This window comes from Enterobacter cloacae complex sp. 372C4, assembly GCF_050030615.1.
Taxonomy (GTDB): domain Bacteria; phylum Pseudomonadota; class Gammaproteobacteria; order Enterobacterales; family Enterobacteriaceae; genus Enterobacter; species Enterobacter intestinihominis.
Genome location: NZ_JBLGUQ010000001.1, coordinates 1 through 461,373, shown reverse-complemented (window position 1 = coordinate 461,373; position 461,373 = coordinate 1). Strand labels below are relative to the sequence as shown.

At 54.4% G+C, this 461,373-nt stretch carries 419 protein-coding genes, 11 tRNA genes, 7 pseudogenes, 1 riboswitch and 1 other annotated feature (1 of these 439 only partly in view); of the genes and pseudogenes, 264 read left to right on the top strand and 173 right to left on the bottom strand.

The genetic code is table 11. The features are described from left to right. The 3 genes in view from ACQG11_RS02185 to ACQG11_RS02175 are tightly spaced (each overlapping or abutting the next) and all read left to right on the top strand, a layout consistent with a single transcriptional unit that may run on beyond the window. On the top strand, positions 1-1,351 hold the 3' portion of the coding sequence (locus tag ACQG11_RS02185; RefSeq protein WP_017383437.1) for a PTS ascorbate transporter subunit IIC. Its footprint begins 41 nt before the window's first position; only the last 1,351 of its 1,392 coding nucleotides appear in the window; the start codon falls outside the window, past its left edge; its stop codon occupies positions 1,349-1,351. Beyond that, positions 1,348-2,178 (top strand): transketolase, encoded by an 831-nt coding sequence (locus ACQG11_RS02180; RefSeq protein WP_032623854.1) that lies wholly within the window; start codon positions 1,348-1,350, stop codon positions 2,176-2,178. The genes ACQG11_RS02185 and ACQG11_RS02180 overlap by 4 nt, the downstream gene beginning before the upstream one ends. Next, positions 2,171-3,124, top strand: coding sequence for a transketolase family protein (locus ACQG11_RS02175; RefSeq protein WP_023306640.1), 954 nt, complete (start codon positions 2,171-2,173; stop codon positions 3,122-3,124). The genes ACQG11_RS02180 and ACQG11_RS02175 overlap by 8 nt, the downstream gene beginning before the upstream one ends. 111 nt (positions 3,125-3,235) lie before the next feature. On the opposite strand, the gene pta is transcribed toward ACQG11_RS02175, so the two are convergent. Continuing rightward, positions 3,236-5,377 (bottom strand): phosphate acetyltransferase, encoded by a 2,142-nt coding sequence (pta, locus tag ACQG11_RS02170; RefSeq protein WP_022648836.1) that lies wholly within the window; start codon positions 5,375-5,377, stop codon positions 3,236-3,238. Positions 5,378-5,452: 75 nt separating this feature from the next. Further along, positions 5,453-6,655 (bottom strand): acetate kinase, encoded by a 1,203-nt coding sequence (ackA, locus tag ACQG11_RS02165; protein ID WP_022648835.1) that lies wholly within the window; start codon positions 6,653-6,655, stop codon positions 5,453-5,455. 335 nt (positions 6,656-6,990) lie between these two features. Here ackA and yfbV point away from each other — a divergent pair, with 335 nt between their 5' ends. The 4 genes from yfbV to ACQG11_RS02145 all read left to right on the top strand — a co-directional run bounded on the left by yfbV (position 6,991) and on the right by ACQG11_RS02145 (position 10,612). Next, positions 6,991-7,446 (top strand): terminus macrodomain insulation protein YfbV, encoded by a 456-nt coding sequence (yfbV, locus tag ACQG11_RS02160; RefSeq protein ID WP_003861459.1) that lies wholly within the window; start codon positions 6,991-6,993, stop codon positions 7,444-7,446. A 92-nt stretch (positions 7,447-7,538) separates the two neighbouring features. Beyond that, positions 7,539-8,033, top strand: coding sequence for a YfbU family protein (locus ACQG11_RS02155; RefSeq protein WP_008502874.1), 495 nt, complete (start codon positions 7,539-7,541; stop codon positions 8,031-8,033). 11 nt (positions 8,034-8,044) lie between these two features. Further along, positions 8,045-8,704, top strand: a complete 660-nt coding sequence (locus ACQG11_RS02150) for a sugar phosphatase (protein ID WP_022648834.1) — start codon at positions 8,045-8,047, stop codon at positions 8,702-8,704. Positions 8,705-8,779: 75 nt separating this feature from the next. Next, positions 8,780-10,612 carry an SLC13 family permease gene (locus ACQG11_RS02145; protein WP_022648833.1) on the top strand — a complete coding sequence of 611 codons (1,833 nt, stop codon included), beginning with the start codon at positions 8,780-8,782 and terminating at the stop codon, positions 10,610-10,612. 82 nt (positions 10,613-10,694) lie between these two features. On the opposite strand, the gene yfbR is transcribed toward ACQG11_RS02145, so the two are convergent. Then, on the bottom strand, positions 10,695-11,294 hold the full coding sequence (gene yfbR, locus ACQG11_RS02140) for a 5'-deoxynucleotidase (protein WP_022648832.1): 600 nt from the start codon (positions 11,292-11,294) through the stop codon (positions 10,695-10,697). A gap of 117 nt (positions 11,295-11,411) precedes the next feature. Further along, positions 11,412-12,626: an alanine transaminase AlaA gene (gene alaA / locus ACQG11_RS02135; RefSeq protein WP_022648831.1), complete on the bottom strand. Its 1,215-nt coding sequence runs from the start codon at positions 12,624-12,626 to the stop codon at positions 11,412-11,414. A 936-nt stretch (positions 12,627-13,562) separates the two neighbouring features. Between alaA and lrhA the strand changes: the two genes are divergently transcribed. From lrhA to nuoN, 14 genes are all read left to right on the top strand, one after another. Beyond that, a complete protein-coding gene (lrhA, locus tag ACQG11_RS02130; protein ID WP_032622483.1) occupies positions 13,563-14,501 on the top strand; it encodes a transcriptional regulator LrhA in 939 nt (312 codons plus the stop codon). A 631-nt stretch (positions 14,502-15,132) separates the two neighbouring features. Beyond that, positions 15,133-15,573, top strand: a complete 441-nt coding sequence (gene nuoA, locus ACQG11_RS02125; RefSeq protein ID WP_003861475.1) for an NADH-quinone oxidoreductase subunit NuoA — start codon at positions 15,133-15,135, stop codon at positions 15,571-15,573. 15 nt (positions 15,574-15,588) lie between these two features. Further along, positions 15,589-16,263 carry an NADH-quinone oxidoreductase subunit NuoB gene (gene nuoB, locus ACQG11_RS02120; protein ID WP_003861482.1) on the top strand — a complete coding sequence of 225 codons (675 nt, stop codon included), beginning with the start codon at positions 15,589-15,591 and terminating at the stop codon, positions 16,261-16,263. Positions 16,264-16,352: 89 nt separating this feature from the next. Next, a complete protein-coding gene (gene nuoC, locus ACQG11_RS02115) occupies positions 16,353-18,155 on the top strand; it encodes an NADH-quinone oxidoreductase subunit C/D (RefSeq protein WP_003861484.1) in 1,803 nt (600 codons plus the stop codon). 2 nt (positions 18,156-18,157) lie between these two features. Further along, positions 18,158-18,658 carry an NADH-quinone oxidoreductase subunit NuoE gene (gene nuoE, locus ACQG11_RS02110; RefSeq protein ID WP_006176513.1) on the top strand — a complete coding sequence of 167 codons (501 nt, stop codon included), beginning with the start codon at positions 18,158-18,160 and terminating at the stop codon, positions 18,656-18,658. Then, a complete protein-coding gene (gene nuoF, locus ACQG11_RS02105; protein ID WP_426728140.1) occupies positions 18,655-19,992 on the top strand; it encodes an NADH-quinone oxidoreductase subunit NuoF in 1,338 nt (445 codons plus the stop codon). Before nuoE ends, nuoF begins: the two co-directional genes overlap by 4 nt. 54 nt (positions 19,993-20,046) lie before the next feature. Further along, complete coding sequence (nuoG, locus tag ACQG11_RS02100; protein WP_426728139.1) at positions 20,047-22,770, top strand: NADH-quinone oxidoreductase subunit NuoG; 2,724 nt, start codon at positions 20,047-20,049, stop codon at positions 22,768-22,770. Then, a complete protein-coding gene (gene nuoH / locus ACQG11_RS02095; protein ID WP_022648828.1) occupies positions 22,767-23,744 on the top strand; it encodes an NADH-quinone oxidoreductase subunit NuoH in 978 nt (325 codons plus the stop codon). The genes nuoG and nuoH overlap by 4 nt, the downstream gene beginning before the upstream one ends. 14 nt (positions 23,745-23,758) lie before the next feature. After that, positions 23,759-24,301, top strand: coding sequence for an NADH-quinone oxidoreductase subunit NuoI (gene nuoI / locus ACQG11_RS02090; protein ID WP_003861491.1), 543 nt, complete (start codon positions 23,759-23,761; stop codon positions 24,299-24,301). 10 nt (positions 24,302-24,311) lie between these two features. After that, a complete protein-coding gene (gene nuoJ / locus ACQG11_RS02085; protein WP_006176507.1) occupies positions 24,312-24,866 on the top strand; it encodes an NADH-quinone oxidoreductase subunit J in 555 nt (184 codons plus the stop codon). After that, positions 24,863-25,165, top strand: a complete 303-nt coding sequence (gene nuoK, locus ACQG11_RS02080) for an NADH-quinone oxidoreductase subunit NuoK (RefSeq protein ID WP_006176506.1) — start codon at positions 24,863-24,865, stop codon at positions 25,163-25,165. The genes nuoJ and nuoK overlap by 4 nt, the downstream gene beginning before the upstream one ends. After that, a complete protein-coding gene (nuoL, locus tag ACQG11_RS02075) occupies positions 25,162-27,003 on the top strand; it encodes an NADH-quinone oxidoreductase subunit L (protein ID WP_023300625.1) in 1,842 nt (613 codons plus the stop codon). The genes nuoK and nuoL overlap by 4 nt, the downstream gene beginning before the upstream one ends. Before the next feature lie 160 nt (positions 27,004-27,163). Beyond that, complete coding sequence (nuoM, locus tag ACQG11_RS02070; protein WP_022648826.1) at positions 27,164-28,693, top strand: NADH-quinone oxidoreductase subunit M; 1,530 nt, start codon at positions 27,164-27,166, stop codon at positions 28,691-28,693. 6 nt (positions 28,694-28,699) lie between these two features. Then, positions 28,700-30,157 (top strand): NADH-quinone oxidoreductase subunit NuoN, encoded by a 1,458-nt coding sequence (nuoN, locus tag ACQG11_RS02065; protein ID WP_022648825.1) that lies wholly within the window; start codon positions 28,700-28,702, stop codon positions 30,155-30,157. Between the two features lie 99 nt (positions 30,158-30,256). Here nuoN and ACQG11_RS02060 read toward each other — a convergent pair whose 3' ends face one another. Together ACQG11_RS02060 and rbn are read right to left on the bottom strand one after the other, a co-directional pair. Further along, a complete protein-coding gene (locus ACQG11_RS02060; RefSeq protein ID WP_022648824.1) occupies positions 30,257-31,261 on the bottom strand; it encodes a chemotaxis protein in 1,005 nt (334 codons plus the stop codon). Positions 31,262-31,325: 64 nt separating this feature from the next. Next, complete coding sequence (gene rbn / locus ACQG11_RS02055) at positions 31,326-32,243, bottom strand: ribonuclease BN (protein WP_022648823.1); 918 nt, start codon at positions 32,241-32,243, stop codon at positions 31,326-31,328. Positions 32,244-32,314: 71 nt separating this feature from the next. On the opposite strand from rbn, the gene ACQG11_RS02050 reads away from it, so the two are divergent. The 8 genes from ACQG11_RS02050 to menE all read left to right on the top strand — a co-directional run bounded on the left by ACQG11_RS02050 (position 32,315) and on the right by menE (position 40,226). Further along, positions 32,315-32,779 (top strand): GNAT family N-acetyltransferase, encoded by a 465-nt coding sequence (locus tag ACQG11_RS02050; RefSeq protein WP_038416448.1) that lies wholly within the window; start codon positions 32,315-32,317, stop codon positions 32,777-32,779. Positions 32,780-32,829: 50 nt separating this feature from the next. Continuing rightward, positions 32,830-33,135 (top strand): stress response protein ElaB, encoded by a 306-nt coding sequence (gene elaB / locus ACQG11_RS02045; RefSeq protein ID WP_022648821.1) that lies wholly within the window; start codon positions 32,830-32,832, stop codon positions 33,133-33,135. An 86-nt stretch (positions 33,136-33,221) separates the two neighbouring features. Then, complete coding sequence (gene menF / locus ACQG11_RS02040; protein ID WP_426728138.1) at positions 33,222-34,517, top strand: isochorismate synthase MenF; 1,296 nt, start codon at positions 33,222-33,224, stop codon at positions 34,515-34,517. A gap of 88 nt (positions 34,518-34,605) precedes the next feature. After that, on the top strand, positions 34,606-36,276 hold the full coding sequence (gene menD, locus ACQG11_RS02035) for a 2-succinyl-5-enolpyruvyl-6-hydroxy-3-cyclohexene-1-carboxylic-acid synthase (RefSeq protein WP_426728137.1): 1,671 nt from the start codon (positions 34,606-34,608) through the stop codon (positions 36,274-36,276). Beyond that, on the top strand, positions 36,273-37,049 hold the full coding sequence (gene menH, locus ACQG11_RS02030; RefSeq protein ID WP_155025454.1) for a 2-succinyl-6-hydroxy-2,4-cyclohexadiene-1-carboxylate synthase: 777 nt from the start codon (positions 36,273-36,275) through the stop codon (positions 37,047-37,049). Before menD ends, menH begins: the two co-directional genes overlap by 4 nt. After that, positions 37,046-37,903: a 1,4-dihydroxy-2-naphthoyl-CoA synthase gene (gene menB, locus ACQG11_RS02025; protein WP_426728136.1), complete on the top strand. Its 858-nt coding sequence runs from the start codon at positions 37,046-37,048 to the stop codon at positions 37,901-37,903. The genes menH and menB overlap by 4 nt, the downstream gene beginning before the upstream one ends. After that, positions 37,903-38,868: an o-succinylbenzoate synthase gene (gene menC / locus ACQG11_RS02020; RefSeq protein ID WP_426728135.1), complete on the top strand. Its 966-nt coding sequence runs from the start codon at positions 37,903-37,905 to the stop codon at positions 38,866-38,868. The genes menB and menC overlap by 1 nt, the downstream gene beginning before the upstream one ends. Beyond that, positions 38,865-40,226, top strand: a complete 1,362-nt coding sequence (gene menE, locus ACQG11_RS02015) for an o-succinylbenzoate--CoA ligase (protein WP_063163618.1) — start codon at positions 38,865-38,867, stop codon at positions 40,224-40,226. Before menC ends, menE begins: the two co-directional genes overlap by 4 nt. Here the strand turns inward: menE and ACQG11_RS02010 are convergent, their stop codons facing one another. From ACQG11_RS02010 to ACQG11_RS02000, 3 genes are read right to left on the bottom strand one after another with little or no spacing between them, the layout of a single operon-like run. Continuing rightward, entirely contained in the window at positions 40,227-41,741 is a 1,515-nt protein-coding gene (locus ACQG11_RS02010) for a tripartite tricarboxylate transporter permease (RefSeq protein WP_023300617.1), read from the bottom strand. A gap of 11 nt (positions 41,742-41,752) precedes the next feature. After that, positions 41,753-42,184: a tripartite tricarboxylate transporter TctB family protein gene (locus ACQG11_RS02005; RefSeq protein ID WP_022648813.1), complete on the bottom strand. Its 432-nt coding sequence runs from the start codon at positions 42,182-42,184 to the stop codon at positions 41,753-41,755. A gap of 11 nt (positions 42,185-42,195) precedes the next feature. Continuing rightward, complete coding sequence (locus ACQG11_RS02000) at positions 42,196-43,176, bottom strand: Bug family tripartite tricarboxylate transporter substrate binding protein (RefSeq protein WP_022648812.1); 981 nt, start codon at positions 43,174-43,176, stop codon at positions 42,196-42,198. A 152-nt stretch (positions 43,177-43,328) separates the two neighbouring features. Here ACQG11_RS02000 and tctD point away from each other — a divergent pair, with 152 nt between their 5' ends. From tctD to ACQG11_RS01980, 4 genes are all read left to right on the top strand, one after another. After that, complete coding sequence (gene tctD / locus ACQG11_RS01995) at positions 43,329-44,003, top strand: transcriptional regulator TctD (protein WP_017693014.1); 675 nt, start codon at positions 43,329-43,331, stop codon at positions 44,001-44,003. Continuing rightward, entirely contained in the window at positions 43,990-45,399 is a 1,410-nt protein-coding gene (locus ACQG11_RS01990) for a sensor histidine kinase (protein ID WP_063849971.1), read from the top strand. The genes tctD and ACQG11_RS01990 overlap by 14 nt, the downstream gene beginning before the upstream one ends. A gap of 129 nt (positions 45,400-45,528) precedes the next feature. Further along, positions 45,529-46,068 carry a YfaZ family outer membrane protein gene (locus ACQG11_RS01985; RefSeq protein ID WP_022648809.1) on the top strand — a complete coding sequence of 180 codons (540 nt, stop codon included), beginning with the start codon at positions 45,529-45,531 and terminating at the stop codon, positions 46,066-46,068. A 94-nt stretch (positions 46,069-46,162) separates the two neighbouring features. Then, positions 46,163-47,362, top strand: coding sequence for a nicotinamide mononucleotide deamidase-related protein YfaY (locus tag ACQG11_RS01980; protein ID WP_023300615.1), 1,200 nt, complete (start codon positions 46,163-46,165; stop codon positions 47,360-47,362). Positions 47,363-47,393: 31 nt separating this feature from the next. On the opposite strand, the gene glpC is transcribed toward ACQG11_RS01980, so the two are convergent. From glpC to glpA, 3 genes are read right to left on the bottom strand one after another with little or no spacing between them, the layout of a single operon-like run. Beyond that, positions 47,394-48,584: an anaerobic glycerol-3-phosphate dehydrogenase subunit GlpC gene (glpC, locus tag ACQG11_RS01975; RefSeq protein WP_157507151.1), complete on the bottom strand. Its 1,191-nt coding sequence runs from the start codon at positions 48,582-48,584 to the stop codon at positions 47,394-47,396. Further along, positions 48,581-49,798: a glycerol-3-phosphate dehydrogenase subunit GlpB gene (gene glpB / locus ACQG11_RS01970; protein WP_426728134.1), complete on the bottom strand. Its 1,218-nt coding sequence runs from the start codon at positions 49,796-49,798 to the stop codon at positions 48,581-48,583. Before glpB ends, glpC begins: the two co-directional genes overlap by 4 nt. Further along, positions 49,788-51,416, bottom strand: a complete 1,629-nt coding sequence (glpA, locus tag ACQG11_RS01965) for an anaerobic glycerol-3-phosphate dehydrogenase subunit A (protein ID WP_045620903.1) — start codon at positions 51,414-51,416, stop codon at positions 49,788-49,790. The genes glpB and glpA overlap by 11 nt, the downstream gene beginning before the upstream one ends. Positions 51,417-51,666: 250 nt before the next feature. On the opposite strand from glpA, the gene glpT reads away from it, so the two are divergent. Continuing rightward, a complete protein-coding gene (gene glpT / locus ACQG11_RS01960) occupies positions 51,667-53,019 on the top strand; it encodes a glycerol-3-phosphate transporter (RefSeq protein WP_022648804.1) in 1,353 nt (450 codons plus the stop codon). 11 nt (positions 53,020-53,030) lie between these two features. Beyond that, the gene (glpQ, locus tag ACQG11_RS01955; protein WP_426728133.1) at positions 53,031-54,089 is read left to right on the top strand and encodes a glycerophosphodiester phosphodiesterase; all 1,059 of its coding nucleotides are present in this window, start codon (positions 53,031-53,033) and stop codon (positions 54,087-54,089) included. A gap of 105 nt (positions 54,090-54,194) precedes the next feature. On the opposite strand, the gene yfaE is transcribed toward glpQ, so the two are convergent. The 4 genes from yfaE to ubiG all read right to left on the bottom strand — a co-directional run bounded on the left by yfaE (position 54,195) and on the right by ubiG (position 59,051). After that, on the bottom strand, positions 54,195-54,449 hold the full coding sequence (yfaE, locus tag ACQG11_RS01950) for a class I ribonucleotide reductase maintenance protein YfaE (RefSeq protein ID WP_003859419.1): 255 nt from the start codon (positions 54,447-54,449) through the stop codon (positions 54,195-54,197). Next, positions 54,449-55,579 (bottom strand): class Ia ribonucleoside-diphosphate reductase subunit beta, encoded by a 1,131-nt coding sequence (gene nrdB / locus ACQG11_RS01945; RefSeq protein ID WP_022648802.1) that lies wholly within the window; start codon positions 55,577-55,579, stop codon positions 54,449-54,451. The genes yfaE and nrdB overlap by 1 nt, the downstream gene beginning before the upstream one ends. Before the next feature lie 108 nt (positions 55,580-55,687). Continuing rightward, entirely contained in the window at positions 55,688-57,973 is a 2,286-nt protein-coding gene (gene nrdA / locus ACQG11_RS01940; protein ID WP_023300610.1) for a class 1a ribonucleoside-diphosphate reductase subunit alpha, read from the bottom strand. A gap of 349 nt (positions 57,974-58,322) precedes the next feature. Next, positions 58,323-59,051 (bottom strand): bifunctional 2-polyprenyl-6-hydroxyphenol methylase/3-demethylubiquinol 3-O-methyltransferase UbiG, encoded by a 729-nt coding sequence (gene ubiG / locus ACQG11_RS01935; protein WP_006811346.1) that lies wholly within the window; start codon positions 59,049-59,051, stop codon positions 58,323-58,325. 146 nt (positions 59,052-59,197) lie between these two features. Here ubiG and gyrA point away from each other — a divergent pair, with 146 nt between their 5' ends. Together gyrA and rcsC are read left to right on the top strand one after the other, a co-directional pair. Beyond that, positions 59,198-61,834: a DNA topoisomerase (ATP-hydrolyzing) subunit A gene (gyrA, locus tag ACQG11_RS01930; protein ID WP_023300608.1), complete on the top strand. Its 2,637-nt coding sequence runs from the start codon at positions 59,198-59,200 to the stop codon at positions 61,832-61,834. Positions 61,835-61,968: 134 nt separating this feature from the next. Further along, complete coding sequence (gene rcsC / locus ACQG11_RS01925; RefSeq protein ID WP_038416435.1) at positions 61,969-64,815, top strand: two-component system sensor histidine kinase RcsC; 2,847 nt, start codon at positions 61,969-61,971, stop codon at positions 64,813-64,815. Between the two features lie 111 nt (positions 64,816-64,926). Here the strand turns inward: rcsC and rcsB are convergent, their stop codons facing one another. Together rcsB and rcsD are read right to left on the bottom strand one after the other, a co-directional pair. After that, positions 64,927-65,577, bottom strand: coding sequence for a response regulator transcription factor RcsB (gene rcsB / locus ACQG11_RS01920; RefSeq protein ID WP_003859405.1), 651 nt, complete (start codon positions 65,575-65,577; stop codon positions 64,927-64,929). Between the two features lie 16 nt (positions 65,578-65,593). Continuing rightward, positions 65,594-68,266 (bottom strand): phosphotransferase RcsD, encoded by a 2,673-nt coding sequence (rcsD, locus tag ACQG11_RS01915; protein WP_023300606.1) that lies wholly within the window; start codon positions 68,264-68,266, stop codon positions 65,594-65,596. 745 nt (positions 68,267-69,011) lie between these two features. Here rcsD and ACQG11_RS01910 point away from each other — a divergent pair. From ACQG11_RS01910 to mgtE, 6 genes are all read left to right on the top strand, one after another. After that, complete coding sequence (locus ACQG11_RS01910; protein ID WP_023306624.1) at positions 69,012-70,103, top strand: porin OmpC; 1,092 nt, start codon at positions 69,012-69,014, stop codon at positions 70,101-70,103. Between the two features lie 114 nt (positions 70,104-70,217). Next, entirely contained in the window at positions 70,218-71,273 is a 1,056-nt protein-coding gene (apbE, locus tag ACQG11_RS01905) for an FAD:protein FMN transferase ApbE (RefSeq protein ID WP_023300605.1), read from the top strand. Between the two features lie 72 nt (positions 71,274-71,345). Then, positions 71,346-72,404 (top strand): bifunctional DNA-binding transcriptional regulator/O6-methylguanine-DNA methyltransferase Ada, encoded by a 1,059-nt coding sequence (gene ada / locus ACQG11_RS01900; RefSeq protein WP_063151796.1) that lies wholly within the window; start codon positions 71,346-71,348, stop codon positions 72,402-72,404. After that, complete coding sequence (gene alkB, locus ACQG11_RS01895; protein WP_023300603.1) at positions 72,404-73,054, top strand: DNA oxidative demethylase AlkB; 651 nt, start codon at positions 72,404-72,406, stop codon at positions 73,052-73,054. The genes ada and alkB overlap by 1 nt, the downstream gene beginning before the upstream one ends. A gap of 76 nt (positions 73,055-73,130) precedes the next feature. Further along, complete coding sequence (locus ACQG11_RS01890; RefSeq protein WP_003859392.1) at positions 73,131-74,774, top strand: multidrug ABC transporter permease/ATP-binding protein; 1,644 nt, start codon at positions 73,131-73,133, stop codon at positions 74,772-74,774. 140 nt (positions 74,775-74,914) lie between these two features. Then, on the top strand, positions 74,915-76,351 hold the full coding sequence (gene mgtE, locus ACQG11_RS01885; RefSeq protein WP_006811337.1) for a magnesium transporter: 1,437 nt from the start codon (positions 74,915-74,917) through the stop codon (positions 76,349-76,351). On the opposite strand, the gene ACQG11_RS01880 is transcribed toward mgtE, so the two are convergent. Next, positions 76,314-77,609, bottom strand: coding sequence for a SulP family inorganic anion transporter (locus ACQG11_RS01880; RefSeq protein ID WP_032624810.1), 1,296 nt, complete (start codon positions 77,607-77,609; stop codon positions 76,314-76,316). The genes mgtE and ACQG11_RS01880 overlap by 38 nt on opposite strands. Before the next feature lie 187 nt (positions 77,610-77,796). On the opposite strand from ACQG11_RS01880, the gene mqo reads away from it, so the two are divergent. Then, positions 77,797-79,446, top strand: a complete 1,650-nt coding sequence (gene mqo / locus ACQG11_RS01875; protein WP_423397582.1) for a malate dehydrogenase (quinone) — start codon at positions 77,797-77,799, stop codon at positions 79,444-79,446. 134 nt (positions 79,447-79,580) lie between these two features. Here the strand turns inward: mqo and eco are convergent, their stop codons facing one another. Then, positions 79,581-80,090: a serine protease inhibitor ecotin gene (gene eco, locus ACQG11_RS01870; RefSeq protein ID WP_395029021.1), complete on the bottom strand. Its 510-nt coding sequence runs from the start codon at positions 80,088-80,090 to the stop codon at positions 79,581-79,583. A 202-nt stretch (positions 80,091-80,292) separates the two neighbouring features. Between eco and ACQG11_RS01865 the strand changes: the two genes are divergently transcribed. Continuing rightward, the gene (locus ACQG11_RS01865; RefSeq protein WP_006811332.1) at positions 80,293-80,553 is read left to right on the top strand and encodes a DUF2534 family protein; all 261 of its coding nucleotides are present in this window, start codon (positions 80,293-80,295) and stop codon (positions 80,551-80,553) included. A 66-nt stretch (positions 80,554-80,619) separates the two neighbouring features. Here the strand turns inward: ACQG11_RS01865 and ACQG11_RS01860 are convergent. From ACQG11_RS01860 to ACQG11_RS01850, 3 genes are all read right to left on the bottom strand, one after another. Then, a tRNA-Pro gene (locus ACQG11_RS01860) sits at positions 80,620-80,696 on the bottom strand. A gap of 73 nt (positions 80,697-80,769) precedes the next feature. Beyond that, the gene (yejM, locus tag ACQG11_RS01855; protein WP_022648735.1) at positions 80,770-82,530 is read right to left on the bottom strand and encodes an LPS biosynthesis-modulating metalloenzyme YejM; all 1,761 of its coding nucleotides are present in this window, start codon (positions 82,528-82,530) and stop codon (positions 80,770-80,772) included. A gap of 19 nt (positions 82,531-82,549) precedes the next feature. Further along, positions 82,550-82,777: a YejL family protein gene (locus ACQG11_RS01850; protein WP_001135586.1), complete on the bottom strand. Its 228-nt coding sequence runs from the start codon at positions 82,775-82,777 to the stop codon at positions 82,550-82,552. Positions 82,778-82,911: 134 nt separating this feature from the next. Between ACQG11_RS01850 and yejK the strand changes: the two genes are divergently transcribed. Beyond that, positions 82,912-83,919 (top strand): nucleoid-associated protein YejK, encoded by a 1,008-nt coding sequence (yejK, locus tag ACQG11_RS01845; protein ID WP_017693031.1) that lies wholly within the window; start codon positions 82,912-82,914, stop codon positions 83,917-83,919. 51 nt (positions 83,920-83,970) lie between these two features. On the opposite strand, the gene rplY is transcribed toward yejK, so the two are convergent. Together rplY and ACQG11_RS01835 are read right to left on the bottom strand one after the other, a co-directional pair. Further along, positions 83,971-84,255 (bottom strand): 50S ribosomal protein L25, encoded by a 285-nt coding sequence (gene rplY / locus ACQG11_RS01840; RefSeq protein ID WP_022648733.1) that lies wholly within the window; start codon positions 84,253-84,255, stop codon positions 83,971-83,973. A 125-nt stretch (positions 84,256-84,380) separates the two neighbouring features. Continuing rightward, positions 84,381-86,141 (bottom strand): DEAD/DEAH box helicase, encoded by a 1,761-nt coding sequence (locus ACQG11_RS01835; protein ID WP_022648732.1) that lies wholly within the window; start codon positions 86,139-86,141, stop codon positions 84,381-84,383. Between the two features lie 151 nt (positions 86,142-86,292). Here ACQG11_RS01835 and rsuA point away from each other — a divergent pair, with 151 nt between their 5' ends. The 3 genes from rsuA to ACQG11_RS01820 all read left to right on the top strand — a co-directional run bounded on the left by rsuA (position 86,293) and on the right by ACQG11_RS01820 (position 88,836). Next, on the top strand, positions 86,293-87,000 hold the full coding sequence (gene rsuA / locus ACQG11_RS01830) for a 16S rRNA pseudouridine(516) synthase RsuA (protein ID WP_022648731.1): 708 nt from the start codon (positions 86,293-86,295) through the stop codon (positions 86,998-87,000). Between the two features lie 15 nt (positions 87,001-87,015). Then, positions 87,016-88,215 (top strand): Bcr/CflA family multidrug efflux MFS transporter, encoded by a 1,200-nt coding sequence (locus tag ACQG11_RS01825; RefSeq protein ID WP_022648730.1) that lies wholly within the window; start codon positions 87,016-87,018, stop codon positions 88,213-88,215. A gap of 276 nt (positions 88,216-88,491) precedes the next feature. Continuing rightward, positions 88,492-88,836 carry a YejG family protein gene (locus tag ACQG11_RS01820; RefSeq protein ID WP_003859372.1) on the top strand — a complete coding sequence of 115 codons (345 nt, stop codon included), beginning with the start codon at positions 88,492-88,494 and terminating at the stop codon, positions 88,834-88,836. 3 nt (positions 88,837-88,839) lie between these two features. Here the strand turns inward: ACQG11_RS01820 and yejF are convergent, their stop codons facing one another. The 9 genes from yejF to ACQG11_RS01775 form a co-directional block, all read right to left on the bottom strand. Next, on the bottom strand, positions 88,840-90,429 hold the full coding sequence (yejF, locus tag ACQG11_RS01815; protein WP_426728132.1) for a microcin C ABC transporter ATP-binding protein YejF: 1,590 nt from the start codon (positions 90,427-90,429) through the stop codon (positions 88,840-88,842). Between the two features lies 1 nt (position 90,430). Further along, complete coding sequence (locus ACQG11_RS01810; protein WP_023306620.1) at positions 90,431-91,456, bottom strand: microcin C ABC transporter permease; 1,026 nt, start codon at positions 91,454-91,456, stop codon at positions 90,431-90,433. Beyond that, on the bottom strand, positions 91,456-92,550 hold the full coding sequence (locus ACQG11_RS01805) for a microcin C ABC transporter permease YejB (protein ID WP_003859369.1): 1,095 nt from the start codon (positions 92,548-92,550) through the stop codon (positions 91,456-91,458). The genes ACQG11_RS01810 and ACQG11_RS01805 overlap by 1 nt, the downstream gene beginning before the upstream one ends. 9 nt (positions 92,551-92,559) lie before the next feature. Continuing rightward, positions 92,560-94,365 (bottom strand): extracellular solute-binding protein, encoded by a 1,806-nt coding sequence (locus tag ACQG11_RS01800; RefSeq protein ID WP_038416428.1) that lies wholly within the window; start codon positions 94,363-94,365, stop codon positions 92,560-92,562. A gap of 75 nt (positions 94,366-94,440) precedes the next feature. After that, positions 94,441-95,994, bottom strand: coding sequence for a cyclic di-GMP phosphodiesterase (locus ACQG11_RS01795; protein WP_063151840.1), 1,554 nt, complete (start codon positions 95,992-95,994; stop codon positions 94,441-94,443). 127 nt (positions 95,995-96,121) lie between these two features. Continuing rightward, entirely contained in the window at positions 96,122-96,691 is a 570-nt protein-coding gene (mepS, locus tag ACQG11_RS01790; RefSeq protein WP_003859364.1) for a bifunctional murein DD-endopeptidase/murein LD-carboxypeptidase, read from the bottom strand. Positions 96,692-97,115: 424 nt separating this feature from the next. Further along, positions 97,116-97,820: a phosphatase PAP2 family protein gene (locus tag ACQG11_RS01785; RefSeq protein WP_046619110.1), complete on the bottom strand. Its 705-nt coding sequence runs from the start codon at positions 97,818-97,820 to the stop codon at positions 97,116-97,118. 33 nt (positions 97,821-97,853) lie between these two features. Beyond that, a complete protein-coding gene (locus ACQG11_RS01780) occupies positions 97,854-98,840 on the bottom strand; it encodes a CobW family GTP-binding protein (RefSeq protein ID WP_426728131.1) in 987 nt (328 codons plus the stop codon). A gap of 123 nt (positions 98,841-98,963) precedes the next feature. Continuing rightward, complete coding sequence (locus ACQG11_RS01775) at positions 98,964-100,430, bottom strand: mannitol dehydrogenase family protein (protein ID WP_426728130.1); 1,467 nt, start codon at positions 100,428-100,430, stop codon at positions 98,964-98,966. 205 nt (positions 100,431-100,635) lie between these two features. Between ACQG11_RS01775 and uxuA the strand changes: the two genes are divergently transcribed. Next, positions 100,636-101,826: a mannonate dehydratase gene (gene uxuA / locus ACQG11_RS01770; RefSeq protein WP_022648722.1), complete on the top strand. Its 1,191-nt coding sequence runs from the start codon at positions 100,636-100,638 to the stop codon at positions 101,824-101,826. A 116-nt stretch (positions 101,827-101,942) separates the two neighbouring features. Here the strand turns inward: uxuA and yeiP are convergent, their stop codons facing one another. After that, positions 101,943-102,515 (bottom strand): elongation factor P-like protein YeiP, encoded by a 573-nt coding sequence (gene yeiP, locus ACQG11_RS01765; protein ID WP_003859355.1) that lies wholly within the window; start codon positions 102,513-102,515, stop codon positions 101,943-101,945. Positions 102,516-102,679: 164 nt separating this feature from the next. Here yeiP and ACQG11_RS01760 point away from each other — a divergent pair, with 164 nt between their 5' ends. Further along, on the top strand, positions 102,680-102,934 hold the full coding sequence (locus ACQG11_RS01760; protein WP_032622476.1) for a YkgJ family cysteine cluster protein: 255 nt from the start codon (positions 102,680-102,682) through the stop codon (positions 102,932-102,934). Here ACQG11_RS01760 and setB read toward each other — a convergent pair. Together setB and ACQG11_RS01750 are read right to left on the bottom strand one after the other, a co-directional pair. Next, entirely contained in the window at positions 102,931-104,112 is a 1,182-nt protein-coding gene (gene setB / locus ACQG11_RS01755) for a sugar efflux transporter SetB (RefSeq protein WP_426728129.1), read from the bottom strand. The genes ACQG11_RS01760 and setB overlap by 4 nt on opposite strands. Before the next feature lie 103 nt (positions 104,113-104,215). Beyond that, complete coding sequence (locus ACQG11_RS01750) at positions 104,216-104,395, bottom strand: hypothetical protein (RefSeq protein ID WP_139154318.1); 180 nt, start codon at positions 104,393-104,395, stop codon at positions 104,216-104,218. Positions 104,396-104,470: 75 nt separating this feature from the next. Between ACQG11_RS01750 and fruB the strand changes: the two genes are divergently transcribed. From fruB to fruA, 3 genes are read left to right on the top strand one after another with little or no spacing between them, the layout of a single operon-like run. Next, positions 104,471-105,601, top strand: a complete 1,131-nt coding sequence (fruB, locus tag ACQG11_RS01745; protein ID WP_045308656.1) for a fused PTS fructose transporter subunit IIA/HPr protein — start codon at positions 104,471-104,473, stop codon at positions 105,599-105,601. Next, a complete protein-coding gene (gene fruK, locus ACQG11_RS01740; protein ID WP_006811313.1) occupies positions 105,601-106,539 on the top strand; it encodes a 1-phosphofructokinase in 939 nt (312 codons plus the stop codon). Before fruB ends, fruK begins: the two co-directional genes overlap by 1 nt. 16 nt (positions 106,540-106,555) lie before the next feature. Further along, positions 106,556-108,241 carry a PTS fructose transporter subunit IIBC gene (gene fruA, locus ACQG11_RS01735; RefSeq protein ID WP_022648704.1) on the top strand — a complete coding sequence of 562 codons (1,686 nt, stop codon included), beginning with the start codon at positions 106,556-106,558 and terminating at the stop codon, positions 108,239-108,241. Between the two features lie 73 nt (positions 108,242-108,314). Here fruA and nfo read toward each other — a convergent pair whose 3' ends face one another. Next, entirely contained in the window at positions 108,315-109,172 is an 858-nt protein-coding gene (gene nfo / locus ACQG11_RS01730; protein ID WP_032623904.1) for a deoxyribonuclease IV, read from the bottom strand. Positions 109,173-109,236: 64 nt separating this feature from the next. After that, on the bottom strand, positions 109,237-110,283 hold the full coding sequence (locus ACQG11_RS01725; RefSeq protein WP_022648702.1) for a YeiH family protein: 1,047 nt from the start codon (positions 110,281-110,283) through the stop codon (positions 109,237-109,239). A gap of 97 nt (positions 110,284-110,380) precedes the next feature. On the opposite strand from ACQG11_RS01725, the gene yieE reads away from it, so the two are divergent. Continuing rightward, positions 110,381-111,247, top strand: coding sequence for a DNA-binding transcriptional regulator YeiE (gene yieE / locus ACQG11_RS01720; protein WP_426728128.1), 867 nt, complete (start codon positions 110,381-110,383; stop codon positions 111,245-111,247). 170 nt (positions 111,248-111,417) lie between these two features. Continuing rightward, the gene (locus tag ACQG11_RS01715) at positions 111,418-112,887 is read left to right on the top strand and encodes an amino acid permease (protein ID WP_022648700.1); all 1,470 of its coding nucleotides are present in this window, start codon (positions 111,418-111,420) and stop codon (positions 112,885-112,887) included. Positions 112,888-112,941: 54 nt separating this feature from the next. On the opposite strand, the gene ACQG11_RS01710 is transcribed toward ACQG11_RS01715, so the two are convergent. Together ACQG11_RS01710 and fghA are read right to left on the bottom strand one after the other, a co-directional pair. Continuing rightward, on the bottom strand, positions 112,942-114,927 hold the full coding sequence (locus ACQG11_RS01710; RefSeq protein ID WP_032623906.1) for a ligand-gated channel protein: 1,986 nt from the start codon (positions 114,925-114,927) through the stop codon (positions 112,942-112,944). A 261-nt stretch (positions 114,928-115,188) separates the two neighbouring features. Next, positions 115,189-116,016: an S-formylglutathione hydrolase gene (gene fghA, locus ACQG11_RS01705; RefSeq protein WP_045308654.1), complete on the bottom strand. Its 828-nt coding sequence runs from the start codon at positions 116,014-116,016 to the stop codon at positions 115,189-115,191. A gap of 137 nt (positions 116,017-116,153) precedes the next feature. Here fghA and ACQG11_RS01700 point away from each other — a divergent pair, with 137 nt between their 5' ends. The 7 genes from ACQG11_RS01700 (at position 116,154) to mglC (ending at position 124,347) form a co-directional block, all read left to right on the top strand. Continuing rightward, the gene (locus ACQG11_RS01700) at positions 116,154-117,302 is read left to right on the top strand and encodes a YbfB/YjiJ family MFS transporter (protein ID WP_022648697.1); all 1,149 of its coding nucleotides are present in this window, start codon (positions 116,154-116,156) and stop codon (positions 117,300-117,302) included. A 102-nt stretch (positions 117,303-117,404) separates the two neighbouring features. Next, complete coding sequence (gene folE, locus ACQG11_RS01695) at positions 117,405-118,073, top strand: GTP cyclohydrolase I FolE (protein WP_017383384.1); 669 nt, start codon at positions 117,405-117,407, stop codon at positions 118,071-118,073. Positions 118,074-118,091: 18 nt separating this feature from the next. Then, complete coding sequence (gene yeiB, locus ACQG11_RS01690) at positions 118,092-119,249, top strand: DUF418 domain-containing protein YeiB (protein ID WP_426728127.1); 1,158 nt, start codon at positions 118,092-118,094, stop codon at positions 119,247-119,249. Between the two features lie 155 nt (positions 119,250-119,404). Next, entirely contained in the window at positions 119,405-120,427 is a 1,023-nt protein-coding gene (galS, locus tag ACQG11_RS01685) for an HTH-type transcriptional regulator GalS (protein WP_003859324.1), read from the top strand. A gap of 295 nt (positions 120,428-120,722) precedes the next feature. Next, positions 120,723-121,721 carry a galactose/glucose ABC transporter substrate-binding protein MglB gene (mglB, locus tag ACQG11_RS01680; RefSeq protein ID WP_022648695.1) on the top strand — a complete coding sequence of 333 codons (999 nt, stop codon included), beginning with the start codon at positions 120,723-120,725 and terminating at the stop codon, positions 121,719-121,721. A gap of 79 nt (positions 121,722-121,800) precedes the next feature. Next, a complete protein-coding gene (gene mglA, locus ACQG11_RS01675) occupies positions 121,801-123,321 on the top strand; it encodes a galactose/methyl galactoside ABC transporter ATP-binding protein MglA (RefSeq protein WP_003859320.1) in 1,521 nt (506 codons plus the stop codon). A 15-nt stretch (positions 123,322-123,336) separates the two neighbouring features. Beyond that, complete coding sequence (mglC, locus tag ACQG11_RS01670) at positions 123,337-124,347, top strand: galactose/methyl galactoside ABC transporter permease MglC (protein ID WP_022648694.1); 1,011 nt, start codon at positions 123,337-123,339, stop codon at positions 124,345-124,347. Between the two features lie 127 nt (positions 124,348-124,474). On the opposite strand, the gene sanA is transcribed toward mglC, so the two are convergent. The 4 genes from sanA to ACQG11_RS01650 all read right to left on the bottom strand — a co-directional run bounded on the left by sanA (position 124,475) and on the right by ACQG11_RS01650 (position 127,413). Beyond that, complete coding sequence (sanA, locus tag ACQG11_RS01665; protein WP_022648693.1) at positions 124,475-125,185, bottom strand: outer membrane permeability protein SanA; 711 nt, start codon at positions 125,183-125,185, stop codon at positions 124,475-124,477. Between the two features lie 127 nt (positions 125,186-125,312). Continuing rightward, positions 125,313-126,197: a cytidine deaminase gene (gene cdd / locus ACQG11_RS01660; protein ID WP_022648692.1), complete on the bottom strand. Its 885-nt coding sequence runs from the start codon at positions 126,195-126,197 to the stop codon at positions 125,313-125,315. A 128-nt stretch (positions 126,198-126,325) separates the two neighbouring features. Continuing rightward, positions 126,326-127,021, bottom strand: a complete 696-nt coding sequence (locus ACQG11_RS01655) for a CidB/LrgB family autolysis modulator (RefSeq protein WP_038416419.1) — start codon at positions 127,019-127,021, stop codon at positions 126,326-126,328. Then, positions 127,018-127,413 (bottom strand): CidA/LrgA family protein, encoded by a 396-nt coding sequence (locus ACQG11_RS01650; protein ID WP_022648690.1) that lies wholly within the window; start codon positions 127,411-127,413, stop codon positions 127,018-127,020. The genes ACQG11_RS01655 and ACQG11_RS01650 overlap by 4 nt, the downstream gene beginning before the upstream one ends. A gap of 168 nt (positions 127,414-127,581) precedes the next feature. Between ACQG11_RS01650 and dusC the strand changes: the two genes are divergently transcribed. Continuing rightward, positions 127,582-128,517: a tRNA dihydrouridine(16) synthase DusC gene (gene dusC / locus ACQG11_RS01645; protein WP_058646980.1), complete on the top strand. Its 936-nt coding sequence runs from the start codon at positions 127,582-127,584 to the stop codon at positions 128,515-128,517. A 45-nt stretch (positions 128,518-128,562) separates the two neighbouring features. On the opposite strand, the gene yohP is transcribed toward dusC, so the two are convergent. After that, the gene (gene yohP / locus ACQG11_RS01640) at positions 128,563-128,646 is read right to left on the bottom strand and encodes a small membrane protein YohP (protein ID WP_000698460.1); all 84 of its coding nucleotides are present in this window, start codon (positions 128,644-128,646) and stop codon (positions 128,563-128,565) included. A gap of 205 nt (positions 128,647-128,851) precedes the next feature. On the opposite strand from yohP, the gene mdtQ reads away from it, so the two are divergent. Together mdtQ and ACQG11_RS01630 are read left to right on the top strand one after the other, a co-directional pair. After that, positions 128,852-130,270, top strand: a complete 1,419-nt coding sequence (mdtQ, locus tag ACQG11_RS01635) for a multidrug resistance outer membrane protein MdtQ (RefSeq protein ID WP_045308653.1) — start codon at positions 128,852-128,854, stop codon at positions 130,268-130,270. Positions 130,271-130,320: 50 nt separating this feature from the next. Next, the gene (locus ACQG11_RS01630) at positions 130,321-131,085 is read left to right on the top strand and encodes an SDR family oxidoreductase (RefSeq protein ID WP_022648687.1); all 765 of its coding nucleotides are present in this window, start codon (positions 130,321-130,323) and stop codon (positions 131,083-131,085) included. Positions 131,086-131,186: 101 nt separating this feature from the next. On the opposite strand, the gene ACQG11_RS01625 is transcribed toward ACQG11_RS01630, so the two are convergent. Beyond that, positions 131,187-131,759, bottom strand: a complete 573-nt coding sequence (locus ACQG11_RS01625) for a DedA family protein (protein ID WP_063147709.1) — start codon at positions 131,757-131,759, stop codon at positions 131,187-131,189. Positions 131,760-131,916: 157 nt separating this feature from the next. On the opposite strand from ACQG11_RS01625, the gene ACQG11_RS01620 reads away from it, so the two are divergent. Beyond that, the gene (locus ACQG11_RS01620; RefSeq protein WP_003859296.1) at positions 131,917-132,504 is read left to right on the top strand and encodes a Yip1 family protein; all 588 of its coding nucleotides are present in this window, start codon (positions 131,917-131,919) and stop codon (positions 132,502-132,504) included. Between the two features lie 167 nt (positions 132,505-132,671). Next, a complete protein-coding gene (gene pbpG, locus ACQG11_RS01615) occupies positions 132,672-133,595 on the top strand; it encodes a D-alanyl-D-alanine endopeptidase (RefSeq protein WP_006811291.1) in 924 nt (307 codons plus the stop codon). A gap of 105 nt (positions 133,596-133,700) precedes the next feature. Here the strand turns inward: pbpG and ACQG11_RS01610 are convergent, their stop codons facing one another. Together ACQG11_RS01610 and dld are read right to left on the bottom strand one after the other, a co-directional pair. After that, complete coding sequence (locus tag ACQG11_RS01610) at positions 133,701-134,255, bottom strand: GNAT family N-acetyltransferase (protein WP_022648685.1); 555 nt, start codon at positions 134,253-134,255, stop codon at positions 133,701-133,703. Between the two features lie 123 nt (positions 134,256-134,378). Next, entirely contained in the window at positions 134,379-136,115 is a 1,737-nt protein-coding gene (dld, locus tag ACQG11_RS01605) for a D-lactate dehydrogenase (RefSeq protein WP_426728126.1), read from the bottom strand. Between the two features lie 189 nt (positions 136,116-136,304). Between dld and bglX the strand changes: the two genes are divergently transcribed. The 5 genes from bglX (at position 136,305) to ACQG11_RS01580 (ending at position 142,490) form a co-directional block, all read left to right on the top strand. Continuing rightward, positions 136,305-138,602: a beta-glucosidase BglX gene (gene bglX / locus ACQG11_RS01600; protein ID WP_155019457.1), complete on the top strand. Its 2,298-nt coding sequence runs from the start codon at positions 136,305-136,307 to the stop codon at positions 138,600-138,602. A 136-nt stretch (positions 138,603-138,738) separates the two neighbouring features. Next, positions 138,739-139,656 (top strand): glycine betaine ABC transporter substrate-binding protein OsmF, encoded by a 918-nt coding sequence (osmF, locus tag ACQG11_RS01595; protein WP_063151846.1) that lies wholly within the window; start codon positions 138,739-138,741, stop codon positions 139,654-139,656. A gap of 12 nt (positions 139,657-139,668) precedes the next feature. After that, complete coding sequence (locus tag ACQG11_RS01590; RefSeq protein ID WP_023300579.1) at positions 139,669-140,826, top strand: ABC transporter permease; 1,158 nt, start codon at positions 139,669-139,671, stop codon at positions 140,824-140,826. Then, complete coding sequence (locus tag ACQG11_RS01585; protein ID WP_022648680.1) at positions 140,819-141,769, top strand: ABC transporter ATP-binding protein; 951 nt, start codon at positions 140,819-140,821, stop codon at positions 141,767-141,769. Before ACQG11_RS01590 ends, ACQG11_RS01585 begins: the two co-directional genes overlap by 8 nt. Further along, positions 141,753-142,490, top strand: a complete 738-nt coding sequence (locus tag ACQG11_RS01580; protein ID WP_022648679.1) for an ABC transporter permease — start codon at positions 141,753-141,755, stop codon at positions 142,488-142,490. Before ACQG11_RS01585 ends, ACQG11_RS01580 begins: the two co-directional genes overlap by 17 nt. On the opposite strand, the gene ACQG11_RS01575 is transcribed toward ACQG11_RS01580, so the two are convergent. Both ACQG11_RS01575 and mlrA read right to left on the bottom strand, forming a co-directional pair. Beyond that, positions 142,465-142,578: a protein YohO gene (locus ACQG11_RS01575; RefSeq protein WP_022648678.1), complete on the bottom strand. Its 114-nt coding sequence runs from the start codon at positions 142,576-142,578 to the stop codon at positions 142,465-142,467. The two genes, ACQG11_RS01580 and ACQG11_RS01575, sit on opposite strands and share 26 nt — an antisense overlap. A 69-nt stretch (positions 142,579-142,647) precedes the next feature. After that, positions 142,648-143,388, bottom strand: a complete 741-nt coding sequence (gene mlrA / locus ACQG11_RS01570; protein ID WP_022648677.1) for an HTH-type transcriptional regulator MlrA — start codon at positions 143,386-143,388, stop codon at positions 142,648-142,650. Between the two features lie 218 nt (positions 143,389-143,606). Between mlrA and ACQG11_RS01565 the strand changes: the two genes are divergently transcribed. Genes ACQG11_RS01565 through ACQG11_RS01555 form a run of 3 tightly spaced genes read left to right on the top strand, consistent with a single transcriptional unit; the run spans position 143,607 to position 146,522 of the window. Next, positions 143,607-145,292, top strand: a complete 1,686-nt coding sequence (locus ACQG11_RS01565) for a sensor histidine kinase (RefSeq protein ID WP_003859271.1) — start codon at positions 143,607-143,609, stop codon at positions 145,290-145,292. Then, entirely contained in the window at positions 145,286-146,005 is a 720-nt protein-coding gene (btsR, locus tag ACQG11_RS01560; RefSeq protein WP_022648676.1) for a two-component system response regulator BtsR, read from the top strand. The genes ACQG11_RS01565 and btsR overlap by 7 nt, the downstream gene beginning before the upstream one ends. A 46-nt stretch (positions 146,006-146,051) precedes the next feature. Beyond that, positions 146,052-146,522 carry a DUF1456 family protein gene (locus ACQG11_RS01555; protein WP_015572337.1) on the top strand — a complete coding sequence of 157 codons (471 nt, stop codon included), beginning with the start codon at positions 146,052-146,054 and terminating at the stop codon, positions 146,520-146,522. A gap of 108 nt (positions 146,523-146,630) precedes the next feature. On the opposite strand, the gene metG is transcribed toward ACQG11_RS01555, so the two are convergent. Beyond that, positions 146,631-148,664 carry a methionine--tRNA ligase gene (gene metG / locus ACQG11_RS01550; RefSeq protein ID WP_023300575.1) on the bottom strand — a complete coding sequence of 678 codons (2,034 nt, stop codon included), beginning with the start codon at positions 148,662-148,664 and terminating at the stop codon, positions 146,631-146,633. Between the two features lie 137 nt (positions 148,665-148,801). On the opposite strand from metG, the gene apbC reads away from it, so the two are divergent. Beyond that, entirely contained in the window at positions 148,802-149,911 is a 1,110-nt protein-coding gene (gene apbC, locus ACQG11_RS01545; RefSeq protein ID WP_023300574.1) for an iron-sulfur cluster carrier protein ApbC, read from the top strand. An 89-nt stretch (positions 149,912-150,000) separates the two neighbouring features. Here the strand turns inward: apbC and ACQG11_RS01540 are convergent, their stop codons facing one another. Together ACQG11_RS01540 and ACQG11_RS01535 are read right to left on the bottom strand one after the other, a co-directional pair. Next, a complete protein-coding gene (locus tag ACQG11_RS01540; RefSeq protein ID WP_045620917.1) occupies positions 150,001-150,477 on the bottom strand; it encodes a GNAT family N-acetyltransferase in 477 nt (158 codons plus the stop codon). Continuing rightward, complete coding sequence (locus ACQG11_RS01535; protein ID WP_022648672.1) at positions 150,428-150,760, bottom strand: RcnB family protein; 333 nt, start codon at positions 150,758-150,760, stop codon at positions 150,428-150,430. Before ACQG11_RS01535 ends, ACQG11_RS01540 begins: the two co-directional genes overlap by 50 nt. A gap of 455 nt (positions 150,761-151,215) precedes the next feature. Here ACQG11_RS01535 and ACQG11_RS01530 point away from each other — a divergent pair, with 455 nt between their 5' ends. Genes ACQG11_RS01530 through ACQG11_RS01520 form a run of 3 tightly spaced genes read left to right on the top strand, consistent with a single transcriptional unit; the run spans position 151,216 to position 154,984 of the window. Next, positions 151,216-152,346: a polysaccharide export protein gene (locus tag ACQG11_RS01530; protein ID WP_426728125.1), complete on the top strand. Its 1,131-nt coding sequence runs from the start codon at positions 151,216-151,218 to the stop codon at positions 152,344-152,346. Further along, positions 152,346-152,795, top strand: coding sequence for a phosphotyrosine protein phosphatase (locus tag ACQG11_RS01525; protein WP_022648670.1), 450 nt, complete (start codon positions 152,346-152,348; stop codon positions 152,793-152,795). Before ACQG11_RS01530 ends, ACQG11_RS01525 begins: the two co-directional genes overlap by 1 nt. After that, the gene (locus ACQG11_RS01520) at positions 152,795-154,984 is read left to right on the top strand and encodes a polysaccharide biosynthesis tyrosine autokinase (protein WP_426728124.1); all 2,190 of its coding nucleotides are present in this window, start codon (positions 152,795-152,797) and stop codon (positions 154,982-154,984) included. Before ACQG11_RS01525 ends, ACQG11_RS01520 begins: the two co-directional genes overlap by 1 nt. Positions 154,985-155,036: 52 nt before the next feature. Here the strand turns inward: ACQG11_RS01520 and ACQG11_RS01515 are convergent, their stop codons facing one another. The 4 genes from ACQG11_RS01515 to ACQG11_RS01500 form a co-directional block, all read right to left on the bottom strand. Continuing rightward, positions 155,037-156,503 carry a pyridoxal phosphate-dependent decarboxylase family protein gene (locus ACQG11_RS01515; protein WP_022648668.1) on the bottom strand — a complete coding sequence of 489 codons (1,467 nt, stop codon included), beginning with the start codon at positions 156,501-156,503 and terminating at the stop codon, positions 155,037-155,039. 18 nt (positions 156,504-156,521) lie between these two features. Next, positions 156,522-157,898: a diaminobutyrate--2-oxoglutarate transaminase gene (locus ACQG11_RS01510; RefSeq protein ID WP_032623920.1), complete on the bottom strand. Its 1,377-nt coding sequence runs from the start codon at positions 157,896-157,898 to the stop codon at positions 156,522-156,524. Between the two features lie 311 nt (positions 157,899-158,209). After that, positions 158,210-158,653: a hypothetical protein gene (locus ACQG11_RS01505; protein WP_022648666.1), complete on the bottom strand. Its 444-nt coding sequence runs from the start codon at positions 158,651-158,653 to the stop codon at positions 158,210-158,212. Between the two features lie 206 nt (positions 158,654-158,859). After that, positions 158,860-160,089, bottom strand: a complete 1,230-nt coding sequence (locus ACQG11_RS01500; protein ID WP_395029054.1) for a YadA C-terminal domain-containing protein — start codon at positions 160,087-160,089, stop codon at positions 158,860-158,862. An 843-nt stretch (positions 160,090-160,932) separates the two neighbouring features. On the opposite strand from ACQG11_RS01500, the gene ACQG11_RS01495 reads away from it, so the two are divergent. Together ACQG11_RS01495 and ACQG11_RS01490 are read left to right on the top strand one after the other, a co-directional pair. Next, positions 160,933-162,174 (top strand): tyrosine-type recombinase/integrase, encoded by a 1,242-nt coding sequence (locus tag ACQG11_RS01495; protein WP_426728123.1) that lies wholly within the window; start codon positions 160,933-160,935, stop codon positions 162,172-162,174. Between the two features lie 166 nt (positions 162,175-162,340). Then, positions 162,341-162,655 (top strand): hypothetical protein, encoded by a 315-nt coding sequence (locus ACQG11_RS01490; protein ID WP_232934171.1) that lies wholly within the window; start codon positions 162,341-162,343, stop codon positions 162,653-162,655. On the opposite strand, the pseudogene ACQG11_RS01485 reads toward ACQG11_RS01490, so the two are convergent. Next, positions 162,652-163,458, bottom strand: a pseudogene (locus tag ACQG11_RS01485) (DUF4225 domain-containing protein). The gene ACQG11_RS01490 and the pseudogene ACQG11_RS01485 overlap by 4 nt on opposite strands. Before the next feature lie 331 nt (positions 163,459-163,789). Beyond that, a riboswitch (TPP riboswitch) is annotated at positions 163,790-163,886 on the top strand. Between the two features lie 35 nt (positions 163,887-163,921). Here ACQG11_RS01485 and thiM point away from each other — a divergent pair. Genes thiM through ACQG11_RS01470 form a run of 3 tightly spaced genes read left to right on the top strand, consistent with a single transcriptional unit; the run spans position 163,922 to position 166,277 of the window. Beyond that, the gene (gene thiM, locus ACQG11_RS01480) at positions 163,922-164,692 is read left to right on the top strand and encodes a hydroxyethylthiazole kinase (RefSeq protein WP_154051439.1); all 771 of its coding nucleotides are present in this window, start codon (positions 163,922-163,924) and stop codon (positions 164,690-164,692) included. After that, positions 164,689-165,489, top strand: coding sequence for a bifunctional hydroxymethylpyrimidine kinase/phosphomethylpyrimidine kinase (thiD, locus tag ACQG11_RS01475; protein WP_023300565.1), 801 nt, complete (start codon positions 164,689-164,691; stop codon positions 165,487-165,489). The genes thiM and thiD overlap by 4 nt, the downstream gene beginning before the upstream one ends. 41 nt (positions 165,490-165,530) lie before the next feature. After that, entirely contained in the window at positions 165,531-166,277 is a 747-nt protein-coding gene (locus tag ACQG11_RS01470; protein WP_022648658.1) for a GntR family transcriptional regulator, read from the top strand. Here the strand turns inward: ACQG11_RS01470 and ACQG11_RS01465 are convergent. From ACQG11_RS01465 to ACQG11_RS01455, 3 genes are read right to left on the bottom strand one after another with little or no spacing between them, the layout of a single operon-like run. Then, a complete protein-coding gene (locus ACQG11_RS01465) occupies positions 166,251-167,204 on the bottom strand; it encodes a PfkB family carbohydrate kinase (protein ID WP_426728122.1) in 954 nt (317 codons plus the stop codon). The two genes, ACQG11_RS01470 and ACQG11_RS01465, sit on opposite strands and share 27 nt — an antisense overlap. Next, positions 167,201-168,205: an ADP-ribosylglycohydrolase family protein gene (locus ACQG11_RS01460; protein ID WP_023300562.1), complete on the bottom strand. Its 1,005-nt coding sequence runs from the start codon at positions 168,203-168,205 to the stop codon at positions 167,201-167,203. The genes ACQG11_RS01465 and ACQG11_RS01460 overlap by 4 nt, the downstream gene beginning before the upstream one ends. Further along, complete coding sequence (locus ACQG11_RS01455) at positions 168,202-169,479, bottom strand: nucleoside permease (RefSeq protein ID WP_022648655.1); 1,278 nt, start codon at positions 169,477-169,479, stop codon at positions 168,202-168,204. The genes ACQG11_RS01460 and ACQG11_RS01455 overlap by 4 nt, the downstream gene beginning before the upstream one ends. 248 nt (positions 169,480-169,727) lie before the next feature. On the opposite strand from ACQG11_RS01455, the gene fbaB reads away from it, so the two are divergent. Further along, positions 169,728-170,780, top strand: coding sequence for a class I fructose-bisphosphate aldolase (gene fbaB / locus ACQG11_RS01450; protein ID WP_022648654.1), 1,053 nt, complete (start codon positions 169,728-169,730; stop codon positions 170,778-170,780). A gap of 88 nt (positions 170,781-170,868) precedes the next feature. On the opposite strand, the gene yegS is transcribed toward fbaB, so the two are convergent. From yegS to yegD, 11 genes are all read right to left on the bottom strand, one after another. Next, positions 170,869-171,768 (bottom strand): lipid kinase YegS, encoded by a 900-nt coding sequence (yegS, locus tag ACQG11_RS01445; protein WP_045622991.1) that lies wholly within the window; start codon positions 171,766-171,768, stop codon positions 170,869-170,871. Between the two features lie 170 nt (positions 171,769-171,938). Next, a complete protein-coding gene (locus ACQG11_RS01440) occupies positions 171,939-172,544 on the bottom strand; it encodes a hypothetical protein (RefSeq protein WP_023306583.1) in 606 nt (201 codons plus the stop codon). 7 nt (positions 172,545-172,551) lie between these two features. After that, the gene (locus tag ACQG11_RS01435) at positions 172,552-173,517 is read right to left on the bottom strand and encodes a hypothetical protein (protein WP_023300559.1); all 966 of its coding nucleotides are present in this window, start codon (positions 173,515-173,517) and stop codon (positions 172,552-172,554) included. A gap of 408 nt (positions 173,518-173,925) precedes the next feature. Next, the gene (gene yegQ, locus ACQG11_RS01430) at positions 173,926-175,287 is read right to left on the bottom strand and encodes a tRNA 5-hydroxyuridine modification protein YegQ (RefSeq protein ID WP_038416385.1); all 1,362 of its coding nucleotides are present in this window, start codon (positions 175,285-175,287) and stop codon (positions 173,926-173,928) included. A 176-nt stretch (positions 175,288-175,463) separates the two neighbouring features. Further along, on the bottom strand, positions 175,464-176,186 hold the full coding sequence (gene baeR, locus ACQG11_RS01425; RefSeq protein WP_015572364.1) for a two-component system response regulator BaeR: 723 nt from the start codon (positions 176,184-176,186) through the stop codon (positions 175,464-175,466). Next, positions 176,183-177,586 carry a two-component system sensor histidine kinase BaeS gene (gene baeS, locus ACQG11_RS01420; protein WP_022648650.1) on the bottom strand — a complete coding sequence of 468 codons (1,404 nt, stop codon included), beginning with the start codon at positions 177,584-177,586 and terminating at the stop codon, positions 176,183-176,185. Before baeS ends, baeR begins: the two co-directional genes overlap by 4 nt. Further along, on the bottom strand, positions 177,583-178,998 hold the full coding sequence (locus ACQG11_RS01415) for an MFS transporter (RefSeq protein ID WP_032623937.1): 1,416 nt from the start codon (positions 178,996-178,998) through the stop codon (positions 177,583-177,585). The genes baeS and ACQG11_RS01415 overlap by 4 nt, the downstream gene beginning before the upstream one ends. Then, positions 178,999-182,076, bottom strand: coding sequence for a multidrug efflux RND transporter permease subunit MdtC (gene mdtC, locus ACQG11_RS01410; RefSeq protein ID WP_426728121.1), 3,078 nt, complete (start codon positions 182,074-182,076; stop codon positions 178,999-179,001). Then, a complete protein-coding gene (locus tag ACQG11_RS01405; protein ID WP_023300557.1) occupies positions 182,077-185,199 on the bottom strand; it encodes an MdtB/MuxB family multidrug efflux RND transporter permease subunit in 3,123 nt (1,040 codons plus the stop codon). Then, on the bottom strand, positions 185,199-186,401 hold the full coding sequence (locus tag ACQG11_RS01400; protein ID WP_032623941.1) for an MdtA/MuxA family multidrug efflux RND transporter periplasmic adaptor subunit: 1,203 nt from the start codon (positions 186,399-186,401) through the stop codon (positions 185,199-185,201). The genes ACQG11_RS01405 and ACQG11_RS01400 overlap by 1 nt, the downstream gene beginning before the upstream one ends. Positions 186,402-186,610: 209 nt before the next feature. Beyond that, positions 186,611-187,963 (bottom strand): molecular chaperone, encoded by a 1,353-nt coding sequence (yegD, locus tag ACQG11_RS01395; RefSeq protein ID WP_017383266.1) that lies wholly within the window; start codon positions 187,961-187,963, stop codon positions 186,611-186,613. A 130-nt stretch (positions 187,964-188,093) separates the two neighbouring features. Here yegD and alkA point away from each other — a divergent pair, with 130 nt between their 5' ends. Continuing rightward, positions 188,094-188,966 carry a DNA-3-methyladenine glycosylase 2 gene (gene alkA / locus ACQG11_RS01390; protein WP_063146243.1) on the top strand — a complete coding sequence of 291 codons (873 nt, stop codon included), beginning with the start codon at positions 188,094-188,096 and terminating at the stop codon, positions 188,964-188,966. On the opposite strand, the gene ACQG11_RS01385 is transcribed toward alkA, so the two are convergent. Then, positions 188,931-192,260 carry a diguanylate cyclase gene (locus ACQG11_RS01385; RefSeq protein WP_023306576.1) on the bottom strand — a complete coding sequence of 1,110 codons (3,330 nt, stop codon included), beginning with the start codon at positions 192,258-192,260 and terminating at the stop codon, positions 188,931-188,933. The two genes, alkA and ACQG11_RS01385, sit on opposite strands and share 36 nt — an antisense overlap. 342 nt (positions 192,261-192,602) lie before the next feature. Here ACQG11_RS01385 and udk point away from each other — a divergent pair, with 342 nt between their 5' ends. The 3 genes from udk to asmA all read left to right on the top strand — a co-directional run bounded on the left by udk (position 192,603) and on the right by asmA (position 195,791). Further along, positions 192,603-193,244 carry a uridine kinase gene (gene udk / locus ACQG11_RS01380; RefSeq protein WP_000130320.1) on the top strand — a complete coding sequence of 214 codons (642 nt, stop codon included), beginning with the start codon at positions 192,603-192,605 and terminating at the stop codon, positions 193,242-193,244. A gap of 91 nt (positions 193,245-193,335) precedes the next feature. After that, a complete protein-coding gene (gene dcd / locus ACQG11_RS01375; RefSeq protein WP_006811250.1) occupies positions 193,336-193,917 on the top strand; it encodes a dCTP deaminase in 582 nt (193 codons plus the stop codon). 23 nt (positions 193,918-193,940) lie between these two features. Next, positions 193,941-195,791, top strand: coding sequence for an outer membrane assembly protein AsmA (gene asmA / locus ACQG11_RS01370; protein ID WP_426728120.1), 1,851 nt, complete (start codon positions 193,941-193,943; stop codon positions 195,789-195,791). Positions 195,792-195,881: 90 nt separating this feature from the next. Here the strand turns inward: asmA and ACQG11_RS01365 are convergent, their stop codons facing one another. Beyond that, the gene (locus ACQG11_RS01365) at positions 195,882-197,465 is read right to left on the bottom strand and encodes a TerC family protein (RefSeq protein ID WP_023306574.1); all 1,584 of its coding nucleotides are present in this window, start codon (positions 197,463-197,465) and stop codon (positions 195,882-195,884) included. 693 nt (positions 197,466-198,158) lie between these two features. Here ACQG11_RS01365 and ACQG11_RS01360 point away from each other — a divergent pair. From ACQG11_RS01360 to ugd, 33 genes are all read left to right on the top strand, one after another. Further along, positions 198,159-199,295, top strand: coding sequence for a polysaccharide export protein (locus ACQG11_RS01360; RefSeq protein ID WP_022648641.1), 1,137 nt, complete (start codon positions 198,159-198,161; stop codon positions 199,293-199,295). Between the two features lie 6 nt (positions 199,296-199,301). Then, the gene (gene wzb, locus ACQG11_RS01355; RefSeq protein WP_003862078.1) at positions 199,302-199,745 is read left to right on the top strand and encodes a low molecular weight protein-tyrosine-phosphatase Wzb; all 444 of its coding nucleotides are present in this window, start codon (positions 199,302-199,304) and stop codon (positions 199,743-199,745) included. A gap of 2 nt (positions 199,746-199,747) precedes the next feature. After that, positions 199,748-201,910: a tyrosine-protein kinase Wzc gene (gene wzc / locus ACQG11_RS01350; RefSeq protein ID WP_022648640.1), complete on the top strand. Its 2,163-nt coding sequence runs from the start codon at positions 199,748-199,750 to the stop codon at positions 201,908-201,910. A gap of 122 nt (positions 201,911-202,032) precedes the next feature. After that, complete coding sequence (wcaA, locus tag ACQG11_RS01345; protein WP_006811246.1) at positions 202,033-202,875, top strand: colanic acid biosynthesis glycosyltransferase WcaA; 843 nt, start codon at positions 202,033-202,035, stop codon at positions 202,873-202,875. Then, on the top strand, positions 202,875-203,366 hold the full coding sequence (gene wcaB / locus ACQG11_RS01340) for a colanic acid biosynthesis acetyltransferase WcaB (RefSeq protein ID WP_023300548.1): 492 nt from the start codon (positions 202,875-202,877) through the stop codon (positions 203,364-203,366). Before wcaA ends, wcaB begins: the two co-directional genes overlap by 1 nt. Next, entirely contained in the window at positions 203,363-204,580 is a 1,218-nt protein-coding gene (gene wcaC, locus ACQG11_RS01335) for a colanic acid biosynthesis glycosyltransferase WcaC (protein WP_023300547.1), read from the top strand. The genes wcaB and wcaC overlap by 4 nt, the downstream gene beginning before the upstream one ends. Then, complete coding sequence (gene wcaD, locus ACQG11_RS01330) at positions 204,555-205,775, top strand: colanic acid polymerase WcaD (protein ID WP_022648637.1); 1,221 nt, start codon at positions 204,555-204,557, stop codon at positions 205,773-205,775. Before wcaC ends, wcaD begins: the two co-directional genes overlap by 26 nt. 16 nt (positions 205,776-205,791) lie before the next feature. Further along, the gene (gene wcaE / locus ACQG11_RS01325) at positions 205,792-206,538 is read left to right on the top strand and encodes a colanic acid biosynthesis glycosyltransferase WcaE (RefSeq protein WP_023300546.1); all 747 of its coding nucleotides are present in this window, start codon (positions 205,792-205,794) and stop codon (positions 206,536-206,538) included. A 16-nt stretch (positions 206,539-206,554) separates the two neighbouring features. Beyond that, on the top strand, positions 206,555-207,103 hold the full coding sequence (wcaF, locus tag ACQG11_RS01320) for a colanic acid biosynthesis acetyltransferase WcaF (protein ID WP_003863512.1): 549 nt from the start codon (positions 206,555-206,557) through the stop codon (positions 207,101-207,103). A 24-nt stretch (positions 207,104-207,127) separates the two neighbouring features. After that, a complete protein-coding gene (gene gmd / locus ACQG11_RS01315; RefSeq protein WP_003863514.1) occupies positions 207,128-208,249 on the top strand; it encodes a GDP-mannose 4,6-dehydratase in 1,122 nt (373 codons plus the stop codon). A gap of 2 nt (positions 208,250-208,251) precedes the next feature. After that, on the top strand, positions 208,252-209,217 hold the full coding sequence (gene fcl / locus ACQG11_RS01310) for a GDP-L-fucose synthase (protein WP_015572377.1): 966 nt from the start codon (positions 208,252-208,254) through the stop codon (positions 209,215-209,217). Positions 209,218-209,219: 2 nt separating this feature from the next. Further along, positions 209,220-209,699 carry a GDP-mannose mannosyl hydrolase gene (locus tag ACQG11_RS01305; RefSeq protein WP_426728878.1) on the top strand — a complete coding sequence of 160 codons (480 nt, stop codon included), beginning with the start codon at positions 209,220-209,222 and terminating at the stop codon, positions 209,697-209,699. Further along, positions 209,696-210,919, top strand: a complete 1,224-nt coding sequence (gene wcaI, locus ACQG11_RS01300; RefSeq protein ID WP_022648633.1) for a colanic acid biosynthesis fucosyltransferase WcaI — start codon at positions 209,696-209,698, stop codon at positions 210,917-210,919. Before ACQG11_RS01305 ends, wcaI begins: the two co-directional genes overlap by 4 nt. A gap of 3 nt (positions 210,920-210,922) precedes the next feature. Continuing rightward, on the top strand, positions 210,923-212,359 hold the full coding sequence (gene cpsB, locus ACQG11_RS01295; protein WP_063137677.1) for a mannose-1-phosphate guanyltransferase: 1,437 nt from the start codon (positions 210,923-210,925) through the stop codon (positions 212,357-212,359). Positions 212,360-212,467: 108 nt separating this feature from the next. Continuing rightward, positions 212,468-213,838 carry a colanic acid biosynthesis phosphomannomutase CpsG gene (gene cpsG, locus ACQG11_RS01290; protein ID WP_022648631.1) on the top strand — a complete coding sequence of 457 codons (1,371 nt, stop codon included), beginning with the start codon at positions 212,468-212,470 and terminating at the stop codon, positions 213,836-213,838. Positions 213,839-213,966: 128 nt separating this feature from the next. Beyond that, entirely contained in the window at positions 213,967-215,361 is a 1,395-nt protein-coding gene (gene wcaJ, locus ACQG11_RS01285) for an undecaprenyl-phosphate glucose phosphotransferase (protein ID WP_023300544.1), read from the top strand. A 1-nt stretch (position 215,362) separates the two neighbouring features. After that, positions 215,363-216,841, top strand: a complete 1,479-nt coding sequence (wzxC, locus tag ACQG11_RS01280; RefSeq protein ID WP_426728119.1) for a colanic acid undecaprenyl disphosphate flippase WzxC — start codon at positions 215,363-215,365, stop codon at positions 216,839-216,841. Between the two features lie 15 nt (positions 216,842-216,856). Next, positions 216,857-218,137, top strand: a complete 1,281-nt coding sequence (gene wcaK / locus ACQG11_RS01275) for a colanic acid biosynthesis pyruvyl transferase WcaK (RefSeq protein WP_241512495.1) — start codon at positions 216,857-216,859, stop codon at positions 218,135-218,137. Continuing rightward, complete coding sequence (wcaL, locus tag ACQG11_RS01270; protein ID WP_426728118.1) at positions 218,134-219,354, top strand: colanic acid biosynthesis glycosyltransferase WcaL; 1,221 nt, start codon at positions 218,134-218,136, stop codon at positions 219,352-219,354. The genes wcaK and wcaL overlap by 4 nt, the downstream gene beginning before the upstream one ends. Before the next feature lie 12 nt (positions 219,355-219,366). Then, positions 219,367-220,758 carry a colanic acid biosynthesis protein WcaM gene (wcaM, locus tag ACQG11_RS01265; RefSeq protein ID WP_126490556.1) on the top strand — a complete coding sequence of 464 codons (1,392 nt, stop codon included), beginning with the start codon at positions 219,367-219,369 and terminating at the stop codon, positions 220,756-220,758. A gap of 189 nt (positions 220,759-220,947) precedes the next feature. After that, entirely contained in the window at positions 220,948-221,943 is a 996-nt protein-coding gene (locus ACQG11_RS01260; RefSeq protein ID WP_426728117.1) for an NAD-dependent epimerase/dehydratase family protein, read from the top strand. A gap of 215 nt (positions 221,944-222,158) precedes the next feature. Beyond that, complete coding sequence (gene galF / locus ACQG11_RS01255) at positions 222,159-223,061, top strand: GalU regulator GalF (protein WP_060580121.1); 903 nt, start codon at positions 222,159-222,161, stop codon at positions 223,059-223,061. Between the two features lie 318 nt (positions 223,062-223,379). Further along, positions 223,380-224,192 (top strand): hypothetical protein, encoded by an 813-nt coding sequence (locus tag ACQG11_RS01250; protein WP_426728116.1) that lies wholly within the window; start codon positions 223,380-223,382, stop codon positions 224,190-224,192. After that, positions 224,189-225,418 (top strand): EpsG family protein, encoded by a 1,230-nt coding sequence (locus ACQG11_RS01245; protein ID WP_422712695.1) that lies wholly within the window; start codon positions 224,189-224,191, stop codon positions 225,416-225,418. The genes ACQG11_RS01250 and ACQG11_RS01245 overlap by 4 nt, the downstream gene beginning before the upstream one ends. 2 nt (positions 225,419-225,420) lie before the next feature. Continuing rightward, positions 225,421-226,728: a polysaccharide biosynthesis C-terminal domain-containing protein gene (locus ACQG11_RS01240; protein WP_422712697.1), complete on the top strand. Its 1,308-nt coding sequence runs from the start codon at positions 225,421-225,423 to the stop codon at positions 226,726-226,728. After that, positions 226,713-227,579 (top strand): glycosyltransferase family 2 protein, encoded by an 867-nt coding sequence (locus tag ACQG11_RS01235; RefSeq protein WP_426728115.1) that lies wholly within the window; start codon positions 226,713-226,715, stop codon positions 227,577-227,579. Before ACQG11_RS01240 ends, ACQG11_RS01235 begins: the two co-directional genes overlap by 16 nt. Continuing rightward, entirely contained in the window at positions 227,576-228,262 is a 687-nt protein-coding gene (locus ACQG11_RS01230) for a glycosyltransferase family 32 protein (protein ID WP_422712701.1), read from the top strand. The genes ACQG11_RS01235 and ACQG11_RS01230 overlap by 4 nt, the downstream gene beginning before the upstream one ends. Before the next feature lies 1 nt (position 228,263). Next, the gene (gene galE / locus ACQG11_RS01225; RefSeq protein WP_422712703.1) at positions 228,264-229,277 is read left to right on the top strand and encodes a UDP-glucose 4-epimerase GalE; all 1,014 of its coding nucleotides are present in this window, start codon (positions 228,264-228,266) and stop codon (positions 229,275-229,277) included. 13 nt (positions 229,278-229,290) lie between these two features. Then, entirely contained in the window at positions 229,291-230,037 is a 747-nt protein-coding gene (locus tag ACQG11_RS01220; protein ID WP_426728114.1) for a glycosyltransferase family 2 protein, read from the top strand. A 135-nt stretch (positions 230,038-230,172) separates the two neighbouring features. Further along, positions 230,173-231,579 carry an NADP-dependent phosphogluconate dehydrogenase gene (gndA, locus tag ACQG11_RS01215; RefSeq protein WP_023303973.1) on the top strand — a complete coding sequence of 469 codons (1,407 nt, stop codon included), beginning with the start codon at positions 230,173-230,175 and terminating at the stop codon, positions 231,577-231,579. Between the two features lie 89 nt (positions 231,580-231,668). Continuing rightward, positions 231,669-232,754: a dTDP-glucose 4,6-dehydratase gene (gene rfbB, locus ACQG11_RS01210; protein ID WP_426728113.1), complete on the top strand. Its 1,086-nt coding sequence runs from the start codon at positions 231,669-231,671 to the stop codon at positions 232,752-232,754. Further along, on the top strand, positions 232,755-233,636 hold the full coding sequence (rfbA, locus tag ACQG11_RS01205; RefSeq protein ID WP_426728112.1) for a glucose-1-phosphate thymidylyltransferase RfbA: 882 nt from the start codon (positions 232,755-232,757) through the stop codon (positions 233,634-233,636). A gap of 239 nt (positions 233,637-233,875) precedes the next feature. Continuing rightward, positions 233,876-235,042, top strand: coding sequence for a UDP-glucose 6-dehydrogenase (ugd, locus tag ACQG11_RS01200; RefSeq protein ID WP_426728111.1), 1,167 nt, complete (start codon positions 233,876-233,878; stop codon positions 235,040-235,042). Between the two features lie 46 nt (positions 235,043-235,088). On the opposite strand, the gene ACQG11_RS01195 is transcribed toward ugd, so the two are convergent. Next, positions 235,089-236,093, bottom strand: a complete 1,005-nt coding sequence (locus ACQG11_RS01195) for an NAD-dependent epimerase (RefSeq protein WP_426728110.1) — start codon at positions 236,091-236,093, stop codon at positions 235,089-235,091. Between the two features lie 192 nt (positions 236,094-236,285). On the opposite strand from ACQG11_RS01195, the gene wzzB reads away from it, so the two are divergent. Next, positions 236,286-237,266 carry an LPS O-antigen chain length determinant protein WzzB gene (gene wzzB, locus ACQG11_RS01190; RefSeq protein ID WP_426728109.1) on the top strand — a complete coding sequence of 327 codons (981 nt, stop codon included), beginning with the start codon at positions 236,286-236,288 and terminating at the stop codon, positions 237,264-237,266. A gap of 39 nt (positions 237,267-237,305) precedes the next feature. Here the strand turns inward: wzzB and hisIE are convergent, their stop codons facing one another. The 9 genes from hisIE to hisL form a co-directional block, all read right to left on the bottom strand. Then, entirely contained in the window at positions 237,306-237,917 is a 612-nt protein-coding gene (gene hisIE / locus ACQG11_RS01185) for a bifunctional phosphoribosyl-AMP cyclohydrolase/phosphoribosyl-ATP diphosphatase HisIE (protein ID WP_426728108.1), read from the bottom strand. After that, a complete protein-coding gene (gene hisF, locus ACQG11_RS01180) occupies positions 237,911-238,687 on the bottom strand; it encodes an imidazole glycerol phosphate synthase subunit HisF (RefSeq protein ID WP_426728107.1) in 777 nt (258 codons plus the stop codon). The genes hisIE and hisF overlap by 7 nt, the downstream gene beginning before the upstream one ends. Further along, on the bottom strand, positions 238,669-239,406 hold the full coding sequence (gene hisA, locus ACQG11_RS01175; RefSeq protein ID WP_023300528.1) for a 1-(5-phosphoribosyl)-5-[(5-phosphoribosylamino)methylideneamino]imidazole-4-carboxamide isomerase: 738 nt from the start codon (positions 239,404-239,406) through the stop codon (positions 238,669-238,671). The genes hisF and hisA overlap by 19 nt, the downstream gene beginning before the upstream one ends. Beyond that, positions 239,406-239,996 carry an imidazole glycerol phosphate synthase subunit HisH gene (gene hisH / locus ACQG11_RS01170; protein WP_003859485.1) on the bottom strand — a complete coding sequence of 197 codons (591 nt, stop codon included), beginning with the start codon at positions 239,994-239,996 and terminating at the stop codon, positions 239,406-239,408. The genes hisA and hisH overlap by 1 nt, the downstream gene beginning before the upstream one ends. Then, positions 239,996-241,063 carry a bifunctional histidinol-phosphatase/imidazoleglycerol-phosphate dehydratase HisB gene (gene hisB, locus ACQG11_RS01165; RefSeq protein ID WP_426728106.1) on the bottom strand — a complete coding sequence of 356 codons (1,068 nt, stop codon included), beginning with the start codon at positions 241,061-241,063 and terminating at the stop codon, positions 239,996-239,998. The genes hisH and hisB overlap by 1 nt, the downstream gene beginning before the upstream one ends. Beyond that, entirely contained in the window at positions 241,060-242,121 is a 1,062-nt protein-coding gene (gene hisC, locus ACQG11_RS01160; protein ID WP_426728105.1) for a histidinol-phosphate transaminase, read from the bottom strand. The genes hisB and hisC overlap by 4 nt, the downstream gene beginning before the upstream one ends. Further along, positions 242,118-243,422, bottom strand: a complete 1,305-nt coding sequence (gene hisD / locus ACQG11_RS01155; RefSeq protein ID WP_426728104.1) for a histidinol dehydrogenase — start codon at positions 243,420-243,422, stop codon at positions 242,118-242,120. The genes hisC and hisD overlap by 4 nt, the downstream gene beginning before the upstream one ends. 5 nt (positions 243,423-243,427) lie before the next feature. Then, positions 243,428-244,327 (bottom strand): ATP phosphoribosyltransferase, encoded by a 900-nt coding sequence (gene hisG, locus ACQG11_RS01150; RefSeq protein WP_032623983.1) that lies wholly within the window; start codon positions 244,325-244,327, stop codon positions 243,428-243,430. 45 nt (positions 244,328-244,372) lie between these two features. Further along, positions 244,373-244,496 (bottom strand) — a sequence feature (His leader region). Continuing rightward, positions 244,472-244,522 (bottom strand): his operon leader peptide, encoded by a 51-nt coding sequence (hisL, locus tag ACQG11_RS01145; RefSeq protein WP_099516347.1) that lies wholly within the window; start codon positions 244,520-244,522, stop codon positions 244,472-244,474. Its footprint overlaps the feature before it by 25 nt. 172 nt (positions 244,523-244,694) lie before the next feature. On the opposite strand from hisL, the gene ACQG11_RS01140 reads away from it, so the two are divergent. The 4 genes from ACQG11_RS01140 to ACQG11_RS01125 all read left to right on the top strand — a co-directional run bounded on the left by ACQG11_RS01140 (position 244,695) and on the right by ACQG11_RS01125 (position 248,120). Next, on the top strand, positions 244,695-245,519 hold the full coding sequence (locus tag ACQG11_RS01140; protein WP_006811206.1) for an SDR family oxidoreductase: 825 nt from the start codon (positions 244,695-244,697) through the stop codon (positions 245,517-245,519). 41 nt (positions 245,520-245,560) lie between these two features. After that, a complete protein-coding gene (locus tag ACQG11_RS01135; RefSeq protein ID WP_022648603.1) occupies positions 245,561-246,490 on the top strand; it encodes a LysR substrate-binding domain-containing protein in 930 nt (309 codons plus the stop codon). A 219-nt stretch (positions 246,491-246,709) separates the two neighbouring features. Further along, positions 246,710-246,772, top strand: coding sequence for a membrane protein YoeI (yoeI, locus tag ACQG11_RS01130; RefSeq protein ID WP_099458931.1), 63 nt, complete (start codon positions 246,710-246,712; stop codon positions 246,770-246,772). Beyond that, complete coding sequence (locus ACQG11_RS01125) at positions 246,762-248,120, top strand: APC family permease (RefSeq protein WP_022648602.1); 1,359 nt, start codon at positions 246,762-246,764, stop codon at positions 248,118-248,120. The genes yoeI and ACQG11_RS01125 overlap by 11 nt, the downstream gene beginning before the upstream one ends. Before the next feature lie 129 nt (positions 248,121-248,249). Here ACQG11_RS01125 and sbcB read toward each other — a convergent pair whose 3' ends face one another. Then, complete coding sequence (gene sbcB / locus ACQG11_RS01120) at positions 248,250-249,686, bottom strand: exodeoxyribonuclease I (protein WP_426728103.1); 1,437 nt, start codon at positions 249,684-249,686, stop codon at positions 248,250-248,252. A gap of 191 nt (positions 249,687-249,877) precedes the next feature. Between sbcB and dacD the strand changes: the two genes are divergently transcribed. From dacD to ACQG11_RS01100, 4 genes are all read left to right on the top strand, one after another. Beyond that, on the top strand, positions 249,878-251,050 hold the full coding sequence (gene dacD, locus ACQG11_RS01115; RefSeq protein WP_139153368.1) for a serine-type D-Ala-D-Ala carboxypeptidase DacD: 1,173 nt from the start codon (positions 249,878-249,880) through the stop codon (positions 251,048-251,050). Positions 251,051-251,168: 118 nt separating this feature from the next. After that, complete coding sequence (gene sbmC / locus ACQG11_RS01110) at positions 251,169-251,642, top strand: DNA gyrase inhibitor SbmC (RefSeq protein ID WP_426728102.1); 474 nt, start codon at positions 251,169-251,171, stop codon at positions 251,640-251,642. Positions 251,643-251,733: 91 nt separating this feature from the next. After that, entirely contained in the window at positions 251,734-252,792 is a 1,059-nt protein-coding gene (locus ACQG11_RS01105; RefSeq protein ID WP_022648598.1) for an FUSC family protein, read from the top strand. 147 nt (positions 252,793-252,939) lie between these two features. After that, positions 252,940-253,275: a DUF496 family protein gene (locus ACQG11_RS01100; RefSeq protein ID WP_000450410.1), complete on the top strand. Its 336-nt coding sequence runs from the start codon at positions 252,940-252,942 to the stop codon at positions 253,273-253,275. Positions 253,276-253,421: 146 nt separating this feature from the next. Here the strand turns inward: ACQG11_RS01100 and ACQG11_RS01095 are convergent. Continuing rightward, positions 253,422-253,497 (bottom strand) — tRNA-Asn (locus ACQG11_RS01095). Positions 253,498-253,658: 161 nt separating this feature from the next. Here ACQG11_RS01095 and emmdR point away from each other — a divergent pair. Together emmdR and ACQG11_RS01085 are read left to right on the top strand one after the other, a co-directional pair. Then, a pseudogene (emmdR, locus tag ACQG11_RS01090) lies at positions 253,659-255,142 on the top strand (multidrug efflux MATE transporter EmmdR). Between the two features lie 103 nt (positions 255,143-255,245). After that, positions 255,246-255,321 (top strand) — tRNA-Asn (locus ACQG11_RS01085). Between the two features lie 143 nt (positions 255,322-255,464). On the opposite strand, the gene ACQG11_RS01080 is transcribed toward ACQG11_RS01085, so the two are convergent. From ACQG11_RS01080 to shiA, 3 genes are all read right to left on the bottom strand, one after another. After that, positions 255,465-257,237, bottom strand: coding sequence for an aminopeptidase P family protein (locus ACQG11_RS01080; protein WP_046619212.1), 1,773 nt, complete (start codon positions 257,235-257,237; stop codon positions 255,465-255,467). Between the two features lie 15 nt (positions 257,238-257,252). Beyond that, positions 257,253-258,707: an AMP nucleosidase gene (locus ACQG11_RS01075; RefSeq protein ID WP_022648595.1), complete on the bottom strand. Its 1,455-nt coding sequence runs from the start codon at positions 258,705-258,707 to the stop codon at positions 257,253-257,255. Between the two features lie 76 nt (positions 258,708-258,783). Further along, on the bottom strand, positions 258,784-260,100 hold the full coding sequence (shiA, locus tag ACQG11_RS01070) for a shikimate transporter (protein WP_063147748.1): 1,317 nt from the start codon (positions 260,098-260,100) through the stop codon (positions 258,784-258,786). A 256-nt stretch (positions 260,101-260,356) separates the two neighbouring features. On the opposite strand from shiA, the gene pagP reads away from it, so the two are divergent. After that, a complete protein-coding gene (pagP, locus tag ACQG11_RS01065; protein ID WP_023300518.1) occupies positions 260,357-260,932 on the top strand; it encodes a lipid IV(A) palmitoyltransferase PagP in 576 nt (191 codons plus the stop codon). Here pagP and ACQG11_RS01060 read toward each other — a convergent pair. Genes ACQG11_RS01060 through ACQG11_RS01050 form a run of 3 tightly spaced genes read right to left on the bottom strand, consistent with a single transcriptional unit; the run spans position 260,929 to position 266,038 of the window. Then, positions 260,929-261,852 carry an acyltransferase gene (locus tag ACQG11_RS01060; protein ID WP_160863192.1) on the bottom strand — a complete coding sequence of 308 codons (924 nt, stop codon included), beginning with the start codon at positions 261,850-261,852 and terminating at the stop codon, positions 260,929-260,931. The genes pagP and ACQG11_RS01060 overlap by 4 nt on opposite strands. 38 nt (positions 261,853-261,890) lie before the next feature. After that, positions 261,891-264,953, bottom strand: a complete 3,063-nt coding sequence (locus ACQG11_RS01055) for an efflux RND transporter permease subunit (RefSeq protein ID WP_046619215.1) — start codon at positions 264,951-264,953, stop codon at positions 261,891-261,893. Beyond that, on the bottom strand, positions 264,953-266,038 hold the full coding sequence (locus tag ACQG11_RS01050) for an efflux RND transporter periplasmic adaptor subunit (RefSeq protein ID WP_426728101.1): 1,086 nt from the start codon (positions 266,036-266,038) through the stop codon (positions 264,953-264,955). Before ACQG11_RS01050 ends, ACQG11_RS01055 begins: the two co-directional genes overlap by 1 nt. Before the next feature lie 472 nt (positions 266,039-266,510). Here ACQG11_RS01050 and ACQG11_RS01045 point away from each other — a divergent pair, with 472 nt between their 5' ends. From ACQG11_RS01045 to ldtA, 3 genes are all read left to right on the top strand, one after another. Then, entirely contained in the window at positions 266,511-266,942 is a 432-nt protein-coding gene (locus ACQG11_RS01045) for a universal stress protein (protein WP_023300514.1), read from the top strand. Between the two features lie 47 nt (positions 266,943-266,989). Then, positions 266,990-269,683 (top strand): cation-transporting P-type ATPase, encoded by a 2,694-nt coding sequence (locus tag ACQG11_RS01040; protein WP_023300513.1) that lies wholly within the window; start codon positions 266,990-266,992, stop codon positions 269,681-269,683. Between the two features lie 62 nt (positions 269,684-269,745). Next, the gene (ldtA, locus tag ACQG11_RS01035; protein ID WP_032671311.1) at positions 269,746-270,678 is read left to right on the top strand and encodes a L,D-transpeptidase; all 933 of its coding nucleotides are present in this window, start codon (positions 269,746-269,748) and stop codon (positions 270,676-270,678) included. Positions 270,679-270,761: 83 nt separating this feature from the next. On the opposite strand, the gene ACQG11_RS01030 is transcribed toward ldtA, so the two are convergent. Further along, positions 270,762-270,837, bottom strand: a tRNA-Asn gene (locus ACQG11_RS01030). A gap of 320 nt (positions 270,838-271,157) precedes the next feature. On the opposite strand from ACQG11_RS01030, the gene nac reads away from it, so the two are divergent. Both nac and cbl read left to right on the top strand, forming a co-directional pair. Further along, positions 271,158-272,075 carry a nitrogen assimilation transcriptional regulator NAC gene (nac, locus tag ACQG11_RS01025; RefSeq protein ID WP_022648585.1) on the top strand — a complete coding sequence of 306 codons (918 nt, stop codon included), beginning with the start codon at positions 271,158-271,160 and terminating at the stop codon, positions 272,073-272,075. 96 nt (positions 272,076-272,171) lie between these two features. Next, the gene (gene cbl / locus ACQG11_RS01020) at positions 272,172-273,122 is read left to right on the top strand and encodes an HTH-type transcriptional regulator Cbl (RefSeq protein WP_003859532.1); all 951 of its coding nucleotides are present in this window, start codon (positions 272,172-272,174) and stop codon (positions 273,120-273,122) included. Between the two features lie 99 nt (positions 273,123-273,221). On the opposite strand, the gene ACQG11_RS01015 is transcribed toward cbl, so the two are convergent. From ACQG11_RS01015 to ACQG11_RS00990, 6 genes are all read right to left on the bottom strand, one after another. Continuing rightward, a tRNA-Asn gene (locus ACQG11_RS01015) sits at positions 273,222-273,297 on the bottom strand. A 167-nt stretch (positions 273,298-273,464) separates the two neighbouring features. Further along, on the bottom strand, positions 273,465-275,654 hold the full coding sequence (locus ACQG11_RS01010) for a TonB-dependent siderophore receptor (RefSeq protein ID WP_426728100.1): 2,190 nt from the start codon (positions 275,652-275,654) through the stop codon (positions 273,465-273,467). A gap of 26 nt (positions 275,655-275,680) precedes the next feature. Then, a complete protein-coding gene (locus ACQG11_RS01005) occupies positions 275,681-277,006 on the bottom strand; it encodes a lysine N(6)-hydroxylase/L-ornithine N(5)-oxygenase family protein (protein WP_023306541.1) in 1,326 nt (441 codons plus the stop codon). Beyond that, positions 277,003-278,745, bottom strand: coding sequence for an IucA/IucC family protein (gene iucC, locus ACQG11_RS01000; protein ID WP_058646943.1), 1,743 nt, complete (start codon positions 278,743-278,745; stop codon positions 277,003-277,005). Before iucC ends, ACQG11_RS01005 begins: the two co-directional genes overlap by 4 nt. Beyond that, a complete protein-coding gene (locus ACQG11_RS00995) occupies positions 278,742-279,689 on the bottom strand; it encodes a GNAT family N-acetyltransferase (protein ID WP_108367119.1) in 948 nt (315 codons plus the stop codon). Before ACQG11_RS00995 ends, iucC begins: the two co-directional genes overlap by 4 nt. Further along, the gene (locus ACQG11_RS00990) at positions 279,689-281,431 is read right to left on the bottom strand and encodes an IucA/IucC family protein (RefSeq protein WP_108367118.1); all 1,743 of its coding nucleotides are present in this window, start codon (positions 281,429-281,431) and stop codon (positions 279,689-279,691) included. Before ACQG11_RS00990 ends, ACQG11_RS00995 begins: the two co-directional genes overlap by 1 nt. A gap of 138 nt (positions 281,432-281,569) precedes the next feature. Here ACQG11_RS00990 and ACQG11_RS00985 point away from each other — a divergent pair, with 138 nt between their 5' ends. Next, entirely contained in the window at positions 281,570-282,778 is a 1,209-nt protein-coding gene (locus ACQG11_RS00985) for an MFS transporter (RefSeq protein WP_022648579.1), read from the top strand. On the opposite strand, the gene mtfA is transcribed toward ACQG11_RS00985, so the two are convergent. Continuing rightward, positions 282,775-283,572 carry a DgsA anti-repressor MtfA gene (mtfA, locus tag ACQG11_RS00980; RefSeq protein ID WP_022648578.1) on the bottom strand — a complete coding sequence of 266 codons (798 nt, stop codon included), beginning with the start codon at positions 283,570-283,572 and terminating at the stop codon, positions 282,775-282,777. The genes ACQG11_RS00985 and mtfA overlap by 4 nt on opposite strands. A gap of 266 nt (positions 283,573-283,838) precedes the next feature. On the opposite strand from mtfA, the gene ACQG11_RS00975 reads away from it, so the two are divergent. Next, a complete protein-coding gene (locus tag ACQG11_RS00975; RefSeq protein WP_023300505.1) occupies positions 283,839-284,741 on the top strand; it encodes a LysR family transcriptional regulator in 903 nt (300 codons plus the stop codon). Here ACQG11_RS00975 and ACQG11_RS00970 read toward each other — a convergent pair. The 3 genes from ACQG11_RS00970 to ACQG11_RS00960 form a co-directional block, all read right to left on the bottom strand. Further along, positions 284,713-285,501 carry a substrate-binding domain-containing protein gene (locus ACQG11_RS00970; RefSeq protein ID WP_063849658.1) on the bottom strand — a complete coding sequence of 263 codons (789 nt, stop codon included), beginning with the start codon at positions 285,499-285,501 and terminating at the stop codon, positions 284,713-284,715. The two genes, ACQG11_RS00975 and ACQG11_RS00970, sit on opposite strands and share 29 nt — an antisense overlap. A gap of 6 nt (positions 285,502-285,507) precedes the next feature. Further along, positions 285,508-286,809 (bottom strand): MFS transporter, encoded by a 1,302-nt coding sequence (locus ACQG11_RS00965; RefSeq protein ID WP_063151882.1) that lies wholly within the window; start codon positions 286,807-286,809, stop codon positions 285,508-285,510. Positions 286,810-287,069: 260 nt separating this feature from the next. Next, the gene (locus ACQG11_RS00960) at positions 287,070-288,365 is read right to left on the bottom strand and encodes a serine hydrolase domain-containing protein (RefSeq protein WP_426728099.1); all 1,296 of its coding nucleotides are present in this window, start codon (positions 288,363-288,365) and stop codon (positions 287,070-287,072) included. Positions 288,366-288,460: 95 nt separating this feature from the next. Here ACQG11_RS00960 and ACQG11_RS00955 point away from each other — a divergent pair, with 95 nt between their 5' ends. Continuing rightward, on the top strand, positions 288,461-289,366 hold the full coding sequence (locus tag ACQG11_RS00955; RefSeq protein WP_058645271.1) for a LysR family transcriptional regulator: 906 nt from the start codon (positions 288,461-288,463) through the stop codon (positions 289,364-289,366). Here ACQG11_RS00955 and fumA read toward each other — a convergent pair. Further along, positions 289,355-291,004, bottom strand: coding sequence for a class I fumarate hydratase FumA (gene fumA / locus ACQG11_RS00950; RefSeq protein ID WP_426728098.1), 1,650 nt, complete (start codon positions 291,002-291,004; stop codon positions 289,355-289,357). The genes ACQG11_RS00955 and fumA overlap by 12 nt on opposite strands. A gap of 52 nt (positions 291,005-291,056) precedes the next feature. Beyond that, complete coding sequence (locus tag ACQG11_RS00945) at positions 291,057-292,565, bottom strand: anion permease (protein WP_072201094.1); 1,509 nt, start codon at positions 292,563-292,565, stop codon at positions 291,057-291,059. Positions 292,566-293,173: 608 nt separating this feature from the next. Here ACQG11_RS00945 and ACQG11_RS00940 point away from each other — a divergent pair. Next, positions 293,174-295,954 carry a flavocytochrome c gene (locus ACQG11_RS00940; RefSeq protein ID WP_063151884.1) on the top strand — a complete coding sequence of 927 codons (2,781 nt, stop codon included), beginning with the start codon at positions 293,174-293,176 and terminating at the stop codon, positions 295,952-295,954. Positions 295,955-296,012: 58 nt separating this feature from the next. Continuing rightward, positions 296,013-296,975, top strand: a complete 963-nt coding sequence (locus ACQG11_RS00935) for an FAD:protein FMN transferase (RefSeq protein WP_046619334.1) — start codon at positions 296,013-296,015, stop codon at positions 296,973-296,975. Here the strand turns inward: ACQG11_RS00935 and dcuR are convergent. Beyond that, positions 296,956-297,675: a two-component system response regulator DcuR gene (gene dcuR, locus ACQG11_RS00930; protein WP_023300497.1), complete on the bottom strand. Its 720-nt coding sequence runs from the start codon at positions 297,673-297,675 to the stop codon at positions 296,956-296,958. The two genes, ACQG11_RS00935 and dcuR, sit on opposite strands and share 20 nt — an antisense overlap. Further along, complete coding sequence (locus ACQG11_RS00925) at positions 297,672-299,288, bottom strand: sensor histidine kinase (protein ID WP_045308599.1); 1,617 nt, start codon at positions 299,286-299,288, stop codon at positions 297,672-297,674. Before ACQG11_RS00925 ends, dcuR begins: the two co-directional genes overlap by 4 nt. A gap of 153 nt (positions 299,289-299,441) precedes the next feature. On the opposite strand from ACQG11_RS00925, the gene ACQG11_RS00920 reads away from it, so the two are divergent. Then, positions 299,442-300,305 (top strand): N-acetylmuramic acid 6-phosphate etherase, encoded by an 864-nt coding sequence (locus tag ACQG11_RS00920; protein ID WP_023300495.1) that lies wholly within the window; start codon positions 299,442-299,444, stop codon positions 300,303-300,305. A gap of 55 nt (positions 300,306-300,360) precedes the next feature. Here ACQG11_RS00920 and ompC read toward each other — a convergent pair whose 3' ends face one another. Further along, positions 300,361-301,527, bottom strand: a complete 1,167-nt coding sequence (gene ompC, locus ACQG11_RS00915) for a porin OmpC (protein ID WP_022648565.1) — start codon at positions 301,525-301,527, stop codon at positions 300,361-300,363. Between the two features lie 284 nt (positions 301,528-301,811). Between ompC and ACQG11_RS00910 the strand changes: the two genes are divergently transcribed. From ACQG11_RS00910 to ACQG11_RS00900, 3 genes are read left to right on the top strand one after another with little or no spacing between them, the layout of a single operon-like run. Beyond that, entirely contained in the window at positions 301,812-302,513 is a 702-nt protein-coding gene (locus tag ACQG11_RS00910) for a phosphohydrolase (RefSeq protein WP_023306528.1), read from the top strand. Between the two features lie 43 nt (positions 302,514-302,556). Further along, positions 302,557-303,990, top strand: a complete 1,434-nt coding sequence (locus tag ACQG11_RS00905) for a DNA cytosine methyltransferase (RefSeq protein ID WP_113772446.1) — start codon at positions 302,557-302,559, stop codon at positions 303,988-303,990. Then, positions 303,971-304,462 carry a very short patch repair endonuclease gene (locus tag ACQG11_RS00900; protein ID WP_022648562.1) on the top strand — a complete coding sequence of 164 codons (492 nt, stop codon included), beginning with the start codon at positions 303,971-303,973 and terminating at the stop codon, positions 304,460-304,462. Before ACQG11_RS00905 ends, ACQG11_RS00900 begins: the two co-directional genes overlap by 20 nt. Here the strand turns inward: ACQG11_RS00900 and yedA are convergent. Beyond that, on the bottom strand, positions 304,434-305,348 hold the full coding sequence (yedA, locus tag ACQG11_RS00895; protein ID WP_022648561.1) for a drug/metabolite exporter YedA: 915 nt from the start codon (positions 305,346-305,348) through the stop codon (positions 304,434-304,436). The genes ACQG11_RS00900 and yedA overlap by 29 nt on opposite strands. A gap of 175 nt (positions 305,349-305,523) precedes the next feature. Between yedA and ACQG11_RS00890 the strand changes: the two genes are divergently transcribed. The 3 genes from ACQG11_RS00890 (at position 305,524) to dgcQ (ending at position 308,483) form a co-directional block, all read left to right on the top strand. Then, on the top strand, positions 305,524-306,438 hold the full coding sequence (locus ACQG11_RS00890; protein WP_174452894.1) for a DUF808 family protein: 915 nt from the start codon (positions 305,524-305,526) through the stop codon (positions 306,436-306,438). 77 nt (positions 306,439-306,515) lie between these two features. Continuing rightward, entirely contained in the window at positions 306,516-306,698 is a 183-nt protein-coding gene (locus ACQG11_RS00885; RefSeq protein ID WP_022648559.1) for a YodC family protein, read from the top strand. Positions 306,699-306,782: 84 nt separating this feature from the next. Continuing rightward, positions 306,783-308,483 carry a cellulose biosynthesis regulator diguanylate cyclase DgcQ gene (dgcQ, locus tag ACQG11_RS00880; RefSeq protein WP_046619344.1) on the top strand — a complete coding sequence of 567 codons (1,701 nt, stop codon included), beginning with the start codon at positions 306,783-306,785 and terminating at the stop codon, positions 308,481-308,483. Here dgcQ and ACQG11_RS00875 read toward each other — a convergent pair. Together ACQG11_RS00875 and yodD are read right to left on the bottom strand one after the other, a co-directional pair. Further along, positions 308,468-309,268, bottom strand: a complete 801-nt coding sequence (locus tag ACQG11_RS00875) for a mannosyl-3-phosphoglycerate phosphatase-related protein (protein WP_046619345.1) — start codon at positions 309,266-309,268, stop codon at positions 308,468-308,470. The two genes, dgcQ and ACQG11_RS00875, sit on opposite strands and share 16 nt — an antisense overlap. Before the next feature lie 296 nt (positions 309,269-309,564). Beyond that, complete coding sequence (gene yodD, locus ACQG11_RS00870) at positions 309,565-309,792, bottom strand: YodD family peroxide/acid resistance protein (protein ID WP_017383339.1); 228 nt, start codon at positions 309,790-309,792, stop codon at positions 309,565-309,567. Positions 309,793-309,920: 128 nt separating this feature from the next. On the opposite strand from yodD, the gene dsrB reads away from it, so the two are divergent. Next, positions 309,921-310,109, top strand: coding sequence for a protein DsrB (dsrB, locus tag ACQG11_RS00865; protein ID WP_003859583.1), 189 nt, complete (start codon positions 309,921-309,923; stop codon positions 310,107-310,109). Positions 310,110-310,207: 98 nt separating this feature from the next. Here dsrB and rcsA read toward each other — a convergent pair whose 3' ends face one another. The 14 genes and pseudogenes from rcsA to fliF form a co-directional block, all read right to left on the bottom strand. Next, entirely contained in the window at positions 310,208-310,831 is a 624-nt protein-coding gene (rcsA, locus tag ACQG11_RS00860; RefSeq protein WP_022648556.1) for a transcriptional regulator RcsA, read from the bottom strand. A 290-nt stretch (positions 310,832-311,121) separates the two neighbouring features. After that, positions 311,122-311,914: pseudogene (gene fliR / locus ACQG11_RS00855) on the bottom strand (flagellar biosynthetic protein FliR); the annotation flags it as partial. 6 nt (positions 311,915-311,920) lie between these two features. Further along, positions 311,921-312,190 (bottom strand): flagellar biosynthesis protein FliQ, encoded by a 270-nt coding sequence (gene fliQ / locus ACQG11_RS00850; protein ID WP_003859587.1) that lies wholly within the window; start codon positions 312,188-312,190, stop codon positions 311,921-311,923. Positions 312,191-312,200: 10 nt separating this feature from the next. Then, positions 312,201-312,938 carry a flagellar type III secretion system pore protein FliP gene (gene fliP / locus ACQG11_RS00845; RefSeq protein WP_426728097.1) on the bottom strand — a complete coding sequence of 246 codons (738 nt, stop codon included), beginning with the start codon at positions 312,936-312,938 and terminating at the stop codon, positions 312,201-312,203. After that, positions 312,938-313,312: a flagellar biosynthetic protein FliO gene (gene fliO / locus ACQG11_RS00840; RefSeq protein ID WP_161177049.1), complete on the bottom strand. Its 375-nt coding sequence runs from the start codon at positions 313,310-313,312 to the stop codon at positions 312,938-312,940. The genes fliP and fliO overlap by 1 nt, the downstream gene beginning before the upstream one ends. A gap of 2 nt (positions 313,313-313,314) precedes the next feature. Beyond that, the gene (gene fliN, locus ACQG11_RS00835; RefSeq protein WP_003859592.1) at positions 313,315-313,728 is read right to left on the bottom strand and encodes a flagellar motor switch protein FliN; all 414 of its coding nucleotides are present in this window, start codon (positions 313,726-313,728) and stop codon (positions 313,315-313,317) included. Continuing rightward, positions 313,725-314,729, bottom strand: a complete 1,005-nt coding sequence (fliM, locus tag ACQG11_RS00830) for a flagellar motor switch protein FliM (RefSeq protein WP_006811158.1) — start codon at positions 314,727-314,729, stop codon at positions 313,725-313,727. Before fliM ends, fliN begins: the two co-directional genes overlap by 4 nt. A 4-nt stretch (positions 314,730-314,733) precedes the next feature. Then, complete coding sequence (gene fliL / locus ACQG11_RS00825) at positions 314,734-315,204, bottom strand: flagellar basal body-associated protein FliL (RefSeq protein WP_003859598.1); 471 nt, start codon at positions 315,202-315,204, stop codon at positions 314,734-314,736. Positions 315,205-315,310: 106 nt separating this feature from the next. Continuing rightward, on the bottom strand, positions 315,311-316,525 hold the full coding sequence (gene fliK / locus ACQG11_RS00820; protein ID WP_426728096.1) for a flagellar hook length control protein FliK: 1,215 nt from the start codon (positions 316,523-316,525) through the stop codon (positions 315,311-315,313). Continuing rightward, on the bottom strand, positions 316,522-316,965 hold the full coding sequence (fliJ, locus tag ACQG11_RS00815; RefSeq protein ID WP_006811155.1) for a flagellar export protein FliJ: 444 nt from the start codon (positions 316,963-316,965) through the stop codon (positions 316,522-316,524). The genes fliK and fliJ overlap by 4 nt, the downstream gene beginning before the upstream one ends. A gap of 21 nt (positions 316,966-316,986) precedes the next feature. Next, complete coding sequence (fliI, locus tag ACQG11_RS00810; RefSeq protein WP_032624018.1) at positions 316,987-318,357, bottom strand: flagellar protein export ATPase FliI; 1,371 nt, start codon at positions 318,355-318,357, stop codon at positions 316,987-316,989. After that, on the bottom strand, positions 318,357-319,064 hold the full coding sequence (gene fliH / locus ACQG11_RS00805) for a flagellar assembly protein FliH (RefSeq protein WP_284097733.1): 708 nt from the start codon (positions 319,062-319,064) through the stop codon (positions 318,357-318,359). Before fliH ends, fliI begins: the two co-directional genes overlap by 1 nt. Then, positions 319,057-320,055: a flagellar motor switch protein FliG gene (gene fliG, locus ACQG11_RS00800; RefSeq protein WP_003859608.1), complete on the bottom strand. Its 999-nt coding sequence runs from the start codon at positions 320,053-320,055 to the stop codon at positions 319,057-319,059. The genes fliH and fliG overlap by 8 nt, the downstream gene beginning before the upstream one ends. Further along, complete coding sequence (gene fliF / locus ACQG11_RS00795; RefSeq protein ID WP_426728095.1) at positions 320,048-321,730, bottom strand: flagellar basal-body MS-ring/collar protein FliF; 1,683 nt, start codon at positions 321,728-321,730, stop codon at positions 320,048-320,050. The genes fliG and fliF overlap by 8 nt, the downstream gene beginning before the upstream one ends. A gap of 228 nt (positions 321,731-321,958) precedes the next feature. On the opposite strand from fliF, the gene fliE reads away from it, so the two are divergent. Further along, a complete protein-coding gene (gene fliE, locus ACQG11_RS00790; protein ID WP_032624020.1) occupies positions 321,959-322,273 on the top strand; it encodes a flagellar hook-basal body complex protein FliE in 315 nt (104 codons plus the stop codon). Positions 322,274-322,348: 75 nt separating this feature from the next. Further along, on the top strand, positions 322,349-322,762 hold the full coding sequence (gene yedD, locus ACQG11_RS00785; RefSeq protein ID WP_022648547.1) for a lipoprotein YedD: 414 nt from the start codon (positions 322,349-322,351) through the stop codon (positions 322,760-322,762). A 506-nt stretch (positions 322,763-323,268) separates the two neighbouring features. Here the strand turns inward: yedD and amyA are convergent. The 4 genes from amyA to fliD all read right to left on the bottom strand — a co-directional run bounded on the left by amyA (position 323,269) and on the right by fliD (position 327,079). Then, positions 323,269-324,756 (bottom strand): alpha-amylase, encoded by a 1,488-nt coding sequence (amyA, locus tag ACQG11_RS00780; RefSeq protein WP_426728094.1) that lies wholly within the window; start codon positions 324,754-324,756, stop codon positions 323,269-323,271. Positions 324,757-324,854: 98 nt separating this feature from the next. Next, entirely contained in the window at positions 324,855-325,226 is a 372-nt protein-coding gene (gene fliT, locus ACQG11_RS00775; protein ID WP_006811148.1) for a flagella biosynthesis regulatory protein FliT, read from the bottom strand. Then, on the bottom strand, positions 325,226-325,636 hold the full coding sequence (gene fliS / locus ACQG11_RS00770; RefSeq protein ID WP_003859616.1) for a flagellar export chaperone FliS: 411 nt from the start codon (positions 325,634-325,636) through the stop codon (positions 325,226-325,228). The genes fliT and fliS overlap by 1 nt, the downstream gene beginning before the upstream one ends. Before the next feature lie 30 nt (positions 325,637-325,666). Further along, positions 325,667-327,079 (bottom strand): flagellar filament capping protein FliD, encoded by a 1,413-nt coding sequence (fliD, locus tag ACQG11_RS00765; RefSeq protein ID WP_023300484.1) that lies wholly within the window; start codon positions 327,077-327,079, stop codon positions 325,667-325,669. Between the two features lie 269 nt (positions 327,080-327,348). Between fliD and ACQG11_RS00760 the strand changes: the two genes are divergently transcribed. The 8 genes from ACQG11_RS00760 to sdiA all read left to right on the top strand — a co-directional run bounded on the left by ACQG11_RS00760 (position 327,349) and on the right by sdiA (position 334,465). Continuing rightward, positions 327,349-328,614 carry a FliC/FljB family flagellin gene (locus ACQG11_RS00760; RefSeq protein ID WP_045308590.1) on the top strand — a complete coding sequence of 422 codons (1,266 nt, stop codon included), beginning with the start codon at positions 327,349-327,351 and terminating at the stop codon, positions 328,612-328,614. 163 nt (positions 328,615-328,777) lie between these two features. Then, positions 328,778-329,497 (top strand): RNA polymerase sigma factor FliA, encoded by a 720-nt coding sequence (locus ACQG11_RS00755; protein WP_003859623.1) that lies wholly within the window; start codon positions 328,778-328,780, stop codon positions 329,495-329,497. 54 nt (positions 329,498-329,551) lie between these two features. Further along, the gene (gene fliZ / locus ACQG11_RS00750) at positions 329,552-330,103 is read left to right on the top strand and encodes a flagella biosynthesis regulatory protein FliZ (RefSeq protein ID WP_023300482.1); all 552 of its coding nucleotides are present in this window, start codon (positions 329,552-329,554) and stop codon (positions 330,101-330,103) included. Between the two features lie 86 nt (positions 330,104-330,189). Next, a complete protein-coding gene (gene tcyJ, locus ACQG11_RS00745; RefSeq protein WP_023300481.1) occupies positions 330,190-330,990 on the top strand; it encodes a cystine ABC transporter substrate-binding protein in 801 nt (266 codons plus the stop codon). 103 nt (positions 330,991-331,093) lie between these two features. Beyond that, positions 331,094-332,080, top strand: coding sequence for a D-cysteine desulfhydrase (dcyD, locus tag ACQG11_RS00740; protein WP_040117809.1), 987 nt, complete (start codon positions 331,094-331,096; stop codon positions 332,078-332,080). A 21-nt stretch (positions 332,081-332,101) separates the two neighbouring features. After that, positions 332,102-332,770, top strand: a complete 669-nt coding sequence (gene tcyL, locus ACQG11_RS00735; protein WP_022648540.1) for a cystine ABC transporter permease — start codon at positions 332,102-332,104, stop codon at positions 332,768-332,770. Beyond that, positions 332,767-333,519 (top strand): L-cystine ABC transporter ATP-binding protein TcyN, encoded by a 753-nt coding sequence (tcyN, locus tag ACQG11_RS00730; protein ID WP_426728093.1) that lies wholly within the window; start codon positions 332,767-332,769, stop codon positions 333,517-333,519. Before tcyL ends, tcyN begins: the two co-directional genes overlap by 4 nt. A 223-nt stretch (positions 333,520-333,742) precedes the next feature. Continuing rightward, complete coding sequence (gene sdiA, locus ACQG11_RS00725; RefSeq protein ID WP_032622448.1) at positions 333,743-334,465, top strand: transcriptional regulator SdiA; 723 nt, start codon at positions 333,743-333,745, stop codon at positions 334,463-334,465. 64 nt (positions 334,466-334,529) lie between these two features. Here sdiA and ACQG11_RS00720 read toward each other — a convergent pair whose 3' ends face one another. Together ACQG11_RS00720 and ACQG11_RS00715 are read right to left on the bottom strand one after the other, a co-directional pair. After that, complete coding sequence (locus ACQG11_RS00720) at positions 334,530-334,754, bottom strand: DUF2594 family protein (RefSeq protein ID WP_003859644.1); 225 nt, start codon at positions 334,752-334,754, stop codon at positions 334,530-334,532. Then, on the bottom strand, positions 334,741-334,821 hold the full coding sequence (locus tag ACQG11_RS00715) for a hypothetical protein (protein WP_418235935.1): 81 nt from the start codon (positions 334,819-334,821) through the stop codon (positions 334,741-334,743). Before ACQG11_RS00715 ends, ACQG11_RS00720 begins: the two co-directional genes overlap by 14 nt. Before the next feature lie 398 nt (positions 334,822-335,219). Between ACQG11_RS00715 and uvrY the strand changes: the two genes are divergently transcribed. The 6 genes from uvrY (at position 335,220) to ACQG11_RS00685 (ending at position 338,772) form a co-directional block, all read left to right on the top strand. After that, positions 335,220-335,876 (top strand): UvrY/SirA/GacA family response regulator transcription factor, encoded by a 657-nt coding sequence (gene uvrY, locus ACQG11_RS00710; protein ID WP_017384478.1) that lies wholly within the window; start codon positions 335,220-335,222, stop codon positions 335,874-335,876. Then, positions 335,873-337,705, top strand: a complete 1,833-nt coding sequence (uvrC, locus tag ACQG11_RS00705) for an excinuclease ABC subunit UvrC (protein ID WP_023300478.1) — start codon at positions 335,873-335,875, stop codon at positions 337,703-337,705. The genes uvrY and uvrC overlap by 4 nt, the downstream gene beginning before the upstream one ends. Before the next feature lie 56 nt (positions 337,706-337,761). Beyond that, positions 337,762-338,310, top strand: coding sequence for a CDP-diacylglycerol--glycerol-3-phosphate 3-phosphatidyltransferase (gene pgsA / locus ACQG11_RS00700; protein WP_003859652.1), 549 nt, complete (start codon positions 337,762-337,764; stop codon positions 338,308-338,310). A gap of 163 nt (positions 338,311-338,473) precedes the next feature. Continuing rightward, a tRNA-Gly gene (locus tag ACQG11_RS00695) sits at positions 338,474-338,549 on the top strand. 51 nt (positions 338,550-338,600) lie between these two features. Continuing rightward, positions 338,601-338,674 (top strand) — tRNA-Cys (locus tag ACQG11_RS00690). 11 nt (positions 338,675-338,685) lie between these two features. Then, a tRNA-Leu gene (locus ACQG11_RS00685) sits at positions 338,686-338,772 on the top strand. Between the two features lie 241 nt (positions 338,773-339,013). Here the strand turns inward: ACQG11_RS00685 and ACQG11_RS00680 are convergent. Next, positions 339,014-339,754, bottom strand: a complete 741-nt coding sequence (locus ACQG11_RS00680; protein WP_426728877.1) for a hypothetical protein — start codon at positions 339,752-339,754, stop codon at positions 339,014-339,016. Between the two features lie 80 nt (positions 339,755-339,834). On the opposite strand from ACQG11_RS00680, the gene ACQG11_RS00675 reads away from it, so the two are divergent. From ACQG11_RS00675 to ACQG11_RS00645, 7 genes are all read left to right on the top strand, one after another. Further along, positions 339,835-341,037 (top strand): site-specific integrase, encoded by a 1,203-nt coding sequence (locus tag ACQG11_RS00675; protein WP_023314391.1) that lies wholly within the window; start codon positions 339,835-339,837, stop codon positions 341,035-341,037. Between the two features lie 376 nt (positions 341,038-341,413). Beyond that, on the top strand, positions 341,414-341,785 hold the full coding sequence (locus ACQG11_RS00670; RefSeq protein ID WP_023314390.1) for a hypothetical protein: 372 nt from the start codon (positions 341,414-341,416) through the stop codon (positions 341,783-341,785). A gap of 25 nt (positions 341,786-341,810) precedes the next feature. Further along, entirely contained in the window at positions 341,811-342,320 is a 510-nt protein-coding gene (locus ACQG11_RS00665) for a hypothetical protein (RefSeq protein WP_426728092.1), read from the top strand. A 93-nt stretch (positions 342,321-342,413) separates the two neighbouring features. Beyond that, a complete protein-coding gene (locus ACQG11_RS00660) occupies positions 342,414-342,848 on the top strand; it encodes a DUF2787 family protein (RefSeq protein WP_063135756.1) in 435 nt (144 codons plus the stop codon). Between the two features lie 295 nt (positions 342,849-343,143). Further along, positions 343,144-343,380, top strand: a complete 237-nt coding sequence (locus ACQG11_RS00655; RefSeq protein ID WP_077871873.1) for a DeoR family transcriptional regulator — start codon at positions 343,144-343,146, stop codon at positions 343,378-343,380. Between the two features lie 85 nt (positions 343,381-343,465). Continuing rightward, positions 343,466-343,786 (top strand): hypothetical protein, encoded by a 321-nt coding sequence (locus ACQG11_RS00650; protein WP_049042954.1) that lies wholly within the window; start codon positions 343,466-343,468, stop codon positions 343,784-343,786. A gap of 42 nt (positions 343,787-343,828) precedes the next feature. Then, a complete protein-coding gene (locus ACQG11_RS00645) occupies positions 343,829-344,221 on the top strand; it encodes a hypothetical protein (RefSeq protein WP_148731164.1) in 393 nt (130 codons plus the stop codon). Between the two features lie 49 nt (positions 344,222-344,270). On the opposite strand, the gene ACQG11_RS00640 is transcribed toward ACQG11_RS00645, so the two are convergent. The 8 genes from ACQG11_RS00640 to ACQG11_RS00605 form a co-directional block, all read right to left on the bottom strand. Then, positions 344,271-345,158, bottom strand: a complete 888-nt coding sequence (locus tag ACQG11_RS00640; protein ID WP_049042958.1) for a GTPase family protein — start codon at positions 345,156-345,158, stop codon at positions 344,271-344,273. Further along, the gene (locus tag ACQG11_RS00635; protein WP_021536926.1) at positions 345,151-345,558 is read right to left on the bottom strand and encodes a hypothetical protein; all 408 of its coding nucleotides are present in this window, start codon (positions 345,556-345,558) and stop codon (positions 345,151-345,153) included. The genes ACQG11_RS00640 and ACQG11_RS00635 overlap by 8 nt, the downstream gene beginning before the upstream one ends. Further along, the gene (locus ACQG11_RS00630) at positions 345,551-346,477 is read right to left on the bottom strand and encodes a helix-turn-helix transcriptional regulator (protein WP_252067395.1); all 927 of its coding nucleotides are present in this window, start codon (positions 346,475-346,477) and stop codon (positions 345,551-345,553) included. Before ACQG11_RS00630 ends, ACQG11_RS00635 begins: the two co-directional genes overlap by 8 nt. A gap of 262 nt (positions 346,478-346,739) precedes the next feature. Next, positions 346,740-349,340 (bottom strand): hypothetical protein, encoded by a 2,601-nt coding sequence (locus ACQG11_RS00625; protein ID WP_374210661.1) that lies wholly within the window; start codon positions 349,338-349,340, stop codon positions 346,740-346,742. 59 nt (positions 349,341-349,399) lie between these two features. After that, entirely contained in the window at positions 349,400-350,002 is a 603-nt protein-coding gene (locus ACQG11_RS00620; RefSeq protein ID WP_063135759.1) for a hypothetical protein, read from the bottom strand. A 31-nt stretch (positions 350,003-350,033) separates the two neighbouring features. After that, positions 350,034-350,222, bottom strand: coding sequence for a helix-turn-helix transcriptional regulator (locus tag ACQG11_RS00615; protein WP_063135760.1), 189 nt, complete (start codon positions 350,220-350,222; stop codon positions 350,034-350,036). Between the two features lie 138 nt (positions 350,223-350,360). Further along, a complete protein-coding gene (locus tag ACQG11_RS00610) occupies positions 350,361-351,482 on the bottom strand; it encodes a tyrosine-type recombinase/integrase (RefSeq protein ID WP_063135761.1) in 1,122 nt (373 codons plus the stop codon). 148 nt (positions 351,483-351,630) lie between these two features. Then, positions 351,631-352,758, bottom strand: a complete 1,128-nt coding sequence (locus ACQG11_RS00605; RefSeq protein ID WP_426728091.1) for a hypothetical protein — start codon at positions 352,756-352,758, stop codon at positions 351,631-351,633. 331 nt (positions 352,759-353,089) lie between these two features. Between ACQG11_RS00605 and ACQG11_RS00600 the strand changes: the two genes are divergently transcribed. From ACQG11_RS00600 to ACQG11_RS00565, 8 genes are all read left to right on the top strand, one after another. Next, positions 353,090-354,613 carry a type I restriction-modification system subunit M gene (locus ACQG11_RS00600; protein WP_252067397.1) on the top strand — a complete coding sequence of 508 codons (1,524 nt, stop codon included), beginning with the start codon at positions 353,090-353,092 and terminating at the stop codon, positions 354,611-354,613. Further along, positions 354,603-355,817, top strand: coding sequence for a restriction endonuclease subunit S (locus tag ACQG11_RS00595; RefSeq protein WP_426728090.1), 1,215 nt, complete (start codon positions 354,603-354,605; stop codon positions 355,815-355,817). The genes ACQG11_RS00600 and ACQG11_RS00595 overlap by 11 nt, the downstream gene beginning before the upstream one ends. After that, a complete protein-coding gene (locus ACQG11_RS00590; RefSeq protein WP_038416300.1) occupies positions 355,814-356,497 on the top strand; it encodes a YecA family protein in 684 nt (227 codons plus the stop codon). The genes ACQG11_RS00595 and ACQG11_RS00590 overlap by 4 nt, the downstream gene beginning before the upstream one ends. 22 nt (positions 356,498-356,519) lie before the next feature. Beyond that, the gene (locus ACQG11_RS00585) at positions 356,520-358,304 is read left to right on the top strand and encodes a cold shock domain-containing protein (protein WP_252067399.1); all 1,785 of its coding nucleotides are present in this window, start codon (positions 356,520-356,522) and stop codon (positions 358,302-358,304) included. A 70-nt stretch (positions 358,305-358,374) separates the two neighbouring features. Then, positions 358,375-361,659, top strand: coding sequence for a type I restriction endonuclease subunit R (locus ACQG11_RS00580; protein ID WP_426728089.1), 3,285 nt, complete (start codon positions 358,375-358,377; stop codon positions 361,657-361,659). Continuing rightward, positions 361,656-362,411 carry a M48 family metallopeptidase gene (locus tag ACQG11_RS00575; protein WP_426728088.1) on the top strand — a complete coding sequence of 252 codons (756 nt, stop codon included), beginning with the start codon at positions 361,656-361,658 and terminating at the stop codon, positions 362,409-362,411. Before ACQG11_RS00580 ends, ACQG11_RS00575 begins: the two co-directional genes overlap by 4 nt. A 138-nt stretch (positions 362,412-362,549) precedes the next feature. Further along, positions 362,550-364,307, top strand: a complete 1,758-nt coding sequence (locus tag ACQG11_RS00570) for a DUF262 domain-containing protein (protein ID WP_284948377.1) — start codon at positions 362,550-362,552, stop codon at positions 364,305-364,307. Then, complete coding sequence (locus ACQG11_RS00565; RefSeq protein ID WP_426728087.1) at positions 364,300-366,822, top strand: DUF262 domain-containing protein; 2,523 nt, start codon at positions 364,300-364,302, stop codon at positions 366,820-366,822. Before ACQG11_RS00570 ends, ACQG11_RS00565 begins: the two co-directional genes overlap by 8 nt. A gap of 398 nt (positions 366,823-367,220) precedes the next feature. Here the strand turns inward: ACQG11_RS00565 and ACQG11_RS00560 are convergent. Beyond that, positions 367,221-367,352, bottom strand: a pseudogene (locus ACQG11_RS00560) (integrase); the annotation flags it as partial. Between ACQG11_RS00560 and ACQG11_RS00555 the strand changes: the two are divergent. Genes ACQG11_RS00555 through ACQG11_RS00545 form a run of 3 tightly spaced genes read left to right on the top strand, consistent with a single transcriptional unit; the run spans position 367,290 to position 368,874 of the window. Continuing rightward, a complete protein-coding gene (locus tag ACQG11_RS00555) occupies positions 367,290-367,592 on the top strand; it encodes a DUF4225 domain-containing protein (RefSeq protein ID WP_226862944.1) in 303 nt (100 codons plus the stop codon). The pseudogene ACQG11_RS00560 and the gene ACQG11_RS00555 sit on opposite strands and share 63 nt — an antisense overlap. A gap of 2 nt (positions 367,593-367,594) precedes the next feature. Further along, the gene (locus tag ACQG11_RS00550) at positions 367,595-367,918 is read left to right on the top strand and encodes a hypothetical protein (RefSeq protein WP_426728086.1); all 324 of its coding nucleotides are present in this window, start codon (positions 367,595-367,597) and stop codon (positions 367,916-367,918) included. Between the two features lie 29 nt (positions 367,919-367,947). Further along, positions 367,948-368,874 (top strand): LysR substrate-binding domain-containing protein, encoded by a 927-nt coding sequence (locus tag ACQG11_RS00545; RefSeq protein ID WP_032624025.1) that lies wholly within the window; start codon positions 367,948-367,950, stop codon positions 368,872-368,874. A 5-nt stretch (positions 368,875-368,879) separates the two neighbouring features. Here the strand turns inward: ACQG11_RS00545 and ACQG11_RS00540 are convergent, their stop codons facing one another. The 6 genes from ACQG11_RS00540 to ACQG11_RS00515 all read right to left on the bottom strand — a co-directional run bounded on the left by ACQG11_RS00540 (position 368,880) and on the right by ACQG11_RS00515 (position 374,489). Then, positions 368,880-369,350, bottom strand: a complete 471-nt coding sequence (locus ACQG11_RS00540; protein WP_023306510.1) for a hypothetical protein — start codon at positions 369,348-369,350, stop codon at positions 368,880-368,882. A gap of 163 nt (positions 369,351-369,513) precedes the next feature. Beyond that, positions 369,514-370,230 (bottom strand): ABC transporter ATP-binding protein, encoded by a 717-nt coding sequence (locus ACQG11_RS00535; RefSeq protein ID WP_069596727.1) that lies wholly within the window; start codon positions 370,228-370,230, stop codon positions 369,514-369,516. After that, on the bottom strand, positions 370,227-371,102 hold the full coding sequence (locus tag ACQG11_RS00530) for an ATP-binding cassette domain-containing protein (protein WP_023306508.1): 876 nt from the start codon (positions 371,100-371,102) through the stop codon (positions 370,227-370,229). The genes ACQG11_RS00535 and ACQG11_RS00530 overlap by 4 nt, the downstream gene beginning before the upstream one ends. After that, the gene (livM, locus tag ACQG11_RS00525; RefSeq protein ID WP_045308585.1) at positions 371,099-372,373 is read right to left on the bottom strand and encodes a high-affinity branched-chain amino acid ABC transporter permease LivM; all 1,275 of its coding nucleotides are present in this window, start codon (positions 372,371-372,373) and stop codon (positions 371,099-371,101) included. The genes ACQG11_RS00530 and livM overlap by 4 nt, the downstream gene beginning before the upstream one ends. Before the next feature lie 11 nt (positions 372,374-372,384). Next, positions 372,385-373,299, bottom strand: coding sequence for an ABC transporter permease subunit (locus ACQG11_RS00520; protein WP_003859667.1), 915 nt, complete (start codon positions 373,297-373,299; stop codon positions 372,385-372,387). 68 nt (positions 373,300-373,367) lie between these two features. Continuing rightward, the gene (locus tag ACQG11_RS00515; RefSeq protein ID WP_023300472.1) at positions 373,368-374,489 is read right to left on the bottom strand and encodes a branched-chain amino acid ABC transporter substrate-binding protein; all 1,122 of its coding nucleotides are present in this window, start codon (positions 374,487-374,489) and stop codon (positions 373,368-373,370) included. Between the two features lie 411 nt (positions 374,490-374,900). Here ACQG11_RS00515 and ACQG11_RS00510 point away from each other — a divergent pair, with 411 nt between their 5' ends. After that, entirely contained in the window at positions 374,901-375,569 is a 669-nt protein-coding gene (locus tag ACQG11_RS00510; protein WP_038416285.1) for a YecA family protein, read from the top strand. A gap of 28 nt (positions 375,570-375,597) precedes the next feature. On the opposite strand, the gene tyrP is transcribed toward ACQG11_RS00510, so the two are convergent. Beyond that, entirely contained in the window at positions 375,598-376,809 is a 1,212-nt protein-coding gene (gene tyrP, locus ACQG11_RS00505; protein ID WP_069597106.1) for a tyrosine transporter TyrP, read from the bottom strand. Between the two features lie 188 nt (positions 376,810-376,997). On the opposite strand from tyrP, the gene ACQG11_RS00500 reads away from it, so the two are divergent. Then, the gene (locus tag ACQG11_RS00500) at positions 376,998-377,237 is read left to right on the top strand and encodes a YecH family metal-binding protein (protein WP_032622412.1); all 240 of its coding nucleotides are present in this window, start codon (positions 376,998-377,000) and stop codon (positions 377,235-377,237) included. A 36-nt stretch (positions 377,238-377,273) separates the two neighbouring features. On the opposite strand, the gene ftnA is transcribed toward ACQG11_RS00500, so the two are convergent. Beyond that, positions 377,274-377,771 carry a non-heme ferritin gene (gene ftnA, locus ACQG11_RS00495; RefSeq protein ID WP_022648525.1) on the bottom strand — a complete coding sequence of 166 codons (498 nt, stop codon included), beginning with the start codon at positions 377,769-377,771 and terminating at the stop codon, positions 377,274-377,276. 200 nt (positions 377,772-377,971) lie between these two features. After that, the gene (yecR, locus tag ACQG11_RS00490; RefSeq protein ID WP_022648524.1) at positions 377,972-378,310 is read right to left on the bottom strand and encodes a YecR family lipoprotein; all 339 of its coding nucleotides are present in this window, start codon (positions 378,308-378,310) and stop codon (positions 377,972-377,974) included. 245 nt (positions 378,311-378,555) lie between these two features. Here yecR and ACQG11_RS00485 point away from each other — a divergent pair, with 245 nt between their 5' ends. Then, on the top strand, positions 378,556-379,194 hold the full coding sequence (locus ACQG11_RS00485; protein WP_003859680.1) for an RpiB/LacA/LacB family sugar-phosphate isomerase: 639 nt from the start codon (positions 378,556-378,558) through the stop codon (positions 379,192-379,194). A 41-nt stretch (positions 379,195-379,235) separates the two neighbouring features. Here ACQG11_RS00485 and ACQG11_RS00480 read toward each other — a convergent pair whose 3' ends face one another. Further along, a complete protein-coding gene (locus tag ACQG11_RS00480; protein WP_426728085.1) occupies positions 379,236-380,654 on the bottom strand; it encodes an MFS transporter in 1,419 nt (472 codons plus the stop codon). 214 nt (positions 380,655-380,868) lie between these two features. On the opposite strand from ACQG11_RS00480, the gene azuC reads away from it, so the two are divergent. Both azuC and ACQG11_RS00470 read left to right on the top strand, forming a co-directional pair. Then, positions 380,869-380,952, top strand: coding sequence for a stress response protein AzuC (gene azuC / locus ACQG11_RS00475; protein ID WP_003859682.1), 84 nt, complete (start codon positions 380,869-380,871; stop codon positions 380,950-380,952). Positions 380,953-381,058: 106 nt separating this feature from the next. Further along, complete coding sequence (locus ACQG11_RS00470) at positions 381,059-381,310, top strand: DUF2766 family protein (protein ID WP_003859683.1); 252 nt, start codon at positions 381,059-381,061, stop codon at positions 381,308-381,310. An 80-nt stretch (positions 381,311-381,390) separates the two neighbouring features. Here the strand turns inward: ACQG11_RS00470 and ACQG11_RS00465 are convergent, their stop codons facing one another. Further along, entirely contained in the window at positions 381,391-382,734 is a 1,344-nt protein-coding gene (locus ACQG11_RS00465; RefSeq protein ID WP_154849260.1) for an anaerobic C4-dicarboxylate transporter, read from the bottom strand. Between the two features lie 577 nt (positions 382,735-383,311). Further along, complete coding sequence (locus tag ACQG11_RS00460) at positions 383,312-383,815, bottom strand: non-heme ferritin-like protein (protein ID WP_022648520.1); 504 nt, start codon at positions 383,813-383,815, stop codon at positions 383,312-383,314. A 504-nt stretch (positions 383,816-384,319) separates the two neighbouring features. Here ACQG11_RS00460 and ACQG11_RS00455 point away from each other — a divergent pair. The 6 genes from ACQG11_RS00455 (at position 384,320) to otsA (ending at position 391,119) form a co-directional block, all read left to right on the top strand. Then, positions 384,320-384,877: a DJ-1/PfpI family protein gene (locus ACQG11_RS00455; RefSeq protein WP_045308667.1), complete on the top strand. Its 558-nt coding sequence runs from the start codon at positions 384,320-384,322 to the stop codon at positions 384,875-384,877. 315 nt (positions 384,878-385,192) lie between these two features. Then, on the top strand, positions 385,193-386,182 hold the full coding sequence (gene araF, locus ACQG11_RS00450; RefSeq protein WP_426728084.1) for an arabinose ABC transporter substrate-binding protein AraF: 990 nt from the start codon (positions 385,193-385,195) through the stop codon (positions 386,180-386,182). Positions 386,183-386,253: 71 nt separating this feature from the next. Then, entirely contained in the window at positions 386,254-387,768 is a 1,515-nt protein-coding gene (araG, locus tag ACQG11_RS00445) for an L-arabinose ABC transporter ATP-binding protein AraG (RefSeq protein ID WP_023300465.1), read from the top strand. A 14-nt stretch (positions 387,769-387,782) separates the two neighbouring features. Beyond that, positions 387,783-388,763 carry an arabinose ABC transporter permease AraH gene (araH, locus tag ACQG11_RS00440; RefSeq protein ID WP_022648516.1) on the top strand — a complete coding sequence of 327 codons (981 nt, stop codon included), beginning with the start codon at positions 387,783-387,785 and terminating at the stop codon, positions 388,761-388,763. Positions 388,764-388,916: 153 nt separating this feature from the next. Then, positions 388,917-389,720 (top strand): trehalose-phosphatase, encoded by an 804-nt coding sequence (gene otsB, locus ACQG11_RS00435; RefSeq protein ID WP_022648515.1) that lies wholly within the window; start codon positions 388,917-388,919, stop codon positions 389,718-389,720. Beyond that, positions 389,695-391,119, top strand: coding sequence for an alpha,alpha-trehalose-phosphate synthase (otsA, locus tag ACQG11_RS00430; protein WP_022648514.1), 1,425 nt, complete (start codon positions 389,695-389,697; stop codon positions 391,117-391,119). Before otsB ends, otsA begins: the two co-directional genes overlap by 26 nt. 15 nt (positions 391,120-391,134) lie before the next feature. On the opposite strand, the gene uspC is transcribed toward otsA, so the two are convergent. Then, on the bottom strand, positions 391,135-391,563 hold the full coding sequence (uspC, locus tag ACQG11_RS00425; RefSeq protein WP_045308583.1) for a universal stress protein UspC: 429 nt from the start codon (positions 391,561-391,563) through the stop codon (positions 391,135-391,137). A 796-nt stretch (positions 391,564-392,359) separates the two neighbouring features. Between uspC and flhD the strand changes: the two genes are divergently transcribed. From flhD to cheW, 6 genes are all read left to right on the top strand, one after another. Further along, positions 392,360-392,710 carry a flagellar transcriptional regulator FlhD gene (gene flhD, locus ACQG11_RS00420; RefSeq protein ID WP_003859693.1) on the top strand — a complete coding sequence of 117 codons (351 nt, stop codon included), beginning with the start codon at positions 392,360-392,362 and terminating at the stop codon, positions 392,708-392,710. A 2-nt stretch (positions 392,711-392,712) separates the two neighbouring features. Then, the gene (gene flhC, locus ACQG11_RS00415; RefSeq protein WP_022648512.1) at positions 392,713-393,291 is read left to right on the top strand and encodes a flagellar transcriptional regulator FlhC; all 579 of its coding nucleotides are present in this window, start codon (positions 392,713-392,715) and stop codon (positions 393,289-393,291) included. A gap of 123 nt (positions 393,292-393,414) precedes the next feature. Next, positions 393,415-394,302, top strand: a complete 888-nt coding sequence (gene motA / locus ACQG11_RS00410; protein WP_003859696.1) for a flagellar motor stator protein MotA — start codon at positions 393,415-393,417, stop codon at positions 394,300-394,302. Continuing rightward, positions 394,299-395,228 (top strand): flagellar motor protein MotB, encoded by a 930-nt coding sequence (gene motB / locus ACQG11_RS00405; RefSeq protein ID WP_022648511.1) that lies wholly within the window; start codon positions 394,299-394,301, stop codon positions 395,226-395,228. The genes motA and motB overlap by 4 nt, the downstream gene beginning before the upstream one ends. 4 nt (positions 395,229-395,232) lie before the next feature. Continuing rightward, positions 395,233-397,242 (top strand): chemotaxis protein CheA, encoded by a 2,010-nt coding sequence (gene cheA / locus ACQG11_RS00400; RefSeq protein ID WP_426728083.1) that lies wholly within the window; start codon positions 395,233-395,235, stop codon positions 397,240-397,242. Between the two features lie 19 nt (positions 397,243-397,261). Continuing rightward, complete coding sequence (gene cheW, locus ACQG11_RS00395; RefSeq protein WP_003859699.1) at positions 397,262-397,765, top strand: chemotaxis protein CheW; 504 nt, start codon at positions 397,262-397,264, stop codon at positions 397,763-397,765. 96 nt (positions 397,766-397,861) lie between these two features. Here cheW and ACQG11_RS00390 read toward each other — a convergent pair whose 3' ends face one another. Continuing rightward, complete coding sequence (locus ACQG11_RS00390) at positions 397,862-399,121, bottom strand: dicarboxylate/amino acid:cation symporter (protein WP_426728082.1); 1,260 nt, start codon at positions 399,119-399,121, stop codon at positions 397,862-397,864. 427 nt (positions 399,122-399,548) lie between these two features. Between ACQG11_RS00390 and ACQG11_RS00385 the strand changes: the two genes are divergently transcribed. From ACQG11_RS00385 to ACQG11_RS00300, 18 genes and pseudogenes are all read left to right on the top strand, one after another. Continuing rightward, positions 399,549-400,121, top strand: coding sequence for a spore coat protein U domain-containing protein (locus ACQG11_RS00385; RefSeq protein ID WP_426728081.1), 573 nt, complete (start codon positions 399,549-399,551; stop codon positions 400,119-400,121). A gap of 7 nt (positions 400,122-400,128) precedes the next feature. Continuing rightward, entirely contained in the window at positions 400,129-400,674 is a 546-nt protein-coding gene (locus ACQG11_RS00380) for a Csu type fimbrial protein (protein ID WP_022648507.1), read from the top strand. Between the two features lie 16 nt (positions 400,675-400,690). After that, the gene (locus tag ACQG11_RS00375) at positions 400,691-401,452 is read left to right on the top strand and encodes a fimbrial biogenesis chaperone (protein WP_023300459.1); all 762 of its coding nucleotides are present in this window, start codon (positions 400,691-400,693) and stop codon (positions 401,450-401,452) included. Continuing rightward, positions 401,428-403,812, top strand: coding sequence for a fimbria/pilus outer membrane usher protein (locus ACQG11_RS00370; protein WP_023300458.1), 2,385 nt, complete (start codon positions 401,428-401,430; stop codon positions 403,810-403,812). The genes ACQG11_RS00375 and ACQG11_RS00370 overlap by 25 nt, the downstream gene beginning before the upstream one ends. Then, entirely contained in the window at positions 403,809-404,771 is a 963-nt protein-coding gene (locus ACQG11_RS00365) for a Csu type fimbrial protein (RefSeq protein ID WP_023300457.1), read from the top strand. The genes ACQG11_RS00370 and ACQG11_RS00365 overlap by 4 nt, the downstream gene beginning before the upstream one ends. 86 nt (positions 404,772-404,857) lie before the next feature. Continuing rightward, the gene (tar, locus tag ACQG11_RS00360; protein WP_022648503.1) at positions 404,858-406,525 is read left to right on the top strand and encodes a methyl-accepting chemotaxis protein II; all 1,668 of its coding nucleotides are present in this window, start codon (positions 404,858-404,860) and stop codon (positions 406,523-406,525) included. Positions 406,526-406,569: 44 nt separating this feature from the next. Continuing rightward, entirely contained in the window at positions 406,570-408,171 is a 1,602-nt protein-coding gene (tap, locus tag ACQG11_RS00355) for a methyl-accepting chemotaxis protein IV (RefSeq protein ID WP_022648502.1), read from the top strand. A 19-nt stretch (positions 408,172-408,190) separates the two neighbouring features. Beyond that, positions 408,191-409,057, top strand: a complete 867-nt coding sequence (gene cheR, locus ACQG11_RS00350) for a protein-glutamate O-methyltransferase CheR (RefSeq protein WP_017384409.1) — start codon at positions 408,191-408,193, stop codon at positions 409,055-409,057. Continuing rightward, positions 409,054-410,103, top strand: coding sequence for a protein-glutamate methylesterase/protein-glutamine glutaminase (locus ACQG11_RS00345; RefSeq protein WP_014884341.1), 1,050 nt, complete (start codon positions 409,054-409,056; stop codon positions 410,101-410,103). Before cheR ends, ACQG11_RS00345 begins: the two co-directional genes overlap by 4 nt. Positions 410,104-410,120: 17 nt before the next feature. Next, entirely contained in the window at positions 410,121-410,510 is a 390-nt protein-coding gene (gene cheY, locus ACQG11_RS00340) for a chemotaxis response regulator CheY (protein WP_000763862.1), read from the top strand. A 10-nt stretch (positions 410,511-410,520) separates the two neighbouring features. Further along, positions 410,521-411,165 carry a protein phosphatase CheZ gene (gene cheZ / locus ACQG11_RS00335; RefSeq protein ID WP_022648501.1) on the top strand — a complete coding sequence of 215 codons (645 nt, stop codon included), beginning with the start codon at positions 410,521-410,523 and terminating at the stop codon, positions 411,163-411,165. A 149-nt stretch (positions 411,166-411,314) separates the two neighbouring features. Then, positions 411,315-412,463: a flagellar biosynthesis protein FlhB gene (gene flhB, locus ACQG11_RS00330; protein WP_022648500.1), complete on the top strand. Its 1,149-nt coding sequence runs from the start codon at positions 411,315-411,317 to the stop codon at positions 412,461-412,463. Beyond that, positions 412,456-414,534 (top strand): flagellar biosynthesis protein FlhA, encoded by a 2,079-nt coding sequence (gene flhA, locus ACQG11_RS00325; RefSeq protein WP_003859723.1) that lies wholly within the window; start codon positions 412,456-412,458, stop codon positions 414,532-414,534. The genes flhB and flhA overlap by 8 nt, the downstream gene beginning before the upstream one ends. Next, positions 414,534-414,926, top strand: coding sequence for a flagellar protein FlhE (gene flhE / locus ACQG11_RS00320; protein ID WP_426728080.1), 393 nt, complete (start codon positions 414,534-414,536; stop codon positions 414,924-414,926). The genes flhA and flhE overlap by 1 nt, the downstream gene beginning before the upstream one ends. A 261-nt stretch (positions 414,927-415,187) precedes the next feature. Next, a pseudogene (locus ACQG11_RS00315) lies at positions 415,188-416,777 on the top strand (MFS transporter). Then, positions 416,777-417,916 (top strand): glycoside hydrolase family 88/105 protein, encoded by a 1,140-nt coding sequence (locus ACQG11_RS00310; protein WP_032622451.1) that lies wholly within the window; start codon positions 416,777-416,779, stop codon positions 417,914-417,916. Before ACQG11_RS00315 ends, ACQG11_RS00310 begins: the two are co-directional and overlap by 1 nt. Before the next feature lie 245 nt (positions 417,917-418,161). After that, positions 418,162-418,452 (top strand): hypothetical protein, encoded by a 291-nt coding sequence (locus ACQG11_RS00305; RefSeq protein ID WP_022648496.1) that lies wholly within the window; start codon positions 418,162-418,164, stop codon positions 418,450-418,452. A 45-nt stretch (positions 418,453-418,497) separates the two neighbouring features. Beyond that, positions 418,498-418,938 (top strand): DUF3421 domain-containing protein, encoded by a 441-nt coding sequence (locus tag ACQG11_RS00300; protein WP_022648495.1) that lies wholly within the window; start codon positions 418,498-418,500, stop codon positions 418,936-418,938. Between the two features lie 45 nt (positions 418,939-418,983). Here the strand turns inward: ACQG11_RS00300 and argS are convergent, their stop codons facing one another. Next, positions 418,984-420,717, bottom strand: a complete 1,734-nt coding sequence (gene argS, locus ACQG11_RS00295; protein WP_063150079.1) for an arginine--tRNA ligase — start codon at positions 420,715-420,717, stop codon at positions 418,984-418,986. Between the two features lie 238 nt (positions 420,718-420,955). Here argS and ACQG11_RS00290 point away from each other — a divergent pair, with 238 nt between their 5' ends. Together ACQG11_RS00290 and cutC are read left to right on the top strand one after the other, a co-directional pair. After that, positions 420,956-421,525, top strand: coding sequence for a VOC family protein (locus ACQG11_RS00290; RefSeq protein ID WP_426728079.1), 570 nt, complete (start codon positions 420,956-420,958; stop codon positions 421,523-421,525). Between the two features lie 69 nt (positions 421,526-421,594). After that, the gene (gene cutC, locus ACQG11_RS00285) at positions 421,595-422,338 is read left to right on the top strand and encodes a copper homeostasis protein CutC (RefSeq protein WP_023300450.1); all 744 of its coding nucleotides are present in this window, start codon (positions 421,595-421,597) and stop codon (positions 422,336-422,338) included. 260 nt (positions 422,339-422,598) lie between these two features. Here the strand turns inward: cutC and cmoB are convergent, their stop codons facing one another. The 16 genes from cmoB to ACQG11_RS00205 form a co-directional block, all read right to left on the bottom strand. Next, a complete protein-coding gene (gene cmoB, locus ACQG11_RS00280) occupies positions 422,599-423,570 on the bottom strand; it encodes a tRNA 5-methoxyuridine(34)/uridine 5-oxyacetic acid(34) synthase CmoB (protein ID WP_032648765.1) in 972 nt (323 codons plus the stop codon). Beyond that, positions 423,567-424,310: a carboxy-S-adenosyl-L-methionine synthase CmoA gene (gene cmoA, locus ACQG11_RS00275; RefSeq protein WP_048965809.1), complete on the bottom strand. Its 744-nt coding sequence runs from the start codon at positions 424,308-424,310 to the stop codon at positions 423,567-423,569. Before cmoA ends, cmoB begins: the two co-directional genes overlap by 4 nt. A 40-nt stretch (positions 424,311-424,350) precedes the next feature. Continuing rightward, positions 424,351-424,746 carry an MAPEG family protein gene (locus tag ACQG11_RS00270; protein WP_003859737.1) on the bottom strand — a complete coding sequence of 132 codons (396 nt, stop codon included), beginning with the start codon at positions 424,744-424,746 and terminating at the stop codon, positions 424,351-424,353. Between the two features lie 51 nt (positions 424,747-424,797). Next, positions 424,798-425,571, bottom strand: coding sequence for a DUF72 domain-containing protein (locus ACQG11_RS00265; protein ID WP_426728876.1), 774 nt, complete (start codon positions 425,569-425,571; stop codon positions 424,798-424,800). Continuing rightward, positions 425,550-426,863 carry a tyrosine-type recombinase/integrase gene (locus tag ACQG11_RS00260; RefSeq protein ID WP_108168682.1) on the bottom strand — a complete coding sequence of 438 codons (1,314 nt, stop codon included), beginning with the start codon at positions 426,861-426,863 and terminating at the stop codon, positions 425,550-425,552. The genes ACQG11_RS00265 and ACQG11_RS00260 overlap by 22 nt, the downstream gene beginning before the upstream one ends. A 55-nt stretch (positions 426,864-426,918) precedes the next feature. Next, complete coding sequence (locus ACQG11_RS00255; protein WP_045347096.1) at positions 426,919-427,164, bottom strand: excisionase family protein; 246 nt, start codon at positions 427,162-427,164, stop codon at positions 426,919-426,921. After that, the gene (locus ACQG11_RS00250) at positions 427,157-427,579 is read right to left on the bottom strand and encodes a hypothetical protein (RefSeq protein WP_426728078.1); all 423 of its coding nucleotides are present in this window, start codon (positions 427,577-427,579) and stop codon (positions 427,157-427,159) included. Before ACQG11_RS00250 ends, ACQG11_RS00255 begins: the two co-directional genes overlap by 8 nt. A 1-nt stretch (position 427,580) precedes the next feature. Continuing rightward, complete coding sequence (locus ACQG11_RS00245; protein WP_006811084.1) at positions 427,581-427,832, bottom strand: Lar family restriction alleviation protein; 252 nt, start codon at positions 427,830-427,832, stop codon at positions 427,581-427,583. Further along, complete coding sequence (locus ACQG11_RS00240; protein WP_023337029.1) at positions 427,832-428,692, bottom strand: ORF6N domain-containing protein; 861 nt, start codon at positions 428,690-428,692, stop codon at positions 427,832-427,834. Before ACQG11_RS00240 ends, ACQG11_RS00245 begins: the two co-directional genes overlap by 1 nt. Before the next feature lie 12 nt (positions 428,693-428,704). Next, positions 428,705-429,211, bottom strand: a complete 507-nt coding sequence (locus ACQG11_RS00235) for a hypothetical protein (protein WP_006811082.1) — start codon at positions 429,209-429,211, stop codon at positions 428,705-428,707. Further along, the gene (locus ACQG11_RS00230) at positions 429,208-429,426 is read right to left on the bottom strand and encodes a hypothetical protein (RefSeq protein WP_131820571.1); all 219 of its coding nucleotides are present in this window, start codon (positions 429,424-429,426) and stop codon (positions 429,208-429,210) included. The genes ACQG11_RS00235 and ACQG11_RS00230 overlap by 4 nt, the downstream gene beginning before the upstream one ends. Further along, positions 429,398-429,805, bottom strand: coding sequence for a hypothetical protein (locus ACQG11_RS00225; protein WP_048240567.1), 408 nt, complete (start codon positions 429,803-429,805; stop codon positions 429,398-429,400). Before ACQG11_RS00225 ends, ACQG11_RS00230 begins: the two co-directional genes overlap by 29 nt. Continuing rightward, positions 429,798-430,019, bottom strand: coding sequence for a hypothetical protein (locus tag ACQG11_RS00220; protein WP_048240569.1), 222 nt, complete (start codon positions 430,017-430,019; stop codon positions 429,798-429,800). Before ACQG11_RS00220 ends, ACQG11_RS00225 begins: the two co-directional genes overlap by 8 nt. A gap of 106 nt (positions 430,020-430,125) precedes the next feature. After that, the gene (locus ACQG11_RS00215; protein ID WP_048240571.1) at positions 430,126-430,512 is read right to left on the bottom strand and encodes a S24 family peptidase; all 387 of its coding nucleotides are present in this window, start codon (positions 430,510-430,512) and stop codon (positions 430,126-430,128) included. 66 nt (positions 430,513-430,578) lie between these two features. Next, positions 430,579-431,010 (bottom strand): helix-turn-helix domain-containing protein, encoded by a 432-nt coding sequence (locus ACQG11_RS00210; protein ID WP_426728077.1) that lies wholly within the window; start codon positions 431,008-431,010, stop codon positions 430,579-430,581. A 176-nt stretch (positions 431,011-431,186) separates the two neighbouring features. After that, the gene (locus ACQG11_RS00205) at positions 431,187-431,972 is read right to left on the bottom strand and encodes a S24 family peptidase (protein WP_006811075.1); all 786 of its coding nucleotides are present in this window, start codon (positions 431,970-431,972) and stop codon (positions 431,187-431,189) included. Positions 431,973-432,021: 49 nt separating this feature from the next. On the opposite strand from ACQG11_RS00205, the gene ACQG11_RS00200 reads away from it, so the two are divergent. The 40 genes and pseudogenes from ACQG11_RS00200 to ACQG11_RS00005 all read left to right on the top strand — a co-directional run. Beyond that, positions 432,022-432,252: a transcriptional regulator gene (locus tag ACQG11_RS00200; RefSeq protein ID WP_113787975.1), complete on the top strand. Its 231-nt coding sequence runs from the start codon at positions 432,022-432,024 to the stop codon at positions 432,250-432,252. 78 nt (positions 432,253-432,330) lie between these two features. Further along, on the top strand, positions 432,331-433,140 hold the full coding sequence (locus tag ACQG11_RS00195; RefSeq protein WP_426728076.1) for a helix-turn-helix domain-containing protein: 810 nt from the start codon (positions 432,331-432,333) through the stop codon (positions 433,138-433,140). A gap of 15 nt (positions 433,141-433,155) precedes the next feature. Then, positions 433,156-434,037 carry an ATP-binding protein gene (locus ACQG11_RS00190; RefSeq protein WP_048240573.1) on the top strand — a complete coding sequence of 294 codons (882 nt, stop codon included), beginning with the start codon at positions 433,156-433,158 and terminating at the stop codon, positions 434,035-434,037. Next, the gene (locus ACQG11_RS00185; RefSeq protein ID WP_058651200.1) at positions 434,034-435,413 is read left to right on the top strand and encodes a replicative DNA helicase; all 1,380 of its coding nucleotides are present in this window, start codon (positions 434,034-434,036) and stop codon (positions 435,411-435,413) included. Before ACQG11_RS00190 ends, ACQG11_RS00185 begins: the two co-directional genes overlap by 4 nt. A 27-nt stretch (positions 435,414-435,440) precedes the next feature. Beyond that, on the top strand, positions 435,441-436,223 hold the full coding sequence (locus ACQG11_RS00180; protein WP_426728075.1) for an antitermination protein: 783 nt from the start codon (positions 435,441-435,443) through the stop codon (positions 436,221-436,223). Between the two features lie 135 nt (positions 436,224-436,358). Next, a tRNA-Asn gene (locus tag ACQG11_RS00175) sits at positions 436,359-436,433 on the top strand. Between the two features lie 5 nt (positions 436,434-436,438). Next, positions 436,439-436,513 (top strand) — tRNA-Gly (locus ACQG11_RS00170). Positions 436,514-436,518: 5 nt separating this feature from the next. Beyond that, positions 436,519-436,593: transfer RNA gene (locus ACQG11_RS00165), tRNA-Thr, on the top strand. Positions 436,594-436,757: 164 nt separating this feature from the next. Next, entirely contained in the window at positions 436,758-437,159 is a 402-nt protein-coding gene (locus ACQG11_RS00160) for a putative holin (protein ID WP_426728074.1), read from the top strand. Next, a complete protein-coding gene (locus ACQG11_RS00155; protein WP_001514184.1) occupies positions 437,156-437,431 on the top strand; it encodes a phage holin family protein in 276 nt (91 codons plus the stop codon). The genes ACQG11_RS00160 and ACQG11_RS00155 overlap by 4 nt, the downstream gene beginning before the upstream one ends. 2 nt (positions 437,432-437,433) lie before the next feature. After that, complete coding sequence (locus tag ACQG11_RS00150; RefSeq protein WP_058652405.1) at positions 437,434-437,976, top strand: glycoside hydrolase family 108 protein; 543 nt, start codon at positions 437,434-437,436, stop codon at positions 437,974-437,976. Continuing rightward, a complete protein-coding gene (locus ACQG11_RS00145; protein ID WP_426728073.1) occupies positions 437,973-438,245 on the top strand; it encodes a hypothetical protein in 273 nt (90 codons plus the stop codon). Before ACQG11_RS00150 ends, ACQG11_RS00145 begins: the two co-directional genes overlap by 4 nt. A gap of 9 nt (positions 438,246-438,254) precedes the next feature. Next, on the top strand, positions 438,255-438,875 hold the full coding sequence (locus ACQG11_RS00140) for a hypothetical protein (protein WP_045347727.1): 621 nt from the start codon (positions 438,255-438,257) through the stop codon (positions 438,873-438,875). A gap of 355 nt (positions 438,876-439,230) precedes the next feature. After that, positions 439,231-440,013, top strand: coding sequence for a hypothetical protein (locus tag ACQG11_RS00135; protein WP_426728072.1), 783 nt, complete (start codon positions 439,231-439,233; stop codon positions 440,011-440,013). A gap of 15 nt (positions 440,014-440,028) precedes the next feature. After that, positions 440,029-441,486 (top strand): glycosyltransferase family 2 protein, encoded by a 1,458-nt coding sequence (locus ACQG11_RS00130; RefSeq protein WP_426728071.1) that lies wholly within the window; start codon positions 440,029-440,031, stop codon positions 441,484-441,486. Then, positions 441,468-442,058 (top strand): hypothetical protein, encoded by a 591-nt coding sequence (locus ACQG11_RS00125; RefSeq protein WP_426728070.1) that lies wholly within the window; start codon positions 441,468-441,470, stop codon positions 442,056-442,058. Before ACQG11_RS00130 ends, ACQG11_RS00125 begins: the two co-directional genes overlap by 19 nt. Continuing rightward, entirely contained in the window at positions 442,055-442,396 is a 342-nt protein-coding gene (locus ACQG11_RS00120; protein ID WP_276201351.1) for an HNH endonuclease, read from the top strand. The genes ACQG11_RS00125 and ACQG11_RS00120 overlap by 4 nt, the downstream gene beginning before the upstream one ends. Further along, the gene (locus ACQG11_RS00115; protein WP_006809165.1) at positions 442,396-442,599 is read left to right on the top strand and encodes a hypothetical protein; all 204 of its coding nucleotides are present in this window, start codon (positions 442,396-442,398) and stop codon (positions 442,597-442,599) included. Before ACQG11_RS00120 ends, ACQG11_RS00115 begins: the two co-directional genes overlap by 1 nt. 185 nt (positions 442,600-442,784) lie before the next feature. Further along, the gene (locus ACQG11_RS00110) at positions 442,785-443,270 is read left to right on the top strand and encodes a hypothetical protein (RefSeq protein ID WP_045133819.1); all 486 of its coding nucleotides are present in this window, start codon (positions 442,785-442,787) and stop codon (positions 443,268-443,270) included. 6 nt (positions 443,271-443,276) lie between these two features. Further along, a complete protein-coding gene (locus tag ACQG11_RS00105) occupies positions 443,277-444,791 on the top strand; it encodes a terminase large subunit (protein WP_015980155.1) in 1,515 nt (504 codons plus the stop codon). Beyond that, positions 444,791-446,065, top strand: a complete 1,275-nt coding sequence (locus tag ACQG11_RS00100; protein ID WP_426728069.1) for a phage portal protein — start codon at positions 444,791-444,793, stop codon at positions 446,063-446,065. Before ACQG11_RS00105 ends, ACQG11_RS00100 begins: the two co-directional genes overlap by 1 nt. A 17-nt stretch (positions 446,066-446,082) precedes the next feature. Next, positions 446,083-446,760 (top strand): HK97 family phage prohead protease, encoded by a 678-nt coding sequence (locus ACQG11_RS00095; RefSeq protein WP_032673522.1) that lies wholly within the window; start codon positions 446,083-446,085, stop codon positions 446,758-446,760. Between the two features lie 2 nt (positions 446,761-446,762). Further along, positions 446,763-447,920 carry a phage major capsid protein gene (locus ACQG11_RS00090; RefSeq protein ID WP_006809160.1) on the top strand — a complete coding sequence of 386 codons (1,158 nt, stop codon included), beginning with the start codon at positions 446,763-446,765 and terminating at the stop codon, positions 447,918-447,920. Positions 447,921-447,953: 33 nt separating this feature from the next. After that, positions 447,954-448,280: a head-tail connector protein gene (locus ACQG11_RS00085; protein WP_006809159.1), complete on the top strand. Its 327-nt coding sequence runs from the start codon at positions 447,954-447,956 to the stop codon at positions 448,278-448,280. Next, on the top strand, positions 448,280-448,618 hold the full coding sequence (locus tag ACQG11_RS00080; RefSeq protein WP_006809158.1) for a phage head closure protein: 339 nt from the start codon (positions 448,280-448,282) through the stop codon (positions 448,616-448,618). Before ACQG11_RS00085 ends, ACQG11_RS00080 begins: the two co-directional genes overlap by 1 nt. Continuing rightward, positions 448,615-449,064: an HK97-gp10 family putative phage morphogenesis protein gene (locus ACQG11_RS00075; RefSeq protein WP_006809157.1), complete on the top strand. Its 450-nt coding sequence runs from the start codon at positions 448,615-448,617 to the stop codon at positions 449,062-449,064. Before ACQG11_RS00080 ends, ACQG11_RS00075 begins: the two co-directional genes overlap by 4 nt. Continuing rightward, positions 449,061-449,408, top strand: coding sequence for a tail completion protein gp17 (gene gp17 / locus ACQG11_RS00070; RefSeq protein ID WP_022648886.1), 348 nt, complete (start codon positions 449,061-449,063; stop codon positions 449,406-449,408). Before ACQG11_RS00075 ends, gp17 begins: the two co-directional genes overlap by 4 nt. 59 nt (positions 449,409-449,467) lie before the next feature. Beyond that, positions 449,468-449,893 (top strand): annotated as a pseudogene (locus tag ACQG11_RS00065) (phage tail tube protein); the annotation flags it as partial. Positions 449,894-449,919: 26 nt separating this feature from the next. Beyond that, positions 449,920-450,303 (top strand): phage tail assembly chaperone, encoded by a 384-nt coding sequence (locus ACQG11_RS00060; RefSeq protein ID WP_016240212.1) that lies wholly within the window; start codon positions 449,920-449,922, stop codon positions 450,301-450,303. An 8-nt stretch (positions 450,304-450,311) separates the two neighbouring features. Further along, positions 450,312-450,590 carry a phage tail assembly protein T gene (locus ACQG11_RS00055; protein WP_426728068.1) on the top strand — a complete coding sequence of 93 codons (279 nt, stop codon included), beginning with the start codon at positions 450,312-450,314 and terminating at the stop codon, positions 450,588-450,590. Positions 450,591-450,645: 55 nt separating this feature from the next. Next, positions 450,646-450,987: a hypothetical protein gene (locus ACQG11_RS00050; RefSeq protein WP_285923895.1), complete on the top strand. Its 342-nt coding sequence runs from the start codon at positions 450,646-450,648 to the stop codon at positions 450,985-450,987. A 57-nt stretch (positions 450,988-451,044) separates the two neighbouring features. Next, positions 451,045-454,359 carry a phage tail tape measure protein gene (locus ACQG11_RS00045; protein ID WP_426728067.1) on the top strand — a complete coding sequence of 1,105 codons (3,315 nt, stop codon included), beginning with the start codon at positions 451,045-451,047 and terminating at the stop codon, positions 454,357-454,359. Positions 454,360-454,361: 2 nt separating this feature from the next. Then, positions 454,362-454,700 carry a phage tail protein gene (locus ACQG11_RS00040; protein ID WP_016063127.1) on the top strand — a complete coding sequence of 113 codons (339 nt, stop codon included), beginning with the start codon at positions 454,362-454,364 and terminating at the stop codon, positions 454,698-454,700. Continuing rightward, entirely contained in the window at positions 454,697-455,455 is a 759-nt protein-coding gene (locus ACQG11_RS00035; RefSeq protein ID WP_059343127.1) for a phage minor tail protein L, read from the top strand. Before ACQG11_RS00040 ends, ACQG11_RS00035 begins: the two co-directional genes overlap by 4 nt. Before the next feature lies 1 nt (position 455,456). Then, positions 455,457-456,167, top strand: coding sequence for a C40 family peptidase (locus ACQG11_RS00030; protein ID WP_426728066.1), 711 nt, complete (start codon positions 455,457-455,459; stop codon positions 456,165-456,167). A gap of 47 nt (positions 456,168-456,214) precedes the next feature. Then, a complete protein-coding gene (locus ACQG11_RS00025; RefSeq protein WP_015980116.1) occupies positions 456,215-456,439 on the top strand; it encodes a YebO family protein in 225 nt (74 codons plus the stop codon). A 49-nt stretch (positions 456,440-456,488) separates the two neighbouring features. Beyond that, positions 456,489-457,097 (top strand): tail assembly protein, encoded by a 609-nt coding sequence (locus tag ACQG11_RS00020; protein WP_001158650.1) that lies wholly within the window; start codon positions 456,489-456,491, stop codon positions 457,095-457,097. 52 nt (positions 457,098-457,149) lie between these two features. Further along, positions 457,150-460,704 carry a host specificity protein J gene (locus ACQG11_RS00015; protein ID WP_426728065.1) on the top strand — a complete coding sequence of 1,185 codons (3,555 nt, stop codon included), beginning with the start codon at positions 457,150-457,152 and terminating at the stop codon, positions 460,702-460,704. Between the two features lie 43 nt (positions 460,705-460,747). Beyond that, positions 460,748-461,062 (top strand): hypothetical protein, encoded by a 315-nt coding sequence (locus ACQG11_RS00010; RefSeq protein ID WP_032634448.1) that lies wholly within the window; start codon positions 460,748-460,750, stop codon positions 461,060-461,062. After that, positions 461,063-461,373 (top strand): annotated as a pseudogene (locus tag ACQG11_RS00005) (hypothetical protein); the annotation flags it as partial. It abuts the gene before it with no gap.

The following is a 461,373-nucleotide window of genomic DNA, read 5'->3' as shown; positions in this document are numbered from 1 at the left end:
AAAAGTCCCTTCAGTCCTGGTCGGGTTAATTGCCCTGATTGGTCTGGTGGCGCAGAAAAAAGCCTTTTCAGATGTGGTAAAAGGCACAATTAAAACCATTCTCGGCTTTATTGTACTAGGCGGCGGCGCCACCGTGCTGGTGGGCTCTTTAAATCCGCTCGGTGGTATGTTTGAGCACGCCTTTAATATTCAGGGCATTATTCCCAACAATGAAGCTATTGTGTCAATTGCCCTGGAAAAATATGGTGCCTCCACCGCGCTCATTATGGCTTTCGGGATGGTGGCGAATATTATTGTCGCGCGCTTTACCCGCCTGAAGTACATCTTCCTGACCGGGCATCACACCTTCTACATGGCGTGCATGATTGGCGTGATCCTGACGGTCGCAGGCTTCGAAGGGGTAGGGCTGGTCTTCACCGGTTCGTTGATCCTCGGCCTGATTATGGCCTTCTTCCCGGCGATTGCGCAACGCTATATGAAGCGTATTACCGGCAACGATGAGATCGCCTTCGGTCATTTCGGCACGCTGGGCTACGTGCTGTCCGGCTGGATTGGCAGCAAGGTCGGTAAAGGCTCGCGCTCCACCGAAGAGATGAACCTGCCGAAGAACCTCAGCTTCCTGCGCGACAGTTCGATCTCCATCTCACTGACCATGATGATTATCTACCTGATTATGGCGGTGAGCGCCGGGCGTGAGTACGTGGAGGCCACCTTCAGCGGCGGCCAGAACTACCTGGTGTACGCCATCATTATGGCCATCACCTTCGCGGCAGGCGTGTTTATCATCTTGCAGGGTGTGCGCCTGATTCTGGCGGAAATTGTCCCGGCCTTTACCGGCTTCTCGGAAAAACTGGTGCCCAATGCGCGACCTGCGCTGGACTGCCCGGTGGTCTACCCGTATGCGCCAAACGCGGTGCTGATTGGCTTCCTGTTCAGCTTCCTCGGCGGGATTGTAGGCTTGTTCATCTGCGGTCAGTTTAGCTGGGTGCTGATCCTGCCGGGCGTCGTGCCGCATTTCTTCACCGGTGCAACGGCGGGCGTGTTTGGGAACGCCACCGGCGGACGTCGCGGGGCGATGATTGGCGCCTTTGCTAACGGCCTGCTGATCACCTTCCTGCCGGTCCTGCTGCTGCCTGTTCTGGGCGCGATTGGCTTTGCGAATACGACCTTCTCGGACGCCGACTTTGGCGCCGTCGGGATTGTGCTCGGCAACCTGGCGCGCTTCCTGTCGCCGCTTGCCATCACCGGACTGGTTGTTGTGTTGTTTGCGCTGCTGGTGGCCTACAACGTCTTCGCTAAAAACAAACCTGCAAGCGGTAACGCGCAGGAAAACCCCGGAGCCAAATCATGAATGAGAATGAAATAACCGAACTGGCGCGTCAGATCCGCCTTGAGACGCTGAAATCCCTGACGCAGCTGGGTTTTGGTCACTACGGCGGCAGCATGTCAGTCGTTGAAACGCTGGCCATTCTGTACGGCGCGGTGATGAAAATAGACCCGGCCGATCCGGACTGGCCAGAGCGCGATTACTTTGTGCTGTCGAAGGGACATGCGGGCCCGGCGCTGTACAGCACGCTGGCGATTAAGGGCTACTTCCCGATTGAAGAGCTGAGCACGCTAAACCAGAACGGAACGCGTCTGCCAAGCCACCCGGATCGCCTGAAAACACGCGGCGTGGATGCCACCACCGGATCGCTGGGGCAGGGGATCTCCATTGCAGGCGGCATGGCGCTGTCGCACAAGCTGGCAGAAAGGCCAAACCGGGTGTTTTGCATCGTTGGCGATGGGGAGCTGAACGAAGGGCAGTGCTGGGAAGCCTTCCAGTTTATTGCTCACCATCGACTGAACAATCTGACGGTGTTCGTGGACTGGAACAAACAGCAGCTCGACGGCGAGCTGGACGAAATCATCAGCGCCTTCGATCTGGAAGGCAAATTCCGGGCCTTTGGTTTTGACGTGGTGACGGTGAAAGGGGACGACATTCCGGCGCTGCTGGAGGTGACCGCACCGATCCCTGCGACCGATGCGCGTCCGCGAGTGGTGATCCTCGACAGCATCAAAGGGCAGGGGGTGCCATACCTGGAACAGCTCAGCAACTCGCATCACCTGCGATTAACTGAGGAAAGCAAAGCGGCGCTCAACGAGACGATTCGCCAACTGGAGGCTTCACATGATTAAGGTTGCACCGACAGGACAGAAAGATTCGGTTGAGATGCGTAAGGTCTATGCGGGTTTTGTGGCAAAACAGATTGAGGCCGGGAGCGAGATTATTGCGCTCGAAGCGGATCTGATGAGTTCGATGGCGATGGACGGCGTAGCGCGTGATTATCCACAGCACGTCATCAACTGCGGCATTATGGAGGCCAACGTGATTGGGACGGCCGCCGGGCTGTCGCTCACCGGACGTAAGCCGTTCGTCCATACCTTTACCGCCTTTGCCAGCCGTCGCTGCTTCGACCAGCTGTTTATGTCCCTGGACTACCAGCGCAATAACGTGAAGGTGATTGCCTCGGATGCGGGCGTGACGGCCTGCCACAACGGCGGGACGCATATGTCGTTTGAGGATATGGGCATCGTGCGCGGTCTGGCGCATTCAGTGGTGCTGGAGGTGACCGATGCGGTGATGTTCGAAGATGTGCTGCGTCAGCTTATCGACCTGGAAGGCTTCTACTGGGTGCGGACCATCCGTAAACAGGCGCCGAGCGTCTATGCCCCGGGGTCAACCTTCACCATCGGCAAGGGCAACGTGCTGCGCGAGGGAACCGATATTACCCTGATTGCTAACGGCATTATGGTGGCGGAAGCGCTGGAGGCGGCGCGCCAGCTGGAGCAGGAGGGGGTAAGCGCAGCGGTCATCGACATGTTTACTCTGAAGCCCATCGATCGGATGCTGGTGAAAAATTATGCCGAGAAAACCAGGCGTATTGTGACCTGCGAAAACCACAGCATTCACAACGGGCTGGGGTCGGCGGTGGCGGAAGTGCTGGTGGAAACCTGTCCGGTGCCGATGCGGCGGGTTGGGGTGAAGGAGCGTTACGGTCAGGTAGGCACGCAGGACTTCCTGCAGAAGGAGTATGGCCTGACGGCACATGACATTGTGTCGGCGGCGCGTGAGTTGCTGTAATAAAAAAGGCGACCCGTTGAGTGGTCGCCTTTTTTTGCCGGATGGCGCTTCGCTTATCCGGCCTACAAAACCCTGGGCCCGGTAAGCGCTAGCGCCACCGGGCTTTTTAGCTTACTGCTGCTGCGAAGACTGGATCGCCGTCAGCGCGATGGTGTAGACGATATCGTCAACCAGCGCACCACGAGACAGGTCGTTCACAGGCTTGCGCATACCTTGCAGCATTGGCCCGATGGAGATCAGGTCTGCTGAACGCTGTACCGCTTTATAGGTGGTGTTACCGGTGTTCAGATCCGGGAAGATGAACACGGTAGCGCGACCTGCAACCGGCGAGTTAGGCGCTTTAGATTTCGCAACGTCAGCCATTACCGCGGCATCGTACTGGAGCGGGCCGTCGATCATCAGATCCGGACGTTTTTCCTGCGCAATGCGGGTTGCTTCACGGACTTTCTCTACGTCGCTGCCTGCACCAGAAGTACCGGTGGAGTAGGAGAGCATCGCGACGCGCGGTTCGATACCGAAGGCAGTCGCGGAGTCCGCAGACTGGATAGCGATTTCTGCCAGCTGCTCTGCGGTTGGGTCCGGGTTGATCGCGCAGTCGCCATAAACGTAAACCTGTTCAGGCAGCAGCATGAAGAACACGGAGGAGACCAGAGAGCTGCCCGGTGCGGTTTTGATCAGCTGCAACGGTGGACGGATGGTGTTCGCGGTGGTGTGAACCGCACCGGAAACCAGGCCGTCAACTTCGTCCTGCTCCAGCATCAGCGTACCCAGCACGACGTTGTCTTCCAGCTGCTCGCGCGCAACGGCTTCGGTCATGCCCTTGTTCTTACGCAGCTCAACCAGGCGGGCAACGTAGCTTTCGCGAACCACTTCCGGGTCAACGATCTCAATGCCAGCGCCCAGCTCAACGCCCTGAGACGCCGCAACGCGGTTGATCTCATCCGGGTTACCCAGCAGCACACAGGTCGCGATACCGCGCTCTGCACAGATGGCCGCCGCTTTAACGGTACGTGGTTCGTCACCTTCTGGCAGAACCACGCGTTTGCCCGCTTTACGCGCCAGCTCGGTCAGCTGGTAACGGAAGGCTGGAGGAGACAGACGACGGCTGCGCTCGGACGTCGCCGTCAGGGATTCGATCCAGTCTGCGTTGATGTAGCCCGCAACGTATTCCTGAACTTTCTCGATACGCTCGTGGTCATCAACCGGCACTTCGAGGTTGAAGCTTTGCAGGCTCAGGGAGGTCTGCCAGGTGTTGGTGTTCACCATGAAGACTGGCAGGCCAGTGGCGAACGCACGTTCGCACAGCTTGCTGACGCGCGGGTCCATCTCGTAGGCACCGGTCAGCAGGATCGCACCGATTTCCACGCCGTTCATCGCAGCCAGGCACGCTGCAACCAGCACGTCTGGACGGTCAGCAGAGGTCACCAGCAGGGAACCTGCGCGGAAGTGTTCCAGCATGTGCGGAATGCTGCGCGCGCAGAAGGTCACGGACTTCACGCGGCGGGTGTTGATATCGCCTTCGTTAACGATGGTGGCATTCAGGTGACGCGCCATATCGATTGCACGGGTGGCAATCAGATCGAAGCTCCATGGCACCGCACCCAGCACCGGCAGTGGGCTGGAATCCTGCAGCTTGGCCGGGTCAACTTTGATGACTTTCGCTTTGGAAGAGTCGTCGAAGATTTCGGACAGGTCAGGACGCGTACGGCCCTGCTCATCTACTGGCGCGTTCAGCTTGTTAACAATCACGCCGGTGATGCTGGTGTTTTTCGCACCGCCGAAGCTGCTGCGCGTCAGTTCGATACGCTCTTTCAGCTGCTCTGGGGTGTCAGTGCCCTGAGACATCACGAAAACAATCTCTGCGTTCAGGGTTTTCGCGATTTCAAAGTTCAGAGACTGGGCAAACTGGTGTTTACGGGTCGGGACCAGGCCTTCAACCAGCACCACTTCAGCGTCCTGCGCGTTTGCGTGGTAGTTGGCGATGATCTCTTCCATCAGCACGTCTTTCTGGTTGCTGGAGAGCAGAGATTCAACGTGGCTCATCTTCAGCGGTTCAGCCGCTGGCAGATTGGAGTTCTTACGAACGATGGAGGTGGTCTGGTCTGGCGCATCGCCACCGGCACGTGGCTGGGCGATAGGCTTAAAGACGCTCAGACGAACGCCTTTGCGTTCCATAGCGCGGATCACGCCGAGGCTGACGCTGGTCAGGCCGACGCTGGTTCCGGTAGGGATCAGCATAATAGTACGGGACACGGTTTATCCTCTTTCGTTACCGCCGCGTTGGGCGGGCTACAAAACAGCACCGCCAGCATTGCTGGCGGTGTGGAATCAGGCAGTCAGGCGGCACGCGTCTTGCGCGATGACCAGCTCTTCGTTAGTTGGGATAACGATAGCCGGGCGGGTGCCTTCTTTGTTGATGAAGCCAGACTTGCCGAAGCGGGCAGCCAGGTTACGCTCGTGATCGACTTCGAAGCCCAGTACGCCCAGTTTGCCCAGAGACAGCTCACGTACCATTGCCGCGTTCTCACCGATGCCGCCGGTGAAGATAACCGCGTCCAGACGACCGTCCATCAGCGCGGTGTAAGAACCGATGTACTTCGCCAGACGGTGGCAGTAAACGTCCATTGCACGTTTAGCGTCAGCTTTTTCTGCGTAGTTGTCTTCAACGTAACGGCAGTCGCTGGTGACTTCGGTCAGACCCAGCAGGCCAGACTCTTTGGTCAGCATTTTGTTGATGTCGTCAACGCTCATGCCCAGGGTGTCGTGCAGGTGGAAGATGATCGCCGGGTCGATATCACCGGAACGGGTACCCATCACCAGACCTTCCAGCGGGGTCAGACCCATAGAGGTATCAACACACTTACCGTTGCGGATTGCAGAAACAGAACCACCGTTGCCCAGGTGGCAGGTGATGATGTTGACTTCTTCAACCGGCTTGTTCAGTACTTTTGCGGCTTCCTGAGTCACATAGAAGTGGCTGGTGCCGTGTGCGCCGTAGCGACGTACGCCGTGCTCTTTGTACAGGCTGTATGGCAGGGCATAGAGGTAAGACTCTTCCGGCATGGTCTGATGGAACGCGGTGTCAAACACGGCCACGTTTTTATCTTTCAGATTCGGGAAGGATTTCAGTGCTTCAGCGATACCGATCAGGTGAGCCGGGTTATGCAGCGGTGCGAAAGACGCAGAGTCTTTGATGCCCTGAATCACAGAGTCGTCGATTACCACGGAGCTGGTGTATTTTTCGCCGCCGTGGACGATACGGTGACCAATCGCAGTCAGCTGAGCAGACAGTTCTGGTTTTTGTGCCAGAATAGTGTTAACGATAAAGTTCAGCGCTTCACTGTGAGCGGCGCCTGCACCTAAAGCCGCTTCTTGTTTGCTGCCGTCCATCTTCCACTTGATACGTGCTTCAGGCAGATGGAAACATTCGGCCAAACCAGAGAGGTACTCATCACCGTTGAGCGCATCGATGATGGCGAATTTCAGTGAAGAGCTACCGCAGTTCAGAACCAGTACTAACTTACTCGACATGGAAGTACCTATAATTGATACGTGGCTAAAAAAACGTCAATGAGTCTAAAGCGTAACGCATGCTGACTCAGACATTTATGATTAACATCATGCCAAACGAACATTCTGGCAGGATGGAAGAAATACCTATGATTTTAAGCCATTTTGAACATTTTTCAGACAATGGCATAATATGCGATAATTTGACGAGTTAACGCTTCTCGTCTACGGCCTATCAGGCTGGCACAGGATACCCGATACGGGGTAGCGATGACAAAATATTTTGAACGTTGTCATAGCCTGTTGTGGTTTTGCACGAAAATTTTAATTTTTATATGTGAAGTTGAGGTACAGCCATGTCAACACCTGAAATCCCGTCCGTGAACTTTTTTAGTCTGTTTCGTCGGGGACAGCATTACGCAAAGACATGGCCGATGGAAAAGCGCCTCGCGCCCATGTTTATTGAAAATCGCACTATTCGCGCCACGCGCTATGCGATTCGCTTTATGCCCCCGATCGCCGTCTTTACTCTTTGCTGGCAAATTGCGCTGGGTGGACAGCTTGGACCTGCCGTCGCGACGGCGCTCTTTGCGTTAAGCCTGCCGATGCAGGGATTGTGGTGGTTAGGTAAACGTTCCGTCACGCCACTTCCGCCTTCTATTTTACACTGGTTTTATGAAGTGCGTGGAAAACTGGAGGAGGCCGGCCAGGCGCTCGCCCCGGTTGAAGGCAAGCCGGATTATCAGGCGCTGGCGGACACCCTCAAGCGCGCGTTTAAACAGCTTGATAAAACATTCCTCGATGACTTGTGATTGATCATCGAAACGACGACCAAAAGAAGGCACAGTAACAATCAGTTACCGTGTCTTTTTTTTACAGTGCAATGCGCTACAGGAGTCGAAAGATGGAAATGACCCATGCTCAACGTCTGATTTTGTCTAACCAGTACAAGATGATGACTATGCTTGATCCCGATAACGCTGCGCGCTACAGCCGCCTGCAAACCATTGTTGAACGTGGTTTTGGCTTGCAGATGCGCGAACTGGATCGCGAATTTGGCGAACTGAAAGAGGAAACCTGCCGTATCGTTATCGACATCATGGAGATGTACCATGCACTGCATGTGTCCTGGACCAATCTGAAAGACCAGCAGTCCATTGACGAGCGCCGCGTAACGTTCCTGGGCTTTGATGCCGCGACAGAAGCGCGCTATCTGAGCTATGTGCGCTTTATGGTGAACACCGAAGGGCGCTACACTCATTTTGATGCGGGTACGCACGGCTTCAACGCCCAGACCCCGATGTGGGATAAGTATCAACGTATGCTGAGCGCGTGGCACGCCTGTCCGCGTCAGTACCATTTAAGCAGCAACGAAATTCAACAAATCATTAATGCCTGACGGAGGTGCGTGTGCAGTGTAAAGGTTTTCTGTTTGATCTGGACGGTACGCTGGTGGATTCGCTGCCGGTAGTGGAGCGTTCCTGGTGTCATTGGGCCGACAGGCACGGCATTGACCATCAGGATGTACTGAATTTCATCCATGGCAAACAGGCCATTACCTCATTGCGGCACTTCCTGGCGGGACGTCCTGAGGAAGAGATTCAGGCGGAGTTCAAATATCTGGAGCAGATTGAAGCTACCGACACTGAGGGCATCACCGCGCTGCCCGGTGCGCGCGAATTGCTTGAGCATCTGAATGAAGCGCAGATCCCGTGGGCTATCGTCACCTCCGGCTCGGTTCCTGTCGCGCATGCCCGCCATAAGGCGGCCGGTTTACCGACGCCGGACGTCTTCATTACCGCTGAGCGCGTAAAGCGCGGCAAGCCCGAACCGGATGCGTTTCTGCTCGGCGCTGAACTGCTCGGCCTTGCGCCAGCGGAGTGCGTGGTGGTGGAAGACGCGGCGGCAGGCGTGCTGGCCGGGCTGAACGCCGGAAGCCACGTCATTGCCGTTAACGTCCCGGCGGGGTCCCCCCGGCTGGAGGAGGCAGATTTTGTGCTTAATACTCTGACCGCCATCGACGTCTCGAAGGCATCAGACGGCGTTGTAACCGTCTCGCTAAAAATGTAATCCCATGATATAGCCCCGCATTACCGGGGCTTTTTTATGGCAGAATTGCTTCTCCTCCACTGACAAGGACATGTTGTGAACGGTGAACTGATTTGGGTCCTGAGCCTGCTGTTAATCGCCATCATTCTTTTTGCCACGGGCAAGGTGCGCATGGATGCCGTCGCCCTGTTTGTGATTGTCGCGTTCGTTCTGAGCGGTACCCTTTCCCTGCCAGAAGCCTTTTCCGGGTTTAGCGATCCCAACGTTATTTTGATTGCCGCCCTGTTTATTATTGGCGACGGGCTGGTACGCACCGGCGTGGCGACGATGATGGGGTCGTGGCTGGTTAAAGTGGCGGGCAGCAGCGAAACCAAAATGCTGATTTATCTGATGCTGACGGTCGCCGGACTGGGTGCGTTTATGAGCTCGACGGGGGTCGTGGCCATCTTTATTCCGGTTGTGCTGAGCGTCTGCATGAGGATGCAGATCTCCCCGTCGCGGCTGATGATGCCGTTGAGCTTTGCCGGGCTCATCAGCGGCATGATGACGCTGGTCGCGACCCCGCCGAACCTCGTCGTAAACAGCGAACTGATCCGTGAGGGGCTTGAGGGGTTTAGCTTTTTCAGCGTCACGCCGATCGGGCTGGTTGTACTGGTGATGGGCATTATCTATATGCTGTTGACCCGTTTCGCGCTGAAAGGGGAGAAGCAGGACAAAGCCAAAGAGGGCTGGAAGCGGCGAACTTTTCGCGATTTGATCAAAGAGTACCGTCTGACCGGGCGCGCCCGTCGGCTGGCTATCCGCCCCGGTTCGCCGATGATAGGCCAGCGGCTGGACGACCTTAAGCTACGCGAACGCTATGGCGCGAACGTCATCGGGGTTGAGCGCTGGCGTCGTTTTCGTCGGGTAATCGTTAACGTGAATGGGGTGTCAGAGTTTCGCGCGCGTGACGTCCTGCTGATTGATATGTCCACCGCGGACGTGGATCTGCGAGAGTTTTGTAGCGAGCAACTGCTGGAGCCGATGGTGCTGCGCGGCGAGTATTTCTCCGACCGGGCGCTGGATGTGGGTATGGCCGAGGTGTCGCTGATCCCGGAATCGGAGTTATTGGGCAAAACCGTGCGCGAAATCGGCTTTCGTACCCGCTATGGCCTCAACGTAGTGGGCCTGAAGCGCGATGGCGTAGCCCTTGAAGGGGCGGTGGTGGATGAGCCGATCCTGCTGGGGGATATCTTCCTCGTGGTCGGCAACTGGAAACTGATTAGCCAGCTCGGGCAGAAAGGCCGCGATTTTGTGGTGCTGAATATGCCGATTGAAGAGAGCGACGCGTCACCGGCGCACAGTCAGGCGCCCCATGCGATTTTTTGCCTGGTGTTGATGGTCGCGTTGATGCTGACGGACGAGATCCCTAACCCGGTGGCGGCGATAATCGCCTGTCTGTTAATGGGCAAATTCCGCTGTATCGACGCCGAAAGCGCTTACAAAGCGATTCACTGGCCAAGCATCATTCTCATCGTTGGGATGATGCCCTTTGCCCTGGCGTTACAGAAAACCGGCGGGGTGGATTTGATCGTAAAAGGCTTAATGGACGCGGGCGGGGGATATGGTCCGTACCTGATGATGGTTTGCCTGTTCGTCATGTGCGCCACCATTGGTTTGTTCATCTCCAATACCGCAACGGCGGTGCTGATGGCGCCTATTGCGCTGGCGATGGCAAAATCGATGGGCGTTTCGCCCTATCCGTTTGCGATGGTGGTAGCGATGGCGGCGTCCGCGGCATTTATGACGCCGGTATCTTCCCCGGTCAATACCCTGGTGCTGGGGCCGGGAAACTATCGATTCAGCGATTTTGTAAAGCTGGGCGTGCCGTTCACCGTGCTGGTGATGCTGGTATGCGTGGTGCTGATTCCGGTGTTATTCCCGTTCTGAGAACATCGCCGGGTGGCGGCTACGCCTTACCCGGCCTACGTGATTCGTAGGCCCTGCAAGCGCAGCGCCGCTGGGCGAAAAACTACAGCGGTGAATCCTGACTGATCTCATCCAGCGACAAATGGAAGCTCGGCACAAACACCTGCATAAAGTAATCCATCTCTTCGCTACGGCGGGAGTCGAGCGTTTTCTCCAGGCGCGTTTTCGCCAGCAAGAACTCGTTATTCCCCGCGGATAACTCTTCCAGACATTTCAGGTAGGCGCACAGCGCATCGGCCTGCTTAACCAGGGATTTCTCCTCTTCCGTATACTGATGCTCGTCGATCAGTGGTCCGAAGATATCACGCAGCTCATCAGGCACCATGTCGATCAGCTTCTGCTGGGCAATCTTCTCAATGGCCTTATATTCCTGGGCAATCTGCGAGTTGAAATATTTCACCGGCGTAGGCAGATCCCCGGTCAGCACTTCCGATGCATCGTGGTACAACGCCAGCAGGGCGATACGTTCGGCATTAACCTGCCCGTTGAATTTGCGGTTTTTAATTGCTGCCAGCGCATGAGCGACCATAGCAACCTGCAAACTGTGCTCAGACACATTTTCAGTGCGCACGTTGCGCATCAGCGGCCAGCGGTTGATGAGTTTCAGGCGGGAGAGGTGGGCAAAGAAATGACTCTGACTCATAGGTTACCTTATGTCTTCACTGCGACGGACTTCATTGTGCGGGGAGGGGAGGGAAGATGCAAATTTGCAGATGTTACAGGCCGGGTAAGCGCAGCGCCACCCGGCGGAAAGTCAGCGTTACTGATGGTACCCCGAGAGGAATCGCCCGAAGCGGCTGATGGCCATTTCGAGATCGTCTTCGCGCGGCAGGGTTACAATACGCACGTGATCCGGCCACGGCCAGTTAAACGCCGTCCCCTGAACCAGCAGCACTTTTTCCTGCAACAGGAAGTCGAGCACCATTTTCTGGTCGTCGTGAATATTGAAGCGCTTCGCGTCGATTTTCGGGAACATATACAGCGCGCCGTTAGGCTTCACGCAGGAGACGCCCGGAATATCATTAATTAATTCCCATGCACGGTTGCGTTGTTCATAGAGGCGGCCGCCTGGAACGATAAACTCGCTGATGCTTTGATAGCCCCCGAGTGCTGTCTGGATCGCATGTTGCGCCGGTACGTTGGCGCACAGACGCATGGATGCCAGCATCTCCAGCCCTTCAATGTAGCCTTTCGCATGTTTTTTCGGACCGTTCAGTACCATCCAGCCCTGACGGAAACCGGCAACGCGGTAAGTTTTAGACAGTCCGTTAAAGGTGACCGTCAGCAGATCGGGCGCCAGCGCGGCGATAGAGTGGTGCTGCGCCGCGTCGTACAGGATCTTGTCGTAAATCTCGTCGGCAAAGATGATCAGGTTGTGCAGGCGGGCGATCTCGACGATCTCCATCAGCAGCTCTTTTGAATAGACCGCGCCCGTCGGGTTATTCGGGTTAATGATCACGATTCCCCGGGTGCGCGGTGTTATTTTGGCGCGAATGTCATCCAGATCCGGGAACCAGTCCGACGATTCATCGCAAAGATAGTGCACCGCTTTACCGCTGGAGAGCGATACCGCAGCCGTCCACAGCGGATAGTCTGGAGCGGGAACCAGCATTTCATCGCCGCTGTTCAGGAGCGCCTGCATCGCCTGAACGATCAACTCCGAGACACCGTTGCCAATGTAGATATCTTCAACGGTGACGTCGCGCATACCGCGAGCCTGATAGTGCTGCATGATGGCTTTACGGGCGGAGTAGAGCCCTTTTGAATCGCAGTAGCCTTGTGCAGTGGGCAGGTTACGGATCACATCCACCAGGATCTCATCCGGCGCTTCAAAACCAAATGGCGCGGGGTTGCCGATGTTGAGTTTCAGAACCTTATTGCCTTCCTCTTCAAGGCGTTTTGCCTCTTTGAGTACCGGGCCACGGATGTCGTAACAGACGTTGTCGAGCTTGCTGGATTTTTCGATAGGGGACATGAACCTTTAACCTTTTCGCTATTATTGCAACTTCCTGCCGTGGAAGCAGCACGGAACAATGTACTCCCACCGCGCTTCGTTTTGAAGGGCGCACAGAAGAAGATTTTGTCCAACCAGGCAGCACTGCTGTGATTGCTTAATCTAATGATGGAGTGATTTTGCGCCTGAAATTACCGTGAAAACGCTTAATGTTGGGTTTTTTATGCTGAAAGTTTCACATAAATATTAATATTATTCTGATTTAAATAAAAAGACGATCCGGGCTGAAGCGTTAGTCCCCCTGAGTGACCATTCGTAAAACCTGAATGCTGAGATACAGTTTGCTCTATTAGCAAAGCCAGGTTAAAAGTTACTCATGTGAAATTAATGTTAAGTGTTATTAATGAATGGCCTGAATCTAAATTAAACTTTATTTATTATTAACGACGAAAATGCAACTTTCGTTAATTTTAATAAAAAGAGTGTAGTTGCTTATCATTGGCGTTAAATCCGTTATATTGCAATAAGACTTATAAATATAGTGGATTTGGGTTAAGATGTGTTTTGGGAATGCAGCGTAGCGATAGGCCTGTTACGTATATCAGCTTCTGCCTTCCTGTATTAATCGATTGTTATTGTTAAAGTAATCTCTGGCTGATTGGGTAAGTCACATCTTGCTACGCTGGCAACGCTGCGATATAGATGGCAGAAAACATGTCTTACTCTTAATGGAATTTACATCTACCTTCAGATAACGAAATATCCTGAACGCAAGAGAATAAAAATAACGTCATGAAACGTGATTTCTGACTGTTGATATACCAAAGTACAATAACTATCTGTCAGGCAGTCTGCCGGGCCGGGACGCGAGGGAAACTCTTCAGAAGGAATTGCTTAACTGTTACACACAGCTTCAACCCGGGCAGCTCCGCACGAGCAACCTGAAAGTGAAAAGATATGATAAATGCAAATCGTCCGATAATGAATCTCGACCTCGATCTGCTGAGAACGTTTGTTGCGGTCGCCGATCTCAACACTTTTGCAGCAGCTGCTGCCGCCGTTTGCCGTACCCAGTCCGCCGTGAGTCAGCAAATGCAGCGGCTGGAACAACTGGTTGGTAAAGAGCTTTTTGCGCGTCATGGACGTAATAAGCTTTTAACAGAACATGGTATTCAGCTTCTGGGTTATGCCAGAAAGATACTGCGCTTTAATGATGAAGCCTGTATGTCATTAATGTTTAGCAACCTTCAGGGAGTGTTAACATTAGGGGCGTCAGATGAATCAGCAGATACCATTTTGCCCTTCCTTCTCAACCGAATTAGCTCGGTTTATCCGAAGCTTGCCCTGGACGTTAGCGTTAAACGCAATGCCTTCATGGTTGAGATGCTGAAAGAAAACGAGGTTGACCTGGTGGTCACCACGCATCGACCTGGCCAGTATGACTGCCTGACGCTGCGTACTTCTCCTACGCACTGGTACTGTGCCGCGGAGTACGTATTGCAAAAAGGTGAGCCAATACCCCTGGTCCTGCTGGACGATCCTAGTCCGTTCCGCGATATGGTGCTGACTGCGCTCAACGAAGCCAGTATTCCGTGGCGCCTGGCGTACGTTGCGTCAACGTTGCCTGCGGTACGAGCGGCAGTGAAGGCCGGACTTGGCGTAACAGCCCGTCCGGTGGAGATGATGAGCCCCGATCTGCGTGTGCTGGGTCAATCTGAGGGACTCCCGTCGTTGCCGGATACGGAGTACCTGCTGTGCCATAATGCCGCCAGCAACAACGAGCTAGCGAAAGTGGTATTCGAGGCAATGGAAAACTACCACAATCCATGGCAGTACGCGCCTGTTACTCCGGAAGGAGGGGATGACTCCCTGATTGTGGAAAGGGATTTTGAGTGATCATTCCCCCAAAATTCTCGTAACAAAATGTAAGTGCAAAAAAGAGCCACTCGCATGATTTTTTCCTGCGAGTGGTTTTTTTTGCTATTCATAACCGCGAACGGAGCAGGGTTAAAGCAAATACCGCTTATTTATCAATGCAGAAAATGCTTTTGATTAAGTTGTAAACGATACCTCTTCTAACTTGCCTAATACCCCGCCGATGTTAAAAAAACAGGAAATATGTTGCTGTTTTTTTGATTGAATTAACAAAAGCGTGTCTCAGATCAAGAAAATACTCCCATTTGGGGGGAGGAATCGTTGGCAAATCCTGTCAAAATAGGAGGGTTATTTTTTTTACTTCCAAAACGGACACGATTCAACAAGATGCATTTGACGTAAAGTCATGTACCCACCAGGGTTAAAGGGCACCAAATGTTAATGAGAATCGCACGTTGTAATTTAATGTGAAGAAACCTTTGTTAAAGTTGACAAAAGGTTATAGAAAGGAGTAAAAAACCCCATCATTTTGCTGTCTATGTCTCATTTCTGACAGTTAGTGTAAGGTTATTTTGTTCCTCCCCATGAATCGATGTGATGCCCATCTGCCAGCAAGAGCAGTGTCGTCGGTATCACTTTTGATGAGTAAGCAATGAGTATGTCAACATCCACAGAAGTCATCGCTCATCACTGGGCATTCGCAATCTTTCTTATTGTAGCCATTGGCCTGTGCTGCCTGATGTTAGTCGGCGGCTGGTTCCTGGGCGGTCGCGCCCGCGCAAGGCACAAAAACACACCTTTCGAATCAGGTATTGATTCAGTAGGTACCGCTCGCTTACGCCTGTCTGCCAAGTTCTACCTGGTAGCCATGTTCTTCGTCATTTTCGACGTGGAAGCGCTTTACCTCTTCGCGTGGTCTACCTCCATTCGCGAAAGTGGTTGGGTGGGCTTTGTCGAGGCCGCAATTTTCATTTTAGTGTTACTGGCCGGTCTGGTTTATCTGGTGCGTATTGGCGCGCTGGACTGGACACCTGTGCGTTCACGCCGTGAACACATCAACCCGGAAAACAGTATCTCTAATCGTCAGCAGTAACAGCGAGGCAATAAGATGGATTATACGCTCACCCGCATAGATCCTAACGGTGAGAATGACCGTTACCCCCTGCAAAAACAGGAGATCGTAACCGACCCCCTGGAGCAAGAAGTCAACAAAAGCGTGTACATGGGCAAGCTCGAACATGCCATGCACGATATGGTCAACTGGGGTCGTAAGAACTCCATCTGGCCATACAACTTTGGCCTTTCTTGCTGCTACGTTGAAATGGTGACGTCATTCACTGCGGTGCATGACGTTGCGCGTTTTGGGGCCGAGGTACTGCGTGCTTCTCCACGTCAGGCTGACCTGATGGTGGTGGCCGGGACCTGCTTTACCAAGATGGCACCGGTTATTCAGCGTCTTTATGACCAGATGCTGGAGCCAAAATGGGTAATCTCCATGGGCGCATGTGCAAACTCCGGCGGTATGTACGACATTTATTCCGTTGTGCAGGGCGTTGATAAGTTCATTCCGGTGGATGTGTACATCCCGGGCTGCCCGCCGCGTCCAGAGGCCTATATGCAGGCGCTGATGCTGCTGCAGGAGTCAATCGGTAAAGAACGCCGTCCGCTCTCCTGGGTTGTTGGCGATCAAGGTGTCTATCGCGCGAACATGCAGTCTGAGCGCGAGCGTAAACGTGGTGAACGTATTGCCGTCACCAACCTGCGTACGCCTGACGAAATTTAATTTGCGCCTGTGGGCCTGGAGAACACCTTCGCATATCACTACTCAAATAGCGCGAAGCCAGGCTTAACAGTCACCACGGACCATTTGCAATGGTGAACAATATGACCGACTTAACCGCGCAAGAAGCCGCCTGGCAGACCCGGGATCACCTCGATGACCCCGTCATTGGCGAACTGCGCAACCGTTTTGGGCCGGATGCCTTTACTGTTCAGGCCACCCGCACCGGGGTACCCGTTGTTTGGGTGAAGCGTGAGCAATTACTGGAAGTTGTCGATTTCCTCAAGAAATTGCCAAAACCTTACGTCATGCTGTTTGACTTACACGGCATGGACGAACGTCTGAGAACGCACCGCCAGGGTCTCCCTGCTGCGGATTTTTCCGTTTTCTACCACCTGATCTCAATAGACCGCAACACGGATATCATGCTCAAGGTGGCATTGTCTGAAAACGACATGCATCTTCCGACGATCACCAAACTTTTCCCGAACGCCAACTGGTACGAGCGTGAAACCTGGGAAATGTTCGGCATGACCTTCGACGGCCACCCGCATCTGACGCGCATCATGATGCCGCAGACCTGGACCGGCCACCCGCTGCGTAAAGACTACCCGGCACGCGCCACCGAATTCGACCCGTTTGAGCTGACCAAAGCCAAGCAGGATCTGGAGATGGAAGCGCTGACCTTCAAGCCGGAAGACTGGGGCATGAAGCGCGGCACCGAAAACGAGGACTTCATGTTCCTTAACCTCGGTCCAAACCACCCGTCTGCGCACGGTGCATTCCGTATTATCCTTCAGCTTGACGGCGAAGAAATTGTCGACTGCGTGCCTGACATCGGCTATCACCACCGTGGTGCCGAGAAGATGGGCGAGCGTCAGTCCTGGCACAGCTACATTCCGTATACCGACCGTATCGAATACCTCGGCGGCTGCGTAAACGAGATGCCATACGTGCTGGCTGTTGAGAAACTGGCAGGCATCACCGTCCCGGATCGCGTTAATGTGATTCGCGTGATGCTGTCTGAACTGTTCCGTATTAACAGCCACCTGCTGTACATCTCCACGTTCATTCAGGACGTCGGCGCGATGACGCCGGTCTTCTTCGCCTTTACCGACCGTCAGAAAATCTACGATCTGGTGGAAGCGATTACCGGTTTCCGTATGCACCCGGCCTGGTTCCGCATCGGCGGCGTGGCGCACGATCTGCCGCGCGGCTGGGACCGCCTGCTGCGTGAATTCCTCGACTGGATGCCGAAACGTCTGGCGTCTTACGAGAAAGCCGCGCTGCGTAACTCCATCCTGAAAGGCCGCTCCCAGGGCGTTGCTGCCTACGGGGCGAAAGAGGCGCTGGAGTGGGGAACCACAGGTGCTGGCCTGCGCGCAACCGGTATTGATTTCGACGTGCGTAAAGCCCGTCCTTACTCTGGCTACGAGAACTTCGACTTTGAAGTCCCGGTTGGCGGCGGCGTTTCCGACTGCTACACCCGCGTGATGCTGAAAGTGGAAGAGCTGCGCCAGAGCCTGCGCATCCTTGAGCAGTGCCTCAACAACATGCCGGAAGGCCCGTTCAAGGCGGATCACCCGCTGACGACGCCGCCACCGAAAGAGCGCACGCTGCAACATATCGAAACCCTGATCACCCACTTCTTGCAGGTTTCCTGGGGCCCGGTCATGCCGGCACAAGAATCCTTCCAGATGATTGAAGCGACCAAGGGTATCAACAGCTACTACCTCACCAGCGACGGCAGCACCATGAGCTACCGTACCCGCGTGCGTACGCCAAGCTTTGCGCACCTGCAGCAGATCCCGGCCGCCATTCGCGGCAGTCTGGTCTCCGACCTGATTGTGTATCTGGGTAGTATCGATTTTGTTATGTCAGATGTGGACCGCTAATTATGCACGAGAATCAACAACCACAAACCGAGGCTTTTGAGCTGAGTGAAGCAGAGCGTGCCGCCATTGAGCACGAGATGCACCACTACGAAGACCCGCGTGCGGCGTCCATTGAAGCGCTGAAAATCGTACAGAAACAGCGTGGTTGGGTGCCGGATGGGGCGATCTATGAGATCGCAAAAGTGCTGGGCATTCCGGCGAGTGACGTAGAAGGCGTAGCCACGTTCTACAGCCAGATCTTTCGTCAGCCGGTCGGCCGCCATGTGATCCGCTACTGTGACAGCGTTGTCTGCCACATTACCGGTTATCAGGGCATTCAGGCTGCGATTGAGAAGAAACTTAATATTAAGCCGGGCCAGACCACGTTCGACGGACGCTTTACCCTGCTGCCAACCTGCTGCCTGGGTAACTGCGACAAGGGACCGACCATGATGATTGATGAGGACACTCACAGCCATCTGACGCCGGAAGCGATTCCTGACCTGCTGGAGCAGTACAAATGAAAACTGTAATTCGTACTGCTGAGACGCATCCGCTGACCTGGCGTCTGCGCGATGACAAACAGCCGGTCTGGCTCGACGAATATCAGAGCAAAAACGGCTATGCCGGTGCGCGTAAAGCCCTCGGCGGCATGGCGCCAGACAACATCGTTAATGCGGTAAAAGATTCTGGCCTGAAAGGGCGCGGCGGTGCGGGCTTCTCCACCGGTCTGAAGTGGAGCCTGATGCCGAAAGATGAATCCATGAACATCCGTTACCTGCTGTGTAACGCCGATGAAATGGAGCCGGGTACCTATAAAGACCGCCTGCTGATGGAACAGCTGCCGCACCTGCTGGTGGAAGGCATGCTGATCTCAGCGTTCGCGCTGAAAGCGTACCGTGGCTACATCTTCCTGCGCGGTGAATACATCGAAGCGGCTGAAAACCTGCGTCGCGCGATTGCCGAAGCCACTGAAGCCGGACTGCTGGGTAAAAACATCCTGGGCACCGGGTTTGACTTCGAGCTGTTCGTGCACACCGGTGCCGGGCGTTATATCTGCGGTGAAGAAACCGCGCTGATTAACTCCCTGGAAGGCCGCCGCGCGAACCCGCGCTCCAAGCCACCGTTCCCGGCAAGCTCCGGCGTGTGGGGTAAACCGACCTGTGTAAACAACGTCGAAACCCTGTGTAACGTTCCGGCTATCCTTGCGAACGGCGTGGAGTGGTATCAGGGCATCTCATCAAGTAAAGATGCCGGTACCAAGCTGATGGGCTTCTCCGGTCGCGTGAAGAATCCTGGCGTCTGGGAGCTGCCGTTCGGCACCACCGCACGTGAAATTCTTGAAGACTACGCCGGCGGCATGCGCGATGGCCTGAAATTCAAAGCCTGGCAGCCGGGTGGGGCAGGGACAGACTTCTTAACCGAAGCCCACCTTGACCTGCCAATGGAGTTCGAAAGCATTGGTAAAGCAGGCAGCCGTCTGGGTACCGCGCTGGCGATGGCCGTCGACCACGAGATCGGCATGGTATCCCTGGTGCGTAACCTGGAAGAGTTCTTCGCCCGCGAGTCCTGCGGCTGGTGTACACCATGCCGTGACGGTCTGCCGTGGAGCGTGAAGATCCTGCGCGCTATCGAACGTGGCGAAGGCCAGCCTGGCGATATCGAGACACTTGAGCAACTGTGTCGATTCTTAGGGCCAGGTAAAACCTTCTGTGCCCACGCACCGGGTGCCGTCGAGCCGCTGCAGAGCGCGATTAAATATTTCCGCGACGAATTCGAAGCAGGCATCAAGCAGCCGTTCAGCAATACCCATTCTATCAATGGTATTCAGCCGAACCTGCTGAAAGCACGCTGGTAAAAACAGAATTTTGATTAACGCTCGGTTTCGGCCGAGCCAACTGGAAGCATGCTAATGGCTACGATTCATGTAGACGGCAAAGAATACGAAGTCAACGGGGCGGACAACCTGCTGGAAGCTTGTCTGTCTCTTGGCCTCGATATTCCGTACTTTTGCTGGCATCCGGCGCTGGGCAGCGTCGGTGCTTGCCGCCAGTGTGCGGTGAAGCAATATCAAAACGCGGAAGACACGCGTGGTCGACTGGTGATGTCCTGTATGACGCCAGCCACCGAAGGCACTTTTATTTCGATTGATGACGAAGAAGCCAAACAGTTCCGCGAAAGCGTAGTGGAGTGGTTGATGACCAACCACCCACACGACTGTCCGGTGTGTGAGGAGGGTGGTAACTGCCACCTTCAGGATATGACCGTCATGACCGGTCACAGCTTCCGTCGCTATCGCTTTACCAAGCGTACCCACCGAAATCAGGATCTGGGGCCGTTCATCTCTCACGAAATGAACCGCTGCATCGCCTGCTACCGCTGCGTGCGTTATTACAAAGATTATGCAGACGGTCAGGATCTGGGCGTGTATGGCGCGCATGACAACGTTTACTTCGGTCGTCCGGAAGACGGTACGCTTGAAAGCGAATTCTCCGGTAACCTGGTAGAAATCTGCCCGACCGGCGTGTTCACGGATAAAACCCACTCCGAGCGTTACAACCGTAAATGGGACATGCAGTTTGCGCCAAGCATCTGCCAGCAGTGCTCCCTCGGCTGTAACACCAGCCCGGGTGAACGTTACGGTGAACTGCGTCGTATCGAAAACCGTTACAACGGTACCGTTAACCACTACTTCCTCTGCGATCGCGGTCGTTTTGGCTATGGCTATGTGAACCTGAAAGACCGTCCGCGTCAGCCGGTTCAGCGCCGTGGCGACGACGTCATTACCCTCAACGCTGAACAGGCGATGCAGGGCGCGGCAGATATTCTGCGCCAGTCGAAGAAAGTGATCGGCATCGGCTCCCCGCGCGCCAGCATCGAAAGCAACTTCGCGCTGCGCGAGCTGGTTGGGGCGGAAAACTTCTATACCGGTATCGCCCATGGCGAGCAGGAACGTCTGCAACTGGTGCTGAAAGTGCTGCGTGAAGGCGGTGTACACACGCCTGCGCTGCGCGAAATCGAATCCTATGATGCGGTTCTGGTGCTCGGGGAAGACCTGACGCAGACCGGCGCACGCGCGGCTCTGGCGGTTCGTCAGGCGGTGAAGGGTAAAGCACGTGAAATGGCAGCGGCGCAGAAAGTGGCTGACTGGCAGATTGCGGCGATCCTCAACATCGGCCAGCGCGCGAAGCATCCTCTGTTTGTGACTAACGTCGACAACACCCGTCTGGACGATATCGCAGCGTGGACCTACTGCGCACCGGTTGAAGATCAGGCTCGCCTCGGCTTTGCCATTGCCCACGCGCTGGACAGCAACTCGCCGGCCGTTGAACTGGATCGCGACCTGCAGAACAAGGTCGACGTGATTGTTCAGGCGCTGGCGGGGGCGAAGAAACCACTGATCATTTCCGGTACCAACGCCGGTAGCGCTGAAATCATTCAGGCCGCAGCGAACGTTGCCAAAGCCCTGAAGGGCCGTGGCGCTGACGTCGGTGTGACCATGATTGCCCGTGCGGTGAACAGCATCGGACTGGGCATGATTGGCGGCGGCTCGCTGGAAGAAGCGTTAAGCGAACTGGAATCCGGTTCTGCTGATGCGGTGGTAGTGCTGGAAAATGACCTGCATCGCCACGCTTCGGCCGCTCGCGTTGACGCCGCGCTCTCCAAAGCACCGCTGGTGATGGTTATCGACCATCAGCGCACCGCGATCATGGACAAAGCACACCTGGTGCTCTCTGCTGCAAGCTTCGCAGAAAGCGACGGGACGGTGATCAACAACGAAGGCCGCGCACAGCGCTTCTTCCAGGTTTATGACCCGGCCTACTACGACAGCAACACCGTGATGCTGGAAAGCTGGCGCTGGCTGCACTCTCTGCACAGCACCGTGCAGAGTCGTGAAGTGGACTGGACGCAGCTCGACCACGTAATCGACGCGGTTATTGAGAAACTGCCTCAGCTGGCGGGCATTAAAGACGCCGCGCCTGACGCAAGCTTCCGTATTCGCGGCCAGAAACTGGCGCGTGAGCCGCACCGCTACAGCGGTCGTACTGCGATGCGTGCCAACATCAGCGTGCACGAACCGCGTCAGCCGCAGGATAAAGACACCATGTTCGCCTTCTCGATGGAAGGGAACAACCAGCCGTCTGCGCCGCGTTCGCAAATCCCGTTTGCATGGGCACCGGGCTGGAACTCCCCACAGGCATGGAACAAATTCCAGGCTGAAGTGGGTGGTCATCTGCGCCACGGCGATCCGGGCGTGCGTCTGATTGAAGCCTCCGAAACCGATCTGGACTTCTTCTCTACCGTTCCGGAACGTTTCCAGGCTCAGGAAGGCCACTGGCGTATTGCGCCGTACTACCATCTGTTTGGTAGCGACGAAATGTCCCAGCGTTCTCCGGTATTCCAGCAGCGTATGCCGCAGCCGTACATCAAGCTCAACCCGGCGGATGCCGCGAAGCTTGGCGTTAACGCGGGTGCGAACATTGCCTTTAGCTACGACGGCCAGACAATCAGCCTGCCGCTGATTATTTCTGAAAGCCTGTCAGCAGGGCAGGTGGGACTGCCGATGGGTATGCCTGGCATCGCGCCGGTCCTGGCGGGTGCGCATCTTGATAACCTTCAGGAGGCAAAAGCATGAGTTGGTTAACGCCGGATCTTATCGACATCCTGCTGAGCATTCTGAAAGCGGTCGTCATTCTGCTGGTGGTCGTCACCTGCGGCGCGTTCATGAGCTTTGGTGAACGTCGTCTGCTCGGTCTGTTCCAGAACCGTTACGGACCGAACCGCGTGGGCTGGGGTGGTTCACTCCAGCTGGTGGCGGACATGATCAAGATGTTCTTTAAAGAGGACTGGGTTCCGCGCTTCTCGGACCGCGTGATCTTTACGCTGGCGCCGATGATCGCCTTTACCTCGCTGCTGCTGGCGTTTGCTATCGTTCCCGTCAGCCCGACCTGGGTGGTGGCTGACCTGAACATCGGCATTCTGTTCTTCCTGATGATGGCAGGCCTCGCGGTGTACGCGGTGCTGTTCGCAGGCTGGTCCAGTAACAACAAATACTCGCTGCTGGGTGCGATGCGTGCTTCCGCGCAGACGCTGAGCTACGAAGTGTTCCTGGGACTCTCCCTGATGGGCGTGGTGGCGCAGGCCGGTTCATTCAACATGACCGACATCGTCAACAACCAGGCCGACATCTGGAACGTTATCCCGCAGTTCTTTGGTTTTGTGACCTTTGCTATCGCGGGCGTGGCGGTGTGTCACCGTCACCCGTTTGACCAGCCAGAAGCCGAACAGGAACTGGCCGACGGTTACCACATTGAATATTCCGGTATGAAATTCGGTCTGTTCTTCGTGGGCGAGTACATCGGTATCGTCACCATTTCCGCGTTGATGGTAACGCTGTTCTTTGGTGGCTGGCATGGCCCGTTCTTACCGCCGTTCATCTGGTTCGCGCTGAAAACCGCGTTCTTCATGATGATGTTCATTTTGATTCGTGCGTCCTTACCGCGTCCGCGTTATGACCAGGTAATGTCCTTCGGCTGGAAAGTGTGCCTGCCGCTGACGCTCGTCAACTTGTTGGTAACGGCGGCTGTCATTCTCTGGCAGCAGCCATAAGGGGCTTTGAGATCATGACCTTAAAAGAATTACTCGTAGGCTTTGGCACCCAGGTACGCAGTATCTGGATGATCGGCCTGCACGCGTTTGCCAAACGCGAAACCCGGATGTATCCGGAAGAGCCGGTATATCTGCCGCCGCGCTACCGTGGCCGTATCGTGCTGACGCGCGACCCGGACGGTTCCGAGCGCTGCGTAGCCTGTAACCTGTGTGCGGTAGCGTGTCCGGTAGGCTGTATCTCTCTGCAGAAAGCCGAGACGGTGGACGGCCGCTGGTACCCTGAGTTCTTCCGCATCAACTTCTCACGCTGCATTTTCTGCGGTCTGTGTGAAGAAGCGTGCCCAACCACGGCGATTCAGCTGACTCCAGACTTCGAGCTGGGTGAGTACAAGCGTCAGGACCTGGTGTACGAGAAAGAGGATCTGCTGATTTCCGGTCCGGGCAAATACCCGGAATATAACTTCTACCGGATGGCGGGTATGGCAATCGACGGCAAAGATAAGGGCGAAGCAGAGAACGAAGCTAAGCCTATCGACGTCAAGAGCCTGTTACCGTAAGGAGAGGGCAATGGAATTCGCTTTTTATATCTGTGGCCTTATCGCCATCCTGGCTACGCTGCGAGTGATCACGCACACCAATCCGGTGCATGCGTTGCTGTATTTAATCATTTCGCTGCTGGCTATTTCCGGGGTGTTCTTTGCGCTGGGCGCGCATTTTGCCGGTGCGCTGGAAATTATCGTCTACGCGGGTGCCATTATGGTGCTGTTCGTGTTCGTGGTGATGATGCTCAACCTGGGCGGCTCTGAAATTGAACAGGAACGTCAATGGTTAAAACCGCAGGTGTGGATTGGCCCGGCAATTTTGTCGGCCATCATGCTGGTGGTGATTGTTTACGCTATTCTGGGCGTTAACGACCAGGGCATTGACGGCACGCCAATCAGCGCCAAGGCTGTTGGTATTGCGCTGTTTGGTCCGTACGTTCTGGCGGTTGAACTGGCCTCTATGCTGCTGCTGGCGGGCCTGGTTGTTGCCTTCCACGTCGGTCGCGAAGAACGTGTTGGTGAGGTGCTGAGCAACCGCACTGATGACCGTGCGAAAAGAAAAACGGAGGAGCGCGCATGATCCCCTTAACACATGGACTGATCCTCGCTGCGATTTTGTTCGTTCTGGGCTTAACCGGTCTGGTTATCCGCCGCAATCTGCTGTTTATGCTGATCGGTCTGGAAATCATGATCAACGCTTCCGCGCTGGCCTTTGTGGTCGCCGGCAGTTACTGGGGCCAGGCCGACGGTCAGGTGATGTACATTCTCGCCATCAGCCTCGCGGCTGCCGAAGCGAGTATTGGCCTGGCGCTGTTGCTGCAGCTCCATCGTCGCCGCCAGAACCTGAACATCGATTCAGTAAGTGAGTTGCGTGGATGAACATGCTTGCCTTAACCATTATTTTTCCGCTGATTGGCTTCGTGCTGCTGGCATTTTCTCGCGGCCGCTGGTCTGAGAATCTGTCTGCCACCGTGGGCATTGGCTCAATCGGTCTGGCTGCGCTGGTGACAGCGTATGCGGGTATCGATTTCTTTAACAATGGACGTCAGGCCTACAGCGTGCCGCTGTGGAACTGGATGTCGGTCGGTAACTTCAACATCGGTTTCAACCTGGTGCTGGATGGTCTGTCTCTGACCATGCTCTCCGTGGTCACCGGCGTGGGCTTCCTGATCCACATGTTCGCCTCCTGGTATATGCGCGGTGAAGAGGGATACTCCCGCTTCTTCGCCTACACCAACCTGTTTATCGCCAGCATGGTGGTTCTGGTGCTGGCCGATAACCTGCTGCTGATGTATCTGGGCTGGGAAGGCGTGGGTCTGTGCTCTTACCTGCTGATCGGTTTCTACTACACCGATCCGAAGAATGGCGCAGCGGCCATGAAAGCGTTCGTCGTGACCCGCGTGGGTGACGTCTTCCTCGCTTTCGCGCTGTTCATTCTCTACAACGAACTGGGCACGCTGAACTTCCGCGAAATGGTGGAACTGGCGCCAGCGCACTTCGAAGCAGGCAACAACATGCTGTGGTGGGCAACGCTGATGCTGCTGGGTGGTGCTGTGGGTAAATCCGCACAGCTGCCGTTGCAGACATGGCTTGCCGACGCGATGGCGGGTCCAACCCCTGTCTCCGCGCTGATCCACGCCGCGACCATGGTCACCGCCGGTGTCTACCTGATTGCGCGTACCCATGGCCTGTTCCTGATGACCCCGGAAATTCTGCATCTGGTGGGTATCGTCGGTGCGGTTACGCTGGTGCTGGCAGGCTTTGCCGCGCTGGTGCAGACCGACATCAAACGCGTTCTCGCGTACTCCACCATGAGCCAGATTGGTTACATGTTCCTGGCGCTGGGCGTTCAGGCGTGGGACGCAGCCATTTTCCACCTGATGACGCACGCGTTCTTTAAAGCGCTGCTGTTCCTCTCATCCGGTTCGGTGATCCTGGCCTGCCACCACGAGCAGAATATCTTCAAAATGGGCGGACTGCGTAAGTCCATCCCGCTGGTCTATATCTGCTTCCTGGTAGGCGGCGCGGCGCTGGCGGCACTGCCGCTGATTACCGCAGGCTTCTTCAGTAAGGATGAAATCCTGGCGGGCGCCATGGCGAATGGTCATATCAATCTGATGGTTGCGGGTCTGGTCGGTGCGTTTATGACCTCCCTGTACACCTTCCGTATGATTTTCATCGTCTTCCACGGTAAAGAACAAATTCACGCCCACGCAGGGAAGGGGATTACCCACCACCTGCCGCTGATTGTGCTGCTGGTACTCTCCACCTTCGTTGGCGCGATGATTGTGCCACCGTTGCAGGGCGTACTGCCGGCAACAACCGAGCTTGAGCACGGTCGCGTTCTGACGCTTGAAATCACCTCCGGCGTTGTGGCTATCGCGGGCATCCTGATTGCCGCATGGCTGTGGCTGGGCAAACGCACGCTGGTGACTGCCGTTGCCAACAGCGCGCCGGGCCGTCTGCTGGGCACCTGGTGGTACAACGCATGGGGCTTCGACTGGCTGTACGACATGATCTTCGTGAAGCCGTTCCTGGGCATTGCGTGGCTGTTGAAGCGCGATCCGCTGAACAGCCTGATGAATATCCCGGCGATCCTCTCTCGCTTTGCAGGTAAAGGCCTGCTGTACAGCGAGAACGGCTATCTGCGCTGGTATGTGGCATCCATGAGCATCGGTGCGGTTGTCGTGCTGGCGCTGCTGATGGTGTTGCGATAGTGGTTTTTGCCCGGTGGCGCTGCGCTTACCGGGCCTACGAGACCGTAGGTCGGGTAAGCGTGAGCGTCACCCGACACCACAAACCGCACTAACACGTGAATTTTGTCGAATTCGTTGAAAATCGGTCCCTGAGGGACTTTAACAAGGAATAAAAATCGCCATGTTATTACCCTGGCTAATATTAATTCCCTTCATCGGCGGCTTCCTGTGCTGGCAGACTGAACGCTTTGGCGTGAAGATGCCGCGCTGGATCGCGCTGATCACCATGGGATTGACGCTCGCGCTTGGCCTGCAACTGTGGTTGCAGGGTGGCTACTCATTGACCCAGTCTGCGGGCCTTCCGCAGTGGCAGTCTGAGTTCATTCTGCCGTGGATCCCACGTTTCGGTATCACGATCCACCTTGCGATTGACGGTCTGTCGCTGCTGATGGTCGTGCTGACCGGTCTGCTCGGCGTTCTGGCGGTACTCTGCTCCTGGCGAGAAATCGAAAAATACCAGGGCTTCTTCCACCTGAACCTGATGTGGATCCTGGGCGGCGTTATCGGCGTGTTCCTGGCCATCGACATGTTCCTGTTCTTCTTCTTCTGGGAGATGATGCTGGTGCCGATGTACTTCCTGATCGCGCTGTGGGGCCACAAGGCATCCGACGGTAAAACGCGTATCACGGCGGCCACCAAGTTCTTCATCTACACCCAGGCGAGTGGTCTGGTGATGTTGATTGCCATCCTGGCGCTGGTGTTTGTGCATTATAACGCCACCGGCGTCTGGACCTTCAACTATGAAGATCTGCTGAAGACCCCGATGTCCCACGGCGTGGAATACATGCTGATGCTCGGCTTCTTCATCGCCTTCGCGGTGAAAATGCCGGTAGTTCCGCTGCACGGCTGGCTGCCGGACGCGCACTCTCAGGCGCCAACGGCGGGTTCCGTTGACCTGGCGGGTATCTTGCTGAAAACGGCGGCCTACGGTCTGCTGCGTTTCTCCCTGCCGCTGTTCCCGAACGCCTCCGCAGAGTTTGCGCCGATTGCCATGTGGCTTGGCGTGATCGGTATCTTCTACGGTGCATGGATGGCCTTCACGCAGTACGACATCAAACGTCTGATTGCTTACACCTCCGTTTCCCACATGGGCTTCGTACTGATTGCCATCTACACTGGCAGCCAGCTGGCGTACCAGGGCGCGGTGATCCAGATGATTGCGCACGGCCTGTCCGCTGCCGGTCTCTTCATCCTGTGCGGTCAGCTGTACGAACGTCTGCATACCCGCGACATGCGTATGATGGGCGGCCTGTGGGGCAAAATGAAATGGCTGCCTGCACTCTCCATGTTCTTCGCGGTTGCCACCCTGGGTATGCCAGGTACCGGTAACTTCGTTGGCGAATTTATGATTCTGTTCGGCAGCTTCAAAGTGGTTCCGATGATTACCGTCATCTCCACCTTTGGTCTGGTGTTCGCCTCCGTGTACTCGCTGGCGATGCTGCACCGCGCCTACTTCGGTAAAGCGAAGAGCGAAATTGCTGCTAAAGAACTGCCGGGGATGTCGCTGCGTGAGCTGTCCATCATCCTGCTGCTGGTCGTACTGCTGGTGCTGCTGGGCTTCTATCCGCAGCCGATTCTGGATACCTCGCACTCCGCGATGGGTAACATCCAGCAGTGGTTTGTTAATTCTGCTTCTACTACAAGGCCGTAATTCGCCATGACAATAACTCCACAACAACTGATCGCGCTGCTACCGCTGCTGATCGTCGGATTGACGGTGGTGGTTGTGATGCTCTCCATTGCGTGGCGACGCAATCACTTCCTGAATGCGACCCTGTCCGTTCTGGGTCTGAACGCTGCGTTAGTCTCCCTCTGGTTTGTTGGCCAGGCGGGCGCAATGGACGTCACGCCGCTGATGCGCGTTGACGGCTACGCCATGCTCTACACCGGTCTGGTGCTGCTGGCGAGCCTGGCAACCTGTACCTTTGCGTACCCGTGGCTCGAAGGTTACAACGACAACAAAGAAGAGTTTTACCTGCTGGTACTGATTGCCGCGCTCGGCGGCATTCTGCTGGCGAACGCGAACCACATGGCCGCGCTGTTCCTCGGTATTGAGCTGATCTCACTGCCGCTGTTCGGCCTGATTGGTTACGCTTTCCGTCAGAAGCGCTCTCTGGAAGCGGCGATCAAGTACACCATCTTGTCCGCTGCTGCGTCGTCGTTCCTGCTGTTCGGTATCGCGCTGCTGTATGCACAGACGGGTAACCTCTCCTTCCTGGCGCTCGGTAAGAGCCTCGGCGACGGTATGATGCACGAGCCGCTGCTGCTGGCGGGTCTGGGCATGATGATTGTAGGCCTTGGCTTTAAACTCTCTCTGGTGCCGTTCCACCTGTGGACGCCAGACGTTTATCAGGGTGCGCCAGCGCCGGTCTCTACCTTCCTGGCGACGGCGAGTAAAATCGCTATCTTTGGCGTGGTCATGCGTCTGTTCCTGTATGCCCCGGTGGGTGACAGCGAAGCGGTTCGCGTGGTGCTGGGCATTATCGCGTTCGTCTCCATCATCTTCGGTAACCTGATGGCGCTGAGCCAGACCAACATTAAGCGTCTGCTGGGCTACTCCTCAATCTCCCATCTGGGCTACCTGCTGGTGGCGCTGATTGCGCTGCAAAGCGGTGAGATGTCGATGGAAACCGTGGGTGTGTATCTGGCCGGTTACCTGTTCAGCAGCCTCGGCGCGTTCGGCGTGGTGAGCCTGATGTCCAGCCCGTACCGTGGGCCGGATGCAGATTCCCTGTTCTCCTACCGTGGTCTGTTCTGGCACCGTCCGATTCTGTCTGCGGTAATGACCGTGATGATGCTCTCTCTGGCGGGTATCCCGATGACGCTGGGCTTTATCGGTAAGTTCTACGTGCTGGCCGTCGGTGTGCAGGCGGGTCTGTGGTGGCTGACTGCCGGTGTCGTTATCGGCTCCGCGATTGGTCTTTACTACTACCTGCGTGTGGCTGTGAGCCTGTACCTGAGCGCGCCTCAGCAGCTCAACCGTGATGCACCGTCCAACTGGCAGTACAGCGCCGGGGGGATCGTGGTGCTGATCTCCGCGCTTCTGGTGCTAATCTTCGGTATCTATCCGCAGCCGCTAATTGAGATTGTGCAGCGCGCGATGCCGCTGATGTAAAAGCAAAAAACCCGCCTCGGCGGGTTTTTTATTGCCCAGCGGCGCTACGCTTGCAGGGCCTACAGGTCTTGTAGGTCGGGTAAGCGAAGCGCCACCCGACTAAGCTAACTGCTTCCTGCTTATAAGCGGCCCGTCAATCTTCTTCATCGAGCGGTCCAGCACCTCTTCAATCACCGACGACAGCTCATTCAGCTCAAACTTCGCCACATAGCCGTCAGCCTTCACTTTGCGTATATGATCTTCGTTCGCGTTGCCGGAAAGAGACGAGTGGATCACCACCGGAATATCTTTCAGTACCGGGTCAGTTTTGATTTTGCGTGTCAGCGTAAAGCCGTCCATCTCCGGCATTTCGAGGTCGGTTAATACCAGGGCAATCTTATCGGTAACGGGGACGCCCTCAGCCTGAGCCTGCGCGGCCAGCTGAGTGATTTTCTCCCATGCGTCTTTGCCGGTGATATGCAGCTGAGCCGGGATCTCCATTGCCTGCAATCCCTTCTCCAGCATTGAGCGCGCTACTTTCGAGTCTTCAGCAACAATCGCGACAGAGCCAGGCTTGATGTTGAATTTGGTGGTTTCCAGATGGGTGGCGTGCAGATCGTGGTTCGCCGGGGTGATGTCATACAGGATCTGCTCCACGTCGAGCACCATTGCCAGATCGTTGGTATCGGTCTTTTCGTCCAGACAGGCAATGCTGGTGATGTAGCGACCGCTGACGGCGGTTTCCGCGGCGTGCACCTGCTTCCAGTCGAGACGCATGATATTCTCCACCGATTCCACGGCAAACGCCTGCACGCTGCGGGCATATTCGGTGATCAGCAAAATGTTTAGCCCGGTGGCTGGCTTGCAGCCAGCGACGGCGGCCAGATCGATCACCGGGATCACCTGGTCGCGAATATTTACCATCCCCATCAGCGGAGACTTCATTCCCGCTGGTTTGGTGAAGGTCGGCATCGGCACAATTTCGCGCAGTTTGAACACGTTGATGCCGAACAGCTCGGATTTATTTTCGTTCAGAGAGGTGCCAAGACGGAACAGCAACAGTTCAAAACGGTTGGACTGGGTCAGGTTTGCCCTGTCATCAATATCTTTCTGGAAATTATCCATTCTACCCTCAAGAGAAATGCTTGCCTTTTAATCGTTATCGGCACCCTGAGGGAAAAATGAAGGACTAAACGCTGACCTGAGCAAAATCTTCCGCCAGCTCGCATGCCGGGAACACCTCCCGACACTCTGCCAGCAGGCTTTCACAGCCGCGGACGTCATAGCGTGAGCTGACGTGAGTGACAATCAGTTTCCGGACGCCAGCCTCGCGCGCCAGCTGCGCGGCCTGACGCGTTGAGCTGTGCCCCCGGCTATTGGCTTTTTCTTCCATCGCCGCTTCCAGCGTTGCCTCATGCACCATCACATCCACACCCCCGGCAAGCCGGAGCGCCGAAGGGCAGGGGGCGGTATCCCCAAAAATAGCCAGTTTTTTGCCCGGCTGCGGCGGCGCAAGGTAATCCTGACCGTTGATAACGCGCCCGTCTTCCAGCGTGACGGTCTCGCCGTGCTTCAGACGCTGGAACAGCGGGCCAGGTTTCACCCCATCGGCCTGCAACGCGGCGGCGTTCAGCGCGCCGGGCTTGTCATGCTCCTCAACGCGATAGCCGTAGCATTCCACCGGATGGTTAAGCGGGTAAGCGCGCACCTGGTAATCTCCGTCGTCGAACACCAGACCTTCGCCGATCTCAACCACCTCCAGCGGATAATCGGTCCACGAGCCGCTCAGGCGCAGCGTGGTCTCAACGAATGCCTGAATACCCGCAGGGCCATAAATGGTCAGCGGGTTAGCGTTACCGGCCATCGAACGGCTACACAGCAGGCCCGGCAGGCCAAACAGATGGTCGCCGTGCAGATGGGTGATAAATATTTTATCCACTTTCCCCGGGTGGTATGAGGTATGCAGCAACTGATGCTGCGTACCTTCGCCGCAGTCAAACAGCCACAGCCCGCCGCGGGTAGGATGCTTAAGATCCAGCAGAATCGCCGTCACGTTGCGTGAGCGGGTTGGCACGCCCGCGGACGTACCCAGAAAAATCAGTTCCATAACGCAATCAGCCCTTTGCCGAATGGGAAGGGGTTTAGTATAACGTGATGAACCCCAGGAAGGAGAAACACATGATCCAGTGGCAAGATCTACACCACAGCGAACTGACTATTCAGTCACTCTACGCCCTGCTCAAACTGCGCTGCGAAGTTTTTGTGGTTGAACAAACCTGCCCGTATCAGGATATCGACGGCGATGACCTGGTCGGCGAGAACCGGCACATCCTCGGCTGGCGCGATAACGAGCTGGTGGCGTATGCGAGGATTCTGAAAAGCGAAGAGGATTTTGACCCTGTCGTCATTGGCCGCGTCATTATCAGCGGAAGCGCGCGCGGTGAAAAGCTGGGCTATCAGCTGATGGAAAAAACGCTGGACGCATGCCAGAAACGGTGGCCAGACAAGGCGTTATACCTGGGCGCGCAGGCGCATTTGCAATCATTCTATGGCCATTTTGGTTTTACCCCGGTCACGGACATTTACGATGAAGATGGCATCCCACACATTGGTATGGCGCGCGAAGCGAAACAGGCGCAATAGCGAGACGTTGTCTATAGTTATCGGACTGGTGTACTAACATGGAGAAAAATATGTCATTTCAATCCTGGGATACCCGAGCAGACGACGATCTAACGCTGTTAAGCGAAACGCTGGAAGAAGTACTGCGCTCTTCAGGCGATCCTGCCGATCAGAAGTACATTGAGCTTAAAGCCCGCGCCGAGCAGGCGCTGCATGACGTGAAAAACCGCGTCAGCAACGCATCCGACAATTACTACTACCGCGCCAAACAGGCGGTTTATCGTGCCGACGATTATGTGCACGAAAAGCCATGGCAGGGTATTGGGGTCGGTGCGGCCGTAGGGCTGGTGCTGGGCCTGCTGTTAGCCCGTCGTTAAGCCGGTAAACCCCTCCCTACACGTGGGTACTGCTATTTATCATCAGTACCCCGTATAATGTAAGGTTTTAACAGGGAGAGGTTCGCGTGCATTCGATTTCCATCGCGCTGGAACGCCTGCGCACTCAGCTTGCGCAAGCGTTACCCGCTACACCCGGTTTACGCCATTTCGATGTCTCTTTCCCGTTAAACGACGCCTTCGATCCGTTGGCCTGGCTGGGTGTGCAGCGATGCTATCCCCAGTTTTACTGGCAACAGCGGAGCGGTGATGAAGAACTTGCCGCGCTCGGAAGCCTCGCCCATTTTGACTCTCTGGCCTCGGCCTCCCGGTTTTTGCACACCCATGACGTAGCCAATGATACCCGTATCTGCGGCCTGAACGCCTTCAACCCGGCACAGGGAAAGCTGTTTTTACCACGCCTTCTCTGGCGACGGTCTGGCGGGGTCGCCACGCTGCGCCTGCAACTGTGGAGCGAAACGTCGCTGTGTGATGATGCCGGTGACGCACTGAAGTTTATTGATAACCTGCGCGACGCCGCGCCGATCCGCCCGTTGTCCGTGCAGATTGTGCAGGAAACCCATCATCCGGAAAAACCGGAATGGCTGGCGTTGATTCGTCAGGCGACGGATACCCTTGCTCGCGGCGATTTTGAGAAAGTGGTGCTCGCACGTGCTACAGACGTGCAGTGCCAGCAGCCCGTGAACGCCATCGCGCTAATGGCCGCCAGCCGCGCGCTAAACCTCAACTGCTATCATTTTAGTATGGTCTTTGACGCCAGCAACGCGTTCCTCGGCTCGACGCCCGAGCGACTTTGGCGGCGACGCGGCATGCTGCTGCGCACTGAAGCGCTGGCAGGCACCGTCGCCAGCCATTCTGACGATAAGCAGGCCCAGCGTCTGGGCGACTGGCTGATGAACGACGACAAAAATCAGCGGGAAAATATGCTGGTGGTGGAAGATATCTGCCAGCGTCTTCAGCACCATACCCGGACGCTGGAGATCCTCCCAGCGCAGGTGCTGCGTCTGCGCAAGGTGCAGCATTTACGCCGCTGTATCTGGACCGAACTCAAACAATCTGATGACGAGCAGTGTCTGCATATTCTGCAACCGACGGCCGCGGTGGCCGGGCTGCCGCGTCAGGCAGCGCGAGAATTTATTGCGAAAGTGGAGCCGTTTGACCGGGAGTGGTACGCCGGATCGGCGGGCTATTTATCGCGCGATCAAAGCGAGTTCTGCGTGGCATTACGCTCCGCCCGCGTTCATGACGCCGCGCTGCGTCTTTATGCGGGGGCGGGCATCGTCAGCGGCTCCGATCCAGAGCAGGAGTGGCAGGAGATCGAAAATAAGGCCGCCGGGCTGCGTTCCCTCCTCCTGAGGGATTAATACTGATTCGTGCAATCCCGATTCATATCAAAATTCTGACTTTTTCTATTATTTATACTGTGTCGCATTCTTGATACTGGACAATCTCATGTCAGTAAGTTCTTTTAACCGACGCTGGGCGACGGTGATCCTTGAAGCCCTGACCCGCCATGGTGTCAGGCATGTGTGTATTGCTCCGGGCTCTCGCTCCACGCCGCTCACCCTTGCTGCGGCGGAAAACAGGGCTTTTATTCATCACACCCATTTTGACGAGCGTGGTCTCGGCCACCTGGCGCTCGGGCTGGCGAAAGTCAGCAACGCGCCCGTGGCGGTGATAGTGACTTCCGGCACGGCGGTGGCAAACCTCTATCCCGCGCTGATTGAAGCGGGGTTAACCGGCGAAAAGCTGATTTTACTCACCGCCGATCGTCCTCCGGAACTTATTGACTGCGGCGCGAACCAGGCGATTCGTCAGCCTGGCATTTTTGCCTCGCATCCTTCACAGACGGTCTCGTTGCCGCGCCCCACCCAGGATATTCCCGCCAGCTGGCTGGTCTCAACTCTCGACCACGCCATGAACGCACTGCGCAGCGGCGGGCTGCACATTAACTGCCCGTTTGCCGAACCGCTGTACGGCGAAATGAACGAGACCGGCCTAGCCTGGCAACAGCAGCTGGGAGAATGGTGGGAGAGCGAAAAGCCCTGGCTGCGTGAGCAGACGCATCTGGAAAGCGCTAAGCAGCGCGACTGGTTCTTCTGGCGCCAGAAGCGCGGGGTGGTGATTGCCGGGCGGATGAGTGCGGCGGAAGGCAAGCTGGCGGCGGAGTGGGCACAAACGCTTGGCTGGCCGCTGATTGGTGACGTGCTTTCCCAGACGGGCCAGCCGCTGCCCTGCGCTGACCTCTGGCTGGGGAACGCGAAAGCGGTCACCGAGCTGGCGCAGGCGCAAATTGTCGTCCAGCTGGGCTCGAGCCTGACGGGCAAGCGACTGCTCCAGTGGCAGGCCACCTGTACGCCAGAAGAGTACTGGCTGGTGGATCAGCTCGAAGGACGCCTTGACCCTGCGCACCATCGCGGTCGCCGCCTGGTGAGCGATATTGACAGCTGGCTGGAATTGCATCCGGCGGAAAAACGCAAACCCTGGGCGGTGGAGATCCCGGCGCTGTCGCGTCAGGCGTGGGAACTCACCAAAGCGCAGTGCGAGGAGTTCAGTGAAGCCGGGCTGGCGCACCGTATCCGCAAATATCTTCCCGAGCAGGGGCAACTTTTTGTCGGTAACAGCCTGGTGGTGCGCCTGATTGACGCCTTTTCGCAGCTGCCCGCGGGTTATCCGGTATACAGCAACCGGGGCGCGAGCGGCATTGACGGGCTGATCTCCACCGCCGCTGGCGTACAGCGGGCCAGCGCAAAATCCACGCTGGCGATTGTGGGGGATCTCTCAGCCCTCTACGATCTCAACGCGCTGGCGCTCCTGCGTCAGGCGTCGGCTCCGTTCGTGCTGATTGTTGTTAACAATAACGGCGGACAGATTTTCTCCCTGCTGCCGACGCCGCAAAGCGAACGTGAGCGCTTCTATCTGATGCCGCAAAACGTGCAGTTCGAACACGCCGCCGCCATGTTCAGCCTGAAGTACCATCGCCCGGAAAACTGGGACGCGCTGGAGACGGCGCTGAACACCGCCTGGCGGCAGCCTGGCGCGACGCTGATTGAGCTGGTGGTAAACGATTCTGACGGCGCGCAGAAGCTGCAACATCTGCTGGCGCAGGTGAGTCACCTGTGATCCTCGCTGGCGTCACTCAGCCCGGAAAACCAGGCTACCCCTGGCTGGTTTTCCTGCACGGTTTTTCCGGCGACTGTCGTGAGTGGCAGACCGTTGGGGCGTCGCTGCATGACTACCCCAGGCTCTACCTTGACCTGCCCGGGCACGGTGGTTCAGCGGATACGGGCGTGACGGGGTTTGCAGAGGTAAGTGAATTGCTCACGTATACCTTAATTAGTTACAACATACTAAATTACTGGCTGGTAGGGTACTCACTCGGTGGCCGCATTGCGATGTTCCATGCCTGCCAGCATCCTGCGGGGTTAGACGGGGTGATTGTGGAAGGTGGACACCCTGGGCTGCAAGACGTCGAGGCGCGCCAGGCGCGGCTGACCTCGGACCGCCGCTGGGCGTCACGTTTTCGCAGTGAGCCGCTTGAAGCCGTCTTTGCCGACTGGTATCAACAGCCGGTCTTTACCTCCCTTACGGATGAACAGCGCAACACGCTGATCGCGCTGCGTAGCCGGAACAACGGCCCGAGGCTGGCTGAGATGCTGGAAGCCACCTCGCTTGCCGTTCAGCCTGATTTACGTCCCGCGCTCACCGCGCGTGATTTTTCTTTCGACTATCTCTATGGCGAACGTGACGGGAAGTTTGCAGCCATCGCTGCTGAACTTAACGCCATGCGTCATGCTATCCCTCATGCCGGACACAACGCCCACCGGGACAACCCGGAAGCGGTTGCCGCGAGTCTGGCTCAGATACTACGTTATCGAACAAAGGACACGCTATGATCTATCCTGATGAAAACACGCTTTACGCGCCGGTTGAATGGCAGGACTGCTCCGAAGGCTACACCGACATTCGCTACCACAAATCCACCGATGGTATCGCCAAAATCACCATCAATCGTCCACAGGTACGCAACGCGTTTCGTCCGCTGACCGTAAAAGAGATGATCCAGGCGCTGGCGGATGCACGCTACGACGACAACATCGGCGTCATCGTCCTCACCGGGGAAGGGGAGAAAGCCTTCTGCTCGGGCGGCGATCAGAAAGTCCGCGGCGACTACGGCGGATACCAGGATGATGCCGGCACGCACCACCTGAACGTGCTGGATTTCCAGCGCCAGATCCGCACCTGTCCAAAACCGGTGGTTGCGATGGTGGCAGGTTATTCCATCGGCGGCGGTCATGTGCTGCACATGATGTGTGACCTGACTATCGCGGCAGAAAATGCCATTTTCGGTCAGACTGGCCCGAAAGTTGGCTCCTTCGACGGCGGCTGGGGGGCATCCTACATGGCGCGCATCGTCGGCCAGAAAAAAGCCCGCGAAATCTGGTTCCTGTGCCGTCAGTACAACGCCCAGGAAGCGCTGGACATGGGGCTGGTTAACACCGTGGTGCCGATCGCCGATCTGGAAAAAGAGACCGTGCGCTGGTGTCGCGAAATGCTGCAAAACAGCCCAATGGCGCTGCGCTGCCTGAAAGCGGCCCTCAACGCCGACTGTGACGGTCAGGCGGGACTTCAGGAGCTGGCGGGTAACGCCACCATGCTGTTCTATATGACCGAAGAGGGTCAGGAAGGGCGCAACGCGTTCAACGAAAAACGCCAGCCAGACTTCAGCAAATACAAACGGAACCCGTAATGCGTCGCGCGCAGGTTTACCGCTGGCAGATACCGATGGACGCGGGCGTGGTACTGCGTGAAAGGCGGTTAAAAACCCGTGATGGCTTTTTCGTGCATCTCCGGCAGGGCGAGAGGGAAGGGTGGGGCGAAATCGCCCCGCTTCCGGGCTTTAGCCTGGAAACGCTGGATGAGGCGCAGGCGGCGCTGATGGCCTGGACGCACGAATGGCGTGAGGGGGCAGATCCGTCGCTGCCGGACGTTCCTTCTGTCGCGTTCGGCATCAGCTGCGCGCTGGCAGAGCTGGACGGCCGTTTGCCGGATGCGGCGAATTATCGCGCCGCGCCGCTCTGTTCCGGCGATCCGGATGAACTTTTCGCGCTGCTCTCCGGGATGCCTGGCGAGAAGGTGGCGAAAATTAAGCTCGGCCTGTACGAAGCGGTGCGCGACGGAATGGTGGTTAACCTGTTACTGGAAGCCATTCCCGATCTGCACCTGCGCCTGGACGCCAACCGCGCCTGGACGCCGCTCAGGGCGCAGCAGTTTGCGAAGTACGTCAACCCGGCGTACCGCAACCGCATCGCGTTTCTCGAAGAGCCGTGCAAAACGCGCGACGACTCTCGCGCCTTCGCCCGGGAAACCGGCATTGCCATTGCCTGGGATGAGAGCCTGCGCGAAGCCGGTTTTACGTTTGCCGCCGAGCCGGGCGTCGGTGCCGTGGTCATTAAGCCAACGCTGACCGGCAGCCTCGACAAGGTGCGCGAGCAGGTTGCGGCGGCCCATGCCGCAGGGCTGACGGCGGTGATCAGTTCATCCATCGAATCCAGCCTCGGGCTGACGCAACTGGCGCGCATCGCTGCATGGTTAACGCCGGACACCGTTCCCGGTCTTGATACGCTAAACCTGATGCAGGCCCAGCTGATTCGCCATTGGCCGGACAGCACCTTGCCGTGCCTCGATGTCGGGACGCTGGAGCCGCTGCAATGACTTTTACCGACTGGCCGTGGCGGCACTGGCGCTCCAGGAGTGCCGATACACCCGCGCTGCGTTTAGACGATATAACGCTCAACTGGTCACAGCTGGGCGAGCGTATCGATCGTCTGGCAGCCGGTTTTCAGTCTCAGGGTGTCAGGGACGGTGACGGCGTCATGCTGCTCGCCCACAACCATCCGCAGACCCTGCTGGCCTGGCTGGCGCTGCTTCAGTGCGGCGCCCGCATTTTGCCGGTGAACCCTCAGCTTCCCCGTCCGCTGCTGGACGTCCTCCTGCCGCAGATGACCCTGCGCTTTGCGCTGGTGCTTAACGGTGAGTATGACGGTCTGCCTGGGCTGGCATTAAGAGAGGGCGAGGAGCAGGGCGGGGTGACGTGGCGGGCAGAACGGCTGGCCTCAATGACGCTCACCTCCGGCTCCACCGGCTTGCCGAAAGCGGCGGTGCACACCTGTGCCGCCCACCTTGCCAGCGCAAAAGGCGTGTTGTCGCTGATGCCTTATGGCGGTGATGACGACTGGCTGCTGTCCTTGCCGCTGTTTCACGTCTCCGGTCAGGGGATTTTGTGGCGCTGGTTGCAGGGCGGAGGCCGTCTCACCGTGCGTGAAAAACAGCCGCTGGAGCAGGCCCTGCAGGGCTGTACCCACGCCTCGCTGGTGCCGACGCAGCTGTGGCGGCTGCTCAATTCACACCATCCCGTTGCGCTGAAAGCCGTGCTGCTCGGCGGGGCGGAAATCCCCGTTGAGCTGACCGAACAGGCGCGCAAGCAGGGGATCCGCACGTTCTGCGGCTACGGTCTGACCGAGTTCGCCTCCACCGTCTGCGCCAAAGAGGCCGACGGCGCGCCGGACGTGGGCAGCGCGCTGCCGGGCAGAGACCTTCAGGTGGTGAACGGTGAAGTCTGGATCCGGGCGGAAAGCATGGCGGCGGGCTACTGGCGAGACGGTGCCTTACTGCCGCTGGTCAACGAGCAGGGCTGGTTCGCCACCCGCGATCGCGGCGAGTGGCATGACGGACGCCTGACCATTCTGGGCCGAATGGACAATCTCTTTTTCAGCGGCGGAGAAGGGATCCAGCCGGAAGCGCTGGAGCGCGTTATCGTCACACATCCGCAGGTAAGCCAGGTGTTTATCGTCCCGCTGGATGACGCCGAATACGGGCAACGCCCGGTGGCGGTAGTGGAATGTGAGCCGGGCACGGATATCACGCTGTTGCCGGAGTGGGTTCAGGGCAGGCTGGCGCGCTTTGAGCAGCCGGTACACTGGCTGGCGCTGCCGTCAGAACTGAAAAATGGCGGGATAAAGATCTCCCGCCAGGCGTTAAGGCAGTGGGTCAATGCCCTGTTGAGGGGCTAATCAGCCGATATCCGGCTGCGGTTTCTGCTGGCGTCGACGCATCCAGCGCAGCACCGGCGGCACGACAATCACCATGATCGCCATCGCCAGCAGGATCTTCGTCACGCTGCTCTCCCACAGGATCGCCATGTTGCCATTGCTGATGGAGAGGGCGCGGCGCAGGTTCTGCTCCAGCATTTCCCCCAATACAAACCCTAAAATCAGCGGCGACATCGGGAAGTGCATCTTGCGCAGAATGTAGCCCAGCACGCCGAGCAGCACCATTAACACCAGGTCGAAGGTGGTGCTGTGCACCGCGTACACCCCAACCGCAGAGACGGCGGCGATGGCCGGGACCAGGAACCACAGGGGAATGGTCAGCATGCGGGTGAACAGCCCGATCAGCGGGATGTTCATTACCAGCAGCATCACGTTGGCGATCAGCAGGGCGGCAATCAAACCCCAGACGATATCGGGCTGCTCGGTAAACATCGCCGGACCCGGGGTGATGTTATAGAGCGTCAGCGCGCCCATCATTACCGCCGTGGTGCCGGAGCCCGGCACGCCGAGGGTCAGCATCGGGATAAACGAGCCGCAGGCCGAGGCGTTATTCGCCGCCTCCGGCGCCGCCACGCCGCGGATATCGCCTTTGCCGAAGCTGTCGCTGTTACCGCTCAGCTTTTTCTCGGTCATGTAGGTGATGGCGCTGGCGATAGTCGCCCCCGCGCCTGGCAGAATGCCGACGAAGAAACCGATCACCGACGAACGCAGGGTGGCACCCACACACTGCGCCCCCTCTTTGGCATTAAAGAGCATGCGGCCGGTTTTGCGCACCAGCGTCTGCCCGCTGCTGGTATGTTCCAGCATCAGTAAGATTTCTGAGACAGAGAACAGGCCAATCACGACGACAATGAACTGCACGCCGTCGGACAGGTGAACGCTGTCGAAGGTAAAGCGATAAACCCCGGTGTTGGCATCCACGCCGACGGTGGCCAGACTGAGGCCAATCAACGCAGACAAAAACGACTTCAGCGGATTCTGCGCCATCATGCTGCCGAGACAGGCGATGGCGAATACCATCAGGGCAAAATACTCGGCCGGACCAAACGCCAGCGACCACTGGGCCAGCGCCGGGGCGAAGAGGATGATGCCGCCAATGGCGATCAGGGAGCCAAAGAACGAGCTGACGGCGGAAATAGAGAGCGCCACGCCGCCGCGTCCCTGCTGTGCCATCGGATAGCCATCCAGCGCGGTCATAATGGCGGCGGCATCGCCAGGAACGTTAAGCAGTATCGAGGAAATACGCCCCCCGTATTCGCAGCCGATATAAACCGTCGCCAGCAGGATCAACGCCGATTCCGCAGGCAGGTGCAGCGCAAAGGCCAGCGGCAGTAAAATCGCCACGCCGTTGATAGGCCCAAGGCCCGGCAGCAGGCCAACGATCGTCCCGACGAAACAGCCGATCAGGGCGATCACCAGGTTTTCCGGGGTCATCGCTACCGCGAACCCCTGAGAGAGATAGATCCAGGTATCCATAGCGTGCTCCGTTAGTTAAACCATGCGCCGAGCGGCAGGGTCACGTCCAGCAGGCGGTCGAAGGCGTACCAGAGTAAAATGCCCAGTACGACCCCGGAGATCCCCGCCGCAGGCAGCGAGGCGTTAAACAGTATGCCAATCACCATCGTCAGCAGGGCGGTGGCGATCGGGAAGCCGAGCCACTCAAAGCCCCACGCGTACATCAGCAGAACAATCACCATTACCAGCAGACGTTGCAGCGTGCGGCGTGGCGGCCACTCCACGGTGTCCGGATGGCGCAGCAGCAGGGCCACCGAACAGAGCAGCATCAGGCCAACAATGCCGACGGGAAAGGGGCGTGGCCCCACGGGTTCATAGCTGTATTCGCTGTGGATCTGCCAGGCGACGAACAGGCCGCCAATGCAGAGCAGCAGCCATATCCCGGCAAAAATGCGATCGCTCATAGCGCCTCCGGTTATTTCGCAAGACCAAAGGCTTTCGCCTGTTCGCGATAGTCATTCACCTGTTTTTTCACGTACTCGTCCAGCTGCTTGCCGTTCAGGTTGAACTCAAACAGCCCGCGCAGATCGCGCTGTTTTTTGAACTCCTCGGTTTGCTGAAGTTTTGCGAAGGTATCCACCCACCACTGGTACTCGGCGTCGGTCACTTTTGGCCCGACGAAGAAGCCACGGATGATCGGCCAGACCAGGTTATAACCCTGCTCTTTGGCGGTTGGGACGTCTGCCAGCTGGCCCGGCAGACGGTTTTCCGAGAAGACCGCCAGCACGCGGATCTTATCCCCGCTCAGGTAGGGCACCATTTCGCTGAGATCGCCCGATACTGCCTGCACGTGATTGCCCATCAGCGCCGTCACCGGCTCACCGCCGCCTTCAAAGGCCACGTAACGCATTTTGTGCGGATCTACTTTGGCCTGCTGCGCCAGCAGCGCGGCTTTCATCCAGTCCTGGCTGCCGATAGAGGCGCCTGCGCCAATCACCACGCTGTTCGGATCTTTTTCCATGGCGGTCAGCAGATCTTTCAGGGATTTCCACGGGGAGTCGGCGCGAACGGCGATCATGCCGTAATCGGTGCCCACGGTGGCGAGCCAGCGCACGTCATTCACGTCATAACGACCAAATTTCCCCTGCGACAGGTTCAGCAGCGAGCCGCCGGAGAAGGCCACCACGGTGCCGGGTTCAGCAGGGCGCTGGGCGACGATGGCGTTATAGGCTACCGCGCCCACGCCGCCGGGCATGTAGGTGACGCGCATCGGTTTCTCAATGGCCTTCGTCTCCAGCAGGCTGACCTGAATCAGCTTACAGGTCAGGTCGAAGCCGCCGCCGGGTTTGGCCGGGGCGATACACTCGGTGCGGGACGGGGTGTCCTGCGCCTGGACGACAGAGGCACTCAACAGCAATGCGCTTGCAGCAAGGGTAGAAAGTAATTGTTTTTTCATCGTTTATCCTCACGCCGGAGAACCGGGAGTACGAGTACGGGTGTCTTTTTTCTGATTATGTGAACCACCGTGTAGCGGTTCCGTTGCGTGATTGTTAAAACAATAACCTTTCATTTCCCTTTCACTGCGACACCAACTTTACAGGATGTGATATGCGTCTCTTACTGGCGGAAGATAATCGTGAGCTGGCTCACTGGCTGGAGAAAGCGCTGGTACAAAACGGATTTGCCGTGGATTGCGTCAACGATGGACGGGCGGCCGATCACCTTTTACAGGGGGAAAACTATGCCGTCGCGATCCTTGATATCGGCATGCCCGGCTTCGACGGGCTGGAAGTGGTGCATCGTCTGAGAAAGCGCGGGCAGACGCTGCCGGTGCTATTTCTCACCGCCCGCAGCAACGTGGCAGACAGGGTGAAAGGGCTGAATGCCGGGGCGGATGACTATCTGCCGAAGCCGTTCGAGCTGGAGGAGCTTGATGCCCGCCTGCGTGCGCTGCTGCGCCGCAGTGAAGGACGAACCCAGGAGCGCCAGCGGCTGGGAGAGCTGGAGTACGATGATGAAGGCTTTTTTCTGCTGCGCGATGAACCTCTTTCCCTCACGCCGCGCGAGCTCTCTTTACTGAAGGTGCTGATGCACCGCCGGACCCGTCCCGTCTCCCGGCAACAGCTCTTCGACCAGGTGTTCAGCCTGAACGACGACGTCAGCCCCGAGAGTATCGATCTCTATATTCACCGCCTGCGTAAGAAGCTGACCGGCAGCGGCGTGCGGATCACCACCCTCCGGGGACTGGGCTACGTGCTGGAGTGCGGCGATGAAGTGGGTTAAGCCGCAGTCGCTTTACCTGCAACTTTTGCTTTTTCTGGGTTTGCCGCTGCTGCTGTTATGGGGGCTGTCAGCCTTTAACAGCTACGTTAGCGCGCTACAGGCGGCGACGCAGGCCTATGACCGTACGCTGTTATCCTCGGCGCGCACCGTGTCTGAGCGGCTGGTGGTGCACAAGGGCAAGCTGCTGGTGAACGTGCCCTGGGTCGTGCTCGACAGCTTTGAGCTGAACATGAACGATCGCCTCTACTACAAGGTGGTTGACCCTGACGGGCGGACGATCTCCGGCTATGACGATCTGCCAAATATGCCTCCCTCCACGTCGCGCACCACTCACTATCCGGCGCTGGCGTGGTTTTATCATACCGAGTATCGCGGGCAGGCGATCCGCGTGGCGAAGCTGCTCCAGCCGGTTAACGAAGATAACGTGTTCGGGATGGCGGAAATTTACGTCGCAGAAACGTTGCAGTCGCGGCGCTATCTGGCCACACAGCTGCTGTTTTCCTCACTCGTGTCGCAGGGGCTGCTGGTGCTGCTGACGCTGGTCCTGACCGCCTGGCTGCTGCGCCGCGTGCTGCGCCCAATGCGGCAACTCTCTTCGCTGATGGTGCGCCGTGAGCCCGGGCTGCTGGCCCCGCTGCCGGAGCTGCTGCCCTGGTCGGAAACGCGGCTGCTGATTGTGGCGTTTAACCGTTACATCGACCGGTTGCGCGGCGTACTTTCGCGGCAGGAGCGCTTCAATGCCGATGCCTCACACCAGCTCAAAACGCCGCTGGCGGTGCTAAAAACGCAGGTATCCGTTGCTCTGACGCGTAACGATCCGGCGCTGTGGCAGGAGAGCTTACGGGCAATGAACGTTACGCTGGATAACACCATCGTGCTGACGGAAAGGCTGTTACAGCTTTCGGCGGTGAAGCGGAAAGAGCAGGGGGAGCGACAGTTTGCCCCTGTCGATCTGGTGCAGGTGGTGCAAAACTGCTGCTTTTCGCGGCTGGCACAGGCGCGCAGCAAGGGTATCGATCTCGGTTATGACGGCGTACAGCAGCCGGTAATGATTGAGGGGGATGACGTTTTGCTGGGCGAACTCTGCGCTAACCTGCTGGAGAATGCGATCAAATACACGCCGGAGCAGGGCATCGTGACGGTGTACCTGCGCATGGATAACGATGCCGTTGAGCTGAGCGTGGAGGACAGCGGACCGGGTATTGCCGAAGACCAGATCTCCCAGGCCATGCTGCCGTTTCATCGGCTGGATAACGTGGGCGATGCCGCCGGGTCCGGCATTGGCCTGGCGCTGACCAACGATATTGCCCGCCTGCACCGCAGCCATCTTCAGCTGATGCCCAGTGAAAATTTGGGCGGCCTGTGCGTAAAAATGCGTTTTTTATTGATGATATAAATACCGATATTATCAAATCGTTACAAACTAATTGCCCGATGTCCACTGAGCGCATTGATCCCACAGACAGTCAGGTTAAAATCTCGCGGTTTTTGGACATCTCTGAATATATTGTGCGGGATCACGACAATGAAAAAAGTGGCATTAATGGGCTTAGGCCTGATGTTTGTATCGGCAGCAGCCAACGCTATTTCCTTCAACGGCTCGGCGGGCGAAGATTATACCCACCTGGGCTTTGGTCTTGGCACGGATAGCGCAGGCCTGGCGATGACCGGCGGCTGGACGCATAACGACGACGATGGGGATGCGGCAAGCCTGGGGCTGGGCTTCAACGTACCTTTGGGTCCTTTCCTGGCGACAGTCGGCGGTAAAGGGATTTACACCAACCCGAACGACGGCGACGAAGGTTATGCGGCGGCAGTGGGCGGCGGTTTGCAGTGGAAAATCGGCGACAGCTTTGGCCTGTTCGGTGAGTACTACTACTCTCCGGATTCCCTCTCCAGCGGTATCGATAGCTATGAGGAAGCCAACGTGGGTGGACGCTGGACCATCATCCGTCCTGTCACCATCGAAGCGGGTTATCGTTATCTGAACCTGGCGGGTAAAGACGGCCACCGCGACAACGCGCTGGCAGATGGTCCCTACATCGGTGTGAGCGCAGGTTTCTAATCCTTTCGGCGCGGCGTTCAGTCGCGCCAGTTTCTCTCTTCCCCCGGTCTTCGATTGCGCTATAGTGTTTTGACCATTGAAATGGGAGAACACAATGATAAACGTGGAAATGTTATCCACTGGCGACGAAGTGCTGCATGGGCAAATCATTGATACCAATGCCGCCTGGCTCGCCGATCTCTTCTTTGAGCAAGGATTACCGTTAACGCGCCGCAACACCGTGGGTGATAATCTTGAGTCTCTGGTCAACGTTCTGCGCGAGCGCAGCGAACGCTGCGACGTGCTGATTGTGAACGGCGGGCTTGGGCCCACCAGCGATGATCTCAGCGCGCTGGCCGCCGCCACGGCCAGAGGTGAAGGCCTGGTCCTGCACGAGGCGTGGCTGGCACAGATGGAGCGATTTTTCTCCGAGCGTGGCCGCGTGATGGCCCCCAGCAACCGCAAGCAGGCTGAAATTCCCGCCAGCGCGGAACTGATTGATAACCCGGTCGGCACCGCCTGCGGGTTTGCCGTTCAGCTGAACCGCTGCCTGATGTTCTTCACTCCGGGCGTGCCGTCGGAATTTAAAGTGATGGTCGAGCAGCAGATCCTGCCGCGCCTGCGCGCGCGCTTCACGCTGCCTGAACCGCCGCTGTGCCTGCGTCTGACCACCTTTGGCCGCTCGGAAAGCGACCTGGCCCAGAGCCTCGATCACCTGCAACTGCCTCCCGGCGTGTCGATGGGCTATCGCTCCTCCATGCCGATTATTGAACTGAAGCTGACCGGACCGGCGTCAGAGAAAGCCGCTATGCTGGCACTATGGCCGGAAGTGCAGCGCGTCGCCGGGGAAAGCCTGATTTTCGAAGGAACGGAAGGGCTGCCGGCGCAGATCGCAGCGCATTTGCAGTCCCGCCAGCTGAGCGTGACGTTAAGCGAGCAGTTTACCGGTGGGCTTCTGGCGCTTCAGCTTACCCGGGCGGGTGCGCCGCTGCTGGCCAGTGAAGTGGTGCCGTTCCAGCAGGAGACGCTGGCGCAGACGGCGCGCTGGGCATCCGAGCGCAGAGTGAAGCATTTCGCCGGACTGGCGCTGTTTGTGGGCGGGCTGGATGAGGAGCATCTCAACTTTGCCCTGGCAACGCCGGAAGGGACCCACGCCCTGCGGGTGAAGATGAGTATTACCCGCCACAGCCTGGCCGTGCGTCAGGAGGTGTGCGCGATGATGGCGCTGAACATGCTGCGCCGCTGGCTGAACGGGAAAGAGGTCGCCAGCGAGCACGGCTGGATCAACGTCGTGGAATCGCTGTTCGTAGAGTGAGGATGTGCCGGGGCAGTGTCCCCGGCAACGGTTACGCCAGTGCGTTTGCCAGCAAGGTAATGGGATGTTCACAGCGTTTGCTGGTGGACATCTCGATCTGCCACTTGCAGGTTTCACAATCCGTCACCACGATATCTGCGCCGCTCTCTTCAATCTGCCGGAACAGCGGCGCGCCAATGGCCTGTGACGTTGGGTAGTTTTCACGCTTGAATCCGTAGGTGCCAGCGATGCCGCAGCAGCGTGAGTCCAGCACCGTCAGCTCCAGCCCCGGGATCAGCCGCAGCAGATCCAGCGTATAGATCGACCATCCCATCTTCTCCATATGACATGGCGTGTGATACACCACCTTCAGCGGCAATTTGCCCAGCGGTAACGTCTGCCCGCTGTCAAGCTTGCGCCAGAGAAAGCGAGTCGCCAGCTCAATGTGCTCGCGCAGGCCGGTGTTATCCACATCCAGCAGATGCGGATATTCATCGCGCAGCGTGAAGGTACAGGTTGACGACGTCGCCAGTACCGGGATCCCGTTGTCGACGATCGCCTCGCGCAAAGAGGTGACGTTGCTTTTCGCCTGCCTGCGCGCTTTGTCGGTAAAACCGTTGGCAATCAGCGGAACGCCGCAGCACTTCTCTTTGCTCAGCAGCTGAACGCCCGTCCCCATGGCGTTCAGCACTTTCAGCAGGTCTTTCCCCAGCTGCGGATGGTTGTAGTTCACGTAGCAGCCGTGGAAGAAGGCAACCTGCTCAGCGAACTGCGCCTGTTCTGCCGCCACGGATTTATACCAGCGGCGGAAGGTGCCGTGAGAATATTTCGGCAGACTGCGGTGATGGTCGATTTTGAGCGTCGCATCCAGCAGCCTGCGCACCGGCTTCAGGGCGGTGGCGGCATTGACGACCGGCGCGAAAGGCGTCGAGAGGCTGCCCATCAGATCGGTGTGGCTCAGTATCGCGTCGCGCAGCGTCGGTTTTTGCGTACTGTAGCGGGCGCGGGCGCGCTGGATGATATCGCCTATTTTCACGTCCGACGGGCAGGCAACTTCGCAGCGTTTACAGTTGATACAGTATTTCAGCGCCTCGTCGTAGAGCGCGCCGTCCTTCAGGCGCAGACGCTCCCCGTCGGGGCCGGCCTGTTTCGGGCCGGGATAGCGCGGATCGACGCCGCTGACCGGGCAAACCGTGGTGCAGACCGTGCATTTGATACAGCTTTCAAATCGGGTGTCGTTCATTGTGCTCCCTCCCTGCGCTGGATAATCTGCTCCGCGACATGCAGCGCGGTGACGGCGCAGACGCCGCCACCGCAGCCCTGTGCCACGGGATCGTACCCGCCCAGAACCGAGCCGATGGCGTAAAGATTTTCAACCGGTTCCCCGCCCAGCTGCGGGCGCAGCTGGGTATCGACGATCACGCCGAACTGCTGCCAGGGCTGCGGGGTGAAGAAATCGCTTTGATACCAGTCCGCGCGGGAAGCGCTTTGCCGGACATCCAGCCCGAGAATTGCCTCACGCACGCCATCCCGGCTGCTCAGCAGACCGTTACTGAAGAAGCTGCCGCTTGCCAGCACCGTATAGCGTGCACGAAGCGGGATGTCGCCGTGGTTGCGGGTCCAGATTTCGCTTACCGCGCCCTCTGCCAGGGTGATTTTTTTCACCTCGTCGCCTGCCATCCAGACGCCACCCTGGGCGACAAACTGACGCTGAAGCTGGGTATGCAGACGAATGCCGGGCACGGAAGGGGGGAGCGTCGGCAGTAAACCGAGCGTACAGGGCAGGCGCGCCGAGAGCCAGCGCCAGAGCCGGTTGTCCGTTAAGCCAAAACAGGCGGGCATAAACAGGGCGTCGCAGGTCTCGCCGAGCGGTTGAAGCGCCGCGTACAGCTGCGGCCAGTAGCGTTCATTATCCAGCAGGCGGGCAATGTTCACCGCACGAAACTCGCTGGGGTTTTCGCGCAGCACGTCGAGCTCGGGGAGATCAATCTCCGCCGTATCCACCTGAATGCCTTGCTGTCTGAGAGACGCGGCGGCAAGATGCGGCTGGAAATCAAGGAAACCGCTGATCCCCACCACCCGCACGTGCCCGACAGCGATGGGGGCGACAGGCACCTCTTCCGGGCTAAGCCAGGCGGCGCGCAGAGTGCCGAGCGGCGTGACGCGCTGATGATTTTGCTCGGCGTCACCCTGCATGCGTGCGCCGCAGGCGGTAAGCAGGTGTTCGGTTTCGCAGGCAAAGCGGGCCATATTCTCTACGCCCGTCAGACGGTAGGGATGTTCAGGCGGCAGATCGGCGAACGATAGCGCGCCCAGTAAATCCAGCGAGCCGGAAGAGAAGTGCAGGGCACTTTGACCGCGAGTGACAATGGCGCAGCGCAGACCCCGCTGCGTCAGTTTGAGACCGCACAGCAGGCCCGCCAGCCCTCCACCCACAATCACGGTATCAAATTTCATGGTTGTGCTCCTTCTCCAGACCGCAAAGTCCCTGATAGACCCAGCGGGTAAACTCACTTTCGCGCAGGGCATCGCCCCAGGCGACGGGCTGAATGCCTTTCCAGCGCTCATTTAAAAAATCGCTGAGCTGGGCTAGCGACTGGGTTGAGGAGGTGGCATGAAAACGTTGCAGCAGCCCGGCGGCACGGCAGGCGCACAGCTCCCCCTGACAGGTGCCCATCCCGACTCGCGTGCGGCGGCGTAAATCAAGCAGGTTGTTCACCGTCAGGTTTTCCACGGCATATTGCACCTCGCCTGCGGTCACGGCTTCGCATTCGCACACCAGGCTGCGGCTGAGTCGCCCTTCACCGAGCCAGGTTGGGGTGCGGTCGCCGTGACGGTAAATCGCCGAACCGCGAAGCGGGGCAGGGAGTGAAATGATTTTGTGCAGCGTTTTTTCTGTCGATTGCTGCGAGCCGGGCAGAGCCTGTTCCGCCGTCACGCACGGTGCGGTGTTGCCGAGCTTACGGCAGACGGCATCGGTGGCCCACTGGGCCATCAGCCGGTAGGTCATCAGCTTGCCGCCGGTAATGGTGATAAACCCGTCCATGCCGTCACGTTCAGCGTGATCGAGCAGCACGATGCCGCGGCTGACGTTACGCCCGCTCGGATCGTTGTCGCTGGCGACGAGGGGACGCACGCCCGCGTAGGCACGCAGAATACGCGTCTGCGCCATCACCGGGGCCAGCTTTTCCCCTTCGCGCAGCAGGATATCCACCTCTTCAGCGGTGACGCGGTTGTAATCAATTTCGCTGTAGTCCACATGCATTGAGGTCGTGCCGATTAACGAAATGGTGTCCCCCGGCACGAGGATATCGGCGTCAGACGGTTTACGGCAGCGGTTGATGACATGGTTATTGATGCGGTGGTCGAGGATCAGCAGCGAGCCTTTGGCCGGGAACATGCGCACCGACAGGTCCGCGTATTCCGCGATGCGCTGGCCCCAGATCCCCGCCGCGTTGACTACGACGGCGGCATACAGCTCGCGGTGTTCGTTGTACTGCGCATCAAACACGCGCACCCCGCGCACGCTATTACCTTCACGAATAAGCCCGGTGACGTGATGCCCGGTCAGGATCTGGGCGCCATGTTCCCGCGCGTCGAGCATATTGGCGGCGGTCAGGCGGAAAGGATCAACGGTTCCGTCCGGTACTTTTACCGCGCCCAGTAACGCCGGGTTTACCGAGGGTTCAAGACGGCGCGCCTGCGCAGGATCGATCGCCTCGGCCTGAATGCCTGCCGCCGTGCAGGCGGTGATAAAGGTTTGCTGAAAGCCGAGGTCATCTTCTGGAAGGGTGATAAAAAGACCGTTGGTCGGTTCAACGCAGTGGCGGGCGATGCGCCTGAGGATCTGGTTTTCAGCGATACACTCGCGTGCTGACTCAGCGTCAGTAACCGCATAGCGGGCACCGCTGTGCAACAGACCGTGGTTACGCCCCGTTGCGCCGGTGGCGATGTCGTGGCGCTCCAGAAGCGTGACGCTCAATCCCCGCAGGGCGCAGTCGCGTGCGATGCCGGCACCCGTCGCGCCACCGCCAATGATAATCACATCGCTGAAGCGTGGATCGTGAATTGTCATTGCCTTTCCTCTATGTTCGTTTTTTAGCATTTAGCCACATTGATCGTGTGGTTTGTTTGATTTCGAACATAAACGCGCGAAATTCGAAAGTGAAACGTGATTTCATGCGCTTTTTTGCGCATTCTGTCATATTTCTGTAACAATCTGTGCGTTGATTCACAGTAACATTCACCGTGATTTCTTAACATCGCCGCCTCTGTAGCCGGGCGCGAGATGCCCGGTCATTTTTTGAAAGGCCACGGAGGCTGTTATGCTCAGTATCTTTAAACCTGCGCCACACCGGGCGCGACTGCCAGAGGCAGAGATTGATCCTCTCTACCGCCGTCTGCGTTGGCAAATCTTCCTCGGGATCTTCTTCGGGTATGCGGCGTACTATCTGGTACGTAAAAACTTTGCGCTCGCCATGCCGTACCTGGTGGAACAAGGCTTCTCCCGCGGCGATCTGGGCTTTGCGCTGTCAGGGATCTCCATCGCGTACGGTTTTTCGAAGTTCATTATGGGGTCGGTGTCGGATCGCTCGAATCCGCGCGTGTTCCTGCCCGCCGGTCTGATCCTCGCGGCAGCGGTGATGCTGTTCATGGGCTTTGTGCCATGGGCGACCTCCAGCATTGCCGTCATGTTCGTACTGCTGTTCCTCTGCGGCTGGTTCCAGGGGATGGGGTGGCCGCCATGCGGACGTACCATGGTGCACTGGTGGTCACAGAAAGAGCGCGGTGGGATTGTATCGGTCTGGAACTGCGCGCATAACGTCGGGGGCGGGCTTCCGCCGCTGCTGTTCCTGCTGGGGATGGCCTGGTTCAACGACTGGCACGCGGCGCTCTATATGCCTGCCTTTGGCGCCATTCTGGTGGCGATTATCGCCTTCGCCCTGATGCGCGACACGCCGCAGTCCTGCGGCCTGCCGCCGATTGAAGAGTACAAAAACGACTACCCGGATGATTACAGCGAGAAGCACGAAGAAGAGCTGACCGCGAAACAGATCTTCATGAAGTATGTGCTGCCAAACAAGCTGCTGTGGTACATCGCGGTGGCGAACGTGTTTGTCTACCTGCTGCGCTACGGCATCCTCGACTGGTCCCCGACTTACCTGAAAGAGGTGAAGCACTTCGCGCTGGATAAATCCTCCTGGGCCTATTTCCTGTATGAATACGCGGGCATTCCCGGCACGCTGATCTGCGGCTGGATGTCGGACAAAGTGTTTAAGGGCAACCGTGGGGCGACGGGCGTGTTCTTTATGACGCTGGTGACCATCGCGACGGTCGTTTACTGGCTTAACCCGCCGGGTAATCCGGGTGTGGATATGGCCTGTATGATTGTAATCGGCTTCCTGATTTATGGTCCGGTTATGCTGATCGGCCTGCACGCGCTGGAGCTGGCGCCGAAGAAAGCGGCAGGCACGGCGGCAGGCTTTACCGGTCTGTTTGGCTACCTCGGCGGTTCAGTGGCGGCAAGTGCCATCGTCGGTTACACCGTCGATTTCTTCGGCTGGGACGGTGGCTTTATGGTGATGATTGGCGGCAGCGTGCTGGCGGTTCTGCTGTTGATCGTCGTGATGATTGGTGAAAAACGTCACCATGCCGAGGTGCTGGCGCGTCGTCAGTAAGGAGCATTGCGATGAAATTAACTCAGTTAGCGACAGGCCTGCTGCTGGCGGGCCTGATGACAGGCTCCGCGCTGGCGGCGGATAAAATCGTGATCGCCCACCGTGGCGCCAGCGGTTATCTGCCAGAGCATACGCTGCCGGCAAAAGCGATGGCCTATGCCCAGGGCGCAGATTATCTGGAGCAGGATCTGGTGATGACGAAGGACGACCAGTTGGTCGTTCTGCATGACCATTATCTTGACCGCGTGACGGACGTGGCGGAGCGTTTCCCGGATCGTGCCCGTAAAGATGGCCGCTACTACGCAATCGACTTCACGCTGGCGGAGATCCGCTCGCTGAAGTTTACCGAGGGCTTCGAGATTGAGAACGGTAAGAAGGTGCAGGTCTATCCGGGGCGTTTCCCGATGGGCAAGTCTGACTTCCGTATTCACACCTTCGAAGAGGAGATCGAGTTTGTTCAGGGGCTGAACCACTCGACGGGCAAAAATATCGGTATCTACCCGGAAATCAAAGCGCCGTGGTTCCACCATCAGGAAGGAAAAGACATTGCCGCGAAGACGCTGGAGGTACTGAAAAAGTACGGCTACACCAGCAAGCAGGATAAGGTTTTCCTGCAATGTTTCGATGCCGCGGAACTGAAGCGCATCAAAACTGAGCTGGAGCCGAAGATGGGGATGGATCTCAATCTGGTGCAGCTGATTGCCTATACCGACTGGAATGAAACTCAGGAAAAACAGCCGGACGGGAAGTGGGTGAACTACAGCTACGACTGGATGTTTAAGCCGGGCGCGATGAAGCAGATTGCGCAGTACGCCGACGGCATCGGGCCGGATTACCACATGCTGGTGGCGGAAGGCTCAACGCCGGGCCACGTGAAGCTGACGGCGATGGTGAAAGAGGCGCATGCGAGCAAGATGCAGGTGCATCCGTATACCGTGCGTGCAGACCAGCTGCCGGATTATGCGACGGACGTGGATCAGCTTTACGACGTGCTGTATAACCAGGCGGATGTGGACGGATTGTTTACGGATTTCCCGGATAAAGCGGTCGAATTCATTCACCGGAAGTAGGTTTTATAGGTCGGGTAAGGCGAAGCCGCCACCCGACAATCAGGCTCTGCGGCCTCATGCCCTCACCCTAACCCTCTCCCACCGGGAGAGGGGATAAGGACAACATCACATCTCGATCTCTATATCGCCTTTTGCCCGGCAGCAGCAGGGCAAAATTTCCCCTTCACTGATAAAGGCCAGCGGTTCGGTCAGCCAGTCTACCTGGCCTGCGACCAGACGGCAGCGGCAGGAGCCGCAGTAGCCTTCACGACACTGGTACTCGACTTCTACCTGATGCGCTTCAAGCGCCACCAGCAGAGAAGGGTGCTCTTCCTGGCACAACACCTCTGTACCCGAAAGGCTCAGCGTTACGCGGCTCATTAGAGCTGGAAATCGCTCAGGTCGTCGGTGTTGACTTCAGAATCAATCTGACCGACCAGGTAAGAACTCACTTCCACTTCCTGCGGCGCGACCTGCACGTTATCGGACACCAGCCAGGTGTTGATCCACGGGATTGGGTTAGAGCGCGTCTGGAACGGCAGGTCGAGACCGACGGCCTGCATGCGGATGTTGGTGATGTACTCAACGTACTGGCACAGAATGTCTTTGTTCAGGCCAATCATGGAGCCGTCGCGGAACAGGTAGTCTGCCCACTCTTTCTCCTGCTGGGCCGCCAGCACGAACAGGTCGTAGCATTCCTGTTTGCACTCTTCCGCAATTTCCGCCATCTCCGGATCGTCTGCACCGCTGCGCAGCAGGTTCAGCATATGCTGAGTCCCGGTCAGGTGCAGGGCTTCGTCACGGGCAATCAGACGGATAATTTTGGCGTTGCCTTCCATCAGTTTGCGCTCGGCAAACGCGAAGGAGCAGGCGAAGCTCACGTAGAAGCGGATTGCTTCCAGGGCGTTGACGCTCATCAGGCACAGATAGAGCTGTTTTTTCAGGGTCCGCAGGTTTACGGTGACGGTTTTACCGTTCACGTTGTGCGTACCTTCGCCCAGCAGATGCCAGTAGCTGGTCATCTCGATCAGTTCGTCATAGTAGTGCGCAATGCCTTCGGCGCGCTTCTGGATCTGTTCGTTGGTGACGATATCATCAAACACCACCGCCGGATCGTTAACGATGTTGCGGATGATGTGGGTGTAAGAGCGGGAGTGGATCGTCTCGGAGAACGCCCAGGTCTCAACCCAGGTTTCCAGCTCAGGAATCGAGATCAGCGGCAGCAGCGCCACGTTCGGACTACGACCCTGAATGGAGTCCAGCAGCGTCTGGTATTTCAGGTTGCTGAGGAAGATGTGCTTTTCGTGTTCCGGCAGCGCCTGGAAATCGATACGGTCGCGGGAAACGTCAACTTCTTCCGGACGCCAGAAGAAAGAGAGTTGCTTTTCAATCAGCTTTTCGAAGATGTCATATTTTTGCTGATCGTAGCGTGCCACGTTGACCGGCTGGCCGAAGAACATCGGCTCTTTGAGCTGGTCGTTTTTCGTCTGTGAAAAGGTGGTATATGCCATTGCGGTGAGTCCTGTGGTGTTATTTCCCCTCACCCCGGCCCTCTCCCACAGGGAGAGGGGGAAAGAGTTCCCTCTCCCTGTGGGAGAGGGTTAGGGTGAGGGAATTTATTAGATCTTACATGCGCCGCTTTCGCAGCCATCGTCCTGAATTGACGGCGCCAGGTCGTCCTGGGCGTCTTCCGCACCATCACGGGTGTTGTGATAGTACAGCGTTTTCACGCCAAATTTGTAGGCGGTGAGCAGGTCTTTCAGCAGTTGCTGCATCGGAACCTTGCCTGACGGGAAGCGCGTCGGGTCGTAGTTGGTATTGGCAGAGATCGACTGGTCGATAAACTTCTGCATGATACCCACCAGTTGCAGGTAGCCATCGTTGTTTGGCATTTCCCACAGCAGTTCGTAGTTGTTGCCCAGCGTTTCGTAATCCGGTACCACCTGACGCAGCACGCCGTCTTTCGACGCTTTGATGCTGACGTGGCCGCGCGGTGGCTCAATACCGTTGGTGGCGTTGGAGATCTGCGAAGAGGTCTCGGACGGCATCAGGGCAGAGAGCGTGGAGTTACGCAGGCCGTGAGTTTTAATGGACTCGCGCAGGCCTTCCCAGTCGAGGTGCAGCGGCTCGCTGACAATCGCATCCAGGTCTTTTTTGTAGGTGTCGATCGGCAAAATGCCTTTCGCGTAGGTGGTTTCATTGAACCACGGGCACGCGCCTTGCTCTTTCGCCAGCTCGTTGGAGGCTTTCATCAGGTAGTACTGAATGGCTTCGAACGTCTGGTGCGTCAGATTGTTGGCGCTGCCGTCGGAGTAACGCTTGCCGTTTTTCGCCAGCCAGTAGGCGAAGTTGATCACGCCGATACCTAAAGTGCGACGGCCCATTGCGCCGCGTTTTGCCGCCGGGATTGGGTAATCCTGGTAGTCCAGCAGGGCGTCGAGCGCACGAACCGCCAGCACGGCCAGCTCTTCCAGCTCGTCCAGGCTCTTAATCGCACCCAGGTTGAACGCAGAGAGCGTACACAGGGCGATTTCACCATTTTCATCGTTCACATCGTCCAGCGGTTTGGTCGGCAGGGCGATCTCCAGGCACAGGTTGGACTGGCGCACTGGCGCAACCACCGGATCGAACGGGCTGTGGGTGTTGCAGTGGTCAACGTTCTGGATGTAGATACGGCCGGTAGAGGCACGTTCCTGCATCATCAGGGAGAACAGATCGACCGCCTTCACGCGCTGCTTGCGGATGCTGTCGTCTTTTTCGTATTTGGTGTACAGACGCTCGAATTCGTCCTGATCGGCGAAGAACGCGTCGTACAGACCCGGGACGTCGGATGGGCTGAACAGGGTGATATCTTCACCTTTCAGCAGGCGGGTGTACATCAGCTTGTTGATCTGCACGCCGTAGTCCATGTGACGCACGCGGTTGCCTTCCACGCCGCGGTTGTTCTTCAGAACCAGCAGGCTTTCCACTTCCAGGTGCCACATTGGGTAGAACAGGGTGGCAGCGCCACCGCGCACGCCGCCCTGAGAGCAGGATTTTACTGCCGTCTGGAAGTGCTTGTAGAACGGGATACAGCCGGTGTGGAACGCTTCACCGCCGCGGATCGGGCTGCCCAGCGCACGGATACGACCAGCGTTGATGCCGATACCAGCACGCTGGGAGACGTATTTTACGATGGCGCTGGAGGTCGCGTTGATGGAATCCAGGCTGTCACCACACTCGATCAGTACGCAGGAGCTGAACTGACGGGTAGGGGTACGCACGCCAGACATGATTGGCGTAGGCAGAGAAATCTTGAACGTAGAGACCGCATCGTAGAAACGCTTCACGTAGTCCAGACGGGTTTCACGTGGATAATTAGAGAACAGGCAGGCGGCCACCAGAATATAGAGGAACTGGGCGCTCTCGTAGATTTCGCCCGTCACACGGTTCTGAACCAGGTATTTGCCTTCGAGCTGCTTCACCGCCGCGTAGGAGAAGTTCATGTCGCGCCAGTGATCGATAAACCCGTTCATCTGCTCGAACTCTTCTTCCGTATAGTCTTCCAGCAGATGCGTGTCGTATTTGCCCAGCTCAACCATTTTCACTACGTGATCGTAAAGCTTCGGCGGCTCGAACTGGCCGTAGGCTTTCTTACGCAGGTGGAAAATCGCCAGACGCGCAGCGAGGTACTGATAATCCGGTGCGTCGCGGGAGATCAGATCTGCCGCTGCTTTGATAATGGTTTCGTGGATATCAGACGTTTTGATGCCGTCGTAGAACTGAATGTGAGAACGCAGTTCGACCTGGGATATAGATACGTTGTTCAGTCCTTCTGCTGCCCAGTCGAGAACTCGATGGATTTTGTCCAGATTGATACGCTCGGTAGTACCGTCGCGCTTTGTCACCAGCAGACTCTGATTCATGTGGGTTTTTACCTGTCCGTGAAATAAAAAAATATCCCCCGCTTATCCACAGAACCGCCTTGTGACTAACTCTGTGGATAAATACTACATATAGGGGTTTTGCGATAAGAAGAACGCTATATGGTGAGTATTCTAGTATCGAATCTTTTCAGCACAAGGGTTGATTTTGACGTTAAATTGAGGTTGTGAAAGGGTAAAAAAGGCTAAGTCCTCGTACCGTAAGGCCTGGAAGAGATGTCAATATTCCAGAAAAAAAATTCAAAATTTGATCGAGTGCTGATTTCTTCAACGGGAGGTCAGAATTGCGCAACATGATGTCGCGCAATCTTTATAAGAATAACGAATGACGTTAGTCGTTTTTGGCGGTTGTGTGCAACATATAGTTAACATCCACGCCCGGGGCAAGTTTGAATTTATCCGTCAGAGGATTGTAGTGCAGACCCGTCATGTGCTGCTCCTTAAGCCATGTCTGGTCAACCCAGCCCAGCAGTTCGGCAGGCTTGATGAACTTCTTCACGTCGTGCGTCCCTTTCGGCACCATGCGCAGCACATATTCCGCGCCTACCACGGCCATCAGCCAGGCTTTGCCGTTGCGGTTGATGGTCGAGAAGAAGACCTGTCCACCCGGTTTCACCAGTTTTGCACAGGCGCTGACGACCGACTGCGGATCGGGAACGTGCTCCAGCATCTCCATGCAGGTCACCACGTCATACTGGTGCGCATGTTTAGCCGCGTGCTCTTCCACGGTTTCCTGGACATATTCTACCTGTACGCCGGACTCCAGCGCATGAAGACGCGCAACCTGTAGAGGTTCGAAGCCCATGTCCAGACCGGTGACGGTGGCCCCTTCGCGCGCCATGCTTTCCGCCAGGATGCCGCCGCCGCAGCCGACGTCGAGCACTTTCTTACCGAACAGACCGCCGGAACGCTCCGCGATATAGCCCAGACGTAGCGGGTTAATACGATGCAGAGGTTTGAACTCACCTTCGAGATCCCACCAGCGGGACGCCACCGCTTCAAATTTGGCAATCTCTTCGTGGTCAACGTTGTGAGCCACCGGGGATTTTTCGGCATTCATGGGCGCTTTTACTCCTTATTTAGCAAGACAAATGAGTATATCAGGCAATCCCTGTGAATAAAGCGTATAGGTTTACCTGTATCACCGCGGCTGTGTTATAATTTGCGACCTTTGAATCCGGGATACAGTAGAGGGATAGCGGTTAGATGAGCGACCTTGCGAGAGAAATTACACCGGTTAACATCGAGGAAGAGCTGAAAAGCTCCTATCTGGACTATGCGATGTCGGTCATTGTTGGCCGTGCGCTGCCGGACGTCCGCGATGGCCTTAAGCCGGTACACCGTCGCGTACTATACGCCATGAACGTATTGGGCAATGACTGGAATAAAGCCTACAAAAAATCTGCCCGTGTCGTTGGTGACGTAATCGGTAAATACCATCCCCATGGTGATTCCGCGGTGTACGACACCATTGTCCGTATGGCGCAGCCTTTCTCGCTGCGTTACATGCTGGTAGATGGTCAGGGTAACTTTGGTTCTATCGACGGCGACTCCGCCGCGGCAATGCGTTATACGGAAATCCGTCTGGCGAAGATTGCCCATGAGCTGATGGCTGACCTGGAAAAAGAGACGGTTGATTTCGTTGATAACTACGACGGCACGGAAAAAATTCCTGACGTTATGCCAACGAAGATCCCAAACCTGCTGGTGAACGGTTCGTCCGGTATCGCAGTGGGTATGGCGACCAATATTCCGCCGCACAACATCACGGAAGTGATTAACGGCTGCCTGGCCTACATCGACGATGAAGACATCAGCATTGAAGGGCTGATGGAACACATCCCGGGCCCGGACTTCCCGACGGCGGCAATCATCAACGGCCGTCGCGGTATTGAAGAAGCGTACCGCACCGGTCGCGGCAAGATTTACATCCGTGCCCGCGCCGAAGTGGAAGCGGACGCCAAAACCGGCCGTGAAACCATTATTGTTCACGAGATCCCGTATCAGGTGAACAAAGCGCGTCTGATTGAAAAAATCGCCGAGCTGGTAAAAGAAAAACGCGTTGAAGGCATCAGCGCGCTGCGCGACGAGTCTGACAAAGACGGTATGCGCATCGTGATTGAAATCAAGCGCGACGCGGTGGGTGAAGTTGTGCTGAACAACCTTTACTCCCAGACTCAGCTTCAGGTCTCCTTCGGTATCAACATGGTTGCGCTGCACCATGGCCAGCCGAAGATCATGAACCTGAAAGAGATCCTGAGCGCGTTTGTGCGTCACCGCCGTGAAGTGGTGACTCGCCGTACCATCTTTGAACTGCGCAAAGCGCGCGATCGTGCCCATATCCTTGAAGCACTGGCCGTTGCGCTGGCGAACATCGACCCGATCATCGAGCTGATCCGCCGTGCGCCGACGCCGGCAGAAGCGAAGGCGTCGCTGGTTGCGCGTCCATGGGATCTGGGTAACGTGGCGGCGATGCTGGAACGTGCCGGCGATGATGCCGCGCGTCCTGAGTGGCTGGAGCCGGAATTCGGCGTGCGTGACGGTCAGTACTATCTGACTGAACAGCAGGCCCAGGCGATTCTGGATCTGCGTTTGCAGAAACTGACCGGCCTTGAGCATGAAAAACTGCTCGACGAGTACAAAGAGCTGCTGGAGCAGATTGCCGAGCTGCTGCATATCCTGGGTAGCGCAGAGCGCCTGATGGAAGTGATCCGTGAAGAGCTGGAGCTGGTTCGCGATCAGTTCGGCGACGAGCGTCGCACCGAAATCACGGCCAACAGCTCTGATATCAACATTGAAGATCTGATCAACCGCGAAGACGTGGTCGTGACGCTGTCTCACCAGGGTTACGTGAAGTATCAGCCGTTGACCGACTACGAAGCACAGCGTCGTGGCGGTAAAGGCAAATCTGCGGCGCGTATTAAAGAAGAAGACTTCATTGACCGTCTGCTGGTGGCCAACACCCACGACACGATCCTCTGCTTCTCCAGCCGGGGCCGTCTGTACTGGATGAAAGTCTATCAGCTGCCGGAAGCGAGCCGTGGCGCGCGGGGTCGACCTATCGTTAACCTGCTGCCGCTGGAAGCGAACGAACGTATCACCGCCATTCTGCCGGTACGCGAGTACGAAGAGGGCGTGAACGTCTTTATGGCAACCGCGAGCGGTACCGTGAAGAAAACCGCGTTGACCGAATTCAGCCGTCCACGTTCCGCCGGGATCATCGCGGTGAACCTGAACGAAGGCGACGAGCTGATCGGCGTGGATCTGACCTCCGGTTCTGATGAAGTGATGCTGTTCTCTGCGGCCGGTAAAGTGGTGCGCTTTAAAGAGAACGCCGTGCGCGCAATGGGTCGTACGGCGACCGGCGTGCGTGGTATCAAGCTGGCGGGTGAAGACAGCGTGGTTTCCCTGATCGTTCCGCGTGGCGAAGGCGCAATCCTGACCGTCACCCAGAACGGCTACGGTAAACGTACGGCGGAAAGCGAATACCCGACCAAGTCTCGCGGCACGCAGGGCGTTATCTCCATCAAAGTGACCGAGCGCAACGGTTCCGTTGTTGGCGCGGTACAGGTGGACGATGCGGACCAGATCATGATGATCACCGATGCCGGTACGCTGGTGCGTACCCGCGTGTCAGAGATCAGCGTGGTGGGTCGTAACACCCAGGGCGTTATCCTCATCCGTACTGCGGAAGATGAAAACGTCGTCGGTCTGCAACGCGTTGCTGAGCCGGTGGATGACGAAGAGCTCGACTCTATCGACGGCAGCGTCGCGGAAGGGGATGATGAAATCGTCCCGGAAGCGGACACCGATGATGAAGCAGCGGATGACGCTGACGAGTAACGTCTCCTGACGCATAAAGGGCCGGTTTCCGGCCCTTTTGTTTTGCGCAAGCAGACAAGTGAACGTTGCGACAAGCCGCGTTTACCGCTACCTTAACCACATTCTTTTTTCCCCGATGGCGGAGCCTCGCCCCTTTGAAATACCTCGTCTCCTTTCGTACCACGTTAAAAGTCTCTCGCTATCTGTTTCGGGCGCTTGCGCTACTGCTATGGTTGCTGGTGGCACTGCTCTCGGTGTTTTACATCGTTAACGCGTTACACCAGAAAGAAGCGGAGATCCGCCAGGAGTTTAACTTAAGCTCGGATCAGGCCCAGCGCTATATCCAGCGCACGTCTGATGTGATGAAAGAGCTTAAGTATATCGCTGAGAATCGACTGACGGCGGAGAACGGCATTCTTGCCCTCCGCGGTCGGGATGAAAAAACCGAAGTACCTGATTTCGAACCGCTCTTCCCGGACTCCGATTGTTCCGCGATGGGCAAAGCCTGGCGTGGCTCACTGGAGTCCCTGTCATGGTTTATGCGCTACTGGCGCGATAATTTTTCGGCCGCTTACGATCTAAACCGCGTCTACCTGATTGGCAACGAAAATCTTTGCATGGCGGACTTCGGTCTGCGGGATATGCCCGTCGAACGCGAAGACGCGCTGAAAAGCCTGCATGAGCGCATAGTGAAATACCGCAATGCGCCTCAGGAAGAGCGCGGGAACAACATCTTCTGGATAAGCCAGGGGCCGCGCATGGGCGTCGGCTATTTCTATGCCCTGACTCCGGTTTACCTCGGAAACCGCCTGCAAGCGCTGCTGGGGATTGAACAAACCATCCGCATGGAAAACTTCTTCACGCCGGGCAGTCTGCCGATGGGCGTGACCATTCTGGATGAGAACGGCCACCCACTCATCTCCCTTACCGGGCCTGAAAACCGCCTGAAGGTGGAGCCCAGCTGGATGCAGGAGCGGTCATGGTTTGGCTATACCTCCGGGTTCCGCGAGCTGGTGCTGAAGAAAAGTTTACCGCCATCGTCGCTGAGCATTGTCTATTCGCTGCCGGTGGACAAGGTGCTGGAGCGCATTCGCATCCTGATCCTTAACGCCATTTTGTTGAACATCGCGGTAGGCGTCGCGCTGTTTATGCTGGCGAGAATGTATGAGCGGCGGATCTTTATTCCGGCGGAAGCGGATGCTCAGCGTCTGGAGGAGCACGAGCAGTTTAACCGTAAGATTGTCGCCTCGGCGCCGGTAGGGATCTGTATCCTGCGTACTCAGGACGGGACAAATATCCTCAGTAACGAGCTTGCCCATAACTACCTGAACATGCTCACGCATGAAGACCGCCAGCGGTTAACGCAGATCATCTGTGGGCAACAGGTTAACTTTGTGGATGTGCTGACCAGCACCCACACCAACCTGCAAATCAGCTTCGTCCATTCGCGCTACCGCAATGAAAACGTGGCGATTTGCGTGCTGGTGGACGTCTCCGCGCGCGTTAAGATGGAAGAGTCATTGCAGGATATGGCGCAGGCGGCGGAGCAGGCCAGCCAGTCGAAATCGATGTTCCTCGCGACCGTCAGCCATGAGCTGCGTACGCCGCTGTACGGCATTATCGGTAACCTCGATCTTCTCCAGACCAAAGAGCTGCCGAAAGGGGTCGACCGCCTGGTGACGGCGATGAACAACTCGTCCAGCCTGCTGCTGAAAATTATCAGCGATATTCTCGACTTCTCTAAAATTGAATCCGAGCAGTTGAAAATAGAACCGCGTGAGTTCTCCCCGCGCGAGGTGATGAACCATATCAGCGCCAACTATCTGCCGCTGGTGGTGCGCAAACAGCTGGGGCTGTACTGCTTTATCGAGCCGGATGTGCCGCTGACGCTGCATGGCGATCCGATGCGTCTGCAACAGGTCATCTCGAACCTGCTAAGCAACGCCATCAAATTCACCGATATCGGCTGTATTGTGCTGCATGTCTGCCGGGCAGGGGAGTACCTGACTATTCGCGTGCGCGACACGGGTGTTGGCATTCCGGCGAAAGAGGTCGTTCGCCTGTTCGATCCGTTCTTCCAGGTGGGGACGGGCGTCCAGCGTAATTTCCAGGGGACCGGGCTGGGCCTGGCGATTTGCGAGAAGCTTATCAGCATGATGGACGGGGATATCTCCGTCGATACCGAGCCGGGTATGGGCAGCCAGTTCACCATCCGTATCCCGCTCTACTCGGCACACTATCCGGTGAAAACCACGGTCGACGGGCTGAGCGATAAGCACTGCTGGCTGGCGGTGCACAACGCCTCCTTACATGATTTCCTGACCTCGATGCTGACCAGCAGCGGTGTGCGGGTCTCACGCTATGAAGGCCAGACGCCGGACGCAGATGACATGCTGATTACTGACGTTGAGCCAGACAAGGCGTGGGCGGGGCGGGGCGTGGTGATGTTCTGCCGCCGTCATATCGGTATTCCGATTGAGCGTTCGCCCGGGGTATGGGTGCACAGTGTGGCGACACCGCACGAAATGTTGGGCTTGCTGGCGCGTATTTACAGCGTACAGCTTGAGGACAGCGATGGCGCTACCGTGCTGGCTTCCCCTGATGAGCTGGCATCGGTGAATGACGATATGATGATTCTGGTCGTCGACGATCATCCGATTAACCGTCGTCTGCTCGCAGACCAGCTTGGCTCTCTGGGCTATCAGTGTAAAACGGCCAATGATGGTGTGGATGCCCTGAATGTCTTAAGTAAGAATCATATTGATATTGTGCTCAGCGATGTGAACATGCCTAACATGGACGGCTATCGTCTGACGCAGCGTATCCGACAGCTGGGGCTGACGCTGCCGGTGGTGGGGGTGACAGCCAACGCACTGGCGGAGGAGAAGCAGCGCTGTCTGGAGTCGGGAATGGACAGCTGCCTGTCGAAGCCGGTCACGCTGGATGTACTGAAGCAGACGCTATCCGTGTATGCGGAGCGGGTGCGAAAAGCAAGACAATAAAAAAGGCCCGAAAGGGCCTTTTTTATGTGTCCGACGGCACTGCGCTTGCGCGGGCCTACGGGGTCTTTAGACCGGGTAACCGCGAGGGGCACCCGGCGTAGACAGCGACGATCAATCTTTGTCCGTTGCGCTCAGCGTCACGGAAGATAGATAGTTCAGCAGGGCGATATCGTTATCCACACCCAGCTTCATCATCGCGGATTTTTTCTGGCTACTGATGGTTTTAATACTGCGGTTCAGTTTCTTGGCGATTTCAGTAACCAGGAAACCTTCAGCGAACAGACGCAGAACTTCACTCTCTTTAGGCGAGAGACGCTTGTCGCCATAGCCACCTGCGCTGATTTTTTCAAGCAGGCGTGAGACGCTCTCAGGCGTGAATTTCTTCCCTTTCTGTAACGCCGCCAGCGCTTTAGGCAGATCGGTAGGTGCGCCTTGTTTCAGCACAATCCCTTCAATATCAAGATCCAGAACGGCGCTCAGGATCGCAGGGTTATTGTTCATGGTCAGAACAATGATCGAAATGTCCGGGAAGTGGCGTTTAATGTATTTGATGAGCGTAATCCCATCACCGTATTTATCCCCAGGCATGGAGAGATCGGTAATGAGCACGTGCGCATCAAGTTTAGGCAGGTTGTTAATAAGGGCTGTGGAATCTTCAAATTCACCGACTACATTCACCCACTCGATCTGTTCAAGTGATTTGCGAATACCGAACAGTACAATCGGATGGTCATCGGCAATAATTACGTTCATATTGTTCATGTATAAGGCTACCTTGCTACAGCAAGCTCTTGACGTAAGCGTCAATGTCGCTGATGTATTTTTCAATGCCAGAGGCATCTTTCTCACGAATTAGATGTTCCAGCGTTTCACATAACTGCTTGCCGGGAACCAGATTAAGCATGGCAAACACCCCTTTAAGCCGGTGTGCTGTCTGTGCCAGCGCTGCAAAATCCTGCGCAGCGGACTCAGTATACAACCGCTTAACATCATCTGGTACTGTATCAACGAAGAGCGAATAATATCCGCTGGCATGGAGTTCGGCATTTTCATCGCCGCCTAACGGTGACTCCAGGATCTCTTCCTGCGCCAGATTCTCTTCAATCAGTTGTAATACAGCTTCCTGCATTGCATTGCTCATATTAAAGTTGACGCGCAGCTGCCCAGGGCCGATTTTCCGCACGCCTGGCTCATCATCGCTTAAAAGCAAGCCGGAGGCAGTAAGATTAGACGGATTATCAGTTAAAAATAGATCAAATTCTTGACTCGCGAGCCTTTCGTCCGGGGTAATGCAGGACGCGCCCCAGTTTTCCAGCTGACGAACGACGATATTACGGATCTCACTGGAGGTCACGTCCACCATCACCACCACATCATCCAGCAGACGCTCTTCATCCTCTTCCTGAGGATTCGCCGCCATTTTAACATGCAAGGAGTAGCGGGTGCCGAGGGATTCGCGCGCCTTAATGTTCAGATGACCGCCCAGCTTACGCGCCAGCTGATCGCAGAGCCAGAAGGTGAGGGCATTCGCCTTACCGTAGTGGTCGCGCTGGGTATCGTTCAGGAACGGGAAGTGCAGGTTATCGATTTCGCTCACGGTGACGCCTTCGCCCGTATCCAGAATACGGAACGTCAGACGATCGTCGGTGGACTCATCGGTGCTGACTTCAAGGGTGATCTTGCCGATCTGTGTCGTGGTGACGGCATACTGAATCAACATCATCAGGATGCGACGCAGCGCATCGCGATCGCCGTGACGCTCGTCGTTGGCCGGTAAATGGTTGTTGATCAGCAGCTGGAGCCCTTTGCGCTTGATCACCGGCAGGACTTCCGGAACCACCTCATCAATCAGATCCTGGATGGAGAAGAGCGTAGGGGTGCCCTTCCAGATGTCATTCTCCAGCATGTTCGCAAGCTGGATTTCGTCCACCAGACGAACCAGCGAGTCGGCCTGGCTGCTAAGCTGTCGGCTTTCCGGCGTGCTTAAATCAGCAATCTGCGTGGCGAGTGACTTCAGCGGCTGTTTAAAGGCATCGCCAATGTTTTGCATAAACGCCGCGCGGCCATGCTGGTTTTTCTCATACAGCCTTTGCGCCTGCTTGAGCTTTTTATTCACCAGCACTTCGCGATCCTGATCGCGGATGATGAAGATTTGCGTGCGCGAGGCGACCTGACTGCGGAACTGACGGATCTCATACAGTTCATTATTAATGGTGGCCTGAATGACGCCCTGATGCTGGTCCGCCATGGCCGTAATATTTTGCAGGTTAAGATGCGGCAGAAGGTGATCGGCAATTTTGTTGCTCATCACCGTCCGGTTTGCTTCCTGATCGTGAACAAGCACCCCAAGCGGCAGCACGGAAATAATCTCTTCATTCAGGGCACGAAGAACACGCAACTCGTTGCTGGTCCCGGCTGATACCGATGTCGAGTCGCTCTGGCGGCCCGACTGGAAACGGAAGGTGCTGTAGCCAAACAGCGCCAGCGCCAGCAGGCCGATATTCAACAGCAGCGGCAGCATAATGTTTTGCAGGGTATCAAGCATCAGGGTGCCAAAAGGCACCTGCCACACCAGCCGCATACCGGTTGAGTTGAGCGATGAGGCAATCTCAATCTTCGAGCCATTAAAGGAGATCGCTACGCTGTCCGGGCCTTCTTTATCCGACGGCGTGCGCATATTTTGGGTGCTGTTGTCTGGCTCCAGTCGGAAACTGTCCAGCGGCATATCCGGCGGGATAAGATCGTTAATTGGCAGATCGAAGGCAACCACGGTCGCCAGATGGCCCGGCTGGTTAAAGGTGGTTCGCAGCGTAAAGTAGTGGCCATTCTGCCAGGCAAGACGGCGTAATGACGAGAAACTTTCGCGCTCGTCCAGCGCGTTGGCCTGTTGCAGCATTTCTGCCCGACGGGAATCGACAATGCTGCCAACGGTGGTCTCTTTAAAGCCCGACGAGAGATCCTTAAGCGGCAGGGTCGAGATTAGGATCATGCTGTTGTCCTGACCGTTCAGGTAATACATGGACCACGGTACGGTCTCGGCGCCCCACAGGGTGTCCAGATAGGAGGAGATCCGCTGCGTCATCTCAAGCGTTGCGCTGTCGTGCGAGCCGAAAATCAGGGCTTCCGTCTTGCGCTGCGGTTTTTCAAGGTAATACACATCCTGCTTAAGGCGCGTTTCCTGCAATCCTTCGCCTGATGAGGTGGCAGGTGCGGCGGCGATATTGTCGTAGATTTGCCAGGTCGCGTAGCGCCACGTATCAATGCGCTTATGCACCGCATGGGTGATATCGACAATTTGATAGCTTTTATCTTTAAGCCAGGTATTCACGGCGCTCTGAACCATCACTCCCATTGTGACTAACAGCACAACGATCAACAGAAGAAAGAAACGGGTGATGCTGCCCGGTAGAAGGGAGAATTTGCTCGGGGCGGTAGTTTCAGTCTGACTCATCGATGTGTTTAACCCGTAATGGCCGCGCGGTAATGGGATAGGGCAGTATAAAGGGTAATAACTGAATTTCCAGCGTCGTTATCGGTATGACCTTGACTTTTTATCTGTCGCAACCCGCTTCAACGTCATCCGTGTGAAAGATGTACAAAACCCAGTGAAATGTACAAATATGCTGTTACAACGGCAGTAAAATAGCACGAATTAACAAGAAATTAATTTTGAAAGTGAAAAGGAAAATCTGTAATCGCCGGGCGATGGATTTAGTTAATAGTCGTTATCATTACAGACGGGTAGCACATAAAATGTCTGTTGACGTAAAGAAAGGTAAAAAAAAACCGAATGCGGAGCATCCGGTTCAATTAGGGATAAACAGACATTCAGAACTGAATGACGGTAATAAATAAAGTTAATGATGATAGCGAGGGTTATTTTAGTGGTGTTGACGGGAATTTTTTTGTCATTCAGTGCTGTACTCTTTTTTAAGTTAGTCTTTTGAATTTTATAGGATATATTTTTGTTTTGATTATCCGTGCTATATTTTTAAACTTTTGATGCTTTGTGAAAGTTCCTTGAAATTTACATATTGAAACATCTTGATGGTAAAGTGAAACATCTTCAAAGTTTTCGTATCATATTCCTGTTGGATTATTCTGCATTTTTGAGGAGAATGAACTTGCCGACTGGTTAAGAGGGTTGACCAGTAAGCAGTGGTAAATAATAAGGCATATAACAGAGGGTTAATAAAATGAAAGTTAAAGTACTGTCCCTCCTGGTACCAGCTCTGCTGGTGGCAGGCGCAGCAAATGCGGCTGAAATTTATAACAAAGACGGCAACAAATTAGATCTGTACGGTAAAGTGGATGGCCTGCACTATTTCTCTGATGACGACAGTGCAGACGGCGACCAGACCTACATGCGTCTGGGCTTCAAAGGCGAAACTCAGGTTAACGACCAGCTGACCGGTTACGGCCAGTGGGAATACCAGATCCAGGGTAACTCTGGTGAGAACGAAAACAACTCATGGACGCGTGTGGCGTTCGCAGGTCTGAAATTCGCTGATGCGGGTTCATTCGACTACGGTCGTAACTACGGCGTTGTTTACGATGTGACTTCCTGGACCGACGTTCTGCCGGAGTTCGGCGGCGATACCTACGGTTCTGACAACTTCATGCAGCAGCGTGGTAACGGCTTCGCGACCTACCGTAACCAGGACTTCTTCGGTCTGGTTGATGGTCTGAACTTCGCGTTGCAGTACCAGGGTAAAAACGGCAGCCCAAGCGGCGAAGGCCAGACCAACAACGGTCGTGACGCGCTGCGTCAGAACGGTGACGGCTACGGCGGCTCTCTGACTTACGATCTGGGCGAAGGCTTCGCACTCGGTACGGCAGTCACCAGTTCTAAACGTACTGCTGACCAGAACGCTGCGGGCTACTACGGTGAAGGCGATCGCGCAGAGACCTACACCGGTGGTCTGAAATACGACGCGAACAACATCTACCTGGCTGCACAGTATACTCAGACTTACAACGCGACCCGCGTTGGCGATCAGGGCTGGGCTAACAAAGCGCAGAACTTCGAAGTGGTTGCTCAGTATCAGTTCGACTTCGGCCTGCGTCCATCCGTGGCTTACCTGCAGTCTAAAGGTAAAGACATCGAAAACTATGGCGATCAGGATATCCTGAAGTATGTTGACGTGGGTGCGACTTACTACTTCAACAAAAACATGTCCACCTATGTTGATTACAAAATCAACCTGCTGGATGAAAATGACTTCACACGTCAGACAGGTATCGGTACTGACGATATCGTCGCGCTGGGTCTGGTTTACCAGTTCTAATTGCTCATATAGCAACAAAGGGGCCAACAGGCCCCTTTTTTCATGCTTTTTTAGGGTCTTACAAATACGCTGTTTTAGTGTACTCTTGCCGCCCTGGCATGAGGATAATAACCAATGGATATGACTTTTTTACGCGCCAGCGTTTTGGCGACTTTTTTACTCCTGACCGCGTGTGACTCTTCTACACAGCCCGCAAAAATCGACGCACCCGCCGCGACGGTGCTGGAAGGGAAAACCATGGGGACCTTCTGGCGCGTCAGCGTGATGGATATTGATAAGTCCCGCGCTGAAGAACTACGCGGTAAAATTCAGGCGCAGCTGGATGCCGACGATCAGCTACTCTCTACCTATAAAAATGACTCAGCGCTGATGCGTTTCAATCGCTCCAGCAGCACCTCGCTGTGGCCGGTGAGCGAAGCAATGGCCGATATCGTCACGGAAGCCATGCGCGTGGGCTACAAAACCAACGGCGCAATGGACGTGACCGTTGGGCCGCTGGTGAACCTGTGGGGATTTGGCCCCAACAAGCAGCCGGTGACCACACCCGATCAAGCCGCCATCGACGACGCCCGCGCGCGTACAGGGTTACAGCATCTGGCGGTGATCTCCCAGTACGGTCAGCAATACCTGCAAAAAGACATTCCCGACCTGTTTGTGGATCTCTCCACGGTAGGCGAGGGGTATGCTGCGGATCATCTCGCGGCCCTGATGGCGCAGGAAGGTATTCCCCGTTATCTGGTTTCCGTCGGGGGCGCGCTCGTCAGCCGGGGCATGAACGCCAGCGGCAGGCCGTGGCGAGTGGCCATCCAAAAACCAACCGATCAGCAGAACGCGGTGCAGGCGATTGTCGACATCAACGGGCACGGTATCAGCACCTCCGGAAGCTACCGCAACTATTACGAGCTGGATGGCAAACGTATCTCGCATGTGATTGATCCGCAAACCGGACGCCCGATTACCCACAACCTGGTGTCCGTGACGGTGATAGCGCCAACTGCGCTGGAAGCCGACGCCTGGGATACCGGATTGATGGTGCTCGGCACGGAGAAGGCCAAAGAGGTGGTGCGTCAGGAAGGGCTGGCCGTTTATATGATCACCAAAGAGGCTGACGGGTTTAAAACCTGGAGTTCACCGCAGTTCAACAGCTTCCTGGTGAGCGAAAAAAATTAAAAAGCAAGGTTGCGGGTTTTTGTTCGGTGGCGTTCAGGCAAGCTGAGCGTATGCTTGTAAGAGGAGCCGATGATGAAAAACACAACCTATCTTACCGATGAGGATCGCTGGCAGGCTGTTCTGGCCCGCGATCCGCGTGCGGATAACCAGTTTGTCTTTGCCGTGCAGACGACCGGCATTTATTGTCGTCCGTCCTGCCGTGCCCGCCACGCGCTGCGTAAAAATGTCTGCTTTTATCCTGATGCTCACCAGGCCGCGCAGGCGGGTTTCCGCCCCTGTAAGCGCTGTAGGCCGGACCAGGTCGACCCTATGGCGCAGAAAAAGGCCAACGTTGCGCTGGCCTGCCGACTGCTTGAGCAGGATGCCGCGCTGAACCTGGAGGCCCTGGCGCAGCAGGTTGGCATGAGTCCGTTCCATCTCCACCGCTTGTTTAAATCCGTCACCGGCATGACGCCGAAAGCATGGCAGCAGGCTGCGCGTGAACAACGCCTGCGTAGCCTGCTTGCACAGGGCGGTAAAATCACCGACGCCGTACTGGCCGCTGGCTTCCCGGACGGCAGCAGCTACTACCGTAAAGCCAACGGCGCGCTGGGCATGACGGCGAAACAGTACCGTAACGGAGAGGCTGCGGTCCGCTATGCCATCAGCGACTGCTCGCTGGGCCACTGTCTGGTGGCGGAAAGCGAGCGCGGGATCTGCGCAATACTGCTGGGTGATGACGACGCCGGGCTGACGGCTGAGCTGCTGTCACTGTTTCCGCTTGCCGTCCGTGAACCGATGGAAGGCGCATTTGCCGGGCGTGTTCGTCAGGTGATTGCCTCTGTTGACAGCCGCGCGACGCCGTTGACGCTGCCGCTGGATATCCGGGGTACCGCCTTCCAGCAGCAGGTCTGGCAGGCGCTGCGGGCTATCCCCTGCGGTGAAACGGCAAGCTATCAGCAGGTGGCGAAGGCCATTGGTAAACCCAATGCCGTACGTGCCGTGGCGGGGGCCTGCGGAGCCAACAAACTGGCGATAGTTATCCCCTGTCACCGCGTGGTGCGTAACGACGGTGCGCTGTCGGGTTATCGCTGGGGCGCAGCGCGTAAGGTGCTATTGTTGAAACGTGAGGCGAACAACCCGGAGGGATAATGCTCGATCTTTTTGCTGATGCTGAACCCTGGCAGGAGCCGCTCGCGCCGGGGGCGACGATCCTGAGACGTTTTGCGCTTTCCCGCGCGGCGGCGCTGTTCGACGGTATTGATACCGTCACCGCCCGTTCGCCGTTTCGCCATATGGTCACGCCGGGTGGGTATACCATGTCCGTGGCGATGACCAACTGCGGCGAACTGGGATGGGCGACGAATGAGCGGGGCTATGTATATGCCGCGAACGACCCGCTGACGGATAGGCCGTGGCCGCCGATGCCGGAGGCGTTTCAGGCGCTGTGTCACGATGCCGCCGTGGCGGCCGGCTATCCTGATTTTCGTCCCGATGCCTGTCTGATCAACCGCTATGCCGTCGGCGCAAAACTCTCCCTGCATCAGGATAAGGACGAGCCTGACCTGCGCGCGCCGATTGTCTCGGTATCCCTTGGGCTGCCCGCTGTCTTTCAGTTTGGCGGCCTGCGGCGCAACGACCCGCTTAAACGGCTGATGCTGGAGCATGGCGATGTGGTGGTCTGGGGCGGTGAATCACGGCTTTTTTATCACGGTATTCAGCCGCTTAAAAATGGCGATCACCCGGTGGCGGGGGCGTTTCGCTACAACCTCACGTTCCGCCAGGCAGCGTACAGAGAATAAAAATAAGAATTATTCTTGATGTGTGTGAAAGGCAGTTTACACTGCTGGCTGATTTTTCTTGTCCGGATTGCTCTGCATGCAACTACTTCTTCTTGTCTGGCGGCAGTATCGCTGGCCTTTTATCGCGGTGATGGCGCTAAGCCTTGCCAGCGCGGCGCTGGGGATCGGCCTGATTGCCTTCATTAACGTGCGTTTGATCGAAATGGTCGACACGTCACTCTCCGTCCTGCCGGAATTTCTGGGTTTACTGCTGCTGCTGATGGCAGTCACGCTCGGGTCACAGCTGGCGCTGACCGCGCTCGGCCACCACTTCGTTTTCCGTCTGCGCAGCGAGTTCATCAAACGGATCCTTGATACTCAAGTGGAACGCATCGAACAGCTGGGAAGTGCTTCGCTGCTGGCGGGGCTGACCAGCGATGTGCGCGCCATTACCATCGCCTTTGTGCGCCTGCCGGAGCTGGTGCAGGGGATCATCCTGACCTTTGGCTCGGCAGCCTATCTCGCCTGGCTCTCCAGCAAAATGCTGGCGGTAACGGCGCTGTGGATTGTTATTACCATCTGGGGCGGGTTCCTGCTGGTATCACGCGTCTATAAGCACATGGCGGTGCTGCGCGAAACGGAAGACAAGCTCTATAACGATTATCAGACAGTGCTGGAAGGGCGCAAAGAGCTGACGCTGAACCGCGAGCGCGCCGAACATATCTTCAATCATCTCTATATCCCGGATGCGCACGAATATCGTCATCACATTATTCGCGCCGATACGTTCCACCTGAGCGCCGTGAACTGGTCCAACATCATGATGCTGGGTGCCATTGGTCTGGTGTTCTGGATGGCGAACAGCCTGGGGTGGGCGGATACCAACGTGGCGGCAACCTACTCCCTGACGCTGCTGTTTTTACGCACGCCGCTGCTGTCGGCCGTTGGCGCACTGCCGACGCTGCTGAGCGCACAGGTGGCCTTCAACAAGCTGAAGAAGTTCGACCTTGCGCCGTTTAAGGCTGAGTTCCCGCGCCCGCAGGCCTTCCCGAACTGGCAAACGCTTGAGCTGCGTAACGTGACCTTCCGCTATCAGGATAACGCCTTCTCCGTGGGGCCGATAAATCTGACCATTCACCGCGGCGAACTGCTGTTCCTGATCGGCGGTAATGGCAGCGGCAAATCCACGCTGGCGATGCTGCTGACCGGCCTCTACCAGCCGCAGTCAGGCGAAATTTTGCTGGATGGCAAAGCGCTGAGCGCGGAGAAACCGGAGGACTACCGCAAGCTCTTTTCGGCGGTATTTACCGACGTCTGGCTGTTCGACCGGCTGCTGGGCCCGGAAGGGCAGCAGGCGGATCCGGCGCTGGTGGAGAAGTGGCTTGCGCATCTGCAAATGTCACACAAGCTGGAGCTACAGGATGGCAAAATCCTGAATCTCAAGCTGTCGAAAGGGCAGAAGAAGCGCGTGGCGCTGCTGCTGGCGCTGGCCGAAGAGCGCGACATTATCCTGCTGGATGAATGGGCCGCCGATCAGGACCCGCACTTCCGTCGCGAGTTCTATCAGGTCCTGCTGCCGCTGATGCAGGCGATGGGGAAAACCATTTTTGCCATCAGCCATGACGATCACTACTTCATTCACGCCGACCGTCTTTTGGAGATGCGCGACGGCAAACTGAGCGAGCTGACCGGCGATGAGCGCGATGCGGCGTCACGGGACGCGGTGGCGCGCACGGCCTGATTGCAATTGTGCCGGGTGGCCCCCGGCACACTAATTTTTCATATATGCCGTTTTTTTCTCCATCCCGACCCGCCGTTTATTCTTATTTACATATCCCCGCGCTATGCTTAACGCCAACTCATTTAATGGATTTATGATTGATGTCGGTATTAAAGAAAAACAGCGCCAGGCAGCGTGACCAGGAGCGTGCGCGGCTCATCTGGCTCCTGACGACCGATAAAGCGGTCACGTCAACGTTATTGGGTAAGCTAACCCTGGCTGAGCAATATGATGTCGGCACGCTGGCCGACGATATTGCTGAGGTAGGTGCGCTGGTTGCACATTTACCACCTCCGGATCTGGCGGACACCCTGGAGGCATTGCCTTCCGAGGAGCGCCACGCCCTGTGGAGGCTGGTGCAGGATCATGAGCGCGGTCAGGTGCTGCTTGAAGCCTCGGAAAACGTCTGGGATGACCTTATCGATGAGATGAGCGACCGGGACATTCTTGACGCCCTGCAAACGCTGGATATCGATGAGCAGATTTACCTCGTTCAGCATCTTCCGCGCAACCTGACCGGACGCCTGCTGGCTTCCCTGCCTGCCGAGGAGCGGGCGCGCGTGCGTCAGGTGATGCACTACGAGAAAAACAGCGTCGGCGCGATCATGGAGTTTGGCGTCATCACCGTGCGTCCGGACGTCACCCTGGGTACGGTGCAGCGCTATCTTCGTCGCCTGGGCAGTATGCCGGACAACACCGATAAACTGTTCGTCACCTCGCGGGATAAAACCCTGCTCGGGGAGCTGGAGCTGAAAACGATCCTGCTGAACAGCACCCAGCAGCGGGTAAGTGAGGTCATGGAAACCGAGCCGATGGTCTTCTCGCCGGAAGACGATGCCGAAAAAGCGGCGCGTACCTTCGAACGTGATGACCTGGTGAGCGCGGCGGTGGTGGATTCGGTGGGCAAGCTGATGGGGCGTCTGACCATTGATGAGATCGTTGACGTGGTCTATGAAGAGACCGATAACGACCTGCGTGCCCTTGGCGGTATCAGTGCCGAAGACGATGTTCATGCCTCCGTCGGCAAGGCCGTCAAAACCCGCTGGGCGTGGCTCGCCATCAATTTATGCACCGCGTTCGTGGCGTCCCGCGTTATTGACGGCTTCGAACATACCATTTCCCAGCTGGTGGCCCTGGCGTCGTTGATGCCGATTGTGGCGGGGATCGGCGGGAACACCGGCAACCAGACTATCACCATGATCGTTCGCGCCCTGGCGCTGGAAAACATTCAGCCGGGTAATTTTTCGTGGCTGATTTTCAGGGAGATGGGCGTCGCGCTGATTAACGGCCTGGTCTGGGGCGGCATCATGGGCGGCATTACCTGGTGGCTGTACGATGATATGGCGCTGGGCGGGGTCATGATGCTGGCGATGGTGCTGAACCTGCTGGTGGCGGCGATGATGGGCGTGATTATCCCATTGACGATGACCCGGCTGGGGCGCGACCCCGCGGTGGGGTCGAGCGTGATGATCACCGCCATTACCGATACCGGCGGTTTCTTTATTTTTCTTGGACTGGCGACGATTTTTCTTCTGTAGCCAGTGCTTTTTGCTTAAGTCGGGCAGGGAGGATGAACATCATCACAATCCCGCCCAGCACGCCAATCGCCAGGTTGCCGGTGTAAACCGTTGCCACAACCGTCACCAGCATCACGACGGTTTCAGCCACCGGCGCGTTTTTCAGCGTTCCGGGCTGAACGCTATGCCAGCTAAAGGTCTTGACGGCCACAATGGCCATAATACCCGCCAGTACCGCCATCGGGATTTTGGCCATCACCTCGCTGAGCGCCGTAACCAGCACAAGCAATACGATACCCGCCGCAAGGGTGGAGATACGGCTTCTGCCTTTCCCCATCTCCACGTTAACGATGGTCTGCCCAATCATCGCGCAGCCCGCAATGCCGCCGTAGAACCCGGCCATAATATTCCCCACGCCCAGACCGATGCTCTCGCGGCGCTTGCTTGAAGGGGTAACGGTCAGTTCATCCACCAGCTTAGCCGTCAGTAGCGATTCCAGCAGGCCAACAAAAGCGATACTTAGCGCACACGGCCAGATAATGCTCAGGGTTTCCAGATTGAGCGGCACCAGCAGTTGCGTAAAGCCCGGCAAACCGCCGCTCATGGAGCCTTCATCCCCTACCGTTGGCAGGATTTGCCCGCTGGTGACGGTGAACAAAGTCAGCAGCACAATGGCAATCAGCGGGGAGGGCACGCTTTTGATATAGCGTGGCACCCACAGCACAATCAGCAGCGTCAGCACGAACAGGCCCACTATCAGCGGGCTTCGGCTCCAGAAATGGGGCACCTGGGCAAAGAAAATCAAAATGCCAAGGGCGTTAACAAACCCGGTCATCACCGACTGGGGAATAAAGCGCATCAGCCGCGCCATTCCCAGCGCGCCGAACAGGATCTGAATCACGCCAGCCATCACCACCGCGGGCAGAATGTACTGTACGCCGTGTTGATGGACCATCGGGCCAATCACCAGCGCGACGGAACCGGCCGCCGCCGTCACCATGGCCGGACGCCCGCCGAGCAGGGAAAGGGCGAAACAGAGCACCACGGAGGCGATAAGGCTCACTTTCGGATCCACGCCCGCGACCACGGAAAACGAAATCACTTCCGGGATCAGCGCCAGCGCGGTAATCACGCCGGCCAGGGTTTCGCGCATCAGACGTTGAGGCGAACGTAAAACGGTGGCGACATGGCCTTCTTGGGGTACAGACGAGTGAGGTAATGACATAACAATTCGCTGGTAGGGGCAGGCTTCCGTGCGCGCGATCACAAAGTGCAGCATCATAGCCAGGAAAATCGTCGGGTGCCAGCCTGTATGCCAAAACCCTACAAACAATCCATCATTAAATTTCACAATTACAATAATTTCGTAACCTTTAAACAATATTTAAAAGTTGCTACCGTGCCACCGCAGCGTGTTTCACCTGTAATTTCTACGCATCAAGCACTATTCAACTAAGGCATAAATGATGAAAAAAATGACTGCCGTGCTCTTTTCTCTGGCCGTGGGGCTGAACGCCGTCTCGCTGGCGGCGAAGGCTGACGCACCAAAAGAGCAGGAAACGGATGTCCTTTTAATTGGTGGCGGCATCATGAGCGCCACGCTGGGCACATATCTTCAGGAATTAGAGCCGAACTGGTCCATGACCATGGTCGAGCGCCTTGATGGCGTGGCGCAGGAAAGCTCTAACGGCTGGAATAACGCCGGGACGGGGCACTCGGCACTTATGGAACTGAACTATACGCCGCAGAAAAAGGACGGTTCCATTAGTATCGAGAAGGCGGTAGAGATCAACGAAGCGTTCCAGATCTCACGTCAGTTCTGGTCTCACCAGGTGAACAGCGGTGTGTTGCACAATCCGCACTCCTTCATCAACACCGTACCGCACATGAGCTTTGTGTGGGGCGATCAAAACGTCAACTTCCTGCGTGCGCGCTACGCTGCCCTGCAACAGAGCACGCTGTTCCGCGGGATGAAATACTCTGAAGATCACGCTCAAATCAAAGAGTGGGCGCCGCTGGTTATGGAAGGCCGCGATCCGAACCAGAAAGTGGCGGCGACCCGCACTGAAATTGGTACTGACGTTAACTACGGTGAAATCACCCGTCAGCTGGTGGCCTCTCTGAAGAAAAAAGAGAACTTTAACCTGCAACTCAGCTCCGAAGTGCGTGGTTTCAAGCGCAACGCGGATAACAGCTGGAGCGTGACCGTTGCCGATCTGAAAAACAACGAAGCCGAGCATGTGATTAAGGCGAAGTTCGTGTTTATCGGTGCTGGCGGCGCGGCGCTGAAACTGTTGCAGGAGTCCGGTATTTCGGAAGCGGACGACTACGCCGGCTTCCCGGTTGGCGGCCAGTTCCTGGTGTCGGAAAACCCTGAAGTGGTTAACCGTCATCTGGCTAAAGTGTACGGTCAGGCTTCTGTTGGTGCGCCACCGATGTCCGTTCCCCATATCGACACCCGTATGCTGGACGGTAAGCGCGTAGTGCTGTTCGGGCCGTTCGCTACATTCTCTACCAAGTTCCTGAAAAACGGTTCCCTTTGGGATCTGCTGAGCGCGACCACGACGTCAAACGTCAAGCCAATGATGGACGTGGGGCTGGATAACTTCGATCTGGTGAAATACCTGATTAGCCAGGTGATGCTCTCTGATGAAGAACGCTTCGAGGCGCTGAAAGAGTACTATCCGCAGGCGAAGAAAGAAGACTGGCGTCTGTGGCAGGCGGGTCAGCGCGTGCAGATCATCAAACGCGATCCGAAAGAGGGCGGCGTGCTGCGTCTGGGTACCGAAGTAGTAAGCGATAAGGATGGCACTATTGCCGCGCTGCTGGGAGCATCCCCGGGGGCGTCTACCGCTGCGCCAATCATGCTACACCTGATGGAAAAAGTGTTTAAGGACAAAGTATCCAGCCCGGAATGGCAGGCGAAGCTGAAAACCATTATTCCATCCTACGGTACGAAGCTGAACGGTAACGTTGACGCCACGGAACAAGAGCTGGAATACACCAGCCGCGTTCTGCAACTGCAATACGTCAAACCGCAGGCTGCGGATGCTGCGCCGAAGGCAGAGCTGAAGCCGCAGGCGGAAAGCAAGCCGGTGGCGGATATCGCGCTGTAAGCTAAACGCAAAACGGTAACATCCGTTACCGTTTTTCGTGTTTTCTCCCTCTCCCACCGGGAGAGGGTTGGGGTGAGGGCACCAGAACGCACCCTTTCCAGGTCGGGTAAGCGTGAGCGCCACCCGACTTATTTTTAACGAATTACTGCTTGTCCTACCGTCTCATCCGCCTTCCATACGCGATATTTCACATCCACGTTTTCCGGCGTATAAACGACAATCGGCAGCTTGCTGTTATAGCGCAGCAGACTGTTATCACCCAGATAGGCGGTGATAAATTTCTTCTCTTTCTTGCCGTCCGGGCACGCCATCATGGTGGAGACTGGCGAGGTTACTTTGTCGAAGACATAGTAGTCATAACCCCAGCCTTCCAGTGTTTTGCTTTCCAGTTGGCCGCCCAGACGATGCTGGTTGCAGTCCACTTCCAGCGTCTGGCCGATTAACAGCTCGACTTTGAAATTCCCTTCATTCTGCTGAGCCGGGAGCTGAATAACCTGGCGCTTCATCCCTTTGTCCGCTTGCGGATACGGGGCAACTTTTTCCAGCGGCTGCTCTTTTGGGGTTTCGCTGGCGAAAGCGCTGGTGCTCGCGCACGCAGCGGCGATAAGGGCGATGGCAAATTTAGGTGCGTTTTTCACTGTCATTCCTTTTTGTTAAAACGATCCCGGAAAGACTAACATAATGTATGTGAATGGTTGGCGTAATTTACTCACATTTTCATTTTAAACGGAGTAAAGCACTGCTTTTATGCTCTTTTATTGGTGTTTAATGCTGTGGTGGAGTCAGTGCAGAGATCGTGTTATTTTACGCGTTAATTATTGTTATTCATCTGTAAAGGGAGAAGAGATGGTACGGGAAAAACTGAAGACACCTGAAGGCCGCAAGTTCCTGCTGGCGTTACTGGTTGTGTTTATGATTGCTGCTGCATGCGTGGGGCGAGCAACCATTGTCGGCGTGATCGAGCAGTACAACATCCCGCTCTCTGCGTGGACAACCAGCATGTTTGTCCTGCAATCAGCGATGATCTTTGTTTACAGTCTGGTGTTCACCGTCCTGCTGGCGATTCCGCTGGGGATTTTTTTTCTCGGTGGGCGTGAGAAGCACTAAGCATTGTGCATGCGAAGACAGGCAATAAAAAACCAGCCATAAGCGGCTGGTTTTTTTGTGTAGTTTTGGTCGGCACGAGAGGATTTGAACCTCCGACCCCCGACACCCCATGACGGTGCGCTACCAGGCTGCGCTACGTGCCGACGCATAAAAGGAATACTACTCGATTCCTTTTTGATTGCAAGGGGGAAGCAACGCTAACTGATTCATAAATAATCAGTTAGCGATAAAGCGCTTCTCGTCTGTCAGCACCTGCAACAGCAAGCTGAGCTGCGGTTTCTGGTCTTTCAGCTTCTCACCTTCGAGGCTGTACGTCTGGTAATTGCCGTTGCTGTTCAGCACAAGGGACAGCGTCGGCGTGGTCACCACCAGCGTGTTTTCGCCAGCAGCCGTGACCCAGTTATGACGCCGCGTGGCGCTAAAGAGGTCTTGTCCCTGCGAGTATTCAATTGCCGGCGTGCTAACGTGCAGCAGCCGCTGCATTAATGTGGTCATGACGTCTTTATGGTCGGTCAGCATATTGATGCGTTGCGCGGGAGTGCCCGGCCAGTGGATCACCAGCGGGACATGCAGGTTCGGGCGCGACCAGTCCATGCCCTTCGCTTCGTCGCCGAGCGGCACGCCATGCCCCGCCGTGATAATGACGACCGTATTGTCCAGCTTGCCCGCGTCGCGCAGGGCGGTCAGCACGCGAGCGATCTGCGCATCGACATCACCCGCCGCACGGCTATAGCGGCGCGCGAAGCCTTTCTGATTGCTGTCATCAAGATTTGTGCCGTTAAACGCAACCCAGGAGAACCAGCGGTTATCTTCCTGTGCATAGCGCTTCAGCCAGTCTATCCACTGGTCAGCAGTCCGATCGTCAGACTGGCTCTGCGCGGCTGGCAGTGAGAAATCAGACAGCAGCGCCTGGCGGTACAGCGAGCTGTTGAAACCATCAGAGGCGAACAGCCCCAGCTGGTAGCCCTGCTGATTAAGCCCGGTAATCAATGCAGCCGGAATACGGGCCGACAGCACGCCGTCCATATAGCTCGGTGAAATACCGTAGAACAGACCGAAAATACCCGCGTCGGTCGAATTACCGGAACTCATATGCTGAGTGAATACGATGTTGTTCTCAGCGAATTCAGCCAGGGCAGGCATTTGCTTCTCATAGCGAGAATAGTTCAGGCCATCGACGGTAATCAGCAGCACGTTCTGACCGCGCCCCATGTCGCGATATTTCAGATCGCTCAGGGGATACTGCACGCTGACCGCTTCCGGATTACCCTGTTCGACCAGACGACGCTGATACTCCTGCGCGTCCAGCAGACCGTGTTTTTCAAGGAAACGACGTGCCGTCATCGGATAGGAGAGCGGCAGATTCGCGCGCTGCATGGTAATAGGGCGGTAGAAGTTCGCATCTGCCCAGATATACATCAGGTGCGAACCGATAAATGAGGCGAAAAAGAGCGCCGCGACGGGCTTCGCATAATGTCGGCGTCGGGTCAGGCTGCGGAGCTTTTGCCAGCTCCACGTCGCGAACAACATTTCGATCAGCAGGATAATCGGCACGCTGATAAACATCAGCTGCCAGTCGCGGGCGGTCTCGTTCTGATCCGGGTTAATCACCAGCTCCCAGACGACAGGATTCAGGTGCAGGTGGAACCGGGTAAAAACTTCGCTGTCGATAAGCAACAGCGTCATGCCCGCCGTCGCAAGAATGGCGGACAGGAAGCGCATCAGCCGCTGCGACATGACGATAAACGTCAGTGGGAACAGGATCAGCAGATAGGTGGCGAAGACCAGAAAGCTAAAGTGACCAACAAGGCTCATCCACGAGTAGATACGCCCGGTTAACGTGGTTGGCCAGTCCGCCACAAACAGATAACGGCAGCCGAGCACCATCGCCAACAGAATGTTGAACAGGGCAAACCAGTGCCCCCAGCTGACCATCTGGGAGACTTTTTCACGGTAGCGCTGACGATTCGTCACCATAAACTGTTGTTCGTTTCCCTTAGTGTGCCTGGTCGTCGCTAACGGATGACTGCAAAGCCTGGGCGAAAGATTTGGCGATCGCCTGACGCTGAGCCGGAGCAACGCTGGTATTGATCAGGTTGGTAACCATATTTCCCAAAACCATCAGGGAGAGATCGGTTGGCGTTTTATGTTTTTCCAGTACGTTGACCAGCTCACTGAGCAGTTGTTCAACGTGTTCGTCACTGTAGCGGGAATGTTGTGGCATAAATCAAAATCAGTTTGTTGAGAGAAGGGCGACATATTACCGTAGCAACAGCTTTTTTTCCCCTTTTTTATCTTCTGTTGCACACATGCGTTGGTGGTGGTTGAATACCGCCCGGTCTAAAAGGAGAGTTTATCATGAGTCTGGAAATCAACCAGATTGCCTTGCACCAGCTTATCAAGCGTGATGAGCAAACCCTTGAAGTGGTGCTACGCGATTCGTTACTGGAACCAACGCCTACCGTTGTCGAGATGATGGCGGAGTTGCATCGCGTCTACAGCGCGAAAAATAAAGCCTATGGCTTGTTCAGCGAAGAGAGCGAGCTGGCGGATAGCCTGCGCCTGCAACGTCAGGGCGAAGAGGATTTCCTGGCATTCAGCCGCGCTGCAACCGGCCGTCTTCGTGACGAACTGGCGAAATATCCCTTCGCCGATGGCGGTATCGTCCTGTTCTGCCACTACCGCTATCTGGCGGTAGAGTATCTGCTGGTCACCGTGCTGAATAATTTAAGCAGCATGCGTGTGAACGAGCAGTTGGATATCAGCTCAACGCACTATCTGGATATCAACCATGCGGATATTGTGGCGCGTATTGATTTAACCGAATGGGAAACCAATCCGGAATCGACGCGCTACCTGACCTTCCTTAAAGGCCGCGTGGGCCGCAAAGTGGCCGATTTCTTTATGGACTTCCTCGGTGCCAGTGAAGGGCTGAACGCCAAAGCGCAGAACAAAGGTCTGCTCCAGGCGGTGGATGACTTTACCGCTGAGGCGCAGCTGGATAAATCTGAGCGTCAGACCGTGCGTCAGCAGGTTTACAGCTACTGTAACGAGCAGTTACAGGCCGGGGAAGAGATTGAGCTGGAGTCGCTGTCCAAAGAGCTGGCGGGCGTCAGCGAAGTCAGCTTCCAGGAATTTACCGCGGAAAAAGGCTATGAGCTGGAAGAGAGCTTCCCGGCGGATCGCAGTACGCTCCGTCAGCTGACGAAATTTGCCGGTAGCGGCGGTGGGTTAACCATTAACTTTGATGCCATGCTGCTCGGGGAACGTATCTTCTGGGATCCGGCGACCGACACGCTGACCATTAAAGGCACGCCGCCGAATCTGCGCGATCAGCTCCAGCGTCGCACCTCAGGCGGTAAGTAGCGGCCATAAAAAAACCCCGCAGAAGCGGGGTTTTTCTCGACAGGTTTGCGATTACGCGCGAACGAAGTCGATGTGAGACAGTTTTGGCTTGAACGGGTGACGCTGAACAGCCTGAACTTTCACTTTTTCTTCTTTACCGCCAACAACGATGGTCAGAACTTCGCTGTAGAATTCAGCTTTGTTCTGCATGTTCCACACTTTGTCGTGATCCAGTTCGATTGCAACTGGAGCAGCTTCGCCACCGTAAACGATAGCCGGGAACTTGTTAGCGTTACGCAGGCGGCGGCTCGCACCCTTACCCTGCACGTTACGTACTTCTGCTTCGATAGTGAACATTGATTTCTCTCTGTATTTAAAACCCTGCTACAGGCGACCCAGCAGCAGGTGAGTGTTCTGCCTCACGGATGTGAAGCGGGCGGCATTTTATACTCAAATGGCTCGCGCATCAACGAAAAGTCCCGTTAACCGCGCAATTCGTTTGCCCGGCGAAAGCGTCCTTCATAGTCAAAGACCTTCTCACGCACCTGCCAGAACTGCCCTTTTTTACGGGCGACAACAAAATCAGGATGGCGCAGCAGCGCCTGCTGGCGCACGATATCGGCAACGGTTATCCAGCGCAGCGGCACGCCGGGCGTGCGGGTATGCGGGCGGATAAAGAGCTGTTCGAACGCGGTGCGCTGGGCGGGCGTCTGGACCCTGAACCGCTCGCTGACGTCTGCGCCGTCCTCGTCGTAATAGGTAATCTTTAGCCACTCGCCTTTTTCATCCGCACCGGGCTGTAAGACCATGCCGGAACAGCGCAGCACCAGCGCATCTTTCAGTTTCAGCGCCGCTTTCAGCATGTCATCCGGGTCGACCAACACCGTGTCACACTCCCGACAGCGGCGGGCAGCGATATCGTTCTCGGCGTTGCACTGCGGGCAGTTTTTGAAGCGGAAGCGGAAATCACACTGTTCGCGATGGCCTTCATCGTCTTCAAACCAGCCCTGACAGCGGCGGCCAAAATGTTCGATCAGCGTGCCGTCGGCGGTAGTTTTGCCCCAGAAAGTGTTGGCAAACCCGCAGGCCGGACAAAACACCTGTACCGGCACGTTGTCGCTCTTGCCTTTTGGCGTGCCCACTTCCGGGGAGTAGAGATCGTGCGGATTACCGGCATAATCGAGGATCAGACAGTCGGTTTTGCCCGGTGCCAGGCGCAGGCCACGGCCGACAATCTGCTGGTACAGGCTGACGGATTCGGTCGGGCGAAGAATCGCAATTAGGTCAACGTGCGGTGCGTCAAACCCGGTGGTTAATACGGAGACATTCACCAGGTAGCGGAACTGCTGGGCTTTGAAAGCCTCAATCAGGCTGTCGCGCTCCGGCCCGGGGGTTTCACCGGTAATTAACGCCGCGTCGTTGGTGGGCAGAAGCCCCGTGATTTCACGCGCGTGTTCGACGGTAGCAGCAAAAATCATCACCCCTTTGCGCGTTTGCGCAAACTCTTCAATCTGGCTGATGATATGCGGCGTGATCCGCTTCTGTTTTTTCAGCTCATGGTTAAGATCCGCCTCGCTGAACAGCCCGTTGCTCTGCGCCTGTAAGCGGCTGAAATCGTACTGCACGACCGGCATATCCAGCCGCTCCGGTGGCGTCAGATAGCCATGCTTGATCATGTAGCGCAGCGGAAGCTCATAGATACAGTCGCGGAACAGGGCCTTTTCATCGCCACGCACCATGCCGTGATAATGAAACTGATAAATCCAGCCCTTGCCCAGACGAAATGGCGTGGCGGTCAGGCCAAGCAGGCGTAAGTGAGGGTTCACCTCTCTCAGATGAGTGAGGATTTGCTGATACTGGCTGTCGTCGTCATCGCTGATGCGGTGACACTCATCGACAATCAGCAGGGAAAACTCGCTGCGAAACAGGTCCAGGTTGCGCGCAACGGACTGTACGCTGCCAAACACCACTTTCCCGTGGCTCTCTTTGCGCTTCAGCCCGGCGGCAAAAATATCGGCCTCCAGGCCGAGCGCGCAATATTTGGCGTGGTTTTGCGCCACCAGCTCTTTTACGTGCGCCAGCACCAGCACGCGCCCGCGAGCCAGGCGCGCCAGTTCGGCAATCACCAGGCTTTTACCGGCTCCGGTCGGGAGCACGATGGCGGCGGGTTCCCGGTGCTTGCGAAACCAGGCGAGGGTGGCATCAACGGCTTCTTGCTGATAGGGGCGTAGTGTGAACGTCATGGCTTCTCTATTCAGTTAACTCGCATATAGTATGCCACGAAACTTTTTCCCTTGAGTGGCGCAACCAGACCATTATACTGAACTGTTTCTGACTGCTTCTTTTTCGGACGCGTAGTCCGACTTCCAGCACCATTAAGGCTAAAAAGATTTCATGCGACTTGATAAGTTTATCGCTCAGCAACTCGGCGTAAGCCGCGCTATTGCCGGGCGTGAAATTCGCGCCAGCCGCGTAACCGTGGACGGCGACATTGTGAAAGACAGCGCTTTTAAACTCCAGCCTGACCACCAGGTGGAGTATGACGGCAACCCGCTGACCCAGCAGAATGGCCCGCGCTACTTCATGCTCAACAAACCGGAAGGTTACGTCTGTTCAACGGACGATCCGGATCACCCGACGGTGCTCTACTTCCTCGACGAACCTGTGGCGCACAAGCTGCATGCGGCAGGGCGACTGGATATTGATACCACCGGCCTGGTGCTGATGACCGATGACGGTCAGTGGTCGCACCGCATCACCTCCCCGCGCCATCACTGTGAGAAAACCTATCGGGTGACACTTGAGTCGCCGGTCTCGGATGACACGGCAGAGCAATTCGCGAAAGGCGTTCAGCTACATAATGAAAAAGATCTGACCAAACCGGCGGTGCTGGAAGTCATTACCCCAACGGACGTCCGTCTGACCATCAGTGAAGGCCGTTACCACCAGGTGAAACGGATGTTTGCCGCCGTGGGCAACCACGTTGTGGGGCTGCATCGTGAACGTATCGGCGCGATTGAACTCGATCCAGACCTGGCGCCAGGGGAATATCGCCCGCTGACGGAAGAAGAGATTGCCAGCGTCGGGCTGCTTTCACGCTAAATTCAGGAGAACCCTGTGACCACCAGGCCACACTCGTCGTTTAAAATCGTATTTATCCTTGGCCTGTTGGCCATGCTGATGCCGCTGTCTATCGATATGTATCTGCCCGCGCTGCCAGTGATTTCCGCGCAGTTTGGCGTACCGGCAGGCAGCGCACAGATGACGCTCAGCACCTACATTCTTGGTTTTGCGCTCGGCCAGCTCTTTTATGGCCCAATGGCAGACAGCCTGGGGCGCAAACCCGTTATTCTGGGCGGGACGTTGATATTTGCCGCGGCGGCGGTGGCCTGCGCGCTGGCGCAGAGTATCGATCAGCTGATCGTGATGCGTTTCTTCCATGGCCTGGCTGCGGCTGCGGCAAGCGTGGTGATTAACGCGCTGATGCGCGACATCTACCCGAAGGAAGAGTTCTCACGCATGATGTCGTTCGTCATGCTGGTCACAACCATTGCGCCGCTGGTCGCCCCCATGGTAGGCGGGGCGGTGCTGGTGTGGTTCAGCTGGCATGCGATTTTCTGGATCCTGGCGATTGCCGCGCTGCTGGCCTCGGTGATGATCTTCGTCTTTATCGATGAAACGCTGCCGGTCGAGCGCCGTCAGAAGTTTCACGTCCGCACCACGCTTGGCAACTTTGCCTCGCTGTTTCGCCATAAGCGCGTGCTGAGCTATATGCTGGCCAGCGGCTTTAGCTTTGCCGGGATGTTTTCGTTCCTGAGCGCGGGGCCGTTTGTGTACATCGAACTGAACCATGTGTCACCCCAGCACTTTGGTTACTACTTCGCGCTGAATATCGTGTTCCTGTTTGTGATGACCATTATCAACAGCCGCTTTGTCCGGCGGGTCGGGGCGCTGAATATGTTCCGCGCCGGGCTGTGGATCCAGTTCGTGATGGCTATCTGGCTGGTATTGAGCGCGTTGCTGGGCGTCGGTTTTTGGGCGCTGGTGGTGGGCGTGGCGGCGTTTGTTGGCTGCGTTTCGATGGTCTCATCCAACGCGATGGCGGTGATCCTCGACGAATTCCCGCATATGGCGGGCACCGCCTCGTCGCTGGCAGGGACGTTCCGGTTCGGGATTGGCGCGATTGTCGGGGCGCTGCTCTCAATGGCGACGTTTAATACTGCCTGGCCGATGCTGTGGGCGATTGCCCTCTGCGCGACTTGCTCCATCCTCTTCTATCTTTACGCCAGCCGGCCCCGTAAGACGGCGCATAAATGAGCACTTAAGGCCCGAAACGGGCCTTTTTGTTGACCCATATCAACCAACCCTCGGTTCGTTTACCCGGTGTTTGTTTCTTTTATGTAAAATCTATTTATGTAAAAAGTCACATCATTGTATTTAAAAAGGTTGAGTTAGATCGCAGAAACGGGTACATATAGCGCCGACGCGAGCCTGCAACGCCTATAAAATCCGCTAAACAGTGCAGGTTGGCGATGATGTGTTACTATAAATGTAAATAAATTGTGAAGTAAATTTGCTTCCGGGGATCTGAACGTGAATACATTACAACTCTCCATTGTCCATCGCTTGCCCCAGAGCTATCGCTGGTCGACGGGTTTTGCAGGTTCGAAAGTTGAACCGATTCCGCAAAGCGTTGCCGGGGAGGATAATTGTCTGGTGGCGCTCAAGCTGCTTAGTCCGAGCGATGAAAATGCGTGGCCGGTTATGGAACGTCTCAGCCAGGCGCTGACGGACATCGAAGTAGACAGCTCCGTGCTGGAATGCGAAGGTGAGCCGTGCCTGTTTGTTAACAGCCAGGATGAATTTGCTGCGACCTGCCGTCTGAAAAACTTCGGCGTGGCGATTGCCGAACCGTTCTCCGGTCAATATCCTTTCTGAGTGCTAGTCGGCGGACAATAGCTGGCGCGTATAATCCTGCGCAGGCGCAGTGAATACGCGCTGGCACTCTCCCTGCTCAACGACTTCTCCCTGCCGCAATACCACCACCTGATGGCAAAGCGCACGCACCACCTGTAAATCGTGGCTGATAAAGATATAGGCCAGCCGATGCTTTTCCTGTAGCCCCTTCAGCAGCGCCAGAATTTGCGCCTGCACGGTGCGGTCCAGTGAAGAGGTAGGCTCGTCCAGCACGATCAGCTCCGGTTTCAGGATCAGCGCGCGGGCAATCGCTATACGCTGCCGCTGTCCGCCGGAAAACTCAGCCGGATACCGGTGCCGGGTATCGGGATCTAAACCCACTTCCGCCATCACCCGCTTCACGTCGATTTCACGCTGTTGTGCCGTCAGCGCGGGCTGATGAACGCGCAGGCCCTCTTCAATAATCTGCAATACGCTCAGCCGCGGGTTCAGCGAAGAGTTCGGATCCTGAAAGACCACCTGCATCCGCGGGCGGACGGGCAGCATTTGGCGGCGGCTCAGGTTTTGCAGCGGCATGCCGTCAAAGAGAATGCTTCCCTGCGAGGCGATCAGGCGCAGCAGCGCCAGGCCGGTGGTGCTTTTGCCCGAACCGGATTCGCCCACAAGCCCAAGCGACTCGCCCGGACGCAGAGAGAAGCTCATGTTTTTCAGAACATGATTGTGATCGACCACGCGACGCAAAATGCCTTTGCGGATCGGGAATGACACCGACAGGTCCTCAACCTTCAGCAACGGTGCGCTGTCAGCGTTAAGCGGAACCGGGTCGCCAGAGGGTTCGCTATCGAGCAGGCGCTGTGTATACGGGTGCTGAGGCGCGCTCAGCAGGGCAGTTGCCCTGTTCTGTTCGACGCAGCGGCCGTTTTGCATCACGGCCACCGCGTCAGCGAGCTTTTTCACGATGCTCAGGTTGTGGGTAATAAACAGCAGGCTCATGTTCAGCTCGTCGCGCAGTTCACGCAGCAGTTGCAGAATTTGCGCCTGCACCGTGACGTCCAGCGCGGTGGTGGGTTCATCCGCAATCAACAGTTCGGGGCGCGTCAGCAGCGCCATCGCGATCATCACGCGCTGGCGCTCGCCGCCGGAAAGCTGATGCGGGAAATCGTTCAGCCGTTTCGCCGCATTACGAATGCCGGTGCGTTCAAGGCAGTCCAGAATTTCCCCCCGCGCTGCCTCTTTACGCATTCCCCGATGAAGTGACAGCACTTCATAGAGCTGTTTTTCCAGCGTATGCAATGGATTGAGCGACACCATCGGCTCCTGAAAAATCATGGCAATCTTATTGCCACGAATGCCGCGCAGGGTTTGCTCATCAGCGTTCAGCAGGGATTGTCCATGGAACAGAATATCCCCGTGCGGATAGCTGACCGGCGGGGAAGGGAGCAGGCGCAGCACCGACAGTGCCGAAACGCTCTTACCGGAGCCGGATTCCCCGACCAGCGCCAGCGTCTCTCCGCGCTGGATCTGCAACGATAAATCCGTCACCACCGGGCGAGATTCGCCCTGCTTTGAAAACGCAATCGACAGATTTTCTATGCTCAGAAGAGGCCGGGTCATGTCATACCGCCTTGTTGGGATCGAAGGCATCGCGCACGGCTTCGCCAATAAAAATCAGCAGGGAAAGCAGCACAGCCACGGAGAGGAATGCGGCGATGCCCAGCCAGGGGGCCTGGAGGTTGTTTTTGCCCTGCAACAGCAGTTCGCCAAGAGACGGTGAGCCCAGCGGCAAACCGAAACCAAGAAAATCAAGCGACGTCAGGGTGGTAATGGAGCTACACAAAATAAACGGCAGGAAGGTGAGGGTCGCCACCACCGCATTGGGAAGCATGTGACGGAAGATAATTGCGCGATCGCTCACGCCTAATGCCTGCGCGGCGCGAATATAATCGTAATTTCGCGTGCGCAGAAACTCCGCGCGCACCACGCCGACCAGTGCCATCCAGCCGAACAGGACGGTGATGCCTAACAGCCACCAGAAGCCAGGCTGTACTACGCTGGACAGCAGGATAATCAGAAACAGCGTCGGCATACCGGACCAGACTTCAATTACGCGCTGCCCCCACAAATCGATTTTTCCACCGTAATAGCCCTGCATGGCGCCCGCCACGACGCCCATCACGCTGCTAAAGAGCGTCAGAAGCAGCCCAAACAGGAGCGAGATGCGGGTGCCATAGAGGATGCGCGCCAGCACATCGCCGCCGTTGGCGTCCGTTCCCAGCCAGTTCTGCGAGGAAGGCGGGGAAGGGAAGGGGGTGGACGTGGCGTAGTTAATACTGTTCGCGCCAAAACGAATCGGTGCCCAAAGCGCCCAGCCGTGCTGCGCGATCTGTTCACGTAACCAGGGATCCTGATACTCGGCTGGCGTCGCAAACGGACCGCCAAAATCGCTTTCGCTATAGGTAGTAAGCACCGGCACGTACCAGCGATCTTTGAAATGCACCAGCAGGGGTTTATCGTTGGCAATCAGTTCGGAACACAGACTTAAGGCAAACAGGACGGCGAAGATCCACAGCGACCAGTAGCCGCGACGGTTGTGGCGAAAGCGCGCCCAGCGGGCCTGATTGACGGGGCTTAAACGCAACATCAGCGGCCCTCAAAATCGATACGGGGATCGACCAGCGTATAGCTGATATCGCTGATGATATTCAGCAGCAGGCCGATCAGGGTGAAAATGTACAGTGTGCCAAACATCACCGGGTAATCACGGGAGACGGTGGCCTCATAGCCGAGCAGCCCTAAACCGTTGAGAGAGAACATCACTTCTATCAGCAGAGAGCCGGTAAAAAACATACTGATGAACGTGGCGGGAAAACCGGCAATCACCAGCAGCATGGCGTTACGAAAAACGTGCTTCCACATAATCTGCTTTTCACCGACGCCTTTGGCGCGCGCGGTGACGACGTACTGTTTGCGGATCTCATCAAGAAAGGCATTTTTGGTCAGCATCGTAAGCGCCGCAAAACCGCCGATAACCGTCGCCAGCACCGGAAGCGTGATGTGCCAGAAGTAATCGGTGATTTTCTGATACCACGGCAGCGTGCTGAAATCCGCAGAGACCAGCCCGCGCAGCGGGAAGAGGTCGAAATAACTGCCGCCAGCGAAAAAGACAATCAGCAGCACGGCAAACAGAAACGCCGGGATAGCGTAGCCGATGATAATGAACGTGCTGCTCCAGATATCAAAACGGCTACCGTTGTAGACCGCTTTGCGGATCCCCAGCGGAATGGAAACCAGATAAATAATCAGCGTCCCCCACAGTCCGAGCGTGATGGAAACCGGCAGGCTTTGCTTGATCAGGGTTAGCACCGAGGCGCTGCGAAACAGGCTGTCGCCAAAATCGAAACGGACATAATCCCAGAGCATCCTGAAATAACGCTCGTGCAGCGGCTTGTCAAAACCATAGCGATGGGTGATCTCGGCGATCACCTCCGGATCCAGTCCCCGACCGCCCCGGTAGTGGCTTTCGCTGATATTGCCCACGCCCGTCCGGGCATGGCTGGCCCCCATTCCTTCACCGCCGCCGCCCGGCATGCCGCCAGCGTGACCAAATTCTATGGCCGCAATCGCCTGGTCCACCGGGCCGCCGGGGGCAATCTGCACGATAAAAAAGTTAATGGTAATGATGGCCCATAGCGTCGGGATAACCAGCAGCAGCCTGCGGATAAGATAAGCGCCCATCGTCACTCCTCAACGCCGCGCTGCGGGCAGTTTTGCGGCTTTATTCACGTCATACCACCACGTATCAAAACCAAGCGTATAAACCGGGCGAACGGCGGGCAGGGAGAATTTGTCCCAGCGGGCCACGCGATCTTCACCCATGTACCACATCGGCAGCATGTAATAGTTCCAGGTTAACACCCGGTCAAGCGCGCGCCCGAGCGGCAGAAGTTTCTCTTTATCGCCCTGAGCGGCAACGATTTTCGCGATCAGCGCATCAATCACCGGACTCTTTACCCCCGGAGCGTTGTAGGAGGAGTCGATATACCCCGATGCCCAGGAGATTTGCAGGTCTGAACTCGGCCACGGCTGGGCAGCCCACAGGGTTTGCATCATATCGTAATCGCGACTGCGCTTGCGGTTGGTCAGCTGGGCAATATCGACCTGGCGGATATTCATGGTCACCCCAAGACGGGCAAGGTTCTTCTTAAACGGCAGCACCCACTGATCGTTTGCGCCGGAGGCAATCAGCAGTTCGAAGCTGAGCGGCTTACCAGTTTTAACATTTACTCGTAGCCGATTTTTCAACACCCAGCCAGCGTCATCCAGCAGTTTGCTGGCTTTCAGCAGGTTGTCCCGGTCGAACCCGTTTCCGTCGGATTTTGGCGGTTCAAATAGGCGGGTGAACACTTCCGGCGGGAGCTCCGCTTTCATTGGCGCCAGCAAAACCAGCTCGTCCGCGTGGGGATAATCACGGGCGGCATATTCAGTATTCTGGAAATAGCTGTTCGCCCGGCTGTAGGCTCCGTAAAACAGCGCTTTGTTCATCCATTCGAAATCAAACGCCAGGGTAATAGCTTCACGCACCCGACGATCGGAAAAAACCGGGCGCTGAATATTAAACGCCAGCCAGCGCGTGTCCTGCGCGGATTCGTTTTTATGTTCGTCTTTAACGATATAGCCTTTCGCGAAATTTTTTCCGATATACCGGGTCGCCCAGTTTTTGGCGCTGTTCTCGACACGTAAATCAAATGCGCCTGCCTTAAACGCCTCGAAGGCCACGTTATCATCCAGGTAGTAGTCGTAGCGGATTGTATCGAAGTTCCAGCGGCCCCGGTTTACCGGCAGCGTGGCTGCCCAGTAATCTTTCACGCGGGAATAGATCACGTACTGGCCCATTCGCCAGTCGGTAATGCGATACGGTCCTCCGGCCAGCGGCGGGGAAGAGAGGGGATCGCTCAGCTTATGGTTTTTCCAGAATGATTCGGGCATGACGGGCAGGGAGAACAGGCTCAGCATATTCTCTTTGTTTGGCTCAGGGAGTTCGATTCGCACGGTCAGCGGGGCGATGGCTTTCACCGTGGTGCCCTTGTACACCAGACGAAACTGCGGCACGCCTTCGGTCATAAATTTATGAAAGGTGAACGCCACATCGCGGGCGCTAACCGGCGTACCGTCGTGAAAACGCGCCCGCGGATTAATCGCGATTTCTGCCCAGCTAAAATCATCGGCGTAACGCACGTTCTCAGCGACCAGGGGATAATAGCTGCCGGGCTCGTCGTCGGAGGTGACGAACAGCGTGTCATAGAGGGATTCGGTACGCGCTGCCGCCACGCCGCGCAGGGCGAAGCGGTTAAAGTTGTCAAACGTTCCGGTCGCGGAAAGCGTCACGTTCCCGCCTTTCGGGGCGGCGGGGTTCACATAATCGTAGTGAGTAAAGTTGACCGCATACTTCGGCTCGCCAATGACGGCAAAGGCCGTGCTCTCTTTGATGGTCTGCGCCTGGCTCGACAGGCTCACCAGCGCCAACAGCATCAATACAACGCGCATAATCATAGTGCGGCGGATCCCTTTGTTCACAGGCAGGCTCGGTTGAGGAGAATAATAAGGGACAGCGCCGTGATTGTGAAATTATTCCCCGAGCGTGATGTCGGGTTGCCACGTCCTGAACTGCTCCAGCGGCATTGGTCGGCCGATCCAGTAGCCCTGAAGATAGTTCACGCCATGCTCGCGCAGCCACGCCGCCTGCTCGGGCGTTTCAACACCCTCGGCGACGGTTAACATATTCAGGCGTTCTGCCAGCGTCAGCACCGCGTCCAGCACTGGCGAGGTAACGGTTTCAGTCCCGATGGCATTCACGAAGCCACGGTCAATTTTCAGGTAATCCATCGTGAAGCGTTCCAGATAGATCAGCGCGCTGTGGCCGGTGCCAAAATCATCGATGGCGATTTCAAAACCTTCATTGTGCAGCCATTCAAACAGCTGATTTGCCTCGCGGTGGTTGATCATGTCGCGCTCGGTTATTTCCAGCACAATCTGGAAGTGATCGGGCGGAAGGGCAGCGGCAAACGCGCGCATATCCTCCTTAAAGCTTTCCGCATGCAGATGACCGGGTGCGATGTTGATCCCAAACTTGGCCCCAGGCGGGAGCACCGTTTGCAGTACAGGGGCATCGCGGATAATCAGGTCAAAAAGATGCAGCGTCAGCGGGACAATCAGCTTCTGCGCTTCAGCAAAATTAATAAAGGCATCCGGTGGAATTTCGCCCATCACCGGGTGCTTCCAGCGCATCAGGACTTCCAGCCCGGTCATTCTGAGCGATTGCGCATCCACGACGGGCTGATAGACCACGTAGAACTGGTCGTGCTTGATGGCCGTAAGGATCTCTTTCCCGGGATTAAGACGGATAGTGAGAATATAGAAATTCAGCAGACCTGCCGCAATACCGCAGACCAGGCCGAAGAACACGGCGTAGAGCAGTTCATCGGTCTTCCACGCTTGCGCATAAACGTTAACGGTCAGAGGAATATTTTTCAGCGTGGCGGTGCGGGCAGGGACCTCAGGCAAATCCCGCGCCTGAACCAGCATTCCGGACTGGGTGGATAACGCGGAGTCGCCAATGACGATCGATATTCCGGAAAATTCATCCTGACGTGACGTATAAAGAAGGTAAGGCGTCAGGTTGATGTTCACGGAGGTAAATACGCCGCCGTCTTTTACCAGCGGATTGCGATACCAGATAGCGATCGCGGGTTTATCCGGCAGCATGGGCGTACCCGGCAGGAGCGCGATATCAACAGGTTTGCTGATGTGTAGCTGAGGGATAAGCGTTTCCATTGGGGTATTCATCGGACCTGTTGCCGAAGAGCAGAAGGCCTGTTTATCCCGGACCAGCAAAAAGGCGCGCACGTTAATACTGAAGGCCGCGCGTGAGGTGAGCGCCGCACTGACCTCTTCACAGCTGTTCAGCGTGAGCGGCTGGAGCGTATCAATAGAGGTTTTAAGCTCGTCGAAAAAGCTCTCCATGTAGACGCTTAAATCCGTAATGAGGGTATCGTACCTGACTTCTCGCTTGTGATAACTCCAGTAAAACTGTAACGCACTCAGAAGCAGGGCGGTAAACAACCCCGTCAGAATACTGAGAAACAGTATCTTGCGGTTGCTGGAGAAGTAGCGGGTAAACATAGATGTCGTGATTCCTGAAATGACGCTGGATGTCTATCAGTGTAACGGGCAAAAAAAAACACTGCCGGAGCAGTGCTTTTTTAATCGTATCGCCAGCCAAGGGATAACCAACGATACGACAGCAATATTAACTACGGCTCAGAACGCGGCGAGCTTCGTTGTAGCGCTTCTTCCAGTAAGGTTCGTTCATGCTGGAAATCGTCACACCACTGCTGGTGGAAGCATGGACAAACTGATCGTTACCGATATAGATGCCAACGTGTCGACCGGTTGAACCTGCTCTGAACAGGACTAAATCGCCCGTACGCAGTTTAGTGCGCGAAATGGACTTGCCCATTTCCTGCTGTTCATAAGTAGAACGCGGAAGGTCTAACCCAAACTGCTCACGGAAAGTACGCTGTACGAATGCGGAGCAATCGATGCCTTTCTTGGTGCTGCCGCCCAGGCGGTAACGCACGCCTTTCCAGTCAGCATACTGATCCATAATACGCGACTTAACGTCGAGATTACGTACCATATTTTCAAATTCATCCTGAGAGGCTTGCAGTGAAGAGGAATCTTCCATTCCCACAACACGCGTCTCAGGATGCATATTCTTCGCGGTGTTCGTCGTACTACATGCCGAAAGCAGAACCGCCACTGCAATCGCCGGGATCCCCCGCAAGATATATCTCAAAATTGGTTGAGATTTGACCATTTTGTTTGTTTTCCCTTGAAGTCCTTAACGAAAATATCGTTATAAAAATGCCAACCGTGACGAGACTAATTATCTGTTCACAATGAGACAATTCTTTATGGTGAAATCTGTGGCACAACGCACAAAATTATTCACCACGATAATAATTATCTCAATGGGGCAAAACGAGTTCGAGGTTAACCGATTGCAAAGGGCATTGCGAGCAAAAAAGACCGTTTTTTTATAAGAAAATGTGATACACAACGTTACAGCGCGGAATTGCTCAAAATGCCGCCATTCATACCGGTAATCCCTGCAATTGCTTCATTTTTATCACGAATTGTATGACGGAATGATGACAGCGCTGAATGATGCCGGAAAGAAGTGACTCAGGGATCGAAAACGATCCCTGATGAATGGTGTTAATTAGCGTTATTTATTTGTTTCAGACTTGTTTAAATTTGCCGGGAAGATAGCGATCAAAAATACCTATTACGCGATCGCTCAGGGGAGTCATCAGCACCCAGGGTAAACCAATTAACACCGCCGTAAGAGAGCCTACGGCGATATCTGTCAGCCAGTGAGCGCCAATCATCACCCGCGGGAATGCAAATACCACCACAATAACCAGGGCGATGGCGAAGGCTTTTTTACCGAAATAGCGCAGCATGAAGCCAGCAAAAATCAGCAGCATCATACCATGGTCGCCCGGGAAGCTGTCCTTCGACGCGTCTTTGGTTGGAATATGAAGCAGCTCGCTGACGCGGTTAATATTCGGGAAAGAGAGCGACGGACTGGCGCGTTTAACCGGCATCAGATGCTGCGCCAGCTGGTTGATAATCACGGCTGCCAGCAGCATGACCAGGCCGATAATCAGAATACGGCGACGACCCGTTTTGTCTTCCTTCAGCCAGAAGGAGAGCATCAGACAGCCCATTGCCAGCAGCGAACAGCCGTCAAACGCGCGGTTGTTGGTGATCGCCACCAGCCACAGGAAGGCTTCACTCTTCGCCAGCGCCTGGTTAAAGAAGTGGAACAGCCCGGAATCCAGCGGGAACCAGAAACCGTGATCCGCCGGGATATACCAGGAGAAAAAGAGCGCCAGACCGGCAGCGTTGAGCAATAAAATAGCAGGAAGTCGAGTCGTCATAGTCTTCAGCAATGTGTGAAATCAGGGGCAACGTTAGCCGCCTAAACTTAAACGAAGCTTCAACAGGCTTGACTGGAGGGCATTCCAGTTGGTATTAACCGCACTAATTAACTCTATCCGGCTGTCGGGTGGCGCGACGTTCTGGGTTTCTATAAAGAAATCCTCGCCCTGACGGTTAATGCGCACCAGACCATCCGGAGTGCGCATGATCCCTTTCACCCGCTCAACCGGCGCCAGTCTCGCCCATTCCAGTATACCAATGGTGTCGAAAACCGTATCGGCATCGAAGATCCAGCCGCAGGCCTGGTGTCCCTGGCCGCTGTTCAGATTTCGACGCCAGCGCTGATGTTCGGGCAGGCTCAGCGCAGCCAGACCTTGCTTCGCGCCGTGGCTATGCGAATGCTCTGCGCTGGCAGGCAGTTGCGTCTGGTTGAGGCGGGGAAGATCGAGCAGGGCGCCATCAATGTTGCCCTGGGTGGTCTGCACATACTGACGTCCACCGCCAGCCTGCTGCCACCAGGCATTGAACGCGGCCTGACTCTCAGCCGTCGCGCGATCGGATTTATTCGCCACGATGATGTCTGCCGAGGCGAGCTGGTCGCGGAAATTGTCGTTATTGATCGCTTTTTCATCCAGCAGCTGGCGGGGGTCGAGCAGGCAAAGCGTCGCACGCAGCTCAAGCCACGGCTCGTAGACCGGGGCGGTCAGTAAATCAAGAATTTGCTTCGGATGACCCAGCCCAGTGGGTTCAATCAGCAGACGGTCAGGCTTGCCCTGACGCAGCAGCGTATTCAGCCCGACCTGCATCGGCAGACCATTCACGCAGCACATACACCCGCCCGGGATCTCTTTCACCATCGCGCCGCTGTCGGCGAGCAACGCGCCGTCGATCCCCACTTCGCCAAATTCGTTGACCAGCACGGCCCACTTTTCCGCCGGATCTTTATTGGCCAGCAAATGCAGAATGGACGTAGTTTTACCGCTGCCGAGAAAACCGGTGATCAGGTTGGTTTTGGTCACGTGCGCTCCGATAAATAATTGTGATGTAGTAACAACTATCTATCATCCTGACGAAAAAATCGGGCATTGAGAAGAGGGAGGGCGAACGGAGCGTAAAACCGTTCGCCTTAAACGCAATAATCGCTAAATTTTTAACGTTTCGATAACGGCCTGACGCGCGCCGAGCCGGACGAGGCGCTGGTACGCGCCGGTGATTGCCTCGACAAAGACAGGGTTTTGCGGCAGGTCGTCGCCAAAGATTTCTTTTAGCCTCTGCAGGGCGCTAACGCGTTCTGCGTCACTGCTGGTAGCGACAATGGCCTGAAACTTGTCGCTCAGCGGATCGCGCACGTCAATGGCGTTGCCCTGGTCGTCCGTCCCGCTGACGTAGCGCATCCAGCCTGCGACGCCCAGCGCCAGTAATGGCCAGGCGGTGTTACGCTCAAGATGCATGCGGATCCCATCCAGCATGCGCTGAGGCAGCTTCTGACTGCCGTCCATAGCGATTTGCCAGGTGCGGTGCTGTAGCGCCGGGTTGGCGAAGCGGTCAAGCAGGCTGTCAGCATAGGCTGTCAGATCGACGTTGGTGATGGGCAGCGTAGGGGCCTGCTCATTCAGCATCAGCCTGCGGGCAGCCTCGCGGAAGCTGTCGTCCTGCATACATTCATTTATGTGCGCGTAGCCGGCAAGGTAGCCCAGATACGCCAGGAAGGAGTGGCTGCCGTTCAGCATCCGCAGCTTCATCTGCTCCCAGGGCAGGACATCCTCAACCATCTGTACGCCTGCAACCTCCCATTCCGGACGCCCGGCGACAAAGTTATCTTCCACTACCCACTGAATGAACGGTTCACAGCTGATGGCGCAGGGATCTTCAACGCCAAGTTCCTGGGTGATTTCCGCGAGTGAGGCGTCAGTGGCGGCGGGCACGATTCGGTCGACCATGGTGCCAGGGAAGCTCACGTGCGCCTCGATCCATCCGGCCAGCTCTGCGGATCGCTTTCCGGCCATGCCGAGAACGGCATTTTTCACCACGTGGCCGTTGTCGGGAATATTGTCGCAGGAGAGCACGGTAAACGCTGGCAGGCTGCGCTCGCGGCGGCGATGAAGCGCTTCGACCAGAATACCCGGCGCGGAATGCGGCTCAGACGGATGCTCAAGATCGTGCAGAATGCGGCTGTTGTGCATATCCAGTTTCCCCGTCGCCGGATCGATGCAGTAGCCTTTTTCGGTAATGGTGAGGGAGACAATGGCCACCTGCGGTTCGCAGAACTTCTCAATAATGGCTGCCAGCGAGTCGAGTTTTGCGTTCAGGCACTCTTTTACCGCACCGATAATAATGGGCTGATTGCCTTCGGCACCTTTCTCCAGCACGGTAAACAGATGATCCTGCGCGCGGAGCTGGCGCATGAGAACATCGCCGCTAAAGAGGCTAATCTCACAAATACCCCAGTCGCCTCCTTTGGCGTTCAGCACCCGGTTTGTTAACAACGCCTGATGCGCCCGGTGGAACGCGCCAAAGCCGAAATGGACGATGCGGGAGCGTAACTGCTCGCGATCGTAGCGGGGCTGCTGGACATGAGCAGGAAGCGCGGTGGAGGCAATAGTCTTCATGTAGTACACACCTGATTAACCATTAATTAACAATGCCAGTGTAAAGTTATATGACAACAAATTAAATTGGTAAGCCGTAAATATCCCGGTTATGTGAGTTTGATCAATCAATGTCGCGCGCTGTGTTGACCACTTCGATTAAACATGTATGGTAGTCGTCATTGAGGTAATCCATATTGGTATAACAACTTGAGAGGGTGGGGCAATGGAACAAACCTGGCGTTGGTACGGGCCGAACGATCCGGTTTCTCTTGATGATGTGCGTCAGGCTGGCGCAACGGGTGTGGTCACGGCGCTGCATCATATTCCGAACGGTCAGGTGTGGCCGGTGGAGGAAATCCAAAAGCGTCAGGCACAGCTGGCAGAGAAGGGTCTAACCTGGTCTGTCGTGGAAAGTATTCCGGTTCACGAAGATATCAAAACCCACTCCGGTGAGTGTGAAACCTGGATTGCGAATTATCAGCAGAGCATTCGTAACCTGGCGGCCTGCGGTATTGATACCGTCTGCTATAACTTTATGCCAATTCTGGACTGGACGCGTACCGACCTGGAATATGAAATGGCCGATGGTTCGAAGGCGCTGCGTTTCGATCAAATCGCTTTTGCGGCTTTCGAGCTGCACATTCTGAAGCGTCCGGGGGCGGAAGCAGACTACACCGCCGAAGAGCAGCAGCAGGCGCTGGCGTGGTTCAATGCCGCCAGTGAAGCGGACATTGAGAAGCTGGTTCGCAATATTATCGCGGGCCTGCCGGGGGCGGAAGAGGGCTATACCCTCGATCAGTTCCGCGCGCGCCTGGCGGAATATGGCGATATCGATAAAAACCAGCTGCGTGAAAACATGGCGCACTTCCTGCGCGCTATCGTGCCGGTGGCAGAAGAAGCGGGCGTGCGGCTGGCGGTCCATCCGGACGATCCTCCCCGCCCAATCCTCGGCCTGCCGCGTATCGTGTCGACCATTGAGGATATGCAGTGGCTAAAAGAGACGGTGGACAGCATCTACAACGGCTTTACCATGTGTACGGGCTCTTACGGCGTGCGTGCGGATAACGATCTGGTGCGGATGATCGAAACCTTTGGGGATCGCATTCATTTCACTCACCTGCGTGCAACCTGCCGTGAAGAGAATCCAAAAACCTTCCATGAAGCAGCCCACCTTGGCGGCGACGTGAACATGGTTGCGGTGGTGGATGCCATTCTCTCTGAAGAAGTACGTCGTAAGCAGGCGGGGGATGTACGTCCTATCCCGTTCCGTCCGGATCACGGGCATCAGATGCTGGACGATCTGCGCAAGAAAACGAATCCAGGGTATTCGGCGATTGGCCGTCTGAAAGGGATGGCGGAAGTGCGCGGTATTGAGCTGGCGCTGAAAATGACGAAGTATCCAGAGCTTCTGTAAGCCTGATTGCCCGGTGGCGCTACGCTTACCGGGCCTACGAAAAACCGGCTCTGAGGCCGGTTTTTGTGTTTTTGTAGGCCGGGTAAGGCGCAGCTGCCACCCGGCAAACGCCACAATCAGTCAGCGCGACCCATATAGCGTTTTTCTTCGATATGGATACGGATTTTCTCGCCCGCTGACAGGTATTCTGGCACCTGTACGACCAGACCGGTAGTCAGGGTAGCCGGTTTGTTACGCGCGCTTGCAGACGCGCCTTTGATGCCCGGTGCCGTTTCAACGATTTCCAGATCAACGGTCTGCGGCAGCTCCAGCGCCAGCAGCACGCCATCCCAGGTCAGCACCTGCATGTCCGGCATTCCACCTTCAGGAATAAACAGCAGCTCTTCTTCGATCTGATCTTTGGTGAAGATATACGGGGTGTAATCTTCTTTATCCATGAACACGTATTCGTTGCCGTCGATGTAGGAGAAATCAACGTAGCGACGGGTCAGGGTCACGGTATCCACGATATCGTCGCCTTTAAAACGTTCTTCCACTTTCAGGCCGGTACGGACATCGGAGAAACGCATTTTATACAGCGTTGCTGCGCCACGGGCGCTGGGTGCCTGAATGTCGATATCTTTCACAATCAGCAGTTTGCCGTTGTAATTCAGTACCATACCTTTCTTGATTTCGTTCGCTCTTGGCATTGCAGTAATCCTGTTTACGGGAGGTAAAAAATATCGCGCCAAATTACTCGCGCGCGGCCTTTCAGGCAAGCGGAATTCGTGGGTTTTGCTATCAATACATAAAAGGTGTTACTGTGCGCGCAATGCCCGACTGCGCGGGCATCTGCCACCGACAGAGAGCATGTATGGATTGTCGTTCCGACTGTGGCGCGTGCTGTACCGCACCGTCCATCTCAAGCCCCATTCCAGGCATGCCACAAGGCAAGCCTGCCAATACCCGCTGCGTTCAGCTCTCTGACTCCAACCTGTGCATGATCTTTGGCTCGCCTTTACGCCCGAAGGTGTGCTCCGGGCTCCAGCCTGACGCCGAAATGTGCGGCAGTACGCGCCAGCAGGCCATCACTTACCTGCTTGAGCTGGAAGCGCTCACCGCGCCTTAAACGTCCTTAATCCGCGTCAGGCAGCTCAACGTCAGGAAGCACATCACCAGCGCAATCCAGAACACCGTATGATAGTTCCAGATTTCAGCCACAACGCCCGCCAGTGAGCCTGCAATAATCCAGCCCACGCGGGTGGTATTAGTATAAAGGGTGGTGGCAGCGCCTGCCTGACCCGGCATCAGATCCTGGAAGTAGAGCATGCCGATACCGGCCAGAATGCCGATATAAATGGCGTTCAGCAGCTGTAAAGCAAGAAGCAGCGCTGGCGTATGAACCGTCAGCATACCGATATAAAACAGCAGCCCGGCAACGGCGGCGATGCGCATCAAAAAGCGCTTGCCGAAGCGCTTCGCGTAATAGCCCGCAATCAGCATGGTGGGGATCTCAAGCCCCGCGGCGGTTCCCATCATGATCCCGGCCAGCTTCTCCGGCAGATGCAGCTCATCAATAATAAACAACGGCATATTAATGATATAGAGGCTGTTCGTTCCCCACATCAGCGTACAGATAATGAATAACAGTAGTGCGTCGCGCCGGTTACGCCGCGGTGCTTCCAGCGTACCGGTCGCCACTTTCGGCTCTTTACGCATGGAAGGCAGGAAGAACCATACCATTGCGCCACACACCACGAAGGCTACCGCCGCGCTGAGGTACATTACCGTAAAGCCAAAACCCATTGCCAGCGCGTAGGCGAGCGGGGGGCCAATCACCCACGCAAGCGACACCTGCGCGCGCAGTATCGAGCTGAACATCACCGCTTCCCGCCCGGTGCGGTCGGCATGCTCGCGGGCAAGGGCGAACATCTGCGGGTTGGCTGTCGAGCCGAAGCTGCTCAGGAACACCCCAACAAACAGCAGAATGAAATAGTTGCGGTTCCAGGCAAACAACACGCAGGCGAAAACGCCCAGCAGACAGCAAAAGACGATCAGGCTTTTACGATCGCCTTTTCTGTCGGAACGCCCGGCCAGAAACTGGCTGACCAGGATGCCAATGATGGCGCTCCCGGTGAAGAAGAAGCCAACCATCGCCGGACGCGCGTGGACTTCGTTGGTCAGAAACAGGCTCAGCGTAGGCGTTTGTAACGCACCGGCAATACCGGTGAGGAAAGCAACAATCAAAAACGCCGTTGACGTCAAATCAAAGGGCTTTGGTGAGGCGGCAGCGGGGGTGTTATGCATGTTCAGTCTTTGCGAGTAACAGAGAGAGGCGGAGTTTACGCCGCCTGTCATTAAATAAACAGAGGGCAAAATCAAGATTGCCACAATAAATCAAAATAGCATTTCAGTTTAACGCTGTTTCGCTGAAGTGTGCTGAACCTGTTTGCTGAACATCAGCAAAAACCTCCCTATTGAAGAAGAAATGTGCTGCACTTCTAAATTCTGCAACAAGAAATGTAACTTTTCTTGCAACCTTTTGTAGAAAAGACAAGACTTCTTGAAACGTTTCAGCGCTATCTTGCATGTCCTGTAGAAGCAGGTTAGCGCATATTTTCTCAGTTAAGCTGAAACGATTCAATTTCAGCAGGAGAGGAGAATCATGTTCCAGTTATCTGTTCAGGATATCCACCCGGGCGAACAGGCCGGGAATAAAGAAGAGGCTATTCGCCAGGTCGCCGCTGCGCTCGTGCAGGCTGGCAACGTGGCGGACGGCTACGTCAACGGCATGCTGGCGCGTGAACAGCAGACCTCCACCTTCCTCGGTAACGGTATTGCAATTCCGCACGGCACCACGGACACCCGCGATCAGGTGCTGAAAACCGGCGTGCAGGTTTACCAGTTCCCGCAGGGCGTGCTCTGGGGCGAGGGGCAGGTGGCTTACGTGGCGATCGGTATCGCGGCCAGCGGTGACGAACACCTGGGCCTGCTGCGTCAGTTGACGCACGTGCTGAGCGATGATGCCGTCGCGGAACAGCTTAAATCCGCCACCACTGCTGAAGAGCTGCGTGCCCTGCTGATGGGCGAAAAACAGAGCGAAGCGCTGAAGCTGGATAATGAAACCCTGATGCTGGACGTCGTTGCGTCCGATCTGGTGACGCTCCAGGCGCTGAACGCGGCTCGCCTGAAAGAGGTGGGGGCGGCTGATACCGCCTTTGTGACCCGCACCATCAATGATAAGCCTTTAAACCTGGGTCAGGGCATCTGGCTGAACGACAGTGCTGAAGGCAACCTGCGCAGTGCTATCGCGGTCAGCCGTGCTGCGGTTGCCTTTGAGACAGACGGCGAACGCGCCGCGATGCTGGTAACCGTTGCCATGGCTGACGATCAGCCGGTATCCGTCCTGAAGCGCCTTGGCGATCTGCTGCTGAACAATAAAGCTGAAAAATTGCTGAACGCAGACGCGGCGACGGTGCTGGCCCTGCTGACCAGCGACGATGCGCTGACGGACAACCTGCTGAGCGCGGAGTACGTGGTGCGTAACGAACACGGCCTGCATGCCCGTCCGGGCACCATGCTGGTGAATACCATTAAACAATTTGAAAGTGAGATCACCGTGACCAATCTGGACGGTTCGGGTAAACCAGCCAACGGGCGCAGCCTGATGAAAGTTGTCGCGCTGGGTGTGAAGAAAGGCCATCGTCTGCGTTTTACCGCGCAGGGTGCTGATGCTGAACAGGCGCTGAAAGCGATTGGCGACGCCATCGCGGCCGGTCTGGGGGAGGGCGCATAATGAGCAGACGTGTTGCGACCATTACGCTGAACCCGGCTTACGATCTGGTGGGCTTCTGCCCGGAAATTGAGCGTGGCGAAGTTAACCTGGTGCGAACCACCGGCCTGCATGCCGCAGGGAAAGGGATTAACGTGGCGAAGGTGCTGAAAGATCTCGGCATCGACGTCACCGTTGGCGGCTTCCTTGGCAAAGACAACCAGGACGGTTTTCAGCAGTTGTTCAGTGAACTGGGCATCGCCAACCGTTTTCAGGTTGTGCAGGGCCGTACCCGTATTAACGTTAAGCTGACCGAGAAAGACGGTGAAGTGACCGATCTGAACTTCTCCGGCTTCGAAGTGACCCCGGCTGACTGGGAGCGCTTCGTTGCCGATTCCCTGAGCTGGCTGGGCCAGTTTGACATGGTGTGCGTCAGCGGCAGCTTGCCGTCCGGCGTCAGCCCGGAAGCGTTCACCGACTGGATGACGCGCCTGCGCAGCCAGTGCCCGTGCATTATTTTTGACAGCAGCCGCGACGCGCTGGTCGCCGGTCTGAAAGCCTCGCCATGGCTGGTTAAGCCTAACCGCCGTGAACTGGAAATCTGGGCGGGCCGTAAGCTGCCAGAATTAAAGGATGTGATTGACGCTGCCCATGCGCTGCGCGAGCAGGGTATCGCTCATGTGGTGATTTCGCTGGGTGCAGAAGGTGCCCTGTGGGTTAACGCCTCCGGGGAATGGATTGCCAAACCGCCTTCTATGGAAGTGGTCAGCACCGTGGGTGCCGGGGATTCGATGGTTGGCGGCCTGATCTACGGTCTGCTGATGCGCGAATCCAGTGAACATACCCTACGCCTTGCTACCGCCGTTGCGGCCCTGGCCGTGAGCCAGAGCAATGTCGGTATTACCGATCGTACCCAGTTAGCCGCGATGATGGCGCGCGTTGACTTAAAACCTTTTAACTAACAGCAGGAGAGGAATAATGAAAACGCTGCTGATCATTGACTCCGGTCTCGGACAGGCTCGCGCCTATATGGCGAAGACCCTGCTGGGCGCGGCGGCACAAAAAGCGCATCTGGATATCATTGATAACCCGGGTGATGCTGAAATGGCGATTGTTCTGGGTGACAAAATCCCCGCGGACAGCGCCCTGAACGGCAAAAAAGTGTGGCTGGGCGATATTAACCGCGCGGTGGCACACCCTGAACTGTTTCTGAGCGAAGCAAAAGGTCATGCGACGGTTTACAGCGCACCCGTTGAGGCCGCGCCGGTCGCAACCGCTGGGCCGAAACGCATTGTTGCGGTAACGGCCTGCCCGACAGGTGTGGCTCACACCTTTATGGCGGCTGAAGCCATTGAAACCGAAGCGAAAAAACGCGGCTGGTGGGTGAAGGTTGAAACTCGTGGCTCTGTTGGCGCGGGTAATGCCATCACGCCGGAAGAGGTGGCCGAAGCCGATCTGGTGATCGTGGCGGCCGATATCGAAGTGGATCTGGCGAAGTTTGCCGGTAAGCCGATGTACCGCACCTCAACCGGCCTGGCGCTGAAGAAAACTGCGCAGGAGTTTGATAAAGCGCTGGCGGAAGCCAAACCTTATCAGGCGACCGGTGCGGCTAAAACGCCTGGCGAAGGTAAGAAAGAGTCTGCGGGTGCCTATCGTCACCTGTTAACCGGGGTTTCCTACATGCTGCCGATGGTGGTGGCGGGCGGCCTGTGTATTGCGCTCTCCTTTGCCTTTGGTATCGAAGCCTTTAAAGAGCAGGGCACGCTGGCGGCAGCGTTGATGCAGATTGGTGGAGGCTCCGCGTTTGCGCTGATGGTGCCGGTGCTGGCGGGCTTTATCGCCTTCTCCATCGCTGACCGTCCGGGTCTGACGCCGGGTCTTATCGGCGGTATGCTGGCCGTGAGCACTGGTTCTGGCTTTATCGGCGGTATTATTGCCGGTTTCCTTGCCGGTTACGTGGCGAAGCTCATCAGCTCGAAGCTGAAGCTGCCGCAGAGTATGGAGGCGCTGAAACCTATCCTGATCATCCCGCTGATTTCCAGCCTGGTGGTCGGTCTGGCGATGATTTACCTGATTGGTAAGCCGGTCGCGGGCATTCTGGAAGGTCTGACCCACTGGCTGCAAACCATGGGGACGGCGAACGCGGTGCTGTTGGGCGCAATCCTCGGCGGTATGATGTGTACCGACATGGGCGGTCCGGTAAACAAAGCGGCATACGCGTTCGGCGTTGGCCTGCTGAGTACCCAGACCTATGCGCCTATGGCGGCGATCATGGCGGCAGGTATGGTGCCTCCGCTGGCACTTGGCCTGGCGACAATCATTGCCCGTCGTAAGTTCGATAAAGCGCAGCAGGAAGGCGGCAAAGCGGCGCTGGTGCTGGGTCTGTGCTTCATTACCGAAGGCGCAATCCCGTTTGCGGCGCGCGATCCAATGCGTGTTCTGCCATGCTGTATCGTCGGCGGTGCGGTAACGGGAGCTATCTCCATGGCGGTAGGTGCGAAACTGATGGCACCGCACGGCGGTCTGTTCGTCCTGCTGATCCCTGGCGCCATCACGCCGGTGCTGGGCTACCTGCTGGCGATTGTTGCCGGTACGCTGGTGGCGGGTCTGTCTTACGCGGTGCTGAAGCGTCCGGAAGCGGAAGTGGTCGCAAAAGCAGCCTAAAAGAGGTGTCGGGTGGCGGCTTCGCCTTACCCGACCTACAAAAAGCCGGGTCGCATTAAGCGCCCGGCTTTTTTTATGCCGCCTGTTCAGCGGTCTGCTGTGCCTTCAGCCAGGCAATCTCTTCTGCCCAGATATCCGGATTGATGGTTTCCAGCACCATTGGAATGCCGTCGAAGCGGGCATCCTGCATGATAAAGCGGAACGCATCGTGGCCGATATTACCTTCGCCCAGGCTGTGGTGACGGTCTACGCGGCTGCCGAACGCGCTTTTCGCATCGTTTAAGTGCATACCGCGAAGATACTTAAAGCCAACAATACGCTCGAACTCTTCGAAGGTATTTTTCGTGGCCTCGGTTGTGCGCAGATCATACCCGGCGGCAAACGCGTGGCAGGTATCAATGCATACGCCCACGCGGGATTTGTCTTCCACGCCGTCGATGATCGCCGCCAGATGCTCAAACTTAAAGCCGAGGTTGCTGCCCTGACCGGCGGTATTCTCAATCACCGCCGTCACGCCCTGGGTTTTATCCAGCGTCATGTTGATGGACTCGGCGATGCGCGCCAGACAGGCGTCTTCGTCGATTTGCATCAGATGGCTACCGGGATGGAAGTTCAGCAGCGTCAGCCCCAGCTGTTCACAGCGCTGAACCTCATCCAGGAATGCTTCGCGGGATTTTTCCAGCGCCTCAGCAACCGGGTGGCCGAGGTTAATCAGGTAGCTGTCGTGCGGGAGGATCTGCCCAGGCCCATAGCGGTATTTCTCGCAGGCGGCTTTGAAGTCATCAATCACTTCCGCGGTGAGGGGAGCTGCGCGCCACTGGCGCTGGTTTTTGGTGAACAGGGCGAAAGCGGTCGCCTCGATTTCGGCGGCGCGAATGGCGGCATTCGCAAGGCCACCGGCAGCGCTGACGTGCGCTCCAACATATTTCATAAAAAGACTCCTGTTAACCCGAAATGCCTATGATAGCGGGTTAACAGGAGAAGGACGAGATGGTTTATGCCAACAGGCTGTGTACCGCAAGGTTAATCGCACCGCCGCCAACAATCAGCCAGATGAACAGCACCAGCGCCATCAGCAGCGGTTTCGCCCCGGCTTTTTTCAGCGCGCTGACGTGCGTGGTGACGCCCAGCGCCGCCATTGCCATCGCCAGCAGGACCGTATCCAGCGTGACCAGCATATCCACCATCGCTTTTGGCAGCAGGTGGAAAGAGTTGAAGATAGCGACCACGATGAACAGGATCGCAAACCACGGAATGGTGATTTTGCTTTTCTCGCTGCCGCCTGCAGGAGCCAGCTGTTTAACCCGCGCCGCGAGGAAAATCAGGAACGGGGCCAGCATCATCACGCGCAGCATTTTGGCAATGACCGCCGCGTTTTCCGCTTCCGGGTTAATGGCGTGACCTGCCGCCACCACCTGCGCCACTTCGTGCATGGTTGAGCCGATATAAATGCCGTAGGTTTCCGGGCTAAACCAGTGCGCCACCAGCGGATACATGGCTGGATACAGGAAGATCGCCAGCGTACCGAAGATAACTACCGTCGCGACGGCAACCGTGACTTTACTGGCTTCGGCTTTGACGACGGGTTCTGTTGCCAGTACAGCCGCTGCGCCGCAGATGCTGCTACCCGCACCGATCAGCCAGCTGGTCTGTTTGTCCAGTCCAAAGATCTTCTGGCCGATAAAGCACGCCAGTAAAAAGGTGCTCGAAAGGGTCAGGACGTCGATGGCAATCCCGCTGACACCCACATCCGCAATCTGCGAAAAGGTGAGACGGAAGCCATAAAGGATGATCCCGAGACGTAATAAATGCTGCTTGGCGAAAATCACGCCGCCGTCGCAGGATTTCCAGATATGCGGGTAAACGGTGTTCCCGACCACCATGCCGAGCAGAATGGCCAGCGTCAGGGCGCTGAACCCTGCACCGGCAACAGCCGGTATACTGCCACCCCATAAGGCCACTCCGGTAACCACGGCGCTGAGCGCGAGACCCGGCACGAAGTGCCACACTGTACGATGATGTTGTAAGGTGATTTCTGACATAACCTTCTCCTTTGTCTGGCTAAAGGTTACGGCGCTCTGGCTTAAAAATAAAATTGATTATATATTTATAATCAATCTTTATAAGTGGTAAGCAACCATGCACATTACATTGCGTCAGCTGGAAGTATTTGCCGAGGTGCTGAAAAGCGGCTCGACAACCCAGGCGTCACAAATGCTGGCGCTCTCGCAGTCCGCCGTTAGCGCGGCCTTGACCGATCTTGAAGGGCAACTGGGCGTCCAGCTTTTCGACAGGGTAGGAAAGCGACTGGTGGTGAACGAACATGGCCGCCTGCTGTATCCGCGTGCCCTGGCCTTGCTTGAGCAGGCAACGGAGATCGAACAGCTGTTCCGCGAGGACAACGGCGCTATTCGCGTCTACGCCAGCAGCACGATCGGTAATTACATCCTGCCGGAAGTGATCGCCCGCTACCGCCGGGATTTTCCGACCCTGCCGCTGGAGATGAGCGTCGGCAACAGCCAGGACGTGATTAACGCGGTGATTGATTTCCGCGTGGACATCGGTCTTATCGAAGGGCCGTGCCACAACGTCGATATCATTGCGCAGCCCTGGCTTGAGGATGAGCTGGTGGTGTTTGCTTCCCCGGCCTCTTCTTTACTCCAGGGCGAGGTTACGCTGGAGCGTCTGGCGCAGGCGCAGTGGATCCTGCGAGAGCAGGGCTCCGGCACGCGTGAGATTGTCGATTATCTACTGCTGTCCCATCTGCCGCAGTTCCAGCTAGGGATGGAGTTAGGTAACTCCGAGGCCATTAAGCATGCCGTACGTCATGGCCTGGGCATTAGCTGTCTTTCCCGACGGGTGATCGCCGAACAGCTGGAAACCGGCTCTCTGGTTGAGATCCCCGTTCCGCTGCCGAAGCTGGTGCGCACGCTGTGGTGCATCCACCATCGTCAGAAACACCTTTCCAGCTCGCTCCAGCGTTTTCTGCGCTATTGCGAGATGTAAAAGCGCCCCTCACCCTGGCCCTCTCCCCAAAGGGGAGAGGGAAAAATTATGCTTTACTTATAATCCTGGCCGAGTCATGAAGCTCTCTTATAACTGAGCATTTCTGCCGGAAGCAACGCAGATCGTCTGCTACAATCGCGCCTCATTTATTGAATGGACAGCATTTTCACATGGTTTCAGAAACTAAAACCACAGAAGCGCCCGCGCTACGTCGCGCACTTAAGGCGCGTCACCTGACGATGATCGCCATTGGCGGCTCCATCGGTACGGGTCTTTTCGTTGCCTCTGGCGCAACAATTTCGGCAGCCGGCCCGGGTGGGGCATTATTCTCTTATATCCTGATTGGCCTGATGGTCTACTTCCTGATGACCAGCCTGGGCGAACTGGCGGCATACATGCCGGTGTCTGGTTCGTTTTCGACCTACGGACAAAAATACGTTGAGGAAGGCTTCGGCTTCGCGCTGGGCTGGAACTACTGGTACAACTGGGCGGTGACCATCGCCGTTGACCTGGTCGCGGCACAGCTGGTGATGACCTGGTGGTTCCCGGACACGCCCGGCTGGATCTGGAGCGCCCTGTTCCTGGCGGTCATCTTCCTGCTGAACTACATCTCCGTGCGCGGTTTCGGCGAAGCGGAATACTGGTTCTCTTTGATTAAAGTGGCAACCGTCATCATCTTTATCGTCGTCGGTGTGGCGATGATCGTTGGTATTTTCAAAGGGGCCGAACCGGCGGGCTGGAGTAACTGGACAATAGGCGATGCGCCGTTTGCCGGGGGCTTCTCGGCGATGATTGGCGTGGCGATGATTGTCGGCTTCTCCTTCCAGGGCACCGAACTGATTGGCATTGCGGCCGGTGAATCCGAAAACCCGGAGAAGACCATCCCGCGCGCGGTGCGTCAGGTGTTCTGGCGTATCCTGCTGTTCTATGTGTTCGCGATCCTGATTATCAGCCTGATCATTCCGTATACCGACCCAAGCCTGCTGCGTAACGATGTGAAAGACATCAGCGTCAGCCCGTTCACCCTGGTCTTCCAGCACGCGGGTCTGCTCTCTGCGGCGGCGGTGATGAACGCGGTGATCCTGACGGCGGTACTGTCTGCGGGTAACTCCGGGATGTACGCCTCTACCCGCATGCTCTACACCCTGGCCTGCGACGGTAAAGCGCCGCGTATTTTCTCGAAACTGTCTCGCGGTGGCGTGCCACGCAACGCGCTGTATGCGACCACGGTGATTGCGGGTCTCTGTTTCCTGACCTCCATGTTCGGCAACCAGACGGTCTACCTGTGGCTGCTTAACACCTCTGGTATGACGGGCTTCATTGCCTGGCTGGGCATTGCCATCAGCCACTACCGTTTCCGTCGCGGGTACGTCAAGCAGGGTCATGATCTGAATAACCTGCCGTACCGGTCAGGGTTCTTCCCGCTGGGGCCGATCTTCGCCTTCGTTCTGTGCCTGATCATTACCCTGGGCCAAAACTATGAGGCCTTCCTTGCGGACACCATTGACTGGGGCGCCGTCACGGCCACCTATATTGGCATTCCGCTGTTCCTGATCATCTGGTTTGGCTACAAACTGACGAAAGGAACGCGCTTCGTTCGCTACAGTGAAATGGATTTCCCGGAACGATTTAAACAATAACCGCACTTCCTCTCTTTTAGCCCGCTCAATCGAGCGGGCTTTTTTATGGGCAGATCAGAAGCTGTAAGTCATGCCAACGGTATAGCGACGGCCATCCAGCACGGTGTCATACGTATCGTAGTCAATCTGCTTATCGAGCATGTTATATACACCGGCAGTAACCAGCAGGTTTTTGTTGGCGTTGTAGCGCATACCGACATCCACCTGAGTGTAGGACGGTGTGCCCTGAGACATAGACGTGCGGCTCAGGTACTCAGACGTTTTACCGCGCAGGTTCAGACGGCTCCAGAAGCCGACGTCGGGCGTCGCCTGCCAGTCCAGGGTGGTGTTGAACATGTGTTTTGGCATTTTGTTCAGTGGCTTGCCGGAGAACTGGCCGCTCTTCTGCTCGGATTCCGTATAGGTGTAGTTTGCAGTCCAGTTCACATCGCGCGTGATTTTCCAGCCGAAGGAGGACTCCACACCGCGCATATTGGCTTTGTCCACGTTGACGCGATCGCTGACGAAATCATAGCTATGATCGCCAATCGTACAGGCGGGATCGGCGCTGCTGTTACAGCGGCGAACTTCCGTAATTTTATCCTTGAAGTCGGTATTAAACAGCGTCACACCGGCATTAAGGTTATCGTTGTTATCCCAGAGCAGGGCGAGCTCTTCGCTCAGGCTCTTCTCGGGTTTCAGATCCGGGTTGCCGACGATGATACCGTCAAGACGGCCGCCACCTGTCACCTGGCCCCAGCTGGCAGACGACTGACGCAGATCCGGCGCACGATAGCCAGCAGAAACCCCGCCTTTCAACGTCCACTGATCGGCCAGGTGCCATACGCCGTAACCGCGCGGCGTCCAGTTCGTCCCGTAGTTTTGGTCTTTGTCCATACGCAGGCCGCCGGTCAACGTAAAGCTTTCCGTCATTGACCATTCATCTTCGGCAAACAGGGCCCAGCTCCAGCGCGTCAGTTTGTTCAGGCCGTCAGCAGCTTCCAGCTGATTACCGTTGTCGCGCAGTTTCTCATAGCGGTACTGCCCGCCGAGGGTCAACGTATGATCGCCGAGGAAGATCTGGTTCTGGTTGTTAAAGGTGGTGTTGTAGGAACGCATTTTGCGACCTGGATTATTGGTCTCTTCCTGCTGGATATAGCTGGTGGTATTGAAGTCGTCGTAATAACCACTGTGGGTTAACGAGTAGGTCGTGTGCTCATAGCGCGAGTCGCTTTTGGTATTTGGCGTACAGGTTGTTCCCCGGCAGGTTTCAGCTGCTTTCGACATCCCCGGGGTGCTGTTTCTGTCCTGAAGCTCGCGAGCAAAGTCGAGATCGAAATCGTTCTTCTCGTCCGGCGTGAAGTTCAGCGTAATGCCACCGTTACGCATTTTCTGCTCGTTATAGCCGTTCACGATTTTATCTTCTGCGCGGCGTGACAACAGCCCCGTCACTTTTGCACCCAGCAGCCCGTCAATCAGGGGACCAGAGGCGTAGGCGTTGGTCTGGAAGATATCGCCGGAGTCATGATTTTCCTGGAAGGTTGCATCGCCATGCAACGAACCGGTCCAGGCTTTGGTGTTCGAGACTTTTTTGGTAATGACGTTAATGACGCCACCCATAGCATCGGAGCCGTAAAGCGAGGACATCGGGCCGCGGATGACCTCGATGCGCTCAATGGACTCCAGCGGCGGCAGCCAGCCTTGTTCAATACCCGAGTTGTCGCTGTTTGGGCGGGTGCTTCGCGTACTGACGCGTTTGCCGTTCACCAGGAACAGGGTGTACTGAGAGGCCATGCCGCGAATACTGATATCACTGCTACTTCCACCGCCGGTGACGACGACGCCCGGGACATCTCTCAGGGCATCGGTAACATCACGGTAGGCTTTATCTTCAATCTGCTGTTTTGAAATCACAGAGATGGAGGCGGGGGCATTCTGGATCTTTTGTTCAAAACCCGTCGCGGTAACGACAACGGTATCCTGATCGGCTGCGTGAACGAAGGGGGAACATGTGGCAGCGCCAATGGCGACGGCCAGGAGCTTAATGCGTGGTATTGTCATTTGTACATTCCGTATAAAAATGAAAAAAACTCCATCGGGATAACCCTGAGAACTGTATGTTTTTGTCTTGTAAGAACTCTTTGAGATGGAGAAGAGCCTGGAATTGTACAAAAGAATGTAGAATTGTAAACACAAATGATAATTGAAATCATTTGTGTTTGAGTGAGGGCGACGGAAAACAGGCTGGATTCAAGCGGATAGGATTATGTAAATGAGGGGAAAGGCCCGACAGGCGAGAGGCTATCGGGCAAACAGCTGTATTTACGCGAACAAATGTGTCGCATGGAAGCGAAGATGATCTTCAATAAAGGACGCCATAAAGTAATAGCTGTGATCGTATCCCGGCTGTATGCGCAGCGTCAGCGGCCAGTCCTTCTGGCGCGCGGCTTCCGCCAGCACCGCAGGCTGTAACTGCCCGGCGAGGAACTGATCGGCATCACCCTGATCCACCAGCATCGGGATAGCGTCTTCTGGCTGGCTTGCCAGCAACAGCGCACAGCTGTCCCATTCCTGCCATTTCTCTGCATCCTCACCCAGATAGTGCGTGAAGGCTTTTTGCCCCCACGGCACCTGCGTTGGGTTCACAATCGGCGCAAATGCGGACACGCTGGTGTATTTCCCCGGATTTTTCAGCGCCATTATCAGCGCCCCGTGGCCACCCATCGAATGTCCGCTTATCGCGCAGCGCTCGCTGACCGCGAACTGAGAGTGCACCAGGGCAGGCAGTTCATCGCGAATGTAGTCATACATGCGGTAATGGCTCGCCCAGGGTTGTTCCGTGGCGTTGAGATAGAACCCGGCGCCTTTACCCAGATCGTATCCGGCATCGTCGGCCACGTCCTCGCCACGCGGGCTGGTATCTGGCATCACCAGCGCAATGCCCAGTTCGGCAGCAATACGCTGGGCACCCGCTTTGGTGGTGAAATTTTCGTCGTTGCAGGTCAGGCCTGAAAGCCAGTACAACACCGGTGGATTGTCCGCAGGGGGCAGGAAAATGCTGAACGTCATAGCACAGTTCAGCGTGGTGGAGTCGTGCCGCCAGCGCTGCTGTCGACCTTCAAAACAACGATGCTCTTCGAGCAGTTCCATGCAGGGCTCCTTATCCGAAAGACTATTCATTAAACGCATAATACAGAGTTTTCATTGACCTGTGAGCAACTTTCACTTTCGCAGGACGGCGAGATGTTGCATCATAAATTTACTTTTCTTTAACAATTGGAGCGATCATGGCGCTGCGTATCGCGCTCAGCGGATTTGTGGTTCTGGTCGTGGCGATGGGGATAGGGCGCTTCGCCTTCACGCCTCAGGTGCCGCTGATGATTGCCGCCGGGCAACTCACGCTTACCAGCGCGGGGCTGGTGGCGGCAATGAACTACCTGGGCTATCTGGTGGGGGCATGGGATGCTATGCGCGCTCATCGCTTCGTTGAAACGCGTCTCTGGCTTGGCATCACTGGCGCGGTGGCGCTGACGCTGCTCTCTGCGGCGGCAGATAATGCTGTCGTTCACGGTCTGCTGCGCTTTGTGATCGGCTGCATGAGCGGCTGGTCGATGGTGCTGATTGCCGCCTGGACCAACGAGCGGCTGGGGCAGCTGGGCAAGCCGGGGCTTAGTGCAGCCGTCTTTGCCGGACCCGGGGCCGGTATCGCCCTGAGTGGCCTGCTGGCGGTCTATATTCAGGCGAGATCCCTGTCTGCCGGCGCGGCATGGCAAATCTACGGCGTACTGGCGCTGGTGCTGATTGCGCTGGTGGCGCGCTACCTGCCGCGCGCGGGCCAGCTTCATCGCCCCGGTACCGCGCCTGAGCCGCTGTTGTTGACCGCGGATCTCAGGCGTCTGGTCTGGAGCTACAGCCTGGCAGGGTTCGGCTATATCCTCCCTGCGACCTTCCTGTCGCAAATGGCGGCGGTGCGTTTCCCGGGCAGCCTGTTTGCCCAGTTTGTCTGGCCAATATTTGGCGCCGCCTCGGTGGTGGGGATTGCGCTCAGTATTGCCCTGCGGCATACATCAAGCGCTAACCGCAGGCTGGCGATTGTTCTCTGGTTACAGGGGATAGGCGTGCTGGCGGCCTGGCTGCTGCCGGGCATTGGCGGCTTGCTGACGGGTGGGCTGCTGGTGGGCGGCGGGTTCCTCTGCGCCGTGCAGCTCTCTCTTCTGTACGGTCGCGAGCTGGCGCCAGATCATACGCGTTATATGGCGGGACTGCTCACCACCGGGTATGCCATTGGTCAGCTGATTGGTCCGGTCACGTCGGCACTCTCGACCTGGCTCACGCACCGGCTGGAACCTGCGCTGGGGCTGGCGGGGATCGCGCTGTTCGCTGGCGGAGCGTTAGTCTGGAACCGTCAGGCTGAAAGGCAACAGCAATTGCAATAATTATCGACGTGAATACTGGATTATGTGCGTCGCCTCACGCACAATGAGCGCACACTTTTGCCACAACGAGGGCAAAAGACGCCACACCTGCAGGAGAAAAGAATGTCATCACTCAGTAAAGAAGCAGCCCTTGTCCATGAAGCGCTGGTTGCGCGCGGTCTTGAAACGCCACTGCGCCCGCCCGTGCAGGAGCTGGACAATGTTACCCGCAAGAGTCTGATCGCCGGCCATATGACGGAGATCATGCAACTGCTGAATCTCGATCTGAGCGACGACAGCCTGATGGAGACGCCGCACCGCATCGCGAAAATGTACGTCGACGAAATTTTCTCCGGCCTGGATTACGCGAACTTCCCGAAAATCACCGTCATTGAAAACAAGATGAAGGTCGATGAGATGGTGACGGTACGCGATATCACGCTGACCAGCACCTGCGAGCATCACTTTGTGACCATCGATGGTAAAGCGACGGTGGCCTATATTCCAAAAGATACGGTCATTGGCCTGTCCAAGATCAACCGCATCGTGCAGTTCTTTGCCCAGCGTCCTCAGGTGCAGGAGCGTCTGACGCAGCAGATCCTGACCGCACTGCAAACCCTGTTGGGGACTAACAACGTGGCGGTGTCTATCGACGCGGTTCACTACTGCGTGAAAGCGCGTGGCGTGCGTGATGCAACCAGCGCGACTACCACCACCTCGCTGGGCGGCCTGTTCAAATCGAGCCAGAACACCCGCCAGGAGTTTCTGCGCGCCGTGCGCCACCACAACTAATCAGACAGGGCAGGGACCATGGAGCGAAACGTCACGCTCGATTTTGTTCGCGGCGTCGCCATTCTCGGTATCCTGCTGCTGAATATCAGCGCCTTCGGTCTGCCGAAGGCCGCCTATCTGAACCCTGCGTGGTATGGCGACATCACGCGCAGCGACGCCTGGACGTGGGCAATCCTTGATCCCTTCGCACAGGTTAAATTTCTGACCCTCTTTGCGCTTCTGTTTGGCGCGGGACTTCAGCTTCTCCTCAAACGCGGTACGCGCTGGATCCAGTCGCGTTTAACGCTGCTGGTTATCCTCGGTTTTATTCACGGGCTGCTTTTCTGGGACGGCGATATTCTGCTCGCGTATGGTCTGGTGGGCCTGATTTGCTGGCGGCTGATCCGCGACGCGCCCGGTGTAAAAAGCCTCTTTAACACTGGCGTGATGCTCTATGTCATGGGACTGACCGTGTTATTGCTGCTTGGCATGATCGCTGATGCTTCCACCAGTCGTTCGTGGATCCCGGATGCGGCCAATCTGCAATATGAGCAGTTCTGGAAGCTGAAAGGCGGCATGGAAGCGATCGGCAACCGGGCCGATATGCTCGGCGATAACCTGCTGGCGCTGGGGGCGCAATACGGCTGGCAGCTGGCGGGGATGATGCTGATGGGCGCAGCCCTGATGCGCACCGGCTGGCTGAAAGGAGAATTTAGCCTGCGACACTATCGTCTCACAGGCGCTGGCCTGGTACTGCTCGGCGTGATGATTAACCTTCCGGCGGTGATCGTACAGTGGCATCTTCAGTGGGATTACCGCTGGTGCGCGTTCCTGTTGCAGGTGCCGCGCGAACTGAGCGCGCCGTTCCAGACCATTGGCTATGCGGCGCTGATCTATGGCTTCTGGCCCCGGCTTTCTCGCCTGTGGATCGTCAGTGCGGTGGCCTGCGTTGGACGGATGGCGTTAAGCAATTACATCCTGCAAACGCTGATATGCACCACGCTTTTCTACCGATTCGGCCTGTTTATGAAATTCGACCGCCTGACGCTGCTGGCGTTTGTTATTCCGGTCTGGGTTGTTAACGTGGTGTTTTCAGTTATCTGGCTGCGTTTTTTCCGCCAGGGCCCGCTGGAGTGGGTATGGCGACGGTTAACCGCCCTTGCGTCGGGCGTGTCATTGCGTAATACATCCAGATAACGATCTGGATCACAATCATTAACAAAACGGATGTAAGCGTTTTCATCTGTGTGAGCTTCTTCACGTAGTCTCCTCTCTCTCGCTGCCAGAATAGCCACCTTGCTAAACACAGGGGGTGTCTGTGAGTTGCTGCAATCCTTTTAAGGGTGGTGAATATGATCACCATTCGTGACGTCGCCCGCCAGGCGGGTGTTTCTGTTGCTACTGTCTCCCGCGTGCTGAACAACAGTGCGCTGGTCAGCCCTGAAACGCGTGAAACCGTAATGAAAGCCGTGACCCAGCTGGGGTACCGGCCAAACGCCAATGCTCAGGCGCTGGCGACGCAGGTCAGCGATACCATTGGTGTCGTGGTGATGGACGTGTCGGACGCCTTCTTCGGCGCGCTGGTCAAAGCGGTGGACGTCGTTGCCCAGCAGCACCAGAAATATGTGCTGATTGGCAACAGCTATCACGAGGCTGAAAAAGAGCGTTATGCCATTGAGGTACTGATCCGCCAGCGCTGTAACGCCCTGATTGTGCACTCAAAAGCCCTGAGCGATGAAGAGCTGGCCGGGTTTATGGAGCAGATCCCCGGTATGGTGCTGATCAACCGTATCGTCCCCGGTTATGCGCATCGCTGCGTCGGTCTGGATAACATCAGCGGCGCGATGATGGCGACGCGGATGCTCATCAGCAACGGCCATCAGCGCATTGGTTATCTGGCTTCCAGCCACGGTATTGAAGACGACATGATGCGCCGTGAGGGCTGGCAAAACGCCCTGAAAGAACAGGGCATTGCGCCGCTGGAGAGCTGGGTTGGTACCGGTTCGCCGGACATGCAGGGCGGTGAAGCGGCAATGGTGGAACTGCTGGGGCGTAATCTTCAGCTGACGGCCGTGTTTGCCTATAACGACAGCATGGCGGCAGGTGCGCTTACCGCGCTGAAAGATAATGGCATTGCGGTGCCGCAGCATTTATCGCTGATCGGTTTTGATGATATTCCGATTGCCCGTTACACCGATCCGCAACTGACAACGGTGCGTTACCCCATTGCGTCGATGGCGAAACTGGCGACAGAGCTGGCGTTACAGGGGGCGGCAGGGCTGTTAGATCCTGACGCAACGCATTGTTTTATGCCGACTTTAGTACGCCGCCATTCGGTCGCTATCCGACAAACTGTGGCTCCGATCACTAACTGATAACATCACGTGATGTAACCGTTTTCAATCTGTGAGTAAATTCACAGTATCTTAACAAGCCGCTGTCTATGATGTCAGCGTTTTAGGGGCTGAAACACAATGTAACGGTGATTATTCACTTTTACCGTTACCAGAATGCCTCAAACAACGAATAAAACGCATTTCTGGAGCGTTACCGAACACGGAAGCTGGACATTTTATAAGTGAACTTCGGCGATCAGTAACGTTTTATTAACATCTGCCCGCCGACCGTTTTTCACAAGAACTACCCTGCATAAAAAAAACCGGAGATACCATGAATAAGAAGGTGTTGACTCTGTCTGCTGTCATGGCAAGCATGCTTTTTGGCGCAGCAGCACACGCAGCGGATACCCGTATTGGCGTGACTATCTATAAATACGACGACAACTTCATGTCCGTTGTGCGTAAAGCAATTGAAAAAGATGCTAAATCAGCGCCAGACGTGCAGCTGCTGATGAATGACTCCCAGAATGACCAGTCCAAACAGAACGATCAGATTGACGTTCTTCTGGCAAAAGGCGTGAAAGCGCTGGCTATTAACCTGGTTGACCCGGCTGCGGCAGGTACGGTGATCGAGAAAGCACGCGGCCAGAACGTGCCGATTGTCTTCTTCAACAAAGAGCCTTCCCGTAAAGCGCTGGACAGCTACGATAAAGCGTATTACGTGGGTACTGACTCCAAAGAGTCCGGGATTATCCAGGGCGATCTGATTGCGAAACACTGGGCGGCGAACCCAAACTGGGATATGAACAAAGATGGTCAGATTCAGTTCGTTCTGCTGAAAGGCGAACCGGGCCATCCGGATGCTGAAGCTCGTACCACCTACGTTATTAAAGAGCTGAACGATAAAGGCCTGAAAACCCAGCAGCTGGCGTTAGACACCGCAATGTGGGACACCGCTCAGGCGAAAGATAAGATGGATGCGTGGCTCTCTGGCCCGAACGCCAACAAAATTGAAGTGGTCATCGCCAACAACGATGCAATGGCAATGGGTGCAGTTGAAGCGCTGAAAGCACACAACAAATCCGCCATTCCTGTATTCGGTGTGGATGCCCTGCCAGAAGCGCTGGCGCTGGTGAAATCTGGCGCAATGGCCGGTACCGTGCTGAACGATGCTAACAACCAGGCGAAAGCCACCTTCGATCTGGCGAAAAACCTCGCTGATGGTAAAGGCGCTGCTGACGGCACCAGTTGGAAAATTGAAAACAAAATCGTTCGCGTTCCTTACGTGGGCGTAGACCAGTCCAACCTGGCTGAGTTTATCGGTAAATAAGTTATCTGAATTGTCTTCACTGGGCGCAATTCGTTGCGCCCTTTTATAACGCGATATGCGAGGCCAACAAGGTATAATTATGGTCAGCACAACTACTCAGTCGTCCGGTGAATACTTGTTGGAAATGACCGGTGTTAACAAGTCATTCCCCGGTGTTAAGGCGCTCGATAATGTTAATTTAAAAGTTCGTCCTCACTCTATTCATGCGTTAATGGGTGAAAACGGTGCGGGTAAATCAACATTATTAAAATGCCTTTTTGGGATCTATCAAAAAGATTCTGGCAGCATTCTTTTTCAGGGAAAAGAGATCGACTTCCATTCAGCGAAAGAAGCGCTGGAGAACGGTATCTCGATGGTACACCAGGAATTAAACCTGGTTCTGCAACGTTCAGTTATGGATAATATGTGGTTGGGCCGCTATCCAACCAAAGGTGTCTTTGTCGATCAGGATAAAATGTATCGCGACACCAAAGCCATTTTCGATGAGCTGGATATTGATATTGACCCGCGCGCACGCGTCGGGACATTATCCGTTTCCCAGATGCAGATGATCGAAATTGCCAAAGCGTTCTCCTATGATGCGAAAATCGTGATCATGGATGAACCAACGTCGTCATTAACGGAAAAAGAGGTTAATCACCTTTTTACCATTATTCGTAAGCTGAAAGATCGCGGCTGCGGCATTGTCTATATCTCACATAAAATGGAAGAGATCTTCCAGCTGTGCGATGAAATCACCATTCTGCGCGACGGCCAGTGGATTGCCACCCAGCCGCTGGAAGGGCTGGACATGGACAAGATCATCGCCATGATGGTTGGCCGTTCATTGAACCAGCGCTTCCCGGATAAAGAAAACAAGCCGGGCGAAGTGATTCTGGAGGTGCGTAACCTGACCTCACTGCGTCAGCCGTCCATCCGCGATGTCTCTTTCGATTTGCACAAGGGCGAGATCCTTGGTATCGCAGGGCTGGTGGGCGCTAAGCGCACCGATATCGTGGAAACCCTGTTTGGTATCCGTGAGAAAGCCGAAGGCACCATTACCCTGCACGGTAAGAAAATCAACAACCACAACGCCAATGAAGCCATTAATAATGGTTTTGCGCTGGTGACGGAAGAGCGGCGTTCCACCGGTATTTACGCTTATCTTGATATTAACTTTAACTCGTTAATTTCTAATATTCGCAATTACAAAAACAAGGTCGGGTTGCTGGATAATTCCCGCATGAAGAGCGATACCCAATGGGTGATTGACTCCATGCGCGTGAAAACGCCGGGCCACCGCACGCAAATTGGCTCACTCTCGGGAGGGAACCAGCAGAAAGTCATTATTGGTCGCTGGCTGTTAACCCAGCCTGAAATACTGATGCTGGATGAACCTACGCGCGGTATCGACGTGGGTGCAAAATTCGAGATTTACCAGCTGATCGCAGAGCTGGCGAAAAAAGATAAAGGGATCATTATTATTTCTTCCGAAATGCCGGAATTGTTAGGGATCACAGACCGTATTCTGGTTATGAGCAATGGTCTCGTTGCCGGTATTGTTGAAACCAAAACGACAACGCAAAACGAAATTTTGCGTCTTGCGTCTTTGCACCTTTAAGATCAGGGGCTCCTCATGAGTGCGTTAAATAAAAAAAGTTTTCTCACTTATCTGAAAGAAGGCGGTATTTACGTTGTTCTTTTAGTCTTGCTGGCGATAATTATTTTCCAGGACCCAACGTTCTTAAGTCTGCTGAACTTAAGTAATATTCTGACCCAGTCTTCCGTACGTATTATCATCGCACTGGGCGTGGCAGGGCTCATCGTTACCCAGGGGACAGACCTTTCGGCAGGGCGCCAGGTGGGTCTGGCGGCGGTTATTGCGGCAACCCTGTTGCAGTCGATGGAAAACGCCAACAAGGTGTTCCCGGAGATGGCGACCATGCCGATTTTCGTGGTGATCCTGATCGTATGCGCCATCGGCGCGGTAATTGGCCTGATTAACGGCATCATCATTGCTTACCTGAACGTGACGCCATTCATCACCACGCTTGGCACGATGATCATCGTTTATGGTATCAACTCCCTGTACTACGATTTCGTCGGCGCGTCTCCAATCTCTGGCTTCGAAAGCGGCTTCTCGACCTTCACGCAGGGGTTTGTTGCGCTGGGCAGCTTCCGTCTCTCCTATATCACCTTCTATGCGCTGATTGCGGTGGCGTTCGTCTGGATCCTGTGGAACAAAACCCGCTTCGGTAAAAACATCTTTGCTATCGGCGGCAACCCGGAAGCGGCGAAAGTCTCCGGCGTCAACGTGGCTCTGAACCTGCTGATGATTTATGCCCTGTCCGGTGTGTTCTACGCCTTCGGCGGGATGCTGGAAGCAGGCCGTATCGGCTCTGCCACCAACAACCTCGGTTTTATGTACGAGCTGGATGCGATTGCGGCCTGCGTGGTCGGCGGCGTCTCCTTCAGCGGCGGCGTGGGTACCGTGCTGGGCGTGGTGACCGGTGTGATCATCTTCACCGTGATCAACTACGGCCTGACCTACATCGGCGTGAACCCGTACTGGCAGTACATCATCAAGGGCGCGATCATTATCTTCGCGGTTGCCCTGGATTCACTGAAGTACGCGCGTAAGAAATAAGTTCTTCAGAATGGAAAGGCCCGCTCACGTAGCGGGCCTTTTTTTGCCCGGTGGCGCGACGCTTACCGGGCCTACAAAATCGCGATCGTAGGTCGGGTAAGGCGAAGCCGCCACCCGACATCAGTTATTACTTCTTCTGCATTTCCAGCAGCTGCTCCGGCGTCACCGCCGGATAGCCTTGCGCATTTTCAGGCACTTCGTGCATCGTTGGGATCGGCACCAGCGGGCCTAAAAAGCGCGGTTCACGTTTGAACAGATACAGGTCAGCCAGCGCGCCAAAACGGGCGCCAAACTCGCGTACGCGCACGCTCAACATATCCTTTGGCGACGGCACGGCGTAGCACTGGGCCTGGATCCCCATATGAAGGGCGATAAACAACGCCCGCTCGCAGTGGAAACGCTGGGTGATGATGATGAAATCATTGGTGTCGAACACCTTGCGGGTACGCACGATGGAATCAAGCGTGCGGAACCCGGCGTAGTCGAGCACGATATCGGCCGGGTCGACGCCTGCGGCAATCAAATCTTTGCGCATCGTCACCGGCTCATTATAGCTTTGCAGGGCGTTATCGCCGCTTAACAGCAGATAGTTCACCTTGCCGCTGTTATAGGCGTTCAGTGCGCCCTGAATACGATACCGGTAATACTGATTGATGACGCCGGTGCGGTAATACTTGGCGGTGCCAAGCACCACGCCAACCTGGCGGTAGGGGAGGTCCTGTAGGTCGTCAAAAATGTAGGGAGCTGTTTTCCAGCTCATCCAGCGGTCGAGACCCAGCACGATCAACAGCAGTATGCCGACCAGGACAGACAGGCTGTAAAACACGCGCTTTAACATGCAGATGGCTCGTACCGATGATGAAATTTCCCTCAGGCTACTGTACCCGCCTGGTTAGCGCAAGAAACAGCGATTCAACTGAGGGGTTTTTCGTCAGACTGGCGGGCAGATCTGCCCGCCGAACAGATTATGCCAGCAGCACGCGGTCGATGGTTGAACAGCCCAGCGCTTTCAGCGTGGCTGCGGTCGCGTCCCACTGGATCAGCGGTGCATCGGCCTTTTCAGCGAGGATCGCGCGCTGAATATCCGGGTAGTCATACCCGTTCAGGCTGAGCAGGTTCAGGGCGCCCTGGAGCGGAGGCAGCGTCGGGTTAAACGCGGCGTTCTCTGCATAGCTGCCGGTGAAGATGCGGCCGTCGCGGCACTGAAGGGCGACGCCGCTTGGTGATTTGCTGTATGGCGTGTGGCTTTTATTGGCGGCGGCAATGGCCGCTTCGCTGAGCGCATCCCCTGAGAGCGCGTAACCGTGGTCCTGCTCATCCATCAGCAGGGTTTTGATCTCAAGATCTTTAGGGCCAAAAGCATCCGGCAGGTAATCACCCAGCGTATGCGGCGCGCGTCCCGGCAGGTTGATACGCAGTTCAAGACCGCTGTTCAGCTCATTCATAAACTGACGGCAGTGGCCGCAAGGGGTATAGTTGACGGTGATGGCGCGCAGGGCCTTTTCGCCGCGCAGCCAGGCGTGACTGATGGCACTCTGCTCCGCATGAACGGTTTGCTGCATGGTCGCACCGAGAAACTCCATGTTCCCGCCGAAGTACCAGGTCCCGCTCACGCCGCGCGCAATTGCGCCTACGTTAAAATGGGAAAGGTCAGCGCGGGCGCAAGCAGCCGCCAGCGGCAGCAGGGCGAAAGCCAGCGCGTCTTCGTCCAGCCCCGTTGCCTGTTTAAGCGTCGTGACCTGATCTGCCGTCAGCAGGGCGGGGAAATGCGCATCCGCCAGAACCGGAGCCAGGGCTGATTGCAAATTCTCTGCAAGCTGAGAGAAAGCAGCTTGAAAACGTGGATGCATGACGTTGCCTCATCAAGGTTAATGGATCGGTAGTGTACGGAGCCGTACGGCCTTTATATGTGATCCAAATCTCATTATGTATGCAACTTATGAAATGAAAATGAAATTTGCGCGACGCATCGCAAATTTTAGCCCATTACTGCCAGAATAATCGGGAAGATAAACGGCGCGACCAGGGAGGTTATAATCCCGCAGATCACCAGCGCCAGCGAGCTGAATGCCCCTTCCTGATAATCCAGCTCCGCGCAGCGTGCGGTGCCCAGCGCGTGCGAGGCGGTACCCATCGCCAGACCGCGCGCCGCTTTGGTACGAATTTTCATGATATTCAGCAGCGTATGACCAAACACCGCGCCCAGGATACCGACGAAAATCACGCACACGGCGCTGATGGCCGGAATGCCGCCGATACTGCCGCCCACGGCCATGGCAATCGGCGTAGTAACGGATTTAGGCAGAATAGAGGCGGCGATCTGCGGCGATGCGCCCATCAATAAGGCCACCGAGGTACCAGTGATCATCGCAACAAGGCTACCCACAAAGCAGATGGTTATGATGGATTTCCAGCGCGCGCGGATCTGATGCAGTTGCTCATATAAAGGAAACGCCAGCGCCACCACGGCAGGCTGCAACAAATCGTTGAGGATCTTGCTCCCGGCGAAGTAACGTTCATAAGAAATGCCGGTGAGCAGCAGAAAAGGAATAATCACCACCATGGCGACCAGCAGCGGGTTGAGCAACGGCATTTTGAAACGAACCGCAAGCTTACGCGCAGCAAAGAACACCACCAGGGTTAACGGCAGGGACCACCAGATATTCGCCATCATTTTTTTGTTTTCTCCCCGATGACCTTACGTTCGCCATGCACAATGTGTGAGCTCCAGCTGACGACCAGGAAAACTACCAGCGTACTGATGGCGCAGGAGACCACTATCGGGCCGAACTGCGCCTTAAGCACATCGTAATACTGCATAACCCCAACGCCGATAGGCACAAAAAGCAGGGCCATATAGCGAATGAGAACGAAGCACCCCGGGTTGACCCATTTCGCGGGCAGCACCTGTAATGCCAGCAGCACAAACAGGATCAACATGCCGATAATGCTGCCGGGGATGGTAATAGGCAGCAGCGACGCGATAAAAATGCCGGCGTACAGGCAGGCATAAATCAGGACGAAGGCGCGAAGGTATTGCCAGATAGTATTCAGTGATTTGCTCATGGTGAAAGTCCTTGCTGAGACGTATTCATCATACAATTAAACCTGAAAATGTGCCACGGATCACATCATGAATTTTGGGCATACCAGACATTCCAGAATGGAACGCCGGGCTTTCAACATACATAGAGAGCAGCTACTATAGCGCGTCTTTTTTCACAGGTACTCAGAATGCGTGTTTTACTGGCCCCGATGGAAGGCGTGCTCGACTCTCTCGTGCGCGAGCTGCTTACCGAGGTGAACGATTACGATCTCTGCGTGACGGAGTTTTTGCGCGTGGTCGATATGTTGCTGCCAGAAAAATCATTTTATCGTCTATGTCCGGAACTGCATCGTCAGAGCCGCACCCCCTCCGGTACGCTGGTGCGCGTCCAGCTGCTCGGCCAGTATCCTGAGTGGCTGGCGGAAAACGCCGCCCGCGCGGTAGCGCTTGGCTCGTACGGTGTCGATCTTAACTGCGGCTGTCCGTCAAAGCTGGTCAACGGCAGCGGCGGCGGGGCGACGTTACTCAAAGATCCGGAATTGATTTATCGCGGCGCAAAGGCCATGCGTGAGGCGGTGCCATCGCATCTACCGGTGACGGTCAAAGTGCGTCTGGGATGGGACAGCGGCGACAGGCAGTTTGAAATTGCCGACGCGGTGCAGCAGGCGGGCGCCACCGAGCTGGTGGTGCACGGGCGAACCAAAGAGGATGGTTATAAAGCCGAGCGCATTAACTGGCAGGCGATTGGCGAGATCCGCAGACGGCTTACTATTCCGGTGATTGCTAACGGCGAAATCTGGGATTATGAGAGCGCGCAGGCCTGCCTCAAAGAGACCGGCTGTAATGCCGTGATGATTGGCCGCGGTGCGCTGAACGTGCCGAACCTCAGCCGGGTGGTGAAATACAATGAGCCGCGGATGCCGTGGGCGGACGTGGTGAAACTCCTGCAAAAATACACGCGGCTGGAAAAGCAGGGCGATACCGGGTTGTATCATGTCGCGCGCATTAAGCAGTGGCTGAGTTATTTACGGAAAGAGTACGACGACGCGCTGGGATTATTTCAGGAGATCCGTACGCTACAGACGTCGGCGGATATTGCCCGTGTGATCCAGTCGAAGCACTGAGTGAAGTGTGAATACGTTTGCCCGGCGCGGAGCCGGGCAAACGTATCAGAAAATCATTTTGAATACGCCGGTTACCACCAGCAGCCCTATCAGAAATATAATCAAAATAGCCCACAATAATATTTTCATTCGCCTCTCCTGCGTATGTCTGTCGTCAGTAAGTGTAGCAGTCAATTCATAATTGGTATGAATAGGTGAAATTAAATCATTCGCTTGGGGAATAAATTTCCGGATATGAAAATGTATAACAATATGCGGATTGCCACGCGTTACTAAAAAACGGAACGTCAGTAAGCGTAAGTTGCGCCTTTATTTTTTTTGAGTTTATGGCGTAATGAAACGTTCTCTTACTTTATCTCTGAGTGCTCCCCTTATTTTTATGCTGTCCGCCTGCGCGCCGGAACATGCCACGGTGTCTCCAGTGAAAACGCAAGCCGCCGCCGCTGCTGTAAATACCCAACTAAGTCATGCCGACTGGCCAAAAAACGAATGGTGGAAAGATTTTAATGACCCTCAGCTTAACGCGCTGATTGCTAAAGCGCTGGCGGATGCACCGGATATGCAAATTGCCCGGCAGCGCATCACCCTGGCAGAAGCACAGGCGAAAGCCGCTGTCGCTGCTGATGGTCCACAAATGGATTTTTCCGCAGATGTGGAACGGCAAAAGATGTCGGCAGAGGGGCTGATGGGGCCATTCGCCCTGACTGACCCGGCGGCGGGGACAACCGGACCCTGGTACACCAACGGCACCTTTGGTCTGACGGCCGGATGGGATCTGGATTTATGGGGTAAAAACCGCGCCCAAATTGAGGCCCGCATCGGTAAGGTGAATGCGCAAAAAGCGGAGCTGGAGCAGACCCGACAGCTGCTCGCCAGCAGCGTCGCGCGGCTGTACTGGGACTGGCAGACCGAGGCCGCGGTGGGTGACGTGCTCGCGCAGATCAAACGGGAGCAGGAAAATATCATCGGTGCCGATCGTGAGCTTTATCAGCACGGCATTACCTCCTCGGTGGAAGGCGTTGAAACAGATATCAATGCCAGCAAAACCGATGAACAGCTCGCTGACGTGCACGGCAAAATGAAGGCCATTGAGGCGCGTCTGAATGCATTGACCAATACCCCTTCAGTCACGCTCGCCCGGCATGCCTTACCTGACGCAGAGGCGTCGCTGCCGTCAACGCTCGGTTATGAGCTGCTGGCTCGCCGCCCGGATTTGCAGGAGGCGCACTGGTATATCGAAGCGTCCATGAGCGAAGTGGATGCCGCCAGAGCCGCGTTCTACCCTGACATCAATTTGATGGCGTTCTTGCAGCAGGATGCATTGCACCTTAGCGACCTGTTCCGCTCATCTGCTCAGCAAATGGGCGTAACCGCGGGTCTGACGCTGCCAATTTTTGACAGCGGTCGGTTAAATGCGAACCTGGATATCGCCCAGGCGCAAAACAACCTCTCCGTGGCGAACTACAACAAGGCCGTAGTGGACGCCGTAAACCAGGTTGCCCGGACGGCCAGCGAAGTAGAAACCCTGACCGCCAAAAATCAGCACCAGCAGCAGATCGAAAAAGATGCGGCGCGCGTCGTTGCGCTGGCACAGGCGCGCTTCAGCGCGGGGATCATTGCCGGCTCCCGGGTGAGTGAAGCAAAAATTCCGGCGCTCAAAGAGCGTATTGCCGGGTTGATGCTGAAAGGTCAGTACGTGGATGCTACGCTCCAGCTCACCTCCGCGCTGGGTGGCGGATATCATCACAGCTAAAATCGCGCATTATCTATACTTACCTCTTTGCAGATTTTCAGGAGGTGAGTATGACGCGAGTCGCAATTGTTACCGCATCGGATTCAGGAATTGGCAAAACGACGGCCCTGATGCTGGCCGAACGCGGGTTTGATATCGGGGTGACCTGGCATTCAGATGAGGAAGGGGCGCTGGCAACCTGCCGTGAAATTGAAGCGCGCGGGCAGCGTGCCGAGGCCATCCAGCTCGACTTAAGCAATTTGCCGGAAGGCGCAAAGGCCATTGAAACCCTGATTACGCGTTTCGGGCGGCTGGATGTGCTGGTAAACAATGCTGGGGCGATGAACAAAGCGCCATTTCTGGACCTGTCGTTTGACGACTGGCGGCACATATTTACCGTTGACGTGGACGGCGCGTTTCTCTGCTCGCAAATCGCGGCGCGTCAGATGGTGAAGCAGGGAGAAGGGGGGCGGATCGTGAACATCACCTCGGTGCATGAACATACACCATTGCCGGACGCCAGCGCCTATACGGCGGCCAAACATGCCCTGGGCGGGTTAACAAAATCGATGGCGCTGGAGCTGGTTAAACATAAGATTCTGGTGAACGCCGTTGCGCCTGGTGCGATCGCCACGCCGATGAATGATATGGACGACAGCGAAGTGAAAGAAGGCTCAATGCCGGAAATCCCGCTGGCACGGCCAGGGCATACCAAAGAAATAGCCAGCCTGGTGGCGTGGCTGTGTGACAGCGACGCCAGCTACACCACCGGGCAGTCGTTTATCGTCGACGGCGGTTTTATGCTGGCGAATCCGCAGTTTAAACCAGCAGAATAAACATTCCCCTCACCCCAGCCCTCTCCCCAAAGGGGAGAGGGTGTATAGAGTTCCCTCTCCCCTTTGGGGAGAGGGGTAGGGTGAGGGGCAGCAGGCCGCACTCACTCTTCATCCCGCCGCTTTTCACGATGCTTGAGCCACAGCCGTACCCCAATCACCACCGCAACAACCAGGATCAGCCAGGCCCAGTGTTTAAGATGCTGATCGAGATTATGCAGCCACGGGCCTATCACTTCGCCACCCACGTAGCCAAGCGTGGTAAAAATCAACGCCCAGGCAATCGCCCCGATAATGTTCAGCGGCAGGAAAATTTTCGGCGGTAAGCGGCTCGCGCCAATCAATATTGGCCCAATGATGCGAAAGCCATACATAAAGCGGGTGCCAATCACAAACATATAGGGATGCCGCTGGATAAGCCGCTGAGCACGAAGAATTTTCTTTTGATGCTTAGCAAAACGTTGTAAAAGCGTCGGACCAAAGCGCAGACCCAGAAAGTAGAGCAGCTGGTCGCCAATCATACCGCCCAGTGCGACGGCGGCGACCACCAGCGGGAATTTAAGCAATCCCTGATGTGCGGCCACTCCGCCCAGCAGCGTGATGGTTTCACCCTCTGCCACGCTGCCGATGACCAGCGCGGCGTATCCATATTGTTCAATAAGACCGTTGATATCCATTAAGTAAATGTCGTCTCCCTTACTGTGCCTGCGTTAATCATATACCCCATCCATCAACCACGCGGCAATCAACGGAAATTTCCCACTGTACATAAAATAATCTAAAGCCTGCATTATACTTTAGCTATCGCTGACGGGCCGACAACAAGGGGGCGTTATGAACCATGTCTGGGGACTTTTCTCCCATCCCGATCGTGAAATGCAGGTCATCCGTAACGAGAACGAAACGGTCGCGCATCACTACACCCACCACGTCCTGCTGATGGCAGCGGTGCCGGTGGTCTGCGCGTTTATTGGTACTACGCAAATAGGCTGGAACTTTGGTGACGGCACCGTGGTTCAGCTTTCCTGGTTTACCGGACTGTACCTGGCCATTCTGTTTTATGGCCTGATGCTGGCCGGGGTGGCGGTAATGGGGCGGGTCATCCACTGGATGGCGCGCAACTATCCGCAGCGCCCGTCGCTGGCACACTGTATGGTCTTCGCCGGATACGTCGCGACCCCGCTGTTCTTAAGCGGTATTGTTGCGCTCTATCCACTGGTCTGGCTGTGCGCGCTGATCGGTACGGTTGCCCTCTTTTACACCGGTTATCTGCTGTATGTAGGAGTGCCAACCTTCCTCAACATCAATAAAGAAGAGGGCCTGAGCTTCTCCAGCTCTACGCTTGCCATCGGCGTGCTGGTCCTTGAGGCGCTACTGGCCCTGACAGTTATTCTTTGGGGTTATGGATACCGTCTCTTTTAAGTCCCCTGCATTGCTGGCGTAAATGCCAGCAATGCAGCATCTGGTTATGATTCTCCGCTGGCGACAACGCACGGTGACCGCTATGATGCCGAAGCCAGCCTGTGTTTATCCGTCGACACAGGCGGTGTACGTCATAACGTGCGTGAATCATTATCAGAAGTCTCATCATGCTGAAATTTCGAGTGTCACTCCTTAGTCTTGCGCTACTGTTGGGCGTCTCCGCTACCGCGCCAGCCATCGCCAAAACGCCCGCAGTTGCCACCGCTGCTGCGCAACCCCAGATTGCGTCCGGCAGCGCGATGATCGTTGACCTGAATACCAACAAGGTGATCTACGCCAGTCACCCGGATCTGGTGCGCCCGATCGCTTCCATAACCAAAGTCATGACCGCGATGGTGGTGCTTGATGCACGACTGCCGCTGGACGAAAAGCTAAAAGTGGATATCAGCCACACGCCAGAGATGAAAGGGATCTACTCTCGCGTGCGTTTGAACAGTGAAATCAGCCGTAAAAATATGCTGCTGTTGGCGCTGATGTCCTCAGAGAACCGCGCGGCGGCGAGCCTTGCCCACCATTATCCTGGCGGTTACGACGCGTTTATCCGCGCGATGAATGCCAAAGCCAAAGCGCTGGGGATGAAAAATACCCATTTCGTGGAGCCAACCGGTCTGTCGATCCATAACGTCTCGACGGCGCGTGATTTAACCAAGCTGCTGATCGCCAGTAAGCAATACCCGCTGATTGGTCAGCTCAGCACCACGCGTGAGGAGATGGCGACATTCTCGAACCCGGCGTATACGCTGCCGTTCCGCAACACTAACCATCTGGTGTATCGCGATAACTGGAATATTCAGTTAACCAAGACCGGATTTACCAATGCGGCAGGGCACTGCCTGGTGATGCGCACCGTGTTTAACGGTAAACCAGTGGCGCTGGTGGTGATGGATGCCTTCGGCAAATATACCCACTTTGCGGATGCCAGCCGCCTGCGCACCTGGATTGAAACCGGGAAAGTGCAGCCGGTGCCGGCTTCAGCGCTGGCGTATAAAAAGCAGAAAGCGGAACAGATGGCGACGGCGCAGAACGACTGAGTCGCCTGTCTGTGCCGGGTGGCGGCTTCGCCTTACCCGGCCTACGGCCCTAAAGCGGCCCCGATACGTAGGCCCGGTAAGCGGAGCGCCACCGGGCGAAAGCGCCTACTCCGGCAGCGTCCAGTCACCATCGTTGAGTGGACGCTGCATGATCAACGTATCCCGCCAGTCGCCCTTCTTATACCCTACGCTGCGCAGTTGACCGACAACCTCGAAGCCATGTTTTTTATGCAGCCGTAACGATCCCGCATTATTGTTTCCGTCACCGACCACAGCAATCATCTGCCGCCAGGGACCTTGCTCACACCGTGCAATCAGGGCATCCATCAGCGCCGAGCCAAACCCGCGCCCGGTGGTGCTGGCATCCACATAGATGGATTCCTCAAGGGTGTACCGGTAGGCCTGACGTGGACGATAAAACGTGGCGTAGCAGTAGCCGACGACAATGCCGCGATACAGCGCAACCAGCCACGGTAAACCGCTGTCGGTCACACTCTTCATCCGCTGACGCATCTCATCGACGGTGGGGGGAACTTCCTCGAAGGACGCACGGCCATGAAGCACATGCCAGGCGTATATCGCCGAGATGGCATGTGCATCGTCAGGAAGGGCGTCGCGCACCTCGATTTCAGTTTCGGGTAAAATCTCTACAGCCGACATGTTCTGCCCGCTCCTTGTTTGGAAAGCCAGAGAAACGTTTCTCTGGCAACAGGCAGATACTCTAGTACGATTGAGGAGAGCTTAACAATCTCTTAAATTTGGCTATAGGCGTTCATCAGAGGCTTACGTATTTTGCTTCTCTGTTTCGGCACTCTCTTTCCAGTATTTCTTCCGCGTTGTCTTACCAATGCCGGGGTTCATACTGTTTGTAGGGTCATTTTTGCGATAAAACTGTTTAAGCGTCTCCGGCGCTTTGTACAAATGCCCCACGTTATGCTCGGCAGGATATTGCGCGCCACGCTCGTGCAGCAACGCCAGCATCTGCTCTTTCAACGCATGCGCATCCACCCCTTTTTTGACGATGTAATCCTGGTGGAAGACATAGCACATGAAGTGGCCGTAATAGAGCTTGTGCACCAGCTTGCTGTCAATCTCCGGCGGCAGATGTTCAAACCACTCGGTATCGTTGCGACGCAGGGCAATATCCAGCGCCAGAATATCCTCTACCTCTTCGGAATGCACAGCCTGATAACGGATAGCCGCACCCGCCGCGGCGAAGCGGTGCAGGAAGGCTTTGCTGCCTTCTTCCGGCGTGCAGGCGAAGAAATCCCCGTCGGCAGTTTTGAAGAACTCGGTGAGCCAGCTCTGCGCTTCGGCAATTCCGTCCCCGGCCATTTTCAGCAGCAGGTGGTGCTCATACTTATCGCGCCAGGTCTTCATCCGCTCCGGTAAATGCGCCGGGAAGGCGTTGCCCAGTTTCTGCATAAAGCGGTCGGTGAAGTGCGGTTTGAACAGCGACACTTTCTCCAGCATCGCGTCGGTGCGGCCCTTCATGGTGAAGAAGAACGGCATTTTGTCGGTGCCGAGCTTGTCGATCATCAGGAAGGTATCTTTGCCGTAGCGCTCAGCGATGTCATAAATGTCCCGGTGCATATACTCGCCCGCCACCGGCAGGTGAGTGAACTCGGCCAGAATATGACGGCGGATCTCCGTCAGCACCTCCGGCTGATTGGTGCCAATGTAAAACACCTGCTGCTTTTTCTCTGCCGGGAAGGTATCGAGGCGCACCGCAAAAACGGCCAGCTTGCCCGCGCAGCCGGAGGATTCAAACAGGCGATCCGGATCGGCGTTATAGCGCGCTGGCGTATCGGCATTGATATCGCGCACGCGGGTGATGTAATCGTGGTCATGCGCGTGACGGCCATCGTGCTGAACGTCTTCGTCCTTCACGCGGTCATCGTCAAGTTTGCTGAGGATCTGCTCTGGCGTTACACCCAGATCGATCCCCAGATGGTTAACCAGCGTCAGCTTGCCGTTTTCATCGATACGGGCAAACAGCGACATCTCCGTGTAGGCCGGGCCGCGCTGCACCAGCGAGCCGCCGGAGTTATTGCAGATCCCGCCGATCACCGAGGCGCCAATGCACGATGAGCCGATCACCGAGTGCGGTTCGCGTCCCAGCGGCTTAAGCGCTTTTTCCAGCGAGTAAAGCGTGGTGCCGGGGAAGGCGAGCACCTGTTCGCCCTTGTCCAGCAGGTGCAGTTTGTCGAGGCGCAGGGTGCTGATAATCACGATGTCACGATCGTAATCGTTGCCGTTCGGCGTGGAGCCTTCGGTCAGGCCGGTATTCGCAGCCTGCATTAAAATAATCTTGTCTGCCGCAACGCAGGCGCTGAGCACGCGCCACAGTTCGAGCAACGTACCGGGGAAGACTACCGCCAGCGCGTCGCCCTGGCCGGAGCGAAAGCCCTTCCGATAGCGGGCGGTTTTGGCCGGGTCGGTAAGCAGGTGAGAGTGACCAACCAGGCGAGACAGTTCGTTAATAAATGTAGTGTTATCGTCAGTTCGAACAGAAGACATCTTCCACTCCTTGTGGTGGGGCAAATTTCTCGCTGTAAAGCATAGCGCGATTAGCCGTTGAGCGGTCGGGTATTCATGAGAAAAATCAGAGAATAACCCTGCAAGGTTTTCAGGCTTTATGGCACACTGCGCTTTTCGCACGGTCTGGCCGGGTGCTTCCCGCGGTTATTGATGAGAGAGAATAACAACATGAAATGGCTATGTTCTGTAGGTGTCGCCGTCAGCCTGGCGCTGCAACCTGCGCTGGCAGAGGATTTGTTTGGTAATCACCCGCTCACGCCTGAAGCCCGCGACGCCTTTGTCACGGATTTACTCAAAAAGATGACGGTCGATGAGAAAATCGGCCAGCTGCGCCTGATCAGCGTCGGCCCGGATAACCCGAAAGAAGCCATTCGCGAGATGATCAAAGACGGGCAGGTAGGAGCCATTTTTAACACCGTTACCCGCCAGGATATCCGCAAGATGCAGGATCAGGTGATGGAACTGAGCCGCCTGAAAATTCCGCTGTTCTTCGCTTATGACGTGGTGCACGGCCAGCGTACCGTCTTCCCGATTAGCCTCGGCTTAGCCTCCTCCTTTAACCTCGATGCGGTGAAAACCGTCGGGCGCGTATCGGCATATGAAGCCGCAGACGACGGCCTGAACATGACCTGGGCGCCGATGGTAGACGTCTCCCGCGATCCGCGCTGGGGCCGTGCTTCGGAGGGCTTTGGGGAAGATACTTATTTAACCGCCACGATGGGCAAAACCATGGTGGAAGCGATGCAGGGCAAAAGTCCGGCAGATCGTTACTCGGTGATGACCAGCGTCAAGCACTTCGCCGCCTATGGCGCGGTGGAAGGCGGCAAAGAGTACAACACCGTGGACATGAGCCCGCAGCGCCTGTTTAACGACTATATGCCGCCGTACAAAGCGGGGCTGGACGCGGGCAGCGGCGCGGTGATGGTGGCATTGAACTCTCTCAACGGCACGCCTGCCACCTCCGATTCGTGGCTGCTGAAAGATGTGCTGCGCGACCAGTGGGGCTTCAAGGGCATCACCGTTTCGGATCACGGGGCGATTAAAGAGCTGATAAAGCACGGCACAGCGTCTGACCCGGAAGATGCGGTACGCGTGGCGCTCAAGTCCGGCATCAACATGAGCATGAGCGACGAATACTACAGCAAATACCTGCCGGGGCTGGTGAAGAGCGGCAAGGTGACGATGGCGGAGCTGGACGATGCCGCTCGCCACGTGCTGAACGTGAAATATGACATGGGGCTGTTTAACGATCCTTACAGCCATCTGGGGCCGAAGGAATCTGATCCGGCGGACACCAATGCTGAAAGCCGCCTGCACCGCAAAGAAGCCCGCGAAGTGGCGCGCGAAAGCCTGGTACTGCTGAAAAACCGTCTCGACACGCTGCCGCTGAAAAAATCCGGCACCATTGCCGTGGTCGGTCCGCTGGCCGACAGCAAGCGTGACGTCATGGGCAGCTGGTCCGCCGCAGGCGTGGCGGATCAGTCCGTTACCGTGCTGACAGGCATTAAGAGCGCTGTGGGTGATAATGCAAAAGTGGTTTACGCCAAAGGCGCAAACGTCACCGACGATAAAGACATCGTGACCTTCCTCAACCAGTATGAGGAAGCGGTGAAGGTGGATCCACGCACGCCGAAAGAGATGATCGACGAAGCGGTTAACGCCGCGAAGCAATCCGACGTGGTGGTCGCCGTGGTGGGTGAAGCGCAGGGGATGGCGCACGAAGCCTCCAGCCGGACCGACATCACGATCCCGCAAAGCCAGCGTGACCTGATCGCGGCCCTGAAAGCCACCGGCAAGCCGCTGGTGCTGGTGCTGATGAACGGGCGTCCGCTGGCGCTGGTGAAAGAAGACCAGCAGGCTGACGCCATTCTGGAAACCTGGTTTGCCGGTACCGAAGGCGGTAACGCCATTGCCGACGTGCTGTTTGGCGATTACAACCCGTCCGGCAAGCTGCCGATGTCCTTCCCGCGCTCCGTCGGGCAGATCCCGGTTTACTACAGCCACCTGAACACCGGTCGTCCGTACAACGCCGACAAGCCGAACAAGTACACGTCCCGTTACTTCGACGAGGCTAACGGCCCGCTCTATCCGTTTGGCTATGGCCTGAGCTACACCACGTTTAAGGTCTCTGACGTGAAAATGTCGGCGCCGACCCTGAAGCGTGACGGCAAAGTGACCGCCAGCGTGGAAGTGACCAACAGCGGCAAACGCGAAGGCGCGACGGTGATCCAGATGTACGTTCAGGATGTCACGGCCTCCATGAGCCGTCCGGTGAAACAGCTGCGCGGCTTTGAAAAGGTCAACCTGAAACCGGGCGAAACCAAAACGGTCAGCTTCCCGATTGACGTAAATGCGCTGAAGTTCTGGAATCAGCAGATGAAATACGATGCCGAGCCTGGCAAATTCAACGTCTTCATCGGCGTGGATTCCGCCCGCGTGAACAAAGCCGAGTTTGAACTGCAATAATCTTACCTTTCTCCCTATCCCCCGCCTGGCGGGGGATGCCTCTCATCTGGTACGAAAAACGGTTAAATTCACTGTTTTAAGCTACGCTTTTCTCTCAAGCCTATGAAAAAGGCCACAAAATAATGAGGAAAGTAGAATGACGATTACTAAGGGGATAACAGGGTCGGCGGTGCTACTGGCGGCGCTGAGCCTGCCGTTACAGGCCGCAGAGCCGGTTAAGGTGGGTTCCAAAATTGATACCGAGGGCGCGTTGCTCGGCAATATCATTTTGCAGGTGCTCGAAAGCCACGGCGTGAAAACGGTCAATAAAGTGCAGCTTGGCACCACGCCTGTCGTGCGCGGTGCTATCACTTCCGGCGAGCTGGATATCTACCCGGAATACACCGGCAACGGGGCATTCTTCTTCAAGGATGAAAACGATCCGGCCTGGAAAAATGCCAAAGCCGGGTACGAAAAAGTCAAAAAGCTGGACGCGGAAAAAAATAAGCTGGTCTGGCTTACACCGGCACCGGCCAATAACACCTGGACCATCGCGGTGCGCAAAGATATCGCCGAGAAAGGCAAGCTCACCTCGCTTGACGATCTCAGCCGCTACCTGAAAGAGAAGGGCGAGTTTAAGCTCGCGGCCTCGGCAGAGTTTATCGAGCGCGCTGATGCCCTGCCAGCGTTTGAAAAAGCTTATGATTTCAAGCTCGATCAGGCACAGCTGCTCTCTCTGGCGGGCGGCGACACGGCGGTGACCATTAAGGCGGCGGCGCAGCAAACCTCCGGCGTCAACGCGGCGATGGCTTACGGCACCGACGGCCCGGTCGCGGCGCTTGGTCTGCAAACCCTGACCGACCCGAAAGGCGTTCAGCCAATTTACGCCCCAACCCCGGTCGTGCGCGAGGCGGTGCTGAAAGCCTACCCGGATATCGACGATTGGCTCAAACCGGTGTTTGAAAAACTGGATGCGAAAACGCTGCAACAGCTGAATGCCAGCATTGCCGTAGAGGGGCTGGATGCCAAAAAAGTGGCTGCCGACTTCCTGAAACAACAAGGGCTTGTGAAGTAACGGGATAAGGCTGTGCCAATAAAATGTCATAACCGCGTCCTGCTGCTGTTGGTCTGTGTGGCCATCGTGGCGGTCGCGTTACCTTTTGTGAATGTCGCGCCAAACCGTCTGGTGTCGGGCGAACCGCGCGCGCTGTGGCAGATCTGGGCATTTACGCCGCTGCTGCTGGGCGCGGCGCTGGCGAGTACCGTAGTCTTAGCCTTCTGGCCGGGGCGAACCGCGCTGTGGCTGACGCTTCTGCTCAGCGAAGCGCTGTTTATCGTACTGTTCTGGAGCGCAGGACAGGCGGCAACGCAGATGGCCTCGGTTGAAAGCCCGCTGGCGCGCACGTCGATTGGCAGCGGCCTGTGGCTGTGGCTGGCACTCTGCCTGCTGGCCTGTAGCGATGCCATTCGCCGCCTGACGCCGATACCTGTGTGGCGCTGGCTGCTGAACGCGCAATTCTGGGTTATCCCCCTGCTGATCCTCTTCAGCGGCGATCTGAATCAACTCTCGCTGTTAAAAGAGTACGTCAACCGCCAGGAGGTGTTTGACAACGCACTGGCGCAACATCTGACGATCCTGTTCGGGACGCTGGTCCCGGCGCTGCTGCTGGGCGTGCCGCTGGGCATGTGGTGCTACCGACATCCCAGCCGCCAGGGTGCCGTCTTTACCGTGCTCAACGTTATTCAGACCATCCCCTCCGTTGCCCTGTTTGGCCTGCTGATTGCCCCCCTCGCCGGTCTGGTTAAATCCTTCCCTGCGTTGGCCGCGGCAGGCATTGCCGGAACCGGGCTGACCCCGGCGCTGATTGCCCTTGTGTTGTATGCGCTGCTGCCACTGGTGCGCGGCGTGGTGGCGGGCTTAAGCCAGGTTCCGCCCGACGTGCTGGAAAGCGCCCATGCGATGGGGATGAGTGCGCGCCAGTGTTTCTGGAAAATACAGCTGCCGCTTGCGCTTCCGCTGCTGGTTCGCAGCCTGCGGGTGGTGACGGTGCAAACCGTGGGGATGGCGGTGATTGCCGCGCTGATCGGGGCGGGCGGCTTTGGGGCGCTGGTGTTCCAGGGGCTGCTCAGCAGCGCGCTGGATCTGGTGTTGCTGGGCGTTGTGCCCACGATTGCGCTGGCGGTCGTGCTGGATGCCTTATTTGCCCTGTGGCTCGCGCTGCTCAGGAGAAGAGCCAATGATTGAATTTCATGATGTGAGTAAAACCTTTGCGGGCCGTCCGGCGGCAAGCCATCTCAATCTGCATTTTGCCGAGGGGGCGTTCTCGGTATTGATCGGGACGTCGGGGTCGGGAAAATCGACGACGCTGAAGATGATCAATCGGCTGGTGGAGCACGACAGCGGGACGATTCGCTTTGCCGGAGAGGAGATCCGCAGCCTGCCGGTGCTGGAGCTGCGGCGGCGTATGGGCTACGCCATTCAGTCCATCGGCCTGTTTCCCCACTGGACGGTGGCGCAGAACATTGCCACCGTGCCACAGCTGGAAAAATGGTCCCGGGGGAAGATCAATGAGCGTGTCGACGAGTTGATGGCGCTGCTGGGCCTGGACGCGTCGCTTCGCGACCGCTACCCGCACCAGCTATCCGGCGGACAACAGCAGCGGGTCGGGGTGGCGCGCGCGCTGGCCGCTAACCCGCAGGTACTGCTGATGGATGAGCCCTTCGGCGCGCTGGATCCGGTCACCCGCGGCGCACTTCAGGCCGAGATGAGCCGCATCCACCGTATTCTCGGGCGCACCATCGTGCTGGTGACGCATGATATCGACGAAGCACTGCGGCTGGCCGATCGTCTGGTACTGATGGATCACGGCGAAGTCGTCCAGCAGGGTACGCCGCTTGAGCTGTTAACGTCGCCGGCAAACGATTTTGTGCGTGAGTTCTTTGGCCGCAGCGAGCTGGGTGTCAGGCTGCTCTCGCTGCGCACCGTCAGGGACTATCTGCGTCCGCAGGATGCGCAAATCGGTGGTGAACCGCTGCATGACGGGATGAGCCTGCGCGATGCCCTTTCGGCGTTTGTCGCCCGGCAGTGTGAGGTGTTACCCGTTGCGGACGGGCAGGGGACACCATGCGGGACGATCCATTTTCGCGATCTGCTGGCGGGGGAGGTGACGCGTGAAGTGGGTCCGTGATCCGTTACTCTGGCTGACAGGGCTGTTTATCGCCTTACTCTACCTGATGCCGCACAGCGCGGCGCTGTTTAATGCGCTTATTCCCGGGCTGCCGCGCCCGGTGTACCAGCAGGAGAGCTTTGTTAATCTCACCCTGGCGCACTTCTGGCTGGTAGCGGCGTCAAGCGTGATTGCCATCGTGCTGGGCACAGGTGCCGGTATTGCGGTGACGCGGCCTGCGGGCAGGGAGTTCCGTCCGCTGGTGGAGACCATCGCCGCAACGGGGCAGACCTTCCCGCCGGTGGCCGTGCTGGCGATTGCCGTGCCGGCGATCGGTTTTGGGCAGGAGCCTGCCATCATTGCGCTGATCTTGTACGGCGTGTTGCCCATTCTGCAAGGGACGCTGGCGGGCATTGCGGCGGTGCCTGCATCGGTGCTGAGCGTAGCGGAAGGGATGGGAATGAGCGCCTGGCAGCGGCTGCTGAAGGTTGAACTGCCGCTGGCCGCACCGGTGATTATTGCCGGTGTGCGGACGTCCGTGATCATCAACATTGGTACGGCAACCATCGCGTCGACGGTCGGGGTCAATACGCTGGGGACGCCAATCATTATTGGGTTAAGCGGGTTTAACACGGCTTATATTATTCAGGGGGCGGTTCTGGTTGCGCTGGCGGCGATTGTGGTGGATCGCCTGTTTGAACGCCTGGCCGGATACCTCAGCCAACACCGCCGCGAACAATAAACGAGTAACCTGCAAGCATAACGCCACCGATACCGCTGACGGCCATCAGTGCAAAAAGGGTAATTACGGCCAGTTTCGTTGCCTTCATCATGTGCTCCTGTTGTTAACGGAACAATTATACGGTGAAGCGCAGCTGTTAATGAACCATTAAATGCCGTTACAACGCATTTGGCCCCAGCGAGTAAACGGGATAACCATGTTCGCGCCATTCCGTCAGGAGCTGCTGTTGGGAAGCGGAGGGGACTTCGCCACACCAGACCAGCAGCGTCTGCCCCTCAAACAGTTCCGGCCTGAGCTGTGCCAGGGAGTGTGCAAGCACGTCAACGCGCCAGCCTTGCTGGGTGGCAATCCAGGCTTCGAGCCACAGCCGGGTGGTATCGTGGACGTTCCAGCCGATCACCAGCGCATCTTTGCTGTTTTTATTCCGCGCTGAGGCAAGACAGACGGAAATATAGTTAATCAGCACGCCATCAAGCATGCTGAGCAGTGCCTGTAAGGTGGTTTGCTGACACTGAAGCCGACGCCGTAGGGGAATAAAAAGATGGGTGATCAGGGTTTGCGCGGGGTAGTCTCGACCCTGTTCTTTGATCCAGCCGCGCAGACGCTGCAAATTGCCGGTCTGCAACAGCCTCAGCAGCGTTTCCTGCTGCTCGCGCCAGAGATGCTGCGTATCAGGATCGTCCTGGCTCAGAAGCGATTTCACCTTGCCGACCTGTACGCCATTGTCGATCCAGCTTTTGATCTCGCGGATCCGGTCAATATCCGCATCGTTAAACAGGCGGTGCCCGCCGTCCGTTCTTTGCGGCTTAAGCAATCCATACCGTCGCTGCCACGCCCGTAGCGTAACGGGATTGATATCACACAGGAGTGCCACTTCACCTATCGTGTAAAGCGCCATTTTCGCCCCCAGGCTTGCGCGTCCCCAGCTTAACTGTAGACCCACTTTGCGGAACCAGGAAGATTTGATTCTTTTTTGTACAAATTATACGAAAGACAGGTTATCTCCGGCAAAAGGTGTGATGACGGACACGATTTATCGCTTTTTTGGCACGTTTCAAAGAAAGTTAACCGCTATCAGTGTATGTTACGCGTTTTTAGAATGTGCGGTTTGTGAGTATGTACGAGTTTAATCTGGTGCTGCTGTTGCTTCAGCAGATGTGCGTGTTCCTTGTCATCGCCTGGTTGATGAGCAAAACGCGCCTGTTCATTCCGCTGATGCAGGTCACCGTCCGTCTGCCGCACAAATTCCTCTGCTACGTCGTATTTTCCATATTCTGCATTATGGGGACCTGGTTTGGTCTCCATATTGAAGATTCCATCGCCAATACGCGCGCCATTGGCGCGGTAATGGGCGGGCTGCTCGGAGGCCCGGTCGTGGGCGGTCTGGTGGGGTTAACCGGCGGCCTGCACCGCTATTCGATGGGCGGTATGACGGCACTAAGCTGCATGATCTCCACCATTGTCGAAGGGCTGCTCGGTGGTCTCGTCCACAGCTATATGATTAAGCGCGGACGGCCGGATAAAGTGTTCAGTCCCCTTACCGCCGGGGCGATCACCTTCGTGGCGGAAATGGCGCAGATGGCGATCATCCTGCTGATCGCGCGCCCGTTTGACGATGCGTTACATCTGGTCAGCAGCATTGCCGCACCGATGATGGTCACCAATACCGTTGGTGCGGCGCTGTTTATGCGCATTCTGCTCGACAAACGCGCCATGTTCGAAAAATACACCTCGGCATTTTCTGCCACCGCATTAAAAGTTGCGGCGTCGACGGAAGGGATCCTGCGGCAGGGATTCAACGAGGAGAACAGCATGAAGGTGGCGCAGGTGCTGTATAAAGAGCTGGATATCGGGGCCGTGGCGATTACCGATCGCGAAAAGTTGCTGGCGTTTACCGGTACCGGGGACGACCACCATCTTCCAGGTAAGCCGATCTCCTCGGCCTACACTTTGCGCGCTATTGAAACGGGTGAAGTGGTGTATGCCGACGGGAATGAAGTGCCGTACCGCTGTTCCCTGCATCCGCAGTGCAAACTTGGCTCTACGCTGGTTATTCCCCTGCGGGGCGAAAACCAGCGCGTCATGGGCACCATTAAGCTTTACGAAGCCAAAAATCGCCTGTTCAGCTCCATCAACCGCACGCTGGGGGAGGGTATCGCCCAGCTGCTTTCGGCGCAAATCCTGGCGGGGCAGTATGAACGGCAAAAAGCGCTGCTGACGCAGTCAGAAATTAAGCTCTTGCACGCTCAGGTGAATCCGCATTTCCTGTTTAACGCGCTCAACACGCTGAAGGCGGTGATCCGCCGCGACAGCGATCAGGCCGCGCAGCTGGTGCAATTTCTGTCGACATTTTTCCGCAAAAACCTGAAGCGTCCCTCGGAGATCGTCACCCTCGCGGACGAGATTGAGCACGTAAACGCCTATCTGCAAATTGAAAAAGCGCGCTTCCAGTCACGTTTACAGGTGTCGTTATCCGTCCCGGATGAGCTGGCGTATCAGCATCTTCCGGCCTTTACCCTGCAACCGATTGTGGAGAACGCCATTAAGCATGGGACGTCGCAGCTGCTGGGAACCGGAGAAATCATGATTTCCGCTTCCCGTTTTAACCACCATCTGGTGCTGGATATTGAAGATAACGCGGGGCTGTATGAAGCCTCCGCGTCAGGCGGTCTGGGCATGAGCCTGGTGGATAAGCGCCTGCGCGCACATTTTGGTGATGACTGCGGTATCACCGTCGCCTGTGAGCCAGACCGCTATACCCGAATTACCTTACGATTGCCGCTGGAGGAGAACGCATGTTAAGAGTGCTGATTGTTGATGATGAGCCGTTAGCACGGGAAAACCTGCGTGTCCTGTTGCAGGAGCAGAGTGATATTGAGGTCGTGGGGGAATGCGCCAATGCCATTGAAGGCATCGGTGCGGTGCATAAACTGCGCCCGGACGTGCTGTTCCTCGATATTCAGATGCCGCGCATCAGCGGTCTGGAGATGGTCGGCATGCTCGACCCGGAGCACCGTCCCTATATCGTCTTTCTGACGGCCTTTGATGAGTACGCGGTAAAGGCGTTTGAAGAGCACGCGTTTGATTATCTGCTGAAACCGATTGAAGAGAAACGCCTTGAAAAGACCCTGACCCGTCTGCGCCAGGAGCGTACCGCGCAGGACGTGACGCTGCTGCCGGAGCATCAGCAGCCCCTGAAGTTTATCCCCTGTACCGGGCACAGCCGGATTTACCTCCTGCAAATGGACGACGTTGCCTTTGTCAGCAGTCGTCTGAGCGGGGTATACGTCACCAGCGCCGAAGGTAACGAAGGCTTTACCGAGCTGACCCTGCGCACGCTGGAGAGCCGCACGCCGCTGATCCGCTGCCATCGTCAGTACCTGGTGAACATGGCGCACCTGAAGGAGATCCGCCTGGAAGATAACGGCCAGGCCGAACTGGTGCTACGTGCAGGGCAAACCGTGCCCGTCAGTCGTCGCTATCTGAAAAGTTTGAAAGAGGCGATAGGGCTGTAAAACTGGTACACTGCGCGCCATTGCATCATCGACATTCGAAGGCTCTATGCTAAGTAACGATATTCTTCGTAGCCTGCGCTACACCCTGAAAGCGAACAATAATGACATGGTGCGCATTCTTGCGCTCTCCGACATGGAATCCACGTCCGCCGGGTTCGACACCTGGATGACTAAAGAAGATGAAGAGGGTTTTGTTCGCTGCCCGGACATCATTCTGTCGGGCTTCCTGAACGGCCTGATCTACGACAAGCGCGGCAAAGATGAATCTGCGCCTGAGCTGGCGCTTGAGCGTCGGGTGAATAACAACACGGTGCTGAAAAAGCTGCGTATTGCGTTCTCCCTGAAAACTGACGACATTCTGGCGATCATGACCGAGCAGAAATTTCGCGTGTCGATGCCGGAAATCACCGCCATGATGCGCGCGCCGGATCATAAAAATTACCGCGAGTGTGGGGATCAGTTTCTGCGTTATTTCCTGCGTGGGTTGACGCAGCGGGTGCATAACCAGAAGGGGTGATTTTTAGCCGGGTGGCGGCCTCGCCTTACCCGGCCTAAAAACGCGTTGGCCCGTGCAAGCGTAGCGCCGCCGGGCAAAAAAAAGCCGGATTCTCATCCGGCTTTTTTATTACTTCACCTGCTGACCCGGCTTCGCGCCTTCGTCAGGGCTTAACAGGAAGATGTCTTTTCCGCCCGGGCCTGCGGCCATCACCATCCCTTCAGAGATGCCGAAGCGCATTTTACGCGGCGCCAGGTTTGCCACCATCACGGTCTGACGACCGATCAGCACCTGCGGATCAGGGTACGCGGAACGAATGCCGGAGAAGACGTTACGTTTCTCGCCGCCCAGATCCAGCGTCAGACGCAGCAGTTTGTCAGAACCTTCCACGAACTCCGCGTTTTCGATCAGCGCCACGCGCAGGTCGACTTTGGCGAAATCATCAAAGGTGATGGTCTCCTGAATCGGATCGTCCGCCAGCGGGCCGGTCACCGGCGCGGCAGCCGCTTTCACCTCTTCTTTTGATGCTTCCACCAGCGCGTCAACCTGTTTCATCTCGATGCGGTTATACAGTGCCTTGAAGGTGTTCACCTTGTGGCCGAGCAGCGGCTGCTGGATGGCATCCCAGGTCAGTTCGGTGTTCAGGAATGCTTCCGCGCGGGCTGCCAGCTGCGGCAGAACCGGCTTCAGCCAGGTCATCAGCACGCGGAACATGTTCAGACCCATGGTGCAGATCGCCTGCAAGTCGGCGTCGCGGCCTTCCTGTTTCGCCACCACCCATGGTGCCTGCTCGTCGACATAGCGGTTGGCCACGTCTGCCAGCGCCATGATTTCGCGAATGGCTTTACCAAATTCACGGCTTTCCCAGGCTTCGCCAACCGCAGCGGCGGCGTCGGTGAAGGTTTTATACAGCTCAGGATCGGCCAGTTCGGCAGAGAGCACGCCGTCAAAGCGTTTAGCGATAAAACCTGCGTTACGGGACGCCAGGTTCACCACCTTGTTGACGATGTCCGCGTTCACGCGTTGCACGAAATCTTCCAGATTCAGGTCGATATCGTCGATGCGGGAAGAGAGCTTCGCGGTGTAGTAGTAGCGCAGGCTATCCGCATCGAAGTGGTTGAGCCAGGTGCTGGCCTTAATAAACGTCCCGCGAGATTTGGACATCTTCGCACCGTTGACCGTTACGTAGCCGTGTACGAACAGGTTAGTCGGCTTGCGGAAATTGCTGCCTTCAAGCATCGCTGGCCAGAACAGGCTGTGGAAGTAAACGATGTCTTTACCGATGAAGTGGTACAGCTCGGCGGTGGAATCTTTCTTCCAGTACTCGTCGAAGCTTAGGGTATCGCCGCGCTTGTCACACAGGTTCTTGAAGGAGCCCATGTAGCCGATTGGCGCATCCAGCCAGACGTAGAAATATTTGCCCGGCGCGTTCGGGATTTCGAAGCCGAAGTATGGCGCATCGCGGGAGATATCCCACTGCTGCAGACCGGATTCAAACCACTCCTGCATCTTGTTCGCCACCTGCTCCTGCAGCGCGCCGCTGCGGGTCCACGCCTGCAGCATTTCGCTGAACGACGGCAGGTCGAAGAAGAAGTGCTCGGAGTCACGCATCACCGGCGTGGCGCCGGAAACCACGGATTTCGGCTCGATAAGCTCGGTCGGGCTGTAGGTCGCGCCACACACTTCGCAGTTATCGCCGTACTGGTCCGGGGATTTACATTTCGGACAGGTGCCTTTGACGAAACGGTCCGGCAGGAACATGCCTTTTTCCGGATCGTACAGCTGAGAGATGGTGCGGTTTTTAATGAAACCGTTCTCTTTCAGACGGGTGTAGATCAGCTCTGACAGCTCGCGGTTCTCGTCGCTGTGCGTGGAGTGATAGTTGTCATAGCTGATGTCAAAGCCAGCAAAATCGGTCTGATGCTCCTGACTCATTTCGGCGATCATCTGTTCCGGGGAAATTCCCAGCTGCTGCGCTTTCAGCATGATTGGGGTGCCGTGGGCATCGTCCGCACAGATGAAGTTCACCTCGTGGCCGCGCATTCGCTGGTAACGGACCCAGACATCAGCCTGGATATGCTCCAGCATGTGGCCGAGGTGGATTGAGCCGTTGGCGTACGGCAGGGCGCACGTTACCAGAATTTTTTTCGCGACTTGAGTCATAGTAGGCATTACTTCTTTTAACTGTGAAAAGGGTTTTCGATATTACCAAAAGGGGCATTATTAAGTAAGCACAAACCACGGCCTTTCAGGTAAACTTGTTCATCTAAGGTCTTATTCACAAGAACAAAGGAGTCGGGATGAGTTCTCAATCCCAGGCCAAATCACCGGAAGCCTTACGAGCAATGGTCGCCGGGACGCTGGCTAATTTTCAGCATCCAACCCTGAAGCACAATCTCACGACGCTGAAAGCGCTTCATCATGTCGCATGGCTGGACGATACGCTGCACATTGAGCTGCAGATGCCGTTCGTCTGGACCAGCGCCTTTGATGCCCTGAAAGAGCAAACCAGTTCTGAGCTGCTGCGCATTACTGGCGCAAAAGCAATTGACTGGAAGCTAAGCCACAGCATCGCCACGCTCAAGCGCGTGAAAAATCAGCCGGGCGTTAACGGCGTGAAGAACATCATCGCCGTCAGTTCTGGCAAGGGTGGGGTGGGTAAATCGTCGACCGCCGTGAACCTGGCGCTTGCGCTGGCGGCAGAAGGGGCGAAAGTCGGCATTCTGGATGCGGATATTTATGGCCCGTCCATTCCGAACATGCTGGGTGCTGAAAACCAGCGTCCAACTTCGCCGGACGGTACCCACATGGCGCCGATCGTGGCGCACGGTCTGGCGACCAACTCCATTGGTTACCTGGTCACGGACGATAACGCAATGGTCTGGCGCGGCCCGATGGCCAGCAAAGCGTTGCTGCAAATGTTGCAGGAGACAATGTGGCCTGACCTCGATTATCTGGTGCTGGACATGCCGCCGGGCACCGGTGATATCCAGCTGACGCTGGCGCAGAACATTCCGGTCACCGGCGCCGTCGTGGTCACCACGCCGCAGGATATCGCGCTGATCGACGCCAAAAAAGGCATCGTGATGTTCGAGAAGGTGGAGGTGCCGGTACTCGGCATCGTCGAGAACATGAGCATGCACATTTGCAGCAACTGTGGACACCATGAGCCGATCTTCGGTACCGGCGGTGCGGAGAAGCTGGCGGCGCAATATCACACCCAGCTGCTGGGGCAACTGCCGCTGCATATCACACTGCGTGAAGATCTGGATAGCGGTAAGCCGACGGTGGTCAGCCGTCCTGATAGCGAATTCACGGAAATCTATCGTCAGCTGGCGGGGCGCGTTGCGGCGCAACTGTACTGGCAGGGGGACGTGATCCCGAGTGAGATCGCCTTCCGCGCGGTATAACGCCTCTGCGCGTCAGTGCCGGGTGGCGGCTTCGCCTTACCCGGCCTACCTCGATTTTGTAGGTCAGGTAAGCGTAGCGCCACCTGACTTTACCCAAGCCGATAGTGCATCAAATAATACTCTCCTTCCGGAGAATCCCCCGTCGCCTCAATGTGCCAGCCGTGGCGCTGGTAAAACGCAACCGCCCGCTCATTCTTCACCAGACACTTCAGCGCGCCTGTACTGGTAAACGTCCTCTGTACTTGTTCCAGTAACAAACGGCCAACTCCCAGACGCTGATACAGCGGGTCGACAAACAGATTGTGCAAAAAGTTATCATTTTCCCAGACGGAGGCAAACCCTACCCGGTGACCGTCGTGAATCGCAACCCAGATCTGCTCGTCACGCGTTGCGGCGTCAAAATCCTCAAGCTGCCATTCAGAATTGTCCAGCCATGGCCAGGCCACGCGTCGTGCATGCAGGTACAGCGTGCGCAGAAATGGCCGGTCGTCCTCCTGCCAGGGCCGGATCATCGTATCAGCGGTGATAGAAAATATCTCCGTTATAGGCTTTGTAGATTTTGCCATCAGCATCACCAATCAGAACGTAATTTTCACCCATGTAGGTCCAGTGCGTACCGGCATCGGGCGCGGGAAGGTTACGTAGCTGGTACTGTTTGATGGTGTACTCTGGCGTCTGATACTGCGCGGGCGCGGTATCGCCAATCTTAAATTTGGTGAAGTCGGCGATGAACTCCTGCTCTTCATAAGCCTTAATGCCGGAAGGCGCGGCGGCCGTTTGCGGGGCTGCGAATGCGGAGCCCGCCAGAGACAGTAATACACCCAGAAGCACCAATTTACGCTTAGCCATTTTTTCTCCAGTGAAATCGTTATGGATACGCTTGTCTGCGGGGGACAGTGCGGCAGACAGCCTATTTTAAGTATCAAAACAGGGTGTGTTTGAAAAAAAATGTAACAAAAGTGAACGGTTTTGTGTAGTGCCAGCGGTTGTGAGTATTTTTGATATGAATGCGTGCTGACGGGAATAATTCATTGTAACTATCGTTTTGCTGAATTAATTCTGAAAATACATTGTTGCCGTAATTTTATAAACTGTAGATCGTGCTTTTTTTTGCCACAGGCTTTAAGATTTTCAGGAAGATTATATTTTAATTAATTGCCCGTCACAGATCGGGCAATTCGTGTCTTCACTTTTAGATTACGTTTTAGTATTCCCTTGAAAAGAAACTTATTTCAAGCGTGGGTTAGCGCAGGGCTGCGCCCCGTCGGGCGTTCGCTACGAGCAGGGATGATAAGTATATATAAATGAAAAACACAACAGCATTAACTGTAATATTCTTAGCAATAAGTCAGTTGGCGGGGTGCGTAATTTCTCCCGGCCAAACGTTAAGTTCCGCAGGCAAAAAAATAATTGCGCCGGCTGATCTCAATAATAGTTTAGATAAACAAATCGAAATTTATCCACTTACGCCCGGATTAATTGAGAAACTACGTCCCGCAGCAGCTAAATCTCAGGCAAATCCTAATCTTGATGAGCAGGTCAAAAACTGGGAATACCGTATTGGAATCGGTGACATCCTGACGGTCACCGTCTGGGATCACCCGGAGCTGACTACGCCCGCGGGACAGTATCGCAGCGCAAGCGATACGGGAAACTGGGTCAATGCCGATGGCACGCTCTTTTATCCTTACGTGGGTAAACTGCACGTGGCGGGAAAAACGGTTTCCAGAGTGCGCGAGGAGATCACCGCGCGGCTGGATAACGTCATTGAAAGCCCCCAGGTCGACGTCAGCGTTGCCGCTTTCCGTTCGCAAAAAGCCTACGTTACGGGAGAAGTGGCGAAATCTGGCCAGCAGGCCATCACCAACATTCCGCTGACGGTTATGGATGCCGTTAATGCCGCAGGTGGGCTTACTGCTGATGCGGACTGGCGGAACGTGGTGCTGACTCACAACGGCCAGGATTCCCGAATTTCCCTGTATGCCCTGATGCAGCATGGCGATTTAACCCAGAATAAGCTGCTCAACCCTGGCGACATCTTGTTTATTCCCCGCAACGATGCGCTGAAAGTATTCGTGATGGGCGAAGTTGTTAAACAGAGCACGCTGAAGATGGATCGCAGCGGCATGACGTTGGCTGAAGCGCTCGGCAATGCCGGTGGCCTGGACCAGAATATGGCTGATGCGACGGGTATTTTTGTTATCCGCTCGGTACGCGAGTCCGGGAAAATTGCGAATATCTATCAACTGAATGCAAAAGACGCTTCGGCCATGGTGCTGGGCACCGAGTTTCAGCTTGAGCCTTACGACATTGTCTATGTCACCACTGCTCCACTCTCCCGATGGAATCGCGTAATAACACAGCTTGTTCCGACAATCAGCGGGGTGCATGACCTCACCGAAACGGTTCGTTATATCAGATCGTGGCCGCAATAATGTTCGAATCAATACTCGTAGTATGTACCGGAAATGTCTGCCGTTCTCCGATTGGAGAACGGCTTTTGCGCCAGCACTTGCCCGACAGACACATCACCTCGGCGGGAATACTCGGCCTTGAGGGGTATCCGGCGGATGAGTGCGCCCAGGACGTGGCCTGGCGGCATGGGATCTCCCTCGACGGTCATGTGGCGCGCAGGCTGACACGCAGGCTGATGCAGGGATCCGATCTCATCCTGGTTATGGAGCCGGAACATCTTCGCTTCATTGCAGCCATGGCACCGGAAAACAGGGGGAAGTCGCTGCTTTTTGGGCAGTGGCTGGAGCCGCAGGATATCCCAGACCCCTATCGTAAAAGCCGTGAAGCGTTTGAATATGTGTTCGGGCTATTGGGTAAAGCCAGCCAGGAATGGGCACGTCGTTTAGGACAGAAAGGAATAAAGCATTAATGTCGTCTTACACAACAGACAGTTATGGTGCAGGGGCACCCGAACAAAATGAAATCGATCTCGTTCGTTTGCTCGGCGAAATGATCGACCATCGCACGATGATATTGTGCGTGACTTTCCTTTTCACTTTATGCGCGGGCCTCTATGCCTGGGTTACGCCACCTGTTTATCAGGCGGATGCTATGGTGCAAATAGAAAGCAAACAGGATAACGGCCTGCTCAAAGGCTTGAGCCAGCTGGGCACCGATATTTCGCCGGATGTTGCCCCTGAAATTTTACTGTTGAAATCTCGCATGATCCTCGGCGAGACCGTCGACAAATTAGATCTGACGTATCAGGCAAAGCAGCGCGTTTTGCCTGTGGTGGGGCGTCTCTGGCAGCGTCTGCAAGGGCGTGGCCAGGGCAACATAACGTTAGGCGAACTCCAGATCCCCCAGGTGGAGGGCAAAGCGCAAGAACTCACGCTGACCGTACAGGAAGCGGGAAGGTATCACCTGACGGGCGAAAACATTGAGGCAGACGGCCAGGTTGGTAAAACGCTGGTTACGCAAGGGATCGTGCTGCGGGTGACCTCGATTGAGGCGACGCCAGGCACACAGTTTTCGCTTAAGTCGTTGACGCGCCTGGAGACGATCAACACGCTGAAGAAGCGTCTGACGGTCGTGGAATCGGAGAAACAGAGCGGTATTGTGACCTTAACCCTGACGGGTGAAGATCCTGACAAAATCGCCCGGGTGCTGAATGCGATTGCTGAAAATTATCTTCAGCAAAATATCGCGCGCCAGGAGGCTCAGGATTCGCGTAGTCTGGATTTTTTACAGGAGCAGTTACCGAAAATCAGAGCGGACCTGGATCAGGCTGAAGCGCGGCTGAATGCCTACCGGGCGCAGCGCGACTCTGTGGATCTGTCTTTAGAGGCAAAATCCGTCCTGGATCAGGTTGTGAACGTTGAGAATCAGCTAAATGAGCTGACGTTCCGGGAGGCAGAAATTTCCCAGCTCTTTAAAAAGAGTCACCCTACCTACCGTGCATTGCATGAAAAAAGACAAACCCTTGTGCGGGAACGGGATCGTCTTAATAACCGTGTGTCCTCGATGCCCTCCACGCAGCAGGAGATTTTACGCCTGAGCCGCGATGTTGAGTCGGGCCGCACGATTTATTTACAGCTTTTGACGCGTCAGCAGGAGCTGAATATTTCCCGCTCCAGCGCTGTCGGGAACGTGAGGATCATTGATGAGGCGGTTACACTCCCGGATCCGATAAAACCGCGAAAAGCGCTAATCATTGCGCTTGGCGCGCTGTTCGGGCTCATCCTTTCAATGGGGACCGTACTGGTACGTCAAGCGTTCAAACGTGGGATCACGCTTTCCGAACAGCTGGAAGCGCAGGGGATGCCGGTTCTGGCGACGTTACCACGTTCACAGTGGCTGTGGAGTAAAACGCATTTGCGCAGAAAAAATCCGTTTTCTCGTCGCTGGACACACAAAACCTCGGATGTGCCTTTCCTGCCAGTCGATCGCCCTGCTGATATGTTTGTTGAAGCGGTACGCGGGCTGCGAACCAGTCTGCATTTCACCATGATGGAGGCTGAGAATCGCATTGTGATGATTTCTGGCCCCACGCAGGACTGCGGAAAAACACTGGTGGCGACGAACCTGGCGGCCATTGCCGGGCAGAGCGGTCAGCGGGCGCTGTTTATTGATGCGGATATGCGCCAGGGTTATGTGCATAATATTTTTGGCCTGGAGAACCGCCACGGATTATCCTGCCTGCTGGAAGGGAAGCGCGACTTTGGGGAGGTCATTCAGCATGCTGAAAAAGGGGGAATTGACGTCATCACCTGCGGCCCGGAACCCCTGCGTCCGTTAGAAATGCTGTTAAGCGAACGGTTCATTGACATCATGTCCTGGGTTAACGAGCACTATGACATTGTCATCATCGATACACCCCCAGTTCTTGCCGTCAATGATGCTGCGCTGGTTGCCAGAGCAGCCGGAACAACGCTAATGGTTGCCCGTTACGATAAAACCAGCGTGAAAGAGATGGAGAATACCGTTAAACGTCTACAGCACGTTGGCGTGAAGGTCAGCGGCACAATCCTCAACGATATTGTTAAATCCGCAGCGCTGTTTTACAGCTCGGGGTACAGCCAGTATGACTACGGTTATGCTTCGAGGAAAAAAGGATAGGGGCGTCAGGACGGGATAATAAACCCTCTCCCGGATGGGAGAGGGAAAAGCATTACTTCGCCATCACTTCCTGCGCGGTACGCTCAACCAGAGACAGCAGGACTTTAACGTCCTCCAGCGTCACGGTTGGGTTCAGCAGGGTCAGCTTCAGGCAGGTGACGCCGTTATGCTCGGTCACCCCGACGTTTGCGCGGCCGGATTCCAGCAGCGCATCGCCAATTTTCTGGTTCAGCAGGGCGATACCGGCGTCAGCCATCTGGGTCTGCGGACGGAAGCGGAACAGCACGCTTGCCAGCTGGGGTTGCATAACCAGTTCCAGAGCAGACTGCTCTTTTACGTAAGCCGCAACCTGCTGTGCCAGCGTTACGCCGTGATCGATAATTGCCGCGTATTGCTCCTGACCCAGCGCTTCCAGGCTCATCCACAGTTTCAGCGCGTCGAAACGACGGGTGGTTTGCAGAGATTTGGAAACCAGGTTAGGCACACCCGCTTCTTCATCGAACTCGGAGTTCAGATAAGCTGCCTGATAGCGCATCAGCTCATAATGACGCGCTTCTTTCAGCAGAAACGCACCGCAGCTGATGGTCTGGAAGAACTGCTTGTGGAAGTCCAGCGTTACGGAGTCCACAAGTTCAATACCGTCCAGATAGTGACGATACTGCTCAGACATCAGCAGCGCGCCGCCCCAGGCCGCATCAACGTGTACCCAGATATTCTGTTTCGCAGCCAGCTCAGCAATAGCACGCAGCGGATCGATAGCACCCGCATCCGTCGTGCCGGCCGTGGCCACAATCGCCAGGATCTGTTCGCCGTTCGCGTTGCACTGTTCGATTTTCGCCGCCAGATCGGTGAGATCCATGCGGGAGAATTCATCAGTTTTCACCTGCACCACGGACTGGTAGCCCAGGCCCATCAGCGCCATGTTTTTCTGCACGGAGAAGTGGGCGTTTTCAGAGCACAGCACGCGAATTTTGCGCAGATCGCCCACCAGACCGTCCTGCTGTACCGAGTGGCCCTGACGCGCGAAGAACGCATCACGCGCCAGCATCAGGCCCATCAGGTTACTCTGGGTGCCGCCGCTGGTGAAGACGCCTGCGTCGCCAGCCTGATAACCCACGCGGGTACGCAGCCATTCGATCAGCTTGATCTCAATAATGGTTGCGGACGGGCTTTGATCCCAGGAGTCCATACTCTGGTTGGTGGCGTTAATTAGCACTTCCGCCGCCTGGCTTACGACCAGGCTTGGGCAGTGCAGGTGCGCCACGCACTGCGGGTGATGAACGGACAAACTGTCTTTCAGGAAGAACTCCACGGCGCGTTCAATCGCCGCTTCGTTGCCCAGCCCTTTCGGGTTGAAATCCAGCTTAATACGGTCGCGCAGCTCCGCGACCGTTTTGCCCTGGTACATCTCAGGCTGTTTCAGCCACTGCATCACAGCCTGAGTGCTTTGTTCAATCGCCTGCTGGTAAGCTTCAATGCTCTGGGCAGAGGAGAACAAAATTGGGTTTGAATCAGACATCGTAATCAACAACTCCGGTTACGCCGGGCGAACGCCCGCAGCAAGCAGTGCCTGCTCGAATTTATCCAGGAAGACTTTCAGCTCGTCATCGCTGATCAGCAGTGACGGCAGCAGACGCAGAACGATACCGTTACGGCCGCCACGCTCCAGAATCAGGCCTGCTTCGAAGCACTTCTTCTGGATCAGTGCAGACAGCTCGCCATCGCCCGGGAAGCAACCCATGTGGTCGGCGGCTTCATGTGGCTTAACGATTTCAATACCGATCATCATGCCCAGACCGCGAACGTGGCCGATAACCGGATAGCGTTTCGCCATCTCTTTCAGCTGGCCTTTCAGCCATTCGCCCTGTGCGGCAACTTTGCCCGCGATATTCTGGTCTTTCAGGATCTTCAGCGTCGTCAGACCGGTTGCCATCGCCAGCTGGTTGCCGCGGAAGGTACCGGTGTGGTGACCAGGCGCCCACGCATCGAACTGCTTCTTGATACCGAGCACAGCCAGTGGCAGACCGCCGCCAACTGCTTTGGACATCACGATGATGTCAGGCTCAATGCCTGCGTGTTCGAAGGCAAAGAATTTACCGGTACGGGCAAAGCCAGCCTGAACTTCGTCGAGGATCAGCAGAATGCCGTGTTCCTGAGTCACTTTACGGATGCGCTGCAACCACTCAGCCGGAGCCGGGTTCACGCCGCCTTCGCCCTGAACAGCTTCCAGGATCACCGCGGCAGGTTTACGCACGCCGCTTTCAACGTCGTTGATCAGGTTATCGAAGTAGTAGGTCAGCGCCTTCACGCCCGCTTCACCACCGATACCCAGTGGGCAGCGGTACTCGTGTGGGTAAGGCATGAACTGGACTTCTGGCATCATACCGTCAACCGCTTCTTTCGGAGACAGGTTACCGGTGACGGACAGTGCACCGTGGGTCATACCGTGGTAACCACCAGAGAAACTGATGATACCGCTGCGACCGGTTACTTTTTTCGCCAGCTTCAGCGCCGCTTCAACGGCGTCAGCCCCGGACGGGCCAGTGAATTGCAGACAGTACTCTTTGCCCTGACCAGGCAACAGAGAGAGGAGGTATTCTGAAAACGCGTCTTTCAACGGCGTAGTCAGATCCAGGGTATGTAACGGCAAGCCGCTGGTAATGACATTTTGGATGCTTTTCAGCACATCAGGATGATTGTGGCCAAGCGCGAGGGTGCCTGCGCCTGCTAAACAGTCAAGGTATTCTTTATTATCTGCATCGGTGATCCACACGCCTTCTGCTTTCGTGATCGCTAAAGGCAGTTTGCGCGGATAACTCCTGACGTTAGATTCAAACTCGGCCTGACGGGCCAGATAGGTTTCGTTGCTTTTGTGGGCATCTACGGTGTCAATACGGACTTTATCCGTCATCATATCACTCCTACAACCGCCGCTTCGTTATGAGCAACGATTGAATAAAAAGTTAAAAAACAGATGGGGCCTGAAAAAAACGCCGCCAATATAGAGCCTTTTGTCACCGGGCTCAATGGTTAATTTGTTTACTGTTTTGTGACACAGGGCACAGGGGAGGGGATAACCTCATTTTTCGGCAAAAATATGCAGTTTATTCTCAATAAAAACAGTGGTTTATATATGGATTGTCAGCATTGTAAAATCAGATGAAAGAGTGTGGCAAATTGTGCGCCTGGCAGGCTAAAAGGAGGCGGAGAGCCTCCTTAGACTGTTTATTTTTGGGTAACGCGTAAAACGCCGTGTTCACGTCCCTTTGTTTTATTCCATGACGCGTCCGTAATACCGTTTTCATCCAGGCTTATCGATATCACAAAACCGTTACCATGGATCTCATAGAAATTCGCATTCAGACGTTTAACGCTGGCTTTTTTGCCGTTCACGGTAGCGCTAAAAAAGCCGTTAGAAAGGGTAGCGTTAACCGTATCCGACGAGAACGAGGCTTCGCGAAGGGGATCGTGAACGGATGCCGTTGGTTCGTGTTGTGCCGCGTTTTCCGCTTTGGTTTTGCTTATATCGCAAGATCCATCGCCAGCGCTAATTTGCGTGCATCCCGAGCGCTCTAACTGAGCACGATAGTGTGCGCTAATGGCGTGTGCAGGCGAAATACACCCAGCAAGTACGGCAGCGCTTAACACTAGCATCATTGATTTTTTCATTTTATCACCTTAAAAACGACACAAATAATAAGAAACGTACATAATGCCGATCCAGACCCCGACCGAAATAAGCAATAGATACAGGGCAGCTGAAATAAAAATGTGTTTGAGCATGTTATTGGCCATCATCATACTTTCCATCAGCGAAGTACTGTCGCCCTGAAAAGCTTCCTCTATTATGAATGTAGTCGAGTTACGTGTTTTTCTTAAAAGCCAATCCCGATGCCTGCGCCCATAGCAAGATCATTATTTGTAGAATCGCTTACGCCAGCTTTAACGATGGTGTTGCTACCAACGTGGAAGGATGCACCCACACTAACAGCTTGCTCGTCTTTAAAGCTACCTACACCAGCAGAGAACATGACAGCCTGTTCTTTCTCTACTTGAGGCATAGAGGCGATAGCTACAGCGCTAGCAGCACCTGAACGGGCTTCTTTCTTATTGCTATCAACTTCATCTTTCAGGCTCTTGAATTGAGAGTTAGTGTTAGCTTGCGCTTGTGCGAACACTTGTTGAGCAGCTTTCAGATCTTTAGCTTGTGCTGTAGTTTGGGTATTGAGTGACTTAACCAGATTGATAGTTTTAGTATCAACTTCTTTCTTAGTGATGGTAGTTGTGATTCCGTTAGAGCCAGCTTTACCTGCATCCCCTTTATCACCTTTAGCGCCAGTGTCGCCCTTATCACCTTTGATGGAATCTCCTTTATCTCCTTTCTCACCCTTAACACCTGGAGCACCATCTTTCCCAGCTATTCCTTGTGCGCCTGTATCACCTTTTAAACCTTGCGCACCAGTTGCACCTGCAGCGCCTGTAGCACCCGTTGCCCCGTCTTTACCGTCAACACCATCTTTACCATTAACACCGTCTTTAGGTGGTGTTTGGTTCTCTAAAGCGGTGATCCGTTGATCATGGTTAATCAATACAGAACCTTGTAACGCGCTTTCATCTTGCAATGATTTAATATCGGAACCATTGTTAACAACACCTTGTAAAGCAGTGTCTGCTTTGTTTTTAATGTCATTAATCAAAATATTTTGTTTGTTGTCGGTGGAGATCTGATCAGCTTTGTTGTCATCTACTTTCTGATTCAAAGTAGAGTTAAATTGTGCATTAGCATTAACACCAGCTTGAGCAGCATCAGCTTTATTTACAGCAGTGTTAGCAGTATCTTGCGCATTATTGATAGCAATGTTTGCCTTCTCAACATCCCCTTGCAGATTATAGATTTGTCCGTCTTGTTGAGTGTTGCTAGCCTTGATGTTATCAAGGTTATATGCGGTGTTGTTAGTCCCTTGAACCTGAATAAAAGTACCTGAATTGGTAACATTATCGTTAAGATTTACATTTACATCAGCAGCTTTAGCTACGTTCATTGTACCAGCAAAAAGAGCACCGAGAATAGCGACAGCGATGACGGTTTCACTAACAGGTTTCATTTGAAATGACTCACAGTGTTTGGCAGATAAAATATACGCTAGCGATATTGCTAACGTTTGTTTAAGCAGAGCTGAATGGGTAAGTTTAAGTGTGTCGAATTTTATAATTGTATTTAATATTTATGTTGGTAACGGAGCGAAACTATAGATATTTCGCGACGAGAAATATTGATTTTGATCATGTTTCTTATTAATGATAAGAATGATGAGAAATAATGCTCTTGCATTGTTTCTTCTTTAAAATCAATTTGTTGTGATGCGCTTGTGAACTGTCTTAATTTAACCTTATGATTTTTATGAGATTTTATTTTAACGCTTATGCGGTTTTTATTTAAGTGATGGAAATTAAGGTTTACACGGGGGTTTTCAAATGAAAATCACAACCTTTAAAGCTGAAAGTAAACATTATCGAGTGGGTGTATTTAAATAAAGGGCAAGATATTCTTCCGTAAGATTTCCAATGTAGACATTAAATAAAGATATTTGTAATGTGAATTCAATGTTAGTTATTTATTCAGTACAAATAATACCGGAAAACGAACAATAGAATTTCTCATTTTTATGTAACCTGAACCCGTCTGTACCTTCTGAGGCAGTGAGATAAAGGGAAATGGTTATCAGTATGCTCAACCATGGGGACACTAAATAACACAGTATTGTTTAAACTCTTGTTTTATAGATGATTTGACTCGGGGTGCCCTTCCTCGTGAAGGCTGAGAAATACCCGTATTACCTGATCTGGATAATGCCAGCGTAGTCCTGGCAATTATCCAAGGTAAAATCAAAGGCTTATCTGCGATTTTCGAACCGTTTTGTTTAGCCGATCACATCGAGGCTCACGAAATGGGACACCAGACCATACGCCACACCATTAAACGTAACGGGGTTTATTACGTTCGTTTTCGCCTGCCTGATAATAAGTTTTTCCGTAAGTCGTTAGAGACTGACAGCCACACCCAGGCGCAGTTGCTCATGTCTTTTGCTTCTCCTGTAATTCCACTGGTTCAACGTGGAACCATCCAACCGGATCACTTCGGTAAGCGTCTTTCCGAGTATGGCACTAGCCTGAAGCAGCAGAATGAACAATGGCTGGCGCACCAATTTCTCAGTGAAGAACGTCGCACTCTTCAGCCGATAGTTGTCCAGGAATACCGCGAGCTTGTTGCGCCTTCAGAAGATGAGGAAGAACAAACAGAAGCACAGTCAAAGGATGTGTTGACACTGGCTGGCGCTTGGAATATGTACAAAAAAGAGAAAGCCCAAAACTTGATGAAGGCAATTTCACAGGCCAATGAGCGCTTTATGGAAGTTGTTGAAAACTTGCCTAAGCGTGTAGTGCAGCCTTATCGGTCAATGACTGTTCAGCAACTGATCGAGTGTGATGATGTCCCGCCTGAAGATTTGGTTGTCGCTGAGTCTATCCACAAGCATTTGAAGATTTATAAATCGCTCTTCAAAACCTTCCTGACTGATAATAAAGATATTCTGGAGAAGTCTCCGACAGATGGAGTAGTCGCCGCACCGTCGAAAGCGAGGTTTGGAGCTTACAGTGCAGCGGAAATGAGAAAGTTTGTAGGGTGGGCGCTCAAGCAGCCTGACGGGTGGCAGAAGTGGATCACCTTGCTGTTGGCGTACACGGGAGCCAGAAGAGGGGAGATCGTCAAGCTGGAGAAATCACAAATCAAATTTGATGAAGTTAGCCAGCGGCACTATCTCCTGATCGCTGAAGGAGGACAGGGTAAAACCGAGTACGTTACAAGGCAGGTGCCGATCCATCCCAAACTGATCGAGTGGGGTTTCCTCGATTTTGTAAATCATCAATGGAAAGAGAAGATTTTCTCGCCTGTGTCTGGCAAGAATATGCCGAAGATCGGCAAAATTTTAGCCGATGTCCGCGATCAGCTTGGTATTGCGTACCGTGATGATTATGGACAGCGGCGGCTAGTTCACAGTGTCCGGCACACCATGATTTCAACCTGTTTAGCTGGCTGGGTGGGTAACTTGGCACATCTGCAACAGATGGTCGGTCATGAGAAGAGCGGCTCTGGTATTACCAGACGCTATTTGCACATCTTTCCGTTATGATCAGTTTGTTACGTGATAGATGGTTTGGCTTGGTTGTAACGTCTTGGTATTACCAGGACTAATGAAAGGGCGGTAGGGTCTGCCGCAAAGTTTCGGCTGGATTGCTGTAAAGTTCATCAGTATGATTGTGTATACCATCGCCAGTTAAGAAATGCTGAGAGATAATATGGATGTTACAGAAGACGCCTTACTACGTTCTGGCTTTACTCAATCTGATGTACAGAAGATAAAAAACAACGTTGAAAGCTATGGCGGCACGTTGGGAGAGGCGATTCAGGATCTAGCTAATCGATTCAGGATAGTTCTTTGGATCTTTTGCGCTTTCACAGCAATGTTTCTCTGGGTAATTATTTCAAATGAAATAGAATATATCATATCAACCGGGATCGGTTTATTCATAGCAATGCTGATTGCTGTTTTTGTTCAACCGCCAGTCCTTTCTTACAAATCCTGGCGGTTCTGGAGAAAATACAGGGGCTAATGATTCGGTGATTCGGTGGAAAGCAGGTCAAAAATAACCTTAGCCTTGATACCGTAGCCTACTATTTTCATAGTTAACTTGGGGCGGCTCATTGTGTTGACTTGACGGTAGTAATCGTGGGGAAGCCAACGGAACAATCGCTAGGCACCTGCTTTTCGCGCTAATCCAACAATGCTGTAGATGTTTGCGCTTAGTGTTAGAGTGTTATAAAAAGCCAGGCCAGATTCAGCCTTAAACCCCATAAACTGAGCAATATTAATCACTTTGTCAGCGACCACACCTTCAGAGTTAGATTGTCCTTCAGATAAAAATTTATTCACTTCTTTAGTTATACCGTTAGCGCCATCTGCAACTAAGAGTGCACCAGCGAGGACTCCAATAGGGGTCATCGTCGAGATCATGATCATTCCGCCGTAGAAAACCATCCCTGAAAGCACCACATTCACAGCCGAAATCACATACCCGACTATCTTGTTATTTTCCCTGACAAACTCGACCTTTGCATAAAGTTGTGCGGCTCTGGTTCTTAACAGGCGTTCTTGTTCTTGTAGATTATCTCTTTCGGCACGCAGATTTTTGATGCATGCAATGCATTCTTCATCGGTTTTGGCCCGTCGTGCAGTTTCAAATTCTTTCTCTACGACCTGCCTTATCTCTTCGACAAACTTGATACGTGTAAGACCATTTTGCAAATAGAATGCTGACAGCCGGTTTGCTGTTTCGACGAGTTTACGGGCTTCCAGATTCACCATTGTATCTGACCATGTTCTGTTCCAGCCCCTGTCGAGCAGCGCGATATCCATTGAAGACTCCTTCCCAAAATGTGTCTGGTCATTTTACGTGCATCCCGGCTTTTTTGTACCCTAAACCGGTATTCCGTAATAGTGGCAAATAGCATTAGTCAGTAATACCGGGGCTGCACTTCCTGCGATCCTCAGTGTACCTGCATATTCTTATACTCGAGACGGCTTGAGTCTAAGAAATGGATGGATACTTGTGTCACACAAACTGTCACTCATCCTGTCACTCACGGCTCTAAAGGGCCGCTTTTGCCGTTTACAAGTTTTCCCGCTGGCATTACTATCCTGACCAGGGATTAATGAGGAGCATTAATCGCAAGATTTTGATTTTGTTTTATTTGACTCGGGGTGCCCTTCCTTGTGAAGGCTGAGAAATACCCGTATTACCTGATCTGGATAATGCCAGCGTAGGGAAGTCAGATGCCTACCCGGTCATCGCTTCTTTCCGCACGGCAGGAGCGAAACCATGCAGCCTGACCTGCTCGACTCACACGTTTTACATCAATTCCGAACCCGTTCCCCGCTCACGCACTGTATGACCAACGATGTCGTGCAGACCTTCACCGCCAACGTTCTGCTCGCGCTCGGTGCTTCCCCGGCAATGGTGATCGAAGCCGAGGAAGCGGAACAGTTTGCCGCGCTTGCCGATGCCCTGCTCGTCAACGTTGGCACGCTCACCGCGCCGCGCGCCCAGTCGATGCGTCGGGCTATTGAGAGCGCGGTAGCCGCGGGCACACCCTGGGTTCTGGACCCCGTCGCGGTTGGCGCGCTGGCGTTCCGCACCCGTTTTTGCCAGCAAATATTATCCCTTAAACCTGCGGCCATTCGTGGCAACGCCTCCGAAATCCTCGCCCTTGCCGGAATGAGTGCGGGCGGACGTGGGGTCGATTCCACCGATACGGCAGCGAGCGCGTTGACCGCTGCGCAGGCGCTTGCCCGCCAGACCCACGCCGTTGTAGTCGTCACAGGGGAAGTGGATCACATCACCGACGGCCAGCGAATCCGTACGGTCGCGGGCGGCGACCCGCTGATGACCCGCGTGGCAGGAACTGGCTGTGCGCTCTCGGCGGTCGTCGCCGCCTGCTGCTCGCTGCCTGGCGACAGGCTTGATAACGCGGCGGCAGCCTGCGGCTTTATGAAGCGCGCAGGGTCAGTTGCCCTGACTCAAAGCCGGGGGCCCGGCAGCTTTGTCTCCGCGTTTCTGGACGCGCTTTACGCGCTGGAGGAACAGGTATGACGCGCATTAATGCCTTGACTATTGCGGGAACCGATCCCAGCGGCGGAGCGGGGATCCAGGCAGACCTGAAAACCTTCTCTGCGCTCGGCGCATACGGGTGCTCGGTTATCACCGCGCTGGTTGCGCAAAACACGCGCGGCGTACAGTCGGTGTATCGCATTGACCCGGATTTTGTCGCCGCGCAGCTGGATTCGGTATTCAGCGACGTACGTATCGACACCACCAAGATCGGCATGCTGGCAGAGGCGGACATTGTTGAAGCGGTCGCTGAACGTCTCAAACACTACCAGATAAAAAACGTGGTGCTTGATACCGTGATGCTGGCCAAAAGCGGCGATCCGCTGCTCTCCGCCTCGGCTGTCGATACCCTGCGTAAAAAGCTGCTGCCGCAGGTTGCGCTGATCACGCCAAACCTGCCTGAAGCCGCCGCGCTGCTGGATGCGCCACACGCGCAAAACGAACGTGAGATGAAAGAGCAGGGGAATGCGCTGCTGGCGATGGGGTGTCGCGCGGTGCTGATGAAAGGCGGCCATCTTGATGATGCAGAAAGCCCGGACTGGCTTTTCACCCACGATGGCACGCAACGTTTCACCGCGCCACGCGTCCAGACCAAAAACACCCACGGCACGGGCTGTACGCTCTCGGCGGCGCTGGCGGCGCTGCGTCCTCGTCACGCCACATGGGCGGATACGGTGCAGGAGGCAAAGGTCTGGCTCTCGGGCGCGCTGGCAAAAGCCGATTCTCTGGAAGTGGGTCACGGTATTGGTCCGGTTCACCATTTTCATGCATGGTGGTAAGCCGTATACTGGCATGAAACTCATGCCAGAGAAAAACAGAGATGGAACAAGCGCATACCCGGTTAATTGCTCAACTCAAGGAACGAATTGCCGCACCGGACAACACGCCGCTGTATCTGAAATTTGCCGAAACGGTTAAGAACGCGGTGCGCAGCGGTGTGCTCGCGCACGGTAATATTTTGCCCGGCGAGCGCGATCTGAGCCAGCTGGCCGGAGTGTCGCGTATTACGGTGCGTAAAGCCATGCAGGCGCTGGAAGAGGCTGGCGTCGTTACCCGCGCGCGTGGATACGGGACGCAAATCAACAATATCTTTGAATATTCGCTGAAAGAGGCGCGCGGCTTTTCTCAGCAGGTGGTGCTGCGTGGCAAAACGCCCAACACCCTGTGGGTCAATAAACGCATCGTGAAGTGCCCGGAAGAGATCGCCCGCCATCTTTCCCTTGCGCCGGAAAGCGATGTGTTTTTGCTTAAGCGCATCCGTTACGTGGATGACGATGCGGTATCGATAGAGGAGTCCTGGGTACCGGTAGGATTAATTCCCAACCCGGACGACATTGGCGTCTCGCTTTATGATTACTTCCGCAGCCAGAATATCTTTCCGCAGCGCACCCGTTCCCGCGTCAGCGCCCGGATGCCGGACAGCGAGTTTCAGGCACATATCAAGATGGACGATAAAATACCGGTGCTGGTGATCAAGCAAGTCGCGCTCGATCAACAGCAGCGGCCAATTGAGTACAGCATCAGCTACTGCCGCAGCGACCTATACGTCTTTGTGTGCGAGGAGTAGGGCCTCGCGCGTGGGGGCGCAGTCTCCACCGCGATGGCTGACTACCCAGGCGGCCACGGCATTGCCAAGCTGCACCGACTCTGGCAGTGACCATCCCGCAGCCAGCCCGGCAAGGGTACCTCCCGCATGGCTGTCACCGGCGCCGATGGTATCGACCACGGTAGCAGGAAACGCCGGAACGTGTCCGGAAGCGTCACCGTCGTACCAGACCGCCCCGTCTTTATCATGGCGTACGATTAGCGCAGCGCCAAACCGTTGCTGCCACTGAGTGCCGAGCTGTTCCACGTTCACGCCAAGCCATTCGGCGGCAAGTTCCGCCTCCTGCCGATTGAGCGAGACAACCGGTTTACGGGCCATAATCCGCGCCATCAGCGGGTCGGGAATATCCGCGATGCGCGGACCGAAATCGATAAAGAGCGTCACATCCTGAAGACGTTCCACCCAGGCCGTCAGCAGCTCGCCGCTGGGCGACGCCAGCTGGTAGCCGGACAAATAGACCAGGCTTTTCTCCGGCACGCTTAACCCGTCCAGCCAGCGTTGCTGCCACTGATTCTCCACACCGCTAAACGACATGAAGGTCCGTTCACCATCAGGCTCCACCAGCGCCAGGCACCAGCCGTTATCGCCCGTTTCCGCTTCCACGGCGCTGTGCAGATCCTGCTTCGCCATGGCATTACGGATAATATCGGACCACACGCCGTGGCCAACGGGAAGCGCGTTTTGCGCTGCAATGCCGAGCCGCTTGAGGGCGATGGCGATATTCAGCGCGCAGCCGCCAATATTCACTCCCTGTTGCTTAAGCTCGATATCACACCCGCGCCAGGGCAGGGCGTAGGCGTCGGCAATCACGTCGATGACCGCCGCGCCGAGCACCGTTACGGGGCGCGTAGCGTGAAGGGTTTCGAGACGGCGGGCAAAAGCACTCATACGCCCTCCCTTTGCTCCCGGAAGTGCAGCAGTTTTTCGCAGTAGCGTCCGAAATCAAGCTGGTTTACGGCATCAAGTTCGCTTTTAAGCGCCGGATCAATGGCCTGTACACCGTGCAGCGCGCCACAGATGGCCGTTGCCATCGCGCCGATAGTGTCCGTATCACCGCCCAGGTTAGCGCATAACACCGCGCAGCGGTTCGGATCGGTGCCCGCAAGTTCGACCATCGCAATCGCCGCCGGAACGGACTCCAGGGTGCTCGTGCCCGCGCCAATAAGCTGATAGATCTGCTCGCTGGCGGACTCCGTACCGTTGGCTTCGCGCACGGTTTTCAGGGCCAGCTCAATACGAGCGGAAAGCGATGCGCTGAAAGTGGTCGTGTTCGCCTCCTGCGCCGCACGGGCAATACCCGGCAGGGCATCGGCGATGTTCTGCCAGCGCTCGCCGTCGATAGCGCGTGAAACCGCCCACGCGATCACCACCGCACCGGCGATGGCGAGATCCGATTTATGGGTCGGGCTGGAGGCTAACGCAACCTGTTCAACAAAATGTGCCAGACGCGTGGCCGGTAGCAGGCATCCCAGCGGGGAGGCGCGCATCGCCGCCCCGTTGGTGACGCCGTTATTTTCCAGCTCGCTCACCGGCTTGCCGTCACGGATGGCGTTCAGGGCAATTTTGGAGGTCGGGCCGAGCACATTCTTATTGAACGCGTCAAAATCCAGCGCCCAGTCCAGAATATGCTTACCGATTACGTCAGGATTAATTTCCCCGTCGCATTCGATAATCGCGTCGGCCAGGCACAGCGCCATCGACGTATCATCCGTAAATTCGGCCTGATTAAAGTAGCAGGCGGCATTATTCTCAGCCGGGCCGGGTAAGAAACGGTCGATCCAGCCGAAGTGCGCTTTCACCCGCTTGCGCGGCCACAGTTCAGACGGCATCCCCATCGCATCCCCTAACGCCTGCCCGTAAAGAGCACCGAGAATACGGTCTTGTTTCATTTAACTTCCCCTCGTGTCAGCGCGGTATCGCCATCAACCACCTCAATTGCGGTGATCTCTTTATCCGATTCGCGGAAAAACAGCATAAACAGCACGGCAATCACTACAATCATGATTGCACCAAACGTCCACATTCCGGCCCAGTTGAAGGTCAGCCCATTCACCGGCTCTTTATAGGCGAACATTTTTTCCATCATCACGCCGCCGAGACGGTAACCCAGCAGGCTACCAAAGCCCTGACAGCACAGCGTGATCAAGCCCTGCGCCGCGTTGCGCATATGCACGGGCGCTTTTTTATCCACGTAGATATACGCGGTGACGTAATAGAAGTCATAGCTTACGCCGTGCAGCAGAATGCCGAGGAACAGCAGGGCGTAGGTGAAGTATTGTTCGGCGCCGCCGTAAACAAAGAAGCCGTAGCGAATGGCGGCGGTGATCAGCCCCAGCAGCAAGACCTTCTTAATACCAAAGCGTTTGGTAAAGAACGGCAGAGCGAGCATGAAGAAGATTTCAGAGAACTGGCCGAGGGTCATCCAGCCGGTGGCGTTTTTCATCCCCACTTCGGTGAGATAGCCGTTGGCAAAGATGTAGTAGAAAGCCAGCGGCATGGCGAACAGGAATGAGCAGAAGAAGAACACCAGGAAGTTTTTATCGCGCAGCAGGATCAGCGCATCCAGCCCCAGCATCACTTTGATATCCAGCTTGCCGGTGCTCTTCGGCGGGGTATTCGGCAGGAAAAGTGCGAAGACGCCGAGCAGAAGGGAGCTGGCAGCGGTCATCAGCAGCGGGATATTGGTGTCAGAGATGTCGCTATAGCCCATCATCTGCGGCAGGAAGCCGCACGCCAGGCCGGATGCAATCCAGCCGATGGTGCCCATCACGCGGATGCGCGGGAAATCAGCCTCCACGTCATCGACGTTCGCAAAAGCGATGCTGTTCGTCAGCGCGATGGTCGGCATATAGGTCAGGGAGTAGGCCAGCAACAGCGGGAAGAAGGTGCTGAACTGGGTTTGCTGTGCTGCGAAATACATCAGAATCGCGCCAGCGAACATCAGCACGGCCAGCACTTTCTGGGCGGCGAAGAAACGGTCGGTCAGCGAGCCGACCAGGATAGGAGAGAGGATCGCGGCAATAGCGGTACAGGCATAGGACCAGCCAATTTCCCCGGCGGTAAACCCGCTCTTGCTCAGCCACAGCCACAGCGGCACAAACCACGCGCCCCAGATAAACCATTCAACAAACATCATGAATGACAGTTGGACTTTCGTTTTCATTTTTTAATCCTGCATGTCAGAGGTACGCATGTAACATACCATGTGATAATACCTTTTAAATACCTTTAAGGCGATTGTTTGATCAGTGTAACAAAAATGTTGTACATGAAACGAGCCAGCAGATTGCGCTTAAAAAAGTTGCAAATGGTGGAAAATAGGTTAAGTCGGTACCAGGCTTAGTCTGCCTGCAAAAACGTGGGCTTGGATCACACGCTCCGACATCATGTCGGACATACGGGAGCATCACTATGACTGATATTGCGCAGCTGCTTGGCAAAGACGCCGACAGCCTTTTACAGCATCGTTGTATGACCATTCCAGCCGACCAGCTTTATCTGCCTGGCCATGATTACGTAGACCGCGTCATGGTCGACAACAACCGTCCTCCTGCCGTACTGCGAAACATGCAGACGCTTTATAATACCGGCCGCCTGGGCGGAACCGGGTACCTCTCTATTCTGCCCGTTGACCAGGGCGTTGAACACTCTGCGGGGGCATCGTTTGCCGCGAACCCGCTCTATTTTGATCCGAAAAATATCGTCGAGCTGGCAATTGAGGCAGGCTGTAACTGCGTGGCCTCCACCTATGGCGTGCTGGCCTCCGTGTCGCGTCGCTATGCCCACCGCATTCCGTTCCTCGTTAAGCTGAACCACAACGAAACCCTGAGCTACCCAACCGAATACGACCAGACGCTCTACGCCAGCGTCGAGCAGGCGTTCAATATGGGTGCGGTGGCGGTCGGGGCAACCATCTATTTCGGTTCTGAACAGTCGCGTCGTCAGATAGAAGAGATCTCCGCGGCGTTCGAGCGCGCCCACGAGCTGGGCATGGTAACCGTGCTGTGGGCCTATCTGCGTAACGGCTCGTTCAAAAAAGACGGTGTGGATTACCACGTGTCTGCGGATCTGACCGGTCAGGCAAACCACCTTGCGGCGACCATCGGCGCGGACATCGTGAAGCAGAAAATGGCCGAGAATAACGGCGGCTATAAAGCGGTGAACTTTGGCTATACCGACGACCGCGTCTACAGCAAGCTGACTAGCGACAACCCGATCGATCTGGTGCGCTACCAGCTGGCAAACTGCTATATGGGCCGCGCCGGGCTGATTAACTCCGGCGGTGCGGCAGGCGGTGAAACCGATCTGACCGACGCGGTGCGCACGGCGGTGATTAACAAACGCGCTGGCGGCATGGGGCTGATCCTCGGCCGTAAGGCGTTCAAAAAATCTATGGCCGACGGCGTGAAGCTGATCAACGCGGTTCAGGACGTCTATCTGGACAGTAAGGTCACGATCGCTTAAGTCTTTTCCCCTCACCCTAACCCTCTCCCCAACGGGGAGAGGGGACTGTTCAGTGCATACGGGAAGAGGGCCGCCACCCGGCAACACATCAGCGCAAAAGCTGACAGTCCGGCGGCAATCGGCACTGCAACGCCCCGGGCAACACCTCAATGCGGAATCGCTCGCCGCTGAGCGGCTCTCCGTCGAGATTAAAGGTCATGCCGTGTGGGGCGATCACCTCAAACCACGCGGATGTGCCGTCGATGATATTGGGGCTCTCCTCTGGCTGCGTCAGTGTCGTAAACAGCGCAGGCAGCAGCCCGTCGCCGGTAAAAATACGCAGCTGTAATTGACCGTCGTTGATCAGCGCTTCCGGGCAAAGCTGCTGTCCGCCGCCTGCCTGACGCCCGTTGCCGATACCAATCACCAGCGCGTCGCCCTGCCAGTGGAAGTTTTCACCTTGGATCTCACAGCTGTCGGGCCTGAGCGTGTCCATGCGCATCAGACCATGGATGAGATACGAAACGCCGCCCAGCGCGGCCTTCAGTTTTTCCGGCGTTTCGCTGGTAATGCGGGTGCCGAACCCGCCGGTCGCCATATTGATAAAGCAGGTTCTTTCATTCACCTGCGCAATATCGACGGCGGTCGCTTTCCCGAGGATAGCCAGTTGCAGTGCTTTGCCTAAATCCTCAGGTATACCGGCGCTGGTGGCAAAATCGTTGGCGGTACCGAGCGGTAAAATCCCCATCGCCGGGCGAGCTGCGTCGTTGAGGTCAATGAGCGCACCGGCGATCTCGTTGATCGTTCCGTCGCCGCCGCCGGAAATGATGGTCTGAACACCTAACCTGATGCCCTCGTCGATGTAGCGCGCCGCATCGCCTTTTTCAAACGTTACTCGCACGTGTATGCATGCTCCGTCTTCACGCAATTCGGTAATCGCCTGGCGCAGCAGATCGTTGCCTGCACTCTTGCCGTTAAGAATTAATAAACTGTCTGGATAGGTTGCCATCCGGGTTGCTCCCTTTTTTAGCTATAGAAAGAGTGTATCCCAGAGAGGGAAAAAGCGGGTAAGAACAGGATGAAAGGCAAAAAATAAGCCCGCGTAAGGGCTTTGAAATCGACTAAAGAACCCCGTAGCGCTTACAATGCATACTACTGCCGCTCAATTGACTATTGTGGTCAACGTTTGAGGTGTGACATTGGCCTTGCCTCGATTTTGAGCTGCTTACGCCAGACCCGATTATGTAGCGTTAGCGCAATGGAGCGGTAAAAAATCGATGAATTCATCCACATAATGTTCAGAAAGAAACATCCCAGCCCCAGCAAAGAGGTTATTTGCGGTGTGTAGTTCTCAACAGGGCCGAATAAAAGCGAAATCCCCGTCCAGATGAAATAAATGATGCTCATTATGCCTGTCAGCGTAATGACGAAAATATGCAGTTTATATCCAGGTAAAGAACCTCGTGTAGTCAGAAACATCGTGCTCATCACTACCAGACAATACACAATCGCTGCAATGAATACTCCCATCATAACCTTAAATTCGGGTAAGCCGAGCCAGCGAAACAGCAACAACCAGAGGGATACTTGCAGCATGGCGTAGCAAAAAATAGCCAGTAACGTGCTCACTGCCAAAGGAATTCCTGTCATATGGACGCCCACAGGAACGCCGAACCGATCTTTTAACTGTTCTTTTAATGTTTCAAGCTGGTTGGGATCATCGGTCGCCATTTTACTTTTAACCAAAGCACTTAATGCAAGGCTATCTTTAATGTATTTCATCATGGACGGGTCAATAACTTCCTGTAAATGAAAAAGACTGAATTAAACCAAAAATGTATTTACCCGTTTGTGCAACATTCTGTGGATTTCTGATATTTCCTGAGATGGCACTTCCAACGAAGGCAGAAGAATTTGAAATGGTATTCAGCAACTCACGCTGTAAGAGCAACTGCAACGCTTCTGACGGATAACGTTTGGGATACACGCCTGCCTTCATTGCTGCTTTTACACCTGAATTCGAGATGCCGGGATTGCGGATACGAATAATCTCCTCTGTTAATCGCGTACGGTCGGCCCGGCTCATTTTTTGTAATAAGGAGAGCAAACTCTCAGACGATGAACGGTTAAGAAGGCGATATGTTAATGCAGCGCTTTTTAAACCCGCAGCAGCCCCGGCAAGAGAAATCGCATCCAGGGCTGTGTTGGTTGCTGTATACCACTCCTGGGAGTCCATCCACGCAACGTAGTCATCGTGATTCATAGCAATCAACGATAGTCGGCCAAGCCCATTTGCACATTGAATTCCAGTTGCTACACCACCGGCTAAAATCACAGCGGCTATAGCACCGGAAGACCCTGCAGTGAGAGGTATAGCCATACCGGCCCCTGCCGCAAGTACAACAGTAAGAATTGCGGCTCCGCAGGAAATTGCCGTTGAACCAATTTCAGTCGCCAGGGAAGGGGACTGAATCGTAGCCGTTGTTGCGTGAACGGGGTTAACTTGTGAGGCATTTACTTTGGTTATGACTACATGACTAACCGAGCTTTCGTTTGGTGTCGCAATCCTTCTTGATGGCCGTACTAGCCACTGACGTGTACCGTCTGAGTAGATAATCCCGGCCTGGCTAAAATTTCTGCTGCAGTCCAGTTGACCTGCAAGTGCTGTGAAATTTATATCGCCGCCAGAGGCAAGACCAAGACTGCGTGCGAGTTCGTAATCTGGAAGATCCTTTGAAAGTTGTCCTGTGAATGTCACTTCATCTCTCCGTCCGTGTGAAACGTTGATTGTTAATAAATCAAGAGTAAAGGTCCTGTTAACACTTAAAATTAGGAATGTTCCGAATAGTGTTCATCCCTCTCAAATCCATTAAAAATGTGATTAGGATCCTTTGTTCGTTCGACTTGCTTAGATGATACGCCTAATGCTGACACAAACCTTTCCCGGGTCAATGCAACGCCATATTTATCAGGGGGAAAAATTTCAGGAGTTAACAAAAAAATAAGCCCGCGTAAGGGAGATTACGCAGGCTAAGGAGGTGGTTCCTGGTACAGCTAGCATTTATGGGTTATGTTTTTCAGCGGGGGGATAATACCCGTATTGAACGAAGCGGTATGTGATCCGATTCTAAGAATTATCCCAGCGTGAAAAAATCCCGTTGATTGACTATTTGCCGTGCGGATTTCGGGTATTTTCACCTTCAAAATTGCGCATCAGCAGCGCAAACTCCAGCTCTACTTCTTCAGGAACCGGCAGCCAGACCACATGGCCATCGCCAGGTGCGACCTCAATCGCCTCACCTTTTTTGTTTTCCAGATGCTCCAGGCGGAAGTTCATGTTGCCCTGCGGTGTCATCAGCTCCAGGCTGTCGCCTTTAGTGAATTTGTTTTTTACGGCGACGGCGGCCAGCGGGCCTTTACGCTCGCCGGTGAAGTCGCCTACAAACTGCTGGCGTTCGGAAATCGAATAGCCATGCTCGTAGTTCTGGTAGTCGTCGTGGGTATGTCGACGCAGGAAACCTTCGGTATAGCCGCGATGCGCCAGACCTTCCAGCGTTTCCAGCAGGCTGGTGTCGAACGGTTTACCGGCGGCGGCATCGTCGATGGCTTTGCGATACACCTGCGCGGTACGAGCGCAGTAGTAGTAGGACTTGGTGCGGCCTTCGATTTTCAGGGAGTGTACGCCCATCTGGGTTAAACGCTCGACGTGTGCGATGGCGCGCAGATCTTTCGAGTTCATGATGTAGGTGCCGTGCTCGTCTTCAAAGGCGGTCATGTATTCACCCGGACGTTTGGCTTCTTCGATCATAAACACGCTGTCGGTAGGCGCGCCGATGCCCAGCGTTGGCTCAACGTTGGTGACCGGGATCGGCTCGTGTTTGTGCACGATATTGCCGATGTCATCCTCTTTGCCTTCCTGAACGTTATATTCCCAGCGGCAGGCGTTGGTGCAGGTGCCCTGGTTCGGGTCACGCTTGTTGATATAGCCAGAGAGCAGGCAGCGGCCGGAGTAGGCCATGCACAGCGCGCCGTGAACGAAGATTTCGATCTCCATATCCGGCACCTGGGTGCGGATCTCTTCGATCTCTTCGAGAGACAGCTCGCGGGACAGAATGACGCGGGTCAGCCCCATCTGCTTCCAGAATTTCACCGTTGCCCAGTTGACGGCGTTAGCCTGCACCGAGAGGTGAATGTCCATATCAGGGAAGTTCTCCCGAACCAGCATGATTAAACCCGGGTCCGACATGATCAGCGCGTCCGGCCCCATCTCCACGACCGGCTTCAGGTCACGAATGAACGTTTTCAGCTTGGCGTTGTGCGGCGCGATGTTCACCACCACGTAGAATTTTTTGCCCAGGGCATGCGCTTCATTGATGCCGAGCTGAAGATTCTCGTGGTTGAATTCGTTGTTACGCACGCGCAGCGAATAGCGCGGCTGGCCCGCGTAGACGGCGTCGGCACCATAGGCGAAAGCGTAACGCATATTTTGCAGCGTTCCCGCCGGGGAAAGGAGTTCCGGTTTAAACATGTTTGTTCTCGTTCTGATGACAGGTCAGATCCGCGTGCACCAGGTGCAGCGGTAAGGGGAGATCCCCCACTTTAAGGGCGGGCATTGTAGCGCTGCGGGGCGGGGAGGTAAAGCCCGGACCCCTCACCCTAACCCTCTCCCCCCTGGGGAGAGGGCAGGGTGAGGGGAGAATGTTGTCAGGCAATCCTGCACGCATCCGCTTCCCAGCGATACCCCACGCCGTACACCGCGCGAATAAACGACTGGTCGGCGTCCAGCGCCTCCAGCTTACGGCGCAGGTTTTTGATGTGGCTGTCGATGGTGCGGTCGGTCACCACGCGGTAATCGTCATACAGATGGTTGAGCAGCTGCTCGCGGGAAAACACTTTGCCCGGCTCGTGGGAGAGGGTTTTCAGCAGGCGGAACTCCGCTGGGGTGAGATCCAATAGTTTGCTGCGCCAGCTCGCCTGGAAGCGGCTTTCGTCGACGATCAGCGGGCTTTGTGCATCCAGCACCTGCAATTCACGCTGCGGCTTGCAGCGGCGGAGGATGGTTTTCACGCGAGCGACCACCTCCCGCGGGCTGTAAGGCTTGCAGATGTAATCGTCGGCGCCGATTTCGAGCCCCAGCAGACGGTCGATCTCTTCGATTTTGGCCGTCACCATCACGATGGGCACATCGGAGAAACGACGAATTTCCCGGCACAGGGTCAGGCCGTCAGTACCCGGCAGCATCAGATCCAGCAGGATCAGATCCGGCGGCGTCTGGCGCACGTAGGGCAGCACCTGGTCGCCGTGGCTGATAAGCGTTGGCGCATAGCTCGCAGCGCGCAAATAGTCGATCAGCAGTTGCCCAAGTTTAGGCTCGTCTTCCACGATCAAAATACGCGGTGTGTTGTCGTCAATCGGTAACTCGGTCATGCTTCCCTCGATAAATCCCGTTCCAGAGGTAACTCTACTGTAATGCTAACCCCGCCAAAAGGCGAATGGGCGGCGCGGATGGTGCCACCATGCGCCTCCACAATGTTTACGCAAATCGCCAGCCCAAGGCCGGAGCCCCCGCTGGCGCGGTTACGCGAACCTTCGGTGCGATAGAAGCGCTCGAACAGTTTTTCCAGCTGCGCATCCTTCACGCCAGGGGCGGAGTCCGCAAAGGTCAGGGCAAAGCGCCCGTTTTCCTGCTTGCCGGAGATATGCAACCCGCCGCCGCCGTCGGTGTAGCGGAGGCTGTTCTCCAGCAGATTATTGAACAGCTGCATCAGGCGATCTCTGTCACCGAATACCACCGCGCTGTCAGGCAGCGAGAGGTTGATTTTCAGGTCACGGCTGGCGAAGCGTTCGCGGAACGCGCCGGTCACGACTTCAAGGATATTGATCACGTCGATTGGGGCTTTCTGGTAGGCCAGGGCGCCTTCATCGGACATGGAAAGCTGATGCAGATCGTCCACCAGCTTGGTCAGCGTGCCGACTTCCGCCTGTAGCGAGGCCACGGATTCGGGGGTGAACTGCCGCAAGCCGTCCTGAATCGCCTCCAGCTCACCGCGCAGCACCGCCAGTGGGGTGCGCAGCTCGTGCGAAATGTCGGCCATAAAGTCGCGGCGCATCTGCTGGTTTTTCTCCAGCGTGCTGGCGAGCTGGTTGAAGTCCTGCGCCAGCTTGCCCAGTTCATCCTGACTGCGGGTGTCCACGCGGGTCGAGAAATCACCCGCCGCCAGCTTATGCGTGCCTTCCACCAGGCGTTTAACCGGCGCCAGCAGGCCGCGCGCCAGCGGGAAGGTGGCGAGCGCCGCAAGCAGGGTAGAAAGCGCGACAATCAGCCAACTGGTCTGGCGCTGCTGGCGGTCAAAGTTGATGTCGGTGTTGCGCGTCAGCCGCTCGACCGGCGAGGCAATAACCCAGCCCACCGTGGCGCCGTTCGAGGTGATGGCGCGCTTTGTACCGTCCGGCGGTACCGGCGAGCGTGGGCCAACGAGCACGCGCATCTCCTGATCAATCACCCAGAACTGAGTGCGCCAGCCGTGCGGCGGCATGCCCGGCCCCGGACGGTCGTCGTCATTATCGTGCTCCAGCGAGCGCAGAATTTGAAATATAAAACGATCGTTATTGCGCAGAAAACGCCAGTTACCGTGCAGGCTATACTGTTCCCCCAGCGCGTCGCTTAAGCCCTGTAAGCGCTGTTCGTTACCGTGCTTAATGTAGTCAATAAAGCCGCGCTCAAAGCTGACCCGCACCGCCCAGTGCATGGTAATCAGCAGGACGATACAGGTAGCGAAAATCGCCACAAAAAGCTTACCGGTGATCCCCGGACGCCAGAATTTCATGGTGCACTCCTTTTGCCGCGTCGGATCACAACGTTTTTGGTCGTGTCATTCGGTACTCTGGCAAAGATAAAAGCGGGCAGGGCGATAATTACCGCCATGCTGAGGTAAGTGTATAAAAAGACCTGATGCGCGACGGGGGTGTCGGCGCTGAGATGGTGCTGACCGTACATGCCGAGCAGCAATCCGGCGACCGTGACCCCCACGCTCATAGAGAGCTGCATGATCATCGACAGCAGGCTGTTACCACTGCTCGCCAGTTCGTCCGGCAGATCTTTCAGCGTCAGGGTGTTCATCGACGAGAAGCGCATGGAGTTGATGATCCCCTGGCAGAACAGCACCAGCGGCAGGATGTAGTACCAGCCCAGCAGCGCCACGGTCATAAACAGCAGACTAACCAGCGCCAGCCCGAGCGTGGCGGCCACCAGCACCCGGCGATAGCCAAAGCGGTTTACCACCTGCACCACAATACGCTTCATCCCCATGCTGCCGAGCACCATCGGGATCATCATCAGCCCGGCATGGAACGGCGAGAAGCCCATCCCAATCTGTAAAAATACCGGCGTCATAAACGGCAACATGCCGCTGCCGATGCGTCCGGCAAAGCTGCCGAACAGACCAAGACGGTAGGTGGGATTCTTGAACAGGTTCAGGCTAAACAGCGCGTTAGCGTTGCCTCTGGCATGCCACAGATACCAGAGAATGGCGGTGACACCCAGCGCTACCAGCAGGGCGAGCGACAGGGAGGAGATCCCCAGCCCTTTTTGCCCGTCGAGCGCCAGGGTGAGCGTCGCCATGCCAGCTGCCAGCAGGATGAAGCCAAAGAAATCAAAGCGCCGGGTCTGCATTTTATAGTTCGGCATCAGCGTCAGGGTGGCAATCGCGCCGATAATACCGACCGGCAGGTTGATCAGGAAGATCCAGTGCCAGGAGGCATACTCCACCAGAATACCGCCCAGCGCCGGGCCCAGCAGCGGGCCGACCTGACCGGGCAGGGTGACGAAGGTCATCGCCGCCATATACTGCGCGCGCGGAACAATTTTCATCACCGTTAACCGCCCGACGGGCACCATCATCGCACCGCCGACGCCCTGTAGCACGCGCGCCATCACCAGCTGGTCGAGGGTATTGGCCTGGGCGCAAAACAGCGACCCGGTGGTAAACAGCACAATGGCGGTGAAGAAGATGTTCCGTACGCCCACTTTATCCGCCAGCCAGCCGCTGGCGGGCAGCATCACGGCGACCGTCAGCACGTAGGCGACAATCACCATATGCATGTGCAGCGGGCTCTCCCCCAGGCTTTTCGCCATTGAGGGGAGGGCTGTGTTCACGATGGTCGTGTCCAGCGACTGCATAAAGAAGCCGAACGCGACGATCCACAATTGCCAGCGAACGTTACTGGGTAGGTCGGTCATTTACTCGGTCACCGTGGTTCTCTTTTTTCGCGAAAAACGCAGCCGCAGGCGGTCAAAGAACAGATAGACTACCGGCGTGGTGTAGAGCGTCAGCAGCTGGCTCATCACCAGGCCGCCAACGATCGTGATCCCCAACGGCTGGCGCAGTTCAGAGCCGTCACCGCCGGATATGACCAGCGGCAGTGCGCCGAACAGCGCGGCCAGCGTAGTCATCATGATCGGGCGAAAACGCAGCAGACAGGCCTGGAATATCGCCTCGTCCGGCGTCAGGTTGCCGTTGCGCTGGGCGTCCAGGGCAAAGTCGACCATCATTATCGCGTTTTTCTTCACAATACCTATTAATAGCATGATCCCAATGAGCGCGATGAGGCTGAATGGAGCACCGAACAGCTCCAGCGCCAGCAGCGCCCCCACGCCCGCAGAGGGAAGCGTGGAGAGAATGGTCAACGGATGCACGTAGCTTTCGTACAGCACGCCCAGCACGATGTACACCGTGGCAATGGCCGCCAGGATCAAAATGACCTGCGAGTTCATGGTGTCCTGGAACACCTGCGCCGTACCGGCAAAGCTGCCGCGCACGGAGGAGGGCACCCCAAGCTGGGTCATGGCGCGGTTGATGGCGTCACTGGCCTCAGACAGCGACGAGCCGGTTGGCAGGTTAAACGAGACGGTCGAGGCGGCGGAAAGCCCCTGGTGGTTCACCGACAGCGGCGCGTTCGACGGCTGCCAGCTGGCGAAGTACGACAGCGGGATCGCCTTGCCGTCATCATTGATCACAAACATCTTGTCCAGCGCGCTGATGTCCTGGGTGTAGCGCGGATCGACTTCCATCACCACCTTGTACTGGTTCATCGGCTGATAGATGGTGGAGACTTCACGCTGCCCGAAGGCGTTGTTAAGCAGGCTGTTGGCCGCCTCCACGTTAATGCCCAGGCGGGCCATAGTTTCACGATCGTAGGTGAGCGCCATCTCCGCGCCGTTGTTCTGGCTGTCGGAGTTCACGTCCGCCAGCTGCGGTAGCGCGGCCAGCGCTTTACGGATCTTCGGCTCCCACTCGCGCAGGGCGGCTAAGTCATCCGAGAGCAGGGTGTACTGATAGCTGGCGTTAGCCTGTCGTCCGCCGACGCGGATATCCTGAACGGCCATCAAAAACAGGTTCGCCCCCGGCTCTTTGGCGAGCTTCACCCGCAAGCGGTCAATGATCTGCTGCGCCGTTTCGTGACGTTCATCGCGCGGCTTAAGGGTAATAAACATCATCCCGCTGTTAACGCGCGAGCCGCCGGTAAAGCCGGTAACGTTGTCTACGGCCGGATCTTCCCGGATGATTTTCATAAAGTCCTGAAGCTTGCCGCGCATCGCCTGGAACGAAATGCTCTGGTCTGCCTGAATACCGCCCATCAGCACGCCGGTATCCTGCTCCGGGAAGAAGGTTTTCGGGATGGTGATATACATCCAGACGTTGAGCCCGATGGTGGCGATAAGCACCAGCCCGACAATACGCGTGTGGTTCAGCACCCATTTCAGCGATTTGCCGTAGCCGGACTGCATCGCCATCAGGACGCGGCCAAAGCCTTTCCGGCGTGGCTGTGAGTGCGGTTGGCTGCGCTTTAGCATCCAGCCGCACATCATCGGCGTTAGCGTCAGCGAAATCACCAGTGAGATACCAATGGCGACGGAGAGCGTGACGGCAAATTCGCGCAGCAGTCGCCCCGGCAGGCCGCCCATCAGCAGCAGCGGCAGGAACACCGCCACCAGCGACAGGCTCATGGACAGGACCGTGAAGCCCACTTCGCGCGTCCCCTGAAGCGCCGCCTGGAGCGGCTTCATGCCCGCTTCCAGATGACGCGAGATATTCTCCAGCACCACGATGGCATCATCCACCACAAACCCGGTGGCAATCGTCAGCGCCATCAGCGACAGGTTGTTAAGGCTAAACCCGCACAGGTACATGGCGGCAAAGGTGCCTATCAGCGATACCGGGACCGCCACCGCCGGGATCAGCGTGGCGCGCCCCGAGCGCAGGAACAGGAACACCACCAGAATTACCAGCGCGACGGAGATGATCAGCGTTTGCTCTACCTCTTCAAGCGAGGCGCGGATGGTGGGGGAGCGGTCCTGCGCAATCTGGAGATCGATGGCCGCCGGAATGGTTTCCTGAAGCTCCGGCAGCCGCGCGCGGATGCTGTTCACCGTCTGAATGATGTTGGCTTCCGGCAGCTTGCGGATCATCAGCAAAATCGCCGGTTTGGCATTGGTCATCCCGGCGTTACGCACGTCCTGCACCGAATCGGTGACGCTGGCGACGTCGCTCAGGCGCACCGCCGCGCCGTTGTTGTAGTGAATAATCAACGGCTGATACTCGGCGGCGGTTTTCAGCTCGTCGTTGGTCTGGATCTGCCAGCGGTGGCTGCTGTCCTCAATCGCACCCTGCGGCTTACGCACGTTGGCGTTGCTGATGGCGGAACGCACGTCGTCCAGCGACACGCCCTGATTAAACAGCGCCTGCGGATTCAGCCCCACGCGCACGGCGGGCAAGGAGCTGCCGCCGACATCCACGTCACCCACGCCGTCAATCTGGGCGATGGTTTGCGCCAGCTGGGTGGAGGCAAAATCGTACAGCTCGCCCTGGGAGTAGGTCTCTGACGTAAGCGTCAGGATCATGATCGGCGCATCGGACGGGTTGGCCTTGCGGTAGGTTGGACGGCTCGGCATGCCGCTCGGCAGCAGGCTTTGGGCGGCGTTAATCGCGGCCTGCACGTCGCGCGCCGCACCGTTGATATCCCGGTCGAAGTTAAATTCCAGAATGATGCGCGTGCTGCCCAGCGAACTGCTGGAGGTCATCTCGTTAACCCCGGCAATTCGCCCAAGCGATCGCTCAAGCGGCGTCGCCACCGATGAGGCCATGGTTTCCGGCGATGCGCCCGGCAGCGAGGCGCTGACCATGATCACCGGGAAATCGACCTGCGGTAGCGGGGCCACCGGCAGCAGCCGGAAGCCGAGCACGCCGCACAGGGTGATAGCGACGGAGAGTAAAATCGTCGCCACCGGACGGTAAATGAAGAGGGCGAAAAACTTCACTTACGCCTCCTCTTCACGTTTCGGGAAGCGGCTTTTCGTCCACAGGGCCAGACGGTCAAACAGCAGGTAGATAACCGGCGTGGTAAACAGCGTCAGCACCTGGCTCACGAGCAGACCGCCGACCATGCCGATGCCCAGCGGACGGCGCAGTTCGGCCCCCACGCCGGTGCTTAGCATCAGCGGCAGGGCGCCCAACAGGGCGGCGAGGGTGGTCATCAGGATCGGGCGAAAACGCAGCAGACAGGCCTGGTAAATGGCCTCGCGCGGCGCCATACCCTGCTCGCGCTCGGCGGCCAGCGCAAAGTCGATCATCATGATGGCGTTTTTCTTCACGATGCCGATAAGCAGGATGATGCCGATGATCGCAATCACGTCCAGTTCGCTCCCCGCCAGCATCAGCGCCAGCAGCGCCCCCACGCCCGCCGTCGGCAGGGTGGAGAGGATGGTGATCGGGTGGATGAAACTCTCATACAGCACGCCAAGCACGATATACATCGCCACCACCGCCGCGACAATCAGCCAGACGGTGCTGCCCAGCGCGGCCTGGAACGCCAGCGTACTGCCCTGAAACTGGGTCTGAATATCGGACGGGAAGCTGAGTTCTTTCTCCGCGCCCAGAATGGCCTCCACCGCTTCGCCCAGCGAATACCCATCCGGCACGTTGAACGAAATGGTGGTGGACGGGAACTGATCGAGATGGTTAATCGACAGCGGGGTGTGGCGCTCTTCCACGCTGGCAATGGCGCTGAGCGGCACAATCCCGCCGTCTTTGCTGGTCAGGCGTATCGAGTCCAGCGCGGCAAGCCCGGGCGTGTTCTCGGTGTTATGTTCCAGCACCACGCGATACTGGTTGGCCTGGGTGTAAATGGTGGAGATCAGTCGCTGACCAAAGGCGTTATACAGGGCGTTATCCACGTCGGACATGGTAATGCCCAGACGGCTGGCGGTGTCGCGGTTGACGTTCACGTACGCCGCCAGCCCTTTATCCTGCCAGTCGCTGCTGACGTCAGAAACCTGCGGCAGTGCTTTCAGCTTATCCACCAGCTGCGGCACCCAGGTGCTGAGTGCATCAAGCGAGGTGGCCTGGAGCGTAAACTGGTACTGCGTGCGGCTCACCTGCGTATCAATGGTTAAATCCTGGATCGGTTGCAGATACAGCTCAATGCCCGGCACGCGCGCCACCGCGCTTTGCAGTCGCTCAATTACCGCGTTGACGCGATCGTCGCGGTCATCGAGCGGTTTAAGGTTAATTTGCAGGCGCGCGCTGTTGAGCGACGGGTTGGTGCCGTCCACGCCCACGTAGGCAGTCAGGCTTTCCACCGCCGGATCTTTCATGATGATCTCAGACACCTGCTGCTGGCGCTGCGCCATGTTGGCGAAGGAGACCGTCTGCGGCGCCTGAAGCGTGCCCTGAATAATGCCGTTGTCCTGAATCGGGAAGAAGCCTTTCGGAATGAAAATCCACAGCATCACGCTGAGCGCCAGGGTGCCGAGCGCCACGCCGAGCGTCGCCCAGGGATGATTCAGGACTTTCGCCAGCACGCGGCCGTAGGCGGCGATAATGCGCTCGAACATCCGCTCGGAGGCGCGCGAGAAGCGGTTTTGCTTGCGCAAAGATTCGTGGCTCAGCATGCGGGCGCACATCATCGGCGTCAGCGTCAGCGACACCACGGCAGAGATCAGAATGGCGACCGCCAGCGTCACGGCAAACTCGCGGAACAGCCGCCCGACGATATCGCCCATAAACAGCAGCGGGATCAGCACCGCAATCAGCGAGAAGGTGAGCGAGATGATGGTAAAGCCAATTTCTCCTGCGCCCTTCAGCGCGGCGGCTAAGGGCTTTTCACCTTTTTCGATATAGCGCGAGATGTTCTCGATGACCACGATGGCATCGTCCACCACGAACCCGGTGGCGATGGTGAGCGCCATCAGCGTCAGGTTATTAATCGAAAAGTCGAGGAACACCATCACCGCAAACGTCCCGACCAGCGAGAGCGGCACGGCGACGGCGGGAATGATGGTTGCCGGAACGTTGCGCAGGAACAGGTAGATGATCATCACCACCAGCGCAATCGCCAGCATCAGCTCGAACTGGGTGTCTGACACCGAGGCGCGAATATTCGTGGTGCGGTCAGAAAGCACTTTCACGCTCACCGATTTTGGCAGGCTTTCCACCAGCTGCGGCAGCATGGTGCGAATGCTGTCGGCGGTATCAATAATGTTCGCGCCCGGCTGGCGCTGAACGTTCATGACAATCGCCTGCTGCTTATTAGCCCACGCCCCGAGCCAGCTGTTTTCCGCGCCTTGTTCGACGGTTGCCACGTCGCCGAGGCGGATCGGCGCGCCGTTTTGATAGGCCACAATCAGCTGGCGGTATTCATCGGCGGACTGCATCTGGTCGTTGGCAGAGAGCGTGACCGCACGGGTTGGGCCGTCCAGCGAGCCCTTCGCTGAGTTAACGTTGGCGCTGCTGATGGCGGTGCGAATGGTTTCGCTGGTTAACCCCAGCGCGGCAATAGCCTGAGCATTGAGCTTAACGCGCACAGCGGGGCGTTGACCGCCCGCCAGCGTCACCAGCCCGACGCCGGTCACCTGCGAAATCTTTTGCGCCACGCGGGTTTCGACCATGTCTTCCACCTGCGTCATCGGCATGGCGGAGGAGGTGACGGCAAGGGTCATGATCGGCGGGTCTGCCGGGTTGACCTTGCTGTAAACCGGTGGATTCGGCAGGTCAGACGGCAGCAGGTTAGTGGCGGCGTTAATCGCGGCCTGCACCTCCTGCTCGGCGACGTCCAGCGACAGCGTGAGCTGGAACTGAAGCGTGACGACCGAGGCGCCGCCTGAGCTCTGGGAGGACATCTGCTTCAGGCCAGACATCTGGCCGAACTGGCGCTCCAGCGGGGCGGTGATGGCGGACGTCACCACATCCGGACTGGCGCCCGGATAGAGGGTGACAACCTGAATGGTCGGGTAGTCCACTTCCGGCAGCGCCGACACGGGCAGAAAACGGTAGCCAATGATCCCGGCCAGCAGGATCGCCACCATCAACAGGGTCGTCGCAACCGGACGTAAGATAAACAGGCGTGATGGCCCACCTGTAGAGCTCGGCGGCATCACCTGCATCAGGCTTTTGCTCCTGTATTCTGCGCTTCCACCACCTCGACCTGCGCCCCTTCGGTCAGCCGGTCAATACCGTCGGTTACGACGCGGTCGCCAGCGGACAGCCCGGCGCTGATCACCACCGTCTGACTGTCCTGGATCCCGGTTTTCACCAGGTGTTTGCTGACCTTGTTTTCGCTGTTCAGCACCCAGACAAAGTTGCCTTCACTGCCCATTTGCAGGGCCGCCGTCGGGATCACCACGGCGTTTTCTTCTGTCGCGACCAGCATTCGCGCATTGACGAACTGATTCGGGAACAGGGCATCGTCCTGATTGTTGAAGCGTGCTTTAAGCTTGATGGTGCCGGTGGTGGTATCGATCTGGTTATCCAGGCTCAACAGCGAACCTTCGCTCAGCTTCTGCTTGTTGGTGCGATCCCAGGCTTCAACCACCAGCGCTTTTCCGGCCTTCTGCGCCTGTATCACCGTCGCAATGTCGCTTTCCGGCAGGGTAAAGACGAGATCGATAGGGTGCGTCTGGGTGATCACCACGATGCCCGTGGTGTCGCCGCTGGAGATTTGGTTGCCGATATCAACCTGTTTCAGGCCCACGCGGCCGTCAATCGGCGCGGTGATCCGGCTCCAGTCGAGCTGGAGCTGGGCGCTGGCGACCGCGGCTTCGTCGGCCTTGATGGTGCCCTGAGATTCACTGACCAGAGACTGCTGGGTATCCAGCTCCTGGCGCGACACGAGGTTGGTTTTTACCAGCTGCTGATAGCGGGCTAAATCGCGGCGGGCATTGGCGAGGGTGGCCTTGTCTTTCGCGAGCTGCCCCTGCGCCTGCGCCAGGGCCACCTTAAACTGGCTTGGGTCGATTTCCGCCAGCAGATCGCCGGCTTTCACCTGCTGGCCTTCCTGGAAGTGGATGGCCATCAGCTGACCGTCCACGCGGCTACGTACCGTCACGGTGTTGGCGGCGGTAATGGTTCCCAGCCCGGAGAGATAACGAGGCACCGCTTTATTCACCGCCGTTGCCGCCTGCACCGGTGCCAGCGCCGCGCCGCGCATACCGTGGCGCCCGCCGCCCGTTGGACGTTGTGAGGGGCTATTGGCGCCAGCAGGTGCCGTGGAGTTCGCGGACTGGCTGTGCCAGTACCAGGCGGCGGCCAGGACCACCACAATCAGACCAACGGCGATTGCCCAGCGGGATTTGTTACTGCCTTTCATCGTTATACGTTCTCGTCCTGAAACACTTTCGGGGAATGATACTAGTTTAGTCAGGTAACACAGCGGAAAAATGGAGGAAATATGGAAGACTGTCAGGAATGGTCTGAGTGTGGTGCGTTGTTTCGCCGGGTGGCGGCTTCGCCTTACCCGGCCTACAAGATCCTCGAACCGTAGGCCGGGTAAGCGCAGCGCCACCCGGCACAACCCCATTAGCTAAACACCACCTGCGCCCAGCGCGCCAGCCCTGCCGTAACGGAGCCAAAGTCATCGCCGCCGGCAATCGGGATCCCCGGCAGCTGTTCCGCCAGCGCTTTCTTGATCAGCGGCGAACGGGCGCTACCGCCAGTCAGGTAAATTACGTCCGGCTTCACGTTGCCGTTCTCAAGCGCCAGTTGCACCTGCTCCAGAATACGCTGAAGCGGCTGAGTCAGCGCCATTTCCAGCCCTTCCTGAGTGATAGCCGTAGCCAGATCGTCACTGATAAACGGCAGCGAAACCGCATGCTCTGGACGATCGGATAGGGCAATTTTGCTCTCTTCGGCGGTGCGCACCACGCGGTAGCTCAGGCGCTGACGCCACACCTTATACAGCAGCGCGACCTTCTCTGCATCCTGCGCATCACGCACCAGATCGTTAAGGAAACGCCCATTCGCGGTGCTGTAAAAATCACTCTGGGCAGGGACGTCGTTGATGGCAATCGCATTCCACCATGGCAGGATCGGCAGGGCGATGCCTTTCTCGGTTTGACCGCCCATGCCGAGCAGCGGCATCAGGCTCTTGAATGCCAGGGCGATATCCAGATCGTTACCGCCCACGCGGCAGCCGCTGTGCCCCAGCAGGCTGTTTTCACGATCGCGACGATGATGCCACTGCGGACCCATCAGCAGTAATGAACAGTCCGTCGTACCACCGCCGATGTCCACCACCAGCACCCGTTTCTCTTCCGTCAGCGTGGCTTCAAAATCTAGTCCCGCCGCAACCGGCTCATACTGGAACACCACGTCACGGAAACCAGCCCGGTGCGCTGCACGCTCAAGGATCCCCTGCGCCTGCTGGTTGGCTTCGTCGCCGCCCAGCCCCTGGAAGTTGATCGGACGGCCAATCACCGCCTGGGTGATGGCATCCGGCACCTGGGATTGCGCCTGATTACGGATGTGCAGCATCATCGCGCAGACCAGATCTTCAAACATCGCCACCTGCTGTGGCTTCAGGCCGCTGGCGCCGAGGAAGGATTTCGGCGATTTAACGAAGTAGACCTCTTCCGGGTCTTCAATGTACTGCCCGAGGGAAGAGAGACCGAACTGCACGCTGGAAGGGGTAACGTCGATATCTTCCTCGCGGTTAAAGCTGACCGCACGGCGCAGCAGCGCCTGGGTTTCCGCCGCCGTGGCCGGAACCTGATGATGGCGGAACAGCCACTCGCTCACCGCTTCACGCGTGGGCGCACAGAGCATTGACGGCAACAGCGTACTGCCGTTTTCCATTTTCAGGAGCTGTGGTTGTCCGTTTTGCATTATCGCAACCGAGCAGTTTGCGGTGCCGTAGTCGAATCCAATAAACACAATAAATCCCCATGCCGGTGAGAAGGGGCGAGACTTTAGCGAAATGTCTGCCAGGCGACAACAGGAATATGAAAGCAAGGCGCAACGCGATCTTTCGGTTTATGCTGAGGTAAATACAAAAGGAGAGACGATGTACACCCTGAACTGGCAACCGCCCTACGACTGGCAGTGGATGTTTGGCTTTCTTGCCGCGCGTGCGGTCACAGGGGTTGAGACCGTTACGGAGGATTACTACGAACGCAGTTTTGGCTATGCGGGGCACCAGGGCGTTTTACGGGTTACGCCAGACAGCGCAACCCATACGCTGGCGGTGTCGCTCAGCCCTGGCCTGATCCCGGTGGCGGATATTTGCCTGGATCGCATTGCCCGCCTGTTCGATCTTGATTGCGACCCGCTAAGAATTGCGCAGACCCTGGGCGACCTCGGCGCGGCGCGGCCGGGGTTACGTTTGCCGGGCGCGATGGATGCCTACGAGCAGGGCGTGCGCGCCATTCTCGGGCAACTGGTGAGCGTGGCGATGGCGGCAAAACTGGCGTCAAGAGTGGTGGCGCTGTGCGGTGAACCCATCCAGGACGCGCCGGGCTACCTCTGTTTTCCTCCGCCAGAGGTACTGGCCGCGGTGGATCCGCTGGCGTTGAAAGCCCTTGGGATGCCGCTCAAGCGTGCGGAGTCGTTGATTCATCTGGCGCAGTCGGTGGTGGAGGGTGAATTCCCGCTGTTCCCGCCTGCGAACGTCGAGGCCGGGATGAAGGCGCTACAGCAGCGCCCCGGCATCGGGCGCTGGACCGCTAATTATCTGGCCTTGCGCGGCTGGCAGGCGAAGGATGTTTTCCTGCCGGATGATTATCTCATTAAACAGCGCTTTGCCGGTATGACGCCCGCGCAGATCCGTCGCTATGCCGAGCGCTGGCAGCCGTGGCGCTCGTATGCGCTGTTACATATCTGGTACACCGACGGCTGGTCGCCGTCAGTTGATGGCGAAATAGCTGGTATTCAGCAGTAGATCGAGCGGCTGCGCTTCCCCGATGGTGTCGCCGTAAATAAAGTCAATGCCGATGCCCGACAGCGTATTCATCATGATCGACTGATGGCATGGCCCGGCAATGGTTTTTATGCCCAGACGCTGGGCGTGGCCCTGAATGATGGTCACCATCATCTCATCCATCAGATTGCCGTGGACGTTGGTCACCACGTCTGCATCCAGCAGCAGATAATCAGCGGTGTTGGCGCTGAGCTGGCTGAAGACGTTCATATCGCGTCCAACCCGGGTCAGCACCACGCGACAGCCAGCCTGACGAAGCTTTTGCAGACCCTGCTGCACGTTTTCATCCGTATTGCTCAGCACATCAACGGCGATCGCCAGATGCAGCAGCCGCGCCGGCAGCGGACCTCTGGTGATCAGGTCGAGCAGCTCATCCACCAGCGTGACGCTGGCTAAACCCGCTTCTGAGAGCGGCAGCGCGACGCCCATCCCTTTGGCCGCCACCTGTGCGGCATAGGTACGGAAAAATTCGCTGAATATACGTCGGTCAAGGGCGTGCAGCAGCTCCGGCTCCGCCAGCCCGGCGCGGAAGGCATGCTCTTCCAGCACTTCCCCCTGGCTGGTCCACAACCGCAGGGAAATCAGCCAGAAGCTACTGCTCTCGGGAATGCGCGGTGAGGCGACGCTGCGGGCGATCATCAGCAGATGATTATCTTTGATCATGTGCCACTGCTCATCCAGCGACATCATGCTGCGCGTGCTGTGGATCCGCTCTTGCTGGGGTTCATAGACGGTGACCACACCGCGCCCGCTGTTTTTCGAGGCGTAACAGGCGATATCGGCCTGAGACATCACTTCCGCTGTCTGATAATTAGCGTCGTCAATCAATGTGATCCCCGCGCTGGCGCCGATGCGGTGCAGGCGTCCTTCCCAGGAAAAATGATAGTTGTTGATGGCGTCGATCAACCGGCCCGCAATATAGCGTGCGCTTTCGACGTTGCAGTCCGGCAGCAGCAGGCCAAACTCGTCGCCGCCCAGACGCGCCAGCACGTCGCTGGAGCGCAGCATGGTCAGCATCAGCGAAGAGAGTTCGCGCAGGAGCGCGTCGCCCGCCGCGTGGCCTGCGGTATCGTTCACCGCCTTAAAACGGTCAAGATCGATAAAGACCAGCGCGTGACGCTGATGGGTCTCCTGTACCGTCTGCAACAGGCGCTTAAGATGGTTTTCAAAACTGACGCGGTTCGCCAGGTGGGTAAGGGCGTCATGGGAAGCGCTGTAGCTCAGCTGGCGCAGCATTTTGCGCGACTCGGTGACATCCTGAATCACCAGCACCGAGCCGATAGCGTGCCCCTCCAGGGTGCTGAGCGGGGTAATGCTGTAATGAATGTCGAAACTGCCTCCATTCCGGCAGTTAAGCACCACATCCTGTTCGATATCGGTACGGGACATATCGCCGCTGTGGATGTTTTCCATTAACGGGCCGTTCTCGCCGAAGGTAATGTGCAGCACCTTCAGAACGGGCTGACCCAGCGCTTCGCTTTGCGACCAGCCGCTCATCTTCTCGGCGACCGGGTTCATAAAGGTGATGTTCATGTCGATATCGGTGCACAGCACCGCTTCGCCGATGGAGTCGAGGGTGATATGCAGGCGCTCTTTTTCCTGGAACAGCGCCTCGTTCAGTTGCTTCACCTCGGTCATATCCATATTGATCCCTAACAGCCGCTCCACTTCGCCCTGTTTGTTCAGCACCCGGTTCGCCAGCGAACGAATGTGGCGAATGCCATCCTTGACGCGAATGCGAAATTCCAGCTTGAAAGGCACCCTGGCCTGGAGTGACTCACGCAGTACCTGTTCGGCGTGCGCACGATCTTCAGGCACCATGGCCGCATGCCAGAGCTGCCAGGTAGGTTTAATGTGCGGGGGGATCTCGTACAGCTCAAACATCCGTTTATCCCAGCTGATCACGTCCGGCTCGAGATCCCACTCCCAGATCCCGATGCCGCCGGCTTCGTTCGCGAGGGTGATACGCTCCATCAGACGCTTATTCACCCACTCGGTCTGTTTCAGGTCGTTGATGTCTTCAATCTGGGCAATAAAGTAGAGCGGCGTGCCGTCGGCATGGCGCACAACGGAAACGGCCAGCAGCGCCCACACCACCTCGCCGCTGCGGGTGTAGTAGCGTTTTTCGAGGCTGTAGCTGTTGATCTCCCCGTTAATCAGCTGTTGCAACTGCTCCAGGTCGGTATTTAAATCTTCCGGCCAGGTTAACTGCTGGAACGTGAGCGACTGAAGCTCAGACTGACTGTAACCGAGGAAATTGCACAGCGCCTTGTTGGCCTGAAGCCACTGGCCCTCAATGCCCACCAGCGCCATACCAATCGCGGAATATTCCATCGCATTACGAAAACGTTCTTCACTTTCAGTAATATGTTTACGCTCGGCCCGGAAGGCATACATCACCATCGTCATAATGTTGGCGGGGAGCAGCATCATCAGAAAGGGAAGCCATGGCGCGTTGAAGGTCACCATCATGTTTGAAGGTGTCATGGAGGGCGGGTTTCGCGCCATCATCAAGGACACCATCATGATGGTGAATAAAAAAATCAGGAATGCTTCCATTCGCGGCAGGCGTACCGCGCTCCACATCAGCAAAACGATGATGCAGGTGAACGGCCACGGCAGCCAGGTGATTGCCGTCCAGCTAAGAACCAGCGTAACGACCAGGGTCACCAGCGTTTCCAGCAGCAGTCTCGGGTTGCGGTGGCGCAGCAGGTAATGCGGTTTAAACAGCAGACCTAACGGTACAAGCGCCAGCGCGCCAATGGCTTCTGAAAGTACCCAAAACAGAAAATTACGCAGCGGCTCCGCGCCTGGCACCAGAAAATGAACCAGAATGCCGCCCACCAGCGGCGGCACCAGGGCGCTGCCGAGGGCAAGGCGTATCCAGTCGTTGAGGTTTTGCAGCGGGTTATACCAGGGGAGCAGCTTACGCAGCAACACCGCACCAACACAGGCCTCAATAATATTGATTGCCGTGTAGGTTAAGTTGATTGATTCCCATGAAAAGAGCATCCACGAGGCAAAAATATTGCCAAAGGAGCAGGCGAGGGCGATGCCGGGCCACATTTTTCCCGCATGGCGGTAAAACGCCACCATCATAATGGAGGTCGGGAACCACAATGGCGCCAGCAGCGTACCGAAGCGAGTCAGCTCAAGGGAAAATAAGGTGAAGATGAACGTGACCAGACCCAGACAGACAAGCCGCAGTAAAGGATGTGGGGTAGTAACCAAAACCCGCTGGTATTGTTTATTCATTACCGCTCTATCCAGGGACGCCGTGTTGTCAGGAGCCAGCTCCGGACGCGTGAAATCATTAATTTGGTTTATGCTAGTACAAACATTTTACAATTCATATGCTGAGTGCTCAGATTTTGACTTCATAGACTTATAAAATAGTTACTCTGCGAAGAAGGGGGATGAAATGGTGAAAATCCGTGCGTAAAAATTTCGCTAAAGGCGTGAAACGGCGCTTTTCAGCCCGCCTCGCATAACCTGCGCATTCGACTGGTATCACGCCCCCGAAATCCCTATAATTGCCGCGTTTGACGCTCCGGCGTCGTCCTTCCTTACATCCAGGTTAATCAGGTCGCTAAATTTATGACTGATAAGTCTCATCAGTGCGTCATCATAGGCATCGCCGGCGCATCGGCTTCAGGTAAAAGTCTTATTGCCAGTACGCTTTATCGCGAACTGCGTGAACAAGTGGGTGATGAGCATATCGGTGTTATTCCCGAAGATAGCTATTACAAAGATCAATCCCATCTTTCGATGGAAGAGCGCGTAAAAACCAACTACGACCACCCCAGTGCGATGGATCACAGTCTGCTGTTCCAGCATCTGGAAGCGCTGAAGCGCGGCGAGGCGATTGAGCTGCCCGTCTACAGTTACGTGGAACATACCCGCACCCAGGAAACGATCCGCATTGAGCCCAAGAAGGTGATTATCCTTGAAGGGATTTTGCTGCTCACCGACGCCCGTCTGCGCGAATCAATGAACTTCTCGATTTTCGTCGATACCCCGCTGGATATCTGCCTGATGCGGCGTATTAAACGCGACGTTAACGAACGCGGTCGCTCCATGGACTCCGTGATGGCGCAGTATCAGAAAACCGTTCGCCCGATGTTCCTGCAATTTATTGAGCCTTCTAAACAATACGCCGATATTATTGTGCCTCGCGGCGGTAAAAACCGTATTGCCATTGATATCTTAAAAGCGAAAATCAGTCAGTTTTTTGAATAAGCCGTGTGAATTGTGTACCGTTCAGAGATAACCTGGTTTTGCCCTGACGCCGTAAGGATTCAGGGCGCGATGCACGAAAGGAGAAAGTGCCATGCGTCTTTGTGACCGCGATATAGAAGCCTGGCTGGATGAAGGCCGCCTGTCTATCACCCCGCGTCCGCCGGTTGAGCGTATTAACGGCGTGACCGTCGATGTACGTCTGGGGAATAAGTTCCGCACCTTCAGCGGCCACACGGCACCGTTTATCGACCTCAGCGGGCCGAAAGACGAAGTCAGTGCGGCGCTGGATCGCGTCATGAGTGACGAAATCGTCATCGAAGAAGGAGAGGCGTTTTATCTCCATCCTGGCGAACTGGCGCTGGCGGTGACCTTTGAATCGGTCACGCTGCCTGCGGATCTGGTCGGCTGGCTTGACGGACGCTCTTCTCTGGCGCGTCTGGGCCTGATGGTGCACGTCACCGCGCACCGTATCGATCCGGGCTGGTCTGGCCGTATCGTGCTGGAGTTCTTTAACGCCGGTAAACTGCCGCTGGCGCTTCGCCCGGGAATGATGATCGGTGCGTTGAGCTTCGAACCGCTGACCGGCCCGGCAGACCGTCCTTATAACCGCCGTCAGGACGCAAAATATCGCGACCAGCAGGGTGCGGTTGCCAGCCGTATCGATAAAGACTGATCTGTGAGTTCACTGAGGAAGCCATGAGAAGAGTTCTGACAACGCTGATGATTTTGCTGGTGGTGCTGGTGGCTGGCCTTTCAGCGTTGGTGCTGCTGGTTAACCCGAATGACTTCCGGGCCTATATGGTGCGGCAGGTTGAAGCGCGCAGCGGGTATGAACTCAAGCTGGACGGGCCGCTGCGCTGGCACGTCTGGCCGCAGCTCAGCATTCTCTCCGGACGTATGTCGCTCACCGCGCCGGGCGCCGCGCAGCCGCTTGTTACGGCGGATAACATGCGTCTTGATGTCGCGCTCATCCCGCTCTTATCCCATCAGCTCCAGGTTGAACAGGTGATGCTGAAAGGGGCGGTGATTCAGCTTACGCCACAAACCGAAGCCGTTCGTCAGGCGAATGCTCCGGTCGCACCGCGTGAAAATACTTTGCCTGACGTTCCGTCTGACACTGGCTGGTCTTTCGATATTGGTAATCTGAAAGTTGCTGACAGCGTGCTGGTTTTCCAGCATGAGGATGACGAACAGATCACCGTCCGCAATATCAACCTCAGGATGGAGCAGGACGCCAACCATCACGCGACCATGGAGTTCTCCGGGCGGATCAACCGTAATCAGCGCGATCTCAACCTGTCGATGAATGCGAACGTGAACGCCTCTGACTACCCGCACCAGCTGACGGCGGACGTTCAGCAGGTCAACTGGCAGCTGACCGGCGCGGATTTACCCGCGAAGGGGATCGCCGGCCAGGGCACGATGCAGGCGGTGTGGCACGAAGAGCGCAAACAGCTCGAACTGAACGCGCTCAACCTCCAGGCCAACGACAGTTCCCTGAAGGGGCAGGCGAGCGTCACGCTTGATGAGAAACCCAAGTGGGTGTTGGATCTGCAATTCGACAAGCTGAACCTTGAGAACCTGCTCGCGGCCCAAACGGTGAATGCGACCGATGAGGGTGTCGCGCAGGTAGGGCAAAGCCAGGTCACGCAGTCGCGTCCGGTGATCTCCTCCAGTCTCGATCTGCCTGACTACAATGGTCTGCGCGGATTTACCGCCGACATTCTGCTTAAAGCGAACAGCGTGCGCTGGCGTGGGATTGATTTTACTGACGTCAACAGCCAGATGTTCAACCACAACGGCCTGCTGGTCATCTCTGAGCTCAGCGGAAAAATGGGGGCAGGAAATCTCTCCCTGCCGGGCACGCTGGACGTACGTAAAGACGTTGCCAGCGCCGCGTTCCAGCCGCGTCTGGAAAACGTTGAGATTGGCACCATCCTGAAAGCCTTTAATTACCCGATTTCCCTCACGGGGCAGCTGTCGCTGGCCGGGGATTTCTCCGGCACGAAGATTGATGCGGACGCCTTCCGTCGTAGCTGGAAGGGGCAGGCGCACGTTGAGCTAAAAGATTCGCGCATGGAAGGGCTGAACTTCCAGCAACTGGTGCAGCAGGCGGTAGAGCGCAGCAGCAGCGTGAAGGCGAATGAAAACTACGATAGCGCAACCCGTCTCGACAGCTTTACCAGCGAGCTTGCCCTCGACAACGGTCAGCTCTCGCTCGACGAGATGCAGGGAATCTCGTCCCTGCTGGCGCTGACCGGAAACGGCGCGCTGGATCTGGTGAAAGAGACGGTTGACACCCGCTTCAACGTCCGCGTGAAGGCCGGCTGGGAAGGGGAAGGCCAGCTTGTCGATTTCCTGAAACAGACGCCGATACCGCTGCGCGTGTACGGAAAATGGCAGGAACTCAATTACAGTTTGCAGGTCGATCAGATCCTGCGTAAGCACCTTCAGGATGAAGCGAAACGTCGGCTGAATGACTGGGCGGACCGCAATAAAGAGTCTCAGTCTGGTAAGGACGTGAAAAAGTTGCTCGATAAGCTCTGATGCCTGTTGTGCCGGGTGGCGGCTTCGCCTTACCCGGCCTACAAAAGCCAGACACCGTAGGCCGGGTAAGCGAAGCGCCACCCGGCTTTTTTACACCTCAAAATCCATCTCATCCTCACCGCGCAGCGGTATCAGCTGCACCTTCTGCACGCGATGGCTCTCTACCTGCAAGGTTTTGATCATGTAATTCCCCACCTGGACCTCTTCGCCCGGCTGCGGAATACGTTGCAGATATTCCATCAGCAAACCGGCGATGGTGTGGTATTCGCGCTTCTCGTCCAGCGGAAGCGGAACGAACTGCACCAGATCTTCGAGCGGCATATGGCCGTTGGCGGTCCAGCTGCCGTCTGCGTTTTTCTGAATATCGTGGCGTGCATCGATCTCATCCACCTCATTAGGCAGATTACCGGCGATGGTTTCCATCACGTCGCTGAGCGTCACCAGCCCTTCCACAGAACCAAACTCATCAACGACAAACGCGAAGTGAGTACGCGCGTTGCGGAACTGCTCCAGCGCGGAGAGCAGCGGCAGCGCTTCCGGGAAGACCAGCGGCTGGCGCACCAGCGCGCGCAGGTTGAGCGGCTCACCGTGAAGCTGCTGTTGCAGCAGGTCAATCACGTGTACCACGCCCAGCAGCTCTTCTTCCTCTTCTCCGCCGGTCACCACCACGCGGGTGTGCTGGTTTTTATCCAGCAGGGCACGGATCTGCTCTTCCGGTGCCGTCAGGTCAATATGCTCAATGTCGTGGCGGGAGGTCATGATACTGCTGACCGAGCGCTGGTTGAGGTTAAGCACGCGCTCTATCATCCGGCGTTCCTGCGGGTTGAAGATCTGCCCGTCGCTGTGGTCGGCTAGCATCGCAGCGGATTCAGCATCCAGCTCGGCATCCTCTTTTTTGCCGCTCAGCAGGCGCATCACCGTATCTGCGGTGCGCTGTCGTAATGTCTGGTTCGCGGAAAGAAAACGGCGGCGGTTGAAAATGGCCAGCTGGTTAAGAAACTCAATAAGCACCGAGAAACCAATGGCTGCGTACAGATATCCTTTCGGGATATGGAAGCCAAAACCATCCGCCACCAGGCTAAAGCCAATCATCAGCAGGAAGCTCAGACAGAGAATGACGATAGTCGGGTGACTGTTCACGAAGCGCGTCAGGGCTTTACTGGCGAGCACCATCAGGGTGATGGCAATGATCACGGCGGCCATCATCACCGCCAGATGGTCAACCATCCCGACGGCAGTAATCACGGAGTCGAGAGAAAAGACGGCATCCAGCACCACTATCTGCGCGACCACCGGCCAGAATTTAGCGCCGCGCCGCTGGGTGGGGTTTTCACTGTCTTTTCCTTCCAGCCGCTCATTAAGCTCAACCGTGGCTTTGAACAGCAGGAACAATCCGCCGAAAAGCATGATCAGGTCTCGGGCGCTAAAGCTCAGACCCTGCACGCTGAATAAGGGTTTGGTCAGCGTCACCAGCCAGGAGATTGAGGCCAGTAACAGCAGACGCATCACCATGGCGAGCAGAAGACCCGTCACGCGGGCGCGGTCGCGTTGTGAAGGGGGTAATTTATCGGCAAGGATGGCGATAAACACCAGGTTATCAATGCCGAGCACTAATTCGATGACGACCAGCGTCACCAGCCCGGCCCAGATTGATGGATCGGCAATCCATTCCATAGTAAATGCAATACCTTCTGTTATATGACTAATGTCACACTTCGATCATGGATAAAGCAGACGGAAATTGCAATGCCGGGGTGAGATTTCTCTTAATGCTACACTTAGGTAAAACCCATTTGCGGGGCTGTGTAAATAAGTTAAATGCGAAGATTTAATTACAAAAGACGATATTTAGGATATATCGCAATAAATGGTCTGGCGCTCTATTTTGTCAATATAAAGAAAATCCGAAAACCTCAAAACTTTGCTCTTAATATTAATCTTAAAAACGAATATTAGGACGGTTGTCTCCTTGCCTGCTATTAGGTTAGCTGCAACAATTCTTCCAGCATCAAATGTTAAATCTCCTTGTTGCTATTTTTGTTTCAGTCTTTGGTGAAGGTTATACATTATCAATCACCCGTTTAAGGTGGCGGATATATTTCTCAAAAGGCCTGATCCAAGAGGGTGTCTAACCATAACGCATTGTTTAGTCAGTGGATTGGTAACTGAAAGCCAAGGGCGGTAGCGTGCCTGAAAGCGTGTGAATCAGCCTCAATTATTCTGTCAATAGCCAATGGATGAATAAGCTTTTTTTAGGACTGATGCCAGTTATATTGCTAAATGATTAACTGCATTCTGATTGTCACCACGACCCGCGCTTATTTTAATTGCACAGGATAATTACTCTGCCAAAGTGATAAATAATCAATGATGAAATCCAAAATGAAATTGATGCCATTATTGGTGTCTGTGACCTTGATGAGTGGTTGCACGGTCTTTCCCGGCAGCAATATGTCAACAATGGGCAAGGATGTGATTAAACAGCAGGATGCTGATTTTGATCTCGACAAAATGGTGAATGTTTACCCATTAACCCCACGTCTGGTAGAACAATTACGCCCACGTCCGAATGTTGCTCAGCCAAATATGTCTCTGGACCAGGAAATTGCCTCTTACCAGTATCGCGTTGGTCCGGGTGACGTCATTAACGTGACCGTCTGGGATCACCCGGAACTGACCACACCTGCGGGCCAGTACCGTAGCTCAAGCGACACCGGTAACTGGGTACAGTCCGATGGCACCATGTTCTATCCCTACATTGGCAAAGTGCACGTCGCGGGAAAAACGCTTGCTGAGATCCGTAGTGATATTACCGGCCGCCTGGCGCAGTACATTGCTGACCCGCAGGTGGACGTTAATATCGCCGCGTTCCGATCCCAGAAAGCCTATATCTCAGGCCAGGTCAACAAATCCGGCCAGCAGGCTATCACCAACGTCCCGCTCACCGTGCTTGATGCGATCAATGCCGCAGGCGGCTTAACCGACGGTGCTGACTGGCGCAACGTGGTGCTGACCCACAACGGCAAAGAGCAGCGCATTTCGCTTCAGGCGCTGATGCAAAACGGTGACCTGACCCAGAACCGTCTCCTCTATCCGGGCGATATTCTTTACGTGCCGCGCAACGACGATCTGAAAGTGTTCGTGATGGGTGAAGTGAAGAAACAGAGCACCCTCAAGATGGACTTCAGCGGTATGACCCTGACCGAAGCCCTGGGCAACGCGGAAGGTATCGATCTGACCGCCTCCAACGCCAGCGGTATCTTTGTGATCCGTCCGATCAAAGGCGAAAACGCGAAAGGCAAGATTGCCAACATCTACCAGCTGGACATGTCCGACGCGACGTCGCTGGTCATGGCAACGTCGTTCCGTCTCCAGCCATACGATGTGGTCTATGTCACCACCGCGCCGGTTGCCCGCTGGAACCGTCTGATCAACCAGTTGCTGCCTACCATCAGTGGCGTTCGCTACATGACGGATACGGCGAGCGACATTCATACCTGGTAAGCCGCGATGTTTAACAAAATTCTGGTGGTGTGTGTGGGGAACATTTGCCGTTCCCCCACGGCTGAAAGGCTGTTGAAAAATTACCAGCCTGCGTTAACGGTCGACTCCGCAGGGCTGGGCGCGCTGGTCGGAAAAGGTGCCGACGAACGTGCCGCAAGCGTCGCCCTTGAGCATAACCTCTCACTCGACGGGCACGTTGCCCGTCAGGTCTCTGGCCGAATGTGCCGGGAATATGACCTGATCCTCGCGATGGAAAAACGCCACATTCACGCGCTGTGCGATATCGCACCGGAGATGCGCGGCAAGGTGATGCTGTTTGGTCACTGGGATGGTGAGCGCGAAATTCCCGATCCGTATCGCAAGAGCCGCGAGGCCTTTGAGGCGGTATACACCTTACTAGACCAGTCTGCCCGCCAGTGGGCGCAGGCACTGAAAGCTCAGCAGGGATAACAATGACAGAAAAAACAAGACCTTCTGCCGCCCCGACGTCGGGCAGTGATGAAATCGATATCGGTCGCCTGGTCGGGACCGTTATTGAAGCGAAATGGTGGGTGCTGGGTATAACCGCCATCTTTGCCGTGGCGGCGATCGTTTATACGCTGTTCGCGACGCCTATTTACAGCGCCGACGCGCTGGTGCAGATCGAACAAAATACCGGAAACTCGCTGGTTCAGGATATCGGCTCTGCGCTGGCCAACAAGCCGCCGGCATCGGAGGCTGAAATTCAGCTGATCCAGTCGCGCCTGGTATTGGGCAAAACGGTTCACGATCTGGGGCTGGATATCGCGGTCACCAAAAACACCTTCCCGGTGTTTGGCGCAGGCTGGGATCGCCTGATGGGGCGCAGTAACGATACGGTAAAAGTGACCGACTTCGTGATTCCAAAAGGGGCAGGGGACCAAACCTTTACCCTGACCGTGCTGGGACCAAAACAGTATCAGCTGACCAGCGACGCAGGCTTCAGCGCGCGCGGCGAAGTGGGGCAGATGCTGACCAAAGATGGCGTGAGCATCAGGGTTGGTGCCATCCAGGCGCACGAGGGCGGTGAGTTTACGGTCACCAAATTCTCGACGCTCGGGATGATCAACAATCTGCAAAACAACCTGACCGTCACCGAAAACGGCAAGGACACCGGCGTCCTGAGCATGACCTTCACCGGTGAAGACAAGGATCAAATCCGCGACATCCTGAATAGCATCACCCGTAACTACCTTGAGCAGAACGTTGAGCGCAAGTCAGCGGAAGCCGCTAAAAGCCTCGCGTTCCTCAGTAAACAGCTGCCGGAGGTGCGCGCCCGTCTGGATGACGCCGAGAACAAGCTGAACGCATACCGTCAGGATAAAGACTCCGTCGACCTGCCGCTGGAGGCGAAATCGGTTCTCGACTCCATGGTCAATATTGATGCGCAGCTAAACGAGCTGACCTTTAAAGAGGCGGAAATTTCCAAGCTCTATACCAAACGTCACCCGGCGTACCGCACGCTGCTCGAGAAACGTCGTACCCTGGAAGAAGAGAAGGCGAAGCTGAATGACCGCGTGACCGCGATGCCGAAGACGCAGCAGGAAATCGTACGCCTGACGCGTGATGTGGAATCCGGCCAGCAGGTTTACATGCAACTGCTGAACAAGCAGCAGGAGCTGAAAATCACCGAAGCCAGTACCGTGGGCGACGTGCGTATCGTTGACCCGGCGATTACCCAGCCGGGCGTGCTGAAGCCGAAGAAAGCGCTGATCATCCTCGGCAGCATTATTCTCGGCCTGATGCTCTCTATCGTCGGCGTGCTGCTGCGCTCGCTGTTCAACCGCGGTATCGAAAGCCCGCAGGTGCTGGAAGAGAACGGGATCAGCGTGTACGCCAGCATCCCGCTTTCGGAGTGGCAGAAGTCCCGTGACAGCGTCAAAACCGTTAAGGGCGTCAAGCGTTACAAACAGAGCCAGCTGCTGGCCGTGGGTAACCCGACCGACCTGGCGATTGAAGCGGTGCGTAGCCTGCGTACCAGCCTCCACTTCGCCATGATGCAGGCCAAAAACAACGTCCTGATGATGACCGGTGTCAGCCCGTCAATTGGTAAGACCTTCGTCTGTGCCAACCTGGCGGCGGTGGTGAGCCAGACCAACAAGCGCGTGCTGCTGATCGACTGCGACATGCGTAAGGGCTACACCCATGAGCTGCTGGGTACCAACAACGTTAACGGCCTGTCGGAAATCCTGCTGGGTAAAGGGGAGATCAGCGAGAGCGCCAAGCCGACCTCGATTCCGAAATTTGACCTGATCCCGCGTGGCCAGGTACCGCCGAACCCGTCTGAACTGCTGATGAGCGAGCGCTTCACGCAGCTGATAGAGTGGGCAAGCAAAAACTATGACCTGGTGCTGATCGATACCCCACCAATTCTGGCGGTCACCGACGCCGCCGTGGTAGGGCGTCATGCGGGCACCACGCTGATGGTTGCACGCTATGCGGTGAACACCCTGAAGGAAGTGGAAACCAGCCTGAGCCGCTTTGAGCAGAACGGTATTGAGGTGAAAGGGGTCATTCTGAACTCCATCTTCCGCCGTGCGACGGGTTATCAGGATTACGGCTACTACGAGTACGAATACAAGTCTGACTCTAAATAACAAAACACACCCCACACCCCTCACCCTAACCCTCTCCCCTGAGGGGAGAGGGGACTGCCTGGTGCGGTCTTTCACCCTCTCCCCTCCGGGGAGAGGGTCGGGGTGAGGGGCAGGAGGAATACATGAGCACACAACGCCCTTTGATTTCTATCTATATGCCGACATGGAATCGTCAGCAGCTGGCGATCCGCGCGATTAAATCGGTCCTGCGTCAGGATTACGATAACTGGGAACTGATTATCGTGGATGACTGTTCCTCCTCTTACGAACAGCTGCAAAAGTTTGTCGAAGACCTGAACGACCCGCGCGTGGTGTACACGCACAACGCCATCAACTCCGGGGCGTGCGCGGTGCGCAATCAGGCGATTATGCAGGCGAAAGGGCAGTATCTGACCGGTATCGACGATGATGACGAATGGACGCCAAACCGTCTGTCGATCTTCCTGTCGCACAAAGCGCAGCTGGTGACCCACGCGTTTCTGTATGCCAACGACTATGTCTGTCAGGGCGAGGTCTATTCGCAGCCGGCCAGCCTGCCGCTGTATCCGAAATCACCGTATTCCCGCCGCCTGTTCTACAAGCGCAACATCATTGGCAATCAGGTATTTACCTGGGCCTGGCGCTTTAAGGAGTGTCTGTTCGATACCGAGCTGAAGGCCGCACAGGATTACGACATTTTCCTGCGGATGGTGGTGGAGTACGGCGAGCCGTGGAAGGTGGAAGAGGCCACGCAGATCCTGCACATCAACCACGGGGAGATGCAGATCACCTCGTCACCGAAAAAATTCTCGGGCTACTTCCATTTTTACCGCAAGCACAAGGACAAGTTTGACCGTGCCAGTCGGAAGTATCAGCTCTTTACCCTGTATCAGATCCGTAACAAGCGCATGAACTGGCGCACGCTGCTGACGCTGCTGTCGGTGCGTAACGGCAAGCGTCTGGCTGACGGGCTTCGGGGGAAATAATGTTTCTGGAAGATTGCCGCGCTAACAGCTGGAGCCTGCGCCCGTGCTGCATGGTTCTGGCCTACCGTATTGCGCACTTTTGCTCGGTGTGGCGCAAAAAAAATGTGCTGAACAATATCTGGGCCGCGCCGGTGCTGGTGCTGTACCGCATCATCACCGAATGCTTTTTTGGCTATGAAATTCAGGCCGCTGCCACCATTGGCCGCCGCTTTACCATTCATCACGGCTATGCGGTTGTCATCAACAAGTTCGTCGTCGCGGGTGATGATTTCACCATTCGCCACGGGGTGACAATCGGCAACCGTGGGCCAGACAGCCTGGCCTGCCCGGTGATTGGCAATAACGTCGAGCTGGGCGCCAACGTGGTGATGATCGGGGAGATTACCGTGGGCAATAACGTGACGGTTGGCGCAGGCAGCGTGGTGCTGGACAGCATTCCGGACAATGCGCTGGTGGTGGGCGAGAAAGCCCGCGTGAAGGTGATTAAATGAACATTCTGCAATTTAACGTACGCCTCGCAGAGGGCGGGGCGGCAGGCGTAGCGCTGGATCTGCACCAGCGCGCGCTGCAAAAAGGATTACAGTCGCGCTTTGTTTACGGTTACGGCAAGGGCGGCAAGAAAAGCGTCAGCCATGATAACTATCCGCAGGTGTTGAAGCAGACGCCACGTCTGACCTCCATCGCCAATATTGCGCTGTTCCGCCTGTTTAACCGCGACCTGTTCGGCAACCTGAATAATCTCTACCGCACCGTCACCCGCACCCGCGGGCCGGTTGTGCTGCACTTCCACGTGCTACACAGCTACTGGCTGAATCTGGAAGAGGTGGTAGCGTTTTGTGGCAAAGTGAAGGCGCACAAGCCGGACACCCGTTTCGTCTGGACGCTACACGACCACTGGAGCGTGACCGGACGCTGCGCCTTTACCGACGGCTGCGAAGGCTGGAAAGATAACTGCCAGAAATGCCCTACGCTCAGCAACTATCCGCCGGTGAAGGTCGATCGCGCGCATCAGCTGGTTGAGGGCAAGCGTCAGCTGTTCCGCGACATGCTCTCGCTCGGCTGCACCTTTATCTCTCCAAGCCAGCACGTGGCAGATGCTTTTAATAGCCTGTACGGAGCAGGGCGCTGCCAGATTATCAATAATGGTATTGATGTGGCGACGGAAGAGATCCTGGCCGAACTGACGCCCGTAGCCATTACCACCGGCAAGCCGAAAATTGCGGTCGTCGCCCATGACCTGCGCTACGACGGCAAAACCAACCAACAGCTGGTGCGCGACATGATGGCGCTCGGCGACAAAATTGAGCTGCATACCTTCGGCAAATTCTCGCCGTTCGAAGGCGCTAACGTGGTGAATCACGGGTTTGAAACCGACAAGCGCAAACTGATGAGCGCGCTCAACGGTATGGACGCGCTGGTGTTCAGCTCCCGCGTGGACAACTACCCGCTGATCCTGTGCGAAGCGCTGTCCATTGGCGTGCCGGTCATTGCCACCCACAGCGACGCGGCGCGCGAAGTGCTGGAGAAATCGGGCGGTAAAACCTTCAGTGAGAACGAGGTGCTGCCGCTGGTGCAGCTGTCGAAGGCCGATATCGCGCAGGCTGTTTTTGGCACGGACCTGGAATCGTTCCGCAACCGCAGCCGCAAAGCGTACAGTGGACAACAGATGCTGGAGGAGTATGTCTCGTTCTATCAGAATCTGTAGTTATCTGCTGCTGCCGCTGATCTACCTGCTGGTCAACGTCAAGATTGCCCAGCTCGGTGAAAGCTTCCCAATCACCATCGTCACCTTCCTGCCGGTTCTGCTGTTGCTATACGTTGATAAGCTTAACCTCAAAAAGCTGATGATTGCGCTGGGGATCGGGTTTGGTCTGACGGCGTTTAACTACATCTTTGGTCAGTCGCTGGACGCCAGCAAATATGTCACCTCCACCATGCTGTTTGTTTATATCGTTATCATTATTGGCATGGTGTGGAGTATTCGTTTTAAAACTATCTCTCCGCACAATTATAGGAAAATCCTCAGGTTCTTTTATATTGTCGTCGGGCTGATTGTTATGCTTGCGGCATTGGAGATGGCGCAAATTATTCTCACAGGCGGCAGTAGCCTGATGGAAATAATTTCGAAATATCTTATATACAGTAACAGCTATGTACTGAACTTCATTAAGTTTGGTGGCAAGCGTACCACTGCGCTCTATTTTGAACCGGCGTTTTTTGCTCTGGCATTAATCTCAATTTGGCTCAGCATCAAACAGTTCGGTATCAAAACCCCCAAGACCGATGCTATGATTCTTGCAGGAATCGTTCTGTCAGGGTCGTTCTCAGGGGTAATGACGTTTATTCTGTTTTACCTGCTGGAGTGGGCGTTCCAGTACCTGAACAAAGAGGCGATTAAGAAAAAACTGCCGCTGGCGATCATTTCTCTGACGGTATTTTTAGTGGGCGTAATATTCGCCTTCCCGTACATTTCTGAACGTCTGGGTGATTTGGGAACGGAAGGTTCGTCGTCCTATTATCGCATCATTGGTCCACTGGTGATGGTGGGTTATTCCTTAACCCATATTGATGGCGTAGTAAGATTCGGCTCACTTTACGAATATGTTGCATCATTCGGAATCTTTAACGGTGCGGATGTCGGTAAAACCATAGACAATGGTCTGTATCTGTTAATTATCTATTTTTCCTGGTTCGCCGTACTGTTGACACTGTGGTATCTGTTTAAAGTTTTCAAAATGATGATTAACGCGTTTGGTGATAACCAGAACTTTCGCGTGCAACTTTATCTGTTCACACCGGTGTCGTTGTTTTTTACCGGGTCAATATTTAGCCCGGAATATGCATTCTTAATTGTATGTCCGTTTATTTTGCGCAAAGCGCTGAATATTACGAGCGTATGACGAAATGAGGTGATTTATGTTTCTTAGCGTCATTACTGTCGCCTTTCGTAACCACGAAGGGGTGGTAAAAACCTGGCGCTCGCTGCGCAACCTGGCGCGCGATCCGAGCCTCACCTTTGAGTGGATCGTGGTCGATGGCGGCTCGAACGACGGCACGGCGGAGTTCCTGGAAAAACTTAACGGTGAGTTCAACTTACGTTACATCAGCGAGAAAGATAAAGGCATTTACGATGCCATGAATAAAGGCATTAACATGGCGCAGGGGCGCTACGCCATCTTCCTCAATTCCGGCGACGTGTTCCATGAAGATGTGGCGCTGTTTGCACGCCAGCTGGCGCGCCAGAAAGAAGATGCCATGTTTATCGGTGATGCGCTGCTTGATTTCGGCGAGGGGAAAAAAGTCCTGCGCGGCGCGAAACCAGGCTGGTATATCTACCACAGCTTGCCGGCAAGCCATCAGGCTATTTTCTTTCCGATGAGCGGCCTGAAAAAGCAGCCTTACGATTTGCAATATAAAGTGTCATCAGATTATGCCCTGGCCGCCAGCCTGTACAAATCTGGCTACCCGTTCCGTCGAATTAAAGGACTGGTATCCGAATTTTCAATGGGCGGCGTGTCAACCTCGAATAATCTGGAATTGTGCCAGGATGCCAAAAACGTGCAACGTAAAATATTACGCGTACCGGGGTTCTGGGCGGAATTATCTTATTTCTTACGTCTGAAAACGACGGGTAAAGCGAAAGCCTTATATAACAAAGCCTGAGATATAAGGAAACGTAATGCAGGAATTAAATGGATTCTCCGTGCCGAAAGGTTTTCGGGGCGGGAGCGGTATTAAAGTTCAACTGTGGTGGGCTGTACAGGCAACGTTATTTGCCTGGTCGCCGCAAATACTGTACCGCTGGCGCGCATTTTTACTGCGTCTGTTTGGCGCAAAAATAGGAAAAAACGTAGTCATTCGTCCTTCGGTGAAAATTACTTATCCCTGGAAATTAACGCTTGGGGATTACGCCTGGGTTGGGGATGACGCGGTGTTATATACCCTTGGCGAGATTACGATTGGCGCAAATTCGGTGGTTTCACAGAAGTGTTATTTGTGCACCGGCAGCCACGATTTTATGAGCCCGCATTTTGATATTACCGCTTCGCCTGTTGTGATCGGTGAAAAATGCTGGCTGGCAACAGACGTCTTTGTTGCACCCGGTGTTTCTGTTGGCGATGGCACGGTAGTCGGTGCCCGCAGCAGCGTTTTTAAATCGCTACCGGCAAATAAAATTTGCCGTGGCAACCCCGCAGTGGTGATACGCGAACGCGTTGAAACTGATTAAATTCATAAGTAGAGGAATATAAACATGTCTAAAGTCGCTCTCATCACCGGCGTTACCGGGCAGGATGGTTCTTACCTGGCAGAGTTACTGCTGGAAAAAGGGTATGAAGTACACGGTATTAAACGTCGTGCGTCTTCATTTAACACCGAACGTGTCGATCACATTTACCAGGATCCGCATGCGGCAAACCCGAAATTCCACCTGCACTACGGCGACCTGACCGATACCTCCAACCTGACCCGCATCCTGCAGGAAGTACAGCCGGATGAAGTCTACAACCTGGGCGCGATGAGCCACGTTGCGGTTTCCTTCGAATCCCCGGAATACACCGCTGACGTGGACGCCATGGGTACGCTGCGTCTGCTGGAAGCGATTCGCTTCCTGGGTCTTGAGAAGAAAACCCGTTTCTATCAGGCATCTACCTCTGAGCTGTACGGCCTGGTGCAGGAAATTCCGCAGAAAGAGACCACGCCGTTCTACCCACGTTCTCCGTACGCGGTAGCGAAACTGTACGCTTACTGGATCACTGTGAACTACCGTGAATCCTACGGCATGTACGCCTGTAACGGCATTCTGTTCAACCACGAATCCCCACGTCGTGGCGAAACCTTCGTGACCCGTAAAATTACCCGCGCTATCGCCAACATCGCTCAGGGTCTGGAATCCTGCCTGCACCTCGGCAACATGGACTCCCTGCGTGACTGGGGCCATGCGAAAGACTACGTGAAAATGCAGTGGATGATGCTGCAGCAGGAACAGCCAGAAGACTTCGTGATCGCGACCGGCGTGCAGTACTCCGTACGTCAGTTCGTTGAGATGGCTGCGGCACAGCTGGGCATCAAGCTGCGCTTCGAAGGCACCGGCGTGGAAGAGAAGGGTATCGTTGTTTCCGTGACCGGCCACGACGCACCGGGCGTGAAGCCAGGCGACGTGATTGTTCAGGTGGATCCGCGTTACTTCCGTCCTGCTGAAGTGGAAACCCTGCTGGGCGACCCAACCAAAGCGCACGAGAAGCTGGGCTGGAAACCAGAAACCACCCTGCAAGAAATGGTATCCGAGATGGTGGCCAAAGATCTTGAAGCAGCGAAAAAACACTCCCTGCTCAAGTCCCATGGCTACGAGGTTGCCATCGCGCTGGAGTCCTGAGAATGACAAAACAACGTATTTTTGTCGCCGGTCATCGCGGAATGGTGGGTTCCGCGATTGTCCGCCAGCTTGAACAGCGGGGCGACGTTGAGGTGATTGTTCGCACCCGCGACGAGCTGAACTTGCTTGACAGCAAAGCGGTGCAGGACTTCTTCGCCAGCGAACGTATCGACCAGGTGTATCTGGCGGCGGCGAAGGTGGGCGGCATTGTCGCTAACAACACCTACCCGGCGGATTTCATCTACGAGAACATGATGATTGAGAGCAACATCATTCACGCGGCGCATCTGCACAACGTGAACAAGCTGCTGTTCCTCGGTTCATCCTGTATCTACCCAAAAATGGCGAAACAGCCGATCGCCGAGAGCGAACTGTTGCAGGGCACGCTGGAAGCCACCAACGAGCCGTACGCGATTGCCAAAATTGCCGGGATCAAGCTGTGTGAATCGTACAACCGTCAGTATAACCGCGACTATCGCTCGGTAATGCCGACCAACCTCTACGGACCGCACGACAACTTCCACCCGAGCAATTCGCACGTGATCCCGGCGCTGCTGCGTCGTTTCCACGAGGCGACTGCCGAAAACGCCCCGGACGTGGTGGTGTGGGGCAGCGGCACGCCAATGCGCGAGTTCCTGCACGTGGACGATATGGCGGCAGCCAGCATTCACGTCATGGAGCTGGATCGCGAGGTGTGGCAGGAAAACACCGAGCCGATGCTGTCGCACATTAACGTCGGGACCGGCGTGGACTGCACCATTCGCGAGCTGGCGCAGACCATCGCGCAGGTGGTGGGCTACAAAGGACGCGTGGTGTTTGATGCCACCAAACCGGACGGCACGCCGCGCAAGCTGCTGGACGTGACCCGTCTGCATCAGCTTGGCTGGTATCACGAGGTCTCACTGGAGCAGGGGCTGGCCAGCACCTACCAGTGGTTCCTGGAAAACCAGCACCGCTTCCGGGGGTAATGATGTTTTTAAGTCAGGAAGATTTTGCCACGGTGGTGCGTTCCACTCCGCTCATCTCAATTGATTTGATCGTGGAGAACGAACGCGGCGAGTTCTTGCTGGGGAAACGAACCAATCGTCCTGCACAGGGCTTCTGGTTCGTGCCCGGCGGGCGCGTGCAGAAGTATGAGACGCTAAGCGATGCGTTTGAGCGTCTCACTCTGGCGGAACTGGGCCTGCAACTGCCGATGGCAGCGGGCCAGTTTTACGGGGTCTGGCAGCACTTCTATGACGATAACTTTTCGGGCACCGGGTTCACCACGCACTATGTCGTGCTGGGGTTCCGCCTGAAGGTGAGTGAGGCAGACCTGCGTCTGCCTGATTCTCAGCATGACGATTACCGCTGGTTAACGCCAGAGGCGCTGCTGGCAAACGACAACGTCCATGACAACAGTCGGGCGTACTTCCTTGCGGAACGTCAGGCCGAGGTGCCAGGCCTATGAAAATCCTCGTCTACGGAATTAACTACTCGCCGGAGCTTACCGGTATCGGGAAATACACCGGCGAGATGGTCGAGTGGATGGCGAGCCAGGGACATGACGTGCGGGTGATTACTGCCCCGCCGTATTACCCGGAGTGGAAGGTAGGCGAACGCTATTCCAGCTGGCGCTACCGCCGCGAAGAGGGGGCTGCGACCGTCTGGCGCTGCCCCCTCTACGTGCCGAAACAGCCCTCGACGCTGAAACGTTTAATTCATCTGGGCAGCTTTGCCCTGAGCAGTTTTTTCCCGCTGATGGCGCAACGTCGCTGGAAGCCGGATCGCATCATCGGCGTGGTGCCGACGCTGTTCTGCACGCCAGGCATGCGCCTGCTGGGAAAACTCTCCGGCGCGCGCACCCTGCTGCACATTCAGGATTATGAAGTGGACGCCATGCTCGGACTGGGGATGGCCGGGAAAGGCAAGGGCGGCAAGGTGGCGAAGCTCGCCAGCGCCTTTGAGCGCAGCGGCCTGCACAACGTGGATTACGTCTCGACCATCTCGCGCTCGATGATGAACAAGGCGCAGGAGAAGGGTGTCCCGGCGGAGAAGGTGATCTTCTTTCCGAACTGGTCCGAAGTGGCGCGTTTCCGCGATGTGACAGACCAGGATGCGCAGGCGTTACGCGCGCAGCTCGGTTTGCCTGAAGATCAAAAAATCATTCTTTACTCAGGCAACATCGGTGAAAAACAGGGGCTGGAGAGCGTGATTGACGCCGCGCTTCAGCTGAGCGAACACCCGTGGATGTTCGTGATAGTCGGGCAGGGCGGGGGTAAAGCGCGGCTGGAAAAAATGGCCAGCGAGCGCGGACTGACCAACATCCGCTTCTTCCCGCTTCAGTCTTATGACGCGCTGCCCGCGCTGCTGAAAATGGCAGATTGCCATCTGGTGGTGCAAAAACGCGGCGCGGCGGATGCGGTGCTGCCGTCCAAGCTGACCAACATTCTGGCAGTGGGCGGAAATGCGGTGATTACGGCAGAAGCCGCAACAGAATTAGGCCAGCTGTGCAACAGCTACCCGGGCATTGCCGTTTGCGTAGAGCCAGAATCGGTTCCTGCGCTGGTGACCGGAATTGAGCAGGCACTCGCCATGCCAAAAGAGAACACGGTGGCACGTGAATATGCCGAACGCACGCTCGAGAAAGAGAACGTGCTGAGCCAATTTATTGCAGATATACGGGGATAAATCATGAGTCAAACCACTTTGTATCCGGTCGTAATGGCGGGTGGATCCGGGAGCCGGTTGTGGCCACTGTCCCGCGTGCTTTATCCAAAACAATTTCTGTGCCTGAAGGGCGACCTCACCATGCTGCAAACGACGGTTAACCGTCTGCACGGCGTGGAGTGTGAAAGCCCGGTGGTGATCTGTAACGAGCAGCACCGCTTTATCGTTGCCGAGCAACTGCGCCAGCTGAATAAACTGACCGAAAATATCATTCTGGAGCCTGCCGGACGCAACACCGCGCCTGCTATTGCTCTTGCGGCGCTGGCAGCAAAACGCAGCAGCCCGGACTGCGACCCGCTGATGCTGGTGCTGGCGGCTGACCACGTTATTCAGCAGGAAGACGCCTTCCGCGACGCGGTTCGCGCGGCGATTCCTTACGCTGAGAACGGCAAGCTGGTGACCTTCGGCATCGTGCCGGATCTTCCGGAAACCGGCTATGGCTACATTCGCCGCGGCAGCGTTACGCCTGGTGAAGGCGACAGCGTGGCCTTTGACGTGGCGCAGTTTGTCGAAAAACCGAATCTGGAAACCGCCCAGGCCTACGTGGCCAGCGGTGAATACTACTGGAACAGCGGTATGTTCCTGTTCCGCGCCGGTCGCTACCTGGAAGAGCTGGAAAAATATCGCCCGGATATCTTACATGCCTGCGAAAAAGCGATGGCGGTGGTGGATCCGGATCTCGATTTTATCCGCGTGGACGAAGAAGCCTTCCTCGCCTGTCCGGAAGAGTCCATTGACTATGCGGTGATGGAACGTACTGCAGATGCGGTAGTGGTGCCTATGGATGCGGGCTGGAGCGACGTTGGCTCCTGGTCGTCACTGTGGGAGATTAGCGCGCATACCCCGGAGGGTAACGTCCATCACGGTGATGTGATCAGCCACAAAACGGAAAACAGCTACGTCTACGCCGAATCTGGCCTTGTCACCACGGTAGGGGTGAAAGATCTGGTGGTCGTGCAGACCAAAGACGCGGTGCTGATTGCCGACCGTAATGCCGTGCAGGACGTTAAAAAAGTGGTGGAGAAGATCAAGGCCGATGGCCGCCACGAACACCATATTCACCGCGAAGTCTACCGTCCGTGGGGCAAATATGACTCCATTGACGCCGGCGAGCGTTACCAGGTGAAACGTATCACCGTGAAGCCGGGTGAAGGGCTGTCGGTGCAGATGCACCATCACCGCGCCGAACACTGGGTAGTGGTGGCGGGAACCGCCAAAGTGACCATCAACGGTGAAGTGAAGCTGCTCGGTGAAAACGAATCCATTTATATTCCGCTGGGTGCCACGCACTGTCTGGAAAACCCGGGGAAAATTCCACTCGACTTAATTGAGGTGCGTTCCGGTTCGTATCTGGAAGAGGACGATATCGTGCGCTTCCAGGACCGCTACGGGCGGGTGTAGCGCCGTCTTAACGCCGGATGGCGCTTCGCTTATCCGGCCTACGAATGAATAAAAAACAATTAAGCCTGTTAACGGGCGGGCCAACTGTTGCCTGAAAAAGGGGTCATCATGGAAAAATTAACCTGTTTTAAAGCCTACGATATTCGCGGCAAGCTGGGCGAAGAGCTGAACGAAGACATTGCGTGGCGCATCGGCCGCGCGTACGGCGAATACCTGAAACCACAAACTATCGTGCTGGGCGGCGACGTGCGTCTCACCAGCGAATCCCTGAAGCTGGCGCTGGCGAAAGGGCTACAGGACGCGGGCGTCGACGTGCTGGACATTGGCCTTTCCGGTACCGAAGAGATCTATTTTGCCACCTTCCACCTGGGCGTGGACGGCGGTATCGAAGTGACGGCCAGCCATAACCCGATGGACTACAACGGCATGAAGCTGGTGCGCAAGGGCGCGCGTCCTATCAGCGGCGATACCGGCCTGCGCGACGTGCAGCGTCTGGCCGAGGCCAACGACTTCCCGCCGGTGAACGAAGCGAAGCGCGGCAGCTATAAGCAGATCAACCTGCAAAAAGAGTACATCGACCACCTGCTGGGCTACATCAACGTGGCGAACCTCAAACCGCTGAAGCTGGTGATTAACTCCGGCAACGGCGCGGCAGGCCCGGTTGTCGATGCACTTGAAGCCCGCTTTAAGGCGCTGAACGTGCCGGTGACCTTCGTCAAAGTGCACAACACGCCTGACGGAAACTTCCCGAACGGTATTCCTAACCCGCTGCTGCCGGAGTGCCGCGACGACACCCGCAACGCGGTGATTGAGCACGGCGCCGATATGGGTATCGCCTTTGACGGCGATTTCGACCGCTGCTTCCTGTTCGACGAGAAAGGGCAGTTTATCGAAGGCTATTACATCGTTGGCCTGCTGGCGGAAGCGTTCCTTGAGAAAAACCCGGGGGCGAAGATCATTCATGATCCGCGCCTCTCCTGGAACACCGTCGACGTGGTGAAGGCCGCGGGCGGCGAGCCGGTGATGTCTAAAACCGGCCACGCGTTTATCAAAGAGCGTATGCGCGAGGAAGACGCCATCTACGGCGGCGAGATGAGCGCCCACCACTATTTCCGTGATTTTGCCTACTGCGACAGCGGGATGATCCCGTGGCTGCTGGTAACCGAGCTGCTGTGCCTGAAAGGGCAGAGCCTGGGCGAACTGGTACGCGACCGCATGGCGGCGTTCCCGGCGAGCGGCGAGATCAACAGCAAACTAGCACAGCCAGCCGAGGCCATCGCCCGCGTCGAACAGCACTTTGCCATTCATGCGCTGGAGATTGACCGTACCGACGGTATCAGCATGGCGTTCCCGCAGTGGCGCTTCAACCTGCGCTCTTCCAACACTGAGCCGGTGGTGCGCCTGAACGTTGAGTCCCGCGCCGATACCGCGCTGATGGAAGCCCGAACGAAGGACATTCTGGCGCTGTTGAATCAGTAAAAAGAAAACCTTACCCCTCACCCTAACCCTCTCCCCACAGGGGAGAGGGAACTTGAACACCCTCTCCCCTTTGGGGAGAGGGCCGGGGCGAGGGGCGAGGGGAAAGGTTTAGAACTAAAGGAACAACGATGACAAATCTAAAAAAGCGCGAGCGAGCGAGAACGAATGCATCGTTAATCTCTATGGTGCAGCGTTTTTCTGATATCACCATCATGGTCGGCGGACTGTGGGCGGTGTGTTGGGTCAGCGGGCAGCCGTTCTTATACATGCACTTGCTGATGGCGTTGATTGCGCTGGTGGTGTTTCAGATGATCGGCGGCATGACCGATTTCTATCGTTCATGGCGTGGCGTCAAAATGACCACCGAACTGATGCTGCTGCTCCAGAACTGGACCTTAAGCCTGATTTTCAGCGCAGGCCTGGTGGCGTTCAGCCATGATTTTGATAATCGGCTTGTGACCTATCTCTGCTGGTATCTGTTAACCAGCGTTGGCATGGTGGTCTGCCGCTCGCTGATCCGCTTTGGCGCGGGCTGGCTGCGCAACCGTGGGTATAACCGTCGCTTTGTTGCCGTGGCGGGCGACCTGCCGGTGGGACAGGTGTTGCTCGACAGCTTCCGCAAAGAGCCGTGGTTAGGTTTTGAAGTGGTCGGCGTTTATCACGACGCGAAGCCCGGCGGCGTACCATCTGACTGGGCGGGCAGCTACGAACAGCTGATAGAAGACGCGAAAGCCGGCAAAATTCACAACGTCTACATCGCCATGCAGATGAAAGATGAATCCCGCATCAAGACACTGATGCGCGAGCTGGCCGATACCACCTGCTCGGTGATCCTCATCCCTGACGTGTTTACCTTCAATATTCTCCACTCCCGTATTGAAGAGGTGAACGGGGTACCGGTTGTTCCGTTGTACGACACGCCGCTGTCGGGGATTAACCGCGTGCTGAAGCGCGTGGAGGATATCGTACTTTCGTCCCTGATCCTGCTGCTCATCTCCCCGGTGCTGTGCTGCATTGCGCTGGCGGTGAAGCTCAGCTCTCCAGGGCCGATCATCTTCCGTCAGACCCGCTACGGCATGGACGGTAAGCCGATCATGGTGTGGAAATTCCGCTCCATGAAGGTGATGGAGAACGACAAGGTGGTGACCCAGGCGACGCAGAACGATCCGCGCGTCACCCGCGTGGGTAACTTCCTGCGCCGTACCTCGCTCGATGAGCTGCCGCAGTTCATCAACGTGTTCACCGGCGGGATGTCCATCGTCGGGCCGCGTCCTCACGCTGTTGCCCACAACGAGCAGTATCGCACCCTGATTGAAGGCTACATGCTGCGCCATAAGGTGAAGCCAGGCATCACCGGCTGGGCGCAGATCAACGGGTGGCGCGGCGAGACCGACACGCTGGAAAAAATGGAAAAACGCATCGAGTTCGATCTGGAGTACATCCGCGAGTGGAGCCTCTGGTTCGATATCAAGATTGTTTTTCTGACCATTTTCAAAGGCTTCGTGAACAAAGCGGCGTACTAAGATGAGCTTACGAGAAAAAACCATCAGCGGCGCAAAATGGTCAGCCATGGCCACCATCGTCATCATTGGCCTCGGCCTGGTGCAGATGACGGTGCTGGCGCGCATTATCGATAACCACCAGTTTGGTCTGCTGACCGTCTCGCTGGTGATTATCGCCCTGGCCGATACGCTGTCGGACTTTGGTATCGCCAACTCCATTATCCAGCGCAAAGAGATCAGCCATCTTGAGCTGACCACCCTCTACTGGCTGAACGTCGGGCTGGGTATCTTCGTCTTTGTGCTGGTGTTCCTGCTGAGCGATGTGATTGCCAGCGTGCTGCATAACCCGGACCTGGCGCCGCTGATGCGCACCCTGTCGTTCGCTTTCGTGGTGATCCCGCACGGGCAGCAGTTCCGCGCGCTGATGCAGAAAGAGCTGGAGTTCAACAAAATCGGCATGATTGAAACCAGCGCCGTGCTGGCGGGCTTTACCTTCACCGTTGTCAGCGCCCATTTCTGGCCGCTGGCGATGACCGCCATTCTCGGCTACCTCGTTAACTCTGCCGTGCGCACGCTGCTGTTTGGCTTCTTTGGCCGCAAGATTTATCGCCCGGGACTGCATTTTTCGCTGGCGTCTGTTTCATCCAACCTGCGCTTCGGCGCGTGGCTGACGGCAGACAGCATTATCAACTATGTGAATACTAACCTCTCTACGCTGGTGTTGGCGCGCATTCTGGGCGCGAGCGTCGCGGGCGGCTACAACCTGGCGTATAACGTCGCGGTTGTCCCACCGATGAAGCTCAACCCCATCATTACCCGCGTGCTGTTCCCGGCGTTCGCCAAAATTCAGGACGATACAGAGAAGCTGCGCGTGAACTTTTACAAGCTGCTCTCCGTGGTGGGGATCATCAACTTCCCGGTCCTGCTGGGACTGATGGTGGTCGCCAGCAATTTCGTACCGCTGGTGTTTGGCGAGAAGTGGAACAGCATCATCCCGATCCTGCAACTGCTGTGCGTTGTGGGGCTGCTGCGCTCGGTGGGGAATCCAATTGGTTCTCTGCTGATGGCGAAGGCGCGCGTGGATATCAGCTTCAAGTTCAACGTGTTTAAAACCTTCCTGTTTATTCCGGCAATTATTATGGGCGGGCACATGGCGGGCGCCATTGGCGTGACGCTCGGCTTCCTGCTGGTGCAGATCGTCAATACCGTGCTGAGCTACTTCGTGATGATCAAACCGGTGCTGGGCTCCAGCTACCATCAGTACATTCTCAGCCTGTGGCTGCCGTTTTATCTCTCCTTACCGACTCTGGCGGTGAGCTACGGCCTGGGCGTGGTGCTCAACGGGCATCTGCCGCTGGCGGCGCTGCTTGCGGTGCAGGTCGCGGCAGGCGCGCTGGCATTCGGCGTGATGATTGTACTGTCACGCAATGCGCTGGTGGTTGAGATAAAGCGCCAGTTTTGCCGTAACGAAAAAATGAAAACGCTGCTTCGCGCAGGCTAATTTTACGAGGCCATTATGAAATTACTTATTCTTGGCAACCATACCTGCGGCAACCGTGGCGACAGCGCCATCCTGCGCGGTTTATTGGATGCAATTAACACCCTTAAGCCTGAGACAGAAGTGGATGTGATGAGCCGTTATCCGGTCAGCTCATCCTGGTTACTGAACCGCCCGGTGATGGGCGACCCGCTCTACAGCCAGATGAAACAGCACAACAACGCTGCGGGCGTGATGGGGCGCGTGAAGAAAGTGCTGCGTCGCCGCTACCAGCATCAGGTGCTGCTTTCTCGCGTAACCGACACCGGCAAGCTGCGCAACATCGCCATCGCGCAGGGCTTTACCGATTTCGTGCGTCTGCTGTCCGGCTATGACGCCATTATTCAGGTGGGCGGCTCGTTCTTCGTCGACCTGTACGGCGTGCCGCAGTTTGAGCATGCGCTCTGCACCTTTATGGCGAAAAAACCGCTGTTTATGATCGGCCACAGCGTCGGGCCGTTCCAGGATCCGCAGTTCAACCAGCTGGCGAACTATGTCTTCGGCCACTGTGACGCGCTGATCCTGCGCGAATCGGTCAGCCTCGACATGATGAAGCGCAGCGAAATCGACACCACCAAAGTGGAGCACGGCGTAGACACCGCCTGGCTGGTGGATCATCAGGATGACAGCTTCCACGCCAGCTACGCGGTACAGCACTGGCTGGACGTGGCGGCAAAACAGAAAACCGTCGCCATTACCCTGCGTGAACTTGCGCCCTTCGATAAACGCCTCGGCACGACTCAGGCGGCCTATGAAAAAGCCTTTGCCGAGGTGGTGAACCGCGTGCTGGACAGCGGTTACCAGGTGCTGGCGCTCTCCACCTGTACCGGTATCGACAGCTACAACAAAGATGACCGCATGGTGGCGCTCAACCTGCGCAACCTGGTCAACGACCCATCCCGCTACCACGTGGTGATGGACGAACTGAACGACCTGGAGATGGGCAAGCTGCTCTCCGCCTGCGACCTGACCGTGGGCACGCGTCTGCACTCGGCCATTATCTCGATGAACTTCGGCACGCCAGCCATCGCTATCAACTACGAGCACAAGTCCGCAGGCATTATGCAGCAGCTCGGTATGCCGGAAATGGCCGTCGATATTCGTCATCTGCTGGACGGATCGCTGGGTGCGATGGTGGGCGACACGCTCGGCCAGCTGCCTGCGATCAACGAACGTCTGGCGGTGGCGGTGAAAGCCGAACGCGAAAAAGGTATTGGCATGGTGAAATCCGTCCTCGACCGCGTCCGGGAGGGGAAATGAAGGTTGGTTTCTTCTTACTGAAATTTCCGCTGTCGTCTGAAACTTTTGTGCTGAACCAAATCACCGCGTTTATCGATATGGGGTATGACGTGGAGATTATCGCCCTGCAAAAGGGCGATACGCAAAACACCCATGCGGCGTATACCCAGTATGGGCTGGAGGCGAAAACCCGCTGGTTGCAGGACGAACCCGCCGGACGGATGAACAAACTGCGCCATCGCGTCGGACAGACGCTGCGCGGCCTGCATCGCGCCTCGACGTGGCGGGCGCTGAATATGTCGCGCTATGGGGCGGAGGCCCGCAACCTGATCTTATCCGCCATTTGTGGGCAAACGACCCAGCCGTACCGGGCCGATGTCTTTATCGCTCACTTTGGCCCGGCTGGCGTCACGGCGGCAAAACTGCGTGAGCTGGGGGTGATTGACGGCAAAATCGCCACCATTTTCCACGGTATCGATATCTCCAGCCGTGAAGTGCTGAACCACTACACGCCGGAATATCAGCAGCTGTTTCGCCGTGGTGACATGATGCTGCCGATAAGCGACCTGTGGGCCGGGCGCCTGAAAACCATGGGGTGCCCGAGCGAGAAAATCACCGTTTCACGCATGGGCGTGGACATGGAACGCTTCACCCAACGACCCGTCAAGGTGCCGGGCAAGCCGCTGCAAATTATCTCTGTTGCCCGCCTGACCGAAAAGAAAGGTCTGCACGTAGCCATCGAAGCCTGTCGGCAGCTGAAGGCACGCGGTGTGGACTTCCACTACCGCATCCTGGGTATCGGGCCGTGGGAACGTCGCCTGCGCACGCTGATCGAACAGTATCAGCTGGAAGACGTGGTCGAGATGCCCGGCTTCAAGCCGAGCCACGAAGTGAAAGCCATGCTCGATGACGCGGATGTGTTCCTGCTGCCTTCCGTAACCGGCGCCGACGGCGATATGGAAGGCATTCCCGTGGCGCTGATGGAGGCGATGGCCGTCGGCATTCCGGTGGTCTCGACGTTACACAGCGGCATCCCGGAGCTGATCACCTCTGAGCATTCCGGCTGGCTGGTCCCTGAAAACAATGCGCTGGCGCTGGCGGACCGTCTGGCCGCGTTCAGCGATATCGATCAGCAGACGCTGATCCCTGTGCTGCAAAATGCGCGGCAAAAAGTTGAAGCAGAATTCAATCAGCAGGTGATTAATCGCCAGTTAGCGAGCCTGCTGCAAACGCTGTAACGCTGAGGTTGTATGCTGAATAAGATTACCCGACGCCGATTTGTCTCTTCTTTATCCGTCCTGGCTGCTATGCCGCTGTTGTCGCCCCGCGCTGCGCGGGCGGCAACCGGGAAGACGGTTTCTGTCGATCGTTACAACAATAAGGACTGGATCGCCGCCTTTAAGCAGGCATTTGCCGAGGGCGATACCGTTGTTGTTCCCGCCGGGTTAACCTGTGAAAACATCAATACCGGCATTTTCATTCCTGATGGCAAAACCCTGCTGATCCGCGGTGCGCTGAAGGGCAACGGGCGCGGACGATTTGTACTCCAGGAAGGCTGCAAGGTCATTGGGGAAGGAGAAGGGCGCACGCATAACATCACGCTGGACGTGCGTGGCTCCGACTGTGTCATTAAAGGGCTGGCGATGAGCGGCTTCGGCCCCGTCACCCAGATCTACATCGGCGGTAAAAAACGGCGAGTGATGCGCAACCTGCTCATCGATAACATCACCGTGACGCAGGCCAACTACGCGATCCTGCGTCAGGGGTTCCACAATCAGGTGGACGGTGCGCGCATTACCAACAGTCAATTCAGCCACTTGCAGGGTGACGCGATTGAGTGGAACGTGGCGATTAACGACCGTAACATCCTGATCTCGGACCACGTGATCGATAACATCAACTGCACCAACGGCAAGATCAACTGGGGCATAGGCATCGGGCTGGCCGGCAGTACGTACGACAATGATTATCCGGAACAGCAGACCGTTAAAAACTTCGTGGTGGCAAATATCACCGGCAGCAACTGTCGGCAGCTGGTGCATGTTGAAAACGGTAAACACTTTGTAATCCGTAATATCAAGGCCAGCAATATTACTCCCGACTTCAGTAAAAAGGCCGGAATTGATAACGCGACAGTAGCTATTTATGGCTGTGATAATTTCGTTATTGATAATGTCGATATGGTCAACAGCGCCGGAATGCTAATTGGCTATGGCGTGATCAAGGGCGATTATCTGTCGATACCGCAGAACTTCAAACTTAACGATATTCGCCTGGATAACCGACAGCTTGCCTATAAGCTGCGCGGGATACAGATTTCCTCCGGCAATGCCACGTCGTTTGTTGCCATCACCAACGTTGAGATGCAGCGGGCAACGCTTGAGCTGCATAACAAACCCCAACACCTTTTCTTACGTAATATCAACGTGATGCAGGAGTCAACGACGGGACCGGCCCTGAAGATGAACTTCGATTTGCGCAAAGACGTGCGCGGGAAGTTTATGGCTAAAAACGAGACGTTGCTGTCGCTTGCGAACATAAAAGCGGTTAATGAAAAGGGGCAGAGCTCGGTGGATATTGATCGGGTCGATCAACACGTGGTGAATACGGAAAGGTTGAATTTTGCGCTGCCGCACAGGTGACGGTGGAAGCCTTAGGCGTATGCCATTCAATCTGATGTAACCCCTAAAAATTTGTTACTGAATTCAGCGGTTTTAAGGTTTATAATCCGTGAAATTACTTTGCAAGTTTTGTTTAATCAACAGCGCTACCTCAGGGAAAGAAGCGATTGCCAGAGGTTCGCCAAACACACATAACGCATTGAGTGGATTATGAACGATAAGGTTTTGTTTATTGGCGCGTCTGGTTTTGTCGGCACTCGTTTAATCGAGATTTCCAAGACTGATTTTGATGTTACTAACTTCGACAAACAGCAAAGTCATTTTTATCCGGATATTACTGTTTCCGGTGATGTTCGTAATCAGGATCAACTCGATCAGGCGCTTGCTGGTTTTGATACTGTCGTGCTGCTCGCCGCTGAGCACCGTGATGACGTTAGCCCAACAACGCTATACTACGATGTAAACGTACAGGGTACTCGTAACGTATTGTCTGCTATGGAAAAAAATAACGTTCAGAACATTATTTTTACCAGTTCTGTGGCTGTGTATGGTCTTAACAAAGTGAACCCTGACGAATCCCATCCCCATGATCCTTTCAACCATTACGGCAAAAGCAAATGGCAAGCGGAAGAAGTTCTGCGCGAGTGGTTTAATAAAGCTCCAGAGGAACGATCCCTGACAATTGTCCGGCCTACGGTCATCTTCGGTGAGCGTAACCGTGGAAACGTGTATAACCTGCTTAAGCAAATTGCAGGTGGTAAATTCGCCATGGTAGGCGCTGGAACCAACTATAAATCAATGGCTTATGTAGGTAACATTGTTGAATTTATCAAATTTAAGCTGACCAATGTTAAGCCGGGTTATGATGTCTACAACTATGTAGACAAACCAGACCTGAACATGAATCAGTTAGTTTCAGAAGTTGAGAAGAGTCTCAATAAAAAAATCCCTTCAGTTCATCTTCCTTACCCGCTTGGTATGTTAGGTGGGTATTGCTTTGACATTCTTAGCAAAGTTACCGGGAAGAAATATGCAATAAGCTCTGTGCGCGTGAAGAAATTCTGTGCAACTACACAGTTTGACGCGACCAAGGTACACCGCTCTGGATTTAAAGCGCCTTATACCTTATCTCAAGGTCTGGACCGTACGCTGAAGTATGAGTTCGTTCATGAGAAGAAAGATGACATCACGTTTGTATCTGAATAATGCCTCAAAGGTTGCGATTTGTCGGAAACAAAGGGCTGAGCGATTTTCGCGACAGGGTTTCCGATAATTCTGGGTCACACTTAATGCATACTCATGTTTAGTAATGTGAGTTTTAGCGCGAAACGTGATTTGCATAAGGCGCAGTAGACTTCTTGATCGGGCAATTTTCCTGATTAGGTCTATACTTCGTCAACCATTTTAAGGTGGAAGATAAAATGACCAATTTGAAAGCAGTTATACCGGTAGCGGGTCTGGGCATGCACATGTTGCCCGCCACAAAGGCCATTCCTAAAGAGATGCTGCCGATCGTTGACAAGCCGATGATTCAATACATCGTCGACGAGATTGTTGCTGCTGGGATTAAAGAAATCGTTCTGGTGACGCACTCTTCTAAGAACGCCGTTGAGAACCACTTCGACACCTCTTATGAACTCGAAGCGTTGCTTGAGCAGCGCGTTAAGCGTCAGCTTCTGGCGGAAGTTCAGTCTATCTGCCCTCCTGGCGTGACCATCATGAACGTGCGTCAGGCGCAGCCGCTGGGTCTGGGCCACTCGATCCTGTGCGCGCGTCCAGTCGTAGGCGATAACCCGTTTATCGTGGTACTGCCCGATATCATCATTGATACCGCTTCTGCCGATCCGCTGCGTTACAACCTGGCGGCAATGGTCGCTCGCTTCAACGAGACGGGCCGCAGCCAGGTGCTGGCGAAACGTATGAAGGGCGATCTCTCTGAGTACTCTGTTATTCAGACTAAAGAGCCGCTGGAGACGGAAGGGCAGGTGAGCCGGATCGTTGAGTTTATCGAAAAACCCGATCAGCCGCAGACCCTGGACTCCGACCTGATGGCAGTTGGTCGTTATGTGCTGAATGCGGATATCTGGGCTGAGCTGGAAAAAACCGAGCCGGGTGCCTGGGACCGTATCCAGCTGACCGATGCGATTGCTGAGCTGGCGAAGAAGCAGTCGGTTGATGCCATGCTGATGACCGGTGACAGCTATGACTGCGGTAAGAAAATGGGGTATATGCAGGCGTTTGTGAACTATGGCCTGCGTAACCTGAAGGAAGGGGCGAAGTTCAGAAGCCGGATTGAGAAGTTGCTCTCTGCTTCTCAAAACTGATACCTTTCAATGCTAATGCAAGCGGCAGCTTAACTATAGTTATGTTAAAACATAATATCGATAGTATGAAAGCGCCGCTTTTAAGAATACTTACTAACAATAACATTGCGTTAGTCTGTTCTGATTGTACTGTTTGTACCCTTTATGTTTCTATCTGATATCATATACGATAATCAATAAGAACTGTTCAAAAAATGTACTGAAATCGTTCGGGCAATAATCAGACATTTTGGCAGCATACATTTTTTACCAGCGCACTGGCTGCTGTTAAGCTAGGGGCGGTAGCGTCGCTTATTTTTAATTATAAAGAACACTTTTATGAAAATTGCAATAGGAATTTCAACGTTAAATGATGGTATTTATCAAGTACAAGAAAAGATAAGATCATTACCTGAAAATATTATTGTTATAATTTCACATCAGATATCCGACGATAAAAATTATCCAGAAAATATAATCACCTATCCAAATGCAATAATAAAAAAGTCCTTTGTCAAAGGATTAAGCAAAAGTAGAAATGTCCTTCTTGAGCAAGCAATAATATTAAACATTGATTACCTTTTGATAAGTGATGATGATGTTTTCTATTTAAATGAAGGATTATTACAGCTTGAAGATTTCTTAAATAAGCAAAGCGGTAATTCACATTATCAATTTCAAAGCTGCACTGAAGATGGGATGCTAAGGAAGAAATATCCGCACTCGTTAAAAGAAATAAATCGTCTTGATAGCTTTAAAATTTCCTCGATTGAAATGTGCTTGAATATAAAAAATATCATAAGGAACGGAGCACGTTTTGATGAGCGATTTGGGTTAGGGGCAACTTATCAGGCGGGTGAAGAACCTATTTTTATTAATGATCTGTTAAAATCGAAAGAAAGAATATTCTTTGTCCCTATAACCGTAACAGTTCATCCTATAGAAAGTTCTGGCAATAAAATATTCACAAGCTCAGAATCACTGGCTGATAGAGGGGCTATATTTATCAGATGTGGTGGTTATACGCTTGGATTAATCTATTTATTTGCTTTCTGGATGCGGAAGTTTCTCTTTTCAAAAGTATCAATAGAAAATAAGATAAAACCTTTTTCTGCTTTGCTTATTTTACTTAAAGGATATTTTTCAGTATGAATATTCATAATGAAAATCTCAATCCAGATATGATTCGTAAGTTAGTAATATTTTGCCTGCCTTTATCTATATTTGCTCTTTTCTGTTACCCATTGATGTTTCTTGTAGTTATAAGTCTTATCTCACCTTTATTAACGGGTGTGACCAGGAGGTTCTATTATTTTGCATTAATGATCTTTATTGTGGCTTTCTTCGCTTCATTAAAACCTTTCGGTGACTTAGCGGAGTATTTAAATGTTTATAAAGATTTAAATGCAAATATGCTGGAAGTTTTCGGATACTCGAGATTCGGAAACGGGCTTGAGTTTATGTTTTTACTCTTTATGAAATTTATCGGTAGTATAAGTAATGGTAATGAACAATTCTTCCTTGTTGCTACTTATACACTTATTATCATTTGTTTAAGTAACCTAATAAAAGATATTGACTCTAGATATCAATTACTAATTCTTGGCTTGTTCTTTTTTAATCTAGGATTTGTTGAGGTTTCATCTTATTTTTTAAGACAGGTTCTATCAATACTTGTCTTTTTAAATGCTATAAATAAAAGTAGATTTAAAAAATGGCTATTATTTATCATTGCGGTTACATTTCATGTTTCGGCAGTGATAAATATTGTGATATATTTATTGGCGCTTTTATTGAAAGATAAAAAAATTTCTTTCGTTGTAGTCTTTCTTGCTTTCTCATCAGCTGCTCTCATCTTTTTTGGGCTTCTGTATGTTACTCCGCTTTATGACATTGTAGTGACCAAATTTCTTTCCGTCTCTGAAAATGATAAATTTAGTACTCTGCCATTAAATTATATTATAATGACGCTGGCAAACATTGTTATCATATTAGTCGCAACAAGGAAGGGCAGTATTTATACCAACTTTGAAAAGTTATTATTCTTTAAAGAATGTTTTCTTTTTTTAATATTGTTATCGCTACCTGCTCTTTCAAATAGATTAGGGATGATTATTTTTGGTTTTTATCCTTATTTTTTATTGGCTAACTTCAAGCGTCGCTCTATAAAGCTTGACACCCGAGAATATATTTTCTTTGGGTTTATTTTTGTTATTAACTTATTGCCTTTCCTTTATTTGATGTATAACGTGTCGATGGGAAATAATATGTTTACTTTCTTAGAAGGAAAACCATTGACTGCTAATTTATATAATATAATAAATTACTTTGCTGAAACCTTCGAGAAAGGGGTTCAGTATATAAATGAAGGGAATTAATCATGTCAAGGTATCTTAGTAATCTTTTTTGGTTATTAAGTGATAGAGTATTTATGATGGTTTTTCAACTATCTTTATTTGCTTCTATCAAACGGTTATATGGACTTGAAGTCTTGGGGGGGTGGGCTACATTAAATAACATATCTCAATTGTTGCTATCAGTATTCCTATTTGGTATCGATATAGTAGTAGTAAAAAAAATTATTGATAAACCTTCGCATGCAGGTAGGGAAATTGGGTCTGCTATCTTCTTGCAATTTTTAGGATTGTTGGTTTACGCATTAATTTTCTTATTTATTACTTTAACTTTCTACAAGACAATCCCTTCATCTTTGAATTATGCACTAATATTAATTTCAGCAAATTTTCTAAGCTTGTTTGCAAAGTTTATTTTCTTTCATTATTCTGCTTTAGTTGAATCAAAGTATCGTGCTATAACTATCTTAACGAGTGTCGCTATTTCATATGGATTCCTATGGATCTGTATTTATAACGAATATTATATTTTTTACTCTTATGTCTTTTTCTATTTCGTTCAGGCTTTGATAAGTATATATATTTATATTAATTATTTTCCCGCAGCAACAAAATGGTTTGTCGACATCAGCATCTCTAAGAATTACTTTCGGGTAGGATTGAAATTAATTATATCAACCGTAAGTGTTTCATTATTTACTCAGTGTGATGTAATATTACTTGAGTATTTTTCAGGTGCAGAGGAAACCGGTGCATTCAGTGCAGCATTACGTTTATCAGCCATCTGGTTTATGTTAGGAGGGCTGATAGCAAATGCTTTCTTTCCTAAGATAGTTGAACTTGAAAAAATTAGCCAAACAGCTTCGTTTATTTTCATTAAATGGATTAGCGGCATAGTATGCGCAATGTCAATATATGCAGCATTAATTTCTACTGTTCTCTCGGGATTCATTATGAAATTACTGTATGGTAATGGCATGGAATTATCAGCGCAAATTTTCAGCATCCATATGTGGAGCGGAATTTTTATCTTTCTTGGATCATTTTCTTCAAAATGGTTATTTAGTAAGGAATATATAAATTTTGAGGTGCAAAAAACTTTATTAGCGGCATTGCTTAATATCGCCCTGAATTTAATTGTTATTCCAAAATATGGTGCTATAGGAGCAGCGATCGTCTCTTTGTTCTCCTATTTCGTCGCTAATCTTTTATTTTTTGCATGTACAAAAAAGACCAGAGGGATATTTTATGTTCAGGCTGAAAGTTTTAAATATGTTTTCTTGCCCTGGCTTTTAATTAAAGATTATGGAAAGGTAAAATGTCAGTTTCGATAATAACACCCATTTATAACAGAGCAGATTTAATTACCAAGTTATTTGAATCACTTAATAAACAAACACTGCACTCTTTCGAATGGATCATAATTGATGATGGGTCAACTGATAATTTAGAAGAAGTTGTTAATAGGTTTAAAAACGAAGCAACTTACAGAATTGTCTATAAATTCAAAGATAACGGCGGTAAACATACTGCACTAAATATCGGCGTTCCTTTGGCTACCAATGATTGGGTATTCATTGTTGATAGTGATGATTCCTTGTGCCATAACGCCATTAAGACAATATGTGATAAAATAGACAAAATACAAGATAAAAACTGTAAGGGATTGGTCTTTCTTAGAGCATATGAAACGTCTAAGACGGTAATGGGAGATGTTTATTCTATTTCCAGCGTAAATAGTAATCAGTTTGCAGGTGTTCATGGAGATAAAGCAATTATATTTAGGCGAGAATCCTTTTCTAATAATCAATTTCCAGTCATGCCGGGTGAGAAATTCATTACTGAAGCGTACTTATGGAATAGGATTCTTGAAGAGGGATATTTTCAATGTTGGAATGAGATAATATATTACGGCGAGTATCTTGAAGGTGGTTTAACTAGCAACTATAAGAATCTTCTCAAAAAAAACCCCAATGGAACAATTGCATTCGTTTTAAACAATTTGAACTTAAAAGAGATAGGATTAAACATTTACAAGCAAACAGTCTTTCATTTTTTGCCAATTTGTAGCTATGAAAATATCAAAGTTATATTAAAGAATGTCAAATTGCGTATATTTATTATTTTCATGGCATGTCTTGTTTATACTTACTCTAAAAGTAAAGTAAAAGGAATTATGAAATGATACCCAAAGTTATACATTATATTTGGCTAGGTGGTAATCAGCTTCCAAAGACTTATTCGGACTGTATCAAATCATGGGAAGATTATGCCGATGATTTTGAAGTTAAAATCTGGGATGAAAAAAACTATAGAGCTCATTTCGGTACGGATGATTTTGTTGAATCAATGTTAAACAAAAGGAAGTATGCTTTTGCAGCCGATTATATAAGATGTCAAGTCTTATTCGAATTTGGTGGTGTTTACCTTGATACTGATATGGAATTAGTTCGTAGTATAGAAAAATTATGTCTTCACGTCGCTTTTCTCGGAGAAGAGGACATAAATAAACCCAGTTGCGGTATTCTTGGATGTCAACCAAAATTCTGGCTTTTTGGCGAACTTATGCAAGCAGTTAAGAATGCAAATGGATTATTTACTATTCCAGAACTTTTGAAAAACATTCTTGATGAAAGGCAAATAGCCAGGAAGGATTCAGAAGATATTACGACTATTCAAGATGTAACGATCTATTCAGAAAAATTCTTTTATCCTTATAATCCCTACGGTAGTGCAGGCAGGGTGCAATTGTTATATCGTTATGTTTCTAAAGATTGTTACGCCATACATCATTGGGGAAAGTCATGGAGTCTTTCTTTTACACAACGTTTAAAAAGAAAGTTATTAAAAATTATGAGGAGAAAATAAAGTGAATGTTTTAGTTACAGGGGGTGCTGGATATATAGGATCACATACTGTTATAAGACTTGTCGAACAAAAACACAATGTAACTATTATCGATAATCTTTCTAATTCTAGTTTTGAAGCGTTACGTCGTGTTGAAAAGATTACGGACAGTAAAATCTCATTTCACAACATCGACATACGTGATACCGATGCAGTTAGAAAAATTATAATTAATAGTGAAGCAGAGGTAGTTATCCATTTTGCTGGGCTTAAATCTGTTTCCGAATCTATTCGTGATCCATTGTTATATTATTCTAATAATGTAGAAGGTACAATAAGTCTGGTGCGCGCTATGAAGAATACAAGCGCAAAAAAATTGATATTTAGTTCTTCAGCAACTGTGTATGGTGAGCCAAAAGTTATTCCACTTAGCGAAGGTTGTGCTATTGGTAATACTACAAATCCATATGGCACTTCGAAACTTATGGCCGAGATGATATTGAGCGATCTCTGTAGAAGTAAATATGGACTAGAAGTTATTTCTCTACGTTACTTTAATCCTGTCGGAGCACATTCCTCAGGTTTGATTGGAGAAGACCCCAATGCAATACCAAATAATCTGGTCCCTTATCTTACAAATGTGGCCATTGGAAAGTTAGATGCGTTGCATATATTCGGTACTGATTATCCAACACATGATGGTACAGGAATTCGAGATTTTATCCATGTTATGGATTTAGCTGAAGGTCATCTCGCGGCCGTTAATACGCTTCCTAAAATGGATACTTACACTGCTTACAACTTAGGCACTGGAAAAGGGTATTCTGTTCTTGAGCTGGTAGAAACATTCGAAAGGGTAACTAATAAACGAGTTAAAAAAATATTTGCCCCTAGAAGAAACGGTGATGTTGCAGAGTGTTGGTCTGATTCACGCTTGGCTTTAAAAGAATTAGGTTGGTCTGCTAAGTATTCTTTAGAAGACATGCTCGAAGATTCCTGGCGTTGGCAGGTTAATAATCCTAATGGTTATAAATAAGGTTTAAATAATAATGAAAGAGTTAGTATCCATTATAATGCCTAGCTATAACTCCTCTAAGACTATCATATCAAGCATTCAATCTGTCTTAGCTCAAAAATATGAGAACTGGGAGTTGCTTATTACTGATGACTGTTCATCAGATGATACTTTAGAAATAATTTTAAGTTTTTCTAAAAAAGATGAAAGAATAAAGGTGTTCTCTTTTGATAATAATCGTGGTGCTGGGGCGGCTAGAAACAATTCTATTGAAAAAGCAAATGGGCGTTATATTGCATTTTTAGACAGTGATGATATGTGGCATGAAGATAAATTAATGAAGCAAGTTGACTTTATGTTAACAGGCCATTATGGTTTGACTTATACTGCATATAGCAAAATTAATGTAGACGGACAAGTTAAAAAGAAAATTAAACCGCCAGAACAAGTTAATTATAATGAACTATTAAAATCAAATGTAATTGGCTGTCTTACAGCTATGTATGATGTGAAAATGTTGGGGAAGGTTTATATGCCATTGATCCGAAAAAGACAGGATATGGCGCTTTGGCTAAATATACTCAAAAAAATTAATTTTGCTTATTGCTTGAATGAAAATTTAGCTTTTTATCGAGAGGGTCACTCAAGTCTTTCTTCTAACAAATTCAAAGTTCTTAAATCCCAATGGTCATTTTACCGTGATCATTTAAAATTGAGTTTTCCCTTGGCTCTATATTATTTTTTTAACTATATCCATAGAGCTTTAATTAAACATGCGTGACTATTAATAAATTTTGGTAATTATTCTCTAATAGTAATTCTTTTTTTACTACCAACGTTTTCGTAGCTGAGTTACCATTGTTAATACTTTGTAAGCCGCAACACTCGCGGCGACCACACCTGACAGGAGTATGTAATGTCCAAGCAACAGATCGGCGTTGTCGGTATGGCAGTGATGGGGCGCAACCTGGCGCTCAACATCGAAAGCCGTGGTTATACCGTCTCCGTTTTCAACCGCTCCCGTGATAAGACCGAAGAAGTCATCGCTGAGAATCCAGGCAAAAAACTGGTTCCTTTCTATACGGTTAAAGAGTTCGTTGAGTCTCTGGAAACACCTCGTCGTATCCTGTTAATGGTGAAAGCGGGCGCAGGTACCGATGCAGCTATCGATTCACTGAAACCGTATCTGGATAAAGGCGACATCATTATCGATGGCGGCAACACCTTCTTCCAGGACACCATTCGTCGTAACCGTGAACTGTCTGCTGAAGGTTTCAACTTCATTGGTACCGGCGTATCCGGCGGTGAAGAGGGCGCTCTGAAAGGCCCATCCATCATGCCTGGCGGTCAGAAAGAAGCGTACGAACTGGTCGCGCCTATCCTGACTAAAATCGCAGCCGTAGCTGAAGATGGCGAGCCGTGCGTGACTTATATCGGTCCTGATGGCGCTGGTCATTACGTGAAAATGGTTCACAACGGCATTGAATATGGCGACATGCAGCTGATTGCTGAAGCCTACTCTCTGCTGAAGGGCGGCCTGAACCTCTCTAACGAGGAGCTCGCAGAGACCTTCACCGAGTGGAACAAAGGCGAGCTGAACAGCTACCTGATCGACATCACCAAAGATATATTCACCAAGAAAGATGAAGAGGGTAAATACCTGGTTGATGTGATTCTGGATGAAGCCGCGAACAAAGGTACCGGTAAATGGACCAGCCAGAGCTCTCTGGATCTGGGTGAGCCATTGTCCTTAATCACCGAATCTGTATTTGCACGTTATATCTCTTCTCTGAAAGAGCAGCGTGTTGCGGCATCTAAGGTGCTGTCTGGTCCTCAGGCTAAACCCGCTGGTGATAAAGCGGAGTTCGTTGAGAAAGTCCGTCGCGCGCTGTATCTGGGTAAAATCGTCTCTTACGCGCAGGGCTTCTCTCAGCTGCGCGCGGCATCTGACGAGAATAACTGGGATCTGAACTACGGCGAGATTGCGAAGATCTTCCGTGCCGGCTGTATCATTCGCGCTCAGTTCCTGCAAAAAATCACCGATGCCTACGCTGAGAATGCGGGTATCGCAAACCTCCTGCTGGCGCCTTACTTCAAACAAATTGCTGACGAATATCAGCAGGCGCTTCGTGATGTTGTTGCGTACGCGGTGCAGAATGGTATCCCGGTTCCGACCTTCTCCGCTGCGGTGGCTTACTACGACAGCTATCGTGCTGCCGTTCTGCCAGCGAACCTGATTCAGGCACAGCGTGACTACTTCGGTGCGCATACCTATAAGCGTACGGATAAAGAAGGTGTGTTCCACACCGAATGGCTGGATTAATATACGGTTAGCCATGCCATCAAGCCCGGTAGCGATACCGGGCTTTTTTATCTTGCCCGATCCACCTACTGTTTAATGGAATAGATTGCGTGAAAATTCTAGTTACTGGCGGTGCCGGTTTTATCGGTTCCGCGGTTATACGACATATTATTAGCAATACTCGGGATAGCGTTGTTAACGTTGATAAATTGACCTATGCCGGTAATCTGGAATCCTTGCGTGAAGTAAGCGATAGCGAACGCTATGTTTTTGAGCATGCCGATATATGTGATAAAGAGGCAATGGCGCGTATTTTTGCTACCCATCAGCCTGATGCGATAATGCACCTGGCTGCCGAGAGCCATGTCGACCGTTCTATTACCGGTCCCGCTGCGTTTATTGAAACCAATATTGTTGGCACCTATATCCTGTTAGAAACAAGCCGTGCTTACTGGTCTTCACTGGATGAGACAGCAAAATCTACTTTCCGTTTCCATCACATTTCAACTGATGAGGTTTACGGCGATCTGCCTCATCCCGATGAACATTATGACTCCACCCCGTTACCGCTGTTTACTGAGAAAACAGCGTACCAGCCAAGCAGCCCTTACTCAGCGTCAAAAGCGTCCAGCGACCATTTAGTTCGAGCCTGGATACGCACCTATGGTTTACCAGGGATTGTGACAAATTGTTCGAATAATTATGGCCCATACCACTTTCCTGAAAAGCTGATTCCTCTTGTTATCCTTAATGCGCTGGATAATAAACCATTGCCGATTTACGGTAAGGGCGATCAAATCCGTGACTGGTTATACGTTGAAGACCATGCTCGTGCACTGTATACGGTTCTGACCACGGGTAAGCCGGGAGAAACCTATAATATTGGCGGCCATAACGAGAAGAAAAATATTGAAGTCGTTCAGACCATTTGTGATCTGCTCGATGAAATGGTACCGAAAGAAACATCCTATCGCGCACAAATTACTTATGTCGCGGACCGACCAGGTCACGACAGACGTTATGCAATTGATGCTCATAAAATTAGCGACGAGCTTGGATGGACTCCTGTGGAAACCTTTGAAAGTGGCATCCGTAAAACGGTTGAATGGTATTTGAATAACCAGGAGTGGGTATCGAATGTAAAAAGCGGCGCCTATAAGAGCTGGATTGAGCAAAATTATGGGGAGCGTGAGTAAATGACGAAACGTAAAGGGATTATATTAGCTGGCGGATCGGGTACACGTCTTTATCCCGTGACTATGGCCGTAAGCAAGCAATTGTTGCCAATTTACGATAAGCCAATGATCTATTATCCGCTCTCTACGCTTATGCTGGCAGGTATACGGGATATTCTGATTATCAGCACGCCTCAGGACACTCCGCGTTTTGAACAACTGCTCGGGAACGGTAGCCAGTGGGGATTGCATATCCAGTACAAAGTGCAACCAAGTCCTGATGGACTGGCACAAGCTTTTATTCTGGGTGAAGAGTTTATCGGTGAGGATAATTGTGCGCTGGTATTAGGCGATAATATTTTCTACGGACACGATCTCCCCAGACTGCTTGAAGGCGCAGCAAGCCAGCAAGAGGGTGCGACCGTATTCGCCTATCATGTCAGCGACCCGGAACGCTATGGCGTCGTTGAGTTTGATAAAGACGGTACTGCAATTGGCCTTGAGGAGAAGCCTCAGCAACCCAAGAGTAATTACGCAATAACCGGTCTTTATTTTTACGACAACGATGTGATTGAGATGGCCAAAAGTTTAACGCCGTCCGAGCGAGGTGAACTCGAAATTACCGACATCAACCGCATCTATATGCAGCAGGGACGATTGTCTGTCGCGATGATGAGACGCGGTTATGCCTGGCTGGATACCGGAACGCATCAGAGTATGATCGAGGCAAGCAATTTTATCGCCACAATTGAAGAGCGACAGGGGCTAAAAGTTTCATGTCCTGAAGAGATTGCGTTCCGACGAGGTTTTATTGATGCCGAACAACTTCTGGTACTCGCTGAACCATTGAAAAAGACCGGGTATGGTCAGTATCTGCTGAATCTGACCAAGGGATTAGTCTGATTTGACGAAGTAAGCAGTTTTCCTCTGCTTACTCTCGACTGCCCTTTAACGTCTTATTGTCGCTGTAAAACAGGTGCTTTGCTTAGTGTAACGACAGGTCTTTTTGTTGAGCAAAAACATTTTTCAAAAAACCTGAAACCTTGACAGCGAATGAAGGTTAGCGATAAAAAACGCTTAGTTAATCATTGTGGTGACTGTGGTATGGTCATCAAAAACTCAAACGTGTAGAAGTCAAACAAATGAAAATAACCATCTCCGGAACAGGCTATGTTGGTCTCTCAAACGGTATTCTGATTGCACAAAACCATGAAGTGGTTGCGCTGGATATCGTGCAGGCAAAAGTGGACATGCTTAACCAGAAGAAGTCCCCGATCGTCGATAAAGAAATTGAAGAATACCTCGCGACCAAACCGCTGAACTTCCGCGCTACCACGGACAAAGAAGACGCTTACCGCGATTCGGATTTTGTCATCATTGCCACACCGACCGACTACGATCCCAAAACGAACTACTTCAATACCTCAACCGTTGAAGCGGTGATCAAAGACGTTACGGCAATCAACCCTAACGCGGTGATGATCATCAAGTCGACGATTCCAGTGGGTTTCACCAAATCGATTAAAGAAGAGTTGGGTATTGATAATGTCTTCTTCTCGCCGGAGTTTCTCCGCGAGGGCAGGGCGTTATACGATAACCTGCACCCATCCCGTATCGTGATTGGCGAGCGTTCCGAGCGTGCGGAGCGTTTTGCAGCATTGCTTCAGGAAGGCGCAATCAAAAAAGATATTCCGGTGCTGTTCACCGATTCCACAGAAGCTGAGGCCATTAAGCTTTTCGCCAATACCTATCTGGCGATGCGTGTGGCTTACTTCAACGAACTTGACAGCTACGCAGAGAGCTTAGGCCTGAACACACGTCAGATCATTGAAGGCGTGTGTCTCGACCCGCGTATCGGTAACCACTACAACAACCCTTCATTCGGTTACGGCGGTTACTGCCTGCCAAAAGATACCAAGCAGCTGCTGGCTAACTATCAGGCGGTACCGAACAACCTGATTTCCGCTATTGTGGATGCCAACCGCACGCGTAAAGACTTCATCTCGGATTCTATTCTCGCGCGTCAGCCGAAAGTGGTGGGCGTGTATCGCCTGATCATGAAGAGCGGTTCCGATAACTTCCGAGCCTCTTCTATTCAGGGGATCATGAAGCGTATAAAGGCGAAGGGCGTACAGGTCATTATTTATGAACCGGCCATGCAGGAAGACGAGTTCTTCCATTCGCGTGTGATCCGCGATCTGGATGCGTTTAAGAAAGAAGCGGACGTGATTATCTCCAACCGTATGGCGGAAGAGCTGGCGGACGTGAAAGATAAAGTCTATACCCGCGATTTGTTCGGCAGTGACTGATTAAACTCGTGATAAAAAACCCGGCACTATGCCGGGTTTTTTGTTTTTAAACGTTATAGAAGTTGCGGTACCAGTCGACGAAGTTTTTCACGCCTTCTTTGACTGAGGTTTGTGGTTTAAACCCAATAACGTCATACAGCGCTTTGGTGTCCGCACTGGTCTCCAGCACGTCCCCCGGCTGGATCGGCATCATATTTTTCACCGCTTCTTTGCCCAGCGCCTCTTCAAGCGCAGTGATGTAATCCATCAGTTCGACAGGTGAACTGTTACCGATGTTATACACGCGATACGGGGCAGAGCTGGTTGCTGGCGAACCGGTTTCGACTGTCCAGTCTGCATCGGCCTGAGGAATGACGTCCTGTAGGCGGATAATCGCCTCCGCAATATCATCGATATAGGTGAAGTCGCGCTTCATCTTGCCGTAGTTGTAGACGTCGATGCTGTTGCCTTCAATCATGGCTTTGGTGAATTTGAACAGCGCCATGTCCGGGCGTCCCCATGGGCCATAGACGGTAAAGAAGCGCAGGCCAGTGGTCGGCAGATTGTACAGATGCGAATAGGTATGCGACATCAGCTCATTGGCTTTTTTGGTTGCCGCATACAGGGAAACCGGATGGTCTACGGAGTCGTCAGTAGAAAATGGCATCTTACGGTTGAGGCCATAAACGGAACTGGATGAAGCATACAGAAGATGCTGAACCTTGTTGTGGCGACAGCCTTCCAGCACGTTCAGGTGACCTACCAGGTTCGCATCTGCGTAGGCATGCGGGTTTTCCAGCGAGTAACGCACACCCGCCTGTGCGGCAAGATGGATCACGCGGTCAAATTTCTCCTCAGCGAAGAGCACGGCCATGCCCTCGCGGTCCGCTAAGTCTAGCTTGTGGAAGGTGAAACTCTCGGATTTGAGCAATTCGAGGCGAGCGAGCTTGAGGCTAGGGTCATAGTAATCATTCAGATTATCAATCCCAACAACTTCATGCCCTGCATCAAGCAGGCGCTTGCTGACATGAGAACCGATAAAGCCCGCCGCGCCCGTAACCAGAAATTTCATAGCTTCCCTCATTCACAGTGTTCTTATTGATGCCCCACGACATCAGAATCCGACTATGATAGCGCGTCGCACTTCACTTACATAACCCATCTTTCCGATATAACTCATCGGATTCTTATAGAAAATTCCTCAGCAACAGATACACTATGAAAACAAGATTATGTTTGCCCTTTTTCATCTGTTAGGGATTGTATGACGCAAAACAACAATAACCTGGTCGCACGCAATAATGACCCGGAGCAAATTGATTTACTTGATTTAGTGCTACAGCTGTGGCGTGGTAAGTGGGTAATAGGGGCTTTTATTGCTGCTTTTATCGTTCTTGCTGCCGTTTACATCACTGTAGCCAAAGAGAAATGGACGTCATCTGCCATCATAGCCCAGCCTGATGCGGCACAAATCGCCACCTATTCCAATGCATTGAATATCCTCTATGGCGGGGCAGCACCTTCAACCTTAGATATCCAAAATCGTGCTATTGGTCGTTTTAATTCTTCTTTTTCAGCATTAGCGCAAGCGCTGGACAACCAGGAATTTCCCGAGAAATTGAGCATTGAACCTACTGTAAAGGGACAGAGTGTACCTTTAACTGTCAGTTATCAGAGCGATTCGGCTGAAGCAGCACAAAAGCAGTTGGCTCAGTACATCCAGCAGGTCGACGAACAGACAGCAAAAGAACTTACGCTTGACCTCAGAGACAACCTCAAGCAACAGATCACAACACTGAACGACTCCCTCCAGAATCAGGAGAAAGTCGCGCAGGAGCAAAAAGATCTGCGTATCAAGCAGATTTCTGAGGCGCTTAAGAACGCGGAAGCAGCGAAAATCATCACACCGCAGCTCCAGCAAACACAGGATGTCACTCAGGAAACCATGTTCCTGCTTGGTACTGTAGCGCTCAAATCAATGGTTGATAACGAGGCCTCCCGTCCGCTGGTCTTCCCTGGCTCTTACTATCAGACCAAAAAGAATTTACTGGATATTCAGAATCTCAACGTTAACCCAGACACTATTCATGTCTATCGTTACGTGATGAAACCAGATCTGCCAATCAAGCGTGACAGCCCTAAAAAGGCCATCACCCTCATCCTTGCCGTTCTCCTCGGCGGGATCATCGGTTCTGCTGTCGTCCTCGGCCGTAACGCGCTGAGAAACTACAAACCAAGAGCATGATTTACATACAAAAAAAGACCGGGTTTCCCCGGTCTTTTTTTATTTATGCCGTTTCCGCAGATTCTCAATCACCGTCGTTAAATCCAGCTCCTGATCCTGAAGCAGCACCAGCAGGTGATACATCAAATCCGACGCTTCGTTCGCCAGTTCCTCCCGATCATGCACGGTGGCCGCCAGCGCCGTTTCAACGCCTTCCTCACCCACTTTCTGCGCAATACGTTTGGTGCCGCTGGCGTACAGCTTCGCCGTGTATGAGCTCTCGGGATTCGCTGATTTACGCTCTGCCAGCAGCTGTTCCAGCTGATAGAGGAACAGCCACTGGTGGCTCGCCTCGCCGAAGCAGCTGCTTGTGCCTTTGTGGCAGGTCGGCCCAATCGGGTTGACCAGCACCAGCAGAGTGTCGTTGTCGCAGTCTGGCGTAATGCTTACCACGTTCAGGAAGTGACCCGAGGTTTCCCCTTTCGTCCACAGACGCTGCTTGGTGCGCGAGAAAAACGTCACCTTGCCGCTGTCGAGCGTTTTTGCCAGTGCCTCCTGGTTCATGTATCCCAGCATCAGCACTTCGCCTGAAACGGCATGCTGTACAACCACCGGCAGTAATCCGTCAGTTTTTTCCCAGTCCAGCTGCGCCTGTTGTTGCTCTGTTAACATACCCTGATCTCCACGCCCTGGTCGGCCAGGTACGTTTTTAACTCACCAATATTGATAATCTGTTTGTGGAACACGGAAGCGGCCAGCGCGCCGTCTACGTTCGCATCGCGGAAGGCTTCAAGGAAGTGTTCCATGGTGCCCGCGCCGCCGGAGGCAATCAGCGGAACCTGGCACACCGCGCGCACTTTTTTCAGCTGCTCGAGGTCGTAACCGTTACGAACGCCGTCCTGGTTCATCATGTTCAGAACGATTTCACCCGCACCGCGTTTTTGCACTTCCTGCACCCAGTCCAGCGTCTCCCATTGGGTGACGCACGTGCGGCTTTCATCGCCGGTGTACTGGTTAACGTGATATTTGCCCGTTGCGGCATCAAACCAGGTGTCGATCCCCACGACAATGCACTGCACGCCAAAGCGATCCGCCAGACGCGTAATCAGCTCCGGGTCGGCCAGGGCAGGGGAGTTAATCGAAATTTTATCCGCTCCGAAAGAGAGAATTTTCGCCGCATCGTCAGCAGATTTAATCCCGCCCGCCACGCAGAAGGGTATATCAATCACCTCTGCCACGCGCGCCACCCAGCTTTTGTCCACCACACGGCCATCGCTGGAGGCGGTGATATCGTAAAATACCAGTTCGTCTGCGCCTTCTTCGGCATAGCGTTTAGCCAGGGGAACGATGTCGCCAATGATCTCGTGGTTGCGGAACTGCACGCCTTTCACAACCTGTCCGTCACGCACGTCCAGGCAGGGTATTATCCGTTTTGCCAGCATTGAATCGCCTCCTTAACCGTAAATTTGCCTTCCAGCAGCGCGCGACCCACGATCACGCCGCGTACACCGGTTCCGCGCAGAGCGGCGATATCCGCCAGGTCGCCGATACCGCCAGAAGACTGAAACGCCACCTGCGGATAACGCGCGCAAACCTCTTCATACAGCGAGACGTTAGAGCCTGCGAGCGTACCATCACGTGAAATATCTGTGCACAGCACATGCTTCAGCCCCACGGGGAGATACATCTCAACCAGCTCTTCAAGCGTTACGCCGGAGTTTTCCTGCCAGCCGCTGACCGCGACCTGCTTGTTACCCTGTTCGTCAATGCGCACATCCAGCGCCAGCACCAGCGCATCCGCGCCGAAGCGGCGGAACCAGCCCTTGACCGTCTCAGGATCTTTCACAGCGGTCGAACCGACTACCACGCGCGCCACGCCTGCGTCCAGTAAGGCGGCAACATCGGCTTCCGTACGCACGCCGCCGCCCACCTGCACCGGGACGTCCACGCCAGCCACCAGTGTTTTAAGCAGCGGGATCTGGCGCTTCGCCGGATCTTTCGCGCCGGTCAGATCGACCAGGTGCAACACCTCAGCGCCCTCCGCGGCGTAAGCCTGTAACCGCGGCAGCGGGTCGTTGCCATAGTCGCGCTGCTGCCCGTAATCGCCCTGGTGGAGACGAACAACTGTGCCGTCAATCAAATCTAAAGCGGGAATTATCATCACATCTCCAGGAAATTTTTCAGCAGCTGCGCACCGGCGGCGCCGGAGCGTTCCGGGTGAAACTGCACGCCGTAAAAGTTATCTTTCTGCACGGCGGCGGTGAACGCCTCGCCGTAATTGCACTGGGCGATGGTGTAGGTATTCACGGGCATGGCGTAGCTGTGGACGAAATAGAAGTACGCGCCGTCTTCGATTCCCTGGAACAGCCTGTTGCCCGCCTTCGGATAAACGCGGTTCCAGCCCATGTGCGGCAGCGGCAGGCCGTGGTCGGTCATTTTCGGCACGTCTTCTTCTATAATGCCCAGCAGATCGACGCCGTTGCTCTCTTCGCTGCGGCGGCCAAGCAGCTGCATGCCGAGGCAAATGCCCAGCACCGGTTGAGTACAGGCTTTGATGAGATCCACCAGCTCGCGCTCGTGGATCTGATCCATCGCCGCCTGGGCGGTGCCTACGCCCGGTAGAAAGAGTTTATCCGCGCGCAGCACCACGTCCGGGTCGCGGCTCACCACCGGCTCGTAGCCGTGGCGCATAATCGCCGACTGTACGGAGTTCAGGTTGGCGCATCCGGTGTCCAGAATCACCACGTTCATTACAGCACTCCTTTCGACGAGGGAAGGGCGTCACCTTCCACGCGGATCGCCTGGCGCAGGGTACGGCCAAAGGCTTTGAACAGGCTCTCGACGCGGTGGTGATCGTTTTTGCCTTTGGTTTTCAGGTGCAGCGTCAGGCCCATAGTGTAAGAAAGCGAGCGGAAGAAGTGCTCCACCATCTCGGTGCTGAGATCGCCCACGCGCTGGTAGGTGAAGTCGGCTTTATATTCCAGGTGCGGACGCCCGGAGATATCCATCGCGCAGCGCGCCAGGCACTCGTCCATCGGCAGAACAAAGCCGAAGCGGTTAATGCCGCGCTTGTCGCCAAGCGCCAGCTTCAGGGCTTCGCCCAACGCCAGGCCGGTATCTTCCACGGTGTGGTGATCGTCGATATACAGGTCGCCCTTAACGGCGATCTCCATGCGGAAGCCGCCGTGAGTGGCGATTTGATCCAGCATGTGGTCGAAGAAACCGACGCCGGTGTGGATCTTGCTGCCGCCTTCACGATCGAGCCAGACCTTCACGTCGATCTGCGTCTCTTTGGTGTTGCGTTCTACGTGAGAATAGCGGTCGCGTCTGGTGAGCTGCTCGCTAATCATCGCCCAGTTTAGCGTGTCGCGGTTATAGCGCAGGCCTGCAATGCCCATATTTTCGGCCAGCGTGATGTCCGTGACGCGATCGCCAATCACATAGCTGTTCGCTTTATCCAGCGTCTCGTCCGCCAGATAACGTTCAACAAGCTTCACTTTTGGCTTGCGGCAGTCGCACTCGTCGGCAGGCATGTGCGGGCAGATCAGCACCTCGTCGAAGGCGATGCCCTGCGAGGTCAGCACCTGCATCATCAGGTTGTGCGGGCCGTCAAAGTCCGCCTGCGGGAAGCTGTCTGTGCCCAGACCGTCCTGGTTGGTGATCATCACCAGCTTATAGCCTGCTTTCTGAAGCTTCAGCAGCACCGGGATCACGTCGGGTTCAAACGCCAGCTTGTCGAAACGATCGACCTGAAAATCGCTGGGTGGCTCCGAGATGATGGTGCCGTCACGATCGATAAAGAGATACTTCTGACTCATACTTTCTCCGCTTTCAGGGCGTCAATCACGCGCTGGCTCTCCGCGCGGGTGCCGACGGTAATACGCAGGCAGCCGCTCAGGGTAGGTTGTTTATTCTGGTCTCGTAAGATAATGCCCTGATCCCACAACGATTTAAATATCGCGCTTGAGGCGGTGAAGCGCACCAGGATGTAGTTGGTCTCCGAGTCGAACACCTGCTCCACGCACGGAATCGTTTTCAGGGCATCGACTAGATACTGACGCTCCTCCAGGATCAGCGCCACACGCTCGCGCATCGCGCTGATGCCCTGCGGGGCCAGCGCCTGTGCCGCAATATCGGCAACCGGCGTTGAGAGCGGATACGGGGCGATCACTTTCAGCAGCAGGTCGATAACCGCTTTATTTGCCAGCGTAAAACCGCAGCGAAGACCGGCGAGAGCGAAGGCTTTCGACAGGGTACGCAGCACGACGAGATGTGAATACTCTTCAAGCCAGCCTGCCAGCGTCGCCTGCGGGCAGAACTCAATGTAGGCTTCGTCGGCCACAACCAGCGCTTTGCCGCGCGTCATTTCCAGCAGGGAACGGATATCCTGCGGATTGATAATCTGCCCGGTGGGGTTGTTCGGGCTACAGACAAACACCACCTTCACCCCGTTGAGGTTATCGGCGATGCCCTGCAAATCCAGCTGCCAGTTGTCGAGCGCCTGTACGTTGCGGCAGGCCACGCCAAAGGTTTCGGCGCTGACGCTGTACATCCCGTAGGTGGGCTGGCAGTACATCACCGCGTCTTTACCCGGTTCGCAGAAGGCGCGGATCAGCAGCTCAATCCCTTCATCAGCCCCACGGCTGACCAGCACCTGCTCAGGCTTCACGCCTGCATACTGCGCATAGTTCTCGATCACCGCTTTCGGCTGACACTCCGGGTAGCGGTTCAGCGTCTGCTGCGAGAGCTCAAAGGCCACCGCCGTGGGGTATTCGTTGGCATTCAGCCAGACGTCGCCGTTCCCGCCGAGACGACGCGCAGACTGATAGGGCGTCAGGCGACGGACATTTTCGCGGGCTAATTCTTCGATGTTCATGCTTGCTCCTTCAGGGCGGCAACGCGCAGCGTCACGGCATTTTTGTGGGCAGTCAGGCGCTCGGCGGCGGCCAGGGTTTCGATGGTCGACGCCAGCGAGGCAAATCCCTCGCGGGAGAGTTCCTGCACGGTCATGCGCTTCTGGAAATCCGCCAGCCCCAGGCTGGAGCAGGTTGAGGTATAGCCATACGTGGGCAGCACGTGGTTGGTGCCGGAGGCGTAATCCCCGGCGGATTCCGGTGACCAGTCCCCGAGGAACACCGAGCCTGCGCTGATTATGCTGTCGACCAGATCGCGCGCGTTGCGGGTCTGAATGATCAGGTGCTCCGGCCCGTACTGATTGGAGATGGCGATGCACTGGTCGATATCGCGAGCCACAATCAGTCGGCTGGCCGATAGCGCCTGACGCGCCGTTTCCGCACGCGGCAGGTCGGCCAGCTGACGCTCAACGGCCTCGCCCACGCGTTTTGCCATGTCGGCATCTGGCGTCAGTAAAATCACCTGCGAGTCAGGGCCGTGCTCGGCCTGCGAGAGCAGGTCAGAGGCCACGAAATCCGGTGTAGCGCCGCTGTCGGCAATCACCAGCACTTCAGACGGACCGGCAGGCATATCAATCGCCGCACCGTCCAGACGCTGACTGACCTGGCGCTTCGCTTCGGTAACGTATGCGTTGCCCGGGCCAAAGATTTTGTCGACTTTGGGAACAGACTCCGTCCCGAACGCCAGGGCGGAAATCGCCTGCGCACCGCCCACTTTATAGATCGCCTGCACGCCGCACAGCTTCGCCGCATACAGGATCTCATCGGCGATCGGTGGCGGAGAGCAGAGCACCACCTTTTGACAACCGGCAATACGTGCCGGAGTGGCCAGCATCAGGACGGTCGAAAACAGCGGGGCAGAGCCGCCAGGAATATAGAGGCCAACGGACGCCACCGGGCGCGTCACCTGCTGGCAGCGCACGCCGGGCAGGGTTTCCACATCCACCGCCTGCAATTTCTGCGCGGTGTGGAAGGTATCAATATTTTTCACCGCGACGGCCATCGCCTGTTTGATCTCATCCCCAAGGCGGCTTTCCGCCCCGGCGATCTCCTGTGCGGTGACCTGTAACGCGTCGACCTCAGTTTTATCAAACTTCGCGCTGTACTCGCGCAGCGCGTCGTCTCCGCGGGCTTTGACGTTATCGAGGATCTCCGCCACGGTGCGGGTGATGCTCTCTGAGGCTGAAATTGCCGGGCGCATCAGCAGCTCGCGCTGTTGCGCGTCGCTACAGGTATTCCAGTCGATGATTGTGTTAAAGCTCATGGTCGTTACTCCATCATCTTCTCAATTGGCAGCACCAGAATGGAGCTCGCGCCCAGCGCCTTCAGTTTTTCCATGGTTTCCCAGAACAGGGTTTCGCTGCTCACCATGTGCATCGCCACGCGCTGCTGGTCGCCCGCCAGCGGCAGAATGGTTGGGCGTTCAGCGCCCGGCAGCAGGGCTATCACTTCGTCCAGGCGCTCGGTAGGCGCGTGCATCATGATGTATTTGGATTCACGCGCCTGAATCACGCCCTGAATACGGGTCAGCAGCTTGTCGATGAGCTGCTGTTTAGCCTCCGCCATCTCGCCGTCGCGCTGGATAAGGCACGCTTTGGAACGGTAGATCACCTCCACTTCGCGCAGGCCGTTCGCTTCGAGCGTGGCGCCCGTGGAGACGAGGTCACAGATGGCATCGGCCAGGCCCGCGCGTGGCGCCACTTCAACAGAGCCATTCAGCAGACAAGATTTAAACTGCACGCCTTTTTGATCGAGGTAACGCTTCAGCAGGTGAGGGTAAGAGGTGGCGATACGTTTGCCGTTCAGCGCGGCCGGGCCATCCCAGGCTTCATCAACCGGCGTGGCCAGCGACAGGCGGCAGCCGCCGAAGTCCAGACGACGCAGGGTAAAGTAGCGTGGATCTTCGCCCTGCGCGCGGCGGGTTAATAACTCTTCTTCCAGTACGTTTTCGCCGATGATGCCGAGGTCAACGACGCCATCCATGACCAGGCCCGGAATATCGTCATCACGTACGCGCAGAATGTCGATCGGCATATTTTCAGCCAGGGCGATCAGGCGCTGGGTGTGCAGGTTGATTTTAATCCCGCAGCGGGCCAGTAGTTCGCGTGAATCATCGCTTAAACGGCCTGATTTTTGAATAGCTATGCGTAAACGTGAGTTATCTAACATTCTGTGTTCCTCGTTAACCTGTTTTAATCTGTCTGAATGCGGTCCAAAAAAAAGCCCCCGGAAGAAGATCTTCCGGGGGCTTTTTCATGCGTTCATGCACCACTGGAAGATCCAAACGTCTTCCAGCACACATCGCCTGAAAGACTAGTCAGGATGATGGTGATGATGGTGGTTTTTAAAAGGAACGCGTGTCATATAAATTCTCGTTGAATGCTTATGCATTTGATGTCTTTTAACCTAAACCAGTTGTACGCCATAAAGCAAGGGCTTTTTTTGATCATTAATTCATTTCATATTGATGGTATGAATTGTGCGTTCCATAAGGCTGGCGTAGCCTTATAACAGGCGTCGTTAAGCGGAGAATGTCATGAAAAAGGTCGCGATTGTCGGATTAGGGTGGTTAGGAATGCCACTGGCGATGTCATTAGCCGCGAAAGGCTGGCAGGTGACAGGGAGTAAGACCACGCGGGACGGGGTTGAGGCGGCGCGCATGTGCGGCATTGATGGTGTCGAGCTGCGTCTCGAACCCGAGCTTATCTGCGATACCGACGAGCTGGATGAACTGATGAATGTGGACGCGCTGGTCATTACCTTACCGGCGCGGCGCAGCGGGCCGGGCGAGACGTTTTACCTGCAGGCGGTGCAGGAGATTGTCGACAGCGCCCTGGCGCACCATATTCCGCGTATCATTTTCACCAGCTCGACCTCCGTCTATGGCGATATCGACGGTACGGCGAAAGAAAACACCGAGCGCCGTCCGGTAACCGCCAGCGGACGGGTACTGAAAGAGCTGGAAGACTGGCTGCACAATCTGCCTGGCACGCAGGTGGATATTTTACGCCTCGCCGGGCTGGTGGGGCCGGGGCGTCATCCGGGACGCTTCTTTGCCGGTAAATCCGCGCCGGATGGTCAGCACGGCGTTAACCTTGTACACCTTGAAGATGTTATCGGTGCAATAGAGCTGCTTTTACAGGCTCCGAAAGGGGGGCACATCTATAATATATGTGCGCCTTCGCATCCGCCACGCAGCACCTTTTATCCGCTGATGGCGCGCCAGCTGGGTCTGGCGCCGCCGGTGTTCAGTGAGGCGCAGGGGGAGCGCAAAGGCAAAATTATTGATGGCAATCGTATTTGCCATGAACTGGGATTTGAATATCAGTATCCCGATCCGCTGGTTATGCCTATGGAATAATTGCGCCGGCGGAGGCCATCGCACACCGCAAGGGGGCGAAGATGAAACCGCTGCTGGATGTTCTTGTTATTCTGGATGCGCTGGAAAAAGAGGGGAGCTTTGCCGCCGCCTCGGCGAAGCTCTATAAAACCCCTTCGGCTCTGAGCTACACCGTGCAAAAGCTCGAGAGCGATCTTAATATTCAAATCCTTGACCGCACTGGCCATCGCGCGCGTTTCACCCGTACTGGGCAGATGCTGCTGGAAAAAGGGCGTGACGTGCTGCATACGGTTCGCGAGCTGGAAAAACAGGCCGTCAAACTTCATCAGGGCTGGGAAAATGAGCTGGTGATCGGGGTTGATGATACTTTCCCTTTTTCGCTGCTTACCCCGCTTATTGAGGCGTTCTATCAGCGCCATAGCGTCACGCGGCTGGTTTTTATCAACGGCGTGCTGGGCGGCTCGTGGGACGCCTTAACGCAGGGCAGGGCGGATATCATCGTTGGAGCGCTGCATGAGCCTCCTCAACTGAGTGAATTTGGTTTCGCCCGGCTGGGCGTTCTGGAGCAGATCTTTGCCGTTGCGCCTCACCACCCGCTGGCGAATGAACCGGAGCCTGTTTCAAGACGCGTCATTAAAAACCATCGCGCCATTGTGGTGGGAGACAGCTCCCGCCCCGAGTGCGGCATTTCATCGCAGCTTCTGGATGAGCAGGAGGCCATCACCGTTTTTGATTTTAAAACCAAGCTGGAACTGCAAATAAGCGGCCTGGGGTGCGGCTACCTTCCCCGTTATTTAGCACAGCGCTTTATTGAAAGCGGCGCGCTGGTGGAAAAACAGGTTTTAGCGCAAAGCAGTAACGAATCGGTATGGGTGGGCTGGAATGAACAGACCGCCGGGCTTGCCAGCGCCTGGTGGCGAGACGAAATTTTAGCAAATAGTGCTATCGCCACAGTTTACACTCAGGCAGATGATGGGAAATCAACCAGTTAGTAAAATTAATTTATGGGCAGGTTTCTCAATGTATTGCCTTTTGTATCTGGAATAGGGCAAAATGCCGCCGCTGCAAACAAATGAATAATCGACGATATAAAAGGCGTCGGTTATTTTTTTTTGCATGTACGAAACGAAACTAAAAACCAAGAGGCCGGGCTTCGTACCGGATAGATATTTACTAAAATCCGACAGTTGTTGTCGCTGAGGAAGAAAGAAATGGGGCAATTTTTCGCTTACGTGGCGGTTATCACCGTAAAGGAGAATAACTATGTCGCATAACGCAACTCCAAACACCTCTCGCGTGGAATTACGTAAAACGCTTACGTTGATTCCGGTTGTTATGATGGGCCTTGCCTATATGCAACCGATGACGCTGTTCGATACATTCGGTATCGTATCAGGCCTTACTGACGGTCACGTTGCAACGGCGTACGCCTTTGCACTGGTCGCCATTCTCTTTACAGCGCTGAGCTACGGTAAACTGGTTCGCCGTTTCCCGTCCGCAGGCTCTGCGTACACTTATGCTCAGAAATCCATTAGCCCGGCTGTTGGCTTTATGGTGGGCTGGTCATCACTGCTGGACTACCTGTTCATGCCGATGATCAACATTCTGCTGGCAAAAATTTACTTCGAAGCGCTGGTACCTTCCGTACCGTCGTGGATCTTCGTTGTGGCGCTGGTGGCCTTTATGACCATCTCAAACCTGCGCAGCATCAAGACCGTGGCTAACTTCAACACCCTGATCGTGATCCTTCAGATGGGGATTGTTGCGGTTATCGTTGGGCTGATCATCTACGGCGTTTCCCACGGTGAAGGCGCAGGTACGCTGACCAGCACCCGTCCGTTCTGGTCTGAAGGTGCGCACGTTGTGCCGATGATCACCGGGGCGACTATCCTGTGCTTCTCGTTCCTGGGCTTCGACGGTATCTCTTCTCTGTCTGAAGAGACCAAAGACGCTGAGCGCGTAATCCCGAAAGCGATTTTCCTGACCGCGCTGATTGGCGGCCTGATCTTCATCGGTGCGTCTTATTTCTTACAGCTGTACTTCCCGGATATCTCTCGCTTTAAAGATCCGGATGCATCGCAGCCTGAAATCATGCTGTACGTGGCGGGTAAAACCTTCCAGTGGGGCGTGCTGATCTTCTCCAGCGTCACCGTACTGGCATCCGGTATGGCAGCGCACGCGGGCGTTTCTCGTCTGATGTACGTGATGGGCCGTGACGGTGTGTTCCCAACTCGCTTCTTTGGTTACGTGCATCCGAAATGGCGTACCCCGGCGTGGAACGTGCTGCTGGTGGGCGCGATTGCCCTGCTGGCGATCAAGTTCGACCTGGTAACGGCCACTGCGCTGATTAACTTTGGTGCGCTGGTGGCGTTCACCTTCGTTAACCTCTCCGTGATTTCGCAGTTCTGGATCCGTGAGAAGCGCAACAAGACGCTGAAGGACCACATCAACTATCTGGTGCTGCCAGTGTGTGGTGCCCTGACGGTGGGCGCCCTGTGGATCAACCTGGAAGAGAGCTCAATGGTTCTGGGTCTGATCTGGGGTGCAATCGGTCTGATTTACCTGGCTTGCGTAACGAAGAGCTTCCGCAACCCGGTTCCTCAGTACGAAGACGTCGCGTAAGACTGTGTCGGGTGGCGGCTTCGCCTTACCCGACCTACGGACTTCTACACCGTAGGCCCGCGTAAGCGAAGCGCCACCGGGCAAAAAAAAAGCCGGAGACATCGCCTCCGGCTTTTTTGTATCCGCTACTCAGACAATTTCTTGCGCGTACTGGAACAGCGCTTTCAGCAGCGCCTGTTTCTCAGCATCCCCTTCATACTGGCCGTAAAGCATCTCCAGCTCCTGGGCGTAGCTATTAAGAAACTCCGGCGTAAACACGTTGCGCCGATGCTGTAACCAGCGCTCCTGCTCTGCTTCATCCAGCGAGCCGGGATAGTTACGCGCGCGATAATTGAACATCAGCTTCTCAATGCGCTTATCTGCGAAGGTGATATCCAACGCGGGCAGGTTACGCGGGTCGGTTTGCAGCACGATGTTCATCGCCGCGCGATCGGCATCGCTGAAGAAGCCGTTATAAAGCTGCGCATCCACATTATCAGACGGCACGAACGGCTCTGCTTCGGCAAAAATTGCGACGACTTTCTCGCGCACCTGCGGGTTGTCGCGCAGCACTTTCAGGTTATCGAGGCAGTGCTGACGGTTAATCCCCAGCCGGTCGGCGTCTTCCGGGCGCAGCGTGTTGGCCTGCGCAAGCACCGGGCATTTATTGATGTGCACCAGTTTTACCGGTACGGCTGGCAGGTCACCCAGCGCCTCTTTCGGCGTATAGAGCCGTTCACGTAAGGTGTCGCTGTCGAGCTCAAGCAGCGGCGAGATATCCCTGGCAAGATCCACCATGATGACGGCGTTACGGTTGTCCGGATGCCAGGCAAGCGGCGCCACCCAGCTTGTGTTCCCGCGCCACGCACCGAACATCCCTGAAATATGCACCAGCGGTTTCATCTGCGGCACGTCAATCAGCGTCATCAGCTTTTGCTTGCTGCGATGGCTCAGCAGATACTCAAACAGGCGAGGCTGCGCGGTTTTTACGAGCTTCGCCATAGCGATGGTCGCGTAGACGTCTGCCATCGCGTCGTGGGCGTTGCTGTGCTCGATGCCGTTGGCCCGCGTCAGGTGCTCGAGCCTGAAGCTCGGCAAGCCGTCGTCGTTCTCCGGCCAGTTAATTCCCTCCGGGCGCAGCGCATAGCAGGCGCGCATAATATCCAGCAAATCCCAGCGCGAATTGCGGTTCTGCCAGCTCCAGGCATACGGATCGTAGAAGTTGCGGTAGAAGATATTGCGCGTCACTTCATCGTCAAAACGGATGTTGTTGTAACCCACCACGCAGGTATTGGGCACCGTGAACAGGTCGTGGATGCGACGGGCAAATTCTGCTTCGCTAACGCCTTTATTCCGCGCTTCCTGAGGGGTGATGCCCGTCACCATCACCGCGCCCGGCTGCGGCAGATAGTCATCGGCGGGTTTACAGTAAAACACCTCGGGTTCGCCGATGACGTTAAATTCGTCATCGGTTCGGATAGCCGCAAACTGCGCCGGTCGGTCCAGCGCCGGATGGGTGCCAAAGGTTTCGTAATCGTGGAACAAAAAAGTCGGGCGCGCGGCAGAGTCAGACACCAGTAATCTCATCCTGTTAAAAATTGACGTCTCTATGGTAAACGATTGGGGTGAGCAGTCCGAATAAAAAGCACCTTCAGGCAAGAAATTTGCGAGATTTGTTCCGAAAAAATCTGCGTGCTGTCACATTTTTTTGCAATTAAGGCAGGTAACGACATCAGAACTCCCGTAAAAAGGTCATCGATTTTTACTGACCTGAGGATATACCGTTGAAACGCCGTCTGTTTATTGCTGTTTCTTTACTCGCTTCGAGTATTTCATCCGCGCTGGCTGCCGAGCCGCTGGATTTTTCACCTCAGCCGCCTGCCATCCAGGCAGGATCCTGGGTATTGATGGATTACACCACGGGTCAAATCTTAACGGCGGGCAACGAACATCAGCAGCGTAATCCGGCGAGCCTGACCAAACTGATGACGGGGTACGTTGTCGATCGTGCCATTGATAGCCACCGCATCAGCCCCGATGACATTGTGACGGTCGGACGTGACGCCTGGGCAAAAGGCAATCCGGTCTTTGACGGTTCGTCTCTGATGTTTCTGAAGCAGGGCGATCGGGTTTCTGTGCGCGATCTCAGCCGCGGCCTGATTGTTGATTCCGGCAATGACGCCTGCGTGGCGCTGGCGGATCACGTGGCGGGCGGTCAGCCGCAGTTCGTCAGGATGATGAATGACTACGTTGAAAAGCTGAACCTGCGCGATACCCACTTCGAAACCGTACACGGGCTGGATGCACCGGGTCAGCACAGCTCTGCTTACGATCTCGCCGTACTTTCCCGGGCCATCATCCACGGCGAGCCTGAGTTCTACCACATGTACAGCGAGAAGAGTCTGACCTGGAACGGCATCACTCAGCAGAACCGCAACGGCCTGCTGTGGGATAAGACCATGAACGTGGATGGTCTGAAAACGGGACACACCTCGGGCGCGGGCTTTAACCTGATCGCCTCCGCAGTGGATGGTCAGCGTCGACTGATTGCGGTGGTGATGGGGGCAGACAGCCCGAAAGGACGTGAAGATCAGGCGCGCAAGCTGCTCCACTGGGGACAGCAAAATTTCGATACGGTGCAGATCCTGCATAACGGCAAAAAAGTGGGAACCGAACGCATCTGGTATGGCGATAAAGAGCAGATCGCGCTGGGCACGGATCAGGATTTCTGGCTGGCATTACCCAAAACAGAAGTGCCGAACATCAAGGCGAAATATGTAATGGATAAAAAAGAGCTGGAAGCGCCGATCGCCGCGCATCAGCGGGTAGGGGAGATCCAGCTGTACGATCGTGACAAGGTGGTAGCGCACTGGCCATTGGTTACGCTGGAGCGCGTTGAAAAGGGTGGCCTTTTCTCCCGCCTCGGCGATTATCTGCATCATAAACTCTAACCTTTTCGGGCAGACTGGCAGTGTTGCGAGTCTGCTCACATAATAAACACTCCTGGTTTGCCGATAATCTCGATTCTGCTTTATGGTGTATATATATACAGTAATAAACGGAGGCAGCATGGACTACAGCATCAGGCAGCAACAGAAACGTACGATCGCTGGCTTTCATCTCGTGGGGCCGTGGGAAAAGACGGTCAAGCAGGGATTTGAACAGCTGGTTACGTGGGTAGATGGACGTCATATTCAGCCGCAGGAGTGGGTGGCCGTTTATTATGACAATCCGGATGACGTGCCGGCAGAAAAGCTTCGCTGCGTTACAGCCGTAACGGTAGCGGACGATTTCACTATCCCTGATAACAGCGAAGGGGTAATTATGACCGAAATCGCTACCGGGGAGTATGCTATTGCCGCCGCGCGCGTCGAAAATCATGATTTCGCCACCCCGTGGTATCAGTTCTTCAACTCCCTGCTGGAAGACAGCAAATTCCAGATTGCGCCAAAACCCTGCTTCGAACGCTATCTGAACGATGGCAATGCTGACGGCTACTGGGATATTGAGATGTTTGTACCGGTAGAGCACAAAGTGGGATAATCCTGCGAAACGCAGGGTTTTTCAGCCGGGCGCGATCCACCCGGCTGAAAACACAGTACAATTGTGGTTTGCCGTAGAGCTGGAGACGGGTGTGCGCCCCGACAAGTCATTAACCCCTTTTGAAATTCGGTTATACAAACATTATCGCGTGGTGCATGGTTGCCGCATTGCGCTGGCGTTTGTGCTGACCTTCGTACTGGTTCGTTTGCTGGATATCCCGGAAGGAACGTGGCCGCTGATCACGCTGGTGGTGGTGATGGGGCCGATCTCATTCTGGGGGAACGTGGTCCCTCGCGCTTTCGAACGCATAGGTGGTACCGTTTTAGGCTCGGCGCTTGGGCTTATCGCCCTGAAGCTGGAGCTAATTTCATTTCCGTTCATGTTGCTGTGGTGCGCGGTGGCGATGTTTCTTTGCGGATGGCTGGCCCTCGGCAAGAAACCGTATCAGGCGCTGCTGATTGGCATTACGCTCGCCGTTGTGGTCGGCGCACCGGCGGGCGATATGACCACCGCATTGTGGCGAAGCGGGGACGTGATCCTCGGCTCGTTGCTCGCCATGCTGTTTACCGGCATCTGGCCGCAGCGCGCCTTCCTGCACTGGCGCATTCAGATGGCAAACTACGTCACGGCATTTAACCGGGTTTACCAGGCCGGGTTTTCGCCGAATCTGATTGAGCGTCCGCGGCTGGAAAAGCACCTGCAAAAAATCCTTAATGATGTGGTCAAAATGCGCGGGTTAATTACCCCGGCAAGCAAAGAGACGCATATCCAGAAAGCCATTTTTGAAGCCATTCAAACGGTCAGCCGTAATCTGGTCTGTATGCTTGAACTGCAAATCAATGCCCACTGGGCCTCACGCCCCAGCCATCTTCTGATGCTCAACGCGCATACGCTGAAAGAGACGCAGCAGATGACGCAACAAACCCTGCTAACCATCGCTCATGCACTTTACGAAGGTAACCCACAGCCGATACGGGCGAACAGCGAGCGGCTGAATGACATCGTCATCGAGCTCAAACAGCTGATGAATGAGCGTCAGGGCGACAATGTGTCGGAAACGCCTATCCACGGCTATGTCTGGCTGAGTATGGAGCTGGCGCGACAGCTGGAGTTGTTATCGCAGCTGATTTGCCGGGCACTGCGCAAATAAAAAGCGTATGTGATGCCTGCTGCTTCGATTCAGCAACAATTAGGGTTATGATGGTTTTAAACGATATACTCATTGTCATTCGCAGCCGCTGTCTGTTAAAACGGTTGCTTTAACGAATCCGAATCTCACATTATCAGGGGTGTAAAAATGGAAACTACCAAGCCTTCGTTCCAGGATGTTCTGGAGTTCGTCCGCCTGTTCCGCCGCAAAAACAAGCTACAGCGCGAAATCCAGGACGTAGAGAAGAAGATCCGTGACAACCAGAAACGTGTCCTGCTGCTGGACAACCTGAGCGACTACATCAAGCCAGGTATGAGCGTTGAAGCCATTCAGGGCATCATCGCCAGCATGAAGAGCGATTATGAAGATCGCGTTGATGACTACATCATCAAAAACGCTGAGCTGTCCAAAGAGCGTCGCGACATCTCCAAAAAGCTGAAAGTGATGGGCGAAATCAAAAACGTCGACGCGAAAGGCGAGTAATCGCACACTCTGTTGCCCGGTGGCGCTGCGCTTACCGGGCCTTCAGGACTGTTATCACGTAGGTCGGGTAAGGCGAAGCCGCCACCCGACAATTTTACTGAACGCAGAAAAGCAAAAAGCCTGCTTAAAAGCAGGCTTTTTTAATTTGGCTCCTCTGACTGGACTCGAACCAGTGACATACGGATTAACAGTCCGCCGTTCTACCGACTGAACTACAGAGGAATCGTTGTGGAGGCTTATCTTAGCGGCGAAAAAACTTTTGTCAAACCTGATCTCAGGCAAAAGTGATTGTTTGATGATTCTGTCGTCATTTTGTTGTAAATCCAAACATAATTTTATGGAAAATACTTTGCAGGATACGCATTTCTGCCCCATCATTTGAAATGGAGTTTCAACTTTCTCGTTAAGGCCCATTTTGAACGTCACCGCACCCCTGCGCCAGGCGATTATGCGCACGCCCTGGTATGCAAAACGTAAGAGTTATCGAGTTCTGTTCTGGCGTGAAATCACCCCCCTTGCTGTGCCTATTTTCCTGGAGAATACCTGCGTCCTGTTGATGGGGGTGTTAAGCACCTTCCTGGTGAGCTGGCTCGGTAAAGAAGCCATGGCCGGGGTAGGGCTGGCGGACAGTTTCAACATGGTTGTGATGTCCTTCTTTGCCGCTATCGATCTCGGTACAACGGTAGTGGTGGCGTTTAGTCTTGGGAAACTTGATCCAAAACGCGCCCGGGAGGCGGCCAGACAGTCGCTGATGATCATGACCCTCTTTTCGATCATCCTGGCGGCGGTTATCCATTATTACGGCAAAGAAATTATCGACATCGTCGCGGGTGAAGCGACAGGTGAAGTGAAGGATCTGGCGCTCACCTATCTGGAAATGACGGTGCTGAGCTATCCGGCGGCTGCCATCGCGCTGATTGGTAGCGGTGCGCTTCGTGGCGCAGGGAATACCAAAATTCCGCTGCTAATAAATGGCGGCATGAACATCCTGAACATCATTATCAGCAGTGTTTTGATTTACGGTGTCTTTTCCTGGGAGGGGCTGGGCTTTGTCGGCGCGGGATTAGGGCTGACCATTTCCCGTTATATTGGTGCGGCGGCGATAATCGGCGTGCTGATGGCGGGAATTACGCCATCGCTGCGCCTGACGCTTAAAAGCTATTTCCGTCCGCTTAACTTCGCCATTATCTGGGAAGTGATGGGGATCGGTATTCCGGCCAGCATCGAATCCGTGTTGTTTAACGGTGGGAAACTGCTGACGCAGATGTTTGTTGCCGGGATGGGAACAGACGTCATCGCCGGCAACTTTATTGCCTTCTCCATCGCCTCGCTCATTAACCTGCCCGGAAACGCACTGGGATCGGCGTCGACGATCATCACCGGCAGACGCCTCGGAAAGGGGCAGATAGGGCAGGCGGAACGGCAGCTTCGGCATGTCTTCTGGCTTTCAACCATTGGACTGACGGCGATTGCGTGGGGAACTGCGCCTTTAGCCGGGCTAATGGCCTCGTTCTATACGCACGAAAATGACGTGAAAGAGGTCGTGAAGGTGCTGATTTGGCTCAACGCGGCGTTTATGCCAATTTGGGCCGCGTCCTGGGTACTTCCTGCCGGGCTGAAAGGGGCGCGCGATGCCCGGTTTGCGATGTGGGTCTCCATGCTCGGCATGTGGGGCTGCCGCGTCGTGGCGGGCTACACGCTGGGGGTAATGTTAGGTATGGGCGTTGTCGGCGTCTGGCTGGGGATGTTCCTTGACTGGGCCGTGCGCGGCGCGCTGTTCTACTGGCGCATGGTGAGCGGACGCTGGCTGTGGAAATATCCGCGAAAAAAACCGGAGCAGGAGGTTTCGGAAACGGCAAGTGCCTGACAAATGTGCGAAGTGGAGAATAAATCGGCAAACGATTGAAAATCTGCATTCACCCTTTGACATCCTCAGGGCGCATCGATAATATGCGCCCCGTTCACACGATTCCTCTGTAGTTCAGTCGGTAGAACGGCGGACTGTTAATCCGTATGTCACTGGTTCGAGTCCAGTCAGAGGAGCCAAATTTGAAAAGCCTGCTTTTATAGCAGGCTTTTTGCTTTTCTGCGTTCAGTAAAATTGTCGGGTGGCGCTCCGCTTACCCGACCTACAAAAACATCGAATCGTAGGCCGGGTAAGGCGAAGCCACCACCCGGCAAAAGCCGCACTACCGGTTCACACGTATTGGCGCCGTTGCCTCCACCAGCCACGGCCGCGCATCGCTGTCCACCCGGGGTGAAAGCGCCTCTCGTACCTGCTGGTGGTACTCATCCAGCCACTGTTTTTCTGACTCGCTCAACAGATGCAGCTCCACCTGGCTTAAATCGATTGGGATCAGCGTCAGCGAGGCAAACTTACAAAATCCCGGACGGCTTTCGACAATCTCCACCTGGTTTTCAATGCGAATACCGTGGCTATCGCCCAGGTAGTAACCCGGCTCAATGGTCATAATATTGCCCGCCACCAGCGGCCACGGGTTGACCTTTTGCGCAAAACGGTGCGGGTTCTCGTGGATCAGAAGCTGATGCCCTACGCCATGCCCGGTGCCGTGGTCGTAATCCAGTCCCAACTCCCACAGCGGACGGCGCGCAAAGGCATCCAGCTGGTGCCCCTGAGTGCCGGACGGGAACTGAAGGGTAATCAGCGACAGGAAGCCTTTAAGCACTGCGGTGTAGTGCAAACGCTGCTGTGGATCGACCTTTCCCCAGGCCAGGGTACGCGTCGCGTCCGTGGTGCCGTTGCGGTACTGCCCCCCGGAATCATTCAGGTAAAAGTGGTCGTGGCCGATGGGCTTGTTGCTGGCCTCGCTTGAGTGGTAATGGCACATCGCCGCGTTACTCGCGGAAGCGGAAATGGTGGCGAAACTCGGCTCGACAAAGCCAGGCTGTTGCAGGCGGAACGCAAGCTGTTTCGCCTGCACGTCAAGCTCGGTCAGCGGCATTCCCGACGCGGCCCGCTGAGGAACTTCCCGGCTCAGCCAGGCCAGGAAATTCACCCATGCCGCACCGTCCTGGTGATGACATTCACGATAGCCCGCCAGCTCCACCGGGTTTTTCGTAGCTTTCATCAGGGTGATCGGGTCGGTCTGCCAGATAATTTCCCCCTGAGGTTCAACCGCAAAGCGTAACGCCACCGGTGCGGAATCGGGATCGATCATGACCCGCTTACCCTGCGCAAGCTGCCTACAGCGCGGGATAAAGGCTTCCTGAGGCGCAATCGTGAAGGCGTTCCGCACGGCATCCGGCAGCGCATTCAGCTTGCTGTCATCCACAAACCATTCCACCGCACCCTCGCGGCTCAGCAGGGCAAACGACAGAGGCACCGGGCAAAAGGGGATATCTGAGCCCCGCACGTTCAGCAGCCAGGCGATATTGTCCGGCAGGGTAACGGCCAGATAATCCGCGCGGTGCTCTGCCAGCACGGCGGCGGCGCGCTGGCGTTTGGCGGCGCTGCTTTCGCCGCTGATGTCTACAGGCATCTCGCGGATAAGCCCTGCGGGGGCGGCAGGGCGGTCAACCCAGAGGGTATCGAACGGAGAGCGCGCGAGCGGTACCAGTTCGCACGGCGTGGCCGAGAGCCGCGTAAACTCTGCATTGGTCATCAGCAGCGCATCAAAGCCGATGCGCGTGCCGGCCGCAACGTTTTTCGCCAGCCACTCGGCCAGCGGCTCGTTGTGCAGATGGTGGATCTCCACCTCGTCGAGATTGACCTGTACGCGGGCCTGAATCTGATAGCGTCCGTCAACAAACAGCAGCGCTCTGTCTTTCAGTACCAGCGCCAGCCCCGCCGAGCCGTCAAAGCCCGTCAGCCAGGCCAGCTTTGCATCATACGGTGCGCAAGATTCGCTCTGCCAGGCATCGGCGCGCGGCACAATCATCCCGTCGAGCTGATTGTCCTGTAGCCACTGGCGCAGGGCCGTAAGCGGTGATGTGGTGTGCATATTGTGTCCTTAGTATCACCTAAACGGTGGCTCATTGAAGGTGCGCAGCTTACGGGAATGCAGTTTGTCGCCCTCTGCACGCAGTAAATCGATGGCGCGAATACCAATCTGAAGGTGCTCTGAGATCGCCCCTTCGTAGAAACGGTTCGCCTGACCCGGCAGTTTGATCTCGCCGTGCAGCGGTTTATCGGACACGCACAGCAGCGTGCCGTACGGGACGCGGAAGCGGTAGCCCTGCGCGGCAATGGTGGCGCTTTCCATATCGATCGCGACCGCACGGCTGAGATTGAAACGCAGGGCGGAGGCGGAATAGCGAAGCTCCCAGTTACGATCGTCGGTGGTGACGACCGTACCGGTACGCAGGCGCTGCTTCACCTCTTCACCCGGCATGCCGCTCACCTCTTTGGTGGCGTCGTACAGGGCGCGCTGCACTTCAGCGATACTCGGGATAGGAATGTCCGGCGGCAGAACCGCGTCAAGAACATGGTCGTCACGCAGATAAGCGTGGGCGAGGACATAATCACCAATCAGCTGGCTTTCACGCAGGCCGCCGCAGTGGCCGATCATCAGCCAGACGTCCGGGCGCAGAACCGCCAGATGGTCGCAGATGGTTTTCGCATTCGACGGGCCAACGCCGATGTTAATCAACGTAATGCCCTGACCGTCGGCGGTGACCAGGTGCCAGGCGGGCATCTGGTGCTTTTTCCACGCCAGGTCGGAGATGGCCTCTTCCGGTGCTTCGGTTTCGGCAGTGATCCAGATCCCGCCCGCGCAGGAGAGAGCGATGTAAGGGCTGTCCGGGTCAAGGATCTGGCTACAGCCCCAGCGGACAAATTCGTCTACATAGCGGGTGTAGTTGGTAAACAGTACGAACGGCTGGAAATGTTCGGCTGGGGTGCCGGTGTAGTGGCGCAGGCGTGCCAGCGAAAAATCGACACGGCGGGCATCAAAGTGCGACAGCGGTGAAAACTCTGCCGGGTGATAGATCCCGTCCGCCGTCTCATCGCCAATCTGCGACAGCTCAGTGGTCGGGAAATGGCGGGTCAGGCCCGCGCTCATGGAGCGATCCAGCGTCAGCGCTGAGCCGTCTATCACGTACGGGTAGGGGATCTCGTGCAGGGACGGTTCAACGCTGATATGCGCGCCGTAATCCTGATACAGCAGGGTAAGCTGCTCTTCCAGATAGGGGCGGAACAGCGCAGGTCGCGTGATGGTCGTGCTGTAACAGCCGGAGTGGGTGAAACGCGCATAGGCGCGGGTTTTCGGATTGCTGCTGGCGCTGCCGTCCCAGGTGACAGAGAGCGATGGATAAACAAAAAGGCCCTGGGTTCTGGCCTTTTCATCGGGAAGTTTCCCTGTTTCGATATAGTCACTGATGGCGCTGCGCAGTGCATTGACGGACTGTTCATACAGCGCGTCGAGTTTTTCCAGCGCCTGAGCCGGGGTCAGGCTGGAGCCCTTATTATTCATGTCTGTCTCCTTGTTCCACAGGTGTGCGGCTATACCCGATAGTATGTCACACGCCTGTGAAACAAAAGTGAGGAGATCAGCTGTGCGCGGTTTCCTTCATCAACAGGGCGGTGGCGGCAGAAAGCAGGCAACCTGCCAGCAGATAAATCGCCACGCTGTGCCAGTTCCCGCCGGAGAACGTCACCAGCGCGGCGGCGATAAACGGCGTAAACCCGCCGCCGACCACGCTCGCCACCTGATATCCCACGCCCGCGCCGCTGTAGCGGTAGCTTGCGCCAAACAGCTCGGTAAACATCGGCTGCTGCACGCAGACCACCATATCGTGAGCGATGTTCGCAAGCATGATCGCGAAGAAGACAATCCAGAAGACCGACTGGGCCTCCAGCGCCATAAAGAACGGCCAGGCGCTGAGTGTGCCGATAAGCGCCCCGGTGATATACACCCGTCGACGACCAAAGCGATCCGCCAGCCAGGCGAAGCAGGGGATGGTCAGGCAGCTGATCCCGCCCACCACCAGGCCAATATTCAGGAACAATTCCCGCGGCAGGCCGAGGTTTTGCGTGGAGTAGTTGAGGGCGAAGGCGGTGACGATATACATCGTCAGCAGTTCGCACAGGCGCAGGGCGATAATTTTCAGAAAAGCGCCAGGGTGCTGCACCAGCGCTTCCATCACCGGCAGCCGTTTTTTTGCGACCGGTTTTTCGCGCTTCTGTTGCTCAAACTCAGCCGACTCTTCCATGCCGTTACGGATCCACAGGGCCACCACGACCAGCACAATGCTGAAGATAAACGGAATACGCCAGCCCCAGCTCAGAAACTGCTCGTCTGTCGTGAGCTGGCTTATGAGCGACACCAGGCCCGTGGAGAGCAGCAGACCCACGCCATAACCTACCTGCACGCCGCTGCTGTAGAACGCTTTCTTATTCTTCGGCGCGCTTTCCACGGACAGCAGTGCCGCGCCGCCCCATTCGCCGCCGACGGCAAAGCCCTGAATGGCGCGAAGCGTCACCAGCAACACCGGGGCCCACCAGCCAATCGATGCAAAGGAGGGCAAAATACCGATCAGCGCGGTGGCAATGCCCATCATCCACACGGTGAGCATCAGCATGCGCTTACGGCCAAGGCGATCGCCGAAGTGGCCGAAAATTATCCCGCCCAGCGGACGAAACAGAAAACCGACGCCGAAGGTGGCAAACGCAGCAAGCGTGCCCATGGCGGGGCTGATCTGAGGAAAGAATTCACGGTTAAAGACCAGCGCAGCGGTAATACCGTAGAGCAGAAAGTCATACCAGTCGACGACGGCGCCTGCGAAGCTACCTAAAGCGGCGCGGCGGGCGCGGTTAAGCGAAGGTGTCTCCTCGTTGCGGCGAGCGGAGATGAGGGTGGAGTCCATAGTTGTCCTGTCTGTACTGATTTTTAATTATTGGTATAAGAAAAGGTCACTCACGTTGCAGCCGTCATATTGACGGAACGTATGAGACTACCGCGACAGACGGCCTGAGAAAACGTTTTTATCTTTCCTGAAAGCGCAGAATCAATAAATTTCATCTTATCGGGTCCCAATATAAATCAGCCTGTTTGGCTCCGGTTAGGGCTGAATGGTTTACAGTAATAATGATCGCTGTGTGACGTAAGCTGAGGGAATAACGATGCAACGCCTCTTTCCTGCACTCTGGGTAGTCCTGTTTTTGGTGGCTTCGCCGCTGCATGCGGAGCCAAAAGTCTACGGCGAACAGCGCATCCACCGCTGGTGGGATGCGGTAACAGACGATATTTCCCAGACCTGGGAGCAGCCAGATCGTTACGATCTCTACCTGCCGTTTCTGAGCTGGCATGCCCGCTTTATGTATGACAAAGAGAAAACAGATAACTACAACGAAATGCCGTGGGGCGGCGGACTGGGCGTTTCTCGCTACAACGACGAGGGCAACTGGAGCGCACTCTTTGCCATGATGTTTAAAGATTCACATAACGAGTGGCAGCCCGCGATGGGCTACGGCTGGGAAAAGGGCTGGTATCTGGATAACGCAAAAGATTTCCGTCTGGGTCTGGGAGCCGCCGCGGGGATCACCGCGCGCGACGACTTTGCTAACTATGTCCCGCTGCCGTTTATCTTCCCGCTTTTCTCTGCCGGATATAAGCGCGTCACCGTCCAGTTCACCTATATTCCCGGAACCTACAACAACGGCAACGTGCTGTTTGCCTGGCTGCGCCTGGGCTTTTAAAGGGTGATCACTTTTTTGGCCACTGCGTTGGACAGAATCAGCAGCGAAAACAGGACCGACGTAACAAAGGTGAGCACAATCAGAGCAAGTTTGGTGCTCAGGGACGTTACCGGAATGAGCGCCGTCAGCAGGTGAAACACCGAGTAGTGCATGATATAGACCCCGGTCATCGTTTTGCTAATGGCGGCCAGCACGGACTCTTTAAACTCCGCATTGCGGCGAAAACGTACGCCGTTGGCCGCAATCACCAGGGCAATAATCAGGATGTAGATTTGCGATCCGGTGAGGATAAAGGCGTTTCTGTCCGCTTTAAATAGCGCAAAAAAGAAATGCCGTTCGTAAAACCACGTGAAGAGATAGATAAACGGTATGGCAATCACCGCTGCCCTGACCACATTTTTGCGGCCGATCCACGCCGCAATCTGCGGATCGCAAAAGAGCTGCCCCGTCAGATAAAACAGCAGCCACGTCCACAGGCGATACTGCGGCGACAATGAAAGCACGTGGACATCAGGATAGAGGGCTGACAGCAAATCGTACCCGTATGAGAAAAGCAGCAGGGTGACAATCACCCCGCAAAACAGTGTTCGCCGCTGGCTGAGCCACTCCACCGCCGGATGAAAAGTGTAAATCACGACAAATGCGAACACGAACCAGGGCTGGATCAGATATCCGCGCTGATAGGGCTCCCACAGGTAGTAAATGGTTACCCAGAACAGAAAGACGATCACCAGGCTTTTGATCTTATCCAGCTGCCAGCGCGTGCCGTGTCGGGATTGCCCATCCAGATACCCTGCAACCACAAAAAACAACGGCGTGGCGATGGTCGAAATGAAGGTTAAAAAACCGAGGATCCAGTGATAGTCATAATCGTAATGGTCCCAGGTGTTGTAGATGGTGAAGAAGGTGACCGCCGTCATACAGCCCAGCGTCTTGATGATGTTCAGCCCTGTCGCATTCATTGTTGTTCAGCTTCGTCCTTACGATGAAAACACGCGTAAATTACGGGGAGTACCAGCAGCGTCAGGATTGTAGCAAACCCAAGCCCAAACATAATCACAACGGCCATGCTCTGGAAGAACACATCCAGCAGCAGGGGGGCGAGGCCAAGCACGGTCGTAAAGGCGGTGAGCAGGATGGGACGCAGGCGCGACGTGGCGGCGTAAACGATCGCACTGTGCTGATCCTGCTGCGCTTTCTGCTGCTCTATCTCTTCCACCAGCACAATGCCGTTGCGGATCAGCATCCCGCTCAGGCTCAGCAGGCCAATCAGTGCCATAAAGCCAAAGGGGATCCCGGTAAGTAAAAAACCGGGCGTAACGCCGATCAACGCCAGCGGCACGGTCAGCCAGATAGCGACGGCGTTTTTTACCGAACTGAACATCAGCACCGTGATCACAAACATCACCAGATACCCGAGCGGCAGCGTGGTAAATAGCCCCTGCTGCGCTTCGCTGGAGTTCTCCGCGTCCCCGCCCCATTCAATGCTGTAGCCGTGAGGCAGAGGCAGGGCATCTATTTGCGGCTTCACGCGGGCGAGAATATCGCCGGACGTTTGCTGGCTTAGCGGGTCAGGGTCGGTCTGCACGGTCAGCACGCGCGAGCGGTCGCGACGCAGGATCAGCGGATCTTCCCACTCCAGCGCGAAGCCGCTGACGACGTTGCTCAGCGGAATATACTGCTGCCGGGTCTGGCTCCAGACCAGGACGTTATTCAGGTGATTGGCGTCCAGCCGTTCACTTTCCGGCGGGCGCACCACCACGGGTAACAGGTCGCTTCCTTCTCTGTACAGTCCCGCCCGGCTGCCGGAGAAATTCATCTCCAGGGCGTTATCGACGTCCTGCTTATCCACGCCAAGCTCACGTCCCAGCGCGGTGACGTACTGCGGGCGGATCACTTTGCTGCGGTTTTGCCAGTCGTTCCTGACGCTGTCCGTCGCCGGATCGCGCGTAAGAATACTGTCTACCTGGCTGGCGATCAGACGCAGCCTGTCCGGATCGGGGCCCTTAATACGTATTTCAATGGCGCTGTCACCGGAGGGGCCAAACATCACCCGTTTCGTGCTGGCATTAACCTGCGGGTAGTTCCGTGCGATGTACTCATCAACGTGGCGGGTCAGGGCGGGGATGTTACGCTGGTCGTCCATTCTCACCATGATTTGTGCATAGTTGCTGTACTGCCGCTGTCCGCTGTAGGTCAAAATAAATCGCATACTTCCCTGACCAATCGTCGAGACCGTAGTTTCCACACCAGGCTGGCCGTTAATGGTTTTCTCGATATCGCCGGTCATCTTCTCAGTCCAGTTAATGTCGGTCCCGTAAGGGAGCCAGAGATCGACAAAGAAAATTGGCGTACTGGATGAGGGGAAGAAGTTCTGCCGCACCGAGCCAAAGCCCCAGATGGCGGCAGCCAGCAGTGCGGCCATCACCATCAGCGTTGGCGCTTTACGCCGTAACAGTGCATTGAGCAAACCCCGGTAGATCCGATAGATGCGTTTGTCGTAGGGATCCGTTTCGTCGGCGTCTGGCGGTGCAGCGTCATGTTTAAACAGCCACCATTTAATCAGCACCGGCGTAATGGTGAGGGCTGAGAACCAGCTCAGCATCAGCGAAATCAACAGCACCTGAAACAGCGACTTACAGTATTCGCCGGTGGAATCCTGTGACAGCCCGACGGGCGCAAAAGCCAGGATGGCGATGACCGTCGCACCCAGCAGCGGCAGCGCAGAGCGGCGAATAATCGCGTTAATGGCGTTAAGCAGGGGCGAGCCCTGCTGCCGGGCTATCAGTACCCCTTCGACAACCACGATGGCGTTATCGACCAGCATACTGAGGGCGATGATCAGCGCCCCCAGTGAAATACGCTGTAGTTCTATGCCCCAGAGATACATGATCAGCAGCGTGCCCAGCACGTTGAGCGCGAGGGAAAAGGCGATAATGAGCCCGCTGCGTAAGCCCATAAAGATCAGCAACACACCGACGACAATCGCCAGCGCCATCAGGAAATTAATGATAAATCCGTTGACGGAATGCCCGACCTCCGCCGCCTGATCGTAAAACAGGTCGATATGGATACCTGCCGGTTTCTCGGCTGACATCTGCTCAAGCTTCGCCTCCAGGGCATGTCCCACGTCGATCACATTAACGCCGGGGATAAAGGAGACGCCCATGGTGACGGCTTTTCTGCCGTTGGCATGGTAGATGCTGGCAGGGGACGCATCCAGCCCGCGTGACAGGGTGGCAATATCCCGTAAACGGGTAGCCGCCCCAACGCCGGGCGGGGTCACTATGAGATCGGCCAGCTCGTCAATACTTTCGAATTCACCTGTAGGATGCAGACGAATTGACTCAGTACCGGAGGGGATCTCTCCCGCGCTGGAAACCACGTTCAGCCTGCTGAGCTGGGCAGAAAGCTGGTTAAGCGTTATCCCGCGCGCGGCCATTTTGCTCAGAGAAATGTCCACGTTAATCTGCTGGGTGAGGGCTCCGCCGATGGCCACTTTGCCCACGCCCGGCACGAGGACCAACTCCCGGCGCAGCTGCTCGGCATACCGGACCAGTTCCGGATTGCTGAATTCATCGCCGGAAATGGCAAAGAAAAAGCCGAACACATCGCCAAAATCGTCATTCACAAACGGGGTCACTACCCCCGGTGGAAACTGTCGGGCGGCATCTCCCACCCGGCGACGCAGTTCATCCCAGATTTGCGGCAGCGCATTTGAGTGGTAGCGCGAGGCTATATTGACCGTGATCTGCGACAGGCCGCTGGAGGAGATGGAGCTGACGTTATCCAGGTAAGGTAACTGCTGAAGCGCGTTTTCCAGTGGCAGGGTGACCTCTTCCTCAACCTGCTGCGCCGACGCGCCCGGATAATGGGTGATTACCACCGCCGTTTTGATGGTAAACGCCGGATCTTCCAGTCTGCCGATGTTCAACAGGGCAATAATGCCACCTACGCCCAGTAGCAGAATAGTCAGCCAGACGCGAACCGGGTTGCTGATAAACTGACGAGAGATATCCATTACAGTCCCCGTTCACGCGTCCAGATACGTACCGGCTGGTTGGGATGTAACTCCCCAACGCCTGCGGCCACCACGCGTTCACCCGCCTTAAGCCCACCGACGATGACGACCCCCTCAGCGCTGACTTGCCCGACGCTGACCTTACGATCTTCCAGGTGCAACGTATCGCCTTCGCCCGTCACCACCCAGACGTGTGGCTCATTGCGCGGGCGGTTATCCGGGTTAAAGACCGCTTCAACTGGCACCACCAGCGACTCATTGCCCACGCCCGCCGGTAGGTTGGTTAAATTGATGGTGACCGTTCCGCTTACGCCGCCCACGACGGGAAAATCATCCGGGCGGGGCATGGTTAAAATCACCTGCCAGGTCAATGTGTTGCTGTCGCTACTGCCTGAGTGCTCTTTGTACACAGCGGTAAACTCGCGACCGGGCAGGGCGTTGATCCTCACTACCGGTCTGTACTGCGCATTGCGGATATCGAAGGTGTTAAACAGGTTCTCTGGAAGGCTGAACACCACGTCCAGCAGGTCGGTACGGGTCAGGGTGACGACGGGCTGGCCGGCTGAGACGACCTGATGATTTCGCACATGTACGCTGGCCGCTGTCCCGCTAAAGGGGGCGACGAGCGTCATCTGGCTTAATTCCTCGCGAGCAATCTGTAGCGCGGCGTTTGCAGAATCGCGGTTTGCGCGCTGGACATCCATCTCGGCCTTCGACACGGCCTGGCGTCCTGCCAGGGTCTGGAAGCGGTCGAATTGCCGCTGAGCCAGGGTCGCCGCCGTTTGCCTGTCGTTCAGACGCTGCCGGGCTTCGCGATCGTTAAGACTGGCGAGCCGTTGTCCCTGTTTGACAACGGCACCCTGGCGAATGTCCAGAGTCTCAATCTGCCCGGCACGTTTGAACGCGAGATCGGTGGCGTCGCCGGATTCGATACGCGCGGGAAATACGCGCTGCTGCGCGTTGCCGGCCTTGACCACCTCTGCGACTTTTACCATTTTTGGCAGGGGCGCGGCGCGGTCGGGTTTGGGGTCGCACGCCGTCAGCAGCAATAAAACAGCAGGCAGAAGAGAGAGGTAGCGCTTCACAGTATTCCCCTGATAATAATTGTTTTATTTATTTCGTCATCAATGCTGGGGTGGCACTATTCCGCCAGGGCCGAGACGACCACATAGGTAAATAAACCGATTGCTGTGCTGGCGATAATGGCAAGCGCAATAAACAAACCAAGGCGAATCAGGCTTAAACCGTACATGCATTCCTCCATGAGGTTGAAGGTGGCGCGGGATAATGAGAATGAACGTGTTGCATGTCTGACTATGAGCATAGTCGGTGAATAAATAAATGTTAAATAACCATTATTAGTGGCGTGACATACTCAGGCGAAACAAGCGATACGATAGCGTATCCCCTTTGAATAACATCCTGATATTCCTGTGCTACGTTTAATAGCATCCATTCCTTTTTTCCGTAAAAGGCATTCACGCCTGTACCCATGGGTTTGATGCGATCTCTCCTGATTCACTCACTGTTGTGTTGGTTATAAAAAGGATGCTTGATATGTATAAAACGATTCTGGTGCCGGTGGATGTATACGAAACAGCGTTGTCTGATAAAGCGCTACAACATGCCCAATTTCTGGCGCAAAGCGCATCGGGTAATGTCCATCTGCTGTACGTTATGCCAAAGTTCTCGGCGGAACTGACCCGCGGTTTTATTGCAGACGCGAGAAAGATGGATGAATATATGATTAATAATGCTAAAGAAAAACTGGCCGCGCTGGTAAAAAAAATCAGCCTGCCGGAAGCAAATGTCCATCTACATGTTCGCAGCGGGAATATACGTGATGAGGTAATCAAACTGGCGGATGAACTTAACGTCGGCGCGATTATTGTGGGGTCGCGCAATCCCAATATTCAAACCCATTTATTAGGGTCAGAGGCGGCGAGTATCGTTCGTTATGCACATGTTCCTGTTTTCGTTATTCGTTAATGACATGAAAGCAAGGTGATTTCTGAAAAGAACCCGAGGAAGGAACGATGATAACAGAAAAGCCTCACCATCCGTATTATCAACAGACCGTTGATGAAACCCTGACAAATATCCAATCCAGCCTGGACGGACTTACCAGTGCAGAAGCCACCGCCAGACTGGAAAAATACGGTGAAAATGCCTTACCGCAAAAACCGGGTAAACCTGGCTGGCTGCGCTTTCTGGCCCATTTCAACGATGTCCTTATTTACGTCCTTCTGGCGGCGGCGCTGCTGAAGCTGATAATGGGACACTGGGTGGATATGTTTGTCATTCTTGGGGTGGCCATCATCAACGCCCTGATTGGACATATTCAGGAGAGCAATGCGGAGAAATCGCTGCAAAGCATTCGTAATATGCTCTCCAGCGAGGCTGTGGTCATCCGGCAGGGCAACCATGAAACTATCCCGACGACAGCGCTGGTGCCGGGAGATATCGTGGTGATACGCGCCGGGGATCGCATTCCTGCCGACCTTCGCGTAATAGAGGCGCACAACCTGCGGGTGGAAGAAGCTATTCTTACCGGCGAATCCACGGTAGTGGAGAAAAGCAGCGATGCGCTCCACGGGGAGTTGCCGTTAGGCGACCGTTACAACCTGCTTTATTCTGGCACCACCGTCAGCTCCGGCGGGGGAAAAGGGCTGGTGGTGGCGACCGGGGGGGAGACCGAACTCGGCCATATCAACCAGATGATGTCGGACATTGAAAAACACCGTACCCCGTTGATGGTGCAAATGGACAAGCTCGGCAAGACCATTTTTATCACCATTCTGGTGATGATGCTGGCGCTGTTCGTTTTCAGTCTTATCTTCCGTGATATGCCCGTATCAGAGCTGGTGCTGTCGCTGATTAGCCTTGCGGTGGCGGCGGTGCCGGAAGGTTTACCGGCCATTATCTCTATCATCCTCTCGCTGGGCGTGCAGGCGATGGCGCGTCGCAAGGCGATTATTCGCAAGCTGCCTACCGTGGAAACGCTAGGGGCGATGACGGTGATCTGCTCGGATAAAACCGGCACCCTGACCATGAATGAGATGACGGTAAAAGCGGTGATTACCGCGGACACCACCTACCGCGTGGAGGGAGACAGCTACGAGCCGGTGGGCAATATTCACCCTGTTGACGATCCAACACCGGTAACCGTGACCCAGGGGTCTGTGCTGGAGCGCTATCTGCGCACCGTCGATCTCTGTAATGACAGCCAGCTGATCAAAGATGAGCAGGGGCTGTGGAAAATCACCGGCGGGCCTACCGAAGGCGCGCTGAAGGTGCTGGCGGCAAAAATCCCGCTTCCGGCAATTGACGCCGAATTGCGCAGTAAAATCCCATTCGATTCGCAATATAAATACATGTCCACCCTTTATCGCCTGGGCGACGAAGAGGTGATGTTAATCACCGGTGCGCCGGACGTCCTTTTCCGTCTTTGCCAGCACCAGCAGACTCAAAACGGGCTGGAGCCGTTCAACCTGCACTATTGGGAAGAGAAGATTGAAGAGTATGCGCGCGAAGGATTGCGCATGGTGGCTGCGGCCTGGAAACCGGCCGCCAGCGGGCAGCGCGAGCTGACGCATGCGGATCTGCAAGAGGGGGTCATACTGCTCGGCATTGCGGGCATGATGGATCCCCCGCGCCCGGAAGCCATTTCGGCCATTGCCGACTGCTTGCAGGCGGGCATTCGCGTGAAAATGATTACCGGGGATCATCCACAAACGGCGATGAGCATTGGTCAGATGCTGGGTATTGGCAACGCGGCGAGCGCCATTACCGGGCGCGAACTGGAGGCGATGGACGACCACCAGCTGAGCGAGGCGGCGCAAAAATACGATATCTTTGCCCGAACCAGCCCGGAAGATAAATTCCGTCTGGTGCAGGCGCTGCAAAGTAAGCAGGAAGTGGTCGGGATGACCGGGGACGGCGTGAACGATGCGCCTGCGCTGAAGCGGGCGGATGTCGGCATCGCGATGGGGATCAAAGGTACTGAAGTCACCAAAGAAGCCGCCGATATGGTGTTAACGGATGATAATTTTGCCACCATTGCCCGGGCGGTCCATGAAGGGCGTCGGGTCTACGACAACCTGAAAAAGACCATTCTGTTCGTTATCCCGAGCAACATCGCCCAGGCCCTGCTGATCATTATTGCCCTGCTGGCGGGGAACCTTATCCCGTTAACACCGGTACTGATCCTGTGGATGAACATGGCAACCTCGGCAACGCTGTCGTTTGGTCTGGCGTTTGAAGCGGGTGAGAAGGACATCATGAACCGGCCGCCGCGTAAGTCTAACCTGCACGTGATGGACGGTTACGCCATCTGGCGCGTGGTGTTTGTCGGCCTGATGATTGCCATCAGCGCCTTTGTGCTGGAGGCCTGGCTGCAACCGCGCGGTTACTCGGCGGAGTTCATCCGCACCGTGTTGCTGCAAACGCTGGTCACTGCCCAGTGGTTTTACATGCTCAACTGCCGCGTCACCGACGGCTTCTCCCTGAGTAAAGGTCTGCTGGCTAACAAGGGCATATGGATCGTGAGCGGCGTACTTCTGGCCCTTCAGCTTCTGATCGTCTATGCGCCATTTATGCAGATGTTGTTCGGTACCGAAGCGCTGCCGTTCCGCTACTGGATCATTACCTTCCTGATCGGGTTCGCAATGTTCATGATTGTGGAAGCGGAAAAAGTCCTTACCCGGAGATGGCGCACGACGAAAGGTTAACTGAATGAGTAGGCTAAGCCTGCCCACCGGCAGGCTTTCTCTTTGACCGAGTACAGAACACTATGATTCGATTTGCCGCGTTCGTTTTTACGCTTTGTATACTGGTTCCCGCTGCATCTGCTGTAACCTACCCACTCCCTCCCGAGGGGAGCCGCCTGGTGGGAGCGCCGATAACTGTCACCGTACCTGAAGGCAATACCCTGCCGCTCGAAGCGTTTGCAGCGCAGCACGGGCAAGGGTTAAGCAATATGCTGGAAGCTAACCCGGGGGTAGATCCGTTTTTACCACGTGCCGGTACAGCGCTGGTGGTGCCGCAGCAGCTTATTCTGCCGCCAACCGTGCGTGAAGGGATTGTGGTGAACGTCGCGGAAATGCGTCTTTACTATTATCCACCCGGCAGCAACACGGTTGAGGTGCTGCCTATTGGCATTGGTCAGGCCGGGCGCGAAACGCCGCGTAACTGGGTAACCGCCGTTGAGCGCAAACAGGAAGGCCCAACCTGGTCACCCACGCCAAATACGCGACGTGCTTACGCGAAGGAGGGGAAAACGTTGCCCGCGTTCGTGCCCGCCGGGCCGGATAACCCGATGGGGCTGTATGCCCTTTATATCGGCAGGCTGTACGCGATCCACGGTACCAACTCAAATTTCGGCATTGGCCTGCGCGTCAGCCAGGGCTGCATTCGCCTGCGTAATAACGATATCAAATACCTGTTCGATAACGTTTCGGTGGGGACGCGGGTACAGCTTATCGATCAGCCCGTAAAAGTGACCACCGAGCCGGATGGTAGCCGCTGGGTAGAGGTTCACGAGCCGCTTTCACGCAATCGCGCGGAATTTGAATCAACCCGAAAAGTGCCGCTGCCCATTTCGGCCGCGCAAAGGACGCAGCTGATAAGTGAAGGGGCGGGCGCTGAGCTGGAACGGCGGTCGGGGATGCCGGTGAGGCTTGCAATGCCCGGTGGCGTTGCGCTTTCCGGGCCTACAGGACCGTAGGTCGGATAAGCGGAGCGTCACCCGACAAACGTACCAAACGCAGAAAAGCAAAAAGCCTGCTTTAAAAGCAGGCTTTTCAAATTTGGCTCCTCTGACTGGACTCGAACCAGTGACATACGGATTAACAGTCCGCCGTTCTACCGACTGAACTACAGAGGAATCGTGTGAACGGGGCGCATATTATCGACCTGCGTACGCCTTGTCAAAGGATGGATCGCCGACTTTAGACTGTTTGCTGACAAAAACAGCAAACTGACGTTTTTGCCAACGGAATGCACCATTATTGTGCAGATATACCCCGAATGGGGCAGATCGGAATCCGTTGTCACTGTCTGAAAACAGGCACCAGCGATTGGCTTTCCTTATTTTCAGCCGCTTAGCAAAGATATTTATTCGCTGCCAAAACCTGGCATCCATATTGCAAAACCTGTTTAACAACACAGCCGTTACCGGCACGCTATTTTCGAACAGGGGGCAACATGAACTTAAGACGACTGAAATACTTCGTAAAAATCGTCGATATCGGCAGCCTGACCCAGGCGGCTGAAGTGCTGCATATCGCGCAGCCTGCGCTGAGCCAGCAGGTCGCGACTCTGGAAGGCGAAATGGACCAGCAACTGTTGATCCGCACCAAGCGCGGCGTAACGCCTACCGAAGCGGGAAAAATTTTATATACCCATGCCCGTACGATCCTGCGTCAGTGCGAACAGGCGCAACTGGCCGTGCACAACGTAGGTCAGACCCTGAGCGGGAATGTCTCCATCGGCCTGGCACCGGGAACGGCCGCATCGTCGGTAACCATGCCGCTGCTTCAGGCGGTGCGCGCGGAGCTACCGGAAGTGCTGGTTTATCTGCATGAGAACAGTGGTTCCGTGCTCAATGACAAACTGCTCAACGGTCAGCTGGATATGGCGGTGCTGTACGATCGCTCACCGGTTGCCGGGATCACCAGCCAGCCGCTGCTTAAGGAAGATCTTTATCTGGTCGGGACCCGTGATTGCCCCGGCCAGAGCATTGATTTAACCGCCGTGGCAGAGATGAACCTGTTCCTGCCGCGCGACTACAGCGCCGTGCGCGTTCGCGTTGACGAAGCGTTCTCGCTGCGCCGTCTGACGGCGAAGATTATCGGGGAGATTGATTCCATCTCCACGCTGACTGCCGCCATTGCCAGCGGCATGGGGGTAACGGTACTGCCCGAGTCTGCCGCACGTTCACTGTGCAGCGCGGCGAATGGCTGGATGGCCCGCATCACCACGCCATCCATGAGCTTACCGCTGTCGTTGAATATGTCCGCGCGCGGCTCCCTGTCACCGCAGGCGCAGGCGGTGAAAGAGATCCTGATGTCTCTGGTCAGTAAGCCGTCGCTGGAAAATCGCGAGCTGCAACTGGTCAGCTGATATTCCAAATAAGCATAAGATGCTGGTTTTTATTATTTGTTCTCCAGCCCGGCTGACTCTAACAATAGCCTTATGTCAGATGCGCCGGAGTGAATCGTGAATTTCCAGCAACTTAAAATTATTCGTGAGGCGGCCAGGCGGGATTACAACCTGACCGAGGTCGCTAACATGCTTTACACCTCTCAGTCGGGTGTCAGCCGACATATCCGCGAGCTTGAGGAGGAGTTAGGCATTGAGATTTTTATCCGTCGCGGCAAGCGCCTGCTGGGCATGACGGAGCCAGGCAAGGCATTGCTGACCATCGCTGAGCGCATTCTCAATGAGGCCAGCAACGTTCGTCGGCTGGCAGATCTCTTTACCAACGACGCGTCAGGTGTGCTGACAATCGCCACCACCCATACGCAGGCGCGCTACAGTCTTCCGACCGTTATCAAAGCATTTCGTGAGATCTTCCCGGATGTACGTTTGGAACTGATCCAGGGCACGCCGCAGGAAATCGAAGTGCTGCTGCATAACGGTGGGGCAGATATTGGTATCGCCAGTGAACGGCTGAGCAACGACCCGCTGCTGGTGGCGTTCCCGTGGTTCCGCTGGCATCACAGCCTGCTGTTACCCGCCGATCACCCCCTGAATCAGGTTTCGCCCTTGACGCTGGAAGAGATCGTCAAATGGCCGCTGATTACCTACCGGCAGGGCATTACCGGACGCTCGCGCATTGATGAAGCGTTCAAGCGTAAAGGGCTCACACCGGACGTGGTGCTGAGCGCGCAGGATTCCGACGTGATCAAAACCTACGTCGAGTTAGGGCTGGGGATTGGCCTGGTGGCCGAGCAGTCTGGCGGAGAATATGAAGCCGGAAATCTGGTGCGCCTGGATACGCGTCATCTTTTCGACGCGAATACCGTCTGGCTGGGGCTAAAGCGCGGGCAGCTTCAGCGCAACTACGTGTGGCGATTTATCGAGTTGTGCAATGCAGGGCTGTCCGTGGATGAGATCAAACGCCAGGTGATGGAACCGGAAGAGGTGGCGATTGATTATCAGATTTAGTCGCTAATCAGTAGGTCGGGTAAGGCGCAGCCGCCACCCGGCAAATTTACCGAACCCACAAAAGCAAAAAGCCTGCTTTAAAAGCAGGCTTTTCAAATTTGGCTCCTCTGACTGGACTCGAACCAGTGACATACGGATTAACAGTCCGCCGTTCTACCGACTGAACTACAGAGGAATCGTGTGAACGAGGCGCATATTATCGACCTGCGTGCGCCTTGTCAAAGGGGAAAACACCGTTTTTGTTCGTTTGCCGACAATTTCAGCAAACCGATGATTTAATAGCAAATTTGCTTTCAAATTGCACAGCAAATCGCGCCGCCCGCAGACAGGCGGCGCGCAGGATCAGAACAGAACGGAGTAGTTCAGACCAAACGTACGTCCACGGCCTTTATAAGTATAAAGACCCGGTGCACCGTAGGTTGGACTATACAGCCCCGGTGCGCGCTGGCCCCAGGCGGTGGTGTAGTCTTTGTCCAGCAGGTTCTCCACGCTGAAGCTGACTTTGCCCACCGGCAGGGCGTAGCTACCCAGGAAATCAACGGTGTTATAGCCATCAATCTTCTTACCGTCGGCGTCAGACACGTCGAAGGTTTGTGTGCTCTGCACGCGCAGGGCCCAGTCGCCCGGCGCCCAGTTCACCCATGCGCTGGCTTTCGACGGGCTGGCGCTGTCGACCGTCAGCTTCTCCCATTTCCCGTTTTCACGCGTTTCGGACTTGATGGCGTTAAAGTTCGCCCCGGTGCTCCAGTCGCTGTCGGTGAAGAAATAATCCACCTGGCCTTCAATCCCGTAGATACGACGTTTGTCGTCTTCCAGGTTGATGGTCATGTCGCTCTTGTTGATAGTGATGGTTTTATCCGAGAGCGAGTAGTAGGCCGCCACCTGGGTACGCAGGTTATCGCCGGTGAAGCGCCAGCCCAGCTCGTAAGCATTGACCTTAATACCGTCCAGCGTTGAGTCGTTCACGTTCACGCTGTTTTGCAGGCGATAGTGACCATCGACCAGCTGATAGGTGCCGGAGCCGTAGTACTTCGCCAGGTCCGGAATTTCGAAGCCCTGGGAGAAGTTAAACCACAGCTGTTGCTGTTCGTTCAGACGTCCAAGGATCCCGGCGTTAAACAGGAAGTTGTTGTAGTCGGTTTTCCCGCCCGGCACCGCGTCAGCGGAGGTGGCTTTGCCCGTGGCGATTGCCTGCTGCTGGGCGTAACCGACAAAATCGTCCACCTTGTTTTCGGTGTACTGGTAGCGCACGCCGCCGCTCAGGGTGATAGCGTCAATGTCATAGCTGGCTTGCAGGAACGGCGCGAGGTTGGTAATGCTGTATCCCGGGTAACGGCCCACGTTGTAGGCGTTGTCCAGCTCCATGCCGCCGCTCGCCGCCGCTTTGCTTAAGTCGAAGAACTGCTGGTTGGCGTCGAACGTTTCGTGATCGGCATCCACACCCCAGGTGAGGGTCAGGTCATCCATCGGCTTACTGTTCAGCGTCAGCTTGCCGCCGTAAAAATCGGTTTTCTGCTGGGACGCGCCAATGCTGGTCACCGCGCCTTTGCTCAGCGTCGGGAACGGGTAGTAGGTCAGGCTCTCATCACGGTAGTAAATCTGCGCAACCAGATCCTGCCCCCAGAAGTCGGTGTTCGAGTACTGCAGGTTGATCAGGTGACGCTCTGTGCCCGGGATACGGTCAGAGTTCAGGTTGTCTTTGTTATAGGCTTTGGCATCGCCCGTGACCGCAGCGAAATTCTCTCCGAGGAACAGGCCGTGCTTGCCGTCGGATTCGCTCTTGTAGTACTGGGTGGTTAACTGGAGCTGCTGATGATCGTCGATGTTAATGGTGCCCGTTCCCATCACGTCGATACGGTCGGAATACTGCAAGCCGGTCTGGGTGTTATCGATAATCACCTCGTCGCCGTTGCCGTCATACCAGCCGCCGTAGCGCTGATAGGAGACCGACAGACGTCCAGAGGCGTTGTCGTTGCCGCCGCTCACGGCTGCTGAGACGTTCTCATCATGGTCGTTATGGCTGTTAAACCCGCTTTTTGCCCCGGTCTGGAACTCCACTTCGGTCTCCGGCTGGCCTTTTTTGGTGACGATGTTCACCAGCCCGCCGGTACTGCCGCCGCCGTACAGCGAGGTGGCGCCGGAAATGACTTCGATACGGTCAATGTTGAACGGATCGATAGAGTCGAGCTGGCGGCTGTCGCTGCGAGACGAGTTCAGACGTACGCCGTCCACCATCACCATCATGGAGCGACCGCGCAGGTTCATGCCGTAGTTGGTACGTCCCTGGCTGCTGACGTCCATGCCGGGGATCAGCTGGGCCAGCACCTCTTTAATCTCTTTCCCGCCCTGAACCTGCTGCTCAATTTCCGCCCGCTCTATAACCCAGGTGGTTTGCGCCATCTCTGCCACGCTGCGATGTGCCCGGCTGGCAGAGACCACAATATCTTCTTCCTTTTGTTCTTCCGCCCACGCAGAGGTAGAAAGCATGGCAAGTAAGCACGGATTTAAAACCCAAAGATGAGAACGTTTCATTGTTATGTTGATCCTGAATGTGTGTGTCAGTACTCGGTGGTCTTCATTAATGATTTAAAAACCTGGCTGCTCTCCGGGCTGGTGGTGCTCCGCCAGTGGATCACGCCGGGGGTGGTTGCCAGTTCAAACGGCTCGTCATCGTGAGCGCGATTCAGAATTCGCGCCGCGCGCCAGGCCATCAGGCTGAGCTGGGGTTCGGCAATACCGAGACGGTGCATCCCGGCATTGACGGCAAACAGGCGGTTGCTCTGCGGGCCGTCCCATTCAAGGGTGAAATCGTTGTTGATGCAGAAGGCTTCATCCTCATCCAGACGCAGTCGGGAAGAGAGCGGAGCGAGGAAAGCAGGCTGCACGGCGCGGTAGCCGGTGGCGAAAATCACCACATCGCTTTCAAGCTGTTCGCGACCGCCGTCCAGGTGATGCTGGATGCTCAGGCGCTGCCCGTTCTCCTGGCGCGTCAGCGCCGTCACCGAGCGGGACGGCATCAGGTGCGCCCAGGGTTTTTCCCGCAGCACTTCGAAGCGGTGATACATGGCACGATAGATGGCCAGCAGCGACTCCGTGGTGATCCCGTCGGAGGTCATCTTCTGCTCCTGCAACATCTGGCGACGGGCGTCGTCACCGAGGGTGGAGAAGCTGTCCACATACTCCGGCGTGAAATACTCGTTAGCAAACGCGGCTTCATCCAGCGCGTTGTAGTTGTTGCGACGCGAGATCCAGTTGAGGCTCAGCGGCTGGCCCCATTCCCCACGGAAGATATTCAAAAACAGATCCGCACCGCTCTGGCCGCCGCCGACGACGGTGACGCGCTTGCCTGCTAAATCCGGCGTGCGCAGCATCATTTCGCTGGCATGGAAGCAGGTGTCGTCCTGCGCGGTGACGCAGTCTGGCAGATTGATCTGCTTCCCAATCCCCACGCAGACGTGGCGCGCCAGGAAGCGATCCCGCTGGGTCACGACCTCAAACAGACCGTTTTGCTCATCAAAGCTGACCTGCTGCACCTGCTGGCTGAAGGCCAGATTAGTCAGGTTATCCGCCGCCCAGCACAGGTAGTCGGCAAACTCCTCGCGCGAGACGGTGCGCTGCTCGGTAGTGAGGAAACGGTAGAACTTTTTGCGCTGTACCAGGTAGTTCAGGAAGCTGTGGCGGTTGGTTGGCTCCACGGCGCTGACCAGATCCTTCAGGAAGCTGGTCTGCATGTGGCAGTCCGGTACCATCATTCCCGGGTGCCAGGAGAAGTGCGGCTTGCGTTCAAGAAACAGCGAGCTAAAACCGTCCAGCCCCTCTGCCAGCGCGGCAATACTGAGGTTGAACGGACCGATACCAATGCCGATGAAATCATAGGTTTTCATTGCGCTGACTCCTGGGAGACCAGAAAAAGAGGGTTATCAAGATCGCAGACATAGTTCGGCAGCATGCGGTTGCCGCCATCGTGTTCAGAGAAGGTCAGTTTGACCGGGTTGAGGATCACGCGAATAATCTGCGGCTTAAACAGGTCGAACTTCGCGAAGCGCGCCGCAAGATCCGGATGGGCGGCCATATAGCGACGTAATACCTGCGCCAGGATCTGATAGAAGCGGGTTTCGCTCACGCCGCATTGCAGGGTGAGACGGGAAATAAAGCGCAGCACCGTGACAAAGTTGCCGGTTTGCAGGTCGTGGATGATGTAATCCGCACTGAGGCGTGCGGTGACGGCTTTTACCTGCTCCGGCAGGCTCTGCGCCTGCGGGAAATCCTCGTCCACCAGGCGCATGTCGCCCTGGAAATCCTTCAGCAGAATGCGCTGTGGGACGTAATCTTTCATCACCAGCGTGACGTTCTGGCCGTGGGCGATGAGCGCCACCCCGTAGCGGCAGAGCAGGTGATAGAAGGGGATCACCGTCGCCTCAAACAGCTTTTCCAGCCATGCGTCTGCGGTTAACCCCGAGCGTTTGATCCATGCGTCAATCAGCGGGCGCCCGTCGTTATCGGTTTCCATCAGCGCGGCCATCAGCACCGCCTGTTCGCCATCCTGTAAATAGCAGGATGGGTTCTCGCGCCAGATCACCCCCAGCATCTCCTGATAGCGGTACGGCGCCTCAGGCAATGCGGCATAACCCGGATGCGACAGATATCCGGCTGCGGGTTCGCCAAGTACCTGCGCCCCGGAGTAAATCAGCGTGGCATCGCTGGCGAACTGCTGCTGTAGCCAGCGCGAGGCCAGCGGACCGGCGGCAATATACTTGCCCGGAATACCGCGGTAGCAGGAAGTGTTGTAGATGGTCAGCGGCAGCTTGATGTCATACGGCGCGCGACGGCTGGCATTGGTCAGCGTGCGCAGGGACTGCTGCGCCAGATACTCATCGCCGAACTCTCCCAGCTCCACCATCTCACCGCGCGCGAGCTGTGCCAGGAAATGAATGGCAATTTTTTGCTGCCACTGCCACGGATGCAGCGGCACCGGCAGCCAGCTGTCGTCCAGATCCAGTTCCTGCCAGCGGGCGTCGAATCGGTTGCGCTCGGCATCGTCCATGGCGCTGGCGAGCAGGGTGTTGATATCGCAATCGGCGTCACTGCTCCAGACCAGACGATCGCGTTGCACGGCGACCCAGTGCAGACGAAAACGCCCGCGATATTCCGGCGCGTACAGGCGCAGGGCATCCAGCCCCCAGCCGCGGCGTCCCTTGTTAAAAATAAACTTAGGGTGACCGCGCATCAGGCACTGTAGTTCGTCCGGGTCGAGGTGGATCAGCGCATCGGCATCCAGCGTGTCACGCGCCTGCAACAGCTGCATGTCGCCCCGCAGCGTGGCGTAGAGATCTTCCATGTGCTCCGCCGTTTGCGCGTCGCTCATCTCCAGCACGGTGGCCAGTTGCAGCAGCGCGTTTTCCGCTTCGACCGCCGCGCCGCTGGCGGTGGTCAGGGTATCAGGGTCAATATGCAGCCAGCCCCAGATCCCACGCGTGGCGCTAAACTGCCAGGTCGCGTTGCCCATACTGATGCGCCAGTAGTCCGCCGAAACCGGCTCGGCGCGCAGGGTGCGTTCATATTCCAGTTCAGCGAGGATCTTCGCCACCATCTCGCGGTTCACTTTCTGCCAGAGCGCGTTCACAGTTCCACCTCATGGAAGAAGCGGTGACGCTCGCTCATGATGAGACGGGAACGTTTGTGCGGGAAGTCGAACTCTTTCACCGTGTCGAAACCGGCAGACGCCAGATGGCGGAACAGACGCTGGTTGTCGAAGCGCGGTTCCGCCACAATGCGCGCCGTACGCGGTTCATCGAGATACAGATAGTGGCTGAGGCCGCGCAGCCAGCTGCGGATATACTGCGCCCCGCGCCAGTTCTCTTCACCCACCAGCATGTGCAGTCCGCGATCATAGGGCTGCCAGCGATAGTGGCGGCCAATGCGGTCTTCCGCCGCCCAGTAAAGTTCAAAATAGCCGAACGGCTGGTCGTCAAAGCAGCCGATCACCGGGTAGCAATAGGTCGAGTCGAGCTGACGGCGCAGGTAGTTCTCCTGCTCGGCCTGCGGGCCCGCCATCTCCCAGAAGGCGTTCACGCGTGGGGTGTTCATCCAGCGGGTAAAACGCTCGCCGTCCAGCGCCACGTCCGCCACGCGGAATCTCAGGGTGCGCTTAATCTGCGGATCGTAACGGCGATACACTTCGCCCTGCGGACGATGAGGGCGCAGCGGGAAGTACAGCTGACGGCTTTCATCAAACTGCATTCCGCCGCTCGCCTGCGGACGTTCGCCTTTCAGCCACAGCGGCAGCTGCCAGAATATTTCGCGCGCCAGATAATCCCCGTTTGCGAGGCTAAACAGCGCCTGCGCCTGAGGTTCATCCTGCCAGGCGGCCCACGGCAGGGTAATGCCGGTCAGGGCGGGGGAGGCTACAAACAGCTGGTCGAGGGCGTCCACCAGCCAGCCGTCCGGGAGCCCGGCCAGACGCGCAAGGACCGCGCTGCCGTCAAGACCCAGCGTCAGCGGCAGGTTTTGTTCCGTGGCCGTACAGCGAAAGCCGTAGCCGGAATGGACGATGTTCGCGTTTGCCATCACGCCTTCTCCTTATAAAACGGGTTGCTAAAGTCGAAATAGATCACCGCCGGATCGGCGATGGTGTTTTCGTTGCGATCGTGCAGGTAGCAGAAGAAGTTGCCTTTGCAGTTCCAGGTCGGGCTGTCGAGCACATAATCAAGGCAGCGGGTCTGCTTCGCCTTCATGCGCAGTTTGGTCAGCGCGTCACGCACGCGGGGCATCAGGTTCTCTTCGCTGTCGAAGCCGGCAGCGGCGAGCGCGGCGGTGACGGCAAGGGTAGAGTTCAGCAGCAGGTAATAAGGGAAGTAGCGCAGCAGCTGGCTCTCACCGAAGCGGTTTTCCACCTCGGTTTCGCCTGCCTCTTTCAGCCACGCGTCGGCCCCTTCGGTCCAGGCGCTGCCCTGACAATCGCGGTAGATCAGCCCAACGGGGAAATCCTGCTGCATCTCAACGAGGATATTTTGCTGGTGCGCCAGCAGGACCAGACCGTAGTCCGCCTCGGCGCTGAACAGCGGAAGCAATACGCGGTCGCAGTAGGCGTCCAGCCAGCAGCGGGCGGCCTGAGCGAGCGGGAGATCCAGACGCTGGCTCAGACGGCGCACCGCCGCCGCCAGCAGGCTGTCGCCGCCGTCCGGTGCCGCCTGGGTCAGGCTCACCAGCACGTTGGTTTGGGTATCTGGCGTATCAAACAGCAGGTTGACGCGCAGGGCCATCAGGCTCTCTTCCTGAATGACGCCGCTTTCATCGCGCAGCCCGGCCCAGCCGTCTTCCTGCATCACGCGCATGGTCGGGTAGCGCGCCTGGAGTTCCTGCCAGCGTGCCGTTTTCGCCAGCCGCGCCAGGCGCATGCCGCGCTTAACTTCTTTGACCGACAGCGTGCGCACGGAGTTGGTCAGCCGCACGCTGAGGGAAAACTTAATCATGTCGCTATTGGTTTCGCTGTACAGCGAGCGGGAAGAACTGGTAGGCAGCCACTGTGCGCCCGCCTCGCCAAGATCCCGCAGGGCGCCTTTTTCAACCAGACGCTGGCACCACGGCTGCTCCAGCAAATAGGCAGCCTGCCACGGATGCATCGGCAGCAGCCAGCGGGTGTCGGTGAAGTGGCCGAGAAGATCCGGCGCACTCTGGGCCGCGAAGCGCAGCAGACGTTCACGCAGGGAGACGTTCAGACTGTCCCCGGCAATCAGTTCATGCTCAACCGCAAACCAGCGCAGCGGGAAGCGCGAGGCGAAATCCGGCAGATAGCGGCGCGCCTCGGCCTCGTTAAACGGCTCGTGCGATTTTGGGGCAGGATGAAAAGCATGGCCGACCAGCAGCGCCTGTTCCGCTTCGGCAAAGGTCAGCGGCTTATCGCGCAGGTTTGCCCAGTTGTGGCGTAAATCAATGGCCTGCCAGGTGTGCGTATGGCTCTCCAGGACGCGCTGCTTAAAGCGCGCCAGCGTATCGGCGTCCAGAGCGCCTTTTACTGTCTTTTTTTCAAGTATGAAATCAATCAGTTGATGGAATGTGACCGTGTCACCGCCGTCGCTGTCGGCCTGAATCAGCGTGGCCGGGAAACAATACTGGTGATGCTGCGTGGGGGAGAAATAGCGTACCGGAACCCGGATGGCCTGGGTTGGGGAGAGCGGGATATGTATCTGCGATAACTCATCCGCACGGGTTGCGGGAAGATAGTGCCAGTCCTTCGTTTCGCGCAGCAGCGCGTTCAAAAAACACTGGGCCGCAACATCTGTACCGGCGGAGCGGGGCAGAGCACGCATAGATGTACCTCATTCCATGACTGATAATAATTCTCGTTATGATATTCATTCTGTTTACAGCCGCAACTATTTTTGCAATATTTGTTTTCATAAACTTCATAATTTCCACACATTTATTGACATTATCTTCACAATTCTATGCGCACCTGTACTGAGAACATCACAGACAATATGGCCCCGAAGGCAAACTGGCCCCTTGCACTGGGCGCCGGTTTATTGGGTATCGGACAAAACGGTTTGCTGGTCATGCTGCCGCAGCTGGTCTCCCTGACCGGACTGTCGCTCTCCGTCTGGGCCGGGCTGCTGATGTTCGGCTCGATGCTCTTTTTACCCGCATCGCCCTGGTGGGGACGCCAGAGCGAGCGGCACGGCTGTAAGGTCGTGATGCTGGCCTCGTTAGGCGGCTATCTGGCGAGCTTCGTCCTGATGGCGCTGGTGGTCTGGGCGATGGCCAACGGCGCGCTGAATGCCCTCTGGGGAATGGCGGGCCTGGTTCTGTCGCGCATGCTGTACGGCCTGACGGTATCGGGGCTGGTGCCTGCGGCCCAGACGTGGGCCATTCAACGCGCGGGGCTGGATAAAAGAATGGCAGCGCTGGCAACGATAAGCTCTGGCCTTAGCTGCGGGCGTCTGCTGGGACCGCCTCTGGCCGCGCTGATGCTCAGCGTCAGCCCGGTCGCACCGCTCTGGCTGATGGCGCTGGCGCCGTTTATCGCGCTGCTTCTGGTGCTGCGCGAAGCCGCCGATCCCCCGCTGCCGCCGGTGGCGCACCAGTCGACGCGGTTACAGGCCTCTATGATGCCTTTCCTGCTGCTGGCGCTGCTGCTGGCGGCGTTGGTCAGCCTGATGCAGCTTGGTTTATCGCCGCATCTTCATCCGTTATTTAATGGCGATGCCGTGCAAATCAGCCATCATGTCGCCCTGCTGCTGAGCCTGGCCGCGCTGGCGACCCTGGCGGCGCAGTTTCTGGTGGTACGCCCGCAGCATTTTAGCCCGAGGGTTTTACTCTTAATTGCCGCGGTCTTGATGGTGGCGGGGCTTGGGCTGATGTGTCTCGCCAGTTTAGCCCTGTTCTACGTGGGCATTGTCATCACCTCGCTGGGTGCCGCCATGGCCACGCCGGGATACCAGCTTTTGCTCAACGATCGGCTGACGACGGGCAAAGGGGCAGGGGTGATCGCCACCAGCCATACGCTGGGGTACGGGGCCAGTGCGCTGCTGGTACCCGTGGTGACGCGCTTTTACGGTGAGCAGTTTTTGATTACTGCCGCATGGGGAATGGCGCTGCTGTTTCTCGCGGTGAGCGTGTGGGTACGATCGACCGATCGTACCCCTGCTGAACATTAGTGGAACGGATGAGAGGAGGTGCTGGCTGCGTCCTCACTTTGCCGCAGACGCTGGAGCGGATCCTGCTGGTAAAACTGGCAGAAACGCTGCCACAGCGCCGGGAAGCGTGGGGCGAAAAGCTCAGGTGCGCTAAAGAAATACTCGGACAGCACCGCGAAGCACTCGGCGGGATCGGTCGCGGCATAGGCATCAATGCTGGCCGCGCTTTCACCCACCAGGTCTATCTCATCCTGAATGTTTTCCATCGCCGCGTGCAGGTCGTGCTCCCATCCCGCGACTTCACGCAGCGGGATCAGCGGCACGCCGCTGGCGCGATCGCCGTTGCGGGTATCCAGCTTATGCGCTACTTCGTGAATGATCAGGTTGAAGCCCGAGGCATCGAACGAGTCCTGAATATCCAGCCAGTTGAGGATGATCGGCCCTTGCTGCCAGCTCTGCCCGGACTGCACCATACGCTGGTTGTGCACCAGCCCGATGTCATCCTCCCACTCATCATCGACGATAAACGGCGCCGGGTAGATCAGCACTTCGTGGAAGCCATCCAGCCATTCGATACCCAGCTCCAGTACCGGTAAGCAGAAGAGCAGGGCGATGCGCGAATTTTTAAGCGGATCCAGTTCGAAGCCCTGTAGCGGCACCAGCCGTTTTTGCTGTAAAAAACGCTCGGCCAGCTGAATCAGCTTTGATTGCTCTTCAGGCAAGAGATTCGCCAGCACGGGGATCGCCAGAGCCTCATCCCAGGGCAGCGCCATATTTCGACCAGCTTCGTTCGTTTTCCAGGGCCACTTAATCATCGCTTTGCTCGTTACTCGCACGTGAACAAAATGGAAAGGTCAGGGGCTGTTAGCATGCCAACATACTCTGTTAAGCAGTATGACACTCCTCTTCGGCGGCATGCAGACTGGCAGCCTGTTTAAGAGGAATCCAGCCCGCATAAACTATCACTATGTGCCGTAAGGTTGATAGCGCTTTAGGGGTATCCCCTTCATTTTGTGAAGTATGTCGTACGCGGCTATGATAAATCTCTTCTTACCCTACCGTGCTTAAGGATCCCGTCAGTATGCCCGTCAATTTTGACCTCAACGATCTCTACGCCTTTCGTGCTTTACTGGAATACGGCAATTTCCGTCTTGCGGCAGAATCTATCTGCCTTTCCCAGTCGGCGTTGAGTCGCAGAATTGAAAAGCTGGAGGCGGCACTGGGGACAAAACTGTTCGACAGAACTACCCGGCGCGTCACGCTGACCCTGTATGGACAGACCTTTGCCGACCGGTGCGGGCAACTGCTTGTCGACGTGGAGTCCATGCTTTCGGATATCGATAAGGCCAGCGAGGAGCGCACGGGATTAATCACCGTGGCGACGGTGCCGTCAGCCGCCTGTTACTTTATGCCGGATGTGATCCGCCGCTTTCAGTCCCGTTACCCCCGCGTGCGCATTAAACTTATCGACAGCAGCGCCGGAAATGTTATCGAGGCCGTCACCCGCGGACAGGCGGATTTTGGTATCTGCTTTGCCCGGAGTTTACAGCCCGACATCGAGTTTGTCCCGCTGGTGGAAGACGTCTACGTGGCCGCCTGCCGACGAGACAGCCCGCTTGCAAAAAGAAAAAGCCTGACGTGGCAGGCTTTTTATCAGCAGGATTATATCGGTCTGGATAAGACCTCCGGCAACCGCAATCTTCTCGACCAGCGGGTCGGACATATTCGGCCTGAGCGCCCCAGCATCTGCGAAACGCGGCACGTGACGACTATGCTCGGGATGGTTGAAGCCGGGATCGGCATTGCGGCCGTTCCCGCCATGTCAATGCCCCGTGCAGAGCATTCGCTGCTGACGTCGGTGCCTTTAACCGAGCCAGAGGTCAGGCGAACCGTGGGGCTGATTCGCCGCCGCGGGCGGATCCAGTCCTACATTGCTGCCGAACTCGAAACGCTGATCACCGAGCAGTATCGCGAGGTGCACTGACGGGCGTTAAGCCCGTTGCCGTAATGACGCTGGCCGCCTGTGGCGAGGAGAGAAAGGCCAGCAGCGCTTTTCCCTGCTCAGGATGGTCGGCCTTCTGCGTTACGGCTCCGGCGAAACGGGTAATGTACTGTATGTCGTCAGGCAACTTACCCACAAACGTCACGCCCGGGACCGGCAGAAGCTCGCTCACCTGCTGAAAGCCGAGATCGTATTTCCCTTTTGCCACTTCAGACGCCACCGGGATGCGCTCAACCCGGTGCGCTTTATTTTGGACCTGGCCGTCGATGCCCAGCTTACGGAACAACTGGCTCTCAACATACCGGCCGCTGGCGCTGTCGGAATAAGCCATGGAATGCGCCTTCAGCAGCGTTTGCCGCAGGGCGGGTACCGTACTGATATCCGGCACCGGCGCGCCCGCTTTGACGACCATCCCGACGGGCGAATCCGCCAGCTCCACGCGGGAGCCCGCCGCCGTCCTGCGATCCTGTTCCAGTTTCGCCAGCGCATCTCCAACCATAATCACCACGTCCGCTTTTTCGCCCCGGGCGAGCCGGGCCGGAATGGCCTGCGGTGTTTTGCCCATCGACGGGCCGGAGACCACAATGAGCCTGTCGCCGCTTTGCGCTTCGTACTGCGGCGTCAGCTTCTCCAGCGCCGCTTTGAAGCCGCCAGAAATCATCACCGTTACATCCTGCGCAAGCGCGCCCGCGCTGAGGGTGGCGAAGGTCAGGGCGGCAATCACCGTTCTGAATGTAAGCATGAGGGATCACTCCTTAACGGCGGTTTGCAGAATTAACGTGCGACGACGATAGAGATAAAGCGTTGCCAGCAGGGCGCAAACGGCGGCAAAGCTCATCCAGTACCCCGGTGAGGCTTTATCGCCGGTGTACTCAATTAAGGCGGTAGAAATCACCGGCGTGAAACCGCCAAAGACCGCCGTTGCGAGGCTATAAGCCAGCGAGAAGCCCGCCACACGCACCTCTGCTGGCATGATCTCCGTCAGGGCCGGGATCATCGCGCCGTTATACAGGCCGTAGAGGAAAGAGAGCCACAGCAGCACGGTCAGCATCATGGAGAAACTCGGGGCTGCCGCCAGCATCGTCAGTGCCGGATAGCTGGTCGCCAGCGCCAGCAGCGTCATGGCGATAAGCACCGGTTTGCGTCCGAAGCGGTCCGATAGTGCACCGCCAATCGGTAGCCAGATGAAGTTAGAAATGGCTACCAGCAGCGTGACCAAAAGACTGTCCGAGGCGCTGAGCATCAGGACTTTTTTACCGAAGGTCGGTGCGTAAACGGTGATCAGGTAAAACGCGGTGGTGGTCATCGCCACCATCAGCATACCCGCGACGACTACTGGCCAGTTGGCGAGCAGCGTTGTGAAGACCTGACGCATCGCCAGATGGTGGCGACGGGCGCTGAATTCCTCGGTCTCTTCGAGCTTGCGGCGCAGGAAAAAGATGAACGGCACAATCAGACAGCCAAACAGGAACGGAATACGCCACCCCCATTCGCGAATGGCACTCTCTTCCAGCACCATATTCAGCGCAAAGCCCATCGCCGCCGCGATCATAATGGCGACCTGCTGGCTACCCGACTGCCAGCTGGTGTAGAAACCCTTGCGGCCCGGCGTTGCGATCTCCGCCAGATAAACCGAAACCCCGCCCAGCTCGGCGCCTGCCGAAAAGCCCTGTAACAGGCGGCCGGTCAGCACCAGTAGCGGCGCCCACAGGCCAATGCTCTGATAAGAAGGGATCAGCACAATCAGAAAGGTTCCGGCGGCCATAATCGACAGGGTGACGATCAGCCCTTTACGGCGACCCACTTTATCAATGTAAGCCCCCAGCACAATGGCCCCGATCGGACGCATCAGAAAGCCCGCGCCAAAGACGGCGAAGGTCATCATCAGCGACGCAAATTCACTGCTTGCCGGGAAGAACGTGTGGGCGATGTAGGTGGCATAAAAGCCGAACAGAAAGAAGTCGAATTGCTCAAGAAAGTTGCCCGACGTGACGCGGAAAATCGCGCCCGCTTTCGAACGAACCGTTGCAGGTGAGGTTGAGGAAACCATGATTATCTCCAGTTTTATAGTGACGTTATGCTCGTCTGTTTCTGAAAACTGGATCAGGAAGTGGAAATTGATAAGCGCAAATCGCGCATGGACTGATGCGTGTGGTGCATTAATGACAAAGCGTTGACCAGTATTTACATATTCAACAATAACTTAACATTTCGGTGATCTTTTATTTACCACATTTCGCTAAGTTGCTGATATATCAGTTTTGTGACACCGCGCAGGTGAGAAGCCAGGCGGGGCCTGGCTTGGGATTATCAGCGCAGCGCGTTGGCAATCGCGCTAAACATCAGCGACGCTTCCAGCGGCTGGGCGCTGAATGACGGCTCTGCCTGCGGCCAGGTGGACCACTGGACGATAACCAGATTTTCTTTCTGATTAACCATGATCATCTGACCAAAAATACCCAGCGCCCACAGGGAATCCTTCAGCGAATTTTCGACTTTCGGCTCCACGTTTGTGGCGGTGGCCGGCACTTCGTTGTTCCACCACTGGTAGCCGTACAAGCCCTTCGGATGCGCGGCGGACACCGATCCTTTGGCCTGTGTCCAGGCTGAGGACTGTTTCACCCAGCCCTCGGGGAGGATCTGCTTTCCGTCCGGCAGTGTACCGTTATGCAGGATAAACTCCCCGAAACGCCCCCAGTCTTCCAGCGTGGCGTTAAATCCATGCGCACCCACGTCGTGCTGGCCTTTGCTGTAGGCATGCCACACGCCGTCGCTCGCCATGCCGTACGGCTGCCAGATGCTTTTCTCCAGATACGCCGCGAGCGTCATGCCGGTGGCGCGCTCAAGCACATCACCTAACAGCCAGGCGCCACCCGAGGAATAGGACCAGTTTTCACCCGCCGGGTGTTCACGGTGTAATCCTTTCACCAGGGTGCGCACGCAGTCGTAGGTGCCCGGTTTCGCTTCGCATTCGGTAAGCCGGGCGAAGTCTGACTGCGGGTTAGTGTAATCTTCGTTCCACGCCACGCCCGAGGTGTGGGTGATGAGCTGTTTCAGCGTTACGCCCTCCCAGGCGGTGCCTTTTAAATCCGGTTCGTACTGGGTGATGAGGTCGTCCAGTGAGTGGATTTTACCCTCTTTTATCGCAACGCCCACCAGCGCGGAAACCACCGATTTGCCCACGGAACGCGACGTCCAGAGCGTTGTGTTGGTATTGCCTTCTCCCAGGTATTTATAGGCCACTTTGCCATTTTTAAGCACCAGCATGCCGCTGACGTTCTGGCGTTTCAGGTAATCCTGAAGATTGTAAATCTTACCCTTCACCTGATAGCGGGCATCGGTGAGCGGTTTTTCTGCGGGCAGCAGCGGCGTTGCGTTGCCGTGGCGGAACACATCGCCCGCGTAGTTGCGGTAGTCATTGCGAAAGCCCACCACGCGATCGGCCTGGCTCCAGGTGAGCATGGTATGTGCGTCCGGGAGTCTGGCATCGAAAGGCGCCGGACAGGTCGTAAGGTCGGTACCGTTGCAGGCCGCCATAACAGCGGGCGAGAGCAGGCTGCTGACAACCAGCGCCGCGAGCAGCGTGCGGTTTGTTTTGATTTTCATATTTATCTCGTTTGGCTCAGGAAGGACTTCAGTTTAAGAACCTGCGGCCTATAATAAAAAACGCGTTATGGGGGAAAATCCCCCGGAAAAATCGCGTGGAGAATGACGTGGCATCACTGATCTATTCCTTTGCCCAACTTGAGGCGTTCACCGCCGTCGCCGAGCACGGCAGCCTGATGAAGGCGGCCAGTAAACTCGGCAAAGATCGTACAACCTTGCGGGATCTGATCGATTTTCTTGAGGATGGGCTGGGCTACGCTCTGTTCCTGCGGGAGGGGCGCAGCCTGCGCCTGACGCCGGAGGGGGAGCAGCTTCAACGGCAGGCGCACCTGCTGATGCGGCAGGTCAAAGCATTTGAGGCGTTTGCCCGATCGGTGCCCGACAGCGCCACGCAGGACATTGCCCTCGTTTACGATCCGTTCACCCCCAGAGCTTTTTTACAGGCGCTGATTGCCACACTGGCGGCGAAAAAGATCCGCCTGAGCCTGACCAGCGCATCGCGCGATGAGGCGGAAGCCATGCTGGCGGACGGTCAGGCCGATCTGGGGATCTGCCAGGCGCGCAACCGCAGCGTGGGCAATGAGATGGAGTGGCGGGCGCTGGGGGCGATCGAAATGGATTTTTACGCCGCAACGGCGCTTTTTGCGGAGGTTGCGTCGCCGGTGTCGCTGCTCGATCTCTCTCTGGTTCCGCAGGTGATTATGCATGCCGCGTCAGACGAGCCGGTTGCCCGTCGCCTGCAAATTTCAGGGCACACGCTTTTCACTAACGAACTGGAGATGCTGCGCGGCCTGCTGGAGCAGGGCTGCGGCTGGGGGTTTTTGCCGACCCATCTTCACGCAACGCAGTGGAAAAATGTAAAAAGGCTGCCCACCGAAGTGGGCAGCCAGGGGATAAGCCAGACGATAGTCACCATCTGGAAGCCGGGCAGCGACAAGCGCGGGCTAATCAACGATACGCTCTCGCAGCTTCCGGCGTTATGGAAACGCTCAGCGCTGTGAACACCCTTTGCACTGTTTATTCTGGATCTGCTGGAAGAAGTCGTTGCCTTTGTCATCCACCAGGATAAACGCCGGGAAGTTCTCCACTTCAATTTTCCAGATCGCTTCCATTCCCAGTTCCGGATACGCCACGCACTCCAGACTCTTGATGCTGTTTTGCGCCAGCACCGCCGCCGGGCCGCCAATGCTGCCGAGGTAGAAGCCGCCGTGCTTATGGCAGGCGTCCGTCACCTGCTGGCTGCGGTTACCTTTCGCCAGCATGATCATGCTCGCACCGTGGGATTGCAATAAGTCCACGTAGGAGTCCATACGTCCCGCAGTGGTCGGGCCGAGTGAGCCAGACGCGTAGCCTTCTGGCGTTTTGGCCGGGCCTGCATAGTAAATCGGGTGATCTTTGACGTACTGCGGCAGGGCTTCGCCGTTATCGAGCAGTTCTTTCAGCTTCGCATGGGCGATGTCGCGCGCCACAATAATGGTGCCATTCAGCGACAGGCGGGTGGAGACCGGGTGCGCGGAAAGCTGCGCCAGAATATCGGGCATCGGCTTGTTCAGATCAATGCTTACCACGTCGCCTTCTCCCTGCTGGCGCAGGGATTCAGGAATATACTGGCCCGGATTGTGCTCCAGCTTCTCAATCCAGATCCCGTTGCGGTTGATTTTCGCTTTGATATTACGGTCAGCGGAGCAGGAGACGCCCATGCCGATTGGACAGGAGGCACCGTGGCGCGGCAGACGGATCACGCGAATATCGTGCGCGAAGTATTTCCCGCCAAACTGTGCGCCAAGGCCGAGGTTTTGCGCTTCCTGAAGCAGTTCCTGCTCGAGCTGGACGTCGCGGAACGCCTGGCCGTGCGCGTTGCCTTCGGTTGGCAGGCTATCGTAGTAGCGCGCAGAGGCGAGCTTGACGGTTTTCAGCGTGGCTTCCGCTGAGGTGCCGCCGATAACGAAGGCGATATGGTAAGGCGGGCAGGCCGCGGTGCCGAGGGTCCGCATCTTCTCAACCAGATAATTTTTCAGCTTCGCCGGGGTGATCAGCGCTTTGGTTTCCTGATACAGATAGGTTTTGTTGGCGGAACCGCCGCCTTTCGCCATGCACAGGAATTTGTACTCGTCACCATCCACGCTGTAGAGGTCGATCTGCGCGGGCAGGTTGGTGCCAGTATTCACCTCTTTATACATATCCAGCGCCGCATTCTGCGAGTAGCGCAGGTTGTCTTCAATATAGGTGTTATACACGCCCTGGCTCAGCGCTGCTTCGTCACCGCCTCCGGTCCAGACGCGTTGGCCTTTCTTACCCATAATGATTGCCGTGCCGGTATCCTGACAGGTGGGCAGCACGCCTTTCGCCGCAATCTCGGAGTTGCGCAGGAATTGCAGGGCGACGTACTTATCGTTCTCGCTGGCTTCCGGGTCGCTCAGAATAGCCGCAACCTGCTTCTGGTGAGAGGTGCGCAGCATAAACGCTGCGTCGTGGAAGGCCTGCTGGGCCAGCAGGGTCAACGCCTCTGGCTCGACTTTCAGCACTTCCTGACCGTCGAACTCGGCAACGGAAACGTGCTCTTTGGTCAGCAGATAATATTCGGTGTCGTCATGCGCGAGTGAGAAGGGGTTCTGGTAGATAAAGGGTTTGTTTGACATAGCTTGCTCCACAAAAATTTAACCGCCGGAGGAAATGTCCGGCGGTCAGAAATCAGAACATCATGGACATCCACGGGTAACCAATCAGCAGCAGAGCTGCCAGGAAAATGGCACCGAAGATGGTGCCGAGGCGCCAGTAGTCTTTGGTTGGCAGGTAGCCGCTACCGTAGTAAATCGGGCTTGGGCCAGTACCGTACGGGGTAATGATCCCCATCACGCCCAGCGAGGTCACCATCAGCAGAACGAACACTTCCATATTCATGCCCGGAATGGTGGAGGCAATCGTCAGCATCGCAGGCAGCAGCGCCGTGGTGTGCGCGGTGGTGCTGGCAAACAGGTAGTGCAGCAGGTAGAACGCCAGCAGCAGGACGATGGTGGCCACACCCGGAGAGATACCGCTCATCAGCATGCCGCCTTCTTTACCCAGCCAGCTGATAAAGCCGGTGGAGGAGAGACCATCCGCCAGTGCCACCAGGGTGGCGAACCAGACGAAGGTATTCCACGCGGCTTTGTTGCCGGTGATGTCGTTCCACTCCAGCACGCCGGTCCACAGCATCAGGCCAACGATCAGCAGGGCAGCCATGGCCGGTTCAATCCACGCCGCGGCGAAGATCCACATCAGAAGCGCGCAGCACACGAACACCAGCAGCAGGATCTCATTGCGCGACAGTTTGCCCAGTTTTTCCAGTTCGCGGGTCGCCCACAGTGGTACTTCATTGTTTACCTTCACTTCTGGCGGGTAGAACCAGTAGGCCAGCAGCGGCATGGTCAGGATCAGCAGGATACCCAGCGGCAGGAAGGCGAGGAACCAGGTCCCCCAGGAGATATCAATTCCAACGGTGCTTTTCACCAGCGCCAGTGCCAGCAGGTTAGGTGCCAGAGCGGAAAGGAACATCGAGCTGGTGATACAAGCCGCGGTGATTGCCACCCACATCAGATAGGAACCGATTTTGCGCGCGCTTGGGTCGTTGGGTTTTGAACCGTACAACGGCGGCAGGTTAGCGATAATCGGGTAGATGGTCCCACCGCTGCGCGCGGTATTGGACGGGGTGAACGGGGCCAGCAGCAGGTCCGCGAAGGTAATGGCGTAACCGAGCGTCAGGCTGCGACGGCCCAGGTACTTCACCAGAATCAGTGCCAGACGGCGGCCGAAGCGGGTTTTGTCGTAGCCTGCGGCGAACATAAAGGCACCAAAGATCAGCCAGACGGTGGAGTTACCAAACCCGCTCACCGCCCATTTAAAGGAGGCGCCCGCCAGCTTGAATTTCGGGTCAGCCAGCTGTTCGGGGCTAAAGAGCACCCACTGGCTGCACAGCGCAATCGCCACCACGCCGGTGAGGCCGATTACGGCGCCCGGCAGAGGTTCGAAAATCAACCCGACGATGACGCCAACAAAGATGGCGAAGTAGTGCCACGCATAAGGCGGCAGACCTTCCGGAACGGGGACAAACAACAGCAGGACGGCGACAATGACGGGCAGGGCCATCATCAGCAGGCGTTTTGCTGTTCCATTTGATGCCAGATTCGCCGCAGGAGGCGTTACAGCAGTTTTTGTTTTCATAGTTTCACGTCTTAAGTTGTCAAAAATTCGTCGTACAGCGAAAACACAAATTCGATTGCTTTATTCGTTTTGCTTTTTTTAGTTATTTAAGGTGCGTTTTTGTGTTTTCAGTAATAGCGATTTAACGCATTATTGTTTGCGCTAAATAAAAAATGATGATGTTTTTATATTGCGCCTTTGGATGCTATTACTATTGATCGCGATCAAAAAAACAGAATTGAGGACGTAATTTTATACTTTTTATAATAACCACTCTGAGTAGTGTGGTTATTCGCTATTTTTAAGCATTTTATTTATCAATTCTATAACATTATTAATTTGGACTGTGTTTTAAGTTTTGATTTTAATGGGTTTTTGATGTGCCTGGTGTATTGGCTTTACCATTGTTGATTTAACTTTTTTTAAATTAATGTGAACGTATAAAACATTCGAGCTAACACCAATGTGTTATTAATGTTATCGCAGGGATTAAATAGTTTATTAACTAACGTAATGACTTTAGAAACTAAAAAAAGCTTTATATTAATGTCATGACATCGGCAAAAACACGAAATAAAAAATCCATACCGATAACGAATTCTTAATTTTTAAAGTTTGGAGTTTCTATTATGAGCACTAACGAACGTATTTTAAGCCCCTTCACATTACCGAATGGTACTGAACTGAAAAACCGTTTGTTAATGGCCCCGATGACAACCTGTACAGGGTATTACGATGGCACCGTGACCAGCGAGCTGGTGGAGTACTACCGTGCCCGCGCTGGCAGCATCGGCACCATTATCGTTGAATGCTGTTTTGTTGACGATCTCGGCCTTGCGTTCCCGGGCGCAATTGGTATTGATAACGACGAAAAAATCGCCGGACTGGCAAAAATCGCTGACGCCATTAAGTCCAAAGGTTCCAAAGCCCTTCTGCAAATTTACCACGGCGGCCGTATGGTCGACCCAAAACTGATCGGCGGCCGGACGCCGGTTGGCCCAAGCGCGGTTGCCGCGCCGCGTGACGGTGCCGCGACGCCGGTTGCTCTGACTTCAGAAGAAGTGGAAGGCATGATCGGCAAGTTCGGCGAAGCCGTACGCCGCGCAATTCAGGCCGGCTTCGATGGCGTCGAAATCCACGGGGCGAATACCTATCTGATCCAGCAGTTCTACTCCCCGAACTCTAATCAGCGCGACGACGAGTGGGGTGGCAGCCGCGATAACCGCGCGAAATTCCCGCTGGCGGTGCTGGACATTACCCACAAGATGGTGCGCCAGTATGCGGACGACGCGTTCATCATTGGCTACCGCTTCTCACCGGAAGAGCTGGAAGTCCCCGGCATTCGCTTCGAAGACACCCTGTATCTGCTGGAAAAACTGGCCGCTCGTGGGGTGGATTATCTGCACTTCTCCCTTGGCGCCGCCCTGCGTCCTTCTATCGTCGATACTCAGGACCCGACGCCACTTATCGAAAAATACTGCGCCATGCGCTCTGACACGCTGGCGCAGGTACCGGTGATGGGCGTTGGCGGCGTGGTGAATGCCACGGATGTGAATGAAGCGCTGGATCACGGTTACGACCTGATTGCCGTTGGCCGCGCCACCATCGCCTATCCGGACTGGACCGATCGCATCGCGGCGGGCGAAAGCCTGGAGCTGTTTATGGACAGTACCCGACGCGAAGAACTGAGCATCCCGGAACCGCTGTGGCGCTTCTCGCTGGTGGAAGCGATGATCCGCGACATGAGCATGGGCGAATCTAAATTCAAACCGGGCACCTTTATTGAAAAAGTGCAGGACGATGCTAACGAACTGGTGATTAACGTCAGCCTCGAAACCGATCGTATTGCCGATATCGAATTGGCCTCCGGCCCGAGTGAAGACGTCGAGTTTGTCACCAGCTTCGAAGAGATCCGTACCCGAATTCTGGATGCCAATACCCCGCACGTGGATGCTATCACCGGCGCAACCAGCCAGAGCGAGGCGGTGAAAAAAGCGGTCTCGAAGGCGATGCTGAAATCCAGCAAAGCGCTGGCGGCAGAAGAGGGCGCTGACCCGAATGAGACTAAAAGCGTGGACGTGGTGGTGGTCGGCAGCGGCGGCGCCGGTCTGGCGGCGGCGATTCAGGCTCACGACGAAGGCGCGAGCGTGCTGATCGTTGAGAAAATGCCGACTATTGGCGGGAACACCATTAAAGCCTCTGCCGGGATGAACGCGGCGGAGACCCGCTTCCAGCGCGTGAAGGGCATTCAGGACAGCAAAGAGCTGTTCTACCAGGAAAGCCTGAAAGGCGGTGGCAATAAGAACAACCCTGAACTGCTGCGTCGCTTTGTCGAGAACGCGCCGGAGGCCATCGAATGGCTGGCAACGCGCGGCATTATGCTCAACGACATCACCACCACCGGCGGGATGAGCATCGACCGTACGCACCGTCCGAAAGACGGTTCCGCGGTGGGCGGATATCTGATTAGCGGCCTGGTGCGCAATGTCAACAAACGCAACATCGAGGTGATGCTGGATACCTCCGTGAGCGACATCATCTTCGAAAACGGCGAAGTGACCGGCGTGCGTCTGACCACCGAAGAGAACGAAACCCTCACCGTGGCAACTAAAAGCGTAATTGTCGCGACGGGCGGCTTCAGCGCCAACAGCCAGATGGTCGTGAAATACCGTCCGGACCTGGAAGGGTTCGTGACGACTAACCACAAAGGCGCAACCGGCGGCGGTATCGCGCTGCTGGAGCGTATTGGCGCAGGCACCGTCGATATGGGCGAAATCCAGATCCACCCAACCGTTGAGCAGAAAACGTCGTACCTGATTTCCGAATCCATCCGCGGCGGCGGGGCGATTCTGGTAAACCAGCAGGGCAACCGCTTCTATAACGAAATGTCGACCCGCGACAAAGTCTCGGCGCAAATCATCGCGCTGCCGGAGAAATACGCTTACATCGTCTTTGACGAGCATGTTCGCGCCAAAAACAAAGCCGCGGATGAGTACATCGCGAAAGGGTTTGTCACCAGCGCCAGCTCGCCAAAAGCCCTGGCGGAAGCGCTGGGGATGGATCACCACCAGTTCCTGGCAACGCTGGAACGCTACAACGGCTTTGTGGAAAAACAGCATGACGATGATTTTGGCCGCACCACCGCGCTGCGTGCGCCTATCAACGAAGGGCCGTTCTATGCCATTCAGATTGCGCCGGGCGTGCACCACACCATGGGCGGTGTGACCATCAATACAGAAACCTGCGTGCTGGACAGCAACCACAACGTATTGCCGGGAGCGTTTGCTGCGGGTGAGGTTGTCGGGGGTATCCACGGCGGTAACCGCATCGGTGGTAATGCGGTGGCAGATATCATTATTTTTGGTACGCTTGCCGGACATCAGGCGGCTATGCGTTCGAAAACACGGTAAGGCTCCTGTTTCCCCGGCGGCGCGGTGCTTGCCGGGGCTACATCTGAGGACTTATGCAATGCCTGATAGCCATCGCGTTTACAGCTACAACGCCGTTCTGATGGGCTCGCCCATCCTCCTGAAACTCTTCTCCCATGACGAAGCCCTCGCGTCCCGCGTGTTTCGCCTGATCAAACAGTACGAAGATCTCCTCACCGTCAACCGTGCGGATTCGCAGGTGATGGATGTCAACCATGCTGCCGGTCAGCATCCGGTTGTCGTCAGTCGCCCGGTGTTTGACCTGATCCGCTGCGCGAAAGCGGCCAGCCTGCCTACAGACAGTGCGTTCAACCTGGCGATAGGTCCGCTGGTCAAACGCTGGAAAATTGGCTTTAAGGGGGACACTGTACCGCCCGCGGACGAGATCGCCGCCTTGCTGAGTATCACGGATCCTGCGAACGTGGTACTGGATGACGCCAACAGCAGCGTGTTTCTTACACGCCAGGGAATGGAGATCGATCTGGGGGCTATCGCCAAAGGTTATATCGCCGACAGGGTGCGGGATTACCTGCATAAAGAGGGCGCCGAACTCGGGTTGATCAACCTTGGCGGCAACGTCCAGACGTTAGGCTCGCCGGAGGGTGGCTGGCGCGTCGGGCTGAAAAAACCGTTCGCCGGTGATGCGCTGATTGGCGCCATAACGGTAGAAAACCGGTCGGTTGTGACGTCAGGCACCTATGAGCGCTACTTCGAGCAGAACGGCAAACGTTATCATCACATACTTGACCCGCGTACCGGCTACCCGCTGGATAACGAACTGGACAGCGTGACGATTATTTCGCAAGACTCCCTCGACGGCGATATCTGGACCACGCTGATCTACGGCATGGGCGTGGAGCAGGGCTGCGCCGCGCTGCGTTCGCGCCCCGATATTGAAGCCATTTTTGTCACCAAAACAAAAGAAGTGGTGATCTCCTCGATGCACCACTTCCGTTTTACCCTTCTGGACGACAGCTACCGAATTACTGGCAGTACTGTTTGAGCAGGCCGACCTGTTCCGGCTGCAAACGGTAGCGATATACCGGTCGACCGGTGGCACCGTAGTGAATGCTGGTGAACAGGATATTGATTTGCGCCAGCCAGATCAGGTATTTGCGGCAGGAGACGCGGGAAATGTTGACCGCATTCGCCAGATCGTCGGTGGAAAATTCTATCTCCGGATGGCTGTCGATCCACTGGCAAATGGTGCGCAGCGTCTGCGGCGTTAAGCCTTTCGGTAATTTTTTGCTGTCGGCCAGCTCCGGCGCGCCGCCGTGGATCAGCCTGTCGACGTCGGCCTGTTCATAATACTGATGCGAGCCCATCAGACTGCGCTTTGCCTTCCAGCCGTTCAGCGCCTCTTCAAAACGCGGGAACTGGAACGGTTTAATCAGGTAATCCACCACGCCATAGTGCATCGACGTCTGGATCGTTGCGGCGTCGGAGGCTGACGAAATCATGATAACGTCAATCGGGCGGCCCGATGCGCGGATGATGGGCAATAGATCCAGCCCGTTATCCTGCTGCATATAGACATCCAGCAGCACCAGATCGATCGGCTGGCCTGGGTTTGCGATCAATGCTTCGGCCTGGTTGAGCGTGGAAGCGACGCCGCAGCAGTTAAAACCCTCAACGCGGTTAACATACAGACGGTTGAGGTCGGCTACCATGGCGTCATCATCGACAATTAATACATTTATCACGCGATATTCCTCTCGCTATCCCAGGGGATCTGAACAAAAAATTGGGTAAATACGCCAGGCTCCGACTCGACGGTAATATCTCCGCCCAGGTTCTGGATCTGCTGACGTGCAAGGAACAGCCCAACGCCACGGTTTTCACCTTTTGTTGAGTAGCCCTTTGTAAAAATAGCCTCCAGCCGCTCGGGATCAATGCCGGGACCGTCATCGCTGACCTCACCGCTCAGCCAGCCGTTCTGATAATGCAGCAGCAGGCCGATCTCGCCTTCCGGCTGACCTTCCATCGCATCCAGGGCATTTTCGATTAAATTGCCCAGCACGGTGATCAGAACCGCAACCTGCTCTTCATTGCTGGTGTCAGGAAGCTGACTCTCCTCGGCCAGCGTCAGGGTCACTCCCGCCTCTTTGGCGCGGTTGATTTTACCCAGCAGGAAACCCGCAATGACCGGCGATTTAACCTTGCGCTGTATCGCGCCGATATCCGTCTGATAATTCTGTGCGGTCTGGATGATGTACTCTTCCAGCTTATCGTAGCGCTTCATGTGCAGCAGGCCGAGGATCACGTGCAGCTTGTTCATAAACTCATGCGTATGTGAGCGCAGGGCATCAACATAGTTGACCATACCATCGATACGCTGCATTAACTGGCTGATTTCGGTCTTATCGCGGAAGGTGCTGATTGCCCCGATCACCTGATTCTGGCTTTTCACGGGGACCATGTTGCACAGCAGTAGCCGTCCGTTACAGCCGATCTCCTGATCCTGGCGAGCAATGCCGGTTTTCGCCACTTCCCTAAGGCTGGCCAGCAGTGGTTCGCCGCTGCTCTCGGAGTGCTCACCCGAGCTCAGGAGCAAAATTTCTCTGGCGGTGTGGTTAATCATCGTCACGCGCCCGTGCATATCTACAGCCATCACGCCTTCGCGCAGGGACTGCAACATGGCCTGGCGCTGCTCAAAGAGGGCGGAGATCTCGTAAGGCTCAAGCCCGAAGAGAATACGTTTCAGAACCCGGACCAGACCCCATATCGCCACTGAGCTCATCAGAACGCTGAATAAGATGGTCCACACGGCATTGAGCCGACCGCGGGCAATCTGATCTTCAACTTTATTCAGCGAAATACCCACCACGACCACGCCGATCTGGTCGTGCCGATCGTCATAAACGGGCGTAAAGACGCGCAGTGCTTCCGCGAGTGCGCCGCGGTTCACGGAGACATTCTCTTTCCCTTCGAGGGCGGGCGTCAGATCGTCGCCAATAAAATGCAAACCTAACAGCGCTTCGTTTGGATGGGAATAGCGGATCCCACGCAAGTCGGTAACCACGGTAAACAGCAGGTCGTTGCGCTTCGTCACCGCCTGGGCAATCGGCTGGATGATGCCAGCCTGCGGCGATTCCATCAGACCACGCTTGATCTCCGGGCTGTCGGCCAGCGTTCGGGCGATACCCAGCGCAGTATCTTTCACGTCATCGCGCGTGGCACGCGTGATCTGTACAGAGTACAGCGCGAAGACCACCAGCAGCACAGAGCCGATAATGGCGCACACCATCAGCGTAACCAGCGTATTCAGCTTCATAGGGCGCTTGCGCGTCGGGGGGAAGGGCTGCAAATCGCTCATTAACACTCCGCGATGAAAAAGAAAGGGCTAATTATCGCTGATGACGGGCATTTCATAAAGCCATGTAAAGAGAGGCGTTTCGTGAGCCTTCTCTCATGTGACCTGTATAAAACACTTTATAGTGTGGGGGTACTCATAATAAGGAGGCAGTTTATGAGCATTATGCTTACCGGTACGGCCAGGGAAAGACGGCACGCCAGCACGATGAACATCGACAGATTATCTACGCTGGATATGCTTAATGTCATACACCAGGATGACGCACAAATCTCTTCTGCACTTACCCCTCACTTAAGTATGCTGGCTCGCGTGGTGGATAACGCGGCGGCGACGCTTAGTCACGGCGGACGTCTGGTGCTGATCGGCGCAGGCGCGTCCGGAGGCGTGGCGAAGCAGGCGGCAGAAGCGTTCGCGCCGGGAAAACATCCGGTCATTGCGATGACAGCAGGCGATAACGCCGGAAGCTACGCGCGCGGCGTTGCCGACCTTCAGACGATAAAATTCGGCGAGCACGACATGATGCTGGCGCTGTCCGTCAGCGGCAAAACGCCATGGGTTTGGGGCGCGATGCGTCATGCGTGGTCTCTGGGCTCAACGGTCGCGCTCATTACGGAGGATGCGCAAAGTGAAGCGGCGCAGCTGGCGAGCATGGTTATTGCCCCCGATCTGGGCGCGGATGTGGTTGCCGGGTATACCAACGCCAAAGCGGGCATTGCGCAAAGCATGATAATGCATATGGTCACCACCGGTCTGGCGATACGGACAGGACGGGTGTACAGCAACCTGCGTGTTGATCTGGAGGCAAGCAATACCAGATGGGCCGAGCGACAAATTGCCATTGTAATGGAAGCGGGGGGATGCTCCCGGGCGCAGGCGAAGGCGGCGCTGGAAAGCTGTAACCATCAGTGTAAAACGGCGGTGCTAATGGTGCTGACGGGTATGGATGCCTGGAAAGCACATGAATTACTGGCGCAGAATAACGGGTTTGTTCGCCTGGCCTTGCAGGAAGCGCCGTAATATTTCAGCGTCAAATAAAAAAAGCCCGCGTTGCGGGCTTTGCTATTTATGGGGATCAGAACTGGTAGATCATACCGATGCCAACGATGTCATCGGTTGCAATACCGTTGTCATTGTAGAAGGCATCATCTTCGTCCAGCAGGTTGATTTTATAATCAACGTAGGTGGAGAAGTTCTTGTTGAAGCTGTAGGTCATGCCCACGTCGATGTAGTTAACCAGATCCTGGTCTACATAGTCATAACCATTGCCTGGATGATAATCGTTACCACCCAAATCGATGCCTTTTGAATAGACCCACGCCAGGGATGGACGCAGACCGAAGTCAAACTGGTACTGCGCTACGGCTTCAAAGTTCTGAGTTTTGTTGGCGATGCCATCGTTGCCGTACGGAGTCATGTTGCGGGTTTCCGCATACATCATTGCCAGGTAGACATCATTCGCATCGTATTTTGCACCGATTGTCCACGCTTCCGCACGTTCACCGCCAGCATATTTGCTGAAGCGATTATAGGTACCTGCGCCGTAAGCAACCTGGTCGTTGGTACGGTCAGACGATGAATAAGCGGCACCCAGCGACAGACCGAAATCGAAGTCATAGGTAGTTGACATACCGAAGCCGTCGCCGTTCTGGAAACGAACATCATCATGGCCGTTTTTGGTGCCTTCCTGATTTTCGTTTGCGTTAGCGCCTTCATTAGCACCCTGATATTGCAGTGCAAAGTTCAGGCCGTTAACCAGACCGAAGAAGTCATTATTACGGTAGGTCGCCACACCGTTAGTACGGCCAACCATATAGTTGTCGGTCCAGGTATAGGAGTCGCCACCAAATACTGGCAGCATATCGGTCCAGGCTTCAACGTCATACACGACGCCGTAATTACGGCCGTAATCGAATGAGCCATATTCGCCGTATTTCAGGCCAGCAAAGGCCAGACGGTTAAAAGAGGTGTCGCCTGCGCCTTCGGTATCGTTAGCGTAGGTTTTATATTCCCACTGGCCGTAACCAATAAGATCGTTATTAATTTGTGTTTCGCCTTTGAAACCAATCTGGACATAGGTTTCATCGCCGTCGTCGCCTGGGTTGTCGGAGAAGGTATGACGTGCATCAACTTTACCGTACAGGTCAACTTTGTTGCCGTCTTTGTTATACATTTCCGCCGCATTTGCTGCGCCAGCCATTAATAACGCGGGTACGAGAATTGCCAGAACTTTTCTTTTCATTATATATTCCCTTTAAATATAAATTGTCTGAATATATGTAATTACCCTCCGTAACTACATGGCTGATACTATTCTATGGATTATTATTTAGGTTCAAAAATAAATGTAATTAAACTGGTAAAAATATTACAAAATATTTCTTTTTATCTCTTTATTTTTCGCGTGAATTAATTCATTGAAAATATAGCGGGTAATTATTATTAAGTATTTCTAAATTCTATTTATTAAGGGTTTTGATTCGGGTGTATTATAATTCACTCTCTTTTGAGCAACAGGATGGGATGATGGAACTTGCGCAGTGGCAGCACCGTTTTGAGCGCTGGCTCGACGAAAATCATTTTACTGATGATGCGGCGCACGATATCGCCCATTTTCGCCGCGTCTGGATGACGGCGCAGACCATTATGGCTGACGGGGATTGCGATCCGCTGGTTGTGCTGACCGCATGCTACTTCCATGACATTGTCAGCCTGCCGAAAAATCACCCGCAGCGTAGTCACTCCTCGCGGCTGGCAGCGCGAGAAACGCGCCAGATCCTGAGCCGCGATTTTCCTGATTTTCCGCCCGATCGGTATGCGGCCGTTGAGCATGCCATTGAAGCGCACAGCTTCAGTGCCGGTATCGCGCCGCAAAGCCCGGAGGCCAAAACGGTCCAGGATGCCGACCGGCTGGAGGCGTTAGGCGCCATCGGCCTTGCGCGCGTCTTTGCCGTGTCCGGTGCGCTGGGCACCGCGTTGTTTGATGCCGACGACCCGTTTGCCGGGGCGCGTGCGCTGGATGATAAAGCTTTCGCGCTCGATCACTTTCAGACCAAACTCCTGCGCCTGCCGGACACCATGCAAACCGCACGGGGACGCGAACTTGCGCGTCACAATGCCGATTTCCTGATCCAGTTTATGGCGAAGCTGAGTGCCGAATTACAGGGCGATTACCTCGGAACCGACAGCCAGATATTGACCCATTTCCGTCGCAGTGTGCGATCCTGAACTGTGGTACTCTGTTTTCTGTCTTTATTGTCCGGTTAAGAGAATGCAGGAAAATCGATCAGTGACTGTGCCCGCGCCTGAGCGGGTTGAGAAATCAACGGCAGCCGTGCAGGCACTCCTGCGTCAGCTGCTGGAAATGTACGATGCTAAAACGCTGGCAAACCAGCTGGTGGCACATGGCGAGAGCCACTGGAGCCCGGCAATACTCAAGCGACTGCTGATAAGCGACAGGGCAGGGCACCGCCTGAGCGACGGCGAGTTCCGTTATCTGCGCAACCTGCTGCCGCACCCGCCTGCTGCGCATCCGAATTATGCCTTTCGCTTTATCGATCTCTTTGCCGGTATTGGCGGCATTCGCCATGGCTTTGAAGCTATTGGCGGGCAGTGCGTGTTCACCAGTGAATGGAACAAACATGCCGTCCGCACCTATAAGGCGAACTGGTACTGCGACCCCGACGAGCACCAGTTCAATGCCGACATCCGCGACGTCACTCTGAGCCACAAAACCGGCGTCAGCGACGAAGAAGCCGCTGAGCACATTCGCAACACCATTCCGGCGCACGATGTGCTGCTGGCAGGCTTCCCGTGTCAGCCGTTCTCACTGGCTGGCGTGTCGAAAAAGAACGCGCTGGGACGCGCACACGGCTTTGCCTGTGATACGCAGGGCACACTGTTCTTTGATGTTGCCCGGATTATTGATGCCCGCCGCCCGGCAATTTTTGTGCTGGAGAACGTCAAGAATTTAAAGAGCCATGACGGCGGCAAAACCTTCCGCATTATCATGCAAACGCTGGATGAACTGGGTTACGACGTGGCGGATGCAGAGGACATGGGGCCGGACGATCCGAAAATTATCGACGGCAAACACTTCCTGCCACAGCACCGCGAGCGCATCGTGCTGGTGGGATTCCGCCGCGATCTCAATCTGAAAGGCGATTTTACGCTGCGCGATTTGCCCTCGCTGTATCCGGCGCGCCGTCCGACAGTGGCCGATCTGCTGGAGCCCGCCGTCGATGCGAAATTCATTCTGACGCCAGTGCTGTGGAAATACCTCTATCGCTATGCCAAAAAGCATCAGGCCAAAGGCAATGGCTTTGGGTTTGGCATGGTCAATCCGCTTAATCCTGACAGCGTGACGCGTACGCTGTCGGCGCGCTATTACAAAGATGGCGCGGAAATTCTTATCGATCGGGGCTGGGATAAGGCGCTGGGCGAAAAAGATTTCGACGACCCTCAGAATCAACAGCACCGACCGCGGCGCTTAACGCCGCGCGAGTGCGCCCGCTTAATGGGCTTTGAGGCGCCGCAGGGCTACAGTTTTCGCATTCCGGTGTCGGATACACAAGCCTATCGTCAGTTTGGCAACTCGGTGGTGGTGCCAGCCTTTGCCGCCGTCGCAAAACTGCTGGCCTCACGCATCAGCAAGGCCGTTCAGCTGCGTCAGAGTGAGGCCGTCAATGGCGGACGTTCACAATAAGGCCACGCGCAGTAAAAACATGCGTGCCATCGGTACGCGTGATACCGCGATCGAAAAACGGATCGCTGGCCTCCTGACCTCCATCGGGTTTGAATTCAGGGTTCAGGATGCCACGCTTGCCGGGCGTCCTGATTTCGTGATCGATGCGTATCAATGCATCATCTTTACCCACGGCTGTTTCTGGCATCATCACGACTGCTATCTGTTTAAAGTCCCGGCGACACGCACCGACTTCTGGCTGGAGAAGATTGGCAGGAACGTCGAGCGTGATAAACGCGATGTTTCGCAGCTTTACGCCCAGGGCTGGCGGGTGCTGATTGTCTGGGAGTGCGCACTGCGCGGAAGAATGAAGCTGAATGACGTGGAACTGACGGAGCGGCTGGAAGAGTGGATCTGCGGCGGCGGTCAGGCCGCGCAGATCGATACCCAGGGCATTCACCCGATCACGGTTTCTCCACCTCACACGCCGTGACAATGGGTTTCGCGGGCAGTAAATATTTACCCAGCGTGACCAGCACCACGGCAAAGACAATCACGCCCAGCGCCAGCCATTCAATCGTCGACAGCACTTCGCCCGCAAAACCGGTACCCAGCAGCACGGCAACCACCGGGTTAACGTAGGCGTAGCTGGTGGCAACCGCCGGTGAGACGTTGCGGATCAGGTACATATAGGCGTTGATGGCAATAATCGAGCCAAACAGCGCCAGATACCCGACGGCCAGGAAACCTGAGAGATCTGGCATTGCCGTCAGTTTTTCACCCGTCAACGCCGAGGCAATCAGCAGCACGATGCCTGCCGCGAGCATTTCAATGGCACCCGCCATCATCCCGGAGGGCAGTTCAATGCGGGAGCCGTAGACCGAGCCGAAGGCCCAGCTCATCGAGCCGATCATGATCATAACGGCAGCCCAGGGGTTTCCGCTCAGGTTACCGCCGCTGTTCAGCATGATAATACCCACAAGCCCAATCGCGATGCCCAGCCATTCGAGCTTACGGGTGCGGATCCCGAACAGACGACTAAAGCAGAGCGTAAACAGCGGCACGGTCGCGACGACCACGGCGGCGATGCCCGACGGCACGTTCTGGTGTTCGGCGACGGTTACTGCGCCATTGCCCACCGCCAGCAGCAGCAGGCCAATCAGGGCGGCGTTAAGCAGGGGACGCAGCGGCGGTAGCTTGTGGCCGCGCAGCAATAAAAACGCCATCAGCAGCACGCCAGCCGTAAGGAAACGAATACCGGCCATCATCAGCGGGGGCCAGCTTTCCACGCCAATACGAATGACAAAGTAGGTGGATCCCCAGATGATATACAGGGAAAAAAGTGCTCCAATGAGCGGTAATAAATGCCGAAAACGCATAGTCCCTCACGACGAAATAAAAAGTTCGCTCATAGTTAACGCCAAAACTATCGGGCTGGCGAGTGCTTTAATTGAGTTGTTAATGTGAAATTTTTGTTGACGTGAGGTGCCTGTTTCCGGGCGCTGAGTTTTGTTCCATACTATTCACTTAATTAGCAAAAAAAGAAGGATAGAGATTTTGGCAGGAAGTAGCTTATTAACATTACTGGACGATATCGCCACCTTGCTGGATGACATTTCAGTCATGGGAAAACTGGCGGCGAAAAAAACCGCCGGGGTACTGGGGGATGACTTGTCGCTTAACGCGCAGCAGGTCAGCGGCGTGCGGGCGAACCGTGAGCTGCCGGTGGTGTGGGGCGTAGCGAAAGGGTCCTTTATTAACAAGGTGATCCTTGTTCCGCTGGCGCTTCTGATTAGCGCCTTTATACCCTGGGCCATTACGCCATTGCTGATGATTGGCGGGGCGTTCCTGTGCTTCGAGGGTGCCGAAAAAGTGTTGCATATGTTTGCCGCACGCAAAGAGAAAGACACCCCGGAAATGCGCCAGCAGCGTCTGGAAGCGCTGGCCGCGCAGGATCCAAAAACGTTCGAGCGCGATAAGGTCAAAGGTGCGATCCGTACTGACTTCATCCTTTCGGCCGAGATTGTGGCGATTACGCTTGGGATCGTATCCGAAGCACCGCTGATGAATCAGGTCATGGTGCTTTCGTTGATTGCCATTCTTGTAACGGTTGGGGTGTATGGGCTGGTCGGTCTGATCGTCAAGCTGGATGATATCGGCTTCTGGCTGGAAAAAAAATCCAGCGCCATTGCCCGCGTTATTGGCAAAAGCCTGCTGGTGCTGGCGCCGTGGCTGATGAAAAGTTTGTCGATAGTGGGAACTCTGGCGATGTTCCTGGTCGGCGGCGGTATTATCGTGCACGGCGTTGCTTCGCTGCATCATGCAATTGAACATCTGGCGTCGGGACATGGTTCGGTGATCGCCGCCATTCTGCCGACGCTGCTTAACCTTGTGTTGGGCTTGATCGTAGGTGTCATTGTGGTGGCAGTGGTCAAGCTGGTAGAAAAAGTACGCGGAAAATCGCATTAATTTTTGCTGACCCCGGATGCAAAAAGACCATTCCTCGTCTAAATTGAAAACGTTTCACCCTGATACAGGAGGCAGGTATGGTCTTTTTGGTCAGTGATGAAGTTAAGCCAAAGAATGGTGGTCCATGCATGATTGTCACCGGTTATTCCAGTGGAATGGTGGAGTGTCGGTGGCATGACGGATACGGCATTAAGCGGGAGGCTTTTCGTGAAGATGAGCTTCAGCCTGGTGATAAAAGGCAAAAACGCGATAAGGCTTAATCACACAACGCCCGGCCTTGCCGGGCGTTTTTACTGACAGAAGACTTATCATATCGGATGGTGAGCGACACTCAGGGAGTGCGTGTGCAGCACAATACCTTTGTTGTAAAACAATCTTTTTTGCAGTGGCTGCATAAGCGTAGCAATCCCCGTTTGGTTGTTAACCTCTGTTTTATCGTTGTCCTGATCTTTTCCACCCTCCTGACCTGGCGCGAAGTTGTGGTACTGGAAGATGCCTATATCTCCAGTCAGCGTAACCATCTGGAAACGGTTGCCAGTGCGCTGGACAGACAACTCCAGTTCAGCGTCGATAAAATGCTGTTTTTTCGCCACAGCATGCGTGATGCGCTGGAAACGCCGCTGGCGTTTGGCGTGCTACATGATGCGGTAAAGCGTTTTGCCCGTTTGCGCGCATCCCCCACCTGGCAAATTGAGGTTGATAAACAGCGCACATTGCCGATCAACGGTGTGTCTGATGCCTTTGTTGAAAAGACCACCCTTCTGAATCGCGATGATGAGTTTCTTGATAATGAACTGTCCGCCGCGCTTGAAGTGGGGTATTTATTGCGTCTGGCATCCAGTTCTTCCGGCAACGAAGAGCGCGTGATTTATGTCTCTCGCGCCGGATTCTTTCTGGAAACGGATACGCCGGAAAATGCCAGCGATATCGTGCAGCGTTACTACTATCTGGTCACTCAGCCCTGGTTTACCCAACAGTCCGAGCGTGAGAACCGTGCGCGTGCCGTGCGCTGGTTTATCTCGCCTCCTTCCTCCTTTGTGGGCAAAAAGCCGCTGATCACCGCCAGTGTGCCTGTTTATTACAATCACGTCTGGTATGGCGTGGTGGCGATGGATTTCACCTTTGCCACCCTGCGTCGTCTGCTGGTGGAGGCCGTAGGCGATAACCCGGAAGGGGAATACCAGCTGTATGACAGTCGTCTCACCCTGCTCGCGACGTCTGGATCATCTGCTGCGGACGTTAATCATTTTGACGCGCCCGAACTAGCGCAGATAGCGCACGCAATAGAATCGGATTCCGAAGGCGGCATTCGCCTGGGGAGTCGTTTTGTCAGTTGGGAGCGTCTCGACCACTTTGATGGCATCGTCCTGCGCGTGCACACCCTGGAAGAAGGGGTGCGCGGCGATTTCGGCAGCATCAGTATTGTGCTGGCATTGCTTTGGGCGCTGTTCACCGCGATGCTGCTCATCTCATGGCTGGTGATCCGGCGCATGGTCAGTAATATGTATTCGTTGCAGAATTCGCTGCAATGGCAGGCCTGGCACGACCCTCTGACCCGGTTGAATAATCGTGGGGCGCTGTTTGAGCGGGCGAAAATACTGGCGAAGCAGTGTGAACAGCAGGCGCTGCCTTTCTCTGTCATCCAGATCGATCTTGACTGCTTTAAGAGCATTAATGACCGGTTCGGGCACCAGGCGGGTGATAAGGTGTTGTCCCATGCTGCGGGGCTGATTGCCAGTACCCTGCGCACTAAAGATATTGCCGGGCGCGTCGGCGGCGAAGAGTTCTGTGTGGTGCTGCCCGGCATGACGCTTGAAGAGGCGGCGGAAGTTGCAGAGCAGATCCGTGAGCGTATCGACAGCAAAGAGATCCTGATTAAGAAAAGTACTACCCTGCGCGTGAGCGCGTCGTTTGGCGTCTCTGGCGCGCAGGAGAAGGGCAATTATCACTTCGAAAATCTGCAATCCACCGCCGATGCGCGTCTGTATGAGGCGAAACAGCGCGGGCGTAACCGGGTCATCTGGCAGGATCACGTTAAAAAGTAATCAAGCCCCTCGCGCCAGCCGGCCGGTCCGGTGTGCTGAGTGCGATAAACCCGTGTGGGATCGTTGTTCTTAAGGCTGACCCCCTCCCGGTTGAAGCCTTTCACCACCACGGCGAAGGCTACGCTGTCCAGCAGAGGGGCATCATTGGGGCCGTCGCCCAGGCCCAGCGTTGTCGGGTCAAATCCGTCGTGCAGGTGATACTGTTCCACAAGCCAGTGCACCGCCACGTCTTTGCCACAGCTCGTGTCCAGAATATGCCAGAAGCGAGCACCCGGGACGATCTTCAGCCCCTGCCGGGCCAGTTCGGCTGCGAAGCGTTTCATTTGTTCATCACTGTCACGCCAGATCAGCGTCACGGAAGCCTCGTGTTTACGTGCAAGCGCCGCTCGGGGACGGCTTAGCCCGGTCCATTCGGCGACCACGCGCTCATCCACATCGTCGAAGGTGGTGAATTTCAGATGCATCTCCTGGCGCACCCGGGCAATAAACTGCCGGATATCGTCATGCTTCTTTTCTGAGATGAACCGTGCGGCGTTTTCCCACCGTACGTCAGGCTGGATCACCGCGCCGTTTTCCGCAATGTAGGGCAGCCCGCCAAGGCCAAGTTCCTGCTGGATGTCACGCATTTCGGACGCGGTTTTGCTGCTGCACAGAATGACTGGTACCTGTTCATCCTGTAATCTCTTCAGCCAGGAAGCGGCAGGCTGCCAGTCGAGAGTGTGAAAATCCAGCAGCGTACCGTCGAGATCGGTAAAGACGAGCAGAGTCTCCTTTAGCGAAGGCATAACGTCTCCTGAATAATGATGTTCATCTAAGAAAAGTCTTAAAAAAATCCAGCATTGATGTCCCGTTGAAGTGGAAACGATCCCGATAAACCCACACGCAGCGCATGTTTATACTCATAACCAAAATTCACATGTATAAAATATAATATTCGCTAAGAGAATATATGCTTGTAAGACAAATCTGTTGGGGATAATGTCTTACCTGCATCAGATTTCCTGGTGTAACGAATTTACAAGTGCTTCTTGCATAAGCAAGTTTGATCCCGGTCATCCCCATGACCGGGATTTTTTTCGCCTTAGCGGTTCGTTTCCGAGACGCTAAAGTCATGGATATCCAGCTCGAATGCTTCAGCCAGTTCACGGTAGGTATGGTAATCACGACCATTGACCACGACACGGTCTGAATTATCCTCCGCGCGATGAACTTCGGACTCACTGATTTCATTAATGGCGGCAAGCAGGGCATCGACATCCACTTCCACCTCACGCTTAATGGTGTCGCTGTACTCTTTGTCAGTCTTCATGGCGGGCTCCTCATTTAACCGTCTCAACAGCTAAGTATAGACCGCACACAAAAACGCCATTCGCGTCAGGCGGCGATGCCAGCCAGGGTAATTTGTTCTACACTGGCTCAAAACCACAGGAGGAATGTATGAAGGTCAACGATCGGGTAACCGTCAAAACGGACGGTGGGCCGCGCCGCCCGGGCGTGGTGCTGGCAATAGAAGAGTTTAATGAAGGCACAATGTATCTGGTGTCGCTGGAAGATTACCCGCTCGGCATCTGGTTCTTCAACGAACTGGGGCACCCGGATGGGATCTTTGTGGAAACGGCGGAATAGGGCGGCGTCGGGGGCGTCTTCTCCCCGGCCCGGCTGCTGAAAAGCAAAATCTCTGGCCAGGCCAGAGATCAAGGTAGGGTACAACATGGCCGTGCAAATTAGCGCATATTAACGAAAATCCCATTCGTCACATTATCTGTCAGGCGTACGACATGGTATATCACTTGCTTATTATGCGTTTTAATTTTCCTTTTAATATTTCCTTTGTGTGACGATACTGTTTTTGCCTTGATATTCATCTGGTCTGAGATCTGAATTGTCCCTTGTCCAGCCATCCACATTCTTAGCATACTTGATTCAGTTCTGCTTAAAGATAGAGTGGGTAAGTTAACCGCCCCTACATTCTTAACTTCTTTATTCAAATAATCGCCCAGAATGTCATCAAGCGACTCTGGTTTAATCGATTTCGAACTGATTAATAAGTTTTTACGCACCAACAAATACTCATCGAAATGAATATTGGCGATCGCCATAAAAACAATAAACAGGGTTCTGGGATGCTGATTAATGATCTGCTTAATGTGCTGACTGTTAGCGGGGTCGTGAATGAAACAGTCCTCATTAATAAACACCACGCCGGGCTTGTGGGTCTCACAAGCGGCTGCGAGTTCTTCAACGGTGTGTGCATCGTTGATGTCTCTCTTTCTTACCCCTCTGCTTGCTAAGTACCCGGTTAACCCTAGCCGGGTGTAGCTGCATAAATCCATAATGATCGTTGACATGGCATACCCTCACTCAATGCGTAACGATAATTCACCACCTGCCTGAGAGCTCATAAACAGCCATACGGGATGGAAAAAATCTAATAAAACCTGTGAGCATGACAAAGACTTTCAGGCGAACTCACTATCCCGTAAAGTTACGTATAATTTGCCAGGAATCATCTTAAAGTAAAGTAAATATTAAGTATTGTGAGGTGGTTAGAAACAATTAAACCGCGTCAGATATATCCTGGTAGATGTTTTTCAAGATTATTTTTAGGAATATCCTCAGAAAGACATTGCAAACACTGCGGGTTATTATTTGCGTGGAAGTTCGCTGACAATATCCGCTAAGAGATTGAATATCTCGCTGAATAAATGCTCGCAGAAGGGGGCGATAAGTGGCATCAATAATGACATTAATAAAAGGCCAACCGTCAACGTCACCGGAAAGCCGATGACGAATACCGACAGCTGTGGGGCCATTCGGTTGAGTAAACCCAATGCGAGGTTAACGGTGAGCAACAGGGTTATGACAGGCAGCGCCAGCATCAGCCCGTTGAGGAAGATCAGCCCGGCAGCCCGCACCAGCGCCAGAAAAGCGTTACTGTTCACCGGGTTGTCGCCAATCGGCAGCGTGTGGAAGGTGTCCACCAGCATAGAGATGAGCCACAGGTGGCCGTTGAACGAGAGAAACAACAGCATCGCCAGCAGGTCGATAATACGCGCCAGCACGGGCATATTCAGATGGCTGCCCGGGTCAACGAACGTCGCGAAAGACAGACCCATCTGCAAACCGATCAGTTCGCCCGCCGTTCGTACCGCGGCGAAGGCGAGCTGCATCGTAAACCCGACCGCCACGCCAATCATCACCTGTTGCAGGGCAATCCATATCGCATTCGGGGAAAAAATCGGAATATCCACCGCCGGCAGGGAAGGGGCAACGATAATGGTGATAACCATGCCCAACCCAATTTTGATGCGTTTAGGCACCGACTTTTCACTGAGTATGGGGGCGGTGGAGATCAGCGCCATGATGCGCAGCATCGGCCAGAAATAGATCCCGAGCCACTGAACAAACTGATCGCTGGTGAATTGCAGCATCGTCCGTCAGCCGATGATGTAAGGCAGATTGGTGAACAGGTTGCGCATGTAGTCCAGCAGCAAATTGAGCATCCAGGGCCCGGCAACGATAATCGCCACGAAGACGGCGATGATCTTCGGGATGAACGACAGGGTCATTTCGTTAATCTGCGTGGCGGCCTGAAGAATACTGATAATCAGACCGGTTACCAGCGCAACCAGAAGCAGGGGCGCGGCGACGGCAATCGCGACTTTCATCGCTTCCGTGCCCATCATCATGACCGACTCAGGCGTCATTGCGCGCTCCTCAACTGTAGAAACTCTGCGCCAGCGAGCTGACCAGCAGCTGCCAGCCGTCGACCAGTACGAACAGCATGATCTTAAAGGGCAGGGCAATGGTTGCGGGCGGGACCATCATCATCCCGAGCGCCATCAGGACGCTGGCGATCACCAGGTCAATAATCAGGAACGGAATGAAAATGGTGAAGCCAATCTGGAACGCCGTTTTCAGCTCACTGGTCACATACGCTGGCAGCAGAATGCGCATCGGCACCGCTTCCGGTCCCTGTAACTCGCCCGTGTTAGCGAGACGGGCAAACAGGGCCAAATCCGCTTCGCGCGTCTGGCGAAGCATAAATTCACGTAATGGCTGAGCCCCCTTTTCCAGGGCAACCTGCATGGAAATTTTATCTTCGCTGAACGGCTGGTACGCCTCGGTGTAAATCTTGTCGATCACCGGCGACATAATGAAAAAGGTCAGGAACAGGGCTAAACCCAGCAGCACCTGATTGGGCGGCGCGGACGGCGTGCCGAGCGCATTTCGCAGCAGACCAAACACAATGATGATGCGGGTGAAACTGGTCATCATCAGCAGGATCGCCGGGATAAAGGTCAGCGAGGTGATGAACACCAGCGTCTGCACGGAGAGGGACCAGCTTTGTCCCCCGTTCGCCAGCGGCGTGGAAACCAGCCCCGGCAGCTGCGCATACACAGAAGGCGCGAACAGGCCCAGACCTGCCAGCGTAAGCAATAACAAAAGGCGCATCAGGATCTCCCGGAACGCTTGAGCAAACTCTTCATAACGGACTGAAAATCCGCAGGGGCCTGGGCGTTAGCCTCCACCGTGACAGGCGGAGGGGGCAGCGTGTGAAGAACGTTAATGCTGGAGGCAGTCACGCCCAGCACCAGTCGCGCATCTTCCACTTCCACAATGACCACGCGCTCGCGTGGCCCGAGTGTGGTGCTGGCGCTGACCTTCAGTCCGCGCGTGCCGGCCGTTTTCCCCGCCAGCCCGAAACGCTTTGCCAGCCAGGCGGCGATAAGGATAAAGGCAATAATACCGAACAGCGCGCCGCTCACCTGAAGCAGCGGGGAGCCGGGTACGGCGGAGGGCGCGGACAGTGTTGCCTGGGTTTTCATACTTAACGGCTCAGGCGACGCATACGTTCGGAAGGGGTAATGATGTCGGTGATACGTACGCCGTATTTATCGGCCACCACCACTACTTCGCCCTGTGCAATCAGGTAGCCGTTGATCAGAATATCCAGTGGCTCACCCGCTAAACCGTCCAGGGCTACAACGGAACCCTGCGTCAGGCGCAGCAGCTCTTTAATAGTCATGCGGGTGCGGCCCAGCTCAACGGTCAGCTTGACCGGAATGTCCATAATCAAGTCGATGTCCTGCAACGTCCCGCTGACGTCGCCGCCGCCTAACTGCTGGAAGACCGCGTCTGCCGCGCTTTTCGTCGGCGTCGTTTTTTGCTCGTTTAACGCGTCAGCCCACAGATCGTCCAGTGCTCCGCTGTTTTCATCGGACGGATTGTTCATGTCACTCATTTGGGCTGTTCCTCATTCAGCGAATTCAAAATCGGGTTGATCAAGTGCTCAACGCGTAACGCATACTGGCCGTTAATTGTGCCGTACTGGCTTGTCAGCACGGGTACGCCATCCACATGGGCAATAATGCGGTCGGGTTTATCTATCGGCAAAACGTCGCCGGGTTGTAATTTCAGGATCTGCGATAACCGCATGGAGATGTCGGCAAAGTTAGCCACCAGCTCCAGCTGCGAGTGCTGAACCTGGCGCACCAGGTTCTCACGCCAGTTCTGATCTTCATGGCGTGAGTTCTCCAGCGGCGGGTTCACCAGCAGTTCGCGCAGCGGTTCAATCATGCTGAACGGCAGGCAGATGTTGAACTCGCCCGTCAGGTTGCCGATTTCGACGTGGAACGGGGTGTTCACCACGATGTCATTCGGTGAAGTGGTGATGTTGGTAAACTTCACCTGCATCTCGGAACGCACGTACTCCACTTCCAGCGGGTTAATCGCTTTCCACGCGTCGCTGTAGGATTCCAGCGCCAGCTTCAGCATGCGGTTGATAACGCGCTGTTCGGTATGGGTAAACTCGCGGCCTTCCACTTTGGTCGGGAAACGGCCATCGCCACCGAACAGGTTGTCCACTGCGATGAATACCAGGCTTGGCGAGAACACCACCAGGCCGGTACCGCGCAGCGGTTTCAGATGGATCAGGTTAAGGTTGGTTGGCACCGGCAGGTTGCGGGCAAACTCATGATACGGCTGAATGCGGATCGCACCGACGGTGATATCCGGGCTACGACGCAGCAGGTTAAACAGCCCCATTCGGAACTGACGTGCGAAACGTTCATTGATGATCTCCAGCGCCTGTAAACGCTCGCGGACCACGCGACGCTGGGTATTGGGATCGTAGGGACGAATATTATCGTCGCCGGTCAGACCCGGCTTCGGATCGTCACTCTTATCGCTGTCGCCATTGAGCAGCGCATCGATTTCTGCCTGAGAAAGAATACTGTCGCCCATGTCGTTACCGCAGAATGAAGGCTGTATACAGAACGTCAGTGACTTCCTGCTTAGGTTGGCCGTTGACCAGCGGGGTCGCCAGCGTCTGTTTGATCGCATCGACCAGCTTTTGCTTGCCCACATCTGTGGCGAGCGCGGAGGCATCCTGACGAGAAAACAGCAGCAGCAGACGGCTACGCACTTCTGGCAGGTAGTCGTTCAGACGTGCACGGGTCGCTTCATCTTTCAGACGCAGCGTAATGCCCACGTAAAGCACGCGATCCGCATCGCCGAGGTTCACGGTGAATGTATCCAGCGGGTAGAAGACCGGCGCCGGTGGAGGCGGCGCTTCAGCTTTGGCGGCTGCGCTGGAGGGTTCCTGCTGCATACGCCAGTAACTGTAGCCTGCGGTGGCGCAGGCCGCGAGGGTAATCAACACCAGCAGCGGGATCCAGATGGAACGCTTGCTTTTTTTGGTGATAGCGGAGTCTGTCATCTGATACGAGCTTCCTGTTTCGGTACAGCTTAATACGGTGATTATCCCGTGTCCGGCTTAGGTCAAAGCGTGGAAAAGACGGGGATAATCACGTTACCTCTGGCGTTTAGGCAAAGATGTCTACGGCACGGCTGCCGCGCGCGGCGGATTGCAGGGCGGCAGGGGCAGGCAATAACTCTTCGCTCTCCTCGTTAAACCCGCCATGCTGGCCTGAACGCGAAGCGTGCTGTTGTTGCCCGGATGAAGATTGCTGCTGCCCGGCAAAGCCTTCGCTGCTGACGCTGCTTTGGGAAAGCTGTATGCCGTTTTCCGCAAGCTGCGTGCGCAGGATCGGCAGGGCCGCTTCCAGCGCCGCACGAACGTGGCTGTGGGGCGAAACCATCTGCAACTGCGCCTGGTTGTCATCCAGCTTAAGCGAAATTTGCACCTGACCCAGATCTTCCGGGTGCAGGCGTAGCTCTGCGGTCTGTTGGCCCTGTCTGGTGAACAGGGTGATGTGCTGGCTTAGATTCTGCTGCCATTCGTGCGTGCCCAGCGGCTGGCTTAACACCGGCGCGGTCGCAACGGTAGCGGCAGACTGGGGAGTTGCCAGGTGACTAACGATCGGGGCCAGCGTCGCGGTTGGGCTGGCGGCAGACGACGCCGTGCTCACTACGTCCTGCTTCTCCGCGAGGGCGGCAACAGCTGGCGTAACGGCTGCCGTGGCGGGCAGCGACGTGTCGCTGTCCTGAACCGACGTTTTTTCCTGAACCGTTAACGCATGGCTAAGCGGCTGATGCTGGCCGTTGTCCGTCTGGGCTAGCGCAGAGGGGAGGGCGGCACGGGGGGCGACCTCCCCGGTGCTTGCTGGCTGCGTCGCCATTGGGGTGGTAGTCTGCTGGTGCGGTAACATCGCCATCAGCGCGCTTAACCCGGCCAGCTCCTCTTCTTCAGTCGTGGTCTCGCTGTTTGCTTTCGCGTCCGTCCGGGTCAGCGCCTTCAGCGCATCCGTATTCGCTGCGGGTTTCAGGCCGGAGACGAGGCTTTGCAGGGAGACGGCGGTATCTTCATCAGTCAGGGTCTCCTGGCGGGAGAGCAGCTCGGCGATTTTGGCCTGGAGCGTGGTATCACCGTTTTTTTCCTGTGCCGCTGTCGACAGCTTGCTTCCCGCCGCTTTCAGATCGGCCAGCGTCAGCGGAGCATCTTTGCCTTTGCCGGTGGTCTCGGTCAGCGCGCCCGCCAGCAGAGAGAGAAAATCTTGCGCGCCCTCAGCGCCTTTTCCGGTCAGCGTGCCGCCGGACGGGTCGCTGTCGGTCATCAGCAGTTGTTGCAGTGTGATCATTCTGGTTTCCTCATTGATGCGCGCTGGGCAAACTCATCCATTTTTTTCTGATCCAGACGGTTTTCCGCCAGGGTCGAGGCTGCAATCTGCCGGTCCTGTAAGGTTTGCCAGGCCTGCAACCGCTGTTTTTTCTCGCGCCAGAAATTCAGCGCGGTATCGACTTTTTGCGTCCACTGGTTAAGCTGCTGGCGATGCTGCTCAATCGCCTTTTCCAGCGTCTGGATAAACTGCTGATAGTTAATCCAGCGCTGGCTACCAATGCCCTGCGTCATGTCGGTGTTAAGGTTGGTGCGATATTCATGCTGATAGTCGATTAACATCTTCAACTGTTCTTCAGCCTGCTGGCACCCGCGTCGCATTGCGCCAAGTTGCAATGCGGCATCATCAACTTCTTTTTCAGCCAGATCTTTCAGCGTTGATAACGCGCTGTTCTGCGCCATGACCTTCGCCCTCCACCTGTGTTACACCTGCGGGAAAATCAGCTCCAGTGCCTGGAGGGAATCTTCCCAGTCGGCGCGTTCAAAAATACCCTGTTGCAGAAATGCCTCCAGCTGCGGCCACAGGGCAATCGCTTTATCGAGCATCGGATCGCTGCCTTTGGCGTACGCCCCGACGCTTACCAGATCGCGGTTGCGCTGGAAGCTGGAGAGCAGTTGTTTGAAGTTACGCACGCGGGCGTAGTGTTGCTCGGTGATCAGGGCCGTCATCGCACGGCTGATCGAGGCTTCAATATCAATCGCCGGGTAGTGCCCGGCTTCGGCCAGACGGCGCGACAGCACGATATGGCCGTCGAGGATCGCGCGCGCGGAGTCGGCAATCGGGTCCTGCTGGTCATCGCCTTCGGTCAGTACCGTATAGAACGCGGTGATGGAGCCTCCGCCGCTGATGCCGTTCCCCGCACGCTCAACCAACGCCGGGAGTTTGGCGAAGACCGACGGCGGGTAACCTTTGGTGGCGGGCGGCTCGCCGATGGCCAGCGCAATCTCACGCTGCGCCATCGCGTAGCGGGTCAGGGAGTCCATAATCAGCAGCACGTGCTGGCCCCGGTCGCGGAAATCTTCCGCGATACGCGTGGCGTAGGCGGCCCCCTGCATACGCAGCAGCGGCGACACGTCCGCCGGGGCGGCGATCACCACCGAGCGGGCGCGACCCTCCGCACCAAGAATGTTTTCGATGAAATCTTTGACTTCGCGACCACGCTCACCAATCAGGCCGACGACGATAACGTCCGCCTGGGTATAACGCGCCATCATGCCGAGCAGGACCGATTTACCCACGCCGGAGCCGGCAAACAGCCCCATACGCTGGCCGCGTCCCACGGTGAGCAGGGCGTTAATCGGCCGCACGCCGGTATCCAGTACGTGCTCGATTGGCGTGCGTTGCAGCGGGTTAAAGGGTTGGGTGATCAGCGCGCCGGTTTCGGTGGTATCAGGGGAGGGCAGGCCATCGAGCGGTTTGCCGCTCCCGTCCAGCACGCGGCCCAGCAGCGCCGGACCGAGCGGGAGCTGTTTGCCGCTTTGCAGGCCGTCACCGCTGATGTTTTTCGCGTAGACGCGGGCGCCCGGCAAAATCCCTTCCACTTCCTCAAGGGGCATCAGAAACAGTCGCTGGCCGTTAAACCCGACCACTTCACTTTCCACTTCACGCGTCTCACTCCCGTCCTGACGCTCAATCACGCAGGTGGCGCCGAGCGGAAGTTGCAGACCCGTGGCTTCCAGGACCAGACCGGTGGCACGCGTCAGGCGTCCATAACGACGAACGGATGGCAGCTGCGCCATCTTCGTTTCAAAATTATCGAGCGTGTTAAGCCAGCGCGTAAGGCGAGCGGTCATCAGACGACTCCCGGTGCCGCCAGGCGGCACAGTTCCTGCCAGCGGGTCGCGACGCTGGCATCCAGATCGCCCTCATCCGCCGAGACCTTACAGCCTCCGTGATGGAGCGACGGATCGCCGCGCAGCCGCCAGCCGTGCAGGCTCAGCGTCGCGCCGAGGCTCTCTTCCACGCGCTGCAAATCATCAGGATGCACGCGCAGCTGCGGTTTGCCGCTGAACAGCGGCTCCTGCTGGAGCAGCCCCTGGATTTGCTTAATCAGCGCGGCGTTATCCACGACCGGCGTCTGGCCGATCACCTGACGGGCCGCCTCCAGCGCCATCTGCATCAGGCGCGAGGCAATCACGCTGTCCAGCGCATCCAGCGTGTGCTGAAACTCGCTCACCAGCTGCTGCATGCGGGCATGTAGCGGCGCCTGCTGCTGGCGCGCCTGCTCAATGCCCTGCTCTAAACCTTTCGTCAGCCCTTCCTGATAACCCTGTGCGTGCCCGGTCTGACGGCCTTCGTTCATCCCGGCGTTGAAGCCCTGCTCGTGCGCCTGCATTTGCATCTGGGCCAGCATCTGGGCGCGCTGTTCCTCTTCACTCAGCTCGGGCACGCCCGCCCCGGCGTCGCCCTCATCGGACGACACTATGGCGGGGGTGAACTCTGCGGTGGGAGGGGAGAGGTCGTCAGGCGTCCAGCGCTTCCACGACAGTTCATCAGACATAGGTGTCGTCTCCGCTGCCAATCACCATCTCGCCGGTTTCTGCCAGACGACGAACAATAAGCAGGATCGCTTTCTGTTCGTTCTCCACCTGAGACAAACGCACCGGGCCACGGTTGGCCAGGTCGTCGCGCAGGATATCGGCCGCACGCTGGGACATGTTGCGCAGGAACTTCTCGCGCAGCGGCTGCTCGGCGCCTTTGAGGGCGATAAGCAGGGACTCCGAATCCACTTCCTGAAGCAGGCGCTGGATGCTGCGATCGTCCACTTCGACCAGGTTTTCGAACAGGAACATCTCGTCGATAATTTTCTGCGCCAGTTCGCCGTCGAACTCGCGCACCGCCGTAATAACCGCCTCTTCCTGCTGCGTTTTCATCAGGTTGATGATTTCCGCTGCCGTTCTCACGCCGCCCATTTTGCTGCGCTTGAGGTTCTGGCCGTCGAGCAGGTTGTTCAGCACTTCGGTCAGCTCCGCCAGCGCGGCTGGCTGGACGCCGCCGAAGGTGGCGATACGCAGCATCACGTCGTGGCGCAGGCGCTCGTCGAACAGCGCCAGAATATCGGCCGCCTGGCCCCGTTTGAGGTGGACCAGAATGGTGGCGATAATCTGCGGGTGCTCGTCGCGAATAAGATCGGCGGCGCTTTGCGGTTCCATAAAGTTGAGCGTTTCGATCCCGCTGGCGGTGTCGCGCGTTTCGAGAATATCTTCCAGCAGGCTGGCGGCGCGCTCTTCGCCCAGCGCCTTAACCAGCACGGAGCGCAGGTATTCGTTGGCGTTGACGTTGAGCGCGGCAAACTGCTCGGCTTCCTGCTCAAACTCCGCCAGCACTTCGGTCAGTTGCTTGTTGGAGATCTGGCGCACGTTGGCCATCGCCGCGCTGAGGATCTGCACTTCTCGCTGAGAGAGGTGTTTAAACACCTCCGCCGCGCGATCTTCGCCAATGGTCATCAGCAGGATGACGCTCTTATCGGTGCCTGTAAGCGTATTACTCATGTTCGTTACCCATCCAACCGCGGATGACCAGCGCGACGACGCGCGGATCGTTATCTGACATTTCGCGAATGCGCTGGCTCATCACCTCTGCGCCCATACGCTGGTTAGCACGGCGCTGCTGCATCTGTTCATCTTTGCTGAGACGAACTTCAACCGCTTCTTCCTCGTCCGGACGCGCGTTCTTCTGTTCCAGCGCGGCTTTTTCGGCTTCAGCGCGACGCTGAAGCTGAGGACGGACACCCTTACGCCACAGCAGCCACGCGACAATCAGCACCAGCAGCCAGCGGCCTGCGGACATCAGCTGATCGAAGAACGCCTGCTGTTGCCAGAACGGCAGTTCGCCACCGGTCTCATCCACCGGGTTGAACGGTGAGTTCACAACGTTGAGGGTATCGCCACGTTTTTCAGAGAAGCCCATCGCTTCGCGGGTCAAATCTTCGATCTGCTTCATCTGCTCTGCCGTGAGCGGCAGCGGTTTACCGTCCGGCAGCGTTTTGTAGTTCACCACCACGGCAACAGAGAGACGCTGAATATCGCCCGTGTTCAGTTTGGTATGGCAGATAGTCCGGTCGACTTCGTAGTTGGTCGTTTCGTTACGGCTGCTGTTACGCGGGCCGGCACTGTTCGCGGTCGAGGTCGTCTGCTGATTCGTTTGCTGACCGTTCTGCGGGTTGGCCGGCGGCGTGGAGATTGGCGCGGCGTTGGCAGGCGCAGGCTGGTTAGAGAGCGCACCCGGCACACCGCCAGGATACTGGCCACCGACCTGTTCCGTCTCATTGATCTGACGCGAGCGTAACACGGCGCGAGAAGCATCCCCGTTCGGGGCGTACTGCTCTTCGGTCTGTTCTTTATTCGAGAAATCAATCTGCGCGGTGACCTGCGCATGCACGTTGCTGTTGCCCACCACCGGGCCCAGAATAGCTTCGATACGGCGCTGGAGACGGCCTTCCACGTCGGCAGCGTATTTCAGCTGGGCGTCGTTGAGATCGCGCCCGGCGGTGTTGGACTGCGTCAGCAGGTGACCGCTCTGATCCACCAGCGTAACGTTACCCGGCGGCAGACCGGCAACCGCACTGGAGACCAGGTGCGTGACGGCGCTGATCTGCCCTTCATCCAGCGCACGGCCAGGTTCGAGGTTAACCGTCACAGAGGCAGAAGGGGACTTTTGTTCACGGACAAACAGGGACGGCTTTGGCATCGCCAGGTGCACGCGGGCACTTTTCACCGGGCCTAAGGTTTCAATCGTACGGGCCAGCTCACCTTCCAGCGCGCGCTGGTAGTTAACCTGCTCGCTGAACTGGCTGATGCCGAATTTTTCCTGATCCAGCAATTCAAACCCAACCGCGCCGCCTTTCGGCAGTCCCTGCTGGGCGAGACGCAGGCGAAGCTCGTGCACTTTATCTGCCGGCACTTCAAGCGCACCACCGTTATCGGCAAAGCGATACGGGATGTTCATCTGGGTCAGCTGGGTGACGATGGCACCGCCATCCTGGTCGGAAAGGTTGCTGTAGAGCGTGCGGTAATCCGGGCTTTTTGCCCATAAGACCATCGCGACAACGATCGCAATGGCGGCAGCGCCTGCCACAATCAACGGGATCTTAGGGTTGGCGCGAAGGCGGTTCATCCACTCGAGTGATTTATTCTGCGGCGCTGTCGATGCTGCTGTCGCACTCATTGCGCACCTCTTAAATCCTGGTGGTTTACGTTATTCGTGTAGAGAAACAAAACTGACTCCCGGGTCGGCAAACACGACAAAAGTTCCATACTGATGGCCCTGCCATTATTTGATGATTCGGGATTTTCTATGCGTCAAATAACCTGGTTTTTTAACGCTATTTACCGCCATTATCTTATTGACAAGCTGTTAGTCTTGACCTCGTAAAAAACCATCCAGGGGAGAGTCATGGCTATACAGGGCATTGAAGGGGTACTCAGTCAGTTACAGGCAACGGCGATGACCGCCCGTAATCAGAGCGTGGCTGACCAGCCGCAGGGCATTAGCTTCGCCGGTCAACTGCATGCGGCGCTGGACCGGATCAGCGATAAGCAAAACGCGGCCCGTACCCAGGCTGAGAGATTTACCCTCGGTGAACCCGGCGTGGCGCTCAACGATGTGATGGCCGATCTGCAAAAAGCGTCGGTGTCATTGCAGATGGGGTTGCAGGTGCGTAACAAGCTGGTGTCGGCGTATCAGGAAGTCATGGGGATGCAGGTTTAATCAATACCTATCTTACGCTGGCAGCCTGATGGCTTTAATGCCACAATATTTTTTTCTTCGCATGCAGGAAAGATGATGAAAAAAGTAGCAATTGTGGCTGCAATGCTGACGTTAGCGGGATGCGTTCAGGTCGAAAACTATCAGGAAGTGGTTAAGCATCCGGCACCTTCGCATCTGGCAGGTTACTGGCAGTCGAAAGGGCCGCAGAGCGCGATGGTGAGCCCGGAGGCGATTGCCACGCTGGTGGTGACCCCAGAGGGTGATACCCTGGACTGCCGTCAGTGGCAGCGCGTTATCGCGGTGCCGGGTAAGATCATGCTGCGTTCAGATGATTATTATAACGTGACCGAAAAACGAGACGTCTATCCGCTCGATCGTGATGGGGCGGCGCTGGAGTATGACGGCATGGAACTTTACAAAGTTGACCGCCCAACGGTGGAATGCGCAGATTACCTGAGCAAGAATCCGCTGGAGAGTAAGCTTCCGTAACCGTTTTGGAGTTTGCGCCCTCTACCCGTGGTCTGAGGGATCTCCACAAAATAATGCCTTCACCGTCGGCCCCCTCTCCCTGGAGGGAGAGGGCTGGGGTGAGGGGGAACATACGGCTCTGGTGGTCATTCCATTCACTTTATGTTCCTTGCTACTCTGTAGCGACATGAGCGGTGAACGTGCCAGGGTGGCTCAGTCGCCACCACCCTGGCGACCCGGGCTCCCGGCGGAAAATCGCGGCTTCGCGGTACCCTCAGCTTTTTCCTTCAGGCTATCGGGTCGGGCATGAGCCTGCATCCATGCAGGCCACGCCCTCTCGGCGCTTCCCTGCGCCTCGCCCCGGCCTTACGGAAACGCTTCGGCGATTTACAGCCGGACCAGGGCATCGCTGAAAGTCCTCAGTTATTATGAAGGCAACGTTATTGCTTCTGCTTTCAAATTACTGGGGATATCTCTCCCTGTGGGAAAGGGGCGGGGTGAGGGCATCAGGTCGCACCTTTCCCGTACTACAGCGCGTCTTCAATCACCCAAACGCTGACGCTTCCCCCGTTACAGAAGAAGGTCCCTTCGCCATCCGCCGCCGTGGTCACGGTTTCCTCGCGGTTGCCTAAAAAATCACGCCAGGCCTTATTGCCGTAATTCTCGCCGAGGCAGATCGTCTTCTCACCGTCATCACCATTCGACAGCACCACCACACAGCCCGGGTGCTCCTCTGTCCCGCTGCGGCTAAACGCAATGCAGTTTGGATGATCGAAAAAAAGGGTTTGCACGCCGTGGGCAAAACGCTGCCGAGCGAGGATCAGCTCGTGGAGCTGTTCAATCACCGGCATATCAATGTGATACGTCTCACCATCCCCGCCAGTGTCGTCATAGCTGGCGCCAAAAAGATCCGGGTAGAACACGCTCGGCACGCCGTTTTCACGCAGCAGGATGAGCGCGTAGGCCAGCGGTTTGAACCAGGCTTCAACCGGGGCTTCCAGCGCCTGCAAGGGCTGGGTGTCATGGTTGGCCACCAGCGTTACGGCATGGAACGGATCGGCTTCCACCAGCGTACCGGTGAAAATCTGGCTCATATCGTAGTCGCGTCCCTGGCGTGACGCTTCGTGAAATTTCATTTGCAGCGGCGCGTCAAACAACATGGTTTTGCCGTCCACCTGATTGATGTATTGCTGCAATTTATCCACTTCGTGAGACCAGTATTCCGCCACAATAAACAGAGGCTGCGGGGCCACCTCCTGGACATGTTCAATCCACTCTTTATAGAACCAGGCTGGAATGTGTTTTACCGCGTCCAGGCGGAAGCCGTCGCAGTGCGTTTGCTCCATCACCCAGCGCGCCCAGTATTTGATCTCCTCCGTCACCGCGTGGTTGCGAAAATCAATATTTTCACCCATCAGGTAATCGAAATTGCCCATCTCGTCGTCGACCTGATCGTTCCAGCCTTCGCCGGTGTAGTCGTTAACGATTTTGAAGATACCGTCCTCACTGGGATTTTCAATGTGGTCGATACCGCTAAAGCATTTGTAATCCCAGATGAACTGCGAATACTGCCCGGCCCGAACGGGGAAGGTGTAGCGCGTCCAGGCTTCACATTCGATGATCTCATCGCTGATTTGGGTGCGATCCTGAGCATCCACGCGTTGCACGCGGACGGGTTCCTTTTCATCGGCGCCCATTTTGTGGTTGACCACCACGTCCAGAAGCACCGCAATCTGGTTACTTTTTAAGGCGTTGATGGCCTCCAGCAGCTGGGCTTTATCGCCGTATTTGGTGGCGACACTGCCTTTCTGGTCAAACTCACCGAGGTCGAAAAGGTCATAAGAGTCATACCCGACGGAATAGCCGCCGGATGCGCCTTTGTAGGCCGGGGGTAACCAGACCATATTGATGCCGATTTCGTTCAGGTTGGGGGCTAATGCCGTGACTTCTCGCCACAATTCACCGCCGGTGGGGTAGTACCAGTGAAAACATTGTAAAAGTGTTGGGTTGCGCATGCACCATCTCCATGAGGTCGCGAAATTCAAGTATGGAGCAGGTTTGGCAGAAATGCCTGGCGAACGAAACGGTTAACGCTTGCCCGCCAGTTAAATGGCTAATTAATATCGCTATTACTTTGCGGAACAAGGACATGACCGCCCTGGTTACCGTAGGTGGAGAGAACGGTTTTCTGGATGGAGGATTGCCCAACCAGCTTTGCCAGCTCATCCATTCTGGCTTGCAGCAATGTTTTTACCTGGCCTTCGTTGTCCAGGATCACCCGCAGCGTCGGGCGAAGCTGCTCCTGAATCTGCATCGAAGGTTCACTTTCCTGAGTGAGACGAGCCAGTGAGTGCACCGCATTAACATAGTCGGTTTCACAGATGATCAGATCATCCCATAGTCCCTGCCGCGCCAGTCGCAACATCAACTGGCTCTGCTCAAGGAGTTGCTGATAAAGGGCATAAAGTTGCGGTGCGTTACTCATTAGACGGCGTCCTGCATCAGTTGTGGCGTACCGGCAACCTCCTTCCACCCGTCAGCGATATTGCGCAGCAGGTTTTCCACCTCTTCGATGGCGCTGGCGTCGTTATTCACGTTGGCGTGCAGGAGGCGACGTACCATATAGGCATAAAGGGCAATCAGGTTTTGCGTAAGCTCATCACCGTTATTTTCCACCAGGCCAACCTTCAGCCCGTTTTCGATAATGTTGATGGCTTTTGAGAGCGCCAGCCCTTTTGCCGGGATATTACCGTCTGCCAGGAACAGACGCGCGCGTACCAGCGCGCTGAGGGCTCCATCAAATAGCATGATTACCAGCTGCTGCTGGCTGGCGCTCATCACCGCGCTTTCAACTTCTATCTTTGCGTAGGCCTGCGTGCCTTTTGCGCCGTACATGTTATCCCCCTCGGGTCTGATTAGCGTTTACTACTTGTTGCTGGACGTATTTTCGAACTGCTGCGTCAGGTAGCTGCTGGTGTTGTTCAGCGAGGTCATCAGTACGTCCAGCTGGGTAAACTGGGCTTTGTACTGCGCCACTCTTGCATCAATACGTTCGCTCACGGCGTTATATTGATCCGTTAACTTGTTCAGCGTTTTGCTGACGCCATCTTTGGCCGCCTGGATAATGCCTTTACTGGAAAGCCAGTCAGTCAGATGGGTGGCCATGGTGGTGGTGATCCCGGTGGTTTTTCCGTCACCTACAACCAGATCTTTCACCGCAGACGGGTTATCCGTCAGCGCTTTTTTCAGCTTTTCGCTGCTCAGCTCCAGCTTGCCCGTGCTTGGATCTGAGGTAATGCCAACCTGAGACAGCGTTTTATAGGCGGTTCCGCCGACGGTGTTGCTCAGCATGGTTTTCAGCTGCGTCTGGATAGTACGCAGCGTAGTGTCTCCGAGCAGGGCGCCGTTGCTGGAATCCTGCGCATCTGTGCCCGCATCAACCGCCGTATATTTGGTTAACGATGCAAAGCTGTCCTGAAGGGTGTTGTAGGCATCCACCCAGGCTTTCATCGCCGTTTCCGCTTTAGACGTATCTTTAGTAATCGTCAGCGTCTGGTTACCGGTGGTGACGTCGTTCAGGTTCAGGGTGATATCTTCCAGCGCATCGCTTATGGTGTTGCTGCTGTTTTCGATATCTACGTTATTCACCTTCAGCTTCGCGTTTTGCGCGGTAACGCTTTCCATCATACCGTTGCTGGCATCGGTGCTGGTGCCGTTGTAACCCATAAAGGATTGCAGGGCGCTATCGCCGCTTACGCTGATGCTGACCGCGTTGTCCGCTCCGGTTTCGGTGGAGGTGATGGACAGACGATATTGACCATTACCGACGTTAATAATACTGGCGGTCACGCCGGCGTCAGCTTTGTTAATCGCATCGCGAATGCCGGTCAGCGAGGAATTTGCCGCGCTGATATCGATGGTCACCGGATCTTTACCGTTTCCGGCGGTAAAGGTGATCTTGCTGTCAGCCGTGGCAATGGCCGTTTTGGTATCCGGCTGTGCGTTTTTGGTCGTCAGGGTTTGCGCCTGCGCCAGCTGCGACACGCTGATGGTGTATTTACCGGCAATCGCGCTGCCGGTAGTGGTGGCGCTGAATGCCGTGGAGCTACTCGACGTGCTGGTCGCCGTAAACAGGTCGGCTTTATTCAGCGCGGTGTTTGCAGTCTGAAACGCTTCCAGCGAACTCTTCAACGTGCCGTAAGCGCTAAGCTTGGCGGTATAAGATGACTGTTGTTTGGTTATCGGCGTCAACTGTGCTTTTTCGGCCGTGGTCAGACTATCCAGAATGTCTGCTAACTTAAGACCCGAACCGATCCCCAATGATGAAATACTTGCCATATTTATTCCTTAATCTATCGACACGTAGAACGAATAGTGGGGTTATCGGCTTTTATGGGGGAAAGTTTACGGTTAATTTCTTTTTTTTAATGGCGGGAATAACGGTAATAGAGAAGAGCTTTTCCGTGGCTAAAAAAATTAACGCGATCCTGAAAAAAAATCTAAAGGTTGGTTTGGACCAGACGATAACACCTTTGACGGCGATGAAGCCGAAGGGTGGAAACCCAAATCTAACCAAACAGATTTGATGAACAACAGGAATCGAAATCATGGCACAAGTCATTAATACCAACAGCCTCTCGCTGATCACTCAGAACAACATCAACAAGAACCAGTCCGCTCTGTCTTCTTCTATCGAGCGTCTGTCTTCTGGTCTGCGTATCAACAGCGCGAAAGATGACGCTGCGGGCCAGGCTATCGCTAACCGCTTCACCTCTAACATCAAAGGTCTGACTCAGGCTGCACGTAACGCTAACGACGGTATCTCTCTGGCACAGACCACTGAAGGCGCGCTGTCTGAAATCAACAACAACCTGCAGCGTGTTCGTGAACTGACCGTTCAGGCAACTACCGGTACTAACTCTGATTCTGACCTGTCTTCAATCCAGGACGAAATCAAATCCCGCCTGTCTGAAATCGACCGCGTATCCGGTCAGACTCAGTTCAACGGCGTGAACGTGCTGGCTAAAGACGGCTCCATGAAGATTCAGGTTGGTGCAAACGACGGCCAGACCATCTCCATCGACCTGCAACAGATCGACTCTTCAACGCTGGGTCTGAACGGTTTCTCCGTTTCTAACAACGCACTGAAACTGAGCGACTCTATCACTCAGGTTGGCGCGAGCGGTGCTCTGAAAGATGTTGACCTGAGCGCAGTGGCTACCACCCTGGGTGTGGACGCGAAGAGCCTGACTCTGCACAACGTGCAGACTCCAGCTGGCGCATCTACCGCGACCTACGTGGTTTCTTCCGGTTCTGACAACTACGCTGTGTCTGTTGACGATGCAACTGGCAGCGTGAAAGTGAACACCGCTGACATCACCTATACCGATGCAAACGGTGGTACTGGTACGCTGACCGGTGTTGCTGTTAAAGTTGGCGCAGACGCTGCTGGCGCTGCTGCGGGTTACGCTGAAGTGCAGGGTAAAAACTACTCCCTGACTGCTGGCGCTATCGCTGACGGCGGCGCGGGCGGTACGCTGAACAACGCACAGACTGTTACCCTGAACGCAGCTGGCGAATTCAAAGGCGTGTCTACTGCTGATCCACTGGCTCTGCTGGACAAAGCTATCGCGTCCGTCGACAAATTCCGTTCTTCACTGGGTGCGGTACAGAACCGTCTGAGCTCTGCGGTAACCAACCTGAACAACACCACTACCAACCTGTCTGAAGCGCAGTCCCGTATTCAGGACGCCGACTATGCGACCGAAGTGTCAAATATGTCCAAAGCGCAGATCATCCAGCAGGCCGGTAACTCCGTGCTGTCCAAAGCTAACCAGGTTCCTCAGCAGGTTCTGTCTCTGCTGCAAGGCTAATCGCCTGATTACGCTTAAACCCCGCTTCGGCGGGGTTTTTTCTATCCATGCACAAGCGTAACCCCCCAAATAACCCCTCATTTCACCCACTATTCACCCGATTAAAACCCCTCCAGAATCGGATAATCATGCCGATAACTCAACTAACGCAGGGCTGTTTATCGTGAATTCACTCTATACCGCTGAAGGTGTAATGGATAAACACTCGCTGTGGCAGCGTTATGTTCCGCTGGTGCGTCACGAAGCATTGCGCCTCCAGGTGCGTTTGCCGGCGAGCGTGGAACTGGACGATCTGCTACAGGCGGGCGGTATCGGGTTATTGAATGCAGTTGACCGGTACGACGCTCTGCAAGGAACGGCATTTACGACTTACGCAGTGCAGCGTATTCGTGGTGCGATGCTGGACGAGCTGCGCAGCCGCGACTGGGTGCCGCGCAGCGTTCGCCGCAACGCGCGCGAAGTGGCGCATGCGATGGGGCAGCTGGAACAGGAACTGGGGCGCAACGCGACGGAAACCGAAGTGGCGGAGCGTCTGGGTATTCCTGTTGAAGAGTATCGTCAGATGTTGCTCGATACCAATAACAGCCAACTCTTCTCTTATGATGAGTGGCGCGAAGAGCATGGCGATAGCATCGAGCTGGTGACGGATGAGCATCAGCAAGAAAACCCGTTACACCACTTACTGGAAGGGAATTTACGCCAGCGCGTGATGGAAGCGATTGAAGCTTTACCTGAACGTGAGCAACTGGTGTTAACCCTCTATTACCAGGAAGAGCTCAATCTCAAAGAGATTGGCGCCGTGCTGGAGGTGGGCGAGTCACGGGTGAGCCAGCTGCACAGCCAGGCCATTAAACGCCTGCGCACAAAACTGGGTAAGTTATAGGTGAGTCATTCGCCTTGGAAATGCCGCACAACGTATTGACAACCAGGAGTTATCATGACGGTGCAGCAATCTAAAAGACGGCCTTTAAGCCGCTACCTGAAAGACTTTAAACACAGCCAGACGCATTGCGCCCACTGTAAAAAATTACTCGACCGCATCACGCTGGTTCGTCGCGGTGAAATCGTGAATAAGATTGCGATTTCCCGCCTCGACACGCTGATGGATGAAGCCGCCTGGCTTGAAGAGCAAAAAGAGTGGGTAGCGCTTTGCCGTTTCTGTGGCGATCTCCACTGCAAAGAGCAAAGCGACTTCTTCGATATTATCGGCTTCAAGCAGTTCCTGTTTGAACAAACGGAGATGAGTCACGGCACCGTGCGTGAATACGTGGTTCGCCTGCGCCGCCTGGGTCAGCATTTGACCATGCAAAATATCTCCCGCGACTTGCTGACGACCGGATACCTGGATGAAAATCTGGAGCCCTGGCTGCCCGCCACCAGTACCAACAATTACCGCATCGCGCTGCGAAAGTACGCGCAATATAAAGTCCAGATGCCGGGCGTCATAAAGCAGAAAGTCCACGCCGGAACAACTTCTGATATATATTAAAAAAGAATAAGATGTAGCGCAGCCGCCTTTGACGTTGCAGGCGATTTCTCTACACTACTCAAAAATTCCACTGTATCGGAGTACTTATGAAATTAGCAGTTCTGGGTCGTCAGGCGCTGATGGGGATGATGGCCGTTGCGCTGGTCGCGGGGATGAGCGTGAAAACGTTCGCGGCAGATAATCTGCTCAACAAAGTCAAAGAGCGCGGCACGCTGCTGGTTGGGCTGGAAGGAACCTATCCTCCGTTCAGCTTCCAGGGCGACGACGGTAAGCTGACCGGTTTTGAAGTGGAGTTTGCGCAAGAGCTGGCCAAGCATCTCGGCGTCAAAGCCTCCCTGAAACCGACCAAATGGGATGGTATGCTGGCGTCACTGGATTCCAAACGTATTGACGTGGTGATTAACCAGGTAACCATTTCTGACGAGCGTAAGAAGAAGTATGACTTCTCTACGCCGTACACCGTGTCCGGTATCCAGGCGCTGGTGAAGAAAGGTAACGAAGGCAGCATCAAATCCGCCGCGGATCTGAAAGGTAAGAAAGTCGGCGTCGGTCTGGGCACCAACTACGAAGAGTGGCTGCGCCAGAACGTGCAGGGCGTGGACATCCGCACCTATGATGATGACCCGACGAAATACCAGGATCTGCGCGTAGGCCGTATCGACGCCATTCTGGTTGACCGCCTGGCAGCGCTGGATCTGGTGAAGAAAACCAACAATACCCTGGCCGTCGCGGGCGATGCGTTCTCCCGTCAGGAGTCCGGCGTGGCGGTGCGTAAAGGTAACGAAGATCTGCTGAAAGCCATTGATGCTGCCATTGCTGAAATGCAGAAAGACGGCAGCCTGAAGGCGCTTTCTGAGAAGTGGTTCGGCGCAGACGTGACGAAATAAGTCTCTGACCGACAAAAAAAGGCGCTTTTAAAAGCGCCTTTTTTATTTCTCGCGCGTCTGCGTGCATAATGAAATAACAATTGTTTGCGTGACCGGAGGAACCATGTCACTACAGAATTTAACGCGCTTTCCCCGTCTGGAATTTATCGGCGCACCCACGCCGCTGGAGTATCTGCCGCGATTTTCTGACTATCTGGGGCGCGATATTTTCATTAAGCGTGACGATGTGACGCCCATGGCGATGGGCGGGAATAAGCTGCGCAAGCTGGAATTTCTCGCCGCCGATGCCCTGCGCGAGGGCGCGGATACGCTGATCACCGCCGGGGCAATTCAGTCTAACCACGTTCGCCAGACGGCGGCAGTGGCGGCGAAGCTGGGCCTTCACTGCGTAGCCCTGCTGGAGAACCCGATTGGCACGCAGGCAGAGAATTACCTGACTAACGGTAACCGCCTGCTGCTGGATCTGTTCAACGTGCAGGTTGAAATGGTTGACGCGTTGACCGACCCGGCTGCACAGCTTGATGAACTGGCGACGCGCCTGGAAGCGCAGGGCTTTCGTCCGTACGTCATCCCGGTTGGCGGCTCGAATGCGCTGGGTGCTCTCGGCTATGTTGAGAGCGCGCTGGAAATCGCCCAGCAGTGCGAAGGCGCGGTGAGTTTGTCCTCGGTGGTAGTGGCGTCCGGCAGCGCGGGTACCCATGCCGGTTTAGCGGTCGGGCTTGAGCAACTGATGCCGGACGTAGAGTTGATTGGCGTGACGGTTTCCAGAAGCGTTGCGGATCAAAAGCCGAAAGTCGTCACCCTGCAACAGGCGGTGGCAGAACAGCTTGCGCTTCAGGCGAAGGCGGAAATATTGCTGTGGGATGACTACTTCGCGCCGGGTTATGGCACCCCCAATGATGAAGGGATGGAGGCCGTTAAGCTGCTGGCCCGCCTCGAAGGTATTCTGCTTGACCCTGTCTATACCGGTAAGGCGATGGCGGGCCTTATCGACGGTATCGCCCGCAAGCGCTTTAAGGATGAAGGACCCATTTTGTTTGTTCATACTGGCGGGGCGCCTGCGCTGTTTGCCTATCATCCCCATGTCTAAAAATCAGGTAGAAAAATAATAATGCAAGAAAGTATTCAACTGGTTATTGATTCGCTGCCGTTCTTGCTTAAGGGCGCGGTGTTTACTTTACAGCTCAGTATCGGCGGGATGTTCTTCGGGCTGGTGCTCGGGTTTGTGCTGGCACTGATGCGCATGTCGAACGTCTGGCCGGTGCGGTGGCTGGCGCGGTTTTACATCTCCGTGTTTCGCGGAACGCCGCTTATCGCCCAGCTGTTTATGATTTACTACGGGCTGCCCCAGTTCGGTATCGAGCTGGATCCGATCCCGGCGGCGATGATTGGCCTGTCGCTGAATACGGCGGCGTACACCTCTGAAACGCTGCGTGCGGCGATCTCGTCCATCGATAAAGGACAGTGGGAAGCGGCGGCCAGTATCGGGATGACCCCGTGGCAGACGCTGCGCCGGGCGATCCTGCCCCAGGCGGCGCGCGTGGCGCTACCTCCGCTGAGCAACAGCTTTATCAGCCTGGTGAAAGACACCTCGCTTGCGGCGACCATTCAGGTGCCGGAGCTTTTCCGTCAGGCGCAACTGATCACCTCGCGCACGCTGGAAGTGTTTACCATGTATCTGGCGGCCTCGCTGATTTACTGGGTGATGGCGACGGTGCTGTCCGCCCTGCAAAACTATTTTGAAAACCAGCTTAACCGCCAGGAGCGAGATCCAAAATGAGTGCAATTGACGTCAAAAACCTGGTGAAAAAATTCCACGGGCAAACGGTGCTGCACGGCATCGACCTTGAGGTTGAGCAGGGCGAAGTGGTGGCAATTATCGGCCCGAGTGGGTCAGGGAAAACCACGCTGTTGCGCAGCATTAATTTGCTTGAGCAGCCTGAAGGCGGGACGATCCGCGTGGGCGATATCACCATTGATACCGGGAAACCCATCAGCCAGCAAAAAGGGCTGATTCGCCGCCTGCGTCAGCATGTTGGCTTCGTATTCCAGAGCTTTAATCTCTTTCCGCACCGTACGGTGCTGGAAAATATTATTGATGGCCCGGTCATCGTAAAGGGTGAACCAAAGGAAGACGCGACGGCCCGCGCCCGCGAGCTGCTGGCGAAGGTTGGCCTGGCCGGGAAGGAGACGAGTTATCCGCGTCGGTTATCTGGCGGACAGCAGCAGCGTGTCGCCATTGCGCGCGCGCTGGCGATGCGCCCGGATGTGATCCTGTTCGACGAACCCACATCCGCACTCGATCCTGAGCTGGTCGGGGAAGTGCTTAACACTATCCGACAGCTGGCGCAGGAAAAACGCACGATGGTGATTGTGACGCATGAAATGAGCTTCGCTCGCGACGTTGCCGATCGGGCAATTTTCATGGATCAGGGGCGAATAGTAGAGCAGGGGCCAGCTAAGGCGCTGTTTGCCAATCCTCAGCAGCCTCGAACCCGCCAGTTCCTTGAAAAATTCTTAATGCAGTAGCATTTTCACGCTCAATTTGCTCCAGATGTCACTTCTGGAGCAAATTATCCTCCCATAAATTCAGTTTTGTTGATTTTTTATTCCACCCGATGTGGATAAGCCATCGCCAAATTAAAGATAATCCGTCTGTGGTCGATATTTTATATAAATGATCCTGCTTTATGTGTTAGGTTATATTCACCATAATAATGATTATCTTTATCAGAGGCTTCATTCGGCAAGTATGAGGGATATAGACTTTTTCACCTGGCGACGGGAATGCGTCCTCCGGTTTCAGGAAATGACCTGTGCTGACGAGGTATATCAGGAACTTCAGCGACAAACGCAGGCGCTTGAATTCGATTATTATGCGCTTTGTGTTCGACACCCTGTGCCATTTACCCGCCCGCGAACATCCGTCCATTCCAGTTATCCGCAACAATGGATGGCGCAATATCAATCCGAGAATTATTTCGCCATTGACCCGGTACTGAAGCCGGAGAATTTCATTCAGGGTCATTTGCCCTGGACGGATGAATTATTCACGGATGCCCAGCAATTATGGGACGGCGCGCGGGACCACGGTTTACGTAAGGGAATAACCCAGTGTCTGATGCTGCCAAATCATGCGCTCGGCTTCCTCTCCGTGTCATGTACTAGCTTACAGGCACACTCGATATCCAGTGAAGAAATTGAGCTGCGTTTACAAATGCTGGTTCAGATGGCGCTCACTACACTGTTGCGCTTTGAACATGAGACGGTGATGCCGCCGGAAATGAAATTCAGCAAGCGTGAACGGGAAATTCTGAAGTGGACCGCAGAAGGGAAGACGTCGGCAGAAATTGCCATCATTCTTTCCATCTCGGAAAATACCGTCAACTTCCATCAGAAGAATATGCAGAAGAAATTCAACGCGCCGAATAAGATCCAGATAGCGTGTTATGCCGCGGCGACTGGGCTTATTTGACTGATATCACGTTCTGCGTGTCAGACGAGGAAAAGGCTGAATGCACTGCATCCAGCCTTTTTTGTTACTGGCGGTAGGCTTGTTTAATTTGCTTAACTGTATTGGCAAAAACAGCGGATTCCGCCTGATCTTCCATCTGCGCGATCTGTTTTTCCATTTTAATGATCACACGTCCAGCATCAGCCTGGCCCATCGCCTGTAGCATAAGCGTCAGCAGCGACTTCAGGCAGTTTACTTCCTGTGCCAGTTCCTGGTTATTCTCGGCAGTGGCAAATTCAGGTGTGCTCATTTATTTTCCTCATTATAAAACAGCGCATGAGCGCGACGATGAAAGTTAAGGCGGCGGAGTATACCACAAGCTGCGGCAAAAAATGCAGTGGTTGTTTTTTATACTTTTACGCGTATTGATTATTGGCCGGTGCGGATTATGAAGGTAATCTGCCCAATATGTTAGCGACAATTAAATGTTTATCGCCGGTACGCCATCCGTTAATTGTTGTTACAAAAAAATGAGAGCATTTTTTAGTTTACGTTAACAAATGTTTTGGTGGCTTTTTGAATGCTGGTGCTAAAAAAATAGCGGTAAAGCCCAGTACACATGGGTTTTCTTTCCACTTACTGTACAGCCTAATTTCCAAAAACGAGACCCGAATCGTATAGCCGATTTTTTAGCGTTTTAATCTTGCATGGAAAACCGTTAATATAAACCCAATTAGCAGTCAGTAGCGTTATCCCTATTCTGGAGACATTTCCTTTGATCAACGTCCTTCTTGTTGATGACCACGAACTGGTGCGCGCAGGGATACGACGCATTCTTGAAGATATAAAGGGTATTAAAGTTGCCGGCGAGGCGTGCTGTGGCGAAGATGCCGTCAAATGGTGTCGCGCGAACTCCGCAGACGTGGTGCTGATGGATATGAACATGCCCGGTATTGGCGGGCTTGAAGCCACGCGCAAAATCGCGCGCATGTTCGTTGATACCAAAGTCATCATGCTGACCGTCCATACCGAAAATCCGCTGCCCGCCAGGGTCATGCAGGCGGGGGCTGCGGGGTATCTCAGTAAAGGCGCTGCGCCGCAGGAAGTCGTCAATGCGATCCGCACCGTTCACGCAGGGCAGCGCTATATCGCTTCTGATATTGCTCAACAGATGGCGTTGAGTCAGATTGAACCGGAAAAAACGGAATCTCCGTTTGCCAGTTTGTCTGAGCGCGAATTGCAGATTATGCTGATGATCACTAAAGGTCAGAAGGTGAATGAGATTTCTGAGCAGTTGAATCTCAGCCCGAAAACGGTCAACAGCTATCGCTATCGGATGTTCAGTAAACTGAACATTCACGGTGATGTCGAACTGACTCACCTGGCCATTCGCCATGGTTTGTGCAATGCGGAGTCGTTAATAAGTCAGTGAGTGAAGCGTTCGATTCAAAAGCATTTCTGAAAACCGTCACCAGCCAGCCAGGCGTCTACCGGATGTATGATGCTGGCGGTACGGTTATCTATGTCGGTAAGGCGAAAGATCTGAAGAAACGCCTTTCAAGTTATTTCCGCAGCAACCTTGCCTCCCGTAAAACCGAAGCGCTGGTCGCACTTATACACAACATTGATGTCACCGTAACGCACACGGAAACGGAAGCGCTGCTCCTTGAGCACAACTACATTAAGTTGTATCAGCCGCGCTACAACGTTCTGCTGCGTGATGACAAGTCCTATCCGTTTATCTTCCTGAGCGGCGACACGCACCCGCGGCTGGCGATGCATCGTGGCGCTAAGCATGCGAAAGGAGAATATTTCGGCCCCTTCCCGAATGGTTATGCCGTGCGGGAAACGCTGGCGCTTTTGCAAAAAATCTTCCCTGTTCGCCAGTGCGAAAACAGCGTTTATCGCAACCGCTCCCGGCCATGCCTGCAATATCAGATTGGCCGCTGCCTGGGACCATGCGTTGAAGGGCTGGTGAGCGAAGAAGAGTACGCGCAGCAGGTGGAATATGTCCGCCTGTTTTTAGCCGGGAAAGACGATCAGGTGCTGACGCAACTGATTACCCGCATGGAAAAAGCCAGCGCGGCGCTGGAATTTGAGGAGGCCGCACGCATCCGCGACCAGATCCAGGCGGTGCGCAGGGTGACCGAGAAGCAGTTTGTTTCCAATACGGGCGACGACCTCGATGTCATCGGCGTTGCCTTTGACGCCGGCCTGGCCTGCGTTCACGTGCTGTTTATTCGTCAGGGCAAAGTGCTCGGCAGCCGCAGTTACTTCCCGAAAGTGCCGGGTGGGACTGAGATGGGTGAAGTGGTGGAGACCTTTGTCGGCCAGTTTTATTTGCAGGGCAGCCAGATGCGTACGCTGCCCTCGGAGATCCTGCTCGACTTCACGCTGGACGATAAAACCCTGCTGGCGGACTCACTTTCAGAGCTGGCAGGTCGCCGGGTGAATGTCCAGACGAAACCGCGCGGCGATCGTGCGCGTTATCTGAAGCTGGCGCGAACCAATGCCGCCACGGCGCTGACCACCAAACTTTCCCAGCAATCGACCGTCAGCCAACGTTTAACCGCCCTTGCTACGCTGCTCAAGCTGCCGGAAGTGAAACGCATGGAATGCTTCGACATCAGCCATACGATGGGTGAGCAGACCGTGGCGTCGTGTGTGGTCTTTGATGCCAATGGCCCACTGCGGGCAGAGTATCGTCGCTATAACATCACCGGCATTACGCCCGGTGACGATTATGCCGCCATGAATCAGGTGCTGCGTCGTCGCTATGGTAAAGCGATTGAAGAGAGCAAAATCCCGGACGTTATCCTTATCGACGGTGGTAAAGGGCAGTTGGGGCAGGCGAAGGCGGTATTCGAATCGCTCGACGTGGAGTGGGATAAGAACCATCCGTTGCTGCTAGGGGTAGCGAAAGGGGCAGATCGTAAGGCTGGCCTGGAAACGCTGTTCTTTGAGCCGGAAGGCGAGGGCTTTAGCCTGCCGCCAGATTCCCCTGCACTGCACGTGATCCAGCACATCCGAGATGAGTCGCACGATCATGCCATTAGCGGACACCGCAAAAAACGGGCGAAAGTGAAAAATACCAGTACCCTTGAGACGATTGAAGGCGTCGGGCCAAAACGTCGCCAGATGCTGTTGAAGTATATGGGCGGATTGCAAGGATTACTCAACGCCAGTATGGAAGAAATTGCAAAAGTGCCGGGTATTTCGCAAGGGCTGGCAGAAAAGATCTACTACTCGTTGAAACATTGAGGGCTCTGTAGCAACATAGAGCTAAATTTTACTGACAACAGACAGTTACCGTCATCATGCGATTTAATATCCCTACGTTGCTTACTCTCTTTCGCGTTGTGCTCATTCCGTTCTTCGTCCTGGCATTTTACCTGCCGGTCGTCTGGGCGCCTTTTGCCTGTGCGCTTATTTTCCTGATTGCCGCCGTGACGGACTGGTTTGACGGTTATCTGGCGCGTCGCTGGAACCAGAGTACCCGCTTTGGCGCATTCCTCGATCCGGTTGCGGATAAGGTGATGGTGGCAATCGCGATGGTGCTGGTGGCGGAACATTATCATACCTGGTGGGTGACGCTGCCTGCCGCGACCATGATTGGCCGTGAGATTATTATCTCTGCCCTGCGCGAGTGGATGGCGGAGCTGGGTAAACGCAGCAGCGTGGCGGTGTCCTGGATCGGTAAAGTTAAAACCACTGCGCAGATGGCGGCGCTGGTGTGGATGCTGTGGCGTCCGAATGCCTGGGTAGAGTGGGCCGGCATTGGTCTGCTGTGGGTTGCGGCGGTGCTGACATTGTGGTCAATGTTGCAATATTTGAACGCTGCGCGCGGTGATTTGCTTGAACAGTGATCGTTTCGGCTTAATTTTCAGCAAACGATCCTGAGATGCAAAAAATAACGTTGACTCATAACGTCATATCAGTAGAATGCAACGCATCGAACGGCGGCACAGTAAGCCGGACGATAATGAAATCAAGTGCTTAGCAAGTCGTTAAATAGTTACTTGATAACATGCGGGAATAGCTCAGTTGGTAGAGCACGACCTTGCCAAGGTCGGGGTCGCGAGTTCGAGTCTCGTTTCCCGCTCCAGATTAATGCATCGGCAGTTTGCGGGTGCAGGTCGAAAGACAAAAGATTTAAGGCGCGTTAGCAAAGCGGTTATGTAGCGGATTGCAAATCCGTCTAGTCCGGTTCGACTCCGGAACGCGCCTCCACTTTCTTCCCTGGCCGGATGGTGGAATCGGTAGACACAAGGGATTTAAAATCCCTCGGCGTTCGCGCTGTGTGGGTTCAAGTCCCACTCCGGCTACCATGGGAAAAAGTAGAATAATCAAAGCAATAAGCAGTGTCGTGAAACCACCTTCGGGTGGTTTTTTTGTACCTGAAATTCACGCCCTGTGCATATCCTGTGCTCACGGGGTGCAATGAGCTGCAATCTACAGCCTGGCAATGCCGAATCGAACGTGTAGCCTCCAGCATAGAGAACCAGGCCGCTTTGCCTGTTTTCCGGTACTCTTCCGGGAAGGGGGGCCTACTGAGCAAGCTGTAATGTTCTAGCCACCCTGAGTACAAAGTTGCTTAATTCGCGCAATCACCTCTTCTCTGTGCTTCTGGTGCCCGCGCATAGCCCTTGGATGGGCAATTCTGAAACAGATTGTATTACCTGTTTTGAACTCCCATAGCTTCCCCGAAATGACTGAAGAAGTCTCATAGCCGCCTAGCTCAGTAAGCACCTGTTTTATGATGTAGTCTGTTCTCCGTGCTCCGGATGCAAAGATGATGAAATCAGGGTCAAGGTGTTTAATTTGTACCGTCAGAAGTTTCAGCGAGGCTAATATGACTTCCTGCACTTCATTTTGAGGGCGATTGAGAGGGGTCAGTCCGTCGTAATCCCACGCCAGTAGATTGGCATACACGATAGCCTGTGGAGGGATATTAAGCTCCCGGGCCAGTTGGAAATGATATTGCGTGAAGCGGCTACGTGATTTGAGGTTGGTGGTGCCTTCATTTTGTACCGGAAGATGATTCCTGTAACGAGCTACAGCCTCTTCAACCACTTGCCCGATGGTGACGTCAGGTATGAGTCCCAGCACCCGCGACATCGTATTCTTACCATTCAGCGTATTCCAGCCAGCGGTTTCACGTCCAACCAGCATGATTTTTGCCGGTGAATGCCAGTATTCTTCAAAGGGTACAGATAAAAAGACGCCCGAGTATTTATCCTCACTCAGGTTAAATGACTGGGCGTCAACCTCCTGTAATATCCGTTTGTACGCGTCTAATAGATTTTCAATTCTCCAATCCCGCTCCGTAATAAATACACCTTCAGATATATATTATTTTCATGATATCAGTAAGATACATGAGGATAATCATGCAGAAATCCTTCCGATTCACCAATTCATCCATCAAAGCCCTTCCGGCAAACACAGATACCCGATCTACAGAGCTTGAGGTATCTGATACCGAGGTCATTGGCCTCAAATGCCTCTCAGGTCGAACGGGTAACAAACGTTTCCTCCTGCGATACACATTCCACGGTACCAAAAAAAGTATCAGTATTGGCAGATTCCCTGAAATTGATGTGGGGACAGCCCGTCAGATAGCCCGCCGTCACAAGGAGGCGATTGCACTGGGAAATGACCCTAAGGCAGAACGCGATAATTATCGTGCTATACCAACGCTTAGTGAGTTTTTTCACCAGACCTATGTTCCGTTCATCAAACGCCATAAAAAGTCCTGGGATAAGGATGTTCAGCGTTTCACGCAATACATTGAACCTTGTCTGGGGAAGATACGTTACTGTGACCTTCGGGCCCGGGAAATCCAGCAGGTGCTTTTCGACATGCTTGAGGGTCGTATTCACGGCCAGCAGTATGCACCGTCTACCTGTAACAGGGCACTGGCTATTCTGAAAACTATGGGGCGTTATGCGCTACGACAGGATGTCCTGGAGAAGAATGAAGCCGATAAGATCCCTTTGCTGAAGGAGAATAATCAGCGGACGCGCTTTTTTGACGCCGATGAGATCAGAAGGATCCTCGACGCTGCGGCACGATACCCCAATAAGGCAGCCGGGGGACTGATAGCCATGCTGCTGTTAACCGGTACACGCAAATCAGAAATGCTGAATGTCATGCACAAACATATTGATCGGGATAACAGGTCGTTATTCATTCCTTATACTAAGAATGGTCGCAGCAGAACTGTGTATCTCAGTGATGTTGCATTATCTATTATTGATTCGATCCCACGGGCTGGCAGCAACCCCTATCTGTTTGCCGTAAAAGATAATGGAAAACCAATATCAGAACCCCGGTGGGCCTATGAAAAAATACTGGCAGAGTGCGGGATAGATAAAAGTGAAGTCTGTTTCCACACTACGCGCCATTCCGTCGCATCATTACTTGTCTCCAGCGGACAGTACAGTCTGTATGACGTTAAAGCCCAGCTTGCGCATGCCAGTATTCAGAGTACGGAGCGCTACGCAAAACTGACACCAGAGCGAATGCGTCAGACCGGGCAGGGTGTTACCGACCTTCTTTTACCCCCCGTAGCTACCAGTAAAGAACAGTGATTTTTGCATCTCTTAAACGTGGAGAATGATTATGCCGTTAAAGTGCCCTAAGTGCGGTAGTCGGAATACAGTCACAGAAACTGCCGGAAATATAGCAAAGGTGACTCGCGATGACCGGTTTCTGACATCGACATCCGGTTATATTAGCCCGGAGCAATTACCAGAATTGCTTAAAGAAATCATCAGGGCGATACAGCGTCTATTTGGATTCCTTAAACAGCGTGAAAGGAATAATGCTCCAGTGCTTATCTGCAAGGATTGTGGATATTATGAAAGAATTTAGATGACGCCTGAAGGCAATTCCAGATTCTTTACCCTGTCTGTGTAACCCCGATACTTAAAACGTATCGGGTTTTTTGTTTATGAGGATTATTCAATGAAATTTATCTCGAGCTGGCAAGACCTGCCGTCGCTCCTTCTTCCCGATTCAGTTATGTCTGTTTTGAGAAAAGAACTGATACTCCCATTTGATGATGAACTTTCCGCAATGAATTTTTGGGGAGAGGTGGGTGTAACATTAATGTACATTGAACCCGGTGATGTTCCCGAAGATATTAAACGACACGTACTGGATGTAATTCATCATTTAATTGCAAACCCTGAGTTCGTGGTCCATCTGACAGATGAATATTACTTGATGCTATCAATTACAGAAGATAATGGAAATGGTATTTATCTGTTGTTTCATCCCAATTGTCCTCTGGGCGGGATTGATAAATTAATGTCTATGGCGGAATCCCGTCTGTAAATTATATTAAAATCAGGAGATGAAAATGAGAAAGTCAAAGTCGGGAAAAAATAATAATGAACAAGAGGGGCTGGAGTTAAATAATGATTTAAGTGATATTGAAAAAGGTATCACTGAAAACGGGCAAATATTACATGAAGAGAGTTATAAGCTGCTCATTGAATCAGGACAGGCGGAAAAAATTAGTCCTAAAGCCAGTGGTATGCTGACATGGCAACTGGCAATGTCTGAAAAAGATAATGATCTCTATCTGCGCCTCATGGCAAATGGCAGCGGTGGATTGTTCTCTAAAGACTGGGTCCCACTTTCTAAGATTGAAAGTGTACTCGAAGTTCAACCGACAACGGGCTTCACATCAGGCGTATTCAGATCATTATTTAAAGGAGCAAGTGCCAATAATGCCGGTTTTCTGGCTGCTGTTTTACGCTCCCCGGATATATGCCTGCTTGAGGCGCACCCTGAGAAGTTGTTTACGCATGTTTTATATGCTGACTGGCGGGCGCGTCTTAAAACACTCAGTGAGGTTGGCGATTGAGAAAGGATTGCGAAGAATTAATTCTTTACCAGAACTGTTATACAACCAGAAACTACTACACACCTCTACTCACCTTTTACAGGAAAATCTATTATGCAAACACAGTATGCCCTAAAACAGGCAGGATTAACGCTGCCTGTCACTAAATTATTTCAGCAGCACATCGTTACGCTTCTGGCAGAACAATCTCAGCAAACATCGGTCAGGGCAGTAGTCATTAATTTTCGTGACCCGGACTACAGTGCAGAATCCGGCGGATTTCATCCGGTTGAAATGCGGTTCATCCGCCAGGATAACGAATGGTATTTCGATTATGTCACAGACTTTAGTTACATGGGACGAGTCTATCCGGAGCTGGAAAAGGAAATGGACTTTTGTTGGTCAGGTCAATACGTCTTCCATTATCTGGCTGGGGATATTTCACTGGCGGCAGAGAGGAATGAACTCTGGTCCTTATGGGAGGGTAATTTTATGGATTACCTGTCTATGGGGATTTACCGGGTAACGGTAACTGTGGAAAGTTGTTGACCTGTTATGAACAGGAAGAAAACGGGCATCTTTGTAATCCTCTTCATGCGCAGTACATCGCAGCATGATGATGATGCTGGTTGTACCGGACCGTTCGCATAAACATGTGCAGACACGGGGGATCTCAGATCCCTCGTGGTTTAGGCCCAAATGGCGCATTCCTCAGTGACAGGGTGATAACGATGACTCCATTACCCCAACGGCAGTTTTACACCGCATAAATAACATCGATATTACAGTGTGTTAGTGTCGGTTTTGGCCGATGGAATGTTGAAACAAAACTAGACAGGTACCCATGATGCGTCAGTCACGAGGCGAGAAGATCGCTGAAAGACTGGGGTGGATATTGCTCCAGCTCTATACCGGCAATTCTCTGTCGGTTAATGATATTTGCCAGCAGTTTTCTGTTTCCCGTCGGACAGGACGACGGGACTTATTAAGGGTGGAAACAGTAACGGAGGTTCTTTCTCCCGGGAAAGTGCGGTTGGCTCCTCTGATAAGAGAGCGAGTCAGGCAAGGAATATTCAAATAATTTTCTCTACATGGACATGACCTGTCCTCGCATTGCATTAGGCTTTGCAATGAACCAAATAAACCACCTTAATTAAGGATATAAGATGAAAAGAACAATAATAGCGACTCTGTTATTCACAGGTTTTCTGTCGCAGGCGCATGCCGGGCTTGTTCAGGTAAATAACCGTGTAGCCTGTTATCTTGCAATGGACAATATAAACAGGCAACTCATGGAGTCAGATCAAAAAGTCACTGCTGAAATATATAAATATTTGGAGGGAGAACTACAACGTTATGGCGTTGACGAGGAGTCGATCAATGAAAACACCATCGCTCTGGAGAATGAACTGCCTCGGGCATACCAGCAGGCAGCATTTGCAGATAAGTGTGTAACATTTTACCGCAAATCAGCGAACAGACAGTAGTAAGAACAGATAATCTTTCTCACCCAATTGGATAATAATGATATGAAAAAGATAATTGCCGGATGTGTTGCGGCCATCGTGCCTGTCATCTCAATAGCCGCTTCTGTTTCACTTGATACAGCAGGGCGTTGTTATGAAGCAACTCGCCAGTCAACTCAAATGGCGATGTTACTGGATCCAAACGCAGCAGAATACAAAAATCTTAACAGTAATGCCAAAGAACTATTTGGCACACTCTCCGGTGGTGTCGGCGAAAAGGACTCAAAGAAAATTCGGGATGCCTGGAAGGCCATTCTGGATAATGCCGGTATGGAAGGTCGCATGGCTAAATCTGATGGGTATCGGGAAATGAACAGATATCCCCAGGACGTCATTATGCAGGAGGCCAATAAATGTGTCCGCCTGGCAATTAAATCAGGGCTGGTGAAATTATAATGATTAATGGAATATGAATATTACGGGAGCAGTTGCTCCCGTTATTTTTTTATCCAAAGATCCAGTTCCAGGCTTTTTTCAGCCCATTGACTACAGCTTTTTTGGCAGCTTTCACCACCACGCGCAAAGGCGCTGGCAGGGTATTATCAATAATATCATCAAGAACGCGATCAACGGTATCACCAAATCCTTCCGTTGCCTCTTCTGTAACTGTACGGGTTTTGTGCTCGTCTCTCACCTGAGAAGCGACGCCGCTTTGAGCGTGCTTTGGGAGCGCACGAACCATTGCCTCCACCAAATGGGTCACATTGTATCCCTCACTGGCGGCGACAGCGATCACCGGATGGTCAGTAAACCCAAATCGTTGTGTGATATATGCTTCTTTATCGAGGATATTTTGCATCTGGGATGGAGAAGGCCGGGCGTTGACAACATCCCACTCACGGAATGGCTCAATTTTGTCGACCTGATTAAGCACAAACAGTGTTTTAGCCTCACCGCCAGCAGGGGCCAGCACATTTTTGTAGAAATGTTCATCCGCAGAAAAGGCGCGATCATCGCCTTTAATCACCCAGAGAACCAGATCCAGCTGTGGTAACAGATCACGATAAAGTTGTTCATATTCAGCGTCACGCTCAGCATTTTCGCCCACACCCGGAATATCAATCAACCGCACTGAGCGTTTGCCAAACTGGATGCGCATTTCCTGCGTTTCACGGGTACAGGCGGCGACATCGCTAACTGCACAAATATCACCCTTAAAAATCGCATTACATAAGCTGGACTTCCCGGCTCCGGTCTTTCCCATAATGCCAATGACCGGCTCATAACTGATAACGTCATTGATGCGTCGGGCAATACTGTCCCTGATATTTTCAGGTAATATTTCAAGAGCATCCTTCACAGGATTTCGATTTTTAGTTTCTGTATTATTCATCTTGAGCACCATTCTCCATTCTCGCTTTAATTAACGCACACTCGTAATAAGAAATAATTACTTTTAGCAAGGCATTCACTTTTTCCAGATCACGGGGTGCCGCGTAACCGACGATCCCTTTTTTCATAGGGCTGAAGCGTTCCTTGCGGGAAAGGTTCATTGCGGCCAGTTGATCATCAATACCGTGCATTAACAAATGACCGTTTTCACCAGCACTGAAGTGATTGCAAATCATCTCGGCATGCCTGAGTAGGTTTTCGGGAACTACATTGAATGGCGCGTCAAGCCAGGCTTTAAGATGCGCATTCTGTTCATTATCATTGGCGTCAAGAAGACCGCTGAGTAAGTCCGTTGCTATGTTTTCGAAAAAATTCTCGAGCGCTTTTTCATCTTTATTCATTAGAGGTATCTCCGGTTGATTCCGTACTTTCATTCTGCTCGTATCGTTTCAGGGCAAGGCGTATGTCTTGCGTCACCTGATTACGAATCGATGCTGGTTTTAGAACTTCAACCTCGGGCATCCAGTATTTGATGAGAGGGATAATTTGGCCGAAGTGAGCCACCCGTGAAATCACGAGCAAATCACCGCTTGCGGAAGTGTGAATAATTTCCTGACCCGGCAACAGCGCGCGGCGCAAGAACCACGGGGCTACACGTGCAGAAACTGACATCAGTACTTCAGTAAGCTCTGCGCCATACCAGATACTTTCCGCATTCTCGATTTGCAGATGAATTTCCTGCGACATGGCAAATGACATGTTACTGGGGAGAACCTGTTTCATCGCTGAAATGACGAAACTTTTCAGCACTCCTCCCTCAATGGCAGCGAGATACCAGATCCCTCTGTCACTGACGAGACGATAGGGTTCAATGGCGCTGTAACTTTTCGCTTTATACATAAAGCTTATTTTTTTGCTGCCGCGAATCGCGTCTGACAATGTATTCAACGTAGACATAAAAACCCCACAATTTTCGTAGGGACGCTGTTTGATCAGAAACGGATTATTTTCGGCATTGCCCAGCAATATGCCTAACAGGCGGTCATCCCAGCGTGGAAATAACCCTTCAATACCCAGAATACGCGTAAAGCGGCGCAAGTCAGTATTGCTGCGCTGTCCCAGAACACCAACGGGAAGATGATATTTCTTACCACTGCGAAGAAGGTTGAGATAAGCCAGCCGCTGCGTAAGATCACGCCGGATGGTCTTATCACAGACATTAAACTCTTCAGCGAGCCCACTCACCGTGACTGATTCACCGTTGTTAAGGCGAGTCAGTATCAATCCAAGGCGATACCCAAGTTTGTCATGCTTATCCATTCAGGCATCCAATCAATTGAAGCTGGAAGGATATTTTCAGCAGGGTGCTGGACAAGATGAGTCCAGGCTGAAGCAGGATTTCTAAAAAATAAAAACCATAAAATTCAGTGGTATATTTTCTGTATGGTTTTTGTGGACTCAACCTGTCCATGTTGTGGTGGTTGCGGGAAGCAGCTTTATTACCGGTGCCTCATTACCCCCAAACAGTAAAGCCCACGACAGGGAGAGTGGGCTTAGCAAACAGGTATTCAGCGTGAAGGATTTACAACACTGCCGAGGGCAATGCGAAGCCGGGATATACCAGCTTTATAAGGTCCATCAGGCGATTCATTCGGGCAGTCAGGGAATCAAAGATAATGGGTGGGAGCTTAGCCCGACCTGCATTTTTTACATCGCTGGGTGTCACAGAGTAGCCTGCCTCGACCAGCCATGCAGCTATCTCCACACTGGTTTGTCGCTTTCTGTCGTCCGGCGTAAGCCCCCATTGATATTGAGCCAGGGCCCGCAGGAAAAGGCGAACAAGGACGTCATCGCTTCGATTTTGTCCTACTTTCAGTTTCAGAGGGGTAAAAATGTTTCTGCAATAGAGAAAATCACACCAGTCTTCCCAGTCTGCTTCATCTTTCAGGCTGTGTGTCTGCCGCCAGTCATCGAATAGCTGGCGTTGCTTAAGTGCCTGGGCTATATCATTCCACGGACGGGAATACATCAACAAATGTCCATCATTCATGGTGGGGGCGATCAGTTGGCGCTTAAAGTCGAACTCCAGATTTAACCGGATATCCGACTCAACGGCGACAAGGTCGCTTTCATTCAACCACATATCACGGGTTGAAATGAGAGATCCCCTGCGAAGCTTCTGACCCGGAGCCCTGTTAAGATAGAGGTCCACCATATAGCGGTTATAGTCGTCGCGGGGAATATCAGCAGGGGGTTTAACGCCTGCACGGGCGTGTACGATTGGGTAGCCTGCAAGTTCTTTATAGGTCAACTGCCCCCGGGTTTTCATGGCGACAAGCTGCCGGACCTGATGTTTACAGGTCAGCATAGACGAGCCCGGATCCGCAATGCCACATAACGCCTGAAAACGTGATGATAACGGGCCAGACATATCGATATTCTCGATAGCGGAATCCGTCAGAAAACCATCTGTAGTCACACTGACCACTGTTGCATTCGGCGGGAGTGCATTCATCAACTCGCCCACCACCGCGCGGACAAATCCCGTGACATGTGCAGCAAAAAATGGCTGGGTGACTGACGAAGGCGGCAGAGGGCTGTTCAGCCCTCGGGCGGTATCAAATGCAGTCTTTGCGTGAAGACCCTGAGCGAGTTTTCCGTACAGTGAATTTCCGATCTCTTTCCAGAATTTCTCCTCCAGAGACCCTTTATCATGGCGATTACGATTTTCGCGTACCTGTTGCACAAAGGGTAAAAACACGGAGCATACTGGTTCTGCCGGTGATGAGGAATCATTAGATTTATACTGACGCCAGGGGATGATAATACCGTGCTGAATAGTCATTTCCGCACCCAGAGACAGAGCGAGGGCCATTTCCGGGGCGGTCGCCCATGACTCACCCGTCAAAGGGAAAAACAATCCGTACTGGTCGGTTCTGACGGGCAGGCAGGGGTAGCGTACCGTGTCGGGGAATCGAAAACTGACCAGCGCAAATCCCATGGTATGCCCGCAAAATTCCTCAGGATTTTGGCTCTGGTAAATATTATCGTAATCAGGCTGCAAAATATCTAACAGCCCGGTGGTGTAAGCGCCTGCTAAATCGTAGTCATACCATTGGCTTTCAGGGGTAATGCCCATCATGAAGCATTCATTTCGACCGCCGTGATAGCAGTTGATGGCGAACGTCTCATAGAGTTCCCTTGCGGGTATACTCTGCGTCGATTTTAACGTTCTGAATCCCTGAGTGTCCGGGTTCCAGCGCTGGCGCGAGTCCGTCCAGGTTCCCATACAGACTTCAGGAGACTGGCCGCTTTCCTTAATGGTCTTGAGAAACCGGGAAACAGCCATCGCACCAATCGTGGTGGGGATGCGCTCAATCATCAGACTTTCAGTGCAGAACGATTTCACCTGTAAGGCATAGCGCACGGCAATTTCGGCATCACGAACTGCATAGGCCTCGAAACCGCGTCGATCGCCTTTTAAATACTGGCGCATATCGCTGATTGAATAAGGTGCTGGAATGGTTAGTTTCGGCAGGCCAAGTAATTCACCACATTCCGTCAGTCCCATACCGCCCGGAGTGATCAACAAGGTATCGGTAAACGTTACATTGCTGCAACGGGACGGGCTGGTCCGCTTATCAAACATGATTAGGCTGTTTTTTTCACGACGAGTTTCGACTTCATCAAAATCAATACCGTAGCGGTTTTTAAAACTGCTGACTGTACTGCGAATTCCTTTCAGCAATATTTTGTGATCGCTCCAGAAATCGGCAAACGAGGCAACATCAGCCCGCAGGAAATGAGCATACAGCGTAATCGAACCCGGCCATTCGTTAATCTGCTCATTCTTCAATAGTGGCGTCAGGGTTTTCGCGAGAAAGTTTTTCAGCGACAGGCGATCTTTTTTGTGGGCGCTGGCGGGGTACAGGATTCCGGGAACACCCGTTCCATCAGGCAGCACGACATAGCTCTGATAAGACAGAATGTCGTTTTGCTTTGTATGTGGGTTATAGACATATTCAGTATCAAAGCCGATATCTAGATGTAGCTCGCTGCTGACGTCCAGTCGATTTTTTGACTTTTGAGGTATTAACGGAAAGTTATCAAGTGTTTTAGCTGACCGGGCGACAGGTTGCGTCACTCCCGCCGCATCTGCGAGCAGTGCATTCATGTCAAACATTGGGGCTTCTCTTATTCAGGTGAGCGGTGCCATTACTGGCACCGAGAAGTAAGGGGAAATCAGACGAGGGCTGTACGAATCTCAGCAAACAGTTGTTCTTTTTGTTCTTCGTCTTTCGTTGCTACGAAAGATACGAAGTTATCGTTGACTTTAATGACGACGCCATTCGGGGTCTTTTCTACCATCGGCAAGAGTCGCGAGGAGAGAAGACAATTAGCATGCAACCAACGAAAGCCCATTCCTTCAAATTCGCGACCACCAAGAGTGGTAGCCAGTTCCTGAAATGCCTCATCAAGAGTGTCAGGTTTGGCTGATTCACTGACGAGCGTTCCGCCATAACGGTTAGTGAGCGTCAGGATAGCCCGCTCTGCGTTCTGGAACAGGCTGATGCCGTAGACGAACTTAAGTCGGGCAATGCAGTTATTTCCTTCGTAAATAGCCTCGTCAGACAAGCTGCTTTTGAAAATGCTGGCATAGATGGTAAATGCGGCTTTCGCAGCATCGTCCGAATCAAAGTGCTCAATGTACAGTGCACGGCTTGCTCGGCCTATAAAGTACAGCCGGTTTTCAACGATACTGATGCCACTGACATCAGAGACAGGGATGATCTTATCGCTTGAGTTCACCAGGTAATCAGTGCTGAGTGTTGTTGCGGTTGTCATGATTTTTTCGCCTTATCAGAAATTAATTTAACTAACGTGAAATTTGGATGTTCGTGAGTTGCTTTTTTTCCCAGGCTTCCACCTCAGCCAAGGGAAAACGGACCGCACGTCCCAGCCGGATGAACGGAGGGAGCTTGGCCGGATTTCGGGTGATATCGCTGGCAATCGTGCTGGGCGAAATTCTCCAGCGTTGCGCAAGTTCTTTACTATTGAGGTACATATCAGGGCTCCTCAGAGCTAAAAGTCGTTAGGGGGTTGTCAGTCACTGCCGGGCCCTGCAGTGGTGTGCTCTAACCATACGAGCTGCACAGTTTGATTACACGCCATAAAACTCACAGCTCATGCTGTCAGAATTACTTTATTTAAATGTATCAACAACTTGTGATACTACCGCCTGAGAGTCTGCAGTATTATGAAAGGCATACCGGCGGGTGGCCGTGAGTGAATGGTGATTCAGCAATCTGGAAGCCATGGCGATATCGCTGGTTGCCTGTAGCACGCGGGTGGCAAACGTCCGGCGAAGGTCATGCATGCGCAGGTTTTCTATACCGGCATCCCGACAGATACGTGCAAAGGTTTCACGCGGATAGCTCAGTTGACGAGTCGTGTCGGTAATGCGTGGAAAAATCCAGGTCGTACTGAGTGCCAGTTGTGCCTGTCGCTGAATAATGGCCACTGCGGGATTTGCAAGCGGGCAGGTGAATGGGTGCCCTGATTTCGTATCCGGGAGAAGCAACTGCTGTGCATCGGGATGCCAGTAATCCCATTTCAGGGTACAAACTTCACCAATACGCATACCGGTATAGAGTGCGAGCAATATGGCATCAGCAGCGGGCGTATTCAGGGCTTCAGCGGCAGCAATAAATAATGGAATTTCAGTGGCAGAAAGTGTGCGATACCGGACGTTGTTCTCTTTCAGGTAACGAACGTGGGTCATCGGAGAATGATTTATCCATTCAGCACGTACAGCCAGAGAGCATATCTTTGAGAGCAGTGCCAGAAGACGGTTTATGGTTGCCGGGCGTAATGTTGAACGCAGGTCTGCCGCGAATTTTTCGATTTCACCGGCAGTAATATCACGCAGGCGACGCTGTCCCCAGAAGGGACGGATATAGCGATTGAGCTTCGACAGTTCAGACTGAGGGCTTTTCTTATATAACTGCATATCAGGAAGCCATAAGTCGTTGATAGCCTGTTCAACGGTATAACGGCGGGACTGTATGGCAAGGCGCTTTTTGCGACCGAGCAGAATCATGGTATGCAGGCGGGCATCTTCTACACCGAGGAGTGGAAAAGTGCCCAGTGTTTCATAAATCCGTTGATTATTGATGGTCGCCCGAAATGCCAGAGTGATGCTATTTTGATAAACAAGTGCCCGCAGATGGGGGCAGTGAATATCACGGTATTCCTGACAACCTGTCTTCGGATGTGGCAGTTGTTGAAGTGATTTAGTGCTGAAACGCAGGTCAATAATGGACATCGTAGTTCTCCTGTGAATGTGTATCAGGAAAAATACGATGTCAGATGAGCTAATAGCGAGTTGTAATTTTCACAGTTCATCATTTCAATTTAGAACTGTATTTTTTATCTACAGATGAACTTTCTCTGCGGGTCGTGACGCTATGAGTTCATTTAGTCTGAGCAAGTGATAGTAATCGGGTGACATATTCATTTTTGCTGAGACGACCCACATCGTTAATCTGTGAACTTAGTCCCAGTGCTGTCGATTTTAGATCTAACAATCCTTTAACAGTTTTACTCTTACCTTCAAGGAAAAGGATGATTTCTTTGGCTGTGGGCTTCCATTTGGGAAATAAAAGTAGTGCAATGTAAATATAGGTCTTGTGTAAGATCTGGTTTATGTTTTTTTGTATTCCTGTCATGTTTTCTTTGTTTCGGGGAATGGTTTCATCAATAACAAATCGGTCGGGGCTGGTTAATGTAATTGCATCGTTTTTTTCATTAATAAAGTGTTGCATGACCTCATGGGGTAACATTGCAAGAGTAATCAATTGAAACATAGCGGGGTGGTTGAGGCAATTATCTTTAATAAGCCCGGAGTTTTTCATCTTGTCTAATATTTGCAATAGAAAGTGAAAATAAAATCCATCACAAAATCTTGCAAAGAAAAGGAGGGCAGCATCCTGGGCTTGCAGATTTGAAACTTTCGGGAGTGAATTAGTGAAATCCGAGGATTTGATATAGTTTATGATTTTTCTGCGGGCAATTTTGAGTGCTATATTATGAATCGATATTGAAAACTTACCATTCCAGATGTAGAGTTTGTTATTTTGATATGTCTTTACATCCACAAGTGTATCAAGAATATTTAGTAATGTGAATATCGGATGTGTTGGGTCGTTGGTTGCGTTATTGAGTAATTGTTCCAGAAATGCATCGACTTCCTTTAAAACATTACCCGGAATTCTATTTTGTTTAGTGGAATTAAGGCCGTAGATATTAATGGACAGTACGTCGAACTCCTTACGTTGTAGTTTGCACCATTTTTCAAGGTAATCAGTATGCTGAAAAAAATTAATATAATTGGATAATAATGCGGAGGGCGCGAAAATCTCGATAGAGGCTAATGAGGGGCGCATCTTACATGTGCCATCTGGTTGTTCTTGAGTCATCAGGTGTAGTAAATCATCCTCAGTAAAAATTTCGGATAATTTATCAATGTCATTCTGATATTTAGCGAGAAGGTTAGCGTTTTTTTGTTCTCGTTTAGGGTGTTCAAGAAAGTTTTCAAACATAATGTGCCTCGTTTATTTAGGTCAGATACCCTTTTACTGATGAAGGTTTGCAAGGTAGTGCTGTGATTACAAGAGCATGAGTAGGCTATTTACCCCAACAGCAGTTTTACACCATAGCTTACATTGAGTCTATCCTGCTAATATCATTAGAATTTATTAACTTGTAAACATGAGGAAATTAGTAAGTCATCTGTCGGTATCAGGTGGACAATTTCCGTAAAGATACTGTGATTCAGGTGTGTCCAGGGGCGTTTCTTGAGGTATCATTTACCACAATTTTTTACGATGCAAAGCCCTGCATCGCTAGCTTTTCTTCAGACCAGGATGATTCATGAACGACAAAATCAGTCAGGACACGATCAACAAAGCCCTGTGGGCCGCGTGCGATACGTTCCGTGGCACCATCAGTGCTGATACTTACAAAGACTTTATCCTTACCATGCTGTTCCTCAAGTACATTTCAGATGTCTGGCAGGATCACTATGACGAATACAAAGAACAGTATGGCGATGCGCCGGAACTGATTGAAGCGATGATGGCTAACGAGCGTTTTGTGCTGCCGAAAAGTGCCAGCTTTTATGCTCTTTACGAACGTCGCCATGAGCCGGGCAACGGCGAGCGTATTGATCAGTCATTACACGCTATTGAAGAAGCCAACGGCACCAAACTGAAAGACGCCGGGAAAAGCGTGTTCCAGGATATCTCTTTTAACACTGACCGTCTGGGTGAAGAAAAACAGAAGAACACGATTCTGCGTCAGCTGCTGGAAGACTTTGCCGGTGAAGATCTTAACCTGAAGCCGAGCCGTGTCGGTACGCTGGACGTTATCGGTAATGCCTACGAATATCTGATCAAAAACTTTGCTGCCAGCGGTGGGCAGAAAGCAGGGGAGTTCTATACCCCGCCGGAAGTCTCGGACCTGATTGCTGAACTGCTCGATCCGCAACCGGGTGATACCATTTGTGATCCTGCCTGTGGTTCTGGTTCGTTGTTAATGAAGTGCGGGCGTAAGATTGTCTCCGGGCATGACAGCCGTAACTATGCGTTGTTCGGTCAGGAAGCGATTGGCTCCACGTGGTCGCTGGCGAAAATGAACATGTTCCTGCACGGCGAAGACAACCATAAAATCGAGTGGGGCGATACCATTCGTAACCCGAAACTGCTCGATAAAAATGGCGACCTGATGCTGTTTGATATCGTGACCGCTAACCCACCGTTCAGCCTGGATAAGTGGGGCCATGACGAGGCTGAGAACGATAAGTTTGGCCGTTTTCGTCGCGGTGTACCGCCGAAGACTAAAGGAGATTACGCCTTTATCTCGCATATGATCGAAACCCTGAAACCGGGAACGGGTCGTATGGGCGTGGTGGTACCACACGGTGTGCTGTTCCGTGGCTCCAGCGAAGGTAAAATTCGCCAGAAACTGATCGACGAAAATTTGCTGGATGCGGTAATTGGTCTGCCGGAAAAACTGTTCTACGGTACGGGGATTCCGGCTGCGATTCTGATTTTCAAAAAGCAGAAAGTTGATGACAAGGTGCTGTTTATCGACGCCAGCCGTGAATTTAAGGCTGGAAAAAACCAGAACCAGCTCAGCGCAGAAAACATCGAGAAAATCGTCAAGACCTATCGTGATGGCGATAACGTCGATAAATACGCCTATCTTGCCAGCCTGAAAGAGATTCAGGACAACGATTACAACCTTAATATTCCACGTTATGTTGATACTTTCGAGGAAGAAGACGAGATTGATTTGCTGGCCGTGCGTGCTGAACGTGAGCAACTGAAGGTGGAACTGGCGAATCTGGAAACGGAGATGGCGGGTTATCTGAAGGAGTTGGGTTATGGTGCCTAAGGGGTGGGAAAAAAATTCTTTAGATAGCCTGTTTGAGTTCAAAAATGGCTTGAACACTGAAAAAGAACAATATGGCAACGGTTATAAGTTTGTGAACGTTATGGATGTCTTTAGAAATGATATTCTTACAGAATCTAAAATTATTGGTCGAGTGCAGGTTACAGATAAACAACTTGAAGGCTACCAGCTGAAGTATGGTGATGTGCTATTTAATCGAACGTCTGAAACGTTTGATGAAATAGCAATAGCAGCAATTTACCTTGATAATGCTATTGCTACGTTTGGTGGATTTGTTATTAGAGCTCGTCCTAAGGGAAACCAAATAGATCCAGGTTATTCGGTTTTTTTGTTTCAATCGAAAAGCTATAGAAGTCAAGTTGTTAAATTGGGTCAGGGTGCTATTCGAGCAAATATTGGGCAAAAGGATTTGGCTAGGGTTTGTATCTTGGTCCCCCCATTGGCGGAACAAAAGAAAATCGCCCAAATCCTGTCAACCTGGGATAAGGCGATTTCGGTGACGGAAAAGCTTCTCACCAACAGTCAGCAGCAGAAAAAAGCCCTGATGCAGCAATTGCTTACCGGGAATAAACGGTTGCTGGATGAGAATGGGGGCAGATTTATTGGGGAGTGGTGTACGTGCACTTTGTCTGAAGTAGCACATATTATTATGGGATCATCACCTAAATCCGAAGCCTACAACGATAATGGCTTAGGTTTGCCATTAATACAGGGTAATGCCGATATAAAGTGCCGAGTTTCATGTCCCAGAGTTTATACGTCTGACATTACGAAAGAATGTTCTCCTGGAGATATTCTTCTAAGTGTCAGGGCACCTGTAGGTACTGTTGCACTTTCTCAACATAAAGCATGTATAGGGCGTGGTATATCGGCTATAAAATCCAAGAGAAAAATGAGTCAATCATTTCTTTATCAATGGTTTCTTTGGTTTGAACCAAAATGGTGTTACCTATCACAAGGTAGCACATTTGAATCAATTAATAGTGATGATATAAAGACATTAAAATTATCAGTGCCCAATTTTGAAGAACAACAAAAAATCGCCACAGTCCTGTCCGCTGCCGACGACGAAATCGCCACGCTGGAGAAAAAACTCGCTTGCCTGAAAGACGAGAAAAAAGCCCTGATGCAGCAGCTGTTGACCGGTAAACGTCGGGTGAAAATCGATGAGGCTGTTGCTGCATGAAACTGACGAAAAGCGGGCCGCTGATTGACCGGGAAATCGACTGGCTGGAAGAGGTGTTGCTGAAATACGGCAATGATGACTCTGTGCTCTGTTTCTCTGAGCTGGATGGCTTTCTGACAGCGATTGTCTCTGGCCCGAATACGATTTCCCCTAATACCTGGCTCAGTGCTATCTGGGGGCGAGGTGATTACCACCCTCGCTGGACCACCGAAAAAGAGATGACGCGTTTTGTGGGGCTGTGTTTTCAGCATATGAACGATATCGCTGGCTGCCTGTATGAGGCCCCTGAACAGTTTGAACCGATTTTCAATGGACGTGAGGTGAAGGGGAAGACATATACAATCGTCGAAGAGTGGTGTTTCGGGTATATGAAAGGCCGGTCTCTGGATGACTGGTCAGCCTTGCCAGAGGCCTTACGTCCCTCGCTGGAGGCGATAGCCCTTCATGGTATCGAAAAGAACTTCCCAGTGGTTGAGAAAATGTCACCTGTTCAATTTGAACAGAGTATTACTCTCATTCAGCCTGCGGCACTGGCGCTTTACCAGCACTGGTTGTCGGTGAGAATGTCAGAGGCATCATCCCGGCCTGTTCCCGTGAAGGGGGCAGAAAAACTGCCCGGTCGTAATGACCCGTGTCAGTGTGGCAGTGGTAAAAAATTTAAAAAGTGCTGCCTGCACTGACAAAGCGGAAGGGGGCTTGCTCATGGCAGTGAACAATCTGGATCGTTCCCGGTGGTACATGGGAAATGTTCTCTGGTTCGGAGGCTACAACAGCAAAACGGATCGGGAGAATAACTTTGGCTTCCTCTTATCAGAGAATGGTAATGAGCTGTTTTTTCATAAGAATGAGATAAGCCGGAACTATACACCCGCTGACAATACACCGGTGCTGTTCAGGGAAGGTATAGGTAAAAATGGTAAGCCTACGGCTTTTAACGTTCACATTCTTGATAAAACAGATGAGGAGACGGCTGAGCTCCTCATTGAATATCTCCAGGCTATTATTGAGGAGGGCGTTGATTTCGCTCGTTGGCGTTATCGTGACTGCGTTATTAATTTCCTCACTCAGTCCTTTGGCGAAAGGGCTATAATTCGGTTAGTTACCAGTGATATAGCTGTTACAAAAGTCTTACCGCTATTTTTAAAATCACGTAACTACGATAACCAGTTTGCACTTTTCGCCTCTGATAAGAATTTTGATGATTTGACCGCACAACAAATATCTCCTGCGGTCATGCCTTCGTCATTTATCGATAATAACATTGATCAATTCGCTGTTTGGGTGAAAAGATGTTCTGCGGCTACGGATTTCCAGGGGGCTTCAACATCGGACATCATCAATGAATTACTCAGCCATATATCTATAAGTGCTATTCTCTACCTGGCTTTTTACGATTGTATAAGTAGCGAGCGGATTCTTGAGCATCGGCATGATGATATAGAGAATTTTGTTCGACGTAGTTTCACGAAAAATAAAATGGATATACAACCATTTGTCCGTGATGCCTATCAGCAGAAATTCTCATCGAGAGAGCAATTTTATAAACATTCCGTGATTAGTCCTTTTATCAATACGTATTTGATTAAACAGAAGATGTTCAGAAAAGATTTCAGTTTTGTTAATGATGTCGAGTCGAATACTGAAATTGCTTCTGATCCTGAATACTTCATTCTGAGTAAATTGTTACCGTTGCTTGGGCGCAACGATGAACAGTCCGTTCTGAGTATTATTCTGCATGAGATATGGCACGGAGTCTTGTCGGGTAAAATTCCGGTAAATCATCCTTCTGTTTTCAAATTGTTCCCACAATGTAGTTCATTACAAATTCGTTTCCCAAGTTTAGAATTATCCTGTGAGGCGTTTCACTGGAATGCAAAACAGCCTGATGGAACGATAGATAAAAAATTCCTTTGCCGTTCGAAAGTCTGCCATGATCCGCAGGTACTACCCGACCTCAGTCGGGATTACATCGACTTTACTATTTATGACTGGCTTGCGCACTATGGCATGACCTATATGGTTGCAGGAGAACCATCTAAGCGGGATTTCCCAATTAAACTGGCTGGGTATTTCAACCGTATCAGAGAATTACATTCCCGCTTGCATTGCCGAAGTTGTGGGGTGCTGATGGTTCCAGATATGAAATATGCTCGTGTCGAAGTCAGCGTCTGGGATACAAAGTCGAAAGGATTTGTGAAACAACCTTTCCAGGCCGCGTATCGCCTGACCGTCTTTAAATGTGCCAGTCATTCCTGCGAACAGTTTGGTATCGGGCATTACATTAATCACTGTATTGGTTACAAATGCAGCGAAATAATTGACGCCAGAGATTTGCATGAAAAATGTTCAGAAGGACGATTTATTTGTGCATCCTGTGGTTCCTGCTGTACGACGCATCAGGAGAAATTTGGTAATGTAAACAAGGGTGAAACAGAACAGGCCAAGTATGATCGTCTTTACCGGGACTCGCCGTTCTTTTCATCATAAGTCTTCGCTCATTTTTGAGTATGTCCGTACAGACATACAGTTTCACCTTTTAGCCAAGAAGGATTACCGGGTGGATAAGCACTACCAACCTAAATTCCAGGAAGAATACAGCGCCAAAATCCCGGCACTGACGTTACTGACCAGCCTCGGCTGGACGTTTTTACCCCCGAAACAGATTATGGGTTATCGGGGCTATAAACAGGATGAGGTGGTGCTGCGTCCGGTTCTGCGTGAGGCGTTGTCGAAGCGTTCCTTTATGGCGGGCGGTAAAACTTGCCAGTTATCGGAAAAGGCACTGGATAACCTGATATCGCAGGTTTGTTCTCCGGCGCTGAATGAAGGGCTGCTGAAAGCCAATGAGCGGATGTATAACCATCTGCTCTACGGTATCGCCGTCACCGAATTTGTCGATGGCAAGAAGGTCAACCCCACCATAGCGCTGATTGACTGGGAACACCCGGAAAATAACCAGTTTCACTTTACTGAAGAATTTACGGTATTGCGCTCAGGCGGTGTTGAAACCCGCAGACCGGATATTGTCTGTTTTGTTAATGGTATTCCGCTGGCTGTTATTGAAGCGAAAAGCCCGGCAGGCCACGGCAAGAAAGGGCCAACCATTGACGAAGGGATATCCCAGAGTATCCGCAACCAGCTTAATGACGAAATCCCGCAGCTGTTTGTCTACAGCCAGATATTACTGTCGATTAACGGGCATGACGGGCGCTACGGTACCTGTCATACACCAATGAAATTCTGGGCGGCATGGCGCGAAGAAGATATTACTTACGCGCAGATGTATGCGCTGCGCAACCATCAGTTATCGACTGAACAAATTCATGCGTTGTTTGATCATCGTCCATCAGCCGATCTCAACTGGTACCAACAGTTAATCGCCGCCGGTGAACTGGCTGTCAGTGGACAGGACAAATTGCTCATCAGCCTGCTTTCGCCGGAACGTCTGCTGGAGATGACCCGCTTCTTCACTCTGTTTGATAAAAAGACCGGGAAAATTGTCGCCCGCTATCAGCAGGTGTTCGGTATTAAAAGACTGCTGGAGCGCATCAGTACCCGCAGACCCGATGGGGGCAGGGAAGGTGGTGTTATCTGGCATACCACCGGCTCTGGCAAATCGTACACCATGGTGTTCCTCAGCAAGGCGCTGATTCTTCATGACAGCCTGAAGCGGTGTCGTATCGTGGTGGTGACGGACCGTATCGATCTTGAAGAACAGCTCAGCAGTACCTTTGCATCCGGCGGCGAGTTGGCCGGGAAAAAAGACAAAGCCAAAGCGATGGCGACCTCAGGTCAGAAGCTGGCACAGCAGATTGGCTCCGGTAAAGAACGCATCATTTTCACCCTAATCCAGAAATTTAATTCAGCGACAAAACTTCCTGAATGCGTCAATACCAGCCCCGATATCATCGTTCTGATTGATGAAGGACACCGTAGCCAGGGTGGCGAAAACCATGTGCGAATGAAACTGGCACTGCCGAACGCCGCCTTTGTAGCATTTACTGGTACGCCATTGCTAAAAGAAGATAAGACCACCAATAAATTCGGGCCGATTGTCCACGCTTATACCATGCAGCGAGCGGTAGAAGATAAAGCCGTTACACCTTTGCTGTATGAAGAACGTATTCCCGACCTTGAGGTTAACGATCGGGCAATAGATGCCTGGTTTGACCGTATTACCGATGGATTAAGCGAAGCGCAAAAAGCCGACCTTAAACGTAAATATGCCCGTAAAGGTGAGGTCTACAGTGCAGATGACCGCATCCGTCTGATTGCTCTCGATATTGCCACACACTTCTCGAAAAACATTGATGAGGGACTGAAAGGGCAACTTGCCTGCGACAGTAAAATCTCTGCAATTAAGTATAAAAAGTATCTGGATGAAGCGGGATTATTTGAATCAGCTGTAGTTATCAGTCCGCCGGATACCCGGGAAGGGAACACCGAGGTGGATGAAAGCAAACTGCCGGAAGTGACGAAATGGTGGAAGGATAATGTCGGCACGCAGGATGAGTCTGTGTATACCCGCAATATCATCAGTCGTTTCGATACTGATGATAAGCTCAAATTGCTGATTGTTGTTGATAAACTGCTCACCGGGTTTGATGAACCGAAGAATACCGTGCTGTATATCGACAAGCCGCTTAAGTCCCACAACCTTATCCAGGCGATTGCCCGGGTGAACCGACTGCATCCACTGAAAAAGTTTGGCCTGCTGATTGATTATCGCGGCATTCTGGCTGAACTGGACACGACTATCGGCAAATATCAGGACCTCGCCTCCCGAACGCAGGGAGGATACGACATCAAGGATATTGACGGGCTGTACAGCGCCATGAGCTCTGAATACAAGCGTCTACCGCATCTGTATAACCAGCTGTGGGCCATATTTGCCGGTGTTAAAAACAAAAATGATACTGAGCAGTTACGTGCGGTACTGGTGCCTAAAATGGAAGAACGTGACGGAGAGATGGTCGATATCCATCAGAAAACCCGTGATAATTTCTTCGAGGCGTTAACGGCCTTTGCCGGATGCCTGAAAGTGGCACTGCAGTCCGCTACCTTCTTCACCGACAAGAGCTTTACGGAACAAGACCGAAATCTCTATAAAGAAACCGTAAAACAGATGTCCAGCCTGCGCCAGTGGGCGATGCAGGTAAGTGGAGAGCAGGTCAATTATGACGACTACGCTGAGCAGGTGAAAAAACTGCTGGATAAGCATGTCACCGGCGTTGAGGTTCGTGAACCGGATGGCGTGTATGAAGTCGGTAAAATGGGCAAGAGCGAAAAGCCCGAAGAGTGGGACAACAGTAAAACCCGCAATGAAACCGACATCATTAAAACCCGTGTGACAAAGATGATTGAGCAGGAGCTGCGTGATGACCCGTATGCTCAGGAAGCCTTTTCAAAACTCCTGCGTATGGCTATTGAAGAGGCTGAAAAACTGTTCGACCATCCGTTGAAACAGTATCTCTTGTTCCGTGAATTTGCGGAAAAAGTGGAAGCCCGTAAACTCAGCGATATTCCGGAGGCACTGGCGGTAAACAAGCATGCTCAGGCGTATTACGGTGTATTTAAAAAAGAGCTACCTGAGGTTTTTGCGGTAAACGACGTTCAGGTGCAGGAGAAGTGGACGAAGCTGGCCTTTGAAGTGGACAGCATTATCGTCAAAGCGGTGGCAGAAAACTCCCTGAACCCACAGGATATTGAAAAAGCCGTTAAGACAAGTCTTTTGCCGCTGCTGTTTACGGCCTGCCGGGAGATGGGTGCCGGAATGAATCAGGTAAACCGTATCGTGGAAACCATCATCCAGATCCTGCGTGTTGGTTTGATGAAATCATGAGTGAAAAAGAGTCGCCAGCAATGAAAACGTTACGCATTGTTTATGGTGATGAGGTCATCACCGTACAGTGTGTTCCGCGTCAGGTCGTAAAGGGCAGGGTGCTCATCAAGGTTTATCCGGACTGCCGGGTTGTGGCCTCTGTACCGCCTGAAACACCGGAGCACGAGGTATTGTCTGCGCTGAAAAAACGTGGGCGCTGGATCTATCAGCAACTGCGTGATTTCAGGGAGCAGCAGACACACATTGTTCCGCGTCAGTATGTCAGCGGAGAAAGCCATTACTATCTTGGCAAGCAATATCAGTTGAAAGTGACAGAAGACGCTACGGAGCCGCAACGAGTGAAAATGTTGCGTGGGCGACTGGAAGTGTCGGTCAGGCACAAATCGGCAGAAAAAGTTAAAGCGTTGCTGGCCGAATGGTATCGGGAACGCGCCAGAGATGTCTTTCAACGCAGGCTTGATTTACTGATACCGCAGACCCTTTGGATTAATGAGCGTCCGCCGATACGTCTGCGGGCGATGCAAACGCAATGGGGTAACTGCTCTGCAAAAGGCTGTCTGACTCTGAATCCATGGCTGGTGAAAGCGTCCTCAGAATGTATCGACTATGTTTTGCTACATGAGTTATGCCATGTTGCTGAGCACAACCACAGTGAAGATTTTTACCGCCTGATGGGGCAGGTTATGCCTGGGTGGGTAAAGGTCAAGAAACGGCTGGATGGCATGGCTGGGATGTTGTTGGCAGATATGTAGTTTCTAACTTATTCCAATGGGCTCATTTGTCTAGGGGAATCAGGAACGAGTTAATTAGATTTTCCAAGTTCAAGTCTAAAATACAAATTTGATAGCATCAAATCCCTCGATAGTGACAACACGGGAAGTTGAACAACGATGAATACAGCTCATTCAACAGAAAAGCTTTATCTTAGAAATATCTATGAACTTTTGGGAGAAAATTTTTACATACCTGCTTATCAGCGGGGATATCGCTGGGGGGCGATCCAAGTAAAAGAACTACTGGATGATATCTGGGAGTTCAGTCAACCGCATGGTGGTAATGATTCTTCATTTTACTGTCTTCAGCCTGTTGTTGTGGTTCGAGGGGAAGATTGTTGGCAGGTCGTGGATGGGCAGCAAAGGCTAACCACGTTACGTCTTATCCTGCACTTTTTGGAGCAAGAGCACCTGAAGAGACCCTTAGAGGAGGCATACAAAAAAAGCGTGTATATGTTGAAGTATGAGACCCGGCCGGGATGTGAAGCATTTTTGCAGGGGATTCATAAAGAATCCAACACTGACAATATTGACTTCTTTCATATGGTCCAAGCGTATAACGCTATTAGAAATTGGTTCTCCGATAAAGATTATAATGATAATAATAAACTCTTGGCGACGTTACTGGCTAAGTCTACTGAAGAACGCTCTGTAAAGGTTATTTGGTATGATTTAAGTGACGAATGCCTTAACAACGATTATGCTATTGATGTTTTTTCCCGTATCAATATTGGTAAAATACCTCTGACCAATGCTGAGTTGGTTAAGGCTTTGTTTTTACAGCGAAGTCATTTTCACAATGATCAAGCAAGATTGAAGCAGTTACAGATTGCGACGGAATGGGATATTATTGAAAAGCGGTTGCAGGAACCAGCATTCTGGTATTTCATAAGTAATTCAAGTAAACACTACCCAACACGAATTGAATACATCTTCGATTTAATGAAAGGGAAAAAGTCTAATGACGAGACATTTTTCACTTTCCATAAGTTTCATGAAGATTTCAAGTCTGGTACGGCTAATATTGAGCATCTGTGGCAAGGGATAAAGCGTTATTTCCTGAGCTTTGATGAATGGTTCCAGGACAGAGAACTATACCATTTGATAGGCTTTTTGGTTGATTGCGGTGAGAAAGTTACGGAGTTAAAAGCTGAGTCGGAGCGAGAGAATTCAACGAAAACAGAGTTCAAAAAATATTTGAAAGATCGTATTCGTCTCCAGGTCAGGTGCCAGTTAGATGAGCTTTACTATGATGAGCCTGTCATTAAAAAATTGCTTCTGCTGTTCAATATCCAAACTTTATTGTCAACGAGGGAAGCTGATATACGTTTTCCTTTTGACCGCTATAAGCAAGAAAAATGGGATATTGAGCACATTCGGTCCCAGACAGATTCTGCCCCTGTTGGGGGTGCCCGCAGGGTGTGGTTAAAGGACATTGAGGTTTACTTCAATGGTAGTCGGTTTAAAGGGGATTCTTTAGAAAGAGAACAAGAATTTGCTGCCAGAGCCACTGAACTCTTGATCTTGGAACATATCGATAATGAATTTGACAGGTTTTATAATGAGGTAGTTAGTTACTTTGGCCAAGATGAAGTGTCATGGGGAGATGAGCTAGGAAACTTGGCACTACTGGACTCTTCAACCAACCGCAGTTACAAAAATGCCTTGTTTCCAATTAAACGCGCCCGGATTATAGACAATGATAAGCGCGGAGTTTTTGTCCCCATTTGTACCAAGAACGTCTTTTTAAAATATTATAGCCAGTCTGTAACTGAACTTGTTCATTGGTCAGAATCTGATGCTAAATATTATCAGGAAGCAATAGGTCAAACGTTGAAAGACTATTTGCCTGACCAAGGAGAGAAGAGTGAGTAATATAAAAATCGATTCGCGTTCGGGTGAACGACTCAGTTTTTTTCAGTTGTTTGAACAAAGATATATGCAGGTGGAAATCCCTATAATTCAACGGGATTATGCCCAAGGCCGGATAGAAGTTGGAGAGGTTAGAGATACCTTTTTACAGGCATTACATGGCTATTTGGAAAAAGGTCTGCCTTTTCAGGATTTGGACTTCGTTTATGGTAGCGTGATTAGCAATGATACTGGACGGCATCGGTTCATCCCATTGGATGGTCAGCAACGATTGACCACCTTGTTCTTACTACACTGGTATCTTGCTCAAATTGCAGATCAGCAAGAATCCTTTCGACGGGTATTAAGTACGGACGGGAATTCCCATTTTACCTATGAAACTCGCAGCAGTTCGAGAGAGTTTTGCAATGCATTGGTTGCCAATGATATAGATTTTTGTGCTTTGTTGCTGGAGTCTGGTACTGAGTGTCTGAGTAAGACGATTAAAGACAGGTCATGGTTCTATTTATCGTGGGAGAGTGACTCTACTATTAGTTCAATGCTGACGATGCTGGATGCGATTCATCTCCAATTTTCTGGAAATGTAGATTACTTTGATAAGCTTACCGACAAAGACAAACCGGTAATTACATTTAGATTTCTTAACCTTGCTGAATTCAACCTCACGGATGATTTGTATATCAAAATGAATGCCCGAGGCAAGCCGCTGACAGAATTTGAAAATTTTAAGGCAAGGCTGGAAAAAAACATAAAATCATTCACCGGAGATTGGCCGGAATATAGACTAAGTTTCAAAGATACGCCTGTGTCTGGCTATGAATATTTCATTCATAAAATTGATACGGATTGGGCTGATCTGTTCTGGTGCTATCGAAATGTTGTAACCAAAGATAATTCTTTTGATGATGAGTTAATGAACTATATTGCCATATGTGCAGCCAACTTTCTGTTACTGCAAGAAGCAGAGGATAGTTATAGCTTACAAAAGCAACTGTTTGGTTCGGGTGGTAAAGTTAACTCATTATCCTTTATGGAGTATGAACAGTATGGATATTTATCACAACCGCTAATAGCTGAATTGATTATGCAACTGGATCTGTTACGTGGTCATGCTAGTTCATGCTCGGGTTTGTCCATATATCTGGACAATAACAGATATTATGATGAAGAATCTATTTTCAAAAAAATCATTACCAATAACTCAAGTTTTTCGGAAAAGGTGAGGTTTCATGCTTTTTACGCTGGTGTATCGAATGGCAAGATAGGGGAGGAGTTAGCATCCTGGATGCGAGTTGTATTCAACCTCACGGAAAACACTATTTTCAATACTATAGATGATTATCATAAAGCATTGCTGTCTATCAATGAATTGTCCCAACGTGATGACACTGTGCTGAATTTACTCATCCAGGATGTAATGATAAAAGGTTTTCTCGCGGTTCAAGTATCTGAAGAAAAAATGAAAGCTCATCTTTTGATAAAATCTTCTGAGTGGAAGGAGGCTATTCTTGCACTTGAAAACCACGAATATTTCAGGGGGCAAATAGGTTTCGCATTGAAGTTCAGCGGTATTGTTGACTACTTTAACAGTCACGGAAACGTTGATTGGGATGATGTGAAGGAAAACTATTTTACACGATTCAAACACTATGCAGATACTAGTTCGGCAGTATTTAGTGCAATAGGTGAAAGCTCGGAAGTATTAGATTTTGCATGGGAGCGTGCTGTGCTTTCAAAAGGTGACTATCTTACCTCGACAACAGCGGATAGATTCAACCTTCTCAGTTCACGTACAAATAAGAATAACGTCGACCGCGATCATTCCTGGCGTCGTCTATTGCGGCAAGACTCAAATATTCTTTGGAATGCACGGCAACAACATGTTAAAGCCGTGTTAGATGATCCTGATTTTGATATGGCTGATTTAAGGGGTGGATTAGAGAGGATTTGTGCTAAGGCATTAAGTGAGCAGCCATTTAACTGGCGTACTATCTTGATTAAGAAGTCAGAGTTATTTAACCTTTCTAATCAGGGGTTTATTGTATTGAATACTCACGAGAGCGTATTGTTACATGAGTCTCAGCGAAATCACTATCAAAGTGAACTTTATTCCAAGTACTTAGAGTTGGAATTAAAAGATAGAAAACTGAATACAGAACCTTTCAAGCACAAGTTTTACAATAGTGTACGTAGCGGGGAAGATATATCATTTCTACATTTAAGTGGTTTTTCCCTTCATGGTCAACAGGTTGAGTTGGAAATATTCTTCAGAGACAACCAATATAACATCTTGTTCTACCGAAATGATGAGACAGTACCATTCTCAGATGAACTGCAGAGTGCTATGGAATCTTGTGGATTTATTGTTCTAGCTGATTCGAAGGATTACAATCCTGAAGACTGGCAATGTAGTGATGATAATTATGTGTACTACTGTGAAGAGCCTGATCGCGCATTAGCCATAATATCTGACCTTTGCACTTGGCTAAGAGATCTAGCCCGCGAGCAATTGTCATAGCATTAAGTGAGGTTGCTGTATGTGAATACATGCAGTAACCCGAAACCACCGTGTGGTCAGATACAACGTGTCACACGGTGAGTTTCAGCTATGTGCTGATTCTGTGCTCAGCGTTATCCAAGTCTATCTATTTACTGCTAATTACAGTAAAGTAGTGGAACAATTGCAGCAAAGTTTCGCAATGCACTGCTATGTAACACATTGATCCTGCGTAGAATTTAAAATCCCTCGGCGTTCGCGCTGTGTGGGTTCAAGTCCCACTCCGGCTACCATGGGAAAAGTAGAATAAAATCAATGATAAGCAGTGTCGTATAAACCACCGAAAGGTGGTTTTTTATTGCCTAATTTTCGCCATTCGCCATTCTTTCGCCATTCAGCTTCACCACAAAAAGAGGGCATTACTGCCCTCCGACTACCGGAACTATAGGAATTTTTCTATCATAACGTGCTGTCTGTGACGCGTTTTTATGACCAGCGATTCCCTGTTTTTCGTTAAGCGTTCCTTCCAGATCCGATATCCCTTTAGATTTGCTGCTACGAAGTTAGGTTATGGTAATAACCAGGCTGAGTTAGTCTATGGCGTCGTTGATCTCTCTTTATCGGCATATGGTGCGGGCAGAAAAGTTTTGCGTCCCAGAGAGAGGTCCTGGAGTTTATTCCACGATTATATCAGAGGTTGGCAAGAGGCTTTTAAAACCGCAATGGCGCTGGATTTGACCAGTGGAAGCATTACGGGGTGGCAGATGTACCAGATAGCAAAAGAGAATTGATTATGTCTCAAGAGTTAGAATTATCGCTTCATCCACCTGTTTGGCCTGCCGTGGCCTATTTCATTGTATCTATTGCAATTTTTCTCTTGCTTTATCTCGGCAAACTAAAAGTTAACAGGCTGCATAAATACCCGCTATTTATCGCGTATAGGGTGTTTGTAATCGCTATTGCAGCCGTTCAGATAAACATCTTTGCCAATGGCTACGAGTTTGTCAGCAGCTTTTTGCATATAGATTTTGACCCCTATCGCTATGACTCGGTATATTGGGGCTCATTGTTTTTCTCCATAATTTACTTGCTGGCATTGCCCCGTAACAAGTTTTAGCATAATGAATTTTTCATTTAAGGGACGCTATGTCTTTACCGCCATTGTATGCACTGCGTGCGTTTGAAGTTGCTGCGCGGTTGAACTCCTTCAGTAAAGCCGCTGAAACGCTCAATATTACGCCGGGCGCGGTCAGCAGACATGTCCGTACCCTTGAACTGTGGTTCGACTGCGAGCTTTTCAAAAGGCAAGGTCCTCGCGTGGAGGTCACTGAAGCCGGGCGAGTGCTTGCCGGACAGCTGAACGAAAGCTTCACGAGCATTGAATGGGCCTGCCGGGCATTCCGCAGTGAAAACCATCTGCTGCGGTTAAAAACACCCAGCACCCTGACCATGAGATGGCTTCTCGACGTGCTGCGATCTTTTCGCAACAACCATCCAAAACCGCAGGTGGAGATTGCCAGCGTCTGGATGGACATTGACACCGTTGATTTCAATCTTGAGCCATACGACTGCGCCATCCTTCTCGGTAATGGCCGTTTTGGTGAGACAACGGAAAGCCAGCTGCTTTTTCATGAATGGCTTATCCCGGTTTGCACCCCATCGCTTATCGAACCGGCCCGGCAGCAGCTTTCGCAATGCGATTTGATCCATCCTTCACCGGACAGACGTGACTGGCGGCGCTGGCTGCGAAGAACAGGATTGTTTCCGGGGCTCGATATGAGCAGCGGCATGGTGTTTGATACCCTTGAACAGGGAAGTATCGCCGCGATGAACGGGCACGGCATCGCTATCGCCGACCTGCATCTCACGCTTGATGCCCTGAAAAGCGGCCTGCTGGGCCTGCCGTTCAGGGAAGCTATCGCGACGGGAGATGGTTACTACCTCGTCTGGCCAAAAAATTCGCTCAAAAGAGAGAGCATCCAGCACCTTCTGGGCTGGCTGCAAAACCATACCCCGGTCGTTCCGGCTCTGGATATCGATTACCTGGAATACGATGAAAGCCGGGTTTATTAATACCGTTATGAGTAAGAGATGTTTGCCATCTTTTTATAGCGTTCTGGCAAAGCGCTGTTCAGGCTGAGTACCTTATCCAGAATATAAAATGCTGGCGTGTTTTTCTGCTGCTCAGCGTCAATAATTGCACCGCGTAATATCGTGGCGGCAGACGAAATCCTGTGAAAATATTCTTCAGTCTCGGGCGTCTGTAATTCACCCGACGTGGCGTAGCGCACGTGCGGCCAGCCGGAGAAGTCGAGCAGCGGAAGGGGCTTTCCTGCTTCAGGATGACAGGCTGAAATCAGCGCAGCCGCTTGCTTAGGGTCGCGATGGGCAACGGACAGCATGTATACGCGCTGCGAAAACGGTGACAGAGCCTCTGAGTGATGTTTCGTCGCCATAAGCATGGCCATAAAATCCTGTAAATCATCGGCTGAATCGGTGTCAGGTGGTAATACAGTTTTCATTAACTGATATAACGCATCAAGTGTCATATTTGCCCCGGATCCTCTTATCATTATTATTCAGTTTGCGGCTGAACGTTTTATCGACCCGCGCAAAGGCGGGTCGTAAAGATGATATTTGAATGCGGTCGCATCAGAAAAACGATTAATAATGGCAATCACTGTGAGTTTTTCTCACTATAGCCTCCAGGCTTCACACGCCGCCCAGGTACGCCTTTCTCACCTCCGGATCCTTCAGCAACGCCTCGCCGCTGCCGCTTAACCGAATCTGGCCGTTAACCATCACATAGCCGCGGTCGGACAATTTCAGCGCGTGGTGGGCATTCTGCTCGACCAGAAAAATCGTCATTCCGTTACGGGCCAGTTCGCGCAGCGTCTGGAAGATCTGTTTAACCACGATTGGTGCGAGGCCGAGGCTGGGTTCATCCAGCAGCAGAAGTTTAGGACGGCTCATCAGCGCCCGGGCAATAGCCAGCATCTGCTGTTCACCGCCGGAGAGCGTCATCGCCCGCTGGTTACGCCGCTCCTTGAGGCGAGGGAAGAGGTCGAACATGCTTTGCATATCTTCAGCTGCATGCTGATTGCCGACGGGGATTGTCCCCATCAGCAGGTTCTCTTCTACAGACATATCCGGGAAAATGCGTCGTCCCTCAGGTGCCTGCGCGATGCCGCCGGTGGCAACATAGTGGGTGGATTTGTGGCTGATATCCTCGCTGCAGAAGAGGATCTGCCCGTTGCGGATCCGGGGCTGACCAAAGACAGACATCAGTAATGTTGACTTCCCCGCGCCATTAGCGCCAATCAGGGCCACGGTTTCCCCTTTGTTTACCTCAAGTGAAACCTGCTTCAACGCCTGGATCACCCCGTAAAAAACGTCCACATTATGAAATTGAAGCATCGGTGCGCTCACAGATTTACCTCGCTTTCGTCAGTGCCCAGATACGCGGCAATCACTTTTTCATTGTGCTGGATCTCAGCCGGTTTACCTCTGGCAATCACATCGCCGTGATCGAGCACAATGATGTCATCTGAAATGCCCATCACCATCCCCATATCATGCTCGATCAGCAAAACCGTGATGTCGTGGTGGTCGCGCAGGAACCGGATGATCTCGCTCAGCTTGTGCGTCTCCACCGGGTTCAGACCGGCAGCAGGTTCATCGAGACAAATCATCTCCGGGCCGGTGCACATGGCGCGGGCGATTTCGAGGCGTCGTTGCTGGCCATAGGACATTTCCCCGGCCAGACGGTTCGCGCAATCTACCAGATCCACCACCTCCAGCCAGTAAAACGCCCGGTCCAGCGCCTCGTTCTCTGCCCGACGATACGCAGGGGTGTTCAGCACCCCCGCCAGCAGATTGCGATTGACGCGCATGTGCTGTGCCACCAGCAGGTTTTCCACAACGGACATCTCGCGGAACAGGCGGATGTTCTGAAACGTGCGCGCAAGACCCGCGCGGTTCACCAGATGCGTGCCGCCAAACATCTTATAGAACAGGCGTTGACCAAGCTGCGCCGGGCTGAGCCAGTCGCCCGGCTGGAGTTTCTGGCCGAGCACCTGAATGACATTGGTGGTTTTATTTCGTGCATTGAACAGAATGTTGCCGCCGGAGGCCCGGTAGAAACCGGTCAGGCAGTTAAAGACGGTTGTTTTTCCCGCGCCGTTAGGCCCAATGAGTGCAGTAATAGAGCCGCGCTGCACCTCAAGATTGACGTCGTTTAAGGCCTTGATCCCGCCGAAGTGCATCATCAGATGTTCTACACGCAAAATCGTTGCGTTCATGGCGCCACTCCTTTACGCACGGCAAATCCGCTGCGGTTGATGCGGATCAGACCGCGAGGACGCCAGATCATCATCACCACCATCAGCATGCCAAACAGCAGCACGCGGTATTCCGCAAAGCTGCGCAGCAGTTCCGGCGTGACGGTCAGCACAAAGGCGGCCAGTACGACGCCGACGGTGGAGCCCATCCCGCCCAGGACCACAATCGCGAGGATGAGGGCCGATTCAAAAAAGGTGAAAGAGGTGGGGTTAACAAACCCCTGCCAGGTGGCAAAAAACACCCCGGCGATACCTGCCGTCGATGCGCCCAGGGTGAAGGCCGAGAGTTTGACCAGAACGTGATTCAGCCCCATGGAACGGCAGGCAATCTCATCCTCACGGAGCGCTTCCCACGCGCGTCCAATGGGCATTCGGGTCAGCCGGTGTTTAATGTACAGCACCAGCATGACTACCAGGAACAGTACTGCATAGATGAAAATAAACTTCATGTTAGGGTTATAGGTCAGGCCGAAGAACTCGTGGAAGGGGATGCCACCTTCTTTGGCGCGTCGGCCAAACTCCAGGCCAAAAAAGGTCGGAGCAGGGGCTGAAACGCCGTTAGGCCCGCCGGTGAAGGTGAGCCAGTTGTTCAGCACCAGGCGGATGATCTCGCCAAACCCGAGCGTGACGATGGCGAGATAATCCCCGTGCATGCGCAACACCGGAAAGCCGAGCAGGGCGCCCGCGCCCGCAGCCATTAGCGCCGCCAGCGGCAGCATGCTCCAGAACCCAAGCCCCAGATACTGATACCCGAGCGCCAGTCCGTAAGCGCCGATGGCATAGAAGGCGACATAACCCAGATCCAGCAGCCCTGCCAGGCCAACGACAATGTTCAGCCCAAGACCGAGCAGGACGTAGATCAGTCCGAGTATAGCGACCGTCAGAACGTATTTTGTGGCCACAAACGGGAAGCAGATCGCCAGCGTGACAATCAGCGGAATGATCCAGCGCATGCGGCTTTTATACGCCGGTGGCCGGACATACACCCCCGCATTGTCGGATTCAAACCGCGCCTGTAAACGTCTTCCGGCCGCCGTAGCTGAAAAGGCGCTCAGCAAAAAGCGTCCCAGCATCACCGTGCCTACAATCCACGCCAGCCGCTGGCCGTCAAAGTTAAAGCTGTAACCATCCAGTATCACGCCCGCAATCGGGCCGAAAATAATCAGGGCGATCATTCCGGAAAAAATCGCGTCCAGAATGCAGCGCTTCAGGGAAAAGCCGTCAGAGGTCATCGCGTTGTTCCTTACACTTTAGCCACGACAGGGCGGCCCAGCAGCCCCTGAGGACGGAAGATCAGGATTAATACCAGCAATCCAAACGAGAACACGTCTTTATAATCCGAGTTCACCATCCCGGAGAATTGCGCTTCTGCGACGCCCAGAATCAGCCCGCCAAGCATCGCACCGGGCAGAGAGCCGATGCCGCCCAGCACCGCCGCCGTAAAGGCCTTGATGCCGATAACGAACCCGACGTAAAAATCAAAGGTGCCGTAATTCATGGTGATCAGCACGCCCGCCAGCCCGGCCATGGCTGCGCCGATAACAAACACCAGCGAAATAATTCTGTCGGTGTTGATACCCAAAATGGAGGCCATCTTACGATCCTGCTGCACCGCACGGCACATGCGCCCTAAGCGGGTACGGTTGATTATCCAGGTCAGCACCAGCATGCCCGCGAACGAGGCGATGAGAATAAAGACTTTGGTATAGGTTATCTGGACAAACCCTTCGCCGAGGTGAAAACGCAGCACGCCATCCAGCATGGTCGGTACGCCCTGCTGCCGTGGGCCCTGGCTAAGCTGGACGTAGTTTTGCAGTATCAACGACATCCCGATGGCCGAAATCAGCGGCGCCAGACGCGTCGAATTGCGTAGCGGCTTATAGGCGATGCGCTCAATCGTCCAGCCATAAACGCCGGTGACCACGATGGTGAAAACCAGGGTTCCCAGGATCAGCAGCGGAAAGGAGTGGAGTCCAAAAAACGCCAGCAGGGCCAGGCCAATGGCCGAGAGATAGGCGGAGATCATATACACTTCGCCGTGGGCGAAATTGATCATACCGATGATGCCGTACACCATGGTGTAGCCGATGGCGATAAGACCATAGACCGAACCCAGCGTTAAGCCATTAATTAATTGTTGCAGGAAGAATGTACTCATGGTCGCGCACCTGAATAAAGGGTTACGCCGACAGTCAGACCTGCCGGCGTTGAGCAGATTCCGTCCCGTTATGGCACTTCTTTATATTTGCCTTTGTCGTCCCACTGGTAGACCACGTAGTCAGACACTTTGAGGTCACCTTTGCTGTCCCAGGCTTTTTTACCCATCACCGTGTCGACAGGGTTGGCCTTCAGCCACTCGCTGGCTTTTGCGGAATCCGTCCCTTTCGTGGCCTTGAATGCCGCTGCGATAGCCTGCACAGACGCATAGGCGTAGAGGGTGTATCCTTCTGGTTCAAATTTACCGGCGCGGAATTTCTCGATGACGGCTTTTCCGTCCGGGATCAGGCGCGGGTCTTTACCGAAGGTCATGTAAATACCGTTGGTGTACTGCGCCCCACCGGCGGCGGTGACCATCTCTTCATTGACGATACAGTCTCCCGAGAAGAACTTCGCCTGCACGCCCTGTTCACGCATCTGGCGAACCAGCGGGCCCGCTTCCGGGTGACAGCCCCCGAAGAACACCACGTCTGGTTTTTGTGCGCCAATTTTGGTCACCAGCGCGTTAAAGTCTTTTTCCCCGCGGGACAACCCTTCGTACATCACTTCCTTAACGCCGCGTTTCGCCAGCGCCGCTTTAGTGGCGTCCGCCAGCCCCTGACCGTAGGTGTCTTTATCGTGGATGATGACGACCCGTTTGGCTTTAAGCTTATCAAGAATAAAATCGCTGGCGACCTGGCCCTGCTGGTCGTCACGTCCGCACATGCGGAACATATCGCTCATGCCCCGCTCGGTAATAAGCGGGTTCGTTGAGCCGGGGGTGATGGAGAGGATCCCGGCATCGCTATAGACCTCGGAGGCGGGCATGGTCGACGAGGAGCAGAAGTGGCCGACGACCGCTTTCACTTTATCCTGATCGACTAAGCGGTTGGCGACGGCAACGGCCTGTTTGGGTTCGCAGGCGTCATCGCCCTGAACCAGTTTGATTTTCTCACCGTTGATCCCGCCAGCGGCGTTAATGTCTTCCGCCGCCTGCGTAGCGCCATGCCAGTATTGATCGCCATAGGTTGCGTTCGGGCCTGTGAACGGCCCGGCCACGCCGATCACGATATCGGCCTGTGCAGAAAAGGCCGTCACCAGACAACCGGCCAGCAACAGGGAGAGGGGAGTTTTGGTAAATTTCAGCGACATTATTATGTTCCTTAGCAAAGAGGTTTTTGCACCAGGTATAAACCCGAACGCCTGATGGCATCGTAAATCCAAAAACAAGAGCGAGAACAAAATGCACTTTAGAAGCAATCTCGTGCTTAATACGGCGAGGATCCCACGCACCGCGAAGCGCGCAGAACATTAAGCAAAAAGGTTGCCAGAATGGTTAATCCCTTGACCGGGTCACAACACGTTGAGTATAGAGCGCCGTTTTATGCGCCTTTGCGGGATGAGATGAATTTACAGCGGAGATCACATCTCCTTAACAACAAAGCCCATAAGTTGTGCAACGGTCACGATTTGCACGTTTTTGCAGCAATAAAGACCTAAACTTCAGATAGGCATGCGCGGCGATATATGTCAGGATCGTTTTTTTTATCAGGAGTATCAGCAATGGCTGAAGGCCCATTAAATGAAAGCGAGATGGCGTGGCTGGAAGAGACATTAATCTCTTACGGACACGACGATGCATCCGTGATTGACGTGTCCGAACTGGACGGCATGCTTACCGCAGTACTTTCCGGTCCCGTTGTGGTGGAGCCCGACACCTGGCTGGTGGCGGTATGGGGTGGCGAGAAGTATATTCCGCGCTGGAAAAACGATCGTGAGATGAACCGTTTTATCGATCTCTGCTTTAAGCACATGAACGATATTGCCGAGCGCCTGAGCGAATACCCGGATCAGTTTGAACCGCTGTTTGGCTATAACGACGTTGACGGTCAGAGCTATACCGTAGTGGAAGAGTGGTGCTATGGCTACATGCGCGGCGTGGCGCTGACGGACTGGTCATCCCTGCCGGAAGCGCTGGAAGCGGATCTGGCGGTGATTGCCCTGCACGGAACGGAAGAGCACAGCGAGAAGCTGGAAGCGCTGACCGAAGAGGAGTATATGGCCAGCATCGAGAGCATTCAGCCTGCGGCGCTGCGTTTGTACAACTACTGGGTGGCTAATCCGCAGCAGCCGGAAGCGAAAAAGCCGATCGTGAACGGGTCGAAGGTGGGACGTAACGATCCGTGTCCGTGCGGGAGCGGTAAGAAGTTTAAGAGTTGCTGTCTGCACTGAAAAAAGGGGCTATTCATAGCCCCTTTTTTTATCCCACTTCTGGCAGCATTCCCGCTGCAATCAGCACCTGCACCAGAATAATCACCACCCCACAACCAAACACCACGCACAGCAGCGGCTTACCACCCGCCACGCGGTATCCTTGCTGCGGCTGTTGCTGGCGGCTCTTCCACGCCAGCAGGGAAGGCAGCAGCAGGGCCAGTACCGATAACGCCACGCCAGCATACCCCAGCGCCATCACAAACCCGCGCGGATAAAAGAGCGCGAAGGCCAGCGGCGGCAGGAAGGTCATCGCCCCCGTCTGTAAGCGTCCGGCAACGGTATTGCGACGCTGGAACAGATCCGCCATATAGTCAAACAGGCCAAGCGCCACGCCGAGGAAGGAGGTTGCCAGCGCCAGGTCTGCAAACAGATGTACCGCCAGCTCCACGTGTGAAGAGGCCACCACGTTACGCAGGGCAACCAGGAATCCATTCAGACCAGAATGCTCTGCCATCAGGCCGATAAAGGTGGTGGAATCAATACTGCCCAGCGTCACCAGCTGCCAGAACAGGTAAGCAATCAACGGAATGGCGCTGCCGATCACAAAGACGCGGCGCAGCTTGCGAATATCCCCGTTCATATAGCTCACGATGCTCGGCACGCTGCCATGAAAACCGAAAGAGGTGAAAATCACCGGGATGGCCGAAAGCGCCAGACCTTTCTCAAGCGGGAGGGAGAGCAGGTTAACCTTGTGCACATGCGGTGCCAGCAGCACCAGCATCACAACAAGGAAGAGAATTTTGGCGCTGAACAAAAAACGGTTAAACAGATCGACCAGCGACGTGCCCGCACAAACCACACCGCCACCGATCAGCGTAAAGACAATGGCGCCTGTTTCCGGTGAAAGCGACGCACCGAAGCCGTCATTGATACTTGACGCAATTAGCTCCCCGGCGCCGCTGATGTAGGCGGCGGTCAGCGCGTACATCAGGAACATCATGCTGAAACCGGTGATCCACTGCCCGTAGCGTCCAAGATAGCGTGCAGCCAGGGAGCCTAAGCCGGTATCGGCAGGGACATGTTGATAAACCTCCAGCAATAATAGCGCGGTGTAACACATCAGGGCCCAAAGACCGCCCAGCAGCACTACGGTAACCCCAAACCCGACGCCGGCGGCAGCCAACGGCATGGCCAACATTCCTGCGCCAATTGTCGTTCCGGCGACGATAAAAATACTTCCCAGAGTTCTGTTCTTCACGCTTTCCTCTACAACGCTTCCATACCGCGACTCATTCTGCGGCGCAGAGTAAGGTAAAAGCACCATCTCGTCAAATCACCGTTACATAGGGTGTAATGATTAATTTACAAAAAGAAAGGGGGAACCTGCGCCAGCGCAAAGCGTGCCGTGGAGGGAGCATTTAGTCTGCTTTTTATTTGCGAGAGGTAATGATGTCAATTCACGGACACGACGTGCTGAATATGATGATTGAGTCAGGTGAGCGTTATACGAAGGAGAGTCTGGTTGAGGCGATACATGCCCGCTTTGGCGAAGCGGCGCGTTTCCATACTTGTTCAGCTTCGGAAATGACAGCCGCGGAGCTGGTGGCGTTTCTGGCGGCGCGCGGAAAATTCATTCCGGCAGCAGACGGATTTTCCACGCACGAAAGTAAAATTTGCCGTCATTGAATAAAGCGGTGCTGAAAACTCAGCACCGCTTTTCTATTAATTCTGCGTGTCGAGCGTCGACAGCTCTTTATCAATGAAGTACAGACCTTCCCCGGATTTACCTGCCAGAGATAATTTATCCAGCACGGATTTAAACAGCTTCTCTTCTTCGTGCTGTTCAGCCACATACCACTGAAGGAAATTAAAGGTTGGATAATCCTGACTGGTCATGGCGGCATGAGCCAGTTCATTTATTTTCTGGGTGATCAGCTGTTCGTGCTCATAGGTGGCACGGAACAGTTCATCAAGAGAGCCGTACTCGGCGAAAGGCGATACCACGTTATCAATGCGCGGCAGGCTGCCGGTGTCCGTCAGGTAATCAAACAGACGCTGCATGTGCGTCATCTCTTCCTGGGCATGACGACGCAGGAAGGCGGCAGCCCCTTCAAAGCTGTGATAGCTGCACCAGGCGCTCATCTGCTGATAAAGCAGGGAAGAAAATAGCTCAAGATTCATTTGCGCATTGAGCTTGTCGATCATTTCAGTTTTTAACATGGTGCAGCTCCGGTTTATTAATTCTGGTTCACGATGAGCGACACTATAATTTGTTATTTAATTATTTGCAAAAAGTAAAATAAATATTTATTTATTAAAAATACGAATGGGAATAAAACGCATTGCCGCCATTTGTATTTATTAATGAGAATTGTTTTTGTTCTTATTAAATAAACTGCCAGCGTGACTGGCAGTCGCGGTTAATACCACGGATTCTGGCTGGAAGAGGTAACGGCGTATCCCTGACATTTATACTGAATGGTCACACTTTCGTTCAGACAGAGTGAACCGCTGATCAGGGTGCAGGTTTTAATCGGCTGCCCGTAGGCTGACGCGGAGGCGTAGCCCATGCGTTGGCAGGCCTTTGTTGCCGTACCGTTATTAACATAGTCATCAGACCAGGCGTTTTGGAGCATGGTCTGGCCATAGTCGAGGCGCACAATTCCGTTTGGGGCATCCGTACTACTGACTTCTGCCTGACGGTTGATGCTGCACCCGGCGAGCAACAGGATCGTTCCGGCTATGATTACACGTTTCATGTTTCACTCTGCGTGACGGGAAATACGCCATTGTAACCAACGCGACGGGACGCAATGGCCGGAATAGCCGGAGGATCTGCCCTTTCACTCTACAACGAGCCGGGCCACCGAGCGAAATTGTGAGCGCATCTTTGTTTTTTAAAACAAGTTTTCACTTAATTTGAAAGTGCGTTTGTTTGATAGTAAGGTTAAGTTGAAAAGGTATCCACAGCGGGATCGCCCGCCATGCATTCAGGAGAGACAAGATGAAAATTGCACTGATGATGGAAAACAGCCAGGCCGCTAAGAATCCCATCATCCTTAATGAGCTGAAAGCCGTTGCTGATGAGAAAGGTTTCCCGGTCTATAACGTCGGTATGAGTGATGAGAACGATCATCATCTCACTTATATTCACCTGGGCATCATGGCGAGCATTCTGCTTAACGCTAAAGCCGTTGATTTTGTTGTCACCGGCTGCGGTACCGGGCAGGGCGCGTTAATGTCCCTGAACATCCATCCGGGTGTGATTTGCGGTTACTGCATCGATCCTGCGGATGCTTTCCTGTTCGCGCAAATCAACAACGGTAACGCGCTTTCTCTGCCGTTTGCGAAGGGCTTCGGCTGGGGGGCAGAACTGAACGTACGCTTTATTTTTGAGAAAGCGTTTACCGGACGCAATGGCGAAGGCTATCCACCAGAGCGTAAGGAGCCGCAGGTGCGTAACGCCGGTATTCTGAACCAGGTGAAAGCGGCGGTGGTAAAAGAAAACTATCTGGATACCCTGCGTGCAATCGATCCTGAGCTGGTTAAAACCGCCGTCTCAGGCCAGCGCTTCCAGCAGTGCTTCTTCGAGAACTGCCAGGACAAAGAGATCGAAGCCTTCGTACGCGGTATTGTTGGCTGATTTCCTTTGCCGGGCGGTGCGTTGCCGCCCGGCACAGAGCCTTACTTTTTCGATGATACCGTGCTGCCTGCATTTTTGGTCAGACGCAGCGTGTCAACCATTCCCACCAGGCAGATCAGCGCGATCGCCACAAATGCCAGCCGGAAGCTCATTCCCGGCATGCCGGCAATCCCCATCGTCTCACTGACTTTTTCCCCGATACGAATACCAATTGCCCCGAGCGTGATCCCAAGTCCCACGGCAAGCTGCGTTGCGGTTGAAAACAGCGTATTGGCATAGCTCATCTGCGCAGAGGGTACATCCGCAAAGGCCAGCGTACTGATGGCTGTAAACTGGATCGAACGAAAAACGCCACCCAGATAGAGGATCAGCATGACGAGCCACACAGGAGTCTGCGGCGTAAGAAAGGCGCAGGCCAGCAGCGCCAGGACATTCAGTGAACCGTTAATCAGCAACAGCCGCTTAAACCCCAGGCTGCGGATCAGGGGCGTCGTCGCCGGTTTAATGGTGAGATTGCCTACGAAAACGGCCAGCACCAGCAGGCCAGAATGGAACGCGTCCATGCCAAAGCCGACCTGGAACATCAGCGGTAACAGGAACGGAACCGCGCTGATGGAGGCGCGAAACAGCGATCCGCCGTACAGGGTGACGCGAAACGTCGGCACTTGCATCGCATCGAGCCTGATCATCGGCCAGGTTGCCCGCTTAAAGTGGCGAAGCGCCAGGCTCAACGCGACGACACCGACGATAAACAGCGTGGCAGTTAATTCTATCCGCAGAGGCTCTGCGCCCATCAACTCCATCGCATAAACCAGGCTCACCATGGCAAGGGTGGTGACCACAAAACCCGGCAAGTCAAACGGTCGGCGCGTTTCTTCATGCAGGTCCGGAATGATTCGCAGTGCCAGCAAAATGGCGATTATCCCCAGCGGCACATTAATAAAGAAGATCCAGCGCCAGTCGGCATAGCTTGTAATGAACCCGCCCAGCGGCGGGCCGATGATCGGCGCGACCAGCGCAGGCCACGTCAGGGTGGCGATTGCCGTGATGAGCTGATGCTTTGGCGTTGTACGTAACACGGCCAGGCGACCCACGGGCACCATCAGCGCGCCACCCATGCCCTGGAAGACGCGCATTGCGACAAACTCCTCGAGCGTGGTGGACAGGCCGCAAAATACCGAGGCCAGCGTGAAGATCGCCAGCGCGAGGGCAAATACTTTTCGCGCGCCGAAGCGGTCGGCGATCCAGCCGCTGGCGGGGATCAGCACGGCAAGGGTGATCAGGTAGGCGCTGATGCCGATATTCAGATCCACGGCCTGTACGCCGAAGCTTTTTGCCATATCCGGCAATGCGGTGGCGATCACCGTCCCGTCCAGAAACTCCATAAAGAAAGCACCGGCCACCAGCAGTGCCGCAGGCGTTAATCCACGGCTCTCTTTGCCGGATACGTTTTCACTCATTCTCTTCCTGCCCGCTCAAAAAATTTTATAAAAATTTACTGGAATTTATAAGTCTGTAACGTGCGGATTTATCGTGCCTTTTTTTAACAAACCGGCAGCACCGAGGGTTTATTAGCCGTGATGCAGGTCACAAAATGGTTGATTTTTGTGATGGCGGTCATATTATAAGCGTATTGATAATAACACCTGCATAACACGTTACTGGAGCAACATAATGAAACTGCGCAAAATCCTGAAAAGCATGTGGGCTAACTACTGCACAACGTTTAAAGACGTCCCACCGGGTGCGATGTTCTGATAAAAAAACCTGCTTCGGCAGGTTTTTTTATGTCGGCGGACGACGAGAGGGAGATGGAAGGGCGTCTGTTTTGCTACTATGGCGGCCTTTGAATAAGGAGAACCCCATGTCACAAAACCTGAGCGCCGATCAGGAACTGGTATCTGACGTCGTCGCCTGCCAGCTGGTTATCAAACAAATCCTTGATGTGATTGACGTTATCGCGCCGGTTGAGGTACGCGAAAAGATGTCGACCCAGCTAAAAAACATCGATTTCACCAATCATCCTGCTGCGGCGGACCCGGTTACGCTCCGCGCGATCCAGAAAGCGATCGCGCTGATTGAACTGCGCTTCACGCCGCAGGGTGAGTCACATTAAAATAAACCGATGTTTTAAAATTAGAAACCGTTTTCTGATTTTACGTCGAAGGGCGACAGAGTCTGTCGCCCACAGAAGGCTCAAAAGAACGTCTGCACCAGCAGATAGCTCACCACGCAGGCACAGCTGACGCCAATCAGACCCGGCAGAATAAAGCTGTGGTTGATGATGAATTTACCGATGCGGGTGGTGCCGGAGCGATCGAATCCAATACAGGCCAGATCGCTCGGATAGGTGGGCAGCACAAAGTAGCCGTAGGAGGCCGGGAAGAAGGCCACCAGCATTTTCGGATCGATGCCTAACATCAACCCCATCGGGGCGACCGCGGTCAAGGCCGCGGCCTGGCTGTTGACCAGTTTTGATACCAGGAACAGCACGATGGCATACGTCCAGGGATGACTCTTCACCACCCCCTCCAGCGCCATTTTCAGTTCGTCGAGATGCGCCTGGAAAAAGGTATCGCTCATCCATGCCACGCCAAACACCGAGAAAATCGCGACCATCCCCGCCTTAAATACCGCTCCGTTTGAAATGGCCGACGCATTAACCTTACAGGTCATCAGCATGATGGCCCCGGCAATAAGCATCATCATTTGAATGACAAGGTTCATCGACAGGGCCGTCATTTTGCCTTTGATCTCAAACGCCGGACGCAACTCGGGCACCGCACCCAGCAGGACCACAACGGCAATCCCGGCGAAGAAGATCCACGTTGACCAGTAGGCCTGTTTAGGGAAACGCTGATCCATCAACGTCTCCGTTCCCCCATAGATAAACTCCCGCTGTTTCGGATCTTTCAGCTTTTCCTGAAATTCAGGATCGTCTGCGAGGTTTTTCCCCCGGCGCAGGCTCCACAGTGCCGCAATGGCGACGCCAGACAGTGAGGCCGGTACGGAAACGGCGAGGATTTCGAGGATCCCCCACGCGTGGCCGATACCGTTCTGCGCACCCAGAATTGAGACCAGCGAAACGACGGCCACGGAAACGGGGGAGGCGGTGATCGCCATCTGTGAGGCCACCGAGGCCACCGCCATCGGCCGTTCCGGGCGAATGCCTTTTTTCAGGGCGATATCCGCGATAATGGGAAACATAGTGTAGACGACGTGGCCGGTCCCGCAGAGAAAGGTCAACATCCAGGTGGTAAACGGCGCGAGAAGGGTGATGTGCTGGGGATGTTTTCGCAGCAGGCGCTCTGCGAATTGCATCATCACGTTCAGGCCACCGGCGGTCTGTAGTGTTGCCGCGCAGCCGATGACGGCGAGGATCGTGAGCATCACGTCAACCGGCGGTTTACCGGGTTGCAGACCAAAGACAAAACTCAAAATAAACAGGCCGATGCCGCTTATCAGCCCCAGGCCCATCCCGCCGAAGCGGGTACCTACCAGCAGGCAGAGGATAATGACAATAAACTCAATGGTGATCATGATGCTCCCTCGTTAATGAATGTAATTAAACAAATCATTACACGATGTGTGGTTATTCATTGGGAGCAAGATCTGATTTGTTAAATGTCAGCAAAAGCAGGGAGTTGGCACCCACTCCCTGACGGGCTGAGGGATCCCCAGTAATTTGAAAGCAAAAGCGATAACGTTGCCTTCAGAATAACTGAAGGCTTTCAGCGATGCCTCGGTCCGGCTGTAAATCGCTGAGGCGTTTCCTGTAGGCCGGGGCGAGGCGCAGGGATGCGCCGAGAGGGCGGGCTTTACAGGGATGTTACCTCCGCCCGTCCCCGATAAGCCGGAAGGAATAAGCCGAAGGTACCGCGAAGCGGCGATTTTCCGCCGGAAGCCCGGGTCGCCAGGGTGGTGGCGACTGAGCCACCCTGGCACGTTCACCGGTTATGCCGTGACAGAGTAGCAAGGAACATAAAGTGAACGGAATGACCACCAGAGCCGTATGTTCCCCCTCACCCCAGCCCTCTCCCTCAAGGGAGAGGGGGCCGTCTGTGCAGGCATTATTTTGTGGGGAACTCTCAGCCCTGACGGGAGCGGGTGAAAGAACTTAGTGGTGTTGCACGGTAGCTATGTCGAGAAGATGGCGGTCCGTCTGCTCCAGACAGATCCCCGCGCGTTTCGCGTTGCGGATTTCGTCTGCGAGCGTTTTCAGCAGCATGCCATCCTGCTGCTGCTCTCTGTCCATATCACGTAAAAACTTGAGGGTAATGATGTCCTGTTGCGCTTTGGCTTCATCGGCCAGCTTGTTCAGCTTTGTACAGCGTTGCTCATACTCTTCAAGCGTTTTCTGGAACAGTTCCTCCAGAGAGGAGTAATTATCTTCAATCGTTTCAAGCTCTTTGACTGTGGGATTGGCGCCGATGGCTTTCAAAAAGTTAAAGACACGCATCATGTGCGTGACGTTACTTTGCGCCTGAGTACGAAAGAAGGTGGCAGTGCCGTTGAGGCTTTTTCTGGAACACCAGGCGCTCAAATGCAGATGCAGATTTGAAGCATAAAACTCCAGGTTCATCTGGGCATTCAGTTTTTGCATCATCGTTTGGGTAGTCATACTCATATCCTTATTGACTGTGGGACTTGATGTCCGCTACGAAACCTGACCCGGCAGGTACTGACGATTGAATAACAGAAAAAGATTTCTGCAAGGTAAACAAACTCGAAAATTCACGTCCTGTGTTCGATTTAAATAAGCATACGCTTCTCTTGGAATTAAGAAAACTCTTAGTTGGGCTGTGTTTACCATACATTACAAATTTAAATATAGCGCAGAACAGAAAACAGGTGACGAGATATAATATTTTTTATCTATATGATTTTAATGATATTAAAATCAGTGCTTCCCATTTTTATCGTTTCAGGAAACCTTCTGTGGCGGGAAATTCTGTGAAAGTGTTAAATCAGAAATAATAACTGCAAATATATCCTGCTGTAGCAAATTTGAGCTAAATCAATTTTCACATAATATACGGTTCTGTGATCGCGTCGTAAGATTGTTATCTAACAAATCTGGAAAATGAAACGATGTTTTATATCTTTTCACCCGTAGAGGTTTATGATGACAAAAGTTGCGGTGCTGCTGGCACCTGGTTTTGAAGAAGCAGAAGCGATTATCACAGTTGATATCCTGCGTCGCTTGCAGATTGAGGTGGAAACGCTGGCCTGCGCGGAGTCCCGTGCGGTAGTGAGTTACCACAATATCCCCATGGTGGCTGACAGTACATTAACGGAACGTATTAATACGCTGTATGACGCGGTCGTGTTACCCGGTGGGCCGCAGGGGAGTATCAATCTTGCGGCTAACCAGGAGGTGATCCGCTTTGTTTCCGCGCATGACGAGCACGGCAAACTCATCTGCCCGATCTGCTCTGCGGCTGCGCGGGTGCTGGGCGCAAACGGGCTACTGAAGGGGCGGCGCTACGTCTGTTCCGGCGATCTTTGGCAGACCGTTGATGATGGAGTATATGTGGATGCGCCGGTGGTGGAGGATAACAACCTCATCAGCGGCAAGGGGCTGGGGCACGCTTTTGACTTTGCGCTGACGCTCTCTGCGCGTCTGTTGGGCGACGATGCCCCCGTGCGCGATCATGCTGAACACATCTATTACCGCTGGTAATTTTCTGCCGGACGCTAAGGCGTCCGGGTTACAGGGATTTCTTAGCTGACCTTATGGATAATCCTGCTTAACTCCTTTCCATTTGTAGGACAATTACGTCCTTTTTTATGTCATTTTCCGCTGAATTTATGTACGCAATTACTGTAATTCTGCGGTGTGATGTCGCTCTCTTATGGATGATTAATTTCCCGCTAAAACTATCTCCAGCAATAACGCTTATAACGAGGTAAGCGCTAATGCCTTGTTTTAAGTCCGATTAAATAAGTTGTTCGCCATTATTCCCTACAGATAAGAATGCTAAAGCTGGAGTTTACCATGCACAAATTTACTAAAGCGCTGGCGGCCATCGGCCTGGCTGCCGTTATGTCACAATCCGCTATCGCTGAAAATTTAAAGCTCGGCTTTCTGGTTAAGCAGCCGGAAGAACCGTGGTTCCAGACCGAATGGAAATTTGCTGATAAAGCCGGAAAAGATTTGGGATTTGAGGTAATTAAAATCGCCGTACCTGACGGCGAGAAAACGCTTAACGCCATTGATAGCCTGGCGGCGAGCGGCGCGAAAGGTTTCGTTATCTGTACGCCGGATCCAAAGCTGGGTTCAGCGATTGCCGCGAAAGCGCGCGGTTATAACATGAAAGTGATTGCGGTGGACGATCAGTTCGTGAATGCCAAAGGCAAACCGATGGATACCGTTCCGCTGGTGATGATGGCGGCCACCAAAATCGGCGAGCGTCAGGGCCAGGAGCTCTATAAAGAGATGCAAAAACGCGGCTGGGATGTAAAAGAGACCGCCGTGATGGCGATTACCGCTGACGAGCTGGATACCGCCCGTCGTCGTACCACGGGCTCCATGGACGCCCTAAAAGCGGCTGGCTTCCCGGAAAAACAAATCTACAAAGTCCCGACCAAATCCAACGATATCCCGGGCGCCTTTGATGCGGCGAACTCCATGCTCGTCCAGCATCCGGAGGTGAAACACTGGCTGGTGGTGGGGATGAACGATAACACCGTGCTGGGCGGCGTGCGTGCAACGGAAGGCCAGGGCTTTAAAGCACCGGACATTATCGGGATCGGCATCAACGGCGTGGACGCCGTGAGCGAACTGTCTAAAGCGCAGGCGACCGGTTTCTACGGCTCTCTGCTGCCAAGCCCGGATGTCCACGGCTATAAATCCAGCGAAATGCTTTACAACTGGGTGACCAAGGGGGTTGAGCCGCCGAAATTCACCGAAGTAACCGATGTGGTGCTGATCACCCGCGATAATTTCAAAGAGGAGCTGGCGAAAAAAGGACTGGGCGGTAAGTAATACGCTGTGATTGCGCCCCTCACACGCCGTGAGGGGCCTGACGTACACACTACAGGAATCACGGAGTCGTTATGCAACAGTCTGATCCGTATCTCTCTTTCCGCGGCATCGGTAAAACATTCCCCGGCGTAAACGCGCTGACCGATATCAGCTTCGACTGCTATGCCGGTCAGGTTCATGCCCTGATGGGGGAGAACGGCGCGGGAAAATCCACGCTGCTAAAAATTCTCAGCGGCAACTACACGCCCACCACCGGCACGCTGGCCATTCGCGGCGAAGAGGTGGCCTTTGCCGATACCACGGCAGCGTTAAACGCGGGCGTCGCCATCATCTATCAGGAGCTTCATCTCATTCCTGAAATGACCGTGGCGGAGAACATCTACCTGGGCCAGCTTCCGCATAAAAGCGGCGTGGTCAACCGCTCGCTGCTCAACTATGAAGCGGGCTTGCAACTCAGGCACCTTGGGCTGGATGTCGATCCACAAACGCCCCTCAAGTATCTCTCCATCGGCCAGTGGCAGATGGTGGAAATTGCCAAAGCGCTGGCGCGTAACGCCAAGATCATCGCTTTTGACGAGCCAACCAGCTCGCTCTCGGCGCGTGAAATTGAAAACCTCTTTCGCGTGATCCGCGAGCTGCGCAAAGAGGGCCGCATCATTCTGTACGTCTCCCACCGTATGGAAGAGATTTTTGCCTTAAGCGATGCCATCACCGTGTTTAAGGATGGCCGCTACGTGCGCACCTTCACCGATATGCAGCAGGTCAATCATGACCAGCTGGTGCAGGCGATGGTCGGGCGCGATCTGGGGGATATTTACCACTGGAAGCCGCGCGAGTACGGCCCTGAGCGTCTGCGTCTGGATAGCGTTAAAGCCCCAGGCGTGCGCACACCTATTTCACTCTCGGTGCGCAGCGGCGAAATCGTCGGGCTGTTTGGCCTTGTGGGGGCAGGGCGCAGCGAGCTGATGAAAGGGCTGTTTGGCGGTACGCGAATTACCCAGGGCCAGGTCTTCGTCGACGGGAAAAAGGTCGATATACAGAAGCCTGCGCAGGCGATTAACGCGGGCATCATGCTCTGTCCGGAGGATCGAAAGGCCGAAGGCATTATTCCAGTGCACTCGGTGCGCGACAACATCAACATCTCTGCCCGGCGCAAGTTCATCCGCGCGGGATGTCTGATTAACGACGGCTGGGAGGCGCGCAACGCTGATCACCATATCCGTTCGCTGAACATCAAAACTCCCGGGGCTGAACAGCTGATCATGAACCTGTCCGGCGGCAACCAGCAAAAAGCCATTCTGGGGCGCTGGCTGTCGGAAGACATGAAGGTCATTTTGCTGGATGAACCAACGCGCGGTATCGACGTGGGGGCGAAACACGAAATCTATAACGTCATCTATGAGCTGGCAAAACGCGGCGTGGCGGTGCTGTTCGCCTCCAGCGATCTGCCCGAGGTGCTGGGCGTCGCCGACCGCATTGTAGTGATGCGTGAAGGCGAAATTGCCGGTGAATTGCTGCATGAACAGGCGAATGAACAACAGGCGTTGAGTCTCGCCATGCCTAAAGTTAGCCAGGCTGTCGCCTGAGTAAGGAGTCAATGATGTCCTCTGTTACTACATCCGGAGCGCCGAAGTCGGCTTTCAGTTTTGGCCGCATCTGGGACCAGTACGGCATGTTGGTGGTTTTTGCCGCCCTGTTCGTTGCGTGCGCGATTTTTGTGCCAAACTTCGCGACCTTCATCAACATGAAGGGGCTGGGGCTGGCCATCTCCATGTCCGGCATGGTGGCCTGCGGAATGCTATTCTGCCTGGCCTCCGGCGATTTTGACCTGTCGGTCGCCTCGGTGATTGCCTGTGCCGGGGTCACCACTGCCGTGGTGATCAATATGACCGAAAGCCTGTGGATCGGCGTGCTGGCGGGGCTGATGCTCGGCGTGCTGAGCGGTCTGGTGAACGGCTTTGTGATTGCGCGCCTGAAGATTAACGCCCTGATCACGACGCTTGCGACCATGCAAATCGTGCGCGGTCTGGCCTATATCATCTCCGACGGTAAGGCGGTGGGGATTGAAGACGAGCGCTTCTTTACGCTGGGCTATGCCAACTGGCTGGGCTTGCCTGCGCCTATCTGGCTGACGGTAGCCTGTCTGATCCTGTTTGGTTTCCTGCTTAACCGCACCACCTTTGGTCGTAATACCCTGGCGATTGGCGGGAACGAGGAAGCGGCGCGTCTGGCGGGTGTCCCGGTCGTACGGACCAAGATCATTATCTTCGTGCTTTCCGGGCTTGTGTCGGCAGCGGCGGGGATTATTCTGGCGTCGCGTATGACCAGCGGCCAGCCAATGACCTCTATCGGTTATGAGCTGATTGTCATTTCAGCCTGCGTATTGGGGGGTGTATCCCTCAAGGGCGGCATCGGAAAAATCTCATATGTGGTGGCGGGGATCCTGATTCTGGGGACCGTGGAGAACGCCATGAACCTGCTTAATATTTCTCCGTTCTCTCAGTACGTCGTACGCGGCCTGATCCTGCTGGCAGCAGTGATCTTCGACCGTTACAAGCAAAAAGCTAAGCGTACCGTCTGATTTATTTTTAGCCACTCATCTGCTCAACTATTAACCATAGTTGACCCCCTGACCGGCCCGCCAGTTATGCTGACGGGCCGGTTGCTAAATGGCGAGCGCCGTCACACTGTCTATACTTACATGGCTGTTTTGTTCACTGTAAGGAGGATTAGGGTGGCTGACTTGTTAACCGCACCGCCTGTACTGCCCGGAAAATTTGCTTTCTTTTTTGACCTCGACGGGACGCTCGCCGGAATTGAACCGCATCCTGACGACGTCGTTGTACCGGATCTGGTGTTAGAGAATTTGCAGCAGCTCTCCCGACAGAACGAGGGGGCACTGGCATTGATTTCAGGGCGCTCAATGGCCGAGCTGGATGTGCTCGCCAGTCCTTATCACTTTCCGCTGGCCGGTGTGCACGGAGCGGAGCGCCGCGATATCCATGATCAACTGCATATAGTTTCACTCCCCGATACGCTGGTTCAGGCGCTGCATGCGCAACTCTCTTCTGCTCTGGAACTGCTTCCAGGTACGGAACTGGAAGCCAAAGGCATGGCCTTTGCGCTGCACTACCGTCAGGCGCCTCACCATGAGGCGGCGATCTTTTCGGTAGCAAGAAGCGTGGCGGAAGCCCATCCGGAGCTGGCGTTACAGCCGGGTAAATGTGTGGTCGAGATTAAACCAGCAGGAATTAATAAAGGCGCTGCCATTGCAGCGTTTATGGCGGAAGCGCCGTTTAAAGGGCGTACGCCAGTATTTTTTGGGGATGACCTGACCGATGAGGCCGGGTTCAGCGTGGTAAACCAGGCCAGTGGCATGTCTGTCAAGGTAGGGCCGGGTGAAACCGTTGCCGGATGGCGGCTGGAAAACGTCGCCAGCGTCTGGCAGTGGATATCTGATGTCGCTAACCAGCAACAACAACAAATAGCGCAAAACAACGGGAGAAATCATTATGGGTCGCTTAGTCGTCGTCTCTAATCGCATCGCACCGCCGGATGATAAAAAAGCCAGTGCCGGTGGCCTGGCGGTCGGGGTATTAGGTGCCCTCAAAGCCGCGGGTGGTCTCTGGTTTGGCTGGAGCGGGGAAATCAGTAATGATGAGAAACCGCTTAAAAAGGTGTCACGGGGCAATATCACGTGGGCTTCCTTCGCACTCAGTGAGAAGGACTATGATGAATATTATTCCGAGTTCTCAAACGCCGTGCTGTGGCCAGCGTTTCACTATCGTCTGGACCTGGTGAAATTCCAGCGTGAATCCTATGAAGGCTATATGCGCGTTAATGCGCTGCTGGCAGATAAACTGCTGCCGCTGATCGAAGAAGACGATATTTTATGGATCCACGATTACCATCTGCTGCCTTTCGCCAGAGAGCTGCGAAAACGTGGTGTGAATAACCGAATCGGTTTTTTCCTGCACATTCCTTTCCCGACGCCGGAGATTTTCACGGCACTGCCGCAGCATGAAGAGATCCTTGAGGCGCTGTCCGATTACGACCTGCTCGGTTTCCAGACGGAAAACGACAGGCTGGCCTTCCTCGACAGCGTGTCCGGTAAAACCCGACTGGTCACTCACGGCGGCAAATCTCACACCGCGTGGGGACGTAATTTCCATACCGAGGTCTACCCGATTGGTATTGAGCCAGACGAAATTGCCGAGCAGGCCTCCGGTCCATTGCCTCCGAAGCTTGCCCAGCTTAAGGATGAACTCAAGCACGTTAAGAATATCTTTTCGGTTGAACGACTTGATTATTCCAAAGGGTTGCCGGAGCGATTCCTCGCGTATGAAACCCTGCTGGAAAAATTTCCGCAGCATCACGGCAAGATTCGTTATACCCAGATAGCGCCGACCTCACGCGGTGAGGTTCAGGCCTATCAGGATATCCGTCACCAGCTTGAGACCGAAGCAGGGCGCATCAACGGGCGCTACGGGCAGCTTGGCTGGACACCACTTTTCTATTTGAATCAGCACTTTGAGCGCAAAATTCTGATGAAAGTGTTCCGCTATGCGGACGTCGGGCTGGTCACGCCCCTGCGCGACGGGATGAATCTGGTGGCAAAAGAGTATGTTGCAGCACAAGATCCTGCTGACCCGGGTGTGCTGGTGCTGTCTCAATTTGCCGGTGCGGCAAACGAGTTAACCTCAGCGCTGATTGTAAACCCTTACGATCGCGATGACGTGGCAAATGCCCTGAACCGTGCGTTAACTATGCCGCTTGCGGAACGTATTTCACGCCATTCGGAAATGATGGAGACCATCATGAAGAATGATATTAACCGCTGGCAGGCGCGTTTTATTGACGATTTGCGCGCGATCCAGCCGCAAAGTCAGGAAGGTGATCTGCAAAAAAAGATCGCGACCTTCCCTAAACTCGCCTGATTTTCTCCGGGGGCATTAATTGCCCCCAAGAGGCACCAGCAGGACATCAACCTGGCTTGACGAAACGATAGATTTTGCCGAGCATGCCGCACGAGAAAAAAAACTCTGGTTATGATTTCCGCAAATAACCAGGTCAATATTCTCTTTCTGACAGATGTCGAGTATATGCGCGCTTAATTCACCGGTCGCGATAACGGTCTGATGAATCGGATAGTCTGCCCTCTCCACCAACTCTTGCAGGAATTGGTGCGTTTCCTCCTGCAATACCTCACGTATATCTTCCAGCATCGGCGCAGCCAGCTGATTATACATTTCGGGTTCTGCGGCCAGCGTGATCAGGCTGATGCAGGCATTGGCGGGGCGGGCGATGGATACGGCTCGGGCGACAAGCTGGTGGCTTTCGGGAGAAACAGCAACTGAAACAAGCAGATGGGAGTAACTCATCACGCACTCCTTTGATGTCAGAATGACAAGTTTCCCCAGCTTTACCGCGAAACTGTCATTACTGCAAGAGGTGAATGCGTCATTAGTGTGAAGCTTATCATAATTATTCATTAATTATTCTTATAAGAAGAATAACTGAAAAGATGGCCTAAATGAAAAAAATTAACAGCTTAACGTAAATTACACATTTTCCCTTCCGGGTGGTTAACACGCCTTAACTCATCATCAACCCGGCGTAGATCGTTACGCAACGAAACTGATTTTTGTGTTGCCAGCGTTAAACCCCTGTTTTTACTTTATTAATTAATGGTAGTTTCAACGTGAAGTTTTCCCCATAGCAGATCAATGCGGATTTGCCCTGTCTTTACATTTCCCAGACCCAATTCCCCCGTCCGGATGCATGAGTATTCGTTCCTGAAGAATATAAACAAGCTTGGTTTGGATAAAAAACACCCAAATTACAAGTCACGCTGATGGATTTATGGGTTACATTCGCGTAAATTATGTGACGCAGATCACATTTTTTTTAAATTCCAGGGGGGGCTGCATTGTATGTGTCAAAACTGACGAGTAGAGTTTGCGTCGAATTAGGAAAAATCTTAGTTATTTGTAAGAAAAGATAAAATGTGTAACCGACATTTTGGCCATGTTAACCGGTCACGCGCTTTACGACGTACAAACCTAAATTCAACTATGCATTTGGCCTTTTCTTTTTATACCGGGTGATTTCCCGGCGACATCACGGGGGGCGGTCTTTCCGCATAAAAATAATAGTTGGTTATTCGGGATGGGAAAAATGCATACATCCGAGTTGCTAAAACATATTTACGACATCAATTTGTCGTATTTATTGCTCGCGCAGCGTTTGATTAGTCAGGACAAACCGTCAGCGATGTTTCGTCTGGGTGTTAACGAAGAGATGGCAACCATGCTGGGGGGATTAACACTTCCGCAGATGGTCAAGCTGGCTGAAACCAATCAGCTTGTCTGCCAGTTCCGTTTCGATAACCCGCAGACCATTACGCGTCTGACTCAGGAATCCCGCGTGGACGATCTGCAACAGATCCACACCGGTATTCTTCTCTCCACCCGCCTGCTCAACGAAATCAGCCAGCCTGACGACGTAGCCCGGAAGAAAAGGGCTTAACAATGAGCGAAAAAAGCATTGTTCAGGAAGCCCGTGATATCCAGCTGGCAATGGAACTCATCACGCTGGGTGCGCGTTTACAAATGCTGGAAAGCGAGACGCAACTGAGCCGTGGTCGTTTGATCAAGCTGTACAAAGAATTGCGTGGTAGCCCACCGCCAAAAGGCATGCTGCCGTTTTCGACTGACTGGTTCATGACCTGGGAGCAGAACATCCATGCTTCCATGTTCTGTAACGCCTGGCAGTACCTGCTTAAAACGGGCTTATGCAGCGGCGTGGATGCCGTGATTAAAGCCTACAAACTTTACCTTGAGCAATGCCCGCAGCAGGAACAGGGACCCCTGCTGGCGCTGACCCGCGCATGGACGCTGGTGCGTTTTGTTGAAAGCGGAATGCTTGAATTGTCGCGCTGCAACTGCTGTGACGGCAATTTTATTACCCACGCGCACCAGCCTGCGGGCAGCTTCGCCTGTAGTTTATGCCAGCCTCCATCCCGAGCCGTAAAAAGACGTAAACTTTCCCGGGATGCTGCCGATATTATTCCACAACTGCTGGATGAACAGATCGAACACGCTGTTTAACCCGAACCTGTGGGCAAGATTCCAGCAGCGGTAAGCGATTACCGCTGCTTTTTTTTACCCTGCGTTCAGGTCACGCGCTCGAAATGAACGTCCTGCCATAGTCACTAGCGGAAGGATGATGTCGTGCTTATCTTATTAGGTTACCTGGTAGTTCTCGGTACAGTTTTCGGCGGTTACATGATGACCGGCGGGCACCTTGGAGCACTCTATCAACCGGCTGAACTTGTCATCATCGGCGGTGCAGGGGTAGGGGCTTTTATCGTTGGTAACAACGGTAAATCGATCAAGGGCACGCTGAAGGCGATTCCGCTGCTGTTTCGTCGCTCGAAATACACCAAAAGCATGTATATGGATCTTCTGGCGCTGCTCTATCGCCTGATGGCGAAGTCACGTCAGCAAGGAATGTTCTCGCTGGAGCGGGACATTGAAAACCCGAAAGAGAGCGAAATTTTCGCCAGCTACCCGCGTATTCTGGCTGACGCGATGATGCTCGATTTTATCGTCGATTACCTGCGACTGATCATCAGCGGCAACATGAACACCTTCGAAATTGAAGCCCTGATGGACGAAGAGATCGAAACCCACGAGAGCGAATCCGAAGTGCCGGCCAACAGCCTGGCGCTGGTGGGCGACTCGCTTCCAGCGTTCGGTATCGTGGCGGCGGTCATGGGCGTCGTTCATGCCCTGGCCTCGGCGGATCGCCCGGCGGCTGAACTGGGCGCCCTGATTGCCCACGCGATGGTGGGGACGTTCCTCGGTATTTTACTGGCATACGGCTTTATCTCCCCGCTGGCGAGCGTGCTGCGCCAGAAGAGCGCTGAAACCACCAAAATGATGCAGTGCGTGAAAATTACGCTGCTCTCCAACCTCAACGGTTACGCACCACCGATCGCCGTCGAATTTGGTCGTAAGACGCTCTACTCCAGCGAGCGTCCGTCGTTTATCGAGCTTGAAGAACACGTGCGTGCGGTGAAAAACCCCAACCAACAGACGACAACTGAGGACGCATGAAAAACCAGTCCCATCCGATCGTCATCGTAAAAAAACGCAAGCATAAGGGGCACGGGCACGGTTCTCACGGCTCATGGAAGATCGCGTACGCCGACTTTATGACCGCCATGATGGCCTTCTTTCTGGTGATGTGGCTGATCTCCATCTCCAGCCCGAAAGAGCTTATTCAGATTGCGGAATATTTCAGAACGCCGCTGGCGACGGCGGTCACCGGCGGGCCGCGCATATCGAACAGCGACAGCCCGATCCCCGGCGGCGGTGACGATTACACCCAGCAGCAGGGCGAAGTGAAAAAACAGCCTAACATCGACGAGCTGAAAAAACGGATGGAGCAGGCGCGCCTGAAAAAACTGCGCGGTGACCTGGATCAGCTGATTGAGGCGGACCCTAAACTGCGCGCGCTGCGTCCGCATCTGAAAATTGACCTGGTGCAGGAAGGGCTGCGTATTCAGATCATCGACAGCCAGAACCGACCGATGTTCAAAACCGGCAGTGCCGACGTGGAGCCCTACATGCGCGATATTCTGCGTGCGATTGCACCGGTGCTGAACGGCATTCCGAACCGCGTTAGCCTCTCCGGTCACACGGATGATTTCCCGTACGCCACGGGAGAGAAGGGATACAGCAACTGGGAGCTTTCTGCCGATCGCGCCAACGCCTCGCGTCGCGAGCTGGTGGCGGGTGGGCTTGATGATGGCAAGGTCCTGCGCGTGGTCGGCATGGCTGCAACCATGCGCCTGACCGACCGCGGACCGGATGACGCCATCAACCGTCGTATCAGTCTTTTAGTGCTGAACCAGCAGGCGGAGCAGGCCATCCTGCATGAAAACGCCGAAAGTCAGAATGAGTCACTGGACGATTTAAAACAGCCTGGGGCCGTCCCTTCGGCTGCCGTTCCAACATCGCCACCAGCCAATCCGAGGTGATAGCGTGAGCATGGATATTACCGATTTTTACCAGACATTTTTTGATGAAGCCGACGAATTGTTGGCCGATATGGAGCAACATTTGCTGGATCTGGTGCCCGAGGCACCGGACTCAGAACAGCTCAACGCCATCTTCCGTGCGGCGCATTCCATTAAAGGCGGAGCCGGAACGTTTGGATTTACCATTTTGCAGGAAACGACCCATTTAATGGAAAACCTGCTGGATGAAGCACGACGCGGTGAGATGCAGCTCAATACCGACATTATCAACCTGTTTTTGGAAACGAAAGATATTATGCAGGAACAGCTCGACGCCTATAAAAGTTCGGCAGAGCCTGATGCCGCCAGCTTTGAATACATCTGCAACGCGCTGCGTCAGTTAGCGCTGGAAGCCAAAGGTGAGGCGTCTGCGCCCGTTGTCCCTGCGGCAAAACTGAGCGTTGTTGACGCCGCGGCCAAACCAGACAGTGCGCCTGATGCGCCCGCAGGAAAATTGCGCGTAGTGCTGTCACGGCTGAAAGAGAACGAGGTCAACCTGCTGGAAGAGGAGCTGGGTAACCTGGCGACGCTCAGCAACGTGGTGAAGGGTAAAGACAGCCTGGCCGCGACGCTCGATGACGGGATCGGCCAGGATGACATTGTGGCGGTGCTGTGCTTCGTGATTGAAGCGGATCAAATTGCGTTTGAAACCGAGGCGGCGGCCGTTGAAGTGCCCGCGCCGGCAGAAATTGCCCCTGCGGTAGTTGCCGCTGCCCCTGCACTGAAAGCCGTGCCCAAAGAGACGGCCGCCCCGGCCCGCGGTGAAAAACCGGCGGCGCGCTCCAGCGAGTCAACGAGCATTCGCGTGGCGGTGGAGAAAGTGGATCAGCTGATCAACCTGGTGGGTGAACTGGTGATCACCCAGTCGATGCTGGCCCAGCGCTCCAACGAGCTGGACCCGGTGACCCACGGCGATCTCATCACCAGCATGGGCCAGTTACAACGTAACGCCCGCGATTTGCAGGAATCGGTGATGTCCATCCGCATGATGCCGATGGAATATGTCTTCAGCCGCTTCCCGCGCCTGGTGCGCGACCTGGCCAGCAAGCTCAACAAACAGATCGAACTCACGTTGATGGGCAGCTCCACCGAGCTGGATAAGAGCCTGATTGAACGCATTATCGACCCGTTAACGCACCTGGTGCGTAACAGCCTCGACCACGGCATTGAGCTGCCGGAAAACCGCGTGGCAGCCGGAAAATCGCCAGTGGGCAACCTGATCCTGTCAGCAGAACATCAGGGCGGCAACATCTGCATCGAAGTGACCGATGACGGCGCGGGCCTGAACCGCGAGCGTATTCTGGCGAAGGCGATTTCGCAGGGCATGGCGGTCAACGAAAACATGACTGATGAAGAAGTGGGCATGCTGATTTTTGCCCCAGGCTTCTCAACCGCAGAGCAGGTCACCGACGTTTCCGGCCGCGGCGTGGGCATGGACGTGGTGAAACGTAACATTCAGGAGATGGGCGGTCACGTTGAGATCCAGTCTAAGCAGGGCGCGGGCACCACGATCCGTATCCTGCTGCCGCTGACGCTGGCCATTCTTGACGGCATGTCCGTTAAAGTGGCGGACGAAGTCTTTATTCTGCCGCTGAACGCGGTGATGGAATCCCTCCAGCCGCGCGAAGAAGATCTGCATCCGCTGGCGGGCGGTGAGCGCGTGCTCGAAGTGCGCGGCGAGTACCTGCCGCTGGTGGAGCTGTGGAAAGTGTTCGAAGTGGACGGGGCAAAAACCGAGGCCACGCAGGGTATCGTTGTGATCCTGCAAAGCGCCGGACGCCGCTACGCGCTGCTGGTCGATCAGCTGATTGGTCAGCATCAGGTGGTGGTTAAGAACCTGGAAAGTAACTACCGCAAAGTGCCGGGGATCTCTGCTGCCACCATCCTGGGTGATGGTAGCGTCGCGCTGATCGTCGATGTATCGGCACTTCAGGGATTAAATCGTGAACAACGTGTGGCGAACACAGCCGCCTGATTAAGTAAAAGGTAATAACATGACCGGTATGAGTAACGTAACGAAACTGGCGGGCGAGCCATCTGGGCAGGAATTCCTGGTTTTCACTTTAGGTGATGAAGAGTACGGTATCGACATCCTGAAAGTGCAGGAAATTCGCGGGTACGATCAGGTAACGCGCATCGCGAATACGCCAGCGTTTATCAAGGGTGTGACCAACCTGCGCGGTGTGATTGTGCCTATCGTGGATCTGCGCGTGAAGTTCAGCCAGGGCGATGTGGAGTACAACGATAACACGGTGGTGATTGTTCTGAATCTGGGGCAGCGCGTGGTGGGGATTGTGGTGGACGGCGTGTCAGATGTGCTGTCGCTGACCGCCGATCAAATCCGTCCTGCGCCGGAGTTTGCGGTCACGCTGTCGACGGAATACCTGACAGGGCTGGGTGCGCTCGGCGAGCGTATGCTGATTCTGGTGAATATTGAGAAGCTGCTGAACAGCGAAGAGATGGCGCTGCTGGATATTGCGGCGAATCACGTGGCATAAAATAATGCCGGGTGGCGGCTTCGCCTTACCCGGCCTACAAATGGCTCCAACACGTAGGCCGGGTACGCGTCAGCGCCACCCGGCTCTTATGTATCTTTACGCCTCCTGCTCCACCAGCTCAGCCTCAACTTCCCGCGCCCCTTCATTCTGCGACAGCATCGCCGTCGCAATCCCGTTCCCCAGCACGTTAATGGCCGATCGGCCCATATCCAGGAAATGGTCAATCCCCATCAGCAGCAGGATCCCGGCTACCGGAATGTTAAAGCCTGGAATGGTTGCCGCCAGCACCACCAGCGACGAGCGCGGTACGCCCGCAATGCCCTTCGAGGCCAGCATCAGCGTTAACATCAGCACCGTCACCTCGGTAAAACTCAGGTGAATGTTGTACGCCTGGGCAATAAACATTGAGGCGAACGAGCAGTACACCATGGAGCCGACCAGGTTAAACGAGTAGCCGATCGGCAGGACGAAAGAGGCGATATTACGTGAACAGCCAAAGCGCGCTAACTGCTCCAGCGTTTTTGGGTATGCCGCTTCAGAGCTGCTGGTGGTAAACGCCACCAGCACCGGATCTTTCAGCATCGCCACCAGACGGAAAATCTCTTTCTTCAGTGCCATGTAACCCACGGCCAGCAATACCAGACAGGTCAGGAGGATCGCCACATAATAACCGCCAATAAACGAGGCATAGTTCAGCAAAATGCCCAGCCCCTGGGTGGCAATGACGGACGAAATCGCCGCGAAAATGGCCAGCGGCGCAACGTACATCACGTAGCCCGTCACCTTCAGCATAATGTGGGATACCACATCCAACGCCGCGACCAGCGGGGCGTTGAATTTTTGGCCCAGTGACGCGCCGCCAATGCCGAAGAACATCGAGAAGACCACAATTTGCAGGATCTCATTGTTGGCCATCGCGCCGGCAATGCTGGTTGGAATGGTGTGTGACAGAAAGGCTTTCAGCGACATCCCGCTCACGGCCAGGCCGGTATCAACCGTCTCTGTCGGAATGCTCAGGTTCAGACCGCTGCCGGGTTGTTCAAGGGTAACAATAAACAGCCCCACCAGAATGGAAAGTACGGATGAGCTGATAAACCACACCATCGCTTTACCCCCGACGCGCCCAATCGTCGACGTTTCACCCAGCCTCATAATGCCCACCGTCAGGGTGCTGAACACCAGCGGGGCTATCACCATCTTGATCAGCCGCAGGAAAATATCGGTCAGCAGGGTGATGTTCTCCGACCAGGCCTGTATCGCGTCGGACGAAGCATACTCATGGATCGCCGCACCGGAAAGAATGCCCGCCAGCATGAAAATCACGATGAAGAGCGTGAGTTTGTTTGCACTTGCCACAAAAAGATCCTCTATGCGCTAAAAGAGTTTCCTGCGTCAATGCATACAAAATTTTTATTTAAGCGCAGGAAAATATTCGGGGCATAAATTGAAGTAAAGCTGCGTGAGTTACAACTTGTTTTTAATTTTTATGAAATTCGTTGTTTTTATCATGACGATATATTGTGACTCAGATCACACTACAGGCGATATATCCTCAAGTTAAGCAAGAATAATGCCCATTTTTTTTTGCTAACCCTTTGTAATGTTTGTTAATAACCTGTTAATTCGAGCGGGGTTGCCCTCTTTTTGATGAAAGTGGTTGAAGTGCTAACCATAAACTAAATTCTCAGTAACCGCGCCGGGGAATGTTTAAGCGGGGCTAACATACTGAACAGTATGAATAAAATATGGCAAGCGAACCTATATTTCTTCTGGAGGGTGGTAAATGAAAAGAAAACTTCTTTTTATCTGCGCGGGCACGCTGCTGACGGCGGCAACGGTCGGTCAGGCTCTCGCGGTCACCAGTAGCGGCACTATCGGCGCGACGTTGACGCTGACAAACGTCTGCTTGATCAACGGCTCGCCAACGCAAAACGGCATTAACTTCGGGACGCTGGATTTCGGCACTCATCCTGCAACATTCTCCACCCTGACAACCCAGTTAACCGGTGCCAGCGGAGGAAACACCTTTACCATTCAATGTACCACTGCCAGTTACACGGTGGCGATCACCGGCAACACTAACGCTACCGCACCCGGAACCGTTGTCGGCACCCCAGGTACGCCGGGCCGCTATCTGGTCAACACCGCCAATGCGGCGCAGGGCGTTGCCTACAGCCTGTTCAGCGATAGCGGTTACAACAACGTGGTTGCGAACAATGCCGCGTTGCCGGTCGCCTCTACTGCGGGTGGGGTGGATAGCTACACCCTCTACGCACGCATTACGGGCGGCGGCAATAGCGTAACGGTCGTACCGGGAACCTATACCGACACGATTAACGTCAGCGTCACCTACTGATTCAGCCATGAAGGCATTGTTATGTCTGCGCGACAGCGCAGAGGGCGTCGTGCACCCTTTTTTAACCCTGTTGGTCGGGCTGATGTTGATCCCAGACGCCGGGGCGGTGACGTCTCAGTCATTCAGGGTGAGCGCGACGGTTGTGCCTGGATGCTCGGTGAGCACCGGCACCGGCGGGCGTTTCGGTACGCTGAATTTCGGGACCCGCAGCGGCGTGGAGAGCGCACCGGTCAGCACCAGCTTTGTTGCCGACGGCGCGTTGTCCATCGCGTGCACACCGGGTGTGGCGCTAAGTATGAGCATTAACGGCGGTCAGAATTATAGCTCTGTGCGGCGGATGACGCGTTCAGGCGGGACAGAGGTGGTCGGTTACCGGCTCTACAGCAGCAGCTCTCTGGCCGCAAACAGTGAAATTGGGGTTAACCAGGCAATACCGATTACCTATACCAACAGCAATAACATCGCGCTGCCTCTTTTTGGCGTCGCGCTTTTGACCGGGTTTAGCCCGTCAGGAACGTATTCAGATCAACTCACCGTGACCTTGTCATGGTAGGAAAGGGAGAGCATTGATGAAGCCATTTTTCAGGCGGTCAGGCCTGTTGAGTCTGTTGGGGATAACGGCCCTTACAGCGGTTAAGGCGCAAGCAGCCGCAACCATTCTTCTTTGGCCTATCGATCCGTGGCTTTCGGCAGACGCCAGAGCAACTGAATTGTGGATCCAAAATCAGGGCAACAGCGCCACGACAATGCAGATACGCATTGTGCGCTGGAAACAGGAGGGCGGATATGAGCGTTACACCGCCCAGCAGGATGTGGTCGCCAGCCCGCCGATCGTGACTATAGCTAAGGGCAGTAAACAGCTTATTCGCCTGATTAAGCAGGGGACGATCCCGTCCGGCGTCGAGCAAGCCTACCGCATCATTGTGGATGAGATTCCCCAGCCGGATGCCAAAGCGGAACCGTCTATGGGCCTCAAACTGCAAATGCGCTATTCCATTCCCTTATTTGTTTATGGACAGGGGATCCCCACCCTCAACGAAGGAGAGCATCACGCGCTGGCGAACACTCAGCAGCTCAACTGGCGGGTCATTCAGGAGGAGGGGAAACCCGCGCTTGAGGTCCGCAATCAGGGGAACGTTCACGTCAGACTCAGCCAGGTTGCGGTTGAGCAGGGCGGGCAAAAACGCACGGTTGCCGAGGGGCTGCTGGGTTATGTGCTGCCAGGCAGCACCCGAAGCTGGCCGCTTCCGGCAGGGATTTATCAGCCGAATCGGATGAGCGCGCAAATTAATGCCAGGGATACGCAATGGCAATCGACGCCCGTCAACTGAAACCGGCGATGATGATCCTGCTTTGCGTCAGTACCAGCGCATTTGCCGAAACCGGCGACGACAGTTTACCGCCGCCGCCGGACGCGCGGACGATGAACGGCGAAGCTGTATTCCAGCTCGCCCTGGTGCTGAACCACTATGACACGGGTCTGGTGGTGCCGGTGACGCAGCGCGAGGGCGCCTGGTTTATTTCAGGAGCGGATTTGCTTCGCGCCGGACTGCCGCAGGAGCATGTGCCTGCCGGAGAGGTGAACCTTTCAACGCTCTCATCGGTACGCGTAGAGTATGACAGCAGCGCCCAGCGGCTCATGCTGACGGTCCCCCGGGACTGGGTTGCGGCGCGGATCACGTCGTTTAGCGGTCAGAGCGCGCAAAGCAAGCCGCATTATGGCCGGGGCGCGCTGCTCAACTACGACGTTTATACCAACCATACCGAGCACACGGGCGGCCAGGCGTCGGTGTGGCATGAGTTCCGCTATTTCAACGAAGACTATTCGTTTTCTTCGACAGGGTACGCCCGACAGAATTTCGCCGGAAGCAGCGGGCAGCAGGAAGGATACGTGCGCTATGACTCAACCCTGCTGATCACCAACGAGGAGGATGCCACCACCTGGACCGTCGGGGACGTCATCAGCGATGCGCTGAGCTGGAGCACCAGTGTGCGGATGGGCGGGATCAGCTATGGGCGCGACTTCTCCCTGCGTCCGGATCTGGTGACCTGGCCGCTGCCGGCGTTTTCCGGTGAGGCGGCCGTCCCGACCTCGGTCGATCTCTTTATTAATGGCTACCGTTCCGGCTCCACCCGCCTTCAGCCGGGGCCGTTTACCCTCACTAATCTGCCGTACATCAACGGCGCAGGGGATGCGGTACTGGTCACCACCGACGCGCTGGGACGTCAGGTGAGCACCACGCTGCCGTTTTATGTCAGCAGCGATCTGCTGAAGCAGGGGTTAAGCGACGGCGCCGTGACGCTGGGCAGCCTGCGGCGCAACTACGGTATAGAGAATTTTGACTATGGCCCGGCGGCGGGCAGCGGATCGTATCGCTACGGGGTGACCGACTGGCTGACGCTGGAGGGGCATGCGGAAGGGGCGGAGTCGCTGGCGCTCGGCGGCGCGGGCACGGTGCTGAAGCTCGGGCGTTTTGGCGTGGTGAATACGTCTTATACCCAAAGCCGGATGCGCGGCGACGAAGGGGGCCAGATGAACTGGGGCTATCAGTACAGCACCAGCGAGTTTAGCGTAGCGACCCAGCATACCCGACGCGACCGCGGCTTCGGCAACCTCGCCCTGTACGATCAGCCCACCGTTTATGATGAATATGATAACCCCGTTGCCAGCCTGAGCCGCAATACCGACCAGTACTCCTTAACCTTTAACCTCGGTGATTACGGCAATATCGGTGCGGCGTGGATCGGCGTGGAGAGTTTTGACAGCCGGAAAACCGAGCTGCTCAACCTCTCCTGGAGCCGAAATCTGTGGCGCTCAAGCAGTATTTACCTGGCGGCCAGCCGTGACCAGCAGCGGGACGACTGGACGGTTGCGCTGTCGTTGCAGGTCCCTCTGGGCGAACGTGACAGCGCCGCCGTTACCTTTGAAAACACGCCTGACGCAGGCAGCACTCAACGCATTAACTACAACCACTCGATGCCGTCTGACGGCGGCTTTAGCTGGAACATGGCCTGGGCCAACCAGTCGCGGTCGAGTAACTATCAACAGGCCACGCTCGGCTGGCGGAATAACAATGTTGAGCTTCAGGGCGGCGGCTACGGTGAGAAGGGGATGATGACCTGGTGGGGCGAGGCGATGGGCTCAGTCGTCCTGATGGACGGTGAGCTGTTTGCGGCGAACAAAATCAACGATGCGTTTGTGGTGATCAGCACCGACGGACATCCGGACGTACCCGTCAGCTACGAGAACCAGCCGGTTGGTAAAACCAATAACAAAGGTTATCTGCTGGTCAGCGGCGTTTCCGCCTATTACCCGGCAAGCTACCGCATTGATACCCTGAACTTACCTGCGGATACCCGGCTGAAAGAGACCGAGCGTCGGGTGGCGATTCGTCGGCATAACGGTTATCTGGTGGATTTCCCTATGGAGCAGGAGCGGGTTGCCAGCGTGATCCTGCATGACGCGCAGGGCAATGCGATCCCGGTGGGAAGCCAGGTCAAACGCGCGTCCCGCAGTAGCGCGGTTGTTGGCTACGACGGCCTCGCCTGGCTGGAAAACCTCAACGATGTGAATCCTCTGGAGGTCATCACCCCGGACGGTAAACGCTGTATCGCAACGTTGAACGTGGGCGCAAATCCCGAGCATAAGCTGCAAACCTACGGTCCGCTGACCTGCCGGGAGGCGCCGTGAAACGCCTGTTGATAGCCATACTGTTGCTGTTCTCGGGCAGCGGCTGGGCGGCCTGCACCGTCAGTACGGTGAACGCCTCGTTTGGCAGCGTCACCTCATTCGCCCTGAGCAGTACGGGGGAGGTGCAAACCACCGGCACGCTGGTGGTGTCCTGCGATACTGTTCTCAACCTGCTAACCAACGACTCGGTGACGCTGACCTACACCTCGGCGTCGATAGCCGCCAACAGCCGCGCCACCATGAAACGTACCGATAATGCGGCCATCGCGGACGTTATCCCCACGCGCCTGTGCGGTGCCACTGGCTGCGGCGGAAACAGTGAAGTACAAATCAGCAAAACCTATACCTGGAATGGCAACACCCTGCTCGGGCTGCTGGGGTCAAGGCGCTACAACATTCCGCTTTATTTCCGTACTGTGCCGGGGCAGAACGTCACGGCCGGGCCGTACCAGGTGTTGTTAACGTTCAGCATCAACTACAACGTGTGCGCCGTTGGCGCGGGCGGGCTATGCCTGACCCCGCAAACCGGCACGGCAACTACCTCCATTCTCCTCAACATGACCGTCACCAACGATTGCAGCACGATGACCACGCCGGACGTGAATTTTAACAGCGCGCCGCTGGTGCAAAATTTTCCCACCGTTTCGCAGTCGATCGCCGTCACCTGCACCAAGGGCAGCACCTACACCATAGGCATTAATAATGGAGCAAACGCCCTGAACAACGTTCGTCGTATGGTTAGCGGCAGCAATTTTATGAGTTACGACATCTATAAAGAGGCGACCAGCAACCGCTGGGGCGGCAGTGGCAGCGAGCGCTGGGCCAGCGCCAGCTCATCCCAGGTCAGTACCGACGGGCTTTTACGCACCTATAACTACAGCGCTAAGGTCCTGACCAGCCAGGCCACGCCGCCTGCCGGAACCTACACCGACACGCTGATCGTTGACGTCGCGTTCTGACTCCCCGCGCTTTTCCCTTTCGCAAATGTAAAGTTCCCGTGGCCCCTGCCGATAACACCGTTAATCAATCGATGAGAAGGTGTTGTATGTTGAACCGTATCCGCGTTGTCACAATGCTTATGATGGTGCTGGTCATTTTCGCACTTCTTCAGCTTATTTCTGGCGGCCTCTTTTTCTCCTCGTTAAAACAGAACCAGGACAGCTTCGCGGCCTCGAACGATTTGCGGATGCAGCAAAGCGAACTGACCACAACCTGGGATCTGATGTTGCAGACGCGTATCAATCTGAGCCGCTCGTCTGCCCGCATGATGATGGATCCGAACAACCAGCAGAGCAGCGCAAAAACGGAACTGCTGAAGAATGCGCGCGCCACCCTGGCAGACGCGGCGAAACATTACGAGGCCTTCAAAAAAATCGCCCCTCAGCCCGCAATGGCGCAGGCGAGCGCGAACATAGATGAAAAATATCAGGCCTACTTCGCCGGCCTCACGGAGCTGGTGCAGTTCCTGGAGAAGGGCAATATGGATGCCTATTTCGCGCAGCCGACCCAGGGCATGCAGAACGCACTCGGCGCGGCGCTCGGCGAGTACGCCAAAGCCAGCGGCGAGCTCTATCACTCCGCCTTTACGCAAAGCCAGAACGACTACCGTTTCGCGAAATGGCAGATGGCGGTGCTCGCCCTCGCGCTGGTCATCGTGCTGGTGGCCGTGTGGTACGGCATTCGTCATATCCTTCTTAATCCGCTTGGCCGCGTCATTGCCCATATCCGCGATATTGGCCGGGGTGATCTCACGAAAACGCTGACCGTTTCTGGTCGCAACGAGATCACCGAGCTGGCGACCAGCGTCGACCATATGCAGCGTTCGCTGATTGATACCGTCGCCAACGTGCGTGAGGGGGCGGATGCCATCTATACCGGCACGAGTGAAATCGCGATGGGCAACAACGATCTCTCGTCCCGTACCGAACAGCAGGCGTCCGCTCTGGAAGAGACGGCGGCCAGCATGGAGCAGCTCACCGCGACCGTGAAGCAGAATGCCGACAACGCCCGTCAGGCGTCGCAGCTTGCAGAAAGCGCGTCCGACACCGCCCAGCGCGGCGGTCGGGTGGTCGACGGCGTGGTGAAAACCATGCATGACATTGCCGACAGCTCGAAGAAAATCGCCGATATCATCAGCGTTATCGACGGCATCGCCTTCCAGACCAACATTCTCGCGCTGAACGCGGCCGTTGAAGCGGCGCGTGCGGGCGAGCAGGGACGTGGGTTTGCCGTGGTCGCTGGCGAAGTACGTAACCTCGCCAGCCGCAGCGCCAATGCGGCGAAAGAGATCAAAGCCCTGATTGAAGACTCTGTTTCACGCGTGGATACCGGCTCGGTGCTGGTGGAAAGTGCGGGTGAAACCATGAATGACATCGTGAATGCCGTGACGCGCGTGACGGACATCATGGGTGAAATCGCCTCTGCATCGGATGAGCAGAGTCGTGGTATTGACCAGGTCGCTCTGGCGGTATCGGAAATGGATCGTGTGACGCAGCAAAACGCCGCCCTGGTGCAGGAGTCCGCTGCCGCGGCCGCTGCGCTTGAGGATCAGGCGAGCCGCCTGAAAATGGCCGTCTCGGCGTTCCGTCTTACTTCAAAAACAACAAATACGGTCAGCTCGCGGTCAGCGTACAGCGAAGCAACCCCGGCGCCCGTGACAACACCTACGCGCGCAGCGGTGACCGGACAAGATGAAAACTGGGAAACATTTTGACTGACAATTAAACCGCGGCTGCTTGCCGCTTGATGGGAGCGTGGATGTTAAATCGTATTCGTATCTCGACCACACTGTTTTTGATTCTGATCCTGTGTGGGGTTTTACAGGTTGGCAGTAACGGGTTGTCTTTTTGGGCGTTTCGCGATGGCTATCAGAATTTGCAGGAAGTTGAGACGAGTAATCAGCAGCGCTCCGCACTGGCACAAACGCGTGCCGTGCTGTTGCAGGCAAGCACTGCGCTGAACAAAGCAGGGACGTTAACCGCGCTGAGCTATCCGCCGGATGATATTAAGGCGCTGATGGTCGTGGCCCGCAGCAGCCTGAAGCAGGCCGACGCGCAGTTTAAGACGTTTACGGCGCAGGAGGCGGTGAGTGAGAAAGAGAAAACGCTGAAAGTCGCCATGAAAAAGACCTTTGATGTGTGGTACGGCGATCTCGACCATCAGGCGACGTGGCTGGAGAACAACCAGCTTTCTGACTTCCTGACCGCGCCGGTGCAGGCGTCTCAGGCGGCATTTGACGACAGCTTTAACGCATGGCAGCAGGATATTAACCAGTTTGTGGCGCGTGCCGGTGCGGACAGCCGTACCAGCTACCGCATGTCAGGGGTGATTTTCCTGACCATGGTGATCCTGGCCGCCCTGCTGACCGGCGGCTCGCTGTGGTGGTCGCGCAAAATGATCGTCCAGCCGCTGGCGATCGTCAGCAGCCACTTCGACAGTATTGCGAAGGGAGACCTGGCGCGTCCGGTGGCCGTGTATGGCAGGAATGAAATATCAGCGATTTTTGCCAGCCTGAAGGCGATGCAGAGTTCGCTGCGGGAAACGGTAAGCAACGTTCGTCAGGGCAGTTACGCCATGCATACCGGGATCTCAGAGATTGCGGCAGGCAATAACGATCTCTCATCCCGCACCGAACAGCAGGCGGCATCGCTGGCGCAGACGGCGGCCAGCATGGAGCAACTGACCGCGACGGTAAGCCAGAACGCCGATAACGCGCGTCAGGCGTCCGACTTGTCAAAACAGGCGGCGATGACGGCGAAACGTGGGGGCGACCAGGCTTCTCACGTCGCCAGCACGATGCAGCAGATTGCCGCCAGCTCGCAGAAAATTGGCGACATTATCAGCGTCATCGACGGTATCGCGTTCCAGACCAATATTCTGGCGCTGAACGCGGCCGTTGAAGCGGCGCGTGCCGGAGAGCAGGGGCGCGGGTTCGCGGTGGTTGCCGGTGAAGTCCGAAACCTCGCCAGTCGCAGCGCCAACGCGGCGAAAGAGATCAAAGGGCTGATAGAAGAGTCGGTCTCCCGCGTTCAGCAGGGCTCCGCGCTGGTGGATACCGCCGCGCAGACCATGCACGAGATTGTCACCTCCGTGACGCGGGTTAACGACATTATGGGCGAGATTGCCTCGGCGTCTGATGAACAACGCCGTGGTATTGAGCAGGTGGCGCAGGCCGTTACACAGATGGATCAGGTTACGCAGCAGAACGCCTCACTGGTGGAAGAGGCGGCGGCGGCTACCGATCAGCTGGCAAACCAGGCGGATCACCTTACCGGGTTGGTCGCCGTATTTAATGTGAAAGAGCACGTTGAAGCAGTAACAGAAGTCGGACGGTCACAGGCCGTGCCCGTTGTATCCTGAATGTGATTGAGAAGGCGCTATGACATCACCCATGCCCTCAGGGCAAACGTCATTATTGTTGCAGATGACACAGCGCCTCGCGCTGTCCGACGCGCATTTTCGTCGGATATGTCAGTTAATCTACCAGCGTGCGGGGATCGTGCTTGCGGACCATAAGCGAGACATGGTCTACAACCGGCTGGTGCGGCGCTTGCGCACGCTGGGGCTGGATGATTTTGGCCGCTATCTGAGCATGCTCGAAGCGAACCAGAACAGCGCCGAATGGCAGGCATTTATCAACTCATTAACCACCAACCTGACCGCGTTTTTCCGCGAGGCGCATCACTTCCCGGTGCTGGCGGAACACGCCCGTCGCCGTAGCGGAGAGTATCGCGTCTGGAGCGCGGCAGCCTCTACCGGGGAAGAGCCGTACTCGCTGGCCATCACCCTTGCAGACACCCTGGGAATGGCGCCGGGCCGCTGGAAAGTGTACGCCAGCGACATCGACACCGAAGTGCTGGAAAAAGCCCGTAACGGCGTTTATCGCCAGGATGAACTAAAAACGCTGTCTCCTCAGCAGCTACAGCGTTACTTCATGCGCGGTACCGGCCCGCATGAAGGACTGGTGCGCGTACGCCAGGAGCTGGCGAACTGCGTGGAATTCGCCCCCGTTAATTTACTGGATAAGCAGTACAACGTGCCGGGGCCATTCGACGCCATTTTTTGCCGTAACGTGATGATCTATTTTGATAAAACGACGCAACAGGACATTTTGCGTCGCTTTGTTCCGTTGCTCAAGCCTGACGGTTTACTGTTTGCCGGGCACTCGGAAAACTTCAGCAACCTCGTGCGTGAGTTTAGCCTGCGTGGGCAAACGGTTTATGCGCTGAGTAAGGAAAAAGCATGAGTAAAATCAGGGTATTGTCTGTCGATGATTCTGCGCTGATGCGTCAGATTATGACCGAAATCATCAATAGCCACAGCGATATGGAGATGGTGGCAACAGCGCCCGATCCGCTGGTCGCGCGGGATTTAATCAAAAAATATAACCCCGACGTGCTGACGCTGGATGTCGAAATGCCACGCATGGATGGCATCGATTTCCTGGAAAAATTAATGCGCCTGCGCCCGATGCCGGTGGTGATGGTGTCATCTCTGACCGGTAAAGGTTCAGAAATCACCCTGCGCGCGCTGGAGCTGGGGGCGGTGGATTTTGTCACCAAGCCGCAGCTCGGCATTCGCGAGGGCATGCTGGCGTACAGCGAGATGATCGCCGAGAAAATCCGTACCGCGTCGCGTGCAAAACTGGCGGCCCACAAGCCGATGGCCGCGCCGGCAACCCTGAAGGCCGGACCGTTACTCAGCTCGGAAAAACTGCTGGTCATTGGGGCGTCAACCGGAGGAACAGAGGCAATTCGCCATGTACTCCAGCCATTGCCGCTCTCAAGCCCGGGTATCCTGATTACGCAACATATGCCGCCGGGCTTTACCCGCTCATTCGCGGAGCGCCTGAATAAGCTGTGCCAGATCAGCGTGAAAGAGGCGGAAGACGGCGAGCGCGTGCTGCCAGGTCACGCGTATATCGCCCCGGGTGACAAACATATGGAGCTGGCGCGCAGCGGGGCGAACTATCAAATCAAAATTCATGACGGGCCGCCGGTTAACCGGCACCGTCCGTCGGTGGATGTGCTGTTTCATTCGGTGGCGAAACATGCGGGGCGCAACGCCGTGGGGGTGATCCTGACGGGGATGGGCAACGACGGCGCCGCCGGAATGCTCGCGATGCACCAGGCTGGCGCCTGGACGATTGCGCAGAATGAAGCAAGTTGTGTGGTGTTCGGCATGCCGCGCGAGGCCATCAATATGGGTGGCGTAAGCGAAGTGGTCGATCTTAGCCAGGTAAGCCAGCAGATGCTGGCGAAAATCAGTGCCGGACAGGCAATACGTATTTGACTCAGGAGTATTATTTTATGGCGGATAAAGAGCTTAAGTTTTTGGTTGTGGATGACTTTTCCACCATGCGTCGCATTGTGCGCAACCTGCTAAAAGAGCTAGGCTTCAACAACGTTGAAGAAGCAGAAGACGGGGTGGATGCGCTGAACAAACTCCAGGCTGGCGGGTTTGGTTTTGTGATTTCCGACTGGAACATGCCGAACATGGACGGTCTCGAACTGCTGAAAACCATCCGCGCGGATGCAGGCATGGCCTCTCTGCCGGTGCTGATGGTGACCGCAGAAGCGAAGAAAGAGAACATTATTGCCGCTGCACAGGCGGGCGCAAGCGGCTACGTGGTGAAGCCATTCACCGCGGCGACTCTGGAAGAGAAGCTCGGGAAGATCTTCGAGAAACTCGGCATGTGAGGTGATGGAAATGTTGCAACCTGCTATGAAACCCGTTGAAGAACATTCGCCGAGCGACATTATTGCCCGTATTGGTAGCCTGACCCGCATGCTGCGCGACAGCCTCCGTGAGCTGGGGCTGGACCAGGCTATCGCCGAAGCGGCGGAAGCCATCCCCGACGCGCGCGACCGTCTGGACTACGTGGTGCAGATGACCGCGCAGGCGGCCGAGCGAGCGCTGAACAGCGTTGAGGCGTCACAGCCGCACCAGGATGCGATGGAGAAGGGGGCGAAAGCGCTGACCCAACGCTGGGATGAGTGGTTTGAGAACCCCATTGAGCTGGCGGATGCCCGCGAACTGGTAACGGACACCCGTCAGTTCCTGGGCGATGTGCCAGGGCACACCAGCTTCACCAATGCGCAACTGCTGGACATCATGATGGCGCAGGATTTCCAGGACCTCACCGGCCAGGTGATCAAGCGCATGATGGATGTGATTCAGGAGATTGAACGTCAGCTGTTGATGGTGCTGCTGGAAAATATTCCGGAACCGGCTGCCCGACCAAAACGCGAGAACGAAAGCCTGCTCAATGGTCCACAGCTTGACACCAGCAAAGCGGGCGTGGTGGCAAGCCAGGATCAGGTGGACGATCTGCTGGACAGTCTTGGTTTCTGATTGCCCTTCTGCCTCAGGCTGTGAACGCGGCCTGAGGTTGTTCAGAACAAAAACAGCGAAAAGAGCCCGAATAAACGGGCTTTTCCCGCCATTGGATTTTCTCTGCGCTGGCATGATACCCGTGAATTAATGGGCTGCGAGCAGGCACAGTGGCAGAAGAGAACGACGACAAAACAGAAGCCCCCACACCCCACCGACTTGAAAAAGCCCGTGAGGATGGGCAGATCCCCCGATCCCGAGAGCTGACCTCCCTGCTGATCCTGGTGGTGGGCGTCTGCATAATCTGGTGGGGCGGGGAGATGCTTGCCCGCAGACTGGCGGGAATGCTCTCTGCTGGCTTACGTTTTGATCACAGCATGGTCAATGACCCCAATCTGATCCTCATTCAGATCATCAACCTGGTTAAAAGCGCCATGATCGCTCTGCTGCCGTTGATTGCCGGGGTGGTCATCGTGGCTCTTGTTTCGCCGGTCATGCTCGGTGGCCTGGTGTTCAGCGGTAAATCGCTGCAACCGAAATTCTCCAAGCTCAACCCGCTACCCGGTATTGCGAAAATGTTTTCAGCTCAAACCGGGGCTGAGCTTCTTAAAGCGATCCTGAAATCGCTTCTTATGGGCAGTGCTGCCGGGTTTTTTCTGTGGCACCACTGGCCGGAGATGATGCGTCTGATCAGTGAATCCCCCATGACGGCGATGAAGAATGCCCTGAACCTGGTCGGATTAGGCTCGCTGCTGGTGGTTCTCAGCATTATTCCGATGGTGGCGTTCGACGTTATCTTCCAGATCTTTTCCCATATCAAGAAGCTGCGAATGTCGCGTCAGGATATTCGCGATGAATATAAACAGATGGAAGGCGACCCGCACGTCAAGGGCCGTATCCGCCAGATGCAACGTGCTGCCGCGCGTCGTCGCATGATGGAAGATGTGCCGAAAGCCGATGTGATTGTCACTAACCCGACCCACTACTCCGTGGCGCTTCAGTACGACGAAAACAAAATGAGCGCACCGAAAGTAGTGGCGAAAGGGGCCGGGCTGATTGCGCTGCGCATTCGTGAAATCGCGACGGAAAACCGCGTACCGATCCTTGAAGCACCGCCATTAGCCCGTGCGCTGTATCGCCACGCGGAAATTGGACAACAGATCCCGGGCCAGCTCTACGCCGCTGTCGCAGAGGTGCTGGCCTGGGTGTGGCAACTGAAACGCTGGCGTTTAGCGGGCGGTCAACGACCTGTAAAACCTGAGAACCTTCCGGTGCCTGAAGCACTGGATTTTTTGAACGAGAAGGACACTGATGGCTAATCTGGTGGCAATGTTGCGCCTGCCCGGCAACCTGAAATCGACGCAATGGCAGATCCTTGCCGGACCGATTCTGATCCTGCTAATTCTGTCGATGATGGTGCTGCCGTTACCGGCATTTATCCTCGACCTGCTTTTCACCTTCAACATTGCGTTGTCCATCATGGTGCTGCTGGTGGCGATGTTCACCCAGCGCACGCTGGAGTTCGCCGCGTTTCCAACGATCCTGCTGTTCACCACGCTGCTGCGCCTCGCGCTGAACGTTGCCTCCACGCGTATCATCCTGATGGAAGGGCACACCGGCGCGGCGGCGGCGGGCAAGGTGGTCGAAGCCTTCGGTCACTTCCTGGTGGGCGGCAACTTCGCCATCGGTATCGTGGTGTTCGTCATTCTGGTGATTATCAACTTCATGGTTATCACTAAAGGGGCGGGGCGTATCGCAGAAGTGGGCGCGCGCTTCGTGCTCGACGGGATGCCGGGCAAGCAGATGGCAATCGACGCCGACCTGAATGCCGGGCTGATTGCGGAAGATGAAGCAAAAAAACGCCGTGCCGAAGTGACCCAGGAGGCAGATTTCTACGGCTCCATGGACGGTGCGAGTAAGTTTGTGCGCGGTGACGCCATCGCGGGCATTCTGATCATGGTGATTAACGTCGTCGGCGGCCTGCTCGTCGGCGTGCTGCAACACGGCATGGACATGGGCCACGCAGCCGAAAGCTATACGCTGCTGACCATTGGTGATGGTCTGGTGGCGCAGATCCCGGCACTGGTGATCTCCACCGCGGCGGGGGTGATTGTGACCCGCGTCAGCACCGATCAGGATGTAGGCGAGCAGATGGTGGGGCAGTTGTTCAGCAACCCGCGCGTTATGCTGCTCTCCGCGGCGGTACTGGGCCTGCTCGGTATGGTGCCGGGCATGCCAAACCTGGTATTCCTGCTGTTCACTGCCGCGCTGCTGGGCCTCGCCTGGTGGATGCGTGGCCGCGAAACGCAGCCTAAGGCAGAGCCAGCGCCGGTCAAAATGCCTGAGAACACCCAGGCGGTGGAAGCCACCTGGAACGACGTTCAGCTCGAAGATTCGCTGGGGATGGAAGTGGGGTACCGCCTTATCCCGATGGTGGACTTCCAGCAGGATGGCGAACTGCTTGGCCGTATCCGCAGCATTCGTAAAAAATTCGCCCAGGACATGGGCTTCCTGCCGCCGGTGGTGCATATCCGGGACAATATGGATCTCCCGCCCGCACGCTACCGCATCCTGATGAAAGGGGTGGAAATCGGCAGCGGTGATGCGTACCCCGGCCGCTGGCTGGCGATTAACCCGGGCACGGCCGCAGGCACGTTGCCGGGTGAGCAGACGACCGACCCGGCCTTTGGTCTGGCGGCCATCTGGATTGAGAGCGCCCTGAAAGAGCAGGCGCAGATCCAGGGTTACACGGTTGTTGAGGCCAGTACCGTGGTCGCGACGCACCTCAACCATCTGATTGGCCAGTTCTCCGCGGAACTGTTTGGACGTCAGGAGGCGCAGCAGCTGCTCGACCGCGTAACGCAGGAGATGCCGAAGCTGACCGAAGATTTAGTGCCGGGCGTGCTGACCTTAACCACCCTGCATAAAGTGCTGCAAAACCTGCTCGACGAGAAGGTGCCCATTCGCGATATGCGTACCATCCTTGAGACGCTGGCCGAACATGCGCCGCTGCAAAGCGATCCGCACGAACTGACGGCGGTGGTACGCGTGGCGCTCGGACGCGCCATTACCCAGCAATGGTTCCCGGGAACCGGCGAAGTGCAGGTCATTGGCCTGGATACACCGCTGGAACGGCTACTGCTTCAGGCGTTGCAGGGCGGTGGCGGGCTGGAGCCGGGTCTGGCGGACAGATTACTGGCGCAAACCCAGGAGGCGCTGGCGCGTCAGGAGATGCTGGGCGCGCCGCCGGTGCTGCTGGTGAATCATGCGCTGCGTCCGCTGCTGTCGCGCTTCCTGCGCCGGAGCCTGAACCAGCTGGTGGTGCTGTCGAATATGGAGCTGTCCGATAACCGCAATATTCGCATGACGGCGACCATAGGAGGGAAATAATGCGTAAGTGGCTGTGGATCTTATTTTTCCCGCTGGCGGTGCAGGCCGCAGGCGAGGGGGCATGGCAGGCCAGCAGTATCGGCTTAACGCTCAACCATCGAGGGGAGTCGATCTCCTCCCGTCCGCTGTCAGCCTCTGAGACCGTCTCCGGGCAGATGACGCTGGTGGCCTGGAATTACACCCTGACGGGACCCACACCGGCCGGGTTGCGGGTGCGGCTGTGCTCGCTGACCCGCTGCGCGGAAATCGAGGGCCAAAGTGGCATCACCCAGGCCTTCAACGGGGTGTCTGCTCAGGAACCTTTACGCTTTATCTGGGAAATGCCAGGCGGCGGACGCCTGATCCCGGCGCTGAAGGTTCAGCGCAACGAGGTGCTCGTCAACTACCGCTAACTGCCCGCCTTTTCGCCAGTCTTCAGGCATTTCTGAAGGCTGGCTCGCAAAATTGACCTTCCCTTTTGATACAAAAGAAACGCTGTTTTATAAATCAGTGACACGCGTATTGACACTCTTTGCATTTTTGCCATTCACCACCCTGTGATGGCAGAAACAGAAAGGTTTCACCAGGTCGATACTTTTACTGTAGCCGTGTAAAAACTCCCGGACGAGGTTTGCTTACAGGGAGTCTCCCAAAACTGATTAGGGTTGACGGCAATGAAAACACGTAAAATTGGACTCGCAAATTATCTTGCTTACGGTTCAGGGGACTTCCTCGGAGCGGGGACTACCGCCCTGACGGCCGCCTGGCTTTTGTATTTTTATACGACCTTCTGTGGACTCACAACCGATTGAAGCAACCTTTATCTTCGCCGCCGCAAGGGTGCTGGATGCGGTTGTCAGTCCGTTAATGGGCTTTTTAACCGATAATTTTGGTACCACCTGGCTGGGTAAACGTTTTGGCCGGCGTAAGTTCTTCATCCTGCTGGGTATTCCCTGCGTTTTCAGCTACTCGCTGATGTGGGTAGGGGACATGAGTTTCTGGTATTACCTGCTGACGTATCTGATCTTTGATATTGTTTACACCATGATTCTGGTGCCGTATGAAACGCTGGTGCCGGAAATGACTGACGATTTCAAACAAAAAACCAAATTCTCCGGGGCGCGTATCTCCATGGCCCAGATGTCCGCCATTCTGGCCTCCTTCCTGCCGGGGATCCTGCTCACGCATTTCGGCAAAGACAACGCGATCTCCTTCTTCTATGCAAGCCTGGTCTTCTCCGTACTCTGCGCGCTGATGCTTACTTTCGTCTGGTTCTTCACCTGGGAGCGTCCGCGGGAAGAGTGGTCTGAAGCAGCCCTGCGCGCTGAAGAAGAGAAGAAAAAGCTGACCCTGGGACAGAGCCTGAACCGTCTTTTTGTCGAATTAAGTTCGACGCTGCGTATCAAGATTTTCCGCCAGCATCTGGGCATGTATCTCGGTGGCTATATTGCCCAGGATGTGTTCAACGCCGTATTCACCTATTACGTGGTGTTTGTGCTGATGCAGGAAGCATCCATGGCGTCCAACCTGCTGGGCACGATGGCCATCTTCCAGTTCCTCGCCGTGATTGGCATGATCCCGCTGTGCATTCGCTTCGGACCTGCGCCGTCTTACCGCATGGTGGTCGTGCTGTTTGGCCTGGCCTCGCTCTCTTACGCGGTGCTTTATTACGCGGGCCTGAGCGACGTTTACGCTCTGCTGCTGCTGATCTCTGCGGTTGCCGGTCTTGGCCGCGGGGGTATCAACTACGTACCGTGGAATACCTACACCTACATTGCTGACGTGGACGAAGTGATCACCGGTCAGCGTCGCGAAGGGATCTTCGCGGGCATCATGACGCTGACCCGTAAAGCGTCCCAGGCCGGTGCGGTAATGCTGGTGGGGATCGTGATGCAGATGTCTGGCTTTGTCAGCGGTCAAAAAGTGCAGCCTGCGGAAGTGAGCCACACTATCCTGATGATCCTGAGCGTCGGCACCATTCTGGTACTGTTCTGCGGCTTCCTGGTCTCCCTGCGCTTCAAACTCAATTTGCAGACCCACAGCACCCTGCGTGAAGAGACCGCGAAAATGCGCGAGTCCGGCCATGCGATGCCGGAGGCGGCGACCCCGCAGGCCCGCGCCACCGTGGAGATGCTGGCCGGTATGCCGTATGAATCCCTGTGGGGCAACAACAATATCGGTTACCTGAATCGCAACAAGCCGGCGGCCCCTTCGCTGAAGGATCGTGCGGTACTGAATTCGACATACAACAGAGGTTAAGATGATGAAAGTTTGGCCTGTCAAACATAGCCCGTTACTGCGTCAGCCTGAGCGCTTTATCGCCAGGGATGAACTGAAATCGCTGATTCAAAAGGTGACGCATAATCTGGTCAATATCCACGACAAAACGGGTGAGTTTTTGCTGCGGCTGGACGACGGGCGCGTGATCGACACCAAAGGCTGGGCCGGATGGGAATGGACGCACGGCGTTGGTTTGTACGGTATCTGGCAGTATTACTGCCAGACCGGTGACGCAGGCATGCGCGAGATTATCGACAGCTGGTTTAATGACCGTTTCGCAGAAGGCGCAACCACCAAAAACGTGAATACCATGTCGCCGTTCCTGACACTGGCGTATCGCTACGAAGAGACCAAAAACCCGGCCTGGTTGCCGTGGCTGGAAAGCTGGGCGGAGTGGGCGATGAATGAGATGCCGCGCACCGAACATGGCGGCATGCAGCACATCACACTGGCGGAAGAGAACCATCAGCAGATGTGGGATGACACGCTGATGATGACGGTGCTGCCGCTGGCGAAAATCGGCAAGCTGCTTAACAAGCCGGAGTACGTCGAGGAGGCGATCTATCAGTTCCTGCTCCACGTACAGAACCTGATGGATCGTGAGACGGGGCTGTGGTTCCACGGCTGGAATTACGACGGCAATCACAACTTTGCCCGGGCCCGCTGGGCGCGCGGCAACAGCTGGCTGACCATCGTGATCCCGGATTTCCTCGAACTGGTGGATCTGCCAGAAAACAACGCCGTTCGTCGCTATCTGGTGCAGGTGCTAAATGCGCAGATCGCCGCACTGGCAAAATGTCAGGATGAGAGTGGATTGTGGCATACGCTGCTGGACGATCCTGATTCTTATCTGGAGGCGTCGGCCACGGCAGGGTTTGCCTACGGCATTCTGAAAGCCGTGCGCAAGCGGTATGTCGGCGCAGAGTATGCAGAGGTGGCGGAGAAAGCGATCCGCGGTATCGTGCAAAACATCTCGCCGGAAGGGGAACTGCTGCAAACGTCCTTCGGGACGGGGATGGGCAGCGATCTGGCGTTTTACCGCCAGATACCGCTGACCTCGATGCCGTATGGCCAGGCAATGGCGATTCTGTGTCTGACGGAATATTTACGGAAATATTTTTAATACCTGAATAATAATCTCATTACTGCAAAGCCTCTTTTAGAAGAGGCTTTTTTTTATAATGGCACCGGGAAAATACCTTACGCCATCAATATCAGGCGTGTTATATATTGATGGAGTGAATACTATGCTGGAAATACATTACGCTTAGTATTAAATCGTGATTTTCTTCACAAAACACAATCCGTATTTATCCTATTTTTTATCTGCGTTAAGATTCTTCTAATATTCATACAAGGAGTGATGCAATGGAAAATACAATGGGCGGTATTATCGTTAACCCTGCTGTAAATATGCATGCCGATAAAATGTCTGATGAACATATCAATATGTTCGACACGGTTTTCAAGGATATTGATGGTGCGGGTTATTTCCCACTACTGTATGTCGGAAGCCAGCTTGTGGCTGGCCAGTTCCATACCTTTATTGCGCTTCGCCGTTTTATCCATGCGGAAGGCCCGGAAAAATCACTGGTTAAGGTGATTATTTTTCAAAGCCTGAATAATGACTTTGCCATTCATTCAATTTCTGAGTTTTAATGATTTTAACTACGGATAATTATTTAGACTGAAAAGGACATCATTATGTGGAAATCAGCGAAAAGAGATGAGTTTATCCCATTGGACGCGCCTGTAGCAGGTTATGAAATAGGTGTTCCTGGTATCAAAGGACCTTCTCCATTGTTTATTATTCGCGCAAAAGTGAATGGTGGGATTCATCCGGGGAAATGGGTGTTCGGCAATACGGCATGGGTCCCATGGGGAGGAAGAGAGCACTTTTGTAATGAATTTGAAGTTTACGTGGGCGCTTTAAAATGGGTAGACGTTAAGGATAAACATTTCCCACCGAATATGGTTGAGGCGGGACATGAAGCCAATGGCACTAAGCTCTACGTTGCCCGTGCAAAATTCGATAACGGTCTCTTTGTGGGTAAAGCTGGAAGTCACCTCAGCAGAGGTTGCTGCATCGGCTATAACGGCAGAGAGTATGAATTAGATACCTTCCAGGTACTCGTTCACGACTGATGGCGTTCATTTATAAAAAAACCCGGCAACCGCCGGGTTTCTTTTTTACATACGTTCTATGGTTTCGATACCCAGGGTATCCAGACCCAGTTTCAGGGTCTTCGCCGTCAGCTGCGCCAGCTTCAGGCGGCTGTTACGCACCGCTTCGCTCTCGGCGGTCAGGATAGGGCAGTGTTCGTAGAAGCCAGAGAACAGACCGGCCAGATCGTAAAGGTAAGCACACATAACGTGCGGCGTACCGTCGCGCGCGACCACAGAGAGCGTCTCTTCGAACTGAAGCAGGCGGGCAGCCAGCTGTGCTTCACGGTCTTCGGTAAGGGTCACCGTGGCGTTCGCCAGCACGCTTTCGTCAATACTGGCTTTACGGAAGACGGAGAGTACGCGGGTGTAAGCGTACTGCATGTATGGCGCCGTGTTGCCTTCAAACGCCAGCATGTTGTCCCAGTCGAAGATATAGTCGGTGGTACGGTTCTTGGAGAGATCCGCGTATTTTACCGCACCGATCCCAACCGCGTTAGCCAGTTTCTCCAGCTCGTCAGCAGGCATATCCGGGTTCTTCTCGGCCACCAGGCGACGGGCGCGCTCCAGCGCTTCATCCAGCAGATCGGAGAGCTTCACGGTGCCGCCCGCACGGGTTTTGAACGGCTTACCGTCTTTACCCAGCATCATGCCGAACATGTGGTGTTCCAGCGGCACGGATTCAGGTACATAACCCGCTTTACGCACGATAGTCCACGCCTGCATCAGGTGCTGGTGCTGACGGGAGTCGATGTAATACAGCACGCGGTCCGCATGCAGGGTTTCGTAACGGTATTTCGCACAGGCGATATCGGTGGTGGTGTAGAGATAGCCGCCATCCTTTTTCTGGACGATCACGCCCATCGGTTCGCCTTCCTTGTTTTTATACTCATCAAGGAATACTACCGTTGCGCCTTCGCTTTCCACCGCCAGGTTTTTGGCTTTCAGGTCCGCCACAATGCCCGGCAGCATCGGGTTATACAGGCTTTCACCCATTACGTCGTCGCGGGTCAGGGTCACGTTCAGACGGTTATAGGTAAGCTGGTTCTGGGACATGGTGATGTCCACCAGCTTGCGCCACATCTCGAGGAAGTACGGATCGCCGCCTTGAAGTTTCACCACGTAGCTGCGCGCGCGCTCGGCAAAGGCTTCGTCTTCGTCGTAGTGTTTTTTGGCTTCACGGTAGAAACCTTCCAGGTCTGCCAGCGCCATTTCGCCTGCGTTTTCCTGCTGCTGTTTTTCCAGATATGCGATCAGCATACCGAACTGCGTGCCCCAGTCGCCTACGTGGTTAGCGCGGATCACCTTGTGACCGAGGAACTCCAGGGTACGCACGGCCGCATCACCGATAATGGTGGAGCGCAGGTGACCGACGTGCATCTCCTTCGCCACGTTTGGCGCGGAGTAGTCAACCACCACGGTCTGCGCTTCTGGCTGAGCCACGCCCAGACGGTCAGATTTCAGCGCCGCGTCAACGTGGCTTGCCAGGAACGCAGGCTCAAGGAAAATGTTGATAAAGCCCGGACCGGCGATTTCGGTTTTGCTGGCGATGCCGGTGAGATCCAGATGCGTCAGTACCTGCTCAGCGAGCTGTCGCGGCGGCATGCCCAGTTTTTTAGCCACTGCCATCACGCCATTAGCCTGATAGTCGCCAAACTGTACTTTCGCTGACTGACGAACCTGTGGTTCGCAATCCGCAGGCGCACCTGCGGCAATCAGTGCCTGACTGACTTTTTCTGAGAGAAGAGCCTGAATATTCACCTGGATACCTTACGTTTTTGATGCGGGTAAAAAACACCCACGCCAGTTTAAGAATTTAGGGCGGGAGTATACTGCAAATGGCCTCGGGCGTCAGCCCTGCGGGGAGCGAAGATCGCTCAGAATCCAGGCGAAGACGGTATGCATAATCATGCAGTCGAAAAAACCGTGATTATGCGGTTGGTCGACAGAGGGCAACAGAGTAAATTAGCGGCTTTGCGACACGAAACGAGACTGACCTATGGCGAACTGGCACACCATTGACGAACTGCATGATATTTCCGCAGATTTACCGCGCTTCACCCAGGCGTTCACAGAACTTGCCACCCGTCTCGGGCTGGATATCGCGCCGCTTGAGGCCGATCACATCTCTTTGCGCTGCCACCAGAATGCCACCGCAGAACGCTGGCGGCGTGGCTTTGAACAGTGCGGTGAACTGCTGTCAGAGAATATCATTAACGGTCGCCCGATTTGCCTGTTCAAACTTCACGCGCCGGTTACGGTGGCGCACTGGCAATTCACCGTTGTGGAACTGCCCTGGCCAGGAGAGAAGCGTTATCCGCACGAAGGCTGGGAGCATATCGAAATTGTTCTGCCTGGGGAGCCCGAGACGCTGAACGCCCGTGCGCTGGCGCTGCTTTCCGACGAGGGGTTAAGCCAGCCGGGTATTTTCGTCAAAACCAGCTCGCCAAAAGGTGAGCGCGAACGCTTACCGAACCCTACGCTTGCCGTAACGGACGGCAGCGTGACGGTGAAATTCCATCCCTGGACTATTGAGCAGATCGTCGCCAGCGAAGCGCAAGCACTGTGAGCGTCGATCCAGACACGAATCGGGCAACGTGCCACGATGGTACGTTGAGTAAAATTTGAGGAGGATGACATGGCGCTGCTGGAAATTTGTTGTTACAGCGTGGAGTGTGCCGTCACTGCGCAACGGCAGGGGGCCGATCGCATCGAGCTTTGCGCGGCACCGAAAGAAGGGGGATTGACCCCGTCCTTTGGCGTGTTGAAATCAGCCCGTCAGGCCATCACCATTCCGGTGCACCCGATTATTCGCCCGCGCGGCGGTGATTTTTGTTATACGGCGGGTGAGTTCAGTGCCATGCTTGAGGATATCGCCCTCGTCCGTGATTCCGGTTTTCCGGGGCTGGTGATCGGTGTGCTGGACGAAGACGGAAACATCGATCTTTCGCGTATGCGCCAGGTCATGCGCGCAGCCCAGGGAATGGCGGTCACTTTTCATCGTGCGTTCGATATGTGTCAGGATCCGATACAAGCCTTTGATACGCTGGCAGAACTGGGCGTGGCGCGCGTTCTGACGTCAGGCCAGCAGCCCTCGGCTGAAAAAGGACTGAAATTAATTACGGAACTAAAAGCACATTCCGGTGTTCCAATAATCATGGCGGGCGCAGGAGTACGCGCCAGCAATCTGGAACTGTTTTTAAACGCAGGGGTGGAAGAGCTACACAGCTCGGCGGGTAAATGGATACCTTCACCCATGCGTTATCGCAATACAGGGTTGTCAATGTCGACGGATGCTGAAGCGGATGAGTACTCGCGCTACGGTGTGGATGGAGAGTCGGTTGCGGAAATGAAATCGCTGATTGAACGTCATCACGTGTAGCAACGTACCGATTTTTACCGCGCATCATGTCGCCCAATATGATGCTTGCTTGTACCAGGCCCCTGCAAATTACACAGGGGCCTTTTTTTCTCCTTCATATTTCAAGCCGCAGCCGCGTTGGCCGCCTCGCTCACCCCGGTCACTTACTGATGTAAGCTCCCGGGGATTCGCTGCGTTGCCGCCTTGCTGCAACTTGAACTATTTTGGAGAAAACGTGCGACGCGTAGGCCGGGTAAGGCGCAGCCGCCACCCGGCACAAACTACGGCTTGGTCGCAATCAATACCGCACGCATCGGGGCCGGATAGCCTTCGACGGTTTTGCTGTGGTCGTCCGGATCGAGGAACTGCTCCAGCGATTCGGTGATCATCCAGTCGGTGCGACGCTGTTCCTCAACCGACGTCACGCACACATCGGCGATGCGTACATCGACAAACCCACATTTCTCCAGCCAGTTCTTCAGCGCCAGCGCGGAAGGGATGAAGTAAACGTTGCGCATCTGCGCATAGCGATCGCCTGGCACCAGAACGGCATGTTCATCCCCTTCGATGACCAGCGTTTCCAGCACCAGCTCACCGCCGCTGACCAGCTGATCTTTCAGTTGCCAGAGATGCTCCAGCGGGGAACGACGGTGGTACAGCACGCCCATCGAGAACACGGTATCAAACGCTTTCAGGGCAGGGAGTTGCTCGATACCCAGCGGCAGCAGGTGCGCGCGCTGGTCGTTACCCAGCAGCTTTCGCACCGCTTCAAACTGGCACAGGAACAGCTGCATCGGATCGATACCGACGGCCAGATGCGCGCCTGCGCCGATCATGCGCCACATGTGATAGCCGCTACCGCAGCCCACGTCCAGAATGGTGCGCCCCGTCAGGTCGGATAAATGCGGCAGAACGCGATCCCATTTCCAGTCTGAGCGCCATTCGGTATTGATGTTCACGCCGTACAGCGAGAACGGCCCTTTGCGCCACGGCATCAGGTTACGCATCAGCGTTTCGATGCGGTTGATCTGCCCGGCCGGGAGCGGCTCTTCGCTCTCCGCCGTCACGCTGTGCAGTAAATCCAGACGATGAGGCGTCAGTTCAGGCAGAAACTCCACGGCGTTGGACCACTGCTTCAACAGACCATGCTGCTGATCGCGCTGCCAGGTGGCAATTTGCGCAGGCAGGGTTTCCAGCCAGTGGGAAAGGTGGTTTTTGGCAATCAGCTGATAGAAATTACCGAACTCGATCATGCTGCGTCTCCGGCTTTCAGCGCCACCAGAGAACCAAAGTTAAAGCACTGGAACCACAGTTCGCTGTGTTCAAATCCAGCTTTGCGCAGGCGCGCTTTGTGTGTTTCAACGGAATCCGTCAGCATGACGTTTTCAAGCATGCTGCGCTTCTGGCTGATCTCCAGCTCGCTGTAGCCGTTTGCACGCTTGAAATCATGGTGCATATTGAACAGCAATTCGCCCACGCTGGCGTCTTCAAAGCTGAATTTCTCAGACAACACCAGCGCGCCGCCCGGGTTCAGGCCCTGATAAATTTTATCCAGCAACCGCTGACGATCGTCCGGCACCAGGAACTGAAGGGTAAAGTTCAGGACCACCATCGAGGCGTTCTGGATGTCGATATCGCGGATATCGCCTTCCACCACCTCCACAGGCGTAGGGGCTTTATACGCGTCAATGTGGCGACGGCAGCGTTCAACCATGGCCGGTGAGTTATCGACAGCCACAATCTTGCAGCCATCGTGATGAACGTTACGACGAATGGACAGCGTTGCCGCTCCCAGCGAACAGCCCAGGTCATAGACCTGCGTGCCGGGTTGAACGAAACGCTCCGCCAGCATGCCGATCATGGAGATGATATTGGAATAACCGGGAACAGAGCGCTGGATCATATCCGGGAAGACTTCGGCTACCCGTTCATCAAAGGTCCAGTCGCCCAGGCTGGCGATAGGCGCGGAAAAAAGCGTGTCGCGATCTGACATAACGTAAAAATCCGGGAAAAATAAAGGGGCATATTGTGCGCTAATGGAAGGAGAAAACCAACTCCCAAGGCATATACCAAAGGTTAGCCAGCACCATCAGCAAAAGCGAGCACCAGGTTGCGCTCATGCCGGAACGACGCCAGCGGATCAGGCGGTGGTGAAAACCATAATAATGCATCAAACGACCTGCAATCAGCAGCAGCCCACAGACGTGCACCATCCAGGTTTCAGCGCCATCCATCTCCATTAACAGCAGTAAAATTAACGCGACGGGAATGTACTCGACCGCGTTGCCGTGGATCCGGATTGCGCTTTGCAGCTCAGAAAAGCCCCCGTCACCGTAGGAGACGCGGTACTGCATTCTCAGGCGCACAACATCAAATGAAAATTTAATCAGCAGTAATGCACCTAACACCGCATACAGCGCGCTGACCATACTAACTCCCTGTTTTTGGCAGATGGCACGTCTCTATGATAGGGGGTGATTTCAGAAAAGAGAAGATTGTTGTGGGATGGACGGCGCGGGGCCAACCGACGGAACCGCCTGCTGCAAGGCCTGCCAGAGAGCATCGACCAGCTCAGGTGCCTGGGCAATATCCGGCGTATGTAAAAACAGGTACGGAGTGGTGGTTTGCTCCCATTTCGCGAGCGTTTGCAGCCAGACGGCGAACATCTCCTCATTCTGTTGCATGTTATCGCTGCCGATAAACCGGACCATCGGGTTCTGCGCGGTAACAATGGCGTGAACCGGTACTTTCGGTTTTTTGCGCTGGGCATCAACAACGGCTTCGCTGTGCGGGATTGCGCTGTGCACGGGGCGGCTGTCGAGGATCACGCGGTTGACCGATCGTTCATGCAGGCCGCGATTCAGCGCTTTCTCCGCGTCGCCTTTGGTAAAGAAATCTGGATGCCTCACCTCCACACCGTACGTGAAATCGTGGGGCAGGGCGTCGAGAAACTGCCAGAGGGCTTGTAGATCGCGCGGGCCGAACGTGGCGGGAAGCTGGAGCCAGTACTGGCCAACACGGTTTGCCAGGGGCGACATCCGGGTGAAAAACTCGTGGGTTAAATCATCGCAGTTTCGCAGTGCGGCGTTGTGGGAGATGGTTGCCGGAAATTTGAAGCAAAAGCGGAAATCGTCGGTGGTTTGCTCGCGCCAGCGCTCGACGATCTCCGTGCGTGGCAGTGCGTACAGCGTGGTATTGCCCTCCACGCAGTTAACATGTCGGGCGTTATTAGCTAACTTACTGATTTCAATAATGCTCTGGCGCTGCTATGTATGCTTTGGGGCATCTGTGGGGCAAAATCCGCGAGCCTCTGATTCAGCATTGCGATCTGCTCACTACTGCTGTCTGCCATCCACGCGCCGTATACGTTGAAAACCATCTGGGCGCTCGCATGGCCCATCTGACTGGCAATGAAGCTGGGGTTCGCGCCAGCTGACAGTGACCAGCATGCATACGTGTGACGCGACTGATATGCTTTCCTGTGCCTTATCCCTGCTCGCTTCATCGCTGCGTCCCATAAATCACCTATCGAGTCGACTTTGTAGATGATCCCCACCTGCTGACATCTTCTGACCAGTTGAGGATTGAAAACAAATGTACACTCGTGGCTCTCAGTTCTGCCGTATTCGCGCAGCTGAACATCGATCCGATGCCTTTTTCCAAGCCTAGTCATTTCCGCCTGATTCCTCAGGACGCTGATCGCAGGCTGAATGAGGTGTATCACTCTGTTGGTACTGGCCTCAGTTTTCGGTAGAGTGAATTCACCCAGTTTTGTATAATTGCGCCTGATTGTTATTGTTCCAGCTTCAAGATCGATATCCTCCCAGGCCAGGGAGGTCAGCTCCCCATGACGGACCCCTGTGTATACTGCAAGTGACCACAGGTTTTTCGTCTGCTGATGCCGGCATGCATCAATCAGGCGAATAAATTCGTCACGATTTAGCGGATCTGGCTCTGCCCTGGCTTTTTTAAGAGGCTTGATCCCGTCGAATGGGTTCGCCTCTAAGTAACCGTGATCTGCGGCAAACTGAAACATTCCGGCAATCGTTGTCATGTAATAATTTACGGTGACAACACTTCGTCCCTTTTCCGGGACCTTCCCCTTCATTGGCATCTGGTGACCTGTCAGTAAATCTTTCCTGATATACAGTAATTCCTCTTTAGTCACCGCCGACACCAGCCGATTACCCACGATCCTTGGCACCATATTCCTTGCGACTGACTCATAACGGTTGAGTGCGTTCGCGCAGATTTCCATTCTCTTCAGATCCAGCCACTTTTCGGCAAGCTCTAACACTGTAATTTCTTTCTTACCCACCCCAAAAGTCTTGAGGTTAGGGGAGTCCGGAAACTGTGCCGAGTACTCAAATGTGCCTGTTCTGATGGCAAAGCATACCGAGGTCCGCAGTTCCCCGGCGATCTTCCTGTTCTTAGCGGTGTCAGGGACACCGAGGCTCTCCCTGACACGCTTACCTTTGAAATTAAACCAGATGCGCAATGTGCCACCGTGGTTTTCGACGCCTGTTGGATATGTAACTTTATCCATTGATTCCTCCAGACGCCCAAGAGCGATATGAGATTACCTTTTTCATGGCCTCAGATCACCCAGGCTGTTTGTTTTTCATTGAGGCGACCCACGCATCGACCGCTTTACGGTTGTACATGCACTCGCTGGAAGGTTTCGGATTTCCGTCCGGTGAAACGTGCACATATTCCCGCCCAACCAGCCAGCATTCTTTTCTGGCCCGGAGGATGGTTCCGGGCTTGAGCCCGGTAACCGCAATCAGCACCTTTTCGCTAACCCAATCATTCGGGACCAGCAAAACGACATCGGCAGTATCACGCATTACTACCCTCCATTTTTTTCTCGACGCAGTTTTCCCAACCACCGCAGCTGTTGACCATGTCTCCCAACCTCGAGAAACAGGCGTTCATCCAGCGCAACCCGCGGGGCGTTAGTGATGGCACGGTTCCCCAGTCGATGAAGTCCGAATTGCTGCGATGCATATATTTGATGAGGTCCAGAATGTTGATGTAATGGGCACGGCGTTTTTCCATATCCCAGCCCTTGTCTTCCAGATACGAATCGATGAATGCCTGCAATGCTGGCTGATTAAGCGAAATGTCGCCGTACTGGTGGCGGTATACCGGGCGACGATGCAGACTCACCAGATGGAATAAGTAGGCATCAGATACCCATGCCAGAGCTTGCTGGTGGGCCAGCTCAACAGAGCCAGCCGGATTCCAGATATCATTATTCACTTCAGAAGCCCTCCGGCTTAATGATCTGAAATCGCCCCACTGATGGGTGCTCAAGAATTTGGTATGAATCTGTCGCTTCTTTCGGCCGTGGTGCTCGCTGGTTCCAGATGGCCGCAGCCATATCACGAGCTTGCGGAGCTAGACTCACACTGCAGCAATCGCAACGGACTACAAACATTGGCTCGCCTTCATAAAGCACAGAATCGAAATCTATTTCATCGTTGCCACAAAGTGGGCAAGGAAGCAGTTCCATTATTTGGCCTCCGGTGAATAAATCGCTTTGTCGTGGCTGTACTCGCCATTCCAAGTCTTTTTCATTGGCAGCTCACCTTTCATGTACAGCTGATACAGACGGTGACAGCCTTTCTCCAGCAGTACTGGCGTAAACTTCGTGAAAGCATCCTTGCCGTGCGGGGTGATCTGCGTCTGGTCTTCCGTCAGATATTTGTCGCGGGCATATGAGGCGACGCGCCAGCGCGGATCTTTCTCTGGGTCGCGTTGTTCGTTAAACACCCAGCCACGCTCGGACGCCCACCACATCATTTTGTTGATGTTGACGCCGTTCAGCGCCTTGCTGAATGCTGGGATCGTCATGCCTTTGGTGAAGTGCTTCTCCAGGCTTTCAACAGTGGCGCTGAGGGTCCTGGTTTCGAGTGCAGCGGCTTCGGCGCGTTCTTCGGCTTCAATTACCATCAAGGCAAGTTCTTTTCGGCTAAGTGTCAGCGGTGTTGCCGGCGTTGCAATAGAGGCGCGGCGGGTGAAATAAAACTCAGCCATATCGTCGTAGAATTCCCAGGACTGATCTGTCTCGAGAATTTTGGCGTGGTTAGCTGCACCGCGTTCAGTCCAAAGAGTCAGGGTGCGAGCTTTGCTTGAGATTTGCAGTCCGCTGAAAGAGTTGCGCAAAATTTCAACATCTCCGCCAGAAAGCTTGAAGTAATGTTTACCTTCAACGAACCGGGATTTGTTGCGGTTGAAGTTGTTGGTGATCATCTGCTCGGTTGCACCATATCCTGCCGCCAGCTGTTCAGTGGTCACAACTCGCTGACCGCGATACTCGATGATCTGCAGGTCACGGGCCGCTACTGGTGCTAATTCTGCTTTCATTGCCATCTTCATTGCTCCTTAATGCAAAACGTGATTGGCTGGCATTGTTTTACCGGTGCGCAGCTGGGCAGCGAGATCTACAAAAATCTCGTCGAGAAACTCTGCGAACCACGAATGACCGACTTCTTTCAGGCGCTGATCGTTGGCGTAGTAGAACTGGTAAACCGCCAGATAGCGTTCCTCAGGCTTGTGCTCGATCAGTGCGCACTCCACATGCTTAATCAGCAGATTTTCAATAAGTTCCCGGGTTAAGCCGAAGGTAAACTCCTCGGTTTTAAACTGGTATTGCCCGTCACGGAGTCCCCAGCGGTTTTCGCAGCTGATGAGATAAAGAAGGGCGACCGTACCGCGCATGGACTGGACGACGGTTTGAGCCCACTCATGCTGCTCTTCTAAAGTAAGGGAGCCCTTGCCATAGCGGTTTTCGTCAAGCATCCAACCAGGAATCGTTACGTCGGATTGCTTCTGGATTTCCTTCAGGCGAGCAACAAGCTGCTTCACGTTATCTTTTTCAAAGTCAGTCATCTGTCTTTCTCCCGGTTATAGGTTTCATGGCTCATTACTTCCCAGTTCTTGCCGCCATCGCGGGATAGTAGCCGCCAGCGGTGGTTAACCTTGAGGCTCAAATTACCGGAGCCGTGCATACGGCAGGGGTGAATGCGCCTTGCTCTGAACTGGCTTAAAACGTGTGCTGCTTTGAGGTGAACCCACTCAGGAATTCGTATCGCTGTCAGTGCCATCAGATCCACCCATTTCATGACCCTCCGTTTTCGGAGCCTCTACTTTTTGTTTTTTGACGAACTCAACCAGCTCAGAAATGAGCTCGTCGATTAATTCCTTCCCGCTATCCGTAAGGAATTCACCGCTGCCATTTACATCAACAGCACTGCTGTAAATTGCCCTGATAGCTTTTACGCCTTCGACATTCCCGTACTCACTGATCGCGAGCCTTTCAAATTTTCGCAATAACCCATCGAGAAGAATCTCTGTTAACTCGACCGTGTTAATACCGTCTTTATTGAGCTTAATAACAAGGCAGTTACTGCCCGTTTTACGCTGGTGGCGTAATAACGCTGCTTTTAAGATTCTGCGTCGATATGTCTCGATTAATTTATCCATTGCGCTTTTCCTCCTCCAAACCCATAACTATTTCCTCTTCTTTTTCGGTCCATCCATGAATCTCAGCGGCGAGGTCATAAACCAGAGCGCATATTGTTTTAAGTTGAAATCTGTCTAACTTGTCGTGATATTCAAATAATGCTTGCGTCAAGCCTGACAACTTCTCCGCTTTGATATTCACTTCCTGAATATCCTGTCTTTTTAAAACACCCATAATTAACGACCATATGCTTTTTTAAGATAAAGACGAGCGATTACCTCGTAACCGCAGGCCGCATAAAGGCATGCTGTTCTATATGCCGATTTATCAATGATGAAAGTCATACGAAGCGCCTCACAGCCAAAGAAGCCACCACCCGACCGTAAATTTTGATTTCTTTCTGTTCATCGGTATTAAGGATGAAAGTTTCGTAATGATGGTTATCAGAGATGATTTTTAATGAGCCATCAGCTAATGGCTCAATTCTCTTAATGAAAAGGCATGGGCGACCAAAAGCATCCATTGTGTAAACATAAATGCCAGAGGTAAGCGCACGTCCACCGCAATCAACGAAAGCCACAACCTCACATGGTTCGATGGTCGGCTGCATTGAATCCCCTTCCATCCGGCAGCTTTGTACGCGGTTGCCAAAGTCATTGATGTTGTCAGATCCGAACAGCATTTGAGGCGTTTTAACTGGCTGATTAATTGCGACGGAATTTTGCATTTTCATTTCCTTAGGGTGAGTTTGGCCCCACCAAGAAAGGTGTTAATTAAATAATGTTAATTAATTTTAAATCTTGTCGGCTTGCTTGCAGATGGTTTCTTGCAAGTCGTCTAATTTTTCATAAACGATAGTTAGCGTACCGATAGCCGACAATTCCTGAGGCATACAATCCATAGCGTTGGATAAAGCCATTCTGCAATTGCCAATATCCCCAGACCATGAATAAAGTTGATTGGAAGTTATAATGCTTGTTGGCTCTGTAAACTCACCACACTGCTCGTTTCCTGAAATGAGCCACAGAACATCAGAATGAAGAATGTTAGCCAATTGGATTAACTGGTCAGCAAACGGAACAGTTTTTTCCGTTTCCCAGTTGTTAATGGTTTCGGTTGTTAAACCAAGATGATCAGCCAAAAAATCCTGAGACAGTCGAAGCGAAGATCTTTGATTTAATATTCTTTTGCCGATGGTTTTGGCTACGGTGATTTGAGTATTCATTTCATTGGCTCCGTTGTTTGCCGATGAATGAACTTTATCTCAAAGATAAATTTTGGTAAATATCTTTTTGATAAATTATGATAAATTATTGATTATGCCTTTGATATATATAGTAAATTATTTTGTGCAAGGCATAAAAAAACCAGCCGAAGCTGGTTTTTTTATATGTATGAGTGTTAGCCCAGACGGTTGTATGACATTTGCCACCTGCCGACAACTAAGCCCTGAATGTGAAACTCGCTTTGATCAGTTTCAGATACAAACCATTTTTCGTAGGTTGAATTATCGCTGATGACTACCAGCTTGTCCTTAAGCAACTGTAAGCGTTTGATATGAAAATTGTCACCATAAACGAAAGCATAAATCCCATCACCTATCAACCGGTTTACCGTAACGTCTATTACGACAAGATCCCCAGGAAAAATAGTCCCAAGCATGCTATCTCCGACAACCGTGCAGATTTTCAGGGAGGTAGGGCTACGCCCACCAAACATCCTTTTGGCTTCCTCTGGATCAAGTTCAATTGATTTAACTATTTCAGGATAATCCATGTTCATCCTGCCACTTCCGCAACTGAACTCAGTGTCCAGCACCTCAATTCGGTATTGTTGCTGATTTTTTGTCAGTGGATTTATGAAAAAGTTAGGCTTGGTACCAGATGCATCAACATCTGCTCTCTTTGAATCCATCCAGCCATGGGGCAGGCCCATACTTGACTCAATTCTCCTGGCTATTATGTCGCCAATGTTACGAGAGGCGTTAGAGCCAGATAGCTGACTCAGTTGAGATGGGGGTATACCAATTTTTTCAGCGATTTGTGCCTTGGTATAACCTTCCACGATGTACTCACCAATCAACCTGTTTAGGTTCTGGCGTCGAATGTTTTTTATGTCCATGACCAAATACTCCCACTTTTTAGCAATATGATAAATACCCAATTTGATAAATTTATCTTGCCTCATAGTTATCGTAAAGATAAACTTTACCAAAATGATAAATTGAGGTGTGGGTATGGAAAACGAACTTCTTTCCTGGCGTCGGGCTTCCACTAAAGAAGAGTGGCACGCTTTGGCAGTTAAGAGCGGTACATCAACAGGATATTTGAATCTTATTGCCTACGGATACAGAAATGCGTCACCAAAACTTGCAACATCTATTGAAGCAGCAAGTAGAACTTTTGTGGGGAAAAAAACCCTCAAGCGAGAAATGCTTGTTTTCCCGCACCCGGGCAATGAGGTGTGACATGTCACGGCATTATTGCGTCAGCGAACCTTTACTGGTGGCTGAATTCAGTAACGAAAATGAGTTGGCGGGTGTCGCATGAGCATGGAACTGATGGTTAAAGCAATGAAGGTCAAGGTGGGAAATCCACTGCGTAAGCTCGTGCTTCTGAAGCTTGCAGATAACGCTAGTGACCATGGTGAGTGCTGGCCGAGCTATCAACACATCGCCGATCAGTGCGAAATCAGTAAGCGATCTGTGATGATTCACATTGATGCTTTATGTGAATGCGGCCTGGTAAAAAAAGAACTTCGCCTAGGTCCAAAAGGTAACTCAAGTAATGTATATCGGCTTGATTTCAGTAGTGCAGGAGATTCACTAGGGGGTAGTGCAAATCGTTCACTACCTGGTGCAGCAGATTCACCCCTTAGTGCAGGAGATTCACTAGGGGGTAGTGCAGGAGCTGCACCCAGAATCAGTCACTCTTTTGAACCAGTCAATGAATCAGTCATAGAACCTAAATATAACGGTTCATCTGATAACCATTCTGAAAATCGCTCTTCCAAAGAGAACTATTCCAACGAGTTCGAGAAGGCATGGCAGGCATACCCTAAACGTGCTGGCGGTAATTCTAAAGCTGCCGCCTGGAAAGCCTGGAAAGCTCGAATCAAAGACGGTGTTAACACTGAGGCAATGCTGGCTGGTGTAAACCGTTATGCAGGTTATGTCCGTGCTACAGGTAGCGCCGGAACGCAGTACGTGAAACAGGCGGCGACGTTCTTTGGACCCGATCGGCATTTCGAAGAGCCATGGCAGGCGCCATCTGGTGCGGTAAGCGGTAGACCTGGTGGGCTGCCGGTTTCGGGGTTTAGTGAACAAGACTATGGCCAATCAGACTGCAACTGGTAAGCAGGAGAAATCACAATGCTGAGTATTAAACAACGCGAAGAAAGGGAAGCTCTGGTGGCAAAGCGCGAAGGGCTTCGTGAAGAACTGGCGTTTGCTGTTGAACATAAAAAACCGTGGCAGTGGGGGAGCTGGGAGTCAGGCGACGTCCACGCCGCCGACTGTGAAAAACATGGCAACTATCAGCGCATTTCCCTCACTGGAAAAGCATATCGTGGAGTTGAAAACGTTAAATACTCCCAGTGCCAGGAGTGTGTGAAAGCGGAACTTGCTGACATTGAATCCAGTCTGCGTGCATTACGAGTAGTCGACCTGATAGACAATGCTGGGATTGCACGACGGTTCGAAGCATGTGAATTCGATAACTACCAGGCCATCAATCAGGATGCCGCCAAAAATCTCGCGGCTTGTCAGCGTTATGCCAGTAGCTGGCCTGAGCGACTTAATGCCGGTACCGGGCTTGTTATGACCGGCAATTGCGGCACCGGCAAAAACCACCTGGCAGTGGCTATGGCAAAGAGCATCATCCGCGATCACCTTGCGAATGTGGAAATCACCGACGTTATGCGCCTCACCCGAGCAGTGAAAAGCACGTGGCGCCACAATGCTGAAATGACCGAGGAAGATGTAATTGAACATTTCGCTTCATTGGATCTGCTAATTATCGACGAGGTGGGCGTTCAGTTCGGCAGTCCGACTGAAATGACCATCCTTCAGGAAATTATCAATGTCAGGTACGAAAGCATTTTGCCAACAATCCTGATCAGCAATCTTACATTCGACCAGTTGAAAGAAACGATTGGCGAGAGAATTGTGGATCGGGTTACCGATGGTGGCCGCAACCGTCTGGCATTTGGCTGGGGAAGTTTCCGTGCCATCGCGTCAGGAGTTGTAGCATGACTCCTGTCTGGAAAAATGAAGATCTGGAAGGTGCGGTGATCGGCGCAATTTTTCTGCGTGGTGCCGACCCTGAGGTACTGGATATTCTTTCCAGGGTGCCAGCCACCGCTTTCTCGGTACCGCAGTATCGGGAAATATATACTGGGATCTGCCGTCAGGCGCGTGGAGCTGGCGTTATTGACCCTGTACTGCTCTGCGAAAACATGCCAAAGCACAGCGCAATCATTATGGACTCGAGCCGTATCGCATGGGCGAAGTCGGCGCTTGTGTCCTACGTTTCCACGCTGGAGCGTAATGCAGCTGTTCGCGATGCCGAAGCTGTCATTGAAAGGGCGCTGGCCGATCTCCGGAATGCTCACAATAGTGATGCGGCTTTATCGGCATTCAGGGCCGCACAGAACAGCATTGCAGCAATTACTCTCGAAGAAAAGACCGTTCAGCCAGTTCATATCGACGACATTCTTCCTGCTGTGGTGGATCGGGTAGATGCGCGCAACCGTGGGCTTGAAGAAGCCAGAAGCCTCATGACAGGTATCGAAGAGCTGGACGCAAAGACTGGCGGCATTGAACCAACAGACTTGGTGTTTATCGCTGCGCGGCCGTCGATGGGTAAAACTGAATTGGCGCTGGATATCATCGACAAGGTTTCTGAGCAGGGCCGTGGTGTGCTGTTCTTCAGCATGGAAATGCCTAATATCCAGATCGGAGAGCGAATGGTATCTGCTGCCGGCGGCATGTCGGTTTCACGCCTGAAAAAGGCTGCTGATTTTGATGATGAGGACTGGGCCAGGCTGACAAACGGTGTAGAACGGCTGACTGGTCGTAGCATCTGGATGGTTGATTCCACCGATCTGACAGTAGATCAGATTCAACAGATAGCTACCCGCCTACAGCTGGCGCATCCGGAAATAGCGCTGGTGGTCGTGGATTACCTGGCACTCATCAAAATTGAAAGCACTGCACGATATGACCTTGCCGTCGGTGAGGTGTCAAAAGGACTCAAGCGTCTGGCTAAATCCAATAAAACTCCGGTCCTTGCCCTGAGCCAGCTTTCTCGTGGCGTTGAGTCGAGACCCAACAAACGACCGATGAACTCAGACCTCAAAAACTCGGGTGAGATTGAGGCTGATGCTGATCTGATCATGATGCTATACCGAGATGAAGTTTATAACCCTGAGTCGCCAGCGAAGGGGATCGCGGAAATTAACGTGACCAAACAGCGCAACGGTGAATTGGGTACGATCTACCGTCGATTCTATAACGGGCACTTCCTGCCAATTGACCAGGAGTTAGCAAAGCAGCGTTCGGCGCCACAGCAGAAAGCTCAGACCAGACGTTACTCAAAAGAAAAGCATTCCAGCAATGCAGACTATTAAAAACATCAAAGCAACGAGGGCAACCTTATGAAACTGGAAGCATCGCTCAAACATTTTAGTCCTCAGGGAATGCATATCAGCGATGACGTGAAGGGAACTTCTCCGGACCGCCTTACAGGAACAGATGTAATGGCGGCGATTGGCACCACCAGCAGCCGTGCGCGCTTCGGCCTTGCTGCTTTCTTCGGCAAGTCCGGCATCAGCAAAACAGATGAACAGCTCGCAGTTCAGGCGCTGGCGCAGGTTGCTATCAAAAACGCTCCTAAAAATGTCCGCAAAGCCGCTGGCGACAAGCTCGGAGCATGCATGTTGACGCTGGCGCAGTTTGCCTTTGCTGATTACTCCCGTTCGGCGGCTACCAGCGTGACATGTCACAGTTGCAGCGGTACCGGTTTTATCTCCGGGAATGAGGATGTGGTTAAACATCCTGGTATCTTCGACGATGACGGTGCCGAAGTGGTGGCCCCGAAGATTAAAAATGAGCTGGTGAAAAGGGTTTGCGAAACCTGCGGAGGGAAAAAGGTAATCCTTGCGCGGTGCAGATGCGGCGGTAAAGGCGAAGTGTTGGACCGCAAAGCGACCAAAGAACGTGGCGCACCGGTTTTCAAAACCTGTGAACGTTGCTCTGGTAATGGCTTCTCTGCTATCTCCTCGGCGACGGTACACCGTGCCATTCTGAAGCGTCTCCCGGACCTCCATCAGTCCTCATGGTCACGCAACTGGAAACCCTTTTATGAAATGCTGGTGGACACGCTGCGCCAGTGGGAGCGTCACGCGGTAGTAGAATTTGAGAAGGCAACAACTTATTAATATGATCGGAGCAAATGGCGACACTTTTTTGCACGTTAGTGTTGACTTTGCATAAAACTGTCCTGTATGCTTTACATCGTGGGATATTACGCCTACACGACACCAAACCCGCCTCCGAGCGGGTTTTTTATTTCAGGGTCAGAAGCACAGCGGTTGTGCGTTCGGCTGTTAACCGAATGGTCGAAGGTTCGAATCCTTCCTGTCCCGCCACTTCTGCATCTGTCGTAGTTTGGAAATTACGTCTGGCTTCCAACCAGAAGATGCGGGTTCGATCCCCGCCAGATGCTCCAAATTCGCGGGTCTAGTTCAGTGGCAGAACGGCAGCCTTGTAAGCTGCGCGTCAGAGGTTCGATTCCTTTGCCCGGCACCAGAACCCACTACCTGGGACTCTTCGGCCAGAGAGCCGACATTGACTTACTCTCGTCTTCCCGGCCTGTCGCCGGGTTTTTTTATTTCAGGCTCCGGGAACCATCATCGACACGCCTACTTGTTAAATCGTCCCGGGGGTCTGAACCAACTACACACGGAATAAATATGTCTGAGACCTTCACTATCGTAGGCGTTGGTATTACATCGTCATCAGTCGGTGTAACCTTTGCCACGCTGTTTCCGGAGGCGACTCCAGCAGTGATGCTCGGATCACTCGCCGGAACTGCGCTATACGTTCTGACCTCAGATCCCCATCAACTCTGGAAGCAGGCTATCTTTGCGCTGATATCGTTTATCAGTGGCGTGTTCTTCTCCGCACCCATGGCGAAAATCATGGCCGGAATCATCAACACGCCGTTAAGCCTGATGAAGCCACCGGCCAGCATTGAGGTATCACCAGCTGTCGGTGCAATTGTCACTGCTTCCATTTCCGTGGCAGTCCTGCTGCGTATTCTCCGCAAATCCAAAAGCGGGAAGATGCCGGGGCTGGGGGAGGAAGATAAATGACATGGCAGCTTCTTCTGATGGATGCAAACGCCATAGTTTGCCTGTTAATCATGGTCAGGCTGATGTTTTTCCGGAAAGAGGGAAAGCGTCATCGCCTGAGTGTCGCGGTACTGGCCTACCTGGTCATCCTTGCCGCCGGATTCAATGCCTTCAACATTCTGCTCGGCCACTACGTTCAGGTTAATCTCGGCGATCTGCTGCTTAACTCCGTCATCTGCATGGCGGTGTGGCTGGCTCGCGGGAACCTGGCGAAGGTCGTCATTACGGAATAGCCATGACCAAAGACGATATCTTTAACACCATTCTCGGCAAAGAGGGTGGTTATGTTGATCACCCGAACGATAAGGGCGGCCCAACGAACTGGGGGATTACTCAGGCAACCGCCCGAGCGCATGGTTATACCGGTGATATGCGAAACCTTACACGTGATCAGGCTCTGGCGATCCTTGAGTCTGATTACTGGTATGGCCCGCGGTTTGACCAGGTGGCAGAAGTATCCCCTTCCATTGCCGCCGAACTCTGCGATACCGGTGTGAACATGGGGCCATCGGTGCAGGTTAAATGGTTCCAGCGCTGGCTGAACGTTTTCAATAACCAGCAGCAGTTCTATCCGGATCTGATCGCCGACGGGCAGATCGGCCCACGTAGCATCAGCGCGCTGAAGTCCTTCCTGGCGAAACGAGGCGGCGAAGGGGAAATCGTATTGCTTCGCGCACTGAACTGTAGCCAAGGGCAGCGTTATCTTGAGCTGGCAGAACAGCGGCCGGCTAACGAGTCATTCGTTTATGGCTGGATGCGCGAGCGGGTGAGTCTATGACGACACTCAAATCTGTACTGGCGGCAATCGGAGTTGCGATCCTGATGGTGCTTGGTGCGTTTGGTGTGGGCCGTTTTCGCGGGCGTGAACAGGCTGAAGAAAAAGCAGGCCGGCAGCGCATAGAAGAAAAGGCCGCAGCCATTGAGTCAGTAGCCGAACGCCGTGTAGAAGCAACAAAAGAGGCCAGCAATGTACAGCAGAATGTTAACCGCATGCCTGATGACAATGTTGATCGCGAGCTGCGTGACAAGTGGAAGCGTGACTCATAAGGGGTGAGCATGAGGAAGACAATCGACCTAACTGGTAATCAGTTCGGTAAGCTGACTGTGCTGACATACGCCAACAAGGATAAATCAGGCGTTTCCATGTGGTTGTGCAGTTGCGAATGTGGAACCGAAAAAGTCATCAGATCAAACGCACTTCGTTCTGGCAGGACACAATCTTGTGGCTGCATGTCAGGTGCAAAACATGGGCATCGCAGAACGAAAGAAACTTCACCATCATATATAAGCTGGCTGTCAATGCAGCGCCGTTGCAATAATCCCGGTGATGCTTATTACGCAGATTATGGTGGTCGTGGAATTACCGTCTGCGCACGCTGGGGAAATTTTGAAGCTTTCCTGAAAGACATGGGCGAGAGACCAACGGGTCATACACTTGATCGCATTGATGTAGATAAGGGGTACTCACCAAACAATTGCCGCTGGGCAACACCGAAAGATCAGGCAAGAAACCGTCGTAACAACCATATGCTTGATACACCAGCTGGCAGAATGTGCATTACGAAAGCTGCCGAAACCTACGGCGTGAAGGTAAAAACAATCGCACATCGACTAAGTAGGGGCTGGAGTGTTGAAAAGGCTCTGCTAACTCAACCATGGCAGGGGAATAATGAATAAATCCCTCAGATGTATCTTAGTGCTTTCCGTTTCAATATTGATTGCTGGCTGTGTTGGCGGTCCTCCAAAACCAAATTATGTTTTCGTCCATGACTCTTGTGACTGGGTCAGGCCGCTGTATCTCACCGATCACGACATTGACGTTATGGACAGCCAGACAAAGAAAGACATCCTGACGCACAACAAAGCGTGGCAGGCTAACTGCCAGAAACAAACCAGAGCCTCGCAATAGCGGGGCTTTTTTATGCGCATCGCACGCGCACATCAAAGAAAGTCTTTCAGCTGTGAGCCTGGGCAAACCGTTAACTTTCGGCGGCTTTGCCGTGCGACAGGCTCACGTCTAAAAGGAAATATCATGTCTCAGACATATCAAATTTGTGAAGTAACAGTAACGCTCCCGTCTTTAGGAACCATCATTACTGACGGCCCCGGAAACCAGATTAAGCATAGAGATAAATGCCGTGTGCATCTTTATGCCGTTAAACCTGACTGGCACTCCGGGACTATCTTTGAGGGTTTCAACGTTGGTGCTATCACCTTTACCGGCTACACAGATTCACCATTCAAACGCTCTCAAAAAATCATGGTGCCAGACGGTTATAAATTAGTGGCACTGCGAGTGGATGATGACGGAGTGCCAACGTCATGGGACAGCCTACCAGTACATTTCACAGGTGGTTTCATTGAGAGCCCTATTGATGAGCTGGATGGAATTGCAGATCTTCCCCGTTACAAAGTTAGCAGTGATTTTGCTATTCAACAACGAATTGCAGATGCACTCGATACTGCGTTGGTTCGCCATTATGAGCAGTTTGGTAATGCCGAACCTGGAAAAACGGCAGTGATCTTCCTTGCCGATCGCTGGGTGGCGATTGAGGGGGGATATGCTCCAGACGAAATGCGTGATGCCGTGGAATACATCAAGCGGAAAAGGAAGGAGAAAGCAGACGCAAAGGCGATGGCTGAATCATCGCCATTCTTTGTAGTGGGCGGCGTTGTACATATCAAACAATCAGTCATCCAACCTGTTAATAACGAAGAAAGCTGCTTAAGTCGTTTCATTTCGGAGAGAGTGAGCGAAGCTTTACGCGAAGCCACACGTCCTGGTGGAATCATTCACGCCGCCACTAAGCGTTAAAAGGCCGGAGGACATATGCAGGTCACTATTGATGGTGTCCCATACGCTCCCGCCAGCGTCGTTTCATCCCGGATCGGCATTGCCATTTCGACACATCAGCGCGCAGACGTTTTAAAACGTTCACTCGAACAGCATCTGAGGCACCTGCCAGCCTTCGCGCTGGTGGTGGTTGTAGATGATGGTTCGAAACCTGCCGCAGTAGTGCCTAACGGCGTGCAGCTGCTTCGCCATGAAACATCACTCGGCATTGTTGCATCGAAGAACGCCAGTTTAACCGCGCTGATGGACGCCGGGTGTGAGCATCTCTTCCTGTGGGACGATGACGCCTGGCCCATCGCTGATAACTGGCACTTGCCTTACATCGAATCACCCGAGCCGCACCTGGCTTATCAGTTTCTCGATCTTGCAGGTACGAATAAGCTGAAGGATATGGCGGTCCTGTACCGGGATGATAAGCACATCGCTTACACCGGTCAGCGCGGCGTGATGCTGTATTACCACCGCAGCGCTATCGAGAAGGTTGGCGGTTTCGATCGGATATACGGTCGCGGCATGTACGAGCATCCCGATCTGGCGCTGCGCATTCACAACGCCGGGTTATCGACCTGGGCGTTCGCTGATGTGGTCGGCTCTGAAAAGCTGATTCACTCCATGGATGAGCATGAAGAGGGGACGCGCTCTATTCCCCGGCCTGACCGTGAAGCACTGGTGAAACGAAACGTCGGAATATTCAACGGCCGGCGGGATAGTGGTTATACCGGATTCGCTTCATACAGTACCAATCCGAATCTGGTGATTACGACGCTGCTTACGAGTCAGCCAGACCCACAGCGCGGCGGAAAAATGAAGCCTGACCCGCGGGCTCTTCAGGTTTGGGCGGACTCAATATCCGGCGCGTTGCCGATTGTCCTGGCTGACGAATTAAAAGAGTCGCCAACTGGTGCCGATCTGGTTGAAGTCCCGCTGGTGGACATGAGCCCTTACTTTGCTCGCTGGCTTCACATCTATCAATTTCTACGTTCGCATCCTGAGTACCACCTTGTCTGGTGTACGGACGGTACTGACGTCGAAATGTTGCGAGAGCCCTGGGCAGAAATGGAGCCGGGTAAAATTTACGTTGGCTCAGAGCATAAGACGTATGCCGACGAATGGATGAAGGCTAATCACCACGGCAAAGCGTATAGCGATTTCATCGAGCAGCATCGTGATGAACCACTGCTGAATGCTGGGCTGCTTGGTGGCAGCCGTGAAGACGTAATGGAGTTTGCTCACCGGATCATCCGACAGCATTACCTGATTGAAAGCCACCGTTTCTGGAAGATGGAGTTAGCACCGGCAACGCTGGTGGACATGGGTGCTTTCGGTATGGCTGCAAAGTCTTTCGGAGATCGCATCGTTACCGGTCCTAAGGTGCACACCATCTTTAAAACAGATGGATTCGGGAAGGAGGTTGCATGGTTTCGCCACAAGTGAAGTTTGTTGTTGTTGGTCACCACACCCGGATAGATCATGCACAACGTCTCGCTGCGATGCTGGATGCCCATCTGCTTATTGATGACGGTAACCACGGCGCGAACTGGAATCACCGACGCGCGCTTGAATGGGCTGCTGAGCAACCTTGCCGGGTAGTCGTGCTGGAAGACGACGCGCTACCGGTGCAGGGATTCACCAAAAAGGTAACTGACTGGCTGGTGCGCTTCCCTGATGACATGCTGAGCTTTTATCTCGGTACGGGCCGACCGCCGCAGTATCAGAAAGAGATAGCCGGAATGCTGGTGGATGCGGATCGCGTCTGCGGTGACCACATCGTATTAAGCAAGCTGATTCACGGGGTATGTTATAGCCCTCCTCAGGGCAGGCTGGGGCGCATGCTCAGCGCATGGAATAAAACGCTGGCAGCTGATTACGCCGTCGGTGAGGCGTTCGGTGGCAGGGTAATTTATCCGTGTTACTCGCTGGTGGATCACGCCGACATGCCGGCGGTTGAGCGTCACCCTGACAACGAGCCGAGGACAGAACGCCGCCGTGCATGGAGACTGGCATGAACAAAGAGCCCCGTGTATATGGCAGCCGATGGGATAAGGCCCGTCTGCGTTTTCTCCAGCAGCACCCACTGTGTGTGATGTGCGAGCAGCAGGGGCGCATAACACCAGCAACGGTGGTTGACCATATCGTGCCCCACAAACTGAAAGATGCGCTTAAGTCAGGTAACCCGCTGGCCATATCGAAAGCACAGCTCCTGTTCTGGAATAAAGATAACTGGCAGCCACTGTGCAAAGCACATCATGATTCAACGAAACAGAGAATGGAGAAGAGCGGCGCGGTAATAGGCTGTGATGCCAACGGCTACCCGCTCGATCCTGCGTCTCACTGGAGCACGTAATGAAAGACCTCATCATTGAATACCGAGACGGTAAGTTTGTTCATCTGGCGATTGATGGCGTGGAGATGAAGCACGTAACGTCTATCCAGTTCTCCCACACCGTGGGCGAGAACGTACCGACACTGACCGTCTCAGGGCATGTGTGGTCCGAGTACGGGAAAGGCGATCAGAAACTCGAACAGGTAGACAAACATTCGGCATAGCGCGGCGGCGGCAAGTCGATTACCTATCATGTGAAATCATTTCAAATGCAATGATATCAAATGAGAATGAATCGCATCAGGGCAGGGGGGGGGGATCAAATCTTCAAAACCTTTGCCCCAAATGACCGCCGCCAAAGTTTGATTTTAACGCTAACCCGATTTTTTTAGTTTTAAGGTGTTGACATATGGCAGATAAACGAACCCGTTCCGACAGTTCGGCGGCAGCGGTTCAGGCCATGAAAAATGCAGCAGTGGACACCATCGATCCTCCGTCCCATGCAGGTTTGGAAAAAAAAGCCGAACCATTCTGGCATGACAATATCAGATCGAAAGCTCTGGACAGCTGGACGCCGGCCGACCTTCTGGCCGCTGTAGAACTGGCAAATAACCAGCTCTATATCACGGTTTTGCGTAAGGATTTACGCAAAGAAGAGCGAACACGCGGAGAGGGCCGCGAAGAAGGGCTTATTAAAGACCTCCGCAAGCAAATTGTTGAACTGCAGCGAACTATTCTGGCCCAGCGCCGTGACCTCCAGATCCATTCCCACGCAACCAACGGTGAAAGCCGCGACCAGAAGAAACGCAATCAGAATGATCGTGATGCACGAAATACCAAAACCGAGCATCAGGACCAGGACGACAACCTGATCGCCTTTCCCAAGCACGGATAAAAGACTATGACGCGAGGTGAGCGTGTAATAGCGTTCATTGAGCGCTTTTGCATCGTGCCGGAAGGCAAGCTTATCGGCCAGCCTATGCGGTTGGACCCCTTTCAGAAAGATTTCATCCTGGCGGTTTACGACAATCCAGCCGGAACGGATATGGCGATCCTCAGCATCGCCCGAAAAAACGGTAAAACAGGCTTAATCGCTGGAATCCTCCTGGCTCACCTGGTGGGGCCTGAAGCGGTCCAGAACACGCAGATTGTCAGCGGTGCACTTAGCCGGGAACAGGCGGCCATCGTTTTTAACCTCGCGGTGAAGATGGTCAACCTGAACCCTAAACTGCAGGAGATTGTTCACATTACGCCAAGCGGCAAAAAGCTGATTGGTTTGCCGTGTAACGTCGAATACAAGGCTTTATCCGCAGAAGGTAAGACGACGCACGGCCTTTCCCCCATTCTGGCCATTCTTGATGAAACCGGGCAGGTAAGGGGACCACAGGATGATTTTATCGATGCAATAACTACCGCGCAGGGGGCGCATGAGAACCCGCTGCTGATTGTTATCAGTACGCAGGCAGCAAACGATGCTGACCTGCTGAGCATCTGGATTGATGATGCGGTCAAATCGAAAGATCCGCACATCGTGTGCCACGTTTATGAAGCGCCAAAAGACGCTGATATCAGTAAACGCGAGTCCTGGCTGGCTGCGAACCCGGCGCTGGGAACATTCAGGTCAGAAAAAGACATGGCGCGCCAGGCTGAGAAAGCTGGCCGAATGCCAAGCTTCGAAAACACCTTCCGAAACCTCAACCTCAATCAGCGCGTGTCTACCGTATCGCCGTTTATCTCCCGCAGCGTGTGGGAGCTTTGCGGAGAGATGCCGATTAACACGCCGAGGAAGTGGTACGCGGGGCTGGATCTGTCAGCCAGGAACGACTTAACGGCGCTGGTTATCGCTGGTGAAGCAGATGATGGTGTCTGGGATGTTTTCCCCTTCTTCTGGACACCGCAAAAAACTCTTGAAGAGCGAACCAAAACGGACCGCGCACCCTATGACGTGTGGGTGAGAGAGGGGCTGCTGCGCACCACGCCAGGCGCTTCGGTAGATTACTCATTCGTCGTTGCGGATATCGCTGAAATTATCGGTGATTTCGACCTTACCTCGATGGCTTTTGACCGCTGGCGCATTGACCAGTTCAGGAAGGATGCCGATGCCATTGGGTTGAGCCTCCCGCTGGTCGAGTTCGGCCAGGGCTTTAAGGATATGGGGCCAGCTGTAGACACGCTGGAGTCTCTGATGCTTAACGGGCGTGTGAGGCATGGCATGCACCCAGTATTAACGATGTGTGCTGTGAATGCGGTGGTGGTGAAAGATGCTGCTGGCAACCGCAAGCTCGATAAGTCCAAAGCAACAGGCCGTATTGATGGCATGGTCGCAATGACAATGTCCGTTGGTGCTGCTAATGGGGAAGTTACCGAACAGGGTGGTGACTTCGATGACTTCATTTTCCGACCGCTGAGCATGTGATGGAAGAACCTAAATACACGATTGACCTGCGAACCAATAACGGCTGGTGGGCAAGGCTGCAGTCCTGGTTTGTCGGCGGGCGTTTAGTCACCCCAAATCAGGGCTCACAGACGGGGCCTGTTTCGGCCCACGGACACCTGGGCGATTCATCCATTAACGATGAACGGATACTGCAAATTTCGACGGTTTGGCGCTGCGTGAGCCTGATTTCAACGCTCACGGCATGCTTACCGCTTGATGTCTTCGAAACCGACCAGAATGACAACCGCAAAAAAGTGGGTTTGAGCAATCCGCTGGCGCGACTGCTGCGCTACTCCCCTAATCAGTACATGACCGCCCAGGAATTCAGGGAGGCCATGACGATGCAGCTCTGTTTCTATGGTAACGCGTATGCACTGGTGGACCGCAACAGCGCGGGTGACGTGATAAGCCTTCTCCCGCTTCAGTCTGCCAATATGGATGTGAAACTCGTCGGAAAAAAAGTGGTTTATCGCTATCAACGCGACAGCGAATACGCCGACTTTTCGCAGAGAGAGATTTTTCACCTCAAAGGCTTCGGATTCACCGGGCTGGTCGGCCTGTCACCCATTGCTTTTGCCTGTAAATCGGCAGGTGTGGCAGTTGCGATGGAGGATCAGCAACGTGATTTCTTTGCTAATGGCGCCAAGTCTCCGCAAATTCTCATGACCGGAGACAGAGTTCTAACCGAACCACAGCGAAATCAGCTTGAAGAGAACTTTAAAGAGATCGCCGGCGGGCCTGTAAAAAAAAGGCTCTGGATTCTGGAAGCAGGATTTACCACCTCACCTATCGGCGTAACGCCACAGGATGCCGAGATGATGGCGTCCCGAAAATTCCAGGTTAGCGAGCTGGCGCGATTCTTTGGCGTACCGCCTCACCTTGTCGGCGATGTGGAGAAGTCAACGAGCTGGGGCTCAGGCATCGAGCAGCAAAATCTCGGGTTTCTACAGTACACACTACAGCCCTATATCTCCCGGTGGGAAAACAGCATTCAGCGTTGGCTTATCCCGGCTAAGGATGTTGGCCGGATTCACGCTGAGCATAATCTTGATGGTCTGTTAAGGGGCGATTCTGCATCCCGCGCAGCCTTTATGAAGGCAATGGGCGAATCTGGGCTCCGCACCATTAACGAGATGCGTCGAACTGACAACATGCCTCCATTACCTGGTGGCGATGTGGCAATGCGACAGGCGCAATACGTGCCGATCACCGACTTAGGAACCAACAAAGAGCCCCGTAATGACGGGGCTTAATTTTTATGGGGGCCGTAATGCCTGAAATTGTAAAAACGCTCTCTTTCGACGAGACAGAAATCAAATTCACCGGTGACGGAAAGCAGGGGATCTTTGAAGGATATGCCTCTGTCTTTAATAACACTGATTCCGATGGCGACATCATTCTTCCCGGGGCGTTTAAAAACGCACTGGCAAACCAGACCCGAAAAGTGGCGATGTTTTTTAACCACAGGACGTGGGAACTGCCAGTTGGAAAATGGGACAACCTGGAAGAAGACCAAAAAGGGCTGTATGTGCGCGGTCAACTAACGCCAGGGCACAGCGGGGCCACTGATCTTAAAGCTGCAATGCAGCACGGTACGGTTGAGGGCATGTCGGTTGGCTTTTCCGTTGCAAAAGATGATTACACCACCATTCCCACCGGTCGAATTTTCAAGAATGTCCAGGCACTGCGTGAAATAAGCGTCTGCACTTTCCCGGCCAACGAACAGGCCGGCATTGCAGCCATGAAAAGTGTCGACGGCATTGAAACGATCCGTGATGTGGAGAACTGGCTGAGGGATTCAGTCGGCCTCACCAAATCACAGGCAGTTGGGCTAATTGCCCGGTTTAAGTCAGCGATTCGGAGCGAGTCCGAGGGCGACGGAAACGAAGCACAAATCAAAGCTCTGCTTCAGAGCATCCAATCTTTCCCTTCTAACTTAGGTAAATAATTATGTCAGAACTCGCTCTCATTCAAAAAGCTATCGAAGAATCCCAGCAGAAAATGACCCAGCTTTTCGATGCGCAGAAAGCAGAAATCGAAAGCACGGGGCAGGTTTCTAAACAGTTGCAGTCCGACCTGATGAAAGTACAGGAAGAGCTGACCAAATCCGGCACTCGCCTCTTCGATCTGGAACAGAAACTGGCATCCGGCGCTGAGAATCCTGGTGAGAAGAAATCCTTCTCTGAACGGGCTGCTGAAGAGCTTATTAAGTCATGGGACGGTAAACAGGGCACCTTCGGCGCGAAAACGTTTAACAAGTCATTAGGCAGTGACGCTGATTCGGCTGGCTCACTGATCCAGCCGATGCAGATCCCAGGCATCATCATGCCAGGCCTGCGCCGTCTTACCATTCGTGATCTGCTGGCTCAGGGCCGCATTTCCAGTAACGCTCTGGAATATGTGCGTGAAGAGGTGTTTACCAATAACGCCGACGTGGTGGCAGAGAAAGCGCTGAAGCCAGAATCGGATATCACCTTCAGCAAACAAACCGCGAACGTGAAGACCATCGCGCACTGGGTGCAGGCATCACGTCAGGTGATGGATGATGCGCCAATGCTTCAGTCCTACATTAACAACCGCCTCATGTACGGCCTGGCACTGAAGGAAGAGGGCCAGCTGCTGAACGGCGACGGTACCGGGGATAACCTGGAAGGGCTGAACAAAGTGGCAACGGCCTATGACACCTCGCTGAATGCCACCGGCGACACCCGCGCTGACATTATCGCTCACGCTATTTATCAGGTGACCGAGTCTGAGTTCAGCGCTTCCGGTATCGTCCTGAACCCGCGCGACTGGCACAACATCGCGTTGCTGAAAGACAATGAAGGCCGCTATATCTTCGGTGGTCCTCAGGCTTTCACCAGTAACATCATGTGGGGCCTGCCAGTGGTTCCGACTAAGGCGCAGGCCGCCGGCACCTTTACCGTAGGTGGTTTCGATATGGCCTCACAGGTCTGGGATCGCATGGATGCCACCGTGGAAGTCAGCCGTGAAGACCGCGATAACTTCGTGAAAAACATGCTGACCATCCTGTGCGAAGAGCGTCTGGCGCTGGCGCATTATCGCCCGACAGCAATCATCAAGGGCACCTTCTCTTCTGGCTCATGATGGAGGGGGCGGGGAAACCCGCCCTTTTAACGTATGGCGATAGATGTTCTGGATGTAATTTCCCTCAGTCTGTTTAAGCAGCAGATTGAGTTTGAGGAAGACGACAGGGACGAGCTGATCACGCTGTACGCCCAGGCCGCTTTTGACTACTGCATACGCTGGTGCGATGAACCAGCATGGAAGGTTGCGGCTGATATTCCTGCCGCCGTTAAGGGCGCCGTTTTGCTTGTCTTTGCTGACATGTTTGAACACCGGACGGCACAAAGCGAAGTGCAGCTTTATGAGAATGCAGCAGCCGAACGCATGATGTTCATTCATCGCAACTGGCGCGGTAAAGCCGAATCAGAGGAGGGCTCCTGATGGAACCGGGACGATTCAGGCACCGGGTAAAAATTCTCACCTTCACAACCTCGCGTGATCCATCTGGCCAGCCGGTTGAATCGTGGAGTGGTGGCAGGCCGATTTCTGCCGAGGTGAAGGGGATCAGCGGCAGAGAGCAGCTGTCAGGCGGCGTGGAGACGGCGCAGGCAACTATTCGCGTATGGATGCGCTTCAGGGCTGACCTGAACGCCTCTTCTCGTCTGGAAGTGCTAAGCGGGCCGTATAAAGGCCAGGTGCTAAATATCATCGGTCCTCCGGTAGCAAATTCGACCGGCACTCGCCTGGAAATTCTTTGCAAAACGGGAGCTGAAAAATGATTGAGACGAGCCTCGATTTTTCCGGGTTAAATGACATAGCAAAGGATCTGGAGGCGCTTAGCCGCGCTGAAAACAATAAGGTTCTTCGTGATGCCACGCGCGCCGGCGCGGAAGTGCTTAAGGAAGAAGTGATCGCACGTGCACCGGTACGCACCGGAAAACTGAAAAAAAACGTGGTGGTGGTTACCCAAAAAAGCCGCCGCCGCGGGGAAATTTCTTCCGGCGTCCATATTCGTGGCGTTAACCCGCGCACCGGCAACAGCGATAACACGATGAAGGCTAATAACCCGAGAAACGCCTTTTACTGGCGATTCGTTGAGCTGGGCACCGCGAACATGCCTGCACATCCGTTTGTGCGACCCGCTTACGATACTCGCGAGGAAGAGGCCGCCAGCGTCGCCATTGCCAGGATGAATCAGGCTATTGATGAGGTATTGAGCAAGTGAATGAAGATAATATCTACGCCTTGCTTTCTTCCCTGGCAGAAGGACGGGTATACCCCTATGTTGCGCCATTAGGTAGTGACGGGAAACCGTCTGTCTCTCCACCCTGGATTATCTTTTCCATCGTCGATGATGTTTCCGCTGACGTACTGTGTGGCCAGGCAGAGAGCAGGGTTTCCGTTCAGGTCGATGTGTATTCCACTTCGATCGCTGAATCACGATCCCTGAGAGATTTGGTGCTCGCTTCGCTTGAGCCGTTAACCCCTACAGAGGTGGTAAAAATCCCCGGGTACGAGCCAGATTATCGGCTCTACCGTGCCACCCTGGATTTTAAAGTTACCCCCTGACAATTAATTCACCCAACGAACCCGCCTGATGGCGGGTTTTCTTTTTCCAGGAGACAGCTATGTCTGCACTTTATGAAAAATCGCAGCTGACGAAGATCCTTATTTCCTCCCTGCCAGCCACCAAAGAAACGATGGATTCCGCAACCTTCCTCGATCTGAGTTGCACCATCAAAGAAATTCAGTTCACCGGTGGTCAGAAGCAGGATATCGACGTAACAACACTTTGCTCTACCGAGCAGGAGAACATCAACGGCCTGCCTTCTCCGTCAGAAATCTCTCTGTCCGGCAACTTCTACAAGAATCCGGCGCAGGACGCCTTGCGTGATGCGTATGACAACGATACGACCTACGCTTTCCAGGTCATTTTCCCGTCCGGCAAAGGCTTTAAGTTCCTGGCTGAAATCCGCCAGCACACCTGGTCTTCCGGTACCAACGGCGTAGTGGCGGCAACGTTCTCCCTGCGCCTGAAAGGTAAGCCTGAAAGCATCGAGTCTGGCTCCTGAGAGGTCGCATGAAGAATATTAAAAATCTCGCCCTGGCTAAGATGTCGGGTTTTCGTCATAAGACGGTCGCCGTTCCTGAGTGGGAAGGCGTCAAAGTGGTTCTCCGTGAGCCGTCAGGTGAAGCCTGGCTGCGCTGGCAGGAGGTGGTGAAAGGGGGTGCCGACGATGAAAATGTGTCGGTATCGGAAAAGGCGCACCGTAATCTTTGCGCTGACGTGGTGCTCTTCATTGACGTCCTGTGCGACACCGATAAGCAACCGGTATTCAGCGTAGACGAAGAAGAGCAGGTGCGTGAAATCTACGGCCCCGTCCATTCACGCCTGCTCAAACAGGCTCTTGACCTGATCAACAATGCGGACGAAGCGCGGGAAAAGTCTCAACCCCCGGCGTAAAGTTTCTGATGTCGCTTGCGCTCCGGATGGGGCGCACGCTCTCAGAGCTTCGGCAGAATATGACGGCAAGCGAGCTTCTGATGTGGATTGAGTTCGACAGGCAAAGTCCGGTTGGCGATATCCGTGGCGACATTCAGGCAGCCCAGCTCGTCTCTGCCATCTACGGCTCGCAGGGGGCAAAAGTAACGCTGGACGATGCGATCCTGCGCTGGGGTGGTGATGAGCAATCAGAACCGAAGGACCCGTTTGCAGGACTTGAGGCTGCACTTACAGCTGCAACTCAGTGACAAATCTAGTACCTGGGTTTAGCATTAGCATGAATAATGCAATCAAGGTGCAAAAATGAAAAAGTTAATTATAGCCGTCATGTGTTTGTTTTTTATCAGCGCGTGTAAGCCTGAGAAAAATGATTTTATTAAAAATGGCGAAAACATCGTCAGAGAGAAATTAAATAACCCAGATGATGCTAAGTTTAACGCTGAATATTTTAAGTATGGTGATAATGCAGCATACGTTTGTGGTGATGTGACTTACAAAAAAAATAATGATGGCACAAGTTATCGTAATAAATTTTACGTCTATGTCGAGATTATTGATGGGAAATTAACAAGTAATGGTTCAGCAGTGTTGATTAAAGAGGACGACAAGGCATTTCTTGAGGTCTATAAGACGCTTTGCAGGTAGGGCAATTTTATTCAATACGAAGCTCGCTGTGTGCGAGCTTTTTTATTTGGTGAAAGCATGGCAACTCTTCGCGAACTGATAATTAAAATCTCTGCTAACTCCCAATCGTTCCAGTCGGAAATTTCCCGCGCCTCACGCATGGGGCAGGATTATTACCGAACCATGCAAAATGGTGGCCGCCAAGCGGCAGCCGCGTCCAGAGAAACTCAGAGAGCTTTGGCTGACTTAACGGGACAACTTAATTCCGCTAAGGCGTCTGCTGTTGGTCTTGCCGGAGCATTTGCAGGAGCATATGCCACCGGGCACCTTATTTCTTTAGCTGACGAGTGGAGTTCAGTTAACGCCAGGTTAAAGCAGGCATCACAATCTACAGATGATTTCAACGAGTCACAGCGCGCGCTGATGGAAATCAGTCAGCGAACCGGTACGGCATTTTCAGATAATGCCAGCCTTTTTGCGCGTTCAGCCGCTTCTATGCGTGAATATGGCTACAGTTCAGAAGAGGTTCTGAAGGTAACCGAGGCTATATCAACAGGGCTTAAGCTGTCAGGTGCAAGCTCGTCTGAGGCCAGTTCTGTAATCACGCAGTTCAGCCAGGCTCTGGCGCAGGGTGTTCTTCGTGGCGAGGAATTTAACTCCGTCAACGAAAACGGTGATCGCGTTATTCGCGCGCTGGCATCCGGCATGGGTGTCGCCAGGAAAGACTTAAAGGCTATGGCCGATCAGGGACAACTTACCGCCGATAAAGTTGTTCCGGCTTTAATCAGCCAGCTTGGGGCGTTACAGGATGAATATAGCGCGATGCCACAGACCGTTGCATCAGCAACGACCAAAATTGAAAACGCATTTCTGGCGTGGGTAGGTGGTGCAAATGAAGCCACTGGGGCGACAAGCGCGCTAACCGGGGCATTGAATGCGATTTCAGATAATATCAATACCGTTGCCTCTGCTGCTGGCGTGCTGGCGGCCATCGGAGGTTCAAGATTTATTGGCGGCATGATTGGCGATCTTGGAAGCCAGACGGCGCAGTTGGTTGAAGCGAGGAAAAATGAAATAGCGCTCGCCGCCGCAAGGGCAAGTACAGCCACACAATCACAGCGCAAGGCCGCTGCCGATGCTATTGCTGCTGAGCGGGCTTACCAGCTTGCCCAGTCAGAACTTGTGCTGGCAAAGAATACTAATGCTGAGGCTACTGCCACTCAAAATGCCATATCCAAGCGCCGGGCAATGATTACAGCAAATGCGGCACTGGTACAGTCAAACAGAGCCGTTGCAGCCTCTCAGAAGGCACTAAACTCTGCAACATCAGTGCTGGGGCTTGTAAAAACAGGCGCTACAGGCCTGCTGGGTCTTGTCGGCGGGTTGCCTGGGCTGTTGATGCTGGGGGCCGGTGCCTGGTACACGATGTATCAGAATCAGGAGCAGGCACGTCGTTCCGCCCAGGAGTATGCTGGTCAGATTGATGAAATTAGGCAAAAAACCTCAAAAATGTCTCTGACCGAGACGGATGAAAATCGTGGGCAAACCGTTGAGGCTCTCGTTGAACAAAATCGTTTGGTTGATGAGCAAGCCAAAAAGGTTGGTGAGCTGAAGAACCAGATCGACGATTTGAATGCATCGCGTGGAAAACCGGGCATTACCAGCGAGAACGATGCAAATATCCTTAAAGCAATAGCTATTGTTACGGATCAACTCGCTGTTGAAGAGGGAAAATTGAATGACATGCGAGATAAATCTCGCGGCATTCAGCAGGCTCTCGAAGAAATTGAGCGGCGTCGTAATGATTTAATACGCGAACAAGCCTGGCGACAGAATGCGGTATATCAATCGATGATCATAATGAATGGTCAGCATACTGAATTTAACCGTCTGCTGGGTCTGGGAAATCAGCTATTAATGGCCCGGCAAGGGCTGGCTAACGTCCCGCTCAGACTTCCTCAGGCCGACCTCGACAAAAAGCAAACCGATGCCCTCGAAAAGAGCCGCCGGGATCTGGAGTTGTCACGCCTGAAGGGTGAAGCAAAAGAGCGCCTGCGTCTGAGTTATGCAGCCGATGATCTGGGGTTAACCAGTGATCCGCAATTCCAGACAAGCCGTCAGGAGTTGATTAATAACGGCCTTGCTGAATGGCGGAATAATGAGGCCAACAAACCTAAGGCGAAGGGCGGTAAAACCGAAGGCGAGAAAACCGAGGATGTGTATAAGCGCCTTATCAAGCAGCAAAAAGAGCAGATTGCCCTGCAGGGCCAGAATACTGAACTGGCGAAGGTTAAATTTCAGGTCAGCCAGGGGGAGCTTGCTTCTCTGACAGAAGCCCAGAAAAAGACGGTATTGCAGAATGCAGCGCTGATTGACCAGGTTAAATTGCGTGAGCAACTGCGAAATTACGAAGCCAACCTCGCCGACAGTAACGCCAGCGCCCGAGCAGCTAATGAAGGGCAACTGCTGGGTTACGGGCAGGGTACCAGGTTCCGTGAAAGACTTCAGGAGCAGTTCAATCTGCGTAAGGAGTTCGAGCAGAAGAATACCGATCTTCTCCGCCAGCGTCAGGCTGGTGAAATCGACGAGACGTTCTATCAGCAGGGGCTGGCACTTAATAAGCGCTACCTCGAAGAGCGCCTGCGCGACCAGGAGGGATATTACGCAGCTTCTGATGCGCAGCGTGACGACTGGATGACGGGACTGTCTGAGGGTTATGCGAACTGGGTGGATGAAGCGACAGATTACTCCTCCATGGCAGCTGACGGGATGAAGCAGGCAATGGGTGGGGCGGTAACTTCGATTACTGACATGCTCAATGGTAACGTCGACAGCTGGAAGGACTGGGGTGTCAGCGTACTGAAGATCATCCAGAATGTTCTGGTCAATATGGCTGTTGCTAACGGCGTCAGTTCAATTGGTTCTCTCTTCAGCTTTGGCGCATCTTCCGCCGCTGCCGCCAGTAGCGGTACTGCAATTCAGAACGCTGGCGCGAACTTCACCTTTAACGCGAAGGGTAATGTTTACGACTCTCCGTCCCTGAGCGCATACAGCAATGGCGTGTTTCAGACCCCTCAGCTTTTTGCTTTTGCCAAAGGAGCGGGTGTGTTTGCAGAGGCTGGACCTGAAGCCATTATGCCGCTTACCCGTGCTGCTGATGGTTCGCTTGGCGTTCGGGCTGTTGGCACTGGTGGTGGTCAGGCTGTATCTTCGGCTCCACAGGTTTACATCACCATCGATGGCAACGGAAATACTTCCACGCAGACTTCACCCGGCCTTGAGCAATTTGGTGCTGATGTCGGTAAATATATTGATCAGCGATATAAGCAGAACATCATGCGAGATATTCGCCCTGGCGGTGACATCTGGAACGCAATGAAAGGAACCCGATAAAAATGGCTATCGAAACTTTCACCTGGTGCCCACGACTTAACGCTGAGGCAGATATAAATTTCCGCGTCAGGAAAGCACAGTTTGGTGATGGATATGAGCAGGTTTCAGGGGATGGATTGAATACCAGAACCCAGCAGTGGACGCTCAACTTTACTGGCAACGAAACCTACATTTCCGCCATTAAATCTTTTCTCGACAGGCATGAAGGGACGAAAGCCTTTCAGTGGAAGCCACCGCTCGAACCTTTGGGTTTGTATCGTTGCGAAACATATAAACCCACCGGGCTCGGCGCGGGGAAATTCAACCTTGAAGCAACATTCATCCAGGCATTTAAACCATGAGCTTAAACGCAGATTATCAGAAGCTGGAATCCGGAAACGATGTTCGTCTGATTGAGGTGGACGGTTCTTCCTTTGGGCTAACGGACGTTCTCCGCTTTCACAATTACAGCATTCCCCATACAGAAGCGGAAATCATCGCCGCTGGTGGGGATGAGTCCAAGCTTCCGGCGAAACCAATCTGGTGGCAGGGAAATGAATACGCCGCCTGGCCGTATCAACTGGAAGGTCTGGAGAAATCAACCAGTGGGAGCAATGCAACGCCATCACTGACGGTTGCGAACATCGAAAGCTCCATTTCTGCTCTGTGTCTTGCGTATGACGATCTGCTGCAGGCGAAAGTCACTATTCACGACACAAAAGAGAAATATCTCGATGCCAGGAATTTCGCAGACGGTAACACTACAGCAGACCCGACTCAGGAAAAGCTGCAGGTCTGGTATATCGACGGGAAAACGGGCGAGCTTGCCGGTGAAACCGTTGAATTTGTTCTGTCCAGCCCAATGGACCTGCAGGGGCAAATGATCCCGACGCGACAGCTTCATTCCCTGTGTACCTGGTGCATCCGGAATAAATATCGTACCGGCGACGGCTGCGACTATGCCGGCACCCGCTATTTCGATAAAAACAACAACCCGGTAAGCGATCCGTCGCTGGATGAATGCAATGGCACGCTGACGGCCTGCAAACTCCGATTCGGCGAAAATAACGAACTCTCGTTTGGTGGCTTCCCTGGTACGTCGCTGATCAGGAGTTGATATGCGTCAGAAAACCATCGATGCGATTATGGCGCATGCTGCAGCTGACTATCCTCGCGAGTGTTGCGGCGTGGTGGCGCAAAAAAGCCGCGTTGAACGTTATTTCCCGTGCCGGAATCTTGCCGCTGCGCCGGAGGACAATTTTGTCCTTTGCCACGAAGACTACGCAGCTGCTGAGGACTGGGGAACGGTGATCGCCATCGTTCACAGTCACCCTGACGCCACAACGCAACCGAGCGAACTGGATAAAGCGCAATGCGACGCAACGCTTTTACCCTGGCATATTGTGAGCTGGCCGGAGGGGGATTTACGCACCATCCAGCCGCGCGGAGAACTGCCACTGCTGGAGCGTCCGTTTGTGCTTGGACACTTCGACTGCTGGGGGCTGGTAATGAGCTATTTCCGGCAGACCCACGGTATCGAGCTCCACGATTACCGGGTTGATTATCCCTGGTGGGAAAACGACTATCCGGACAACTTCTATCAGGATTGCTGGTATGAGTGCGGATTCCGTGAATTCGACGGACCACCGAAACCCGGCGATATGGTGATCATGCAGGTCCAGGCTGATAAGTGGAACCACGCTGGAATTCTGCTGGAGGGCAATATGCTGCTGCACCACCTGTACGGACATCTGAGCCAGCGCGTGCCGTATGGTGGCTACTGGCAGGAAAGGACGATGAAGATTCTTAGACATCAGAATTTTATTTAACAAACTGTCACTGATACTATCGTGTAGTACACGGCAAGGAGAACGATATGTATACAGTTGGGTTTGGTTGGATCTTCGTCGGTATTTTTATTGGGTTAATTCTCTGGTTTTTCATCAACCGCGCCAGCGTCAGAGCGAACAGGCAGGTTGAATTACTTGAGTCTATCGACCAGAAATTATCAAAAATAGTAGATCCAAACTTCGAGGCAAATAACAAAGACCAGTCGAAAGAAAACTACCTTGAAGAAGCAAGGAAAAAAGCTGGGCTTTGAGAGCGTAAATTAATAAACCACCTACGGGTGGTTTTTTTATGGGGGCAGCATGCAAGAGGTAATGACAAGAATTGAGCTAAGTGGCGTGCTAGCTAAGACATATGGAAGGGTTCATCACCGTCTGGTTCGCACTACTGCTGAAGCCATTAATGCACTCGCGAAAACCATCAATGGATTCGAGAAATTCTTAAACACAAGCAAAGCCCGAGGGCTGACGTATGCCGTTTATAGAGATAAAAAGAATATTGGCGTTGATGATCTCGGCTTTCCCGTCACCGGCGAAGTGATCCGGATTGTCCCTGTAGTAATAGGGAGTAAAAAGGCTGGTCTTTTGCAGACGATCTTGGGGGCCGTGCTTATTACTGCTGCTGTGTTGACTGGCCCCGGCGGTATTGGCGCTGCTTTCGCTGCTGGTGGATTGACGGGGTTTGCTGCTGCCACTGGTGCCTCGTTGGTCCTCGGTGGGGTTATTCAGCTGCTTTCACCGCAGCCATCAGGCATAGCCAGTAAACAAAGCGCAGATAACCGTGCATCGTATGCGTTTGGCGGGGTAACCAACACTGCAGCGCAAGGCTACCCAGTGCCTCTGCTTTATGGTAAGCGTCGAATCGGCGGAGCGATTATTTCTGCCGGAATTTATGTCGAAGATCAGCAGTAGATAACTAACCTTTTTTCTGGCCACCTTCGGGTGGCTTTTTTATGGGCGCAATATGGCTACAGATAAAGTGTTAAAAGGCCGCAAGGGCGGCAGCTCAAGTTCCCGAACCCCTACCGAACAGCCTGATGATCTGCAATCTGTAGCGAAGGCAAAGATCCTCGTTGCGCTTGGGGAAGGGGAGTTTGCTGGACAGCTCACCGGCAAAGATATCTACCTGGACGGAACAGCGCTGGAGAATGCTGACGGCTCCCAAAACTTCAGCGGGGTAACGTGGGAGTTTCGCGCGGGAACTCAGGCGCAAAAATATATTCAGGGTATTCCCGGTACCGAAAACGAGATCAGCGTAGGAACTGAGGTATCAAGTGCCACAGCCTGGACGCGCACGTTTACCAATACGCAGCTTTCAGCAGTTCGCCTGCGTCTTAAATGGCCCTCGCTTTTCAAACAGGAGGACGACGGCGATCTGGTGGGTTACTCGGTCAATTATGCAATTGACCTGCAGACGGACGGCGGCGCATGGCAGACGGTACTCAATACCAGCGTGACCGGAAAAACGACGTCTGGTTATGAGCGCAGCCATCGTATTGATTTACCGCAGGCTGGCAGCACCTGGACAATCCGCCTGCGTAAGATTACCTCTGACGCCAACAGCGCGAAGATCGGCGACACGATGACGCTGCAGAGCTTCACTGAGGTGATTGACGCCAAGTTACGATATCCAAACACAGCGCTACTCTACATCGAATTCGATTCAAGTCAGTTTAACGGCTCTATCCCGCAGATCTCCTGCGAGCCCCGCGGCCGTGTTATCCGCGTTCCAGATACCTACGACCCTGAAATCCGCACTTATAGCGGTACATGGACCGGTGCGTTTAAGTGGGCATGGACGGATAACCCTGCGTGGATTTTTTACGATCTGGTTGTTTCTGACCGGTTCGGCCTCGGGCACCGTTTGACCGCTGCGAATATTGATAAATGGACGCTTTATCAGGTTGCCCAGTATTGTGATCAGATGGTACCAGACGGCAAAGGGGGCAACGGTACCGAACCACGTTATACCTGCAACGTGTACATCCAGGACCGGAACGACGCCTACACAGTCCTGCGTGATTTTGCCGCTATCTTCCGTGGCATGACCTACTGGGGCGGGGATCAGATTGTGGCCCTGGCTGACATGCCGCGCGATGTTGATTACAGCTATACGCGCGCTAACGTTGTTGGCGGTCGCTTCACCTATTCGAGCAGCACCACGAAAAGCCGCTACACCACAGCGCTGGTTTCATGGTCAGACCCGGGTAACGCTTATGCCGACGCGATGGAGCCGGTATTTGAGCAGGCGCTGGTGGCGCGGTACGGCTTCAATCAGCTGGAAATGACAGCCATCGGCTGCACCAGGCAGTCAGAGGCGAACCGAAAGGGGCGCTGGGGTATTCTCACCAATAACAAGGATCGCGTTGTTTCGTTTGATGTCGGGCTGGACGGAAACATTCCGCAGCCGGGCTACATCATCGCCGTGGCAGACGAGCTGCTTTCCGGAAAGGTTATGGGCGGCCGCATCAGCGCCGTTAACGGTCGCGTTATCAAACTTGACCGCGTAGCTGATGCAGCACCAGGTGATCGCCTTATTCTCAACCTTCCCTCCGGAGCGTCGCAGAGCAGGACCATTCAGGCCGTGAACGGGGAATCAGTCACAGTCACCACGGCATACAGTGAGACGCCACAGGCCGAAGCTGTTTGGGTGGTTGAATCTGACGAGCTTTACGCGCAGCAGTATCGTGTTGTGAGTGTCGCTGATAACGATGATGGCACTTTCACCATTACCGGTGCATGGCACGATCCGGATAAATATGCCCGAATCGATACCGGAGCCATCATTGACCAGCGGCCGGTGAGCGTGATCCCGCCGGGCAACCAGTCGCCGCCTGCGAACATCGTGATCAGCTCGTTTTCTGTGGTGCAGCAAAATATCAGCGTCGAAACGATGCGCGTGAGCTGGGACCAGGCGCAGAACGCTATCGCCTATGAAGCGCAATGGCGCCGCAACGATGGGAACTGGGTTAACGTGCCGCGCAGCTCCACCACGTCATTCGACGTCCCCGGGATTTATGCCGGGCGCTACCTGGTGCGCGTACGCGCAATCAATGCCGCAGAAATCTCGTCCGGATGGGGCTATTCGGAAGAGAAAACGCTGACGGGGAAAGTGGGCAATCCGCCGAAACCGGTCGGCTTCATCGCTTCTGATAATGTGGTTTTCGGTATCGAGCTGAGCTGGGGATTCCCGGCGAACACCGAAGACACGCTGAAGACTGAAATTCAGTACAGCCTGACCGGTACCGAGGACGATGCGATGCTGCTGGCAGACGTACCCTATCCGCAGCGCAAGTATCAGCAGATGGGCCTAAAGGCTGGGCAAATTTTCTGGTACCGCGCGCAGCTGGTGGACCGCAGCGGAAACGAATCAGGGTATACAGACTTTGTGCGCGGACAGGCCAGCATTGATGTATCCGATATCACCGATGCCATTCTGGAGGACATGAAAGGTTCCGATACGTTCAAAGACCTGATCGAGAACGCGGTGGACAGCAATGAAAAAATTGCTGGCATGGCTGACGACATCAAACAGGCCAACGACGAACTGGCGCAACAGGCGCAGGAAATCGCCAAAAACGCCCAGGATATCGGGAAGGTTCAGACCAGCGTTACAAACCTGTCGAGCAAGGTCGGAGATGTTTCTTCTTCTCTGAACGAGCTTGAGCAGACAGTAGCGACGGCCGATACCGCACTGGGTCAGCGAATCGATAACATCAGCGTGTCTGTGGACGGCATGGCGGGAGGTGTGAAGAACTCCGCCATCGCGATTATTCAGGGCAATCTGGCGCAGGTGGCCGCGCGCAAAACACTGTCGGCATCGGTCGCCGGTAACAGCGCGCAGCTGGACCGCATTGATGAGGTGATCGTCAACGAGAAGGAGGCAACGGCGCGTTCGCTGCTGAGTTTGCAGACTGACGTGAACGGCAACAAGGCATCCATCAACAGCCTGAACCAGACGTTCTCGGACTATCAACAGGCTATGGCCACGCAGGTAAACGGCATCACGGCGACCATCAACGGGCATACGTCAGCCATTACCACTAACGCTCAGGCCATCGCGAACGTTAATGGTGATCTGAAAGCGATGTATAACATCAAGGTTGGCGTCGCCAGCAATGGACAGTATTACGCCGCAGGGATGGGGATCGGCGTTGAGAACACGCCATCCGGCATGCAGTCACAGGTCATCTTCCTGGCTGACCGCTTCGCCGTAACGCACCAGGCCGGAGCCACGGTGACCCTTCCGTTCGTTATCCAGAACGGGCAGGTAATTATCAGGGATACGGTAATAGGTGATGCCACTATCACGCGAGCGAAACTGGCTGAAACAATCAGCTCGGTTAACTACGTTCCGAACCAGTCTGGCCTGTCCATAAACTTTAGGACGGGCAAGCTTGAGAACTATGGTTCAACCGCGGGCGAAGGAGCAATGAAACAGACAAACGAAACTATAAGCGTGCGGGACTCCAACAATGTGTTGAGGGTGCAGATTGGGAGAATCACTGGTACATGGTGACTGGAGGCCCCTTATGGGGCCTTTTTTTTTGAAAGAGAAAACTATGGCTGAATACGGTGTTCAATCCTGGGACACATCAGGCAAGGTAAATAACTATGGCATTAAGCCCGTCAGTGTTTGTGGCTATCTCCAGCTGGCCCAGAACCAGAAAACAGGCTCTTACTCCGTAGCGCTTCCACCGGGTTGCAGGCTTACCTATTTTCAGGTCATGAACGGTGATCAGTTTGGAACGAGTCGGAGGAAGATCACTATTTCAGGGGGAACCGCGACAGTGTCAGCAGTAGGCGATACCGACTACTCAGCAGGGACTGAGCCTGCGGCAGCGGCTTATCTCATTTTCCAGATCGAGAGGGCATAAATGGCGGAGTATGGCGGTTTACTGACAACGACGAGCGGGGAAGTATGGGTGACCGCGAACAGCTCGCCAATCGCTCTACAGGCGCGAAAGACAGCGGCACTTCAGGGAACAACGGGTTTCAATACCAAAGTGACGCACACTTTCCCCGCAGGTCAGCCCGTTGTCGCGTTCGTTCATTGCACGGTTGAGGTCGAAATCACTCAGACGATAAGCGGGAACACCATCACGATTGATTTTCTCAGACCGAATGCAACCGGCACAGCGTACGTTTATTTTTTCTCTATTTTCCCGCAGACAAAGCCAGACTACGG

Bases quoted from the DNA above. Each gene is read 5' to 3' on its own strand.
- ACQG11_RS02180 (WP_032623854.1), top strand. From the start codon at position 1,348: ATGAATGAGAATGAAATAACCGAACTGGCGCGTCAGATCCGCCTTGAG.
- ACQG11_RS02175 (WP_023306640.1), top strand. From the start codon at position 2,171: ATGATTAAGGTTGCACCGACAGGACAGAAAGATTCGGTTGAGATGCGT.
- ackA (WP_022648835.1), bottom strand. From the start codon at position 6,655: ATGTCGAGTAAGTTAGTACTGGTTCTGAACTGCGGTAGCTCTTCACTG.
- yfbV (WP_003861459.1), top strand. From the start codon at position 6,991: ATGTCAACACCTGAAATCCCGTCCGTGAACTTTTTTAGTCTGTTTCGT.
- ACQG11_RS02155 (WP_008502874.1), top strand. From the start codon at position 7,539: ATGGAAATGACCCATGCTCAACGTCTGATTTTGTCTAACCAGTACAAG.
- yfbR (WP_022648832.1), bottom strand. From the start codon at position 11,294: ATGAGTCAGAGTCATTTCTTTGCCCACCTCTCCCGCCTGAAACTCATC.
- alaA (WP_022648831.1), bottom strand. From the start codon at position 12,626: ATGTCCCCTATCGAAAAATCCAGCAAGCTCGACAACGTCTGTTACGAC.
- lrhA (WP_032622483.1), top strand. From the start codon at position 13,563: ATGATAAATGCAAATCGTCCGATAATGAATCTCGACCTCGATCTGCTG.
- nuoA (WP_003861475.1), top strand. From the start codon at position 15,133: ATGAGTATGTCAACATCCACAGAAGTCATCGCTCATCACTGGGCATTC.
- nuoB (WP_003861482.1), top strand. From the start codon at position 15,589: ATGGATTATACGCTCACCCGCATAGATCCTAACGGTGAGAATGACCGT.
- nuoC (WP_003861484.1), top strand. From the start codon at position 16,353: ATGGTGAACAATATGACCGACTTAACCGCGCAAGAAGCCGCCTGGCAG.
- nuoE (WP_006176513.1), top strand. From the start codon at position 18,158: ATGCACGAGAATCAACAACCACAAACCGAGGCTTTTGAGCTGAGTGAA.
- nuoF (WP_426728140.1), top strand. From the start codon at position 18,655: ATGAAAACTGTAATTCGTACTGCTGAGACGCATCCGCTGACCTGGCGT.
- nuoG (WP_426728139.1), top strand. From the start codon at position 20,047: ATGGCTACGATTCATGTAGACGGCAAAGAATACGAAGTCAACGGGGCG.
- nuoH (WP_022648828.1), top strand. From the start codon at position 22,767: ATGAGTTGGTTAACGCCGGATCTTATCGACATCCTGCTGAGCATTCTG.
- nuoI (WP_003861491.1), top strand. From the start codon at position 23,759: ATGACCTTAAAAGAATTACTCGTAGGCTTTGGCACCCAGGTACGCAGT.
- nuoJ (WP_006176507.1), top strand. From the start codon at position 24,312: ATGGAATTCGCTTTTTATATCTGTGGCCTTATCGCCATCCTGGCTACG.
- nuoK (WP_006176506.1), top strand. From the start codon at position 24,863: ATGATCCCCTTAACACATGGACTGATCCTCGCTGCGATTTTGTTCGTT.
- nuoL (WP_023300625.1), top strand. From the start codon at position 25,162: ATGAACATGCTTGCCTTAACCATTATTTTTCCGCTGATTGGCTTCGTG.
- nuoM (WP_022648826.1), top strand. From the start codon at position 27,164: ATGTTATTACCCTGGCTAATATTAATTCCCTTCATCGGCGGCTTCCTG.
- nuoN (WP_022648825.1), top strand. From the start codon at position 28,700: ATGACAATAACTCCACAACAACTGATCGCGCTGCTACCGCTGCTGATC.
- ACQG11_RS02060 (WP_022648824.1), bottom strand. From the start codon at position 31,261: ATGGATAATTTCCAGAAAGATATTGATGACAGGGCAAACCTGACCCAG.
- rbn (WP_022648823.1), bottom strand. From the start codon at position 32,243: ATGGAACTGATTTTTCTGGGTACGTCCGCGGGCGTGCCAACCCGCTCA.
- ACQG11_RS02050 (WP_038416448.1), top strand. From the start codon at position 32,315: ATGATCCAGTGGCAAGATCTACACCACAGCGAACTGACTATTCAGTCA.
- elaB (WP_022648821.1), top strand. From the start codon at position 32,830: ATGTCATTTCAATCCTGGGATACCCGAGCAGACGACGATCTAACGCTG.
- menD (WP_426728137.1), top strand. From the start codon at position 34,606: ATGTCAGTAAGTTCTTTTAACCGACGCTGGGCGACGGTGATCCTTGAA.
- menB (WP_426728136.1), top strand. From the start codon at position 37,046: ATGATCTATCCTGATGAAAACACGCTTTACGCGCCGGTTGAATGGCAG.
- menC (WP_426728135.1), top strand. From the start codon at position 37,903: ATGCGTCGCGCGCAGGTTTACCGCTGGCAGATACCGATGGACGCGGGC.
- menE (WP_063163618.1), top strand. From the start codon at position 38,865: ATGACTTTTACCGACTGGCCGTGGCGGCACTGGCGCTCCAGGAGTGCC.
- ACQG11_RS02010 (WP_023300617.1), bottom strand. From the start codon at position 41,741: ATGGATACCTGGATCTATCTCTCTCAGGGGTTCGCGGTAGCGATGACC.
- ACQG11_RS02005 (WP_022648813.1), bottom strand. From the start codon at position 42,184: ATGAGCGATCGCATTTTTGCCGGGATATGGCTGCTGCTCTGCATTGGC.
- ACQG11_RS02000 (WP_022648812.1), bottom strand. From the start codon at position 43,176: ATGAAAAAACAATTACTTTCTACCCTTGCTGCAAGCGCATTGCTGTTG.
- tctD (WP_017693014.1), top strand. From the start codon at position 43,329: ATGCGTCTCTTACTGGCGGAAGATAATCGTGAGCTGGCTCACTGGCTG.
- ACQG11_RS01990 (WP_063849971.1), top strand. From the start codon at position 43,990: ATGAAGTGGGTTAAGCCGCAGTCGCTTTACCTGCAACTTTTGCTTTTT.
- ACQG11_RS01985 (WP_022648809.1), top strand. From the start codon at position 45,529: ATGAAAAAAGTGGCATTAATGGGCTTAGGCCTGATGTTTGTATCGGCA.
- ACQG11_RS01980 (WP_023300615.1), top strand. From the start codon at position 46,163: ATGATAAACGTGGAAATGTTATCCACTGGCGACGAAGTGCTGCATGGG.
- glpC (WP_157507151.1), bottom strand. From the start codon at position 48,584: ATGAACGACACCCGATTTGAAAGCTGTATCAAATGCACGGTCTGCACC.
- glpB (WP_426728134.1), bottom strand. From the start codon at position 49,798: ATGAAATTTGATACCGTGATTGTGGGTGGAGGGCTGGCGGGCCTGCTG.
- glpA (WP_045620903.1), bottom strand. From the start codon at position 51,416: ATGACAATTCACGATCCACGCTTCAGCGATGTGATTATCATTGGCGGT.
- glpT (WP_022648804.1), top strand. From the start codon at position 51,667: ATGCTCAGTATCTTTAAACCTGCGCCACACCGGGCGCGACTGCCAGAG.
- glpQ (WP_426728133.1), top strand. From the start codon at position 53,031: ATGAAATTAACTCAGTTAGCGACAGGCCTGCTGCTGGCGGGCCTGATG.
- yfaE (WP_003859419.1), bottom strand. From the start codon at position 54,449: ATGAGCCGCGTAACGCTGAGCCTTTCGGGTACAGAGGTGTTGTGCCAG.
- nrdB (WP_022648802.1), bottom strand. From the start codon at position 55,579: ATGGCATATACCACCTTTTCACAGACGAAAAACGACCAGCTCAAAGAG.
- nrdA (WP_023300610.1), bottom strand. From the start codon at position 57,973: ATGAATCAGAGTCTGCTGGTGACAAAGCGCGACGGTACTACCGAGCGT.
- ubiG (WP_006811346.1), bottom strand. From the start codon at position 59,051: ATGAATGCCGAAAAATCCCCGGTGGCTCACAACGTTGACCACGAAGAG.
- gyrA (WP_023300608.1), top strand. From the start codon at position 59,198: ATGAGCGACCTTGCGAGAGAAATTACACCGGTTAACATCGAGGAAGAG.
- rcsB (WP_003859405.1), bottom strand. From the start codon at position 65,577: ATGAACAATATGAACGTAATTATTGCCGATGACCATCCGATTGTACTG.
- rcsD (WP_023300606.1), bottom strand. From the start codon at position 68,266: ATGAGTCAGACTGAAACTACCGCCCCGAGCAAATTCTCCCTTCTACCG.
- ACQG11_RS01910 (WP_023306624.1), top strand. From the start codon at position 69,012: ATGAAAGTTAAAGTACTGTCCCTCCTGGTACCAGCTCTGCTGGTGGCA.
- apbE (WP_023300605.1), top strand. From the start codon at position 70,218: ATGGATATGACTTTTTTACGCGCCAGCGTTTTGGCGACTTTTTTACTC.
- ada (WP_063151796.1), top strand. From the start codon at position 71,346: ATGAAAAACACAACCTATCTTACCGATGAGGATCGCTGGCAGGCTGTT.
- alkB (WP_023300603.1), top strand. From the start codon at position 72,404: ATGCTCGATCTTTTTGCTGATGCTGAACCCTGGCAGGAGCCGCTCGCG.
- ACQG11_RS01890 (WP_003859392.1), top strand. From the start codon at position 73,131: ATGCAACTACTTCTTCTTGTCTGGCGGCAGTATCGCTGGCCTTTTATC.
- mgtE (WP_006811337.1), top strand. From the start codon at position 74,915: ATGTCGGTATTAAAGAAAAACAGCGCCAGGCAGCGTGACCAGGAGCGT.
- ACQG11_RS01880 (WP_032624810.1), bottom strand. From the start codon at position 77,609: ATGCTGCACTTTGTGATCGCGCGCACGGAAGCCTGCCCCTACCAGCGA.
- mqo (WP_423397582.1), top strand. From the start codon at position 77,797: ATGAAAAAAATGACTGCCGTGCTCTTTTCTCTGGCCGTGGGGCTGAAC.
- eco (WP_395029021.1), bottom strand. From the start codon at position 80,090: ATGACAGTGAAAAACGCACCTAAATTTGCCATCGCCCTTATCGCCGCT.
- ACQG11_RS01865 (WP_006811332.1), top strand. From the start codon at position 80,293: ATGGTACGGGAAAAACTGAAGACACCTGAAGGCCGCAAGTTCCTGCTG.
- yejM (WP_022648735.1), bottom strand. From the start codon at position 82,530: ATGGTGACGAATCGTCAGCGCTACCGTGAAAAAGTCTCCCAGATGGTC.
- ACQG11_RS01850 (WP_001135586.1), bottom strand. From the start codon at position 82,777: ATGCCACAACATTCCCGCTACAGTGACGAACACGTTGAACAACTGCTC.
- yejK (WP_017693031.1), top strand. From the start codon at position 82,912: ATGAGTCTGGAAATCAACCAGATTGCCTTGCACCAGCTTATCAAGCGT.
- rplY (WP_022648733.1), bottom strand. From the start codon at position 84,255: ATGTTCACTATCGAAGCAGAAGTACGTAACGTGCAGGGTAAGGGTGCG.
- ACQG11_RS01835 (WP_022648732.1), bottom strand. From the start codon at position 86,141: ATGACGTTCACACTACGCCCCTATCAGCAAGAAGCCGTTGATGCCACC.
- rsuA (WP_022648731.1), top strand. From the start codon at position 86,293: ATGCGACTTGATAAGTTTATCGCTCAGCAACTCGGCGTAAGCCGCGCT.
- yejF (WP_426728132.1), bottom strand. From the start codon at position 90,429: ATGACCCGGCCTCTTCTGAGCATAGAAAATCTGTCGATTGCGTTTTCA.
- ACQG11_RS01810 (WP_023306620.1), bottom strand. From the start codon at position 91,456: ATGTTGCGTTTAAGCCCCGTCAATCAGGCCCGCTGGGCGCGCTTTCGC.
- ACQG11_RS01805 (WP_003859369.1), bottom strand. From the start codon at position 92,550: ATGGGCGCTTATCTTATCCGCAGGCTGCTGCTGGTTATCCCGACGCTA.
- ACQG11_RS01800 (WP_038416428.1), bottom strand. From the start codon at position 94,365: ATGATTATGCGCGTTGTATTGATGCTGTTGGCGCTGGTGAGCCTGTCG.
- ACQG11_RS01795 (WP_063151840.1), bottom strand. From the start codon at position 95,994: ATGTTTACCCGCTACTTCTCCAGCAACCGCAAGATACTGTTTCTCAGT.
- mepS (WP_003859364.1), bottom strand. From the start codon at position 96,691: ATGGTCAAATCTCAACCAATTTTGAGATATATCTTGCGGGGGATCCCG.
- ACQG11_RS01785 (WP_046619110.1), bottom strand. From the start codon at position 97,820: ATGACGACTCGACTTCCTGCTATTTTATTGCTCAACGCTGCCGGTCTG.
- ACQG11_RS01775 (WP_426728130.1), bottom strand. From the start codon at position 100,430: ATGAAGACTATTGCCTCCACCGCGCTTCCTGCTCATGTCCAGCAGCCC.
- uxuA (WP_022648722.1), top strand. From the start codon at position 100,636: ATGGAACAAACCTGGCGTTGGTACGGGCCGAACGATCCGGTTTCTCTT.
- yeiP (WP_003859355.1), bottom strand. From the start codon at position 102,515: ATGCCAAGAGCGAACGAAATCAAGAAAGGTATGGTACTGAATTACAAC.
- ACQG11_RS01760 (WP_032622476.1), top strand. From the start codon at position 102,680: ATGGATTGTCGTTCCGACTGTGGCGCGTGCTGTACCGCACCGTCCATC.
- setB (WP_426728129.1), bottom strand. From the start codon at position 104,112: ATGCATAACACCCCCGCTGCCGCCTCACCAAAGCCCTTTGATTTGACG.
- ACQG11_RS01750 (WP_139154318.1), bottom strand. From the start codon at position 104,395: ATGCAAGATAGCGCTGAAACGTTTCAAGAAGTCTTGTCTTTTCTACAA.
- fruB (WP_045308656.1), top strand. From the start codon at position 104,471: ATGTTCCAGTTATCTGTTCAGGATATCCACCCGGGCGAACAGGCCGGG.
- fruK (WP_006811313.1), top strand. From the start codon at position 105,601: ATGAGCAGACGTGTTGCGACCATTACGCTGAACCCGGCTTACGATCTG.
- fruA (WP_022648704.1), top strand. From the start codon at position 106,556: ATGAAAACGCTGCTGATCATTGACTCCGGTCTCGGACAGGCTCGCGCC.
- nfo (WP_032623904.1), bottom strand. From the start codon at position 109,172: ATGAAATATGTTGGAGCGCACGTCAGCGCTGCCGGTGGCCTTGCGAAT.
- ACQG11_RS01725 (WP_022648702.1), bottom strand. From the start codon at position 110,283: ATGTCAGAAATCACCTTACAACATCATCGTACAGTGTGGCACTTCGTG.
- yieE (WP_426728128.1), top strand. From the start codon at position 110,381: ATGCACATTACATTGCGTCAGCTGGAAGTATTTGCCGAGGTGCTGAAA.
- ACQG11_RS01715 (WP_022648700.1), top strand. From the start codon at position 111,418: ATGGTTTCAGAAACTAAAACCACAGAAGCGCCCGCGCTACGTCGCGCA.
- ACQG11_RS01710 (WP_032623906.1), bottom strand. From the start codon at position 114,927: ATGACAATACCACGCATTAAGCTCCTGGCCGTCGCCATTGGCGCTGCC.
- fghA (WP_045308654.1), bottom strand. From the start codon at position 116,016: ATGGAACTGCTCGAAGAGCATCGTTGTTTTGAAGGTCGACAGCAGCGC.
- ACQG11_RS01700 (WP_022648697.1), top strand. From the start codon at position 116,154: ATGGCGCTGCGTATCGCGCTCAGCGGATTTGTGGTTCTGGTCGTGGCG.
- folE (WP_017383384.1), top strand. From the start codon at position 117,405: ATGTCATCACTCAGTAAAGAAGCAGCCCTTGTCCATGAAGCGCTGGTT.
- yeiB (WP_426728127.1), top strand. From the start codon at position 118,092: ATGGAGCGAAACGTCACGCTCGATTTTGTTCGCGGCGTCGCCATTCTC.
- galS (WP_003859324.1), top strand. From the start codon at position 119,405: ATGATCACCATTCGTGACGTCGCCCGCCAGGCGGGTGTTTCTGTTGCT.
- mglB (WP_022648695.1), top strand. From the start codon at position 120,723: ATGAATAAGAAGGTGTTGACTCTGTCTGCTGTCATGGCAAGCATGCTT.
- mglA (WP_003859320.1), top strand. From the start codon at position 121,801: ATGGTCAGCACAACTACTCAGTCGTCCGGTGAATACTTGTTGGAAATG.
- mglC (WP_022648694.1), top strand. From the start codon at position 123,337: ATGAGTGCGTTAAATAAAAAAAGTTTTCTCACTTATCTGAAAGAAGGC.
- sanA (WP_022648693.1), bottom strand. From the start codon at position 125,185: ATGTTAAAGCGCGTGTTTTACAGCCTGTCTGTCCTGGTCGGCATACTG.
- cdd (WP_022648692.1), bottom strand. From the start codon at position 126,197: ATGCATCCACGTTTTCAAGCTGCTTTCTCTCAGCTTGCAGAGAATTTG.
- ACQG11_RS01655 (WP_038416419.1), bottom strand. From the start codon at position 127,021: ATGATGGCGAATATCTGGTGGTCCCTGCCGTTAACCCTGGTGGTGTTC.
- ACQG11_RS01650 (WP_022648690.1), bottom strand. From the start codon at position 127,413: ATGAGCAAATCACTGAATACTATCTGGCAATACCTTCGCGCCTTCGTC.
- dusC (WP_058646980.1), top strand. From the start codon at position 127,582: ATGCGTGTTTTACTGGCCCCGATGGAAGGCGTGCTCGACTCTCTCGTG.
- yohP (WP_000698460.1), bottom strand. From the start codon at position 128,646: ATGAAAATATTATTGTGGGCTATTTTGATTATATTTCTGATAGGGCTG.
- mdtQ (WP_045308653.1), top strand. From the start codon at position 128,852: ATGAAACGTTCTCTTACTTTATCTCTGAGTGCTCCCCTTATTTTTATG.
- ACQG11_RS01630 (WP_022648687.1), top strand. From the start codon at position 130,321: ATGACGCGAGTCGCAATTGTTACCGCATCGGATTCAGGAATTGGCAAA.
- ACQG11_RS01625 (WP_063147709.1), bottom strand. From the start codon at position 131,759: ATGGATATCAACGGTCTTATTGAACAATATGGATACGCCGCGCTGGTC.
- ACQG11_RS01620 (WP_003859296.1), top strand. From the start codon at position 131,917: ATGAACCATGTCTGGGGACTTTTCTCCCATCCCGATCGTGAAATGCAG.
- pbpG (WP_006811291.1), top strand. From the start codon at position 132,672: ATGCTGAAATTTCGAGTGTCACTCCTTAGTCTTGCGCTACTGTTGGGC.
- ACQG11_RS01610 (WP_022648685.1), bottom strand. From the start codon at position 134,255: ATGTCGGCTGTAGAGATTTTACCCGAAACTGAAATCGAGGTGCGCGAC.
- dld (WP_426728126.1), bottom strand. From the start codon at position 136,115: ATGTCTTCTGTTCGAACTGACGATAACACTACATTTATTAACGAACTG.
- bglX (WP_155019457.1), top strand. From the start codon at position 136,305: ATGAAATGGCTATGTTCTGTAGGTGTCGCCGTCAGCCTGGCGCTGCAA.
- osmF (WP_063151846.1), top strand. From the start codon at position 138,739: ATGACGATTACTAAGGGGATAACAGGGTCGGCGGTGCTACTGGCGGCG.
- ACQG11_RS01585 (WP_022648680.1), top strand. From the start codon at position 140,819: ATGATTGAATTTCATGATGTGAGTAAAACCTTTGCGGGCCGTCCGGCG.
- ACQG11_RS01575 (WP_022648678.1), bottom strand. From the start codon at position 142,578: ATGAAGGCAACGAAACTGGCCGTAATTACCCTTTTTGCACTGATGGCC.
- mlrA (WP_022648677.1), bottom strand. From the start codon at position 143,388: ATGGCGCTTTACACGATAGGTGAAGTGGCACTCCTGTGTGATATCAAT.
- ACQG11_RS01565 (WP_003859271.1), top strand. From the start codon at position 143,607: ATGTACGAGTTTAATCTGGTGCTGCTGTTGCTTCAGCAGATGTGCGTG.
- btsR (WP_022648676.1), top strand. From the start codon at position 145,286: ATGTTAAGAGTGCTGATTGTTGATGATGAGCCGTTAGCACGGGAAAAC.
- ACQG11_RS01555 (WP_015572337.1), top strand. From the start codon at position 146,052: ATGCTAAGTAACGATATTCTTCGTAGCCTGCGCTACACCCTGAAAGCG.
- metG (WP_023300575.1), bottom strand. From the start codon at position 148,664: ATGACTCAAGTCGCGAAAAAAATTCTGGTAACGTGCGCCCTGCCGTAC.
- apbC (WP_023300574.1), top strand. From the start codon at position 148,802: ATGAGTTCTCAATCCCAGGCCAAATCACCGGAAGCCTTACGAGCAATG.
- ACQG11_RS01540 (WP_045620917.1), bottom strand. From the start codon at position 150,477: ATGGCAAAATCTACAAAGCCTATAACGGAGATATTTTCTATCACCGCT.
- ACQG11_RS01535 (WP_022648672.1), bottom strand. From the start codon at position 150,760: ATGGCTAAGCGTAAATTGGTGCTTCTGGGTGTATTACTGTCTCTGGCG.
- ACQG11_RS01530 (WP_426728125.1), top strand. From the start codon at position 151,216: ATGAAAAACACAACAGCATTAACTGTAATATTCTTAGCAATAAGTCAG.
- ACQG11_RS01525 (WP_022648670.1), top strand. From the start codon at position 152,346: ATGTTCGAATCAATACTCGTAGTATGTACCGGAAATGTCTGCCGTTCT.
- ACQG11_RS01520 (WP_426728124.1), top strand. From the start codon at position 152,795: ATGTCGTCTTACACAACAGACAGTTATGGTGCAGGGGCACCCGAACAA.
- ACQG11_RS01515 (WP_022648668.1), bottom strand. From the start codon at position 156,503: ATGTCTGATTCAAACCCAATTTTGTTCTCCTCTGCCCAGAGCATTGAA.
- ACQG11_RS01510 (WP_032623920.1), bottom strand. From the start codon at position 157,898: ATGATGACGGATAAAGTCCGTATTGACACCGTAGATGCCCACAAAAGC.
- ACQG11_RS01505 (WP_022648666.1), bottom strand. From the start codon at position 158,653: ATGAAAAAATCAATGATGCTAGTGTTAAGCGCTGCCGTACTTGCTGGG.
- ACQG11_RS01500 (WP_395029054.1), bottom strand. From the start codon at position 160,089: ATGAAACCTGTTAGTGAAACCGTCATCGCTGTCGCTATTCTCGGTGCT.
- ACQG11_RS01495 (WP_426728123.1), top strand. From the start codon at position 160,933: ATGGGACACCAGACCATACGCCACACCATTAAACGTAACGGGGTTTAT.
- ACQG11_RS01490 (WP_232934171.1), top strand. From the start codon at position 162,341: ATGGATGTTACAGAAGACGCCTTACTACGTTCTGGCTTTACTCAATCT.
- thiM (WP_154051439.1), top strand. From the start codon at position 163,922: ATGCAGCCTGACCTGCTCGACTCACACGTTTTACATCAATTCCGAACC.
- thiD (WP_023300565.1), top strand. From the start codon at position 164,689: ATGACGCGCATTAATGCCTTGACTATTGCGGGAACCGATCCCAGCGGC.
- ACQG11_RS01470 (WP_022648658.1), top strand. From the start codon at position 165,531: ATGGAACAAGCGCATACCCGGTTAATTGCTCAACTCAAGGAACGAATT.
- ACQG11_RS01465 (WP_426728122.1), bottom strand. From the start codon at position 167,204: ATGAGTGCTTTTGCCCGCCGTCTCGAAACCCTTCACGCTACGCGCCCC.
- ACQG11_RS01460 (WP_023300562.1), bottom strand. From the start codon at position 168,205: ATGAAACAAGACCGTATTCTCGGTGCTCTTTACGGGCAGGCGTTAGGG.
- ACQG11_RS01455 (WP_022648655.1), bottom strand. From the start codon at position 169,479: ATGAAAACGAAAGTCCAACTGTCATTCATGATGTTTGTTGAATGGTTT.
- fbaB (WP_022648654.1), top strand. From the start codon at position 169,728: ATGACTGATATTGCGCAGCTGCTTGGCAAAGACGCCGACAGCCTTTTA.
- yegS (WP_045622991.1), bottom strand. From the start codon at position 171,768: ATGGCAACCTATCCAGACAGTTTATTAATTCTTAACGGCAAGAGTGCA.
- ACQG11_RS01440 (WP_023306583.1), bottom strand. From the start codon at position 172,544: ATGATGAAATACATTAAAGATAGCCTTGCATTAAGTGCTTTGGTTAAA.
- yegQ (WP_038416385.1), bottom strand. From the start codon at position 175,287: ATGTTTAAACCGGAACTCCTTTCCCCGGCGGGAACGCTGCAAAATATG.
- baeR (WP_015572364.1), bottom strand. From the start codon at position 176,186: ATGACCGAGTTACCGATTGACGACAACACACCGCGTATTTTGATCGTG.
- baeS (WP_022648650.1), bottom strand. From the start codon at position 177,586: ATGAAATTCTGGCGTCCGGGGATCACCGGTAAGCTTTTTGTGGCGATT.
- ACQG11_RS01415 (WP_032623937.1), bottom strand. From the start codon at position 178,998: ATGACCGACCTACCCAGTAACGTTCGCTGGCAATTGTGGATCGTCGCG.
- ACQG11_RS01405 (WP_023300557.1), bottom strand. From the start codon at position 185,199: ATGCAGGTGATGCCGCCGAGCTCTACAGGTGGGCCATCACGCCTGTTT.
- ACQG11_RS01400 (WP_032623941.1), bottom strand. From the start codon at position 186,401: ATGAAAGGCAGTAACAAATCCCGCTGGGCAATCGCCGTTGGTCTGATT.
- alkA (WP_063146243.1), top strand. From the start codon at position 188,094: ATGTACACCCTGAACTGGCAACCGCCCTACGACTGGCAGTGGATGTTT.
- ACQG11_RS01385 (WP_023306576.1), bottom strand. From the start codon at position 192,260: ATGAATAAACAATACCAGCGGGTTTTGGTTACTACCCCACATCCTTTA.
- udk (WP_000130320.1), top strand. From the start codon at position 192,603: ATGACTGATAAGTCTCATCAGTGCGTCATCATAGGCATCGCCGGCGCA.
- dcd (WP_006811250.1), top strand. From the start codon at position 193,336: ATGCGTCTTTGTGACCGCGATATAGAAGCCTGGCTGGATGAAGGCCGC.
- asmA (WP_426728120.1), top strand. From the start codon at position 193,941: ATGAGAAGAGTTCTGACAACGCTGATGATTTTGCTGGTGGTGCTGGTG.
- ACQG11_RS01365 (WP_023306574.1), bottom strand. From the start codon at position 197,465: ATGGAATGGATTGCCGATCCATCAATCTGGGCCGGGCTGGTGACGCTG.
- ACQG11_RS01360 (WP_022648641.1), top strand. From the start codon at position 198,159: ATGATGAAATCCAAAATGAAATTGATGCCATTATTGGTGTCTGTGACC.
- wzb (WP_003862078.1), top strand. From the start codon at position 199,302: ATGTTTAACAAAATTCTGGTGGTGTGTGTGGGGAACATTTGCCGTTCC.
- wzc (WP_022648640.1), top strand. From the start codon at position 199,748: ATGACAGAAAAAACAAGACCTTCTGCCGCCCCGACGTCGGGCAGTGAT.
- wcaA (WP_006811246.1), top strand. From the start codon at position 202,033: ATGAGCACACAACGCCCTTTGATTTCTATCTATATGCCGACATGGAAT.
- wcaB (WP_023300548.1), top strand. From the start codon at position 202,875: ATGTTTCTGGAAGATTGCCGCGCTAACAGCTGGAGCCTGCGCCCGTGC.
- wcaC (WP_023300547.1), top strand. From the start codon at position 203,363: ATGAACATTCTGCAATTTAACGTACGCCTCGCAGAGGGCGGGGCGGCA.
- wcaD (WP_022648637.1), top strand. From the start codon at position 204,555: ATGTCTCGTTCTATCAGAATCTGTAGTTATCTGCTGCTGCCGCTGATC.
- wcaE (WP_023300546.1), top strand. From the start codon at position 205,792: ATGTTTCTTAGCGTCATTACTGTCGCCTTTCGTAACCACGAAGGGGTG.
- wcaF (WP_003863512.1), top strand. From the start codon at position 206,555: ATGCAGGAATTAAATGGATTCTCCGTGCCGAAAGGTTTTCGGGGCGGG.
- gmd (WP_003863514.1), top strand. From the start codon at position 207,128: ATGTCTAAAGTCGCTCTCATCACCGGCGTTACCGGGCAGGATGGTTCT.
- fcl (WP_015572377.1), top strand. From the start codon at position 208,252: ATGACAAAACAACGTATTTTTGTCGCCGGTCATCGCGGAATGGTGGGT.
- ACQG11_RS01305 (WP_426728878.1), top strand. From the start codon at position 209,220: ATGTTTTTAAGTCAGGAAGATTTTGCCACGGTGGTGCGTTCCACTCCG.
- wcaI (WP_022648633.1), top strand. From the start codon at position 209,696: ATGAAAATCCTCGTCTACGGAATTAACTACTCGCCGGAGCTTACCGGT.
- cpsB (WP_063137677.1), top strand. From the start codon at position 210,923: ATGAGTCAAACCACTTTGTATCCGGTCGTAATGGCGGGTGGATCCGGG.
- cpsG (WP_022648631.1), top strand. From the start codon at position 212,468: ATGGAAAAATTAACCTGTTTTAAAGCCTACGATATTCGCGGCAAGCTG.
- wcaJ (WP_023300544.1), top strand. From the start codon at position 213,967: ATGACAAATCTAAAAAAGCGCGAGCGAGCGAGAACGAATGCATCGTTA.
- wzxC (WP_426728119.1), top strand. From the start codon at position 215,363: ATGAGCTTACGAGAAAAAACCATCAGCGGCGCAAAATGGTCAGCCATG.
- wcaK (WP_241512495.1), top strand. From the start codon at position 216,857: ATGAAATTACTTATTCTTGGCAACCATACCTGCGGCAACCGTGGCGAC.
- wcaL (WP_426728118.1), top strand. From the start codon at position 218,134: ATGAAGGTTGGTTTCTTCTTACTGAAATTTCCGCTGTCGTCTGAAACT.
- wcaM (WP_126490556.1), top strand. From the start codon at position 219,367: ATGCTGAATAAGATTACCCGACGCCGATTTGTCTCTTCTTTATCCGTC.
- ACQG11_RS01260 (WP_426728117.1), top strand. From the start codon at position 220,948: ATGAACGATAAGGTTTTGTTTATTGGCGCGTCTGGTTTTGTCGGCACT.
- galF (WP_060580121.1), top strand. From the start codon at position 222,159: ATGACCAATTTGAAAGCAGTTATACCGGTAGCGGGTCTGGGCATGCAC.
- ACQG11_RS01250 (WP_426728116.1), top strand. From the start codon at position 223,380: ATGAAAATTGCAATAGGAATTTCAACGTTAAATGATGGTATTTATCAA.
- ACQG11_RS01245 (WP_422712695.1), top strand. From the start codon at position 224,189: ATGAATATTCATAATGAAAATCTCAATCCAGATATGATTCGTAAGTTA.
- ACQG11_RS01240 (WP_422712697.1), top strand. From the start codon at position 225,421: ATGTCAAGGTATCTTAGTAATCTTTTTTGGTTATTAAGTGATAGAGTA.
- ACQG11_RS01235 (WP_426728115.1), top strand. From the start codon at position 226,713: ATGTCAGTTTCGATAATAACACCCATTTATAACAGAGCAGATTTAATT.
- ACQG11_RS01230 (WP_422712701.1), top strand. From the start codon at position 227,576: ATGATACCCAAAGTTATACATTATATTTGGCTAGGTGGTAATCAGCTT.
- ACQG11_RS01220 (WP_426728114.1), top strand. From the start codon at position 229,291: ATGAAAGAGTTAGTATCCATTATAATGCCTAGCTATAACTCCTCTAAG.
- gndA (WP_023303973.1), top strand. From the start codon at position 230,173: ATGTCCAAGCAACAGATCGGCGTTGTCGGTATGGCAGTGATGGGGCGC.
- rfbA (WP_426728112.1), top strand. From the start codon at position 232,755: ATGACGAAACGTAAAGGGATTATATTAGCTGGCGGATCGGGTACACGT.
- ugd (WP_426728111.1), top strand. From the start codon at position 233,876: ATGAAAATAACCATCTCCGGAACAGGCTATGTTGGTCTCTCAAACGGT.
- ACQG11_RS01195 (WP_426728110.1), bottom strand. From the start codon at position 236,093: ATGAAATTTCTGGTTACGGGCGCGGCGGGCTTTATCGGTTCTCATGTC.
- wzzB (WP_426728109.1), top strand. From the start codon at position 236,286: ATGACGCAAAACAACAATAACCTGGTCGCACGCAATAATGACCCGGAG.
- hisIE (WP_426728108.1), bottom strand. From the start codon at position 237,917: ATGTTAACAGAGCAACAACAGGCGCAGCTGGACTGGGAAAAAACTGAC.
- hisF (WP_426728107.1), bottom strand. From the start codon at position 238,687: ATGCTGGCAAAACGGATAATACCCTGCCTGGACGTGCGTGACGGACAG.
- hisA (WP_023300528.1), bottom strand. From the start codon at position 239,406: ATGATAATTCCCGCTTTAGATTTGATTGACGGCACAGTTGTTCGTCTC.
- hisH (WP_003859485.1), bottom strand. From the start codon at position 239,996: ATGAACGTGGTGATTCTGGACACCGGATGCGCCAACCTGAACTCCGTA.
- hisB (WP_426728106.1), bottom strand. From the start codon at position 241,063: ATGAGTCAGAAGTATCTCTTTATCGATCGTGACGGCACCATCATCTCG.
- hisC (WP_426728105.1), bottom strand. From the start codon at position 242,121: ATGAACATCGAAGAATTAGCCCGCGAAAATGTCCGTCGCCTGACGCCC.
- hisD (WP_426728104.1), bottom strand. From the start codon at position 243,422: ATGAGCTTTAACACAATCATCGACTGGAATACCTGTAGCGACGCGCAA.
- hisG (WP_032623983.1), bottom strand. From the start codon at position 244,327: ATGTTAGATAACTCACGTTTACGCATAGCTATTCAAAAATCAGGCCGT.
- ACQG11_RS01140 (WP_006811206.1), top strand. From the start codon at position 244,695: ATGAAAAAGGTCGCGATTGTCGGATTAGGGTGGTTAGGAATGCCACTG.
- ACQG11_RS01135 (WP_022648603.1), top strand. From the start codon at position 245,561: ATGAAACCGCTGCTGGATGTTCTTGTTATTCTGGATGCGCTGGAAAAA.
- ACQG11_RS01125 (WP_022648602.1), top strand. From the start codon at position 246,762: ATGTCGCATAACGCAACTCCAAACACCTCTCGCGTGGAATTACGTAAA.
- sbcB (WP_426728103.1), bottom strand. From the start codon at position 249,686: ATGAGATTACTGGTGTCTGACTCTGCCGCGCGCCCGACTTTTTTGTTC.
- sbmC (WP_426728102.1), top strand. From the start codon at position 251,169: ATGGACTACAGCATCAGGCAGCAACAGAAACGTACGATCGCTGGCTTT.
- ACQG11_RS01100 (WP_000450410.1), top strand. From the start codon at position 252,940: ATGGAAACTACCAAGCCTTCGTTCCAGGATGTTCTGGAGTTCGTCCGC.
- ACQG11_RS01080 (WP_046619212.1), bottom strand. From the start codon at position 257,237: ATGCACACCACATCACCGCTTACGGCCCTGCGCCAGTGGCTACAGGAC.
- ACQG11_RS01075 (WP_022648595.1), bottom strand. From the start codon at position 258,707: ATGAATAATAAGGGCTCCAGCCTGACCCCGGCTCAGGCGCTGGAAAAA.
- shiA (WP_063147748.1), bottom strand. From the start codon at position 260,100: ATGGACTCCACCCTCATCTCCGCTCGCCGCAACGAGGAGACACCTTCG.
- pagP (WP_023300518.1), top strand. From the start codon at position 260,357: ATGCAACGCCTCTTTCCTGCACTCTGGGTAGTCCTGTTTTTGGTGGCT.
- ACQG11_RS01060 (WP_160863192.1), bottom strand. From the start codon at position 261,852: ATGACGGCGGTCACCTTCTTCACCATCTACAACACCTGGGACCATTAC.
- ACQG11_RS01055 (WP_046619215.1), bottom strand. From the start codon at position 264,953: ATGGATATCTCTCGTCAGTTTATCAGCAACCCGGTTCGCGTCTGGCTG.
- ACQG11_RS01045 (WP_023300514.1), top strand. From the start codon at position 266,511: ATGTATAAAACGATTCTGGTGCCGGTGGATGTATACGAAACAGCGTTG.
- ACQG11_RS01040 (WP_023300513.1), top strand. From the start codon at position 266,990: ATGATAACAGAAAAGCCTCACCATCCGTATTATCAACAGACCGTTGAT.
- ldtA (WP_032671311.1), top strand. From the start codon at position 269,746: ATGATTCGATTTGCCGCGTTCGTTTTTACGCTTTGTATACTGGTTCCC.
- nac (WP_022648585.1), top strand. From the start codon at position 271,158: ATGAACTTAAGACGACTGAAATACTTCGTAAAAATCGTCGATATCGGC.
- ACQG11_RS01010 (WP_426728100.1), bottom strand. From the start codon at position 275,654: ATGAAACGTTCTCATCTTTGGGTTTTAAATCCGTGCTTACTTGCCATG.
- ACQG11_RS01005 (WP_023306541.1), bottom strand. From the start codon at position 277,006: ATGAAAACCTATGATTTCATCGGCATTGGTATCGGTCCGTTCAACCTC.
- ACQG11_RS00995 (WP_108367119.1), bottom strand. From the start codon at position 279,689: ATGGCAAACGCGAACATCGTCCATTCCGGCTACGGCTTTCGCTGTACG.
- ACQG11_RS00990 (WP_108367118.1), bottom strand. From the start codon at position 281,431: ATGCGTGCTCTGCCCCGCTCCGCCGGTACAGATGTTGCGGCCCAGTGT.
- ACQG11_RS00985 (WP_022648579.1), top strand. From the start codon at position 281,570: ATGCGCACCTGTACTGAGAACATCACAGACAATATGGCCCCGAAGGCA.
- mtfA (WP_022648578.1), bottom strand. From the start codon at position 283,572: ATGATTAAGTGGCCCTGGAAAACGAACGAAGCTGGTCGAAATATGGCG.
- ACQG11_RS00975 (WP_023300505.1), top strand. From the start codon at position 283,839: ATGCCCGTCAATTTTGACCTCAACGATCTCTACGCCTTTCGTGCTTTA.
- ACQG11_RS00970 (WP_063849658.1), bottom strand. From the start codon at position 285,501: ATGCTTACATTCAGAACGGTGATTGCCGCCCTGACCTTCGCCACCCTC.
- ACQG11_RS00965 (WP_063151882.1), bottom strand. From the start codon at position 286,809: ATGGTTTCCTCAACCTCACCTGCAACGGTTCGTTCGAAAGCGGGCGCG.
- ACQG11_RS00960 (WP_426728099.1), bottom strand. From the start codon at position 288,365: ATGAAAATCAAAACAAACCGCACGCTGCTCGCGGCGCTGGTTGTCAGC.
- fumA (WP_426728098.1), bottom strand. From the start codon at position 291,004: ATGTCAAACAAACCCTTTATCTACCAGAACCCCTTCTCACTCGCGCAT.
- ACQG11_RS00945 (WP_072201094.1), bottom strand. From the start codon at position 292,565: ATGAAAACAAAAACTGCTGTAACGCCTCCTGCGGCGAATCTGGCATCA.
- ACQG11_RS00940 (WP_063151884.1), top strand. From the start codon at position 293,174: ATGAGCACTAACGAACGTATTTTAAGCCCCTTCACATTACCGAATGGT.
- ACQG11_RS00935 (WP_046619334.1), top strand. From the start codon at position 296,013: ATGCCTGATAGCCATCGCGTTTACAGCTACAACGCCGTTCTGATGGGC.
- ACQG11_RS00925 (WP_045308599.1), bottom strand. From the start codon at position 299,288: ATGAGCGATTTGCAGCCCTTCCCCCCGACGCGCAAGCGCCCTATGAAG.
- ACQG11_RS00920 (WP_023300495.1), top strand. From the start codon at position 299,442: ATGAGCATTATGCTTACCGGTACGGCCAGGGAAAGACGGCACGCCAGC.
- ompC (WP_022648565.1), bottom strand. From the start codon at position 301,527: ATGAAAAGAAAAGTTCTGGCAATTCTCGTACCCGCGTTATTAATGGCT.
- ACQG11_RS00910 (WP_023306528.1), top strand. From the start codon at position 301,812: ATGGAACTTGCGCAGTGGCAGCACCGTTTTGAGCGCTGGCTCGACGAA.
- ACQG11_RS00905 (WP_113772446.1), top strand. From the start codon at position 302,557: ATGCAGGAAAATCGATCAGTGACTGTGCCCGCGCCTGAGCGGGTTGAG.
- ACQG11_RS00900 (WP_022648562.1), top strand. From the start codon at position 303,971: ATGGCGGACGTTCACAATAAGGCCACGCGCAGTAAAAACATGCGTGCC.
- yedA (WP_022648561.1), bottom strand. From the start codon at position 305,348: ATGCGTTTTCGGCATTTATTACCGCTCATTGGAGCACTTTTTTCCCTG.
- ACQG11_RS00885 (WP_022648559.1), top strand. From the start codon at position 306,516: ATGGTCTTTTTGGTCAGTGATGAAGTTAAGCCAAAGAATGGTGGTCCA.
- ACQG11_RS00875 (WP_046619345.1), bottom strand. From the start codon at position 309,268: ATGCCTTCGCTAAAGGAGACTCTGCTCGTCTTTACCGATCTCGACGGT.
- yodD (WP_017383339.1), bottom strand. From the start codon at position 309,792: ATGAAGACTGACAAAGAGTACAGCGACACCATTAAGCGTGAGGTGGAA.
- dsrB (WP_003859583.1), top strand. From the start codon at position 309,921: ATGAAGGTCAACGATCGGGTAACCGTCAAAACGGACGGTGGGCCGCGC.
- rcsA (WP_022648556.1), bottom strand. From the start codon at position 310,831: ATGTCAACGATCATTATGGATTTATGCAGCTACACCCGGCTAGGGTTA.
- fliQ (WP_003859587.1), bottom strand. From the start codon at position 312,190: ATGACGCCTGAGTCGGTCATGATGATGGGCACGGAAGCGATGAAAGTC.
- fliP (WP_426728097.1), bottom strand. From the start codon at position 312,938: ATGCGCCTTTTGTTATTGCTTACGCTGGCAGGTCTGGGCCTGTTCGCG.
- fliO (WP_161177049.1), bottom strand. From the start codon at position 313,312: ATGAAAACCCAGGCAACACTGTCCGCGCCCTCCGCCGTACCCGGCTCC.
- fliN (WP_003859592.1), bottom strand. From the start codon at position 313,728: ATGAGTGACATGAACAATCCGTCCGATGAAAACAGCGGAGCACTGGAC.
- fliM (WP_006811158.1), bottom strand. From the start codon at position 314,729: ATGGGCGACAGTATTCTTTCTCAGGCAGAAATCGATGCGCTGCTCAAT.
- fliL (WP_003859598.1), bottom strand. From the start codon at position 315,204: ATGACAGACTCCGCTATCACCAAAAAAAGCAAGCGTTCCATCTGGATC.
- fliK (WP_426728096.1), bottom strand. From the start codon at position 316,525: ATGATCACACTGCAACAACTGCTGATGACCGACAGCGACCCGTCCGGC.
- fliJ (WP_006811155.1), bottom strand. From the start codon at position 316,965: ATGGCGCAGAACAGCGCGTTATCAACGCTGAAAGATCTGGCTGAAAAA.
- fliI (WP_032624018.1), bottom strand. From the start codon at position 318,357: ATGACCGCTCGCCTTACGCGCTGGCTTAACACGCTCGATAATTTTGAA.
- fliH (WP_284097733.1), bottom strand. From the start codon at position 319,064: ATGTCTGATGAACTGTCGTGGAAGCGCTGGACGCCTGACGACCTCTCC.
- fliG (WP_003859608.1), bottom strand. From the start codon at position 320,055: ATGAGTAATACGCTTACAGGCACCGATAAGAGCGTCATCCTGCTGATG.
- fliF (WP_426728095.1), bottom strand. From the start codon at position 321,730: ATGAGTGCGACAGCAGCATCGACAGCGCCGCAGAATAAATCACTCGAG.
- fliE (WP_032624020.1), top strand. From the start codon at position 321,959: ATGGCTATACAGGGCATTGAAGGGGTACTCAGTCAGTTACAGGCAACG.
- yedD (WP_022648547.1), top strand. From the start codon at position 322,349: ATGAAAAAAGTAGCAATTGTGGCTGCAATGCTGACGTTAGCGGGATGC.
- amyA (WP_426728094.1), bottom strand. From the start codon at position 324,756: ATGCGCAACCCAACACTTTTACAATGTTTTCACTGGTACTACCCCACC.
- fliT (WP_006811148.1), bottom strand. From the start codon at position 325,226: ATGAGTAACGCACCGCAACTTTATGCCCTTTATCAGCAACTCCTTGAG.
- fliS (WP_003859616.1), bottom strand. From the start codon at position 325,636: ATGTACGGCGCAAAAGGCACGCAGGCCTACGCAAAGATAGAAGTTGAA.
- fliD (WP_023300484.1), bottom strand. From the start codon at position 327,079: ATGGCAAGTATTTCATCATTGGGGATCGGTTCGGGTCTTAAGTTAGCA.
- ACQG11_RS00760 (WP_045308590.1), top strand. From the start codon at position 327,349: ATGGCACAAGTCATTAATACCAACAGCCTCTCGCTGATCACTCAGAAC.
- fliZ (WP_023300482.1), top strand. From the start codon at position 329,552: ATGACGGTGCAGCAATCTAAAAGACGGCCTTTAAGCCGCTACCTGAAA.
- tcyJ (WP_023300481.1), top strand. From the start codon at position 330,190: ATGAAATTAGCAGTTCTGGGTCGTCAGGCGCTGATGGGGATGATGGCC.
- dcyD (WP_040117809.1), top strand. From the start codon at position 331,094: ATGTCACTACAGAATTTAACGCGCTTTCCCCGTCTGGAATTTATCGGC.
- tcyL (WP_022648540.1), top strand. From the start codon at position 332,102: ATGCAAGAAAGTATTCAACTGGTTATTGATTCGCTGCCGTTCTTGCTT.
- tcyN (WP_426728093.1), top strand. From the start codon at position 332,767: ATGAGTGCAATTGACGTCAAAAACCTGGTGAAAAAATTCCACGGGCAA.
- sdiA (WP_032622448.1), top strand. From the start codon at position 333,743: ATGAGGGATATAGACTTTTTCACCTGGCGACGGGAATGCGTCCTCCGG.
- ACQG11_RS00720 (WP_003859644.1), bottom strand. From the start codon at position 334,754: ATGAGCACACCTGAATTTGCCACTGCCGAGAATAACCAGGAACTGGCA.
- pgsA (WP_003859652.1), top strand. From the start codon at position 337,762: ATGCGATTTAATATCCCTACGTTGCTTACTCTCTTTCGCGTTGTGCTC.
- ACQG11_RS00675 (WP_023314391.1), top strand. From the start codon at position 339,835: ATGCAGAAATCCTTCCGATTCACCAATTCATCCATCAAAGCCCTTCCG.
- ACQG11_RS00670 (WP_023314390.1), top strand. From the start codon at position 341,414: ATGAAATTTATCTCGAGCTGGCAAGACCTGCCGTCGCTCCTTCTTCCC.
- ACQG11_RS00665 (WP_426728092.1), top strand. From the start codon at position 341,811: ATGAGAAAGTCAAAGTCGGGAAAAAATAATAATGAACAAGAGGGGCTG.
- ACQG11_RS00660 (WP_063135756.1), top strand. From the start codon at position 342,414: ATGCAAACACAGTATGCCCTAAAACAGGCAGGATTAACGCTGCCTGTC.
- ACQG11_RS00655 (WP_077871873.1), top strand. From the start codon at position 343,144: ATGATGCGTCAGTCACGAGGCGAGAAGATCGCTGAAAGACTGGGGTGG.
- ACQG11_RS00650 (WP_049042954.1), top strand. From the start codon at position 343,466: ATGAAAAGAACAATAATAGCGACTCTGTTATTCACAGGTTTTCTGTCG.
- ACQG11_RS00645 (WP_148731164.1), top strand. From the start codon at position 343,829: ATGAAAAAGATAATTGCCGGATGTGTTGCGGCCATCGTGCCTGTCATC.
- ACQG11_RS00640 (WP_049042958.1), bottom strand. From the start codon at position 345,158: ATGAATAATACAGAAACTAAAAATCGAAATCCTGTGAAGGATGCTCTT.
- ACQG11_RS00635 (WP_021536926.1), bottom strand. From the start codon at position 345,558: ATGAATAAAGATGAAAAAGCGCTCGAGAATTTTTTCGAAAACATAGCA.
- ACQG11_RS00630 (WP_252067395.1), bottom strand. From the start codon at position 346,477: ATGGATAAGCATGACAAACTTGGGTATCGCCTTGGATTGATACTGACT.
- ACQG11_RS00625 (WP_374210661.1), bottom strand. From the start codon at position 349,340: ATGTTTGACATGAATGCACTGCTCGCAGATGCGGCGGGAGTGACGCAA.
- ACQG11_RS00620 (WP_063135759.1), bottom strand. From the start codon at position 350,002: ATGACAACCGCAACAACACTCAGCACTGATTACCTGGTGAACTCAAGC.
- ACQG11_RS00615 (WP_063135760.1), bottom strand. From the start codon at position 350,222: ATGTACCTCAATAGTAAAGAACTTGCGCAACGCTGGAGAATTTCGCCC.
- ACQG11_RS00610 (WP_063135761.1), bottom strand. From the start codon at position 351,482: ATGTCCATTATTGACCTGCGTTTCAGCACTAAATCACTTCAACAACTG.
- ACQG11_RS00605 (WP_426728091.1), bottom strand. From the start codon at position 352,758: ATGTTTGAAAACTTTCTTGAACACCCTAAACGAGAACAAAAAAACGCT.
- ACQG11_RS00600 (WP_252067397.1), top strand. From the start codon at position 353,090: ATGAACGACAAAATCAGTCAGGACACGATCAACAAAGCCCTGTGGGCC.
- ACQG11_RS00595 (WP_426728090.1), top strand. From the start codon at position 354,603: ATGGTGCCTAAGGGGTGGGAAAAAAATTCTTTAGATAGCCTGTTTGAG.
- ACQG11_RS00590 (WP_038416300.1), top strand. From the start codon at position 355,814: ATGAAACTGACGAAAAGCGGGCCGCTGATTGACCGGGAAATCGACTGG.
- ACQG11_RS00585 (WP_252067399.1), top strand. From the start codon at position 356,520: ATGGCAGTGAACAATCTGGATCGTTCCCGGTGGTACATGGGAAATGTT.
- ACQG11_RS00575 (WP_426728088.1), top strand. From the start codon at position 361,656: ATGAGTGAAAAAGAGTCGCCAGCAATGAAAACGTTACGCATTGTTTAT.
- ACQG11_RS00570 (WP_284948377.1), top strand. From the start codon at position 362,550: ATGAATACAGCTCATTCAACAGAAAAGCTTTATCTTAGAAATATCTAT.
- ACQG11_RS00555 (WP_226862944.1), top strand. From the start codon at position 367,290: ATGACCAGCGATTCCCTGTTTTTCGTTAAGCGTTCCTTCCAGATCCGA.
- ACQG11_RS00550 (WP_426728086.1), top strand. From the start codon at position 367,595: ATGTCTCAAGAGTTAGAATTATCGCTTCATCCACCTGTTTGGCCTGCC.
- ACQG11_RS00545 (WP_032624025.1), top strand. From the start codon at position 367,948: ATGTCTTTACCGCCATTGTATGCACTGCGTGCGTTTGAAGTTGCTGCG.
- ACQG11_RS00540 (WP_023306510.1), bottom strand. From the start codon at position 369,350: ATGACACTTGATGCGTTATATCAGTTAATGAAAACTGTATTACCACCT.
- ACQG11_RS00530 (WP_023306508.1), bottom strand. From the start codon at position 371,102: ATGAACGCAACGATTTTGCGTGTAGAACATCTGATGATGCACTTCGGC.
- livM (WP_045308585.1), bottom strand. From the start codon at position 372,373: ATGACCTCTGACGGCTTTTCCCTGAAGCGCTGCATTCTGGACGCGATT.
- ACQG11_RS00520 (WP_003859667.1), bottom strand. From the start codon at position 373,299: ATGAGTACATTCTTCCTGCAACAATTAATTAATGGCTTAACGCTGGGT.
- ACQG11_RS00515 (WP_023300472.1), bottom strand. From the start codon at position 374,489: ATGTCGCTGAAATTTACCAAAACTCCCCTCTCCCTGTTGCTGGCCGGT.
- ACQG11_RS00510 (WP_038416285.1), top strand. From the start codon at position 374,901: ATGGCTGAAGGCCCATTAAATGAAAGCGAGATGGCGTGGCTGGAAGAG.
- ACQG11_RS00500 (WP_032622412.1), top strand. From the start codon at position 376,998: ATGATGTCAATTCACGGACACGACGTGCTGAATATGATGATTGAGTCA.
- ftnA (WP_022648525.1), bottom strand. From the start codon at position 377,771: ATGTTAAAAACTGAAATGATCGACAAGCTCAATGCGCAAATGAATCTT.
- yecR (WP_022648524.1), bottom strand. From the start codon at position 378,310: ATGAAACGTGTAATCATAGCCGGAACGATCCTGTTGCTCGCCGGGTGC.
- ACQG11_RS00485 (WP_003859680.1), top strand. From the start codon at position 378,556: ATGAAAATTGCACTGATGATGGAAAACAGCCAGGCCGCTAAGAATCCC.
- ACQG11_RS00480 (WP_426728085.1), bottom strand. From the start codon at position 380,654: ATGAGTGAAAACGTATCCGGCAAAGAGAGCCGTGGATTAACGCCTGCG.
- azuC (WP_003859682.1), top strand. From the start codon at position 380,869: ATGAAACTGCGCAAAATCCTGAAAAGCATGTGGGCTAACTACTGCACA.
- ACQG11_RS00470 (WP_003859683.1), top strand. From the start codon at position 381,059: ATGTCACAAAACCTGAGCGCCGATCAGGAACTGGTATCTGACGTCGTC.
- ACQG11_RS00465 (WP_154849260.1), bottom strand. From the start codon at position 382,734: ATGATCACCATTGAGTTTATTGTCATTATCCTCTGCCTGCTGGTAGGT.
- ACQG11_RS00460 (WP_022648520.1), bottom strand. From the start codon at position 383,815: ATGACTACCCAAACGATGATGCAAAAACTGAATGCCCAGATGAACCTG.
- ACQG11_RS00455 (WP_045308667.1), top strand. From the start codon at position 384,320: ATGACAAAAGTTGCGGTGCTGCTGGCACCTGGTTTTGAAGAAGCAGAA.
- araF (WP_426728084.1), top strand. From the start codon at position 385,193: ATGCACAAATTTACTAAAGCGCTGGCGGCCATCGGCCTGGCTGCCGTT.
- araG (WP_023300465.1), top strand. From the start codon at position 386,254: ATGCAACAGTCTGATCCGTATCTCTCTTTCCGCGGCATCGGTAAAACA.
- araH (WP_022648516.1), top strand. From the start codon at position 387,783: ATGTCCTCTGTTACTACATCCGGAGCGCCGAAGTCGGCTTTCAGTTTT.
- otsA (WP_022648514.1), top strand. From the start codon at position 389,695: ATGGGTCGCTTAGTCGTCGTCTCTAATCGCATCGCACCGCCGGATGAT.
- uspC (WP_045308583.1), bottom strand. From the start codon at position 391,563: ATGAGTTACTCCCATCTGCTTGTTTCAGTTGCTGTTTCTCCCGAAAGC.
- flhD (WP_003859693.1), top strand. From the start codon at position 392,360: ATGCATACATCCGAGTTGCTAAAACATATTTACGACATCAATTTGTCG.
- flhC (WP_022648512.1), top strand. From the start codon at position 392,713: ATGAGCGAAAAAAGCATTGTTCAGGAAGCCCGTGATATCCAGCTGGCA.
- motB (WP_022648511.1), top strand. From the start codon at position 394,299: ATGAAAAACCAGTCCCATCCGATCGTCATCGTAAAAAAACGCAAGCAT.
- cheW (WP_003859699.1), top strand. From the start codon at position 397,262: ATGACCGGTATGAGTAACGTAACGAAACTGGCGGGCGAGCCATCTGGG.
- ACQG11_RS00385 (WP_426728081.1), top strand. From the start codon at position 399,549: ATGAAAAGAAAACTTCTTTTTATCTGCGCGGGCACGCTGCTGACGGCG.
- ACQG11_RS00380 (WP_022648507.1), top strand. From the start codon at position 400,129: ATGAAGGCATTGTTATGTCTGCGCGACAGCGCAGAGGGCGTCGTGCAC.
- ACQG11_RS00375 (WP_023300459.1), top strand. From the start codon at position 400,691: ATGAAGCCATTTTTCAGGCGGTCAGGCCTGTTGAGTCTGTTGGGGATA.
- ACQG11_RS00370 (WP_023300458.1), top strand. From the start codon at position 401,428: ATGGCAATCGACGCCCGTCAACTGAAACCGGCGATGATGATCCTGCTT.
- tar (WP_022648503.1), top strand. From the start codon at position 404,858: ATGTTGAACCGTATCCGCGTTGTCACAATGCTTATGATGGTGCTGGTC.
- tap (WP_022648502.1), top strand. From the start codon at position 406,570: ATGTTAAATCGTATTCGTATCTCGACCACACTGTTTTTGATTCTGATC.
- cheR (WP_017384409.1), top strand. From the start codon at position 408,191: ATGACATCACCCATGCCCTCAGGGCAAACGTCATTATTGTTGCAGATG.
- ACQG11_RS00345 (WP_014884341.1), top strand. From the start codon at position 409,054: ATGAGTAAAATCAGGGTATTGTCTGTCGATGATTCTGCGCTGATGCGT.
- cheY (WP_000763862.1), top strand. From the start codon at position 410,121: ATGGCGGATAAAGAGCTTAAGTTTTTGGTTGTGGATGACTTTTCCACC.
- cheZ (WP_022648501.1), top strand. From the start codon at position 410,521: ATGTTGCAACCTGCTATGAAACCCGTTGAAGAACATTCGCCGAGCGAC.
- flhA (WP_003859723.1), top strand. From the start codon at position 412,456: ATGGCTAATCTGGTGGCAATGTTGCGCCTGCCCGGCAACCTGAAATCG.
- flhE (WP_426728080.1), top strand. From the start codon at position 414,534: ATGCGTAAGTGGCTGTGGATCTTATTTTTCCCGCTGGCGGTGCAGGCC.
- ACQG11_RS00310 (WP_032622451.1), top strand. From the start codon at position 416,777: ATGAAAGTTTGGCCTGTCAAACATAGCCCGTTACTGCGTCAGCCTGAG.
- ACQG11_RS00305 (WP_022648496.1), top strand. From the start codon at position 418,162: ATGGAAAATACAATGGGCGGTATTATCGTTAACCCTGCTGTAAATATG.
- ACQG11_RS00300 (WP_022648495.1), top strand. From the start codon at position 418,498: ATGTGGAAATCAGCGAAAAGAGATGAGTTTATCCCATTGGACGCGCCT.
- ACQG11_RS00290 (WP_426728079.1), top strand. From the start codon at position 420,956: ATGGCGAACTGGCACACCATTGACGAACTGCATGATATTTCCGCAGAT.
- cutC (WP_023300450.1), top strand. From the start codon at position 421,595: ATGGCGCTGCTGGAAATTTGTTGTTACAGCGTGGAGTGTGCCGTCACT.
- cmoB (WP_032648765.1), bottom strand. From the start codon at position 423,570: ATGATCGAGTTCGGTAATTTCTATCAGCTGATTGCCAAAAACCACCTT.
- cmoA (WP_048965809.1), bottom strand. From the start codon at position 424,310: ATGTCAGATCGCGACACGCTTTTTTCCGCGCCTATCGCCAGCCTGGGC.
- ACQG11_RS00270 (WP_003859737.1), bottom strand. From the start codon at position 424,746: ATGGTCAGCGCGCTGTATGCGGTGTTAGGTGCATTACTGCTGATTAAA.
- ACQG11_RS00260 (WP_108168682.1), bottom strand. From the start codon at position 426,863: ATGGATAAAGTTACATATCCAACAGGCGTCGAAAACCACGGTGGCACA.
- ACQG11_RS00255 (WP_045347096.1), bottom strand. From the start codon at position 427,164: ATGCGTGATACTGCCGATGTCGTTTTGCTGGTCCCGAATGATTGGGTT.
- ACQG11_RS00245 (WP_006811084.1), bottom strand. From the start codon at position 427,832: ATGGAACTGCTTCCTTGCCCACTTTGTGGCAACGATGAAATAGATTTC.
- ACQG11_RS00240 (WP_023337029.1), bottom strand. From the start codon at position 428,692: ATGGCAATGAAAGCAGAATTAGCACCAGTAGCGGCCCGTGACCTGCAG.
- ACQG11_RS00235 (WP_006811082.1), bottom strand. From the start codon at position 429,211: ATGACTGACTTTGAAAAAGATAACGTGAAGCAGCTTGTTGCTCGCCTG.
- ACQG11_RS00230 (WP_131820571.1), bottom strand. From the start codon at position 429,426: ATGGCACTGACAGCGATACGAATTCCTGAGTGGGTTCACCTCAAAGCA.
- ACQG11_RS00225 (WP_048240567.1), bottom strand. From the start codon at position 429,805: ATGGATAAATTAATCGAGACATATCGACGCAGAATCTTAAAAGCAGCG.
- ACQG11_RS00220 (WP_048240569.1), bottom strand. From the start codon at position 430,019: ATGGGTGTTTTAAAAAGACAGGATATTCAGGAAGTGAATATCAAAGCG.
- ACQG11_RS00215 (WP_048240571.1), bottom strand. From the start codon at position 430,512: ATGCAAAATTCCGTCGCAATTAATCAGCCAGTTAAAACGCCTCAAATG.
- ACQG11_RS00210 (WP_426728077.1), bottom strand. From the start codon at position 431,010: ATGAATACTCAAATCACCGTAGCCAAAACCATCGGCAAAAGAATATTA.
- ACQG11_RS00205 (WP_006811075.1), bottom strand. From the start codon at position 431,972: ATGAGGCAAGATAAATTTATCAAATTGGGTATTTATCATATTGCTAAA.
- ACQG11_RS00200 (WP_113787975.1), top strand. From the start codon at position 432,022: ATGGAAAACGAACTTCTTTCCTGGCGTCGGGCTTCCACTAAAGAAGAG.
- ACQG11_RS00195 (WP_426728076.1), top strand. From the start codon at position 432,331: ATGAGCATGGAACTGATGGTTAAAGCAATGAAGGTCAAGGTGGGAAAT.
- ACQG11_RS00190 (WP_048240573.1), top strand. From the start codon at position 433,156: ATGCTGAGTATTAAACAACGCGAAGAAAGGGAAGCTCTGGTGGCAAAG.
- ACQG11_RS00185 (WP_058651200.1), top strand. From the start codon at position 434,034: ATGACTCCTGTCTGGAAAAATGAAGATCTGGAAGGTGCGGTGATCGGC.
- ACQG11_RS00180 (WP_426728075.1), top strand. From the start codon at position 435,441: ATGAAACTGGAAGCATCGCTCAAACATTTTAGTCCTCAGGGAATGCAT.
- ACQG11_RS00160 (WP_426728074.1), top strand. From the start codon at position 436,758: ATGTCTGAGACCTTCACTATCGTAGGCGTTGGTATTACATCGTCATCA.
- ACQG11_RS00155 (WP_001514184.1), top strand. From the start codon at position 437,156: ATGACATGGCAGCTTCTTCTGATGGATGCAAACGCCATAGTTTGCCTG.
- ACQG11_RS00150 (WP_058652405.1), top strand. From the start codon at position 437,434: ATGACCAAAGACGATATCTTTAACACCATTCTCGGCAAAGAGGGTGGT.
- ACQG11_RS00145 (WP_426728073.1), top strand. From the start codon at position 437,973: ATGACGACACTCAAATCTGTACTGGCGGCAATCGGAGTTGCGATCCTG.
- ACQG11_RS00140 (WP_045347727.1), top strand. From the start codon at position 438,255: ATGAGGAAGACAATCGACCTAACTGGTAATCAGTTCGGTAAGCTGACT.
- ACQG11_RS00135 (WP_426728072.1), top strand. From the start codon at position 439,231: ATGTCTCAGACATATCAAATTTGTGAAGTAACAGTAACGCTCCCGTCT.
- ACQG11_RS00130 (WP_426728071.1), top strand. From the start codon at position 440,029: ATGCAGGTCACTATTGATGGTGTCCCATACGCTCCCGCCAGCGTCGTT.
- ACQG11_RS00125 (WP_426728070.1), top strand. From the start codon at position 441,468: ATGGTTTCGCCACAAGTGAAGTTTGTTGTTGTTGGTCACCACACCCGG.
- ACQG11_RS00120 (WP_276201351.1), top strand. From the start codon at position 442,055: ATGAACAAAGAGCCCCGTGTATATGGCAGCCGATGGGATAAGGCCCGT.
- ACQG11_RS00115 (WP_006809165.1), top strand. From the start codon at position 442,396: ATGAAAGACCTCATCATTGAATACCGAGACGGTAAGTTTGTTCATCTG.
- ACQG11_RS00110 (WP_045133819.1), top strand. From the start codon at position 442,785: ATGGCAGATAAACGAACCCGTTCCGACAGTTCGGCGGCAGCGGTTCAG.
- ACQG11_RS00105 (WP_015980155.1), top strand. From the start codon at position 443,277: ATGACGCGAGGTGAGCGTGTAATAGCGTTCATTGAGCGCTTTTGCATC.
- ACQG11_RS00100 (WP_426728069.1), top strand. From the start codon at position 444,791: ATGGAAGAACCTAAATACACGATTGACCTGCGAACCAATAACGGCTGG.
- ACQG11_RS00095 (WP_032673522.1), top strand. From the start codon at position 446,083: ATGCCTGAAATTGTAAAAACGCTCTCTTTCGACGAGACAGAAATCAAA.
- ACQG11_RS00090 (WP_006809160.1), top strand. From the start codon at position 446,763: ATGTCAGAACTCGCTCTCATTCAAAAAGCTATCGAAGAATCCCAGCAG.
- ACQG11_RS00085 (WP_006809159.1), top strand. From the start codon at position 447,954: ATGGCGATAGATGTTCTGGATGTAATTTCCCTCAGTCTGTTTAAGCAG.
- ACQG11_RS00080 (WP_006809158.1), top strand. From the start codon at position 448,280: ATGGAACCGGGACGATTCAGGCACCGGGTAAAAATTCTCACCTTCACA.
- ACQG11_RS00075 (WP_006809157.1), top strand. From the start codon at position 448,615: ATGATTGAGACGAGCCTCGATTTTTCCGGGTTAAATGACATAGCAAAG.
- ACQG11_RS00060 (WP_016240212.1), top strand. From the start codon at position 449,920: ATGAAGAATATTAAAAATCTCGCCCTGGCTAAGATGTCGGGTTTTCGT.
- ACQG11_RS00055 (WP_426728068.1), top strand. From the start codon at position 450,312: ATGTCGCTTGCGCTCCGGATGGGGCGCACGCTCTCAGAGCTTCGGCAG.
- ACQG11_RS00050 (WP_285923895.1), top strand. From the start codon at position 450,646: ATGAAAAAGTTAATTATAGCCGTCATGTGTTTGTTTTTTATCAGCGCG.
- ACQG11_RS00045 (WP_426728067.1), top strand. From the start codon at position 451,045: ATGGCAACTCTTCGCGAACTGATAATTAAAATCTCTGCTAACTCCCAA.
- ACQG11_RS00040 (WP_016063127.1), top strand. From the start codon at position 454,362: ATGGCTATCGAAACTTTCACCTGGTGCCCACGACTTAACGCTGAGGCA.
- ACQG11_RS00035 (WP_059343127.1), top strand. From the start codon at position 454,697: ATGAGCTTAAACGCAGATTATCAGAAGCTGGAATCCGGAAACGATGTT.
- ACQG11_RS00030 (WP_426728066.1), top strand. From the start codon at position 455,457: ATGCGTCAGAAAACCATCGATGCGATTATGGCGCATGCTGCAGCTGAC.
- ACQG11_RS00025 (WP_015980116.1), top strand. From the start codon at position 456,215: ATGTATACAGTTGGGTTTGGTTGGATCTTCGTCGGTATTTTTATTGGG.
- ACQG11_RS00020 (WP_001158650.1), top strand. From the start codon at position 456,489: ATGCAAGAGGTAATGACAAGAATTGAGCTAAGTGGCGTGCTAGCTAAG.
- ACQG11_RS00015 (WP_426728065.1), top strand. From the start codon at position 457,150: ATGGCTACAGATAAAGTGTTAAAAGGCCGCAAGGGCGGCAGCTCAAGT.
- ACQG11_RS00010 (WP_032634448.1), top strand. From the start codon at position 460,748: ATGGCTGAATACGGTGTTCAATCCTGGGACACATCAGGCAAGGTAAAT.